At 63.1% G+C, this 407,448-nt stretch carries 408 protein-coding genes, 3 tRNA genes, 1 other RNA gene, 6 pseudogenes and 1 riboswitch; of the genes and pseudogenes, 166 read left to right on the plus strand and 252 right to left on the minus strand.

All coding sequences use genetic code 11. The features are described from left to right. Positions 1 to 399: 399 nt before the first annotated feature. Positions 400 to 1,356 (minus strand): alpha/beta fold hydrolase, encoded by a 957-nt coding sequence (locus tag NKH98_RS02050; RefSeq protein ID WP_352896342.1) that lies wholly within the window; start codon positions 1,354 to 1,356, stop codon positions 400 to 402. Positions 1,357 to 1,558: 202 nt separating this feature from the next. On the opposite strand from NKH98_RS02050, the gene NKH98_RS02055 reads away from it, so the two are divergent. Further along, positions 1,559 to 2,551: a hypothetical protein gene (locus tag NKH98_RS02055; protein ID WP_352896345.1), complete on the plus strand. Its 993-nt coding sequence runs from the start codon at positions 1,559 to 1,561 to the stop codon at positions 2,549 to 2,551. Between the two features lies 1 nt (position 2,552). Further along, entirely contained in the window at positions 2,553 to 4,028 is a 1,476-nt protein-coding gene (locus tag NKH98_RS02060) for an FAD-dependent oxidoreductase (protein WP_352896347.1), read from the plus strand. Between the two features lie 24 nt (positions 4,029 to 4,052). Here NKH98_RS02060 and NKH98_RS02065 read toward each other — a convergent pair whose 3' ends face one another. Together NKH98_RS02065 and NKH98_RS02070 are read right to left on the minus strand one after the other, a co-directional pair. Next, a complete protein-coding gene (locus NKH98_RS02065) occupies positions 4,053 to 4,523 on the minus strand; it encodes a YbhB/YbcL family Raf kinase inhibitor-like protein (protein WP_352505044.1) in 471 nt (156 codons plus the stop codon). Positions 4,524 to 4,572: 49 nt separating this feature from the next. Then, positions 4,573 to 5,010, minus strand: coding sequence for a DUF2267 domain-containing protein (locus tag NKH98_RS02070; RefSeq protein ID WP_352505043.1), 438 nt, complete (start codon positions 5,008 to 5,010; stop codon positions 4,573 to 4,575). Between the two features lie 129 nt (positions 5,011 to 5,139). Between NKH98_RS02070 and NKH98_RS02075 the strand changes: the two genes are divergently transcribed. The 4 genes from NKH98_RS02075 (at position 5,140) to NKH98_RS02090 (ending at position 7,939) form a co-directional block, all read left to right on the plus strand. Continuing rightward, positions 5,140 to 5,697, plus strand: a complete 558-nt coding sequence (locus NKH98_RS02075) for an Hsp20/alpha crystallin family protein (RefSeq protein WP_352896351.1) — start codon at positions 5,140 to 5,142, stop codon at positions 5,695 to 5,697. A 195-nt stretch (positions 5,698 to 5,892) separates the two neighbouring features. Continuing rightward, positions 5,893 to 6,627, plus strand: a complete 735-nt coding sequence (locus NKH98_RS02080) for a phosphoribosyltransferase (RefSeq protein ID WP_352896354.1) — start codon at positions 5,893 to 5,895, stop codon at positions 6,625 to 6,627. Positions 6,628 to 6,638: 11 nt separating this feature from the next. Continuing rightward, entirely contained in the window at positions 6,639 to 7,316 is a 678-nt protein-coding gene (locus tag NKH98_RS02085; protein ID WP_352896357.1) for a dienelactone hydrolase family protein, read from the plus strand. Positions 7,317 to 7,438: 122 nt separating this feature from the next. Continuing rightward, complete coding sequence (locus tag NKH98_RS02090; RefSeq protein ID WP_254816596.1) at positions 7,439 to 7,939, plus strand: DUF6496 domain-containing protein; 501 nt, start codon at positions 7,439 to 7,441, stop codon at positions 7,937 to 7,939. A gap of 74 nt (positions 7,940 to 8,013) precedes the next feature. Here NKH98_RS02090 and NKH98_RS02095 read toward each other — a convergent pair. The 3 genes and pseudogenes from NKH98_RS02095 to betI all read right to left on the minus strand — a co-directional run. Further along, a pseudogene (locus tag NKH98_RS02095) lies at positions 8,014 to 8,186 on the minus strand (aspartate aminotransferase family protein); the annotation flags it as partial. A gap of 27 nt (positions 8,187 to 8,213) precedes the next feature. Then, the gene (locus NKH98_RS02100; protein ID WP_352896361.1) at positions 8,214 to 9,515 is read right to left on the minus strand and encodes a flavin monoamine oxidase family protein; all 1,302 of its coding nucleotides are present in this window, start codon (positions 9,513 to 9,515) and stop codon (positions 8,214 to 8,216) included. A gap of 76 nt (positions 9,516 to 9,591) precedes the next feature. Further along, positions 9,592 to 10,287: a transcriptional regulator BetI gene (gene betI / locus NKH98_RS02105; protein WP_352896775.1), complete on the minus strand. Its 696-nt coding sequence runs from the start codon at positions 10,285 to 10,287 to the stop codon at positions 9,592 to 9,594. A gap of 352 nt (positions 10,288 to 10,639) precedes the next feature. Here betI and NKH98_RS02110 point away from each other — a divergent pair, with 352 nt between their 5' ends. After that, positions 10,640 to 10,900: a hypothetical protein gene (locus tag NKH98_RS02110; RefSeq protein ID WP_254816593.1), complete on the plus strand. Its 261-nt coding sequence runs from the start codon at positions 10,640 to 10,642 to the stop codon at positions 10,898 to 10,900. Between the two features lie 42 nt (positions 10,901 to 10,942). Here NKH98_RS02110 and NKH98_RS02115 read toward each other — a convergent pair whose 3' ends face one another. The 4 genes from NKH98_RS02115 to NKH98_RS02130 form a co-directional block, all read right to left on the minus strand. Next, on the minus strand, positions 10,943 to 12,001 hold the full coding sequence (locus NKH98_RS02115) for a dipeptidase (RefSeq protein WP_352896364.1): 1,059 nt from the start codon (positions 11,999 to 12,001) through the stop codon (positions 10,943 to 10,945). Positions 12,002 to 12,187: 186 nt separating this feature from the next. Beyond that, positions 12,188 to 12,487, minus strand: a complete 300-nt coding sequence (locus NKH98_RS02120; RefSeq protein ID WP_352687334.1) for a GNAT family N-acetyltransferase — start codon at positions 12,485 to 12,487, stop codon at positions 12,188 to 12,190. Continuing rightward, complete coding sequence (locus NKH98_RS02125; protein ID WP_352896367.1) at positions 12,480 to 13,115, minus strand: alpha/beta hydrolase; 636 nt, start codon at positions 13,113 to 13,115, stop codon at positions 12,480 to 12,482. Before NKH98_RS02125 ends, NKH98_RS02120 begins: the two co-directional genes overlap by 8 nt. 10 nt (positions 13,116 to 13,125) lie before the next feature. Next, complete coding sequence (locus tag NKH98_RS02130; RefSeq protein WP_352896370.1) at positions 13,126 to 14,058, minus strand: VOC family protein; 933 nt, start codon at positions 14,056 to 14,058, stop codon at positions 13,126 to 13,128. A 223-nt stretch (positions 14,059 to 14,281) separates the two neighbouring features. Between NKH98_RS02130 and NKH98_RS02135 the strand changes: the two genes are divergently transcribed. Next, a complete protein-coding gene (locus NKH98_RS02135) occupies positions 14,282 to 15,844 on the plus strand; it encodes an alkaline phosphatase family protein (protein ID WP_352896374.1) in 1,563 nt (520 codons plus the stop codon). A 52-nt stretch (positions 15,845 to 15,896) separates the two neighbouring features. On the opposite strand, the gene NKH98_RS02140 is transcribed toward NKH98_RS02135, so the two are convergent. Next, entirely contained in the window at positions 15,897 to 17,255 is a 1,359-nt protein-coding gene (locus NKH98_RS02140) for a PRC-barrel domain-containing protein (protein ID WP_352476211.1), read from the minus strand. A 254-nt stretch (positions 17,256 to 17,509) separates the two neighbouring features. Between NKH98_RS02140 and NKH98_RS02145 the strand changes: the two genes are divergently transcribed. After that, positions 17,510 to 18,430, plus strand: coding sequence for a diacylglycerol/lipid kinase family protein (locus NKH98_RS02145; RefSeq protein WP_352896377.1), 921 nt, complete (start codon positions 17,510 to 17,512; stop codon positions 18,428 to 18,430). A gap of 58 nt (positions 18,431 to 18,488) precedes the next feature. Here the strand turns inward: NKH98_RS02145 and NKH98_RS02150 are convergent, their stop codons facing one another. Next, the gene (locus NKH98_RS02150) at positions 18,489 to 18,662 is read right to left on the minus strand and encodes a hypothetical protein (RefSeq protein ID WP_352476209.1); all 174 of its coding nucleotides are present in this window, start codon (positions 18,660 to 18,662) and stop codon (positions 18,489 to 18,491) included. Between the two features lie 143 nt (positions 18,663 to 18,805). On the opposite strand from NKH98_RS02150, the gene NKH98_RS02155 reads away from it, so the two are divergent. Next, the gene (locus NKH98_RS02155; RefSeq protein ID WP_352476208.1) at positions 18,806 to 20,332 is read left to right on the plus strand and encodes a sensor histidine kinase; all 1,527 of its coding nucleotides are present in this window, start codon (positions 18,806 to 18,808) and stop codon (positions 20,330 to 20,332) included. Between the two features lie 56 nt (positions 20,333 to 20,388). Here the strand turns inward: NKH98_RS02155 and NKH98_RS02160 are convergent, their stop codons facing one another. Both NKH98_RS02160 and NKH98_RS02165 read right to left on the minus strand, forming a co-directional pair. Next, positions 20,389 to 20,868, minus strand: coding sequence for a hypothetical protein (locus NKH98_RS02160; RefSeq protein ID WP_352896380.1), 480 nt, complete (start codon positions 20,866 to 20,868; stop codon positions 20,389 to 20,391). Between the two features lie 10 nt (positions 20,869 to 20,878). Further along, entirely contained in the window at positions 20,879 to 21,205 is a 327-nt protein-coding gene (locus NKH98_RS02165) for an ElaB/YgaM/YqjD family protein (protein WP_254816582.1), read from the minus strand. A gap of 283 nt (positions 21,206 to 21,488) precedes the next feature. On the opposite strand from NKH98_RS02165, the gene NKH98_RS02170 reads away from it, so the two are divergent. Continuing rightward, positions 21,489 to 21,809, plus strand: a complete 321-nt coding sequence (locus NKH98_RS02170) for a response regulator (RefSeq protein WP_502894191.1) — start codon at positions 21,489 to 21,491, stop codon at positions 21,807 to 21,809. 29 nt (positions 21,810 to 21,838) lie between these two features. Here the strand turns inward: NKH98_RS02170 and NKH98_RS02175 are convergent, their stop codons facing one another. Together NKH98_RS02175 and NKH98_RS02180 are read right to left on the minus strand one after the other, a co-directional pair. Beyond that, complete coding sequence (locus NKH98_RS02175) at positions 21,839 to 22,390, minus strand: sigma-70 family RNA polymerase sigma factor (RefSeq protein ID WP_023678544.1); 552 nt, start codon at positions 22,388 to 22,390, stop codon at positions 21,839 to 21,841. A gap of 3 nt (positions 22,391 to 22,393) precedes the next feature. Then, complete coding sequence (locus NKH98_RS02180; RefSeq protein WP_023678543.1) at positions 22,394 to 22,597, minus strand: NepR family anti-sigma factor; 204 nt, start codon at positions 22,595 to 22,597, stop codon at positions 22,394 to 22,396. Positions 22,598 to 22,813: 216 nt separating this feature from the next. Between NKH98_RS02180 and NKH98_RS02185 the strand changes: the two genes are divergently transcribed. From NKH98_RS02185 to NKH98_RS02210, 5 genes are all read left to right on the plus strand, one after another. Further along, entirely contained in the window at positions 22,814 to 23,608 is a 795-nt protein-coding gene (locus NKH98_RS02185; RefSeq protein ID WP_352476204.1) for a response regulator, read from the plus strand. A gap of 239 nt (positions 23,609 to 23,847) precedes the next feature. Next, positions 23,848 to 24,012 (plus strand): DUF1328 domain-containing protein, encoded by a 165-nt coding sequence (locus NKH98_RS02190; protein ID WP_023678541.1) that lies wholly within the window; start codon positions 23,848 to 23,850, stop codon positions 24,010 to 24,012. A 191-nt stretch (positions 24,013 to 24,203) separates the two neighbouring features. Further along, positions 24,204 to 25,238, plus strand: coding sequence for a sensor histidine kinase (locus tag NKH98_RS02195; protein ID WP_352896386.1), 1,035 nt, complete (start codon positions 24,204 to 24,206; stop codon positions 25,236 to 25,238). Positions 25,239 to 25,368: 130 nt separating this feature from the next. Further along, complete coding sequence (locus NKH98_RS02200; protein ID WP_352476202.1) at positions 25,369 to 25,539, plus strand: hypothetical protein; 171 nt, start codon at positions 25,369 to 25,371, stop codon at positions 25,537 to 25,539. Between the two features lie 343 nt (positions 25,540 to 25,882). Further along, on the plus strand, positions 25,883 to 26,128 hold the full coding sequence (locus tag NKH98_RS02210; RefSeq protein WP_006328050.1) for a YMGG-like glycine zipper-containing protein: 246 nt from the start codon (positions 25,883 to 25,885) through the stop codon (positions 26,126 to 26,128). Positions 26,129 to 26,225: 97 nt separating this feature from the next. Here the strand turns inward: NKH98_RS02210 and NKH98_RS02215 are convergent, their stop codons facing one another. The 4 genes from NKH98_RS02215 to xylF form a co-directional block, all read right to left on the minus strand. Beyond that, complete coding sequence (locus NKH98_RS02215; RefSeq protein WP_352896389.1) at positions 26,226 to 27,848, minus strand: CHASE domain-containing protein; 1,623 nt, start codon at positions 27,846 to 27,848, stop codon at positions 26,226 to 26,228. A gap of 129 nt (positions 27,849 to 27,977) precedes the next feature. Then, entirely contained in the window at positions 27,978 to 28,778 is an 801-nt protein-coding gene (locus NKH98_RS02220; protein ID WP_352704331.1) for an ATP-binding cassette domain-containing protein, read from the minus strand. A 15-nt stretch (positions 28,779 to 28,793) separates the two neighbouring features. Further along, positions 28,794 to 30,158, minus strand: coding sequence for a sugar ABC transporter permease (locus NKH98_RS02225; RefSeq protein WP_352896777.1), 1,365 nt, complete (start codon positions 30,156 to 30,158; stop codon positions 28,794 to 28,796). Positions 30,159 to 30,300: 142 nt separating this feature from the next. Further along, the gene (gene xylF, locus NKH98_RS02230) at positions 30,301 to 31,341 is read right to left on the minus strand and encodes a D-xylose ABC transporter substrate-binding protein (RefSeq protein WP_352896779.1); all 1,041 of its coding nucleotides are present in this window, start codon (positions 31,339 to 31,341) and stop codon (positions 30,301 to 30,303) included. Between the two features lie 285 nt (positions 31,342 to 31,626). On the opposite strand from xylF, the gene NKH98_RS02235 reads away from it, so the two are divergent. Then, positions 31,627 to 32,871, plus strand: coding sequence for an ROK family protein (locus tag NKH98_RS02235; protein WP_352896393.1), 1,245 nt, complete (start codon positions 31,627 to 31,629; stop codon positions 32,869 to 32,871). A gap of 9 nt (positions 32,872 to 32,880) precedes the next feature. On the opposite strand, the gene phoB is transcribed toward NKH98_RS02235, so the two are convergent. The 6 genes from phoB to pstS are packed head-to-tail and all read right to left on the minus strand — an operon-like array spanning position 32,881 to position 38,089. Further along, entirely contained in the window at positions 32,881 to 33,570 is a 690-nt protein-coding gene (phoB, locus tag NKH98_RS02240) for a phosphate regulon transcriptional regulator PhoB (RefSeq protein WP_031212149.1), read from the minus strand. Positions 33,571 to 33,586: 16 nt separating this feature from the next. Further along, positions 33,587 to 34,294 carry a phosphate signaling complex protein PhoU gene (gene phoU, locus NKH98_RS02245; RefSeq protein ID WP_254816572.1) on the minus strand — a complete coding sequence of 236 codons (708 nt, stop codon included), beginning with the start codon at positions 34,292 to 34,294 and terminating at the stop codon, positions 33,587 to 33,589. A 32-nt stretch (positions 34,295 to 34,326) separates the two neighbouring features. Further along, positions 34,327 to 35,130: a phosphate ABC transporter ATP-binding protein PstB gene (gene pstB, locus NKH98_RS02250; RefSeq protein WP_254816571.1), complete on the minus strand. Its 804-nt coding sequence runs from the start codon at positions 35,128 to 35,130 to the stop codon at positions 34,327 to 34,329. After that, positions 35,127 to 35,978, minus strand: coding sequence for a phosphate ABC transporter permease PstA (pstA, locus tag NKH98_RS02255; protein WP_352896396.1), 852 nt, complete (start codon positions 35,976 to 35,978; stop codon positions 35,127 to 35,129). The genes pstB and pstA overlap by 4 nt, the downstream gene beginning before the upstream one ends. A gap of 3 nt (positions 35,979 to 35,981) precedes the next feature. After that, a complete protein-coding gene (gene pstC / locus NKH98_RS02260) occupies positions 35,982 to 36,971 on the minus strand; it encodes a phosphate ABC transporter permease subunit PstC (protein WP_254816570.1) in 990 nt (329 codons plus the stop codon). 59 nt (positions 36,972 to 37,030) lie between these two features. Continuing rightward, complete coding sequence (gene pstS / locus NKH98_RS02265; protein ID WP_352505022.1) at positions 37,031 to 38,089, minus strand: phosphate ABC transporter substrate-binding protein PstS; 1,059 nt, start codon at positions 38,087 to 38,089, stop codon at positions 37,031 to 37,033. A gap of 655 nt (positions 38,090 to 38,744) precedes the next feature. On the opposite strand from pstS, the gene NKH98_RS02270 reads away from it, so the two are divergent. After that, positions 38,745 to 39,098, plus strand: a complete 354-nt coding sequence (locus NKH98_RS02270) for a hypothetical protein (RefSeq protein WP_352896399.1) — start codon at positions 38,745 to 38,747, stop codon at positions 39,096 to 39,098. 88 nt (positions 39,099 to 39,186) lie between these two features. On the opposite strand, the gene NKH98_RS02275 is transcribed toward NKH98_RS02270, so the two are convergent. Next, positions 39,187 to 40,158, minus strand: coding sequence for a DUF2865 domain-containing protein (locus tag NKH98_RS02275; protein WP_352896402.1), 972 nt, complete (start codon positions 40,156 to 40,158; stop codon positions 39,187 to 39,189). A 326-nt stretch (positions 40,159 to 40,484) separates the two neighbouring features. On the opposite strand from NKH98_RS02275, the gene NKH98_RS02280 reads away from it, so the two are divergent. Then, positions 40,485 to 40,700: a hypothetical protein gene (locus tag NKH98_RS02280; RefSeq protein ID WP_352896405.1), complete on the plus strand. Its 216-nt coding sequence runs from the start codon at positions 40,485 to 40,487 to the stop codon at positions 40,698 to 40,700. A 34-nt stretch (positions 40,701 to 40,734) separates the two neighbouring features. Here NKH98_RS02280 and tolA (NKH98_RS02285) read toward each other — a convergent pair whose 3' ends face one another. From tolA (NKH98_RS02285) to NKH98_RS02300, 4 genes are all read right to left on the minus strand, one after another. Continuing rightward, positions 40,735 to 41,121, minus strand: a complete 387-nt coding sequence (gene tolA / locus NKH98_RS02285; RefSeq protein ID WP_352896781.1) for a cell envelope integrity protein TolA — start codon at positions 41,119 to 41,121, stop codon at positions 40,735 to 40,737. A 376-nt stretch (positions 41,122 to 41,497) separates the two neighbouring features. Beyond that, complete coding sequence (locus tag NKH98_RS02290) at positions 41,498 to 42,361, minus strand: glutathione S-transferase family protein (protein WP_352896408.1); 864 nt, start codon at positions 42,359 to 42,361, stop codon at positions 41,498 to 41,500. Between the two features lie 27 nt (positions 42,362 to 42,388). Next, positions 42,389 to 42,970, minus strand: a complete 582-nt coding sequence (locus tag NKH98_RS02295) for a VOC family protein (protein WP_352896411.1) — start codon at positions 42,968 to 42,970, stop codon at positions 42,389 to 42,391. 407 nt (positions 42,971 to 43,377) lie between these two features. Further along, on the minus strand, positions 43,378 to 43,818 hold the full coding sequence (locus NKH98_RS02300) for an SRPBCC family protein (protein ID WP_352896414.1): 441 nt from the start codon (positions 43,816 to 43,818) through the stop codon (positions 43,378 to 43,380). Positions 43,819 to 43,927: 109 nt separating this feature from the next. Between NKH98_RS02300 and NKH98_RS02305 the strand changes: the two genes are divergently transcribed. Beyond that, complete coding sequence (locus tag NKH98_RS02305) at positions 43,928 to 44,995, plus strand: adenylate/guanylate cyclase domain-containing protein (RefSeq protein WP_352896417.1); 1,068 nt, start codon at positions 43,928 to 43,930, stop codon at positions 44,993 to 44,995. A gap of 514 nt (positions 44,996 to 45,509) precedes the next feature. On the opposite strand, the gene NKH98_RS02310 is transcribed toward NKH98_RS02305, so the two are convergent. The 3 genes and pseudogenes from NKH98_RS02310 to NKH98_RS02320 form a co-directional block, all read right to left on the minus strand. Continuing rightward, positions 45,510 to 45,584 (minus strand) — tRNA-Glu (locus tag NKH98_RS02310). Between the two features lie 90 nt (positions 45,585 to 45,674). Continuing rightward, positions 45,675 to 46,083 (minus strand): annotated as a pseudogene (locus tag NKH98_RS02315) (VOC family protein). Beyond that, complete coding sequence (locus tag NKH98_RS02320; RefSeq protein ID WP_352896420.1) at positions 46,080 to 46,463, minus strand: fimbrial protein; 384 nt, start codon at positions 46,461 to 46,463, stop codon at positions 46,080 to 46,082. The pseudogene NKH98_RS02315 and the gene NKH98_RS02320 overlap by 4 nt, the downstream one beginning before the upstream one ends. Before the next feature lie 26 nt (positions 46,464 to 46,489). On the opposite strand from NKH98_RS02320, the gene NKH98_RS02325 reads away from it, so the two are divergent. The 3 genes from NKH98_RS02325 (at position 46,490) to NKH98_RS02335 (ending at position 49,498) form a co-directional block, all read left to right on the plus strand. Continuing rightward, entirely contained in the window at positions 46,490 to 47,530 is a 1,041-nt protein-coding gene (locus tag NKH98_RS02325) for an RluA family pseudouridine synthase (RefSeq protein ID WP_352896423.1), read from the plus strand. Between the two features lie 187 nt (positions 47,531 to 47,717). Beyond that, entirely contained in the window at positions 47,718 to 48,629 is a 912-nt protein-coding gene (gene rpoH, locus NKH98_RS02330; RefSeq protein WP_023678514.1) for an RNA polymerase sigma factor RpoH, read from the plus strand. Between the two features lie 353 nt (positions 48,630 to 48,982). Continuing rightward, positions 48,983 to 49,498 (plus strand): hypothetical protein, encoded by a 516-nt coding sequence (locus tag NKH98_RS02335; protein WP_352896426.1) that lies wholly within the window; start codon positions 48,983 to 48,985, stop codon positions 49,496 to 49,498. 190 nt (positions 49,499 to 49,688) lie between these two features. Here NKH98_RS02335 and NKH98_RS02340 read toward each other — a convergent pair whose 3' ends face one another. The 4 genes from NKH98_RS02340 to NKH98_RS02355 form a co-directional block, all read right to left on the minus strand. Further along, a complete protein-coding gene (locus NKH98_RS02340; protein ID WP_352801771.1) occupies positions 49,689 to 50,561 on the minus strand; it encodes an MBL fold metallo-hydrolase in 873 nt (290 codons plus the stop codon). 152 nt (positions 50,562 to 50,713) lie between these two features. Next, on the minus strand, positions 50,714 to 51,373 hold the full coding sequence (locus tag NKH98_RS02345) for a peroxiredoxin (RefSeq protein WP_352476179.1): 660 nt from the start codon (positions 51,371 to 51,373) through the stop codon (positions 50,714 to 50,716). Between the two features lie 287 nt (positions 51,374 to 51,660). After that, positions 51,661 to 52,026, minus strand: coding sequence for a cell division protein ZapA (locus tag NKH98_RS02350; protein ID WP_254816554.1), 366 nt, complete (start codon positions 52,024 to 52,026; stop codon positions 51,661 to 51,663). A 4-nt stretch (positions 52,027 to 52,030) separates the two neighbouring features. After that, positions 52,031 to 52,303: a DUF4164 domain-containing protein gene (locus tag NKH98_RS02355; RefSeq protein ID WP_006200774.1), complete on the minus strand. Its 273-nt coding sequence runs from the start codon at positions 52,301 to 52,303 to the stop codon at positions 52,031 to 52,033. Positions 52,304 to 52,563: 260 nt separating this feature from the next. Between NKH98_RS02355 and tkt the strand changes: the two genes are divergently transcribed. The 3 genes from tkt (at position 52,564) to NKH98_RS02370 (ending at position 57,831) form a co-directional block, all read left to right on the plus strand. Next, the gene (gene tkt / locus NKH98_RS02360; protein WP_352896429.1) at positions 52,564 to 54,555 is read left to right on the plus strand and encodes a transketolase; all 1,992 of its coding nucleotides are present in this window, start codon (positions 52,564 to 52,566) and stop codon (positions 54,553 to 54,555) included. 157 nt (positions 54,556 to 54,712) lie between these two features. Beyond that, on the plus strand, positions 54,713 to 55,723 hold the full coding sequence (gene gap / locus NKH98_RS02365; protein WP_352896433.1) for a type I glyceraldehyde-3-phosphate dehydrogenase: 1,011 nt from the start codon (positions 54,713 to 54,715) through the stop codon (positions 55,721 to 55,723). A gap of 218 nt (positions 55,724 to 55,941) precedes the next feature. Further along, positions 55,942 to 57,831 (plus strand): potassium/proton antiporter, encoded by a 1,890-nt coding sequence (locus NKH98_RS02370; protein WP_352896436.1) that lies wholly within the window; start codon positions 55,942 to 55,944, stop codon positions 57,829 to 57,831. 172 nt (positions 57,832 to 58,003) lie between these two features. On the opposite strand, the gene NKH98_RS02375 is transcribed toward NKH98_RS02370, so the two are convergent. Beyond that, positions 58,004 to 58,921, minus strand: a complete 918-nt coding sequence (locus NKH98_RS02375; RefSeq protein ID WP_352476173.1) for a polyprenyl synthetase family protein — start codon at positions 58,919 to 58,921, stop codon at positions 58,004 to 58,006. A 79-nt stretch (positions 58,922 to 59,000) separates the two neighbouring features. Between NKH98_RS02375 and NKH98_RS02380 the strand changes: the two genes are divergently transcribed. The 3 genes from NKH98_RS02380 (at position 59,001) to NKH98_RS02390 (ending at position 60,682) form a co-directional block, all read left to right on the plus strand. Then, complete coding sequence (locus NKH98_RS02380) at positions 59,001 to 59,759, plus strand: biosynthetic peptidoglycan transglycosylase (RefSeq protein WP_352896783.1); 759 nt, start codon at positions 59,001 to 59,003, stop codon at positions 59,757 to 59,759. A 139-nt stretch (positions 59,760 to 59,898) separates the two neighbouring features. Beyond that, positions 59,899 to 60,081, plus strand: a complete 183-nt coding sequence (gene rpmF, locus NKH98_RS02385) for a 50S ribosomal protein L32 (protein ID WP_006203806.1) — start codon at positions 59,899 to 59,901, stop codon at positions 60,079 to 60,081. A 199-nt stretch (positions 60,082 to 60,280) separates the two neighbouring features. Continuing rightward, positions 60,281 to 60,682, plus strand: a complete 402-nt coding sequence (locus tag NKH98_RS02390; RefSeq protein WP_023720966.1) for a hypothetical protein — start codon at positions 60,281 to 60,283, stop codon at positions 60,680 to 60,682. 10 nt (positions 60,683 to 60,692) lie between these two features. On the opposite strand, the gene NKH98_RS02395 is transcribed toward NKH98_RS02390, so the two are convergent. The 3 genes from NKH98_RS02395 to NKH98_RS02405 form a co-directional block, all read right to left on the minus strand. Further along, positions 60,693 to 61,124 (minus strand): GlcG/HbpS family heme-binding protein, encoded by a 432-nt coding sequence (locus NKH98_RS02395; RefSeq protein WP_352896439.1) that lies wholly within the window; start codon positions 61,122 to 61,124, stop codon positions 60,693 to 60,695. 98 nt (positions 61,125 to 61,222) lie between these two features. Beyond that, positions 61,223 to 61,453, minus strand: a complete 231-nt coding sequence (locus NKH98_RS02400) for a hypothetical protein (protein WP_254816548.1) — start codon at positions 61,451 to 61,453, stop codon at positions 61,223 to 61,225. 76 nt (positions 61,454 to 61,529) lie between these two features. Further along, entirely contained in the window at positions 61,530 to 62,054 is a 525-nt protein-coding gene (locus tag NKH98_RS02405) for a winged helix-turn-helix transcriptional regulator (RefSeq protein WP_352896443.1), read from the minus strand. Between the two features lie 96 nt (positions 62,055 to 62,150). On the opposite strand from NKH98_RS02405, the gene NKH98_RS02410 reads away from it, so the two are divergent. Together NKH98_RS02410 and NKH98_RS02415 are read left to right on the plus strand one after the other, a co-directional pair. Continuing rightward, positions 62,151 to 63,002, plus strand: coding sequence for an alpha/beta fold hydrolase (locus NKH98_RS02410; RefSeq protein ID WP_352896446.1), 852 nt, complete (start codon positions 62,151 to 62,153; stop codon positions 63,000 to 63,002). Between the two features lie 49 nt (positions 63,003 to 63,051). Beyond that, complete coding sequence (locus NKH98_RS02415) at positions 63,052 to 63,708, plus strand: glutathione S-transferase family protein (RefSeq protein WP_352896449.1); 657 nt, start codon at positions 63,052 to 63,054, stop codon at positions 63,706 to 63,708. Between the two features lie 142 nt (positions 63,709 to 63,850). On the opposite strand, the gene NKH98_RS02420 is transcribed toward NKH98_RS02415, so the two are convergent. The 3 genes from NKH98_RS02420 to NKH98_RS02430 form a co-directional block, all read right to left on the minus strand. Continuing rightward, positions 63,851 to 64,138, minus strand: a complete 288-nt coding sequence (locus NKH98_RS02420) for an ArsR/SmtB family transcription factor (protein WP_254816544.1) — start codon at positions 64,136 to 64,138, stop codon at positions 63,851 to 63,853. Positions 64,139 to 64,169: 31 nt separating this feature from the next. Continuing rightward, a complete protein-coding gene (locus tag NKH98_RS02425) occupies positions 64,170 to 65,417 on the minus strand; it encodes an MFS transporter (RefSeq protein ID WP_352896452.1) in 1,248 nt (415 codons plus the stop codon). Positions 65,418 to 65,512: 95 nt separating this feature from the next. Next, the gene (locus tag NKH98_RS02430) at positions 65,513 to 65,707 is read right to left on the minus strand and encodes a DUF1192 domain-containing protein (protein WP_352805056.1); all 195 of its coding nucleotides are present in this window, start codon (positions 65,705 to 65,707) and stop codon (positions 65,513 to 65,515) included. A gap of 124 nt (positions 65,708 to 65,831) precedes the next feature. Between NKH98_RS02430 and NKH98_RS02435 the strand changes: the two genes are divergently transcribed. From NKH98_RS02435 to NKH98_RS02445, 3 genes are all read left to right on the plus strand, one after another. Further along, positions 65,832 to 66,842 carry an NAD(P)H-quinone oxidoreductase gene (locus NKH98_RS02435; RefSeq protein ID WP_352896455.1) on the plus strand — a complete coding sequence of 337 codons (1,011 nt, stop codon included), beginning with the start codon at positions 65,832 to 65,834 and terminating at the stop codon, positions 66,840 to 66,842. Positions 66,843 to 66,974: 132 nt separating this feature from the next. Further along, positions 66,975 to 67,115: a DUF1127 domain-containing protein gene (locus tag NKH98_RS02440; protein WP_023720976.1), complete on the plus strand. Its 141-nt coding sequence runs from the start codon at positions 66,975 to 66,977 to the stop codon at positions 67,113 to 67,115. A 342-nt stretch (positions 67,116 to 67,457) separates the two neighbouring features. Beyond that, on the plus strand, positions 67,458 to 68,153 hold the full coding sequence (locus NKH98_RS02445) for a DUF1013 domain-containing protein (protein ID WP_254816540.1): 696 nt from the start codon (positions 67,458 to 67,460) through the stop codon (positions 68,151 to 68,153). Between the two features lie 108 nt (positions 68,154 to 68,261). Here NKH98_RS02445 and NKH98_RS02450 read toward each other — a convergent pair whose 3' ends face one another. The 3 genes from NKH98_RS02450 to NKH98_RS02460 all read right to left on the minus strand — a co-directional run bounded on the left by NKH98_RS02450 (position 68,262) and on the right by NKH98_RS02460 (position 69,709). Beyond that, positions 68,262 to 68,981 (minus strand): helix-turn-helix transcriptional regulator, encoded by a 720-nt coding sequence (locus tag NKH98_RS02450; RefSeq protein ID WP_254816539.1) that lies wholly within the window; start codon positions 68,979 to 68,981, stop codon positions 68,262 to 68,264. An 18-nt stretch (positions 68,982 to 68,999) separates the two neighbouring features. Then, positions 69,000 to 69,401, minus strand: coding sequence for a hypothetical protein (locus NKH98_RS02455; protein WP_352896459.1), 402 nt, complete (start codon positions 69,399 to 69,401; stop codon positions 69,000 to 69,002). A gap of 140 nt (positions 69,402 to 69,541) precedes the next feature. Further along, the gene (locus NKH98_RS02460; protein WP_254816537.1) at positions 69,542 to 69,709 is read right to left on the minus strand and encodes a hypothetical protein; all 168 of its coding nucleotides are present in this window, start codon (positions 69,707 to 69,709) and stop codon (positions 69,542 to 69,544) included. A gap of 204 nt (positions 69,710 to 69,913) precedes the next feature. On the opposite strand from NKH98_RS02460, the gene NKH98_RS02465 reads away from it, so the two are divergent. Next, entirely contained in the window at positions 69,914 to 70,075 is a 162-nt protein-coding gene (locus NKH98_RS02465) for a hypothetical protein (protein WP_008873884.1), read from the plus strand. 115 nt (positions 70,076 to 70,190) lie between these two features. On the opposite strand, the gene NKH98_RS02470 is transcribed toward NKH98_RS02465, so the two are convergent. The 7 genes from NKH98_RS02470 to NKH98_RS02500 form a co-directional block, all read right to left on the minus strand. Further along, on the minus strand, positions 70,191 to 70,922 hold the full coding sequence (locus NKH98_RS02470; protein WP_352896462.1) for an SGNH/GDSL hydrolase family protein: 732 nt from the start codon (positions 70,920 to 70,922) through the stop codon (positions 70,191 to 70,193). Positions 70,923 to 71,008: 86 nt separating this feature from the next. Continuing rightward, positions 71,009 to 71,746, minus strand: coding sequence for a DUF899 domain-containing protein (locus NKH98_RS02475; RefSeq protein ID WP_352896464.1), 738 nt, complete (start codon positions 71,744 to 71,746; stop codon positions 71,009 to 71,011). A 151-nt stretch (positions 71,747 to 71,897) separates the two neighbouring features. After that, a complete protein-coding gene (locus tag NKH98_RS02480; RefSeq protein WP_352650796.1) occupies positions 71,898 to 72,923 on the minus strand; it encodes a class I fructose-bisphosphate aldolase in 1,026 nt (341 codons plus the stop codon). 140 nt (positions 72,924 to 73,063) lie between these two features. Beyond that, positions 73,064 to 74,260 carry a phosphoglycerate kinase gene (locus NKH98_RS02485; protein WP_352896468.1) on the minus strand — a complete coding sequence of 399 codons (1,197 nt, stop codon included), beginning with the start codon at positions 74,258 to 74,260 and terminating at the stop codon, positions 73,064 to 73,066. Positions 74,261 to 74,421: 161 nt separating this feature from the next. Continuing rightward, positions 74,422 to 75,276: a lytic transglycosylase domain-containing protein gene (locus tag NKH98_RS02490; protein ID WP_352504997.1), complete on the minus strand. Its 855-nt coding sequence runs from the start codon at positions 75,274 to 75,276 to the stop codon at positions 74,422 to 74,424. 4 nt (positions 75,277 to 75,280) lie between these two features. After that, positions 75,281 to 76,534 carry a flavodoxin-dependent (E)-4-hydroxy-3-methylbut-2-enyl-diphosphate synthase gene (gene ispG, locus NKH98_RS02495; RefSeq protein ID WP_352896471.1) on the minus strand — a complete coding sequence of 418 codons (1,254 nt, stop codon included), beginning with the start codon at positions 76,532 to 76,534 and terminating at the stop codon, positions 75,281 to 75,283. A gap of 207 nt (positions 76,535 to 76,741) precedes the next feature. Continuing rightward, positions 76,742 to 76,921 (minus strand): YdcH family protein, encoded by a 180-nt coding sequence (locus NKH98_RS02500; protein WP_254816530.1) that lies wholly within the window; start codon positions 76,919 to 76,921, stop codon positions 76,742 to 76,744. Positions 76,922 to 77,160: 239 nt separating this feature from the next. Between NKH98_RS02500 and NKH98_RS02505 the strand changes: the two genes are divergently transcribed. Further along, the gene (locus tag NKH98_RS02505; RefSeq protein WP_023678480.1) at positions 77,161 to 77,364 is read left to right on the plus strand and encodes a YdcH family protein; all 204 of its coding nucleotides are present in this window, start codon (positions 77,161 to 77,163) and stop codon (positions 77,362 to 77,364) included. Positions 77,365 to 77,396: 32 nt separating this feature from the next. Here NKH98_RS02505 and NKH98_RS02510 read toward each other — a convergent pair whose 3' ends face one another. Further along, complete coding sequence (locus NKH98_RS02510) at positions 77,397 to 78,200, minus strand: IclR family transcriptional regulator (protein WP_352896474.1); 804 nt, start codon at positions 78,198 to 78,200, stop codon at positions 77,397 to 77,399. Positions 78,201 to 78,328: 128 nt separating this feature from the next. Here NKH98_RS02510 and NKH98_RS02515 point away from each other — a divergent pair, with 128 nt between their 5' ends. From NKH98_RS02515 to NKH98_RS02570, 12 genes are all read left to right on the plus strand, one after another. Further along, positions 78,329 to 79,210 (plus strand): transporter substrate-binding protein, encoded by an 882-nt coding sequence (locus tag NKH98_RS02515; RefSeq protein ID WP_254816528.1) that lies wholly within the window; start codon positions 78,329 to 78,331, stop codon positions 79,208 to 79,210. A 68-nt stretch (positions 79,211 to 79,278) separates the two neighbouring features. Next, complete coding sequence (locus tag NKH98_RS02520; protein WP_254816527.1) at positions 79,279 to 79,944, plus strand: amino acid ABC transporter permease; 666 nt, start codon at positions 79,279 to 79,281, stop codon at positions 79,942 to 79,944. Between the two features lies 1 nt (position 79,945). Next, complete coding sequence (locus NKH98_RS02525; protein ID WP_254816526.1) at positions 79,946 to 80,596, plus strand: amino acid ABC transporter permease; 651 nt, start codon at positions 79,946 to 79,948, stop codon at positions 80,594 to 80,596. Between the two features lie 4 nt (positions 80,597 to 80,600). Further along, positions 80,601 to 81,395 carry an amino acid ABC transporter ATP-binding protein gene (locus NKH98_RS02530; protein WP_352896477.1) on the plus strand — a complete coding sequence of 265 codons (795 nt, stop codon included), beginning with the start codon at positions 80,601 to 80,603 and terminating at the stop codon, positions 81,393 to 81,395. A gap of 34 nt (positions 81,396 to 81,429) precedes the next feature. Next, positions 81,430 to 81,888 (plus strand): RidA family protein, encoded by a 459-nt coding sequence (locus NKH98_RS02535; protein WP_352504994.1) that lies wholly within the window; start codon positions 81,430 to 81,432, stop codon positions 81,886 to 81,888. A gap of 26 nt (positions 81,889 to 81,914) precedes the next feature. Further along, on the plus strand, positions 81,915 to 83,120 hold the full coding sequence (locus NKH98_RS02540; protein WP_352896480.1) for an aminotransferase class V-fold PLP-dependent enzyme: 1,206 nt from the start codon (positions 81,915 to 81,917) through the stop codon (positions 83,118 to 83,120). A gap of 165 nt (positions 83,121 to 83,285) precedes the next feature. Continuing rightward, complete coding sequence (locus NKH98_RS02545) at positions 83,286 to 84,233, plus strand: metallophosphoesterase family protein (RefSeq protein WP_352476153.1); 948 nt, start codon at positions 83,286 to 83,288, stop codon at positions 84,231 to 84,233. 116 nt (positions 84,234 to 84,349) lie between these two features. After that, positions 84,350 to 84,592, plus strand: coding sequence for a cupredoxin domain-containing protein (locus tag NKH98_RS02550; RefSeq protein ID WP_502894185.1), 243 nt, complete (start codon positions 84,350 to 84,352; stop codon positions 84,590 to 84,592). A 25-nt stretch (positions 84,593 to 84,617) separates the two neighbouring features. Continuing rightward, complete coding sequence (locus NKH98_RS02555; protein ID WP_352896487.1) at positions 84,618 to 85,178, plus strand: sigma-70 family RNA polymerase sigma factor; 561 nt, start codon at positions 84,618 to 84,620, stop codon at positions 85,176 to 85,178. After that, entirely contained in the window at positions 85,175 to 86,008 is an 834-nt protein-coding gene (locus tag NKH98_RS02560; RefSeq protein WP_352504989.1) for an anti-sigma factor family protein, read from the plus strand. Before NKH98_RS02555 ends, NKH98_RS02560 begins: the two co-directional genes overlap by 4 nt. Positions 86,009 to 86,131: 123 nt before the next feature. Further along, a complete protein-coding gene (gene purE / locus NKH98_RS02565) occupies positions 86,132 to 86,629 on the plus strand; it encodes a 5-(carboxyamino)imidazole ribonucleotide mutase (RefSeq protein ID WP_352504988.1) in 498 nt (165 codons plus the stop codon). Next, on the plus strand, positions 86,626 to 87,702 hold the full coding sequence (locus NKH98_RS02570) for a 5-(carboxyamino)imidazole ribonucleotide synthase (protein WP_352896491.1): 1,077 nt from the start codon (positions 86,626 to 86,628) through the stop codon (positions 87,700 to 87,702). The genes purE and NKH98_RS02570 overlap by 4 nt, the downstream gene beginning before the upstream one ends. A gap of 91 nt (positions 87,703 to 87,793) precedes the next feature. Here the strand turns inward: NKH98_RS02570 and NKH98_RS02575 are convergent, their stop codons facing one another. Next, positions 87,794 to 88,216 carry a lysozyme inhibitor LprI family protein gene (locus NKH98_RS02575; protein WP_352896494.1) on the minus strand — a complete coding sequence of 141 codons (423 nt, stop codon included), beginning with the start codon at positions 88,214 to 88,216 and terminating at the stop codon, positions 87,794 to 87,796. 235 nt (positions 88,217 to 88,451) lie between these two features. Here NKH98_RS02575 and ykgO point away from each other — a divergent pair, with 235 nt between their 5' ends. After that, on the plus strand, positions 88,452 to 88,577 hold the full coding sequence (gene ykgO, locus NKH98_RS02580) for a type B 50S ribosomal protein L36 (RefSeq protein ID WP_006203764.1): 126 nt from the start codon (positions 88,452 to 88,454) through the stop codon (positions 88,575 to 88,577). 93 nt (positions 88,578 to 88,670) lie between these two features. Continuing rightward, positions 88,671 to 89,270: a tetratricopeptide repeat protein gene (locus NKH98_RS02585; protein ID WP_352454860.1), complete on the plus strand. Its 600-nt coding sequence runs from the start codon at positions 88,671 to 88,673 to the stop codon at positions 89,268 to 89,270. 120 nt (positions 89,271 to 89,390) lie between these two features. Here the strand turns inward: NKH98_RS02585 and NKH98_RS02590 are convergent, their stop codons facing one another. The 3 genes from NKH98_RS02590 to NKH98_RS02600 form a co-directional block, all read right to left on the minus strand. Further along, entirely contained in the window at positions 89,391 to 90,479 is a 1,089-nt protein-coding gene (locus NKH98_RS02590) for an NAD(P)H-dependent flavin oxidoreductase (RefSeq protein WP_352896497.1), read from the minus strand. Positions 90,480 to 90,694: 215 nt separating this feature from the next. Continuing rightward, positions 90,695 to 92,125 carry a pyruvate kinase gene (pyk, locus tag NKH98_RS02595; RefSeq protein ID WP_254816515.1) on the minus strand — a complete coding sequence of 477 codons (1,431 nt, stop codon included), beginning with the start codon at positions 92,123 to 92,125 and terminating at the stop codon, positions 90,695 to 90,697. Beyond that, positions 92,122 to 92,586 (minus strand): DUF1036 domain-containing protein, encoded by a 465-nt coding sequence (locus tag NKH98_RS02600; protein ID WP_502894192.1) that lies wholly within the window; start codon positions 92,584 to 92,586, stop codon positions 92,122 to 92,124. The genes pyk and NKH98_RS02600 overlap by 4 nt, the downstream gene beginning before the upstream one ends. Before the next feature lie 267 nt (positions 92,587 to 92,853). Here NKH98_RS02600 and NKH98_RS02605 point away from each other — a divergent pair, with 267 nt between their 5' ends. From NKH98_RS02605 to NKH98_RS02620, 4 genes are all read left to right on the plus strand, one after another. Beyond that, positions 92,854 to 93,651: an N-formylglutamate amidohydrolase gene (locus NKH98_RS02605; protein WP_254816514.1), complete on the plus strand. Its 798-nt coding sequence runs from the start codon at positions 92,854 to 92,856 to the stop codon at positions 93,649 to 93,651. Between the two features lie 26 nt (positions 93,652 to 93,677). Beyond that, a complete protein-coding gene (locus NKH98_RS02610; RefSeq protein WP_254816513.1) occupies positions 93,678 to 93,986 on the plus strand; it encodes a DUF1244 domain-containing protein in 309 nt (102 codons plus the stop codon). 11 nt (positions 93,987 to 93,997) lie between these two features. Next, positions 93,998 to 94,459 (plus strand): cupin domain-containing protein, encoded by a 462-nt coding sequence (locus tag NKH98_RS02615; protein WP_254816512.1) that lies wholly within the window; start codon positions 93,998 to 94,000, stop codon positions 94,457 to 94,459. 146 nt (positions 94,460 to 94,605) lie between these two features. Further along, the gene (locus NKH98_RS02620) at positions 94,606 to 95,787 is read left to right on the plus strand and encodes an MFS transporter (RefSeq protein WP_352896501.1); all 1,182 of its coding nucleotides are present in this window, start codon (positions 94,606 to 94,608) and stop codon (positions 95,785 to 95,787) included. Here the strand turns inward: NKH98_RS02620 and NKH98_RS02625 are convergent. Then, the gene (locus NKH98_RS02625; RefSeq protein ID WP_352476142.1) at positions 95,745 to 96,656 is read right to left on the minus strand and encodes a LysR family transcriptional regulator; all 912 of its coding nucleotides are present in this window, start codon (positions 96,654 to 96,656) and stop codon (positions 95,745 to 95,747) included. The two genes, NKH98_RS02620 and NKH98_RS02625, sit on opposite strands and share 43 nt — an antisense overlap. Positions 96,657 to 96,750: 94 nt before the next feature. Between NKH98_RS02625 and NKH98_RS02630 the strand changes: the two genes are divergently transcribed. Next, positions 96,751 to 97,713, plus strand: a complete 963-nt coding sequence (locus NKH98_RS02630; RefSeq protein WP_352896504.1) for an SDR family oxidoreductase — start codon at positions 96,751 to 96,753, stop codon at positions 97,711 to 97,713. Between the two features lie 63 nt (positions 97,714 to 97,776). On the opposite strand, the gene NKH98_RS02635 is transcribed toward NKH98_RS02630, so the two are convergent. The 6 genes from NKH98_RS02635 to NKH98_RS02660 form a co-directional block, all read right to left on the minus strand. Then, the gene (locus NKH98_RS02635; protein ID WP_023678456.1) at positions 97,777 to 97,935 is read right to left on the minus strand and encodes a DUF3309 family protein; all 159 of its coding nucleotides are present in this window, start codon (positions 97,933 to 97,935) and stop codon (positions 97,777 to 97,779) included. Between the two features lie 98 nt (positions 97,936 to 98,033). Then, the gene (locus NKH98_RS02640) at positions 98,034 to 101,210 is read right to left on the minus strand and encodes an efflux RND transporter permease subunit (protein ID WP_352476140.1); all 3,177 of its coding nucleotides are present in this window, start codon (positions 101,208 to 101,210) and stop codon (positions 98,034 to 98,036) included. Between the two features lie 2 nt (positions 101,211 to 101,212). Continuing rightward, complete coding sequence (locus tag NKH98_RS02645) at positions 101,213 to 102,424, minus strand: efflux RND transporter periplasmic adaptor subunit (protein ID WP_352896506.1); 1,212 nt, start codon at positions 102,422 to 102,424, stop codon at positions 101,213 to 101,215. A gap of 385 nt (positions 102,425 to 102,809) precedes the next feature. Then, positions 102,810 to 103,940, minus strand: coding sequence for a patatin-like phospholipase family protein (locus NKH98_RS02650; protein WP_352896785.1), 1,131 nt, complete (start codon positions 103,938 to 103,940; stop codon positions 102,810 to 102,812). A 26-nt stretch (positions 103,941 to 103,966) separates the two neighbouring features. After that, a complete protein-coding gene (locus NKH98_RS02655) occupies positions 103,967 to 104,749 on the minus strand; it encodes a 3-hydroxybutyrate dehydrogenase (protein ID WP_352896509.1) in 783 nt (260 codons plus the stop codon). A 199-nt stretch (positions 104,750 to 104,948) separates the two neighbouring features. Then, positions 104,949 to 106,037 carry a citrate synthase/methylcitrate synthase gene (locus NKH98_RS02660; RefSeq protein ID WP_352896511.1) on the minus strand — a complete coding sequence of 363 codons (1,089 nt, stop codon included), beginning with the start codon at positions 106,035 to 106,037 and terminating at the stop codon, positions 104,949 to 104,951. Between the two features lie 92 nt (positions 106,038 to 106,129). On the opposite strand from NKH98_RS02660, the gene NKH98_RS02665 reads away from it, so the two are divergent. Next, the gene (locus NKH98_RS02665; RefSeq protein ID WP_352880757.1) at positions 106,130 to 107,278 is read left to right on the plus strand and encodes a citrate/2-methylcitrate synthase; all 1,149 of its coding nucleotides are present in this window, start codon (positions 106,130 to 106,132) and stop codon (positions 107,276 to 107,278) included. Between the two features lie 42 nt (positions 107,279 to 107,320). On the opposite strand, the gene NKH98_RS02670 is transcribed toward NKH98_RS02665, so the two are convergent. Continuing rightward, a complete protein-coding gene (locus tag NKH98_RS02670; protein ID WP_352687233.1) occupies positions 107,321 to 107,974 on the minus strand; it encodes a TetR/AcrR family transcriptional regulator in 654 nt (217 codons plus the stop codon). Between the two features lie 101 nt (positions 107,975 to 108,075). On the opposite strand from NKH98_RS02670, the gene NKH98_RS02675 reads away from it, so the two are divergent. Next, a complete protein-coding gene (locus tag NKH98_RS02675) occupies positions 108,076 to 108,522 on the plus strand; it encodes a hypothetical protein (RefSeq protein ID WP_352896515.1) in 447 nt (148 codons plus the stop codon). Positions 108,523 to 108,631: 109 nt separating this feature from the next. Here NKH98_RS02675 and phaR read toward each other — a convergent pair whose 3' ends face one another. Further along, a complete protein-coding gene (gene phaR / locus NKH98_RS02680; protein ID WP_254816501.1) occupies positions 108,632 to 109,240 on the minus strand; it encodes a polyhydroxyalkanoate synthesis repressor PhaR in 609 nt (202 codons plus the stop codon). Between the two features lie 278 nt (positions 109,241 to 109,518). Here phaR and NKH98_RS02685 point away from each other — a divergent pair, with 278 nt between their 5' ends. Further along, complete coding sequence (locus NKH98_RS02685; protein ID WP_254816500.1) at positions 109,519 to 110,703, plus strand: acetyl-CoA C-acetyltransferase; 1,185 nt, start codon at positions 109,519 to 109,521, stop codon at positions 110,701 to 110,703. Positions 110,704 to 110,807: 104 nt separating this feature from the next. Next, positions 110,808 to 111,533 (plus strand): acetoacetyl-CoA reductase, encoded by a 726-nt coding sequence (gene phbB, locus NKH98_RS02690; RefSeq protein WP_352896518.1) that lies wholly within the window; start codon positions 110,808 to 110,810, stop codon positions 111,531 to 111,533. A gap of 65 nt (positions 111,534 to 111,598) precedes the next feature. Here the strand turns inward: phbB and NKH98_RS02695 are convergent, their stop codons facing one another. Continuing rightward, positions 111,599 to 112,849: an FAD-dependent monooxygenase gene (locus tag NKH98_RS02695; protein ID WP_352896521.1), complete on the minus strand. Its 1,251-nt coding sequence runs from the start codon at positions 112,847 to 112,849 to the stop codon at positions 111,599 to 111,601. Between the two features lie 82 nt (positions 112,850 to 112,931). On the opposite strand from NKH98_RS02695, the gene NKH98_RS02700 reads away from it, so the two are divergent. The 5 genes from NKH98_RS02700 to NKH98_RS02720 all read left to right on the plus strand — a co-directional run bounded on the left by NKH98_RS02700 (position 112,932) and on the right by NKH98_RS02720 (position 119,452). Next, on the plus strand, positions 112,932 to 113,516 hold the full coding sequence (locus tag NKH98_RS02700; RefSeq protein WP_352896524.1) for a TetR/AcrR family transcriptional regulator: 585 nt from the start codon (positions 112,932 to 112,934) through the stop codon (positions 113,514 to 113,516). A 701-nt stretch (positions 113,517 to 114,217) separates the two neighbouring features. Next, complete coding sequence (locus NKH98_RS02705) at positions 114,218 to 117,616, plus strand: helicase-related protein (protein ID WP_352896527.1); 3,399 nt, start codon at positions 114,218 to 114,220, stop codon at positions 117,614 to 117,616. A 12-nt stretch (positions 117,617 to 117,628) separates the two neighbouring features. Then, a complete protein-coding gene (locus tag NKH98_RS02710) occupies positions 117,629 to 118,015 on the plus strand; it encodes an RNA-binding S4 domain-containing protein (RefSeq protein ID WP_352896529.1) in 387 nt (128 codons plus the stop codon). Positions 118,016 to 118,163: 148 nt separating this feature from the next. Continuing rightward, positions 118,164 to 118,502 (plus strand): ferredoxin FdxA, encoded by a 339-nt coding sequence (fdxA, locus tag NKH98_RS02715; protein WP_254816494.1) that lies wholly within the window; start codon positions 118,164 to 118,166, stop codon positions 118,500 to 118,502. A gap of 368 nt (positions 118,503 to 118,870) precedes the next feature. Then, complete coding sequence (locus NKH98_RS02720) at positions 118,871 to 119,452, plus strand: CarD family transcriptional regulator (protein WP_006327799.1); 582 nt, start codon at positions 118,871 to 118,873, stop codon at positions 119,450 to 119,452. A gap of 75 nt (positions 119,453 to 119,527) precedes the next feature. On the opposite strand, the gene NKH98_RS02725 is transcribed toward NKH98_RS02720, so the two are convergent. The 3 genes from NKH98_RS02725 to NKH98_RS02735 all read right to left on the minus strand — a co-directional run bounded on the left by NKH98_RS02725 (position 119,528) and on the right by NKH98_RS02735 (position 121,874). After that, positions 119,528 to 120,301 carry an amino acid ABC transporter ATP-binding protein gene (locus tag NKH98_RS02725; RefSeq protein ID WP_254816493.1) on the minus strand — a complete coding sequence of 258 codons (774 nt, stop codon included), beginning with the start codon at positions 120,299 to 120,301 and terminating at the stop codon, positions 119,528 to 119,530. Next, positions 120,298 to 120,978 carry an ABC transporter permease subunit gene (locus NKH98_RS02730; protein ID WP_023721020.1) on the minus strand — a complete coding sequence of 227 codons (681 nt, stop codon included), beginning with the start codon at positions 120,976 to 120,978 and terminating at the stop codon, positions 120,298 to 120,300. The genes NKH98_RS02725 and NKH98_RS02730 overlap by 4 nt, the downstream gene beginning before the upstream one ends. A gap of 122 nt (positions 120,979 to 121,100) precedes the next feature. Beyond that, a complete protein-coding gene (locus tag NKH98_RS02735) occupies positions 121,101 to 121,874 on the minus strand; it encodes an amino acid ABC transporter substrate-binding protein (protein ID WP_352896532.1) in 774 nt (257 codons plus the stop codon). 325 nt (positions 121,875 to 122,199) lie between these two features. Between NKH98_RS02735 and NKH98_RS02740 the strand changes: the two genes are divergently transcribed. After that, a complete protein-coding gene (locus tag NKH98_RS02740) occupies positions 122,200 to 123,057 on the plus strand; it encodes an RNA polymerase factor sigma-32 (protein WP_254816490.1) in 858 nt (285 codons plus the stop codon). A 13-nt stretch (positions 123,058 to 123,070) separates the two neighbouring features. Here NKH98_RS02740 and NKH98_RS02745 read toward each other — a convergent pair whose 3' ends face one another. From NKH98_RS02745 to thiB, 4 genes are all read right to left on the minus strand, one after another. Further along, complete coding sequence (locus tag NKH98_RS02745) at positions 123,071 to 124,540, minus strand: M48 family metalloprotease (protein WP_352896535.1); 1,470 nt, start codon at positions 124,538 to 124,540, stop codon at positions 123,071 to 123,073. 254 nt (positions 124,541 to 124,794) lie between these two features. Then, complete coding sequence (gene thiQ, locus NKH98_RS02750; RefSeq protein ID WP_352896538.1) at positions 124,795 to 125,586, minus strand: thiamine ABC transporter ATP-binding protein; 792 nt, start codon at positions 125,584 to 125,586, stop codon at positions 124,795 to 124,797. After that, positions 125,583 to 127,202 carry a thiamine/thiamine pyrophosphate ABC transporter permease gene (gene thiP / locus NKH98_RS02755; protein WP_352896540.1) on the minus strand — a complete coding sequence of 540 codons (1,620 nt, stop codon included), beginning with the start codon at positions 127,200 to 127,202 and terminating at the stop codon, positions 125,583 to 125,585. Before thiP ends, thiQ begins: the two co-directional genes overlap by 4 nt. Positions 127,203 to 127,442: 240 nt before the next feature. Next, a complete protein-coding gene (thiB, locus tag NKH98_RS02760) occupies positions 127,443 to 128,456 on the minus strand; it encodes a thiamine ABC transporter substrate binding subunit (protein WP_352896543.1) in 1,014 nt (337 codons plus the stop codon). Positions 128,457 to 128,499: 43 nt separating this feature from the next. Further along, positions 128,500 to 128,614, minus strand: a riboswitch (TPP riboswitch). A 140-nt stretch (positions 128,615 to 128,754) separates the two neighbouring features. On the opposite strand from thiB, the gene NKH98_RS02765 reads away from it, so the two are divergent. The 4 genes and pseudogenes from NKH98_RS02765 to NKH98_RS02780 all read left to right on the plus strand — a co-directional run. Then, a complete protein-coding gene (locus NKH98_RS02765; protein WP_352896545.1) occupies positions 128,755 to 129,399 on the plus strand; it encodes a thiamine diphosphokinase in 645 nt (214 codons plus the stop codon). 1 nt (position 129,400) lies between these two features. Next, positions 129,401 to 131,221: an ABC-F family ATP-binding cassette domain-containing protein gene (locus NKH98_RS02770; RefSeq protein ID WP_352896547.1), complete on the plus strand. Its 1,821-nt coding sequence runs from the start codon at positions 129,401 to 129,403 to the stop codon at positions 131,219 to 131,221. A 76-nt stretch (positions 131,222 to 131,297) separates the two neighbouring features. Further along, positions 131,298 to 131,567: a type II toxin-antitoxin system CcdA family antitoxin gene (locus tag NKH98_RS02775; RefSeq protein WP_352896549.1), complete on the plus strand. Its 270-nt coding sequence runs from the start codon at positions 131,298 to 131,300 to the stop codon at positions 131,565 to 131,567. After that, positions 131,539 to 131,769 (plus strand): annotated as a pseudogene (locus NKH98_RS02780) (CcdB family protein); the annotation flags it as partial. The gene NKH98_RS02775 and the pseudogene NKH98_RS02780, both read left to right, overlap by 29 nt. Before the next feature lie 93 nt (positions 131,770 to 131,862). Here the strand turns inward: NKH98_RS02780 and NKH98_RS02785 are convergent. After that, positions 131,863 to 133,545, minus strand: coding sequence for a hypothetical protein (locus tag NKH98_RS02785; protein WP_352801694.1), 1,683 nt, complete (start codon positions 133,543 to 133,545; stop codon positions 131,863 to 131,865). 74 nt (positions 133,546 to 133,619) lie between these two features. Then, positions 133,620 to 134,918, minus strand: a complete 1,299-nt coding sequence (locus tag NKH98_RS02790) for an adenylosuccinate synthase (protein ID WP_352476117.1) — start codon at positions 134,916 to 134,918, stop codon at positions 133,620 to 133,622. A 321-nt stretch (positions 134,919 to 135,239) separates the two neighbouring features. Here NKH98_RS02790 and NKH98_RS02795 point away from each other — a divergent pair, with 321 nt between their 5' ends. Further along, positions 135,240 to 136,142, plus strand: a complete 903-nt coding sequence (locus NKH98_RS02795) for a DMT family transporter (RefSeq protein WP_352896552.1) — start codon at positions 135,240 to 135,242, stop codon at positions 136,140 to 136,142. 84 nt (positions 136,143 to 136,226) lie between these two features. On the opposite strand, the gene serA is transcribed toward NKH98_RS02795, so the two are convergent. The 5 genes from serA to glmM all read right to left on the minus strand — a co-directional run bounded on the left by serA (position 136,227) and on the right by glmM (position 142,660). Next, entirely contained in the window at positions 136,227 to 137,828 is a 1,602-nt protein-coding gene (gene serA, locus NKH98_RS02800) for a phosphoglycerate dehydrogenase (RefSeq protein ID WP_352801689.1), read from the minus strand. Between the two features lie 67 nt (positions 137,829 to 137,895). Next, positions 137,896 to 139,071: a phosphoserine transaminase gene (locus NKH98_RS02805; RefSeq protein ID WP_352649056.1), complete on the minus strand. Its 1,176-nt coding sequence runs from the start codon at positions 139,069 to 139,071 to the stop codon at positions 137,896 to 137,898. 193 nt (positions 139,072 to 139,264) lie between these two features. Beyond that, positions 139,265 to 140,014, minus strand: coding sequence for an outer membrane protein (locus NKH98_RS02810; protein ID WP_352805763.1), 750 nt, complete (start codon positions 140,012 to 140,014; stop codon positions 139,265 to 139,267). Positions 140,015 to 140,247: 233 nt separating this feature from the next. Continuing rightward, positions 140,248 to 141,090 carry an outer membrane protein gene (locus tag NKH98_RS02815; protein WP_352896554.1) on the minus strand — a complete coding sequence of 281 codons (843 nt, stop codon included), beginning with the start codon at positions 141,088 to 141,090 and terminating at the stop codon, positions 140,248 to 140,250. Between the two features lie 217 nt (positions 141,091 to 141,307). Continuing rightward, positions 141,308 to 142,660, minus strand: a complete 1,353-nt coding sequence (glmM, locus tag NKH98_RS02820) for a phosphoglucosamine mutase (protein ID WP_292664754.1) — start codon at positions 142,658 to 142,660, stop codon at positions 141,308 to 141,310. Between the two features lie 533 nt (positions 142,661 to 143,193). On the opposite strand from glmM, the gene NKH98_RS02825 reads away from it, so the two are divergent. After that, on the plus strand, positions 143,194 to 144,180 hold the full coding sequence (locus tag NKH98_RS02825) for a hypothetical protein (RefSeq protein WP_352896557.1): 987 nt from the start codon (positions 143,194 to 143,196) through the stop codon (positions 144,178 to 144,180). A gap of 402 nt (positions 144,181 to 144,582) precedes the next feature. Here NKH98_RS02825 and ftsH read toward each other — a convergent pair whose 3' ends face one another. The 18 genes from ftsH to rcdA all read right to left on the minus strand — a co-directional run bounded on the left by ftsH (position 144,583) and on the right by rcdA (position 159,722). Further along, positions 144,583 to 146,508 (minus strand): ATP-dependent zinc metalloprotease FtsH, encoded by a 1,926-nt coding sequence (ftsH, locus tag NKH98_RS02830; RefSeq protein ID WP_352476109.1) that lies wholly within the window; start codon positions 146,506 to 146,508, stop codon positions 144,583 to 144,585. 105 nt (positions 146,509 to 146,613) lie between these two features. Continuing rightward, a complete protein-coding gene (gene tilS / locus NKH98_RS02835; RefSeq protein WP_352896560.1) occupies positions 146,614 to 148,107 on the minus strand; it encodes a tRNA lysidine(34) synthetase TilS in 1,494 nt (497 codons plus the stop codon). 54 nt (positions 148,108 to 148,161) lie between these two features. Next, positions 148,162 to 149,262, minus strand: coding sequence for a tol-pal system protein YbgF (gene ybgF / locus NKH98_RS02840; protein ID WP_352504954.1), 1,101 nt, complete (start codon positions 149,260 to 149,262; stop codon positions 148,162 to 148,164). A gap of 188 nt (positions 149,263 to 149,450) precedes the next feature. Next, positions 149,451 to 149,954: a peptidoglycan-associated lipoprotein Pal gene (gene pal, locus NKH98_RS02845; RefSeq protein ID WP_352896562.1), complete on the minus strand. Its 504-nt coding sequence runs from the start codon at positions 149,952 to 149,954 to the stop codon at positions 149,451 to 149,453. Positions 149,955 to 150,023: 69 nt separating this feature from the next. Next, positions 150,024 to 150,539 (minus strand): four helix bundle protein, encoded by a 516-nt coding sequence (locus NKH98_RS02850; RefSeq protein ID WP_352896786.1) that lies wholly within the window; start codon positions 150,537 to 150,539, stop codon positions 150,024 to 150,026. A 95-nt stretch (positions 150,540 to 150,634) separates the two neighbouring features. Further along, on the minus strand, positions 150,635 to 151,906 hold the full coding sequence (tolB, locus tag NKH98_RS02855; protein WP_352896788.1) for a Tol-Pal system beta propeller repeat protein TolB: 1,272 nt from the start codon (positions 151,904 to 151,906) through the stop codon (positions 150,635 to 150,637). A 78-nt stretch (positions 151,907 to 151,984) separates the two neighbouring features. After that, positions 151,985 to 153,142: a cell envelope integrity protein TolA gene (tolA, locus tag NKH98_RS02860; RefSeq protein ID WP_352896564.1), complete on the minus strand. Its 1,158-nt coding sequence runs from the start codon at positions 153,140 to 153,142 to the stop codon at positions 151,985 to 151,987. 7 nt (positions 153,143 to 153,149) lie between these two features. Next, positions 153,150 to 153,608, minus strand: a complete 459-nt coding sequence (gene tolR / locus NKH98_RS02865) for a protein TolR (protein ID WP_254816466.1) — start codon at positions 153,606 to 153,608, stop codon at positions 153,150 to 153,152. Between the two features lie 9 nt (positions 153,609 to 153,617). After that, positions 153,618 to 154,328, minus strand: a complete 711-nt coding sequence (gene tolQ / locus NKH98_RS02870; RefSeq protein ID WP_352489260.1) for a protein TolQ — start codon at positions 154,326 to 154,328, stop codon at positions 153,618 to 153,620. A gap of 295 nt (positions 154,329 to 154,623) precedes the next feature. After that, positions 154,624 to 155,094, minus strand: coding sequence for a tol-pal system-associated acyl-CoA thioesterase (gene ybgC / locus NKH98_RS02875; RefSeq protein ID WP_302893633.1), 471 nt, complete (start codon positions 155,092 to 155,094; stop codon positions 154,624 to 154,626). A gap of 129 nt (positions 155,095 to 155,223) precedes the next feature. After that, complete coding sequence (gene ruvB / locus NKH98_RS02880; RefSeq protein WP_352896567.1) at positions 155,224 to 156,264, minus strand: Holliday junction branch migration DNA helicase RuvB; 1,041 nt, start codon at positions 156,262 to 156,264, stop codon at positions 155,224 to 155,226. Continuing rightward, positions 156,261 to 156,665, minus strand: coding sequence for a type II toxin-antitoxin system VapC family toxin (locus NKH98_RS02885; protein ID WP_352896569.1), 405 nt, complete (start codon positions 156,663 to 156,665; stop codon positions 156,261 to 156,263). Before NKH98_RS02885 ends, ruvB begins: the two co-directional genes overlap by 4 nt. Beyond that, positions 156,662 to 156,946: an AbrB/MazE/SpoVT family DNA-binding domain-containing protein gene (locus NKH98_RS02890; protein ID WP_352476100.1), complete on the minus strand. Its 285-nt coding sequence runs from the start codon at positions 156,944 to 156,946 to the stop codon at positions 156,662 to 156,664. The genes NKH98_RS02885 and NKH98_RS02890 overlap by 4 nt, the downstream gene beginning before the upstream one ends. A 67-nt stretch (positions 156,947 to 157,013) precedes the next feature. After that, on the minus strand, positions 157,014 to 157,634 hold the full coding sequence (ruvA, locus tag NKH98_RS02895) for a Holliday junction branch migration protein RuvA (protein ID WP_352896571.1): 621 nt from the start codon (positions 157,632 to 157,634) through the stop codon (positions 157,014 to 157,016). Positions 157,635 to 157,647: 13 nt separating this feature from the next. Continuing rightward, the gene (locus tag NKH98_RS02900) at positions 157,648 to 158,070 is read right to left on the minus strand and encodes a type II toxin-antitoxin system VapC family toxin (protein WP_352476098.1); all 423 of its coding nucleotides are present in this window, start codon (positions 158,068 to 158,070) and stop codon (positions 157,648 to 157,650) included. Then, entirely contained in the window at positions 158,048 to 158,317 is a 270-nt protein-coding gene (locus NKH98_RS02905; RefSeq protein WP_352476097.1) for an AbrB/MazE/SpoVT family DNA-binding domain-containing protein, read from the minus strand. Before NKH98_RS02905 ends, NKH98_RS02900 begins: the two co-directional genes overlap by 23 nt. 56 nt (positions 158,318 to 158,373) lie before the next feature. Then, entirely contained in the window at positions 158,374 to 158,886 is a 513-nt protein-coding gene (gene ruvC, locus NKH98_RS02910) for a crossover junction endodeoxyribonuclease RuvC (protein ID WP_352896573.1), read from the minus strand. A 308-nt stretch (positions 158,887 to 159,194) separates the two neighbouring features. Then, on the minus strand, positions 159,195 to 159,722 hold the full coding sequence (rcdA, locus tag NKH98_RS02915; RefSeq protein ID WP_352896576.1) for a protease adaptor protein RcdA: 528 nt from the start codon (positions 159,720 to 159,722) through the stop codon (positions 159,195 to 159,197). Positions 159,723 to 160,301: 579 nt separating this feature from the next. On the opposite strand from rcdA, the gene NKH98_RS02920 reads away from it, so the two are divergent. Continuing rightward, complete coding sequence (locus NKH98_RS02920) at positions 160,302 to 160,853, plus strand: DUF2269 family protein (protein WP_352896578.1); 552 nt, start codon at positions 160,302 to 160,304, stop codon at positions 160,851 to 160,853. A gap of 40 nt (positions 160,854 to 160,893) precedes the next feature. On the opposite strand, the gene NKH98_RS02925 is transcribed toward NKH98_RS02920, so the two are convergent. Then, positions 160,894 to 161,664: a sulfite exporter TauE/SafE family protein gene (locus NKH98_RS02925; protein ID WP_352896581.1), complete on the minus strand. Its 771-nt coding sequence runs from the start codon at positions 161,662 to 161,664 to the stop codon at positions 160,894 to 160,896. A 95-nt stretch (positions 161,665 to 161,759) separates the two neighbouring features. Next, positions 161,760 to 162,209 (minus strand): Lrp/AsnC family transcriptional regulator, encoded by a 450-nt coding sequence (locus NKH98_RS02930; protein ID WP_254816455.1) that lies wholly within the window; start codon positions 162,207 to 162,209, stop codon positions 161,760 to 161,762. 132 nt (positions 162,210 to 162,341) lie between these two features. On the opposite strand from NKH98_RS02930, the gene NKH98_RS02935 reads away from it, so the two are divergent. The 3 genes from NKH98_RS02935 (at position 162,342) to NKH98_RS02945 (ending at position 165,012) form a co-directional block, all read left to right on the plus strand. Then, positions 162,342 to 163,226, plus strand: a complete 885-nt coding sequence (locus tag NKH98_RS02935; RefSeq protein WP_352896585.1) for a DMT family transporter — start codon at positions 162,342 to 162,344, stop codon at positions 163,224 to 163,226. Positions 163,227 to 163,331: 105 nt separating this feature from the next. Next, positions 163,332 to 163,979, plus strand: a complete 648-nt coding sequence (locus NKH98_RS02940) for a thiamine phosphate synthase (RefSeq protein ID WP_352896587.1) — start codon at positions 163,332 to 163,334, stop codon at positions 163,977 to 163,979. A 1-nt stretch (position 163,980) separates the two neighbouring features. Further along, positions 163,981 to 165,012: a tetratricopeptide repeat protein gene (locus NKH98_RS02945; protein WP_352896590.1), complete on the plus strand. Its 1,032-nt coding sequence runs from the start codon at positions 163,981 to 163,983 to the stop codon at positions 165,010 to 165,012. 43 nt (positions 165,013 to 165,055) lie between these two features. Here NKH98_RS02945 and NKH98_RS02950 read toward each other — a convergent pair whose 3' ends face one another. Then, positions 165,056 to 166,072, minus strand: coding sequence for a zinc-dependent alcohol dehydrogenase family protein (locus NKH98_RS02950; protein WP_352896592.1), 1,017 nt, complete (start codon positions 166,070 to 166,072; stop codon positions 165,056 to 165,058). Between the two features lie 114 nt (positions 166,073 to 166,186). Here NKH98_RS02950 and NKH98_RS02955 point away from each other — a divergent pair, with 114 nt between their 5' ends. From NKH98_RS02955 to NKH98_RS02985, 7 genes are all read left to right on the plus strand, one after another. After that, a complete protein-coding gene (locus tag NKH98_RS02955) occupies positions 166,187 to 167,044 on the plus strand; it encodes a LysR family transcriptional regulator (protein ID WP_352896595.1) in 858 nt (285 codons plus the stop codon). A gap of 139 nt (positions 167,045 to 167,183) precedes the next feature. Further along, positions 167,184 to 167,750, plus strand: coding sequence for an elongation factor P (gene efp, locus NKH98_RS02960; protein WP_254816449.1), 567 nt, complete (start codon positions 167,184 to 167,186; stop codon positions 167,748 to 167,750). Between the two features lie 25 nt (positions 167,751 to 167,775). Beyond that, entirely contained in the window at positions 167,776 to 168,576 is an 801-nt protein-coding gene (locus NKH98_RS02965; protein ID WP_352896599.1) for an inositol monophosphatase family protein, read from the plus strand. A 99-nt stretch (positions 168,577 to 168,675) separates the two neighbouring features. Continuing rightward, complete coding sequence (gene trhA / locus NKH98_RS02970; protein WP_352737797.1) at positions 168,676 to 169,383, plus strand: PAQR family membrane homeostasis protein TrhA; 708 nt, start codon at positions 168,676 to 168,678, stop codon at positions 169,381 to 169,383. A 115-nt stretch (positions 169,384 to 169,498) separates the two neighbouring features. Then, positions 169,499 to 170,524: a MotA/TolQ/ExbB proton channel family protein gene (locus tag NKH98_RS02975; protein ID WP_352476085.1), complete on the plus strand. Its 1,026-nt coding sequence runs from the start codon at positions 169,499 to 169,501 to the stop codon at positions 170,522 to 170,524. A 1-nt stretch (position 170,525) separates the two neighbouring features. Continuing rightward, positions 170,526 to 171,557: a peptidoglycan -binding protein gene (locus NKH98_RS02980; protein WP_352465687.1), complete on the plus strand. Its 1,032-nt coding sequence runs from the start codon at positions 170,526 to 170,528 to the stop codon at positions 171,555 to 171,557. Positions 171,558 to 171,822: 265 nt separating this feature from the next. Then, positions 171,823 to 172,218 carry a hypothetical protein gene (locus NKH98_RS02985; protein ID WP_352896602.1) on the plus strand — a complete coding sequence of 132 codons (396 nt, stop codon included), beginning with the start codon at positions 171,823 to 171,825 and terminating at the stop codon, positions 172,216 to 172,218. A gap of 79 nt (positions 172,219 to 172,297) precedes the next feature. On the opposite strand, the pseudogene NKH98_RS02990 reads toward NKH98_RS02985, so the two are convergent. Further along, positions 172,298 to 172,438: pseudogene (locus NKH98_RS02990) on the minus strand (DUF1304 family protein); the annotation flags it as partial. 102 nt (positions 172,439 to 172,540) lie between these two features. On the opposite strand from NKH98_RS02990, the gene NKH98_RS02995 reads away from it, so the two are divergent. Both NKH98_RS02995 and NKH98_RS03000 read left to right on the plus strand, forming a co-directional pair. Beyond that, positions 172,541 to 174,025 carry a carboxypeptidase M32 gene (locus NKH98_RS02995; protein WP_352896605.1) on the plus strand — a complete coding sequence of 495 codons (1,485 nt, stop codon included), beginning with the start codon at positions 172,541 to 172,543 and terminating at the stop codon, positions 174,023 to 174,025. Between the two features lie 206 nt (positions 174,026 to 174,231). Next, a complete protein-coding gene (locus tag NKH98_RS03000; RefSeq protein ID WP_352896608.1) occupies positions 174,232 to 176,259 on the plus strand; it encodes a DUF3857 domain-containing protein in 2,028 nt (675 codons plus the stop codon). A 25-nt stretch (positions 176,260 to 176,284) separates the two neighbouring features. On the opposite strand, the gene NKH98_RS03005 is transcribed toward NKH98_RS03000, so the two are convergent. Further along, complete coding sequence (locus NKH98_RS03005; protein ID WP_254816442.1) at positions 176,285 to 178,087, minus strand: ABC transporter transmembrane domain-containing protein; 1,803 nt, start codon at positions 178,085 to 178,087, stop codon at positions 176,285 to 176,287. Positions 178,088 to 178,290: 203 nt separating this feature from the next. Between NKH98_RS03005 and rpmE the strand changes: the two genes are divergently transcribed. Then, positions 178,291 to 178,512 (plus strand): 50S ribosomal protein L31, encoded by a 222-nt coding sequence (rpmE, locus tag NKH98_RS03010; protein WP_006327661.1) that lies wholly within the window; start codon positions 178,291 to 178,293, stop codon positions 178,510 to 178,512. A 266-nt stretch (positions 178,513 to 178,778) separates the two neighbouring features. On the opposite strand, the gene NKH98_RS03015 is transcribed toward rpmE, so the two are convergent. After that, a complete protein-coding gene (locus NKH98_RS03015) occupies positions 178,779 to 179,420 on the minus strand; it encodes a TetR/AcrR family transcriptional regulator (protein WP_254816441.1) in 642 nt (213 codons plus the stop codon). A 232-nt stretch (positions 179,421 to 179,652) separates the two neighbouring features. On the opposite strand from NKH98_RS03015, the pseudogene NKH98_RS03020 reads away from it, so the two are divergent. Together NKH98_RS03020 and NKH98_RS03025 are read left to right on the plus strand one after the other, a co-directional pair. Further along, positions 179,653 to 179,829: pseudogene (locus NKH98_RS03020) on the plus strand (NmrA family transcriptional regulator); the annotation flags it as partial. Position 179,830: 1 nt separating this feature from the next. Next, positions 179,831 to 180,310, plus strand: a complete 480-nt coding sequence (locus tag NKH98_RS03025; RefSeq protein WP_352465680.1) for an anthrone oxygenase family protein — start codon at positions 179,831 to 179,833, stop codon at positions 180,308 to 180,310. Between the two features lie 26 nt (positions 180,311 to 180,336). Here NKH98_RS03025 and NKH98_RS03030 read toward each other — a convergent pair whose 3' ends face one another. From NKH98_RS03030 to NKH98_RS03040, 3 genes are all read right to left on the minus strand, one after another. Further along, a complete protein-coding gene (locus NKH98_RS03030) occupies positions 180,337 to 180,648 on the minus strand; it encodes an Rdx family protein (RefSeq protein WP_352801655.1) in 312 nt (103 codons plus the stop codon). Then, positions 180,645 to 181,394, minus strand: coding sequence for a YebC/PmpR family DNA-binding transcriptional regulator (locus NKH98_RS03035; RefSeq protein WP_023678028.1), 750 nt, complete (start codon positions 181,392 to 181,394; stop codon positions 180,645 to 180,647). The genes NKH98_RS03030 and NKH98_RS03035 overlap by 4 nt, the downstream gene beginning before the upstream one ends. Positions 181,395 to 181,627: 233 nt before the next feature. Further along, entirely contained in the window at positions 181,628 to 181,951 is a 324-nt protein-coding gene (locus NKH98_RS03040) for an ArsR/SmtB family transcription factor (protein WP_352896612.1), read from the minus strand. Between the two features lie 51 nt (positions 181,952 to 182,002). Here NKH98_RS03040 and NKH98_RS03045 point away from each other — a divergent pair, with 51 nt between their 5' ends. The 3 genes from NKH98_RS03045 to NKH98_RS03055 are packed head-to-tail and all read left to right on the plus strand — an operon-like array spanning position 182,003 to position 183,362. Further along, the gene (locus tag NKH98_RS03045) at positions 182,003 to 182,485 is read left to right on the plus strand and encodes an SRPBCC domain-containing protein (protein ID WP_352896615.1); all 483 of its coding nucleotides are present in this window, start codon (positions 182,003 to 182,005) and stop codon (positions 182,483 to 182,485) included. Positions 182,486 to 182,502: 17 nt separating this feature from the next. Continuing rightward, positions 182,503 to 182,865, plus strand: a complete 363-nt coding sequence (locus NKH98_RS03050; RefSeq protein ID WP_352896617.1) for a VOC family protein — start codon at positions 182,503 to 182,505, stop codon at positions 182,863 to 182,865. Positions 182,866 to 182,894: 29 nt separating this feature from the next. Further along, a complete protein-coding gene (locus tag NKH98_RS03055) occupies positions 182,895 to 183,362 on the plus strand; it encodes an SRPBCC family protein (RefSeq protein ID WP_352896620.1) in 468 nt (155 codons plus the stop codon). Positions 183,363 to 183,383: 21 nt separating this feature from the next. Here the strand turns inward: NKH98_RS03055 and NKH98_RS03060 are convergent, their stop codons facing one another. From NKH98_RS03060 to ssrS, 4 genes are all read right to left on the minus strand, one after another. Next, a complete protein-coding gene (locus NKH98_RS03060) occupies positions 183,384 to 184,148 on the minus strand; it encodes a TerC family protein (RefSeq protein WP_352896623.1) in 765 nt (254 codons plus the stop codon). A 70-nt stretch (positions 184,149 to 184,218) separates the two neighbouring features. After that, positions 184,219 to 185,043 carry a TIGR00282 family metallophosphoesterase gene (locus NKH98_RS03065; protein ID WP_023678036.1) on the minus strand — a complete coding sequence of 275 codons (825 nt, stop codon included), beginning with the start codon at positions 185,041 to 185,043 and terminating at the stop codon, positions 184,219 to 184,221. Positions 185,044 to 185,124: 81 nt separating this feature from the next. Continuing rightward, entirely contained in the window at positions 185,125 to 185,712 is a 588-nt protein-coding gene (locus tag NKH98_RS03070) for a 5-formyltetrahydrofolate cyclo-ligase (protein ID WP_352504926.1), read from the minus strand. Between the two features lie 137 nt (positions 185,713 to 185,849). Then, positions 185,850 to 186,005, minus strand: a non-coding RNA gene (ssrS, locus tag NKH98_RS03075) — 6S RNA. A 175-nt stretch (positions 186,006 to 186,180) separates the two neighbouring features. Here ssrS and NKH98_RS03080 point away from each other — a divergent pair. From NKH98_RS03080 to msrB, 7 genes are all read left to right on the plus strand, one after another. Beyond that, positions 186,181 to 187,020: an AAA family ATPase gene (locus tag NKH98_RS03080; protein WP_352648989.1), complete on the plus strand. Its 840-nt coding sequence runs from the start codon at positions 186,181 to 186,183 to the stop codon at positions 187,018 to 187,020. Positions 187,021 to 187,125: 105 nt separating this feature from the next. Then, on the plus strand, positions 187,126 to 187,572 hold the full coding sequence (locus NKH98_RS03085; RefSeq protein WP_254816430.1) for a GNAT family N-acetyltransferase: 447 nt from the start codon (positions 187,126 to 187,128) through the stop codon (positions 187,570 to 187,572). A 61-nt stretch (positions 187,573 to 187,633) separates the two neighbouring features. Continuing rightward, positions 187,634 to 187,828, plus strand: a complete 195-nt coding sequence (locus NKH98_RS03090) for a type II toxin-antitoxin system HicA family toxin (protein ID WP_352896627.1) — start codon at positions 187,634 to 187,636, stop codon at positions 187,826 to 187,828. Positions 187,829 to 187,837: 9 nt separating this feature from the next. After that, the gene (locus NKH98_RS03095) at positions 187,838 to 188,242 is read left to right on the plus strand and encodes a type II toxin-antitoxin system HicB family antitoxin (protein WP_254816428.1); all 405 of its coding nucleotides are present in this window, start codon (positions 187,838 to 187,840) and stop codon (positions 188,240 to 188,242) included. Between the two features lie 9 nt (positions 188,243 to 188,251). Then, entirely contained in the window at positions 188,252 to 189,442 is a 1,191-nt protein-coding gene (locus tag NKH98_RS03100) for a vWA domain-containing protein (RefSeq protein ID WP_352479622.1), read from the plus strand. Further along, positions 189,443 to 190,264 carry an MBL fold metallo-hydrolase gene (locus NKH98_RS03105; RefSeq protein ID WP_352479621.1) on the plus strand — a complete coding sequence of 274 codons (822 nt, stop codon included), beginning with the start codon at positions 189,443 to 189,445 and terminating at the stop codon, positions 190,262 to 190,264. 109 nt (positions 190,265 to 190,373) lie between these two features. Then, the gene (gene msrB / locus NKH98_RS03110; RefSeq protein ID WP_352489224.1) at positions 190,374 to 190,778 is read left to right on the plus strand and encodes a peptide-methionine (R)-S-oxide reductase MsrB; all 405 of its coding nucleotides are present in this window, start codon (positions 190,374 to 190,376) and stop codon (positions 190,776 to 190,778) included. A gap of 3 nt (positions 190,779 to 190,781) precedes the next feature. On the opposite strand, the gene NKH98_RS03115 is transcribed toward msrB, so the two are convergent. From NKH98_RS03115 to NKH98_RS03175, 13 genes are all read right to left on the minus strand, one after another. Beyond that, positions 190,782 to 191,096 (minus strand): hypothetical protein, encoded by a 315-nt coding sequence (locus NKH98_RS03115; protein WP_352479619.1) that lies wholly within the window; start codon positions 191,094 to 191,096, stop codon positions 190,782 to 190,784. 66 nt (positions 191,097 to 191,162) lie between these two features. Then, the gene (locus NKH98_RS03120; RefSeq protein ID WP_254816424.1) at positions 191,163 to 191,603 is read right to left on the minus strand and encodes a DUF4268 domain-containing protein; all 441 of its coding nucleotides are present in this window, start codon (positions 191,601 to 191,603) and stop codon (positions 191,163 to 191,165) included. Between the two features lie 181 nt (positions 191,604 to 191,784). After that, positions 191,785 to 192,045, minus strand: a complete 261-nt coding sequence (locus tag NKH98_RS03125) for a DUF2312 domain-containing protein (RefSeq protein WP_023719653.1) — start codon at positions 192,043 to 192,045, stop codon at positions 191,785 to 191,787. A gap of 273 nt (positions 192,046 to 192,318) precedes the next feature. After that, positions 192,319 to 195,777, minus strand: coding sequence for a pyruvate carboxylase (gene pyc / locus NKH98_RS03130; RefSeq protein WP_352479618.1), 3,459 nt, complete (start codon positions 195,775 to 195,777; stop codon positions 192,319 to 192,321). Between the two features lie 232 nt (positions 195,778 to 196,009). Next, positions 196,010 to 197,140: a branched-chain amino acid ABC transporter substrate-binding protein gene (locus NKH98_RS03135; RefSeq protein ID WP_254816422.1), complete on the minus strand. Its 1,131-nt coding sequence runs from the start codon at positions 197,138 to 197,140 to the stop codon at positions 196,010 to 196,012. Positions 197,141 to 197,278: 138 nt separating this feature from the next. After that, positions 197,279 to 197,626 carry a DUF6867 family protein gene (locus NKH98_RS03140; protein WP_254816421.1) on the minus strand — a complete coding sequence of 116 codons (348 nt, stop codon included), beginning with the start codon at positions 197,624 to 197,626 and terminating at the stop codon, positions 197,279 to 197,281. Between the two features lie 18 nt (positions 197,627 to 197,644). After that, positions 197,645 to 198,373 (minus strand): ABC transporter ATP-binding protein, encoded by a 729-nt coding sequence (locus NKH98_RS03145; protein WP_254816420.1) that lies wholly within the window; start codon positions 198,371 to 198,373, stop codon positions 197,645 to 197,647. Next, positions 198,373 to 199,524, minus strand: a complete 1,152-nt coding sequence (locus NKH98_RS03150; RefSeq protein ID WP_352504919.1) for an ABC transporter ATP-binding protein — start codon at positions 199,522 to 199,524, stop codon at positions 198,373 to 198,375. The genes NKH98_RS03145 and NKH98_RS03150 overlap by 1 nt, the downstream gene beginning before the upstream one ends. Further along, positions 199,524 to 201,152, minus strand: coding sequence for a high-affinity branched-chain amino acid ABC transporter permease LivM (livM, locus tag NKH98_RS03155; RefSeq protein WP_254816419.1), 1,629 nt, complete (start codon positions 201,150 to 201,152; stop codon positions 199,524 to 199,526). Before livM ends, NKH98_RS03150 begins: the two co-directional genes overlap by 1 nt. Before the next feature lie 4 nt (positions 201,153 to 201,156). After that, positions 201,157 to 202,059 (minus strand): branched-chain amino acid ABC transporter permease, encoded by a 903-nt coding sequence (locus tag NKH98_RS03160; protein ID WP_254816418.1) that lies wholly within the window; start codon positions 202,057 to 202,059, stop codon positions 201,157 to 201,159. Between the two features lie 334 nt (positions 202,060 to 202,393). After that, a complete protein-coding gene (locus NKH98_RS03165; RefSeq protein ID WP_352896634.1) occupies positions 202,394 to 203,395 on the minus strand; it encodes a 4-hydroxyproline epimerase in 1,002 nt (333 codons plus the stop codon). 28 nt (positions 203,396 to 203,423) lie between these two features. Continuing rightward, positions 203,424 to 204,674 (minus strand): NAD(P)/FAD-dependent oxidoreductase, encoded by a 1,251-nt coding sequence (locus NKH98_RS03170; RefSeq protein ID WP_352896637.1) that lies wholly within the window; start codon positions 204,672 to 204,674, stop codon positions 203,424 to 203,426. 48 nt (positions 204,675 to 204,722) lie between these two features. Further along, a complete protein-coding gene (locus NKH98_RS03175) occupies positions 204,723 to 205,616 on the minus strand; it encodes a dihydrodipicolinate synthase family protein (RefSeq protein ID WP_352504915.1) in 894 nt (297 codons plus the stop codon). Positions 205,617 to 205,719: 103 nt separating this feature from the next. On the opposite strand from NKH98_RS03175, the gene NKH98_RS03180 reads away from it, so the two are divergent. Next, entirely contained in the window at positions 205,720 to 206,373 is a 654-nt protein-coding gene (locus NKH98_RS03180) for a GntR family transcriptional regulator (protein WP_352896639.1), read from the plus strand. A 13-nt stretch (positions 206,374 to 206,386) separates the two neighbouring features. Here the strand turns inward: NKH98_RS03180 and NKH98_RS03185 are convergent, their stop codons facing one another. Both NKH98_RS03185 and NKH98_RS03190 read right to left on the minus strand, forming a co-directional pair. After that, positions 206,387 to 206,719: a hypothetical protein gene (locus NKH98_RS03185; RefSeq protein ID WP_352801632.1), complete on the minus strand. Its 333-nt coding sequence runs from the start codon at positions 206,717 to 206,719 to the stop codon at positions 206,387 to 206,389. 286 nt (positions 206,720 to 207,005) lie between these two features. Further along, positions 207,006 to 207,302 (minus strand): hypothetical protein, encoded by a 297-nt coding sequence (locus NKH98_RS03190; protein WP_352479612.1) that lies wholly within the window; start codon positions 207,300 to 207,302, stop codon positions 207,006 to 207,008. Positions 207,303 to 207,438: 136 nt separating this feature from the next. On the opposite strand from NKH98_RS03190, the gene NKH98_RS03195 reads away from it, so the two are divergent. Beyond that, positions 207,439 to 207,723: a hypothetical protein gene (locus NKH98_RS03195; protein ID WP_352803569.1), complete on the plus strand. Its 285-nt coding sequence runs from the start codon at positions 207,439 to 207,441 to the stop codon at positions 207,721 to 207,723. 77 nt (positions 207,724 to 207,800) lie between these two features. Here NKH98_RS03195 and NKH98_RS03200 read toward each other — a convergent pair whose 3' ends face one another. Next, positions 207,801 to 209,297, minus strand: coding sequence for a CoA-acylating methylmalonate-semialdehyde dehydrogenase (locus NKH98_RS03200; RefSeq protein ID WP_352803566.1), 1,497 nt, complete (start codon positions 209,295 to 209,297; stop codon positions 207,801 to 207,803). Between the two features lie 211 nt (positions 209,298 to 209,508). Between NKH98_RS03200 and NKH98_RS03205 the strand changes: the two genes are divergently transcribed. Further along, positions 209,509 to 210,390, plus strand: coding sequence for a LysR family transcriptional regulator (locus NKH98_RS03205; protein WP_352896643.1), 882 nt, complete (start codon positions 209,509 to 209,511; stop codon positions 210,388 to 210,390). 38 nt (positions 210,391 to 210,428) lie between these two features. Here NKH98_RS03205 and NKH98_RS03210 read toward each other — a convergent pair whose 3' ends face one another. From NKH98_RS03210 to rsfS, 8 genes are all read right to left on the minus strand, one after another. Continuing rightward, the gene (locus tag NKH98_RS03210) at positions 210,429 to 211,685 is read right to left on the minus strand and encodes a D-amino acid dehydrogenase (RefSeq protein ID WP_502894187.1); all 1,257 of its coding nucleotides are present in this window, start codon (positions 211,683 to 211,685) and stop codon (positions 210,429 to 210,431) included. A gap of 138 nt (positions 211,686 to 211,823) precedes the next feature. Then, positions 211,824 to 212,993 carry an alanine racemase gene (alr, locus tag NKH98_RS03215; RefSeq protein ID WP_352896645.1) on the minus strand — a complete coding sequence of 390 codons (1,170 nt, stop codon included), beginning with the start codon at positions 212,991 to 212,993 and terminating at the stop codon, positions 211,824 to 211,826. A gap of 29 nt (positions 212,994 to 213,022) precedes the next feature. Next, complete coding sequence (locus NKH98_RS03220) at positions 213,023 to 213,544, minus strand: RNA pyrophosphohydrolase (protein ID WP_352896647.1); 522 nt, start codon at positions 213,542 to 213,544, stop codon at positions 213,023 to 213,025. A 1-nt stretch (position 213,545) separates the two neighbouring features. Further along, positions 213,546 to 214,745 (minus strand): divergent polysaccharide deacetylase family protein, encoded by a 1,200-nt coding sequence (locus tag NKH98_RS03225; RefSeq protein WP_352896649.1) that lies wholly within the window; start codon positions 214,743 to 214,745, stop codon positions 213,546 to 213,548. Positions 214,746 to 214,947: 202 nt separating this feature from the next. Beyond that, positions 214,948 to 216,273: a S41 family peptidase gene (locus NKH98_RS03230; protein WP_023719673.1), complete on the minus strand. Its 1,326-nt coding sequence runs from the start codon at positions 216,271 to 216,273 to the stop codon at positions 214,948 to 214,950. After that, positions 216,274 to 217,617 (minus strand): murein hydrolase activator EnvC family protein, encoded by a 1,344-nt coding sequence (locus tag NKH98_RS03235; RefSeq protein ID WP_352896651.1) that lies wholly within the window; start codon positions 217,615 to 217,617, stop codon positions 216,274 to 216,276. 151 nt (positions 217,618 to 217,768) lie between these two features. Continuing rightward, positions 217,769 to 218,251, minus strand: a complete 483-nt coding sequence (gene rlmH, locus NKH98_RS03240; protein ID WP_352896653.1) for a 23S rRNA (pseudouridine(1915)-N(3))-methyltransferase RlmH — start codon at positions 218,249 to 218,251, stop codon at positions 217,769 to 217,771. Positions 218,252 to 218,312: 61 nt separating this feature from the next. Beyond that, positions 218,313 to 218,690: a ribosome silencing factor gene (gene rsfS / locus NKH98_RS03245; protein ID WP_352479604.1), complete on the minus strand. Its 378-nt coding sequence runs from the start codon at positions 218,688 to 218,690 to the stop codon at positions 218,313 to 218,315. Positions 218,691 to 218,929: 239 nt separating this feature from the next. On the opposite strand from rsfS, the gene NKH98_RS03250 reads away from it, so the two are divergent. After that, positions 218,930 to 219,787: a mechanosensitive ion channel family protein gene (locus tag NKH98_RS03250; RefSeq protein WP_254816404.1), complete on the plus strand. Its 858-nt coding sequence runs from the start codon at positions 218,930 to 218,932 to the stop codon at positions 219,785 to 219,787. Positions 219,788 to 219,813: 26 nt separating this feature from the next. Here NKH98_RS03250 and NKH98_RS03255 read toward each other — a convergent pair whose 3' ends face one another. The 5 genes from NKH98_RS03255 to obgE form a co-directional block, all read right to left on the minus strand. After that, on the minus strand, positions 219,814 to 221,103 hold the full coding sequence (locus tag NKH98_RS03255) for an MFS transporter (RefSeq protein ID WP_352896655.1): 1,290 nt from the start codon (positions 221,101 to 221,103) through the stop codon (positions 219,814 to 219,816). Between the two features lie 74 nt (positions 221,104 to 221,177). Then, positions 221,178 to 221,765 (minus strand): nicotinate-nucleotide adenylyltransferase, encoded by a 588-nt coding sequence (locus NKH98_RS03260; protein WP_352687105.1) that lies wholly within the window; start codon positions 221,763 to 221,765, stop codon positions 221,178 to 221,180. A gap of 135 nt (positions 221,766 to 221,900) precedes the next feature. Beyond that, entirely contained in the window at positions 221,901 to 223,187 is a 1,287-nt protein-coding gene (locus NKH98_RS03265; protein WP_352896657.1) for a glutamate-5-semialdehyde dehydrogenase, read from the minus strand. 13 nt (positions 223,188 to 223,200) lie between these two features. Next, complete coding sequence (gene proB, locus NKH98_RS03270) at positions 223,201 to 224,355, minus strand: glutamate 5-kinase (protein ID WP_352896659.1); 1,155 nt, start codon at positions 224,353 to 224,355, stop codon at positions 223,201 to 223,203. Between the two features lie 2 nt (positions 224,356 to 224,357). Next, positions 224,358 to 225,389 carry a GTPase ObgE gene (obgE, locus tag NKH98_RS03275; protein ID WP_352479598.1) on the minus strand — a complete coding sequence of 344 codons (1,032 nt, stop codon included), beginning with the start codon at positions 225,387 to 225,389 and terminating at the stop codon, positions 224,358 to 224,360. A 169-nt stretch (positions 225,390 to 225,558) separates the two neighbouring features. Between obgE and NKH98_RS03280 the strand changes: the two genes are divergently transcribed. After that, positions 225,559 to 226,428, plus strand: coding sequence for an endonuclease/exonuclease/phosphatase family protein (locus NKH98_RS03280; protein ID WP_352896661.1), 870 nt, complete (start codon positions 225,559 to 225,561; stop codon positions 226,426 to 226,428). A 172-nt stretch (positions 226,429 to 226,600) separates the two neighbouring features. Here NKH98_RS03280 and NKH98_RS03285 read toward each other — a convergent pair whose 3' ends face one another. The 3 genes from NKH98_RS03285 to NKH98_RS03295 form a co-directional block, all read right to left on the minus strand. Continuing rightward, positions 226,601 to 227,188 carry a GNAT family N-acetyltransferase gene (locus tag NKH98_RS03285; RefSeq protein WP_254820471.1) on the minus strand — a complete coding sequence of 196 codons (588 nt, stop codon included), beginning with the start codon at positions 227,186 to 227,188 and terminating at the stop codon, positions 226,601 to 226,603. 115 nt (positions 227,189 to 227,303) lie between these two features. Next, positions 227,304 to 227,573 carry a 50S ribosomal protein L27 gene (gene rpmA / locus NKH98_RS03290; RefSeq protein WP_023678077.1) on the minus strand — a complete coding sequence of 90 codons (270 nt, stop codon included), beginning with the start codon at positions 227,571 to 227,573 and terminating at the stop codon, positions 227,304 to 227,306. Between the two features lie 98 nt (positions 227,574 to 227,671). Beyond that, complete coding sequence (locus tag NKH98_RS03295; protein ID WP_352896663.1) at positions 227,672 to 228,325, minus strand: 50S ribosomal protein L21; 654 nt, start codon at positions 228,323 to 228,325, stop codon at positions 227,672 to 227,674. A gap of 338 nt (positions 228,326 to 228,663) precedes the next feature. On the opposite strand from NKH98_RS03295, the gene NKH98_RS03300 reads away from it, so the two are divergent. Further along, a tRNA-Ser gene (locus tag NKH98_RS03300) sits at positions 228,664 to 228,753 on the plus strand. An 8-nt stretch (positions 228,754 to 228,761) separates the two neighbouring features. Here NKH98_RS03300 and NKH98_RS03305 read toward each other — a convergent pair. The 4 genes from NKH98_RS03305 to NKH98_RS03320 all read right to left on the minus strand — a co-directional run bounded on the left by NKH98_RS03305 (position 228,762) and on the right by NKH98_RS03320 (position 232,479). Next, entirely contained in the window at positions 228,762 to 229,514 is a 753-nt protein-coding gene (locus tag NKH98_RS03305) for a hypothetical protein (RefSeq protein WP_352896665.1), read from the minus strand. Next, entirely contained in the window at positions 229,514 to 230,782 is a 1,269-nt protein-coding gene (locus NKH98_RS03310) for a hypothetical protein (protein WP_352896667.1), read from the minus strand. The genes NKH98_RS03305 and NKH98_RS03310 overlap by 1 nt, the downstream gene beginning before the upstream one ends. 444 nt (positions 230,783 to 231,226) lie before the next feature. Further along, a complete protein-coding gene (locus NKH98_RS03315) occupies positions 231,227 to 231,802 on the minus strand; it encodes a DUF308 domain-containing protein (protein WP_352896669.1) in 576 nt (191 codons plus the stop codon). Between the two features lie 77 nt (positions 231,803 to 231,879). After that, positions 231,880 to 232,479, minus strand: coding sequence for a TetR/AcrR family transcriptional regulator (locus tag NKH98_RS03320; RefSeq protein WP_352803635.1), 600 nt, complete (start codon positions 232,477 to 232,479; stop codon positions 231,880 to 231,882). Positions 232,480 to 233,204: 725 nt separating this feature from the next. Between NKH98_RS03320 and NKH98_RS03325 the strand changes: the two genes are divergently transcribed. Further along, complete coding sequence (locus NKH98_RS03325) at positions 233,205 to 234,122, plus strand: alpha/beta fold hydrolase (protein WP_352896671.1); 918 nt, start codon at positions 233,205 to 233,207, stop codon at positions 234,120 to 234,122. A gap of 173 nt (positions 234,123 to 234,295) precedes the next feature. Then, positions 234,296 to 234,550 (plus strand): hypothetical protein, encoded by a 255-nt coding sequence (locus tag NKH98_RS03330; protein WP_352896673.1) that lies wholly within the window; start codon positions 234,296 to 234,298, stop codon positions 234,548 to 234,550. Between the two features lie 21 nt (positions 234,551 to 234,571). Here NKH98_RS03330 and recQ read toward each other — a convergent pair whose 3' ends face one another. The 9 genes from recQ to uxaC form a co-directional block, all read right to left on the minus strand. After that, a complete protein-coding gene (recQ, locus tag NKH98_RS03335) occupies positions 234,572 to 236,410 on the minus strand; it encodes a DNA helicase RecQ (protein WP_352896674.1) in 1,839 nt (612 codons plus the stop codon). A gap of 362 nt (positions 236,411 to 236,772) precedes the next feature. Beyond that, complete coding sequence (locus NKH98_RS03340) at positions 236,773 to 237,111, minus strand: cupin domain-containing protein (protein WP_254820465.1); 339 nt, start codon at positions 237,109 to 237,111, stop codon at positions 236,773 to 236,775. 24 nt (positions 237,112 to 237,135) lie between these two features. Beyond that, positions 237,136 to 237,903, minus strand: coding sequence for a 2-dehydro-3-deoxy-D-gluconate 5-dehydrogenase KduD (kduD, locus tag NKH98_RS03345; RefSeq protein WP_352896676.1), 768 nt, complete (start codon positions 237,901 to 237,903; stop codon positions 237,136 to 237,138). Beyond that, entirely contained in the window at positions 237,900 to 238,757 is an 858-nt protein-coding gene (kduI, locus tag NKH98_RS03350) for a 5-dehydro-4-deoxy-D-glucuronate isomerase (protein WP_352896677.1), read from the minus strand. The genes kduD and kduI overlap by 4 nt, the downstream gene beginning before the upstream one ends. A gap of 28 nt (positions 238,758 to 238,785) precedes the next feature. After that, positions 238,786 to 239,562, minus strand: coding sequence for a FadR/GntR family transcriptional regulator (locus tag NKH98_RS03355; RefSeq protein WP_352896678.1), 777 nt, complete (start codon positions 239,560 to 239,562; stop codon positions 238,786 to 238,788). 10 nt (positions 239,563 to 239,572) lie between these two features. Further along, entirely contained in the window at positions 239,573 to 240,853 is a 1,281-nt protein-coding gene (locus tag NKH98_RS03360) for a TRAP transporter large permease (RefSeq protein WP_352648936.1), read from the minus strand. 4 nt (positions 240,854 to 240,857) lie between these two features. Continuing rightward, positions 240,858 to 241,385, minus strand: a complete 528-nt coding sequence (locus NKH98_RS03365) for a TRAP transporter small permease (RefSeq protein WP_352479635.1) — start codon at positions 241,383 to 241,385, stop codon at positions 240,858 to 240,860. Positions 241,386 to 241,488: 103 nt separating this feature from the next. Beyond that, a complete protein-coding gene (locus tag NKH98_RS03370) occupies positions 241,489 to 242,466 on the minus strand; it encodes a TRAP transporter substrate-binding protein (RefSeq protein ID WP_352479586.1) in 978 nt (325 codons plus the stop codon). A gap of 40 nt (positions 242,467 to 242,506) precedes the next feature. Beyond that, positions 242,507 to 243,916: a glucuronate isomerase gene (gene uxaC / locus NKH98_RS03375; protein WP_352801584.1), complete on the minus strand. Its 1,410-nt coding sequence runs from the start codon at positions 243,914 to 243,916 to the stop codon at positions 242,507 to 242,509. 175 nt (positions 243,917 to 244,091) lie between these two features. Here uxaC and NKH98_RS03380 point away from each other — a divergent pair, with 175 nt between their 5' ends. Continuing rightward, entirely contained in the window at positions 244,092 to 245,570 is a 1,479-nt protein-coding gene (locus tag NKH98_RS03380) for a mannitol dehydrogenase family protein (RefSeq protein WP_352479584.1), read from the plus strand. Beyond that, positions 245,567 to 246,745 carry a mannonate dehydratase gene (uxuA, locus tag NKH98_RS03385; protein WP_352801582.1) on the plus strand — a complete coding sequence of 393 codons (1,179 nt, stop codon included), beginning with the start codon at positions 245,567 to 245,569 and terminating at the stop codon, positions 246,743 to 246,745. The genes NKH98_RS03380 and uxuA overlap by 4 nt, the downstream gene beginning before the upstream one ends. A 1-nt stretch (position 246,746) precedes the next feature. Here uxuA and lepB read toward each other — a convergent pair whose 3' ends face one another. The 7 genes from lepB to NKH98_RS03420 all read right to left on the minus strand — a co-directional run bounded on the left by lepB (position 246,747) and on the right by NKH98_RS03420 (position 253,608). Next, on the minus strand, positions 246,747 to 247,718 hold the full coding sequence (lepB, locus tag NKH98_RS03390; protein ID WP_502894188.1) for a signal peptidase I: 972 nt from the start codon (positions 247,716 to 247,718) through the stop codon (positions 246,747 to 246,749). Positions 247,719 to 247,808: 90 nt separating this feature from the next. Then, entirely contained in the window at positions 247,809 to 248,216 is a 408-nt protein-coding gene (locus NKH98_RS03395; protein WP_254820456.1) for a F0F1 ATP synthase subunit epsilon, read from the minus strand. Positions 248,217 to 248,330: 114 nt separating this feature from the next. Next, the gene (gene atpD / locus NKH98_RS03400; protein WP_352479582.1) at positions 248,331 to 249,896 is read right to left on the minus strand and encodes a F0F1 ATP synthase subunit beta; all 1,566 of its coding nucleotides are present in this window, start codon (positions 249,894 to 249,896) and stop codon (positions 248,331 to 248,333) included. 67 nt (positions 249,897 to 249,963) lie between these two features. Next, positions 249,964 to 250,848 (minus strand): F0F1 ATP synthase subunit gamma, encoded by an 885-nt coding sequence (locus tag NKH98_RS03405; RefSeq protein ID WP_352801579.1) that lies wholly within the window; start codon positions 250,846 to 250,848, stop codon positions 249,964 to 249,966. 28 nt (positions 250,849 to 250,876) lie between these two features. Then, entirely contained in the window at positions 250,877 to 252,406 is a 1,530-nt protein-coding gene (atpA, locus tag NKH98_RS03410) for a F0F1 ATP synthase subunit alpha (protein ID WP_352896681.1), read from the minus strand. Then, entirely contained in the window at positions 252,406 to 252,966 is a 561-nt protein-coding gene (locus NKH98_RS03415) for a F0F1 ATP synthase subunit delta (protein WP_352479581.1), read from the minus strand. The genes atpA and NKH98_RS03415 overlap by 1 nt, the downstream gene beginning before the upstream one ends. A gap of 246 nt (positions 252,967 to 253,212) precedes the next feature. Then, positions 253,213 to 253,608 carry an AGROH133_08824 family phage infection protein gene (locus NKH98_RS03420; RefSeq protein WP_352896683.1) on the minus strand — a complete coding sequence of 132 codons (396 nt, stop codon included), beginning with the start codon at positions 253,606 to 253,608 and terminating at the stop codon, positions 253,213 to 253,215. Between the two features lie 215 nt (positions 253,609 to 253,823). On the opposite strand from NKH98_RS03420, the gene NKH98_RS03425 reads away from it, so the two are divergent. Further along, positions 253,824 to 254,066, plus strand: a complete 243-nt coding sequence (locus NKH98_RS03425; RefSeq protein WP_352479579.1) for a type II toxin-antitoxin system Phd/YefM family antitoxin — start codon at positions 253,824 to 253,826, stop codon at positions 254,064 to 254,066. Beyond that, positions 254,063 to 254,518, plus strand: a complete 456-nt coding sequence (locus tag NKH98_RS03430) for a PIN domain-containing protein (RefSeq protein ID WP_352479578.1) — start codon at positions 254,063 to 254,065, stop codon at positions 254,516 to 254,518. Before NKH98_RS03425 ends, NKH98_RS03430 begins: the two co-directional genes overlap by 4 nt. 11 nt (positions 254,519 to 254,529) lie before the next feature. Here NKH98_RS03430 and NKH98_RS03435 read toward each other — a convergent pair whose 3' ends face one another. Further along, positions 254,530 to 256,713: a primosomal protein N' gene (locus tag NKH98_RS03435; RefSeq protein WP_352896685.1), complete on the minus strand. Its 2,184-nt coding sequence runs from the start codon at positions 256,711 to 256,713 to the stop codon at positions 254,530 to 254,532. Between the two features lie 90 nt (positions 256,714 to 256,803). On the opposite strand from NKH98_RS03435, the gene fsa reads away from it, so the two are divergent. Beyond that, entirely contained in the window at positions 256,804 to 257,457 is a 654-nt protein-coding gene (gene fsa, locus NKH98_RS03440; RefSeq protein ID WP_023678103.1) for a fructose-6-phosphate aldolase, read from the plus strand. Between the two features lie 71 nt (positions 257,458 to 257,528). Here fsa and NKH98_RS03445 read toward each other — a convergent pair whose 3' ends face one another. Together NKH98_RS03445 and leuS are read right to left on the minus strand one after the other, a co-directional pair. Then, positions 257,529 to 258,110 carry an LPS assembly lipoprotein LptE gene (locus NKH98_RS03445; RefSeq protein WP_352896686.1) on the minus strand — a complete coding sequence of 194 codons (582 nt, stop codon included), beginning with the start codon at positions 258,108 to 258,110 and terminating at the stop codon, positions 257,529 to 257,531. After that, positions 258,097 to 260,721 carry a leucine--tRNA ligase gene (gene leuS, locus NKH98_RS03450; RefSeq protein WP_352896688.1) on the minus strand — a complete coding sequence of 875 codons (2,625 nt, stop codon included), beginning with the start codon at positions 260,719 to 260,721 and terminating at the stop codon, positions 258,097 to 258,099. The genes NKH98_RS03445 and leuS overlap by 14 nt, the downstream gene beginning before the upstream one ends. Before the next feature lie 146 nt (positions 260,722 to 260,867). Here leuS and NKH98_RS03455 point away from each other — a divergent pair, with 146 nt between their 5' ends. Together NKH98_RS03455 and NKH98_RS03460 are read left to right on the plus strand one after the other, a co-directional pair. After that, positions 260,868 to 261,530, plus strand: a complete 663-nt coding sequence (locus NKH98_RS03455) for a YggS family pyridoxal phosphate-dependent enzyme (RefSeq protein ID WP_352648911.1) — start codon at positions 260,868 to 260,870, stop codon at positions 261,528 to 261,530. 109 nt (positions 261,531 to 261,639) lie between these two features. Beyond that, a complete protein-coding gene (locus NKH98_RS03460) occupies positions 261,640 to 262,689 on the plus strand; it encodes an aldo/keto reductase (RefSeq protein WP_352801568.1) in 1,050 nt (349 codons plus the stop codon). Positions 262,690 to 262,751: 62 nt separating this feature from the next. On the opposite strand, the gene NKH98_RS03465 is transcribed toward NKH98_RS03460, so the two are convergent. Further along, entirely contained in the window at positions 262,752 to 263,660 is a 909-nt protein-coding gene (locus tag NKH98_RS03465; RefSeq protein WP_352801566.1) for a LysR family transcriptional regulator, read from the minus strand. A 138-nt stretch (positions 263,661 to 263,798) separates the two neighbouring features. Here NKH98_RS03465 and NKH98_RS03470 point away from each other — a divergent pair, with 138 nt between their 5' ends. Continuing rightward, positions 263,799 to 264,980 carry an MFS transporter gene (locus tag NKH98_RS03470; RefSeq protein ID WP_352801564.1) on the plus strand — a complete coding sequence of 394 codons (1,182 nt, stop codon included), beginning with the start codon at positions 263,799 to 263,801 and terminating at the stop codon, positions 264,978 to 264,980. 56 nt (positions 264,981 to 265,036) lie between these two features. Beyond that, a complete protein-coding gene (locus NKH98_RS03475) occupies positions 265,037 to 266,071 on the plus strand; it encodes an aldo/keto reductase (RefSeq protein ID WP_352896690.1) in 1,035 nt (344 codons plus the stop codon). Positions 266,072 to 266,112: 41 nt separating this feature from the next. Here NKH98_RS03475 and NKH98_RS03480 read toward each other — a convergent pair whose 3' ends face one another. Continuing rightward, a complete protein-coding gene (locus tag NKH98_RS03480; RefSeq protein WP_254820441.1) occupies positions 266,113 to 266,385 on the minus strand; it encodes an usg protein in 273 nt (90 codons plus the stop codon). Between the two features lie 305 nt (positions 266,386 to 266,690). Between NKH98_RS03480 and acs the strand changes: the two genes are divergently transcribed. Both acs and NKH98_RS03490 read left to right on the plus strand, forming a co-directional pair. Then, positions 266,691 to 268,646, plus strand: a complete 1,956-nt coding sequence (acs, locus tag NKH98_RS03485; RefSeq protein WP_352801560.1) for an acetate--CoA ligase — start codon at positions 266,691 to 266,693, stop codon at positions 268,644 to 268,646. Further along, the gene (locus tag NKH98_RS03490) at positions 268,646 to 269,389 is read left to right on the plus strand and encodes an MOSC domain-containing protein (protein ID WP_352801558.1); all 744 of its coding nucleotides are present in this window, start codon (positions 268,646 to 268,648) and stop codon (positions 269,387 to 269,389) included. Before acs ends, NKH98_RS03490 begins: the two co-directional genes overlap by 1 nt. Here NKH98_RS03490 and NKH98_RS03495 read toward each other — a convergent pair whose 3' ends face one another. The 3 genes from NKH98_RS03495 to NKH98_RS03505 form a co-directional block, all read right to left on the minus strand. Further along, entirely contained in the window at positions 269,390 to 270,658 is a 1,269-nt protein-coding gene (locus tag NKH98_RS03495; protein WP_254820438.1) for a class I SAM-dependent methyltransferase, read from the minus strand. It abuts the gene before it with no gap. A gap of 387 nt (positions 270,659 to 271,045) precedes the next feature. Next, entirely contained in the window at positions 271,046 to 272,407 is a 1,362-nt protein-coding gene (locus NKH98_RS03500) for a pilus assembly protein TadG-related protein (protein WP_352479566.1), read from the minus strand. 329 nt (positions 272,408 to 272,736) lie between these two features. Continuing rightward, the gene (locus NKH98_RS03505; RefSeq protein WP_352479565.1) at positions 272,737 to 273,606 is read right to left on the minus strand and encodes a transglutaminase-like domain-containing protein; all 870 of its coding nucleotides are present in this window, start codon (positions 273,604 to 273,606) and stop codon (positions 272,737 to 272,739) included. A 178-nt stretch (positions 273,607 to 273,784) separates the two neighbouring features. Here NKH98_RS03505 and NKH98_RS03510 point away from each other — a divergent pair, with 178 nt between their 5' ends. Continuing rightward, the gene (locus NKH98_RS03510) at positions 273,785 to 274,456 is read left to right on the plus strand and encodes an HAD-IA family hydrolase (protein ID WP_352479564.1); all 672 of its coding nucleotides are present in this window, start codon (positions 273,785 to 273,787) and stop codon (positions 274,454 to 274,456) included. 18 nt (positions 274,457 to 274,474) lie between these two features. Here NKH98_RS03510 and NKH98_RS03515 read toward each other — a convergent pair whose 3' ends face one another. After that, the gene (locus tag NKH98_RS03515) at positions 274,475 to 274,687 is read right to left on the minus strand and encodes a DUF1674 domain-containing protein (protein ID WP_352479563.1); all 213 of its coding nucleotides are present in this window, start codon (positions 274,685 to 274,687) and stop codon (positions 274,475 to 274,477) included. A 117-nt stretch (positions 274,688 to 274,804) separates the two neighbouring features. Between NKH98_RS03515 and htpX the strand changes: the two genes are divergently transcribed. The 4 genes from htpX to purH all read left to right on the plus strand — a co-directional run bounded on the left by htpX (position 274,805) and on the right by purH (position 280,795). Next, on the plus strand, positions 274,805 to 275,821 hold the full coding sequence (gene htpX / locus NKH98_RS03520; protein ID WP_352479562.1) for a zinc metalloprotease HtpX: 1,017 nt from the start codon (positions 274,805 to 274,807) through the stop codon (positions 275,819 to 275,821). Next, on the plus strand, positions 275,812 to 277,200 hold the full coding sequence (locus tag NKH98_RS03525) for an RsmB/NOP family class I SAM-dependent RNA methyltransferase (protein WP_352896691.1): 1,389 nt from the start codon (positions 275,812 to 275,814) through the stop codon (positions 277,198 to 277,200). Before htpX ends, NKH98_RS03525 begins: the two co-directional genes overlap by 10 nt. A 145-nt stretch (positions 277,201 to 277,345) precedes the next feature. Beyond that, positions 277,346 to 279,094, plus strand: a complete 1,749-nt coding sequence (locus tag NKH98_RS03530; RefSeq protein WP_352896692.1) for a heparinase II/III family protein — start codon at positions 277,346 to 277,348, stop codon at positions 279,092 to 279,094. A gap of 84 nt (positions 279,095 to 279,178) precedes the next feature. Further along, positions 279,179 to 280,795, plus strand: coding sequence for a bifunctional phosphoribosylaminoimidazolecarboxamide formyltransferase/IMP cyclohydrolase (gene purH, locus NKH98_RS03535; protein ID WP_352896694.1), 1,617 nt, complete (start codon positions 279,179 to 279,181; stop codon positions 280,793 to 280,795). 39 nt (positions 280,796 to 280,834) lie between these two features. Here the strand turns inward: purH and NKH98_RS03540 are convergent, their stop codons facing one another. Then, entirely contained in the window at positions 280,835 to 282,211 is a 1,377-nt protein-coding gene (locus tag NKH98_RS03540; RefSeq protein ID WP_352803485.1) for an MFS transporter, read from the minus strand. Positions 282,212 to 282,399: 188 nt separating this feature from the next. After that, positions 282,400 to 287,196, minus strand: a complete 4,797-nt coding sequence (locus NKH98_RS03545; RefSeq protein WP_352896696.1) for an NAD-glutamate dehydrogenase — start codon at positions 287,194 to 287,196, stop codon at positions 282,400 to 282,402. A 131-nt stretch (positions 287,197 to 287,327) separates the two neighbouring features. Between NKH98_RS03545 and NKH98_RS03550 the strand changes: the two genes are divergently transcribed. Both NKH98_RS03550 and NKH98_RS03555 read left to right on the plus strand, forming a co-directional pair. Beyond that, positions 287,328 to 287,891: a peroxidase-related enzyme gene (locus NKH98_RS03550; RefSeq protein ID WP_352803481.1), complete on the plus strand. Its 564-nt coding sequence runs from the start codon at positions 287,328 to 287,330 to the stop codon at positions 287,889 to 287,891. Between the two features lie 137 nt (positions 287,892 to 288,028). Next, positions 288,029 to 288,352, plus strand: coding sequence for a YciI family protein (locus NKH98_RS03555; RefSeq protein WP_352479555.1), 324 nt, complete (start codon positions 288,029 to 288,031; stop codon positions 288,350 to 288,352). 9 nt (positions 288,353 to 288,361) lie between these two features. Here NKH98_RS03555 and NKH98_RS03560 read toward each other — a convergent pair whose 3' ends face one another. Then, positions 288,362 to 288,976 (minus strand): LysE family translocator, encoded by a 615-nt coding sequence (locus NKH98_RS03560; RefSeq protein ID WP_352479554.1) that lies wholly within the window; start codon positions 288,974 to 288,976, stop codon positions 288,362 to 288,364. A 394-nt stretch (positions 288,977 to 289,370) separates the two neighbouring features. On the opposite strand from NKH98_RS03560, the gene NKH98_RS03565 reads away from it, so the two are divergent. Further along, positions 289,371 to 289,997, plus strand: coding sequence for a DUF1062 domain-containing protein (locus NKH98_RS03565; protein WP_352803479.1), 627 nt, complete (start codon positions 289,371 to 289,373; stop codon positions 289,995 to 289,997). A gap of 272 nt (positions 289,998 to 290,269) precedes the next feature. On the opposite strand, the gene typA is transcribed toward NKH98_RS03565, so the two are convergent. Next, entirely contained in the window at positions 290,270 to 292,099 is a 1,830-nt protein-coding gene (typA, locus tag NKH98_RS03570) for a translational GTPase TypA (RefSeq protein ID WP_254817743.1), read from the minus strand. 198 nt (positions 292,100 to 292,297) lie between these two features. Here typA and NKH98_RS03575 point away from each other — a divergent pair, with 198 nt between their 5' ends. Continuing rightward, positions 292,298 to 292,579, plus strand: coding sequence for a hypothetical protein (locus NKH98_RS03575; protein WP_352803478.1), 282 nt, complete (start codon positions 292,298 to 292,300; stop codon positions 292,577 to 292,579). A gap of 36 nt (positions 292,580 to 292,615) precedes the next feature. On the opposite strand, the gene NKH98_RS03580 is transcribed toward NKH98_RS03575, so the two are convergent. After that, complete coding sequence (locus NKH98_RS03580; protein WP_352896700.1) at positions 292,616 to 294,190, minus strand: alkaline phosphatase D family protein; 1,575 nt, start codon at positions 294,188 to 294,190, stop codon at positions 292,616 to 292,618. Between the two features lie 278 nt (positions 294,191 to 294,468). Then, on the minus strand, positions 294,469 to 295,752 hold the full coding sequence (locus NKH98_RS03585) for an MFS transporter (RefSeq protein WP_254817746.1): 1,284 nt from the start codon (positions 295,750 to 295,752) through the stop codon (positions 294,469 to 294,471). Between the two features lie 82 nt (positions 295,753 to 295,834). On the opposite strand from NKH98_RS03585, the gene NKH98_RS03590 reads away from it, so the two are divergent. Together NKH98_RS03590 and NKH98_RS03595 are read left to right on the plus strand one after the other, a co-directional pair. After that, positions 295,835 to 296,440 carry a TetR/AcrR family transcriptional regulator gene (locus NKH98_RS03590; RefSeq protein WP_352479549.1) on the plus strand — a complete coding sequence of 202 codons (606 nt, stop codon included), beginning with the start codon at positions 295,835 to 295,837 and terminating at the stop codon, positions 296,438 to 296,440. Positions 296,441 to 296,537: 97 nt separating this feature from the next. Continuing rightward, positions 296,538 to 297,128: a hypothetical protein gene (locus NKH98_RS03595; protein ID WP_254817748.1), complete on the plus strand. Its 591-nt coding sequence runs from the start codon at positions 296,538 to 296,540 to the stop codon at positions 297,126 to 297,128. A gap of 17 nt (positions 297,129 to 297,145) precedes the next feature. Here the strand turns inward: NKH98_RS03595 and ppa are convergent, their stop codons facing one another. From ppa to NKH98_RS03625, 6 genes are all read right to left on the minus strand, one after another. Beyond that, positions 297,146 to 297,676 (minus strand): inorganic diphosphatase, encoded by a 531-nt coding sequence (gene ppa, locus NKH98_RS03600; RefSeq protein WP_023721304.1) that lies wholly within the window; start codon positions 297,674 to 297,676, stop codon positions 297,146 to 297,148. 116 nt (positions 297,677 to 297,792) lie between these two features. Next, a complete protein-coding gene (locus NKH98_RS03605; RefSeq protein WP_254817749.1) occupies positions 297,793 to 298,299 on the minus strand; it encodes a GNAT family N-acetyltransferase in 507 nt (168 codons plus the stop codon). Between the two features lie 117 nt (positions 298,300 to 298,416). Beyond that, positions 298,417 to 299,055 carry a TPM domain-containing protein gene (locus NKH98_RS03610; RefSeq protein ID WP_352803469.1) on the minus strand — a complete coding sequence of 213 codons (639 nt, stop codon included), beginning with the start codon at positions 299,053 to 299,055 and terminating at the stop codon, positions 298,417 to 298,419. A 10-nt stretch (positions 299,056 to 299,065) separates the two neighbouring features. Beyond that, positions 299,066 to 299,890, minus strand: coding sequence for a TPM domain-containing protein (locus NKH98_RS03615; RefSeq protein WP_502894193.1), 825 nt, complete (start codon positions 299,888 to 299,890; stop codon positions 299,066 to 299,068). 70 nt (positions 299,891 to 299,960) lie between these two features. Beyond that, entirely contained in the window at positions 299,961 to 300,770 is an 810-nt protein-coding gene (locus tag NKH98_RS03620) for a TPM domain-containing protein (protein ID WP_352896702.1), read from the minus strand. Between the two features lie 85 nt (positions 300,771 to 300,855). Then, on the minus strand, positions 300,856 to 301,500 hold the full coding sequence (locus NKH98_RS03625) for a LemA family protein (protein WP_352803463.1): 645 nt from the start codon (positions 301,498 to 301,500) through the stop codon (positions 300,856 to 300,858). Positions 301,501 to 301,663: 163 nt separating this feature from the next. Here NKH98_RS03625 and NKH98_RS03630 point away from each other — a divergent pair, with 163 nt between their 5' ends. The 3 genes and pseudogenes from NKH98_RS03630 (at position 301,664) to NKH98_RS03640 (ending at position 303,609) form a co-directional block, all read left to right on the plus strand. After that, the gene (locus NKH98_RS03630; protein WP_352801974.1) at positions 301,664 to 301,915 is read left to right on the plus strand and encodes a hypothetical protein; all 252 of its coding nucleotides are present in this window, start codon (positions 301,664 to 301,666) and stop codon (positions 301,913 to 301,915) included. 8 nt (positions 301,916 to 301,923) lie between these two features. Then, positions 301,924 to 302,808, plus strand: coding sequence for a pyridoxal kinase PdxY (gene pdxY, locus NKH98_RS03635; RefSeq protein ID WP_352803460.1), 885 nt, complete (start codon positions 301,924 to 301,926; stop codon positions 302,806 to 302,808). 17 nt (positions 302,809 to 302,825) lie between these two features. Next, positions 302,826 to 303,609 (plus strand): annotated as a pseudogene (locus NKH98_RS03640) (DUF429 domain-containing protein). A gap of 11 nt (positions 303,610 to 303,620) precedes the next feature. On the opposite strand, the gene NKH98_RS03645 reads toward NKH98_RS03640, so the two are convergent. Continuing rightward, positions 303,621 to 304,823, minus strand: coding sequence for an aromatic ring-hydroxylating oxygenase subunit alpha (locus NKH98_RS03645; protein ID WP_352803456.1), 1,203 nt, complete (start codon positions 304,821 to 304,823; stop codon positions 303,621 to 303,623). A 413-nt stretch (positions 304,824 to 305,236) separates the two neighbouring features. Between NKH98_RS03645 and NKH98_RS03650 the strand changes: the two genes are divergently transcribed. Then, positions 305,237 to 305,641 carry a hypothetical protein gene (locus NKH98_RS03650; protein WP_352896705.1) on the plus strand — a complete coding sequence of 135 codons (405 nt, stop codon included), beginning with the start codon at positions 305,237 to 305,239 and terminating at the stop codon, positions 305,639 to 305,641. A gap of 90 nt (positions 305,642 to 305,731) precedes the next feature. Here NKH98_RS03650 and NKH98_RS03655 read toward each other — a convergent pair whose 3' ends face one another. Together NKH98_RS03655 and NKH98_RS03660 are read right to left on the minus strand one after the other, a co-directional pair. Further along, positions 305,732 to 307,819 carry a PAS domain S-box protein gene (locus NKH98_RS03655; RefSeq protein ID WP_352896706.1) on the minus strand — a complete coding sequence of 696 codons (2,088 nt, stop codon included), beginning with the start codon at positions 307,817 to 307,819 and terminating at the stop codon, positions 305,732 to 305,734. Between the two features lie 44 nt (positions 307,820 to 307,863). Beyond that, positions 307,864 to 308,643, minus strand: coding sequence for a response regulator (locus NKH98_RS03660; protein WP_254817757.1), 780 nt, complete (start codon positions 308,641 to 308,643; stop codon positions 307,864 to 307,866). A gap of 46 nt (positions 308,644 to 308,689) precedes the next feature. On the opposite strand from NKH98_RS03660, the gene NKH98_RS03665 reads away from it, so the two are divergent. Next, positions 308,690 to 309,376, plus strand: coding sequence for a response regulator transcription factor (locus NKH98_RS03665; RefSeq protein ID WP_292663715.1), 687 nt, complete (start codon positions 308,690 to 308,692; stop codon positions 309,374 to 309,376). Between the two features lie 76 nt (positions 309,377 to 309,452). On the opposite strand, the gene NKH98_RS03670 is transcribed toward NKH98_RS03665, so the two are convergent. After that, positions 309,453 to 309,620, minus strand: coding sequence for a hypothetical protein (locus tag NKH98_RS03670; RefSeq protein ID WP_352803450.1), 168 nt, complete (start codon positions 309,618 to 309,620; stop codon positions 309,453 to 309,455). A gap of 600 nt (positions 309,621 to 310,220) precedes the next feature. Here NKH98_RS03670 and NKH98_RS03675 point away from each other — a divergent pair. Beyond that, positions 310,221 to 310,685, plus strand: a complete 465-nt coding sequence (locus NKH98_RS03675; protein WP_254817760.1) for a L,D-transpeptidase — start codon at positions 310,221 to 310,223, stop codon at positions 310,683 to 310,685. Between the two features lie 69 nt (positions 310,686 to 310,754). Here the strand turns inward: NKH98_RS03675 and NKH98_RS03680 are convergent, their stop codons facing one another. Together NKH98_RS03680 and NKH98_RS03685 are read right to left on the minus strand one after the other, a co-directional pair. After that, complete coding sequence (locus NKH98_RS03680) at positions 310,755 to 313,838, minus strand: efflux RND transporter permease subunit (protein ID WP_352690248.1); 3,084 nt, start codon at positions 313,836 to 313,838, stop codon at positions 310,755 to 310,757. Continuing rightward, on the minus strand, positions 313,835 to 315,112 hold the full coding sequence (locus NKH98_RS03685) for an efflux RND transporter periplasmic adaptor subunit (RefSeq protein ID WP_502894189.1): 1,278 nt from the start codon (positions 315,110 to 315,112) through the stop codon (positions 313,835 to 313,837). The genes NKH98_RS03680 and NKH98_RS03685 overlap by 4 nt, the downstream gene beginning before the upstream one ends. Positions 315,113 to 315,262: 150 nt before the next feature. Here NKH98_RS03685 and NKH98_RS03690 point away from each other — a divergent pair, with 150 nt between their 5' ends. The 4 genes from NKH98_RS03690 (at position 315,263) to NKH98_RS03705 (ending at position 319,222) form a co-directional block, all read left to right on the plus strand. Then, a complete protein-coding gene (locus tag NKH98_RS03690; protein ID WP_352896707.1) occupies positions 315,263 to 315,799 on the plus strand; it encodes a TetR/AcrR family transcriptional regulator in 537 nt (178 codons plus the stop codon). 210 nt (positions 315,800 to 316,009) lie between these two features. Next, positions 316,010 to 316,654 carry a carbonic anhydrase gene (locus tag NKH98_RS03695; RefSeq protein ID WP_352480025.1) on the plus strand — a complete coding sequence of 215 codons (645 nt, stop codon included), beginning with the start codon at positions 316,010 to 316,012 and terminating at the stop codon, positions 316,652 to 316,654. Between the two features lie 15 nt (positions 316,655 to 316,669). Next, positions 316,670 to 317,077 carry a nuclear transport factor 2 family protein gene (locus tag NKH98_RS03700; RefSeq protein WP_352896795.1) on the plus strand — a complete coding sequence of 136 codons (408 nt, stop codon included), beginning with the start codon at positions 316,670 to 316,672 and terminating at the stop codon, positions 317,075 to 317,077. Between the two features lie 90 nt (positions 317,078 to 317,167). Then, positions 317,168 to 319,222 (plus strand): M3 family metallopeptidase, encoded by a 2,055-nt coding sequence (locus NKH98_RS03705; RefSeq protein ID WP_352896797.1) that lies wholly within the window; start codon positions 317,168 to 317,170, stop codon positions 319,220 to 319,222. A 298-nt stretch (positions 319,223 to 319,520) separates the two neighbouring features. Here the strand turns inward: NKH98_RS03705 and NKH98_RS03710 are convergent, their stop codons facing one another. From NKH98_RS03710 to NKH98_RS03725, 4 genes are all read right to left on the minus strand, one after another. Next, the gene (locus tag NKH98_RS03710) at positions 319,521 to 320,858 is read right to left on the minus strand and encodes an LGFP repeat-containing protein (RefSeq protein ID WP_352480024.1); all 1,338 of its coding nucleotides are present in this window, start codon (positions 320,856 to 320,858) and stop codon (positions 319,521 to 319,523) included. A gap of 224 nt (positions 320,859 to 321,082) precedes the next feature. Beyond that, complete coding sequence (locus NKH98_RS03715; protein ID WP_352896709.1) at positions 321,083 to 324,295, minus strand: AfsR/SARP family transcriptional regulator; 3,213 nt, start codon at positions 324,293 to 324,295, stop codon at positions 321,083 to 321,085. A gap of 120 nt (positions 324,296 to 324,415) precedes the next feature. Beyond that, positions 324,416 to 324,874, minus strand: a complete 459-nt coding sequence (locus tag NKH98_RS03720; RefSeq protein ID WP_352480022.1) for a hypothetical protein — start codon at positions 324,872 to 324,874, stop codon at positions 324,416 to 324,418. 234 nt (positions 324,875 to 325,108) lie between these two features. Further along, positions 325,109 to 325,184: transfer RNA gene (locus tag NKH98_RS03725), tRNA-Ala, on the minus strand. 164 nt (positions 325,185 to 325,348) lie between these two features. Between NKH98_RS03725 and NKH98_RS03730 the strand changes: the two genes are divergently transcribed. After that, complete coding sequence (locus tag NKH98_RS03730) at positions 325,349 to 325,639, plus strand: YggT family protein (RefSeq protein WP_023678162.1); 291 nt, start codon at positions 325,349 to 325,351, stop codon at positions 325,637 to 325,639. Continuing rightward, complete coding sequence (locus NKH98_RS03735; RefSeq protein ID WP_254817767.1) at positions 325,640 to 325,972, plus strand: DUF167 family protein; 333 nt, start codon at positions 325,640 to 325,642, stop codon at positions 325,970 to 325,972. Between the two features lie 253 nt (positions 325,973 to 326,225). Here the strand turns inward: NKH98_RS03735 and NKH98_RS03740 are convergent, their stop codons facing one another. The 7 genes from NKH98_RS03740 to NKH98_RS03770 all read right to left on the minus strand — a co-directional run bounded on the left by NKH98_RS03740 (position 326,226) and on the right by NKH98_RS03770 (position 333,378). Then, on the minus strand, positions 326,226 to 327,194 hold the full coding sequence (locus tag NKH98_RS03740) for an ABC transporter ATP-binding protein (RefSeq protein WP_352649422.1): 969 nt from the start codon (positions 327,192 to 327,194) through the stop codon (positions 326,226 to 326,228). After that, positions 327,194 to 328,204, minus strand: coding sequence for an ABC transporter ATP-binding protein (locus tag NKH98_RS03745; protein ID WP_352649443.1), 1,011 nt, complete (start codon positions 328,202 to 328,204; stop codon positions 327,194 to 327,196). The genes NKH98_RS03740 and NKH98_RS03745 overlap by 1 nt, the downstream gene beginning before the upstream one ends. Beyond that, positions 328,201 to 329,118 (minus strand): dihydrodipicolinate synthase family protein, encoded by a 918-nt coding sequence (locus NKH98_RS03750; protein ID WP_254817769.1) that lies wholly within the window; start codon positions 329,116 to 329,118, stop codon positions 328,201 to 328,203. Before NKH98_RS03750 ends, NKH98_RS03745 begins: the two co-directional genes overlap by 4 nt. An 18-nt stretch (positions 329,119 to 329,136) precedes the next feature. Further along, entirely contained in the window at positions 329,137 to 330,039 is a 903-nt protein-coding gene (locus tag NKH98_RS03755) for an ABC transporter permease (RefSeq protein ID WP_352896712.1), read from the minus strand. Beyond that, a complete protein-coding gene (locus NKH98_RS03760) occupies positions 330,039 to 330,998 on the minus strand; it encodes an ABC transporter permease (protein WP_352896714.1) in 960 nt (319 codons plus the stop codon). The genes NKH98_RS03755 and NKH98_RS03760 overlap by 1 nt, the downstream gene beginning before the upstream one ends. A 65-nt stretch (positions 330,999 to 331,063) precedes the next feature. Continuing rightward, complete coding sequence (locus NKH98_RS03765) at positions 331,064 to 332,644, minus strand: ABC transporter substrate-binding protein (RefSeq protein ID WP_352896716.1); 1,581 nt, start codon at positions 332,642 to 332,644, stop codon at positions 331,064 to 331,066. Positions 332,645 to 332,664: 20 nt separating this feature from the next. Further along, positions 332,665 to 333,378 (minus strand): FadR/GntR family transcriptional regulator, encoded by a 714-nt coding sequence (locus NKH98_RS03770; protein WP_352896718.1) that lies wholly within the window; start codon positions 333,376 to 333,378, stop codon positions 332,665 to 332,667. Between the two features lie 101 nt (positions 333,379 to 333,479). Here NKH98_RS03770 and NKH98_RS03775 point away from each other — a divergent pair, with 101 nt between their 5' ends. The 3 genes from NKH98_RS03775 to NKH98_RS03785 are packed head-to-tail and all read left to right on the plus strand — an operon-like array spanning position 333,480 to position 336,383. Next, positions 333,480 to 334,451: a Gfo/Idh/MocA family protein gene (locus NKH98_RS03775; RefSeq protein ID WP_352896720.1), complete on the plus strand. Its 972-nt coding sequence runs from the start codon at positions 333,480 to 333,482 to the stop codon at positions 334,449 to 334,451. Further along, positions 334,448 to 335,443 (plus strand): Gfo/Idh/MocA family protein, encoded by a 996-nt coding sequence (locus NKH98_RS03780; protein ID WP_352896721.1) that lies wholly within the window; start codon positions 334,448 to 334,450, stop codon positions 335,441 to 335,443. The genes NKH98_RS03775 and NKH98_RS03780 overlap by 4 nt, the downstream gene beginning before the upstream one ends. After that, complete coding sequence (locus NKH98_RS03785; RefSeq protein ID WP_352896723.1) at positions 335,433 to 336,383, plus strand: dihydrodipicolinate synthase family protein; 951 nt, start codon at positions 335,433 to 335,435, stop codon at positions 336,381 to 336,383. The genes NKH98_RS03780 and NKH98_RS03785 overlap by 11 nt, the downstream gene beginning before the upstream one ends. 34 nt (positions 336,384 to 336,417) lie before the next feature. Here NKH98_RS03785 and NKH98_RS03790 read toward each other — a convergent pair whose 3' ends face one another. Both NKH98_RS03790 and NKH98_RS03795 read right to left on the minus strand, forming a co-directional pair. Then, positions 336,418 to 337,365 (minus strand): LLM class flavin-dependent oxidoreductase, encoded by a 948-nt coding sequence (locus NKH98_RS03790; RefSeq protein WP_352896724.1) that lies wholly within the window; start codon positions 337,363 to 337,365, stop codon positions 336,418 to 336,420. Positions 337,366 to 337,495: 130 nt separating this feature from the next. After that, on the minus strand, positions 337,496 to 337,651 hold the full coding sequence (locus NKH98_RS03795; RefSeq protein WP_254817777.1) for a hypothetical protein: 156 nt from the start codon (positions 337,649 to 337,651) through the stop codon (positions 337,496 to 337,498). 267 nt (positions 337,652 to 337,918) lie between these two features. Between NKH98_RS03795 and NKH98_RS03800 the strand changes: the two genes are divergently transcribed. Then, positions 337,919 to 338,686, plus strand: coding sequence for an SDR family NAD(P)-dependent oxidoreductase (locus tag NKH98_RS03800; protein ID WP_352896726.1), 768 nt, complete (start codon positions 337,919 to 337,921; stop codon positions 338,684 to 338,686). A gap of 14 nt (positions 338,687 to 338,700) precedes the next feature. Here NKH98_RS03800 and NKH98_RS03805 read toward each other — a convergent pair whose 3' ends face one another. The 10 genes from NKH98_RS03805 to NKH98_RS03850 all read right to left on the minus strand — a co-directional run bounded on the left by NKH98_RS03805 (position 338,701) and on the right by NKH98_RS03850 (position 351,684). Continuing rightward, entirely contained in the window at positions 338,701 to 339,645 is a 945-nt protein-coding gene (locus tag NKH98_RS03805; protein WP_352480009.1) for an ABC transporter permease, read from the minus strand. Beyond that, positions 339,642 to 340,697 (minus strand): ABC transporter permease, encoded by a 1,056-nt coding sequence (locus NKH98_RS03810; protein WP_352896728.1) that lies wholly within the window; start codon positions 340,695 to 340,697, stop codon positions 339,642 to 339,644. The genes NKH98_RS03805 and NKH98_RS03810 overlap by 4 nt, the downstream gene beginning before the upstream one ends. After that, positions 340,697 to 342,181: an ABC transporter ATP-binding protein gene (locus NKH98_RS03815; RefSeq protein WP_254818062.1), complete on the minus strand. Its 1,485-nt coding sequence runs from the start codon at positions 342,179 to 342,181 to the stop codon at positions 340,697 to 340,699. Before NKH98_RS03815 ends, NKH98_RS03810 begins: the two co-directional genes overlap by 1 nt. A 210-nt stretch (positions 342,182 to 342,391) precedes the next feature. Continuing rightward, positions 342,392 to 343,423 carry a BMP family protein gene (locus NKH98_RS03820; RefSeq protein ID WP_352701273.1) on the minus strand — a complete coding sequence of 344 codons (1,032 nt, stop codon included), beginning with the start codon at positions 343,421 to 343,423 and terminating at the stop codon, positions 342,392 to 342,394. Between the two features lie 169 nt (positions 343,424 to 343,592). Next, positions 343,593 to 344,798: a 3-oxoadipyl-CoA thiolase gene (gene pcaF, locus NKH98_RS03825; RefSeq protein WP_352896730.1), complete on the minus strand. Its 1,206-nt coding sequence runs from the start codon at positions 344,796 to 344,798 to the stop codon at positions 343,593 to 343,595. Between the two features lie 194 nt (positions 344,799 to 344,992). Next, entirely contained in the window at positions 344,993 to 347,056 is a 2,064-nt protein-coding gene (locus tag NKH98_RS03830) for a 3-hydroxyacyl-CoA dehydrogenase NAD-binding domain-containing protein (RefSeq protein ID WP_352896732.1), read from the minus strand. 120 nt (positions 347,057 to 347,176) lie between these two features. After that, positions 347,177 to 348,124 (minus strand): ABC transporter permease, encoded by a 948-nt coding sequence (locus tag NKH98_RS03835; protein ID WP_023678189.1) that lies wholly within the window; start codon positions 348,122 to 348,124, stop codon positions 347,177 to 347,179. Positions 348,125 to 348,126: 2 nt separating this feature from the next. Next, positions 348,127 to 349,101: an ABC transporter permease gene (locus NKH98_RS03840; RefSeq protein WP_352801478.1), complete on the minus strand. Its 975-nt coding sequence runs from the start codon at positions 349,099 to 349,101 to the stop codon at positions 348,127 to 348,129. A gap of 1 nt (position 349,102) precedes the next feature. Beyond that, the gene (locus tag NKH98_RS03845) at positions 349,103 to 350,596 is read right to left on the minus strand and encodes a sugar ABC transporter ATP-binding protein (protein WP_352480036.1); all 1,494 of its coding nucleotides are present in this window, start codon (positions 350,594 to 350,596) and stop codon (positions 349,103 to 349,105) included. Between the two features lie 74 nt (positions 350,597 to 350,670). Beyond that, a complete protein-coding gene (locus NKH98_RS03850; RefSeq protein WP_254817784.1) occupies positions 350,671 to 351,684 on the minus strand; it encodes an ABC transporter substrate-binding protein in 1,014 nt (337 codons plus the stop codon). Positions 351,685 to 351,895: 211 nt separating this feature from the next. On the opposite strand from NKH98_RS03850, the gene NKH98_RS03855 reads away from it, so the two are divergent. The 6 genes from NKH98_RS03855 (at position 351,896) to NKH98_RS03880 (ending at position 359,896) form a co-directional block, all read left to right on the plus strand. Continuing rightward, entirely contained in the window at positions 351,896 to 354,322 is a 2,427-nt protein-coding gene (locus NKH98_RS03855) for a glucan 1,4-alpha-glucosidase (RefSeq protein ID WP_352896734.1), read from the plus strand. A gap of 14 nt (positions 354,323 to 354,336) precedes the next feature. Beyond that, the gene (gene gnd, locus NKH98_RS03860) at positions 354,337 to 355,353 is read left to right on the plus strand and encodes a phosphogluconate dehydrogenase (NAD(+)-dependent, decarboxylating) (RefSeq protein WP_352649406.1); all 1,017 of its coding nucleotides are present in this window, start codon (positions 354,337 to 354,339) and stop codon (positions 355,351 to 355,353) included. 22 nt (positions 355,354 to 355,375) lie between these two features. Next, positions 355,376 to 356,752, plus strand: a complete 1,377-nt coding sequence (gene zwf / locus NKH98_RS03865) for a glucose-6-phosphate dehydrogenase (RefSeq protein WP_352896736.1) — start codon at positions 355,376 to 355,378, stop codon at positions 356,750 to 356,752. Positions 356,753 to 356,771: 19 nt separating this feature from the next. Further along, positions 356,772 to 357,476 carry an ROK family protein gene (locus NKH98_RS03870; protein WP_352509110.1) on the plus strand — a complete coding sequence of 235 codons (705 nt, stop codon included), beginning with the start codon at positions 356,772 to 356,774 and terminating at the stop codon, positions 357,474 to 357,476. Between the two features lie 164 nt (positions 357,477 to 357,640). Continuing rightward, complete coding sequence (locus tag NKH98_RS03875; RefSeq protein WP_352479997.1) at positions 357,641 to 358,105, plus strand: Ros/MucR family transcriptional regulator; 465 nt, start codon at positions 357,641 to 357,643, stop codon at positions 358,103 to 358,105. Between the two features lie 549 nt (positions 358,106 to 358,654). Then, positions 358,655 to 359,896 carry an MFS transporter gene (locus NKH98_RS03880; protein WP_352896738.1) on the plus strand — a complete coding sequence of 414 codons (1,242 nt, stop codon included), beginning with the start codon at positions 358,655 to 358,657 and terminating at the stop codon, positions 359,894 to 359,896. On the opposite strand, the gene NKH98_RS03885 is transcribed toward NKH98_RS03880, so the two are convergent. From NKH98_RS03885 to hemC, 6 genes are all read right to left on the minus strand, one after another. Then, positions 359,897 to 360,613, minus strand: coding sequence for a glutamine amidotransferase (locus tag NKH98_RS03885; RefSeq protein WP_352801473.1), 717 nt, complete (start codon positions 360,611 to 360,613; stop codon positions 359,897 to 359,899). It abuts the gene before it with no gap. Between the two features lie 18 nt (positions 360,614 to 360,631). After that, positions 360,632 to 361,111, minus strand: a complete 480-nt coding sequence (locus NKH98_RS03890) for a tellurite resistance TerB family protein (RefSeq protein ID WP_352896740.1) — start codon at positions 361,109 to 361,111, stop codon at positions 360,632 to 360,634. Positions 361,112 to 361,150: 39 nt separating this feature from the next. After that, on the minus strand, positions 361,151 to 362,767 hold the full coding sequence (locus NKH98_RS03895; RefSeq protein ID WP_254817793.1) for a heme biosynthesis protein HemY: 1,617 nt from the start codon (positions 362,765 to 362,767) through the stop codon (positions 361,151 to 361,153). Between the two features lie 8 nt (positions 362,768 to 362,775). Further along, positions 362,776 to 364,296, minus strand: a complete 1,521-nt coding sequence (locus NKH98_RS03900) for a COG4223 family protein (RefSeq protein ID WP_352896741.1) — start codon at positions 364,294 to 364,296, stop codon at positions 362,776 to 362,778. A gap of 347 nt (positions 364,297 to 364,643) precedes the next feature. After that, positions 364,644 to 365,354: a uroporphyrinogen-III synthase gene (locus NKH98_RS03905; protein ID WP_352801467.1), complete on the minus strand. Its 711-nt coding sequence runs from the start codon at positions 365,352 to 365,354 to the stop codon at positions 364,644 to 364,646. Between the two features lies 1 nt (position 365,355). After that, a complete protein-coding gene (gene hemC, locus NKH98_RS03910; RefSeq protein ID WP_352896742.1) occupies positions 365,356 to 366,282 on the minus strand; it encodes a hydroxymethylbilane synthase in 927 nt (308 codons plus the stop codon). Between the two features lie 104 nt (positions 366,283 to 366,386). Between hemC and tsaD the strand changes: the two genes are divergently transcribed. The 6 genes from tsaD to NKH98_RS03940 are packed head-to-tail and all read left to right on the plus strand — an operon-like array spanning position 366,387 to position 370,380. Then, a complete protein-coding gene (gene tsaD, locus NKH98_RS03915; protein WP_352480035.1) occupies positions 366,387 to 367,472 on the plus strand; it encodes a tRNA (adenosine(37)-N6)-threonylcarbamoyltransferase complex transferase subunit TsaD in 1,086 nt (361 codons plus the stop codon). Beyond that, positions 367,469 to 368,479, plus strand: coding sequence for an NAD(P)H-dependent glycerol-3-phosphate dehydrogenase (locus tag NKH98_RS03920; RefSeq protein ID WP_254817797.1), 1,011 nt, complete (start codon positions 367,469 to 367,471; stop codon positions 368,477 to 368,479). The genes tsaD and NKH98_RS03920 overlap by 4 nt, the downstream gene beginning before the upstream one ends. 27 nt (positions 368,480 to 368,506) lie before the next feature. After that, a complete protein-coding gene (locus NKH98_RS03925; RefSeq protein ID WP_352896799.1) occupies positions 368,507 to 368,803 on the plus strand; it encodes a YciI-like protein in 297 nt (98 codons plus the stop codon). A gap of 30 nt (positions 368,804 to 368,833) precedes the next feature. Beyond that, positions 368,834 to 369,259 carry an EVE domain-containing protein gene (locus NKH98_RS03930; protein WP_254817798.1) on the plus strand — a complete coding sequence of 142 codons (426 nt, stop codon included), beginning with the start codon at positions 368,834 to 368,836 and terminating at the stop codon, positions 369,257 to 369,259. Then, a complete protein-coding gene (locus tag NKH98_RS03935) occupies positions 369,214 to 369,912 on the plus strand; it encodes a class I SAM-dependent methyltransferase (RefSeq protein WP_502894190.1) in 699 nt (232 codons plus the stop codon). The genes NKH98_RS03930 and NKH98_RS03935 overlap by 46 nt, the downstream gene beginning before the upstream one ends. A 48-nt stretch (positions 369,913 to 369,960) precedes the next feature. After that, positions 369,961 to 370,380, plus strand: coding sequence for a DUF1761 domain-containing protein (locus NKH98_RS03940; RefSeq protein WP_352896744.1), 420 nt, complete (start codon positions 369,961 to 369,963; stop codon positions 370,378 to 370,380). A 3-nt stretch (positions 370,381 to 370,383) separates the two neighbouring features. Here the strand turns inward: NKH98_RS03940 and gcvA are convergent, their stop codons facing one another. Further along, positions 370,384 to 371,304 carry a transcriptional regulator GcvA gene (gene gcvA / locus NKH98_RS03945; protein ID WP_352479989.1) on the minus strand — a complete coding sequence of 307 codons (921 nt, stop codon included), beginning with the start codon at positions 371,302 to 371,304 and terminating at the stop codon, positions 370,384 to 370,386. A gap of 162 nt (positions 371,305 to 371,466) precedes the next feature. Between gcvA and NKH98_RS03950 the strand changes: the two genes are divergently transcribed. Beyond that, entirely contained in the window at positions 371,467 to 371,706 is a 240-nt protein-coding gene (locus tag NKH98_RS03950; protein WP_352896746.1) for a hypothetical protein, read from the plus strand. Positions 371,707 to 371,782: 76 nt separating this feature from the next. On the opposite strand, the gene NKH98_RS03955 is transcribed toward NKH98_RS03950, so the two are convergent. Beyond that, complete coding sequence (locus NKH98_RS03955; protein WP_352801958.1) at positions 371,783 to 372,319, minus strand: L,D-transpeptidase family protein; 537 nt, start codon at positions 372,317 to 372,319, stop codon at positions 371,783 to 371,785. Positions 372,320 to 372,463: 144 nt separating this feature from the next. Between NKH98_RS03955 and NKH98_RS03960 the strand changes: the two genes are divergently transcribed. Then, on the plus strand, positions 372,464 to 373,147 hold the full coding sequence (locus NKH98_RS03960; RefSeq protein WP_023680479.1) for a response regulator transcription factor: 684 nt from the start codon (positions 372,464 to 372,466) through the stop codon (positions 373,145 to 373,147). A 125-nt stretch (positions 373,148 to 373,272) separates the two neighbouring features. Next, complete coding sequence (locus NKH98_RS03965; RefSeq protein WP_352479987.1) at positions 373,273 to 373,728, plus strand: cyclic nucleotide-binding domain-containing protein; 456 nt, start codon at positions 373,273 to 373,275, stop codon at positions 373,726 to 373,728. Between the two features lie 47 nt (positions 373,729 to 373,775). On the opposite strand, the gene NKH98_RS03970 is transcribed toward NKH98_RS03965, so the two are convergent. From NKH98_RS03970 to NKH98_RS03995, 6 genes are all read right to left on the minus strand, one after another. Continuing rightward, positions 373,776 to 374,669: a sugar phosphate isomerase/epimerase family protein gene (locus NKH98_RS03970; RefSeq protein ID WP_352896748.1), complete on the minus strand. Its 894-nt coding sequence runs from the start codon at positions 374,667 to 374,669 to the stop codon at positions 373,776 to 373,778. Positions 374,670 to 374,785: 116 nt separating this feature from the next. Further along, on the minus strand, positions 374,786 to 375,724 hold the full coding sequence (locus tag NKH98_RS03975; protein WP_254817805.1) for an ABC transporter substrate-binding protein: 939 nt from the start codon (positions 375,722 to 375,724) through the stop codon (positions 374,786 to 374,788). 86 nt (positions 375,725 to 375,810) lie between these two features. Next, positions 375,811 to 376,788: an ABC transporter permease subunit gene (locus tag NKH98_RS03980; RefSeq protein WP_502894194.1), complete on the minus strand. Its 978-nt coding sequence runs from the start codon at positions 376,786 to 376,788 to the stop codon at positions 375,811 to 375,813. Positions 376,789 to 376,808: 20 nt separating this feature from the next. After that, on the minus strand, positions 376,809 to 378,353 hold the full coding sequence (locus NKH98_RS03985) for a sugar ABC transporter ATP-binding protein (protein WP_352896749.1): 1,545 nt from the start codon (positions 378,351 to 378,353) through the stop codon (positions 376,809 to 376,811). Continuing rightward, positions 378,350 to 379,729 carry an FGGY-family carbohydrate kinase gene (locus tag NKH98_RS03990; protein WP_352896750.1) on the minus strand — a complete coding sequence of 460 codons (1,380 nt, stop codon included), beginning with the start codon at positions 379,727 to 379,729 and terminating at the stop codon, positions 378,350 to 378,352. Before NKH98_RS03990 ends, NKH98_RS03985 begins: the two co-directional genes overlap by 4 nt. Further along, on the minus strand, positions 379,726 to 380,508 hold the full coding sequence (locus NKH98_RS03995) for a DeoR/GlpR family DNA-binding transcription regulator (RefSeq protein ID WP_352649392.1): 783 nt from the start codon (positions 380,506 to 380,508) through the stop codon (positions 379,726 to 379,728). The genes NKH98_RS03990 and NKH98_RS03995 overlap by 4 nt, the downstream gene beginning before the upstream one ends. Positions 380,509 to 380,734: 226 nt before the next feature. Between NKH98_RS03995 and NKH98_RS04000 the strand changes: the two genes are divergently transcribed. From NKH98_RS04000 to NKH98_RS04010, 3 genes are read left to right on the plus strand one after another with little or no spacing between them, the layout of a single operon-like run. Beyond that, on the plus strand, positions 380,735 to 381,778 hold the full coding sequence (locus NKH98_RS04000; protein ID WP_352896751.1) for a class II aldolase/adducin family protein: 1,044 nt from the start codon (positions 380,735 to 380,737) through the stop codon (positions 381,776 to 381,778). A gap of 1 nt (position 381,779) precedes the next feature. Then, a complete protein-coding gene (locus tag NKH98_RS04005) occupies positions 381,780 to 383,066 on the plus strand; it encodes an FGGY-family carbohydrate kinase (RefSeq protein WP_352896753.1) in 1,287 nt (428 codons plus the stop codon). Continuing rightward, positions 383,063 to 383,914 carry a TIGR01459 family HAD-type hydrolase gene (locus NKH98_RS04010; RefSeq protein WP_352802124.1) on the plus strand — a complete coding sequence of 284 codons (852 nt, stop codon included), beginning with the start codon at positions 383,063 to 383,065 and terminating at the stop codon, positions 383,912 to 383,914. The genes NKH98_RS04005 and NKH98_RS04010 overlap by 4 nt, the downstream gene beginning before the upstream one ends. Before the next feature lie 20 nt (positions 383,915 to 383,934). On the opposite strand, the gene NKH98_RS04015 is transcribed toward NKH98_RS04010, so the two are convergent. The 6 genes from NKH98_RS04015 to tesB form a co-directional block, all read right to left on the minus strand. After that, the gene (locus NKH98_RS04015) at positions 383,935 to 384,741 is read right to left on the minus strand and encodes an exodeoxyribonuclease III (protein ID WP_352896754.1); all 807 of its coding nucleotides are present in this window, start codon (positions 384,739 to 384,741) and stop codon (positions 383,935 to 383,937) included. A gap of 134 nt (positions 384,742 to 384,875) precedes the next feature. Beyond that, positions 384,876 to 385,559 (minus strand): outer membrane lipoprotein carrier protein LolA, encoded by a 684-nt coding sequence (locus NKH98_RS04020; RefSeq protein ID WP_254817814.1) that lies wholly within the window; start codon positions 385,557 to 385,559, stop codon positions 384,876 to 384,878. Positions 385,560 to 385,692: 133 nt separating this feature from the next. Beyond that, positions 385,693 to 388,347, minus strand: coding sequence for an FtsK/SpoIIIE family DNA translocase (locus NKH98_RS04025; protein WP_352896756.1), 2,655 nt, complete (start codon positions 388,345 to 388,347; stop codon positions 385,693 to 385,695). Positions 388,348 to 388,687: 340 nt separating this feature from the next. After that, a complete protein-coding gene (locus NKH98_RS04030; RefSeq protein WP_352896803.1) occupies positions 388,688 to 390,010 on the minus strand; it encodes an ammonium transporter in 1,323 nt (440 codons plus the stop codon). 49 nt (positions 390,011 to 390,059) lie between these two features. After that, the gene (locus NKH98_RS04035) at positions 390,060 to 390,398 is read right to left on the minus strand and encodes a P-II family nitrogen regulator (protein WP_254817816.1); all 339 of its coding nucleotides are present in this window, start codon (positions 390,396 to 390,398) and stop codon (positions 390,060 to 390,062) included. A gap of 220 nt (positions 390,399 to 390,618) precedes the next feature. Then, entirely contained in the window at positions 390,619 to 391,494 is an 876-nt protein-coding gene (tesB, locus tag NKH98_RS04040; protein ID WP_352649387.1) for an acyl-CoA thioesterase II, read from the minus strand. A 100-nt stretch (positions 391,495 to 391,594) separates the two neighbouring features. Here tesB and NKH98_RS04045 point away from each other — a divergent pair, with 100 nt between their 5' ends. Then, positions 391,595 to 392,839 carry a ubiquinone biosynthesis hydroxylase gene (locus NKH98_RS04045; protein ID WP_352896805.1) on the plus strand — a complete coding sequence of 415 codons (1,245 nt, stop codon included), beginning with the start codon at positions 391,595 to 391,597 and terminating at the stop codon, positions 392,837 to 392,839. A gap of 34 nt (positions 392,840 to 392,873) precedes the next feature. Here NKH98_RS04045 and NKH98_RS04050 read toward each other — a convergent pair whose 3' ends face one another. From NKH98_RS04050 to NKH98_RS04060, 3 genes are all read right to left on the minus strand, one after another. Further along, positions 392,874 to 393,401: a hypothetical protein gene (locus NKH98_RS04050; RefSeq protein ID WP_352691681.1), complete on the minus strand. Its 528-nt coding sequence runs from the start codon at positions 393,399 to 393,401 to the stop codon at positions 392,874 to 392,876. Between the two features lie 143 nt (positions 393,402 to 393,544). Beyond that, positions 393,545 to 393,901, minus strand: coding sequence for a YciI family protein (locus NKH98_RS04055; protein ID WP_352479974.1), 357 nt, complete (start codon positions 393,899 to 393,901; stop codon positions 393,545 to 393,547). A gap of 2 nt (positions 393,902 to 393,903) precedes the next feature. Then, a complete protein-coding gene (locus NKH98_RS04060; RefSeq protein WP_352738329.1) occupies positions 393,904 to 394,122 on the minus strand; it encodes a hypothetical protein in 219 nt (72 codons plus the stop codon). Between the two features lie 222 nt (positions 394,123 to 394,344). Here NKH98_RS04060 and NKH98_RS04065 point away from each other — a divergent pair, with 222 nt between their 5' ends. Next, a complete protein-coding gene (locus NKH98_RS04065; RefSeq protein WP_352508948.1) occupies positions 394,345 to 394,770 on the plus strand; it encodes an OsmC family protein in 426 nt (141 codons plus the stop codon). A 120-nt stretch (positions 394,771 to 394,890) separates the two neighbouring features. On the opposite strand, the gene NKH98_RS04070 is transcribed toward NKH98_RS04065, so the two are convergent. The 7 genes from NKH98_RS04070 to NKH98_RS04100 form a co-directional block, all read right to left on the minus strand. Further along, positions 394,891 to 395,529, minus strand: a complete 639-nt coding sequence (locus NKH98_RS04070) for a YceH family protein (RefSeq protein ID WP_352479972.1) — start codon at positions 395,527 to 395,529, stop codon at positions 394,891 to 394,893. A 239-nt stretch (positions 395,530 to 395,768) separates the two neighbouring features. Continuing rightward, complete coding sequence (locus NKH98_RS04075) at positions 395,769 to 396,548, minus strand: succinate dehydrogenase iron-sulfur subunit (RefSeq protein ID WP_352479638.1); 780 nt, start codon at positions 396,546 to 396,548, stop codon at positions 395,769 to 395,771. Further along, complete coding sequence (locus tag NKH98_RS04080) at positions 396,548 to 396,985, minus strand: DUF3052 family protein (protein WP_352896757.1); 438 nt, start codon at positions 396,983 to 396,985, stop codon at positions 396,548 to 396,550. The genes NKH98_RS04075 and NKH98_RS04080 overlap by 1 nt, the downstream gene beginning before the upstream one ends. A 2-nt stretch (positions 396,986 to 396,987) precedes the next feature. Then, positions 396,988 to 398,826, minus strand: a complete 1,839-nt coding sequence (sdhA, locus tag NKH98_RS04085) for a succinate dehydrogenase flavoprotein subunit (RefSeq protein WP_254817824.1) — start codon at positions 398,824 to 398,826, stop codon at positions 396,988 to 396,990. A 3-nt stretch (positions 398,827 to 398,829) separates the two neighbouring features. Next, on the minus strand, positions 398,830 to 399,225 hold the full coding sequence (sdhD, locus tag NKH98_RS04090) for a succinate dehydrogenase, hydrophobic membrane anchor protein (protein WP_352508952.1): 396 nt from the start codon (positions 399,223 to 399,225) through the stop codon (positions 398,830 to 398,832). Further along, positions 399,222 to 399,647: a succinate dehydrogenase, cytochrome b556 subunit gene (gene sdhC, locus NKH98_RS04095; RefSeq protein WP_352896758.1), complete on the minus strand. Its 426-nt coding sequence runs from the start codon at positions 399,645 to 399,647 to the stop codon at positions 399,222 to 399,224. Before sdhC ends, sdhD begins: the two co-directional genes overlap by 4 nt. Positions 399,648 to 399,890: 243 nt before the next feature. Next, positions 399,891 to 400,271 carry a hypothetical protein gene (locus NKH98_RS04100; protein ID WP_352896759.1) on the minus strand — a complete coding sequence of 127 codons (381 nt, stop codon included), beginning with the start codon at positions 400,269 to 400,271 and terminating at the stop codon, positions 399,891 to 399,893. Positions 400,272 to 400,522: 251 nt separating this feature from the next. Between NKH98_RS04100 and NKH98_RS04105 the strand changes: the two genes are divergently transcribed. Next, the gene (locus tag NKH98_RS04105; protein ID WP_352896761.1) at positions 400,523 to 400,882 is read left to right on the plus strand and encodes a hypothetical protein; all 360 of its coding nucleotides are present in this window, start codon (positions 400,523 to 400,525) and stop codon (positions 400,880 to 400,882) included. Here the strand turns inward: NKH98_RS04105 and NKH98_RS04110 are convergent. Continuing rightward, positions 400,866 to 402,086 (minus strand): GGDEF domain-containing protein, encoded by a 1,221-nt coding sequence (locus NKH98_RS04110; protein ID WP_352896763.1) that lies wholly within the window; start codon positions 402,084 to 402,086, stop codon positions 400,866 to 400,868. The two genes, NKH98_RS04105 and NKH98_RS04110, sit on opposite strands and share 17 nt — an antisense overlap. Positions 402,087 to 402,162: 76 nt before the next feature. Further along, a complete protein-coding gene (locus NKH98_RS04115) occupies positions 402,163 to 403,359 on the minus strand; it encodes a GGDEF domain-containing protein (protein ID WP_352896765.1) in 1,197 nt (398 codons plus the stop codon). Positions 403,360 to 403,519: 160 nt separating this feature from the next. Here NKH98_RS04115 and NKH98_RS04120 point away from each other — a divergent pair, with 160 nt between their 5' ends. Beyond that, the gene (locus NKH98_RS04120) at positions 403,520 to 403,831 is read left to right on the plus strand and encodes a hypothetical protein (protein WP_352479645.1); all 312 of its coding nucleotides are present in this window, start codon (positions 403,520 to 403,522) and stop codon (positions 403,829 to 403,831) included. Positions 403,832 to 403,891: 60 nt separating this feature from the next. On the opposite strand, the gene leuC is transcribed toward NKH98_RS04120, so the two are convergent. From leuC to NKH98_RS04135, 3 genes are all read right to left on the minus strand, one after another. Beyond that, entirely contained in the window at positions 403,892 to 405,301 is a 1,410-nt protein-coding gene (gene leuC, locus NKH98_RS04125) for a 3-isopropylmalate dehydratase large subunit (protein ID WP_352896767.1), read from the minus strand. Between the two features lie 249 nt (positions 405,302 to 405,550). Beyond that, the gene (locus tag NKH98_RS04130; protein ID WP_352896769.1) at positions 405,551 to 406,186 is read right to left on the minus strand and encodes a class I SAM-dependent DNA methyltransferase; all 636 of its coding nucleotides are present in this window, start codon (positions 406,184 to 406,186) and stop codon (positions 405,551 to 405,553) included. Positions 406,187 to 406,238: 52 nt separating this feature from the next. Then, positions 406,239 to 407,054, minus strand: a complete 816-nt coding sequence (locus tag NKH98_RS04135; RefSeq protein WP_352896771.1) for an amino acid ABC transporter permease — start codon at positions 407,052 to 407,054, stop codon at positions 406,239 to 406,241. A 140-nt stretch (positions 407,055 to 407,194) separates the two neighbouring features. Here NKH98_RS04135 and NKH98_RS04140 point away from each other — a divergent pair. After that, positions 407,195 to 407,448, plus strand: a 254-nt coding sequence (locus tag NKH98_RS04140) for a transposase (RefSeq protein WP_352896773.1), incomplete at its 3' end; no start/stop codon positions are given.

A 407,448-nucleotide genomic window follows, 5' to 3' on the forward strand; every position in this document is an offset into this window, starting at 1 on the left:
GCCGGCCTAATACGATCGCGGCGGGAAGCCCCTGCGGCGATCTCAGAAACAGAGAACTGTTACTGATCTCTGTCTCACCCGAGGGGTGCACTACACTATGTGTCCGGTACAAATCGTCACCTATGTCTCGGGCCGCTCATCGGCGAGGGCCTTATTGAGGAGTATTGGCAGTTCTCGTCAAATCTCCATAGGGTCGAATTCGCGATCACCACCCGCGCGTTCGTTCCTTGGAGGGCTTCCGGACGCCGGCCCCTCTCACAGAGGGCCGGCATCTCCTCCAAGATCTGGCAAGGCATTTACTCGAACAAGTGGCTGCTTTGGGGTCTCGGTGCTGGTTGCCGTGAATGTCAGCTACAGGCAGCGTAATATGCTGATGAAGGTACAAAATCCCTGTCGGGATCACCACGTTTTCAACAGGTTACCAGACGGTTGCATCGGTGCTCGGCTGTGAACGCGTGCGAGGAAGTCGCGCACCAACGCAAGCGCCTCATCGAAATGGGTTTCCAGTAGCCAGTGGCCGGCGCCATCGAGGAGATGGAGCTCTGCTTGCGGCAAGTCGCGCTTGTAGGCGCGGGCCGATGCGGCCGGCATATAGCCATCCTCAGGACCCCAGACGATCAGTGTCGGTGGTTGCCGTTCGCGCAGATAAGCCTGGTATTTCGGGAACCAGTTGAGGTTCGCCTCCAGCTTCTCCATCAGGCCGACCGCGAGCCGCCGACGGGGAGGCGTGTCCATCAGAGGCCAATGGAGTTTCCACAGATCCGGCGGCACGCGCTCGGCCACGGCCTCGCCAACCTCACCGATGAACTCGTGCCGGAAGCCCTCCTCGCTCACCGCTTCTTCCAGCGGGCGATGCTTGTCGGGCGTCTTGTCGTTCCAATACGCCTTGATGGCTGCGTATTTCGGGCCGAGCACGTCTTCGTAGATATCGCCGTTCTGGATGATAAGCGCGGCAACGCGCTCCGGATAGGCGATGGCGTGGCGCAAGCCGATCTGAGAGCCGTAATCGTGCAGCCAGAGCGCATAGTGGGACAGACCGAGCGTGTCCGCGAAAGCCGCCAAAAACCCGGCATAGGTCTCGAAATCGTAGCCGAATGCAGCCATGTCGGGCGTAGCGCTATAGCCGAAGCCAGGAAAGTCCGGGGCGAACGTGTGCCAGCGATCAGCCAGTCCGGGCATCAGCCTTCGAAACTGATAGGAGGAACAGGGATAGCCGTGCGGCAGCAGAAGCACGGGAGCGTCGGCCGGCCCTTCCTCGCGAAAGAAGACAGTAATTCCGTCAACTCTGATTTGGCGGTGTCGCAACTTTGCCTCCTCGATTGAAAGGCTCCGAAAATGACTGGTAACCTCCCGCATCCCGTTGTGCCTGGACCCGAAACTCATGATCAGGTCGAGGGTTCCCGGTCGCGGCCGGTGGAAGCGACCAAGGAACCCCGCCGCCGATCAGATCGTTTGGCGATATCCTGGCCAGATCAACCTGAGGCAGATATGCCGCATGCTCGCAATCGCATGGACCCGAACATCGGCAAAGTCTGCCGTGGATTCGGGACTTGGCGCAATGCTGCGTGACGTCGATTATGTCCTGCAAAAACTCGACTGGATGCGCGCCGAAGGCATCTGGCCCAACGGCTTGCGATATCTGTGGACCGATGCATTCGGGGTCGTGCTCTACGTCTCGCTTCATACGGAACTTGGCGAAGAGCGCTGGCTGGACGAGGCCGAGCGGCTGGTGGTGGATGTCGAGCGTGTGCTCGGCCGCCGGCGCGGATTGAGGATCGGCGAAGCGGCCGATCGCGACGGCCAGTATTTCCACTATCTGGCGATGTGGCTGTTTGCCCTGGCGCGTCTCGGCGATCTGAAGCCGGAATACCGCGAGCGCGGCATTGCGCTGGCGCGGGACATTCACCCGGCGTTTGTGGTTCCCGGCCGCGGCGTGATCTGGAAGATGCAGGAGGATTTGAGCGGTCCTTACCCCGGCTACGGCCTCGGCAGCATGGATGCCTATGACGGCTACGTCTCTTATCGCATGCTCGACGAAGAGGAACTGGCGCCCGAGATCGCGCAGATGCGTGATCTGATGGAGCGCGATTGGCGCACGCTCGACGTCGACCAGGACCTCGGCCTCGGCATGATGCTGTGGCTCGCCCATTTCTTTCCCGACGAGCCGTGGGCCGAGGCCCAGACAAGGCATTCGCTGCGAACCCTGGAAACGATGTGGGTCGACCCGCCCGGTTATTTCAGCCGCGCGCCATGGCTGCGCGATACCAAGTTCGCCTTCACCAATTACGGCGTATCGCTCGGCCTGCAAGCCGCCGGCATCTGGCCGGGGCGTGTCGATAGGCTGAATGCCTTCTTCGAGGACTGGCGCTCCGGCGACGAATACGACCGCGAGGCGATCACCTGGGTGATGGCCTGCACCTCGCGCCTTCCCGGTGCTTTTCTGACCCGGGGTGGCGGGACAATGACTGAAAGAAGCAACCAAGCTCGGGAACGTTCCCCTGCTGGCGCGGTTGTCGATGGAAGTGCATCGAGACGCAAGGAGCGCGGTTGAAATGGCCATTCTCTTGGGAAAACCGGGAAGCTGTTGGGTAGCGGCAGCCAGATCCACGAACTACCCCCAGCTCGAAGGTTCGATCCGTGCGGACGCCGTTGTCGTGGGTGCTGGAATTGTCGGGCTGACGACGGCGCTTCGCCTTTGCGAGGCAGGCCGGTCGGTGGTCGTCGTTGAAGGCCTGCGCACGGGCGGACAGGTGACCGGCCGCTCGACGGCCAAGATCACCACGCAGCATGCACTGATCTATCGTCATCTCATCGACACTGTCGGCCGGGAGTTGGCCCAGGTCTACGCCGATGCGAATTCCGCCGGCGCCCGACAGATCCGCGATTGGGTTCGCGAGTACGCCATCGCCTGCGATCTCGAGAGCAAGGACGCCTACACGTACACCTGCGATGAAAGCCGGCGCGCGGAGGTCGCGGCCGAGGCCGAGGCCGCGCGCCAGGTCGGGCTGGAGGCCGAGATCCTCGACCACGCGCCGCTGCCTTTCGAAACGGCCGCCGCGCTACGGTTTTCTGACCAGGCGCAGTTCAATCCGGCGATGTATCTGGTTGGCCTGGCGGAAGCGGTGACGGCCCATGGTGGTCGGATCTTCGAAAACAGCCGCGCCACCTCGATCGACGAGGCAAGCCGCTGGCGCATCGTCACCGATGGCGGCGCCGTTGATGCCCGGCATGTCGTCGTCGCCACCAACATGACGGTGAAGAGCCCCATCGGCATGGCGAACCGGACGCAACCGCGCTGCCACACCGCCATGGCCTTTCGGATCGACGATCCCCTCTCTGTCGACGGCATGTTCATCGGCATCGACGATCCGACGCATTCCATCCGCACGGGCCACGATGCCGAAGGGCCGCTGCTGGTCACGCTCGGTCCCAAGTTCAACACCGGCTGGGACGGCGACGTGGCCAAGCGGTTTGTCGAACTGGAAAAATGGGCAAGAAAGAACCTTTCGGTCGGCGACGTCGCGTGGCGCTGGTGCAATGAGGATTATGATACGGCCGACAGAATTCCATATGCAGGCGAGCCCGATCCCGCCAAGGCAGCCGGCTTCCACATTGCCACTGGCTTCAACGCCTGGGGCATCACCAACGGGACGGCCGTGGGCGCGATGATCGCCGACCTGATCTGCGGCCGCCCGAGCCCATGGCAAAAACTCTACGATCCGGCTCGGCCCTATCCTGAGGACTTCCACAAGAACGGCCGCAGTCAATCGATCGTCTCGAGCACCCACGACATTGCGCCTGGTATGGGGGGCGTGATCGTCAGGGGAGAGGAAAAGATTGCGGCGTGGAGAGACACCGAAGGCGCACTACAGGCGGTTTCGGCGACTTGCACCCATAAGGGCTGCACCGTAACCTGGAACACTGCGGACCACACCTGGGATTGTCCCTGCCACGGCTCGATCTTCGCGGCCGATGGTTCGGTCATCCACGGCCCTGCCCGAAAACCGCTTGCCCAGATTACGTTGTGAAGGCGGCGACCGACGTCGCCCGCGTCACGCCGGCCGTTCGTAGGTTCCGACCAACTCCGTCTCCTCCAATGCGTGTTTCTGGGCTTGCTTCCAGACCTGATGCACGCCCGCCTGTCCCGGTACGCTGAGGCTCGGCACATCAAGCGCGGCCAGCCGGAAATGGTAATGATGGACGCCATGCCCTACGGGCGGCTGCGGGCCATCGTAATAGGCATTGCCGAAATCGTTGGTGCCCTGCCTGAGTGCCGACGGACCGGGCTTGCCGTCTGCTGCCTCGGCGAGTTCGCCGGCATCGGGCGGGATGTTGAATACCGCCCAATGCCCGAAAGTCCCGCTTGGCGCATCGGGATCCAGCACGACAAGAACAAGGCTCTTGGCACCATCCGGAACACCGGACCACTTCAGTGGCGGCGAGACGTTCTGGCCGTCACGCGTATACCTTTCGGGAATTTTTCCGCCTGCCGGGAACGCCGGGCTGATAAGCGTGAGTGGCATTGCTGTTTCCCCAAGAAGATTGCGACCAAGAAACCCGCGCCGGCGCCGTTCACGCCGCTTGCTGAGCTTCGGCGACGCGTCTGATCTCTCCTGGCAGGGATTCCCAGACCTTGTGCATCTGTCCTTCTCCGACATGATGGGCAAGCACCTTGGACACGGCCCTGAATGCATCCTTGGAATCGACCGGACGGGTGAATTCAAGCTCCGCCTTGATCTTGGCCAGAAACTCGTCGAGCGACCGCACCTTCTCGGGAGCCTTGGAAGGTTGATATTGGTCATAGAAGGCGCCGCGCACCAGAATCGGCAGCTGCGAGCCGAGGTGGGCTGCAAGATCCGGCTGCATACGGTCGCGCAGGGCGTGTAGCACCGCTCCGAGAACGTGCCAGGCGACCTGCCGATCCGGTCCAATCTCGTCCATGATCTCGTCGAGCCAGATGTTCGTGGTCTGCAGTGTCTTGTCGAATACGTCGAGTCCGGTGGCGTTCATCGAATCCTCCTTCCGTTCAAATCCGATTACGGCGGATGTGACCAAACAGTCCTACCTGCCGGTTGTTCCCCGATGCGCATTCCGCGGTTTTTCGGACCGCCTTTCCCGGCCGGCGTGCGGAACATCCTCATGGGCGGACGAGTTTTATTTGCTGTCGCCGATCACATGGCGGCGAGCGATGCAAACAGGAAAAACAGGAGAAGAACCATAGCAAACCGTGACTTGGCGTCCTGGACGCCATCGCGAAGTCTTTATCCATCCGGACGAGATCCGCTTACGTCATTCCACCGGCAGATCGATCGCCTGTTCGACGACTTCTTTGCGCCAATGGCCGAAGCGACTACGGCCGGCGATCTTTGGCCGAGCGTCGACGTGTATGAAACAGATCAAGCCTATAAGGTCACCGCCGAATTGCCGGGACTCGAGCAGAAGGACGTTGAGCTCAAGCTGCGCGACAACATCCTCTCCATTACGGGCGAGAAGCGTTCGGAGCACAAGGAAGGCGTTGGCGGCCGCACCTATAGCGAACGCAGTTACGGCCGGTTTCAGCGGACCATCGCCCTGGATGCGGAGGTCGATGCCGACAAGGTACAGGCCACTTTCAAGAACGGCGTTTTGGCCGTCGAGCTTCCTAAGAACCCCGCTGCAAAGGACAAGACACGCCGCATTGAAGTGAAAGCGCGATAGTGCCAAGCTGAAGGCTGCCTGAGCAGGCGGTGTTCAGCTAAACGACGAGCGCGGTACAACCTGCGGGCAAGCGCCCTAGCGCCGAGATTGTCCGTCGCCTCGGAAACGCCGGTGCCGCAGCCATCCCACGGGATGTAGCCGCAGGTTGGTGAAAGCACATCCACCGGGAAAACAGATGCACGCGGATTGAAGGTCATGGCTGTCCTCTTTTCAGATCGCCGCGAGGCCGGGCGGCGACTCGCCGGGGAGCTCGTTCGCTTTGCCGGCCGCGACGACGTGATCGTATTGGCGCTGCCCCGTGGCGGCGTGCCGGTCGGCTACGAGGTCGCGCAGGCACTCAAGGCACCACTCGACGTCTTCGTCGTGCGCAAGCTCGGCGTCCCCGGCCACGAGGAACTGGCCATGGGGGCGATCGCGCCCTCCGGCGTACGTGTCCTGAACGACGAAATCGTCAGCGGTCTCGCGATCCCGCCATATGTCATCGACGCGGTCGCAGCAAAGGAGGAAAAAGAGCTTCTGCGCCGCGAGCACCTCTATAGGGCCGGGCGACCCCCACCGCAGTTGAACGGACGGACCATTATCCTCGTGGATGACGGGCTTGCGACCGGATCGACCATGCGGGCCGGAATCAAGGCGCTGCGAAAAAACCACGCCGCCCGTATTGTCGCGGCCGTTCCCGTCGGTAGCCCCGACACTTGCGACGCAATGCGGGCGGACGCCGACGAGGTTGTTTGCGCGACCACACCAGAGCCGTTGCTCGGTGTCGGGCGCTGGTACGTGGATTTCTCGCAGACGAGCGATGATGAGGTCCGCGCGTTGCTCGCCAGGTCCGTGCCCAAGCCTGCAGCTTCCGACAAGACTGCCGCTTCCGAAGAGGAGCTGGCTGGGCACGCGGGCGCGGGTCCGGGGCGCGCCACCAGATCGCCATAGCGGAGGTGGATATGGACCGGCATAGCGAGCACGTCGTTCATGTTCCCGCGGGGCCTGTCACGCTCGAGGGCGATCTTTCGTTACCCCCGGATGCTCCTGGCCTTGTGCTCTTCGCCCATGGCAGCGGAAGCAGCCGCCACAGCCCGCGCAACCGCTACGTGGCCGCAAGGCTGAACGAGGCGAACCTCGCCACCTTCCTCGTCGACCTGTTGACGGCCGAAGAGGAACGGATCGACCAGGTCACGGCCGAGTTGCGCTTCAATATCGGACTGCTCGCCGATCGGCTGGTTGGCGTCACGGATTGGCTCGGCGCCTCGCCGGACACGTCGGGGTTGCGTCTTGGCTATTTCGGCGCGAGCACGGGCGCCGGTGCCGCCCTGGTGGCGGCGGCCGAGCGGCCCGACCATGCCGCGGCCGTGGTTTCGCGTGGTGGCCGGCCCGATCTCGCAGCGCTCGCCCTGCCGCGCGTCCGGGCGCCGACCTTGCTCGTCGTCGGAGGCGCGGACACACAAGTGATCGCACTCAACCGCTCGGCGCTGGTGGCGCTCCGCAGCGAGAAGGAGCTCGCCATCGTCCCTGGCGCGACACATCTGTTCGAGGAGCCCGGCGCCCTGGACGAAGTCGCGGATCTCGCTACCCAATGGTTCTTGCGCCATCTGGTTTCGGACAGATCGGCGTCGACGTCCTGACAGCCGGGGCTTGGATCACCAGTCCCGGGATCATTTGCGTCCTCAACGCGTTATGATCCTCATAAGACCGCGCGCAGCGGCAACCCGAAAGGCTGTCGCAACCCGTATGTGGGAGAAAGACAATGCCGGACAAGAAAACCATCGAGAAGGCCCGAAAGGACAAGCGCGAGGGCAAATCGCCGAGCACCCAGGCCGGCGAGTTCGTGCACGAGGAGATCGATAAAATCCGCCGCGGCGAGCACGGCGCGCGGTCGACCCAGCAGGCCATCGCCATTGGACTTTCCGAGGCAAGACGCGCAGGCGTAGACCTGCCCCCGCCCAAAAAGGGCAAGGTGAAGGAAAGCACGCGCAAGAGCGCCGAATACGCCTATGAGGCCGGCCAGGGCGAACGCACGCCGAAACGCCGCCCGCGGGTCTCGAAAGCCGTCTCCAAGGTGCTCGAGCACGAGCCGAAGAGCACGGCGTCGCACGAGGCGCTCTCGCAGCAGGCCAAGCGTGCGGCCTCGCGCCGGACGGCTGAGGAGCGCTCGGCCGCCGCGAAGAAGGCCGCCGAGACGAAAGGCGCCAGCGGAAGGAAGCAGGCGGCGCAGAAGGCCGCCAGAACGCGGGCACAGCACGCATAGTTCAAGGCGGCAGTTCGCCTGCTGGAAACCCGATATGGCCCAACGGCCGGCGAGATCGCCGGTGATAAACGCCTACCCCGCCACACCCCTTCCCGGCGCAGATAGTCCATCGTGCGCGAAATGCCTTGGCGCAGGATCGACGCCATGTCGTCGATCTGCTCGCGCGTGATGATCAGCGGCGGGACATGACGCACATATTGATCAGCGGCCTGACCAGCAGGCCGAGCTCGCGGCAATGCGTGTCGATCCCGCTCGGCAGCTTGATCCGCCTCGCTTATGACCCCGAGGCTCTGCTGTCGATGGCCGACTGAATAATTTTTCGGGCAGCAATGCGGCCGGCGACGATGGCGCCCTCGACATAGCCCGGAAATGACGGCGACAGCTCCGACGAGGCAAAATGGACCGGCGGAGCGCCCGCACGGATAATGCGTTCGGCATCCGTTGCCGTCGCATCGACGATCAGATCGCTGTAACCGCCGCCGCTCCAGCGATCCCCAGTCCAGTCGCGATAACTGAGATCGATAATGCCGGCCGCCTCGATACCGAGCGCCTGTTCCAGCCTTGACGTCACCTTTGCGCGTAACGCCGCGTCGTCCAGATCCCGCCAGCGCTGCGCCAGCGGCCCGCCGATGAAGACGACAAGTGCTGCATGATCCTCGTCGCTGCTGGCATCGCAGGCAAAAAGCCCGTGCGGGTCGCGCCACATCACCATGCCGCTCAAGCCCCTGTCGCGCCAGAAAGCCTTGGGGTAGCGTACCAGCATCTTGATCACCGCGCCGCTTTGCCAGACGCCTAGGGCCGTCTTCAGCACAGCCGGCAGCGGCGGCACGAAATCCACTCTCGAGGCCATCATCGGCGGTACGGCGACCAGTACCGCTCGTGCCTCGATCGCGCCTGCAGGCGACACGACGCGAACCCCTCCCGGCCCGTGCTCAATGGCCTCGACAGCTGTATTCAGCCGCAGTCGATCGCCGAGATCCCGCGCAAGATCATCCGCCAGCGAATGCATGGTTTCGCCCACGAAATACTGCAGCTCCGACACCTCATTGGTGATGCGGCGATCATTGTCGATCAAGTACCACAGCGGCAGCCTTTCCATTGCCAGGCACCACAGGCCCTCGATCATCGACCGAAACGCGGCCTTTGCATCGTCGGGATCGGCCTGGCGATCGAGCCATGCCGCGACCGTCAAGCCGGCAATGGTCGGGTCGTTCGGTGCGATCGCGTTCATCCGCTCGCGCATTCGCATCGCGGTGCCGTATGTGCGCCCGGCTTGCGCCTCGCCCATTCGCGGCTGCGTGACGAATTCGCCTGCGACATGGGTCTCGACCAATGTCTTGCCGCGCGCTCGCACCAGCGCCATCAATTCCGGCATGTCTTCGCACAGGAACTGGCCGCCGCTGTCGATCCGCTCGCCGAGCCCGTTCTGCACGGCTTCGACGCGGCCGCCGACACGGTCGCGGGCTTCGAGCAGCACGACATCGATGCCGGCGTGGTTCAATTCACGCGCGGCCGACAGCCCGGTGAAGCCGGCGCCGACGATGGCCACATCGGCTCGTTCGATCTTGAACTTCATTAGCCGGCCTTGATCTTCTCGAATGTCAGGGGCCGGATCATTGTCTTCATTGCTGGTCCACCCTCTTTTTGATGGTTCACGCCGGCCTGGCACCGCGGGCTGCGAAGTTCGGATAGTGCTTGGGGAATGCCGCAGACAGGAACTCGTTTGCGGCCTGCAGCGCCGTCTCGCGTGTGGCGTCCTCGGTGCCCATCATCAAATGCAGCCACAGACCATCCAGCATGGCGCTGAGCGCCAGCGCCATGACTTGCGGCTCATAGGCATAGAAGCCGCTCTGCTTGAGCGCCGCGCAAAGATCGATGAAGATGTTCTGGTAGACGGCATCGCGTGCGCTGCTCAGCGCCTGATATTTCGGTCGCGATTTGGCCTCGCCCCAGAAGGCACACCAGGCAGCCAGCTTACGCTTGTTGCATATCGAGCGGTCGAAATCGGCCGCCACCAATGCCTGCAGCTGGCGGGCGGGATCATCGCCGGCCCTTTGCAAGGCGCTGCGCCAATGCGCCGAATACTCGTCATGCATGTATTGCAAAGTGGCGACGAGCAGCTTCTCCTTGCTCTCGAAATGGAAATTGACGATGCCGCGCGACAGGCCGGCGCCGTCGGCGACGTCGGCCATAGTTGTTTCCGAATAGCCGCGCTTGGCCAATGAATCGATAGTCGCTTCGATCAGTTGAACCTGCCTTGTCTGCTTCGACGCTTTGCGGCCGCGCTTATCGGAATCGCTTTTTCGCGCCGGTTCGAGGAGGGCTTCGCGCGCCTCTGTTGTCTTCATCGGGTAACGGTCTCCAGCATCGCCGGCTAGCCGACCGGCTTCGGCCGCGAAGATCAGTGGGACGGTGTTTGGCACTGTCAAGCACCTTCTGCATGGCTGCCCATATTCGAATGTTCTCGTCGAGACTGCACCCTTATAGAAAACGACGTCGAAGGCGCCATCGGCGAAAGGCAGCGATCCCGGCACGCGGACCAGATCAGCGCCGCCGAGTCCGCCTGCAGCGGATCTTGGGTCGAGATCTACGCCAGGCGCGAGCTGCAATATCAAAAGCTGCTGAAGCGTGCCAAACTGGTGCCGCGGCTGGTCATCAAGCTCGGCCGCCGCACTGCCAATCGCCTGCGGATTTCTGAATATGGCCGACGACATCGACAGTCACGAAATCGACGCCGAAGCCGCCGAACAGTGGCAGCTGGTCAACACGCCGCTCGGCGAAAAATGGTCGGGCCGCACCCGCTATGCCGCGGCCATGTTCTTCTACAAGCGCGGCGAGATGAGCGCTGAAACGCTGGAGGTCTACCGCATTTGTGCGAGGCTGGATTCGACCGATCCGCTGCCGATCATCCGCGACCGCGGCATTGGCCAGGACTGGCTTAAACGCATGGGGTTCGAATAGTCCGCCTCCAAACTGTGTTCCGGACAAGCCGGCATCACCCGCTTAGCCGATGGTCTTTTCCAAGATGCCGAGCCAGTTGCGATAGGCGATCTTCTCGATCAGCGCGCGCCCGAAGCCGCGCGCCGCGAAAGCGTCGAGCAATCTTGGCAGGCCGGCAACGTCGCCTATCACGGCCGGGATCATGGCGCCGTCGAAATCCGAGCCCAGGCCGACGCCGTCTTCGCCCAGCGCCTGCAGCAGCGAATCGACATGGCGCACCATGATGTCGAGGCTGGTGTCGGCGTTCATCCTGCCGTCCTCACGCAGGAACCCGGTGGCGAAGTTCAGCCCGACCATGCCGCCGGACTCGCGGATCGCGCCGAGCTGCCATTCGGTGAGGTTGCGCGAATGGCCGCAGATCGCGTGCACGTTTGAATGGGTCGCGACCAGCGGTGCGTCGCTGATCTCGACGACGTCGCGGAAACCTTTTTCGTTGAGATGCGAAAGATCGATCATGATCTTCAGCTGGTTGCACGCTTTCACCAGCGCCTTACCGGCATCGGTCAGCCCCGGCCCTGTATCGGGCGACGAGGGGAAGCGGAACGGCACGCCGTGGCCGAAGGCATTGGGACGGCTCCAGACGATGCCGAGCGAGCGCAGGCCGGCTGCGTGGAGAACGTCGAGCAGGGTGAGCTCAGGGTCGATCGCCTCGACCCCTTCGATATGAAACACCGCCGCAATCGAGCCTTGCGCCATCGCCTTCCTCACATCGCCGGCGCTGCGGCAGACGGTAAGCGCCGAAGCCCGCTCCAGCCTGAACAGGATCGAGGCCATCGCTACGGTGGAGTTGAGCGCATCGGCGCGCGGAACCTCGGGCGGCAAGGGCTCGCTGTCGCTCGGCGCCAGCGGCACCGCACCGCGTTTGGATTTCTCGGCAGGCGGCGGGAAGATCGCGAACATGCCGCCGGCAAATCCGCCTTTCTTCGCGCGCGGCAGGTCGATATGGCCACCCGGTGTCCCCTCGACGAACAGCTTTTCGACGTCCGCATCCTTCGACTGGTAGAGCCTGAGCAGCGTGTCGTTGTGGCCGTCGAAGACGGGAACGAGATCGGATTCGGTCATGGGGGGCCATTCGGTTGAAGTGGTCGGGCCGCAGAAGGCGAGCCGGTTGTTGCCAATACTTAGGCAAGACGGGCGCTCTGCGCAAATCCCGCATGTTTGCCTTGTGTTTGTACGCCGCCAATGGTCGAAGGGGCACGCGGTAAAGCCGCGCACCCTTTCTCCTGTCATTCACCGAGGGGCTGTCTCTTACCGCTTCAGCACGTCCGCCCATTCCGGATGGCGGCGGAACTGAGCATTGGCGAACGGGCAAAGCGGGATGATCGTCTTGCCCGCCGCACGCGCATCCTCGACGGCACGGGTGACCAGGCGAAGTCCCGCGCCCTGCCCGCGAAATGCATCCGGCACTTCTGTATGGTCGATGATGATCTGGTGCTCGCCGATCTTGGTGAAGGTCATCTCCGCCTCGGCGCCGTCCGGCCCACGCAGGAAGTAGCGGCCCTTCGAGCCGCGGTCCTCCAGTTCAATTTCCGGCAATAGGTCAGACATGGCTTGCGGTCCTTTCATCCGACGCCACGGCGAGCAGCTGCCGCGCCGCCTCGATCTCGCCCGGCCGCACCTCATGGCCGCCGTCATGCCACTCGACTGTGACATCGGCGCCATCGGCGCGCAAATAGGCTTCGAGCCGCGCCGTCAAATTAGGCGGACAGATCGGGTCTCGCCTGCCGGCGGTGACCAGGATGCGGCTGCCGCCAAGGCTGCCCTTGACCTCCGGCTCGAACGGGATCAGCGGATGCATCAGCACCGTTGCGTCGAACAGCGACGGCTCGGCAAACAGCACCGAGGCCAGGATGTTGGCGCCGTTGGAATAACCGAGGCCTAGCACCGAAGATGGCTTTGCCGCCTCGACATGCGCCTTGACGAAGCCGGCCATCTTGTCCGTCGCTCGCGTGAGGTCGCCCATGTCGTAAACGCCCTCGCCGGTACGGCGAAAGAAGCGTGCGGCGCCTTGTTCCGAGACATCGCCCCGCGGGGCAACGATCGTTGCTTGCGGCGCAAGATCGCGCCCAAGCGACAGAAGCTGATCCTCGTCGCCGCCAGTGCCATGGAAGACGAAGAGCAACGGTCCGCCCGGCGAACCGGGCAGCACCTTGTGAATATACGAATCCTTGCTCATAACCTTGCCCTCAGTCTTCCAGTTTCTGCAGATGCTGCTCGAGATAGGGCCGCAAATGCTGGTGTTGCGACGGCAGTTTCAGCGCCTCGCCGAGATGGGCGGTATCCTCGTCGCGGTCGAAGCCCGGCTCGTTGGTGGCGACTTCGAACAGCACGCCGCCCGGTGTGCGGAAGTAGATCGCCCAGAAATAATCGCGGTCGATCACTGGCGTCACCTGATAACCTGTATCGAGCAGCGCCTTGCGCACTTCGAGCTGCTTGGCCCGGTTCTCGACGGCGAAAGCGACATGGTGGACAGAGCCGGCGCCGAGATTGGCTAAGCCGGCCCCTGGCAGCGATTCGATATCGACCACATCGGCGCCGTTGCCGTTCTTCACCGCCAGCCGCCTGACGTTGCCGGATTTGTCGACCTCCTCATAACCCATGAATTTCAGCAGCTCTTCGGTGGCGCCGCCATCTTTCAGCCTGAGCGACACCGAGTGGAAGCCGCGGATCGCCTCGTCGGTGGGGATGCCACCCTTGGCCCATGGCGCACGGCTGTCCGCTCTGTCCTCGACCAGCGCAAACCCGTCGCCGTCGGGACCGGCGAACGCAAGGCGCTTCTCCCCGAACGTCTCCTCGCGGGACAGCCCGGTGACACCTTGCTCGGCAAACCGTTTCTCCCAATAGCCGAGCGTGCCCTCGGGCACCGAATAAGCGGTGGTGCCGACTTCGCCGACTCCATGGCGGCCTTTGCCGATGTTCGGGAACGGGAAGTAGGTCATCACCGAGCCGGGCGTGCCGACCTCGTCGCCGTAATAGAGGTGGTAGACGTCGGGTGCGTCGAAATTGACGGTTTTCTTGACCCGCCGCAGGCCGAGCGTCCCGGTGAAGAATTCATTATTCTGGCGCGCATCGCTGGCCATCGAGGTGACGTGATGCAGGCCCTTGACCTGGTCGAGCATGTCTGTTGCTCCTTTCCTTGTGTCGGTGCGGCCCTTGCCGCTGTCCACGCGAATATGAGCATCCGCCTCCTGGCCGCAAAGACGGCAAACACAGAATGGACTGTGCTGTTAAAGTGAACGACGAAGCAGGTTTTGTTCATCATTCGGCAGCTGGACCGGCCTGCGTACTCGCCGAAATTGCGCTCCATGAGCGACGCGTGTAGCCAGCACGAGGATACAGCGGTTGAGTGGAAAACGCCCCAACATTCTCCTGATCACCTGCGACCAGTGGCGGGGCGACTGCCTGTCAGCTGCTGGCCACAAGGTGGTAAGGACGCCGAATGCCGACGCGCTGGCTGCCGACGGCGTTTTGTTCCGGAAGCACTATGGCGGCGCCGCACCTTGCTCGCCGGCGCGCGCCTGCCTCTACACCGGCCTCTACCAGATGAACAATCGTGTCTGCCGCAACGGCACACCGCTCGACGCCCGCCACGGCAACATTGCGCTCTGGGCGCGCGCTCTCGGCTATGATCCGACGCTGTTCGGTTATACCGACACGTCGCACGACCCGCGCACGCTGGCGCCTGGCGATCCGCAGCTGAAGAGTTATGAAGGCGTGCTGCCGGGCTTTACCGTGCGCCAGCTTCTGCCCGAGCATCAGAGGCCCTGGCTGTCATGGCTCAAGGCGCGCGGCGTCGATGCCGGCGCCGGCTCCCCCGACATCCACCGCCCGGCGGGCGAAATCCTGGAAAACGACGGCGAGATCAGCAACGCCCCGCCAATCTATTCGAAGGACGAGACGCCGTCGGCCTTCCTGGCTGGCGAATTCATCCGCTGGCTCGGCGAGCAGGAGCACGATGCGCCGTGGTTCGCGCACCTTTCCTTCATCAGCCCCCATCCGCCCTTCATCGTGCCGGCGCCTTACAACACCATGTACGATCCGGCTGTCGGCCCAGCTTTTGACCGCGCTGAAAGCTGGCAGGCCGAAGCAGCAAGCCACCCCTATCTCGCCTATGAATTAGACCGGCAGGAACGGTCGAAATTCCGCCCCGGCTGGGAAGGTAAGGTGCGCGACTGGAGCGACGATAGTTTTCGCCGCATCCGGGCGCTCTATTACGGCATGATCTCGGAGGTCGACGCGCAGCTTGGCCGTGTCTGGCAAGCGGTCAAGGCGGCCGATGCATGGGACGACACCGTCATCGTGCTGACCTCAGACCACGCCGAGATGATGGGCGATCATTTCATGCTGGGCAAGGGCGGCTTCTTCGACGGCAGCTTCCATATTCCGCTGATCATTCGCGATCCGCGCCGCCGCAAGGCTGCCGGCAGCAGCGTCGACCGCTTCACGGAGGCGGTCGACTTGGTACCGACCTTGCTCGAGCTCACCGGCGGCGAAGTGCTGCCGCATCTCGACGGCCGCTCGCTGGCGCCTTTCCTGGACGCAACGGAGCCGGGCGATTGGCGCGATGCGGCGCATTGGGAATTCGATTTCCGCTCGATCGCCGATGGTGATGCAGAACGCTATTTCGGTATCGGTCCGCGTCAGTGCAATCTCGCCGTCATCCGCACCCAAAAGTTCAAATATGTGAATTTTGGGGGCGGCCTGCCGCCCTTGCTCTTCGACCTGGAAAAAGATGCCGGCGAGCTGGCCAACGTCGCTGACGACCCAGCCTATCTGCCGGTGCGGTTGGAACTTGCCGAAAGGCTGCTTACCTGGCGGGCCGAGCATCTCGACCAATCTCTGGCGCTCGCCGAATTGACGGACAATGGCGTTGCCGGCCATGTCGCCGGCTTTCCCTCGACATAAACAAAGCCCGCGCCGTTGCCGGCGCGGGCTTCTCTGTCGGCCTGTGTGCTGCTTAGCGCATGATCATGCGCTGTTTGTCGCGGTTTTGCGCATAGCTGGCCTTGTCATAGGGGGCCTGCGCTTCGAGCTGCTCCTTGGTGAAGTTCGTGTAGAGATAGCGCTTGCCGTTCTTGTCGGTCATGAATTTCAGGTTGTCCATGCCGACCGCCACCTCCTTCTCCCCGACACCGAGGAACCCGCCGACATCGATAATGACTGCATCGACCTTTTTATCGGCGCCCAGCACGATATCGCCGATCTCGCCGACGTTGACATCGTTGGCGCCGTAAACGGTCGTTCCAACCAGATCCTCGGCTCGGATCTGGCCGATCGGCATTTCAGTCAACGTCGACTTGTCGATCGACCCGGTCTTGGTTTGGTCGGCCGTTGCGGGCGCTGGGGCGTTTTGAGCCGTCTTGCCGGCCTGGTCGGCGTTATTGGTCGTCGCAGTGTTGTTGGTCGACGCGGTGTTGCTGGCCATCACGGTAGGCGTGACGGTAGCAGGCGCATTGGCATCGTTCGAAGCAGTGGATGCCGGCGCCGGATCATAGGCCTTGCGGTTGAAGTCCGGCTGCGCCTGCAGCTCTTCCTTGGTGGTTTGCGCGACCAGCCAGCGATCGCCGTTCCTCTCGGCCCACTGCGCCTTGTCGAAATCATAGGCGACGTTCTTTTCGCCGATGCCGAGGAAGCCGCCGACGCCGATGATCAGCGATTGCGCTTTGGCTTCCTTGTTGATGACGATGTCGTTTACGTCGCCGATGTTTTGGGCGTCGTCGCCGGTGCCGTTATAGACGGTCTCGCCGATGATATTGGTGGCGAGATTGCCTTCGGCGCGCTTCACTGGCTCAGCCGGCGCGGCAGGCGCTGGCGTTGTATTCTGCGCGCTGGTGGAAGCCGAAGGGGCGGCGGGTGCCGCATTATCGGCCGAAGCTGGCGGCGGAGGCGGATCGTAAGGCTTCCGGTCGAAATCCGGCTGAGCCGTCAACTCATCTTTCGTCGTCTGAGCTATCAGCCAGCGGTCGCCGTTCTTTTCTGCCCATTGCATCTTGCCGTAGTCGAAGGCGACATTCTTGGTTCCGATGCCCAGGAATCCGCCGACGCCGATGACGACGGATTTTACCTCGCCGCGCTCGTCGAAGACGATGTCGCTGACGTTGCCGATATTCTGGGCATCGGCGCCGGTGCCGTTATAGACGGATTCGCCGATGATGTTGGTAGCAAGGCTGCCCTCGGCCCGTTGCACCGGAGCGGCTGGAGCGGGGTTCTCTACTGCGGGTGGTTGCGCCGGCGCCGGGGTCGTCGCCGACTGCGCAAAGGCACCCGTCGCAATCAATGTTGCGACTGCTGTCGTGGTTAAAAGGGTGCGGATCATCTTAGTGTCTCCTCGTCGGTGATTTCGTGCACGCCCTGCCCGCCTGGCGTCACTGCGGGCGCAGCGTCTTCTGCATGTTCACAACGTTGTGACCACACTGTTGTTCCGAAAAAAGCCGTGGTGCACCCGGTACGATGTCAATGGTTCTTGGATTCACCGCGCTGGTCGAAAGGAACATTTTCTCGGCCGCGCCGTTCCACTCCCGGCTGGGACCCCGTCCCGGCCGGATAGGTGCTGGAAAAAATGGAACGGCCATGCGGTTTGCAGCGGTGCTGAACAAGGACGGCGGCACCCTGCGAACCATCGATCTTGAGGCCTTCGCCAGTCGGATGCGCAACACGCTTGAGACTGCCGGCCACTCGATCGATATCGAAATCGTTGCCGGCAAGGATATCGTCGCCACACTGGACGGCGTAGCTTCCAGGCACGGCATCGACGTCGTACTGGCCGGCGGCGGCGACGGCACCATTTCGGCCGCGGCAGGCCGTTTGATGAATGGGGAGAAGGCACTGGCAATTCTGCCGGCTGGCACAATGAACCTTTTTGCGCGCGGCCTCGGTATTCCGCAGACCCTCGATGCGGCGCTGAAATCGTTTGCCGACGGCGAGGTGATGGCGATTGACATTGCAACAGCCAACGGCCGGCCTTTCGTGCATCAATTCTCGATCGGCATGCATGCCAGGATGGTGCAACTGCGCCAGAAGATGGAATTCGGCTCGCGGCTGGGGAAGATGCGTGCCTCGGTGCGAGCCGCCTGGGCAACGATCAACAACCCGCCGGCGATGAACGTAACGCTGACGATCGGCGAGGCCGAGATCAAAACCCGGATCACCGGTATCGGCATCACCAACAATCTGTTTGGCGAGGGCCACCTGCCCTATGCCGATGATCCGGCAGGCGGCGTGCTGGGCATCTATGTCACGGTGGCACGGCGGCGCGGCGAATTGATCAGGTTCCTCTTTGACGTCGCCCGTGGGAAATGGCGCGGCAACGAACATGTCGAAATCCATCAGGCAAACCGCGCCGTTTTGAAAATCCATTCGACGAACAGGAAAGTTCAGGCCGTCATGGACGGTGAACTGGTAAAGCTCGATCGCGAGACGACCGTCGAAATCCATCCGCGCGCGTTGAATGTTCTCGTCCCGGCGCGCGCCGCCGAGGCAAAGGTTGCCTGACGTGGGATGCCTGATGTGCGGTTGCGTGATGCGAGCTGGCACGAGCGATGGGGAGAACCTAGCCGCTGGGCGTGTTGCTCTGTTCGGTCTTCGGCGTCTCGATCATCCAGCCGTAGATTTCGGCGACGCCCCAGGCGATAAAAGCCAGCAACAGCGCGGCGATCAGGATACGAAGGACATGCCGACCCTGCCGTCCTTGACGGGCTTTGTTTTCAGGAATGGTTTTTGGCATTGTCTGGCTCCATATTTGGCGCCGGCAGGCGTAACTGGCGGGGCGTTGGCTGGTAACGGTCCCCCGCAGCGAAAGTTCCGGCTCTGCAAGGCGGCAAACGGGCCGGTTGGCCTGATCAATCAGAGCCGGCCACTGGGGGCATAGTGGACGACAATAGCCAGAACACGCCGGGCCTGCCGGCCGATATTCGCCGTGTGGTGGGCGCCGCGGACCGTCTTGCCGTGCTGCACGGCCTCGACGCGCTGGACAGGGCTGCCGACCCTGATTTCGATCGTATCGGTGGTCTTGCCGCTTCGGCGATGCAAACGCCTGTCGCACTGATCACGCTGGTCGACGCCGAGCGGCAGTGGTTCAAGTCCTGTATCGGCCTCGACCAGACCGAAACCGCAACCGAGACATCGTTCTGTGCCTATGCCATCGCAGCCGGCAACGTGCCGATGGTGGTGGCCGACGCGGCGGCCGATCCGCGGTTCAAAGCCAATCCGCTGGTCACCGGCGAGCATCATATCCGCTTTTACGCAGGCGTGCCGATCATGATCGACGGCGCGCTGATCGGCACGCTGTGCGTGCTCGACCGGAAGCCGCACGCACATCCCTCCTCTGTCCAGCTCGACCAGTTGTCGGCGCTCGCTGGGCTCGCCGCCAGCCTGTTCACGCTGAAGGATGCAACCCGCAGCGCGGCGATCGCCAAGGCCGCATTGGTTCGAGAGGAAAAGCGGCGCGCTATCGCGCTCGATGCGGCTTCGCTTGCCAGCTGGGCATGGGATATCCGCAGCGACATGATCGACTGCGACGTCCTGCTGCCCGAATTGTTCAACCTGCCGAAGTCGAACAGACTGAGGGCGCGCGACATCCTGACCGCCATCGACCCGCGCGACGTTCACCAGACCGAAACACGCTTTCGCGACGCGCTGACCGGCAGCGATGACTATTTTGGCGAATACCGTGTCAGAGGCCTCGATCCGCCACGATGGATCGCAACGCGCGGCCGCGTCATAGAGCGCGACGGCGAGGGCAAGCCGACGCTGATCTTCGGCGTCAATTACGACATCACTGAACGCAAGCTAGGCGACGAACGCCAACGGCTGTTGCTGCGCGAGCTCAATCATCGCGTCAAGAACACGTTGGCAACTGTACAGGCGCTGGCCACGCAGACTGTTCGCCATGCCCGCCAGCCAAGCGAATTCCTCGGCGCCTTCAGCGCCAGGCTGCAGGCACTGGGCGTTGCGCACAGCCTGCTGTCGGACCGCGAGTGGCGCGGCATCGGCATCCGCGAGCTGGTGCAGATCGAGGTAAAGCCGTTCCAAGCCGCCGGACAATCGCGGATGGCGATCTCCGGCGCCGATGTCTTGCTCTCACCCGACCAGGCAGTCGGACTCGGACTGATCCTGCATGAACTGGCAAGCAACGCACTGCAATACGGGTCGCTCTCGGTTTCTTCCGGAAAGGTCGATCTCGATTGGAAGGTACAAGGCAGGAAGGGTGCACGGCGTCTGTTGCTGGCCTGGCGCGAAAGCGGCGGACCGCGGGTTGCGCCGCCCGAACGCCATGGCTTCGGCTCGATCCTGATCCGCCGCAGCCTGGCCAAGGTCATTTCCAGCGAGGTGACCCATGAATTCCGGCCGGATGGCGTTGTCGCCGAAATTTCGATTCCGCTCGAAGATTTGTGACGCCGGCATTTTGCGACCGGCGCCAGAATCGCTTGCCCTGAACTATCCCCTCCGAACTATTCGCGTTTGCCGGTATCCGGATCATCCGAGCCGCGCTTCACGTTCTCGCGGTAGATGGCGTAGGCAGCGAGTGCTATCGCCGGGCCGAGAATGGCGCCCAACCCGCCCTTCGCCAGGCCACCTTTGCCCTTGAGCAGCGCCGGCAGCACGGCGAGTGCCGCAGTGATGCCGATAGCCTTCATGTCGGCGTTGCGTCGCTTCGCCCGGCGCCTGGCGCGCGAGCCGGCCGACATCCGGTAGACGAGCAGGATGAGACCGGCGATTGCCAGAAAGCCGATCCCGAAGCTCAGGGAAGCTGCCATCGGCCCATAGCTGGCCGCCGCCCAGATATAAGCCGCCCCGACGAGGAAGCCGAGGCCGCACAGCGCCGCGAGCGCTGCGACCAAATAAACAATCGCAGCGACGCGCACGCGTTGCACCGCCGCAATGGTTTCGCCCGAGGCAAGGCCCGAGATCAGCGATGCAAGCATTCCCATGCGTGCAGAACTAGCGGCGCGCGAGAAGCGCGAAGAGGAATCCGACGCCTGCGGCGATCGCCAGCGAAGTCACCGGTTTTTCGCGCATATGCGCTATCATCTGCGCCTCGATGTCCCTGGCGTTGGTGCGCAAGCTATCGAAGGCTGCCTCGCCCTGGGTTCGCAACTGCTCGACGCTTTCGGCGGCGACTCGCCGCGCTGCCCCGTAGCCATGTTCGCCAGTTTTGGCCAACAGCTTGGTAAGTTGATCGATGTCGGCCTTCAATTGTGCGATGTCGGCCTCAATATCGGAATTCGTGCGGGCTTCGTTCCCGGCCTTACCTGCGGCAGTCGCCATTGCTTCACTCTCCATGATTTTGCTCGGTCGAAACGCCCGACAGACCCCAAGGTTCCGGCGCGAACCTCTTCTAACCCTATCTCCGGCAGCGCGCGTTGCAAATGCCTCGCATGGGCCGAGGCCGACGCATCCGCGCCGGCACGTCTTTTTTAAATGACAGCATGCCAAATAACGATCATGACTTCCCTCGTTTCACGATACGCATTTAAGGAGATATTGCTGCGTGCGCGCATCACTTGACGGTTTGCGGATTCTTATCCTGGAAGATGAGTTCCTGATTGCCATGGATATCGAGCAGCTTTGCCGCGACTACGGCGCGCTCAATGTGGTCATCGCCCGTGATCTGACTGAGATCGAACAGCAAGACGTTGCCGCGCAGTTCGATGTCGCCATAGTCGACCTCATGCTGAGCGGCGTTTCGACGCTCCAATTTGCTTCGCGGCTGCGTGAAGCGGGCATCCCGTTCGTCTTCGCCTCCGGCTATTCGGATACGAACGAGATCAAGAAATCCTTTCCCGGCGTCAGACTGGTCACCAAGCCTTATTCGGGAGACGATCTCGTCGAGGCAGTGGCGGCGGCCTGCAGGCGAACGCCTCTCCGCTGAGGCGCGGAGCGGTTCGAACACGCCGCGCTTCACGCAGCCGTCGACCCGGTTACCTGAGCCGAAATTGCGTCCGGGCCATACTCGTCTTCACCAGAGATCTTCAGGATTTCCTGCAGCCGTGTGCGGGCGCGGCTGACGCGGCTCTTGATCGTTCCGACGGCGCAGCCGCAGATCTCGGCCGCTTCCTCGTAGGAGAAGCCCGACGCGCCGATGAGGATAATGGCTTCGCGCTGGTCTTCTGGCAGCAATTCGAGCGCGCCGCGAAAGTCTTCGAGGTCAAGCTGGCCGTGCTGGGCCGGGTGAACGGCAAGCCTGGCCGTCATGACGCCATCGCTGTCCTGCACCTCGCGGCCGCGCTTGCGCATCTGCGAATAGAATTCGTTGCGCAAGATCGTGAACAGCCATGCCTTCAGATTGGTGCCGGGCTGGAAGCTTTCATGCTTGTCCCAGGCCTTGACCAATGTTTCCTGCACCAGGTCGTCGGCCTTGTCGGCGTTTTGCGTCAGCGACACGGCAAAAGCCCGCAGGCTCGGGATCGAGCCGAGCAAGTCGGTCTTGAAGCCCTGGGAGACGGCCGCCATGCCTCAGTCCTTCTTTTGTACAGGTTCGGCCTTTTCCAACTGGCTGAGCAGTTGGGCGAAGCGATCCGGCACATTGTCGGAGACCAGCTCGTCGTAGTATTGTTTGAGTTTGCGACCGATTTCCGAGTTCGGCCCAAGCGGGTCGCGGGAAGCAGCCCGGCGCCCGTTGCCAACGCCACCCATGGTAGCTTTCGTCATGTTCTTCATTCGCCCTTTTGTCCCAGCCTTAAAGCCGCCCTTCAACACATAACGCAAGGCAAGCGGCAGCCTCGTCTGGTTGCCCAACCCGCCCTTAAACGCCAGCCCATATACTTAGTTCCGCATGATCGGAACTTTTTCGCAGAACCTGCGTTTTCAACCTTGGGCCCTGCGAACCGTTTTTAGCTGTAACATGCATCACGTCATATGAGGGAGACGTCCAATATGAGCCTATCAGCAACCATCGCTCCGCACTTGCCGTTCCTGCGTCGCTTCTCGCGCGCTGTATCCGGTTCGCAGGAGAGCGGCGACGCGCTGGTCGCCGCAATGCTCGAGGCCATCATTGCCGATGTCGACATCTTTCCGAACGCATCGAACGACCGCATCGCGCTCTACAAGGTCTTTGCCAAGCTCTTCACCTCAGTGGCCATTCGCGTTCCGCAGGAGCATGCCCAGTCGGCATGGGAACAGCGTGCCGCGGCCAATCTGAATGCAATTGCGCCTCGTCCCCGCCAAGCCTTTCTGCTGGTCGCGGTTGAAGGCTTCAGCGAAGACGAGGCGGCGGAGATTCTCGACGTCGACGAACAGGAATTCTCCGAACTTCTCGCGCAGGCGAGCAACGAGATCTCCCGCCAGGTGGCAACCGATGTGCTGATCATCGAGGATGAGCCGCTGATCGCCATGGATATCGAGGAAATGGTCGAAAGCCTCGGCCACCGCGTCGTCGGAACGGCGCGCACCCACGCCGAGGCGGTGGCGATGTTCGGCAAGACGCGGCCAAAGATGGTGCTTGCCGATATTCAGCTTGCTGACGGCAGTTCGGGCATCGCGGCCGTCAATGAGATCCTGTCGTCCACCTCGGTGCCGGTGATCTTCATCACCGCCTTTCCCGAGCGCCTGCTCACCGGCGAGCGGCCGGAACCGGCTTTCCTCGTTACCAAGCCGTTCAACCCGGATATGGTCAAGGCTCTTATCAGCCAGGCCCTGTTCTTTGACCGGCACGCCAAAGCCGCGGCATAAACAGCGAGCGGCCGAATTGCCGCCGCCAGGGTGTGGGATAGCCACTCCTCTTGAACCAGATGGGGCGTGACGCCGGCTTAACACACGACAGCCGACTGCTGCCGAACCTGGCGAGGACCTTTTCGCACACATCGCAGCAATTCGGGCCGCAACGATTTTCAGCATCGTCTTTTTCGGGAAATGGTGGAACAAACGGAGGCGAATCACGTTTTCACCGCAGCATTGGAAGGAGATGGATCATGCTTTACTGGGCGCTCGTATTTCTAGTCGTGGCGATTATCGCCGGTGCGCTTGGTTTCGGCGGCATCGCTGGCACCTCGGCCGGCATAGCGCAGATATTGTTCTTCATCTTTCTCGCCTTCCTGATCATATCGCTAATTGCCGGCCTGATCAGACGGGCGTGAATGCGAAGCGGCCATTCAAGCGAACACTGGAAGCCGCACCCCTCAAACGGTTTCCAGCCACCGCCGGGCAGTGTCCTCCAACGGGATGCCGCTCGGCGGACCGCTTTTTAGGGCTTGATCCGCAGCTCCTCCTTTTGGAACCCATTTTTCCCTGAGCCGTTCAGCCCGACGTGGGTTGAGCAAATTGACCGATGCGTTCCAGAGTCGGAAAAATGAAAGACCGCGGCCAGAGTGATGAGATCATCGCTCCGCATCCCGCCGAAAGCGGAATGCAGCTTGGCCGAGCCCTTCTTCACGCTTTGCACAATGCCGGGGTTTCCGTTCTATACCAAGATCGCGAGATGAAAACTGTGTGGGCGCGCAACATGCGCGCACCATGGACTTCCGATGCCTCCGACAACAACGGCATCTTGCCGCCGGCGCAGGCAGAGCGTATCGGCGCTGCCAAGCACGACGTCATCGTCTCCGGCAATCCTCAACATCTCGAACTCAGCGTGCCGGCCGATGATGGCGCCCGCTGGTTTCAGGTGTGGATCGACGCCGACCGCAGCGACACCGGCGCGGTGCAGGGCATCGTGACCACGATGGTCGAAACAACCGAGCAGAAACGCCGGGAGCAGACGCTGAAGGCGCTGCTGCGTGAAGTCAGTCATCGCTCCAAGAACCTTTTGGCCATCATCCAGAGCATTGCCACCCAGACGGGCCGTTATTCCGGCAGCATTGACGATTTCCTGACGCGTTTCCGGGGCCGATTGCAGTCGCTGGCCTCCTCGCAGGACCTGGTCACGTCATCCAACTGGCGGGGCGCAGCGCTGCGCGAGCTGGTTTCCGGTCAGGTCGGCAGGTACGGCGCGGACCCCGTACACAGCCTGCGTTTCCGCGGCGCAAATCCATATCTCAACCCCAATGCCGCCTTGCACATCGGCTTGGCCATGCATGAGCTCGCCCTCAATTCGGTCAGCTATGGCGCGCTGTCGCGCAGCGACGGTTTCGTCGAGGTGACGGCGGATCTGACGGCAGCTTCCGCTGGCGAGCCTGCGCTGTCGCTGACATGGGCAGAGGCGATCGGAGCCAATGACAATCAGCGCAGCGAGAAGCGTTTTGGCAGCGTCGCGCTTGAACGCGTCGTACCCACATCGTTGAATGGAACGGCGACACTTGAGATCACCGGGAACCGCCTCGAATACCGCCTTGTCGTTCCTCACGGCAATTTCGAGACGGATTGAACGAACGGCGGCCGCCGCGAGAAGGGTTCTGCGCATCGCCAACTTTAACCGACTGTTCACCATAAAGTCCGATCCTGTCCGACGTGTCGATCCATCGATTGAGTTTGGCACGAAATGAAAGGAATGGGCCTTGACGGCTGCCGACTTGAACAGACTGGAACAGGCCGCTCGTGTCTCGATGGGCGGTTTTCAGGATCCCGAAGCGTCCGCAGCGCCCGCGCCTCGTGCTTCGCCCCTCCGCTTCGCCGCCGTCGCGCTTATGGCCGCGATCGTCCTGACCGCCGCGTCCCAGCTGATCTGATCGAGCTCGCCTCTGCTTGATCGCTTTGAAACCACTGCCCGAGTACTCGGCCGCGCATTCGCGGTCACCGACCTGCAAGGCCAAGCCCAACATCTCGTCGCCAAATGCCTTGCCGTCGATCCGGCGCTCGAGGACGACTATGACAGGATGGTCTGGAACGTGCGTCCCGACGGCACGCTCGATGCGTCCTTGGAGATTTCCGGGTTCGTGGTAGCATCGAACGGCGCACGCCCCGAAAAAGACTATCTTAATCAACAATGAAATCGTGCGGGCAAAGGCCGTACTTTCATGCTAAATGGCGGCTGGAGCTTATTAAAGTGAGGACAAAAGTGAGGATGACTTCATGCGGAAGATGATTATTGCCATGGTTGCCGTGGTTGCGGTCAGCGGCTGCACCACCACGGAAGAGAACGTGGGTATCGGCACTGTGGGCGGCGCGCTCATTGGTGGCGCTGTCGGCGGCGGCAAGGGTGCTTTGATCGGCGCCGGCGCTGGTGCGATTGGCGGTCTGCTGGTTCGCCGTCTGCAAAATGGCTACTGCCAATACAGAGATCGTCACGGCCGGATTTACACAGCTCGCTGCAACTAGTTTCGAGCTCCAGGCGAACAGCAAACGCGGAGGCAGGCCACCTGTCTCCGCGTTTGCACTTTAAAGCGCTGTTGCGACGCGGCCCGCGAGAGGCGTTTCAGGCCGGCAGCGGAACCTTGATTTCCACGTTCAAGCCATCTTCGCGAAAATCGCGCCTGATTGTGCCATGCAATTCGCGTGTGACGTTGAGATCGATCAGTCTGGTGCCAAAACCGCTCTTTGCCGGTGTCGTGAGCTTCTTCTGACCGGCCTCGCGCCAGTTGAGAGCCAATGTCCGGGTGCCGCCACGGGCTTCGAGCGACCAGTCGACCTTCAGCGCGCCGACTGAATTGCCGGCTTCGCCATGCTTCAGCGCGTTCGTCGCCAGTTCGTGAAAGACGAGGCCGAGTGCCTGCGTCGTCTTTTCATCGAGAAGAACCTGCGGTCCCGACAGCAGCCCTTCAGGAAGCTCACTGCCGAACACCTGGCCTAGCTCGATGCGCAGCAGGTCGCCGAGATCGGCTTTCTGCCAGCGTGAGCGCGTCAGCATGTCCTGGGAAGCCGCCATCGCCTGCAGCCGGGCCGAGAAAGAAGCCGAGAATTCCTGGACGTCGGTGGTGTGCGATGCTGTCTGGCGCGCGATTGCCAGCACCCGCGTGATCGAGTTCTTGATGCGATGCTTCATCTCCTGCAGCATCAGGTCTTTTTCCAGCAGGCTCTTTTCGGTCGTTTCGTGAAGCAGCGAGATCGCCTCATAGGCCCGCTCCTGATAGCGGGCCACCAGCGCGATGGCGCCCGCAAGCAGCAGTCCGAACAATCCGAGCATCACCGGGATGGCGCGCGAGGAAGGTTGCGAGAAAGCACTTGTCGGCCTGAACAGGACGACCCACGGCCGGCCGGCGACGGTGATCTTGCGGGTGACCAGCAGCCTGTCGCCGAGGGTCGAAACAGGGGGCGTTTCCGATTGGAACAGCAGGTTGTCGCTGTCAACTGTGCCGTCATAGATCTCGGTGTTGACCGGCAGCAATGGTGCCCGACTGAGCGCAGCCTGGAAGAGGTCACGGGCGCGGAAGGCCGCATAAAGGAAGCCGGCAGTCGAGGATCTCGTCGCGTTCACGGCGTCCGGCGCGGTTTCGACACTGAGCCGGACGAAGACGAGGAACCCGGTGAAGGTCTGCGCGGCACCCGTATCCTTGCCGAGCTGCACGAGCCCGCTGGCGTGCTGCTGATCGTCGGCCATCGCCTTTTCGATCGCCTCGCGCCGCGCCGGCCCGGTGAACATGTCGTAGCCGATGCTGGATTGGTTGGACGGATCCAGCGGTTCGAACAGCACGATGGGCGTACGCCACGGTAAGTTCGTGTCGGGGTAGATCGGATGGCTTGCGCCGTGATCGTGCAGGATGTCGCGCTCGACCGCCGCCTCGTTGCCAGTTTTCGCCAGGCGGAGGAAACCGATGCCGCGCAGGCCGGCGAAATTATTGTCGATGTCGAGCGCGTTGAAGAAGGCCTTGAACTCGCCTTGCGAGATACCGCCATTGCGCGCGTCGAACAGCGCTCGGGTCGAACGCAGCAGCGACAGGTCCAGGTCGATGCGGCTTTCGATCCGGTTAAGCGCGTCGTCCGCCGTCGCCTCGAATTTTATGCGGGCCGCCTCCTGGGTGGCAAAATAGGCGAAGCCCGCCATCGTCAGGCTGATCAGCGCGACGGCGATAAAAGCGACGGTCGGAAACAGCTTCTTCAATTGCTGATACGTCCCGTGGACGGTTCGGCATCTTTATGGGCAAGTCCCGACGCCAACACAATGCCCAGGCCAAAGCATGGTGACGGCTGGCACATTTTGGCGGCTTGTGATTAGCCGGCTAATTCTCGTTCATGCGGCGATCTTCAGCGCGCCCGGCCCCGGAATGGCGCCGGGTGGGCACTTGCCAAGGATGATCATGCCGAGCACTTCGTCCTGGGTGACGTCGGTTGTGCGCGCCGTGCCGACAACCCGACCGTTCTTCATGACGCAGACACGGTCGGCAAGCTCGAACACGTCGTGAATATCATGGCTGATCAGGAAGATGCCGATGCCGTCGGCCTTGAGCTGCTTGACCAGTTCGCCGACCTGCGCCGTCTCCTGCGGCCCGAGTGCCGCCGTCGGCTCGTCCATGATCAGGATGCGAGCATTGAACAGGATGGCGCGGGCGATCGCCACCGACTGCCGCTGGCCGCCCGAAAGCTTTACCACCGGCTCCTTGAAACGTTGGAAACGCGGATTGAGCCTGCCCATCACCTTGCGCGCCTCGGCCTCCATGGCGACGTCGTCGAGCGTACCCCAGCCGGTCATCAGCTCGCGGCCGAGAAACAGGTTGGCGGCCGCATCGACATTGTCGGCCAGCGCCAGCGTCTGATAGATCGTCTCGATGCCGTACTTCTTGGCGTCGCGGGGGTTGGAGATCGAAGCCTCCTCGCCATTGACGAAAATCTGGCCCGCATCGCGCTTGTAGGCGCCGGACAGGATTTTTATCAACGTCGATTTGCCGGCACCGTTGTGGCCGAGCAAAGCCATCACCTCGCCCGGGAAAAGATCGACCGAGGCATCGTCGACGGCGCGAATGCCGCCGAAGGCGATCGAGATGCTGCGCATGTCGATCAGCGGCGTGCCCGTGGGAGCGGTCTTGTCGGCCATGATCGTTCCTCCTCCCTAAATGCGTTTGCGATAGACGGTATCGAGCCAGACCGCGAGCACCAGCACGGCGCCGACGACGATGCTCTGAAGCGGTGAATCGATGCCGAGCAGCACCATGCCGGACTGCAGTGACTGCATCAAAAGTGCGCCGAGCATGGCGCCGAGCACCGTGCCGGAGCCGCCTGCAAGTGACGTGCCGCCGATGACCGCGGCGGCGATGACCAGCAGTTCGTCTAGCGTGCCCAGCGCATTGGTCGACGAGTTCTGCCTGGCTGACGAGATCGCCGCGGCGATCGTCGCCAGCACGCCCATGATCATGAACACCTTCATGGTCACCCAACGCGTGTTGATACCGGCAAGGTTGGCGGCTTCCGGATTGCCGCCGATGGCGAAGACATAGCGGCCGAAACGGGTACGCTTGGTGATGAAGGTCATGATCAGCCCGACGGCCACAGCCATCAGCACGGGTATGGCGATGCCATGGGCGATGAACAGCCCGCCTTCGGGAACCGTTATATTGTTGGCCGCCGCGTATCTGTTCACGATGCCGACTGGCCAAGGATAGGAATTGGCGAGCCATATGGCGCCCATGATGACAGCGCAGGTGAGGACACCGAGGAACGTCTCGGCCCAGATCGGGCGCAACGGAAAGCGGAACCGCTTGCGCTGCACCCGCCCGTTGAGCAGCATGAACACAACCGCCAGGCACGCGATAATTCCGACGATCCAGCTCCATCGCGCGCCGATCGAACCCGCCGGCCCACCGCCCATCAGCTGGAACGTGGCATCAAGCGGCGCAATCGTCTGACCGCTGGCGACCCACCATGCGGCACCCCGCCAGACCAGAAGGCCGCCCAGCGTCACGATGAAGGCCGGCACCTCGAGATAAGCGATGATGTATCCCTGGAACGCTCCGATAAGAAGGCCGAGCGCCAGGCCAATGGCCAGCGCCAGGATCCAGATCCAGGGGTTGCCGAGTTGCAGACCGATCATTCGCACCAAGAAATGCACCTGCGCAAAGCCCATGACCACGCCAATCAGGCCTTCGGCGGAACCGACCGACAGGTCGATATTGCGCATGACGATAACCAGCACCATTCCGGCGGCCATTATGGCCACGGCGGAAGTCTGCACCGAGAGGTTCCAGAGATTGCGTGGCGTCAGGAAGGTCCGGCTGTCGAAGTCGAACGGATTGACGCCGAGCCGTACGCTGGAAACGACATGCAGCCCGATCCAGATGACCAACAGCGCGCCGATCATGCCGGGCATACGGGTGTCGATCTCGGTTGCCTTGAGAAACCGGGCAACGATGCCGAGCTCGGATTCCCGCGCCCGGTCTGCCGTGCTGTCGACCGGCGTGTTGGAAGTCGTGTCGGTCATCATGTTTCTCCCGCCGGGTTGCCGTCTGCCGCGGATGCCGGAAGCAGCCTAGAAGTTATCCGCCGGAAGCGGAAAAACAATTCTTTTTGAAAAAACGCCGCGGCGAGCGGCCGCGGCGTTCGGGCTTCTCGGAAACGTCGGCTCAGTTGCAGACCGCAACAGTGCCAGCCGCCACACCGGCGCAGACCTCTTCTTTCTTGATCCAGCCGGCGTCGATGACGACGTTGAGGTTATCCTTGGTGATGGCGACCGGAGTCAGGAACAGCGACTTGACCGTGTTGCCGCCGGGCGTGGTGAAATCCTTCACGCCGGCAATGTCGGTCATCTGCTTGCCGTCGGCAAGCTGCGAGGCGATCTCGGCGGCGTTCTTACCGAGCTCGCGCGCGTCCTTCCACACCGACACGGTCTGTGTGCCAAGCGCGATGCGGTTCAGTGCGGCGTGGTCGCCGTCCTGGCCCGAGACCGGAACCGATCCGGCCAGCCCTTGCGCCGTCAGCGCGGCGACGACGCCACCGGCGGTGCCGTCATTGGCCGCGACCACGGCATCGACCTTGTTGTCGTTGGCGGTCAGGAACTGTTCCATGTTCTTCTGAGCGTTGGCCGGCAGCCAGCCGTCCGTATAGGCCTCGCCGACATTCTTGATCTTGCCGCTGTCGATGGCCTCCTTCAGCACCTCCATCGAACCGGCAAACAGGAAATCGGCATTCGGATCGGAACCCGAACCCTTGATGAAGACGTAATTGCCTTCCGGCTTCACCTTGAAGACTTCGCGGGCCTGCATGCGGCCGACTTCCTTGTTGTCGAAGGTCAGATAGAACACGTCCTTGTTCTCGATCAGCCGGTCATAGCCGACGACCGGGATGCCTTCGTCCAGTGCCTTCTGCACGGCCGGCCCGATGGCCGAGGCATCCTGTGCGAGGATGATCAGCGCATTGGCACCCTGCGAGATCAGGCTCTCGACGTCGGTGAGCTGCTTGCCGGGGTTGGACTGTGCGTCGGCAGAAATATACTTGTCGCCGGCGGCCTCGATGGCCGCCTTCATTGCGGCCTCGTCGGTCTTCCAGCGCTCTTCCTGGAAGTTCGACCAGGAAACGCCGATGACCTTGTCTTTCGCCTGCGCCACCGACCCCAGCGCCAGCGTGATGGCGACACCCGCCAGAATGGCGGTCGTGAATTTCTTCATCATATCCTCCCTGCGCCGCGTACGGCGTGACCAATTGGCTCAAAGACCAGCTTAGAAGCTCTAATTTTTTCGAGCCTCGAAAAAATACTGGCCCGATCTCCGGCTGCTGTCAACATCGATTGTGATGGATTTTGATGACTCTGCGAGTTTTTTCGAGCGTCGGAATAAACGATGACAGCGCCACCTGCATCTGACACTATTTGCCGCATCTGACACTATTTGTCGGACATTACCGACGGCTTCCGGTTCATGAGCGGCCGCGGCAACCGGGAGGAAAGCAAAACGATGTCCGTCGGAATCCGCCACGACGATTTGCGCCGGCGCAACCGGGCGATGGTGATCTCGGCGGTGCGCCGGGCTGGCCAGCCATCGCGTACGGAGATCGCAGCCACCACCGGCCTCAGTCATTCGACCATATCGGCGATCTCCTCCGACCTGATACGGGAAGGCATCCTCGCCGAGAGCAAGGCAAGTGAGCCCGTTTCGTTGAAACGCGGTCGTCCGCAGGTCGGCCTCGCCCTCAACCCGGAAGCGGCGGCGGTGCTGACCGTGGTGTTGTCACTGAATTTCCTGTCGGCCGCCATTATCGACTATGCGGGACAGGTGGTCGCCGAGGAACAGCGCCGGCTGGACACGCTGACCATGCCGCGCGACGAGCTGACCCGCGAATGCATGGCCATCGTCCGGCGCCGGCTTGAGGACCCAGACCTTGACGTCCGCAGTGTCGCCCGCATCGCCCTGGCGATTCAGGGCATTACCGACTCCCCTGCACGCGCCATGCTGTGGTCGCCGATCACGCCGCAGACGGACATCGCCTTTGCCGACATGCTGGAGGACGAATTCGGCATCCCGGCCACGGTGGAGAACGACTGCAATATGATGGCGGTGGCTTTGCGCTGGCGCAATCCGGATCGCTATCGCGACGACTTCATCGCCATCCTGCTTTCGCATGGCATCGGTATGGGGCTTGTGCTGAAGGGCGAACTGTTCACCGGGACGCATTCCTCGGGCGGCGAATTTGGCCACATGATCCATCGTCCGGGCGGCGCGCTCTGCCGTTGCGGGCGGCGCGGCTGCATCGAAGCCTATGCCGGCAACTATGCCATCTGGCGCAACGCCAGGCAGATGAGCGAAGACAGCGAACCTATCGCCGACGTCAGCGACGCCGACATGCGCGCGCTGGCCGCCCGCGCGCGCGAGAAGGATGGGCCGGAACGCGAGGCCTACCGCAAGGCCGGCGAAGCGCTGGGTTTCGGTCTCGGCTCGCTGTTCGCGCTGATCGATCCGGCACCGGTCGCGATGGTCGGCGCCAGTGCCGCTGCCTTCGATCTGATCGAGCCGGCCTTGCGCAAGGCAATCGCCCAGACCGCCGGCGGCCAGCACTCGGGCTCGATCTCCTTCGATACCGAGCCGAACGAATTGCCGCTGATCCGCGAAGGCTGCGCGATGCGGGCGTTAAGCTTCGTCGACCAGGAGATTTTCGCGCCGGGCGCGCAAATGAGGCCCGGCGTCAGAAAGAACGTCGCCTGACCAGGCGGGTCAATCTTCCCTGATCGCATAGCCGGCACCGCGGATGGTGCGGATGACATCCGGCATGCGGCCGTTATTGACGGCTTTGCGCAGCCGCCCGACATGGACGTCGACGGTGCGTTCGTCGATATAGATCGTCTCGCCCCAGACATTATCGAGCAACTGGCTACGCGAGAAGACGCGGCCCGGATGCCGCATCATGAACTCGAGCAGCCGGAATTCGGTCGGCCCGAGTCGGATCTCGCTCTTCTTGCGATAGACCCTGTGCGATTCGCGATCGAGCACGATGTCGCCGACCTTCAGCACGCTGGACAGCACTTCCGGCTTGGCGCGCCGCAGCAGCGCCTTGACCCTGGCCATGAATTCCGGCGTCGAAAACGGTTTGACGAGATAGTCGTCGGCGCCGGTCGAAAGACCGCGCACCCGATCGCTCTCCTCGCCGCGCGCGGTCAGCATGATGATCGGCAGCCGCTCGGTTTCGGGGCGCACGCGCAACCGGCGGCAGAGCTCGATGCCGGAAACCGCCGGTATCATCCAGTCGAGCACCAGAAGGTCGGGCACATTCTCCTGCAAACGGATCTCGGCTTCGTCGCCGCGTGTCACCACCTCGACCTGGTAGCCTTCGGATTCGAGATTGTAGCGGAGCAGCACGCCCAACGGCTCCTCGTCCTCCACCACCATTATGCGTGGTGCGATCATCGGCTGGGCACCCCCATCATGTCACCGGCGCCGACATTGTCGTTTCGTCCTGCTTCGGACGATTGACCGGCAATTGTTCGCCGGTCAGCACATAATACGCATTTTCGGCGATGTTGGTGACATGGTCGCCGATCCGCTCGAGATTCTTGGCGCAGAACAGCAGATGCGTGCAAGCAGTGATGTTGCGCGGATCTTCCATCATGTAGGTTAACAGCTCGCGGAACACGGACGTGTATTTGACGTCGATACGCTCGTCGGCGGCGCGCAGCTTGGCCAAGGCGGCCGCATCGCCTGCAGCATACTCCTCGATGACGCCCTGCACCTGGATGAGCACTAGCTGCGCCATCGCATCGATGGAATGCGATAGGTCGCGCGGCGTGACGCTGAGGCCGACCGCGCTCACACGCTTGGCGATATTCTTGGCAAGGTCGCCGATGCGTTCGAGGTCGCCGGCCATGCGGATCGCTCCGACGACATGGCGCAGATCGTGAGCCATTGGCTGGCGCTTGGCGATCAGGGTGATGGCGCGATCGTCCAGTTCGCGTTGACGCGCATCCATGATGGCGTCGTCGGAGACGACGCGTTGCGCCAGCACGTTGTCGGAATTCAACAGGGCCTTGGTCGCCCCGCCGACCATCGAACCGGCGAGGTCGGCCATGTCGCGGATCAGCTTGCTGATCTGCTCGAGATCCTCGTCGAAAGAAGCGACTGTGTGTTCGCCCATGGTCCTGTCCTCATATGCATGATCGGAACGGCTCAGCCGAAGCGGCCGGTGATGTAGTCCTGCGTGCGCTTCTCGCGGGGCGACGTGAATATCTTCTCGGTCCGGTCGAACTCGACCAGTTCACCCAGATACATGAAGGCGGTCTGGCGCGACACGCGCGCCGCTTGCTGCATATTGTGGGTGACGATGACGATCGTGTAGTCGGCTTGCAATTCGTCGATCAGTTCCTCGATCTTGGCCGTCGACAGCGGGTCGAGGGCCGAAGCCGGTTCGTCGAGGAGAATGACTTCCGGCTTCACTGCCACGGTGCGGGCAATGCAGAGCCGCTGCTGCTGGCCGCCGGACAGGCTCAAGCCGCTGGCGTTTAGCTTGTCCTTGACCTCGCTCCACAGCGCGGCCCGCTTCAACGCTTGCTCGACGCGGCCGTCCATCTCGGACTTGCCGAGATTCTCGTAGAGCCTGACGCCGAAGGCTATGTTCTCGTAGATCGACATCGGGAACGGCGTCGGCTTCTGGAACACCATGCCGATCTTTGTCCTGAGGAGGTTGAGATCCTGCGACCGGTCGAGAATGTTCTTGCCGTCAAGCAGCACCTGGCCCTCGGCGGTCTGTTTCGGGTAGAGCTCGTAGATGCGGTTGAAGACGCGCAGCAGCGTCGATTTCCCGCAACCCGAAGGGCCGATGAAGGCCGTGACGCTGCGCTCGGGCAGCGACAGGCTGATGTCTTTCAGCGCCTTGCTCTGGCCGTAGTAGAAGTTGAGGTTCTTGACCTCGATCTTCGTCTTCTCGGTGACCGTTTCGGTCATCGTCATGTCCGGGGACAACATCTGTGTCATCTGTCCTCTCTGCGTCCGGTAAGGCTGCGGGCGAGGATGCTCAAGCCCAGAACCGTCAGGGTGATTATGAGTGCGCCGGTCCACGCCAGTTGCTGCCATTCCTCGTAAGGGCTGAGAGCGAACTGGAAGATGGTCACCGGCAGGCTGGCCATCGGCGCGTTGATATTACTGCTCCAGAACTGGTTGTTGAGCGCGGTGAAGAGCAGCGGCGCCGTCTCGCCAGAAATGCGTGCTATCGCCAGCAATATGCCGGTGACGATGCCGGACAATGCGGCGCGGTAGGCGACCGAACGGATCACCACCCAGCGTGGCGCGCCGATCGCGGCACCGGCTTCACGCAACGCGTTCGGCACCAGGTTGAGCATGTCTTCAGTGGTGCGCACGACCACCGGAATGACCAGGATGGCAAGCGCCACGGCGCCGGCAATGGCCGAGAAATGTCCCATTGGCCGCACCATCAATTCATAGACGAACAAGCCGATGATGATCGACGGCGCCGACAACAGGATGTCGTTGATGAAGCGGACGACGGTGGTGATGCGCGAAAAGCGTCCATACTCGGCCATGTAGGTTCCCGCCAGCACGCCGATCGGCGTGCCGACGACAACGGCGATGATCGTCATCAGCAGGCTGCCCGCGATGGCATTGAGCAGGCCGCCGGCTTCGCCCGGTGGTGGCGTCATCTCGATGAAGACCGCGAACGAAAGCCCGGCTGTGCCCTTATAGACCAACGCACCGAGAATGAGCGCCAGCCAGGCAAGTCCGATGCCGGCGGCGACGACGCAAAGCGCCATCATCACCGAATTCCTGGCTTTGCGGCGGCTGTGGAGCGATGAGGATGTCGACATTGGTCAGGCTCCCGTACGGGCGTCGATCCGCATCAGCATATAGCGGGCGGCGGCAAGGATCAGGAAGGTGATGACGAACAGGATCAGGCCGAGCGCGACCAGCGAGGAGGTGTAGAGGTCGCCGTCGGCCTCGGTAAATTCATTGGCGATGGTCGCCGAGATCGTCGTGCCCGGTGCGAACAGGGAGGCACTGATGCGATGCGCGTTGCCGATGACGAAAGTCACCGCCATGGTTTCGCCGAGTGCCCGGCCGAGGCCAAGCATGACGCCGCCCATGATGCCGATGCGGGTATAGGGAATGACCACGCGCCGGGTCACTTCCCAGGTCGTGCAACCGATGCCGTAGGCCGATTCCTTCAGCACCGCCGGCACCGTATCGAAGACATCCTTGGTGATCGAGGTGATGAAGGGCAACACCATTATGGCGAGGATCAGCGCCGAGGTCAGAAGGCCGATGCCGTAAGGAGGGCCGGCGAAAAGGCTGGATAGTCCCGGCACGCCGTGGAAGATGTTGATGATGAAGGGCTGTATCGTCGTCTGCAGGAATGGCGCGAACACGAACAGGCCCCAGATACCATAGATGATCGAGGGAATGCCGGCCAATAGCTCGACCGCTATGCCGATCGGGCGCCTGAGCGGGCGCGGGCAGAGCTCGGTGAGAAAGATCGCAATGCCGATGCCGATCGGAACCGCGATCAGGATGGCGATGGCCGCCGTTACCAGGGTGCCGTAGATCGGCGCCAGTGCGCCAAATTTTTCCGTGACCGGATTCCAGCTCTCAGTCGTCAGGAAAGAAAAGCCGAAGGACGACAGCGCCTGCCATGAGCCGGCAAACAGCGAGATCGCGACACCGCCGAGGATGACCAGCACAAGGATTGCGGAAGCGCGGGTGAGTCCGCGAAATATGGCATCTGTGAGCGCGAAGCGCCGCACCGTAGCGTCCCTGGCCCGGGCTGCTGCAGATGATGGCATGGCATCGGAAGCGATGGTCATTGGGTCCTCGCGATTAAAGGCAACAGGGAGGGCGCCGTCGACGCCCTCCCTGGAGGAGATTACATAGCCGAGTAGAGCGGCTTGCCATCGTCGCCGACGACTTCCTTGGCCCACATGGCCTTGACGCTCTCAACCACCTTGTCGGGCATCGGAACGTAGTCCAGCTCGCCGGCCATCTCGTCGCCCTTGTCATACGCCCAGGCGAAGAATTTGAGCGCTTCGCCGGTGGTCGCGGCGTCGTCCGGCTTCTTATACAGGAGGATCCACGTCGCCGCCGTCATCGGCCAGGACTCGGCGCCCGGCTCATTGGCGAGGATCACCCCATAGCCCGGCTGCGAGCTCCAGTCGGCATTGGCCGCTGCCGCCGAGAACGCGGCTGCGGTGGGCTCGACCTTCTTGCCGTCCTTGTTGATCATGTCGGTGTGGGTGAGCTTGTTCTGCTTGGCGTAGGCGTATTCGACATAACCGATCGCGCCGCCGGTCTGGGAGACGTTGTTGGCAACGCCCTCATTGCCTTTGGCGCCGATGCCGACCGGCCATTCCACGGCCTTGTCGACGCCAACCTTTTCTTTCCAGTCCGCGCTGACGTCGCCGAGGTAATAGGTGAAGTTGAACGTCGTGCCCGAACCATCGGAACGGTGAACGACCGCGATCGCTTGCGAAGGCAGCTTGACGTCGGGATTGAGCTTCTTGATCGCCTCGTCATCCCAGCTCGTGATCTTGCCGAGGAAGATGTCGGCCAGCGTCGGGCCGTCGAGAACCAACTCGCCCGGCTTGATGCCTTCGAGATTGACGACCGGAACGATGCCGCCCATCACCATCGGGAACTGAGCCAGTCCGGACGCTTCAAGCTCGTCGCCCTTGAGCGGCGCATCCGAAGCGCCGAAGGTAACGGTCTTGGCCTTGATCTGCTTGATACCGCCGCCGGAACCGATCGACTGGTAGTTGAGGCCAACGCCGGTGTCTTTCTTGTAGGTGTCGGCCCACTTCGCATAGATCGGGTAGGGGAAGGTGGCGCCGGCGCCGGAGATGTCCGCGGCGAGCGCGGCGGACAGGGTGAGGGTGGTCGTCGCCGCCATTGCAATCGCAACGGCCGCCGAGCGGATGAAATGTCTCATGTGGCCTGCTCCTGTTCGGAATATGGTCTCTCGGCGCCATTCCTCCGGCGCCCGCTGAGGCCAATAGCCCCCGATTATTACAGTCGCATGACAGTTTCATGTCGCTCCGGTAACGTCGTCCAGCCGGGTTAAGAAGGAGCGGCCGCGGGCTTTGTCGGCATGGGCCGCGGTTTGCCGCTGGAATCAGCAGCTTGCGTGATTTCCGGCCGGCATCGTCGGCTCGGCGATCGCAGCCACCGGCTTTAAAAGAAAAAAACCGGACGGGAGCGCGTTGCATGCAGCCAGAACGTGTCATGGCCGCGCCATCGCCGAAACAGGTCCGTTGGGGTAAATCTGACCCTGTTTCTTGCCGGCGGTCGCTGCTCCCGCCCGTAACTGGAGGAGCGGAACTTCGAACATCCCATTGTCGCCACTGAGCGCGGCTTTGGTATGGTGCGATCGCACCATGGCCTTACGCTGGAAGCGTTGACGAATCGCAAGTTTCTAACTCGCGCTGGACCCCCATCCGCGCCCGACCCGGCGCGCTCGATCTTCGAGCGAGACCTTCGACGGGAAGCGCGACGACTTCTACTTCACGGTATCTACTCCCTTCGCCCTATTCCGCCGGTTGTCGGTTAGGCCGAAGCGGCGTTATAAGCTTGCAGGGGTATTGCTGATGTCTCGACGGATTCTGCCTGTCTTCCTGTGCCTGGCGCTGCCTCTGGGAAGCGGCTGCGCGCGCAGCTATGACGGCACCGTGATCATTCCCAAGCCGCTCGATGTTCGCCGGTTCTGGGATCGGCCTTCGCCGCAGGCGCAAGCCGAACAGTCGCAACTGGAGACCGACATCTTTCCAGTGGCGCCGCAAACGACGAAAAGGCCGGCGGTGCGCAGGAATGCAGCTTCCGTTGCAGCGCCACGGAGGAGGGCCACCAACAACCCACCCGTGCTGTCGCCGGAGCCGACGAAGGCGCTGACTTGCAGGAACGTCAGCGAGCCCGGCAAACGGGCCCGCATGGTCTGCGAATAACCAGCCGAGGTCGGTCGACGCGCGGCCCTACGCCTCGAAGCGGCTATCCGGCCAAAAGTTCGCCGCCTCGGAACATCGCCCGCCTGGGTCAGTTCGCCGGGAAAAAGGCCGGCCCGACCACTCTCACCGGCCGCGCGCCGATCGCCCTTTCGATCGACTGATGCTGGGCAGCGCCTTGCACCTCGGCAAGCGGCGTTTTTGCCTCTGCAGGAACGGCACCGGCGGTTTCGATCCCGGATTCGGGAATTTCCGCGACGATGCCAAAATCCGGCTTTGCCGTCGGCAAGGGAATGATGGCGTTGGTCATGTTGGCCGGTGTCACGGTTCGTGCCCTGAGTTCGGCGACGCGCCGATAATAGCGCTTGACGTCGCAGGCCTTGAAGTTCGCGTCGTCGCGGTACCGGAACGCGGCAGGTAGCTCCACATAGGGTTTTCCCGACTGGAGCGCGACCATCTCTTCAGTCTCGCGAGTGGCGTCGCTCAGCGTGTAGAGGTCGACGCCGGCATCGTCGCAGATATAGCGGCACTGATCGACCGTTTCCTTCAGATCGTCGCTCTTGGCGAACTGCGATTTTGGCGCGGGGAAGAAATATCCGTCCGACAAGCGAACGCAAAACAGCATCCGATTGCCGCCCATTGTTGCGCCTGCGAACTGGGGTTTGGGTGCTGTGCGCTGCTGCGCCGGCTGTTTCTTGGCAGCGGGGGCGGCGCAGCCCAGCGCGACAAACCTGGCCTTCAATCCGGACGTGTCCCTGCCCGAATTCGACAGTCTGGCGATCTGGCGTTGCACCTCCGCCTTGCTGGCGACCAGGTCGGCGCAGGGGTTGAAGAAGAAGCCGGCCGTTTTCGCCGTGCATCGGCGCTGTCTCTCCAGCCTTTGAAGCGCGGCGAGTTGCCGGCGCAGTTGCGCAAGCTCGGGGCTGGTCCCGCCGCTGCGCCCTGCCGAAAGCAATTGGCTCCTGATAGCACCGCAGCTATCCGCGTAGGAGAAGGATGTGCCGAGCGCAATGACTATTGCCGACACCAGCATCAGAATCGTGAGGAGCCAGAAGCGTGTCATTGGAACGACCATTGTCCTTGTTGCACCGAGAACAGGATTTCTTTGTCGACTATGGATAAGTTCTGGCTAAATCAGTTTTATCTAATTGAAGTAGACCACGCCACCATCGGAGACTTAAGTTCTAGTGTAGTACATCCACTCGCGTGAATTCAATATTACATTTTTATTTCAAGATTGAGACGAACCGGCAGCAACGACGCCCGCCACGGCGAAATTGTGAAGCGCGCGGCTGGTTCCGCACCCGATCAATCCGGCGTTACCGGCCGGCCGTTGCTGAAACCTTGGCCTCAGGTTCGGCGTTGAGCGTCCAACGGAGGAGACCGCAAATGTCGATCCACTTCACTGTCGCGGGGCTGACCAGGAATCTGTTCCATTCACTTGGGCTGGACCATGAACGCGTACCAAGGCGACTCGACCACGAGCAGAGGCTTTTGCTGGAGTGCTATCTCGCCGGCCAGATTCCGGAATCGGCCTGGAGCGACTATGTCTTCGAGATGCCGGAACTGGCGCGACATGTCGAGGCCAGACGAAGCCGCCACTAGATCCCGAAAAGTGGAATCCGGTTTTTGGAAAAGATCAAGGCGAAGCCTTCACTCGCGGTGCAGCCTGTTCTTGTTTGGGCGAGTTGAATTGCAGAGTGAACACCTTGCCCGGGATGCCTTCGGCCAGCGCCGGTGAAAAGCTCAACGGCAGGCAATGGTCCACGGCCGCGACCGCCGCGTCGACAAAAGCCTGGCGCGCCTTCTCCTCGCCGGCGACGCGGATGGCGGTCGGCTTGGGCCGGCCGATCAGCGTGCCATCGCGCCTGAAGCTGAAGCTCAGGGTGACGGTGGAATTCCCGGCATTCGCCGGAGGGGTCCAGCACGCCTGGATGGCAGCCCCGACCTCGGGCATGGTGTTGAGCGTCGCTGCATTCGATTGACCGGTTGCGCCCACCAGCATGGCGCCTGCGATCACGATCATTCCAGCAATGCTTTTCATGGCAGGGCCTCTGTCCTTGAACCGCCCTCGAGGAGGGGACGAACTTCGATGGTAGGGCCGACAGCGGCGATGACAAGGTGGCGGCGACGCGTTTCATCAGCCATGCAGGCGTCGTGAAACGCCGTCTGGCGCAACTTCGGCAGGGGCTGAAATAAGCAAAAGGCCGGCGCGCAGCCGACCTTTGCTTCCCTTCCGCGCCAGTACATCCGTGGTCGCGGGCTGGAGGTGGATCCAGTAGAAAGGGTTTAGGTTAACGAAACCTTAAGCTCCCCACATCGTGCAAACAGGGGAGATCAAAAAATCCCCAGTTCATTACCGGCTCCTGCAGACGTGCGGACGACCGCTATTGACATGTGCCTCAGGCGTTGGCCTGCGACCTCACATAGGCGATATAGCCGCGCACGTCGCCGGCCGGCTCGGCATAGGCCTTGCCGAGCTTCTTCTCGATCGCCGCCATGTAGTCTTTTGCCCATTGGGGCAACGCGTAGTCGATGACGGCGAGGAACTCGAGCGTCGCCGCCAGACGGATGTCGGCGATCGACGGGTCCTTGCCGCCGATGAACGGCTTGCCGTTCCTGAAGAAGGAGTGAAACACCTCCAGCGGCTCGGCTATCGCTTCTATAGCGGCCTTCTGGGCTTCCGACTTCTTGTCGGGATGAGCGTCGCTGTGGCCGACCTCGCCGGCATATTGCGGGAAATTCAGTGCAGGATAGGTGGCGCGCGCCACATAGGGGTAGAGCGTCCCGATCAGGTAGAACATGGCACTGTCGATCATTGCCCGCTTGGCCGGCGCCTTGGGATATAGTTTCTCCAGGCCGTGCTTGTTGGCGAGGTACTGCATAATGGCGCAGCTTTCCCACAAGACACCTCTCGGCAGGCCCTTGTCCTCGATCATCGGCGTAAGATGGGCCGGGTTTCGCGCCATGTATTCGGGCGAGCGCGTGAGGCCCCAGACGTCGGTTTCGGAATGGTCGAGCCCGGCGGCGCGTGCAAACACCCGAACGCTCATATTGTTGACGCTGGGCTTCAGCATGCTGAGCGTGAGCGCCGGCTTTTTCGCCGGTTTCGCTTTGGTCTTCGCGGCCTTTTTGGCGGAGACCTTCGTCGCCGGCTTTGCCACTTTCGCCGCTGACTTGGCGGCGGCTTTGGCCGCCGGCTTCGCTCCTGGCCTGGCTGCCTTGGCCGCGGGCTTCTTTGCACTCATGGTTGCTGTCTTTGCCATTATATCCTCCCTTTGTTCGGCGTGCCGTCAGTACGGATTTTTCGGTGCGCGATCCTCCGACAAGGTCGCGCGTGAGCGCTCGACAAGCGCCTGGATCGCATCGGCAAGGTGCACCTCGGCGATGTTGTAGTCGCCACGCGCGACACGCAGCTTGTGCGCCTGCATCAGCACGTCGGCATGGCTGAAGCCGGCCGGCGGCTCGAAGCGGTAGGAGGCGAGTTCGATCAGCAGGCCGAGCGGATCCTCGAAATAGATCGAGTCCATGAAGCCGCGATCCTTGACGCCGCTGTGTTTGATGCCGCGCTCGTCGAGCCGGGCGACCGCCTGCAGGAAGGTGACGCGCGACACCGCAAACGCGATGTGATGGACGCAGCCCGTATCGGTCGGCGTGCGGCGTTTCTCCGGCGTGCGGCTCTCGTCGGTGAAGACGGTGATCAGCCGGCCATCGCCCGGATCGAAATAGAGATGGCTTTCGGTGGCTTTGTCGAGGTTGGGCTGCTCGAAGATGAAGGGCATGCCGAGTACGCCCTCCCAGAAATCGATCGAGGTCTGACGCCCGGCGCCGACCAGCGTGATGTGATGAACGCCTTGTGACTGCAGCTTCTGCATCTGACTCCTCCCGGCCACGCCGTCTTGCCGCCGAACGGAAGTTCGGATGCCCAGTCGCGCTTGGATCAGCGCCCGGCATGTGACCGCGCCCGGCCTCGCTCGCCTGCGCTCCGCATTCCGCATCCTGCGGGAGTGCGGCCGGAGCTTTGATGAACGGATGCTAGTTCAATCCGAGGCGTTGCGCCAGAAGCGCTGAGTTTCAAGAACTCCACGCAGGCGCCAAGAGCGCGGACGCCTTCGCCGAGCTCGCCGAAACGATCCCTCGCCGGCAGCTGTAATGGTGCGGCAGCCCGCAGGTCGCTGGGTTTCCCGAGCGGCCGGTTTGGCGACGGCAGGTCAAAGGGGCCTCGTTGACGCATGCCGCGCCTGGTTCGGATTACGGGCATCCGTGGCCCCTTAGATGAAAATCACATATTCTTCATCGGCACATCGGGATCGACATGTCCCCCATCGGCAGTGATCTTCAGCCTTGAGAGGTAGTGCTCCCATCCCTTTCGGTGGCTGTCACGCTCCTTTGCGTTCGGCAGTCCGCTATGCGTGAAGCGGATCAGTGTCCCCGCATCCCTCGCGATCAGGTCGATCTCGACATGGCTGGAGCCGGGCGGCACGGTCTCGTTGTCTTCCCAGCCAAAACTGTAGGCGAGACGGTGGACCGGGATCACCTCGGTGAACTCACCGCGCGCCATATGGCGACCACCGACATTGACGAGGAACAGGCCGCCCGGCGATGCATCCAAATTCGCTTCGGTCCCGATCCATCGCACGATCTGGTCCGGATCCGTCAAAAGCGCGAACACGGTCGCTTGTGACGCCGCGACCTCAATCTCTGTGTAAACCGATTCCGCCATCGCTCACTCCAGGTCACATCCGCATCGAATGCCGTGCAAGCGAATATGGGGAGTTGCAAGAAGATGTTCGAGGCGTAAGCATAAGCCGGTGCCGAGTGATCTTCTACCGATGCTTCTCGCAAACTCGCTTTCATTCCTTCTGGACGACGCCGCGCATATTGGCGACGGTGGCCGACTTCTATTGCAGCTCTCAACGCATTTGATGGAAGACGGCTTGCCGATCATCGCCGGCGCACTGGCGCAGGATGCTCCCGACCCGATTATCTCACGCCGCATCTGGCTCTGGCGAGCGCCTGGGGGTGAAGTGGTCGAGGCTTTGGGGATAGGCGCCGACCGCCAGAATGCCGATCCCCGGCTCGTACTGCGGGAGTGGCTTGGCACGACGCGGGCGATCGTGTTCGACGAGCGAGCGGGCGGTGTCGCACCGACTTTGGTGTGGGCGTTCGACCATACTCCGGATGAGGCGCAGTCAGAGCTGCTGCGGCAAATCTCCCGGTTTGCTGCGGCTCCGATGACCGCGCTCGCAGAACGGTCCGCGAAACGCGCATTGCTCGAAGCATATTTGGGAAAGCGCAGTGCAGCACATGTGCTCAACGGTCATTCTCGTCGAGTAAAGGGAGAGACGATCCGGGCTGCGCTTCTGTGCGCGGACCTTCGAGGTTTCACTGATCTATCCGAGGTTTATGATGCAGACGAGATCGTATTGGTACTTGATGCCTGGTTCGATTGCGTCGCCGGCGCGGTGCACGCATTTGGTGGTGAGGTTCTCAAGTTTATAGGTGATGGCGTCCTCGCGATTTTCCCGATTGGCGAGCGCGATGCAAATGCCGCATGTGACGCTGCGGTCCGAGCCGTGAAGGCTACGCGCGCTGGGATAGATCATCTCAACCAAACTCGGCGCCGCAATGGCGGCCCTGAGCTCGGATATGGCATTGGCCTGCATGTCGGCGAGATACTCTGGGGGAATATCGGCACTGCCGGCAGGTTGGACTTCACCGCGATCGGCAAGGCTGTAAATCTTGTCAGCCGCATCGAAGGGCTGTGCAAGCCGTTGGGACGGACGGTGCTCGCGTCGACAGTGTTCGAGGCAGAAACTACCGAGCGGATGATCGCCATGGGCAGTCATCCGCTCGGAGGAATAGCAGGCGCGCAAACGCTTTTCGGCTTGCCGGAATAGATCGAATGGTTGAGCGCGCCGTGGATGTGCCGTTCGCAGCATATCTTAGTATCGTGCGAAGCCATGACTGAGAGAAATTCGAACGGCAAAGAAGCTACGATACTGCAACTGGAGTATGGCGCGTTTAGAGCCCAGCCATGCGCGTCGCGCGCAGCTTCGCTGGCCGGTGCTAAGGGCCGAGTATTCCCGGCATCCACCCTTCAAGGGAGAGGCGCCTTCGCCGAGCTCGCCAAAACGATCCGCCGCCGGCAGCTGTAGCTCAGGTCGGCTCCAGGCGGTGCCGACCAGCGTGATGGACGCCTTGCGATTGTAGTTTCTGTATCTGGGTCCCCCCGCGTGGCATCGACTGCCCTGGTCAGCGCGACGTTCTGCGCGCCGCTAAGCGGTGCCTCAAGACCCATGATGCAATGCTAATGCAATCGGCTCCGCTGCGCCAGAAGCGGCAATGAGCCAAACCCGCCGCGACCTAAGGCGATGGACCGGATTGATGGTTTGCCGAGAGCTTGGAGAGACCTGGTACGCCCAAGGGGAATCGAACCCCTGTTCCCGCCGTGAGAGGGCGGTGTCCTGACCGCTAGACGATGGGCGCGTTCAAGAACCGGCGATATAGGCTGACGGCTGGGAAAAAGCAACTAGGCTCAGGGCCACTGCTCGCACAGACGAAATATCCGCTGCAAGCCTATCGTTTTGGCTCGATCAGGTCCCAGAGATTTCCATAAAGGTCGGCGAAGACCGCGACCGTGCCATAAGCCTCATGGCGTGGCGGTTCGCGGAACTCGACGCCTTTTTCGAGCATCAGCGCATGGTCGCGGGCAAAATCGTCGGTTTCGAGGAACAAAAAGACCCGCCCGCCGGTCTGGTTGCCGACAGCGTGCCTTTGCGCATCGCCGGATGCTTCGGCGAGAAGCAGCCGCGCGCCCCTGCCCTTTGCCCGGCGTGATCGTGACCCAGCGTTTGCCGCCGCCGAGATCGATATCTTCGGTGAGCACAAAACCCAGCCGGTCGACATACCAGGAAATCGCCTCGTCATAATTTGCGACGACAAGCGCGACCGTGGCAATGCTGCGGTGTTCGGCAAAACCGGTCATTTGTTCCTGATCGAAAAACGGCCGACGATGCGGCGCTCGGTAATGTCATAGACGAAGATGGCGCGGCTGCCGTCGGGCAGCTCGGCGTCGATCGAAAGGTGATTGCCAGAGAGCGATTGGCTGACCACCCTGGCGCCGACCGGCAGCACGATGTCGCCGTTGACCGGTTCGCCGATCGGCACCTGGATGTCACTGGTCAACGGCGGGGCGGCAGGCGGCGCGTTGCGCGCTTTGTAGACAAGTGCTGCTATCACCACCATAAGGGCGAGGAATAGCAGGCCGAGATTGATGGCGACGAAGCGGACGAGCTTCCTCCGCACCTTTTCGACCTCGGGGTCGAGCGGCTTTTCCTCGTCTTCGTCGGCAAGCGGCCGGGCCATGGCAGCAGATTCCGGAACTGTTTTCGATGAGCGCTCATAACGAAGAGGTCAGACAATTAATAGGGGCCGGATCGATCGTGCTGGAGGCGGGCGCCGATGCCGCCGGCCAGCGGCTCGACCAATGGCTGGCGGCCAAGCTCGGCCCCGACATGTCGCGCAGCCGGGTGCAGATGCTGATAAAGCAAGGCGCGGTCAGGATCGGCGGCAGGCAGGTCGAAGAGACGAAGCGCAAGATGGCACAAGGTGACAGCGTGTCGGTCGACATGCCGGAGCCTGAACCGGCTGCGCCGCAAGGCGAAGATATTGCGCTGGACGTCCTCTACGAGGACAACGCGCTGATCGTCATCAACAAGCCGGCCGGGCTGGTCGTACATCCCGGCGCCGGCAACTGGACCGGTACGCTGGTCAACGCGCTGATCCATCATTGCGGCGACAGCCTGTCCGGCATCGGCGGCGTGAGACGGCCGGGCATCGTCCACCGCCTCGACAAGGAGACCAGCGGCGTCATGGTCGTCGCCAAGACCGACCGCGCCCACAAGGCGTTGTCGGAGGCCTTTGCCGACCACGGCCTGACCGGCGATCTCGAGCGCGCCTATCTGGCGTTGGTCTGGGGCATACCGGCAAGGCCGACCGGGACGGTCGACGCGCCGCTCGGCCGCGCCGCCGACCGGGTACGCCGTGCCGTGGTGCCGCAAGGCCGGGACGATGCGCGCCATGCCATAACGCATTTCACCGTCGTCGAGCGCTTTGGCGAGCAGCAGCAGGAATTCGCCACGGCGAGCTTGGTCGAATGCCGGCTGGAGACCGGTCGCACCCACCAGATACGCGTCCACATGGCCCATATCGGCCATCCGGTGATTGGCGACCCCGAATACGGCCAGGCTTTCCGCACCAAGGCCAATCGGTTGCCCGAGCCGCTAAAGAGCAAGGTAAAGGCGTTTCCGCGACAAGCTTTGCACGCCCGCCTCCTTGCATTTCGCCATCCCGATACCCATCTAACGATGAGGTTCGAAGCACCGATACCGTGGGACATGGAGGAACTCGTCGACGGCTTCCGCAAGCTCTGAACCAACCACCTGAAAACCTGACCGGCGTTGTTCACTTCAGCGTGACACACTGTTTCGTGTTGAACAAATGCCTGTCTTTCTGGTTTTGTTCCTATATATGTCGGTTGGCGCGAATGTGCCTTTGGCATTCGTGCCACATGCCCGCCGCGTTTCGGGGGCATCACTCCAATAGAGAGGGGGCGCTATCATGGCCCAGTCATTACCCAGTATCGTTTCCGGCGAAGGCGGTCTCAGCCGCTACCTGGAAGAAATCCGCCGCTTTCCGATGCTTCAGCCGCAGGAAGAGTACATGCTCGCCAAGCGCTACGCCGAGCATGAGGACACCACGGCTGCGCACAAGCTCGTCACCAGCCACCTTCGGCTCGTCGCCAAGATCGCCATGGGCTATCGCGGCTACGGCCTGCCGATCGGCGAGGTGATCTCGGAAGGCAATGTCGGCCTGATGCAGGCCGTCAAGAAATTCGAACCGGAGCGCGGCTTCCGTCTCGCCACCTATGCGATGTGGTGGATCAAGGCCTCGATCCAGGAATACATCCTGCGCTCGTGGAGCCTGGTCAAGATGGGCACCACCGCCAACCAGAAGCGCCTGTTCTTCAACCTGCGCAAGGTGAAGGGCAAGATCCAGGCGCTTGATGAAGGCGATTTGAAGCCCGACCAGATCACCGAGATTGCCACCCGGCTGAACGTCTCGGAAGCGGAAGTCGTGTCGATGAACCGCCGTCTGTCGGGCGACGCCTCGCTCAATGCGCCCATCCGGGCCAGTGAAGGCGAGTCCGGCGAATGGCAGGACTGGCTGGTCGACGACCACGAAAGCCAGGAAGAGATGCTGATCGAGCAGGACGAGCTGGAAAACCGGCGCGGCATGCTGTCCGGCGCTCTTGCCGTGCTCAACGACCGCGAACGTCGCATCTTCGAGGCGCGCCGCCTCGCCGATGAGCCGTTGACGCTGGAAGAGCTGTCGGCCGAGTTCGATATCAGCCGCGAGCGGGTGCGGCAGATCGAGGTGCGTGCCTTCGAGAAGGTGCAGGACGCGGTCAAGGCCGCGGCCAAGCGCCAGACGCAGGCGTTGCGCACGATTGAGGCGCAGCCGGCGGCATAAGGCCTCCAAGAGAACCAAAAAAACGGCGGCGTCAGGTAACTGGCGCCGCCGTTTTTTCCAAAGCGCGTCGCGTTCGACCGGCGGCGCCTTCGCGGATGTCCGATCCGCCGCCGTAACTGCCGTAGCCTCGCCATGGCGTCCGCAGACGATCGCATTGATAACGGCATTACCGCAATTTTCCCCAAGCCCTGAAAACCGTAACGCTGCAAGCTGTGGCGTCGATATTCCGGCGCCGACCGGCGCATTCCACAACCCGGCGCCCGCAGCAAGTGGCGCGATAACGGGCCGCTGATAACGGGCCGCTCGGGCTGCCTCAGGCAGTTGGAGCTCGTCTGTTGGAAACGAAAGGCAGTATGACGATGACGATTTCCCCGTTTCTGACCGCTCTTGGATCCGAAGGCCCCCCAGCCGATCGGGCGAAAGACATGGCCCTCTATGGGTGGCTAATTGGAAGCTGGGAAATGGACTCGGTCCACTATCTCGACGACGGCACAACCCAGAAATGGGATGGCGAATGCCATTTTGGCTGGGTGCTCGAAGGCCGCGCGATTCAGGACGTTTGGATCAGGCCCAAGCGCCCTGCGCCGTCCACGATGTACGGCACGACCCTGCGTATCTTCGACCCTGGGATCGATGGCTGGCACATCATATGGAACGACCCGCTCAACCGGGATCACTCGCGCCAGATCGGCCGCGCCGAGGGTAAGGACATTGTCCAGCTCGGCGATGACTCGCGCGGCCTGAAAACTTGTTGGCGTTTCACAGAGATCACTGCCAACAACTTCCATTGGATCGGCGAGGAAAGATCTTCCGAGGGCGACCCTTGGCAAATCACGTATGAACATTTAGCCCGCCGAACAAAACCCTGACGCTGAGTAAACACCTAGCTGGCGTCTGCGCCGCTCCTCATCCGGCTGCCACCACCGTCTTCCCGTATGGACCTATCGGATTCAAACATCGCAAAAATCGAATCAGGATCAATAACTTGGATGACCCGTCGCAGAACGATGAGGGCGGCGCCAAGTTTGGATGGCACTGTAGTGCCAGCGACCCATCTCCTCACAGGCAATCGAGCGGAAACTTCAGATAGCGCCGCCCGTTGGATTCCGGTTCCGGCAGGCGTCCGCCGTTCATGTTCACCTGCAGCGCGTGCAGGATCAGCCGCGGCATCGGCAACGTCCTGTCGCGGGCTTGGCGGAGCGCGACGAAGTCGGCTTCCGTCTTGCCGCCGGCAACATGGATGTTGCCGGCTTTCTGCTCCGCGACCGTGCTTTCCCAGCGCGCTTCACGACCGCCCGGCTGGTAGTCGTGACCGACGAACAGACGTGTCTCGTCCGGCAGCGCCAGGATGTCCTCGATCGAACGCCAGAGCCGCTCGGCACTGCCGCCCGGAAAGTCTGTCCTGGCGGTGCCGCTGTCCGGCATGAACAACGTGTCGTGGATGAAGGCGGCGTCGCCAATGACGTAAGTGATCGAGGCCAGTGTGTGGCCCGGCGAGAACAGCACTCTCGCCGGAAGGCCGCCGACCGAAAAAGTTGCGCCATCGGCGAATAGCCTATCCCATTGCGAACCGTCGGCGGAGAATTCCGGCCAGTTGTAGATCACCTTCCACAATTTCTGGACGTCGATGACCTTTTCGCCGATTGCCGTCGGCGCTCCGGTTCTCCCCCTCAAATAATGGGCGGCAGAGAAATGATCGGCATGCGGATGTGTGTCGAGGATCCACTCGACCTCCAGCCCGCTTTCCCTGACGAAGTCGAGCAGGGCGTCGGCGTTCTTCGTTGCCGTTGCACCGGACCTTTCGTCGAAGTCGAGCACCGGATCGATGATGGCGCATTTGCGGGTCGCCATGTCGGCGACCACATACTGGACGGACCCGCTCGGCTCGTCATAGAAGCCGGTGACCTGCGACCTGGCCGATAATGCGTCCAATCCCAGCCTCCTTCGCCCCTCACCACGGCAGGAAGGATTTTCTCTGCCACGGCAAATGAAAGGCATGGTTGTCCGTCAACCAGGCACCGTCAAGCACCCCATGCTCATAGGGCCCGGGAAAACCGAAAATTCTCCGTGCCGCCCCTGCCTGCTCAGGCGGAAGGCTGCTTGGTCTTCCTGAGATATGGCAGGATCGTCTCGTAGGCACCGAAGCGCTTGATGGCATCCTCATTCGAGACGGCAGCGGTGATGATGACGTCCTCGCCCTGCTTCCAGTTCGCCGGCGTCGCCACCTGGTGCTTGGCGGTCAGCTGCATGGAATCGATGGCGCGCAGGATTTCGTCGAAGTTGCGGCCCGTCGTCATCGGATAGGTGAGAACCAGCTTGATCTTCTTGTCGGGCCCGATGACGTAGACCGAACGCACCGTGGCATTGTCCGCCGGCGTGCGGCCTTCCGAGCTCTCGCCGGCACCCGCCGGCAGCATCTCATAAAGCTTGGCGACCTTGAGATCCTTGTCGCCGATCAGCGGGTAGTTCAGCGAATGGCCGGTCGCGGTCTTGATATCGTTCTGCCACTTTTCGTGGCTTTCGACGGGATCGACCGAGATGCCGATGATCTTGACGTTGCGCTTCCTGAACTCGCCTTCGAGCCCGGCCATCGTGCCGAGTTCGGTCGTGCAAACCGGCGTAAAGTTCTTCGGATGACTGAACAATACCGCCCAGCCGTCGCCGATCCATTCATGGAAGCTGATCGGTCCTTGCGTGGTCTCAGCGGTGAAGTCCGGTGCGATGTCGTTGATGCGAAGGCTCATGGCGTGTCCCTACCTGTTTGGCTTGCCGCTGGCATTGAACGCCCCACCGGCGTTGCTTGCATTTCTAACACTGCGGCGTCATCCTTCAAGTGGCTGTTGACGCTAGGATAGTGGCCGGCCTCAAAAAAATTTTTGTCACTTAGGCGGGAAATACAGCAGTGATTTCCGCGCTGGCGAAAAAGCACCGGAGGTTGGTTAAACGCGCAGGCATTTCCGCCGATTGTTCGGCTCAGATGCTGCCCATTCCGCCGTTAAGTGGCGTCGGGTCGATGAGGCGACGCGCCGCGCTACGCCTTGTTCACTGCCAGCGTCGTCGCCAGGTCTTCCATGCGCTGGGCCAGCGCGCCGAGCGCCCCGGTCAGCACGGAATCGTTCTTGTCGGCCTTGGTCAGTGCATCGTCGCGCGTCTTGCGCAGCGTCAGCACTTCGCTTTCCATGCCCTTGACCCGCTTTTGCAGTTCCGAAAGCTCGTCCATGACCATGATGCCGGCCATCACGGTCAGTCGCTGGTCGCCGATCTCGCCAAAAGAATCCTTCAGATGCGAGACATAGCGGTCGAAGCGCTCGGCAAGATCGATCAGATGCTCTTCCTGCCCCTCGTCGCAGGCCATCCGATATTGCTTGCCGTCGATGGAAACCGTGACTTGTGCCATTAGCCTACCTGTCCAGTACCGCGCGGATGGTCTCCATGGCTGTCACCAGCCTTCGCGACACTTCTTTGTTGGCATCTTCCAGCCGTTCGGCGCGAGCTTCGGAATTGTCGAGCTCCTGCGCCAGCCGCGAGCGGTCGGCGTTCATCCGCTGCACTTCGGCCTCGGCTTCCGAATAGTCCCGCTCGTGCTCGAGCTTGGCCGCGACGGCGTTTTCCAGCCCTTCGATGGCCTTACCCAGCCTGGCAATGACTTCCTTGAGGGTCGTTTCCCCGGTCATGGCTTTCGTCCTGCGCCCTGCCCATCACCGAATCATCCACGTTCAGAACGCGTTATCCCTGAAACATTACCCGTCGTGTGAACCGCACGTCAATAAAGCTGTCGCGACTGTCCCCTGCTAACGCTAATGTAAGTCGCGCATGGCCATCACAAGACCGGCAAAAGTACACCGATTTGTTGACTAAAAGGCCGCGCCTGCTATGTGTCGCGCACCCTTTTCAAGGGCTTTCCCAAGGCCCAAACCCCCATTTTGGAGGAAGCATGACCTCGCGCGAACAACATGACCGGATGGCCAATGCGATCCGTTTTCTCGCCATGGACGCCGTCGAGAAGGCAAATTCCGGCCACCCCGGGCTGCCCATGGGCTGCGCCGACATCGCCACGGTGCTGTTCACCCGCTTTCTCAAATACGATCCGAAAAACCCGCATTGGCCGGACCGCGACCGCTTTATCCTGTCGGCCGGCCACGGCTCTATGCTGCTTTACTCGCTGCTCTATCTGACCGGCTACGAAGACATCACCATCGACCAGATCAAGCAGTTCCGCCAATTGGGGTCGAGGACGGCGGGCCACCCGGAATACGGCCATGCCGCCGGCATCGAGACGACGACCGGCCCACTCGGCCAGGGCCTTGCCAATTCGGTCGGCTTCGCGCTCGGCGAGCGCATCATGAATGCCGCTTTCGGCAAAGATCTCGTCGACCACTACACCTATGTGCTGGCCGGCGACGGCTGCCTGATGGAAGGCGTATCCCAGGAAGCCATCGCGCTTGCCGGGCATCTGAAGCTGAACAAGCTGATCGTCTTCTGGGACAACAACAACATCTCGATCGATGGCCCGGTGTCGCTCGCCGATAACACCGATCAGGTCGCCCGCTTCCAGGCGTCCGGCTGGAATGCCAGCCATATCGACGGCCAGGACCCGGAAGCGATCGCCTATGCCATCGAAGCGGCCCGCCACTCCGACAAGCCGACGATGATCGCCTGCAAGACGACGATCGGCTTCGGCGCACCGACCAAGGCCGGTACCAACAAGGCCCATGGCTCGCCGCTCGGCGCCGAGGAAATCGCTGGCGCCAGAAAATTCTTCGGCTGGGATTATCCGCCCTTCGAGGTTCCGGCCGATATTCTCGACGCATGGCGTACCGCCGGGCGGACCGGCGTCAAGGCGCGCACCGACTGGGAAAGCCGGCTTGCCAAGGCCGACGCCAAATTGCGCGCAGAGTTCGAACGCCGCATCAGTGGCACGCTGCCGGCCAACTTCGACGCCGTCATTGGCGACTACAAAAAGAAGCTCGCCGCCGACAAGCCGAAGGTCGCCACCCGTAAGTCATCGGAAATGGCGCTGGAGGTCATCAACGGCGCAGTGCCCGAAACCATCGGCGGCTCGGCCGATTTGACCGGCTCCAACAACACCAAGACCAGCCAGACCAAGAACATCACCGCCGACGATTATGGCCAGCGCTATGTCCACTACGGCATTCGTGAGCACGGCATGGCGGCCGCGCTCAACGGGCTGACGCTGCATGGCGGCATTATCGCCTATGGCGGCACGTTCATGTGCTTTTCCGATTATGCCCGTCCGGCGATGCGGCTTGCCTCGTTGATGGGCATCCGCTCGATCTTCGTCATGACCCATGATTCGATCGGCCTGGGCGAAGACGGCCCGACCCATCAGCCGGTCGAGCATCTGGCAGCACTTCGCGCCATCCCGAACCACAATGTCTTCCGTCCGGCCGACGCGGTCGAAACCGCGGAATGCTGGCAGTTGGCCATTGAGTCGGAAAAGACGCCTTCGACATTGGCGCTGACCCGGCAGAACCTGCCGACGGTACGCAACGACTTCGTTGCGGAAAACCTCAGCAGCCGCGGCGCCTATGAACTTGCCGCCGCGAGCGGTGAAGCCGCGGTGACGATCTTCGCTTCGGGCTCCGAGGTCGAGATCGCGCTGGCCGCCCGCGAGGCGTTGGAAAAGCACGGCCATGCGACCCGCGTCGTCTCGGTGCCGTGCTTCGAATTGTTCGATAAGCAGAGCGCCGACTATCGCAGCAGGACGATCGGCAATGCGCCGCTCAAGATTGCCATCGAAGCCGGCATCCGCCAGGGCTGGGATCACTTCATCGGCACCGACGGCATCTTCATCGGTATGACCGGCTTTGGCGCCTCCGGCACCATCGAACAGCTCTACCCTCATTTCGGCATCACCGCCGAAGCAACGGTGAAGGCGGCGGAAGCCCGTCTGCACGGCAAATGAAGGTGAGCCCGCCCGGCAAGGGCTGGCATAGCGGTTTTGCCGGGCGGTGGAGCATTAATCGATTTAAATCCAAGCCTCGGCGGCTGGATTCTTTGCCCGTCCGCCGTTATGAAGCTGCGGACTTGATCTTCGGCCTCCAGCTCCCAGGGAGAGAACAATGACCGTCAGAGTTGCCATCAACGGATTCGGCCGCATCGGCCGCAACATCCTGCGCGCCATCCATGAATCCGGCCGCAAGGATATCGATGTCGTCGCGGTCAACGATCTCGGCCCGGTCGAGACCAACGCGCATCTGCTGCGCTTCGACAGCGTGCATGGCCGCTTTCCGCATGAGGTGACGGTTGACGGCGACCAGATCATCGTCGGCAAGGAAAAATTCAAGGTCACCGCGATCAAGGATCCGACGCAACTGCCCTGGAAGGAGCTCGGCATCGACATCGCGCTCGAATGCACCGGCATCTTCACCGCCCGCGACAAGGCCGTCGCCCATCTGACCGCCGGCGCCAAGCGCGTTCTCGTCTCCGCTCCGGCAGAGGGCGCCGACCTCACCGTCGTCTATGGCATCAACCACGACAAGCTGACCAGGGACCACATCGTCATCTCGAACGCCTCCTGCACCACCAACTGCCTGGCGCCACTGGCGGCCGTGCTGAATGAGGCGGTCGGCATCGAAAAGGGCATGATGACGACGATCCATTCCTACACCGGCGACCAGCCGACGCTGGACACCATGCACAAGGACCTCTACCGCGCCCGTGCTGCCGCGCTGTCGCAGATTCCGACCTCGACCGGTGCCGCCAAGGCCATCGGCTTGGTACTGCCCGAGCTCAAGGGCAAGCTCGACGGCATCTCCATCCGCGTGCCCACGCCGAACGTTTCGCTCGTCGATTTCAAGTTTATCGCCAAGCGGCCGACCACCGTCCAGGAGATCAATGACGCGGTGATCGCCGCTTCAAACGGCAAGCTGAAGGGCATCCTCGCCGTTACCCGTCACCCCAATGTTTCGATCGACTTCAACCACGATCCGCATTCTTCGATCGTGGCGCTCGACCAGACCAAGGTCATGGACGGCAACTTCGTTTCGGTGCTGTCGTGGTACGACAATGAGTGGGGCTTCTCGAACCGCATGGGCGATACCGCCGTCGCCTTCGGCAAGACCATCGCCTGATCGCAGAACCATCTTCTCGACCTTGAAGACGCCCGGCTCAGTCCGGGCGTTTTTCGTTGCAGCACGAACCGCCAACGCACGCTCTGCTGCTCGGGGATGCCAAAACTTTCGACGATCGGCAGCGTGGGGCAAAAAGCCACGCTGCTGCCTTGCAGCGGCCATGTCTTCGCCCCACTCTCCCGTGATGCCGGAGCATATCGACTAGGGGCGACCAACGAATGGAGCATGGTATCTATCTGGTGACGCTTGTTGGAGCAGCACTTGTCGTTGCCGCCGCGTTTTCGAGCTTGATCGCCTTCCGTTTCGGCGCCCCTCTCCTGCTGCTGTTTCTCTGCATCGGCCTCGCTACCGGAACCGACGGTCTCGGCATCCACTTCGACAACGCCCGAGTTGCTTATTTTGCCGGCTCGTTGGCGCTGGCGGTCATCCTTTTCGATTCCGGCTTCGGTACGCCGCTCAACGCCTTGCGGCAGGCGGCCGGGCCGGCGCTGTCGCTGGCGACATTCGGCGTCCTTTTGACCACCGGCCTGTTCGGCGCCGCCGCCTATTATCTGCTCGACCTGACCTGGCTGGAATCCTTCCTGCTCGGTGCCGCCGTCGCCTCGACCGACGCCGCGGCGGTGTTCTTCCTGCTGCGCGCCGGCGAGATCAATTTGCGCGAGCGCGTGCGGTCCACGCTCGAGGTGGAGTCCGGCACCAATGACCCGATCGCCATCTTCCTCACCATCACGCTGGTCGAGGTCATTGCCGCCAACACCCACCCCGAGGCAAAGGTGCTGGTTACCGATCTTGCCGTCGGTTTCCTGGTCAACATGGGCCTCGGTGCGGTCATCGGCATTCTCGGCGGCATGGCCATTGTGCGTCTTGTCGATCGCCTCAATCTCGATCACGGCCTGTTGCCGATCTTCGTACTGACGCTGTCGCTGATGGTGTTTGCTGCCGCCGGCGCCGTCGGCGGCTCCGGCTTCCTGGCGGTCTATCTCGCAGGCCTGATTGCCGGCAATTCCGATATCCGGGCCGTCACCATCCTCAAGCGCTTCCAGGACGGCATGTCGTGGCTGGCGCAGATCATCATGTTCCTGATCCTCGGCCTGTTCGCGACGCCTTCGCAATTTCCGGCGATCCTGGTGCCGGCAGTGCTGCTCGGCCTGTTCCTGATATTTGTGGCACGGCCAATCGCGGTCTGGCTGTGCCTGGTGCCGTTCCGCCTGCCACGCCCGGAAGTCGCCTTTGTCTCATGGGTTGGCCTGCGTGGCGCCGTGTCGATACTGCTTGCCATCACGCCGCTGCTCGGCGGCCTGGAGAACGGCCGCCTCATCTTCAACACCGCCTTCATCATCGTGCTGGTCTCGCTGATCATCCAGGGATGGACCGTCGGGCCGCTGGCGCGCCGCCTCGGCCTTATCGTGCCCGCCCGCCTGGGACCGCTCGACAAGGTCGAATTGGAACTGCCGGGCTCCGCCCATCATGAGCTTCTCGCCTACCGCGTGGCACCCGGCAGCCCGGTGGCGCGCGGCGAACGCATTCCGCGCTGGGCGCGGCCATCGCTTGTGTTGCGCGACGGACGCTCGATGCGCTTCCAGGATATGGGCCGGCTGGCGGCCGGCGACCACGTCTACATCTTCGTGCCGGACCGCTATCCGCGCCTGCTCGACAAGCTGTTCGCCAGCCGCGCCGTCGTCGATCCCGAGGATGCGGATTTCTTCGGCGCCTTCGCTGTCGATCCGTCACGCTCCGCCGAGGAACTGGAGACCGCCTATGCGCCGGGCCTGACCGAAGCGGAACGCAAGCTCAGCATCGGCGACCTGGTCACTACGCGGCTCGGCGGCCACGCCGAATACGCCGACCGCGTGCTGCTCGGTCCGATCGAGCTGATCGTGCGCGACGTCGACGACAAGGGCAGGATCACCGGCCTTGGCCTGTCCTTCGAGCCGACCGCGCCGGTGGCACGCGTTCCGGTGTTCCTCAGCGCCGGCGAAATCCGCGACCGCATCGCCGCCTTCATCCGCAACCGGCGCAAGCCGGCCGAAGCGCAGGCGGTCGAGGCGGCGGCCGAGCTGGAACCGGTTCCGCAGCCCGTGGCGGAAAAGGCAACTGGCGAAGGCTGACCGCTGTCGACGCTAGCCGCGGAACCCTGCCGCCGAGGGTTGAAGAATGGCCCGGCAACTGGCGTGGCGAGCCATATGGTCCGACATCGCCGGAGTTTCCGATCGGCTGCTCCAAGGCATCTGGCCGAACAGTCGGCAATTCTCCGTGACTGTACGGCGCCATGGGGGCGCTTTAATTGTTGCGGGCCGCTACGAACTGCGCCGCTTGTTTCAGAAGCGCGGCTTGTGCGCCAAAAGGCTCGAGCAGCGCATGAGCCTGGTCGACGAGGCCCTGGAGCTGGTCCCGCGCCCAGCCCGGTCCGTGCAGCGCGACCAGCGTCGCCTTGCCGGCCGCGGCATCCTTGCCCGTGGCCTTGCCCATCTGATGCGCGTCGGCGGTCAGGTCGAGCAGATCGTCGGCAAGTTGAAAGGCAAGCCCAATCGCCGAACCAAATTCGGCCAGCCTTTCGCGGTCGCCCGACGGCGCGCCGGCAAGGATGGCTCCCGCTTCGCAGGCAAAGCGGATCAGCGCACCGGTTTTCATCGCCTGAAGCCGGATGATGCCCGCCTCGTCCGGCCGGCTTTGTTCGGCCTCGAGATCGAGCATCTGGCCGCCGACCATGCTTCCCGCCCCGGCGGCACGGGCCAGTGCCAGCACCAGCGCTGCCCTGCGCTCGGCCGGCAGCATTGTCGCCTCGTCGGCAAGGATGTCGAAGGCAAGTGTCAGCAAGGCGTCGCCGGCAAGAATGGCGGTCGCCTCATCGAAAGCCCTGTGCACGGTCGGCTGGCCGCGGCGCAAATCGTCGTCGTCCATAGCCGGCAGATCGTCATGGATGAGCGAATAGCAGTGCACGCATTCGAGCGCCGCCGCCACGCGCAGCGCCGCCTCGCCGTCGGCTGAAAACAGTGCAGCACTTTCCATAACCAGGAAGGGACGCAGTCGTTTGCCGCCGTTCAGCACGCCATGTCGCATTGCCGCCATCAGGCGTTCGGGCCGCGCGACCTCGCCTGAAAGCGTGCGTCCGTCGAGCAACCGCCTCAGCAGCGCCTCGAGCGGAACTGCCCGGGCAATAAGTGCAGCTTCGAACGCCATTTGGTCGTCTTTCGTCATGGTCGGGAGCGGTAGCCGACACTCAGACGTTGCGCAAGAAGCCAAGCGCCATTATGCCGGGGGCAGGGAGTAGCGCGGACTGGGTGGCTTGGCGGAACCGATCGTCGATCACGAAACCGAAGGGTTGGACATGGCGAGACCGAGACGCGGCAGCCGCATCGGTCTTCAACGCTGGGTCCGGCGCGGCATCGCCGTCGCCGTCGTGCTGGCGCTGGTGCCGGTGCTGCTGACCTTCCTGTACCTGCCGTCATTCGTGCATCCGGTGTCGACATTGATGCTGAAGGACCTGGCGACGTTTTCCGGCTACGATCGGCGCTGGGTTTCCATCGACGATGTCGCGCCGGTGCTGGCATATTCGGTCATCATGTCGGAGGACGGGCAGTTCTGTTTCCATCGCGGCGTCGATCTGGGCGAGTTGCGCGGCGTCGTCGACGATGCGCTCGCCGGCGAGATGACACGTGGCGCCTCGACCATCACCATGCAGACGGTAAAGAACCTTTATCTATGGTCGCGGCCGTTGGGCTCGGTCCGTAAGGTCGTCGAACTGCCGCTGGCCGTCTATTTCGATGCGGTGCTGTCGAAACGGCGGATCATGGAGATCTACCTCAACATCGCCGAATGGGGACCGGGCGTCTACGGCATCGAGGCCGCCGCCCAGCATCATTTCGGCGTCTCGGCAAAACAGCTGTCGCGCCGGCAGGCAGCGCTGCTTGCCGTCACCTTGCCGAACCCGATCGTGCGCAATCCAGCGAAGCCAGGGCCGGGACTGAGGCGGCTTGCCGCGTTGATCGAGCGGCGCGCGGGCCGCGCCGGCGCCTATGTCGGTTGCCTGCGATAGTGTCAAAAAAAAACACGGCGACGCTGGCCAAAACGCCATCGGGCGTGTATAGGCAGCCGACTTTCTCAGATTCCGGCCCCTGATGTGGCCCTTTCACGAGGGCCGCCGGGGCGTTTTGACCATGTAGTGGAGCATATCCATGGCCGTTCCGAAACGAAAAACCTCTCCGTCGAAGCGCGGCATGCGCCGTTCCGCCGACGCACTGAAGGCCCCGACCTATGTCGAGGACAAGAACTCCGGCGAGATGCGCCGTCCGCACCACATCGACCTGAAGACCGGCATGTATCGCGGTCGCCAGGTTCTGGAGCCGAAGGAAAGCTGAGAGAGCTTTCGACGGTTTACAGGTTGCGAAACGACCGGCCATTGGCCGGTCTTTTTGCGTTTGCGACAACTGATCGTATCAGCCGGGCCTGACATTGTTGTTTCACGGCGTCTTTGTCCGTGTTTATCGGTCGCACGAAAATTCTTGACGGCGAACGCCGGGCGCACTCTACAAAGATCAGTCCAACCGGAGCCGCCACATGTTCGGTGCCATCCCGCTGCTGATCGTGCCTTTCATCCTCTACAATCTCGGGCTTCTAGGAATATTCGGCAGCGGCGACGATCCGTGGGCGACCGAAATGTTTTCGGTCCGGATGATGTCGGGTGGCGTGTTCTCGATGACCCTGGGCGATCTCATCGTGCTGATCGCACTGATCTTCTTGTTCGTCGAAGTGGTGAAGTCGACGCGTACGACAAATGCCTCGATCATGGACCACCTTTTGTCGACCTTCGTCTTTGTGGCCTATCTGGTCGAGTTCCTGCTGGTGAAGGGCGCCGCCCATTCTGTTTTCTTCACACTGATGGTCATAGCGCTGATCGACGTGCTGGCCGGCTTTTCGGTGTCGATGCGGTCGGCCAGCCGCGACATCAATATGAATTAAGGATCCCGGCTCAGCCCGGGTCGGCGCTAAAGCCAGCCGCCTCGATGCCGGCGATGGCTGCCGTTTCGTCATTGTCGGACGTGTCGCCGGAAATGCCGACGGCGCCGATGATCGTGCCGGCATCGTCGCGGATCAGCACGCCGCCGACGACCGGCAGGACGCGCCCGCCCGACACGTCGGAGACGCCGGCGATCAGATGCGGGCGCTCCTTGGCGAAGGCTTCCACCCGGCGCGAGCCCATGCCGATAGCGAGCGCGCCATAGGCCTTGCCGGCCGACATTTGCGGACGCAGGAACGACGCGCCGTCCTGACGCTGGAACGCGACCAGATGGGCGCCGGCGTCGAGCACCGAGACGCCAAGCGGCCTGAGCTTGAGCTCGGCACCCTTGGCAAAGGCGGCGGCGATGATTTCAAGGGCTTTGTCGAGCGTCAGTGCGGTCATGGCCGTCTCCTAAACGCGCCAGTTATCAACTGGCAGAACAGATCGGGGTGAAACTGTTTCGCGAACGAAAGGAAGCAGTGGATCCAGGGAGCGCCGGCTTATTTCTTCCTGGCGCGAGGCTTCTTCACCGGCGCCGGAGGCGCATTGGCCAGGTCTTCCGCTTCCTTGGCAAGGCGCAGCGCCCGCAGCTTGTTGGTTTTGGCTTGGCGGGCGTCGCTCTCGGCGACATATTCCGCCATCGCCTTCTGGCGCACCGTGGCTGCCTCTTCCTGTTTCTTGAAACGCAAATCGGCCCGCGCACGGGCAGTGTCCTTAGAGTTCTCGACCAAGAGCGTTATCCAATCCCGTAAATTATCTTCAGTCCTTTGATAGCAGAGCCAGCCCGCAATTGGGAAAATAAGTTGGTCATGGCGCTGGATCGCAGCCGACTCGCTCCGCCTTGCGGGCGACCGCCGCATCGTATCCGGCCTGCAAGATCGCGCGGACAGTGGGTCCAGTTGGCGCGGGAGATGTGCCCAGATGCTCGTAGCGCAACTCGTTCATGAACTGCTCCCACATCGGCGGGCCGCCTTTTTCCAGAAGCTCGGCACGGATCGAGAGCTCGTCGCTGACCGGCAGCCAGACGCGGCCCCAGGCGCCGAGATGGGCCAGGATCGGCACCAGCGTAATCGCCATTTCGGTCAGGCTGTAGATCGCCTTTTGCTTGTGGGAGGGATCGCCCGTCTTGGTCAGCATGCCGAGCTCCATCAGCCGCTTCAGCCGGTCGGCGAGGATGTTGGAGGCGATGCCCTCCATCGAGCCGTTGAGCAGTTCGCGAAAGTGGCGTCTGCCGCCGAAGATGATGTCGCGAAGGATGATCAGGCTCCACCGGTCGCCGAACACTTCGAGCGACAGGTTGATGGGGCATCCGGACCGACGATCGATGTTCATGCGAATCTCCAAAACCGGTTGCATTATTGTATCGGTTTTAATATCGTGCAACTGATTGCGAATTGCAATCAGATTGGAAGCCCACGGAGGAGAGCCATGAAAAGCGCCGGACACCCCGAAATCGTATCCCAGACCTTCGGCGACCCGGCCCATCCGGCGGTGTTGTTGATCATGGGCGCGATGGCTTCCATGCTTTGGTGGCCCGAAGCGTTTTGCCGGAAGCTGGCCGGCGAGGGTCGCTTCGTGATCCGCTATGACAATCGCGATACCGGCCGTTCGACCAAATACGCGCCGGGCGAGCCGCCTTATACATTCGACGACTTGGCGGAGGATGCTATCCGCGTCCTTGACGACCATGGAATGCGAAAGGCGCATATGGTCGGCATGTCGATGGGCGGCATGATCGCGCAGCTCGTGGCGTTGAAATACCCGTCGTGTGTCACTTCGCTGACGGTGATCAGCAGCTCGCCCTTGGGCATCGATACGTCGGATCTGCCCGGAACCACCGAGGCCTATAAGAGACATTCGGCCGAAGGCGCGAAGGTCGACTGGGCGAACCGGGGCCAAGTGGTCGATTTCATCGTTAAGGACGCGCATGCGCTCACCGGTGCGGCGCACTCTTTCGACGAGCAGCGAACACGGGCTTTCGTCGAAGAAGATTATGACCGGTCCGGCGGTTTTCTAAGTGCGACCAATCATTTCATGCTCAAGAGTGGCGAAGATGGGAGCGGCGAGGACTGGACCGGTCGGCTGCGCGACATGAAAATCCCGCTCCTTGTTATCCACGGCACCGACGATCCCATCTTTCCAGTCGAGCATGGCGCCGCTCTTGCCGACGCGGTCGCCGGTGCAAGGCTGCTCCGGATCGAGGGCGGCGGCCACGAGCTGCATCCCGACGACTGGGCCGCGATCATCGATGCCATCGTCGCCCACAGCCAGGCCAGATAGTTATCCGACCCCGACGCCGCGAGACAAACAACCCAAGGAACGACAAACAATGTCCCTGATTATGCACCTTCATCCACTGGCCTCCTTCTGCTGGAAACCGCTGATCGCGCTCTATGAGAACGGCACGCCATTCACATCCGTCGTTGTCGATCTCGGCAATGAACAGTCGCGCGCGGCGTTTCTGAAATTGTGGCCGCTCGGCAAGATGCCGGTGCTGCGCGATGAAGCGCTGGACCGGACCGTACCGGAATCGACGATCGTCATCGAATATCTCAACGCGTATTATCCTGGGCCAGTCGAACTGATCCCCGCCGATTTCGATCTCGCTCGCCAGACCCGGCTCGCCGACCGCTTCTATGACTTCTACGTCCAGGAACCGATGCAGAAGATCGTTGGCGACCGGCTGCGGCCGGAGGGCAAGACCGATCCGTTCGGCGTCGAGCAGGCCCGCACCCAGCTGCGCAGCTCCTACGCGATCATTGAACAGGACATGCAGTCGAGGACATGGGCGGTGGGCGCGAGCTTCACCATGGCCGACTGCGCTGCCGCCCCCGCGCTGTTCTACGCCAACAAGGTCGAGCCGTTCGGAGACGAATATCCTGCGGTCAGGCGCTATCACGACCGGTTGCTACAACGCCCCTCGGTTGCCCGTGTGATCGAGGAAGCGCAGCCTTATTTCAAGCTCTTCCCCTACAACAATGGCTAGAGTGGTTCATCGTTTCACGGAAACGCCGAACCGCTCTATCTGTTTGTTCTTGCGCAATTCCGGACGGAAAACCGTTTCATACTTTTTCCTGGAATTGCTTTGGCCTGAAGCTGCATAGTTGCCGACGTGCTGACGACGCCCCTCAGCTTCCGGATGAACCGAGCTGCTCCGCATCCCAGAACTGGTCGAGCCAGATGTTGAGCTTCAGGAAGCCGGCGTTGCTGACCGTGTAGACGCGTCTGGTGCCTTCCGGCTTGGCGTTGACCAGCCCGGCATCAAGCAGCACCTTCAGGTGCTGCGAAACGGCCGGGCGGGACACCGGCAAGCCGGATGCCAATTCGTTGACGGTCTTCGGTCCGCGCCGGAGCTCTTCCAAGAGATGGCGCCGGTTGGGATCGGCAATCGCCATGAAGGCGTCGGAAAGCATCATGCCTTATTTGTGGGGCAAAGCGCCTCGAATCTCAACCGTCGGTTTCAGCTTTTCTGCGCGGGTCGAGCCGCAACGCTTCCGGCGTTACCGAGCGATCGGCCGGCTGGGTCTTGAAGGCATCGCGGCCTTCGATCGGCACCGGCGCGCGACGGCTGATGCGCAGCAGCGTGTAGCCGGCCAGGCAGAGATGCGCGAGCGCAGTGGCCAGGAACAGCCCCTCAGGGCGCATCCAGCCCATCAGGCCGGCGGCCAGCAGCGGACCGATCATCGTGCCGAAGCCATAAAGCAGCAGCAGGCCGCCCGACACTTTGACGAAGTCCTCCGATCGCGCATGGTCATTGGCATGCGCCACCGCGATCGAATAGAGCGTGTAGGCGAAGGCGCCGTAGGCGGCGGTGCAGACGATGACGAAGACGCCGGAGCGCGGTTCGAACAGGAAGATGGCGATGGCAAACAGCGCAGCGCCGAAAGCCGCGCCCGCCAGCACGAAACGACGGTCCGTCGTGTCGGAGAGCCGCCCGGCCGGAAGCTGCATGGCGGCGCCGGCGATGACCACCAGGCTCATCATCAGCGCGATCTCGGCCGTCGAGATGCCGATGCGCGCTCCATAAACGGCACCAAGCGTGCCCCAGGCGCCGTTGGCAATGCCGATCAGCACGCAGGCGATCGCCGATACCGGCGAATTGATGTAGAGCCCTTTGACGTCAAGCGACACGTCCTGCAGCGGCTTGGGATGCGACGCCGTCGAGACCGCCGTCGGGATCAGCGACAGGCAGAACAGAATGCCGGTGATCATGAACAGCGACGCCGATTTCACATCGCCGCCGGCAACGATCATCTGACCGCCCATGATCGAGGCATAGGTGACCATCATGTAGAGGCCGAAGACGGTGCCGCGGTTTTCGTTGGTGGCCTTCTCGTTGAGCCAGCTCTCGATCACCATGAAGGCGCCGGCCATGGTGAAGCCGGTGAAGGCGCGCAACAGGATCCAGGTATATTCGTCGATGATCAGACCGGTGAGCAGTGCTACGATCGCTCCCGATGCGGCGAAGGCGCCGAAAGCCCTGACATGACCGGCGCGGCGCACGATGCGTGGCGCAAAGAAGCAGCCGGTGACGAAGCCGCCAGCCCAAGCCGTGCCCATCAGGCCGAGCGATGCTGTCGAGAAGCCCTCCACCTGACCACGCAGCGGCAACAGCAGACCGTGCAGTCCGGATGCCGCCAGCAGGAACGCGGTGCCGCGCAGCAGCGAGAGAATCGGTCTGTAGCTTGCGAACATTTTTCAATCCGGCTGGGGTTTAAGGCACAAGTCTGGAGACAGCGGCATTCGGGCTTTTCGGCGGCGTGCCCGAGCTTTTGGAATTACCCGCCGTACTATCCGCGGCGAAACAGCGCCTCTGCCGCCGACTTGGTGGAGTCCTTGGTCTTGAGCTCGGCTTCCAGCCGGGCGATCTCGTCGCGCAGGATGCCGATCCGCTCGGACAATTCATCGACGGAAAGCAGCGACAGATCCTGCCCGATCTCGTGCGGGCGCGCTTTCTTCTTGGGTTCGTCGTCGAAGATCGCCATCGTCGCTCCTCCGTGATTGCCCATTTGCCTGATTTGCCAATGAGCATACATAGGGCAGGGGTATGGATGCAAATGGCCGGCAACAGCTGGCACGAGAAACCGGCGAAGCACGACGGGAAAATTCATGGCGAACGCACAGAAAATTCCGGCGAAGATGATGGCGATCGCCATATCGGAACCGGGCGGGCCGCGGGTGCTGAAACCGGAAACCCGCGACGTACCGGTTGCCGGTTCCGGTGAGATCCTGATCCGGGTGCGGGCCGCCGGCGTCAACCGGCCGGACGTGCAGCAGCGCAAGGGCGCCTATCCGCCACCGCCGGGAGCGTCAGATCTGCCGGGCCTGGAAGCAGCAGGCGAAGTCGCTGCCCTTGGTGACGAGATATCGCGCTGGCGCGTCGGCGACCGGGTGTGTGCGCTGACGGCGGGCGGCGGCTATGCCGAATATGTCAGAGTGCACGCCGGCAGCGTGCTGCCGCTGCCCGCCGGCTTTACCTACACCGAAGCGGCGGCGCTGCCGGAAAACTACTTCACCGTTTGGCACAATGTCTTCGAGCGCGGCAGCCTGAAGAGCGGCGAGACGCTGCTCGTGCATGGAGGCTCGTCGGGTATCGGCACGACGGCGATCCAGCTTGCTGCCGCTTTCGGCGCCTATGTCATCACCACCGCCGGGAGCAAGGAGAAATGCGACGCCTGCCTCAAGCTCGGCGCCGACCGGGCGATCAACTACCGCGAGGAGGACTTCGTCGCCGCAGTCAAGGAGGCAACCGGCGGCAAGGGCGCCAATGTCATCCTCGACATGGTCGGCGGCGACTATGTGGCGCGGAACTATGAGGCTGCAGCCATAGAAGGCCGCATCGTCCAGATCGCGACGCAGGGCGGAGCGGTGGCGAGCGCCGATTTCTTCAAGATCATGGCAAAGCGGCTCGTGCACACGGGATCGCTGCTCAGGCCACGCACCGTGGAGTTCAAGGCGGCAGTCGCGGCGGCACTGGAGGCGCAGGTTTGGCCGCTGCTCGGCACGCGCAAGGTTGCGCCGGTGATGGACACGATCTTCCCGCTCAAGGAAGCCTGGCGGGCGCATGAGCGGATGGAGGAGGGTGAGCACATCGGCAAGATTGTGCTCGATGTCGCCTGACGACCGGCAAACAGGCTGAACGAAAGCTTAATGGTGCAATGCAACAAACGCATTGCGGCCATGCAAAAGCGTCTGTTCAATTTTTCATCGCCGATGCCTACTTACGCGGCATCGAAACGATGGAGGACTACCATGAACCCGATCCGCGCTTTCCGTAACTGGCGCATGTACAACGAAACCGTGCGCGAACTGAACCGGCTGAACGCTCGTCAGCTCAACGACCTCGGCATCAACCGCGGCGACATCGAAAGAATCGCCCGCCAAGGGCTTTGATCCCGAGCACGATCCCGCCCGCAGACCGGGCGTTGCTTTTCCGCAATGCCGAGCCGCGGTTCGGGATCAAGACTTAGAAGTCAGAGCCGCAGCAGACGGATTTCCGTCGCCGGTTCCGAGCCCGCCCGACCTTGGTCTGGCGGGCTTTGTCTTTTTGAAGCTTTCGACTGCATGGCGTCATCTGCCGATCCTGTCGCGGTCTGCCGGCCGTCCTTGACACACGCCTCCCAAAAACATTGCGAAACGGCGAGCGAGCGGTTATATAGACCGCGATTTTCCCATTTTGGTGGCTCTAAACCACCGCCCGCGCGGGAACGCGGGCGAACGAGAAGGATTTTTATGATGGCCAATACGCTGCTGATGCCAAAGGCGACCGCCGTCTGGCTGGTTGACAACACAGCGCTCTCCTTCGAGCAGATCGCGCAGTTCTGCGGACTGCATCCGCTTGAGGTCAAGGCGATCGCCGACGGCGAGTCGGCGCAAGGCATCAAGGGCATGGACCCGATCATGACCGGCCAGCTCACTCGCGACGAGATCGCGCGCGCCGAGAAGGACCCCAACCACCGACTGAAGCTCTCCGATCCCAAGGTGCGTGTGCCGGAATCCAAGCGCAAGGGTCCGCGCTACACGCCGCTGTCGAAGCGCCAGGACCGGCCCAACGCCATCCTCTGGCTGGTGCGCAACCATCCCGAGCTCAAGGATGCGCAGATTGCCCGCCTTGTCGGCACGACGAAGTCGACGATCGACCAGATCCGCGACAGAAAGCACTGGAACTCCGCCAATCTCCAGCCGATGGATCCGGTGACGCTCGGCCTGACGTCGCAGATCGACCTCGATATGGAAATCAACCGCGCCTCGCGCGGCCGTGAGCAGGCGCAGCCGGTCGGCGATACGCTGCTGCCGGCCGCCTTGACCGAACGACTGGTGCCGGCGCCGGAAAAGCCGAAAGACGAGGACCAGGAACTCGACGCCAACGCCGTCTTCGCCAAGCTTTCGGCGCTAAAGTCGAAGGACAAGGATGCCGACGAAGAAGAGTAGGCATTTCGCATCCAAAACAAAACGCCCGCTTTCAAGCCAACCGAAAATCGGCGGGTTTGTCAGCGGTCTGAGCCCGCTTTCAAGCGGGCTTTTTTGTGATCTTTCGTGTCAGCTCCGCGCCGCTCGGTCCGGCGCCATGCCGTAATCCTCGCTGCGCTCCACCGCGCGATAGAAATCGGCGAGCTGCTTGCCGCGCTCCGGCTTGAAGGTGCGGCCGGCGATGACCACCGAGGCGATGCGGTCGATGCGGAAAGCGCGGAAATCGCTGCGCATCTCGCACCAGGCGACCAAGGTCCACACCTTGCCCCAGAACCACAGGCCGAGCGGGCGGATGTCGCGCGCCGTGCTGCGGCCGGCCTCATCCGAATAGTCGATGGTCAGCACCTGACGTTTCTCGATGGACCGCTCGATCAGGTCGATGGCTTCACGGGCGGCATCGCTTACCACCCACATCGGCGTGTGGATCTCGGTACGGGCGATGCGGTCCTTTTCGGCGTCGGGCAACACGGCGCCTATCTTGACCAGCGCCTCGTCGGCGGCTCGTGCCATGGCCGCGCCGCCAAAGGCGCGCACCATGCGGGCGCCGGCGACCAGCGCGACGATCTCGTCACGCGTGAACATCAGCGGCGGAAGGTCGAAACCCTCCCTCATCATGTAGCCGACACCGGCCTCGCCGTCGATCGGCACGCCGGTCGACTGCAGGTCGGCGATGTCGCGATAGATCGTCCGCTCGGAAACCTCGAGCCACGTGCCCAGCTTCTGGGCAGTGACCAGACGGCCACCACGCAGATGCTGCACGATCTGGAAGAGCCTGTCGGCGCGGCGCATCGTATGGACCCTCGGCGTCTATCGTTCCAGCCCTTCGCGCTTGCGCTGCGCGGCGACGAAGGCCGCGCCGAAGGACAGTTTCCTCGTTGTCGGCATGCTTGCGTCGAGCACCCGCCAGAACGGCGCAATGTCGCTCAGCGCCATGCCACGCTCAAGATCCTTGTTGGCGGCCTCGGCGACAGTGCGCAGATGATAGCCGATGGTGACCGGACATGTCACCTCGGCACCGTGCTCGATGGCGAGAACGGTGCACAAAGCGCGGATATCCATGCCTCCGGGGATGGAGCGGATGAATGCATCGACCTGGCGAGCTGTAGGAACCAGCATCGGCTGCCCGTCGACGACGTCGCCGATGGTGCGTGGCGACGGCTTTATGCCGTTGAGGCCAGGCATGTTCAGCCTGTCGCTCCAGCTTTTCATCGATCGTCCTCTCAGCCATCCGTCTCCGGCGGCCATCGCACTATGGCACGAGCCTCCTGACACCATACTGTCAGGAGGCTTCAGCATGCCATTTCAGCTCGTCGCCAGGTTGCATCCAAACGCCACCCAGAAAGCTTGCCTCAATTGCCGCCATTGCGGCGGTCGCCATACATGTCCGGCCAACCAATATCCTTGCGGATGTCCGCCGGCAGGGTATTCATGAACCGCTGGGTGCGGATCTCATTGCGCATCGTCCGGATCTTGCCGACATAGTGCTGCACGCTACGCAGAATGGTAAAACCGTTCATGGCTGGTCTCCTCTCTTTCGATGCAGGCACTATCGCACACCCCTGCTGACAGCAGTCTGTCAGGAGGGTGCGTCTCTCCTGACTGGCGTTTTTGATTTGTCGACCGAAGTGATCAGGCAGTGCTGAAAAGAGGCCTGCCGCACTGGAAAGACGGCGATCGCGGAGCCGCTTTGACAGCCAGCCGCGATGCTGATCAAAGGCGGCATGTCGAAACTTCTCGCGCTCGTCATCATCGCCATGATGGTCATCCAGCTCATCAAGCCGCTCGGCTGGCCCGGGCTGAAGCGGCGCAGCGATTTCTGGAAGCTGGCGCTGCTGGCGATGGCGGCGATTTCGATTACGGCGGTGCTCGGGCACTGGACGTGATGCATGTCGCGCAAAGTGTGCAGCGGTTTTGCGACAACGACATGCATGGAAACAGTACCTGAAGCGCGTCGGATGAGGCCAATCGAACGCGACGCGCTTTAGTGCCGGCGGTCCGCTACGCGACGCCCGGTTCGTTGTCGAGCACCAGGCTGACCAGATGTTCCGCCCAGGCTCGGTAGCCGGCTTCCGAAGCATGAAATCCATCCGACGCAAAGCCGGCCTCGGCATCGGTGATCGGCAGGCGGGGCGCCGGTATGGCGCCGCGCTCGAGGCAAAGGCGCGCGCCCATCCGGTTCATTTCGACGGCACGGATTTCGAGGATCTTGCCGAGCAGCGTCGGCATTGCCGGCGCCCGGGTGAACTCCAGCACCGGCGACCACACGACGCGCGCCTCCGGCCATTTGGCGCGCAGCGCGTAGAGCAGGCCGCCAAACTCGCGCTTGAACCGCGGTACCGAATGAAAATTCTTGGTGTCGTTGGTGCCGATGGCCAGCACGATATGCGTCCACGGATCGGCCGATAGATTGGGCAGCACATGATCGCGGATCTGGCCGGAGGTTGCCGAGTTGAAGCCGGCTGACCGCCAGCGCACGATGCGGCCGGTGCGTTGCGCAATCAGAACGGCCAGTTGCGCGGCCAATCCGTTTTCAGAATTGCCGATGCCTACCGAGGCGGCGGAGGAATCGCCAAGCACCAGAACCGAGATTGCTGGCGTCAGGCCAGATATCTCGTGCATGACCGGACCTTGTGCCGGCAGCATGCGGGTGGTGCGGCGACGCACGCCAAGTCCTTGCCAGACATAGACCGGAAAGGCGAGCCAGGTGAGAAGGGTCGGAAAGCGCCGCATGGCAAGTCCCTTTTAGGGCGTAGCGAACAGCACTTAGCGCATGTTGCATTGGAGGTGAACGACCTTACAGTGGCACCCTTGTCGCCTCAATGGCAGCAGTCATGTGTCCCGGATTGATCTTCGTACTCGTCATGCAGCCGCACCCAGTCGACGAGGCTATGATGCGGGCCGGTTTCGTTGCGACCCTTCGGCGTCAGGTCGAGATAATGATAGGCGCCGATCAGCGGATCGCCGCCTCGGGAGCGCAAGACGAAGGTCAGGAAGATGTCGCCCTTCTCGTCGCGATAGAACACGCTGACGCCAGGAAGGTCTTTCGAGTTTCGCGCACGCCGCTCGAAATTGTAGGTCGTATCGCCGGCCGCGATCTGCTTGTCCGTGAATGACACCTGCATATCGAAGTTGAAGTCCGAGGCGTAGGACGACACCCAGTCGAATTTCCATCCCATACGCTGCTTGTAGGGCAGCAATTCGGCCAATGGCGCCCGCGCTACCACGACAAGTGAGACATCGTGGTGCCTGAGATGCTGGTTGGCGCCGTCGATATGATCGGCAAGGAATGAGCAGCCTTCGCAGCGATAATCGGCGCCCGGCCCGAACATGAAATGGTAGACGATCAGCTGGCTGTTGCCGCCAAACAGGTCGGGCAGTTTCTTTGGCCCTTGCTCGGTCTCGAAGACGTAGTCCTTGCGGATCTTCAGCCACGGCAATTCGCGGCGTTCGGCGGCGACACGATCGCGAAAGCGCGTCAATTCCTTTTCGCGCGCCAGATGCGCCTTGTGCGCCTGAAACCAGTCTTCCTGCGAAACGATCTTGTTGTTTGGCATAGGTCTGCTCCTCTTTTCACGGAGGACGTTCGGCAGCGAGCAATACCGACACCCGGCTGCATTTCAGTTGCAAGAAATTGCAGCCCTTGCTGCTTTCAAACAAAAACCCGGGCACGTGGCCCGGGTCGGGAGAAACGCAAGATGTCTTCGGTCAGGCGGCTTGCTCAAGCTTCGGCTGCCATTGTCCAAGCGCCGCCAGATGGTTCATGTGGGCGCGATGGGCGAAGGCGGCCTGCGCGGCGGCGACGTTCGCTGCCTTGCCGCCCCAGGCCTTCTGCGGAGCGGCCTGCAAGGCGCGGCCATAGGAGAAGGTCAGCTTCCACGGATGCGGGCCGATGGCGTTGATGGCATTGAGGTTGGCGGTCGCCTCCTCGTCCGATTGTCCGCCCGAAAGGAAGGCGATGCCTCCAATCGCCGCCGGCACCGTCTCGCGGAACAGTTTTATGGTCCTTTCGGCAACTTCCTCCGGGCTGCTGACCTTGCCCGATTTCTTGCCGGCGAGGACCATGTTCGGTTTCAGGATGGTGCCTTCGAGCGCGACGCGGGCCGCATAGAGCTCGGTGTACAACTTTGTCAGTGTCGCCTTGCTGATCTCGTAGCACGTGTCGATGTCGTGGGCGCCGTCCATCAGCACCTCCGGCTCGACGATCGGCACGATGCCGGCTTCCTGGCAAAGCGCGGCGTAACGGGCGAGCGCATGGGCGTTCGAGCCGATCGAGGTGGCGGAAGGCACGCCTTTGGAAACATCGATGTCGATCACCGCGCGCCATTTGGCAAAGCGGGCGCCGAGCTTGTAATAGTCGGCGAGGCGTTCGCGCAGGCCGTCCAGGCCTTCGGTGATGGTGTCACCGGGAAAGCCGGCCAGAGGCTTGGCGCCGGCATCGACCTTGATGCCGGGGATGGCGCCTGTTGCCTTGATGATGTCGACCAGCGGCGTGCCGTCGGCGGCGTTCTGGTGGATGGTCTCGTCATAGAGGATGACGCCGGAAATGTATTTGGTCATTGCCTCGCTGGCGCGGAACATCATCTCGCGATAGTCGCGCCGGCTGTCGGCGGTCGACTCGACGCCGATGACGTCGAAGCGTTTCTTGATGGTGCCGGAGCTTTCGTCGGCCGCCAGCAAGCCTTTGCCATCGGCCACCATCGCGGCGGCAATGTCCTCGAGACGTTCGCTCATCGTGCTTCTCCTGAAAGAATTGATCCGCGCCCAGCAGACCACCAGAGCAACGCAGGTTCAAGTCGAACCATTTCGTCAAACAAGCGCGAATCGATTGAAAGTCGCGGGCGCACTCCTTCGCGCTGCTCTTGCGGTCGCGCTCAGCGCTTCAAGACGTCGACGCCGGGCAAGGGCTTGCCTTCCATCCATTCGAGGAAAGCGCCGCCGGCCGTCGATACATAAGTAAAATCATCGCTGACGCCGGCATGGTTGAGCGCCGCCACCGTGTCGCCGCCGCCAGCGACCGAGACCAGTCTGCCGGCCTTGGTGCGCGCTGCCGCGTGCCTGGCCGTCGCCACCGTTGCGTGGTCGAATGGCTCGATTTCGAAAGCGCCGAGCGGCCCGTTCCAGACCAGCGTCGCGGCGCGGTCGATCCATTCGGCAATGGTTTTCACGGTCTTTGCGCCGACATCGAGGATCATGCCGTCGGCCGGCACGTCTGCTATGGCGACGGTCTCGTTGGCGGCGCCGGCCCTGAACTCCCTGGCGACGACGCCGTCGGCGGGCAGGATGATGGCGCAGCCGGCCTCGGCCGCCTCGATCATGATCTGCTTGGCGGTGGTCGCGAGATCATGCTCGCACAAGGATTTCCCGACGTCGGTGCCGCGCGCCGCTAGAAACGTATTGGCCATGCCGCCGCCGATGACCAGCGCGTCGACCTTCTTCACCAGGTTCATCAACAGGTCGATCTTGGTCGAGACTTTGGCGCCGCCGACGATGGCGACAACCGGGCGGGCGGGATTGCCAAGCCCCTTTTCCAGCGCATCGAGTTCGGCCTGCATGGTGCGCCCAGCGAAGGCCGGCAGCACATGCGCCAGCCCTTCTGTCGACGAATGGGCACGGTGCGCAGCAGAGAAGGCGTCGTTGACGAAGATGTCGCCGTTAACGGCGAGCTTTTCGGTGAAGGCCGGGTCGTTCTTCTCCTCGCCCCTGTGGAAGCGGGTGTTCTCGAGCAGCAGCACGTCGCCGCCGTTCATGGTAGCAACGGCATTTGCGGCCTTGTCGCCGATGCAGTCGGCGGCAAAGCCGACGGGGCGGCCGAGCACGTCCGCCGTCGCCCTGGCGATCGGTTCGAGCGAGAATTCGGGCGCCGGTCCATCCTTGGGCCGGCCGAAATGGGCAAGCAGGATGACCTTGGCTCCCTTGCCGGAGAGCTCGGCGATGGTCGGCGCAATGCGCTCGATGCGGGTGGCGTCGGTGACCTTGCCCTCGGTGACGGGAACGTTGAGGTCGACACGCACCAGCACACGCTTGCCGCTGATATTGCGGATGTCGTCCAGTGTCTTGAAGCCGGCCATGCTGATCCCTTTCGCGAAAAATCGCGGGGACCTTACCCCGCATCGACGACGATGCAAGACCTGGCTAACGGTTCACCGAAAATATGATTTCACGTGTCGAGGACGAAGTGCCCACTGGGAGCAAGATGGCAGCAATGGCGCGAAACGCACCGACACATGGCTTACCGATTGCGCACCACGATGCATGCGCCGCCCACGCTGTGCAGTTTCTGGCAAATATCGTCGGCCTTGGCTTTGGTGTCGGCGCCGATCCGCACCGCATAGATGCCGCGCCTGCCGATCGGTGTGCGCACCCGGCTGACCACCGGATCGCGACCGCTGAGCAAGGCTGGAAACCGGCGCTTCACGTTGCTCCACTGATTGAGCGCCGCGGCGCGACGGAAATTGCCGGCCACCTGCACGCCCCACGGCTTGATGTTGATCGACGACATCGGCACGGTTCTGGACATGATCACCGGCAGCTCGCGGCAAGCGGCAGCGAAACTCGCCTTCTTGTCGAGCGGCCGGATGACGCCGGCATACGCGGCATCGGTGAACTTGTCGGCCGGCTCGCCCATAACGTCCAGGACGTAGCTTTCGGTCTCCATCGGGAGGAATCCGCCGGAATTCAGCCAGCGCGTCACCCGGCTCTCGCCAGCATTGTAGGCTGCGGCGGCGAGGCCCAGATTGCCAAAGCCGGTCTTCATTTCGGCGAGATATTTTGCCGAGGCCGGGATAGCCTGCTCGATATCGAACGAATTGGCGAGCCCGCGCATCTTGGCGGTGCCCGGCATGAATTGGGCGATACCCTCCGCGCCGACGGGGCTGACCGCGTTGGGATCGAAACGACTCTCCTTCCAGATCAGCCGGGCAAAGAAATCCCGGGGCAGGCCGTTCTGGTCGGCATGCGTCTCGATAAGATCGCAAACTCGATCGATCAGCTTCTGCTTGGCGGGCCGCGGCGGATCGGCCTGGACGGCCGCCGCCCAGCCCAGCCCGGAAATGACAACCAGCGTCGCCCCAAGCAAACGCCGCATGGAACTACTCCGCCGCGGCCTTGCCGTGTTGCCCAAACCGCCGTTCGATGTAGTCGGAAACCATTTTCTCGAAATCCGCGGCGATCGACGGGCCGCGCAGGGTCGCCGCCTTCTTGCCGTCGACGAACACCGGGGCGGTCGGCGTCTCACCGGTGCCGGGCAGCGAAATGCCGATATCGGCGTGTTTGGATTCGCCCGGACCGTTGACGATGCAACCCATCACCGCGACCTTGAGGTTCTCGACGCCGGGATATTGTTCGCGCCACACCGGCATGTTCTTGCGCAGGTCGGCCTGGATGTTCTGAGCAAGCTCCTGGAACACGGTCGAGGTTGTGCGCCCGCAGCCCGGGCAGGCGGCGACGATCGGCACGAACTGCCGGAAGCCCATGGTCTGCAACAGCTCCTGCGACACCTGCACCTCGCGCGTGCGGTCGCCGTTTGGCTCCGGCGTCAGCGAGATGCGGATGGTGTCGCCAATGCCCTGCTGAAGCAGGATGCCCATGGCCGCGGACGAGGCGACGATGCCTTTCGAGCCCATGCCCGCCTCCGTCAGGCCGAGGTGCAGCGCATGGTCGGAACGGGTGGCAAGCTCGGTGTAGACGGCGATCAGATCCTGCACGCCGCTGACCTTGGCCGACAGGATGATTTTCTCGCGGGCAAGGCCGATCTCTTCAGCCATTTGGGCCGACAGGATTGCCGACTGCACGATTGCCTCGCGCGTCACTTCCTGGGCGGTCAGCGGAAAGCCCTGGGCCTGGTTGTCGTCCATCAGCCGGGTCAGCAGCTCCTGGTCGAGCGAACCCCAATTGACGCCGATGCGCACCGGTTTGTCGTATCGGATCGCCACCTCGACGATCGCGGCGAACTGCCGGTCTTTCTTGTCCTTGAAGCCGACATTGCCGGGATTGATGCGGTATTTAGCCAGTGCCTCGGCGCAGGCCGGGTGGTCGGCCAGGAGCTTGTGGCCGATATAATGGAAATCGCCGACCAGCGGCACGTCGATGCCGAGTCGTTCCAGCCGCTCGCGGATGGCCGGCACGGCGGCAGCGCTTTCGTCGCGATCGACGGTTATGCGCACGATCTCGGAGCCGGCGCGATGCAGCGCCGCCACCTGTGCGACCGTCTGATCGACATCGGCCGTGTCGGTGTTGGTCATTGACTGGACGACGACCGGCGCGCCGCCGCCGACAATCACGCCGCCGACATCGACACCGACCGACCTGCGGCGTGGGAAGGGTGAGGAATAATATCCGGTCATGCCGGCTGCCTTTAATCTTGAAGGTCCGGGCATGAGGTGGAGGAGCAAAGATGGCTTGTCAATGGCGACTGGCGCGCAGGCCTAGCAAATCGGAAATGACAAGACGGCAGCTTGCCGCAAATCCACGGGCGTTTCCGGCAGCATAGCGATATGCCACCGGAAAGAGACGCGCGCCGGGCGGCGCGCGCTTCTAGTCCTGGAAGGGCTTCAGTGCGTCGTCGGTTTCGCCTTCAGTTTTTCAATCTCGTCCTTGAGCGCCAGCTTGCGCCGCTTGAGATTCACGATTTCGAGGTCGTCTACCGATGGATGGGCCATCGCATCGTCGATTTCCCGTTCGATGTCGCCGTGTTTCCGCTGCAGCTCATCAAGATGGGATGCAAGAGACATGATTGGTTCTCCCTTTCATGGTTTCCTCGATTGCAGCCGCCAAGGCACGTCCACCGCAGGCTCGCTTCTGTGACGGCATAATGACAGTGTGCCACCATCGGGCACCGATGTCGAATGCTGCGTGGTAGCATTCCACGACAATGTGAAATGTGGTATGGGCTGCGCGCCGGTGCAAGAAGGCCCCGGTCCCGCCCAATCAGGCCCAGTGTTTGGGCGCCGCAGACGTGCAGACGGTAAAAATGTCCGATCAGGAACAGGCGGATATCCGCCTCGAATATTCCCGGCTGAAGCAGGAACACGCCGATTTCGACGCGGCCATCAATGCGATGATCGCCATGAATTGCGACCCGCTGCAGATCCAGCGCATGAAGAAAAAGAAGCTTTTCCTGAAGGACAGGCTGATGGCGCTGGAAGACAAGATCATTCCAGACATTATTGCTTGAACGAACACCGGCGCCGGCCTGCTGGAAAAGCGCTATGCCGCGATCGAAAGCCGTGCGGCGCGCTCGCGCAACAACGCTATCAGATCGTCGGTCTTTTCGCTCGAAGTATCGATCGGAACCACCAGGCACATCGTCGCCTCGACCCTGCCCGGCGCTGAAAAGACCGGCGCGGCCAGGCATTTCGTGTAGGCATCGACAAGGCCGGACGTGACGCAGTAGCCGGCCGATTTGGCGACGGCGATGTCGGCTATGAAATCGTCGAGCCGCAACCTGCGGCCGTCCGGCAGCACGAGATCGTCTTCCGAGACCATATCCTCGATCGCCGCCCTGTCGAACCCGGCGAGGAGCAGCCGCCCGGAAGCTGTCCAGGGAAGCGGTATTTGCAGACCCGTCGCCGAACTGATCCTGAATGGCCTCGTTCCCGGGCTTGAATGGACGATGGTGTAGCGGCCGCTTTGCAGCATGCACAGCTCCGAGGTCTCGCCGGTCTCGCGCGACAGATGGTCGACTTCCTGGCGCCCTCGCCTGAGCAGGTCGTTGCCCCGCACATAGTCCATTCCGTAGAGATAAAGCTTCTTTCCGAAATAGACCCGATTGCCGTCTCCGGCCATCTCCAGCAGGCCAGCGTCGACCAGCGAGCGCACCAGCGTATAAGTCGTCGAACGCGGCGCGTTCACCCCCTTGGCAAGGTCGCCAACACCGATCGCGCGCTGGTTAGTGTGGAGAAACTCCAAAATCTGGAGAACCCGGTTGAGACCCTTCTCCCGAGAGCCCGAGGTCTTGTCTTCGTCCAGTCCGACGTCCGGTCGAGCGGCCAATGCATTGCCATCTTGCATTATCGATCCCTGATGTTAATCTGTCTTGTACAGAGTACACGCGTCTCTTGTAAGAGACAATTACATCAGTTGCAACCGATGCCTGTATCGCTGGTCCAAAGGGGAACACAACACGAAAGGAGGTCGCCGTGAACGACACATCCAAAAGGCGTGAATTTCTGAAACTGGGAATGGCCGGGCTTGCAACGGCCGGAGTGATGAGCGCCGCTACCGCGGTCGACGTTCAGAAAGCGGCGGCCCAGGCAGCGCCGGACAGCCTGCTGCGCACCGTCCTCGAGCGCGGCAAGGTGATCGTCGGCACCGGCAGCACCAATGCGCCCTGGCATTTCGAGAACGACGCCGGCGAACTGGTGGGCATGGACATCACCATGGGTCGCATTCTCGCCAAGGGGCTTTTCGACGACCCGACCAAAGTCGAATTCGTCATGCAGGATCCGGCTCAGCGCATTCCGAACGTGACCACCAACAAGGTCGACATCACCATCCAGTTCATGACCATGACCGCCCAGCGCTCGCAGCTGATCCACTTCTCCAGGCCCTACTACGTCGAAGGCATCGCCTTGCTGACCCTTCCGAACGCCGAAAACAAGACCTTCGACAAGCTGCTTGCCGCCGGTTCGGCGACCCGGATTTCCATCCTGCAAAACGTTGATGCCGAGGCAAATGTGCATATCGTGCTGCCGGAGTCGCAGGTGATGCAGATAGACACGCAGGCCAACGTGCTGCAGGCCCTGGAATCCAAGCGCGTCGACGCTGCCGCGGTCGATCTGTCAACGGTCCGCTGGCTCGCCTCGCGCAATCCGGACAAATACTTCGATGCCGGCAAGAGCTGGTTCTCGATGCTTTATGGCGCCGCACTGCGGCAGGGCGACCTCGACTGGCTGACCTTCGTCAACCAGACCTTCACCATCGCCATGTTCGGCCATGAAACGGCACTCTACGACGCTGCGTTCAAGGATTATTTCGGACAGGAGCCGCCGGCCCGCCATCCCGGTTTCCCGGTCATCTGATGCAAGCAGGCGGAAGGACAAACGTCCTTCCGCCCCCCTCTCATCACAGCCCTCTATGACGGGGATGCATGGGTTATACCCTCAACTTCAACCTGATCTGGCGGCATTTCGACAAGCTCTGGGGCGGACTGCTGTTAAGCCTCGAACTGGCCGTCATCTCGATCGCGATCGGCATCGTCATCGGGCTCGTTCTGGCGGTCTGGTATGTATCGGCCGGACGTGCGGTGCGGACCATCATCGCGGCCTATGTCGAGTTCATCCGCAACGTGCCGCTGATCCTGCTCGTCTATCTGGTCTTCTACGGCCTGCCGACGGTGGTCGACATTGCCTACAGTGCGCAAACCTCATTTGTTGCCACGCTATCGCTATACAGCGGCGCCTACCTGGTCGAGGTGTTTCGCTCGGGGCTCGAGGCGGTGCCGCGCGGACAGCTCGACGCCGGCAAGGCAATCGGCCTGACGCCATGGCAAAGGCTGCTCCACGTGCGCCTGCCGACGATGCTGCGCATAACCCTGCCGGCGCTTTCCAACACATTCATATCGCTCTTCAAGGACACGTCCGTGGCATCGGTCATCTCGGTACCCGAGCTCACCTACGGCGCCCAGTGGATCAACTTCAACACGTTCCGCATTGTCGAGGTCTATCTGGTGGTGACGGCGATGTACCTGCTGACCGGCTATGCGCTGCTTTTCGCGTTGCGGCTGGTCGAGCGCCGGTTCAAGGCGGCGCGCTGAGATGCTGAGCCAGATCATTTACGCCTTGCCGTTCCTCGCCGAAGGCTTTGCCGTGACCTTGTGGGTGTCGCTGCTGGTCGTGGTGCTATCGCTCATCGCCGGCGTGCTGATGGGCGTCGGCCTTGTCTACGGTCCGGCTCCGCTGCGCTGGGCAGTGCGCATCTTCAGCGACACCATACGCGGCATTCCGATCCTGGTGCTGATCTTCTTCGTCTATTACGGCCTGCCCGCGGTGGGGCTGCATCTGGAATCCTTTTGGGCGGCCGTACTCGCCCTCACCCTCTTCAAGACCGCACAGGTGGTCGAATATCTGAGGGGCGCCGTCGGCTCGATTCCCAAGGGTCAGTCCGAGGCGGCGATGGCGATCGGACTGACCTTTCGCCAGCGGCTGGCCTACGTCATTTTTCCGCAGGCGTTCAGGCGCTTCCTGCCACCCTGGATCAATGGCGTGACCGACGCGGTGAAGGGCAGCGCGCTGGTCTCGCTGCTCGGCATCACCGACCTGATGCAGGCAATCAACCAGGTCATCGGCCGCACCTATGAGGCGATGCCGCTCTACATTCTCGGTGCGCTCGTCTACTTCGCCGTCAACTACGCCCTCTCCTTGGCCAGCCGGCGGCTGGAGCAGCGTTTCTCCTTCATCCGGGAATAGCAAGATGTCCAATGCCTCGCACCAGAATCCGGCACTTCTCGATGTCTCCGAGGTTTCCAAAGCCTTTGGATCCGTCGAGGTCCTGCGCTCCGTCAGTCTCAAGGTGACACGCGGCGAGGTGGTGACTGTCATCGGCCCTTCCGGCAGCGGCAAGACCACGCTGCTGCGCTGCGTCAACTTCCTGGAGAGCTACGACAGCGGCTCGATCCGTATCGATGGCAAGGAGGTCGGCTATCGCGAGACGGGAACACGCCAGCGACGCAGCGAGCGCGACCTGGCGGCGATGCGAGCCGAGACCGGAATGGTGTTCCAGAGCTTCAATCTGTTTCCGCATTTGACTGCCGCCGGCAACATCATGCTTGGCCTGCGCAAGGTGCGCGGCAAGAGCAATGCCGAGGCCCGCACCATTGCCGAGCACTGGCTCGGCCGGGTCGGCCTCGCCCACAAGGCCGATAGCCTGCCGGCCGAGTTGTCCGGCGGCCAGCAGCAGCGCGTCGGCATCGCCCGCGCCGTGGCGATGGAGCCGAAGATACTGCTTCTCGACGAGATAACTTCGGCGCTCGACCCCGAACTGGTTGGCGAGGTGCTCGAGGTCGTTCGCAGCCTTGCCAAAGACGGCATGACGATGCTGATGGTCACGCATGAAATGGCTTTTGCACGCGATGCATCGAGCCGCATCGTTTTCATGGCGGACGGCGGCGTCAGCGCCGTCGGACCACCCGCCGAGATTCTGGCGGCGGGGTTCGACAATGAACGCCTTCGCAGCTTCCTGGCGCGATTTCGCGCCTCGCATTTTTGACATCGGACGGCGAAAGCTGTCGCAAGGAGCTTTTATGACGCCTTACATCCGGCTCGCGGAATTGGGCCTGACACTGCCCGAGCCGCCGAAGCCCATCGCCAACTTCGTCACCTATGCCGAGAGCGGACGGCTGATCTTCCTCTCCGGCCAGGGGCCGTTGCGCGCCGACGGCGCGCTCTGCACCGGCAAGGTCGGCGACGACGTCAGCGTTGAAGAGGCCTATGGGCATGCGCGTCTGACCGGCCTGAACCTGCTCGCGGTCATGCATGCGGCGGCCGGCGACCTCGGCCGCATCGTGCGCGTCGTCAAGCTGCTTGGCTTTGTCAATGCGACGCCGACATTCAGCGAGCACCCCAAGGTGGTGAATGGCTGTTCCGATCTTTTCGCCGCCGTCTTTGATAAGATCGGCGGACATGCCCGCTCGGCAATCGGTGTCGGCTCGCTGCCGGGCAACATCACAGTTGAAATCGAGGCGGTCGTCGAGATCGCCTGAAATCGTTCGAAACAGGATCTGCAGAGATGACGACCTATGCCGCTGACCGTTCCAACACGACAATCCGCGAACGGCTTGGCCTTCGCCCGATCATCAACGTTTCCGGTACGATGACGGCGCTCGGCGCTTCGATTATCGTGCCAGAAGCGATTGCCGCAATGTCGGAAATCGCCTCGCAATGGGTCGAGATGGACGATCTGCAGCGCGCCGCAAGTACTGTGATTGCACGCCTGACCGGCGGCGAGGCCGGCTTCATCACCGCGTGCTGCGCCAGCGGCATAACCATGGCGATTGCCGGCGCGATGACCGGAACCAGCCTTCTTGCGATCGAGCGGCTGCCGGACGACATTGAGGGCGTCAAGTCGGAGGTCATCGTCCAGCTCGGTCACATCGTCAATTACGGCGCGCCGATCGACCAGTCGATCCGGTTGGCCGGGGCGAAGACAATACCCGCCGGCACGGTGAGCGTGACGCAGGATTATCACGTGCGCGACGCGATCCGCGACCGCACCGCGGCCGGCCTCTACGTAGTTGCGCACCACACGGTGCAATACGGCATGCTTTCGCTCGAGGAGTTCTGCGAGATCTGCCACGCCAAGGGCGTGCCGGTGATCGTCGACGCCGCCTCCGAATACGACCTGCGCGGCTTTCTCGCACGCGGCGCCGACATCGTCGTCTATAGCGGGCACAAGTTCCTCAGCGGACCGACAAGCGGCATCGTGACGGGGCGCAAGGATCTGGTGCGGGCCGCCTATCTCCAGAATCGTGGCGTTGCGCGGGCGATGAAGGTCGGCAAGGAAAGCATTGCCGGCACCATGGCGGCCCTGGAAGCCTGGGAGCGGCGCGACCATGCCGGCATCCGTCAGCGGGAGGAAGCCGCCCTGCATCTGTGGAAAGACGCATTGCAAGGACTGCCCGGTATCGCCGCGCATATCATTCCCGATCCGACCGCCAATCCGCTCGACCGCCTGCAGGTGTTTGTTACGCCTGAAAGCAGGTTCACCGCCGCCGGCCTTGCCTCGGCGCTGGCGGCGGGCTCGCCCCCCATCATCGTGCGCAACCACGAGGTCGAGCGCGGTCACTTCTTCCTTGATCCGTGCAACCTGCACCCCGGCGAGGCAGAAATCGTCGCCGAGCAACTTCGCGCCGTGCTGACCGCGAAGGAGCGTCCTGCGGATGCGATGAAACCCGCTCGCAAGCAGTCCGCCGGGGCCTTGCGCTGGCCGGACTAGATATCGCCAGAACGTGGTCGAGCCAGTGCCTTCCAGCGCCGGCTTGGCATCGGGCCAGTGCGCCATCACGGCACTGTGAATGACTTTTTGGTCGTCGGGCGGAATAAACCACCCCGCCCATTGGTCTCCCATGCAGACGCCATTCCGGCGTTGCAGGAGACCGGTATGACCCACCACCACGACAATGAAGCTGACGGCATCAGCCGCCGTCATGCACTGGAATGCATGATCTGGGCCGGCACGGGAGTGCTGTGGACGATTTCGGCCGGCGTGCCGGTTTCGCTCAGCCTGCTCGGCGCGGCGCAAGCCGCAGAAGCCTTGGCCACCGGCTTCACTTTCCTTCAGATCTCCGACAGCCACATCGGCTTCGACAAGGCTGCCAACCCGCACGCCATCGACACGCTGAAGGAGGCCATCGGCAAGATCCAGGCGTTGCCGCAAAAGCCCGCTTTCATGATCCACACCGGCGACATCACCCATTTGTCGAAAGCCGCGCAGTTCGACAACGCTGCCCAGATCATCGGCGGCGCAGGCTTCGACGTACATTATGTGCCCGGTGAGCACGATCTGATCGACGACGGCAATGGCCAGGCCTATCTCGACCGCTACGGCAAGGGCACCAAGGGCGCCGGCTGGTATTCGTTCGACCAGAACGGCGTCCATTTCATCGGGCTGGTCAACGTCGTCAACCTGAAGGCTGGCGGGCTGGGCAATCTCGGCGCCGACCAGTTGGCATGGTTGGCCGATGATCTGAAGGCGGTCACCGCCTCGACGCCAATCGTCGTCTTTGCCCACATCCCGCTATGGGCTGTTTATCCCGAATGGGGCTGGGGCACCGACGACGCGGCGCAGGCCTTGGCCCTGCTCAAGCGCTTCGGCTCTGTCACCGTACTCAACGGCCATATCCACCAGATCATGCAGAAGGTCGAAGGCAACGTTACCTTTCATACCGCGCGCTCGACCGCTTTCCCGCAACCGGCGCCGGGCACCGCAGCCTCACCCGGGCCGATGACGGTACCTGCCGGCCAGTTGCGCAGCCTGCTCGGCACAAGCAGCGTGACGGTCAAGCAAGGCGGGCAGGACCTCGCCATCATCGACAGCACGCTGGCCTGAGGGGAAATGCGATGATCCGCTTCCCATCCCGCGTCTTGGTCGTATCCCCTGTCACGTTCGGTTTGGCGGCGATCCTGATAATGGTTGCCATGCCACTGAACGCAGCAGACCAGCCAATGATCAAGATCGAGAACTTTGCCTTCACACCGGCGGTGCTGACGATAAAGCAGGGCACTACCGTGACCTTCGAGAATGACGACGACATCCCGCATCTGGTGATCGCCAACGATGCCTCGTTTCGCTCCAAGGCGCTTGACACCGGTGACACATATGCCTTCACCTTCACCAAAGTGGGCGACTATGCCTATTTCTGCGGGCTTCACCCGCACATGCAGGGCAGGATCACCGTCGCTCCGTGAGGATTTTCGGAAGGTTCTGCCCGGGATGCCGGGCGATGCGACGGTGTTGAACCAAGAGGCCGCGACCGAGCGCTTTCGCGAGGTGGTTCTGCCCCATCTCGCGGATGCGCTTGCGCTTGCCCGCTGGCTGACGGGCAACGCCGCCGATGCGGAGGATGTGGTGCAGGAGGCCTGTTTGAAGGCGCATGCGGGCATCGCCGGCTATGCCGGCGGCAATGCGCGCGCCTGGCTGCTGGCGATCGTGCGCAACGCCTCTTACTCCTGGCTGGCGCGCAACCGGCCGCGCAGTATCGTCGCCGTCGGCGACCTGAGCGACCTCGATGACATGACGGCTGCATATGGCGCCGGCCTCCCGGATACGGATAATCCTGAGGCAAGCCTGATCGCCAAGGCCGACACGGCCGCACTCGAGGCGGCGATCGCCGCGCTGCCGCACCAATTTCGCGAGACTGTGGTGCTGCGCGACGTCAACGGCCTCAGCTATCGCGAGATCGCGACGCTGCTTGGCGTGCCGCTAGGCACGGTGATGTCGCGGCTGGCGAGGGCGCGCGGTCTGCTGATATCCCAACTTGGGAGGGCGCTATGAGCGCGCACAACGATGGACTGCCCGATGACCCGGCGGGCGTGGCGCTGATGATCCATGCCTTGGTCGATGGCGAGCTCGACGCAGCAGCAGCATTGGCTGTCGAGCGACGCATCGCGGCCGACCCGGCGCTCGCCGCCGAGCATGCCCGCATCGTTGCGCTGCAGACGGTCGTCAGCGGGCTGCCGAGGCTCGATGTCCGTGAGGATTTCAAGGCTCGCATCGCTGCAATCGGGACAGCCGGTATGGAGAAAGTGCTGCCGGCGCCGGCGCCCGCCGCTCGAGTGCTGCCAGCGCACAGGGCGATGCACCGATTTGGCGCGTTCGACTGGCGCGCGCTGGCGGCGTCGATCGTCGTTACCGCCGTGCTGGCCAGCGGCGCGACGCAATGGATGATGCTGAGCAGGGCGCCCGACAGCTTTGCCGCCGCGGTCGCCAACGGCCACCGCCGCAGCCTGCTGGCAGCCAGCCCGGTGGACGTCGTCTCGTCGGACCGGCACACGGTCAAACCCTGGCTGGATGGCAGGGTCGGCCTGTCTCCGCCGGCACCTGACCTTGCCAGTGACGGCTTCGCGTTGCTCGGCGGCCGGGTCGAGGTGATCGCCGACCAGCCAGTGCCGGCACTGGTCTACAGGCACCGCGAGCACCTGATCACTCTCGTCGCCGCGCCCGAGGAAACCGGCTCGACAGCCGGACCGGTCGATCTTTCTGCTGGTGGCTTCTCGCTGGTCCACTGGAGCGACAGCGCCTTTTCCTACTGGGCGATTTCCGATACCGAACGGCCTGAACTTGACGACTTCGTCAACCGCTTCCGAGCAGCGGCCGCCCGATGACAGACCGCCCAAGTCCATGTGCGTAGCCACGCAGACGGCATAAGCGGCTTTGCCGTTTCGGCCATCCTTGCGGCTCCCCTCGATTTCCGCTAATGCGCGCCTTTGCCGCCGGAGAGCAGAAGCTTGGACGATCACCGCGCCGACGTCGCCATCATCATGGGCAGCCAGTCCGACTGGGCGACGATGCGCCACGCCGCCGAAACGCTTGAGGCGCTTGGCATTTCGCACAAGCGGCTGATTGTCTCGGCCCACCGCACGCCCGACCGGCTCTATGAGTTCGCCAAGGGCGCCAAGGCGGCCGGCTACAAGGTGATCATCGCCGGTGCCGGGGGTGCGGCGCATCTGCCCGGCATGACGGCGGCGATGACGCCGCTGCCGGTGCTCGGCGTGCCGGTGGAATCAAAGACGCTGTCGGGCCAGGATTCGCTGCTATCAATCGTGCAGATGCCGGCCGGCATTCCGGTCGGCACTTTGGCCATCGGCAAGGCCGGCGCTGCCAACGCTGCCCTTCTCGCCGCCGCGGTGCTGGCGCTGAGCGACGAAAAGCTCGCCGCCCGGCTGGATAGCTGGCGCGCCGCGCAGACCGCCAAGGTGGCCGCCGAGCCCACGGACGCGCCGTGAGCCTGCCGGCGGGATCGAGCATCGGCATCATCGGCGGCGGCCAGCTCGGCCGCATGCTGGCGATGGCGGCGGCCCGCCTCGGCTATCGCATCGTCGTGCTGGAGCCGCAGCCGGATTGCCCGGCGGCACAGGTCGCCAACCGGCAGATCGTCGCCGCCTACGACGACGCGGCCGCGCTTGGTGAACTGGCTGCGGCCAGTGCCGTCGTTACTTATGAATTCGAGAACGTTCCGGTCGCGGCTGCCGCGGCACTTGCCTCCACGGTGCCGGTCTATCCGCCGGCACGCGCACTGGAAGTAGCGCAGGACCGGCTGGCGGAAAAGAAATTCCTCAACGGTATCGGCATACCGACCGCGGATTTCAGTCCCGTCGACAATGACGAGGAACTGACGGCTGCGCTGAAACAGTTCAACGGCAGCGGCATCTTGAAGACGCGCCGCATGGGCTATGACGGCAAGGGCCAGCGTGTCTTCCGCAACATGGAAACAGGCGGCTTTGCCGGCACTTGCGAGGCGATGGGCAACGTGCCGTTGATCCTGGAATCCTTCGTCACTTTCGAGCGCGAGATTTCGGTGATTGCCGCGCGCGGCAGCGACGGCTCGCTCGCCGCTTACGATCCAGCGTGGAATGTCCATCGCAACGGTATTCTGCACAGCTCGACGCTGCCGGCCGGAGTAGAATCCGAGACGGCGGCTGCGGCTCAAACGGCGGCGGCGGAGATCCTTGCAGCGCTCGACTATGTCGGCGTCATCGGCGTCGAATTCTTTGTCCTTGCCGACGGTTCGCTGTTGGTCAACGAGATAGCGCCGCGCGTCCACAATTCCGGCCACTGGACGGAGGCCGCCTGCACCATCTCGCAATTCGAGCAGCACATCCGCGCCGTCGCCGGCCTGCCGCTGGGAAATCCCGCCCGGCAGTTCGACTGCGTCATGCAAAACCTGATCGGCGACGACATCCGGCGCGTTCCTGAGCTGCTCGCCGAGCCCGATCTGATGCTGCACCTCTATGGCAAGGCCGAGGCACGGCCCGGCCGCAAGATGGGCCATTTTACGCGCGTGAGCCGCCGCAGCTAGAGCATGATGCCGAACCGAAGGTCCGCGCTAGCGAAAAGTGGAATCCGGTTTCGGAAAAGATCATGCTCAAACACAAAGTTAGAACCTAGGCTTACTGGATGTCGCCGCTCTCGTCCTCGTCGGGGCTGGCGCAGCTCACATCGCCTTCTGCGCAGGTCGAATCGGCGGTGAGCTGCTTGGTGCGATCGTCGGTCAGCCGCGTCAGGCATTCCGATATCAGCATCGGATAGATCGAGCCGCCTTCGCTGTCCGCGGCGGAATAGCTGCATTCCGCGTCGCGAAAAGCGATCCAGGCGCGCTGCGCCGTCTGCAACAGCTTCCTGGCTTTTGCGTCACTTCCGCCGATGAGATCCTGGTACGCCTTGTTGAGCTTGGCGTCGGCGGATTTGTAGTCCGCGTCGGCGCAGATGTTCATCATCTGCTGGCTGTCGTCGTTGCGGTCGCATTCCTGCGCATGGGCACCAGAGCCTGCCGCGAGCACGACAAGACAAGCGGACACAAGAATTCGGCGCATGACGATCTCCAATTCGCAACCGCATCATTCCAGCCGTCGCAAGCCCGCGCAATGCCGCAAGGCGCCAGTGGCGGATATTTGATGATACGAAACGGGCCGTATCGTTTAGGCAACGCGCTTGCGGTTGACACGGGCAACGCTCCTCGTCTATGAGCCACGCACAGTTCAAAGGCGCGTCTGTGGGCGCGCCTTAATAATTCGGCCCGTGACCGGGCCCAGACCGACGGGCAAGACCATGAAAATCAAGAATTCGCTCAAGGCGTTGAAGGCGCGTCACCGCGACAACCAGCTGGTTCGTCGCAAGGGCCGCATCTACATCATCAACAAGACCGCGCCGCGCTACAAGGCGCGCCAGGGTTGAGTTTCGACGGAGGCTGCGCGCCTCCGTTCGCATGATGCGACTCTCACGCTAAATTCAGTTTGACGATCCGGCGTCGGGGGCTAGATTCCCGCGATGCGGATTCTTTTTGCATTTTTCACGGCTTTCCTCGTTTCCGGCGCTGTCTCGCTGCCGGCGTGGGCTGAAGATCCGACCACAACTCCGCCGACAGCACCTCCGGTCGTCAAGACGAAACAGGCGCGGCTTGATCAGCTGTTTGCCGATCTCAAGCGCGAACGCAATGAAAAGGCGGCCGAGCGCATCGCCGGACGCATCGGCAGCGAGTGGTCCCAGTCGGGCAGCGCCTCTATCGACCTGATGATGCAATGGTCGCAGAAGGCGATCGAAAATCAGAAATTCGATGTCGCGCTCGATTTTCTCGATCAGGTGGTGACTTTGCAGCCGACCTATGCGGAAGGCTGGAACCGGCGCGCCACTGTTCATTTCATGATGAAGAACTACGGGAAGTCGATGGCGGACATCGACCGCACCCTGCAGCTCGAACCACGCCATTTCGGCGCGCTTTCGGGCCTGGCTCAGATCATGGCCGAAACCGGCCACAAGCAGTCGGCACTTGAAGCCTGGCAGCGCGTTCTCGGCATCTACCCGATGATGCGCAGCGCCCAGGACCAGGTCGCCGCACTTTCCGAGGAGCTTGCCGGCGAAGGCATTTGAAGCCAGTAGGGCAATAGGGGAGTAAGGCAGTATGTAAGTGGTGTAGATTGCACTGCGGAACGCATGCCCCCCTACTCCCTACTCCCTACTCCCTACTCCCTACTCCCTACTCCCTACTCCCTACTCCCTACTCCCTACTCCCCTATAGGCCCGATCTATGCCGCTTGCTTCCGTGACGAGTTTCTCCACAAGCGCGGCGGCCGGCATCTGCCGCAGCTTCGCAACGCCCTGCCCGGCCCAAATGGGCAAGAAGTCAGCCCGCTTGCTTTTATCCTTTGCCATCGAAAGCGGCATGACCAGACTCGCCTGTAGCGGAAACGCCAGCGCAGCATCTTCCTCACCAGCCATTTCCATCACAAACCGGTTGCGCACCATGCGCGCCGGGCGGCCCGTGAAGCAGCGAGTCACCGACGTGCTCTCGTCGTTGGCCGAGCGCAATGCTGCGCGATAGACTGGCTGCACATTGGCTTCAGGACAGGCCAGGAAAGCCGTGCCGATCTGCACACCAGATGCACCAAGTGCAAAGCTCGCAGCAATGCCGCGACCATCGAAGATACCGCCGGCGGCAATTACAGGCACCCGCACGGCATCGACAATCTGCGGTACGAGGGCCATGGTGCCGGCTGTGCCGATAGTAGGGTCGCCAGTGAATGTGCCGCGATGCCCACCGGCCTCGTATCCTTGGGCGATAATGGCGTCCACCCCTCCTGCCTCAAGCTGGCGCGCTTCCGAGACGGTGGTAGCCGAACACAAGACAGTACAGCCGGCCGCTTTCAACTGCTGCACAATTGCGGTGTCGGGTAGGCCGAAGTGGAAGCTGACCACCTTCGGGCGCAGCTCAAGCACAATTTCGAGACGCTCACGATCGAAGGTGGGGAAGGGCTCGCCCGGCTCGGGCACCGGTCCGAGGCCGACCTCCTCATAGCAGCCGCGAAGGCGGTCGCGCATAGTTTGGGCAGCCGCATCATCGCGTGCCGGCGCCGGGTGCGCAAAGAAGTTGACGTTGACCGGACGATTGGTGGCGTGCTGTGTCGCCGTGAGCTGCTCGCGGATAGCCGCAGCAGGCAGAATACCGCATCCGAGCGAGCCTAGTGCCCCGGCATTGCTGACCGCCGCCGCGAGTTCCGGTGTGGTGACGCCGCTCATCGGCGCCTGGATTATCGGGTGCTCAATGCCGAGGAGTTCCAGAAGATCAGTGCGCATCCACATTGGATCACCCTCCTCTTTCTCCCAGGAGAGATTAGCTTAACTGACTTCCAGCTCAAGTCGGACAGGACCTTCGAACCGCTTCACGGCCGGCTACAGGCCGATGCAAGCTGGCGAAGTTCGGCGTCGATCCTAACCCGACTGCCGTCGATGCGCCGGGCTGGCGCCGTGTTTACGACGCGCCATGCAGCCGGCCCATCCGGCAGCCGCCGCCGACGTTAGCGTCCGACTTCCGATCCGACATAGGCGATGCGCAGCATGTTGGTCGAACCGGGCGTCCTGAGCGGAACGCCGGCCGTGATGATGACGCGGTCGCCGGGCTTGCCGAAACCTTCGTCGAAGGCGATGCGGCAGGCGCGATCGACCATATCGTCGAGGTCGATGGCATCGGGAGAAACGACGCAATGCGTGCCCCACAACAGCGACAGCCGCCGCGCCGTGTTGAGGATCGGCGACAATGCGACGATCGGCACTTGCGGCCGCTCACGCGCGGCGCGCAGGCCGGTTGTACCCGAGGCGGTATAGGTTATGATGGCCGACAGCTTCAGCGTCTCGGCGATCTCGCGGGCAGCAAGCGAAATGGCGTCGGCGCCGGTCGCTTCCGGTTCCGAGCGCTGCGCGTTGATGATGCCGGCATAGGTCGGGTCGGTTTCGACCTTGGTGGCGATCCGGTTCATCATCGCCACCGCTTCGACCGGGTAGGCGCCGGCGGCGGACTCCGCCGAAAGCATGATCGCGTCGGCGCCTTCAAACACGGCGATCGAGACGTCCGAGACTTCGGCGCGGGTCGGCACCGGCGCGGTGATCATCGATTCCAGCATCTGCGTGGCAACCACCACAGGCTTGCCGGCGCGGCGGGCGGCGCGGGTGATCTGCTTCTGAATGCCAGGCACAGCTTCGAGCGGCATCTCGACGCCGAGATCGCCGCGGGCGACCATCAGCGCATCCGAAAGCTCGATGATCTCGGCCAGCCGGGCGACGGCCTGCGGCTTTTCGATCTTGGCCATGATCAGCGCCCGGCCGCGCGCGATCTTGCGCGCTTCGGCCAGGTCCTCGGGCCGCTGCACGAAGGACAGCGCCACCCAGTCGACGCCGGTCGCCAGAACCGCGTCGAGATCCCGGCGGTCCTTTTCCGTCAGCGCGCCGACCGGCAGGTCGGTGTCGGGCAGGCTGACGCCCTTCTTGTCGGAAATGGTGGTGCCGGCGACGACGGTGCAGACGATCGCCTTGCCGTTGCTGCTGACCGCCTTGAGCTCGAGCTTGCCGTCGTCGATCAGCAGGCGATGACCGGCCTCGACCGAACGCAGGATTTCGGGATGCGGCAGGTAGACCCTCTTCGAATTGCCGGGCTCGGGATTGTCGTCGAGCGTGAAGGTCTGGCCGACGGTCAGCACTTCTTTGCCGTTGGCGAACTTACCGACGCGCAGCTTTGGCCCTTGCAGGTCGGCGAGAACGCCGATCGGCCGGCCGACCGCCTCCTCGACGGCACGAATGCGGCCGACAAGCGTCCGCATCAATTCATGGTCGGTGTGGCTCATATTGATCCGGAACACGTCGGCGCCGGCTTCGAACAGCTTCTTCAGCATCTCCTCGGACGAGGAGGCCGGACCGATGGTGGCGAGGATCTTGACCTTGCGGCTGCGTCTCATTGACTGTTTGTTCCCGGGGCGGCTGCAGCGCCATCCGTTGCGGGCTCGTCAGTCAGCTGGACCATCCAGCTTGCCTGCTCGCCCGTGTCGTATTCCTGAAATCCGGCGCGCTGAAAGCCCCGGGCGACGCAGTCGGTAACGCCGGCAATCTTGAACTCTTTTTCGGCCACGCACATGTTGATCGGGCCATCCCAGCGTCCGCCGCGCTCGGCGTCTTCTGCATAAAGATAGTAAAACCTTGATGACAACGGTCCCTCGATCAGCGTCTTGCAGCTCGATCCTTCGATGTGCCACCAGCCTTCGGTGATCCAGCCGGCCTTGGCGCGATAGCCGATGCCGACGCCTACCAGGTTCTGCGTGGCGTTGCAGACCCGGAAATCGGCCCGTGCCGGCGAGGCCGTGATCACCGCGAAAAGGCCCATTGCCGGTATCAGGAGCGGCATGGCCAAGGCATGGCGCACACGCAGCCTGCCGGCGAAACCCATCCTGAAACCCCTCAAGAACCACATTTGCATCTCTCAACGCCCCTTTTCGGAAAAGTCCGTACGCATGTCAACGCGCCGATCTGTCCAATTCCAATCGATTTAGAAGGCTCCGGCGCGCTTGCGGTCGCCCCCGCTCAGTTTTTTGCAGAAACCGTGGCTAAACAACGGCATTGCGCAAGCGTTCTCTTCGTGGAATGACGATACCAGCCTCCCAGGAAGCCCGCGAACAGACCTTTCCCGCCGATGACCCGATCCACAGTTTTCGCGCCTTTCGACATCGTCGAAGGCGACCGCAAGCGCGGCATGGTGCTTTTGGCCGATCACGCTCGCCGCGACCTGCCGGAGGAATATGGCAGCCTTGGCCTGCCAGCGGCGGAGTTCGACCGCCACATCGCCTACGACATCGGCGTCGAGACTGTAACCCGCGAACTAGCAAGTCTGCTCGGCGTTCCGGCGGTGCTTGCCAATTTTTCACGGCTGCTGATCGATCCCAATCGCGGCGAGGACGATCCAACGCTGATTCGCCAGCTCTATGACGGCACCATCATCCCGGGAAATTATCCCATGGCGCCGGAGGAACGCGAAAGACGTCTGGACCGCTTTTACCGCCCCTATCATGATGCCGTCGGCGCCATGATCGCCTCGGTGGCGCAAGCGTCCGCGCAGGCACCTTTCATCTTTTCGGTGCATTCCTTCACACCGACCATGCAGGGCTTCGTGCGGCCGTGGCACGTCGGCATATTATGGGATCTCGACGATCGCGTTGCGCGGCCGCTGATCGACATGCTCGCCAAGGACAAGAGCCTCATCGTCGGCGACAACGAACCCTATGACGGCGCACTGCGCGGCGATACCATGTTCAGGCACGCCATCGTCAACGGATTTGCCCATGCGCTGCTCGAGATCCGCCAGGACCTGATCGCCGACCTTAAGGGTGCCCTCGACTGGGCCGAACGGCTGGCGCCGATCGTTGACGCGATCGATCGACGTGCCGATATACATGCGGTGAAAATATTCGGCTCGCGCACCGGACCGGTGTGACGGAAGGCCCAAGGGACGCCAAAGACATGACCGAACTCAGCGACGAACAAAAGCGCGATTTCGAAGCCGCTGCCTTCCGCCGGCTGGTCGCGCATCTGCGCGAGCGTTCCGACGTGCAGAACATCGACCTGATGAACCTCGCCGGCTTCTGCCGCAACTGCCTGTCCAACTGGTACCGCGATGCGGCGCAGGCCGAAGGTGTTGAACTCAGCAAGGAGCAGTCGCGTGAGATCATCTACGGTATGCCCTATGCCGAGTGGCAGGCACTGAACCAGATCGAAGCCTCCGATGCCAAGAAGGCCGAGTTCGAGGCAAGGCGCCCCAGGGATCACTAGGGGAGGAGGCCGTGCCTAAGATTGACGTTGCCGACGTGCCCGGACGCAAGGGCTCATCCTATCCACCGCCGTTCGATGCACCTTGTGCCGAACGCGTGCGGCAGCGGCTGGGCAACGCAGGCGGGCTCACCGACTTCGGCATCAATCTCATGCGCCTGCCGCCGGGCAACTGGTCGAGCCAGCGCCACTGGCATTCGCACGAAGACGAATTCGTCTACGTGCTTGAAGGCGAGCTGACGCTCGTCGAAGATGCCGGCGAGACGGTGCTGCGCGCCGGTGACTGCGCGGCCTTTCCGAAAGGATCAGGCAACGGCCATCACATGATCAATAAATCGGGCGCGATGGCGATCTATCTCGAAGTCGGTTCGCGCTGGCCCGACGACGTCGCCACCTGCTCCGACATCGACATGATGAGCACCAACGTTGATGGCCGGTTTGTGCACAAGGATGGCGCGCCTTATCCCGAGCCGTAAGGATTTCGGAGTGGACCGCCGAGATGGTTGGCCGACGCGAGAGGACGTAGCGTCTGGTCCAAGCACTTTCGGCGAAGAGCGCTTGACTGTGAATTGAATCGATCTAATTTGCCGCGCGAAGCCATTTCCGGACCGGATTCTACCCGATGGACGCGCAGAAAATGACGCAGACCGCGATTCGTGGACGCTGGGCAGTGGCCGGCATCTTCCTCGCTAATGGCTTCCTGACCGGGAGCTGGGCGCCGCAGATCCCGGTGTTCCTCACCCGGCTGGACATAAGCAAATTCACGCTCGGCCTGTTGATTCTGTTGTTCGGGGCCGGGGCCGTAACCGCCATGACCTGGTGCGGCCATCTGATCTCGAAGCATGGCTCGCGCACTGTGCTGCGCTGGTTCGGACTTGCCGGCAGCTTCGGCCTGTTGGTCGTGGCTCTGGCCCCCAACGTGCCGTTGGCGGCAATCGCCATGTTCATCTTCGGCGGTTCGATCGGCGGCATGGACGTCGCCATGAATGCCAATGCAGTGGCAGTCGAACGGCGGCTGTCCCGTGCCATCATGTCGTCCTCGCACGGCTTCTGGAGTCTTGGCGGTTTCGCTGGCGGCGCTTTGGGCGGTTTCGCTATCCAGAACTACGGTCACCTCGTCCATGCGACGGTGGTGACGGCTCTTGCCGTTGCCGTCATCGCCGTAGCGATCCGCTACCTGATCGCCGAGGACAAGCACCCAGTCGCCGAGCACCACAAATTCGCGCTGCCGGCAAACCCGCTGGTCTATCTGGTTGGGCTGATGGCACTGCTGACGATGATCTCCGAAGGTGCGGTGCTCGACTGGGCGGCGCTGTATCTCAGGCAGGAGCTCGGCGCCGATCTTGCCATCGCAGGCCTGGCCTACGCCGCCTTTTCCGGTGTCATGGCCGTCATGCGCTTCCTTGGCGATGGCGTCCGCAACCGTTTCGGTGCCGTTACGACGTTGCGCGCCTCGGCCCTTGCCGCTGCTGCCGGCATGCTGGTGGCCGGGCTGGCTCCCTCGCCGTGGCTCGCCATTGCCGCCTTTGCCTTTTGCGGCCTCGGGATTGCCAACATGGTGCCGATCATCTTTTCGGCCGGCGGCAACCAGGAGGGCATGGCGTCCGGCACCGGCATGAGCGTCGTCACCACAATGGGTTACTCAGGCATTCTGGTGGCGCCGTCGGCGATCGGCTTCATCGCCGAACACTCGAGCTTCGGCCCGATCTTCGTCGCTCTGTCCGGGCTGCTGATCGTCGTGCTGTTGATGGCCGGGCTCGCTCACCGCGCTGAATTCGCAGCCGAGGCAGCACCGGCTGAATAGCGCTTGAACTCTTCGTAGAGGAAATCCGCGACGCGGCGGATGCGGACGCTTGTACGCACGTCGCGGTGCATGGCGAGCCACACCGGCAGCGTCGGCAGCGGGAGACCCGGCAGCACTGTCTCGACCAGCGGATCACGGTCGGCGAGCGGCTCCTGGCCAAAGCCGATGCCGTTTCCCGCCCGCACTGCTTCCCACAGCACGATCTGATTATCGGTCCTGAAGCGGAAGGCATTGCGGGCAAGCGGGACGCCGAACTGGGCAAAGCCGCGAATGATCTCATCGCTGCGGTCGAAGCCGACCAGATCATGGCCGGCGAGATCGCGGGCCTCGCGCGGACGGCCACGCCGGTCGAGATAGGATTTTGCCGCGCAGGCGCGGAGCGGAATGTCGGTCACCTTGCGCGCGACCAGTTCATTCTGCGCCGGCTTGACCATGCGAATGGCGATATCGGCATCGCGACGCAGCAGATTCTCGACCTGGTTCGAGGCGACGATCTCGACCTCGATGCCCGGCTCCTCGAAACCAAGCCTCGCCATCATTTCCGGCAGTACATAGGCGGCCACCACTTCGCTGGCGGCAATGCGCACCGTACCCTCTATCGCCTCGACCGATCCCAGCGCCAGCAGCGAAAAGGCGCTTGCCTGCTCGCTCACCGCGCGACCCTGTTCAAAGAGCGTGCTGCCTGCTTCCGTGAGCGCATAGCCACGCCGCCCGCGCCGGAACAGGGTGACGCCGAGCGCCTGTTCCAGCTCGGCGATGTGGCGGCCGAGCGTCGGCTGGCTTGCTGCAAGTTTTCGCGCGGCGGCCGACAGGCTGCCGGTCTCCGCCACGGTGACGAAACTCTTGATCAGGTTCCAATCGATATCCATTCAAAATTGAATATCAGATTGCCATCTTTAGTCAATTTTCATTCGCTTGCGAAGAGACCACAACAGGGTCTCAACACAAACACGGAGACGAACAATGACCAAGATCGCAATTCTCGGCGCCAACGGCCGGCTCGGCCGCACGGTGGCCAAGGCCTTCCTCGATGCCGGCTACGATGTCCGCGCCGTCACCCGCGGCGGCGAGGTGCCGGCCGAGCTCAAAGGCGCCACGGCAATCGCCGGCGACGCGCTCGACCGCAAAGCGCTGATCCGCGCCACCGAAGGCGTCGACATCATCTTCAACGGCCTCAACCCGCTCTACACCGACTGGGGCAAGTGTCTGCCGATGGCGGAGAACGTCATGGCTGCCTGCCGGGCGAACGGCGCACTGCATCTCTTCCCGGGCACCGTCTACAATTACGGCTCGCCGATGCCGGCGGTGATCGCCGAAGACACGCCGTTTCGCCCGACGACGGAAAAGGGCCGCATCCGCGTCGCCATGGAAGATCTGTTTCGCCGCGAGGCGGACGCGGGTCGGGTGCGCACGATCCTGCTGCGCGCCGGTGATTTCTTCGGCGGCACCGGCAGCGGATCGTGGTTCGATCTGGTTGTCGCCGCCAAGATGACCAAGGGTATCTATACGGCACCGGGACCGGTCGATCTCGTGCATGAATGGGCCTATCTGCCCGACCTGGCCAAGACCTTCGTCGGGCTGGCTGACAATCTCCACAAGCTCGGCTCATACGAGGCGCTGAATTTTCCTGGCCATGCGGTGACCGATCTGGACATCAAGGCGGCCGCGGAGAAGGCGCTCGGGCACGCGCTGAAGCTGACGAAGATGCCGTGGTGGGTGCTGCGCGCCGGCAGCCCGTTCGTGGCGATGTGGCGCGAGATCGTTTCGATGTCCTATCTCCGCTTCGAGCCGCACCGGCTGGCTTCAGGCCGGCTGGAAGGCATTATCGGTACGATCCCGCACACGCCGCTGGAAGATGCAGTATCGGAAGCGCTTGAGGATATCGGCGTCGCCACAACCAAGCCGGTGCAGCAAGCTGCCCAATAAGGAAGTTGAAAAAGACGGATGGTCTGACGGTCATCCGCCGCTTGTCCGGACCAATGATTGCGCTCAGATCCGGCCCATCAACAGCAGCACCAAGACAACGATCAGGATGACGCCGACGATGCCCGATGGGCCGTAACCCCAGGACCGAGAATGCGGCCACGCCGGAACCGCGCCGATCAGGATAAGAATAAGAATAATGATGAGAATGGTGCTGATCGTCATCAGAAAATCCTCGCTTTGAGGTTGCAATGACGAAACAATGCAGAAGGCCGCCCATTGTTCCCGGGCGGCCTTTGCTTGATCAGGGCAGCAATCGGACTCTATTCGGCGGCCTTCGGGAAGGCGATCGCCGGCTCGGCGCCCAGATCGGCGTCCAGGCCTTTCGACGGGATGTCGGCCTTGCGACGCCCCAACAGGCTACTGAACCAGCCACGGCGCGCACCGGGTTTGACCTTGGCGCGCGTGAACACCATCAGCATCGACGGCGTCACCACCAGCGTCAGCACGGTGGCGAAGGACAGCCCGAAGACGATAGCCGAAGACAGCGAAATCCACCATTGCGTCGACGGCGCGTTGATCGTCGTCTCGTGGTGGAAGATTTCGAGGCCGAGGCCGAAAGCGATCGGCAGCACGCCGAGGATCGCCGACACTGCCGTCAGCACCACCGGGCGGGCACGTTCGCGGCAGGTCTGCAGAACGGCTTCGTATTTGTCCCAGCCCTCTTCGCGCAACCGGTCATAGGTGTCGATCAGCACGATGTTGTTGTTCACCACTACGCCGGCCAGCGCAATGACACCGATGCCCGACATGACGATGCCAAATGCCTCTCCCGTCAGCAGCAGCCCCAGGAACACGCCGATCGTCGCCATGACCACGCAGGACAGCACCAGCCAGACGCTGGTGAACTTGTTGAACTGCGCCAGAAGCACGATGAAGATCAGGAAGATCGCCGCACCGAAGGCTTTGCTGAGGAAGGCACCAGCCTCCGCACTGTCCTCATTCGAACCGGCAAGCTTCCAGCGAATGCCGCTGCCGAGGTTCATGTCGGCGACAGCTTTGGTGACCTCCTGCTGGACGGCAGCCACCTGGGCGCCGGCAGCGACGTTGGCCTGGACGACCACCGTGCGCGCGCCGTCGATGCGGTTGAGGATACCGACCGTCGGCTCCGGCTTGCGCACGACGAAGTTCGAGATCGGCACCGAGCCTTGCGCGGTCTGCACCCTGAGTTCGTCGAGCGTCGACAGCGTGCGCCGATCCTCGGGCAGGCGCAGCCTGATGTCCACCGCATCGTCGGCGCCGGCGGGCCGGTACTCGCTGAGCTTCAGCCCGTTGGTCACCAATTGCACGACCGTCCCGACCGCGGTCGGACTGATGCCGTACTGCGCCGCCTTTGCGCGATCGACCTCGAGCGCCCAGTCGACCCCGGGCGGCGCCAGACCATCGGAAATATCGATGACGCCGGGCACCTTGGCAATGCGCGCGGCGACGGCGCGGGCCTTGTCGTCAAGGCCCTTCGGATCGACGGCCGAAAGCCTGATCTGGATCGGCTTGCCGGTGGGCGGGCCGGCTTCCGGCACGCGAACCTCGACGTCGACACCGGGAATGCCGGCCATCACGCCGCGCAGTTCGTCCAGAATTGAGTTCGCCGATTTGCGCTCGCGCCAGTCGACGAATTCGTACTGGATCACGCCGACCACGTCTTCCGGAACGTCCTGGCCGCCGCCCTGCGTCTTGCCTACACGCGTATAGACGGACTTCACGCCCGGCCAACCGAGCAGCCGATTTTCTGCCGTCTTGGTGGCCGCATCCATTTCGGCAAGCGAAAGATTGCCGCGGGCGTGGACATAGAGCAGGCCGTAGTCAGGTTCGACATTCGGGAAGAATTCGACGCCGGCGCCAAATTTCGAATAGGCGTAGCCGACGCCGAACAACAGCGCCACAGTGAGGACAAGCACGGTGATGGGATAGTGCACCGCCTGCTTGACCACGGCCATGTACCAGCCGTCGCGATTGTCGTCGGGGTGATGGGCCGGCGCCTTGGCAAATATCGCGCCCAGCGTCGGCGCGAAAACCAGCGCATAGAGCATCGAGGCCGAGAGCGTCACGATCAGCGTGATCGGCATATATTTCATGAAGTCGCCGATGATGCCCGGCCAGAACAACAGCGGCGAGAAGGCGGCAATGCGCGTCATCGTAGCCGCGATGACCGGGCCGGCCATGCGCTTGGCGGCAAGCGCGAACGCCTCTTGCTTCGGCATGCCCTCGCTCATGCGACGCTCGGCGAATTCTGTGACGATGATGGCGTCGTCGACCAGCATGCCGACCGCCAGGATGAGGCTGAACAGCACGATCATGTTGATCGTGTAGCCCATCATTGCCAGCAACAGGATGCCGATCAGGAAGGATGAGGGGATGGCCAATCCGATCAGCAGCGAGGCACGGCCGGACAGCGCGTAGAGGATAACGATGAACACCAGGATGACGGCGATCATGACGTGGTTCTGCAGGTCGCCGAGCAACTGGTTCACGAAAACAGACTTGTCTTGCGTGTAGGTGACGTGCATGCCCTCCGGCATCGTCTTGATGAAGGCGTCGGACACCTCCCTGACCTTGCCAATCGTATCGATCAGGTTGGAGCCGATGCGCTTCTTCACCTCGATGGCAATCGCCGGCTTGCCGTCGAGGCGGGTAACCGTCTCGGCGTCCTTGAAGGTCGAGCGGATGGTGGCGATATCCTTGGCCTGCACCACGGCATTGGGGCCGGCGACGACCGGAAGCGCCGCCACATCCTCTGGCGTCTCGATAAGCGACGGCACCTTGACTGCGTATTTGCCCTCGGACCCTTCGATATTGCCGGCGGCGACAAGACTGTTGGAAGCGCCGACCGCACCGATCAACTGGTCGAGCTGCAGCCCGTAGGAAGACAGCTTCATCGGATCGATGACCACTTCGACTAGGTCGTCGCGCGCACCCTGCAGCGAGCCCTCGAGCACGCCAGGCACTTCCTCGATGCGGTCGCGCAACTCGCGCGCCGCCGCCGTCAGCACGCGCTCGGGCACCTCGCCCGACAGCGTCACGACCAGGACGGGGAACTCGGAGATGTTGACCTCTGAGACCACGGGCTCCTCGGCCGCTTGCGGCAGGTCGGCCTTGCCGTCCTGCACCTTGCTGCGCGTGTCCTGCAGCGCGGTGGCGAGATCCGTCTGTGGCTGGAATTCGACCAGCACATAGCCGCCGCCCTGGAAGGCGGCCGAGCGCATCTCCTTGAGGCCCTTGAGGCTCTTCAGCTTGGCTTCCATCGGCCGCAGCAGGAGGCGCTCGGAATCTTCCGGCGAGATGCCCTGGTAGATCAGGCTGACATACATCATCGGAATCGGAACGTCCGGTTCCGCTTCCTTCGGCGTCGACTGGTAAGCAACCGCACCGGCAAGGATGAGAAAGACCAGGACCGAAATGGTCAGCCGGGCATTGCTGATTGCAAGTTTGACGATGTCCATGATTACTGCGTCCCGGTCGTCGCTTCGCCCAACAGCTTTTGGATGGTCGCCTGGTCCGCTTCGACCGGCCTGACCACTTCGCCTTCCTTCACCAGCTCCTGGCCGGCGACGATGATGCGGGCGTCGGCCGGAATGCCGCCGAGCACCAGGCCGGTCGGCGTGTCGTCGACCAGGTCGATCGGGAAGAACACGACCTTGTCGTCCTTGTCGACGGCGCGGATGCCGAGGTCGCCCTTGTCGCCGAGCGTCACCACCGAGCGCGGCAGCATGACGGCGTCGGTCGGCTGGGCGCTGAGCGCGATTTCGGCCGTCATGCCGGCCGGTACCGAACCATCTGCATTCGGGATGGCGACTTCGACCCGGAAGGTACGGGTTGCCGATGATGCATCCCGGCTGATGTAGCGCACGATACCCTCGACGTTCTGGCCGCTGACCAGACGCACATTCGCCTTGTCACCGATCTTCAGATAGCCGAGATCGCGTTCGCTGACCTCGCCGCGCGCAATCACCGGGTCGAGGCTGAGAATAGTAGCCACCTCGCCGCCCTGCATCACGGAACTGCCAAGCTCCACCGGCACCCGGTCGATAACTCCGTCGAAGGGCGCCTTCACCTCGTTGCGGTCGAGTTCGGCTTGCGCTGCGTCCAGTTGCGACTTGGCCAGCGTCAGGTTGGAGCGGGCTGTATCGAGCTGCAACTTGGGCAGATTGCCGGTTTTCATCAGCCGCAGGGCAGCAGCCAGCTCTGCCTCACGCTGCACGACAAGCTGCTTGGCATTGTCGACCGCCGAGATTTTTTCCTCGGCGGCAAGCATCAGGATCAGGTCGCCGGTCTTGACGTGCTGACCCTGCTTGACCGGCAGCTTGTCGATGACGCCGGCGACGCGTGTCGCCAGGACGGCGCGCTTGTCGGCTTCGGTCAGTCCGGAAATGCGGATAGCGCGTGCATAGGTGCGCCGCGGCGGGGTTATGACCGCGACCGTGCGTAACGGCGCCTTGGGCTGTTCCGCCTCGGCAGTCCCCGGCTTGGCAGCCCCCTGTTCGCCAGTTTGGGGCTTGCCTGCGTCGGCTGTCTTGGGCTGCTCGACCTCTCCTGCCTTGGGCTTGTTGTCGGCGGACGCGCTGCCGACGGACGAGAACTCGCCTGTCACCATCCAGCCGGCGAAACCGATGAGCACAACAATGGCAGCAAGCTTGTGAAACCTGAATTTCGGCATCGTTATTTTTCCAGTGCGCGGGGTTCGGCCAAGCCGCATCTTCTACTTGGGGCGCGTCGCCGATATGGGTGCGCGCGAGGCCGTATTCAAATTGCCGTGATCGGCGAAGCGCGCTTCTACCTCAAAGTTGCGGCGCAATATAGTCAGAAAAGTTGATGGATTGTTGCTTTGTCGGCAAAGATGCGGCTGCAGCATCGGCTGTTGATCGCCAAAACAGCGGTATGGCAGCAAGTGTCAGGATGATTGGACAGATTGCGATGTCATCTGCTTTGCGGAGGAGCGAGAGCAATTCCAGCAAAAGTGTGAAACGGTTTCCGTCCGGAATTGCGTCAAAACAAAAACAAAAAGATAGAGCGGTTCGGCGTTTCCGAAACGATGAACCGTTCTAGGCCGGACGGCGGGCGGCCTCGGGCTGCTTCCGCGCCGCAAGAAACTCCTTGACCCGGCGGCCCGGTGCGGGCCCGCGTACCGGCTTCAGGCCGTCATCGAGCTCGCCGGACAGATCGATCGTCGGCCGCTTGCCGACGGCGTCGTAATTTTCTTCCAGCCAGTCACTGGCCGCGGTGCGGCCGAGGTCGCGCAGATAGGCAAGGAACGCCCATTCGGCATTGACCTTGGACGATGCCGACAAATCCTTGAACGCTTCGTCGGCATCGATGCGGTGCATGCGTATGTCGCGATATTCGCCGTGCGGCAGTCGGCCGGCGGCGATCAATTCCTTGACGAAGGCGATCGAACGGAATTCGCGCAACAGCCCGGCATTGAAGGTAATCTCGTCGATGCGATTCTGGATTTCATTGGCGCTCTTCGGCGTCCCCTCGCGGACCACCGGATTGATCTGAACCAAAAGCACGTCCTCGGTGGCCGCCGTCTTGAAGAACGGGAACAGTGCCGGGTTGCCGCCATAACCGCCATCCCAATAGGGCACGCCCTTGATCTCGACGGCACGGAACAATTGCGGCAAGCAGGCCGACGCCATCACCGTGTCGAGGTCGATCTCGCCGTCCGAGAAGACCCGCAACTGGCCGGTCTCGACATTGGTAGCGGAAATGAACAGTTCAATCGACTTGCAGGCGCGCACATTGTCGAAATCGATCTCACGTTCGACTACGTCGCGCAGCGGATTGATGGCGAGCGGATTGGCGACATAGGGCGAAAATACCCGCGACATCGTATCGAACAGGAAATAGCCGGGCGTGTTCTCGATCGACCAATTGCCCCAGGCGACGTCCCAAGGCATGCGCTGCACCGGGCTGAAGCGGCCCTTTGCCGCCACCGCACGCCAGAAATCGTCGAGCTTACGCCGCGCGCCCTCGACGCCGCCGCGGACAAAGCCGTCGGCCAGCGCCACGGCATTCATGGCGCCGGCGCTGGTGCCCGAAACCGCCTTTATGTCGAGGCGCCCGTCCTCGAGCAGCCTATCAAGCACGCCCCAGGAAAACGCCCCGTGCGAACCGCCGCCTTGCAGCGCGATGTTGATCTTCTTTGGCTCTTCCGCCTTGCCGTTTTTCGGCATGGCGTGGCCCTTGACCGCTGGAAGGCTCACTGAGCGGTCCAGCCGCCATCGACAGAGATGTGCGTGCCGTTGATCTGCGCCGCCGCATCCGAGCATAGGAACACTGCCGCCGCCGCAACCTGCTCGACGGTAACGAACTCCTTGGTCGGCTGCTTTTCGAGCATGACCTCGCGGACCACCGTCTCGCGGTCCATCTTGTTGGCCTTCATCTGGTCGGGGATCTGCGCCTCGACCAGCGGCGTCAGCACATAGCCCGGACAAATGGCATTGCAGGTGATCTTGTCGCGCGCCAGCTCCAGGGCGACAGTCTTGGTCAAGCCCATAATGCCATGCTTGGCCGAGACATAGGCCGACTTGAACGGCGACGCGACCAAGCCGTGGGCCGAGGCGACGTTGACGATCCGGCCGCCACCGGCCTGTTTCATCAACGGAATGGCGGCCGCGATGGTATGGAAGGCCGATGACAGGTTGATGGCGATGATCGCATCCCACTTTTCGATCGGGAAGCTTTCCACCGGCGCCACATGCTGGATGCCGGCATTGTTGATCAGGATGTCGACCGAGCCGAATGCCTCGGCTGCCATCGCCACCAAAGCCCGGCACTCGGCCGGCTTGGACATGTCGGCTTTGACATAGGCGGTCTTCACCTTGTGGTGCTTCGCGATCGCGTCTGCGATGGCGTGGTCGTCTGCGGTATCGGAAAAGGAATTGACGACGAGGTTGCAGCCTTCGGCCGCGAGCGCGTGGGCAATGGCCAGGCCGATGCCCGAGGTAGAACCCGTGACTATGGCGGTTTTTCTGGTAGTCAAGGCTGGCTATTCCTTTGAAGTGGGTTCCCGCGGAACCATGTTGCACTGCAGCATATAGGTTCTCTGCCATCCAAGAACAGCGGATGTGTGGAGCAATGACATGAAATTTTTGTCATGAGGACCTCTCTTATCTCGACGAGAGAGGTGTCCAGCACCGGCTATTGCGACCGGCTTCCGCAAGTATGCGAGGGAAAAATCCTCAAGCGACGAGGTCTGGGACCGGCCCGATATAGCGCGACTGCGGCCGGATCAGCCGTCCGCTCGTCTGCTGCTCGCGCGCATGGGCAATCCAGCCGGCGACGCGCCCGGCAGCAAAGACATTGGTGAACGCCTCTTTCGGAAAGCCCGCCGCCTCCAGCAGAAGTGCTGTGAAGAACTCGACATTGGTCTGGAGCGAGCGCGACGGCTTGGCGATGCGAAGCACTTCGAGCGCCGCTTGCTCCACGCTCTCGGCAAACGCCAGCCGGTGGCCGGCTTCGCCCTTGGCGCCGAGTTGCCGCACCACCGCTTTCAGCACGTCGGCACGCGGATCGCGCACGCGGTAGATGCGATGCCCGAAGCCCATGATGCGCCGGCCGCGCCCGATCTCGTCACGCAGCCAGCCGGCGGCGTCGCCATGCGCCTCGATCGCATCCAGCATCTCGATCACCGGACCTGGGGCGCCGCCATGCAGCGGCCCCTTGAGCGCTCCGAGCCCGGCCAGCACCGCCGAAGTAAGCCCGGCCTGCGTCGAAGCGACCACGCGCGCGGCGAAGGTCGATGCGTTGAGGCCATGGTCGCAAACCGTCACGAGATAGGCATCGAGTGCCTTCGCCAACTTCGGCGAGGCCGCAATGCCGGTCAGCATCCGCAGCATGTCGGCGGCATGATCGGCCTTGCTATCAGGCGCAATCGGGCTTTCGCCGCGCTGCAAGCGCAGCAAGGCCGGCGTCAGCACGGCAGGTGCCGCAACCAGCCGCAGCGCGTCCGGCAATTTGCGGCCGTCCGGCAGCAGCGCAATGCCGGCGCGCATCGCGCTGTAGATATCGAGGGATGCGAGAAACGGCAGCAAGGGTTCGATCTGCTCGAACACTTCGCTGCGCGCCCGACCGATCGCGTTCGCCAGTTCCTTGTCGTCGGGAAAATCGTCGAAAAAGCCGTCGAACAGCAGATGGACCACCTCGGCGTATTTCCAGCGGCCTGCCAGTTCGGGCAACGAATGGCCCCGGATGGTCAGGCGGCCGCCAAGACCGTCAACATCGGAGAGCACCGTTTCCGCCGCCACCACATCATCGAGCCCATTCGCCATTGGTTTTCTCCTTGACCCTTTCCGCGCGGTAGATAAGGGTTGGCGACTCGATCATCAATCTTGATCAACAGAATCAACATGACAGGACTGACATGACAGAGTGGCTGACGCGGGACGAAGCCCTGGAGCGTCTCAAGGTGCGCGCCCAGACGCTCTATGCCTATGTCAGCCGCGGGCGCATCGGCATGCGGCCGGATGGGGCGGATCCACGCCGTAGCCAGTATCGCGCCGACGACATCGCGGCGCTGGCGAGCCGCCGGGCGCGCGGCCGAAATCCCCAGGCCATCGCCGAAAGTGCAATTGCCTGGGGTGAGCCGGCGATAGCCACCACGATCTCGACCGTTTTGCACGGCCGCCTCGTCTATCGCGGCCAGGATGCGGTTGCACTCTGCGAGGCTGCCACGCTGGAGCAGACGGCAAACCTGCTTTGGGCGTCTGACGCACCAGTGTCGTTCGTGTCGGCGAGCCGCCATGGCAACGGCGCAACTGGCCGGCCGGCCGCCTTCGCGGAATTGGCCGCGTTGGCGGCCACCGGCCGGCCTTCGCTCGGCCGCCGATCAGCTTCGCTCAACCACGATGCGGCCGGCGCCATCGCCGCCCTGGCCCAGGCGCTCGGCGCGATTCCCGGAACCGGTGCCGTGCACGAAAGGCTGGCGCGGGGATGGTCGCTCGATGCGGCCGGTGCAGACTTGATCCGCCGCTCGCTCGTACTGTTGGCCGATCACGAATTGAACGCATCGACCTTCGCCGCGCGGGTCGCCGCGTCCACCGGCGCACCTGTTTCGGCCTGCCTGCTTGCCGGCCTCGCCACGCTCTCCGGTCCGCGCCATGGCGCCGCCGCGGAGGCCGTCATGCTACTGGGCGAGGATGCGCAGAGATTGGGGCCGGATGCGGCCGTCGGACGCTGGCTCGGTCACGACATGCCACTGCCCGGATTTGGCCATCCGCTTTATCCCGAAGGCGATCCGCGCGCCGAACCTTTGCTGGCCGTTATCGATGTCGATGATGGCCTGCTGCGGCTTTGCGATGCGGCCTTTGCGGCAACGGGCATGCGCCCGAACGTCGATTTCGCCTTGGCTGCGCTGACGCGCAGCCTCCGCTTGCCGTCCGATGCGCCGTTCCGTCTGTTTGCGCTCGGCCGCAGCGTCGGCTGGGCCGCGCATGCCGTGGAGCAGGTGACAAGCAACGGCCTGATCCGGCCCCGCGCCCGCTACCAGGGACCGCTGCCGGAGTTCCATTAGCTGGCGGCGCAATCCCGGGCCTTTTTTTGGGTGCTGGCGAATTTAAGCTTTAGATGGAATGGTCATACGGCTCATGAAAAGTCGGAGAGCCCGCTGCGCGGCCAGGGCTGGCGGCTCGGACGGATGCCATTCCCGGAAATGACCATCGAGCGCCATGCGTGCCAACCCATACACGAGTGCACGCGCGGCAAGCACAAGATGATCAAAGTCGGTGTCGGGAGCAAGCCGACCGTGTTGTTGCGCTTGCGTCAGCAAGTCGATCATCCTCCGCCGAATAGCCTCATTCTGATGACGAAGGCTGTCCGACGCTTCAAAATCAATTAGGGTTCTGGAACTGATGATCTGGAAATGCGTGGGGTTGGTAATTGCCCATTCCAGATAGCCTTGTCCGATTGCTTCGAAAGCCTCAATAGGATCTGCGCTGCCGATTTTCGCCTGCGCCTTGGCAACAGCCTCTGTCAGCCGATCCATGGCCTGTTCGGCGACCGCGGTTAGCAACGCTGTTTTCGATCGAAAATGCCGGAATGGTGCGCCGGGTGAAACGCCGGCACGTTTTGCGGCTTCGCGTACGGAGACATGCTCGGCTCCCCGTTCCTCGATGATCTCCACGGTTGCCGTGATCAAGGCCTCGACGAGATTGCCGTGATGATATCGCTTGGCATGTCCGGCTTCGTCGGAATCAGTAGTCTTGGTCATCTCAGCCAAATAGCACGAGAGCGGAATGTAAACACTGATTATTTCCCTTGCGTTCGAGCGCTGCGTATGTAATCAATGTTTACATCGCAACGGAGGTTACCATGTTTCGCATCACCGCAACGACTGCCCTCGCTCTCTCCTTATTGTCGCTCGTGTCTGCCGAGGCCGAGGATCGGCCCACCCTGGAAATCGCCTGGCCGGCCGCAGGTTCAGTTGTCGAACTGGGCAATGCCCCTGAGAAGGCGATAGGCGTCGTCGTCAGGAGCAACTTCAGGCTGCTCCCTGCGGGTGAGTGTGGGGAAATCAGCCAATGCGGCCACGTGCATATGAAGATCGATCCCGACGGAGACACCTGCAACATCCCCGGCAAGCCGTACAACAGCATGAACAGCGACTTTGGCGGTGACCTTATCAAGGCCCGTTTCGGCCATTGCCCGAATGCCGCCGGCAGACACGTAATCGGCGTGCTTCTTGCCGATGATCATCACCGGCCCATTCTAGTAGACGGCAAACCTGTTACCGCTCTGGTGACGGTGACCACGAAATAGAGCATGCCACGAAGCATAGCATGGATGACATCTCCGCCTTTCGAGACGAAGATGTTTTATCACATGGTCTGCTGAAGGAAGTTTCGGCCGGCACTTCGCCAGCCGGCAGTCAGGACATCGTGTCGAGCTTGCGCTGCATCGCGGCGATCTGCTCCTTCAGTTCCTGAAGGTCGTCGGGTTTTTCCGGTGTTTCCTTCCTGGCCGGTTCGGCCGGCGCTGCTGCCGGCGCAGAGCCCGCAGGCGGGAACGGTGTGAACAGCCGCATGGCGTTCTGGAACATTTCCATGTTGCGCCGCGTCTGCTCCTCCAGCACCTTGATCGGCGTGGCGATCTTCATCATGTCCATCGGGGACTTGCCGAGCGCATCTTTCATCTGTTCGCGAAAGCGTTCCTGCTCCTTAGAGAAGGCCAGCATCGACTGCTCGAGAAAGCTCGGCACGATCATCTGCATCTGGTCGCCGTAATAGGCGATGAGCTGACGCAGGAACGGGATCGGCAGCATGTTCTGCCCGTCCTTGTTCTCCAGCTCGAAGATGATCTGGGTCAGCACCGGATGCGTGATGTCGTCACCGGTCTTGGCGTCCTGGACAGTAAAGTCCTCGCCTTTTTTGACCATTTCAGCGAGATCCTCGAGCGTCACATAGGTGCTGGTGCCCGTATTGTAGAGACGGCGATTGGCATATTTCTTGATAACAATAGGTTCGTCTTTTGCGGCCATCTGCATCCTCCCCGGACACCGGGCAGCTTAAGTAAGCCGCCGGTAACGATTGCGCCTTTTTAAAGGATATGCGCAAAAGCGTCATGAATCCAAGCAGTTTGTGCAGTGCGGGAACATTTTATGCTGCGCAGCACGGACGGGCCGCCGTTGCAGCGACGGGCGGCATGCTTGCGGCAGTGGGACGCCATGCCCATTTCGGGTTTGACTCGAGTTGTGGAAAGGGCAAGAAAAGTCCCCGACGGCACCCGAAATCGTTCCCCGAAAGCCTGGAGAAGAACATGTCCGCTTCCAACGCCATCGTTGTCGCCAGTGCAGCGCGCACGCCTGTCGGCTCCTTCAACGGCGCCTTCGCCAACACGCCAGCCCATGAATTGGGTGCGGTCGCCGTCAGGGAAGCGCTTGTCCGTGCCGGCGTCGAGGGCAAGGAGGTGGACGAGGTCATTCTCGGCCAGATCCTGACCGCGGCCCAAGGGCAGAACCCGGCGCGGCAGGCGGCTATGGCCGCCGGCGTGCCGCAGGAGGCTACCTCCTGGGGCCTGAACCAGCTCTGCGGCTCGGGCTTGCGCGCCATCGCGCTCGGCATGCAGCAGATCGCCCAGGGCGACGCGAGGATCATCGTTGCCGGCGGCCAGGAATCGATGTCGATGGCTCCGCATGCGCAACATCTGCGCGGTGGCGTCAAGATGGGCGACTTCAAGCTGATCGACACCATGATCAAGGACGGCCTGACCGATGCCTTCTACGGCTATCATATGGGCAACACCGCGGAGAACGTCGCTCGCCAGTTCCAGATCACCCGCGACGACCAGGACCAGTTCGCACTGGCTTCCCAGAACAAGGCCGAGGCCGCGCAGAAAGCCGGAAAATTCAAGGACGAGATCGTTGCCTTCACAGTCAAGGGCAGGAAGGGCGACACCGTCGTCGACCAGGATGAATACATCCGCCACGGCGCGACAATCGATGCCATGACCAAACTCAAGCCGGCCTTCGACAAGGAAGGCACGGTGACAGCAGCCAATGCCTCCGGCATCAACGACGGCGCCGCAGCCGTGGTGCTGATGACCGAAGCGGAAGCCGCAAGGCGCGGCATCACACCTCTGGTGCGTATCGTTTCCTGGGCGACCGCCGGCGTCGACCCGCAAATCATGGGGACGGGACCGATCCCCTCCTCGCGCAAGGCGCTGGCCAAGGCCGGCTGGTCGGTCGGCGACCTCGATCTGGTCGAAGCCAACGAGGCCTTCGCTGCGCAGGCCTGCGCCGTCAACAAGGACATGGGCTGGGACCCGGCGATCGTCAACGTCAATGGCGGCGCCATCGCCATCGGCCATCCGGTCGGCGCCTCGGGCGCCCGCATTTTCAACACGCTGGTCTACGAGATGCGCCGCAGAAGTGCCAAGAAAGGTCTTGCCACGCTGTGCATCGGCGGCGGTATGGGCGTTGCCATGTGCGTGGAAGCATTGTGATGAGATAGGCGATACGAGTAGGATACTGGCGCAAAGCGAGTAGGGAATAGAGGGCAAACCCCACCGCTTCAACGCGCAGTCATCTGCATTTCCCGGGAGGACACATGACAAAGGTTGCAATCGTCACAGGCGGGTCGCGCGGCATCGGCGCGGCGATATCGGTCGCCTTGAAAAGCGCCGGCTATTCGGTGGCCGCGAACTACGCGGGCAATGAGGATGCGGCGGCAAAGTTCAAGGCAGCGACCGGCATCCCGGTCTATAAATGGTCGGTCGCCGACTATGAAGCCTGCACTGCCGGCATCAAACAGATAGAGGCCGATCTCGGTCCCGTCTCGGTGCTGGTCAACAATGCCGGCATCACCCGCGACGCGATGTTCCATAAGATGACGCGCGAGCAATGGAAAGAGGTCCTCGACACCAATCTTTCCGGCGTCTTCAACATGACGCATCCGTTGTGGGGTGGAATGCGCGACCGCAAGTTCGGCCGCATCATCACCATCTCCTCGATCAACGGCCAGAAAGGCCAGGTCGGCCAGGTCAATTATTCGGCTTCGAAGGCCGGCGACATCGGCTTCACCAAGGCACTGGCCCAGGAAGGCGCGCGCGCCGGCATCACCGTCAACGTCATCTGTCCCGGCTATATCGCCACCGAGATGGTCAAGGCGATGGACGAGAAGGTGCTCAACGAGCGTGTCATCCCGCAGATCCCGGTCGGCCGTCTCGGCGAGCCGGAGGAGATCGCGCGCTGCGTCGTCTTCCTCGCATCCGACGACGCCGGTTTCATCACCGGCTCGACCATATCAGCCAATGGCGGCCAGTACATCAGCTGAGGCTTGGGATGTCGCGGATGCCCCCGTACCGGCCCGACAGCAGGTACGGGCAGATAACCGGGCTGTCACGCGGCAAGCTTCAGCGCTGGGCTGGCTTCAGGCTGGGTTCGGGTAATTGAACCTGCCTCCCACGCGGGTGCCGGCAGACGGGCAAGCGGCGCCCGACTGAGGCCCGACAGCTTCAATGCGATGCGGCGCTTCAGGAGTGGTGTGAGGTTCAGCACCGATAGTACGAGGTTGCGAACGAACCGCTTCACCGGACTGCGGGTAAGCGCCATGACGGTCATCATGCCAGCCAGGTCAAGCACCTCTTGGGCTGCCGGGCGTCGCAGCGTTTCATAGAGTTCGAGCTCCGCTTCGGGGCGCACGCCGTTCACCACGTCGCCAAGCAATTGGCCAAGCACGACCGCGTCGACGATGCCGGTATTCATGCCTTGCCCTCCCGCCGGACTGTGCACGTGCGCGGCATCGCCCATCAGGAACAACCGGCCCTTGCGGTATGACCGGACCAGGCGGTGATGCACGCGAAACCGCGAGCTCCACGACAGGTCGAGCACGCGGGTTCTTTCTTTGCTCGGTCCACGGCTGTCGAGCAGCACCTGTATGTCTGCGACTGCGGGTTTTTCCGGTGCATCGTCCATTGTCGCGACGACGCGGTACGATCCGTCTGGGAGCGGCGCCACCACCACCAGTCCGGCTGGCGCAAAGAACAGCGACACTTCGGTTGGCCCAACCGGCCAGTCGAGAAGAACGTCGGCGAGAACGAACGACGCCTCATAGGCCGCGCCGTCGAACTCGATGCTGGCCGAGTTGCGCACCAGGCTGTGCATGCCGTCGCCGCCAACGACGTAATGTGTCGATATGATCTTCTCGCGGCCGTTTTCGACCACCGTCACGCGCGCACCGTCAGTGTCCTGAACCACCGCTTTGGCCTCGACCATGCGGTGGATCACGCCGCCCAAGGCCGTAATCCGCTCAGCAAACACCTGCTCGGTGAGATTCTGAGGCAGCATCATCAGATAGGGATGCCTCGACGGAAGCTTTCCGAAATCGAGCTTGAGCAGTGTCCGGTTGCGGTCGCGGATGGCGAAATTATGCAGCTTCAGGGCAAGTTCGCTCAGCCGCTGCGTGACGCCCAGCGGCTCCAGCGCTTCCAGCGTCTGAGCGTGGATGACGCCGGCCCGCGAGGTCTGAAGGCCCTCCCCAAGCCTGTCGATCAGAATATGGTCGACCCCGGCCTGGTGCAGCACGATGGACAGCGCCAAGCCGGTCGGGCCGGCGCCGATAATCAGGACTTCCGTTGCATCAGGCAACATTTTCGCTCTCCATTTATCAACACATGTTGACTTTCTAGCCGAAGCCATTGCATTTGTCAACAGCCGTTGGCATATGGATTTCATGAGCGAGAATCAGCAGAAGAAAACCAGCAAGTCGGACCGCACCCGCGCCCAGATCCTCGAAGCCGCGAGGCTGCTGTTCGCCAAGCACGGCTATGACGGCGCCTCCATCCGCGACGTCGCCGCCCATGCCTCGATCGATCCGGCCATGGTGATCCGCTATTTCCGCAGCAAGGACGAGCTATTCGCCAGAGCGGCGGTCGTCGACCTGAAATTGCCGGCACTGCGGGTGATCGATCGAACCGCCATCGGCAAGACACTGATCAGGCGATTTCTCGAAATCTGGGAAGATCCGGCCAACGGTACCGGCATGGCAATTCTGCTGCGGTCGGCGACGTCGAACGAATTCGCCGCCGAAAAGTTGCGCGATGTATTTGCCAACCAGGTGAGGCCACTGGTTGCGGCGGTCGCTGATCCCGCCGATGCGGGCCGGCGGGCCGGGCTCATTTCCAGCCAGCTGCTGGGTTTGGCGATGTGCCGTTACCTGCTGCGCCTACCACCGGTCGTCGCCCTGTCTCACGACGAAATCATCCAGACCGTCGGCCCTACATTGCAGCGCTATGCCGTCGGAGAGGATGTGCCTTGAACAAGCCGTTCAGCGTGGGGCCGAGTCTGAGCCTCATGCGGCAAGTGCGCCGACCGATGGCCATGACGCCGGTGTGTGCCGAACCAGCACGCAAAGGTTAATGGCCGCTGCGCAGCCTGTGCAAAAACCGCCCGGCTGCCTGTGGATTCTCGGTGGAGAAGCTGTTCACAACACAACATGTTGCGGTGAACAAACCAAGAAACTTCGGCTATCTCTGATTCGTCGCCGATTCGTTCCGGCTTTGAGCGGAACGTTAACGACGAGAGCTGAAAACTCCCTCGAAATGATTAAGGCGCGTTAGGAAACATCAATAATTTCATAATGTTGTGCGAAGCAGATTGGCCACCCACGACCATTCACCGGCAAAGGTTAACCATGGTGCTCGCCTGGATGCCGCTTGCATGAATCGGGCCAGTTCCCGTGATTCAGCATGTGGTGAGGTATGCCGGCAGAAAACCCAGATGTAGCCGTGAACAAAACCTGAATCGGCGAGAGTCAGTGATTCGTCGCTGATTCGTTCCAGACTCGTTCCAACTGTTAATCGGGAACAGATTTTCTGGCTTTGAAGCGACCAATCGGCCGGCCCTCGGCACATTCCGCTTTCGCTTCGCGCCCGAAATCCCTATGTGTCGCCTGTCATACGCGGCCAATATGGGCGCGCTCCCGACAATGCGAGGCGGAGAGCCTTTATTTCCAGGCCGATGAACATCCATCCGAAACACACTGAACCGCTGATCCTGACCGGCCGGGACGTGACGGCCGTGCTCGGCCCGACCAACACCGGCAAGACCCATCTCGCCATCGAACGCATGGTGGCGCATGAAAGCGGCGTCATCGGCCTGCCGCTCAGGCTGCTTGCCCGCGAGGTCTATGCGCGCGTCTGCGAGAAGGTCGGCGCCCATAAGGTTGCGCTCATCACCGGCGAGGAAAAGATCCAGCCGGCTGGCGCGAAATACTCGGTCTGCACGGTGGAAGCGATGCCGCGCGAGACCGACGCCGCCTTCGTTGCCATCGACGAGGTCCAGCTCGCCGGCGATCTCGAACGCGGCCACATCTTTACCGATCGCATCCTGCATCTGCGCGGCCGCCAGGAGACGCTGCTGCTTGGCGCGGCCACCATGCACGGCATCCTGCAGCGCCTGCTGCGGGGCGTGTCGGTGGTGACCCGGCCACGGCTGTCGCATCTTGCTTATGCCGGCTCGAAGAAGCTGACCCGCCTGCCGCGGCGCACCGCGATCGTCGCCTTCTCGGCCGACGAGGTCTATGCCATTGCCGAGCTGATCCGCCGCCAGCAAGGCGGTGCCGCCGTCGTGCTCGGCGCACTCAGCCCGCGCACCCGCAACGCCCAGGTGGCGCTGTTCCAGTCGGGTGACGTCGACTACCTCGTCGCAACCGACGCCATCGGCATGGGCCTCAACCTCGACCTCGACCACGTCGCCTTCGCCCAGAACCGTAAATTCGACGGCTACCAGTACCGCAACCTGACAGCGGCCGAGCTCGGCCAGATTGCCGGCCGCGCCGGCCGGCATCTGCGCGACGGCACCTTCGGCGTCACCGGCCAGGTCGATCCGCTGGATGAGGAACTGATCAAGAAGATCGAGGCGCATGATTTCGACCCGGTGAAAGTGCTGCAGTGGCGCACCGCGCATTTCGATTTCGCCAACCTCGATGCGCTGAAGCGCTCGATCGAGACCAACGCCCCGGTCGAAGGCCTGACGCGCGCGCTGCCGGCCGTGGACGCGCAGGCGCTCGAGCATCTGTCGCGCGACGAGGACGTCCGGGCACTCACCACCGATGCGAGACGCGTGGCGCTGCTGTGGGAAGCCTGCGCGCTGCCCGACTACAGGAAGATCGCGCCGGCCCAGCACGCCGACTTGATCGCCTCCATCTACATGGACCTTGCCAGGCATGGCCATGTCGACGAGAACTACATGGCCGAGCAGGTGCGCCGTGCCGACACCACCGAAGGCGACATCGACACGCTGTCGCACAGGATTGCCCAGATCCGCACATGGACCTTCGTTTCCAACCGGCCCGGCTGGCTGGCCGATCGGGCACACTGGCAGGAAAAGACGCGCGAAATCGAAGACAGATTGTCGGATGCGCTGCATGAGCGGTTGACGAAACGTTTTGTAGACCGCAGGACTTCCGTCCTCATGCGGCGCCTTAGAGAAAACACGATGCCTGAAGCCGAAATCAGCCCAACCGGAACCGTACTCGTCGAAGGCCATCATGTCGGCGAGCTGCAAGGTTTCCGCTTTACCGCCGACCAGAGCGCCGGCGGCGAGGACGCCAAGGCGGTGCGGGCGGCGGCGCAGAAGGCGCTTGCCGCCGAGTTCGAGGCGCGGGCCGAGCGCTTCGGCGCCTCTGCCAATGGCGACATCGCCCTGGGTTCGGATGGCACGCTGCGCTGGATCGGCGCGCCGATCGGCACGCTGGTCGCCGGCGAAGACGCTTTGAAGCCGCGTCTTGTCCTGCTGGCCGACGAGCAGCTCACCGGTCCGGCCCGCGACAAGGTTGCGGCGCGCGCCGAGCGCTTCGTCAATTTCCAGATCGAATCCCTGCTGAAGCCGCTGGTCGACCTCAAGAGTGCCGAGCAGATCACCGGCATCGGCCGCGGCATCGCTTTCCAGCTTGTCGAGCATTTCGGCCTCATCAACCGTCGCGACATCGCCGACGAGATGAAGTCGCTCGACCAGGAAGGCCGCGCGGCCCTTCGCCGCCTCGGCGTGCGCTTCGGCGCCTACCATGTCTTTGTGCCGGCACTGATCAAGCCGGCGCCGGCCGGGTTGATCACGCTCCTGTGGGCGCTGAGAAACGACGGCAAGGACAAGCCCGGCTTCGGCGATGTCGTTCACGCACTGGCCTCCGGCCGCACCTCGGTGGTCATCGATCCGACCTTCGACAAGACCTTCTACAAGCTTGCCGGCTACCGCAATCTCGGCCGGCGTGCTGTACGCGTCGATATTCTCGAGCGGCTGGCCGACCTGATCCGACCGGCGACCAACTGGAAGCCGGGCCTCGGGCCTCGCCCCGATGGCGCCTATGACGGCCAGTCCTTCATGGTGACGCCGCCGATGATGTCGATCCTCGGCGCGACCGCCGACGACATGGAAGAAATCCTGAAGGGGCTCGGCTATCGCGCCGATGCCAAACCGGCGGCCGAGGTCAAGGCGCGGCTCGAAGCACAGGACAATGCCGCGCGCGAAGCGGCCGCTGCAAAGCAGGCGGCTGAAGACGCAACACGAGTCGAGCAGGCGAGGATGGCGGAAGCATCTGCCGCGGCAGAGCTGCCGGCGGAGGCTTCGGAACCCGTGTCGAATGCGGCTCCCGTTGCGGAGGCGGCGGCCGAAGCTGTAACCGAAGCGACGGCAGAGCCTGTCGCGGAAGCTCCAGCCCCTGAAGCTGCGGCAGAAGTCACGCAAGAGATCCTGCCCACCGCCGAAGCGGTTGCAGAACCAGCGGCCGAGCCAAGGGCGGCGGAACTTGGGGCGGAAACTGAGGCTATGGCACCGGCAGAGCCGCCGATCTTCGAAACGACGGAAGCATCGCCGGCCGAACCTGCAGCGACGGCGGAAGCAGTCGCCGACGACGCTGCCCCGGAGGCGGAGGAGCCAAAACCTATCCTGTTGTGGCGGCAGGGTCGTTTCGACCAGCGCCCGCGTCATCGCCAGCATGACAACCGCCCCCGGGACAATCAACGGGGCGCTCGCGCGCGCAATGGTCAAGCTGCGCCGGACAGTCGCAGCGATGCGCCGGTAGATGCGGGCGGGCAACCGACACCAGGCGACCGGGCCGCCCGTCAGGGGCGCCACGACCCGCGTGACGGCGCCGGCAAACCGCGCTTCGATCGCAGCAAGTTCAAGCCTAAACCGCAAGGCGAGGCTGGAGAGCAGCGCGCCGGCAAGCCGCAAGGCGACCGCCCCGACCGGCGCGAAAACCGGCCCGACTGGAAGGCTGGCCGGCAGGACGGCAAAGGCAGCGCCCAAGGCGCAAAGCCTGCCTTCCAGCCGAAACCGCGTGAGGAACGCCCGGTCCGCTTCGACCCGGACTCGCCCTTCGCCAAGCTCGCCGCCTTGCGCGACCAGCTGAAGAAGTAAGCTGCTCGTCCAATGGTCACTGATGCCCGCCAGCGCATCGACAAGTGGCTGTTCTTCTCGCGCGCGGTAAAATCGCGCACGCTGGCAGCCAGGCTGGTCGTCGCCGGACGCGTCCGCATCAATCGCGACAAAGCAGCGCAGGCCTCCGATACGGTCCGGCCGGGCGACGTTTTGACCATCACGCTGGAGCGGCGGATCTTCGTCTGGAAAGTCCTTGGCACCGGCGTACGGCGTGGCCCGGCAGAAGAGGCCCGCCTGCTCTACGAGGACATGTCGCCGCCCGCCGCGCCCAAGGGCGAGGGGCTTCCGGATGCGGTGCCGCCGTTGCGCGAGGCCGGCAGCGGTCGCCCGACGAAGAAGGAACGCCGCCAGACCGACCACCTGCTCGGCGACGATTGAGCAAGGTCGAACGCCCGCTTTGCCGGCCTTCCGGAATTTCATTCCGGAAACCGCGGCACCGCTGGCAGGGGCCGCCCTTGCCACCAGCGGACAAAGGCGTTACCTCACCAAAAAAGCCCAACAAAATGGGACGTCCCGGAGCCGACCAATGACCTATGTCGTGACCGACAATTGCATAAAATGCAAATACATGGACTGCATCGAGGTCTGTCCGGTCGACTGCTTCTACGAAGGTGAGAACATGCTCGTCATCCACCCGGACGAGTGCATCGATTGCGGCGTCTGCGAACCGGAATGCCCGGCCGACGCGATCAAGCCCGATACCGAACCGGGCCTCGACAAATGGCTGCAGATCAACACCGAATATGCCGAGAAATGGCCCAACATCACCGCCAAGAAGGAGCCGCCGGCCGACGCTAAAACTTTCGATGGCGAAACTGGCAAGTTCGAGAAATATTTCTCCCCCGAGCCCGGCGAAGGCGACTGACGAGCCGGCCAGCTGCGGCGGCCTGACGCCGCTTAACAGACGTGATACATTAACTGCCTTGACAGGCGGCGACGGCGCGTGGCCTTCGCGCGTGCAGCAAAACCTTGATTCTTCCGACTTTTTGTGTTATATCAGCCAAACATGCCGGTGACACAACGTCGATTTATGGCGCAAACGCCCCAAATCACTGAAAGGTGAATTTCTCAATCCGGACCAGAGCGATCTGGGGCAGGCGCTCGCAATGTTGCGATTTGCCGGTCCTGGCCTTTCCGGTGAGTTCATCGTTGTGTGGCTAAGGACCGGTCACCCCGGTCGCACGAGTTCGGGCCGGCACGATGCCGGTACCACAACAAGGAGTTCAGGGCGTAATGGCAACGATCACCCCGCAGAAGAAGTCCACCGCAGCGCGCCACGGTTTCAAGACCGGGGAGTACATCGTCTATCCGGCGCATGGTGTCGGCCAGATCGTCTCGATCGATGAGCAGGAAGTCGCGGGCCACAAGCTGGAGCTGTTCGTCATCGACTTCCAGAAGGACAAGATGCGCCTCAAGGTGCCGGTCGCCAAGGCGACCTCGATCGGCATGCGCAAGCTGTCGGAAGAGGATTATGTCGAGCGCGCGCTGAAGGTCGTGCAGGGCCGCGCCCGCGTCAAGCGCACCATGTGGTCGCGTCGCGCCCAGGAATATGATGCCAAGATCAACTCCGGCGATCTGATCTCGATCTCGGAAGTGGTGCGTGACCTCTATCGCGCCGACAACCAGCCGGAGCAGTCCTATTCCGAGCGCCAGCTCTACGAGGCGGCCCTCGACCGCATGGCCCGCGAGATCGCGGCCGTCAACCGCATGTCGGAGACCGAAGCGGTCCGCCTCATCGAGGTGAACCTCAACAAGGGCCCCAAGCGCGGCGCCAAGGCCGACAACGAGGAAGCCGAGCAGGAAGAAGCTGCCTGAGCCTTTTCGCCTTCGAATCAGAAAAACCCGGCCTCGCGCCGGGTTTTTTGTTTTGGCTGACCGGTAATGGCCATTCTAGCTCTTGCCGCCGCCTTCCCTTTCCGCCTCCTGCTTCAGCGTGGCGATGAACCGCTTGGTCCGCTGGCGCTCCGGGTTGCTGAACAGCACCGCGGCCGGCCCTTGTTCGACGATGTTGCCGGCATCGAGGAACACCACTTCCCGCGCGATCTTCGAGGCGAGCCGCAGATCATGCGTCGCCATCACCATGGTCGTGCCCTCGCTGGCGAGCTTGCCGAGCACGTCGACCACCTCCTGCGCCAGTTCCGGATCAAGTGCAGAGGTCGGCTCGTCGCAGAGCAGGACTTTCGGCGAAGGCGCCAGCGCCCGGGCGATCGCTACGCGCTGCTGCTGGCCGCCTGACAGCGTCGCCGGCCAGGCGTCGGCCTTATGCGCCATGCCGACCTTTTCGAGCAGGGCGAGCGCCCGTCCGCGCGCTCTTTCCTTGGGCCATTTCAGCACCGTCACCAGCCCCTCCATGATGTTCTCGATCGCAGTGCGATGCGGAAACAACTGGAAATTCTGGAACACCATGCCGGTCTGCAGCCGCAGTCGCTGGATATCCCTGGTCGAGACCCTGCCGCCGGGGTGGAATTCGAGTGCATCGTCGCCGATCCGCACCGTGCCTGAAGTCGGCAGCTCGAGCAGGTTGATGCAGCGCAAAAGCGTGCTCTTCCCTCCGCCCGACGGCCCGACAAGCGCCGTGACGCTGCCTTCCTCGATGGTGACGGTCACGCCCTTCAGCACCAAATTGTCGCCGAAACGCTTTTCGATGTTGGTGAGGCCGATCATGCGCGCGCCTCCAGGAAGCCGCCATAACGGTTGAGCCGCGTTTCCAGCCGCGCCTGCAAGGCCGACAGCACGGAGCTCATGACCAGATAGAGAGCCGCTGCCTCGACATAGAGGATCAGCGGCTCATAGGTGGTGGCGACGATGCGCTGCGCCGCCTGGAACATCTCCGGCACGGTGATGGCGGCGGCGAGCGAAGTGTCCTTGACCAGCGAGATGAAGGTGTTGGACAGCGGCGGCACGGCGACGCGCCCCGCCTGCGGAAGAATGGTGCGCCGCATTGCCTGGGCCCAGGTCATGCCGATCGAATAGGCCGCTTCCCACTGGCCCTTGGGCACCGAACCGATGACTGCGCGGATGATTTCCGACGAATATGCGCCGATGTTCAAGGTGAAGCCGATCAGTGCTGCCGGAAAGGCGTCGAGCAGGATGCCGACCGATGGCAGGCCGTAGAAGATCAGGAACAGTTGCACGAGAAGCGGCGTGCCGCGGAATATCCAGACGTAGAAGCGGACCACGGCGACCAGCGGTTTGGGACCGAACAGCCGGACAAGCGCCACAACCAGGCCTAGGACAAGACCGAATGCAAACGACAGCAGCGTCAACGGCACGGTGAAGATCAGTGCGGCCCACAGCAGCGTAGGCAGGGATTCCAGCATCAATTGCAGCCAGTGCGGCACGAAGGCTCCTCCTTGCCAGATTGCCGTCGCTCACATCACGCGAAAGCGGCGGGCCGTCAAAAGACAGCTCGCCGCGATATGAACGACGCGGGCCGGCGTTCGGCCCACACGAGAAAGCCGTTTTACTTCGAAACGTCCTGGCCGAAATAGGTGTCGGCGATTTTCTTGTAGGTGCCGTCGGCCTTGATGTCGGCCAGCGCCTTATTGATGGCGGCCACCAGTTCCGGATCGGCCTTGCGCACGATGACGCCGGAATAGTCGGCGTTTTCCTCCTGCGCGGCAATCTTCACATTGGCGTCGGGCTTGTGCTTCTTGAAGTCGAGGAAGGACAGACTGTCATTGATGGTGGCGTCGGCGCGGCCGGTAAGAAGAAGCTGGATCGACTGGTCGAAGCCGTCGGTGCCGACGAGTTCGGCGCCGTTGGTTTCAGCCAGCTTGCCGAAGTTCGAAGTCAGCGACTGCGCCGCCTTCTTGCCCTTGAGATCGGCGAAGCTCTTGATATCGGTGTTGTCGCCACGCACGATCAGCACCGCCTTGGAGGCGATGTAGGGATCCGAAAAGTCATATTTGGCCTTGCGCGCCTCGGTGATGCCGACCTCGTTGATGACGGCATCGTAGCGGTTGGCGTCGAGACCGGCGATCAGCCCGTCCCATTTGCCTTCGAGGAACTGGGCTTTGACGCCGAGGCGCTCGGCGATGGCCCGCGCGATCTCGACGTCGAAGCCGACGAGCGCGCCGGAAGCATCATGATAGGTGAAGGGCGCATAGGTTCCTTCCGTGCCGACCTTGAAGACGCCGGACTGCTTGATCTGGTCGAGATTGGCGCCGGCATGACCGGCGGCGATGGCCAGAACCTGCAGCGTTCCGGCGATAATAAGCGATTTGAGCCATTTCATTTTTCTGTGATCCCGTCCTTGGCCGATGTCCGGCGTCATTGCGAGTGCCGGAAAATGACAGAGGCGCGATGCCGGAATAAGAAACTAAATTTCAAAAATCTCGCGCCCTTGAAATCCAATTCTCAACCAGCAGTTCCCGGCGCCATCCGGCTGAGTCAAGGCCGGTGGCGAATCGCCTGGAACAGCGCAATCGACATGACAGTCCGGGGGAACATTCCCCCGCATGGCACGTTCTTCGCTGTTGTAGGGCGCGGCGCCGCCATTTCAACCATCGGCGCCAACTCACGATTCGATCGCACCGCAACGCCTGAAGCAGGAGCGCGGCATGATGGAAGACAGTGCAGGACGGACCATGGTTCGCGCGGCGATGAAAGCCCCTTATCTGGAACGTGACGAAGAGCATCTCCTGGCGCTGCGCTGGAAGGAAAACAATGACCAGCACGCGCTGCACCGCATTACCGTCGCGCATATGCGGCTGGTCATTTCCATGGCGTCGCGGTTTCGCCACTACGGCCTTCCGCTGGGCGACCTGATCCAGGAAGGCCATGTCGGGCTGCTGGAGGCCGCGGCCCGTTTCGAGCCCGAGCGCGAGGTGCGGTTCTCGACCTATGCGACATGGTGGATCCGCGCCTCGATGCAGGACTATATCCTGCGCAACTGGTCGATCGTGCGCGGCGGCACCAGCTCCGCGCAAAAGGCGCTGTTCTTCAATTTGCGGCGTCTGCGCGCCCGCCTGGCAAACGGCGCCGAGCAGACGTCGAATGCCACGCTCTACCGCGAAGTGTCGGCGGCTCTCGGGGTATCGGAGGCCGATGTGGCGATGATGGATTCCCGCCTTTCGGCGCCGGACAGCTCGCTCAACACGCCGCTTGCCGACGACGCGGGCGCAACCGAGCGGATGGAGTTCCTGGTTTCGGATGACCCGCTGCCCGATGAGGTCGTCGGCGACACGATCGACGTCGAACGCCGCTCGGTTTGGCTGAAGACGGCGCTCGGCGCTCTCAATGCGCGCGAGCTCAGGATTATCGAGGAGCGCCGGCTGAGCGACGAGGGCGCGACGCTCGAAGCGCTCGGCGAGACGCTCGGCATCTCCAAGGAACGTGTCCGCCAGATCGAGGCGCGCGCCATGGAAAAGCTCAAGGCGGCGCTGGTAAAGCAGAATCCGGAATTTCTCGCAGCCTGAATCGCGTCGGCTGCTATTTGTCGGTGACGATCTTGACCTTGTCGCCGGCCGAAACCGCGGCACCCGGCGACAGCGCGTTGAGTACCCTGAACAAATCCAGCTTGCGGTCGACGCCGACCATCTGCGCGGCCAGCGAGCCCATTGTCTGGCCGGGCTGCACCGTGACGATGCGGATACGCAGCGGCTTCAGCGCAGCCTTCTCGGCTGCACTCAGAATACGGAACGAGCCGCTGACCGAGCGCGCCACCATGCTCAGCGAGGTGCTGGCCGACGGTGCAGCAGTCAGCAAGCGGTAGACCTGGCCGCCGGCGCGGATCACCGCAATATCGAATTGCCAGCCATCGGCGCCGGCATGCGCGGTCGCCGCTTCGTTGCCGTTGATCGTTTCCTGACGCACGCTGCTGTCGTCGAGGCCGGCAACCCAGCCGCTGCGGATGTAGTCGGTCAGCGAGCGGTCCTTGTCGATCGAAACGCCGTCGAAGCGGATTGCCATGTCGCCCGGGCCTGTGGCCGTCACCGCCGCCGCCGAATTGTCGATGATGAAGCCGTTGGGCACTGAGAACGACACGCCGAGGCCAGGATGCAGGAAGGTTTCGCCGCGCACATAGCCTTCCTCCGGCGTGTCGCCGTAGAGCAGCCCGTCTATGCCGGCAAGGAATGAATCGCGGTCGCGCGACCCGACACCGGGCGCGCCGAACTGGCGGGCGTGGCGCTGCGCGAGATCGATACGCTGCGGCGTATTTGGGTGCGTCGCCAGGAAGTCGAGGCTGGCGTCGGTGGCGCCGCTGATCGAGCGGAAATCGGTATAGGCCGACATCGACTGCAGGAAGCGGCCGGCGGCGTAGGGGTCGAAACCGGCTTCGCCGATCGACTTGATGCCGATGGCATCGGCCTCCAGCTCCTGATTGCGCGAGAACTGGGCCAGCCTCAGCTTGCCGCGGATCAGCGCCGCCTTGGCCGTCGGGTTGTCGCCGAGCACGTCCGAAACGACCTTGGTCGCCAACCCCTCTTCGGCTTCCAGCTGCTGGCGCTGCAGGCCGTGATTGGCCGTAACGTGGCCCATCTCATGCGCGATGACGGCGGCAAGCTCGGCTGAATCGTTGGCCAACGCCAGCAGGCCGCGGGTGATGTAGAGATAGCCGCCCGGCAGCGCGAAGGCATTGACGTTGGGCGAGTTGAGGATGGTGATGCGGTAGGTCTGGGTTGGGTTGGCCGACACCACGGTCAGCCTGCCGACGACCTTGGCCACCATGCGCTCGAGCTTGGGGTCGGAATACTCGCCGCCATAGGTGGCGAGGATGCGCGGGTGCTGCGCCTTCGCCAGTTCGGCGAGCCTGCTGTTAGCGGCGACATTGTCGACCGTAATCGGCTTGTCGGAGGGCTGGAAGCCCGATTCCTGCACGTCGGGAGGCGTGAACATCTGGCAGCTTGCCAGCGCCACGGCAAGACCGGCCAGCGCCAGAAAGCGCGCCAGCGGTTTCACCCTCCGATTGTCGATGCCGGTCGGCAGATCGGCTTCCTTTCAAGTCCCGGGACGTGACCGCGAAAATCGGGCGCGATTTCCGGAAAGCATCACGCGCAAAATCAAGTGCTACGGCGTCCTTCGTGCGTCCGACAGATACGAGGCAGCAAGGGCAAATCACGGTCTAAGCCGGACCAGCTCCTGGCGGACCTAGCCACACTACCTCGACCATGGCAAGCAAGCGCCGCTTCGCCTTCCTTCGGTTTGACCATAAATTATGTCCGCTTCCGGGCAACATCTCGTGATCCAGCTGCAAACGGACCCGAGCCGATATAGCGTCGGAATGCCTCCGGTCCAGCCCCAACGAAAAAATCGGCGGCGGCGCCGGTCGCGGCAACCGTGCCACCGTCCAGGAAAACCATGTTTTGGCCGATACGGCGCGCATCGTCCGGCTGGTGCGTGACGAATAGCACCGTCATGCGCTGCTCCGAATGGACGTCGGCCACCAGGTCGAGCATGTCGTCGCGCAGTGCCGGTCCGAGCGAAGCGAACGGCTCGTCGAGCAAGAGTACCGGCCGGTCGCGCACTAAAACCCGGGCGAGCGCGACGCGCTGCCGCTCGCCGCCGGAGAGTTCGCGCGGCAGTCGGCTTTCCTTGCCGGCCAGGCCGACGCGCTTCAGCGCTGCGGCGATTGCGGCGCGGTCAGCCTCGCTCAGCCTGAGCGAAGGCGAGCGGCCGAGCCCGACATTCTGCTCGAGGGACAGATGGGCAAACAGGTTGTTTTCCTGGAACACCATCGATACCGGCCGCGCTGATGGCGGCGCGGTGCTGACGTCGGCGCCGCCGATGAGCACGCGGCCTGACCGTGGCGCCTCGAAACCGGCCACCAGATTAAGCAGTGTCGACTTTCCCGAACCGCTCGGCCCCATGATGGCGGTGATTTCCGACGCCGGGAAATCGACATCGAATATAAGCGGCGTTTCACCATAGCTGAACGAGACATTATCGAGCCGCACGGCCGCGCCTTTTTCCACCGAAATGGACCGTTCCGGGCTGATCGGCATCATGTTTTCTCCCTCCTTCCCATCCAGTCCGCGGTCAGCACCAGCGCCAGGCAGACAAGGCCGAGCAGCAGCGCCAGCCCGGCCGCATCCTCGGTGCGGTAACTGCCCATGCGGGCCAGCAGCAGGTAGGGCAAGGTTTGCACGGAATCGCTGCCGAACAGCGCAATGACGCCAAGATCGCCGAGCGACAGCGCCATGGCGAAAGCGAAGCCGGTGGCGAGCGGCCGCCGCAGCGACGGCCAGTCGACCAGCCGCAACCGGTTCCAGCCCGAGATGCCAAGCTGTGCGCAAAGCCGTTCGTGGCGTTCGCTCGCCGCGTCATAGGCAGGGCGGATGGCGCGGATGGCGAACGGCATCGCCATCACCGCATTGACCGCAACGACCATGACAGGGGCGATCGCAAAGACATCGCTGACGGTGCGCAGGAAGAGGAACCAGCCGGCGCCGATGACGATGGGCGGCACCACCAGGACGAACCCCGCACCGGTGTCGGCCAGATGTTCGAGCACCGTCCGCCCGCCTGTCCGCCGGGTGAGCGCCAGCGCCCGGCGCGCCATGACCAGCGACAGCGACAGCGCCAGGGAGAGCAGCGCCGATAAGACGGACAGCGCGGCACTGGTCGCCGTCGCTTGCCGCACCGCGCTCTCGCCGGCAAGGCGGCCGAGATCGGCGCCAAGCCCGGCCGCCAGCGTGGCCGCCATCGGCCCGGCGACAAAGAACAGTGCCAGCCCGATCACCAGCGCGTTCAGCACGGTCTCGGCCGCACCGGCTGAAAAATACCGGCGCGGCGCCACCGGCAGATTGGCGTCGCCGGTCATATTGGCGCCAAGCCGCGTCAAGGCCAGCACGACCACGAAGGTCAGGGCAATCTGCAGCAGGGTCAGCGTCACAGCCCGCGCCGGGTCGAAGTCGAAACGCAGCGCCTGGTAGATGGCAACCTCCAGCGTCGTCGCGCTGGGTCCGCCGCCGAGCGTAAGCACGATGGTGAAGGAGGTGATGCACAGCATGAAAACGAGCCCGGCAACGCCCGGCAAGGCCGCACGCAGCGGCGGCGATTCGATCAGCCGGAAGGCCGGCACAGCACCCATGCCAAGCTGGCCCGCCAGCCGCCATTGGTCGGCCGGCACGGTCTGCAACGCCTCCAGGAACAGCCGCGTCGCCAGCGGCAGGTTGAAGAAGACATGGGCGACGAGTATGCCCGACAGGCCATAGATGCCGGGCCAGCTCTGGCCGCCTAGCGCGCCCAGCGTGCCGGCAAAATAGCCGGCGCGGCCATAGAGCGCCAAGACACCGAGTGCGGCAACAATGGCCGGCAGCGCCAGTGGCACGGCGAAAAGCTGCAGGATAAAGCCTCGCCCGAAAAACTGTGGATGCCGCGACAGGGCACGCGCGACGAACAGCGCTGGCGCGACGGAGAGCAGGGTCGACAGCAGAGCCTGCCAGAGCGTGAAACGGACGATACGCAAGAGATACGAATCGAAGGCGGAGGCGACACCGGACGGGTCACGTGTGGCTTCGACGACGAGCCCGGTGAATGCACCGCCGATCAGCAACGCGATGGCGGCGAGCGCGACGATGCCGGCGGTGATGCGGGAGTCAGATGATGGTGCGCGTTGCACGCTAGACCACCAGATTCGAGATTCTTAGTGAGGATTGCGTTCCTTCGCGCCCCCCTCTGTCCTGCCGGACATCTCCCCCACAAGGGGGGAGATCGGACGGCACGGCGGCTTTCGCCAGTCGCCGATGTTGCTGGAATGAGCGGAGCGCTGAAACTGCCAATCTCACCCCTTGTGGGGGAGATGTCCGGCAGGACAGAGGGGGGCGCCGTAGAGCGATCATCTTCGATCAATCGGCCAAAGCTACTTGCTCATCGCCGCCAGCCACTCATCGACCCAGGCCTTGCGGTGGGCCGCGACGTCCTCCGGGCTGAACAGCAAGGTCTTGGTCGGTTTGACAAGCTTGTCGAACGCCGGATTGAGCGGCTTGTCGGTCTTGCCGGCCGGGAACATCCAGTTGGTTTCGGGAATGACATCCTGGAATTTCGGTCCGGTCATGAAGGCGATGAACTTTTCCGCCAGCGGGTTCTTCGCGCCCTTGGTGGTGATCCCCGCAACTTCGATCTGCAGGTATTCGCCTTCCTCGAAGGACGCCGCCTGGTAGCGCTCGGTGTTTTCGGCGACCATGTGGTAGGCCGGCGACGTGGTATACGACAGCACCATCGGCGCCTCGCCCTTGGTGAACAGACCGTAGGCCTCGCTCCAGCCTGGCGTCACCGTCAGCACCTTTGCCTTGAGCTTGGCCCAGGCTTCGGGCGCCTTGTCGCCATAGACCGACTTGACCCACAACAGCAGGCCAAGGCCCGGCGTCGAGGTGCGCGGGTCCTGGATGACGATCTTCTCTCCGGCATCGCCCTCGACCAATTCCCTGAGGCTGTTCGGCGGGTTCTTCAGTTTTTCGGTATCGTAGACGACGGCGAAATAGCCATAGTCGAACGGCACGAAAATATCGTCGCGCCAGTCGCCCGGCACGCTGACATCCGATATGGTGCCATGCGGCGAAAACAGGCCGGTTGCCTTGGCGTCCGCCGTCAAATTGGTATCGAGGCCAAGCACGATATCGGCCTTGGTGGCGGCCCCTTCCAGCTTCACACGGTTGAGCAGCGCCACGCCGTCAGCGACCGAGACGAATTCGATGACGCAACTGCACTCGGCCTCGAAGGCCTTCTTCACCGCCGGTCCCGGACCCCAATCGGCGGTGAAGCTTTCATAGGTATAGATGGTCAGTCTATCCTGTGCCGATGCCTGCCCTGGCAGGGCGAGCGCGGATGCCGCAAGCAGGACAATCGGGACAAGAGAGTGGAAAAAACTGCGCATCGGCGCCTCCTTCGTTCGCGTTGAAAGGAATTGAGGCGTCGGGCTGTCCGAAACGTCTAATCCCTCCGCCGGTACAAACCGGATCAGGTTCAGCGGGTTGGCAGTCTTGCCTCTCAGCCGGTCCGCGAAGATCGCGTCCGGCACCCCGTTAGAGCGTCTCGACACATAGGCCCGGCCGAAGTGCCGCGCAAGCGGAAGTTTGCCGGGCATCCAAAGCCCAGCCTTCCGTTTCGTCTGCCGTTTCATCTTCCGTTTCATTCTTCCGTTTCTGGGGCAGGGCTGGTAAGGGCCACGAGATATGAGCAAATTCACCATCCTGCTTGGCGGCGATCTCATCCGCACGCCGCTGCTCGACCGCCAGGTCGAAGGCTCGCGCGTCATCGCTGCGGATGCCGGCATCGGCCATGCCCGTATGCTGGGCCTGAGGCCGGAACTCTGGGTCGGCGATTTCGATTCCGTGCCTGCCGAGTTGCCGGAGGATCTGGCCGCTGTGCCACGGCAGGTGTTTTCCGCCGAAAAGGACAAGACCGACGGTGAACTCGCTATCGCCGCCGCGCTCGAACGCGGCGCGACCAGCCTTGTGCTCGCAGGTGCTTTCGGCGGCAAACGCACCGATCACATCTTCCTGCATCTGGCGCTGAGCGTCCGGCTGGCGGAAGGCGGGACGGACGTGCTTTTGACCAGCGGCGCACAGGAAGGCATTCCCTTGCTGCCCGGAAAGACTGGCTTCGACTATGCCGACGGCACGCTGTTTTCGGTGCTCGGCTTCTCCGATCTCGCCGGCCTGAGCGTCACCGGTGCCAAATGGCCGCTCGACCATGTCGAGGTTGCGTTCGGCTCGTCGCTGACCATTTCCAACGAGGTCAGGGGCCGGTTGGAAATCGCGCTGGCCAGCGGCCGCGCGCTGCTGCTCGCGCATCCTTTTCCCTTACCTGAAAGCTGACATGGCACCGCCGCTTCTCAATCTCGACGGGATAAAGCTGACCTTTGGCGGCACGCCGCTGCTCGACGGTGCCGCCCTGACGGCCTCAGCTGGCGACAAGATCGCCCTGGTCGGCCGCAACGGTTCGGGCAAGTCGACGCTGCTCAAGATCGCCGCCGGGCTGATCGAGCCGCAGGACGGTGAAGTCTTCCGCCAGCCTTCGGCAACCGTGCGCTACTTGCCGCAAATGCCCGACATGGAAGGTTTTGCGACCGTCCGCGCCTATGTCGAGGCGGGGCTCGGGCCCGCCGACGATCCCTATCGCGCCACCTATCTGATGGAGCATCTCGGCCTGACCGGCGAAGAACGGCCGAACGACCTCTCCGGCGGCGAGGCGAGGCGTGCGGCACTCGCCCGCGTCATGGCGCCGGAGCCCGACATTCTCCTCCTCGATGAGCCGACAAACCATCTTGACCTGTCGGTCATCGAATGGCTGGAGGAGGAGCTTGCCCGCACCTCCTCGGCACTGGTCGTCATCTCGCATGACCGCCGTTTTCTCGAGCGCGTGTCACGCGCCACAATCTGGCTCGACCGCGGCCAGACCCGCCGTCTCGACAAGGGCTTTGGCTGTTTCGAGGAATGGCGCGACACGGTGCTGGAGGAGGAAGAGCGCGAGCAGCACAAGCTCGGTCGCCAGATCGTGCGCGAGGAGCACTGGCTGCGCTATGGCGTGACAGCGCGGCGCAAGCGCAACATGCGCCGGCTCGGTGAGTTGCAGACCATGCGCCAGCGCTTTCGCGGTCATCGCGGCGCCGAGGGTGCGGCGACGATGACAGCCAGCGACGCCGCCGAATCCGGCAAGCTGGTGATAGAGGCCAGGAACATCGAGAAGAGCTTTGGCGATCTGATCGTGGTCAAGGGATTTTCGACCCGCATCCAGCGCGGCGATCGCGTTGGCTTGGTCGGGCCGAACGGCGCTGGCAAGACGACGCTGTTGAAGATGCTGACCGGCGAATTGAAGCCGGACGCAGGCACGGTGCGGCTCGGCACCAATCTGGAGATCGCCACACTCGACCAGAAGCGCGAGGCCGTCGACCCGCAGGAGACACTGGCGCAGTATCTCACCGACGGTCGCGGCGAGAACCTCGTCATCAATGGCGAACAGCGCCACGTCGTCTCTTACATGAAAGACTTCCTGTTCAAGCCGGAACAGGCGCGCACGCCGGTGCGCGAGCTTTCGGGCGGCGAGCGGGCACGGCTGATTCTCGCCCGCGTTTTGGCGCGGCCGGCAAACCTGCTTGTGCTCGACGAGCCGACCAACGACCTCGACATGGAGACACTGGAGTTGCTGCAGGAATTGGTCGCCGGCTTTGCCGGCACGGTGATCCTGGTCAGCCACGATCGCGATTTCCTCGACCGCACCGTGACCAGCATCATCGCGCCGGATGGTGACGGCCGCTGGATCGAATATGCCGGCGGCTATTCCGACATGCTGGCGCAGCGCGGCGGCACCAGGCTGGACGACCGCAAGGCGCGGCCGAAGGCAGAGACCAGCGAGGCGACGGGTGCAAGCAGGAGCGACGCGGTCGCTCCCAAGGGCCCGGCCAGGAAACTGTCGTTCAAGCAGAAATTCGCGCTGGAAACCTTACCCAGGAAGATCGAGGCGGTGTCGGCCTCGATCTCGCGGCTGGAGAACAATATCGCCGATCCGGCCTATTACGAGCGCGACCCGGCCTCGTTCCAGAAGACGATTGCCGCGCTCGACAAGGAGCGCGTCACACTGGCAGCGCTCGAGGAGGAATGGCTGGAACTCGAGATGCTGCGCGAGGAGATGGAGGGGTAATTCGCGAGTTCAAGCACCTTGTCGTTGCGGCTAGACAGGAGTGCGCATATATTATGCGCATGCTGCGGAGGTGATCATGCGCAAGATAGCTGTGAATGCGGTTCGTCAGCCGGCAAATCTGTCGATCGACTCAAAGCTCATGAAGGAAGCCAAGGGGCTCGATGTGAATGTCTCGCGCGCCGCTGAAGCCGGCATCGCAGAGGCAGTGGCCGCCGAGAAGACGCGGCTGTGGAAGCTTGAGAACCGCGCGACGATAGATGCGTGGAACGAATATGTCGAAAAACACGGTATTCGCTGGCAGAACATCGGCAATTCTGATGGCGCGCTACGACGTCTTCGCGAGTAGCATCGAAGGCGGCTATCTCCTCGACGTCCAGGCCGATCTGCTCGACCACTTCAAGACCCGGGTGGTCGTCCCGCTGCTGCCGGTTGCGATGGCGCCATCACCAATGCGAAGGCTCCATCCCGTTTTCGAGATCAATGGTCGGAAATTGGTCATGGCCACCCATTTGATCGCCACGGTTGCGGCGACGGAATTGGGCGAGAGCCGACTGAATCTGACCAGGCATCACGAAGACATCGTGAGCGCGCTCGACATGCTGTTCCAAGAGCCAAGGAGGCGTTGGGCTGGTGAGCCGGCCTCACCCCGCCGTCTTTGTCTGCCAGGCCTTCAGCGCCTCGTCGAACACCTTCTCGCCGGGAATTCCCTTTTCCATGGTGAGCAGCGCCCGCCGCCCGGTCTTGTAGACGACCGGCACGTCAATCCAGTCCTGACCTCTGAGCAAGGTCAGATTGGCGTCTTCATCCGCCTTGGTGTCGTTGAGCGCAACCAGGAAGAAACCGTCGGCGATCTTGGCCGGGATGCCGATCAGCGGGCTGCCGGCATCCTGCTCGGAGCCCTTCATGGCGACACGCAAGATGTTGTCGACACCGCCGCCCTCGAAGCCATTAGGCGTCAGGAAGATCATCTCGATGATGTGACTGGCCGGCAGCGTCTGGTCGGTGTTGCGACGGATCGTCATGCGCAACTGGATATCCTTGCCTGGAATGGTTGCCTCGGCACGGATCGCCGGCTCTGGCGGCAGGTCGCCGCCGGGCGATTCCTGCACCAGCGACCAGACGATGTTGCCGGGCTCGGCCGAGCCTTGAGCGGTGCTGGTGCGCTCCTCGTAGAAGATCGCCTTCTGGCCGACGGCCAACGCGGCTTGCGGCGGAACTGCCGTCGGTGCCGCTGCCGTCGCGGGCGGTGGGGCGGCCGTTGCAGGGGCTGGCGGAGTAGCTGCAGCATCGGGCGGCGTTGCGGGCGTTGGCGCAGCCGACCCATCGACTGCTGGAGCATTGGCCGTGCCTTGCGTGTCGGCGGGTGCGGCCGGTGCCGGTGCGGCGGGTGCCGAGGTGGCCGGCGCTTGAGCGGCCGACGGCGGCGTGGTCAGTGCGGCGACGGATTCGCCTTCGCCGATGCCCGCCTGCCCGGCCGCGGGGCCGGGATCGACTTCGTGGCCCTCGGGCGTAAGGCGCTGCGTGAACTTCGCGCCCTCGCCGGCCTCCGTCGGAGGCGCGGCGGCCGGTACGGCCGCATCGGCCACCGGCTTGGCCGGGGCTGGTTTTACCAGCGGTTCGGTGGCGACGGCTTTGGTCTCGTCGAGGCCGAGCATGCTGCCGAACGCATCCTTGTTCAGCCAGATGCCATAACCGCCACCGGCAATGACCAGCAGGGCAATGGCGGCGGCGATCACGCCGCCATAGCTGCGCCTGCGCTCGGCAGGATGGAGTCGCTGGAACCTGTCCTCCGCGGGGCCGCCGTCGTTGGAAAAGTCGTCGCCCCGAAAAACGCTGTCTTGGTCATCGGCCGTCGGAAGATCCATATCGGACGGCGGCGGACCAGCGCGCTCTTGAGGAAGAGCGACGGGCTGCGGCTTTTGCCAGTTCGGCACCGCCTTGGCGGGCGTGGACTGCCATGCCGGCCCAGTCTGGGCCGGCCCGGTCTTTGCTGGCCCGGTCGTTGCTGGCTCGGTCTTTGCCGGCTGCCGGACATGGCTGGGCTGGTTCTTGTTGCGGTCGATGGAGGAGAAGATGTCCTCCAGTTCCGCCAGCGGATCGGATGCCGGTGCCGGTTTAGCATATTCTCGCTCAACGCTTGCGATGGCGTCTTCGAGTGCGCGCTTCTGCCTGGCGACATCCGACGGCGCAAACGGCGGATCGCGTTCGGCAATTTTCTTCGCGATCGTCGAACGCGCCATGTCATACACTTTGGCGCGCACTTCCGCCGACGGCTTATCAAGCTTGTCTAGCGTCTTTTTCAGGGCACCAACAAAATCTACCATGCTTCAGTCGACCTGCAGTTTGTTTCTGGGCCGGCCCCCGCAAATCAGCCGCAATGCCCGGAAAGGCTGAGAAACTAGTCTTGAAACGGATCGGTCACAAGTATCGTGTCGTCCCGTTCAGGGCTGGTGGAAAGGAGTGCGACCGGCGCGCCGATCAGCTCTTCGATGTGGCGGACGTACTTCACCGCCTGGGCCGGCAGATCGTTCCAGCTGCGCGCGCCGGCGGTGGTACCTTTCCACCCCTCCAACGTTTCGTAGACCGGTTCGACGCGGGCCTGCGCACCCTGGCTGGCCGGCAGGTAATCTATCGCCTCGCCGTCGAGTCGGTAGCCGGTACAGACCTTGATCTCGTCCAGCCCATCGAGCACATCGAGCTTGGTCAGCGCAATGCCCTTGATGCCGTTGACGGCGACGGCCTGGCGGACCAGCACGGCATCGAACCAGCCGCAGCGGCGCTTGCGGCCGGTGACGACGCCGAATTCATGGCCACGCGTGCCCAGGAACTCGCCGATCTCGTTCTTCTGCTCGGTCGGAAACGGGCCTTCGCCAACACGCGTGGTATAGGCCTTGGTGATGCCGAGCACATAGCCGATGGCGCCCGGGCCGACACCGGACCCGGCAGCGGCCTGGCCGGCAACGGTATTTGACGAGGTGACGAACGGATAGGTGCCATGATCGATGTCGAGCAACGTGCCTTGCGCGCCCTCGAACAGGATGCGCTCGCCGGCGCGGCGCTTGTCGTCGAGGATTTTCCAGACGCGGTCCATATAGGGCAGGATCTCGTCAGCGACGGAAATCAGCTCGCTCATGATCGCCTCATGCGTGACTTCGGCATGGCCAAGCCCGCGCCGCAGCGCATTGTGGTGCGTCAGCAGCCTGTCGACCTTCAAGGGTAGCGTTTCCAAATCCGCCAAATCCATCACCCTGACCGCGCGCCGGCCCACCTTGTCTTCGTAGGCGGGACCGATACCGCGGCGGGTCGTGCCGATCTTCGTTCCGGAATTGGACGCGGCGTCCTCGCGGAATCCGTCCAGCTCCCGGTGCAAGGACAGGATAAGCGCGGTGTTTTCGGCTATTTTCAGGCGGTCTGGCGTCACCTCGACGCCCTGCGCCTTCAATTTCGCAACCTCCGCGACGAAAGCGTGCGGATCGAAGACGACGCCATTGCCGATGATGGACAGCTTGCCTTGCCGCACCACGCCGGACGGCAGCAGCGACAGCTTGTAGACCTTGCCGTCGACGACCAGCGTGTGGCCGGCATTGTGGCCGCCTTGGAAGCGCACGACAACGTCGGCGCGCTCCGACAGCCAGTCTACGATCTTGCCTTTGCCCTCATCGCCCCATTGCGAGCCGACGACCACCACATTGGCCATATTTCTTTTCCCTTGAGACGCCGCACGAGCAGCTTGAAAACAGTTCGAAACGACAGGCCTCTATCGCATCGGCCCCCAAAATCGAAATCGATTTTCGGAAAAGCACGACGCGAGGATTAGAGCCTTCCGACGCGTACTTGTAGCGTCCAATTGCACGCACGTCGCTCTATAGCGTCAAGACCCGGCGAGCGCGACCACTCTTTGCCGCCCAAAACGCTCGGAGGCACAACAATTTTCGCCTTTGACATCATTTACTTGGGCTAGCGGTCGCAATAGTCCCACACCGACGTCAAATTCCCTCTGCCTGGCCGGAATGTCACGATGCATCGAGCCGCCTACCTGTTCCTGCTGTTCACCACCTTGCTGTGGGGCGGCAACTCCGTGGCCGGCAAGCTGGCGGTCGACCACATTTCACCGATGACGCTGGTCTTCCTGCGCTGGATTCTAGCCGTTCTGATCCTGCTGCCGATCGGCTGGCGAACGCTGCACGAGGACTGGCCAGTGGTGCGTCGGCACTGGTTGCTGCTTGGCGGGCTCGGCGCTTGCGGCTTCGCCTTTTTCAATGCGATCTTCTACACGGCGCTCAACTACACGACGGCGATCAACGTCTCGATCGAGCAGGCGGCGATACCGATCGTGATCATCATCGCCAATTTCGTGCTGTTTCGCCTGCGGGTGAACCGGGTGCAGATCGCTGGCGTCGTGCTGACCATCATCGGCGTCGCAGTGACAGCGAGCCATGGCGACCTGCGCCAGCTTCTCAAGCTGGATCTCAACTTCGGCGACGCGATCATGCTGGTCGCCGTGCTTTGCTACTCCTTCTATTCGGTGGGGTTGCGGCTGAAGCCGGTCATCCGCTGGCAGAGCCTGATGCTGGCGCTGTCGGTTGCCGCACTCATCACATCGCTGCCTTTCTTCCTGTGGGAGATTGCCGCCGGCAGGGTCATCGTCCCCGACGCCCGCGGCTGGGCTGTCGCGTTCTATACTGCCATCGGTGCTTCGGTCATCTCGCAGATCTTCTATATCAGGGGCAACGAGCTGATCGGCGCCAACCGGGCCGGCCTGTTCATCAATCTGGTGCCGATCTTCGGTACGCTGCTGTCGGTGCTGATTGTCGGTGAGACATTCCAGCTTTATCAGGCGCTGGCTCTCGCACTGGTGCTGGGCGGCATCAGCCTCGCCGAATACAGCGGACGGAAGATGGCGGTATCCGCTGCTGAATGAAGTCGCTTGCCGCGACGGTTCACTGCGGTCCGTCAACGACCATGGAAGCGCCCCGCGTGCTGCTGCACACGGGGCGATCGAATTTCAGGCCGCGCCGACGTCGAAATGCAGCCGCTTGGCCGAGTCGATCGACTTGTGCGAGCGCACCTGCGCCAACACGTCTTCCGGGAACGGCGCATCGAGATAGAGCAACGCAATGGCATCGCCGCCCGGCCGGTTGCGGCCGAGCTGGAAATTGGCGATGTTGACGCCGTTCTCGCCGCACACCGTGCCGAGCAGGCCGATGATGCCGGGCGCGTCGGCATTGGTCGTGTAGAGCATGTGCTGACCGACCTCGGCGTCGAGATTGATGCCCTTGATCTGGATGAAGCGCGGCTTGCCGTCCGAAAAACAGGTGCCGGCGATCGAGCGCGTCCTGTGCTCGGTCTTGACCGTTAGCTTGATATAGCCGTCGAACACGCCCGACTTGTCGCGCTTGACCTCGGCGACGATGATGCCGCGCTCCTTCACCATGATCGGCGCCGACACCATGTTGACGTCGGCGACCTGCGGCCGGATCAGCCCGGCAAGAGTAGCGCTGATCAGCGCCCGCGTATTCATCGTCGCGGTCGAGCCGTCGAACAGGATCTCGACCTCCTTGATCGGATCCTCGGTGACCTGTCCGACAAAGGCGCCGAGCACTTCGGCGAGCTTGACGAAAGGTTTCAGCCGCGGCGCTTCCTCGGCGGTGATCGACGGCATGTTGATGGCATTGGAGACAGCGCCTTTGATCAGATAGTCCGACATCTGCTCGGCGACCTGCAGCGCGACGTTCTCCTGCGCCTCCATCGTCGAGGCACCGAGATGCGGCGTCGCCACCACATTCTCCATGCCGAACAGCGCGTTGTTCTCCGCCGGTTCGACCTCGAACACGTCGATGCCGGCGCCGGCCACCTTGCCGCTCTTCAAGGCCGCGATCAGGTCGGCCTCGACGATCAGCCCGCCACGGGCGCAGTTGATGATACGCACGCCGGTCTTCATCTTTGCGATCGCCGCGGCGTCGATGATGTTGCGTGTCTTGTCGGTAAGCGGTGTGTGCAGCGTGATGAAGTCGGCACGGGCGAACAGCTCGTCGAGCTCGACCTTTTCGACACCGAGTTCCTCGGCGCGGCTGTCCGACAGGAACGGGTCGAAGGCGACGACGTGCATCTTCAGGCCGACGCCGCGCGTAGCGACGATCGAGCCGATATTGCCGCAACCGATGATGCCGAGCGTCTTGCCGGTGATCTCGACGCCCATGAAGCGGTTCTTTTCCCATTTGCCGGCATGGGTCGAGGCGTTGGCCTCCGGTATCTGGCGGGCCAGCGCGAAGATCATGGCGACGGCATGCTCGGCGGTGGTGATCGAATTGCCGAAAGGCGTGTTCATCACGATGATGCCCTTGCGGCTCGCCGCCGGGATGTCGACATTGTCGACGCCGATGCCGGCGCGGCCCACGACCTTCAGCCTGGTCGCGGCGTTGATCAGCTTCTCCGTGACCTTTGTCGCCGAGCGGATGGCCAGCCCATCATACTGGCCGATCACTTCGAGCAGTTTTTCCTTGTCCTTGCCGAGATCCGGCAAATAGTCGACCTCGATGCCGCGATCCCTGAAGATCTGCACGGCGGTGGTGGAAAGTTTGTCTGAGACGAGAACGCGGGGCGCCATGGCGGCCTCCTTCAATTATGATTTGATCCGCTTGGGGATGGCGGCCCGAGAGCCGCCACAGGAAAACTCAGGCGGCTGCCTTCAGCGACGCCTTTTGCGCGGCAAAGGCCCAGTCGAGCCAGGGCAGCAGCGCTTCGAGATCGGAGGTCTCGACTGTCGCGCCGCACCAGATGCGCAGGCCGGGCGGTGCATCGCGGTAGGCGCCGATGTCGTAGGCGACGCCTTCCTTGTCGAGCGCCGAGACGATTGCCTTGGCGAACGCAGCCTGTCCATCGGCGTTGAGTGCAGCGACATCCGGATCGGTGAATGAAAGGCAGACCGATGTGTTCGAACGCGTCGCCGGGTCGACGGCAAGATGGCCGAGCCAGGAAGATTTCCGGACAAAGCGATCGAGAACAGCGGCGTTGGCATCCGCTCTGGTGACCAGCGCGTCGAGGCCACCGATCGACTGCGCCCAACGCAGCGCGTCGAGATAGTCCTCGACGCACAGCATAGACGGCGTGTTGATGGTCTCGCCCTTGAAGATGCCTTCGATCAGCTTGCCGCCCGAGGTGAGACGGAAGATCTTCGGCAGTGGCCAGGCCGGCTTGTAGCTTTCCAGCCGTTCGACGGCGCGCGGGCTGAGGATCAGCATACCGTGCGCGCCTTCACCGCCCAGGACCTTCTGCCAGGAGAAGGTGACGACGTCGAGTTTCTGAAAATCGAGCTTTTGCGCAAAGGCCGCCGAAGTGGCGTCGCAGATGGTCAGGCCCTTGCGGGTGGCCGGGATGAAATCGCCGTTCGGCACGCGCACGCCCGACGTCGTGCCGTTCCAGGTGAAGACCACGTCGCGGTCGAAATCGATTTTGGTCAGGTCCGGCAGCACGCCGTAGTCCGCCTCTAACCTGCGAACATCGGCGAGCCTCAGCTGCTTGACCACATCGGTGACCCAGCCGGAACCGAAGCTCTCCCAGGCGACCATGTCGACGCCGCGTTCGCCGAGCAGCGACCACAGCGCCATTTCGACCGCGCCGGTATCCGAGGCCGGCACGATGCCGATGCGGTAATCCGCCGGAACCTGGAGGATTTCCCGGGTCAGCTCGATCGCTTGTTCGAGCTTGGTCTTGCCGATCTTGGCACGGTGCGAGCGTCCGAGCGCGGCATTTTTGAGCGCCTCGACCGACCAGCCGGGGCGTTTTGCACAGGGACCTGAGGAAAAATTGGGATTTGCCGGACGGAGTCCGGGCTTAGTATGCGTCGGCATCGTGGTCTATCCTTCCAGATAGTGGCCCCTCGTTGGGGAGGGGTGGCCCACGGACGGCGATATGCGTTCAGGCTTTCGGCGTCAAGGGGAAAGTTTTTGTCGCTGTCGGGATACCGGCTGCCTTTGGCAAAAAAGTGCCACAACGCAAACGGCGGGCCAAAGGCCATTGTTCACGCCTCAGCTTCGATCGAGCCTACCAGAGGTCGTATCGCAGTCCGACTTTGACCTGGTGATTATTGATCCCCTTGCGGATCGGATAAGAAGTCAGGCTTTCGGCCGTCACATATTCGGCGTCGGGTGCGGAGAAATACTGATAGCCCACATCGACTGAGACATTCTTGGACACTTGGTAGGCAAGGCCGGCATTCAGCGTGTAGGCGAAGGAGTATTGGGTCTTGTTGTCACGCAGGACGAAATCGTCGGTGGGGTCGGCGTTGGCGGTGAAGTAGCTCGCCGACAGGCGGCGCTTGCTCTGGAGGATACCGACACCAGCGCCGAGATAAGGCGTGATTCCGACATAGGTGCCAAGGTCGACATAGCCATTGAGTATGCCTGAGAAGGCATAGTTCTTCAGGGTCGCCGATGCCACGGTCGTTCCGTTGTTATAGCCGACCTCGATCTTGTTGCCGGGCAGATAGCCGGCATTGAGATCGGCGCGCAGATAGTCGTTGAAATGGTAGCCGAAGCCAATGCTGGCGAAGATGGGATCTTCCTTTTCGTCGAAGCTCGCGGGCGTGAAGGCGAAATCCTCATCCCTGAAGCTCTTCTGCACCAGATAGGAGACATCGCCGCGCAGATACCATCCCGAGCCAACCTCGACCGGTACATAGTCGGGCGCCTGGTCGACATAGACCGGCGGTTCGTAATCGGCACCAAGCGCCGGCGTCAGCGGCATCAGGACGACTGCTGCAAGCGCCAGTGCTACAGGCGATTTGGATGTCATGGTCCTCGGCTCCCGAACTTGGCGCATTCGCAATCGCGCGCCGTTTCAGAGAGCATTGTTAACCATAGTGGTTAAATGCGGGTTAAGGATAACAAGGCGTTAGCAATTGATTTGATCCGCTTTCGCTTCTCAAGCTGGACGGTGTTCCAGAGCGCCGCAGCATCTGTAGGCAGCCAAAACGAAACCGCCCGGCATCAGCCGGGCGGTCGACGAATTCCTGGAATTCGAGGCGACTACTTGGTGTAAACAGGCTCCGGTTCCGGAACATAGGGCTCCGGGGGCGGCGCGCAGTCCGACCTGCCGAACTGGTAGCGCAGGCCGCCACGCACTTCGTGCACGTTGATACCTTTGTCATAGCCTGGGCCGACATTGGGGAGGGAGGCATAGTCGAACATCTTACCGCCATTGATGTGGCTGAAGCGGTAGCCGACATCGAGTTTGACGCGGTCGGTCAGGCAGTAGGATGCGCCCGCCATGGCAGCATAGGCAAAACGCCAGCCCTTGCCACCGCTGTGATCAAATGAACCGTCGCTGTCCACGTTGTGCAGTTCATCCCACTTGACCCAGGCACCGCCGATGCCGGCGCCGACATAAGGCGTGATCCCATGCCAGGTGCCGATGTCGACATAGGCGTTGGCCAAGAGCAGCAGCGCCGAATAGGACGAGGTATCGACGGACGTGCAAGGCGTTTGCTGCGGGCCGCAGAAGCCGTTGGTCGAGCCGCGGAATTTGGACTTGCTCATCCAGTCCAAGGTGAGATCGGTGCGGAAATGCTCGTCGATCTGGTAACCAACACCGCCGCCGGCCGAGAAGGCGCCGTCCAGCTTGCCTGTATCGAACTTGCCGGGATTCTGGGGCGCTACACCGTAGGTGATGTAGTCGCCACCACGAAACTTCGACCAGTGATAGTCGATGTCGCCACGAATATACCAGCCGCCGAATTCGGCCGGCTGCTCGTAGGCAACCGGTGGTGGCGCCTCTTCGAGTACGGGCGGCTCGACGAAATCGGCGGCGAACGCCGGCCCGGCGCCGGCAAACAGCGCGGCCAGGAGGGCCATTCTTGCTGTGTTGAACATGCTTATCACCCCTGAGAACACTCGAACGGCGAACGCGCCCGAAATATGATTGACCTCAGTTGTGGATAATGAATCGGAAAGGTTAAAAGGCGTTTAACCGTATTGATTAACCACGAATCTCTAAAAGTCGAGCAATCGGCCGTTGCTGCAGGCGGAATTGGCGACTCAATAAAAAGCCCGCCGGCAAGGCGGGCTTTGAACCGATGTTGGAGGGAGATCAGGCGGCGCTGCGCGTTTCCGAAATGACCTCGACGATGTCGTTGACGACGGACTCGACAAGTTGTGGGTCGTCGCCTTCCGCCATGACGCGGATGAGCGGCTCCGTGCCGGATGGCCGGATGACCAGGCGCCCGGCCTTGCCGAGGCGATTGCGCGCATCTTCGATCGCTGCCTTGACCGGCGCCTCCTCGAGCGGCTTGCCGCCGGAAATATGCACATTCTTCAACAGCTGCGGCACCGGCTCGAACTTCTTCGACAGTTCGCTCACCGGTCGGTTCTGCCGCTTGATGCAGGCGAGCACCTGCAGCGCCGAGACAAGGCCGTCGCCGGTAGTCGAAAAGTCGGACAGCACGATGTGACCCGACTGTTCGCCGCCGACATTGAGCCCATGGGCACGCATGTGCTCGACGACATAGCGGTCGCCGACCTTGGTGCGATGCAACTGCAGGTTCATGTCGCCGAGGAAGCGTTCGAGGCCGAGATTGGACATTACCGTCGAGACGACACCGCCGCCGGCCAGCCGCCCGCTCTGGTGCCAAGACTCGGCAATCAGCGCCATGATCTGGTCGCCATCGACGATCGCGCCGTTCTCGTCGACGATAACGACGCGGTCGGCATCGCCGTCGAGCGCAATGCCGATATCGGCGCGCACTTCGTGCACCTTCTTTTGCAAGCCGGCCGGATGAGTCGAGCCGCATTCCTTGTTAATGTTGAAGCCGTTCGGCTCGACATTGATGGCGACGACCTCGGCGCCGAGTTCCCACAGCGCGTCGGGCGCCACCTTGTAGGCGGCGCCGTTGGCGCAATCGACGACGATGCGCAGGCCCGACAGCGACATTGAGCGCGGCAACGTGCGCTTGGCGAATTCGATATAGCGGTCATGCACGCCGTCGACGCGTTTGGCGCGGCCGAGCCCATCGGAATCGGCGAGCGCCAATTCGATATCCTTGTCGAGCATCCCCTCGATACGCTCCTCGATCTCATCGGACAGCTTGTAGCCATCGGGGCCGAACAGCTTGATGCCGTTGTCGTAATAGGGGTTGTGCGAGGCAGAAATCATCACCCCGATATCGGCGCGCAGCGAGCGCACCAGCATGGCAACAGCGGGCGTCGGGATAGGGCCGAGCAGGAAGACATCCATGCCGGCGGCGCACAGGCCCGATACCATCGCGTTCTCGATCATGTAGCCGGAAAGCCTGGTATCCTTGCCGAGCACGACGCGGTGGCGGTGGCTGCCGCGCTGGAAGGAGAGGCCGGCGGCCATGCCGACCCGCATGGCGACCTCCGCCGTCATTGGAAACTTATTGGCTCGCCCACGAATGCCGTCCGTACCGAAATAATGTCCTGCCATGTTCGCCAGCTTCCCGATGGTTCTTTCCGAGCATCTCATGCCATAAAATGGCCCAAGCCCCGTCATCACATTGTATGATTATGGACGACCAATCCTTAGAAAATTGTTGTTTTGTGTGTTTTGCGTCACGCTAGTGTGTTGATTTTCAAGTTCCGAGCCCTTGTTGCGGCAGCAGCATCAGAAACGTCAACTCAAACTCATCTGGATCCTTTGGTCTGTGGCAGTGTGGCCTTGAACCCGAGTCCGCATCGTGCGGCTCCAGACAGCGGTAGGCTCAGGTCCTCCGCACCCGCCGATTTGACTGTCCCTCATGTGACGCAGTGGTCTCGCTGGGAACCAGCCATATGCGCGCTCTCCGTGCAATGCACCCGGACGAATTTGGCTGGGAGACGGTCCCGGCAACGAATTCATCACCTTAAAGAAAAGAATGCACCTCTAATTTGTCTCTACGCTACTTAGCATCTGGCGCAACCAGCCGTTGAGCGCTATTGCTGCACTGGGACATATCATGAACTGCCACAGGGAGAAAACGCATGCTCATCCACCGACTTGCCACTTTGACGGGTCTTGCCGTCGCGACCTTGTTCCTGGCGGCGCCTGCCAATGCGCTGACCATGGCCGAGTGCAGCACCAAGTATAACGCGGCGAAGGATGCGGGAACGCTTGGCGGGCAGAACTGGAACCAGTTCCGCAAGGCGCAATGCGGCACCGATGCCACCGCCGCTACGACCGACACCGCCCCGGCCACGGCCACCGACACCACCAAGGCAGCCGCCGGCGACGATGCGGCACCGGGCCTGACGGCGAAGGAGTGCAGCACCAAGTACCAGGCGGCAAAAGCCGCCGGCACGCTGAACGGCATGAAGTGGAACGATTTCCGCAAGACACAGTGCGCCGCCGACGCGACGGCAGCCGCACAACCCGCCGCCACGACCAAGGCTGCGGCAGCCGCCGACGACGCTGCGCCGGGCCTGACGGCCAAGGAATGCAGCACCAAATACCAGGCCGCCAAGGCTGCCGGCACCCTCAACGGCATGAAATGGAACGACTTCCGCAAGAGTGAATGCGCCGCCGGCGCAACTGCAGCGGCACAGCCTGCCGCGGCACCTGCCGAGGCGGCGACAGCCGCGGCGACCGATTCCGGCAAAGGCCTCAGCATGGCGGATTGCAGCGCCAAATATCAGGCTGCCAAGGCCGGCAACACGCTGAACGGCATGAAGTGGAACGACTTCCGCAAGAGCCAATGCGGCGCCGGCGCAGCCGACGACGACACCCTGCCGGCTCCTGATGCCAAGTATACCGGCGATCCGCAGCCGCCGACCATCACCGCCCCCCAGGGCGTGAAATTCCCGACGGCGATCTCCAAGGAGTATGCAACCGAGACCCCGGCCAAGGGCCGCATGCACACCTGCCTCGACCTCTATTACGCCAACAAGGACGCCAACACGCTGGGCGGCCTCAGGTGGATCCAGAAGGGCGGCGGCTTCTACAGCCTCTGCAACGCCAAGCTGAAGAGCTGACCGGCGCCATCATCCAACGATGGGAGCCCGCGAGCCGCAAGGTTCGCGGGCTTTTTGTTATTGCCGAACAAGTGAGAGGGCCTTCCGACGTCGGACCAACTGTCAGATCGCGTTCCTTCGCTCCCTCTGTCCGCCGCCGGAAGCAAAGAACCCGCCTCGGAGGGCGGGTCGTCGGCGCCGTTGAGCCCTTGGCGCCGGAAAGGCAGGCAATTTGCCCAGGTCGGCGCCGAGTTTCCCTTCCCTTTATGAGGTTAGGGATCATCGTAGGGCGAAAGCCTCGGCTTTCCACCTGCGATAGCCCTGCACAAGTGGGGAGATCGGCAGCTTCAGCGCCTTCGCGAACATCAAAAGGAAACGCCGCGGTTAGAGCCCGCGGCGTTTCGAAGTCGATCTGTCCTGTCCCTAGCTTGACGGCTGGGGTTCCATGCCGCCTTCGGGCTCGGGGCCCTTCTTGCGGCGGCCGGACTTTGGTACGGCCGAGCCACGGCTCGGCGGCGTGTCGTCGCCGAGGTCGCGTGCGGGCTTATTGCCGGCGATCAGCTGCTTGATCTCCTCGCCCGACAGCGTCTCGTATTCGAGCAGGCCTTGCGCCAGCGCGATCCATTCCTTCTTCTTCTTGGTCAGGATTGACCTTGCCGTCGAATAGGCCTCGTCGATCAGCCGGCGCACTTCGGCGTCGATGATCTGCGCCGTCTCTTCCGAGATGTTCTGCGTGCGCGCCACCGAATGGCCGAGGAACACCTCCTCCTGGTTGTCGCCATAGGCGACATGGCCGAGCTTGTCGGAGAAGCCCCAGCGCGTCACCATGGCGCGCGCCAGCTTGGTCGCCTGCTCGATATCGGAGGAGGCGCCCGATGTGATGTTCTCCTTGCCGAACTTGAACTCCTCGGCGACACGGCCGCCCATCATGATGGCGAGCCGCGAGATCATGTATTTGTAGCTCATCGAATAGCGGTCGCCTTCCGGCAGCTGCATGACCATGCCGAGTGCCCGGCCGCGCGGAATGATGGTCGCCTTGTGCAGCGGATCGGCGGACGGCACGTTGAGCGCCAGAATGGCGTGGCCGGCCTCGTGATAGGCGGTCAGCTCCTTCTCGGCCTGCGTCATCGCCGACGAGCGGCGCTCGGCGCCCATCATGATCTTGTCCTTGGCGTCCTCGAATTCGGCCATGGTGACGAGGCGCTTGTTGCGCCGTGCCGCCATCAGGGCGGACTCGTTGACCAGGTTCATCAGGTCGGCGCCGGAAAAGCCCGGCGTGCCGCGCGCGATCACCTTGAGGTCGACATTGGGCGCCAGCGGCACGTTGCGCACATGCACCTTCAGGATCTTTTCGCGGCCGACGATGTCGGGGTTCGGCACCACCACCTGGCGATCGAAGCGGCCCGGCCTGAGCAGCGCCGGATCGAGTACGTCGGGCCGGTTGGTGGCGGCGATCAGGATGATGCTTTCGTTGGATTCGAAGCCATCCATCTCGACCAGCAGCTGGTTCAGCGTCTGCTCGCGTTCGTCATTGCCGCCGCCGAGGCCCGCACCGCGATGGCGGCCGACGGCGTCGATTTCGTCGATGAAGATGATGCAAGGCGCATTCTTCTTGGCCTGGTCGAACATGTCCCGGACGCGGCTTGCGCCGACGCCGACGAACATCTCGACAAAGTCCGAGCCCGAAATGGTGAAGAACGGCACGTTGGCTTCACCGGCGACCGAGCGGGCGAGCAGCGTCTTGCCGGTTCCGGGAGGACCGACGAGCAGCACGCCGCGCGGGATCTTGCCGCCGAGCCGCTGGAATTTCTGCGGGTCGCGCAGGAACTCGACGATCTCTTCCAGATCCTGCTTGGCTTCGTCGACGCCGGCGACGTCCTGGAAGGTGACGCGGCCATGCGCTTCGGTCAAAAGCTTGGCCTTCGACTTGCCGAAGCCCATGGCACGGCCGGAACCGGACTGCATCTGGCGCATGAAGAATATCCAGACGCCGAGGATGAGGATCATCGGCAGCCAGGAGATCAGGGTGCCGAACAGCGAATTGGAGCCGTCGGATTCAGGACGCGCATTGATGGTGACGTTCTTGTCCTGCAGACGCGAAACCAGTGACGGGTCCCCAGGCGAATAGGTCTGGAAGCCGTTGGAGCTGTCCGTGTAATTGCCGGAGATACGGGCGCCGGCGATGGTCACCGACTTGATCCTTCCCGCGGCGACTTCCTGCAGGAACTGCGAATAGGGGACATCGCTCGAGGCCCCACGCGTCTGCGGCGTCTGGAAAAGATTGAAGAGAGCGATGAGCAGGACCGCTATGATCGCCCAGAGCGCGAGGTTGCGATAATTCGGATTCATCAATTGTCCCGTTGGCGCCGCTGGGCGGACACGCGTCGTGAGAGGAAACTTGGCCCTAACATAGGGAGAGCGTCTCCCCTTGCCAAGCATAACAGCAGGTCTCGGTTAAGCTTTCGCCCGTGGTAGGCCGGCACTGTGGCCGCCGAATGGCGAGGCTGGAACCGGCGCCGCGCCAAGCAAGGCGGCGACGGCATCGGCCGGCGCCAGATCGAAGGACGGCAGGAAACGGGCGAAGGGCGCGACTGCCGGATATGCGGCGACAGCCGCCGGCATCGGGCCCTCCCCGGGCAAACCCGGGCCTTCCCCAGGCAGACCAAGGCATTCGCCATCCCGCCATAGCGCCGGCTCGGCGGCCAGGGCTGCGCGTACAAGGCTTGCCGGCGTGCCATGCCCGGCAATTGCCCGCTTTGCGGCAAGAGCCGCCCCGAGCGGTGCTACCAACAGCGGCGCGATCAACAATGCACTTGAACTGTCGCCCAATGTGATCCGTCTGCGGCCGTCCCAAAGGGCATTGTCGGAAACCTCGACAGCGGGCGGCAGATCGCGCAATTCGCGATGCAAAAAGATACCGGTACGCCGGGCATCGATCACGGTCCGCGACAATGTGGCACAAAGCGGCCCGGTGCGGAGCCGGCCGAAAAGGGCTTCGCTGCGGGCCTGGTCGGGAAGGAAAGCTGTGCCGCCGGTCGCCGCCAGCAGAATGCGCAGCGCATAAATAGCCGCCCCGCTGTCGCTTTCAGTCGCAAAATCCCGGTCGAGGCGGACGAGGCCGGCGGCTGGCCTGGAGGCCAAGCTGCGGATCAGCATGGCCGCGCGGCGTCCCAGTTGCTCACGCTCGGCCGCCACCTTTCTGGCCAGCGCTATCGCTTCAGCCACACGAGGCGCACCATCGCCTTCGGCAAGTGCTGCGCGGACGCGCGGCCGCTCGAAAGCGGTGTCGGCATTGGTCGGATCTTCGATCCAGGCAACCTGTTCACGCCGCAGGAATTCGCGCAGTGCCTCACGCCTTACGCCGAGCAGTGGCCGCACGATCCAGTGCCGCCAGTCGTAGAGGGCTGCCGGCGCCATCCCGGCAAGACCCCGCCCTTCCTCGCGCCGCCCGTCGTCGCTTTGCCCGCCATCACTTGGCCGCTCGTCACTTGGCCGCTCGTCAGTTGGCCGCTCGTCACGCGCCCACTCGTCCCGCGTTTGCCGCATCAGCACGGTCTCGGCCTGGTCGTCGGCGGTGTGGCCAGTCAGGATCAGGCCGATGCCTGCCGCTTCGGCGGCCTCGGCGAGCAGCCGGTATCGGGCTTCGCGCGCGGCGGCGGGGAGGCCGGTCGATGGTTTGCGCCCCGACCAGGCGAGAACGCGATGGGCAATACCGCGCGCCGCGCACAGCCTGGCCACGGCTTGCGCTTCCGCTGCCGCTTGCGGCCGCAATCGATGATCGATCGTTACCGCCAGCAATTTCGTTGCCGGGGCGTTACGGTCGAGATGGGCTTTGAGGAGGAGGAGAAGGGCGGTCGAGTCGCTGCCGCCGGACACGGCCGCAACAGCGCCGTTGGAAAAGTCGATCCGCGAAAAATCCGAAAGGTCAGGCCCGGTGTCGAGCGTCATGCATGTCGCCCAAGCGTGGGCCCGGTTTTGCGGCAGCGACACGCAACGGAAAAACTAGCACGCCGCGAGTGCCCTTTCCTGCTTGACCCGCTCCTTGAGCGCGCCGGAAATATCAGGGTAGCGCTTGCCGATCTCGCTGAAAGTGGCACAGGCCACGTCGCGCTGTTTCAGCCCGACCAGTGAAACGCCGAGCTTCAGCAGCATGTCGGGCGCCTTCTTGGCCTTGGGATAGTCCTTGCTGGCAGCGAGGAAAATCTCGGCCGCATCGCGGTATTTCTGCTGGCCGAGCAGCGATTCACCGAGCCAGTAATGCGCATCCGCCGCTTTGGCGTCCCGGGGAAAACGGGCGATGTGATCGCGGAAACCCTGTTCGGCGGTGCTGTAGTCGCCCGACAGGATGAACTGGTAAGAGTTGCGGTAAAGCTCCTCCGGGTCGTTGGTCGATGGGAGTGCCGCGACCACCGTGTCGTCGGATTTACCGGCCTTGTTGCCGGCCGCGCTGGCGCCGTTGGCTGGGGCCGTATTCTGCGACGGCGCGTTCGCCTGCGCATTGCCATCGGCTTCGACGACATTGCCGTTTTTGTCGACGGTGATGGTGCCGAACGTCTTGGGCGGCGCGCCGGGGATCAGCTTGCCGGGATCGCCGTTGGGCGATTCGATGATGACGTCTTCGACGCTTTTGCCGCCGTCTGCTGCCTTGCCCGCGTCGGCCGGAGCCTGCGTTGCCGGGACCTCCGCCACGTTACCGTCGCTGCTGGGCGCGGCCTCGGACTTCTTCTGTCCGGCCGGCTGCTGCGCGCCTTGCGGACCGCCTTCCAACTGCTGGAAACGGAATTCGTTGTCTTCCTGCTGCTTGCGGATCTGCTCCTGCATCTGCAGAACCTGGAAATTGAGTTCCTCGATCTTGCCGTTCATCTGCCGGAGCTGTTCCTCCAGCGCCGGCGTGCCGGTGCCATCCTGTTGCGCGAATTGAACCTGATCCGGCTTTTTCCTTTCGCCGAAAATGGCGGGCAGTTTGATCGTCGGCAGATGGAAGGAAAAACCGCTTTCCGATGACTGCTCGGTGGCGTTTGCCCCGATACCGTCAGCAAGTGCCGCGATACTTGATACGAGCAGCAGCGCAAGCGTGCCGCTCAAGACCGATCTGAAATGCATGTGCCTCTCGCCGTGAAACCATTGTTGCGCGCCTCTCACTCGAAGTAGACCAGCCAACTGGGGACTGGCCAGACGCTCTCGGCTCTTAACAGGACGTGAGACTTCGGCCAAATTTTGTTTGGAGCGAGCAGATATGAAAAAGGCGGCCCTGCGGCCGCCTTTCGCACTAAGTGTTGCATTTTTGCCGATCAGGAGCCGGCGCCGCTCAGGGTGGTCACGGCGCGGCGGTTCTGCGACCAGCAGGAGATGTCGTCGCAAACCGCGACCGGACGCTCCTTGCCGTAGGAAATGGTCTTCAGGCGCTGCGCCGAAACACCCTTGGCGACCAGGAAGTCGCGGGTGGCGGCAGCACGGCGGGCGCCGAGCGCCAGATTGTATTCGCGCGTGCCGCGCTCGTCGGCATGGCCTTCGATGACGATGGCATACTGCTTGTACTGGTTCAGCCACTGCGCCTGGCGCGACAGCGTCGTCTGCGCGTCGGCGCGGATCGAGGACGAATCGGTGTCGAAGAAGATGCGGTCGCCGATATTGACGGTAAAGTCCTGGGCCGACCCGGGCGTTGCCGCGCCGGCGCCGTTGAGGCCGAGATCGGCGGCGCTGTTCGGCGTCTTCGAGGCGCAACCGGTGATCGCGAGCATCGCGACGAGCGCGATCATGACCGGGTTTGTGGTAAGTGCTGCGATACGGCCCATGCCGCCTCTCCTTCGCAATTCGAGTGATTTCATTGATCGTCCAGTAACCACGTTTGGGTTAACCGGCGCTCAAGAAACACGGTTAAAATTTGGTTTCGGCTGCCGTCCACAACCGTTCTGCCGAGGGCTACTCAAGGGCGACAATGAGCGCGGACCGTAGGCGGAAATGCGGCCAAAACATGAAAAAGAGGGAATTGAGGAGTTGAGGAATTGAGGAATTGAGGAAGAGATCACCTCAGCTTCTCTCTGAGATTGACCAGCATTCCATAGATGCGGGCATAGGATTGCAACCAATCGTCGCGTTGCCTGTGTGATGTACTCGAGGTCGAACGCATACGAAATCCAGGTCTCCACTTCACTGCACGATCCTATGGCCATCGAAGTGAACCGTGCGAATTCGGGCTTGGAGTGGGTCTGTTTGGCAAAGCCTTCGGCCAAATTGGCGCAGATCGCCTTGCTGGAACGACGTAGTTGATCGGCGAGCGCGTATTGCTCCATTTTCGGAAAGGCAAGCGTGGCTCTGTGTACCCCAAGGGAAACCGCATAGGCACGCTTATAGACTTCTAAATCCCTCGCGTGCTCGATGTAGACCTGCCTTCTCCATTCTTCAGTTCTTCAACTCTTCAGTTCTTCAACTCGTCAGTTCTTCAATTCCTCATTTCCTCAATTCCTCTTCCTGCCTATTCCAGCAGCGGCGACCAGGCCGGATCCGAGGCGAAGTTCGCTGTCGGGATCGGCTGTTCGTTGCGGCCGGTGAGATCGACCGAAACAAGTTTTGGTCCGCCATTGGAATCACGGAAGAACATCAGCACCCGGCCGTTGGGTGCCCAGGTCGGCCCTTCCTGCTGAAAGCCGGTGGACAGGATGCGCTCACCCGAACCGTCGGTGCGCATGACGCCGATCTGGAATTCGCCGCCGGTCTGCTTGGTGAAGGCGATGAGATCGCCGCGCGGCGACCACACCGGCGTCGAATAGACGCCGTCGCCGAACGAGATGCGGGTCTGGCCCGAGCCGTCGGCGCCCATCACATAGATCTGCGCGCGGCCGCCGCGATCCGAGGTGAACACCACCTTGCTGCCGTCGGGCGAGTAGGACGGTGAGGTGTCGATGGCGGTCGAGTTGGTAAGCCTGGTTGTCGAGCGGCTTCTCAGATCCATGGCGAAGATGTTGGAATTGCCGTCATCGCGCAGCAGGCTCATGATCACCTTCTGGCCGTCCGGCGAAAAGCGCGGCGCAAACGTCATGCCGGGGAAATTGCCGACCAGCTCGCGCTGCCCCGTCTCGATCTGCAGCAGGTACACCCGCGGCTGGCCGCTCTCGTAGGACATGTAGGTGATTTCCTGCCGGTTTGGCGAGAAGCGCGGCGTCAGCACGATCGATTTGCCGTTCGAGAGATAGCGGACGTTGGCGCCGTCCTGGTCCATGATGGCAAGCCGCTTCTTGCGCGCATTCTTGGCACCGGACTCGTCGATGAAGACAACGCGCGTGTCGAAATAGCCCTTCTCGCCGGTCAGCCGCTCGTAGATCGCATCGGCGATGATATGGGCGACGCGCCTGGTATTGGCGTCGTTGGCGAAGAACTGCTCGCCCGACATCTGCTGGCCGGCAAACGTGTCCCACAACCGGTACTGGGCGCGAATGCGGCCGTCAGCCTCCTTGCCGACGCTGCCGGTGACTAGCGCCTGCGCATTGATCACCTTCCAGTCTTCGAAGCGCGGCGTGGCATCCGGGTTCGAGATCTTTTCAATGAAAGCGCTTTTGTCGATCGGCGCGAACAGCCCGGAGCGTTTCAGGTCGGCACTGACGATGCCGGAAATCTCGGCGCCGAGCGCATCGCCGCCCTGGAAGTCCGTGATGGCGATCGGCAACGGCTCGACATTGCCCTTATTGACGTTGAGCTCAACGAGCGCCCGCGCCGGCAGGGTGACAGCAACAGTCATACCCAGCGCCATCGCTGCGATCGTCAGGAGCGGCTTGAGGATGGATTTCATGTCTTCTCGCTTCTTTCGCTGATTCTGTGAGCGCTGGGCCTAAAGACCGAGCATCTCCCTGGGGTCAAAAGTGACCCGAACGTCGGACCAGATGTCTTGCTTGCCCGCCGGAACCTGCAGGCCGGCCATGTCGCATTTCTGAACCGCGCGCACTGCACTTTCGTCAAACGGGCGGTTTCCGCTCGATTTTTCGACAGTAGGCCGGCCATCCAGCTTGCCGGAGGCGTCCAGGTTGAACTGGATCACAGCCACGAAATTCTCCGAACCCTCGACCCCTACCGGCAGGGTCCAGCAATTACTAAGCTGGGCCTCCAATGCCCCCTGCTCCGATTTCGAAAGCTTCTGGCCCTGGTCCTTGTCGCCGCCGAGCGATGCTTGCTGGGTCGAGCGCTTGGCGCCGCCGCCGGACGGCTTCCGCTTGTCGAGCAGAGCCGAAATCTCGTCGGCGTTGAACTGCTTGTCTTCAGATTTCGGCCTGGACGAGGCTTCCTTGACCGGCTTGTCGGCATCCTTGCGCTCGGGCGCCTTGGCGCTTTCGGCCTGGGCCGGCTGCGGCTTCGGCCGAGCCTCGGGTGCTGGCGCCGAGTCCGGAAGCTGCGCCTCCTCGGTTGGCGGTTGCTTGGCAATCGCCTCGGCGACGGCATCCGGCTTGACCTCGGGCTGCGGATCGATCGCGGCAGTCTTGTCCTGCGGCGGCGTGGGCGTCGGCTCCTTGGCCGGCGTCGGCTTGGGCTCGGCCTGCTTGACCGGTTCGGGCTTGACCTCTTCCTTCGGCTGCGGCACCGGCGCTACCTCCGTTGCGGGAATAGGCTTCGGCTTTTCCGGCGGCTTCGGCACGTCTTCGGTCTTCGGCTTCTCGACCGGGGTCGGCGCGGGTGGCGGAGCCGCCGTCATATCGACCGGCTTAGGCTTGGCCTCAGGTGTCGGCGGCTTGTCGGTATCGACGCTATTTTCTCCGACTTTCTGGGCATCGGCTACGATGTCGGGACGCTGTGTCGGCAGCGGCGCCGGCTTGTCATGCATCACAGACTTCTTGTCTCCTTGCAGGACCTGTGCCGTCGCTTCCATCGGCACGATCTCGACCGACACCGATTCCGCATCGGACGCAGGCATCGCGGGCGGCGAGGACAAGGTGAACAGCCCGAAGGCAATCGCCACCGTATGCAAGATCACCGATGTGGTGAGGCCGGTCCTCATCTTGCGTCTACTGATCCTGTTCCTGCAGTGAAACCAGGCCGATATTCTTGTAGCCGGCAGCCGAGATGCGGGCCATCACCTTCATGGCCGTGCCGTAATCCGTCGCCTTATCACCCCTGATGAAAATGCGCTCGTCATAGCCCGTCTTCGAGATCGCCTGCAGCTTCGCCACCAGCTCCTCGATAGGGATCTCGGTTTCCTGGAGGTAAATCTGACCGGCCGGGTTGATGGACACGGTTATAGGCTGCGTATCGGCGTTCATCGCCTTGGCCTGCGTATCCGGCAGGTCGATCGGCACGCCGACCGTCAGCAGCGGCGCCGCGACCATGAAGATGATCAGCAGCACCAGCATCACGTCGACCATCGGCGTGACGTTGATCTCCGATATCAAGGCGTGATGGCGGCCGCGCCGCCGGTGGCCGCGCCCGCCGCGTCCTCCACCACCTGCGCTTACGGACATTCCCATGATCGTTCCTCAGGCCTTCTGCGCGACTTTTTCATCGATTTGGCGCGAGAGTATGGCGGAGAACTCATCCGCGAACCCTTCCATGCGCACCGCGATCTTGCTCGCGTCCGACGACAGCTTGTTGTAGGCGATGACGGCAGGGATGGCGGCGAGCAGGCCGATGGCTGTCGCCAGCAGCGCTTCGGCGATGCCGGGCGCGACCACCGACAGGCTGGTGTTCTTCGAGGCGGCGATCGCCTGGAACGAGGTCATGATGCCGATCACGGTGCCGAACAGGCCGATGAAGGGCGCCGCCGAGCCGGTGGTGGCGAGAAACCCGAGCCGCCCTTCCAGCTTTTCCATTTCGCGGGTCAACGCCAGATCCATTGCCTTGTCGATGCGGGTCTGCAGGCCGAGCGGCGATTTCGCGCCCTTCTCGAAGCTTTTCTTCCATTCGCGCATGGCGGCGACGAAGATCGCGCTCATGCCGGTCGTCTTGCGGTCGGCGAGCGTGCGGTAAAGCTCTTCCAGCGACTGTCCCGACCAGAACACCTGCTCGAAGCGGTTGAGCGCCAGCCGCATGCGGGCATAGGCGACGAGCTTGTCGACGATGATCGCCCAGGTCCAGATCGAGGCGCAGAGTAAGCCGATCATGACCAGCTTGACCACCCAACCGGCCTGCATGAACAAGGCCCAAATCGATAAATGCGCGCCCGGGTCGGCGAGAGCGATGTTTTCCATGTTACGTCCTTAAAGATTTTCCGGGCGTGGCTGGCGGCTGGCCCATGGGCATCCCTTGTGATCCGTTCGCGTTAAGCTTGCGGAATAACCCCAAATGCACCGTTGGCGGCCTTTTCGGGGCAAATATTGGTGAAAGGAAGGCGCTTGGATTCTCCCAATCTTAACCAATCCCTTCATGGACCGTTATGGTTAAGGATGGGTTATGACGTACAGCGCGGCGCATTGCCGCGCCCCGATGAGCCGCCCGGCGATCCTCGCCCCGATCAGGAGTTCCGGATCGTTAGCCTCTGAGCCCTTATTTGCGCGTTCTGGGCATGAAGGCTGCGATCCAGTCCTTGGGAAAGCGCCGCGGCCGCCCGTTCTCGCCGACAATCGCCGCTTCGACACGCGCCTCGACCAGCACTTCGCTGCCGCGCTTCAACTGTTGCGCCATGACGATGCGGGCGCCGGAAATCTCGTCGGTGCGAGTATCGATGGTCAGGATGTCGTCCATGCGGGCCGAACCGCGGAAGTCGATCTCCATGCGCCGCACCACCCAGACAATTCTCTCGCCATGCTTGCCGTCGGCAAGCTCGGTGTGGTGGACGCCGGCCAGCCGCAGATAGTCGGAACGGCCGCGCTCGAAGAATTCGAGATAGCGCGCGTGGTAGACGACGCCGGAAAAATCGGTGTCTGCATAATAGACCCGCGCCATCAATCGATGGCCGAATTCCGTCAGCGCGCCGGAAAGCCCGGCGGACAATGCCGATTCACCATGATCGTCCATTGCGCTGTCCCTTTGGTCCCGACGAGCATCTGTTTTGGCACCCCCTGTTTTGCGCATAGACCGGCGATGATCAAGACCTGGAGGGCTGGGCCGGGGAACTGCCAGCACCAAAGCCATAAGTAGCGGAACTTAGGGCTCTTCCTGGAACAGGCTGATCTGCTGCTGCGCCAGGTCCTTCGGCGCGTCGAGGCCGAGATGCCGCCAGGCATTGGCCGCCAGCACGCGGCCGCGCGGGGTACGCATGATGAAGCCTTGCTGGATCAGAAAGGGTTCGATGATGTCCTCGATGGCATCGCGTGGTTCGGAAAGCCCGGCCGCGATGGTTTCGATGCCGACCGGCCCACCGCCGAAATTCCGGGCGATCATCGACAAATAGCGGCGGTCGAGCGCGTCGAGGCCGAGCCCGTCGACCTCCAGCCGCGTCAGCGCCACATCAGCGATCTTGCGGTCGACATGGCCGTCGCCGGCAACGCTGGCAAAGTCGCGCACCCGGCGCAACAGCCGGCCGGCGATGCGCGGCGTGCCGCGCGCCCGCCGGGCGATCTCCAGGGCGCCGTCGTCGCCGAGCGGCATTTGCAGGATGCGCGCGCCGCGCCGCACGATCTGCTCGAGCTCCTCGACCGAATAGAAATTGAGCCGCACCGGAATACCGAAGCGGTCGCGCAGCGGGTTGGTCAACAGGCCCAGCCGGGTGGTGGCGGCGACTAGCGTGAAGCGGGCCAGGTCGATCTTGACCGAGCGCGCCGCCGGCCCCTCGCCGATGATCAGGTCGAGCTGGAAATCCTCCATCGCCGGATAGAGGATTTCCTCGACCGCCGGGTTGAGCCGGTGGATCTCGTCGATGAATAGCACGTCGCGGTCTTCGAGGTTGGTGAGCAGCGCCGCCAGATCGCCGGCCTTGGCGATGACCGGACCCGAGGTCGAGCGGAAATTGACGCCGAGCTCGCGCGCCATGATCTGCGCAAGCGTCGTCTTGCCGAGGCCGGGCGGGCCGACGAACAGCACATGGTCGAGCGCTTCGCTGCGGCCCTTGGCGGCCTCGATGAAGACTTTGAGATTGGCCCGCACCGCCGCCTGGCCGACGAAGTCGCCGAGCGTCTGCGGCCGCAAGGTCTGCTCGGCGTCCTCGCCGCGTCTGTCGGGAGCAATGAGGCGTGGCGAAAGGCTCATGCCAGCAGTTCCATACCGGGAATGGCCTTGGCAGCGCGCTGATCGAAGGTGACCGTGTGCGAGCAACCTAATTTTCGATTGTGTTCCGCAATCAACGCGTCGGCAAAGTCGATCTGCACTGAATTCGATCGCTCGAGCGCGATGACGATGGCATCGAAGTCTTCGAACTCCAGCGTCTTGATCTTGAGCAGCCTCTGGATTGCGGCCAATACTTGTTCCTTTGGCTGCCTGTAGCGCGAAGCCAACGACCAGCTGAATTCGACCAGCACCATCAAACTCACGAAGCCGGGCATTTCCACACTAAGGTCGCTGCCGAACGCAAGCGCCTTTGCCCGCTGCTCCGGATCATCATTGAGCACCATGCGAAGCAGAACGTTGGTATCGATGCCGATCGACGTCAAGCGGGACCCTCTTGTCCGTCATTTGATCTATCCCCGACAACATGCCGGCCGACTGCATCCCGCACAGCGGCGTCGATTTCCTCCAGCGTAGCGGGACCGCCAGGCGGATCTCCCAAGAATCCGGCGAGGTCGGCAAATCCGAGGTTGCGCGGCGTTCCGATCAGGTAACCATCCATGACCGTCCAGGCGATCGTATCGCCCGTCTTGAGCGACAAGGCGTCGCGGACGTCCTTTGGAATCGTGAGCTGTCCCTTGGAGGTCAGACTGGCATATGCGCCCATATTCTTACTCCTGGAGAAAATTCTTACCGATCACATAGTAGTTGGAATTTCACTTTCCAGCAACGTCTCACCGTGCGAGCTCCTTCAGCCCGAAGCGGATCAGCTTCGATGCGTCCGCCTCCTCACCTGCCGTCTTCAGCGCCGCTGCGACTGCATTGGCGGCGGTGTCGCGCGAATAGCCGAGATTGACCAGCGCCGAGACGGCGTCGGTGATCGGCGCCGAGGCAACGCCCTCACCGAGCTCCTGCTTCAAGCCGATGGTGCCGGAGGCGGTGCCCGCATAGGCCGGCGCTTTGTTCTTCAACTCGGTGACGATGCGCTCGGCGACCTTCTTGCCGACGCCGGGCGCGCGGCTGACCATGGCGATGTCGCGCAGCGCAATCGCGTTGGCGAGATCGGCCGGCGCCAGCGTCGACAGGATGGCCAGCGCCACCTTGGCACCAACGCCTTGCACATTGTTCATCAACAGCCGGAACCATTCGCGCTCCAGCACCGACTGGAAGCCATAGAGCCGCAGCATGTCCTCGCGCACATAGGTCTCGATGAACAGCACCACCGCCTCGCCCGGCTGCGGCAATGCCGCCAGCGTACGCGCCGAGCAATAGGCCACGTAGCCGACGCCATGCACGTCGACGATGCAGAAATCCTCGTCGACCTCGTCCAGCGTGCCTTTTAGCTTGCCGATCATTTGAGCTTGCCGATCATGCCGGGTGGGTTTCCGGAGAGATGATATCGAGGTCCGGGAAGTAGCTGCGATAGCGCGCGGCATCGCGCGTCAGCAGGCGATGCCCGGCAACAACTGCATGGGCTCCAATAAAGAAATCCGGCAGCGTTCGTTCGCGGAGGCCGCCGGCGCTGCGATAGCGGGAATGCGTAACACCGGCCAGGAAGGCTGCTTCCCACGGCAGGAATTCACGCTCGATCTTGAGCATGTCGGCTGCCTGGCGAAGGGCCTTCTCCGTTGCAATCAGCGGCGCGAGTTCGGACCAGACGATTGTGTTGATGACAAGCGCGCCGTCGCGCCGGCATGCGGTAATTGCCGACGCCGACCACTTCCTCTCCCGTCCGGCAGGACCCCAAACGTCGACCAAGACATTTGTGTCAATCAATGTCGAGGTCTTCACGCGGGCCCCTCAGCCATTCCATATATTCGTCCGTCGTCATGCCCCCTAGGTCCAGCGTACCGGCCATACGATCGAGCGTCTGGCTGAATCTGCGCGAGGCTTCCTCCTGCGACATGTTTTCGTTGACCGCAATGACCCGAGCGCCGTCCTCGGTGGGAACGAACTCCACCTCCGAACCTGGGCCGATACCCAGATGATCCCGTATCTCCTTAGGGATGGTCACTTGCCCCTTGGTAGTAACGCGCATGGTAATACCTCGTCGGTATTACTTATTGCCGACCTGAGAACAAGTCAAGAACAAACTTATCCGGCCAGCGCCGCCAGCCTGTAGGCGATGCTCTGCCGGTGGTGCGCGTGACAGATGGCGATGGCCAGCGCATCGGCGGCGTCGTCGCTGTCGAAAGTCGCCTTCGGCATCAGCACCTTGACCATCATGTGGATCTGCTTCTTGTCGCCATGGCCGACGCCGATCACCGCCTTCTTGACCGCGTTTGGCGCGTATTCGGCAACTACAAGGCCGGCACGCGCCGGCACCAGCATGGCGATGCCGCGTGCCTGGCCGAGTTTGAGCGTCGCTGCGGCGTCCTTGTTAACGAAAGTTTGCTCGACCGCCGCCTCGTGCGGCATCGCGGCATGCAGGACCTCGGCGAGCCCGTCATGCAATTGGCAAAGACGCATCGCCAGGGCGGCCTTCTCGTCGGACCGCACCGTGCCGGAAGCGACGAAGCGCAGCGAATTGCCGAGGCTTTCGACTATGCCCCAGCCGGTGCGCCTCAGCCCTGGATCGATGCCGATGATGCGAATCGCTTCCCCCATCCGTCAAGTCTACCTTCGGGGAACAGCGATGCCAGCGAAATGTGAACAAACCAGAAACGAGGGCTCGTCATGTCCAGAGAGCCTCTGAAACCGTTTTCGAAAGTCGCCCGGCGAGTCATATCGTGGTGGTTTCGAGAACCGGAGCGCAGCGGACATTTGGGTCCGTGAGCCCACGCGTGATCCCGAGGGGATCATGCGCAATTAAAGTGCTGCAGCGTCCTTTGCGCGTCCAAAAGGACGCGCGGCGCTGCAGGTAAGCGGAGAAACGCCGCCAGATGACCGCTGGAGTAGAGTTTCCAAACGGTCTCTCAGCCGCGGGCGAAAGCCGTGTTGAGCAGCGTGATCTGGTCGGACACCGGATTCAGGCGACGGCTCGACGGCGGCACCTCGGCGAGGCTGCCATAGATCTCCTCGTCCATGCGGCGCACCAGCGCCTGCAGGCGCAGCGAGCGGTTGACGAGGTCGGTGAAATCGTTCGGCAGTTCGGCCCAGCCGGGCGCCTCCTCATGCGCCGAGGCGGTGTCGAGACGCACCTTGGATTTTTCTGAGGCCACCTGATCGCGGGTCATCTCGCCGGAATTCGCCGCCCGCTGCAAAAGCAGCCACGAGGCGACCTGCATCAGCCTGGTGGTCAGCCGCATCGATTCGGCCGCATAAAGCGTCGCCGCCGGCCTTGACAGCTTCTTGGCCTCGGCGCGGCCCTTGCCGTCGAGATACTCGGCCGCCTGCTCGACCAGGCCCATGCCTTCCTGATAGAGCGGCTTGAAGGATTGGGAGAAAACCCGGCGCTCCGCCAGTTTGATGGTTTTCGCGCCAGCCTTCGAAGGCTCGTTCATTGCTACGCCCCTGCACTTGCCTCAAAGCCGGCCGATTCGGCCTTTGGTCTGCCACATCCGGCAGCCTAAACGACTGAAGCTTGAAAATGCGCTTCGCTGCCGGCGAAGGCAAGCACATGTTTAACAAACGGTTAACGGCCGCATTTAGCCGCTAGACGTCCATGCCTGCGAACAAAAAAAGAGCCGCGGATAAGGCGGCTCTCAGGAGTTTAACAGGGAGGCGTCAAACAAAGTGGCTCCAACCACTCGGTAAGAATCCAGATCACTGGATGGACATAGTAAACGCCTGTAAAGCTTAACGAAGCCTTAACGCAGCGCATATTTTTCGATCAAGGGCCCGGCATCTGTGCCGTAACAGCACAGCTGACCGGCCAGGGCGGCGTTCACACTACTGGCTGGAAGCGGGGGCGACCCGCTTGCGCCATGGTTCTTCCAGATCGTGACCGACATACCGAAACAAAGCGGCACTGCGCGCGACATCGTTCCGAAACAGCGACGCGCTAAACGCCGCGCTCCTCGCAACGAGGCGGAGCAAACCTTGCGCTCCGGCAATCATGAAAATCTCTCAAGGAGCGAACAATGGACTGGTACTCGGTCGTCAAATTTCTGCACATCGTCACGGCGATCCTCTGGGTCGGCGGCGGCTTCACGCTGATGCTGCTTGCGGTACGCGCCGACCGTGCCGGAAATGTCGAAGGCATGCTGCAGGCGATGCGCGCCACCGGCGAGCTCGGCAACCGGTTCTTCGCGCCGATGTCGATGCTGACATTGCTCTTCGGCCTCATCATGTGCGGCTTCTGGGTCGGCTTTTCCGATCTGTGGGTGCTGATCGGCCTTGCCGGTTATGCGACGACCTTCTGCATCGGAATGTTCGTCTTCAAGCCGACTGCCGACCGCATGGCAGGCATGATCGCCAAGGATGGCGTGACGCCGGCAGTGCTTGCCCAGGGCCAGCGCGTCCTCAATGCCGCGCGCTTCGACTATTCGGTGATGCTGGTGATCATCGCAGACATGGTGCTGAAGCCGACGCTGCACGACATCACCATTCTGGGCTGCATGGCGTTCGTGCTGGCAACCGGCGTTGCCCTGGCGCTTGGCAGGACGCGGCCGCTGCTGCCGAGTGCCGCCTGAGGTTTAAGGAATCCGGCGGCGGCCGACTGGGGCCGCCGTCTTACACGAGGCCGGCGATGCCGTCCCACAGAAGCTTGACCGCCACGACCGCTACGGTCGCATAGGTGAAGGGATAGAACAGTTCCGGCTGCATCCGCCGCACCAGCCAGGCGCCGGCGATTGTCGACAGCGGCGCCAGCGGCATCAGCACCGCCGACGCGGTCAAATTGGTGGTGTCGAACTGGCCGAGCGCGAAATAGGGGATGAGCTTCAGCGCATTGGTGACGGCGAAGAAGATCGCCGCAGTGCCCGACAGCACCTTCGGATCGAGCCTGATCGGCAGCGCATAGACCTGAAAAGGCGGGCCGCCGACATGGGCGACGAAGCTGGTGAACCCGGCAACGGTACCCCAGAAGCCGGCGGCGACGCGGTTGGGCTCCGCTGCATGGCCGGCACCGTGGCGGAGTTGCAAATAGAGCCAGCGCAGCACGAAGATCAAGGCAACCGCGCCGACGATCAGCCGCACCATCTCTTCGGTTACAAGTGCCGCCGTCAGCCAGCCGAGGGCGATGCCGATCACGGCGCCCGGCATCATGTCGGCCAGCATCTTGCGGTCGAAGATGCCCCACCATGTCCACACCGAGACAATGTCCATCAGGCACAGAATTGGCAGAAGAATTGCGGCAGCCTGAACCGGCGGCATGGTCAGCGCCATCAACGGCACGCCGACAAAACCGACGGCGCCGCCGAAGCCGCCTTTCGACAGGCCGACGAGGATGACGGCCGGAATGGCCGCGGCATAGAACCAGGGATCGACGAGCAGGCCTGACATGAGGGAAAGGAGGCTGGAGGGAAAGTGATCTCTGGAATAGACCAGAAATGATCGGACCGCGACCGCAAATATGTGGACCACGGCACCGAAACCCGTCACATGTTTGGCATGTCGAGCGGTGGCGGGCGTCTCCGGATCGGCTGCGCCTTGATGATGGCGGTGCTGGTTTCAGCCTTGTCGGCGATGCGGTCGAGAATCCCGTCGAGCTCACCGATCGAGCGGACGAACAGCCGGGCAACGAAGCAGTCATCGCCCGTCACCTTGTCGCATTCGCCGAATTCCGGGATTTCCTCGATCAGCTTCTGGACGATGTGCAGCTTCCCCGGCAATGGCCGGATGCGGACGATCGCCTGCAAGGCGTAGCCGAGCGCCTGCGGATCGACGTCGATGGTGAACGCACGGATAACGCCGCGATCCTCAAGCCGCCGAAGCCGCTCCGAAACGCTTGGCGACGACAACCCGACCTGCAGCGCCAGTTCCTTCAGCGAGGTCCGTGAATCCTTGACCAGGATATCGAGGAGCTTTCTGTCGAGATCGTCCAGCATTTTGCAATTCCAGGGAAAGAGCGATGTTTGCCTAATTTAATGAGGCTTGCCCTGCATATCACCAGCTGCAAGTCATGGAAAGACCCGATCCGCCGTGGGATTATCAAATCGCAACGGGTTTCAGGAGCATCCATGGACAACACGGTACGCGGCACGATCGAAATGACGGCGGCGATGGCGATCCTCGGCACGATCGGCTGGTTCGTCGTCCTTTCCGGCCAGCCCATCATGGACGTGGTGTTCTGGCGCTGTGCTTTCGGGGCGGTAACGCTGCTGATCATCTGCGCGGCGCTGGGACTGCTGCGCGGCAGGCTGTCGCTTCGCATTGTCGCGATCGCGGCTCTCGGCGGTGCTGCCATCGTTATCAACTGGCTGCTGCTGTTCAGCGCGTTTTCGCGTGCCTCGATCTCGATCGCCACGGCTGTCTACAACACGCAGCCCTTCATGCTGGTGGGTTTTGGCGCGCTCTTCTTCTCTGAACGGCTGACGATGACCAAGCTGACCTGGCTCGGCATTGCCTTCGCCGGCATGCTGCTGATCGTGCAGGCCGCGCCCGATGCAGGCGATCATGGTACCGATTACTTTACCGGCATTGCGATGGCGCTGGCCGCGGCTTTCTTCTGGGCCGTTGCGGCTATCATCACCAAGAAACTCAAAGGCACGCCGCCGCACCTGATCGCCTTGATCCAGGTCTGTGTCGGCGTTGTCATGCTGGCACCCTTCGCCAATCTCACCCACCTTCCCGCCGACGCGCGGAGCTGGGGCATGCTGGCGACGCTCGGCATCGTCCATACCGGCCTGATGTACATCCTCATGTACGGCGCCATCCAGAAGCTGCCGACGCATCTGCAGGGATCGCTGTCCTTCATCTATCCCGTCGTCGCCATCCTCGTCGACGTGGTCGCTTTCGGTCATCGTCTGCAGCCGGCGCAGATCGTCGGCGCCGCCGCCATCCTGGTCGCCGCCGCCGGCATGAATCTCGGCTGGTCGCTGTGGAAATCGAAAGTGCCCGCCTAGAGCCCGCAAGCGACGCCCTGCCGCCTGTTCAACTCCCGCACTTTGCTCTATGCCGCAATGCAACCATCTTCGCCCGGCATAGGCGATAACCGGGACCGAACACCAATGAATGACGCAACGCCGCCCAACCGCTGCCGTATCGTGCTGATCGCGCCGCCGAACGTGCCGGCCGAGCGCATCGCCGCGGCCTTCGACGGCGGTGACGTCGCCTCGCTTATCCTGCCGGAAAACGGTATGGACGAGGCCGCCTTCCAGGCCTTTGCCGAGCAGATCGTGCCGGTGGCGCAAGCGGCCGGCATTGCCGTCATCATTGCCGGCGACACCCGCATCGCCGGCCGCGTCCAGGCCGACGGCATTCATGTCGAGGTCGGCAAGGACGAGCTCGCCGAAACGATCGAACATTTCCAGGCCAGGATGATGGTCGGCACCGGCGGCGCCAAGACCCGCGACGATGCGCTGGAACTCGGCGAGCTCAGGCCTGATTACATCTTCTTCGGCCGCTTCGGTTACGACAACAAGCCGGAGCCGCACCCGCGCAACCTGTCGCTGGGGCAATGGTGGGCGGACGTGATCCAGATCCCTTGCATCGTCATGGCCGGATCCGACCTTGCCTCGGTGGAAGCGGTCGCCGCCACCGGCGCCGAATTCGTTGCGCTGTCCAGCGCCGTCTTCGCCGACGGCGTCGATCCGAAGACGGCGGTCGCCGCCGCCAACGCGCTGCTCGACGAAACCGCGCCGCGCTTCGAGGACTGACGTGCTCTCGCGGAAAATTTTTTTCAGCGCCTTTCTTGCAACGGCCGTGACGCAGGCGATAGCGGCGGAACCCGTTCCGCTACCCCAGCCCAGGCCGGATTCCAGCGAACCTGCCGATAAGCCGATCGCCGCACAATTGCCGCAGCCAGCCACGACCGCCCCGTTGCCGTCGGCCGATACCATCAACCCCGACCGCTTCGGCGCAAAGCCGTCCGACGCCGCCTACGGCGCCTTTCAGCGCGGGCTCTACAAGACGGCCTACAATCTTGCGCTGTCCCGTGCTCAAAACGGCGATCCGGCGGCACAGACGCTGGTGGCCGAGATACTGTCGCGCGGCCTCGGCGTGCCGGTCGACGCGGCTGGGGCGGCGAAGTGGTATGCGCTTGCCGCCGAGCAGGGCGTGCCGGAATCGCAATTCCAGTATGCGCTGATGCTGCTCGACGGCCGCTACGTCAAAAAGGACGAAAAGGAAGCCTATGCGCTGATGCAGGCCGCCGCCGAGGCCGGCAATCGCCTGGCGCAGTTCAATTTTGCGCAGCTGATGGTCGAGCAGGAGCCCGGCGATGCCGGTATTGCCAAAGCCGTATCCTATTACGAGCGCGCTGCCGCGACCGGGCTTGCCGACGCACAATATGCGATGGCACAAGTCTACGCCAACGGCGCCGGTGGCAAGCCGCGCGACGATGTCCGCGCCCGCGGCCTGCTGGCACAGGCCGCGCGGCAGAACTACGACACCGCACAGATCGATCTCGCCACCTGGATGATCGAGGGGCGCGGCGGCGCACGCGACCTGAAATCCGGCTTCAACTGGATGAAGCAGGCCGCAGAAGGCGGCAATGTCGCTGCCCAGAACCGTCTCGCCAAGCTCTACATGAACGGCATCGGCACCGATCCGGATCTGATCCTAGCCGGCGCCTGGTATGTTGTCGCCCGCCGCGCCGGGCTCATCGACCAAGAAATGGACGATTTCCTGCAGGGCCTGACCGACGAGCAGACACAGCAGGCGCTGCAACGGGCCAACCGCCTGCCCTGATCGCGATCTCGCGACTCATCGCACCCGGGCTCGTCAGGCGGGCTCACTGCGTATGATCGAGCACGACCTTGCCGAAGGGCGAGCCGTGTTCAAGGTACCGAAAGGCTTCGGCGGCCTGGTTCCACGGCATAACCCGGTCGATCACCGGTCTCAACCGGTTGACGACAATGGCGCGGTTCATCGCTTCGAAGGATTCGCGTGAGCCCACCGGTATGCCTCGCGCCCGGACCTGCCGGCGGAAGATGTCGAGCGGGTTGATGGCGCCGTCACTGCCACCGAGATAGCCGATGACGTTGATCTGGGCGCCGCGCGCCGCTGCCCTCAGGGATTGTGCAAAACTCTGCGGTCCGCCAACCTCGATGATATGGTCGGCGCCGCGGCCATCCGTCAATCCCAGCACGGCCGATGCCCAGTCGGGGACGCTGCGATAGTTCACGCCATCCTGCGCGCCAAGTTGCTTTGCCCGCGCAAGCTTCTCGTCGCTGCTCGACGTCACGATGACGCGCGCCCCGGCAGCGGCGGCGAACTGCACCGCAAACAGCGAAACGCCGCCGGTGCCGAGGCAAAGCACGGTGTCGCCGGGTTTGACGCTGCCCTCCGTAAACAGCGCGTGCCATGCCGTCACGCCGGCGCATGGCAGCGTCGCTGCTTCGAGTTCGCTCAGATTGACCGGCGCCAGCACCGCCGCCTGTTCGTCGAGCCGGGCAAATTCGCTGAGCAGCCCGTCGATTGGGCCGCCGCGTTGATAGGAGGGCTCAGCCATCGCGAAACTGCCACCGACCCAGCGTTGCCAGAAGGTGCCGCAGACCCGGTCGCCGATCTTGAACCGGCTGACCTCGGCGCCGATGGCAACGACTTCGCCGACGCCGTCCGACAGCGGCACCAGCGGCAATGCAAACTTCGTGTGATAGCTGCCGCGGACGATCTCGGCATCGCGGTAGTTCAGCGTCGTGGCCTTGACCTTCACAATCATCTCCTGGCGCCCTGGCTCAGGCATCGGCCGCTCGATCATTTTGAGGTTCTCGAGGCCGCCCGGGCTCTGCAATTCGATCGCTTTCATCGTCGTTCCTTTCCAGCTGGGTCCTGCCGGAGGAAAAATCGCTTGCCACCCATCCGATTTCAAATTCATAATGTTCAGGATAATTATGCTTCTATGACATGCTCGGGTGTATTCATGCTTGAAGAACTGAAAACACTGGCCCTCTTTGCCGAGGAGGGTTCGATTCAGAAGGTGGCTCGACGCCTGCCATTGACGCAGCCGGCCGTCACCCGCCAGATCCAGCGGCTGGAGGAAATGCTCGGCACGGAATTGCTCGACCGCCGGCTGAAACCGTCACGACTGACCCCGGCCGGCGTAGAAGTGCTGGCACGCGGCAAGGACATTCTCGCCGCGGTCGACGCGCTGAGATCATTCGCCAAGGGCGACGAGCCGGAGGGCCTGCTGCGGCTCGGCCTCGCGCATGGACTTTGCGACAAAGCTGTGGCCGCCGCTATTGCTGATGCCGTGGCGCGGTTTCCGAAGGTCTCGCTGCGTCTGAAGAGCGGCTGGAGTCTTGAGCTGGCCGACCAGCACAAGCGCGGACAGCTCGACCTCGCCTTCATCCTGGACGGCAGCAATTCCAAAGCCGGCGACGGTGTTGTCGGAACCGAGCCCCTCGGCATCATCGCTGCCGAAAACACCGGCCGGCAAGTTGACGTCAAGACCATGCCCTGGGTCCTCAGCCCTGAACCTTGCGACGCGCGCCGGCGGCTGGCGGCCGCCCTTGCCGAGGGCGGCCACAGGTTGATCGTCGGCGCTGAGATTCAGGACAGCGCGCTGCAGATCGACTGGGTTCGTCGAGGCCAGGGCCTTGGCCTGCTGCCCAGGCGGCTGCTGCGGGAAAAGCTGCCGCAGGGCATTGCCCTGGTCGACGCTCCCGGCCTCGAGCTGTCGCTGCGAATTGTCGTCCTGCGTTCGCCGCACCTGCATCTTTTGAGAGAGGTCGCCGACGCAATGACCGAGGCCGTCACCGCGGCTGTCAGGGCGGACTGAGGCCGCCGCGCCGCACTGCCGGGCCAGCTTCGTTCCCGCTTCACCTGAAAGGCGCTCCTTGCCTCTGCTGGCGATTTGTGGTCTTGGAGGCGCCAAATTGCCCTTTGCGGCGATCATCTCATTTCCGGATCACCTCACCATGGCCAAGATCAATGGCAACGAAATCCGTCCCGGCAACGTCATCGAGCATGATGGCGGCCTTTGGGTGGCGGTCAGGACCAACACCGTCAAGCCCGGCAAGGGCGGCGCCTACAACCAGGTCGAGCTCAAGAACCTGATCAACGGCACCAAGCTCAACGAGCGCTTCCGTTCGGCCGAAACGGTCGAGCAGATCCGGCTCGATCTGAAGGATTTTTCTTTCCTCTACGAGCAGGGCGACGCGCTGGTGTTCATGGACACCGAAAGCTATGAGCAGCTCGAACTGCAAAAGGAGTTCGTCGGCGATCGCGCCGCCTTCCTGCAGGACGGCATGATGGTGACGGTCCAGCTCTATGACGAAAGGCCGATCGGCATTTCGCTGCCCGACTATGTCACGTTGACCATCACCGAGGCCGACCCGGTGGTGAAGGGCCAGACGGCAGCCTCGTCCTACAAGCCGGCGATACTCGAAAACGGCATCCGCGTGCTGGTGCCGCCGTTCATCGGCTCGGGCGAGCGCATCATCGTCGATACCAACGAAATCACTTACGTGCGCCGCGCCGACTAAAGCGCGGGCAGCAGGAAGAAACACAATGGCGCGTTCCGCGATCCTCAATGTCATGGTCCAGGCCGCAATGAAGGCCGGCCGCTCCCTGTCGCGTGACTTCGGCGAAGTGCAGAACCTGCAGGTCTCGATGAAGGGGCCAGGCGACTATGTCAGCCAGGCCGACCGCAAGGCCGAAGATATCGTCTTTGCCGAACTGTCGAAGGCGCGGCCCGGCTACGCCTTCCTGATGGAGGAACGCGGCGTGATCGAGGGCGACGACGGCCAGCACCGCTGGATCGTCGACCCGCTCGACGGCACCACCAATTTCCTGCACGGCATTCCGCTCTTTGCCGTTTCAATCGCGCTGGAGCGCCAAGGCCAGATCGTCGCCGGGGTCGTCTACAATCCGGCGATGGATGAGCTCTATACCGCCGAGCGCGGCGGCGGCGCTTTCATGAACGACCGCCGGCTGCGCGTCGCCGGCCGTACCAAGCTGGTCGATGCGGTGATCGGCTGCGGCATGCCGCATCTCGGGCGTGGCCAGCACGGCAATTTCCTCATCGAGTTGCGCAATGTCATGGCCGAGGTTTCTGGCGTCCGCCGTCTCGGCTCCGCCTCGCTCGATCTCGCCTACGTCGCCGCCGGCCGCATGGACGGGTTCTGGGAAACCGGCCTGTCGGCCTGGGATGTCGCCGCCGGCATCTTGCTGATCCGCGAGGCGGGCGGTTTCGTCTCCGATTTCGCCGGGGGACAGGACGTGCTGAACGCCGGTTCACTGGTTGCCGGCAACGAACTCATCCAGCGCGCGCTGTTGAAGACCATAAAAAGGCCACTCTCAGGCAGCTGATAGAGGCGCGCCGCGCTGAAGCGCCGCAGTCGCAAAACCGCAACCAAAGCTTGAAATACTCGCCCGCGGCCGCCCAGATAAGGCGACGCAGGATCATCGATGACGAACAGCCGGCCCAAATCCCAGAGCGAATTCTCCCAGCTCGACATTCCTTTTATGGGGCGCTGGCATTACTCGCGCGCCGAGATCATCGCCGACGGCGTTGTCCACGCCGTGGGCATCGTGCTGGCGATCGCTGCCGGCTCGACGCTGCTGGCACTGGCCGCCTATCGAACCGGCCCCGGCGAATATGTCGCCGCCGCATTCTATGTGGTCTCGCTGCTCACCGTGCTGTCGATTTCGCTGGCCTATAATGTCTGGCCGGTGTCGTCGCCGGCAAAATGGATATTGCGGCGCTTCGACCATGCCGCGATCTACCTGCTGATCGCTGCCACCTACACGCCTTTCCTGGCCCAGCTCGGCGGCTCGCCGCTGGCCGTTTCGATGATCGTCCTGGTCTGGACCGCCGCGGCGGTCGGCATCGCCATCAAGGTCTTTCTTCCCGGCCGTTTCGACCGGCTGGCGATCGTCTTCTATCTAGCCATCGGCTGGAGCGGTCTCGTTCTGGTGGAGCCGCTCGTGCGGACGCTGCCGGCGACATCGATCGCGCTCATCGTTGCCGGCGGCATCGTCTACTCCTGCGGCGTGATCTTCTTCGCCTGGAGGGGCCTGCGCTTCCACAATGCGCTGTGGCATGGCTTTGTCGTCACCGGCGCCGGCCTGCATCTGGCCGCCATGGTCGACTGCCTGGTCATCAACCGGCTTTGACCTCCGGTCGCGGACAGTGGCAATATTGCCAAGCGCCATTCAATTTCGTCACAATTCCGTTTAGAGTCGCAAACACAAATTGATCGGCGGCGACGGCATCGGAAACGGGGCACGGATGACTCTTCTCAGATCCTTCGGCATGGGCAGGCGCTCCGACGTTCTGATCTACGATCCGCACAAATTGTCGAGCCCGCAGGTGTTTCTGCTGACCATGGTGATCTTTCTGTTCATCGTGGCCTTTATCGCCGCCATCCTGACGCGCCAGATCTCGACCGCCTTCGTCACCAATCCCGGTCTCAACGGCCTGATCATCGGCGTGCTTGCGGTCGGCATCCTGCTAGCCTTCGTCCAGGTCGGCCGGCTGTTCCGCGAGGTGCGCTGGGTCAACTCGTTCCGCGCCGGTTCCGAGACCACCGAACCGGTGCTGCTGGCGCCGATGAAGGCGATGATCGGCCGCTCCTCGACGATTGCCTTCTCGACCAGTTCGATGCGCACCATGCTGGATTCGATCGCCACCCGCCTCGACGAAAGCCGCGACACGTCGCGCTACCTTGTCGGACTGCTGGTGTTCCTCGGCCTGCTCGGCACCTTCTGGGGCCTGCTCAACACGATCGGCTCGATCCGCGAAACCATCGAGTCGCTCGATCCCGGCACCGGCGATGCCGCCGCCGTGCTCGAATCCCTGAAGCAGGGGCTTTCCGCGCCGTTGGCCGGCATGGGCACCGCCTTCTCGTCCTCGCTGTTTGGCCTCTCCGGCTCGCTGGTGCTCGGCTTCCTCGACCTGCAGGCCGGCCGCGCCCAGACGCGCTTCTATACCGAACTCGAAAACTGGCTGTCCTCGGTCACCGACCTGTCCTCCGACATCGTCGTTGCCGACGCGGCGAGGACCGAACCCTCCGAGGAAATCCGGCTGTTGTCGGAAAAACTGCGCACTCTGCAGGAAAATGGCGGCGGCTCCAATCCGCGCGTGGCCACTGCCATGGCCAATCTCGCCGACGGCATTTCCGGCCTGGTCAAGAACATGCGCTCGGAACAGCAGATCATGCGCGACTGGGTCGAGGCCCAGTCCGACGAGCAGAAGGCGATGCGCAACACCCTGGAGAAGATCGCCGACGCCTTGAAGAAGCCCGGAGTGCATTGACGTGGCGTTGGCGCGAGGCCGGCGCTCCGACCGCCGCATCGATTACTGGCCGGGCTTCGTCGATGCGCTGTCGACGCTGCTGTTGGCGATCATGTTCCTGCTCACGGTTTTCGTTTTGGCGCAATTCCTGCTCGGCCGCGAGATCTCCGGCAAGGACACGGTGCTCAACCGCCTCAACTCGCAGATCAATGAGTTGACCCAGCTTCTGGCGCTGGAGCGCTCGACGACACAGGACAAGGAAGACACCCTTGCCAATTTGCAGGCATCGCTATCCGCATCGGAGGCCGAAAAAAGCCGGCTCGAGCAATTGCTGGCGCAAGGCGCCGGTGCCGGCGATGCCGCCAACCAGCGCGCAACGGCCCTTTCCGGCGAACTCGACAGCCAGCGCCAGATCAGCCAGCAGGCGCTGAGCCAGGTCGAGATCCTCAACCAGCAGATTTCGGCGCTGCGCAAGCAGATCGCGGCGCTCGAACAAGCGCTCGACGTGTCCGAAACGCGCGACCGCGAATCCAACACCAAGATCGCCGATCTCGGCCGCCGCCTCAACGTCGCACTGGCGCAACGCGTGCAGGAGCTGAACCGCTACCGGTCCGATTTCTTCGGCCGCTTGCGTGAAATTCTCGCCGATCGCGAGAACATCCGTATCGTCGGCGACCGCTTCGTCTTCCAGTCGGAAGTGCTTTTCCCGACCGGCTCCGAAGTGATCAACGATGCTGGCAAGGTCGAGATGAAGAAGCTTGCCGATGCCATCATCGAATTGCAAAAGGAAATCCCGCCGGAGATCAACTGGGTGCTGCGCGTCGATGGCCACACCGACAATAAGCCGCTCTCCGGCACCGGCCGCTACCGCGACAATTGGGAATTGTCGACGGCGCGCTCGACATCGGTGGTCAAGTTCCTGATCGAGAACGGTGTGCCGGCCAACCGGCTGGTCGCGGCCGGCTTCGGCGAATTCCAGCCGCTCGACCCCGCCGATACCGAAGAGGCGCGCAACAAGAACCGCCGTATCGAGTTGAAGCTGACCGAGCGGTGATCTGCAAGCCTTTGGCTTGTATGCGCCAGGTCGAGCCGGCTCAAGTCGGCGGCATTTAGTGCACTGGTGCGGCAGCGGCAAGAGCTGAAAAAATTACCTTTTTTTTTTAATTACCTTTTGCCGCCACGGCCTTCTAGCCTTGGTCATGGGCCGAGAACCGCCGGCGGTGGAACCGCTCATCGCGACGCGATGGAACCTGACGGCCCGCGGCCGGAAGGCAGGGCCCCTCCCAACCACCGCCTTCCCCAGTAAAGGAGACGCAACCATGCGCTTCTTCGCTCCCAGGAATTTTAGGACCGCTGCGCTCGCCACACTTCTCCTCGTTCCGTTTGCCGGCGCTTACGCCGGCCCACGTGAGACGGCCTTGATCAATCAGATCCAGAGCGTGGAGACAGGTATCCAGGGCGCCATCCAGTCGAGCAAGCTCGAGCCGGGCGAGGCGCGTGACTTGCGCACGCAGCTCGCTCAACTCGACCGGGCCGCCGAGAGGGCCGCACGCGATGGAACGATGCCGAGCACGCAATATCAGCAGTTGCTGGCGCAGCTCGACGATGTCAGCCAAAAGCTGCGCGCTGATACCGGCAGTGCCTTCCTCGTCGGCAACGGCGCCGATGGCGGATATTATCCGAACGGCTATGGCCCAATCTATCCAGGCGGCTGAAATCGGCCGCAGTGCCCGGCGCTGTGGCAATTGATTTTGCGCGTGATCCTTCTCCAGCTTTCGGTTCAGGGATCATGGGCTAGCCCAACGCCTGCGCAATCAGCGCCAGCACTGCCGGCACTGTTCGGATGAACAGGATTTTACGGCCCGCCGTTGCCGCGCCGTAAAGGCCGGCGACGGCGACGCAGACCCGGACGAAGGCTTTGAACTGGAAACCGGCCGTTGCGGCCGGCATTCAATGCGTCGGTCGCGGGCGGCTTTCGGGGTTGCCAACAGTTTTGCATTCATATCTTTTCTCGCCGTCAAATCAGCGGAACCCACAATGTCCTTTCAAAAACTCGACGACCTCGGCCACAAGCTCGAAGCACTGGAACACGCCCTCGCCATCCTCGGCGCCGATGAAGCGACCCATATGGCGGTCGGCGGCGGCGAGAAGCGCGCGGAGGCAATGTCGGCGCTTGCCGGCATGCACCATGCCCGGGCGACTGCACCGGAGATTGCCGATTGGATCGCGGCGGCCGAGCAGGAAGCGCTGAACGAAGAGCAGCAAGCCGCGGTCAGGGAATTCCGCCGGCAATACACCAACCTGACCTGCCTGCCGGTCGAGTTCGTCGAGCGCCAGACGACTGCGCGCATGCGCTCCGAGCAGCTCTGGCGCGATCTGCGCGCCAAGAACGACTGGGCCGGCTTCCTGCCGGCGCTGGAAGGCGTCGTGGCGCTGGTCCGCGAGGAGGCGGCACTTCGCGCCGAGGTGCTCGGGCTCGAGCCTTACGACGCGCTGATGGAGCAATATGACCCGGGCAATCGCGCCGCCGACATCACGCCTGTGTTTGCCGAGTTGAAGACCTTCCTGAAAGGCTTCGTACCGGAGGCACTTGCCGTGCAGGAAGAGCGGCTGGCGAAACATCCGCTAAAGCCGCTTTCCGGCAGCTACCCCTTGGACAAGCAGCGCGAGCTCGGCCTCGCCATGATGACGGCAGTCGGCTTCGACCTCACCCACGGCTCGCTGTCGGTTTCGCACCATCCGTTTTGCGGCGGCGTGCCGAGCGACGTGCGCATCACCACCCGCTACAAGACCTCGGATTTCCTGTCGGCGCTGATGGGCGTGCTGCACGAGACCGGCCATGCGCTGTACGAGCAGAACCTGCCGAAGGCATGGGCGCACTGGCCGCTCGGCAAAGCGCGCGGCATGGCGGTGCATGAAAGCCAGAGCCTGTTCGTCGAAAAGCAGATCGGCCGCAATCCAGAATTCTGGCGCTGGGCGCTGCCGGTGGTCGAAAGACACCTTGGCGAGAGCTGGACGATCGACGACATCCTGCCGCATGTGCACCGGGTCGAGCGCGGCCTGATCCGTGTCGATGCCGACGAGGTCACCTATCCGCTGCACGTCATCCTGCGCTACGAGCTGGAGCAGGAGCTTGTCTCGGGACGGCTGGAAGCAGCCGACCTGCCCGAGGCCTGGGATGCCAAGATGCGCGATTATCTCGGGCTGTCGACATCAGACAATCCGGCTGATGGTCCGATGCAGGACGTCCACTGGCCGGGTGCCGCCTTTGGCTATTTCCCCTCCTACACGCTCGGCGCCATGATGGCGGCGCAGCAATGGGCGGCGCTGACAAGGGATCATCCTTCAGCCGACGAAGACCTCGCCAAGGGAGATTTCGCCGCGATCAACGACTGGCGCCGCAAAAGGATCTGGTCGCAAGGCTCGCGCTGGTCGACGCCGGAACTGCTCGAACGCGCCACCGGCGAAAAGCTCAATGCCGCGCATTTCACCGATCACCTGAAGAAGCGGTACCGCAACTGAGCCGCTCCGTCTATTCCCGGCTCTTGCCGCGGTGACCGCAGAAATCCGCGAAACTGGCCTTTACTTTGGTGGGAAAGCCTCTGAAAAAGGAGTTCTTCCAAGTTGGGCGAGCGTAGATGTCTGCCTGTTACAGTTTTCATAGGATGAAGTCTTTCTGGCCCCGCTCGGTATTTTTCATCTTATTAATCGGTCTGAGTTCTCCGGCCATGTCCGACGACATGGTTTTCAAGGGTCCGGCAGAAAGCTGGGTAAAGCAGCTTGATATTCCGGCTGCCGATCCCGCCCGATCGGATCAAATCAAGAATGGCGTTTCATGGCTGCTCTCGGACGACCAGATCAAGCATCGCGCCGGCGGCTATGTCGAGTACTCGCGCACCGTCTATAAAATCGTCGACCGTCCCGGCCTGGATCGTGGCGCGAGTATCGATCTGCAGTTCGATCCGTCCCGGCACAAGGTCACGCTCAACCATCTTCACATCATCCGCGATGGCGCCGTTCTGGACCGGCTGGAAGGCGTCGAATTCGACATCTTCCGCAGGGAAAGAGACGCCGAGAAAGGCGTCTTCGACGGCTGGCTGACAGCACATGTCAACATCGATGATGTGCGCGCCGGCGACATCGTCGATTACGGGTCGACCTATGAAATAACACCGCTGGTCGGCAAGGATCTTTTCTTCAAGAATTTCGCCACCGAATGGGAGGAGCCGGTAGCGCTTATCCGCACCAGCATCATTTGGCCTTCGGGCCAGCCGCTCCAGATCAAGACAAGGGGAACCCGACTTAGGCCCTCAATCTCCCCGACTGGGCCGGACACCACTTATCTATGGGAAATTCCAAACCCGAAACCGGTCAATGTCGAGGATAACCTGCCCGTGACCTATCCAGGCTGGGGCTCCGTCGATGTCGCGTCTACCGCGAATTGGCAAAGCGTGGTCGATGCCGTTGCGCCCTATTACAAGCCAGCGACCACTTTTCCCCCGGCTTTTGCCGCAAAGCTCGACGACATCGCTCTGCGGCATCCGGTGCCGGAGGACCGAATGGTCGAGGCAATGCGGTTGGTGCAGGACCAGATCCGCTATGTAAGCCTGTCGATGGGTGCCGGTTCCTACGTTCCGCGTGATCCCGCGACGGTTATCCTGAGCGGGTTCGGTGACTGCAAGGACAAGGCCCTGCTGCTGGTTTCGTCGCTTGTGCGGCTTGGCATTGCTGCCGAGGTCGCCTTGGCCGATCTCGACGAGGGAAGGGCCCTGGACCAGCATCTGCCGGCGCTCCGCGATTTCGACCATGCCATAGTCAAGGCAAGGATCGGAGCAAAGACATATTGGCTGGACGCCACGAACTATCTTCAGGGCGGCACGGCGCACAATCTCGCACAGCCGGACTACGGCTTCGCGCTGCCGCTTTCCAGCACCGGCGGGTTGGAGAAGATGCCGAGCCTTGTGCTCACCAGCCCATCGATCCAGATCGCCGAGGAATTCGACTTTCCGCGCAAACCGGGCGATCCCCTGGTGCTGACGGTCTTCTCGACATATGAGGACGGCGATGCCGATTGGATGCGCGGCAATTTCGCCAGCCGGTCGCTGAGCGAGGTGTCGGACGCCTATCTGAAATACTACAACAAGCAATATCCCGGCATCCAAACCATCGCCAAGCCGGAAATCGTGGATCGCCGCGACGGCAACATAGTGAGCGTGAAGGAAAGTTATCGCTTGCCGGCGGAGGCGCTGGCGGCCAACGATCTGGCAAAGGATTTCCCGATCCGCGCGGCCGATCTCGGCAACAACTCTCTTCCAACCCCGACAATCGTCGACCGAACCGGGCCCGTCTCCCTCGGCTCCCAGTTCTACCGCCGCCACAAGGTGACCGTGCGCAACCTCAAGGCGAGGTTTTCCGGCGAATCGATGAAAAACGTCGTGACGCCCTATCTGGCTCTCAAGGCGTCCTGGTCCAACACGCCCACCGAATTTCAAGTTGAATGGAACTTTCAGACGCTGGCAACTGAAGTGCCGGCGAAGGCGATTGCCGACTATCTGAAAACCGTCGATGAGGTCGCAGACCAAATTCGCTGGCAGTACGATTTTACCTATGAAGAGCCGCCCGCCGATGTGCAGCTCAGCGATCCGGCAAAGGAGCAGCGACAGACCGTCGCCAGCATGCTTTTGTTGTCGTTGCTTGTCGGCGTTCCCCTCTTCATCGCCTATCGACGCGGCAAACGCCGAGCTTTCGGTAGCTGAAGAATCCCGGCCGTCGCGGGCAGACCTACTCGGCCGCGCCCCTGAAAGCATTCGCACCGGTATCGAACTGCAGCTTGGCCAGCCGCGCATAGATGCCGCCCTTGGCGACCAGGCTCTGATGCGTGCCTTCCTCGACGATGCGGCCGCCGTCCATGACCAGGATGCGATCGGCCTTCAGCACGGTTGCCAGCCGATGGGCGATGACGATCGTGGTGCGGCCCTGCATCAGCCGGTCCAGCGCCGTCTGCACCAGCGTCTCGCTTTCGGCATCGAGTGCCGAGGTCGCCTCGTCGAGCAGAAGGATCGGCGCATCGCGCAGAATGGCGCGGGCGATCGCCACGCGCTGGCGCTGGCCGCCCGACAGCGTCACGCCGCGCTCGCCGACCTGGCTGTCATAGCCTTTTTCGAGCTTCAGGATGAACTCGTCGGCAAGCGCGTCCTTCGCCGCCGCCTCGATCTCGGCCTGGCTGGCACCGGGCCGGCCAAAGCCGATATTGTCGCGCGCGCTCGCCGCAAAAATGGTGACGTCCTGCGGCACGATGGCGATGCGCGCGCGGATCGCGGCCGGATCGGCCTCGCGCAGATCGACCCCGTCGATGACGATCCTGCCGGCCTCCGGATCGTAGAAGCGCAGAAGCAGCGAAAACACCGTGCTCTTGCCGGCGCCGGATGGCCCGACGATCGCCACCGTCTCACCGGGTTTGACCTGAAAGCTCAGGCCATGGACGGCGGCGCGGTCGGGCCGGGCCGGATAGGAGAAGGAGACATCGTCGAAGCTGACCGCGCCTCTCGCCTTTGCCGGCAGCGGCTTCGGATCGGCGGGCGCCTGGATCGCGGGTTTCTCGGCCAGGATCTCGGTCAGCCGTTCGGCGGCGCCCGCTGCCTGGGACAGTTCGCCCCAGACTTCCGACAGGGCGCCGAGCGCGCCGGCGGCGAACACCGAATAGAGCAGGAATTGGCCAAGCGTGCCCGGCGACAGCGTGCCGTCGAGCACGTCGCGCGAACCGAACCACAGCACCGCCACGACCGACGAAAAGATCATGAAGATGGCGAAGAAGGTGAGAAAGGAGCGGGCAAAGATCGAGGCCCGCGCCGCTTCGAACGCTGCTTCCACGGCGGATGAAAAATACCCGGTTACAAGCTTCTCGTTGGTGAAGGCCTGCAGGGTGCGCACCGCGCCGATCTGCTCGCTGGCGTAGGCGGTGGCATTGGCCAGAGTATCCTGCGCCAGCCGTGACTTGCGCCGCACCGAGCGGCCGAAGGCGACCAGCGGCAGCACGATTAGCGGAATGGCCGCGATAACCAGGCCGGACAGTTTTGGGCTGGTGAAGACCATCATCGCCACGGCGCCGAGGCCAAGGATGACGTTGCGCAAAGCCACCGAGGCGGTGGCACCGACGGCCGATTTGACCTGTGTCGTGTCGGCGGCGAGCCGCGAGACGATCTCGCCCGACTGGGCCGTATCGAAGAAGGAGGGCGACAGCGTAGTGACGTGGGCAAAGACATCGCGGCGGATATCGGCAACGACGCGCTCGCCAAGCGTGATGACGAAATAGTAGCGGCTGGCAGACGCCGCCGCCAGCACGGCGGCCATCACCACCAGCATGGCGAAGTATTCGGCAATGAAGCTGGAATCGGAAGCGGAAAAGCCGTGATCTATCATCCGCCGCACGGCCAGCGGCAGCGCCAGCGTCGTCGCCGCCGCCACGGCCAGCGAGACGATCGCGCCGATGACCATTTTGCGGTAATGCATGATATAGGGAAACAGGCGCTGCAGCGGCCTCAGCGAGCGCCTGCGCTCGTCTGCATCGCCGCTGATGTTCGCCATGACCCGTTTCCTTTGGCCCTTTGAGGTTTGCGCCATCAATATGCGCTTGCCGCGGCCTTGTGATTCAATTCCGGCTGATGTATAGGCTCGCCGACCGTTTTAGAAGCGTGGCTCCTCAATAGCTGCGGCTTCGAGTTTTAAAAAGGGGCGCATCGACGCAGGCTTCAGCCCGTCGGCAGCATCCGGCAGCCAGGAACAGAACCATGAAGACCGACATTCATCCCGACTACCACACCATCAAGGTCGTCATGACCGACGGCACCGAATACATGACCCGTTCGACCTGGGGCAAGGAAGGCGATACGATGAACCTCGATATCGACCCGACCACTCATCCGGCCTGGACCGGCGGCCAGCAGACCCTGCTCGACCGCGGTGGCCGCCTGTCGAAGTTCAAGAAGCGTTTCGAAGGTTTCGGCCTCTAGGCACTGGCGTTTCGCTGATCGAGAAACCCGCCTTCGTGGCGGGTTTTTTGTTGATTGGGCCTCAGCGGCAATCATCTCAGGTTTGGTGTTGCCCCTCACCCTTACCCTCTCCCCGTGAAGAACGGGAAGTGGCGTCGCCGGCGCTGGAGTTTCCCCTCTCCCGTCACTAACGGGGAGAAGATGCCGGCAAGCAGATGAGGGGCAGCGCCCCGCTTCCGCAGTTGAATCGCCACCACCTAACGGCCTGTCCCTACGAGCACGGCGGCCTACCCGTCCACCAGCTCGCGCAGCGCCATTCGCTTGTAAGCGGCAACCAGCCTGTCGCCTTCTTCTCGCCCGACCGAGATCGCCAGCCGCATGGCCGCTTCGCCCATCTGCCAGATGAGAAACGCCGTCGCGTCCAGCGCCGCCGGATCGGCGTCAGGCCGCAGCCGCTTCAGCGCTGCGGTGAGGAATTCGGCGTTGGCCCGGCTGTCGGCGAGCTCGAGGTCGCGCAGCGCCTTGTCGGCCTGCGTGCCCGACCAGATATCGCGCATCACCGGCTCCGCCAGGAACATTCCGTAGTAGGTATCCACCAGTTCCGAAAACGCCTTGCACAGGCCTTCGGCGTCATTGACCTCCGCCAGTGCCGTGGCAATGCAGGCCTGGCTTTCCGCGGTGTAGCGCTCGGCCAGCGCCCAGATGATCGCCCGCTTGTCCGGGAAGAACTGGTAGAGCGAGCCGATCGACACGCCTGCCCTCTCGGCTACCTCTCCCATGCGCATGGCGTCGCTGCCTTGCTCGGCGATCAGCGCCGAGGCGGCGGCCAGCATCCGCTCGACCCGCTCGCGGCTGCGCTGCTGGCTCGGTGCCCGGCGCGGCGATGCGATCTGGCCGTCCTGTGAATCCGATACGGCAGAGCCTTCCATCACTGTCTCCCGACGAACAATCAACAAATTGGCTTGACTCGCAAAATACGAGGATTTATCACGTTTCGCAAATGTGAGGATTACTCACATTTCAATTGAGGAAAATCGACATGAACCCTATTGTAACGAAGCCAACTTTGATCCTCGGCGGCACCGGCAAGACCGGCCGTCGCCTTGCCGAGCGGTTGACGGCGCGGGGCCTGCCGGTACGGATAGGCTCGCGCTCGGGCACGCCACCCATGAGTTGCCGGCCGAGTTCGCGTGGCTGCTCAAAGAACTGTTCACCGAAGTCCTCGACGGCCGCAACGAGTCGCTGACAGACGGCATCGAGCGCGTGCTCGGCCGCGCCCCAAAGGACTTTTCCGCCTACGCAACCGAAACCGCCTCAACCGGCATCTGGAGCAACTGACATGATCATGAAACTGCTTCCCACCCTCACCTTCGTCGCTGCCATTGGCTCAGGCGTTGTCGGCGGCGTTTTCTTCGCCTTCTCCAACTTTATCATGCCGGCGCTCGCCCGCTTGCCTGCCGGAGGCGGCATCGCCGCCATGAATTCGATCAACATCACCGTGATTACGCCGGCATTCATGACCGCGCTTTTCGGCACCGGGCTGGTCTGTCTTGTCCTTGCCGCCGGCGCTCTTATCGGCTGGAGCCAACCGGGTGCATTCTGGCTCCTCGCCGGCGCCCTGATCTACCTCGTCGGCAACCCGATCGTGACGATGATGTTCAACGTGCCGCTCAACAACGCCCTGGCCGCCGTGGATCCGGCAAGCGCCAACGGCGCCGCGGTATGGGCCACTTATCTCCGGGACTGGGTGATGTGGAACCATGTCCGAACCATCACCGCCATCGTGGCGCTGGGCTGCTTCATCTTCGCATGGCGGTGAATGCAGGACGGAAGTGTAAAAGGCCTTCAGGCAGGGTCTTTTGACTTATCGCCCTTGCGGTCGGCATGGCCCAGATCGCGATCCGGATCGATGACGTCGCGAACCAGTTGCTTGAGCTTTGCGGCGTCGGGGAAACCGCCGTCCCGCTTGCGGTCCCAGACCAGCGTGTCATTGCAGGAAATGGTGAAGATGCCGCCGGTGCCGGGCACCAGCGTCACTTCGCCCAGATCGGTGCCGAAGGTCGACAGCAGCTCCTGCGCCATCCAGCCGGCCCTGAGCAGCCATTGGCACTGGGTGCAATAGGTGATGCGGACTGTGGGCAGCGCGTGTTGGATCATGCCGCGCTGAGCTTCGCCAAGGTCTCCTCGTCGACCTCGAAATTGGCGTAGACGCTCTGCACGTCGTCGTCGTCTTCGAGCGTCGCGACCAGCTTCATCAGCGATTGTGCACGCTCCTCGTCGACCGCGATATTGGTCTGCGGCTTCCAGATCGGCTTCACTGATTCAGCCTCGCCGAGTGCGCCTTCCAGCGCCTTCGACACTTCGCCGAGATTCTCGAAGGCGCAATAGATCGTGTGGCCTTCCTCGTCCGACTGGACATCGTCGGCGCCGGCCTCGATCGCTGCGTCCATCACCTTCTCGGCGCTGCCGGCCGATGCCGGATAGTAGATCTCGCCGACGCGGTCCCACATGAACGAAACCGAGCCGGTCTCGCCCATCGCCCCGCCGGCTTTGGTGAAGGCAGCGCGCACATTCGACGCCGAGCGGTTGCGGTTGTCGGTCAGCGCCTCGACGATCAGCGCGACGCCGCCTGGCCCGTAACCCTCGTAGCGAACGGCTTCGTAGGTCTCGGCGTCGCCCATCGACGCCTTGTTGATGGCGCGCTGGATGTTGTCCTTCGGCATCGACACCGCCTTGGCGTTCTGCACCGCAAGGCGCAGGCGCGGGTTCATCGATGGATCGGGCGTGCCGCTCTTGGCGGCGACGGTGATTTCGCGCGCCAGCTTGGAAAACATTTTCGATCGCACCGCATCCTGGCGGCCCTTGCGATGCATGATGTTCTTGAACTGTGAATGGCCAGCCATGGCACCCCTGTCGTTTCTCGGCTAGAGCATCTGCGGCCTGGTGAACCACCCGGCGCCTTGCAAAATGCTCGAATTCAAAACTTCAGAACGTCCTGCTGCGTCCGGGCGGACGTACGGCGCTCTCTGTCGGAATGGCCGGCTTATAGATAAATCGGCTCAATTCGTCCAGCCGCGCCATTGCGTCGGACACGCAAGGGTCTCAAGGCCCGAAAGTGGCAGGCTTCGGCAATCTTTCATCCCTCAAGATCGGATTTCAGCCGGTCGAGGATGCTGATCGCGTGCGTGGCATATTGACTGATCCAGCGGTCGTGGATGTGCTTGATCGGCAGCGCGTTGAGATGGTTCCAGCGTTCGCGCCCCTCGCGGCGCACCACGACCAGGTCGGCCTCCTCCAGCACCTTCAGATGCAGCATGACCGTGCAGCGGTCCATGTCTGGGAAGGCATCGCACAGCATGCCGGTGGTCTGCGGCCCATTCTTCAGCCGGTCCAGCAACGCACGCCGGCGCGGATGCGCCAGCGCCTTGAAAACATTGTCGTCCTGCGCCGTGCTTGACATGTTATGTTTTTATAACATAATGCCGTTGCATTCAAGGAAGGAGCTGTGGATATGCCTCTTGGATTCAGGGTTTCTGGCCGCATCGGCAAACCCGTCGCCGAAGTCTTCGATGCGGTCGTCAATCCGAAGAAGCTCAGCGGCTACTTCACCACGATCGGCGGCGCCAGCGCACCGCTGCTGGCGGGCGCCACCGTCATCTGGTGGGGCAAGGTTCCCGTGGAGGTCGACAAGGTGGAGAAAGACAGCCGCATCGTGCTGCGCTGGGATGCGACCGACGCCGACGGCGAGCCCGCCTACAAGACCCGCATCGAGATGAATTTCGAGCCGCTCGACGACGGCGGCACCTTCGTCACCATCGCCGAAACCGGCTGGCACGAGGACGCGGTCGGCCTGAAGAAATCCTACCTCAATTGCGAGGGCTGGTCGCAGATGCTGGCCTGCATGAAGGCCTATGTCGAATACGGCATCAATCTGCGCGACGGCTATTACCGCAGCGAGATGAAGGGCGAGCCGGCCAACGAGAACAACATCTGAGAGCAAATGGAGTAAGAATGACCGCGAAGATCACCGGCGGCATCAACATCGCGATGAAAGTCCCGCCGCATCAATACCAGGCAACGATCGCCTTTTATCGCGACGTCATCGGCCTGACGCCATTCACGGCCAAACCGCCGGCCGTCGGCTTCGAACTCGGTCCCAATCGACTGTGGATCGACGAGGCGCCGATGATGAGCCAGGCCGAGATATGGCTGGAACTGTTCACCGATGATTTTCCGGCCGCAGCGGAGCATCTCGCCAAGGCCGGTGTCGTGCGCTGCGACGCCATCGAGGCACTGGGTGAAGGCTTTCGCGGCGGCTGGATCACCAACCCGGCCGACATCATTCACCTGGTGCGCGAACCCGATGCCTGGTGAACAGGCGGCACCGTGGAAAGGAGGACGATATGGAAATCCGCGAAACACCGACCGCCGAAGCCGGCATGCTGATAAGGCGACCGGTCGCCGACGTATTCGAAGCCTTCGTCGATCCGGCGATCACGACGAAGTTCTGGTTCACCCATGGCAGCGACAGGTTGGACAGCAGCAAGGAAATCCATTGGGAATGGCGCATGTATGGCGTCTCGACGACGGTCAATATCAGTGAGATCGTCGAAAACAAGAAGATCGTCATGCAATGGAGCGATCCGCCGACCACGGTGGTGTGGACCTTTACCGAGATGCCGGGCGCCACGACCTTTGTCGAGGTCCGCAATTTTGGCTTTGTCGGCAGCCGCGATGAGCAGGTCACGCAGGCGATCGACTCGACCGGCGGTTTTGCGCTGGTGCTCGCCGGCGCCAAGGCGTGGCTGGAGCAAGGCGTGATGCTAGGCCTGATCGGCGACCGCCATCCGAAAGGCGTGCCGGGGCATTAGGTCAGCCGCGGTGGGTCATCCTCAGTGCCCGCCGCCCTTCGCCTTCTTCCGCCGCCGCGCCAGCATGTTGAGCCCTTCGACCAGGGCCGAAAAACCCATGGCGGCGTAGATATAGCCTTTCGGCACATGGTAGCCCATGCCGTCGGCGATCAGCGTCATGCCGATCATCAGCAGGAAACCCAGCGCCAGCATGACGATGCTGGGGTTCTTGGCGATGAAATCGGCCAGCGGCCCGGCCGCCAGCATCATCACGCTCACCGCCACGATCACCGCGATGTACATGATCGCGATTTCGTCGGTCATGCCGACGGCGGTGATGATCGAGTCGATCGAGAAGACGAGGTCGAGCAGCAATATCTGGAAAATCGCGCCGGCCAGCGAAAGCTGCAGCGTCTCGCCCATCATCGTGTCCTGGTGATCATCGAGATCGACCGTGTGGTGGATCTCCTTGGTCGCCTTCCAGACGAGAAACAGGCCGCCGGCGATCAGGATCAGGTCGCGCCATGAAAACCCGTGGCCGAAGGCGGTGAATATAGGCGTCGTCAGCTGGACGATGATCGAGATGGTGGCCAGCAGGATCAGCCGCATCACCAGCGCGGCGGAGATGCCGAGCCGCCGGGCGCGGGCTCGCTGCGCTACCGGCAATTTGTTGGTCAGGATCGAGATGAAGATCAGATTGTCGATGCCGAGCACGACCTCCAGCACGATCAGCGTCAGCAGCGCGACCCACGCAGTCGGGTCGGAGACAAAGGCGAAATGCGGCCCCAGGAATTCGACTAGCTGCATGGAGGTCGTCCCCTCTACGATCTAGAGCAGTTTCGCCGGCAATTGGGTATTGCAAGCGTCTATATCAATGTCACGACCAGAAGGATGGAGCCGTTTCCTCGAGCCGCGGGCCGCGGCGAAACGGCGCGATCCGTTCTGTCAGGCCGCTACGGTCGGAAATGTCGACGCCGACGCCGCACAATGTCGCCGGTCCGGTCGACGCCTCGAAGCGGCCTTTCGGCACCTTGGACAAGAACCGGTTGAGCGGCTCCTCCTTGTCCATGCCGAGCGAGGAATCGTAATCGCCGCACATGCCGGCATCGGAAATATAACCGGTGCCGCCATTGAGAATCTGGTGATCGCCGGTCGGCTGATGCGTGTGGGTGCCGACAACAAGACTGGCACGGCCGTCGACGAAATGAGCGAAGCACATTTTTTCCGAGGTCGCCTCGGCATGGAAATCGATGACGATTGCATCGGCCTGCTCGCCAAGCGGACAAGCGGCAAGTTCGCGCTCGCCGGCCTGGAACGGATCGTCGAGCTCGGGATGCATGAACACCCGACCCATGATGTTGGCGACCAGCACGCGCGCGCCGTTCCTGGCGATATAGACGCCTGAGCCGCGCCCCGGCGTACCCTTGGGGAAATTGGACGGGCGCAGGAAGCGCTCTTCGCGCGGCGCGAAAATCAGCGCATCGCGCTGGTCCCAGACATGGTTGCCGGTGGTGACGACATCGGCGCCGGCCGAGATCGTCTCGCGAAAAATCTCCTCGGTGATGCCGAAGCCTCCGGCGGCGTTCTCGCCATTGACGATGACGAAGTCGAGTTTGAAATCCGAGATCAGGCCGGGCAGTTGTTCCCACACCGCCGTACGTCCTGTCTTGCCGACCATGTCGCCGAGGAAGAGAAGTCTCATATAAGCGCGATCCCGAACCGAAGGTCAGCGAAGCAAAAAGCTGCATGACTTTCGGAAAAGACCATGCGTCCAGGAACTTATCTACAATTTCGGCGCGAACCGGCGCAACCCGCTCTCGGTGAGTATTTCGGGAATGATCACGTCATGCGGCTCGTCCGGCACCAGGGCCACCTCCTGGCAGTCGAAGGCAATGCCGATCAGCCGCGGCTGCTGGCCCTTGTCGGCCAGCCGCCCGATCGCTCGATCGTAATAGCCTGCGCCGTACCCGATTCGGTGCCCGCGCGCATCGAAGGCGGCAAGCGGCACCAGCATAAGCTGCGGATCGAGCACCTCGGCTTCCTCATGCGGCCCGACTGTGCCGAAACCCATGTCGATCATCGGCGCGCCGCGCACCAGTTCGCGAAAAACGATGGTGGTCTTGTCGAGGATGGCCGGCAGGCAGAGCCTTGCCCCCTTCTCGCGCAGGGCAAACATCAGCGGCCGGACGTCGACTTCCGAGCGCATCGGCCAGAAACCGGAGACGATCTGGCCCGGCTCGACCGTGATCCGGTCGCGCGCCGTCTCGGCCATTTCGAGTGCTGCCTCCACACGCCAGAAAGGATCGAGCGCATCGCGGCGCCCGAGGGCTTGGTTGCGGAGATTTTTTTTCAGGTCTTTTGGGGATGTCATGCGCCGACGGTAGAAAGGGTCAGATTTGGATGGAATTTTACGAGCGACGTTTTGGAGGAGCGGGGCGAACTTGTCGTTCGTGAGCACCGCACAAAGCGGCGCGACGACAAGATGCGCCAGATGGCCTTTTCGAGAGGTGACGATCCACACAACCGGTGGAGAGAGCGATCCCGGGAACCTACAAAGTAGGTGGGCGCCGTATGAGAAAACCCACGGGTCTTCCCAGGGACAGCTCCCTAGGGATCATTAAGGCCCCGGGGAAAATGTTCTCCTGCCGGGAAGCGCAGACCGTCATTCCCAATATAGGCTGACGCCAGACCAAGCGCCAGAGAGGCGACATGTTTCGAGGCGTAATTCGACGCAGAACCCCTCGGCGAGGGCCGCGCCGGTAGATCCCCGCTTCGCCAGCGGCGCCTTGCACAGCGAAGGCCGCGTCCTTAGGGTCGCGCGATGGACCCGGGAGCAAAAATGCGTTTCGAAGGCACGGCGGCCTATGTTGCCGACAAGGATCTGATGGTGGCGGTCAACGCGGCGATCGCGCTTGAGCGGCCATTGCTGGTCAAGGGCGAGCCCGGCACCGGCAAGACCGAACTTGCCCGTCAGGTGGCGGCAGCGCTCGGCCTGGATCTCATCGAATGGCACGTCAAATCGACCACGCGGGCGCAGCAGGGCCTCTATGAATATGATGCCGTCTCGCGGCTGCGCGACAGTCAGCTCGGCGACGAGCGCTTCAACGACATCCGCAATTACATCAAGCGCGGCAAGCTGTGGGACGCCTTTGCCGCCGGCAAGAAGGTGGTGCTTCTGATCGACGAGATCGACAAGGCCGATATCGAATTCCCCAACGATCTGTTGCAGGAACTGGATAGGATGGAGTTCTTTGTCTACGAGACCGGCGAGACCGTCCGCGCCACCGTCCGGCCGATCGTCATCATCACCTCCAACAACGAAAAAGAGCTGCCGGACGCCTTCCTGCGCCGCTGCTTCTTCCACTACATCCGCTTTCCCGACGTCGAGACGCTGCACAAAATTGTCGACGTGCACTATCCCGGCATCAAGCAGAACCTGGTGCGCGCCGCACTCACGCAATTCTATGAAATCCGTGACGTGCCAGGCCTCAAGAAGAAGCCGTCGACCTCCGAGGCACTCGACTGGATCCGCCTGCTGGTTGCCGACGACATCGCGCCCGAAGACCTGCGCGCCGACGCGAGGAACGCGCTGCCCAAGCTGCACGGTGCGCTTTTGAAGAACGAACAGGACGTGCATCTGTTTGAGCGCCTGGCCTTCATGGCGAGACGGCAAGGGTGAGGGGCGGTCGACGAAAGCCGCCGGACAGCGCTTTCCCGTCGTTGGACCGTTGCCGCCAGCGAGGCGTGAAGGCAGCTTCGTGTTGCCGAATTCAGAGGAAATGAAATGACCGAGATCACCGTCCGCCCGCTTGCGCAATCCGACCATGCCGACTGGCGGCGTCTGTGGACCGCCTATCTCACCTTTTACGAAACCAAGCTGCCGGAAGACGTTTACGCCGTCACCTGGAAGCGGCTGTTCACGGCGGGCGAGTTCGAGCCAAAGGGTTTTATCGCCACCCTCGATGGCAAGGCCGTCGGCCTGACGCACTATCTCTACCATCGCTCCTGCTGGTCGCAGATAAATAACTGTTATCTACAGGACCTGTTCGCCGACCCCGATGTGCGCGGCAAGGGCGTCGGCGCCGCCCTGATCGAAGCGGTCAAGCAGGAAGCCGGCAAGATCGGCGTCAAGAACGTCTACTGGATGACGCACGAAACCAACACCACCGCACGCAAGCTCTACGACCACGTGGCGCGCAGGACCGGCTTTATCGAATATGATCTGCTCTGATGAAGCCAACGATTGAAATAATCACCTGTGCGCAATATATTGCGCATGATCAGGGGCGACAGTGCCGCTGATCGAGACCAACACGCGCAAGATTGTCACGAGGCTTTTACGTGACCGCTGGGTGAACGTAGGCGGCGGCAAACACGAGAAGTACGAGCATCCGGAAAGGCCGGAGATCATGATTATCGTGCCGCGGCATCGCGAACAATCTCTGGGTGTTGCGCGGTCGATCGCCCGGCTTGTTGGATGGATTTAAGGACGAATCATGACGCACTATGTCGGAATTCTTGACGGCGCAGATGAAGTCTGGGGAGTGCGGGTGCCTGATCTTCCCGGATGTCACGGCGGTGGCGCAAGTCCCGAAGAGGCGATAGCCGATGCGACTTCTGCCGTTCGCGAATGGGCAGAGACACGAATGGCGAAGAACTTGCCCTTGCCCGCCGCGCGCACTGTGGCAGATCTGCTCCGACTGGGCGAAGTCGATAGCGCTGCCGGTGAATCCGCCGTGATGATCCCTGTGCTGATCGATTCCGGACGGCCTGTCCGGGCCAATCTGTCGCTCGACGCAGGTCTTTTGGCGGCAATCGACGAAGAAGCGGGTCGGCGTGGTCTGACGCGTTCCGCCTTTATCGCCAGCGCCGCACGGGAGAAGATCGAGGGACACAGATAAAGTCGGACCATGTTCATCCCCTTCTTCCTCGAACTGAAGGCAGCGCGGGTTCCGGTCTCGCTCCGCGAATATCTGTCGCTGCTGGAGGGGTTGGAAGCCGGGCTGGTCGACTATGATGTCGAGGGCTTTTACTATCTCGCCCGCGCCGCGCTGGTGAAGGACGAGCGCCACATCGACCGCTTCGACCAGGTCTTTTCGCACATCTTCAAAGGTGTCGAGACGCTGGCTGGCGAAAACGCGGTCGATGTCGAAAACATCCCTGAGGAATGGCTGCGGAGCCTCGCTGAAAACCACCTGTCGGACGAGGAGAAAAAACTGGTCGAGGCGCTGGGTGGCTTCGAAAAGCTGATGGAGACGCTGAAGAAGCGGCTGGAGGAACAAAAGAGCCGGCATCAGGGCGGTTCGAAATGGATCGGCACCGGCGGCACCTCGCCCTTCGGCGCCTATGGCTACAATCCCGAAGGCGTGCGCATCGGCCAGCACGAAAGCCGCAACCGCCGCGCGGTAAAAGTCTGGGACAGGCGCGAGTTCAGGAATTTCGACGATGCCGTCGAGCTCGGCACCCGCAACATCAAGGTCGCGCTGAAGCGGTTGCGCCGCTGGGTGCGCGAAGGCGCCGAAGAGGAATTCGACCTGCCTGGCACCATCCACGCCACCGCCGAGCACGGTTATCTTGACGTCAAGACACAACCCGAACGTCGCAATGCCGTGAAGCTGCTGATGTTCTTCGATGTTGGCGGCTCGATGGACGACCATATCAGGAGTGTCGAGGAGTTGTTTTCGGCCGCCCGCGCCGAGTTCCGCCAGCTCGAATATTTCTACTTCCACAACTGCCTCTACGAAGGCGTGTGGAAGGATAATCGCCGCCGCCATGCCGAGGTGATTCCGACCTTCGACCTCATCTATAAATATGGCCCCGACTACAAGGTGATCGTCGTCGGCGACGCCTCGATGAGTCCCTATGAGATCGCCCATCCCGGCGGCTCGGTCGAGCACTGGAACCAGGAGGCCGGCGCGGTCTGGCTCGGCAGGCTGCTGCAGCAATGGCCGAACGCCATTTGGCTCAATCCGGAAGACGCGAAGAACTGGGGCTATACCCATTCCATTGCCATGATCCGCGATATCTTTGGCGGCCGCATGTTTCCGCTGACGCTCGCCGGCCTCGAAGCCGCGACGAAGCAACTTTCAAGGAAGCACTGAATGGATCCACGCAAAACAGGACGGTCGACCTGTTTCCTTTGCCTGCAATGCGGTGTCCAGTTCGCGGCGACAGCGACGCCGCCGCAACATTGCCCGATCTGCGAAGACGAGCGGCAATATGTGCGCTGGGAGGGCCAGGCCTGGATCACGCCGGAAGAGCTCGCGGCCGGCCATCGGATCGTGATGAGGGACGACGCCGGCGTGCTCGCCTTCGGCATAGAGCCGCGCTTCGCCATCGGCCAGCGGGCGTTGCTGGCGCAAACGCCGCACGGCAATGTGCTGTGGGACTGCATCTCGATGGTCAGCGACGAGGCGGTGGCCGAGATCAACCGCCGGGGCGGCCTGGCCGCCATCGCCATTTCGCATTGCCATTATCATTCGGCAATGGTCGAGTGGAGCGAGGCGTTTGGCGGCGTGCCGATTTATCTGCATGCCGATGATCGTCAGTGGATCATGCGGCCGCATCCGGCGATCATCAGCTGGGAAGGCGAAACGCGCGCCATAAACCCGTCGCTGACGCTCATCCGCTGCGGCGGCCACTTTGCCGGTGGCCAGGTGCTGCACTGGAAGCGCGACGGCGGCAATGCCATGCTGGCCGGCGACATCCTGCAGGTGACGCCTACGCGCCGTCATGTCAGCTTCATGTACAGCTACCCGAACTATATCCCGCTCAATGCGACGAAAGTGCTCGGCATCAAGGCCGCGCTGGAGCCTTTCACGTTCGACCATATCTACGGCGCATGGTGGAACCAGAATGTCATCGGAGACGCAAAGGCGGCATTTTCAGCATCGGTTGGGCGCTATCTCGCGGCCATCGCCTGAGGAATTCGTCGCATCAGGATAGGAAATACGAGCAAACGCCGTAACAAATGCCTATTTCAGGCGAAGTTGGGAAGGCAACCCAAATAGCGACATAAGCTAAGAGGAAAAAATGGACAGCCACACCTACCCCGTTACCCGCACCGATGCCGAATGGCGCGCCCGGCTGACGCCCGAGCAATATGCGGTGATGCGCAACCATGGCACCGAGCGGCCGGGAAGCTGCGCCCTGCTGCACGAGAAGCGCGCCGGCACCTTCTCCTGCGTCGGCTGCGACCAGCCCTTGTTTGAATCCAAGCTGAAATTCGAGAGCGGCACCGGCTGGCCGAGCTTCAACGATCCCGTGCCGGGCTCGGTCGAGACCACCGTCGACCGCAGCTACGGCATGGTCCGTACCGAGTGCCATTGCGCCCGCTGCGGCAGCCATCTCGGCCATGTCTTCGACGACGGCCCGCCGCCGACCGGCCTGCGCTATTGCATCAACGGTGTGGCGCTCAAATTCGAGCCGGCCGCCTGACCGTCAGGCCACAACCACCAGGATCAGCCACAACGTGGCGCCAAGCGTCATCAGCGAGGCCTTGGCGCCACTCGATTTTCCGGCAGTTCGCCAAACGGCAAAGGTCAGGAAGATATTGTAGGGCACCGGCGCGAAATGCACCGCCAGGACTAGCGCGAGCGGCAGCTTCAGCCCAAGCAGAATGAGCGCCGCCGCCGACAACGCGACGTTGATCGCTGTGCCGACAACGACCATGTCGCGCCAGAACAGCCGATCGAGCGGCACGCCGCCCAGCCAGCGTGAGCGGAAGAAGGCGGCAACTCGCGACATAATCGTCATCGATCGACCGGCTCCCTCGCTCTGCTCACCAGAGCGGTTCTAAGGATTGCGTCTGGAAATCCTGCTTTATTCCTGACCCAGAACTTCGGCAATCGCGCGCTCGAAACGTGAGGCTTCCGTAACCAGCCAGTCGGTCATCGCCGGCCAATTGTCTTCGGCAAAACAATTCACCCGCCACATCGAATTGATGCCGAGGCCGTCGCAACTTTGTTCTGGCCTGAGCTTCAGCCTGTCTTCGATGGCCGGCTGGAACGGCTTCAACCGTGACCAGGCTTGCGTGGCACCGAGTTTCTCGTTGCGGCCGAAGAAGACGCCGACATGATTGTGCGCAGGCGCGACATACATGGAAATGACCAATGCGAAATCGGGCAGCCCACGCTGCCAGAACCACGGTCCGCGCCTCGCCAGCAGAGCCCTTTCATCCGGATGCCGTTCCGCGAACAGCGTCCAGAAGCTGCGTTGGCGGAATTCAGAGGCGCGGCGGGCGCCAAAATCGAATTCGCTCATGGTTCGATGCTCGCTCCAGCATCAGGCCGAGATTGTTGCCGAGACTGTTTCGAAATTCGCTCTGGCGAGTCATATGGCGGTGGTTTCGAGAACCGGAGCGCAGCGGACTTTTAGGTCCGTGAGCATCGGAAGCGCCGAAACACCATCGGATTGCCGCCGGAGTAGAATTTCCAGACAGTCTCTACACCATTCCAAGCGCGGCCTTGTAGAGGTCGAGAATGGATTCCTCTTCCTGCCGCTCGGCCTGGTCTTTCTTGCGCAGCCGGATGATCGACCGCATCGCCTTGGTATCGAAGCCGGTGCCCTTGGCCTCTGCGAACACTTCCTTGATGTCGTCGGCAATCGTCTTCTTCTCTTCCTCGAGCCGCTCGATGCGTTCGATGAAGGCGCGCAGCTGGCCGGCGGCAACAGTCTGGCTGGTCTCGGTGATGTCGTCGGCCATATTCTTCTCTCCGCGTCGTTTCTCGCCGCGACTCGGGGTAACCCGAGCGGCGAATTGCAGCGGTTCGATGCCCGACCGGGCGCGGCGGGTCAAGGTGCTATCGATGCGGCATGAAGGGGTTGGGCACGCCTTAAGGTGTGTTGAGATTCAGGTCAGGCCGAGCCGAAAACGATGGCTGCCGAGAACCGGAGCGGAGCGTACCTGAGTACGTGAGCACCGGAAGTGCAGGAAGCCGGCGTTTGCAGGCCGGCATCACCTGAATATCAGCACACCTTACCCGAATGCGATCAGCAGATCCTTTGCATCGATCTGGTCGCCGGCCTTGACCAGCACCTCGGCAATGGTGCCGTCGCGTTCGGCATGCAACGCCGTTTCCATTTTCATCGCTTCGATCGACAGCAGCACGTCACCGGCCTTTACCGCCTGGCCGGCAGCGACCGCAAGCGCCGAGACGACGCCAGGCATCGGCGCGCCTACATGCGCCTCATTGCCCGGCTCCGCCTTACGCCGTACCTTGGCAGCGGAGGCGCCATGCGCCCGGTCCGGCACCTTCACCCGGCGCGGCTGCCCGTTGAGCTCGAAGAACACCGTGACCATGCCCTTTTCGTCGACGTCGCCCATGGCAAGGCAGCGCACCACCAGCGTCTTGCCTTTTTCGATATCGACGAAAATCTCGTCTTCCGGCTTCATTCCGTAGAAATAGGTCGGCGTCGGCAGCACGCTGACCGGACCGTAGGTCTCCTGCGCGGCGGCAAAATCGGAAAACACCTTCGGATACATCAGCCACGACGCGAACTCGAACTCACTGAGCTTGCGCTCGAGTTTTTCCTCGACGTCCGTGCGACTGGCCTTGAGGTCCGCCGGTTTGAGCAGCGAACCCGGGCGCACCGTGATCGGCTTTTCGCCCTTCAGCACCTTCTTCTGCAATGGCTTTGGCCAGCCGCCCGGTGACTGGCCGAGATCGCCGCGCAACATCGACACCACCGAATCCGGGAAGGCGATGTCCCGCGCCGGATTCTCGACATCGGCGACGGTCAGGTCCTGGCTGACCATCATCAGCGCCATGTCGCCGACGACCTTGGACGACGGCGTCACCTTCACGATGTCGCCGAACATCAGATTGACGTCGTGATAGGTCTGCGCCACTTCATGCCAGCGTGTCTCCAGCCCGAGCGAGCGCGCCTGTTCCTTGAGGTTGGTGAACTGACCGCCCGGCATTTCGTGCAGATAGACCTCCGATGCCGGCCCCTTCAGGTCGCTTTCGAAGGCTGCATATTGGTTGCGCACCGCCTCCCAGTAGAACGAGATGTGCCTGATCCATTGCGGGTCGAGACCCGGGTCGCGCTCAGTGCCTTTCAGCGCCTCGACGATCGAACCCAGGCATGGCTGCGAGGTGTTGCCCGATAGCGAATCCATCGCCGCGTCGATGGCGTCGACGCCGCTCTCCACCGCCGCCAGCACGGTTGCCGCCGACAGGCCGGATGTGTCGTGGGTGTGGAAGTGGATCGGCAGATCCGTCGCCTCGCGCAGCGCCTTGAACAGCACGCGGGCCGCCGCCGGTTTCAAAAGCCCGGCCATATCCTTGACGGCAATGATATGGGCGCCCGCCGCGTGCAATTCCCTGGCCAGGCCGACATAGTATTTCAGATCGTATTTGGCCCGCGCCGGATCGAGTATGTCGCCGGTATAACAGATCGCCGCTTCGATCAGCTTGCCCTCGGCGCCGACCGCATCCATGGCGACCCGCATGTTCTCGACCCAGTTCAGACAGTCGAAGACGCGGAACAGGTCGATGCCGCCGGCAGCGGCCTGGCGGACGAAATGCTGGACGACGTTGTCGGGATAGTTGGTATAGCCAACGCCATTGGCGCCGCGCAGAAGCATCTGCAGAAGAAGGTTGGGTGCCGCCTCGCGCACTTTGCTCAGCCGCTCCCATGGGTCCTCGGTGAGAAAGCGCATGGCGACGTCGAATGTGGCGCCGCCCCAGCATTCGAGCGACAAAAGCTGCGGCAGAGCACGCGCATAGGTGCCGGCAATTCCGGCAATGTCATAGGTGCGCACACGCGTCGCGAGCAAGGATTGGTGCCCGTCGCGCATTGTCGTGTCGGTGACCAGCACCTCTTTTTGCTCGCGCATCCACGCGGCGAATTTCTCCGGCCCGAGCACGTCGAACTTCTGCTTGCTGCCTTGAGGCACATTGCCGTTGAGATATGGCACCACCGGCGGCGCCGCATCGGCCTTTGGCTGCGGCCGGCCGCGTGTCTCGGGATGACCATTGACCGAAACGTCGGCAAGATAGTTGAGCAGCTTGGTCGCGCGGTCCTGCCGCTTCACACTGGCGAACAGTTCCGGCGTCGTGTCGATGAACTTGGTGGTGTAGGAGTTGTCGGCGAAGCTCGGGTGATTGATGATCGCCTCGAGGAAGGTAAGATTGGTCGCCACGCCGCGGATGCGAAATTCGCGCAGCGCCCGGTTCATGCGGGCAATGGTCTCGGCCGGCGTCGGCGCCCACGCCGTCACCTTTTCCAGCAGCGGATCGTAGAAGCGGGTGATCACCGCGCCCGAATACGCGGTGCCCCCATCAAGGCGGATGCCGAAGCCGGTGGCACCGCGATAGGCGGTGATGCGGCCATAATCGGGGATGAAATTATGTTCGGGATCTTCCGTCGTGATGCGGCACTGCAGGGCGTGACCGTTGAGCCTGATGTCCTTTTGCGCCGGCACGCCCGATTCCGCCGTGCCGATGGCAAAGCCGTCGAGGATATGGATCTGCGCCTTGACGATGTCGATGCCGGTCACCTGTTCGGTGACGGTGTGCTCGACCTGGATTCGCGGATTGACCTCGATGAAATAGAATTTTCCGGTGTCGGCATCCTGCAGGAACTCGACCGTGCCGGCGCCGATATAGCTGGTTTGGCGCGCAATTCTCAGCGCGTAGCCGCAAAGCTCTTCGCGTTGTGACATTTCGAGATACGGCGCCGGCGCCCGCTCGACGACCTTCTGGTTGCGGCGCTGGATCGAACAGTCGCGCTCGAACAGGTGCACGGCGTTGCCTTGGCGGTCGCCCAGCACCTGCACCTCGACATGGCGGGCGCGCTCGATCAGCTTTTCGAGATAGACCTCGTCCTTGCCGAAAGCCGCCTTCGCCTCACGCTTGCCCTCCATGACCTCGCGGGCGAGATCGGCCTCGGAGCGGATGGCGCGCATGCCGCGGCCGCCGCCGCCCCAGGATGCCTTGAGCATCACCGGGTAGCCGATCGTCTTGGCGAGTTCCCTTACCGCCGCCATGTCGTCCGGCAAGGGATCGGTAGCGGGAATTACCGGCACGCCGACTTCGATCGCGAGATTGCGCGCGGCGACCTTGTTGCCCAGCCTGCGCATCGTATCGGGCTTTGGCCCGATGAAGATGATGCCGGCCTTGGCGCAGGCCTCGGCGAATTCCGGGCTCTCCGACAGCAGCCCGTACCCCGGATGGATGGCGTCGGCGCCCGAAAGCCTGGCGACGCGGATAACCTCCTCGATCGACAGATAGCTTTCAATCGGCCCCATATCCCTGGCCAGATGCGGCCCGCGCCCGACCTGGTAACTTTCGTCGGCCTTGAAGCGATGCAGGGAATATTTGTCCTCCTCTGCCCAGATCGCCACGGTTTTAAGGCCGAGCTCATTGGCCGCGCGGAAGACGCGGATGGCTATTTCGGAGCGGTTGGCGACAAGGATCTTCGAGATTGCCAAGGACAGGGCTCCGGACGCGGGGAAGGGAACTGCCGGACATGATTAGCGCGAAAATGCTGCAGTGCAAACAAAATCGAAAAGAGGGATTAAACCGATTTAGTTAATCTAATCGCGTTGACGCATTGCGTGTCGATCCGGACAACGCCTGGGCAGTTCCGATCCAGGCTTTCGGGAACTCTCATAAAAAATGCCCGGCGCGAGGCGCCGGGCATTCTCATGTAGCAACGTCCGGTTATTTGCCGGGTTCGTTCTCGACATAGGTGTACTTGCCGTCGTCACCCTTCTTCCAGGTGTACATGACGTAGTCCGGACGGGTGATATCGCCCTTTGCGTCGTAGCCGATCTCGCCGATCGCAGTCTTCCAGGGGCCGGCCGACTTGATGGTCTCGGCTACCTTCTGAGCATCATCGGCTGAGCCGGTCTTGGTGATGGCGGCCGCGATGATTTCCATCGCTGCGTAGGAGTAGAGCGTATAAGCCTCAGGCTCGAAGCCGGCCGCACGGAACTTCTCGACGAGCTCCTTTGCGTTCGGATTCTTGCGCGGATCCGGAGCGAACGTCATCAGCGTGCCCTCGACGGCGTCGCCGGCGATGGAGGCCAATTCGTTCGAGACGATGCCGTCGCCGGACATGAAGGTTGCCTTGAGGCCCTGGTCGGCGAGCTGGCGTATGATCAGGCCGGCTTCGGTGTGCAGGCCGCCATAGTAGACGACCGAGACGCCCGCATCCTTCATCTTGGCGATGAGGGCCGAGAAATCCTTGTCGCCGACATTGATGCCTTCATACATGGCCTCAGTCACGCCGTTGGCTGCGAGCGCCTTCTTGGTTTCGTCGGCGAGGCCCTGGCCATAAGGCGTCTTGTCATGGATGACAGCGATCTTGGCATCCTTGAAGTTCGCGGCGAGATAGTCGCCAGCGACCTTGCCCTGCTGATCGTCGCGTCCGCAGGTGCGGAATGTGTTCCACATGCCACGTTCGGTGAACTTCGGATTGGTCGCGGCCGGCGTGATCTCAAGGATGCCGTTCTCGGCGTAGACTTCCGACGCCGGGATCGAGACGCCGGAGTTGAAGTGGCCATCGACGTACTTGACGCCGTCGGCGACGAACTTGTTGGCGACCGAGATGCCTTGCTTGGGATCGGAGACATCGTCGCCGACTTCAAGCTTGAGCTGCTGGCCAAGAACGCCGCCCGCCGCATTGATATCGGCGACTGCCTGTTCGGCACCCTTCTGAAGCTGGGCACCGAACGCTGCGTTCGGACCGGTGATCGGACCGGCAACGCCGATCAGGATGTCAGCCCACGCGTTGCCGCTGAACGCGACAAGCGCGGTCAGGGCGACGGCGGACAAAAGTGACTTTTTCATTGAAACGCTCCCATTTACCGAGTGGGCGTGGATGTTGCTTTCATGCGATGCCCACCCTTGCTCGCAGAAAGAGTACTTTGCCGATTTTCAGGCACTTGTCACGCCGATTCATCCCTGAAACGCCGTTAATGATAAATGTCAACCTTTCGGTTTCCAGCTCAAAAGAGAGGCTCTTTCGTAAAGCCAATTATACTGCGTTACCATCTGGTTCGTGCGCGTGTATTGGTAGCCAATGAAGCCCAATATCATCAGCACGATGGTATCGACCACGTAGTAATGCAGCGAAAACATCGTTCCGCCGAACAGCGCATGATGGATGAATCTTACGCCGATGCCGAGCCCCAGCATATAGGCGAATAGCTGGGCGAAGCTGCGCCATGTCTGGGCACACGCCTTGCCCGTCATCCAGGCCGCCCAGCCACCGAGCAGGCAGGTGACGAAAAAGAACTGCCAAATCGAGGGTTCCTCATAAAGAATGCCCTGCATGATGAAGACTCCTGAAACTCAGTGATGGCCGCCCTCGAGATAGGCGGCGCGCACTTCCGGATTGGCGAGCAGTTCCTTGCCGGTGCCGCTCATCGTCACATTGCCGTTGACCATGACATAGCCGCGCGTGGCGAGCTTCAGTGCGCCGAAGGCGTTCTGCTCGACCAGGAACACGGTCAGTCCCTGCGTGCGGTTCAGCTCGCGAATGGCGTCGAATATCTGCTTGACGATCAGCGGCGCCAGGCCTAGCGACGGCTCATCCAGCAAGAGCAGCTTCGGCCTTGCCATCAGCGCGCGGCCGATCGATAGCATCTGCTGCTCGCCGCCCGAAAGCGTGCCGCCACGTTGGCCGACGCGTTCCTTGAGCCGCGGGAACAGCGTAAAGACCCTTTCGACATCTTCGTCGTAATGCTTGAGACCGTCGAGGCTGGCGCCCATCTGCAGGTTTTCCATCACCGTCATGCGCGGAAAGATGCGCCGGCCCTCCGGCGACTGCGCGATACGCATGCGCGCGATCTCGTGGGTTGGCATCTGGGTGATATCGGTGCCGGCGAAGGTGATAGTGCCGGCACGAGCGCGCGGAGCACCGAAGATGGTCATCATCAGTGTCGATTTGCCGGCGCCGTTGGCGCCGATCAGCGCCACGATCTCGCCCTGTTTGACGGTGACGTCGACGCCGTTCAGCGCCCTGATGTTGCCGTAGTAGGTCTGGACGCCCTTGATATCGAGCAGCGTTGTGCCGGCCATTATTTCCGCCCCCCACGCCGATTAGAGGTGCCGGGAGTTTTCGACTTCGCCGGAGCCTTGCCCGGCTTTGCCGTGGAAGATTTCGCGGCCGATTTGGCTTTGGCCGGCGATCCGGACTTTGCAGCAGCAGCGCTCGACCTTGCATCGATCTGCCCGGCCTTCGAAGCGCCCTTTGACACTGTGACGCGTTCGCCCTCGCTATGGCCGACGGTATCGGCCACCGGTCCGGCGAGATAGGAAGACGATGTGCCCGGTCCATGCGCGGCATCCGGACCCGTATCCAGTTGCTCGATGACGTCCTCGTCGCCGACTTCGGTCAGTACCGTCTCGACGTCCTCGTCTTCGACGCCGAGATAGGCGGCGATGACGCGCGGGTCGGTTCGCACCGATTGCGGGTTGCCGTCGGAGATCTTGCGCCCGTATTCGAGCACGACGACATGGTCTGAAATCTGCATGACCACCGCCATGTCGTGCTCGATCAAAAGGATCGAGGTGCCGGTGTTGTCCTTGATGTCCATCAGCAGCGCATTGAGCGCCGCCGATTCCTTCGGATTAAGGCCGGCGGCCGGCTCGTCGAGGCACAAAAGCTCAGGGCCGGTGCACATGGCGCGAGCAATTTCGAGCCGTCGCTGCGCGCCATATGGCAGATCGCCGGCAGGATCGTCGGCGCGGTCGACGAGATCGGCCTTCTCCAGCCAGTGCTCGGCGAGTTCAACCGATTCCGCCGAAGCCTGTCTGTATCCGCTATAACCGAACAGGCCGAGAACGGTATAGCCGGACGCCTTCATCAGCTTGTTGTGCTGGGCCACCAGAAGGTTCTCCAGCAGCGTCATGCCCGAGAACAGGCGGATGTTCTGGAAGGTGCGCGCCACTTTGGCCCGCGCCGGGATCTCATGGTTCGGCAGGCGTTCGAGCAGGAAGGTCGAGCCGTCGCGCCGGTTGAGCGTGATCATGCCTTCCGACGGCTTGTAGAAACCGGTGATGCAATTGAACACGGTGGTCTTGCCGGCGCCGTTGGGACCGATCAACGCGGTGATCTCGCCACGTTTGGCCTGGAATGACAAGTCGCCGATGGCGATGAGACCGCCGAACTTCATCGACAGATGCTCGACCTGCAGGATGGCATCGTTCACGGAGGGGCTCGCGTTCATCAGCCGTGTCCCTCCTTGGTGAAGGACCCGGACACCGCCCTGCGCACCTTGAGGAAGGCTGTCGGCTCGCGGCTGCCGACGAAGCCACGCGGCTTCCACAGCATGACGATGACCATGGCCATGCCGAACAACAGCATGCGATAAAGCTCCGGCGTGAAGTCGGGGCCGAACCCGGGTATGACCTTGATGTTGCCCCAACTCAGGCCGGTCTTGAGGAAATCCAGTTCGCGCAGGATTTCGGTGCCGCCGATCATCACCATGGCGGCGACGGCAATACCGACCAGCGAGCCCATGCCGCCAAGCACGACGATGGCAAGGATGATCGCCGATTCCAGGAAGACGAAGGATTCCGGGCTGACGAAGCCTTGCCGCGCGGCGAAGAACGAGCCGGCAAAGCCGCCGAACATCGCGCCCGTGGCAAAGGCCGTGAGCTTGGTGGTCGTGGTGTTGATGCCGAGCGAGCGGCAGGCGATCTCGTCCTCGCGCAGCGCTTCCCAGGCGCGGCCGACCGGCAGGCGCCTGAGCCTCACCGTGACGAAGGCGGTCAGCAGGCAGAGTCCAAGGATCAGGTAGTAGAGGAAGATCTTGTAGTAGGCACCGGACTGCGCGATGCCGAGCACCTTGGAGATGTAGTTCGGGTCGGAGACGTTGAACGACATCAGGCCGAAGAACGAGACCTTCGGGATGCCGGAAATCCCGGCCGAGCCGTTGGTCACTTCGCGCCAGTTGATGATCACCAGCCTTATGATCTCGCCGAAAGCGAGCGTCACGATCGCCAGATAGTCACCGCGCAGGCGCAACACAGGGAAGCCCAGCATCACGCCCCAGAATGCAGCCATCAGGCCGGCGGCGGGCAGCAGGATCCAGAAGGAAAGGCCGTAATGCGTGCCGAGCAGCGCATAGGCATAGGCACCGACGGCGTAGAAGGCGACATAGCCTAGGTCCAGCAGGCCGGCCAAGCCAATAACAATATTCAACCCCCAGGCCAGCATCACGTAGATCAGGATCTGGATGCCGAAATTGTCGACATACTTCAGCGAACCCTGGAAACCGGCCGCCATGGACCCGGCATATAGCGCCAGCACCAACACCACGATAATCGGGTAGAGCGCCAGTGCGGTTATGCCCAATGCCGAGAAATGAGAATGAATGAAGGCCCGGAAACGATATATCAGCCAGGCTAGTGCATAGATGATTGCAAGTGCCCGCAGGAACCGCACAAAATCGGAAAGTTCCGGCCCTAAAGCCTCGGTCAGGAAGCCGCTGAGCGCGAGCAGAATAACGGCGACGGCGAGCGCTACGATGAACGCGGGAAGGCGGAAGAATCGCGAAGCCAGGCTGACCGGCAGCAGGCCGGTAGCGACGTCGACGATCTTCTGGTTCGCCAGGAAGGGCTGGCCATAGGCGACATAAAGGAAGCGTCCGGCCATGGTGGCGATCACGACGCCGGCGAGCAAGCCCCAGCGCTGCACCAGGATCAGTTCGTTGGAGATGTTCTGGTCGGTCTTCAGGCCGATGAACAGCACGAACAGGCCAAGCGAGATGGCGCCGGCATAGAGCGCTTCGCGAAAAGCGCGCTGGACCGGGGTGGCGACGACGGTGCTTTCCGGAGACACGGTAACCGCCATGATCTCAGACCTTTTCGACTTCTGGCCGGCCGAGAATGCCGGAAGGCAGGAAGATCAGCACGATCGCCAGGATGGAGAAGGCGGCGACGTCCTTGTAGTCGATCGAGAAGTAAGCCGACCACATGCTTTCGATGAAGCCAATCATCAGGCCGCCGAGCACGGCGCCGGGCAGTGAGCCGATGCCGCCGAGCACCGCGGCAGTAAACGCCTTCACACCGGGCGTAAAACCGTCGGAAAACACCACCACGCCGTAATACATCAGGAACAACGTGCCGGCGACGGCAGCGAGGGCGGCGCCCATGATGAAGGTGATCGAGATGGTGCGATCGACGTCGACGCCGAGCAGTGCGGCCATCTTGCGATCCTGCTCGCAGGCGCGCTGCGCCCGGCCGAGCGAGGTCTTGTTGACCAGGTACCAGAACACCGCGAGCAGGACTATGGTGACCAGGACGATGATGATCTGCTTCAGCGAGACGCTGATGCCTTCGATGTTGTAGACCGTGGACACCATTGGCGGGACCGGCTTGTTGCGCGGCCCTTGCGTCACCTGGACGAAATTGGACAGCGCAATCGACATGCCGATCGCAGTGATCAGCGGCGCCAGCCGGAATGAACCACGCAAAGGCCGGTAGGCCACCTTCTCGATCGTCCAATTATACAGGCTGGTCAGCAGCATCGCGACGATCATCATGATCAGCAGCGCAACGACGATCGGCAGCGAATAGAACAACGCACCGAGGATAAGGAAAACGATGAGCGCGGTGAAAGCGCCGATCATGAAAATGTCGCCATGGGCGAAATTGATCATGCCGATGATGCCGTAGACCATCGTATAGCCGATCGCTATCAGCCCATAGATCGATCCCAGCGTCAGCCCGTTGATAAGCTGCTGGACAAAATACTGCATGCTGTCGTGGCTCCCCTGGAATGTCGCCCATGCAGACGCATTCCTTTTCGTATTTTCCCTAGTCGTAAAGTGTCGAGCCCGGATTGCAACGTGATTTTTCGATCATTACGCGTGTTTTCGCCGCACGTCGTCCGATTGCCCGTTTTGTTCCCGTCCGCCCCCTGGACCATCGCGGACCCTACCATTGGCCTAACGCAATGTCTTTGACGATTCAATCGCAGCATGCGCTCCATTTCGAAGAAATCGCCGTCAAAATAAGTTGATGAGCGGGATCGTTGCGCCGTCGAAGGCATCCGTTTGCGCTCTCTTTCCTTCCCTAGCGTCAGCGTTTTCTCTATTTGACGACGAAGCCGTGCGCGAACGGGTCGCGGTCGTCGATAAAGATCGTGTTCAATCCGGTCATCCGCGCCCACCCGCCGATCGACGGAATGATTGCCGGCTTGCCGGCGACGGTGACCTCTTTCTCCACCCTGCCCTTGAACAGCGACCCGATGATCGATTCATGGACGAAGTCGTTGCCGACCCCAAGCTTGCCCTTGGCGTGAAGCTGCGCCATCCGCGCCGAGGTGCCGGTGCCGCAGGGCGAGCGGTCGATTGCCTTGTCGCCGTAGAAGACGGCGTTGCGGGCATCGGCTTGCGGGTTGGCCGGCGCGCCGGTCCACAATATGTGCGACAGCTTGTCGATGCCGGGATTCTCCGGGTGGACGAAGGAATATTTCTCGTTGAGCCGCTGCCGCACCACCGGGCTCCAGGCGATCAGCTCGCCGGCCGAATGGTCGGCCATGTCGCGATAGTTCTTTTGCGGTTCGACGATGGCGTAGAAATTGCCGCCGTAGGCGACATCGACGCTGATCTCGCCGAGCCCGGGGCATTCGACCGTCAGTCCCTCGGCATAGAGGAAGGACGGCACATTGGTGATGCGCACCTCCTCGACATAATCGCCGACTTGGCTGTACTCGGCGACGACCACGCCCGCCGGCGTATCCAACCTGAGCACGCCCGGCGTCTTCGGTTTGATCAATCCATTTTCGACGGCAAAGGTCACCGTGCCGATGGTGCCATGGCCGCACATAGGCAGGCAGCCCGAGGTTTCGATGAACAGGATGGCGATGTCGCAATCTTCGCGCGTCGGCGGATAGAGGATCGAGCCGGACATCATGTCATGGCCGCGTGGCTCGAACATCAGGCCGGTGCGGATCCAGTCGTATTCGGCCAGGAAATGCGCTCGCCGCTCCATCATCGTCGAGCCGTTGAGCAGCGGTCCGCCGCCGGCGACCAGCCGCACCGGATTGCCGCAGGTGTGGCCGTCTATGCAGAAGAAGGAATGCTTGGCCATGCCGGCTCCCAACTGAATGTCTTCGATCTCAAAACCGTTGCGGGCTGAACGGACCGACATCGAGCGATGGACTCTGCCCGAGAACGAGCTCGCGGATCAAGCGTCCGGTCGCCGCGGCCTGGGTCAGGCCGAGGTGACCATGACCGAAACCGTACACCACCGACGGCGTTTTTTGCGACTGCCCGATCACCGGCAGCGAATCCGGCAGCGACGGCCGGAACCCCATCCATTCGCGCCCATTGGCCGGATCCAGTCCCGGCAGGAATTTCTGCGCCTTTTCGAGCAGCGCTTTCGAGCGCGCATAATTGGGCGGCCTTTCAAGCCCGCCGAGTTCGACCGCACCACCGACGCGCAGGCCCGTCTCGAGCGGCGTGATGACGAAGCCATGCCCGGAAAAGATCAATTGCCGCCTTACGTCGAAGGCAGTCTTCGGCAGCGTCGTGTTGTAGCCACGCTCGGTCTCCAGCGGGATTCCGTCGCCGAGATGTCTCGCCAACAGGTGCGACCAGGCCCCGGCAGCGATGACGAGATGCTTCGCCCGTCGCCTCGTGCCGTCGGCCATGGTCAGGATCGCGCCGTCCTGTCCCGCCTCGACACGCTCGATCCGGGCCCTTTCGAACCCGGCGCCCAACCTCTCGGCATAGGCCCATAACGCCTTTCCAAGCCGCTTGGGGTCGGCGACGGTTTTCCACCCCGGCACGAACGTTCCTTTGACGAAGCGCGGCGACAGACCGGGCTGCAAGGCGGCGAGAGCGCTCCCCTCGACATGGCTGAAGCCGATGCCGAAGCGCTGCCTTGCCGCCCAGCCGGGCAGTGAGGCCTTGAACTCGGCTTCGCTTTCGTAGAGTTCGAGCGAGCCGTCCTCATGCAGCATCGGCCGTGTGCTGGAACGGTCGAGCAAACCCATCCATTCCGCCTCGGCGAGCTTCATCATCCCGGCCTGTGCGGCGAGGCCGGCTTCATAGCGGTCGCTTCGGCCGGCGCGCCAGAAGCGGACCAGCCAGGGCAGCAGCTTCAACAGATAGGCGGGTGGGATGCTGAGCGGGCCGAGCGGGTCGGCGAGCCATTTCGGCAGCTGCCTGATCATGCCCTTGTGGGCGAGCGGCAGCACGTCGGAGAAGGCAAAGGCGGCGGCATTGCCGGAACTGGTCTCCTCGCAGATCCCCGTCCGATCGAAGATCGTGACGTTTCGCCCCGCCTCGGCCAGAAATGCGGCAGCGCAGATGCCGATAATGCCGCCACCAATGATGGCGACATCGAGCGTAGCATTGTCATTCATTGGCATGCGCCGCGCTGCACATCTGCAAACACCCTCGAAGGCACTGGATCAGAATGCCGGCAGTTGCGGCCGCACGGCCAGCGCATCCCTGACGACCTTTTCGACTGCCTTGCGCCGCTCGCCCGACAATGGCTGGCGCGGCATGCGCACGCGGTCGTTGGTGTTGATCGCCAAAACTTCGGCGAGCTTGATGTTCTGCACCAGATAGGTCGAGACGTCGAGGTCGAGCAGCGGCCGGAACCAGCGGTAGATCTTCAACGCCTCCTCGCGGCGGCCCTGTCTCATCAGCTGGTAGATGGCGACGGTCTCGCGCGGGAACGCGGTGACCAAGCCCGCCACCCAGCCGATGGCGCCGACCGACAGCGCCTCAAAGGCGAGATTGTCGACGCCGGTGAACAGGTCGTAGCGGTCGCCGAGGCGGTTGATGATCTCGGTCGAGCGGCGGATGTCGTCCGAGGACTCTTTTATGGCGACGAAGCGCTGGTCCTTGGCCAACTCCTCCATCTGGTCGACGGTGACGTCGACGCGATAGGCAAGCCGGTTGGAGTAGATCATCACCGGCAGGTCGCCGGCCGCGGCGACGGCGCTGAGTGCCGCGACCGTCTCCTCGGCATTGGTATGGTAGATCGGGCTCGGCACCACCATCAAACCGTTGGCGCCTTCCTTGGCGGCGCGGCGTGCGATCGCCGCCGCCTCGCGTGTACCGGCCTCGTTGACCGTCAACAGCACCGGTTTTTTGCCGGCGATCTTCTGGGCGGTCTTCAGCACCGCGATCTTCTCGTCATGCGACAGCATCGGGCCTTCGCCGAGCGACCCGCAGACGATGATGCCGTCACAGCCGGCCTCCATCTGCAGCGCAAAGCAGCGCTCCATCTCGGCATGGTCGAGGCCGTCGTCCTCGGTGAATTTGGTCGTAACGGCGGGGAAGACTCCGGCCCACATATCGATCGCTCCATCTGATATATCAGTCGTATATTTCTTAAGAAGCCGACTGTCAACGTTGAATCTGATATGATATATCAACAATATATCAGGAGAAGCCGCATTGGTATATGACAGCTCGAGCTCCGAGCCGGCAACTGCGAAGGCCTACCGCAGGCTCGAGCACATGATCGTAACTCTCGAGCTGGCGCCGGCGAGCTTCATCACCGAGGGGGCGCTGATCGACAGGCTCGGCCTCGGCCGCACCCCGGTTCGCGAAGCGATCCAGCGGCTGGCTTGGGAGGGGCTGCTTGAGGTCCGGCCGCGCGCCGGCATTGCCATTGCCCCGCTGCACCCCGGCGACTGGCTGCGTGTCCTCGACGCCCGCCGTGGCGTCGAGGTGGTGCTTGCCCGCTCGGCCGCTCGCTTCGTCACCCGCGAGGCCGCCGACCTGTTCCATGACGCCGCCCTTGCCATGCAAAAGGCGGTGATTTCGGAAAATGTGTTTTACTTCATCCAGGCCGACAAGGCGCTTGACGAGGCGCTGGCGCTGGCTGCCGACAACCCGTTCGCCGCGCGCCTGGCGGCGCCCTTGCAAACCCACAGCCGCCGTTTCTGGTTCCGCTACAAGGCCGATACCGGCTTGGCCGAATCCGCCGAGCATCACGTCGCGCTGATCCGCTCGATCCTAGCAGGCGACGAGGAGGCCGCGGCCAAGGACGCCAAGCGCCTGATGGCACTATTGCGCGGCCATGCCGAGGCAGCTGCCACACGCTGAGCCTGTCATTTCGTCATGCGCCCTGGCCGGGCAGGGCCATCACGTTTTCCCAATTGTCGCCGGCCGCGACGATGCAGCTTCTGCCGGCGACATCGGTGACGACGATACTCCAGGTTCCGGTCTCGGCGACAAAGACTTCCATGACCGCCTCATGACCGATCAGCCCCAAAGCAAACTGCCTTTCCTGGAACTTCTCGCTCAAATGGGCGACGAGCTCGCCATGTTCAACGCAGTATTGATATTGCGCGCTTGCGGTGTTCGTACCCACCGCCAATGCGCCAGCAAGAACCAGGGTTTTCACCCATCCCAACAGCGATTTGTGTGCCATAGGCACCTCCTTTGCCATCACGTTCCGGCAAAGGAGGGGTTTGACAGCCTCACTTTGCCGGAGCGATCCAGGCCGGTTCCGACGTCATCATCATCGCGTCGTTCCTTTCTGTGTTCCGGTCTGCCATCGGTGGGAACGATTCCAGATGTTCCCATTATGTTCCAGATATATGGTATCGGCAATGGAAAAGCGCAAGCAGGCGCCCAAGCGGGCGCCTGCAGATCCGTTTTACGGTTCTCGCCGAAAGAATGGGCAGGCTGCGCGGCCATGCGAGGCCGCTGCTACGCGCGAGCGTGGAACCTCATCAGGTGCCTGGCAGCGCCGCTATCGTCATCGCGCTCTCCCAGCCTTCGCCGACTGAAATCACGCAGCTTTGGCCTTTTGTGTCGCTGGCGAGGATGGTCCATGTGCCCTTGTCGGAAACGAAGACTTCAAGCACCACATTCGGATTGACGACGCCGACCGCGCTCGGGTTTTCATGAAACTTCTCGCCGAGCGCCTTGACCATATCGGCGCGTGCCGCACATTGCTCGGCAGCCATTGCCGGGACGGCGGAAAGGGCCATCGCAGCGCAAGCTACAGTCGCCATGAGACGTGTCATCTGACACCTCCTTTGCGCCGGACGATATCCCCGGAGCCGTCACCAGCGCCGTTGGTTGATCTGCCAGCGTCTGCTTCGCGGCAGGACTGCAACCTAAGAAGATTGCTGCCTTCTTGGTTCCATCACATTAGTGTTCATGCCGATGAAGATCGCGACAAAAAAGACCCGGGTCGAGCCCAGGCCTTCTTTTGCTTTCCGCGATCTGGATCAGTTCATCGTCGGGATGATGAACTCGGCGCCATCCTTCACGCCGGCCGGCGCGCCCGAAGCCGAAGGCGAGGACGCGCAGACAGAAACCGTCCGGCTAATTCATCGTCGGGATGACGAATTCGGCGCCATCCTTCAAGCCGGCCCGCGCGCCCGAAGCCGAAGGCGAGGACGCGCAGACAGAAACCGTCCGGCTAATTCATCGTCGGAATGACGAACTCGGCGCCATCCTTCACGCCGGCCCGCGCGCCCGAAGCCGAAGGCGAGGACGCGCAGACAGAAACCGTTCGGCTAATTCATCGTCGGAATGACGAATTCGGCGCCATCCTTCACGCCGGACGGCCAGCGCGACGTCACCGTCTTGGTCTTGGTGTAGAAGCGGAACGCGTCCGGCCCGTGCTGGTTGAGGTCGCCGAAGGAGGACGCCTTCCAGCCGCCAAACGTATAGTAGGCGATCGGCACCGGGATCGGCACGTTGATGCCGACCATGCCGACCTGGACCCGCGAGGCGAAGTCGCGCGCCGCATCGCCGTCGCGGGTGAAGATAGCGACGCCATTGCCCATCTCGTGCTCGTTGGCGAGCCTGATCGCGTTCTCGTAGGTCGGTGCGCGCACCACCGACAGCACCGGCCCGAAGATCTCTTCCTTGTAGATGCGCATGTCGGCGGTCACATTGTCGAACAGGCAGCCGCCCATATAGTAGCCGTTCTCGTAACCCTGCATGGAAAAGCCGCGTCCATCGACGACCAGCTTGGCGCCTTCCTTGACGCCGGTGTCGACATAGGACTTGACCCGCTCCAGCGCCTGCGCCGTGACCAGCGGGCCGAAATCGGCGGAAGAATCCGTCGACGGACCGACCTTCAGGCTCTCGACGCGCGGCACCAGTCTTTCCATCAGCCGGTTGGCGGTGTCGTTGCCGACCGGAACGGCCACCGAGATCGCCATGCAGCGCTCGCCGGCCGAGCCGTAGCCGGCGCCGATCAGCGCGTCGACGGTCTGGTCCATGTCGGCATCCGGCATGATGATCATGTGATTCTTGGCACCGCCGAAGCACTGCACGCGCTTGCCGGCCGCGCAGCCGCGCGAGTAGATGTACTGGGCGATCGGCGTCGAGCCGACGAAACCGATGGCCTTGATGTCGGGATCGTCGAGGATGGCGTCGACCACTTCCTTGTCGCCATTGACGACATTGAGGATGCCCGCCGGCAGGCCGGCCTCGATGAACAGTTCGGCAATGCGCATCGGCACGCCCGGGTCGCGCTCGGACGGCTTGAGGATGAAGGCATTGCCGCAGGCGATGGCCGGCGCGATCTTCCACAGCGGGATCATTGCCGGAAAATTGAACGGCGTGATGCCGGCGACGACGCCGAGCGGCTGGCGCATCGAATAGACGTCGATGCCGGGGCCTGCGCCATCGGTGAACTCGCCCTTCATCATGTGCGGCGCACCGATGCAGACCTCGACCACTTCGAGGCCGCGCTGGATGTCGCCCTTGGCGTCGGCGATGGTCTTGCCGTGTTCGCGCGCCAATATCTCGGCCAGCGCGTCATACTCCTTAGCGATCAGCTCGAGGAACCGCATCAGGACGCGCACGCGCCGCTGCGGGTTGGTCGCCGCCCAGCCGGGCTGTGCCGCCTTGGCGTTTTCGACCGCCGCGCGCAATTCCGCCTGCGAAGCCAGCGCCACCGTGCCGCGCACCGTGCCGTCCATCGGCTGCATGACGTCCTGCTTGCGGCCGCTGGTTCCGGCGACGCGCTTTCCGCCGATGAAATGACCGTATTCGATCATGGTCTCTCTCCCTGGTTCGTGATGAGGCATTGTCCGCCTTTGCGAGAGCAATGGCAACGCGAGCGAAAACGCAACCGTTGTGCAGAAAATAGATAGCAGTGGGTGTCTGTGCATCAAATCGCGCAAATGATAGAGATGTGTGGTGTACGCCATGGGATAGAGAAATTGAGTTTCTTCGCCGTCGAGCGCTGCCATCATCCGGACCATCCCGATGAACTGGGATGATGCCCGCATCTTCCTTGCCGTGGCGCGGGCCGGTCAGATCCTCGGCGCCGCCAGGCGGCTGGAGCTTAATCATGCGACCGTCTCGCGCCGCATCGCCGCCCTCGAGGATGCGCTCAGGACAAAACTGTTTCGCCGGCTTACCACGGGCAGTGAGCTGACGCCGGCGGGCGAGCGTTTCCTCGAGATCGCCGAACGCATGGAGAGCGACATGATCGCCGCGCGCTCGACTGTTTCAGGCGAAGGCGACGACGTCTCGGGCACCGTGCGGATCGGCGCGCCGGACGGTTTTGGCGTCGCCTTCCTGGCCAGGCGCCTCGGCGCGCTGACCGCTCTGCACCGTGAACTCACCATCCAGCTGGTGCCGGTACCACGCTCCTTCTCTTTGTCACGGCGCGAGGCCGACATTGCCATCACCGTCGAGCGGCCGACGGAAGGCCGCCTGGTGGCGGGAAAGCTGGTCGACTACACGCTCGGCCTGTTCGCGTCGCGTGCCTACGCCGACACGCATGGCCTGCCCGGAACCGCCGCCGAGCTAGGGCAGCATACGCTGATCGGCTACGTGCCGGACCTGATCGTCAGTCCCTCGCTCGACTACGCGGCCGAATTCAGCGCCGACTGGCGCACCAGCTTCGCCATTTCCTCCGCGCTCGGCCAGGCCGAAGCGGTGCGTTCCGGCGCCGGCATCGGCATACTGCACACCTTCGTTGCCCGCTCGATGCCGGAGTTGGTGCACCTCGATATCGTCGCACCCATCCGCCGCGCCTACTGGCTGGTCTATCATGAATCGGTCAGGCCGCTGCGCCGCGTCCAGGTCGTCTCGAGCTTCATCACCAAGGCCGTCGAACGGGACAGGGGTTTGTTCGCGTGAAGCCTATCGGCCGGCGGCTGTCTTAAGCTGCGGGGGTCTTACTTGGCGTATCGTCCCGGCCCGAGATCGCCGACGTCGATGTCCGGCACCCGGCTGGAGATGATGTCGGCTAGAACCTTAGCCGAGCCGCAGGCCATGGTCCAACCGAGTGTGCCATGGCCGGTATTGAGATAGAGATTGGAGAAATCGGTGCGGCCGATCAGCGGCGGCCCGTCCGGTGTCATCGGCCGCAGCCCGCACCAGAAGGTCGCCGATCGCATGTCGCCGCTGCCCGGAAACAGGTCGCCGACCGAATGTTCGAGCGTGCGGCGCCGCGATTCGTGCAGCCGCAGGTCGAAGCCGGAAATCTCCGCCGTGCCGCCGACCCGGATACGATCGCCGAGCCGGGTGATCGCTACTTTGTAGCTCTCGTCCATCACGGTCGAGACCGGTGCGGCGGCGGCGTCCTTGATCGGCAGGGTGATCGAATAGCCCTTGACCGGGTAGACCGGGATGGGGCGCTTCAGCATGCGCATGAACCGCGCCGAATAGCTGCCCATCGCCATCACATAGGCATCAGCGACCATCCAGCCCTTGCTGGTGCAGATGTTGGTGATGCGATCGCGCTTCTTGACGACGCGCCGTATCTCCGTGTCGTACTCGAAGGTGACGTCGCGTGCCGCGCAAAGCTCGGCAAGCCTGTCGGTAAACATCTTGCAGTCGCCGGTTTCGTCGCCGGGCAACCGCAGGCCACCGACGAATTTTTCGCGCACGCCAGCCAGCGCGGGTTCGGCCGCAATGCACCCGTCGGGATCGAGGACCTCGTAGGGGACGCCATAGGTCTTCAGCACCTCGACATCGCCGCCAACGCCGTCGAGCTGCTTTTGCGTTCGGAAAAGCTGCAGCGTGCCCTTGGCGCGCTCGTCATAGGCGATGCCGGTCGCCTCGCGCAGCGCCTTCAGCGTGTCGCGACTGTACTCGGCCAGCGGCACCATGCGCGCCTTGTTCAGCGCGTAGCGTTCAGCCGTGCAATTGCGCAGCATCTTGACCAGCCATATCCACATATTCGGATCGAGGGCCGGTCGCACCACCAGTGGGCCGTGCTTCATCAAAAGCCATTTGATGGCCTTCAGCGGAACGCCGGGCCCGGCCCAGGGCGAGGCATAGCCGGGCGAGATCTCGCCGGCATTTGCAAAGCTGGTTTCCAGCGCCGGGCCTTTCTGGCGATCGATCACCGTCACCTGATGACCGGCCTCGGCAAGAAAATAGGCGGTGGTGACCCCGATCACGCCGCCGCCCAGCACGAAGATCTTCATCGTTTGGTTCTCCGCGGCGGCATCTCGTCGGGACTCGAGACCGGGATCATCGCCGCCTTCTGTCTGCCGGATTCTGCGGCCTCAGCCAAGTGCCGATGCTCAGGGAAAAGACATGCGTGAGGACAACAAGCTTGCGTCCTAGCGATTCACATAGCGCCGGTGGAAACGGTGGCCGAGGCTGGTCAAGACCTCGTAGCCGATAGTGCCGGCCTGGCCAGCTACCTGGTCCACCGTCTGCGACGACGGCCCGATCAGTTCAACGAGGTCGCCGGCCTTCAGCTTGCCGGGCTGCAGTGCGGAAATGTCGAGGATGATCGTATCCATCGAAATCCGACCGACGAAGGGCAGCCGCACATTTTCGAACCAGGCAGCGGAAGCGGCGCGACGATGCCAGCCATCGCCGTAGCCGAGCGAAATCGTCGCCGCGGCAAGCGGGGCCTTGGTATGGAAAGTGTGGCCGTAGCCGACACCGGCGCCGGCCTCCAGCATCCGCATCTGGATGACCTTGGCCTGCAATCGCACCACCGGCAGCATCGGATTGTCCTTCGCCGGCGTCGGATTGATGCCATAGAGAGCGGCACCCGGACGAACGAGGTCGTAGTGATAGCGCTGCCCGAGAAAAATGCCCGATGAATTGGCAAGCGAAGCCGACGCTTCCGGCAGCATCCGGCGCAGCCGTTCGAATTCCAGCCGCTGCCGCTCGTTGGCCGGTTGCTCGGGTTCGTCGGCGCAGGCGAGATGGCTCATCACGAAGGTCAGTTCGACACCGTCGAAGGCCTGTGGATCCCGCGCGACTGCCTTCACCTCGGACGGCGTCATGCCGAGCCGCGACATGCCGCTGTCGACCTGGAGGGCGGCCGGCAGCTTACGGCCCACCCGTCCGGCCATTTCGCGCCATGCCGCGAGTTGGCTGGCGCTGTTGAGTACGCTGCAAAGCCCTGCTGCAACCGCTTCCCTTTCCGCACCCGGCGGAATGCCGTTCAGCACATAAATGGCTGGGTCTGAGCCGAGCGCCTTGCGCAGCAAGATGCCGCCGGCCAAATGCGCAACAAAGAAGGTATTACAGCCCTCAGCCATCAGTGCCGCCGCCACCGGTGCCGCGCCAATCCCGTAACCGTCGGCCTTGACCACTCCAGCACAGCTGACGCCGCCCAGCCGCGCCTTCAGCCGCCGGTAATTCTCACGGATGGCGCCGAGATCGATGGTCAGGATTGCCCCCGCCGCCGCTTCGCTGATCGGCTCGCTCGGGGCGCCAGCCTGCCGTGGAGCAACGGCCTGCGGAAGAGATTTGCTGGAGATGTCGTTCATGCCGACCTGTTTTAGCGGAAGGCCAGTGGCTACGCCACCAAATGCCGGAACGCTGCCACCACGTCTTCGTAGACCTTGCGCTTGAACGGCACGATCAGGCCCGGCAATTCCAGCATCGGCCGCCACGCCCACCGGTCGAACTCGGCCTTGTGGCCACCCGGTGGCGGATTGATCGCGATCTCGCTTTCGTCACCGTGGAAGCGGAAGGCAAACCATTTCTGCGTCTGGCCGCGATACCGTCCCTTGAAGGCGACGCCGACCAGATGCGCCGGCAGGTCGTAGTTGATCCAGTGCGGCGCCTCGGCCAGCAGCGACACCGAGCGCATGCCGGTCTCTTCGTAGAGTTCGCGCGCCGCCGCGGGCAGCGGCTCCTCGCCATCGTCGATGCCGCCCTGCGGCATCTGCCAGAGCTGCGTCGTTCCAGCGAATTCGCTGTCCGGCTCGGCAATGCGACGGCCGACCCAGACCAGGTCGTCGCCATTGAGGACCATCACCCCTACGCAGGGCCGGTAGGGCAGTGTCTCGGCGTCAACGAGCTTGTTCTTTGCCATCTCAGCCTTTTTCCGGATCTATGGCCACCGCCGAAATCGGCACGATCTCGATGCCGCGCTTCTTGGCCTCGGTCACCCAGGAAGACACGGTATCCACCGTCAGGTCGAAAGCCGAGCCGATGCCGACGGCAAACCCTTTCGCCCGCGCCGTCGCTTCCAGCCCATCCAGTTTCTTCAATATGGCGCCGCGGTCCTGCACCGCGTCGATCGCCGTATCGCCGCCGACGAACGGCACGCCGTCCTTCAGCGCCAATTCGGGTGCCAGGCTGCGCGCTGAGGAACCGTCATCGACATAGGCGAGGCCACGCTTGCCAAGCTCGGCCATCAATGGCCCCATTGCCGTCGCGTCGGCCGAAAAGCGGGCGCCCATATAGTTCATGACGCCGGTGTAGTTGGTCGTTCGCGACAGCGCCCAGCGTAAATTCTTCAAATTCTCGTCCGGCGTCGCAGCCACGGTCAGCGTGTTGCGGCCGGGATTGACGTTCGGATAGTCGAACGGCTCGAGCGGCACCTGCATGATGACCTCATGGCCGCCCTGCCGCGCCACCTGCATCCAGCGGCCGATGCTGTTGCCTTGCGGCGCGAAGGCCAGCGTCACCTCCGCCGGCAGCTTGGCGATGGCTGCCTGCGTGCCGGTCTGCGACACGGCAAGACCGCCGATGACGAGCGCCACGCGTGCACCGCGTGCGCCGGACCACGGCCGTGCATAGACATCGAACGGGCGCCGGCCGTCGGCGGCGCGGATCGGCAGCGGACCGGTCTCGCTGGCCTCGATCAGTGCCTTGTCGGGAATGTGCGCGATCCTGAGGTTCTGGCCGATCGTCGAAGGGTCGCGGATGACGATGGCCGCCTCGGGTGGACCATCGCCCTCCTCGGTCTGGACATGGATGATCTGCGGACCGCCCGTCTTCGGCCCGCTTATGTTGGCCCCGCTTGCGTTGCTTGGCGCTGCCGTTTCGGGCGTCGCCTTGGCTGGCGCCGCGGCGGTATCCGCCGCCGCCGGCGTCTTCGGCGTCGAGACCGCTACTTCCTGCAGCTTCCGGAACGGCTTGTCGCGCAAGGCGATCGCGCTGGAGACGCCGACCATCGACAGCACGACAAGCGCGGCCGCGACCGCACCGGCGCTGATCCCGCTGCCCGAGCGCGACGGCCGGATCGCCTGTCCGAGAGGTCGTTCTATGTCCTTGCCGATATCAGCCAAGCCCGCACCCCCGGCGTGCATCCCCGAAGTAAAACCTTCTCCGGAGGCGCAAGATCCAAAATGTCGGCGCGTCCCCTTGCTTCACTGGACGCGCAGCATGCCGGCCGCAGCCCCGAATCAAACTGCCGGAGCCTCGCGGCCCCGGCAGCATCGCATCGCTTCGCTCAGGCAGCCAGACCCGTTTGGCCCGGCTTGCCCGCCCTTACTGGTTCAACACGGCCTTTTGCGGATTCGGCGGGAACGCCGGATCGGTCTTCTGGCCGCGCAGCAGCTGCTCGGCATAGATGAGCTGCAAATCGTCCTTCGGCTCCGGCGGCACATAGGCTGCCGAACCCGAACCGGTCGTGCCTTCGTCGGCGCCCTTGATATGGCCCTTGAGGTCGGATTCGCCGCGCGTCAGATCCCTGCCCTGCAGTTCCGCCGGCAGCGGCTGGTCGACCTTGATGTCGGGCGTGATGCCCTTGCCCTGGATCGACTTGCCGGACGGCGTGTAATAGAGCGCCGTCGTCAACCGCAGCGCCCCGTTCTCACCAAGCGGGATGATGGTCTGCACCGAACCCTTGCCGAAAGACTGCGTGCCGACCACCGTGGCGCGGCGCAGATCCTGCAGTGCGCCGGCGACGATTTCCGAGGCACTGGCCGAGCCGCCATTGACGAGCACGATCAGCGGCTTGCCGCCGATGTCGTCGCCGGCCCGCGCGTCGAAGCGGGTGACGTCCTTCGGATCGCGACCGCGCGTCGAGACGATCTCGCCACGGTCGAGGAAGGCATCCGACACGCTCACCGCCTGGTCGAGCAAACCGCCCGGATTGAGGCGCAGGTCGAGCACGTAGCCCTTGAGCTTGTCGTTCGGCACCTGCTTCTTGATGGTGTCGATGGCATTCTCGAGGTCGTCATAGGTCTTTTCGGTAAAGGAGGTGATCTTCATGTAGCCGATGTCGTTTTCGACCCGGAACTTGACCGCCTTGACCTTGATGATGTCGCGCACGACGGTCAGTTCGATCGGCTTGTCGGCGCCCTGGCGCAGGATGGTGAGCTTGATCGGCGTGTTGACCAGCCCGCGCATCTTCTCGACGGCGTCGTTGAGCGTCAGGCCGCGAACCTCCTCGCCGTCGATCTTGGCGATATAGTCGCCGGCGAGCACACCAGCCTTGGCGGCCGGAGTATCGTCGATCGGCGTGATCACCTTGACCAGGTCGTTCTCCATCGTGACCTCGATGCCGAGGCCGCCGAACTCGCCCTTGGTTTGAACGCGCATGTCCTGCGCTTCTTCGGCGTTCATGTAGGAGGAGTGCGGGTCGAGCGAGGACAGCATGCCGTTAATGGCATTTTCAACCAGCGACTTGTCGTCGGGCGGCGTCACATAATTCGCCCGCACCCGTTCGAAGATATCGCCGAAGATCGCCAGTTGCTTATAGGTCTCGGAGCCCGCAGCCTTCGCCGTCGAGCCGGGCGCGCCATAGACCAGGCTCATCGCCGATGCACCCATCAGCGCACCGGCAAACAGAAGCGACAGTTTCCGCATCATTCACGTCCTTCCAGAAAAACGGTCCGCCCACCATGGGGCCGGATCGACGGGTTTTCCATCCTTGCGGAACTCGACATAGAGCTCCGGCGTGGCATTTCCATTCTTCGATGCCGAGGTGCTCGCCACCCGGGCCTCTCCCATCGCGCCGACCGGCTCACCTGCGAGCACCGACTGGCCAGACGCGACGCTGATTCTGCTCATCCCCGCCAGGACGACATGATAGCCGTCACCCGCATTCAGGATCAAGAGTTGACCGTAAGAGCGGAAAGGCCCCGCATAAAGCACATTTCCATCCGCCGGTGCTGTGACGATGGCTCCCGATTGTGTCGCAACCATGTCACCGAGCATCACCGCGCCGTTACCGTCCTCGGCGCCAAAGCGCCGCTTGATCCTGCCGGTGACCGGCAGCGCGATCTGCCCTTGCAGCGCGGAAAACGGCGCGGCAGCGGTGAGCCTGTTGCTCTCCGGCACCGCCAGCGAGGCCAATTCCGTCGACGCCGCAGCCGATGCCGGGCCCTTGTCGGCGTCGGCCGTCTTTTGCTCGGCTGCCTTGGCCGCATCCGCCGCCTTGCGGGCCCTATCGGCCTCGAGCGAGGCGATCAGTTCTTTCAGGCTGCCGGCCTTGGCCGCCAACGTCGCGGACCGCTGCTTTTCGGCGGCCAGCGCGGTTTGCGTATCGGCGGCGAGCTTCTGCTTGGCTTCGAGCAGCATGCCGAGCCGCTTTTTTTCCGCCGCCTGCTCGCCGATCGCTGCCGTCAGCCGCGCCCGCTCGGCCTCGATCGAGGCCGTCACCCGCGACTGCTCCTTGAGGTCGGTCAGCAACATGTCGGTCTGCTGGCGCAGTTCCGGCACCACGGCACCGAGCAGGATGGCGCTGCGCACCGACGACAATGCGTCCTCCGGCTTGACCAGGATCGCCGGCGGCGGGTTGAGCCCCATGCGCTGCAGCGCGCCGAGCACTTCGGCCAGAACGTCGCGTCTGGCGGCCAGTGAGGCGCGGATCTTTTGCTCCTGCGCCTTAAGCCCTTCCAGCTTGCCGCCAATGTCCTCGATGTCCTGGCCGAGCTTCTGCTCGGTCATCGCCGACTGGATCAGCGCCGCGGTGATCGAGGCGTGGTCCTTCTTGACCGCCGCGATGTCGGCGGCGAGCTTGGCCAGCCGCTCGGACGACAGCGTGATCTCTTTCGATACTTTTTCGTATTCGGCGCGGCTCTGGTCCGGGTCGGGCGCCAGGTCGAGCGTGTTCTCAGCCCGCGCGACGCCGAGCGAAAGCGCGATCGTCGCCACGGCGATGCCGTAGCGCACGCGCCAGGAGCCCGTTCGTGATTTCCAGTCTTCAGACATTGAAGCCTAACTCTATGCGCGGCTTCGTTAACGAACCATCAACCATGTTCGAGCCCCGGCCGCCATCCGCAAACCCCATGAGCCCAAACTCTTGATGAGCATTGGGGCAAAAATCCGGGCGGCTGGCATCAATTCGCCGACCGAGCCGACTTCATGGACGATGGTAGGGGTGGCCGGAAAGGATCGTGGCCGCCCGGTAAAGCTGCTCGCCCAGCATTACCCGGACCAGCTGATGCGGCCAGGTCAGCGCGCCGAGCGACACCGTCAGATCAGCCAGGTCGCGCAGCGACTGGTCATGGCCGTCGGCGCCGCCAATGGCGATCACCAGCGCCTTGCGCCCGCCATCGCGCAGCGAGCCTATGCGGCCGGCGAAATCCTCGGAGGAAAGGTTCTTGCCGCGCTCATCCAGCAGCACCAGCGCCGTGCCCGGTTGCAAGTGCGTCTGCAGCTTCTGGCCTTCCTCGCGCCGGCGCTCATTGGCCGTCTGCGCGCGGCCTTCGGCAATCTCGATGATCCCGGCGAATTCGAGGCCTACGGCAGGACCGCTCTTGGCAAAACGCTCGAAATAGCGATCGGCCAACTGCTTCTCGGGGCCGGCTTTCATTCGGCCCACGGCATGAACGGTAATCTTCATCCCTGCCTCGAAGAGCCGCTGATGCATGTCTGACAACGACATGCATCAAGACGAGTACGGCTCAGTGGAGGGTCTCCTCCTCGAGATCGGGCGCCTGCCACATCTTTTCGAGATTGTAGAAGTCGCGGACCTCGGGACGGAAGACATGGACGATGATGTCGCCCGAATCGATCAGGACCCAGTCGGCGCCAGCCAGCCCCTCGACGCGCGCCGTGCCGAGCCCGGCATCCTTGAGCGCCTTGAGGAGGTGATCGGCGACAGCCGAGACATGACGGTGCGATCGGCCCGATGCGACGACCATGTAGTCGCCGAGGCTCGATTTTCCCTGAATGTCGATTGAGACGATGTTTTCGGCCTTGGAGTCTTCCAGACTGTCAAGGACTGTCTTGATGGCGCGGGACACGGCGTCGTTTACGCTGATCCCGGCCGGCGAAGGCACGATGTCGGCCTTCTTCCGAAGTGCTGTTCTCAGTGTATTTCCTTTCGCAGCAAGAACAACCAAATCACCTTCAAAATCAGGTGACACTGCTTAGATAGGCAGAGTTAGGTTGCAGTTTCAAGACACCGCTCGCAAGCAGGCGCCCGGCAGCGGCCGAATATGCGGCTTTCCGAGCGAGAAAATCGGAACCGCCTCGCCCCGCAGCGGTTATCGGCTCATCCACGAACCGGAATCCCGACATGCCGATCGATCCCCAGAACGCCCTCCTCACCGTGCAATCCGGCCTGGCGCAACTCAGCACGCTGATCGTCTCCTACTCGCTTTCGGCGGTCGGCGCCGTCATCCTGCTGGTCATCGGCTACATCGTCGCCGGCCTCGCCGAGCGTTCGATCTATGCCGGCCTCGGCCATATCCATGGCTTCGACGAAACGCTCCGCCATTTCTTCTCGCAGGTCGTCCGATACGCCATCCTCGGGCTGGTCGTGATCATGGTTCTCGGCCAGTTCGGCGTGCAGACCGCTTCGATCATTGCCGCCATCGGTGCCGCCGGCCTGGCCATCGGCTTGGCGCTGCAAGGCACGCTGCAGAACATTGCCGCCGGCATCATGCTGCTGGCGCTGCGGCCGTTCCGCATCGGCGAATATGTCGAGGTCGGCGCCATATCCGGCACCGTCGAGGAGATCGGCCTGTTCGCTACAACGCTGCGGACGGTCGAAGGCGTCTACGTGCTTGCACCCAACTCGACCCTATGGAACCAGCCGGTCCGCAACTTCACCCGCAACGGTGTGCGTCGCGGCGACATCACGCTCGGCATCGGCTCGTGGAACGACATCGACTTCGCGCAAAAGACCATGCTTGGCGTTGCCGCCGCCGACCGGCGTGTCAGGCGGCAGCCTGCGCCGATCGCCTTTGTCGCGACCGTCGGCGACAGCACCGTCGCCATCACCTTGCGCTACTGGACGGCGGCTGCCGACTTCTTCGCCACGCAGATCGACCTCACCAAGAGTGTCAAGCAGGCGTTCGATGCCGAGGGCCTTTCGGTCCCGGCGCCGGCACCGAAAGCGCCGCAGGCGGATGCCTCAGCCACACGGCAATAGAGCATTTGAAGCCAGCTGGAGGGTGTTCAAATTTCTTCGCGCCCGCGTTGACCTTCGGGCGCGAAGGCGAGATCGACGGGCAACGGCGCCTGCGCCGTCATCGGCGCGAAACTGCCGGTCTCGGTGGCAGGCACGGGCCGCACCATGACGACTCGCCAAAGAACGAACAGGCAGTACGCGGCGGCAATGACGATTGCCACATAGATGAAGGCCTGCGTGCCATAGACGGCGGAAAGCCCGGTCACGATGCCGGGGACGACGAAGCCGGACAGCGACCAGGCGAACAAAAGCGAGCTCGACAGCGCCACCATGTCGTCCTTGCCGGCGCGATCGCCGGCATGGGCGCTGGCCAGAGAGTAGATCGATTCCGAGGCGCCGTCCCAGACCACGTAGATGACGAGCAGCGCCACCAGCGCGCCGCCATCGAAACCGAGGGCAAACAGGCCCGCCGCGGCGGCAAGCGCCGACGCCGCGATCAGCACGAAGCGCCGGTCGGTGCGGTCGGAAATCCAGCCGAGCGGGATCTGCAGGATCAGCGTGCCGACCGGCATTGCCGAAAGCAGCAAGGCGACGTCGGCCTGGCTGTAGCCCTTGGCCGTGGCATGGATCGGCGCAAAGCCCGAGATCGTCATCGACAGGCCGCCGACGGCAAGCATGCCGGCAACGCCGACCGGCGAGATCCGCCAGGCGCGGCCGAGCGCCACGGACGCCGCTTGCGGCGCCGGCGGCTGCGCAAGCCGCGTCAACCCGACGGGAAGGATCGACAGCGCGGTGAAGGCAATGCCGATCAGCGGCGCGTCGGCCGCGCGGATATCGATCAACGCCAGCGTCGAATAGCCGACGCCGAGTCCGGCGACATAGGCAACGTAGAAGATAGCCATGACCCGGCCACGGATGGCGTTGGCGACGACATCGTTCAGCCAGCTCTGCGCGACGATGAACAGGCCGCAAATGGCAAAGCCGTAGAGCGCCCGTGCAGCGATCCACGGCAAGGGATGCGGCCCGGCGCCGACCGCGGCGTTGGACAGCACGATGAGTGCCGACAGCACCATGAACACGCGGGCATGGCCGACACGCCGCACCAGCGGCCCCGTCAGGCTGCAGCCGGCGAGGCCGCCAGCCGAAAGGCCGGTGACGATCAGCCCCGCCCAAGTCGGATCGAAGCCTGCGGCGCCGAGCCGGACTGGGATATAGGCGAACATGAGCCCATTGCCGACGGCGATCAGCGCCATCGACAAGAGGATACTGGCAATGGCGATCGACGGGGCCGGCTGCCCTAGACCGTTCTTGTCCTGGTCGCGCTCGAGAATCGTCATGACCGAGGATCGCCCATCAAGCACGTCAAGGCAGCGGCAAAAGCGACATCAGCGGGCTTGCCTTCCGTGTTGGCTCAGCCCCTTGCCACCTTGCGGATCGCGCTCGACGACAGCGACGAACGCGGGCCGTGGATGAAGGTCCAGGCCGGCGCGTCCATGCGAGCGAGCCGCGGTGCGTCGCCCTCGTCGACGCGGGCATAGTCGAACGTCTTGGCGACCACCGACGACAGGAACGACAGCGTCGCGCCTGGCCGGTCGACGACCGCGATCGGGAACGTCATGACGATGCGGCGCCAGCGCTGCCAGCGGTGGAAGTCGCGAAGCGAGTCGGCGCCCATGATCCAGACGAAATCGACGCCCGGATTACGCGCCTTGACCAGCGCCAGCGTATCGGCGGTGAAGCGGACGCGGTGGGCCGCCTCGAAGGCGGTGACCTTGATCTTCGGGTTCTTGGCGATCTTTTCGGATAGCTGCAGCCGCTCGGCCAGCGGTGCCAGGTCACCGGCATTCTTGAGCGGGTTGCCGGGCGTTACCATCCACCACAGCTGATCGAGCGCAAGGCGTCTGAGCGCGATCTCGGCGACCAGCGCATGGCCGGCGTGCGGCGGGTTGAACGAACCGCCGAACAGCCCGACCGCCACGCCTTTCCCGGCATGCGGCATCTTGAGGTAGCGCGGAGGGACGGGATGCTCGGAAGGGGATAGCATCGTGCTAAGCACCCCCCTTGCGGAGGAGATGTCCGGCAGGACAGAGGGGGGTGGCTGGGCGCAAACTTCAAGCCCTAGCGGCGAAAAAGGTCAAGGCCTCACCTGTCCCGACCCGCGTACGCGGTATTTGAACGACGTCAGTTGCTCGACGCCGACCGGCCCGCGCGCATGCATCTTGCCGGTGGCAATGCCGATTTCGGCGCCCATACCGAACTCGCCGCCATCGGCAAACTGGGTCGAGGCATTGTGCAGAAGGATCGCCGAATCGATCTCGTTGAAGAACCGTTCGACGGCCTTTGCATCCTCGGCGATGATCGCCTCGGTGTGATGCGAGGAGAACGTCTCGATATGCTCGATCGCGCCGCCAATGCCGTCGACCAGCTTCACCGCAATGATGGCGTCGAGATATTCGGTCACCCAATCTGCATCGGTCGCGGGCTGGGCGTCGGAATAAAGCTTCAGCACCTCGGCATCGGCATGGATCTCGCAGCCTGCCGCCTGTAGGGCCCCGAGGATCGGCACCAGGTGCGTGCCGGCGACGGCACGGTCGACCAGCAGGGTCTCGGCAGCACCGCACACCCCGGTGCGCCGCATCTTGGCATTGACCGCGATCTTGACCGCCATCTCGAGATCGGCCGATCCGTCGATATAGAGATGACAGATGCCCTCGAGATGCGCGAAGACCGGCACCCGTGCCTCGTTCTGCACACGCTCGACCAGGCTGCGGCCGCCGCGCGGAATGATGACCTCGAGATTGCCGGAAAGCCCTTTCAGCATTTCGCCGACGGCGGCGCGATCGGTGGTCGGCACCAGCTGGATGGCATCCTCCGGCAGCCCGGCTGTCTTCAGCCCCTCGACCAGGCAGGCATGGATCGCGGCGGAAGAATTCGCCGAATCCGAGCCGCCGCGCAGGATCACCGGATTGCCCGCCTTGAGGCAGAGCGCGCCGGCATCGGCGGTCACGTTCGGCCGACTCTCATAGATGACGCCGACAACGCCAAGTGGCGTGCGCACCCGTTCGATATGCAACCCGTTCGGCCGCTCCCAGGCGGCAATGACATCGCCGACCGGATCGCGCAACCCGGCGATTTCATTTATACCGTCTGCCATGGCGCGGATGCGGGCGGGATCGAGCTTCAGCCGATCCATCGACGCTGCCGATAGGCCAGCCTCCTTGCCATTTTTGATGTCGATGGCATTGGCGTCGAGGATATCCTGCTCATATCGAAGGATCGCCTGAGCCATGCCGACCAGCGCCGCGTGCTTGCGCTCGGCCGCTGCGATAGCCAGCGGTCGGGCCGCGGCACGCGCGCGGCGGCCGATATCGGCCATCAGCGCCACGGTATCGTCCCGGGATTTTTCATGCAGCGTCAGCATGGCTCATCCTCCGCTATTCAACCTGATCACCGACTAGTTGCTCGCCGCCGGCATGGCTCACCACAAGGTCGTCGCGGTGGATCATGGCCGAACGCGCCTCGTAGCCGAGCACGGTTTCGATCTCGGTCGTCTTCAGGCCAGCGATCCTTACGGCATCGGCGGCATCATAGGCAACCAGCCCGCGCGCTATCTCGCGGCCCTCGGGCGACAGGATCGCCACCGTATCGCCACGCGCAAAATTGCCGCTGACCAATTTGACGCCGGCCGGCAGCAGCGACTTGCCGGAGAGCAGCGCGCCGATGGCGCCGGCATCGACGGTCAGCCGTCCTGCAGGTTCGAGCTGCCCGGCGATCCAGGTCTTGTAGCCCTTGACCGGATTGGCGCTCGGCCGGAAGAAGGTGGCGCGCTCGCCGCGCTCGATTGCCAGCAGCGGCGACAGCCGCGTGCCCGATGTGATGATCATGGCGGTGCCGGCGGCGGTGGCGATCTTGCCGGCATCGAGCTTGGTGCGCATGCCGCCGCGCGACAATTCCGAAGCGGCAGCACCCGCCATTGCCTCGATGTCGGGAGTGATGCGGTCAACGACCGGAATGAACCGAGCTTGCGGGTCACGCGCAGGCGGTGCCGTGTAGAGCCCGTCAATGTCGGAAAGCAGCACCAAAAGGTCGGCGCCCATCATAGTGGCGACGCGCGCCGCCAGCCGGTCGTTGTCGCCATAGCGGATTTCCGATGTCGCCATCGTGTCGTTCTCGTTGATGACCGGTACTGCCGTCATCTTGAGCAGCGTCGAGATCGTCGCCCGCGCATTGAGGTAGCGGCGGCGCTCTTCGGTGTCGCCGAGCGTCAGCAGGATCTGGCCCGATTTCAAGCCATTCTTGCCGAGCGCATCCGACCAGGCGCCGGCCAAGGCGATCTGCCCGACGGCGGCAGCGGCCTGGCTCTCCTCGAGCTTCAGCGCTCGCTTGCCGAGCCCGAGGATGGTGCGGCCGAGCGCAATCGCCCCGGAAGACACGACGAGAATTTCGGCGCCGCCATTGGCCAGCACAGCGATGTCGTCGGCAAGCGAGGCCAGCCAGTCGCGCTTCAGGCCCGTCGTGCGGTCGACAAGCAGTGCCGAGCCGATCTTGACGGCAATGCGCCGATAATTTTTCAGCGATTGCGCGGCCATGGCTATGTGTTCCAGCGCGTCTCGACCGGCGCAGCGACAGCTTCGCGGGCCTCCGCCACCACAGCCATCAGCGCGCGCAACACCGCCTCGACGCCTTCGCCGGTGACAGCAGAAAGCAGCATCGGCGCGCGGCCGGCGGCACGTTTCAGCGAGGCGGTCTTTTTCTTGCGTGCGTCGGCATCGAGTATGTCGACCTGGGAAAGCGCGACGATTTCGACCTTGTCGGTCAGCCCGTTGCCGTAGGCGTCGAGTTCGGCGCGCACGGTCTTGTAGGCCTGGGCCGGATTTTCTTCCTGTGCCGAGACAAGATGCAGAAGGACGCGCGTGCGTTCGACATGGCCCAGGAAGCGGTCGCCGATGCCGACCCCTTCATGCGCGCCTTCGATCAGGCCGGGAATGTCGGCGATGACGAATTCGCGCCCGTCGATGCGGGCCACGCCAAGGCCCGGATGCAGGGTGGTGAAGGGATAGTCGGCGATCTTCGGCTTCGCCGCGGTGACCGCCGCCAGGAAGGTCGACTTGCCGGCGTTGGGCAGCCCGACAAGGCCGGCATCGGCGATCAGCTTCAGCCTGAGCCAGATGTTGAGCTCTTCGCCTGGCAGACCGGGATTGGCGCGGCGCGGCGCCTGGTTGGTCGAGGTCTTGAAGTGCTGGTTGCCGAAACCGCCATTGCCGCCCTTGGCCAACAGAAAGCGCTGGCCGACGACCGTCAGATCGCAGATCAGCGTCTCATTGTCCTCGGCAAACACCTGTGTTCCGGCCGGCACTTTCAGCGTTACGTCGGCACCCTTGGCGCCGGTCATGTTGCGGCCCATACCGTGCGTCCCGGTCTTGGCTTTGAAATGCTGCTGATAGCGATAGTCGATCAGCGTGTTTAGTCCGTCGACCGCCTCCACCCAGACATCGCCGCCGCGGCCACCGTCGCCGCCGTCCGGACCGCCGAACTCGATGAACTTTTCGCGCCGGAACGACACCGAACCGGCGCCGCCGTCGCCGGAGCGGATGTAGACCTTGGCTTGATCGAGAAATTTCATCGGATTGTATGGTTTCTGTTATTGGCTTTGCGGGATTGCTCTAAACCAAGGCGGGTCGAAGGGCGAGGGCCGTTTTTATTACTGTAACGTCGCGCGTATCTGGACGCGTAGCCTTTGGTTGACCCTTGCCGAAAATCGATCTTCGGCTTTCCAAGCGCGAGATGTCGGATTGAAGCTGGTAACTTACAATATCCACTACGGCGTCGGTCTCGACGGCCGGTACGATGTCGGCCGTATCGCCGATGCCGTGCGCGGCGCCGACGTGATCGCGCTGCAGGAGGTCTCCCGCGCCAACCCGAAGAATGGCGGCCGCGACATGGTGGCCGAACTCGGCGAGGCGCTGCCCGACTATTTTGCCGTTTACGGCAGCAATTTCGAAGCCGACGCTGGCTCGCGCTTGGAAAACGGCCGCGCCATCACGACCACCTTCCAGCTCGGCAACATGGTGCTGTCGAGGACGCCGATCCATCTGTCGCGCAATCTCCTTTTGCCGCGCAGCCGCAGTTTCGAAGCAATGAACTTCCAGCGCGGCGCGCTGGAGGCGCCGATTGAAACGACGCTTGGTCCAATCCGCTTCTATTCCACCCATCTCGACCACCGCAGCCCGGTTGAACGCCTGAGCCAAATCCGCTTTCTGCGCGAACGCCTATTAAACTACCCGCTCGAGGGCGGCGGGCTCTCCGGCGTCGCCGAGATCGGCTTGCCGGACCTGCCTTGTCCTGAAGCCTTCGTCGTCATGGGCGACTTCAACATGCTCGCCGGATCGCCGGAGCACGTCGAACTCGCCGGCCAACCCGACCATGAATTCGGCATGCCGGTGACCGCCGACCTCGCCGTCGATGCCGCCGCGCGCCTCGGCGCTGCCGGCGCCGATCTCGTCACCTGGGTCGACCCCAAGCGGCCGGGCGATACCAGCCGCTACAAGCGCATCGACTACATCTTCACCAGCGCTTCGCTTGCCAAATCGCTGAGGCGCCTGTGGGTCGACCGGCAAGCGGCCGGTTCGGACCACTTGCCGGTCTGGGTCGAGATGGCGTGATGTCAACGTTGGTCCGCAATCTTTCGCGCCGAGGTGTGTCGAGATTCAGGTCAGGCCGTGCCGAGAGTGGTGGCTTCCGAGAACCGGAGCGGAGCGTACTTAAAGTACGTGAGCACCGGAAGCGCAGGAAGCCGCCATTCGCAGGCCGGCATCACCTGAATATCGACATGCCTCAAAAATGCACCCAGTTCCGCAGGCTGGTCCAGGTTTTTCGATCGAGGCGATAGCGCTCGACCGGCACCTGGCCGGCAACGATCGAATTCAGCATGCCCTGGCCGGCATACTGGAAGCCGCATTTATGGATGACACGGCGCGAGGCCGGATTGATAACCCGCGTCGAGGCGTGCAGCACCTGGATCGTGGTTCTCTGGAAGGCAAGGTCGACCAGTGCGTGCGCTGCCTCCGTCGCGTAGCCGCGTTTCCAGTACGGCTCGCCGATCCAGTAGCCGAGCTCCAGCCCGCGATCCGTTGTGTTGAGTCCGGCACAGCCGACGAAGGTCTCGGTGCCGGCCAGCGTCAACGCATAGGCGATTCCAGCCCGGCGCGATGCCGTCATAGCCAGGAAAGCGCGTGCCTCCGCCTCGCCATAGGGATGCGGCATGCGAGCCAGCATTTCCGCGACATGGCGGTTGTCGGCGAGCGCCACCAATTGCTCGATGTCGCTTTCACGCGGGGCACGCATGACCAGCCGCTCGGTCGCGAGCACCGGGCAATCTATCGTGTAACTTTCGTCGTCTGAGTCTTCCGCTTCGGCAACCATGTCAGTCCTCCAGGCAAGAAAAAAGGGAGATGGAAACCCATCTCCCCTGATCCTTTTCCTGGCTTGGCCAGACACCGGTCCCGAGATGGGTGCCGGTGTTCTCGTGCGGAACCGGCTACTCCGCTGCCTTCGTCATCGGGTTCACCGATACGTAGGTTCGGCCATTGGCTTTTTTGTTGAAGGTGACTGCGCCAGCTTCGAGCGCAAACAGCGTGTGGTCCGTGCCAATGCCGACATTGGTGCCGGGATGCCACGTCGTGCCACGCTGACGAATGATGATGTTGCCCGGAATCACGGCTTCGCCGCCGAACTTCTTCACGCCGAGCCGCTTGGAATGGGAGTCGCGACCATTGCGCGACGATCCGCCAGCTTTCTTGTGTGCCATCTAACTACTCCGATGCGCCGTGAGACGCCTAAACGATCTTATGAACGCGTTCGCGTTCCGTTTCAAGTCCGATCCGGCGACGATTGCGCCGGGTCGTTCTACTTTTTCGCCAATCCCTTGGCCTGCTCGCGCCAGTCCTTGATCTGGTCGGCGCTGAACGGCATGTGCTCGTCGATCTTGGCGACATCCTTGTCGGACAGTTTGGCGATCTGTGCGAAGGTCGTGATGCCCTGTTCGTTGAGCTGGCCGGCTGCAACCGGGCCGATGCCCTTGATCAAGGTCAGATCGTCCGGTTCGCCCTTCGGTGCCTTGAACAGCGGAGCGGCGGTTTCGGTTGCCTTGGCCTCGGTTTCCTTCGGCGCAGCCTCTGCGTTGGCTTCCTTCTTGGGAGCAGCCTTTACCTCAGTCTTGGCGGCGGCCTTCTTCACCGGCTTGGCGCCATCCAGCAGGATCTCGGCGATCCTGACGGTGGTCAAAAGCTGACGATGGCCGATCTTGCGGCGCGAATTCTGCCGGCGGCGCTTCTTGAAGGCGATGACCGTGCGGTTCTTGCCCTGTTCGACGACTTCGGCGGTGACCAAGGCGCCGTCGACGAACGGCGCACCGAACGTGACGTTCTCGCCCTCGCCATGCGCGAGCACCTGGCCGATCTCGACGATATCGCCGACATTGGCTTCGAGTTTTTCGATCTTCAGGAGATCGTTGGCGGCAACGCGATACTGCTTGCCGCCCGTTTTGATGACTGCGAACATTTTTTGCCTTTCGCTGTTCGGTCGGCCTTGATGAACCGCCTTAGGCGGTTCGGCCGTCTTTTTGTCAGTCTGCGGGTTCAAAAAACAAGCGGCGCGGAAGATCCCTCCACGCCGATTGCGCGCTGTCCCTAACCGAAGGTTCGGCTTGAGTCAAGGCAAGCGCCGCGGGCAAGCTGCAAACGGGTTGAGCCCAGTCCTTGCAAATATCGAGCAGCGGCTGCCGGAGGCTCGAAGGAAGCAGAGACAGAAGCCGCGGCGACGGGGCAGATTGGCCCTTGTAACCTGCCTGTCCAGCCGTTATCTAGTGCGCCGCGCCGGCAACGGCGGACCATGACCGCGGAGAGGTGGCAGAGTGGTCGAATGCACCGCACTCGAAATGCGGCATGGGTGCAAGCCCATCGGGGGTTCGAATCCCTCCCTCTCCGCCATTTGGGCCCTATTCGTACTGTTTGAGAAAGTCGCTCTTCAACTGATTGGAGAGGTCCGCCAAGCGCACTGCTGCCCTCGCCTCATCCACCTCGAAAGCTTTCCCGATCTCATCCAATGCACTTTTGAAAATGTCCTCCCTGAGTCTGCTGGATAGCCTAACGCCAAGGAGCGTTGGGAAAACGGTTTCGTAGCTTTGCCGCACTTTCTCTGCCGAAGGCGACAGCGCTATGAAGTGGAGTAGGAATTCGGGCCGCATCATAAAGCGACTCTTCTTCTCCACCACCTGAAGACCAGTGGCTCTTCTCACGGATGCATCTTGGGTCAACCACCAGGTCTTAAATCCGAAGGGATTCGAGTAGTTTCGCTCACCGCCCGCCTGACGACGAGCATATACCCGTAGAACGTGCATAGCGTCGTTCTCAGCTAGCCGCTCTTCTTTATCTCTAAGATTCTTCTTTTTTCTCTCTCCAAGTATACGCCTGGTCAAAGCCTTAAGCTCGTCTGGATCGACTCCGGACAACATCTCGCTGTCAGGTTCATAGATAAAGCCAAATCGCCGGATTAAATACTCTCGAATCTGTTCGCGCCCCTTCTCACTGTGAAGTGACTTAAATTCGCAAAAATTTCCAATATATGAACGCCATCCGGCAGGCGATCGAACACCGTCCTGAGGACTTAGCTTGGCATAGTAATACGAGCGGATGAGAATGCGGTCAATGTTTCTCGCTAAGTCCAAATCCACATATGGCTCAACCTCCATTAGTGATTCTGATACTCGGCACTAGTGGCCTTCAAATGCGTCCAAACCTCCTCGACGCAACGTTCCGTCAATATCAACTTCGAACCCGCCTCTCGCAGTATCTCTAACGTCCCAATCGTTGATTGGTCTTTCTTCTGAAGATAGTATTCGGAAAGTGATCTAACTATAATATCTGTTCCTACATATAAAACTAGGTCAGCGCTCATTCCTCTAAAATATTCAACTACTTTTGCATCGTTTCTGAGCAAGAACATGAGGATGTAAGTTCGACTCATTTTTCCAAGATAGACCCGCTCCTCCTCCGAGCTATCATATATTGTTAGGCGAAGAGCAGAAAAGGCCAACTCACCAACTCGGATTGCCTTGGCTCCGAAAAGACCTTGATCGTGAAGCGCCTTGCCTAAATTGTCGCTGATGGTTGGTGGCGTAAAATTATCTGGTTCATCGCCGTTGAGAAAATAGGCCATCTCCAGGCCTTGAGTTTCGTAAGTTATTTCAAGCGCCCTATGACATGCTCGTACGGCTTGCGAGACCAGCTCGGGTTCATCGTCAGATCTAAGCAAAGGCTCAATACGGGACCGGAAAACGTCCGAGACGCTCGTCCGCAAGTACTCATCTTCGGCATTCTCTTGCTCAACAATTTGCCGAGCTTCAAAGGGAAGGCAGTAATGACCCTCCTTGTTGTATGAGCGAATTTCACGCCCGCTTGTATTATCTTTTGCGGCCAACCTTTCTAGGCGACTATCGAGCACGCCCCGCATAACATCGACGGCTGTTGGCAACGCGCCCTCAATCTTTCTGAGGATGTCGTCACGTGTCATAAACGTACCCTTATCCGGGTCTGTCCCCTCTAAGGACCATAGAATCAGACTGTCGGTGACCCCCTCCAACATCTCCGTATTGCCGCGCCGCCGTTCAAGCTCTTGACCCAGAAAGACGCAAAGCGATCGGGACGCAACGCGTGGAACGTCACCAATCGTTTCTGCGGAGCCTATGTTTCTTAGGTACTCAAGATAGTGCGACAGATATGACCTGAACGCCTGTATAGTTTGGATGGAATCGTTGATATGTGCAGCTATGTATTTCGCATCGCGAATGCGAACTTGTATTCCGAATTCATCACCTAGAAGCTCTTCCTCAGCATCCACGCGTGGAACTACGACGCTGGTCATATATATTAAAGAGCTGATTTCCCTGCCAAACTCTTTTATCCGGCGGATTGTTCCTCGTATTTTTGCTCTTGTTTCTGGTGTGATCGAGGCCTGCATAAATCGACCGGGACGTTCTTCCGAAAAGAGCGACTCAACATCGAAACCTCCGCCCCTCCATCATGAGTGCCGCCGAGGGGGACAAAAGAACTCCCTTGCGTGGCGCTGTAGAACGCCTGCGCAAACTGTTCGAAATCATTTGGTTTCACATGCTCAAGCGCTAGCTCAACCGCCTTGAAATCAATTGTTTGCGTCGCCATTTCGTCCCCACCCCGGCAATATGCTCGCCTGCCCAGGCGACGGCGCAGGTTGGCAGACAGAAGCTAAGCGGGCAAGCTCAACGCCTGCACAAGCCCTCTTCGCCTTCACTTACCAACGCCACGGGCGATCTGTCGGTGCCCATTTCCACGAAGAGCACTGCCTGCAGTGGAGACGGACGGAGTGGCGGTATTGGGACGGATGACCCCTCCGAGGACCATCAGCAAGGCCGCCTGTCGCCGATGCCTATGCAGCTTTCCGCCGCAATTGGCTCACACTTAGCCACACCGCCGAAACCAGGAAGTAGAGGGCGCCTACTGCGGCATACCCGGCCACGTTGCTGATGGATGGCGGCATCGGCATCCGCGCCTGCAGGATGAAAAACGTGCCTGCCAGCGCTGATTGCCCTCCGCTCAGGATCATCGCCCACTGTGCACCATAGCTCTTCCAACGGCGGACTGCGGTGCCGAGTTGAAGCAGGCCGGACAGGATCGCCCATAGGCCGAACACCCCGAGCACCCAATTCATGCTCATCTTCAGCGCAACAACGACCGCGAGCGTTGTCGCCACACTGACCACGACGTTGATGGTCTGCGTGCGATTCTGTCCCAATCCTCCGCTGCGCGATGCGTCGACAAAATTGGCCAGGGCATCCCATGCAGGATAAGCCACGAGTAACACCGCCGCGATCTCCCCGGAATTCTGTCCCACCGTAAAGGCAGCCGCCACCCAGGCAGCCGAGAACGCCGTCCGAGCGAAGAAATAGAGCTTGAGCCATTGTTCCTGGCTGGCACGGGAAAGATCGCGATTGTGAACCGTCATTGGATGTCCTTTCGACTAGTAGGTAGAGAGTCTTGACGAACGTCGCGGAGCCGTTACGGCTATGGTTGGTTGAGATCTTAGTGTCGTATGTGGAGGGAACGCGGAGCGAGCCGCTCCAGGAGCGGGCCTGTTATGACGCCGAATATCGTCGGGTCGCCATAGGCCCGTGCCGAAAGCATCGCGCCGTGGACAGTCGCCATGAACGCTTCAGCCTCGGCGCGAGGGGTACTCATCAGTTGAAATTGGCCGCGCCGCGCGCCGCGCTCCAGCACGGATGTAAGCCAAGCCGACAGGGAGCGGAAATGCGCCCGGACCTCAAGGCGGACTTCCTCGGGCAGAACGGGGAGCTCGCTTGCCAACAGCGCGCAGATACAAAACGGGGCGCTGGCGTCCGCAATGCAGGCTTCCCAATACCCGGCATAGATCCGCAACTGTTCGAGCGGATCGGATTCGTGAAGTTCGACATTTGCCATCCCCGCTTCAGCTTCTTCCCGATACCGCGCAACCAGCGTCCGAACCAGATCGACTTTGCTTGGGAAATGGTGATGGATGCTCGCCTTACGGATCCCGACCACAACAGCGATGTCGGCATAACTGAAACCGTTGTAGCCGCCAGCGACGATCAGAGAACGCGCACAAGCCAGGATGTCGTCAGAGGTGGTAGACAAGTTGCTCATGCCCATACCTACCTTCTGGTAGGATGGCCGTCAAGCCTACTTGCAAAGCGAGTAGCGTGAAATTGGGTGGCTTTGGCGTAGACGTCATTCGATCTTCGTTGATCTCGGCTCGCCATAAATTCAGAAAGCGCCGGGTGTTTGTCGATCGAGGTAGCCATCCCACTTCGGGGAGGAGGGCAACGCCCTCCGGTCGACCGGATCATTGCGATCGCCGGGCGGCACTAGGCGTTTGCACCGACTGCGCTATCTCCCCATCGTTAGCCTTGTTCTATCGCTGGTTGAAGACTGGGAGGTTTCCATGGATCGGCGACTATTTTTGACAGGAATGTTTGGCATTGCCGGGGCCGCGGCCCTTGCAAGCACAGTTCGGCCAATCAACGCAGTGGCCGGCGTTCCGACTGCCAGAAGCGGCATTCTCGATGAACTCGAGGCGCCGGATGTCGAAACCTTCGACGACGACGAAACTCAAGCCGAGTTGCAACCAGTCTATCATCGCCGGTGGCACCGGCCGCGTCGGCGCCGCCGGCGTGCTTGGAGAAGGGTCTGTCGCGTTTACTGGCGAAATGGCTATCGGCGCAGGCGGTGCTTCCGCAGGCGCGTGTGGGTCTGGTTTCCATTCTAGCAACTGGCCGGCTTGAACCCTGGCCATTGCGGCCGGGGTTTTCGCCTCAGGCGGCCGTTAGCGCCCTTGGAGAGTTGTCTAAGGGCGCCCGAGGAGGCTGACGGTGTTTGCAGGTTTCAGAGCCACCAGCTTGGAACTGGACGATACGACCATTTTCGCAAGGGTCGGTGGCACCGGTCCGCCGCTGCTGCTTCTTCACGGTTTTCCAGAAACGCATCTGATGTGGAGGGATATCGCCGCAGCCTTGGCGCCCCGCTTCACGGTGGTCGCCGCCGACCTTCGAGGCTATGGGCAAAGCGGATGCCCGGTTTCCTCTGCCGATCATAGCCCATACGCCAAGCGCGCCATGGCCGGCGACATGGTTCAGGCCATGAAGCAGTTGGGGTTTCAGCGGTTCATAGTTGCCGGACATGATCGCGGCGGGCGGGTTGCCTATCGCCTGGCGCTCGACCATCCCGACAAAGTGCTCAAAATCGCCGTCCTCGACATCATCCCCACCGCCGCAACATGGGATCGGGCGGATGCCAGACTGGCGCTCGGCTTCTGGCCCTGGAGCCTTCTTGCCCAGCCGGAGCCCCTGCCGGAGCGTCTGATAGGCGCGGCTCCCGATGCCGTCGTCGACGATGCAATAACGCAGTGGGGATCGTCGGCGAAAATGGTCTCCAAAGAGGTCAGGAACGCCTATGTTGATGCGCTTCGCGATCCCGCGCATATTCACGCCATCTGCGAAGAGTATCGCGCCGCTGCGACGATCGATCGTGAACATGACGCGCTGGACCAGGTAAACGGTCGTCGCATCGAGTGTCCGCTACTGGCGCTATGGAGTGGCGAAGGCGCCCTGGAGAACTGGTATGCGCAAGAAGGCGGGCCGCTGGCCATCTGGAGGAAATGGGCCGACAGAGTGGAAGGACGCGCTGTCCAAGGCGGGCACTTTTTCCCAGAAGAGCACCCCGAAAAGATCGCAGCGGTTCTCTCGGAATTCTTCGAGGACAAACAGGACGGTCAGCACAGAGTATCGTAGAGGTCACATGCTTCAGTTACGCCGAACCTCGGGAGTGCTTCGCGGCCTGAGATCGAGAACCCTCCGAAATTCGCTCGGCCGGCGTCAACGTGCTTGAAAAGAAAATGAAGGCGATCTCCACAGCCGCGCCTCTGATATGCAGCCTGATGTTTGTCGGAAGTTGCGCATCGCCTTTGCCTGCATCCTTCGATGCTGCGAAATACGACAAGATGAGTTGCGTCGAGCTCAACGTGGCGATGGGCGCTGTCGCCGACGAAATGTCGGCGACAGCCACCGCTCGTGGCAAAGTCGTCCACACCAACATTCCGGGCTGGCTGTTGGGAGGGCAGCGTGTCGCCTCGACCGTGGCTGCCCGCCAGAGTGCGAAGATCGAGCGCTTGCGGCAGCAGGAGGCTGCGATTGCGGCGGCGAGGCGAAGCAGGTGCTGATTACGTCACTGAAGTGGGTCTTCAGCCCGCCACACCAGATTGATGCGCAGCGATCGCGCCGAGGAATATCTCGCCGAAATCCTTGAGCTTGGCGGCGCCGACGCCGTTGACCGCGGCGAAGGCGTCCAGATCGCGCGGGCAGCGTTCGGCCATATCGATCAGTGTACGATCCGAAAAGATCACGAAGGCCGGCACCTGGCGTTCCCGGGCAAGACGCAGCCGTACAGCCTTGAGCGCGGCCAGCAGCACCGAATCCAGACCTTCCGTGCCTGCTGCGGTATCCTGTGCGGTCCGTATCTTGCCTCGCGATGACTGGCGCGCGTCCACGCGATACCGGAACGAGGCCTCGCCCCGAGCCAGCGCACAGCCCTTCTCGGCAATGGCGACGCCGCCATGGCCGGTTGAGTCCAATGTCAGAAACCCTCCCGCGACGAGCTGGCGCACCAGCGACAGCCACACATTTTTCTTGTGCGCGACACCGGTGCCGAAGCTGGCAAGCCTGTGGTGGTTCCTGTCCAGGACCTTCTCGGTCTCATGGCCGAGCAGAACATCGACGACATGGCCGGCGCCAAAGCGCTCGCCGGTCTGTGCGATCGCCGCCAGGATCAGCCGTGCCTCCGCCTCGCCATCCGCATGCGGCGCCTGGTCGAGGCAGTTGTCGCAATTGCCGCAAGGCGAAGCACTCTCGCCGAAATAGCCAAGCAGGATCTGACGGCGGCACTGCGTCGTCTCGCAATAACCGATCAGCGTATCGAGGCGGCCATGCGCGCGCCTTTTGTGCTCAGCCGGCGCGTCCTCGTCTTCGATGAAAAGCCGGCGCATGCGGATATCGCCGAGACCGAAGAGCATATGTGCCTCGGCCGCCCGCCCGTCGCGGCCCGCCCGCCCGATTTCCTGATAATAGGCCTCCAAGCTGCCCGGCAGGTCGGTGTGGAAGACATAGGCGACGTCCGGCTTGTCGATCCCCATGCCAAAGGCGATGGTCGCCACCATCACCACACCGGACAAGGTCATGAAAGCGTTTTGATTCGCTTCACGCGCGTCCTTGCTCATGCCGGCATGATAGGCGAGCGCGCGTACGCCGTTCCGCTCGAGGAACGCCGCCATCTCTTCGGTCTTTTTGCGCGACAGGCAATAGACGATCCCGCTGCGGCCTGCATGGCGCTGCACGAAGTTTAGCAATTGGCGCTTGCTGTCCTGCTTGGGCTCAATGCCTAGCTTGATGTTCGGTCGGTCGAAGCCGAGCACCACCGTATCGACGCGCCCGTCGAACAGTTGCGCGGCAATGTCGGTGCGCGTCGTCTCGTCCGCCGTCGCCGTCAGCGCAATGATCGGCACTTTCGGGAAGATATCACGTAGTCTCGACAATTCTTCGTATTCGCGCCGGAACGCCGGTCCCCATTGCGAGATGCAATGTGCCTCGTCGATGGCGATCAGCCGGACATCGAGCTTGGTCAACGCCTCGAGCATTCGCACGGTCATCAACCGCTCCGGTGCAAGATAGAGCAGGCGCGTCTGGCCTGCCGCGACACGGCGCCATGCAGCGACATTGGCATCGCGGTCGAGCGAGGAATTGATCGTATCGGCCGCCACGCCGGCAAGCCGCAATGCGGCGACCTGATCCTGCATCAGGGCCACCAGCGGCGAAACGACAATGGTGAGCCCGCCCAGCACCAGCGCCGGGACCTGGTAGCAGAGCGACTTGCCGGCGCCGGTCGGCATGACAGCCAGCACATGATGCCCGGCCAGAAGCGCCTCCATCACGGCCGATTGGCCGAGACGAAAATCATCGAAGCCGAATACATCCTTCAGGACGCGCCGCTTGGAATCCTCCACCGGGACGCTCGCCGCTATCTGCATTAGGGAACTTTCGGGGATACGACCTGCCGAAATTCGCCGGCGAATCGCCAGGTGATTGCCTGGACAGCAGATTCGAACATTTATCGACCCCTCTGGTCCTGTCCGCGGCACCGTCTGAGGCGAACTTCTCTCTCATTGGCCGATATCAGACCGTCGTTCCAGCCCCTATTCGCTTTGGCTGTGAATATCGCACCGCCTCGGAGCGGTTAATCCTATCTTCACCATCATTCGGCAGGTTCAGGTTCTGCGGTGATGTTTTGAGTACCGCGGCGCCACAAGCGCCCAGGCAACACGCCCGCGTCTCTCCGGAGGCGCGGGTTTTTCCTTCTGAGAACCGGCTGCCTGATCTTCGGGCCCGCAGCTCAGTCGAGGAAATCGGCGCGGTGCGGCGTAAAGCTGTCGACCAGTCGTCCCGCCTGCAGCGCCTTGACGCCATGGACAAGGTTGGAAGGAACGATGAAGCTGCTTCCGGCTTCCAGGATCTCGGTCCTGCCGTCGATGGTGACCTCGAAGCGCCCTTCGGCGACGTAGCTCGCCTGGACGTGCGGGTGCGAGTGCAGCGCGCCGACGCCACCCTTGTCGAAACCGAACTCGACCATCATCAGCTCGTCCGTGTGCAGGAGCACGCGTCTGCGGTTGCCATCCGGCGTCGGCGTCCATGCGCCCTCACCGGCATGCGAGAAGATTTTGGTTCCGGTCATCGCCAAACTCTCGTCTTTTGTTGTTCATCGCGCCAGCCAGCCGCCGTCCACCGGCATCACCGCGCCATGCATATAGTTCGACGCCGGCGCCAGCAGGAAGACGGCTGCGTCGCCGATGTCTTCCGGCGCGCCCCAGCGCCCGGCCGGAATGCGCGCCAGGATCGACGCGCTGCGGTCGGGGTCGGCGCGCAGCGCCTCGGTGTTGTTGGTCTCGATATAGCCCGGCGCAATGCCGTTGACATTGATGCCTTTTGCCGCCCATTCGCATGCCAGCAGCCGGGTGATGCCGAGCACGCCGTGTTTGGAGGCGGTGTAGGAGGCGACACGAATGCCGCCCTGAAAGCTCAGTACCGAGGCAATGTTGACGATCTTGCCACGCCGCCCCGGCTCGGCAAGGACGCGCCTGGCAAAGCGCTGGCTGAGGAAGAACACCGTCTTGAGATTGACGCCGATGACGTCGTCCCAGTCGGCTTTGGTCAAGTCGACCGCATCGGCACGCCGGATGATGCCGGCATTGTTGACTACGCCGTCGAGCGGCCCGGTATCGTCCCAGACGCGGTCAAGCATCGCCTGGGCAGCGGCATCGTCGCCAAGGTCGCAGCGGACCGCCTCGAAGCGGCCGCCGGCCGCCGCAATCTTCTCCGCCGTCTCGTCCATCGCCGACCGGCCAACGCCGACCACCGCGCCACCGGCGCGCGCGATCGACACGGCGATGCCCTGGCCGATGCCGGTATTGGCGCCCGTAACGAGGATGCGCTTGCCGGCAAGGCTGAACGCAGAGAGGTCGCTCACTTGAGCTCCTCCATCATTACCAAGTCGACGTCGGTATAGTCGACATTGTCGCCGGCCATCGCCCAGATGAAGGCGTAGTTCGAGGTGCCGGCGCCCGAATGGATCGACCATCCCGGCGACAGCACCGCCTCCTCGTTTCGCATGACGAGATGGCGCGTTTCGTCCGGCTCGCCCATGAAATGAAACACCCGCGCCGCCTCCGGCAGATCGAAGTAGAGATAGGCTTCCATGCGGCGGTCATGCACATGGCATGGCATGGTGTTCCAGACCGAACCGGAGGCAAGCTGCGTCATGCCGACGACAAGCTGACAGGTCTTTACCCCATCGGCATGGATGAACTGGAAGATCGAGCGCTCGTTGGAGGTCGCCTGGCTGCCGAGATCGAGCCGCTTGGCATCGCCGATGCGGATCAGCCGGTTGGGATGGCCCCGATGCGCCGGCGCGCTGAGCAGGTAGAATTTAGCCGGCGCTGCCGGATTGGTCGCAGCGAACGATACCTCATCCGTGCCCATGCCGAGATAGAGCATGTCGCGCGCCTGCAGCTCGTAGGATTGACCGCCGGCCTTCACGATGCCGGCACCGGCGATGTTGACGATGATCATCTCACGGCGGTCGAGAAAATTCTTGGTCCCGGTCGGCTTGATCGCCTGCAGCGGCAGCGGCGTATCGGCGGGCATGGCGCCGCCGACGATCATGCGGTCGTAGTGGGTGTAGGTCAGGCCGATGCGGCCGGGCCGGAACAAGTCCTCGATCAGGAAATTGTGTCGCAGCTCGTCCGTTCCCATGGCAGCGGCAGAAACGGGATCGATGGCGAAGCGGGAGGTGAAATCCGTATGATTGTCAGTGTGATTCATTGCTGTCCCATGGGGCTGCCTCAATTGCTTATTCAGTTCCCGCGGCCTTGACCGAGTCGGCATAAAAAACCTGGCGCGCGTGCAGACGCTCGCGATAGCGCTGCTGGCTGGCACCCAGATGCGCGCGCATCGCCTCCCGGGCCGCCTCGGCATCGCCTGCCGAGATGGCCTTGAGGATCACCAGATGCTCACGTTGCAGGCCGCGCTGATAGGCGTCCGATTGGGCGATCTCGGTCGACCATGGCGAGGTCACGTCGCAAGGAATGGCGCGCCGGCCGAGCACGTCGAGCATCTCGACATAGAACGGATTGTTGGTGGCGCTGGCGATTGCGCGGTGGAAAGCAAGGTCGGCCGGTCCCGTCGGCTCGCTGTTGAGGAGCAGCCGTTCGAATTCGAAGAAGGCTTCCTGGATCGCCGCTTCCTGCGCGGCGTTGCGGCGGATGGCAGCGAGCCCGGCGGATTCGATCTCGATCGCCAACCTGACTTCGAGCACGTTGAGGGCGATCGAATCCTTGCTGCCCATCTCCGCTGCAAGAGCACCGAATGCTGTCGAGATATGCTCGGTGACGAAGACGCCGGCGCCTTGGCGCGGCTCGACCAGGCCGTCCGCGGCAAGTTTGGCCAGCGCTTCGCGTATCACCGTGCGGCTGACCCCGAAGGTCTCGGTCAACTGGCCCTCGGTCGGCAGCTTCTGGCCTGGCTGGATCTCGCCCGCCTGCAGTTGCTTGCGGATCGCCGCAACGACGGTTTCCGAAAGTTTCGGTCTTCGTTCGACGCGGAGGCCGGCTGCGGTGTCCGAGGTCATGTCGCACCTCCTATTTGAAGACGCTCGGCAGCCACAGCGAAATGGCCGGAATGTAAGTGACGAGCGCAAGCACCACGAGGCCTGCGCCATAGAACGGCCAGATCGAGCGCATCGATTCCCAGACGGAGATCTTGCCCACTGCGCACGCCACGAACTGCACCGCGCCCACCGGCGGCGTGTTCAGCCCGATGCCGAAATTGAGGATCATGATAACGCCGAAATGCACCGGATCGACGCCGTAGGCCTGCGCCACGGGCAGGAAGATCGGCGTGCAAATGATGATCGTCGGCCCCATGTCCATGAAGGTTCCGAGGAACAGCATCAGGAGGTTGAGCAGGAGAAGCACGACCAGCGGATCGTCCGAGATCGCGTTCATGGAGGCGATCAGCGCTGCCGGCACTTTCAGGAAGGCCATCAACCAGGAGAACGCCGCCGCCATGCCGATGATGAGCAGCACCATGGCCGTGGTGCGCACGGCGCCGTAGGTGGCATGAACGAAACCTTCCCAGGTCATCTGCCGGTAAACGAAGACGGTTACGAACAACGCATAGATGACGGCGATACAGGAACTCTCGGTAGCCGTGAACACGCCCGATCGTACGCCGCCGAAGATGATCGCGATCAGCAGCAGGCCGGGCACCGCGACGGCGAAGAGATGCGCGACGGCGGTGAAGCCGGGAAACGGCTCGGTCGGATAGCCGCGGGAGCGCGCCACGAAATAGGCGGTGATCATCAGTGACAGGGCCAACAGCAGGCCCGGGATGATGCCGGCCGTGAACAGATCGGCGATGGAGATCTTTCCGCCTGCCGAAATCGAATAGATGATCATGTTGTGCGACGGCGGCAGCAGCAGCGCGATCAGCGCCGCCATCGACGTGACGTTGACGGCGTAGTCCGCTCCATAGCCACGCGCCTTCATCTGCGGGATCATCAGGCCGCCTACCGCCGCTGCCTCCGCCACCGCGGAGCCCGAAATGCCGCCGAACAGTGTGGCGGTGGCGATGTTGACCTGCCCGAGGCCGCCGCGCAAATGACCGACGAGCGAGCCGGCGAAGGCAACGATCTTGCTGGCGATGCCGCCGCGCACCATCAAGTCGCCGGCGTAGATGAAAAACGGAATGGCCAGCAGCGAAAAGACGCTCATGCCGGAATTCAGTCGCTGGAATACGATGAGCGGCGGCAGGCCCATATAGAGGACGGTGGCAAGGCTTGCGACGCCGAGGCAGAAAGCGATTGGCGTGCCGATAAGCATCAGCAGGGTGAAGACGCCGAACAGAATCCACAGTTCCATGGCGTCAGACCTTCACGTTCGCGGTGTCGAGTTCGGCCGCGACTTCGGCCGGCGGCAGTTCATCGAGGGCATCGTCGATCGGCGCACCGGAGAGGCGAAGCACGATGCGCTCCAGCGTGAAGAGCACGATGAGCGCTCCGCCCGCGACAAGCGGGACGTAGTCCCAGCCCCCCGATATGCCGAGTGACGGCAAGGTAGAACCCCAGGTCAATGCGACCAGCTGGCTGCCATACCAGATCATGCCGATGCCGAAGGCGAGCGCAACGAGGTCCGAAATCATCCGCAGCCAACGCTTGCCGCCTTTCGGCAGCACGTAGAGCAGGACGTCGAAGCCAAGATGGTAGTTCTCGCGCACACCGACGGCGGCGCCGAGGAAAATGAACCAGCTCATCAGCATCACCGAGCCCGGCTCGGTCCAGCTCGGCGAGCGGTTCAGAACATAGCGGCCGAACACCTGCCATGCGACGAAGGCGGTCATCAGCACCAGCCCGATGCCGGCGATCGACAGCGCCGCCGTGCTGACGCGCGACATCACTTGCGCGACGCCGGACAGAAGCGGTCTTGGTTTTGGGCTGGAAGTCACCGGTTTTCTCCGCAAGAGGATGGCGGCGCGGAATGTCCGCGCCGCCGCTTGATCACTGCACGGCCTTGATGGCTTCGACCATGGCCTTCAGCTTGTCGTCCTTGACGTGCTTCTCGTAGACCGGCCCCATCGCGTCGATGAAGGGCTGCTTGTCCGGCGTCGTGATCTGCGAACCTGCCGCCTCGACCTTGGCGCGCGATTCCTTGACCTTGGCGGTCCACAGCTCGCGCTGCTTGGCGACGCTTTCTTTGGCGGCCGCCTTGAAGATCGCCTGGTCTTCCGGCGTCAGCTTGTCCCAGCTCGACTTCGCCATGACGAAGGCTTCCGGCACCATCGTGTGCTCGTCGAGCGAATAATACTTGGCGACTTCCGCGTGCTTGGCAGTGTCGTAGCTCGGAAAATTATTCTCCGCGCCGTCGATGACCCCGGTCTCGATCGCCGAATACACCTCGCCATACGGCATCGGTGTCGCGTTGGCGCCGAGTGCCGCCACCATGTCTACGAAGATGTCGGACTGGATGACGCGGAACTTCATGCCGGCCATATCGGCTACAGTGTTGATCGGCTTCTTCGAATTGTAGAAGGAGCGCGCGCCGCCGTCATAAAAGGCGAGCAGCACCAGCCCGACCTGGTCGAACGCCGCCGCGATCTGGTCGCCGATCGCCCCGTCCATGACCTTGTGCATATGCTCTTCCGAACGGAAGATATAGGGCAGCGAGGGCACGGTGGTCTCGGGGATGAGCCCGTTGAACGGCGCCATCGAAACACGGTTGAGATCGATCACGCCGGTGCGCACCTGCTCGATCGTGTCCTTTTCCTCGCCAAGTTGCGCGGAAGGATAGATCTCGACCACATAACGGCCGGCGGTGCGCTCCTTCACCAGCTCGCCGAAATATTTGACCGCCTCGACCGTCGGATAGCCATCCGGGTGGGTGTCGGACGAGCGCAGGACCGTCTGGGCGCTTGCCGATCCGGCCAGCAGTGCGGCGGCTACTAGCGTAGCTCCCGCCAGTCTAGAAAAATGCAGCATTGGTTTCCTCCCGTTTTTGAAACGATGGCGGCAAGCGCCGTTAGAGCCGGTACGCCTTTTTCGCGAGCGTATAGGCAAGTTCCTGCGCCAGCTCGTGCGCCTCGTCTTCGCCGAGCCGATGCTCAGTGACGAGACGCGCCAGAAAAGCGCAATCGACCCGGCGCGCCACATCATGGCGGGCCGGTATGGATGGGAAGGCGCGGGTGTCGTCGTTGAAACCGACGGTGTTGTAGAAACCGGCGGTTTCGGTGGTCATCTCACGGAACCTGCGCATGCCTTCGGGGCTGTCGTGGAACCACCAGGCCGGCCCGAGCTTCAATGCCGGGTAGACGCCGGCGAGCGGCGCCAGCTCGCGCGCATAGCTGGTCTCGTCGAGGGTGAAGAGGATGACGGTGAGGTCGCGTTCCAGCCCGACACAGTCGAGCAGCGGCTTCAGCGCCGTCACATAATCGGTTCGGGTCGGGATGTCGAAGCCTTTATCCCTGCCGAACTTCTGAAAGATAGAAGGCGAATGATTGCGCCAGGAGCCGGGATGGATCTGCAGGACCAGCCCGTCGTCGCGGCTCATCTTGGCCATCTCGGTCAGCATCTGGGCGCGAAACAGTTTTCGCTCGCGCTCGTCGTCCGAGCCCCGGCGGACACGGTTGAACAGCTCCGCGGCGGCGGCATCCGAAAGATTGGCGGTGTCGGCCGTCGGATGGCCGTGATCGGAGGACGTCGCACCGAAACTCTTGAAGAAGGCGCGCCGCTGGCGATGCGCATCGAGATAGCCGGCCCAAGTGCCGGTGTCGCAGCCGGTGATCTCGCCAAGCCGGTCGAGATTGGCCGAAAAACCTTCGAAATCGGGATCGACGATCGCATCCGGCCGGTAGGCGGTGACGACGCGGCCCTGCCAGCCGCTGTCGCGGATCGTTCGATGCCATTGGAGATCGTCGAGCGCGCCCTCCGTCGTCGCGATGACCTCGATGTTGAAGCGCTCGAACAGCGCCCGAGGGCGATAGTCTTCACGCTGCAGCAGCGTCGCGATCGTGTCGTAATGGCGGTCGGCTGTCTTGGCATTCAGCGGCTCGCCGATGCCGAACAGATGGGCGAGCACATGGTCGAACCACAGCCGGGTCGGCGTACCCCGAAACAGGTAATAATGCTCGGCGAAGCGCCGCCAGATCGTTCTGCCGTCGGTCTCCACCGGCGAGCCGTCAAGCGTTGGCACCCCAAGGTCCTCAAGCCGAACGCCCTGGCTGAACAGCATGCGGAAAATGTAGTGGTCCGGCACGATCAGCAATTGCGCCGGATCGGGAAACGCCTCGTTGAGCGCATACCAGCGCGGATCGGTGTGGCCGTGCGGGCTGACGATCGGCAGATCCTTGACCGCCGCGTAGAGATCGCGGGCCAGCGAAAGCGGGCGCGCCTCGGCGGCAAACAGCAAGTCCGGATCCGTCAATGCGGCCACGTAGATCCTCCCAACCCGGACATCGGTAGGGTTGGAAAGAAATAATGTCAACATACAAAAACTGGGTTGTTGTATGATGACTTTTCGTCGGCCATTGCCCATTGTGCGTGACGGCATCGGGTGTTACGCCGCCTGCCAGCAGGGACCCAACAATCTCGATCAGACACGTGGCGCAATGACCAACAGACGCCTTTCCAACAGTACGCTGAAGGCACTGCCGGCTTCGGTCGCGGTTCCGCGCTACGCCCGCGGCGGCGTCGCACCGGGCATCGTCCATCTCGGCGTCGGTGCGTTCCATCGCGCCCATCAGGCGGCCTATGTCGACGACTGCCTGGCGGCGGGCGAGGCGGACTGGGGCATTGTCGGCGTGTCCTTGCGCAGTCCGGACACGCGCGACGCACTGGCGCCGCAGGATGGCCTCTACACGCTGGCGATCAGGAGCAGCATCGGCGAAGAGCTGCGCGTCATCGGTTCGATCCTGTCGCTGCTGGTGGCGCCGGAAGATCCGGCTGCGGTGCTCGCCGCTCTGACGGATCAGCGCACCCGCATCGTCACGCTCACGATCACAGAAAAGGCTTATCTGAGAGCAGCCGGCGGCGGTCTGGACAGCACCCATCCGGACATCGTCCATGATTTGGCTAACCCGCAAATGCCACGGACGGCGCATGGTTTTCTCACCGAAGCGCTGTCGCGCCGCCGTTTCGCCGGCATCAAGCCTTTCACCGTGCTCTGCTGCGACAACCTTCCGGCCAATGGCGCCACGCTGCACCGCCTGCTGGTCGAATTCGCAGCACTGCGCGATCCCGGCCTTGCCGGGCACATCGCCGACGGCGTCGCCTTCCCGTCGAGCATGGTCGACCGCATCGTGCCGGCGACCACCGATGCCGACCGGGCGCGTATCGCCGTCGAGCTCGGCGTCGAGGATGCCTGGCCGGTGATGACCGAGCCGTTCTGCCAATGGGTGGTCGAGGATGATTTCCCGGCAGGCAGGCCGGTCTGGGAAGAGTTCGGCGTCACCATGGTCGGCGACGTCGGGCCCTTCGAAGACATGAAGCTGCGGCTGCTCAACGGTTCGCATTCGGCAATCGCCTATCTCGGCCTGCTCAGCGGCTTCGACACGGTCGACCGCGCCTTTGCCGATCCGGCGATCCGGCAATTCGTCGACGGACTATGGGCCGAGGCTATCCCGACACTGCCGCAGGACGCCGGGCTCGATACGGCCGGCTACACGGCCCAGCTCGCCGAACGCTATTCGAACACCGCGCTCGCCCATCGCACGGCGCAGATCGCCAATGACGGCAGCCAGAAGCTGCCGCAGCGCATCGTCGCCTCGGCCCTCGATCGACTGAGCGCCGGTGACCCGCCCGCGCATCTCATGTTGGTGGTGGCGGCCTGGATCGCCGCTTGCGAGGCGCGCGGCAAAACCTTGCCGGAAGCCCATTTTACCGACCCGATCGACACTCCGCTTACGGCGCTCGGCAGCCGGCCGGCTGATGAAACGGTGACAGCGATATTCGATCTCGCCGGCTTCGCCAAAGACCATTCCCACCGCATGACACTGATCGATCTGACGGCAGCTCATCTCGAGCGCCTGCGGCGGGGCGGACCTGCCGCTGCCTTCGCGGCGCTTGGCATACGGAGTGAGAAGCCATGAGACAAACCTGGCGCTGGTTCGGGCCAGACGATCCGGTGACGCTTGCCCATGTCCGTCAAGCCGGCGCCGTCGGCATCGTCAGCGCGCTGCATCACCTCAATGACGGCCGCGCCTGGCCGGCGGACGAGATCGCCAGGCGCAAGGCCGACATCGAGGCAGCGGGCCTGACCTGGGATGTGGTCGAAAGCATTGTCGTCCATGAGGACATCAAGACCCGCAGCGGCAACTGGCGCACCCTGATCGACAATTACAAGGCGTCGGTCCGCTCCGTCGCCGCCGCCGGGATCAATACCGTCTGCTATAATTTCATGGCGATCACCGACTGGACGCGCACAGACCTCGATTATCCCATGCCGCATGGCGGCACGGCGCTGCGCTTCGATGTCGTCGAGCTCTGCGCCTATGACGTCTTCATCCTTGAGCGAGAAGGGGCGGAGGCCGATCACCCGCCGGCCCGCGTCGAAGCCGCGCGTGTGCGACTGCAAGGACTGAGCGACAGCGACAAGGCAAGGCTGGAGCGCAACCTGATCGGCTGGGTCCCGGCGCGCGAATTCATCTTCGATCGGGCAAGCTTCCGCCGCGCCCTCGACCTCTACAAGGACGTCTCCACCGAAGGCCTGCGCGAAAACCTGTTTGCCTTCCTGCGCGAGATCGTGCCGGTGGCCGAAGAGGCCGGGGTCAGGATGGCGATCCACCCCGACGATCCACCTTTTTCGCTGTTCGGCCTGCCGCGCATCGTTTCCAATGCTAATGATGCCCGCGCGCTGCTCGACGCCGTCGCTTCGCCGGCCAACGGGTTGACGCTGTGCACCGGCTCCTACGGGGCGGGCGCGCAGAACGATCTGCCGACGATGGCCAAGGCCTTCGCCGAAAACATCCATTTCGCCCATCTGCGCAACGTCACCAAGGAGCCAGACGGCTCCTTCCACGAAGCCGAGCACCTCGACGGCGACACCGACATGGTGGCGGTCGTGTCGGCGCTGATTGGCGAAGAGCGCCGGCGCAAGGCGGCAGGCAGGGCGGACTGGCAGATTCCGATGCGCCCCGACCATGGCCACGCCATCGTCGACGACATCGGCAAGAAGGTGAACCCCGGCTATTCCTGCATCGGCCGCCTGAAGGGCCTCGCCGAACTGCGCGGCGTCATGCGCGCAGTGGAGGCGCTGACAGTTTGAGCTATTTGCCTGAAGGATCCAATATTTGTCGGGAAGAATAGTCGACGCCCTTGGAATTCCAGAACAGCCGCACGGCCTTGCCGACCAGATTTTCATAGGGGACAAAACCCACCAGGAAGCGGCTATCGTTGGAGTTGTCGCGATTGTCCCCCAATGTGAAATACTCTGCCGTAGGCACCACAAACTCGCGTGTGTCGTCGCCGATCGAGTTGCCTAAGTCGATTACCGAATAAGAAATGCCCTCCGGCAGTGTCTCCCACTGGAGCTTGGCCGACTGTACTTCGCCGGAGGAATAGTCACCGACATCCTGCAGCTTCACTGGCACGCCATTGATGTGGAGCACCCCGCCGACCATCTGAATCCTATCGCCGGGCAAGCCGATGACTCTCTTGACGTAGTCTATGTCCGGTTCAGATGGCAGCCTGAACACCATAATATCTCCTCGCCTTGGCTCGGCGCCGAATATCCGGCCGTCAACAGGCAGCAGTCCAAACGGGACGCTATAGCGGCTGTAGCCGTAGGCGAATTTGGAAACGAAGAAATGATCCCCGTCCGCCAGCGTTGGAACCATGCTGCTGGACGGCATGGAGAACGGCTGGAATAGGAACGCGCGCATCGCAAATGCGGCCGGATACGTGGTCAGAAAGACGAGCACCAGCACCGAAAGCCCGTGCGCGTACCATCTGTCCGGCTTGAACCGGTGCGCGAAGGGAACAACGATCGCTGCCCACAGGGCCATCAAACCGATCCCTGAAAAATTGGCCCACCAACCAAGATCGACGCCAGGCAATACCGGAAAGCCAATGTAAATAAGCGCGAAAACGACGACGCTGATCACCACCAGGCTGACGACGGCCAGTTTGCCGCTGCCGATCCACAGAAAGCCGCCGAACGGACCGCCGAAGGCTGACACCAAGGCCGTCGACCACAGGGATCGCGAAGCTGTTTCTCGTTGCGCTGTTTCTTCCGTCACGGCCACCCCTCAATGCCCAGGCAGCCAGACTGTCCACCAAACAAAAAAGCGGGGCAAGCCCGCTTTTTCAGTCGGTCATTTGAGCGAACCTCAAGCCGGCAGGATGGCGCCTTCGAGCGTGGTGAGTTGGCTAAGGAACTGCTCGGCCTTGCTGCGGGTCTGATCGTCCTTGGCGTCGGCGGCGTCTTCTTTTGCCTCTTGGATGCGGCGGGCAAGGTCGGCGCGGTCGATGTCGCCGACGGCCACAGCCGATTCCGCCAGCAGCGTGCAGCCGGCCGGAACGATGTCGGCAAAGCCGCCGAACACCACATAGCGCTCTTCCTTGCCTTGCGCGGTCTTCAGCGTAACGACGCCCGGCTTGATTGTGGTCATGACCGGGGCGTGATGCGCCATGACAGTCATCTCGCCTTCGGCGCCCGGGATGACGACGGATTCGACTTGCTCGGAAACCAAGAGGCGCTCCGGCGAGACCAGTTCGAATTTGAAAGCTTCAGGCATGATCAATTTAGCGAGTAGGGAATAGGAAACTAGGCAGTAGCAACTGGCCCTAACCGGCCCACATCACGCAGCTGCTATTCCCTAACCACTACCGACTACTCCCTATTCCCTAAATTAAGCCGCTTCGGCGGCCAGGCGCTGTGCCTTCTCGACCGCTTCCTCGATGCCGCCGACCATGTAGAAGGCAGCCTCCGGCAAATGGTCGTAGTCGCCGTTGCAAAGGCCCTTGAAGCCCTTGATGGTGTCGGCGAGGTCGACCAGCTTGCCCGGTGCGCCGGTGAACACTTCGGCGACGAAGAAGGGCTGCGACAGGAAGCGCTCGATCTTGCGGGCGCGGGCAACCGTCTGCTTGTCCTCTTCCGACAGCTCGTCCATGCCCAGGATGGCGATGATGTCCTGCAGCGACTTGTAGCGCTGGAGGATCGACTGCACCTGGCGGGCGACCTGGTAGTGCTCTTCGCCGACAACCATCGGGTCGAGCATGCGCGAAGTCGAATCGAGCGGATCGACGGCGGGATAGATGCCCTTTTCCGAAATCGCGCGGTTGAGCACGGTCGTCGCATCGAGGTGGGCGAACGATGTCGCCGGTGCCGGGTCGGTCAGGTCGTCGGCCGGCACATAGATCGCCTGCACCGAGGTGATCGAGCCCTTGGTCGTCGTGGTAATACGCTCCTGCAGCGCGCCCATGTCGGTGGCCAGCGTCGGCTGGTAGCCCACGGCCGAAGGAATGCGGCCGAGCAGCGCCGACACTTCCGAACCCGCCTGCGTGAAGCGGAAGATGTTGTCGACGAAGAACAGCACGTCCTGGCCCTGGTCGCGGAAATATTCGGCAACCGTCAAGCCGGTCAGGCCGACGCGGGCGCGGGCGCCCGGCGGCTCGTTCATCTGGCCATAGACGAGCGCCGCCTTGGATCCTTCGCCGCCGCCCTTCTTGTTGACGCCGGACTCGATGAACTCGTGATAGAGGTCGTTGCCTTCGCGGGTGCGCTCGCCGACGCCGGCGAACACCGAGAAGCCGCCATGCGCCTTGGCGACGTTGTTGATCAGTTCCTGGATCAGCACCGTCTTGCCGACGCCGGCGCCGCCGAACAGGCCGATCTTGCCGCCGCGGGCATAGGGGGCCAGCAGGTCGAGCACCTTGATGCCGGTGACCAGGATCTGCGCTTCCGTCGACTGCTCGACATAGGTCGGCGCCGGCTGGTGGATCGAGCGCATCTCGATGCCGTCGACTGGGCCTGCCTCGTCGACCGGCTCGCCGATGACGTTAATGATGCGGCCGAGCATGCCCGGGCCGACCGGCACGGTAATCGGTGCACCGGTGTCATAGACGTCCTGGCCGCGGACCAGCCCTTCGGTCGAGTCCATGGCGATGCAGCGCACGGTGTTCTCGCCCAGATGCTGGGCAACCTCGAGCACCAGGCGATTGCCGACGTTGATCGTCTCAAGCGCGTTCAGGATCGCCGGCAGATGTTCGCCGAACTGGACGTCGACAACGGCGCCGATGACCTGCCGAACCTTGCCGGCCAAGCCGGTTTTCTTGATGGTGGCGGCCGGCGTATTCACAGCGGCGGCCTTGGTTGCTGCCGCCTTCTTGGCCGGAGCGGCCTTGGTTGCCGCCGCAGCCTTTGCTGGTGCCGCGGCCTTAGGGGCTGCCGTCTTCGGGGTCGCTGCTTTCGCCATCGTCTTTACCCTTTTCGTCTCTTTGTTTCTCACACGCTTGAGGTCGATGACCTCCTTGCGAGCGTGCCTAGAGCGCCTCGGCGCCCGAAATGATTTCGATCAATTCCTTGGTGATCTGCGCCTGCCGCTGGCGGTTGTAGGTGATCGACAATTTGTTGATCATGTCGCCGGCGTTGCGCGTCGCATTGTCCATGGCGCTCATCTTGGCGCCCATCTCGCCGGCAGCATTCTCGAGCAGCGCGCGAAAAACCTGCACGGAAATGTTGCGCGGGATGAGATCGGAGAGGATTTCGCCCGGCTCCGGCTCGTATTCGTAGACAGCGCTGCCGCCATCCTTCACTTCCGCGGCAGCCGAAGGCGCGCCCGCCGGGATAATTTGCTGCGCGGTCGGGATCTGGCTGATCACCGACTTGAACTGCGAATAGAACAGCGTGCAGATGTCGAAGCCGCCTTCGTTGAACAGGTGGATCACCTTCTTGGCGATGGCATCGGCATTGACGAAGCCCAGCGTCTTGACCTCGCGCAGATCGACACGCTCGATGATCAATGCCCCGTAGTCGCGGCGCAATATGTCGAACCCCTTCTTACCGACGCAGATGATCTTGACCTGCTTGCCGTCGGCCAGAAGCTTGCGGATGTGGTCGCGGGCAAAACGGGCGATCTGCGAATTGAAGCCGCCGCACAGACCACGTTCGGCCGTGCAGACGACAAGCAGATGCACGTCGTCCTTGCCGGTGCCGGTCATCAGCGCCGGGGCATCGCCGCCGTCGCCGATCGCCTGGGTGATGTTGGCCAGCACCGCGCCCATGCGCTCCGAATAGGGACGCGCCGCTTCCGCCGCTTCCTGCGCGCGACGCAGCTTCGCCGCGGCGACCATCTGCATCGCCTTGGTGATCTTCTGCGTCGCCTTGACCGAGGCGATACGGTTACGAAGGTCTTTTAACGAAGGCATGCTTCAAACCTGATCCCGTCCGTCCTGCTCAAGCAAAGGTCTTGGCGAAGGCGTCGATTTCTGCCTTCAGCTTGGCGCGCAGATCGTCGGACAGCGCCTTCTCCTTGCGGATGCCGTCGAGCACGTCCTTGCCGGCCGAGCGCATATGCGACAACAGGCCATGCTCGAATTTGCCCACCTGGTTGATCGCCAGCTTGTCGAGATAGCCATTGACGCCGGCGAAGATCACCGCGACCTGCTCCTCGACTTTGAGCGGCGAGAATTGCGGCTGCTTCAACAGCTCGGTCAGGCGCGAGCCGCGGTTGAGCAGGCGTTGCGTGGCGGCATCGAGGTCGGAGCCGAACTGCGCGAAAGCAGCCATCTCGCGGTACTGCGCAAGCTCGCCCTTGATCGATCCGGCAACCTGCTTCATCGCCTTGATCTGCGCCGAGGAGCCGACGCGCGACACCGACAGGCCGACATTGACCGCCGGACGGACGCCCTGGAAGAACAGATTGGTTTCCAGGAAGATCTGGCCGTCGGTGATCGAGATGACGTTGGTCGGGATGTAGGCCGAAACGTCGTTGGCCTGCGTCTCGATGATCGGCAGCGCCGTCAGCGAACCGCCGCCATTTTCGTCATTGAGCTTGGCGGCGCGCTCAAGCAGGCGCGAGTGCAGGTAGAAGACGTCGCCCGGATAGGCCTCGCGGCCCGGCGGACGGCGCAGCAGCAGCGACATCTGGCGATAGGCGACGGCTTGCTTCGACAGATCGTCGTAGCTGATCAGCGCGTGCATGCCGTTGTCGCGGAAATATTCGCCCATGGTGCAGGCGGTGAACGGTGCCAGGAACTGCATCGGCGCCGGATCGGAGGCGGTCGCGGCGATGATGATCGAATAGTCGAGCGCGCCGCGCTCTTCCAGGACCTTGACGAACTGCGCCACCGTCGAGCGCTTCTGGCCGACGGCGACATAGACGCAGTACAGCTTTTCCTTCTCAGGGCCGTTGTCGTGCACCGATTTCTGGTTGAGCATGGTGTCGAGGATGATCGCGGTCTTGCCGGTCTGGCGGTCGCCGATGACCAGTTCGCGCTGGCCGCGGCCGACCGGGATCAGTGCGTCGATGGCCTTGAGGCCGGTCGACATCGGCTCGTTCACCGATTTGCGCGGGATGATGCCGGGCGCCTTGACGTCGACGCGCTTGCGCTCGGTGGCCTGGATCGGGCCTTTGCCGTCGATCGGGTTGCCGAGCGCGTCGACGACGCGGCCGAGCAAGCCCATGCCGACGGGCGTATCGACGATGGCGCCGGTGCGCTTGACGGTGTCGCCTTCCTTGATGTCGCGGTCGGCGCCGAAGATGACGACGCCGACATTGTCGGCTTCGAGGTTGAGCGCCATTCCGCGGATGCCGCCGGGGAACTCGACCATCTCGCCGGCCTGGACATTGTCGAGACCGTAGACGCGGGCGATACCGTCACCGACGGACAGCACCTGGCCGACTTCGGAGACCTCGGCCTCCTTGCCGAAATTCTTGATCTGGTCTTTCAGAATTGCGGAAATTTCCGCGGCGCGGATGTCCATCAGCCGACCTCTTTCAGTGCAAGCTTGAGCGAATTGAGTTTGGTTTTGAGCGATGTATCGATCTGGCGCGAGCCGATCTTGACCACCAGTCCGCCGAGCAGCGACGGATCGACGGTGACCGAGATAGCCACGTCCTTGCCGGCGACGCTTTTCAGCGCCGCTTTCAGCTCGGTTTCCTGGGCAGGCGTCAGCGCATGCGCCGAGGTGACCTCGGCAGCGGTCTCGCCACGGTGTTCGGCGGCGATCTGGCGGAACGCCTTGATCATGCCGGGCACGGCAAACAGCCGGCGATTCTGGGCAACGACGCGCAGGAAATTGCCGGTGAGGCCGGTAATCCCTGCTTTGTCGGCGATCGCGGCGATCGCCTTGGCCTGGTCCTCGCTGGAGAAGACCGGGCTCCTGATCAGCCGCGAAAGGTCAGCGCTGCCTTCGAGCATGGCTTCGAACCTGTTGAGGTCGGCCTCGACGCTCGCGACCGAATTGGCCTGCAGCGCGAGTTCGAACAGCGAACCCGCATAGCGTTCTGCGACACCTGAGATTGGCGATGACGATTGGGCCACGGACCGTCTTTTCTCTTGTCTGACAGGCCGCAGATTGTTGGCGCGAGCAAAAACTCTGGCTAAATCTTTGACCTTACTGCATTTTTCCAAGCACGGAGGCGCGGCTTCCGCTATCCCCGGTCGAAAGTCGATTGCCGTCTAGCACAGGCATTTTCAGACCGCAATGCGTCGTCCGGCATGGTTTTCAGGCACTATTGTCGCATCCGCTAGCCGAGTTCAGCAACCAACCCCGGATTGATCCCTGATTCAGGGCAAAAAGCCGAAGGCGAAGGCAAGCGGCAGCGCCGCCAGCACCAGCTCGACGACGATGGAAGCCCAGTTGAACGGCGTATTGGCGCCATCCGACATCATCGACAGCAGCCGGCCGAAGGCGGTGAACAGCCAGGAGAAGCCGAGCGCCATGTAGAGCAACGGCTGCGCTAGGAGGATGCAGCACAGGCTGACGCCGAGATAAAAGCCCGACATCCGGCCGCGCCCCTCGGCGATCGCCGCTGCCTTCTCCGGTCTGACCTGCAGCCGCAGGATGCGGAATGCCAGCTGTGGCGCCAGGAATAGCAATAGGCCGAGCAATAAGGTCGCGACCGCACTCGACCACGCCAGCCACTCGCCCTGGCTCATCGGCCACGGAAACGTAAATTCCATCTTGCCCCCCCGTAGATGCATCCCTGAAATCTCGGGCAGTTTAGCGAAGCAAGAGACATTCGCCAGATAGATATTGGCCACTCAGGCGCGATCTCTTCAGCGGGCGATAAGAGGTCGCCGCCGATTCCAGTTCATCCCGTTGAGCAAGCTAGGGCTGTTCCTTTCCTGTATAGTTGCTATATATTATGACCACATGAGACCACAGGAGAGCGGTTGTGAAAACGATGCAGGTTCGGGATGCCAAGGCAGGATTCTCGGCGCTCGTCGAGGCCGCAGAGAACGGCGAACCAACCATCATTACGAAGCATGGTAAACCAGCGGCGGCGATCGTCTCGATCGAGGATGTTCAGAAGCTATATCCCGTTAAGCGCCGGAACTTTGGGGAATTTCTTTTGACCTATCCCGGAGGGATAGAACTTGAGAGGAACGAAGCACCCTCGCGGGATGTCGATCTTTGAACGGCTATCTCATCGATACATCGATTCTATCCGCCTTCGCGCCCGGAAAGCCGGTGCTTGCAAAAGACATCTCCACCTGGATCGCGACCCAAGGCGAAAAGCAGACGCTGTTCGTGCCTGTAATAGCAATCACCGAAATCGAGAAAGGCATACGCAAGCTCGATCGTGCCGGGGCCACAAGACGGGTGGAGGGTCTTACTGACTGGCTCAACGATCTCATCGAAGGATTTGCTGATCAAATCCTAGCGGTCAACGCCGATGTGGCTCGAAGAGCCGGGCAGATGGAGGAAGCAGCCTCTGCACACGGGAAGAATCCGGGGCTTGCCGACATATTGATCGCCGCTACGGCGGCAGTTAACGAGCTTACCGTCATTACGGCCAACGTCAGGCATTTTGAGGCGCTCGATGTGGGGTGCTGGGATATACTGCGAGACCCGCCTGCCGCCGACTAATGTCCAACGAGCTACAAGAAGCTCTGCGGGTCGATGTCGACCTGGACTCGCACCGAGCCCCTTATCCTCGGTCCCTCAGCCAGCATGGTGCGAATGAACCCTTGCGTATCGGCGCGCCGCTCGCCCTGGATCAGCAGGCGAAAGCGATGGCGGCCGCCGATCAATGACAGCGGCGCCTCGGCCGGGCCGAGCACGAACAGGTCGGTGGCTTGCGGCGCGGCGCGACGCAGGCCACGGGCGTGCCCTTCGGCTTCGGCTCGTGTCGCCGCGCTGACGATGACGCCGGCGAGCCTGCCGAACGGCGGCAGCCCCGCCCGCTCGCGCTCGGCGATCTCGCGCTCGTAGAAGGCCTCGGCATCGCCGGAGACGATCGCGCGCATCACCGGGTGGTCGGGTTGGAAGGTCTGCAGCAGGCCGAGGCTTTTCTTGCCGGTGCGGCCGGCGCGGCCGGTTACCTGGCTGAGCAGTTGGAAGGTGCGCTCGGCAGCGCGCGGGTCGCCATTGGCAAGGCCAAGATCGGCATCGACCACACCGACCAGCGTCATGTTGGGGAAATTATGGCCCTTGGCGACGAGTTGCGTGCCGATGACGATGTCGGCCTCGCCATTGGCGATGGCTTCAAGCTCGAGCCGCAGCCGTCGCACGCCGCCCATCAGGTCGGACGACAAGACGATCGTGCGGGCATCGGGGAAATGCGCGACGACCTCCTCGGCGATGCGCTCGACGCCCGGCCCGCAGGCGACCAGATGGTCGAGCGTGCCGCATTCCGGGCAGGCTTCGGGCCGGCGTTCATTGTGCCCGCAGTGGTGGCAGACGAGCTGGCCGCGAAAGCGATGCTCGACCAGCCAGGCCGAGCAGACCGGACAGCCAAAGCGGTGGCCGCAGACCCGGCAGAGCGTCAGCGGCGCATAGCCGCGCCTGTTGAGGAACAGCAGCGACTGTTCCTTTCTCTCCAGCGTCTGCCGCATATGGCCGAGCAGCACCGGCGACAGGAAGCCGCCGCGTGCCGGCGGCGCGCGGCGCATGTCGACCGTCTTGAGATCGGGAAGTGCCGCCTCGGCAAAGCGCGCCGAAAGCACCGCCCTGCTGTAGCGGCCCTGGCTGGCATTGACCCGGCTTTCGACCGACGGTGTCGCCGAAGCGAGCACGACTGGAAAGCCGCCGATATGGCCGCGCACCACGGCCATGTCGCGCGCGTTGTAGAAGACGCGATCCTCCTGCTTGTAGGCGGGATCGTGCTCTTCGTCGACGACGATAAGTCCAAGCTCCCTGAACGGCAGGAACAGCGCTGAGCGCGCGCCGGCGACGACCCGCACGCCGCCTTCCGCCACCTGTCGCCAGACCTTTTCGCGCATTCTTGGCGGCAGGTCCGAGTGCCACTCCGCCGGCTTGGCGCCGAACCGCTCCTGGAAGCGTTCGAGAAAAGCGTGGGTCAGCGCAATTTCCGGCAGCAGGATCAGCACCTGCTTGCCACGATCGAGCGCGGCCGCGACCGCCTCGAAATAGACCTCCGTCTTGCCGGATCCGGTTACACCGTCGAGCAGGGTGACCCCGAATGTGCCCGTCGTGACATTGGCGCGCAGCGTCTCGGCGGCATCGCTCTGGTCCGGCATCAGTGAAGGCTGGGCGTAGCCCGGGTCGGGTGCTGCGACTACCGGCCGCGGCGGGATCATCACCGTCTCGAATACGCCCTGCGCCCGCAGCCCGTCCACCACCGTCGACGACACGCCTGCCGCATGCGCCAGGCCGGACCGCGTCCAGGCCAGTCCGCCTTCGGCTGTCTCCAGCACGCGCGTCCTCGCCTCCGTCATCCGGTCGGGTCTGGCGAAGGTGCGCTGCAGCCCTTCGATCCACGGCTCCGGATCGAACGCCTCTGGCGCCCTGAGCAGCATCCGCGCCACCATGCCGGGCGGCGACAGCGTGTACTGCGCCACCCAATCGACAAAACGCCGCATCGCGCGGTCGATCGGCGGGCAGTCGAAAACCTGCTCGATCGGCCGCAATTTCTTCGCGTCGACCTTTTCGACGACGCCGTCCCAGACGATGCCGGCGACCTGGCGGGGCCCAAGCGGAACGCGCACGATCGAGCCCGGCACGACGCGCATGCCAGCCGGCACGGCATAGGTGTAGGGGCGCTCGGCGGGCATCGGCACCAGCACCGGTGCGGCCGCGACAAAGGGCGAATCTTCGATCATGAGGCGTGACCTTGCCCCGACTTTGGTCTAGATCAAAGTCCGACCCCAAATGTGCATGACGTGCACATGAAAAATCTTCAGGAGACCGCCATGAAATTTTTTGTCGACACCGCCGATGTCAAGGAAATCCGCGAGTTGAACGATCTGGGGCTACTCGACGGCGTAACCACCAATCCGTCGCTGATCCTGAAATCCGGCGGCAAGATCGCCGACGTCACAAGAGAGATCTGCGAGATCGTCAAGGGCCCGGTCTCGGCCGAAGTCGTCGCCACCGAATACAAGGACATGATGGCGGAGGCCAAGATCCTGGCCAGGATCGCCGACAATGTCTGCATCAAGGTGCCGCTGACGCTCGACGGCCTGAGAGCCTGCAAGGACATCCGGTCGGACGGCCGCATGGTCAACGTCACGCTGTGCTTCTCGGCCACCCAGGCGCTGCTCGCCGCCAAGGCCGGCGCCTCCTTTATCTCGCCCTTCGTCGGCCGCATCGACGACAGCGGCTGGGACGGCATGGAGCTGATTGCCGATATTCGCACCATCTACGACAATTATGACTTCCAGACTGAAATCCTGACCGCTTCGGTGCGCACCGTGAACCATGTCAAGCAGGCGGCGCTGATCGGCGCCGACGTCATCACCGCGCCGCCGGCGACGCTCAAGGCACTGGTCAAGCACCCGCTGACCGACAAGGGCCTGGAGCTGTTCCTCGCCGACTGGGCAAAGACCGGGCAGAAGATCGGCTGAAGCGACTATCCTGCGAACAAAAAAGGCCGAGCAATCGGCCTTTTTTTGCAGATTGCGCGCTCTGGAAACACCTAGCTTGCCGCCGGCTTGCCGTGCTTGATCAGATCCTGGGCGATCGACAGCCGCAGCACATCCGCCAGTTCGCGCGCCGCACGGTTCTCGGCGTCGATCTGGGCTCGGTATGACGCGAATTCCTGGCGGGGCCTGTCGTATGACGACGGAATCGTGCGCTTGCCCCTCGCTATGACCGTGCCCGTCTTGGCATCGCTGAGCACATAGTTGGCGGTCAGCGTCACGGTGCCGGCGGTCGGCTCGTCCTCGTCGGTCGTGACCTGCTCGATTGCCGCCGATTCGACGAGTTCGGAGACGCCCAGATCAAGCGAATAGACCGGCGAAGCTGGCTCGCCGGCGCCCTGGCCGAGCGCGAAGATCAAATTGTTGCGGACCTGCTGGGCGTAGCGGGTCTTGACCGGTTTGACCGAGATCGATGCCAGCTCGGCAGCAGCGCCGACCTGCGAGCCGGCGACCAGCGGCGCGCTCGAATAGAGCGGCCGCACCGTGCAGGCGGAAACCAGCGTCACCGAGGCGAGCAGCCCGCAAAGCACGATACGGCGCACCGTCAGCTCTGTCTTTCGCGGCTTAGGCAACGACATTGACGATCCTCTGCGGCACGATGATCACCTTGCGCGGCGCCTTACCTTCGAGCGCTTTCTGAACGAAGTCGAGAGCCAGAACCGCCTTTTCGACCGCACCTTGATCCGCGTCGCGGGCAATTGTCAAATCGCCGCGTTTCTTGCCGTTGACCTGCACCGGCAGCACGATCTCGGCGTCGACGACAAGCGAGGGATCGTAGTCCGGCCAGGGCCGCTCGGCGACAAGGTCGGTGCCGCCGAGCGTCTGCCAGCACTCTTCGGCCAGATGCGGCATGACCGGCGCGATCAGGTGCACCAGGATCTCGACGGCCTCACGGCAGGCCGCTTGCAGCGCCGGACCGACTTTGCCCTCTGCCGCCTCGTTGAGCGGTACGGTCAAGGCATTGGCGAGCTCATAGATGCGGGCAATGGCGCGGTTGAAGGCGAGCTTTTCGATGTCCTCGCCGACCGATTTCAAGATCTTGTGCGCGGCCTTGGACACTGTCCCGGCCTCGCCGTCCTTCGCCGCCTCTGGCCGGACTCCGGCGAGCGATTCGGCAGCCGTCGACACCAGGCGCCAGATGCGCTGGATGAAGCGATGCGCGCCGGCCGCACCCTCGTCGGTCCATTCGACATCGCGCTCGGGCGGCGAGTCCGACAGCATGAACCAGCGCGCCGTATCGGCGCCGTAGCCGTCGGTGATCTCTTCCGGGCTCACCGTATTCTTCTTCGACTTCGACATTTTTTCGAGCGGACCGATCACCGCCTCTTCGCCGGTGGCGATTTCGAAGGCGCGGCGCTTGCCGTCGGCGTCTTCCAGCCTGACCTCACTGGGCGCAAGCCAGCGGCCGTTCGAGGCGCCGCCAACCCGATAGGTCTCGTGCACCACCATGCCTTGCGTGAACAGGCCCCTGAACGGCTCGGCCAGATCGACATGGCCGGTCTCGCGCATGGCGCGGGTGAAAAAGCGCGAATAGAGCAAATGCAGGATCGCATGCTCAATGCCGCCAATATACTGGTCGACCGGCAGCCATTCAGTCGCGGCCTTGGGATCGGTCGGATCGTTTGCCCAGGGCGCCGTGAAGCGTGCGAAATACCACGAAGAATCGACGAACGTGTCCATCGTGTCGGTTTCGCGCCGCGCGTCCTTGCCGCAACGCGGGCATTTGACGTGCCGCCATGTCGGATGGCGATCGAGCGGATTGCCCGGCCGGTCGAACTCGATATCATCCGGCAGCCTGACCGGCAGGTCGGCTTTCGGCACAGGCACCACGCCGCAATCCTCGCAATGGATCATCGGGATAGGGCAGCCCCAATAGCGCTGGCGCGAAATGCCCCAGTCGCGCAGGCGGAAGTTCACCTTGCGCTCGGCCATCGGCCGGTTGCCGATGGTCTTTTGTTCCAGCAGCTTCGCCACCTCGTCGAACGCCTGATCAGGCTTCATGCCGTCGAGGAAGCGCGAATTGATCATCACGCCGTCGCCGACATAGGCCTCATCGATGACCTGGAAGCTGCCTTGATTCTCGCCTTCCGGCATCACCACCGGAATGACCGGCAGGCCGTATCTGTTGGCGAAGTCGAGGTCGCGCTGGTCACCGGACGGGCAGCCGAAGATGGCGCCGGTGCCGTAGTCCATCAGCACGAAATTGGCGACGTAGACGGGCAGCGTCCACTTCTCGTCGAACGGATGGACGACGCGAATGCCGGTATCGAAGCCCTTCTTCTCGGCCGTCTCCAGGGCCGCCACCGAGGTGCCCATATGGCGGACCTCGTCGATGAACTTTGCCAGCGCCGGATTGTCTTCGGCGGCCTTTTTGGCCAGCGGATGGTCGGCGGCAATCGCCATGAAGGAGGCGCCGAAGATGGTGTCGGGCCTTGTCGTATAGATTTCGAGCTCATGCTCGCCGGCTGCTGGCTTGGCCAGCGGCCAGCGGATCAGCAGACCTTCCGAACGGCCGATCCAGTTCGCCTGCATCAGCTTCACTTTTTCCGGCCAGTCGTCGAGCTGATCGAGCGAATCCAGCAGGTCCTGCGCGTAGTCGGTGATCTTGAAGAACCACTGCGTCAGCTCGCGCTGCTCCACCAAGGCCCCCGAGCGCCAGCCGCGTCCGTCGATGACCTGCTCGTTGGCAAGCACCGTCATGTCCTCCGGATCCCAGTTGACCTTGGAGGATTTGCGCGTCACCAGCCCCTTCTCGACGAAATCGAGGAACAGCATCTGCTGGCGGTGATAGTAATCGACATCGCAGGTGGCGAACTCGCGCGCCCAATCGAGCGACAGGCCCATGACCTTGAGTTGCTCGCGCATGGCGGCGATGTTCTGATAGGTCCAGTCCTTGGGATGGACCTTGTTCTGCATCGCCGCGTTTTCGGCTGGCATGCCAAAGGCGTCCCAGCCCATCGGGTGCAGCACGTTGAAACCCTTGGCCCGCTTGTAGCGCGCCACCACGTCGCCCATCGTATAGTTGCGGGTATGGCCGATATGGATGCGCCCCGACGGATAGGGGAACATCTCCAGCACGTAATATTTCGGGCGCGGGTCGTCATTGTCGGCTTCGAACAGCTTCTTTGCGTCCCAGGCCTTCTGCCATTTGGGCTCTGACGCGCGCGGATTGTATCGTTCGGTTGCCATCGGGTGTTTTTCACTTAAAAGCATGCGCGAGCCGCCGGACAATGCCCGGGCGGCTCAGGAAATGTCGTCGCGGTGTTCACCATGGATTGCCGGACCCGTCAACTGCGGCGATCCGGCGAAAAGCCAAACACAGGCAGGATATAGGCATGGCGAGCGCCGTCGAACAGCTTTTCACGGTCAAGGCAAGGATCGCTGCCGCCGAGCGCGAGGCAGGACGCGACGCCGGAGCGGTGGCGCTGGTCGCGGTCTCGAAAACCTTCGACGCCGCCGATATCCGCCCCGTCATCGAGGCCGGCCAGCGCGTCTTCGGCGAAAACCGGGTCCAGGAAGCACAAGCCAAATGGCCGGTGCTGAAACATGACTTCCCCGAGATCGAGCTGCATCTGATCGGTCCTCTGCAATCGAACAAGGCGAAGGAAGCTGTCGCGCTGTTCGACGTCATCGAAACCGTCGACCGTGAAAAGATCGCCGCCGAACTCGCCAAGGAGATCGCCAGGCAAGGCCGGTCACCAAGGCTGTATGTCCAGGTCAACACCGGCTCCGAGCCGCAAAAGGCCGGCATCGAGCCGCGCGAGGCTGTCGCCTTCGTGGCCCGCTGCCGCTCGGTTCACGGCCTCGCCATCGAAGGGCTGATGTGCATTCCGCCGGCCGGCGAGAACCCCGGTCCGCATTTCGCGCTGCTGGAAAAGCTTGGGCTTGAGGCCGGCGTCGACAAGTTCTCCATGGGCATGTCCGGCGACTACGAAACCGCGATCGCCTTCGGCGCGACCAGTGTCAGGGTTGGATCGGCGATTTTCGGCGCCAGATGAGGCGCAGCCGGCCTTAGGCCACAGGCTGACATCGACTAAGCCAGTGTATAGAAACGGAACGTTTCGTTCCTATATGGGTCGAGTTATTCTCAACCCGTCTGGAGCCACCATGCGTTACAATCAACTTGGAAATACGGGGATGTTCGTCTCCGAACTTTGCCTCGGCACGATGACGTTCGGCGCGGCCGGCGAGAACGCCCAATGGGGCCTGATCGCCAGCCTCGACCAGAAGGGCGTTGACGAGATCGTTGCCCGCTCGCTCGCCGCCGGCGTCAATTTCTTCGACACGGCGGATGTCTATTCCTTTGGTGCCTCGGAACGGCTTCTCGGCCAGTCGCTCAGGAACCTTGGCGTCAACCGGCAGGACGTGATCATCGCCACCAAGGTTCATGGCGCCATGGGCGGAGGCCCGAACCAGCGTGGTTCCTCGCGCGGCCACATCATGGATTCGGTCGAAGGCAGCCTCCAACGGCTGCAGCTGGATCATATCGATCTCTACCAGCTGCACGGCACCGACACGGTGACGCCGATCGACGAAACGCTGCGGGCGCTCGACGACCTGGTTGCCGCCGGCAAGGTCCGCTATGTCGGCGTCTCGAACTGGCAGGCCTGGCGCATCGCCAAGGCGCTGGGTATTGCCGAGCGCAAAGGCTTTGCCCGCTTCGAGACCGTGCAGTCGTATTATTCGATCGCCGGCCGCGATCTCGAGCGCGAGATCGTGCCGCTGCTCAGCGAGGAGAAGCTCGGGCTGATGGTCTGGTCGCCGATGGCTGGCGGCTTGCTCTCCGGCAAATACGGACCGGGCGCCCCCGGCAATGGCGAGGGCCGCCGCGCCAGCTTCAATTTCCCGCCGGTCAATGAGGACCGTGCCTGGGCAGCAGTCGCCGTTATGCGCGAGATCGCCGCCAAGCACGGCGTCAGCGTCGCTACGGTGGCGCTCGGCTATGTCCTGGCCAAGCCATTCGTGATGAGCGTCATCATCGGCGCCAGCCGCATGGAGCAGCTGGAACAGAACCTTGCAGCCACCGAGTTGCAGCTCGATGCCGATGATCTTGTTCGCCTCGACGAAGTCAGTGCCCTGCCCGCCGAATACCCGGGCTGGATGCTGGAGCGTCAGGCAGCCGGCCGGCGCCCGGCGCCCTTTGTTCCGAAAAAGTAACTCAATCTTACCTTCTTACCTTCGTTGCTTCGGGAGCCGGCAGGCTCCCGATCGTTTTGAGCTCAGTTCAGCCGGACAGTCTCGACCAAAAAGTCCAAAAAGGCCCGCACCCGCGCCGGCAGATGCTTGCCTTGGCCGACATAGACGGCGTGGGTAAGTTCCTCGTCGCCGGGGTTGAACTCTTCCAGCAGCGGCAGGAGCCGGCCGGCGGCAATGTCGGCCTCCACATGCCAGCTTGCCAGCCGGGCGATGCCCGCCCCCGAGAGCGCCATCAGCCGCATCGCCTCGCCGTCGCTGACCAGCGTATTTCCGGCGATCGACAGGGTGATCGGCTTGCCGGCCGCATCGATAAAAGGCCAGCCCTCGAGGTGGCGTACGAAACGGAAGCCCATCCGGTTGTGACGATCGAGATCGGCGGGCGTCATGGGCGTGCCACGCGCTTCGAGATACGATGGCGCCGCAACGACGACCACCCGGCTCTGCCCGAGCTTGCGCGCCACCAGCCGTGATTCGCCGAGCGGCCCGGCCCGGATGGCGACGTCAGCACGCTCCTCCATCAGGTCGATAACATCGTCGGTCAACACCAGATCGACCGAGATTTCGGGGTAGCGCTCCAGAAAACGCGGCAAAAGCGGGATCAGCCGATGCTGCCCGAAAGGCACGTAGCTGTTGATCCGCAGCCGGCCACGCGGCGCGGCACCCGCCGCTGCCTCACGCTCGGCCGCTGCCATGTCGGCCAGGATACGCACGCCGCTGTCGAAAAAGGCCGCCCCCTCCGGCGTCAGTTGCAGCTTGCGCGTCGAACGGCTGACCAGCCGCGCGCCGAGCCGTGCCTCCAGCCGCGCGATCAGCTTGCTCACCGCCGACGGGGTCATCCGCAACGCACGGGCAGCGGCCGAAAAGCTGCCCGCCTCGACCACGCGGACGAACACTTCGATCTCGCCGGAGCGGTTGATGTCGGGCCTGGCCATTGGTGAATCTATTTCACAGACGATGTGCCCGATGCAAGGCTGGTTCACAGCACATCGGGACACGATCTTCCGAATTGGGGCGTGGGAGGAACACGGCGCCCGTCGTCAAAACTGGTCGTCATCGATGTGGGAACCGCCATGCCCCTTGCTCTTTACGCTCTTGCCGCCGGTGCGTTCGGCATCGGCGTCACCGAATTCGTCATCATGGGCCTGCTGCTCGACGTCAGCACCGATCTCGACGTCTCGATCTCGGCTGCCGGCCAGCTTATTTCCGGCTATGCGCTCGGCGTTGTCATCGGCGCGCCGCTGCTGACGATCGCAACCGGCCGTTGGCCGCGCAAGACCGTGCTTCTGTCGCTGATGGCGATCTTCACGCTGGGCAACCTCGCCTGTGCGCTTGCCCCAGACTACTGGACGCTGATGGGTGCGCGCGTGCTGACCGCCTTCGCCCACGGCACCTTCTTCGGCGTCGGCTCGGTCGTGGCGACCGGGCTGGTGGCGCCCAACAAGAAAGCTTCGGCGATCGCCCTGATGTTCACCGGCCTGACCATCGCCAACATCCTCGGCGTGCCTTTCGGCACTTGGCTCGGCCAGGTCTTCGGCTGGCGCGCGACGTTCTGGGCGGTGACCCTGGTCGGCATCGCCGCCTTCGCCATCATTCTCCTGGTGGTGCCGCGCAGCCGAACAGAACCTGAAAAGAGCAATTTGCGCGCCGATCTCGCCGTGCTCGGCCGCACGCCCGTCCTGCTTGGCTTTGCCACCACCGTGCTTGGCTATGCCGGCGTCTTTGCCGTCTTCACCTACATCGCCCCGTTGCTGACCGAGATCACCGGTTTTGAGGAAGCAGCGGTGTCGCCTATCCTGCTGGTCTTCGGCGGCGGCCTCATCGCCGGCAACATCGCCGGCGGCAAGTTCGCCGACCGCCGGCTGCTACCTTCCGTTCTCGGCAGTCTCGTCGTCCTGGCGCTGGTGCTCGGCACCATGACCTTCGCCCTGCAAAGCCAGGTCATGGCCGTTATCTATGTCGGCCTGCTCGGCGCCGCCGCCTTCGCCACCGTGGCGCCACTGCAGATGTGGGTGCTGGAAAAGGCACAAGGCGCCGGCCAGAGCCTCGCCTCGTCCTTCAACATCGCCGCCTTCAACCTCGGCAACGCGGCCGGCGCCTGGCTCGGTGGCGTGGTCATCGCGCACGGTCCCGGTCTCGGTGCCGTCACCTGGGTCGCGGCCCTGTTGCCGCTTTCAGCGCTTGCCGTGGCGGCGTTTGCTCTGCGCCTCGACCGAGACCCTGCCCTCTCCACACCGGAAATCGCGCCGTCATAGAACGGCAAACCTCAACCAATCTTTGAAACAGCCATCCTTCCACAAGGAGCAAACCCATGGATTATCGAAATCTTGGCGCATCAGGCCTGAAGGTCCCGGCACTCTCGTTCGGCGCTGGAACCTTCGGCGGTTCAGGCCCGCTATTCGGCGCCTGGGGCAACAGCGATGCGACGGAAGCACGGCGGCTGGTCGACATCTGCCTGGAGGCCGGCGTCAACCTGTTCGACACCGCCGATGTCTATTCGATTGGCGCTTCCGAACAAGTGCTCGGCGCTGCCATCAAGGGCCGCCGCGACGCCGTGCTGATCTCGACTAAGACCTCGCTGCCGATGGGCGACGGTCCCGACGATGCCGGCTCGTCACGTTCACGCCTGATCAAGGCCGTCGAAGACGCGCTGAAGCGTCTTGGCACCGATTACATCGACCTGCTGCAACTGCACGCCTTTGATGCCGCAACACCGATCGAGGAGGTGCTGTCGACGCTGGACGGTCTCGTGCGCGCCGGCAAGGTGCGTTATGTCGGCGTCTCCAATTTTTCCGGCTGGCAAGTGATGAAGTCGCTCGGCCTGGCGGATAGATATGGCTATCCCCGATACGTCGCCCATCAGGTCTACTATTCGCTGGTCGGACGCGATTATGAATGGGAGTTGATGCCGCTCGGCCTCGACCAGGGTGTCGGTGCGCTGGTGTGGAGCCCACTCGGCTGGGGCCGCCTGACCGGCAAGATCCGCCGTGGCCAGAAGCTGCCTGAGAAAAGCCGGCTGCACGACACGGCAAGCTTCGGACCGCCCGTCGAGGATGAGCATCTCTATCGGGTCGTCGACGCGCTTGATGTTGTCGCCGAGGAAACCGGCAAGACCATACCGCAGATCGCCATCAATTGGCTGCTGCAGCGGCCGACCGTCGCCTCCGTCATCATTGGCGCGCGCAACGAGGAGCAGTTGCGCCAGAATCTCGGCGCCGTCGGCTGGTCCTTGACAGCCGAGCAGATGAAGAAGCTCGACACGGCAAGTGAGGTCACCGCACCCTACCCGTATTTTCCCTATCGCCGGCAGGAGGGGTTTGCCCGGCTGAACGCACCCGCAGTCTGACGCTCCAAAAGCTGGCGGCGGCTCCCGGGCTGCCGCCCCGGCTAATGCAGCACGAACTCGCCGTCGACCTTGCGCCATTCGTTCGGCGCGATCAGCTTCTGGTGCGTGTAGCTCACCGAATGCAGCGGGCCTTCGAGCTCGGCCTTCCAGAACTCGATGAAGCGGATCAGCACCGGAAATTTCGGGGCGATGTCGTAGTCCTGCCAGATGAAGCTCTGCAGCAGATGCGGATGATCGGGAAAGTGATAAAGAATCTTGGCCGTGGTCAAGCCATAGCCCTTGAGCATCAGGTCCATTTCTGAATGGTCGCGCATTGCGGTCCCCTGGTTGATTCTCCTTCCTCCCAGCCTGAAATTGTGCACCCCATTTGCTTATTCGTCTATTGATATTTCTGCGATCAAACCAGATTCCTCCCGCAAAAACATGCGCTTAGCAGCCGCCTCACGAGAGTGCTGACACCACCCGGCAAGGCACCTGCGGCATCCCGCCGCGCGAATCCAACGTCTAATGTTGCCGTCACCGCCGAACTGTTAATAATGCGCGCGAATTCGCGGCCGCATCGCTGCGATCCTGCCGGCGGTCAAGCCGGCGGTTTGGTTTTGGGGAGGAAGGCGAAGAAATGTCCGATGTTCATGTCCATCGCGTCCAGCCGGCGTGGAAGAAGAACGCGCTGATTGACAATGACACCTACCTGAAATGGTACGCCGACAGCGTCAAGAACCCGGACAAGTTCTGGGGCACGCACGGCAAGCGCATCGACTGGTTCAAGCCCTACAGCAAGGTCAAGAACACGTCCTTCGACGGCAAGGTTTCGATCAAATGGTTCGAGGATGGCCAGACAAACGTTTCCTGGAACTGCATCGACCGGCATCTGAAGAAGCGCGGCGAACAGACCGCCATCATCTGGGAAGGCGACAATCCCTACGACGACAGGAAGATCACCTACAACGAACTTCACGCACATGTCTGCCGCCTCGCCAATGTGATGAAGAAGCACGGGGTCAAGAAGGGCGACCGCGTCACCATCTACATGCCGATGATCCCGGAGGCCGCTTATGCGATGCTCGCCTGCACGCGCATCGGCGCCATTCATTCGGTCGTCTTCGGCGGCTTTTCGCCGGACGCGCTGGCCGGACGCATCGACGACTGCAAGTCGACCTTCGTCATCACCGCCGACGAAGGCCTGCGCGGCGGCAAGACTATCGCGCTGAAGGACAACACCGACAAGGCGATCGAGATCGCCGCCAAGGCCGGAACGAAAGTCGAAAAGGTCTTGGTCGTGCGCCGCACCGGCGGCAAGACCGGCTGGGCCGCCGGGCGCGACGTCTGGTACCATGACGAGGTCGCCACGGTTAAGGCCGAATGCAAGCCCGAGAAGATGAACGCCGAGGACCCGCTGTTCATCCTCTACACATCCGGCTCGACCGGCAAGCCGAAGGGCGTGCTGCACACCACAGCCGGCTATCTCGTCTATGTCTCGATGACCCACCAATATGTCTTCGACTATCATGACGGCGACATCTACTGGTGCACCGCCGATGTCGGCTGGGTCACCGGCCACAGCTATATCGTCTACGGGCCGCTCGCCAACGGCGCCACCACGCTGATGTTCGAAGGCGTGCCGAACTACCCGTCGCAGTCGCGTTTCTGGGACGTGATCGACAAGCACAAGGTCAACATCTTCTACACGGCGCCGACGGCGCTGCGCGCACTGATGGGCGCCGGCGATGCCCATGTCACCAAAACGTCGCGCAAGTCGCTGCGCGTGCTCGGCACCGTCGGCGAGCCGATCAATCCGGAAGCCTGGGAGTGGTATTTCAACGTCGTCGGCAACGGCAAGGTGCCGATCGTCGACACCTGGTGGCAGACCGAGACCGGCGGCATCATGATTACGCCGCTTCCGGGCGCCACCCACCTCAAGGCGGGTTCGGCGACGCGGCCCTTCTTTGGCGTCAAGCCGCAGCTGGTCGACGCCGACGGCAAGGTGCTCGAAGGCGAAGCCAGCGGCAATCTTTGCATTGCCGACTCATGGCCGGGCCAGATGCGCACCGTCTATGGCGATCACGACCGCTTCGTGCAGACCTATTTCTCGACCTACAAGGGCAGGTACTTCACCGGCGACGGCTGCCGCCGCGATGCTGACGGCTACTACTGGATCACCGGCCGGGTCGACGACGTCATCAACGTCTCTGGCCACCGCATGGGCACCGCCGAGGTCGAATCGGCGCTGGTTTCGCATGAGAAGGTCTCGGAGGCCGCCGTCGTCGGCTACCCGCACGATATCAAGGGCCAGGGCATCTACTGCTATGTCACGCTGATGGCCGGCGAGACGCCAAGCGAGGACTTGCGCCAGGAGCTCGTCGTCCATGTCCGCAAGGAGATCGGCGCCATCGCTTCGCCCGACAAGATCCAGTTCGCGCCCGGCCTGCCGAAGACCCGTTCCGGCAAGATCATGCGGCGCATCCTGCGCAAGATCGCCGAGGATGATTTTGCCGCGCTCGGCGACACCTCGACGCTCGCCGATCCGGCAGTCGTCGACGACCTGATCGCCAACCGGCAAAACAAGAAGGGCTGATGCAACCCGCATTGGGCGCCGTCACCGAGCTTTGGCGCTATCCCGCGAGCTCGCTCGCCGGCGAGTTTCAGGAGGCGATCTCCGTCGACTGGTATACCGTCGAAGGCGACCGCCTGTTTGGTCTTGTCGATACCTCGACCGATGAAATCGCACGGCCCGACCGCGAAGCGAAATGGCACAAGGTGCCCCGCATCCGCACCCGGCTGTCGCAGTCCGGCAGGCTGGAGGTCGCCATCCCCGACGGACGCTGGCTTTCGGCACCTGGCGCGCAAAGTGATCGCGCGGTTTCCGCGTATCTCGGCTTTGCGGCTTCCATCCGGCCGTTCCGCCGGGAAAATGCGGCTCCGGATTATGCCGGCCCTCTGCTGACCGAACGCTACGTCAAAGCCCCTATTCATCTGCTGACCACCGCCTCACTGGCGCGTTTGAAAGTGCTGCATCCAGAGGGCACCGCCGACGCGCGCCGCTTCCGCCCCAACATCGTCGTCGATATGCCGGAGGTCGAGGGGTCGTTCCCCGAGACGGAATGGATCGGGCGCAAGCTGGCAATCGGCGACCTGCTCCTGACCATCTCCGAGCCGTGCCGCCGCTGCGGCTTCACCATCATTGGCCAGGACGGGTTCGACCACGACCCGGCAATCCTGCGCAGCCTGGTCCGCCACAACGCCCATAATCTCGGCGTCTACTGCACTGTCGACCGACCGGCCCGCGTCGAGATCGGCGCCACGATGCGCCTCCTGTAGCTATCGGTACAAATCCGCCCGCGTCGGCGGCAGGCCGCTCGGCCCACGCGCGCGCCTTGTGGCGACGGTCTGGAAAACCTGCGCCGATGCACGTTCGAAAGTAATCGAGCAGCCGGTGAGATAAAGCAGCCAGAGCCGCGCCTTGGCTTCGCCGACCTCAGCGATGGCTTCGTCAAAGCGTGCGTGGAGACGCTCTGCCCATAGCCTGCAGGTGCGCGCATAGTGCTCGCGCAAGTTTTCGACGTCGTAGACGAGGAAGCCGTGCGCCTCGAGATTGCCGAGCGTCATGCCGATCGTATCGAGTTCGCCGCCCGGAAAAATGTATTTGATCAGCGCCTTGAATTCCGGCCCCTTTCGCAGCGTCTTCTTCATGTTGCCCTTGTCGCGCCGGGTGATGGCGTGGTGCAGATAGATGCCGCCGGGCTTGAGCAGGCGATGGATCCTCGAGAAATAGGCCGCATGGTTGGCAAGTCCCAGATGCTCGAACATGCCGATCGACGAGATCTTGTCGAAGGAGCCGGACAGCTCGGCATAGGACTTGATCTCGATGGTGATGCGGTCCTCCAGCCCCGCGGCGCGGATGCGTTCGCGGGCGAGCTCGGTCTGTGCCTCCGACAGCGAAACGCCGTGGCCGACGACGCCATAATTCTTCACCGCATGGATGAGCATCGCTCCCCAGCCGCAGCCGATGTCGAGCAGTTTTTCGCCGGGCTTCAATCGAAGCTTGCGGCAGATATGGTCGAGCTTGTCTCTTTGGGCCTGATCGATATCGTTGGCGAAATCCTTGAAATAGCCGCAGCTATAGACCATGCGCTCGTCGAGGAAGAGCCGGTAGAATGCGTTGGAAATATCGTAGTGATGCTGGATCGCCTCCTTGCTCGACCCGCTGACGTAAGGATTGCGGCCGGAAAGATCGGTTCGCGCCGTCATCTGTTTTCGCGAAAACAGCACCGCCGGCAGGTCGCGCAGGATCGCCAGCTTCGGCAACGTCTTGAGCTTCGTCCTGAGCTTGCCATGCGTGGGCAAGGCGTAGAAATCGAACAGCGATCCGTCTTCGACGTCGACCGCCTTGGCAATCCACATCTCGATCAGCGTCGATAAAGAGGGCCGACGTACGATCTGCCAGACGATGTCCTGGTCGTTGATAGTGAGCACCGGGCCGGTAGCCGGGCCGATCCGCTCGCCTGTCCACAGCCTCACCGCGAAACCCGGTTTCAGCGTTTCAATGACCGTCCGAACAATCCGGGCCGCTCTTTCGGCTGCCTCCATCCCCATCCTCCCTTACCCGGCAAAAAGCGGCCCGGAACAATCGCGGCTCGATCTTGCCTGCCGGATCGGCCGGCCGCAAGCCGCCCGAGTGCACAAGCACGCTTGTTCAGGATTTTCGAGTGCCCCGCCTTGCCATTTGCCGGATGACACCCCATCATGAGCAAGTGTTCAACAAATCGAAAGGAGGTGATCCGATGTCGAGTGATTTCGTTTTCCAGAACGTGGCCTCAGCGGATCGCACTTTCGGGAAGCAGTCTTCCCGTTAAGGCGCGAGATGCGCGGCTGGCGACCAACCGTCGCAGCCAGGAGCCGCGCCATGGACGGAAACACGGAAGGCCGCCGACTTCGCAAGAAGCGGCGGCCTTTTCCTTTTTGGGCTGTTGTCCCTTATTTGGTTACACTCAACATCTCGACGTTGCGCGCTATGTCCTGGAAAGCCTGGTTGAGTTCGGTTCCATTGGCAGCTTGGTAGAAGTGCTTGATCTTGGTGGTGTCCGGGCTCGCGCAATCCTGGAGCGTCGCCTTGGCATTCGTTTCGTTTAGGTCAAATCCAATAGTGAAGATCTCGATGCCCTTGTCGCGCATGGCAGCGCAAAGTTTCTTGGCTGCCGTGCGGGTCGGCTCCTTGCCGGCGTCATTGTAAACGTCGCTCACCGTGCTCGCATCGAAGTAGGACAGGTTGAATTCGCCATCGGTCATCAGGATCGCGATTTTGGCGACCTTTTTTGGATCCATCTTGGCCGGCCGCTGCGAAGTCCTCATTATGCTCCCCCAGCTCTCCGAGAGCATGTACCAGGTCCACTGCACGCCGATATGGCCGGCAGTGCCGCCGGAGGCGACGAAATTCTTGATGACCGTCTTGAGTGCCGTCGCATCGGCCGTCAGCGGCATCAGCGTGGCGGCCGGGCAGGCGGCGGTGCCGGTTTGCCAGGCGAAGGACGACAGCAGGTAGTCGCGGTTGACCATGCTGGCGTCGGGGCCTGCGTCCGAATACTGGTAGGTCCCCTTGCGTTCTGTGGCGCAATTATCGGGACGGATGAAGCCCGAGACATACTGCACGGCGTCATTGGCCGGCGCCTGTTTGCGTTGGCTGGCGGTGGTTTCCACATAGACGCTGCTGGTGGCAAGTGTACCGGCATTCACCGAATTGGCATAAGGCACGATGGCAACCCGCACGCGCGGTTTGGACGGGTCCTGACCGCCCAGGAAGCTGTCGACAGCATTCGCCGCAGCCGTCCGCAGATCGATGATTTTCTGGCCTGCCATCGAGCCGGTAACATCGAGCATCATCGCGACTTCGATCTGCTTGTCCGAATAGAGAGCCGTCGTCGATGCGGGAACGCGCTGCATGCTACCCGTGCTGAAAAGCGGGAAATAATAGCTGACATTGACATGAACGTCCGCCTGAACGGTCTTGGCGATTCGGTCGACAGTCAGTTTGTCTAGAACGATCTGATTGTCCTGCAGGATACCCGCCGTGCTGTTGGCATCGAGAAAGGCCTGCACCGATTTGCTTGCGTCAGCCTCGCTGATGACGCTGGTCGTCAAGTCGCGGGCCGTCGAGGTGACCGCAGCATCGACGACGCCTTGCAGGCTCGATTTCACATTGTAGAGTTGGGAGACGTTGACGGCAAAGCCGACGCTCAGCGCCAGTACTGAGCCGATTATGCCAAACAGCACCGCGAAATTTCCGCTGCGATCCCCGGCAAAGCCGCCGATCGCCTGAACAAGACCCCCGAAACGCCGCATTCCTTCCGCCTCCATTCGCTACAGCCTGCAGCTGTCCGAACGCGCATTGCAGGAATCCGGCCGGATCGCGCCGCCGGGCGCGGGAAAGCGAGCAGCCCCCGCTCAGGCCCTTGTTTCCAAACGGTTTCGAGCAGCGACAAGGTAAACAGCGGGTAAACGAAAGCCGCGTCGGCGCGGCTTTGTTCACAAAGCGCTTACCACGATCCGGCTCGCAATTCGGAACGGCCGGATGGCGTCCCGATCCGGTACAGACGAGATGTCTCGAACCGGATCAGCACGACCGCGATGGCGGGACGTGGAAACATGGGCTGTGAACGTCTCCGGGAGGATTAGGCCAGCACCCGTGCGGTGACGGTCCTGTCGAGGCCGCGATAGGGCGGCTTGAACAGGTTGCCTTCCTGCTCGTAGGTCCAGACCTTGAACAGGCTGAGCCGGTGCGGGCCGAAACTGTGCAACAGCGGCACGTCGGTGGCGTCGCGGCCACGCGCAATGACGACACGGCCGATTCTCGGCACATTGTGGCGGGGATCGAACGTGTACCACTTGCTGTCGAGGAACACTTCCATCCAGGCCGAGAAGTCCATCGGCGCCGGATCGGCGGGCACGCCGATATCGCCGAGATAGCCGTTCACGTAGCGGGCCGGGATATTCATGCAGCGGCAGAGCGTGATCGCCAGATGGGCAAAGTCGCGGCAGACGCCGACGCGTTCCTCATGCGCCTGCGCCGCCGTGCGGGTCGAGCGCGCATAACCGTAGCCGAAGGACAGGCGGTTGTGGACATAGTCGACGATCGCCTGCACCCGCGCCCAGCCCGGCGGAAGCTGGCCGAACAGTTGCCAGGCCAGGTCGCCGAGATGGTCGGTCTCGCAGTAACGGCTGCCGAGCAGATAGCCGAGCACCTCGTCCGGCAATTCGGCGACCGGAACTTCCCTGGCCAACGCGTTGACTTCGTCCGTCTCACCGCTGTCCTCGACCACCGCGTCATAGAGGATGCGAAAACTTCCGGCCGGCGCCGTGAAGCGGCGGCAGCTATTGCCGAAAAGATCGTGGTAGACCCTGGTCGGGACCGACGGCGAGGTCAGCACGCGCGTCTGCCGCTTGATGTCGACCTGGCGATCCCTGTGGATCTCGAGCAGCGAAATGACCGGCGTGGCTGCAGCGCATTCAATGCCAATTTCATAGCCGAGCCTGATCAGCATCGCCGTCCCCCTACGATCGTCATGGAAGATAGTGCTGGTCAACGCGGGAGAGTGCGCGGCGGTTCCTTGCGAACGTCGAAAACGACGCCTCGCGGCTTCCCATACGGACGCGGCAACGTTACGGTCGATCGACACGCGTCTTTCGAAATAATCCCTCCAGGATGACCCGGGAAAACCGATGCTTGCAGGCAGAAAATTTGCGGCCTTTCTGTTCGATATGGACGGCACGATTCTCAATTCGATTGCCGCGGCGGAAAGGGTCTGGGCAGCTTGGGCGCATCGGCAAGGTCTTGACGTCGCCGCATTCCTGCCGACCATCCACGGCGTGCGGGCGATCGAGACCATCGGCCGGCTGGCGCTGCCAGGCGTCGATCCTGCCCGCGAAGCCGATGCGCTTTTGCAGGCCGAGGCAGCCGATGTCGAGGGCATTCGCCCGATTGCCGGCGCCGCGGCGTTCCTCGCGTCGCTGCCGCCTGGGAGTTGGGCGATCGCCACCTCCGCGCCGCGCGAACTTGCCTTGCTGCGCCTGCAGGCCGCCGGCATTCCGGCTCCCGCCGTGATCGTTGCGGCGGAGGATGTGGCCCGCGGCAAGCCGGCGCCCGACTGCTTCCGGCTGGCGGCCGAACGGCTCGGCGTCGATGTGCGCGACTGCCTCGTCTTCGAGGACGCGCCGGCAGGCATAGCGGCAGCCGAAGCCGCGGGCGCTGCAATCATGGTGATCAGCGCCACGCACCGGCATCCGTTGGAGACGCCGCATGCCGCCATCATCGGCTATGACGCGATCGGCATCGCTGTCGATGCCCGCGGCTGGATTGCCATCGAAGCGGAGCGGACGGCGCAGCCTGCGTAGTTTGGCGCCCTACCTGGGCTAAAAGTCGCTGGTCAGGCCCTTGACTTCCCAGTCGCCGTAGCGGCTGGGCTCCTTGCCGCCGCGCCCGCCGATCTCCCTCGGGAGCGTGGCTTCCTTCTCGCGATATTTCTCCCGTCGGGCCTCGGCCTCGGCCAAGGCACGCTGGGCTGCTGGCCTCAGCGCCTTTTGCGGCTCGCCGTTAGCATTCGTTGTGCTGGTTTCGTCGATCATGCGATCTTCCGCTAGATTGAAACAGGCCCCCGATTGAAACGAGAACCGCTGTTTCCCATCATATAGCGGTGGGTCCACAAGGGATCGACCCCTTTGTTGGGCAGAACGGAGCAGACAATGAACACCCTTCGCACCGCCATGCTTTTGGCCGCAATGACGGCCCTGTTCATGGGCGTCGGTTATCTGGTCGGCGGATCCGGCGGCATGATGATCGCCTTGCTGATCGCTGCCGGCACCAATCTGTTCAGCTATTGGAACGCCGACAAGATGGTGCTGGCGATGCACCGAGCGATCGAGGTCGACGAAAGCAACGCGCCTGAATATTACGCCATCGTGCAGGGCCTTGCCCGACGCGCCGGTCTGCCGATGCCGAGGACCTATCTCATCGACAATCCGCAGCCCAATGCCTTCGCCACCGGCCGCAATCCGCAAAATGCCGCTGTCGCCGCCAGCACTGGCTTGCTCGAGCGGCTATCGCATGAAGAAGTCGCGGCGGTGATGGCGCACGAGCTCGCCCATGTGCAGCACCGCGATACGCTGACCATGACGATCGTCGCCACCTTCGCCGGCGCAATTTCGATGCTCGGCAATTTCGCCTTTTTCTTCGGCGGTAACCGCGACAACAACAATTCCTTCGGCATCGTCGGCGTGCTGGTGGCAATGATCGTCGCGCCTTTGGCCGCCATGATCGTGCAGATGGCGGTAAGCCGCACTCGCGAATACGAGGCCGACCGGCGCGGTGCCGAAATCTGTGGACACCCGCTGTGGCTCGCCTCGGCGCTTGACAAGATCGCCCGTGGCGCCGAACGCATCCGCAACCCGGATGCCGAGCGCAATCCGGCAACCGCCCATCTCTTCATCATCAATCCTCTTTCCGGCGAGCGCATGGACAATTTGTTCTCCACCCACCCGAGCACCGAAAACCGCATCGCCGCCCTGCAGCGGATGGCGCAACAGATGGCCGGCGCACCCGAAGCGGCCGCGACGCCAAGCCCGGAGCCGGACGGGATCGGGCAGCAGCCGTCGGGTCCATGGGAAAGGGCCGCCCGGCCCGAAAGGCCGGCCGAGCCGGCCAGGCCGAAACCCAATCCCTGGGGACGCAATCCGACCGGGCCCAAAGGTCCGTGGTCGTGAGCGTCGGGCAACGCCGGCACGCAATTCCAGGCGATCGTCAACACAATTCGGGCAGCGAGGCCGTTGCTGGCCTCGCCGCGCGCAAGACAGCCGCGCGGCTGCTTGCCGCCGTCATCGACGCGAGAACGCCGCTCGACGGGCTGACCGACCATGAAAACGGCCATCCGCAATACAAGGCGCTCGACCTGCGCGACCGCGCCCTGGTGCGCGCCATTCTGGTCACCGCCCTGCGCTACCGCATGACCATATCAGGCCTGTTGGCCCGCCGCCTGGAAAAGCCGCTGCCGCCCAACGCCACGGCGCTTTCGCACATCTTGCATGTGGCGGCGGCGCAGATCCTGTTCCTCGATGTTCCCGACAGCGCCGCCGTCGACCTCGCCGTGACCCACGCCAAGTCCGATCCGCGCACGGCGCGCTTTTCCGGCCTCGTTAATGGCGTACTGCGTACGTTGGCGCGGGCCAAGCAGGATGAGCTCGCGGCGGCGGTTGCGGCCACCGACGAGGCGCCAAAATGGTTTTCCGACCGTTTGAAAACCGTCTACGGCCTCGACAAGACCAGGCAGATACTGCTCGCCCATCGCCATGAGGCGCCGGTCGATTTCACCGTCAAGTCGGACCCGGCGCTGTGGGCCGAACGGCTCGGCGGCTTCGTCCTGCCGACCGGCACGGTGCGGGTGGAAAAGCTCAGCGCTTCCGTGACCGAACTGCCCGGTTTTGGGGAAGGCGCCTGGTGGGTTCAGGATGCAGCGGCCAGCCTGCCGGCCCGGCTGTTCGGCGACATCAATGGTTTGCGAATCGCCGACCTCTGTGCCGCGCCGGGCGGCAAGACCGCCCAGCTGATCCTCGCCGGCGCCCACGTCACCGCACTCGACATGTCCCGAACACGGCTGGCGCGGCTGACGCAGAATCTCGAAAGGCTCGGCCTGTCCGCGGAGATCGCCCACGCCGATCTGCTCAAATACGAGCCGAAGGAGCTCTTCGACGGCGTCCTCCTTGACGCACCTTGCTCTTCGACAGGCACGGTGCGGCGGCACCCCGACGTTCCCTGGACGAAGACGGCGGCCGACGTCGAAAAACTGGCCGACCTGCAACGCCGGCTGCTTGCCCGCGCCGTCACCCTGGTCACGCCTGGCGGACGCATCGTCTTTTCCAACTGTTCGCTCGATCCGCTCGAAGGCGAAGAGCTTTATCGCGGCTTTCTCGCCGGCAATGCGGAAATCATCGACGACCCGCTTCGGCCGGGTGAGATCGCCGGCATCGACCCGTTCCTGACGCCGCAAGGCACGTTGCGCACCACGCCTGCCGACCTGGAGCTTGGCTCCCCCGCCCGTTCCGGGCTGGACGGCTTCTTCGCCGCCCGCATGCGCAGAGCCGGCTAAGGGCCGATCTCGAAGCGCGTCCGGCCTTGTGGGGCGAAGAGGCACGGAAAACAGGCTGAACGGCCACGCTGCCGCGGAATTCGCCTTCGCACAAGTTCTTGAATCATATAAACTTGTGCCTGGGTGAGGATGATCAGGAGAGATTTTGGCAATCGCTGCCGGTAACACGACGCGTCTGTGGACGCTTGTCGCGAGGGAGTTCTGGCGCAAGGCGCGCCGGCGCTTGCGTGCCGGGCCACTCTATCGCTGGCGCTACTCAGGCCGCACGCCGGAGCGCGTCCTGATCGCCCCGCCGGACCTGCGCCTCGCCGATCCTCAGATCGCGCTCGAGATCTATTACGGCCGCTATCCGCTTTCGGGGCATCTGGTCGAGACCGGCGGCAAATCGCCCTTCCAGATCGACGTGCCCAATCCCGGCTGGCAAAAGACGCTGCATGGCTTTCGCTGGCTGCGCCACATGCGTGCCGCGGGTACCGAGCTCGCCGCCGCCAACGCGCGGGCGTTGGTTTCCGATTGGATTGCAATCCATGGCAGCCATATTTCCGGCGTCGCCTGGGAGCCCGGCACGACGGCCAAGCGCGTCATTGCCTGGCTGCAGCATTCCTCGATCGTGTTGCAGGGCGCCGAATTTCCGTTCTACCGCGCCTTCCTGAAATCGCTTGCCGTCCAGATCCGCTATCTGCGCGCCATGGCGCGCGAGATGCCGGACGGCAAGGACAGGCTACGCGCGCGCATTGCGCTGGCCTTTGCCGCTTTGTCGCTGCCGGCGCCGGCCTCGGCGCTGCGCGGTGCCACCCGCAGTCTCGCCGAGGAGATCGACCGCCAGATCCTGCCTGACGGCGGCCATATCTCGCGCAATCCGATGGCCGTGCTTGAAATCCTCGCCGACCTTCTGCCGTTGCGCCAGACATACGCCAATCAGGCCGAGACACCGCCGACCGCCCTGATCGGCGCCATCGACCGGATGCTGCCGGCGCTGCGCTTCTTTCGCCATCAGGATGGCAGCCTTGCCCGCTTCAACGGCATGGGCGCCACCATCCACGACCGTATCGCCAGCATCCTGCATCACGACGACACCGCCGGCGCACCATTGCTGCACGCGCCGCATTCGGGTTATGAGCGCCTGTCGATGGGGGGTGTCACGGTGATCGCCGATACCGGACCACCGCCGCCCGTCGACGTGTCCAATGCCGCTCACGCCGGGTGCCTCGCCTTCGAATTGTCGTCGGGCCGCCAGCACTATGTCGTCAACGCCGGCATAGACACCTATGGCGCCGCCGAGTTCCGGCCGCTTGCCCGCGCCACCGCCGCCCACTCGACCGCCACCATCAACGACACGTCGTCGGCGCGCTTCAACCACTCCCTGCGCGTCAACGACCTGCTCGGCACGCCTTTGATCGGCGGGCCGCAGCATGTGCCTTGCAAGCGCACCGACCAGAAGGGCAGCCAGGGCTTCATCGCCCGCCATGACGGCTATGTCGCGCGCTTCGGCTTCCTGCATGAGCGCGAGCTGAAATTATCGACCGAAGGCAATGTGCTTGCCGGCAGGGACCGCTTCCTGCGGCCGGGCGGCGCCTCTATCCGCAACAATGGCCGTGATTTCGTCACGGTGCGTTTCCATGTCCATCCCGACATAAACGTGCTCCAGGATGAGCATGACCGTCTGGTGCTGGCCGCCGACCATGCCGACACCTGGGTGTTTACCTCCACCGAAGTGGTACCCGAGGTCGAGGAATCGATCTATTTCGCCGGGCTCGGCGGCCCGCGCCGCAGCCGGCAGATCGTGCTTGCGTTCAAAGCCTCGGAGATTTCCGAGGTCCACTGGCAATTGACGCGGACTACTCTCGGTGGTCATCCGGAAAAAGCTGAAGCCAGTGGCAACGGCAAACACTGATCAAGCCTTGCTGCTTGATTTCCGGGCCTCATGTGCTACGGCCCGCGGACGCTCTCCAACCAGAACTGGAAAGGCCGCCAGCCCATGGCCGTCGCCGCCAAGAACATTCCCGCGCCCGACCTTGTTCCGATCCGTCGCGCGCTGCTCTCCGTCTTCGACAAGACCGGCCTGATCGACTTCGCCAAGGCGCTGGCTTCGGCCGGCGTCGAGCTGGTTTCGACCGGCGGCACCGCAAAGGCGATCGCCGAGGCCGGCATGGCCGTGCGCGACGTATCCGAGCTCACCGGCTTTCCCGAGATCATGGACGGCCGCGTCAAGACGCTGCACCCGTCGGTGCATGGCGCACTGCTCGGCGTGCGCGACGATCCCGAGCACGTCGCTGCGATGCGCGACCACGGCATCGAGCCTATAGACCTCGTCGTCTCCAATCTCTATCCATTCGAAGAGGTGCGCCGCTCCGGCGCCGACTACGCGGCGATCGTCGAGAACATCGATATTGGCGGCCCGGCGATGATCCGTGCCTCGGCCAAGAACCACGCCTATGTCGGTACCGTCACCGACCCTGACGACTATGCCTCGGTGCTCAACGCGCTGGAGATGAATTTCGGCTCGCTGTCGCTGGATTTCCGCAAGAAGCTGGCGGCCAAGGCCTTTGCCCGTACTGCCACCTACGATGCGGCGATCTCGGGATGGTTCGCCGAGGCGCTCGAGATCGAGCATCCGACATGGCGCGCCTTCGGCGGCAAGCTGCAATCGGTGATGCGCTATGGCGAAAACCCGCATCAGGGCGCCGGCTTCTATGTCAATGGCGACAGGCGGCCGGGCGTCGCTACGGCGCGCCAGCTTCAGGGCAAGCAGCTTTCCTACAACAACATCAACGACACCGACGCCGCCTTCGAGCTGGTCGGCGAATTCGATCCGACCCGCTCCGCCGCAATTGCCCTCATCAAGCACGCCAACCCGTGCGGCGTCGCCGAAGCCGCTTCGCTGCACGCGGCCTATGCCAAGGCGCTGGCCTGCGATCCGGTCTCTGCCTTCGGCGGCATCGTCGCCATGAACCGCATCCTCGACGCCGGAACCGCCGAAGAGATCGTCAAGACCTTTACCGAAGTGATCATCGCACCGGAGGCGTCCGAGGAAGCAGTCCGCATCATTGCCGCCAAGAAGAATCTACGCCTGCTGGTTACCGGCGGCCTGCCCGACCCGCGCGCGGCGGGCCTTGGCTTGAAATCGGTTGCCGGCGGCTTGTTGGTCCAGGGCCGCGACAATGCGGTGGTCGATGACCTCGACCTGAAAGTGGTGACCAGCCGCGCTCCGACGCCGGCCGAATTGGCCGATCTGAAATTCGCCTTCCGCGTGGCAAAGCACGTCAAGTCGAACGCCATAGTCTATGCCAGGGATAGCGCTACAGTCGGCATCGGCGCCGGCCAGATGAGCCGGGTCGATTCCTCGCGCATCGCCGCGCGCAAGGCGCTCGACGCGGCCGAGGCTGCCGGTCTGACGGAGCCTTTGACCAAGGGCTCTGTCGTCGCCTCGGATGCCTTTTTCCCGTTCGCGGATGGGCTTTTGTCGGCAATCGAAGCCGGCGCCACCGCCGTCATCCAGCCCGGCGGCTCGATGCGCGACGACGATGTCATCGCCGCCGCCGATGCTCACGGCATCGCCATGGTGTTTACCGGCGTGAGGCATTTCAGGCATTGAACTCCCTCCCTTCCCTCTGTGGGAGAAGGGACGAGCAGATCACTCCGCCGGCCGATCCGCCGGATAGGGCGTGCCGATCAGGATCCCCATGCCCGCTCCGAGGAACAGCACGATCGCCGCCATGCCGAGCCGCGCCGAGCCGCTGGCCAGGGTGATCGTGGCCACCATGAAAGGTGCGGCAAAACTGGTTGCTCGGCCGGCCAGCGCATAGATGCCGAAATAGCGCCCCGATTCGGCAGCGGAGACGCTGCGCGCCATGTAGGAGCGCGACGATGCCTGCACCGGCCCGAAAGCAAGCCCGATCAGCAGGCCGTAGAAAATGTAGGCTTTTTCCGCCGCCGTACCGAACAATCCGCCGCCGTCCAGTCCAGGCATCACCCAGGCGCCGAACAGCGTATAGCCCGGGCCGGTCGAGACGATGCCGAGCGTGGCGATGCTCAGCATGACCAGCGAAATCATCACTATGGACTTGGAACCCAGGGCCGCGTCGAGGCGTGCGGCAACCAGGCATCCGACTATGGCGACGACGTTGAGAATGATGCCGAACAGGCCGATCTCGGTAATCGACCAATGGAACATTGCCGCCGCAAACGTTCCGCCCAGCGCCAGCAGCGCGTTGACGCCGTCCTGATAGATCATGCGGGCGACGAGAAAGCGAAAAATGCCGCTGCGCTTGCGCACTTCGGCCAGCGTCGACTTCAGTTCCGACAGTCCCTCGCGCACCGCCGGCCCGATTGGAATGCCTTTGATTGCATCCGGCGTGAAGAAGAACATCGGCAGGATGAACAGGAAATACCAGGCCGCCGACAACGGTCCGGTGGCGCGCGCGTCCTCGCCGAGCCTGGGGTCGAGGCCGAAGATCGGGTCCAGCCCAACAACGGTCTTGCCGGTTTCAGGCGAGCCGGCCATGACGGTAACGACGAAGATCAGTGCGATCATGCCGCCGAGATAGCCGAGCCCCCAGGCCATGTTCGAGATCCTCCCGATGTCGCTCTTCGGCACCAGGCGGGGCATCATCGAATCATTGAACACGGTCGAGAATTCCGCCGCGACCGACGCCAGCGAGAACAACGCGACGACCAGAAAAAGATTAGAGCCGGGCGCGGCGAACCACAGCAGGGTGAGGCAGGTGATCTTGACCGCGGCGAAGAAGGCTATCCACGGCTTTCGCGGTCCTGTCTGGTCGGCGATCGAACCGAGGACCGGCGACAAAACAGCGATGACGAGGCCGGCGGCGGCAATGCCGTAGCCCCAGGCCGCTTGCCCGGTCTCGGGATTGCTGGCCATGCGCGAAACGAAATACGGACCGAAGATGAAGGTAGTGACGACCGTGAAAAACGGCTGTGCCGCCCAGTCGAACAGCATCCATCCCCAGATGCCGCGTCCCGACGCCCGCTGCACTGCCATCTCAGCCATGTCCCCTCCGCTGGAGCTTGCTCAATGCCGATCGAATCGGAATGACGCTCCGTCTTGTTGTTGAGCACGATCTTGTCCAAAAGCCGATCGTTAGGTTCGGCATCATGCTCCGGCGCTCCCCAAAGCAGCGCGCCGTTCGCTCTATTGCGCAGTTCTTCCCGGCAATCCCGCGCGATATGGAAGACGTCTCACAGCCCCGTCAGATCGCTCATCAGGCCGGACGCCACCGACAGCCGCGACACGGTGATGTCGCCGCCCTCGGTCAGCGCCTGCAGCCGCTCGCGGATGCGTCCGACCCGTTCGCCGCCGGCCTCCAGCCATGCCGCCACCGGATCCGCCGCCTCGGCATGGCTGGTGAGTGCCGCCACGGCGATGCCGCGCCTGGCCGCGCCGATCGTGTCGGTGGCACGGGAAAGCGCCAGTTGATCGTAATAATCCGAGGGCGTGATCGAGCGCGCCGCATCTTCGACGCGCGGGATGCGAAAGACATCGCTGACCGCGAAAAATGCCTTGGCGGCAGCGACGATGCCGGCATTCGCCGTCCGCGCCGTCAGGGCAATGTCGGGGATGAGTTCCGCCACATCGGTCAACGCCAGTTGTTCGGCAAGGCTCCCCGGCGCGCCGCCCTTCGACAGATTGTGCCGCCGCTCCTCGATCCGCTCGCGCGAGAAGGCCGGCAGCAGCGAAACCAGCTTCGGCTCCAGCGCCTTGCGCGCCTCCTGCAACTCGGCGATCCGCTGCCCGAGCGGCGCGGTGCCGGCATCGTTCTTCAGGTACCAGCCGCTCGTCACATAGATCAGCCGGCTGACCGCCTGATAAAGGTCGAGCTGGATCTGCCCGTCGATCTGGTTGTCGAGCGCGTCGATCTGCCGGTAGAGCGCCGGCAGCGCAAAGCCGTCCCGCACCACGGCGAAGGTGCGCACGACATCAGCGGCACTGCGGCCGGTTGTTTCCTGCAGCCTGTTGACGAAGGACGGACCGCCGCGATTGACCAGATCATTGGCGACGACACGGGCGATGATCTCGCGGCGCAGTCGATGGCCGTGGATTTCTCCCGCATATCTCTTCGCCATGCGCTCGGGGAAATAGCCCATGAGATCACGGTCGAAATGCGGATCGTCGGGCACGTCGCTGGCGACGATATCGGAAAACAGCACGATCTTGGCATAGGCAAGCAGCACGCCGAGCTCGGCCCGGGTCAGCGGCTCGCCGCGCGTCTCGCGCTCGACAAGGGCCGCCGGCGACGGCAGCGCCTCGACGGCACGGTCGAGCAGTCCGCGCGCCTCCAGCGCCGCCATGAAGCGGCTCTGATGGGCGATGTCGGCGAGGCCGCGCTTGCGGGCAAGCGACAGCGCCAGCGTCTGCTGGTAATTGTTGGACAGCACCAGGGCGCCGACCTCGTCGGTCATCTCGGCCAGCAATTTGTTGCGCGCCGGCCGGGTCAACGATCCCTTGCGCATCGCGGAAGCCAGCGCGATCTTGATGTTGACCTCGACGTCGGAACAGTTCACGCCGCCAGAATTGTCGATCGCATCCGAGTTGCAGCGTCCGCCATTCAATCCGAATTCGATGCGCGCCCGCTGCGTGACGCCGAGATTGGCACCCTCACCGATCACCTTGGCGCGCAGGTCGAGCGCGGTGATGCGGATCGCGTCATTGGCACGGTCGCCGACGTCCTGGTTGGTCTCGCCCGATGCCCTGACATAGGTGCCGATGCCGCCGAACCACAAAAGATCTGCCGGCGCCTTGAGGATGGCACTCATGATCTCGACCGGCGTGGCCGTTGTCTTGCCGAGGCCGATCGCTGCAGCCGCGGCGGCCGGCAAGGTGATCGACTTCTGGCTGCGCGAGACGATGATGCCACCTTCGGACAGCTTCGTCTTGTCGTAATCCTGCCAGCTTGAGCGGGCGAGAGCGAACATACGCCGGCGCTCGGCCATCGAAGCCGCCATGTCGGGATCGGGATCGATGAAGATGTCGCGATGATCGAAGGCGGCGATCAGCCGGGTCTGCTCCGACAGCAGCATGCCGTTGCCGAACACGTCGCCCGACATGTCGCCAACGCCGACGACGGTGAACGGAGTGGTTTGGATGTCGCGGTTCATCTCGCGAAAATGCCGCTTGACCGCTTCCCAGGCGCCCTTGGCGGTGATGCCCATCTTCTTGTGGTCGTAACCGGCCGAACCGCCGCTGGCGAAAGCGTCGTCGAGCCAGAAGCCGTGCTTTTCACTGATGGCGTTGGCGATGTCCGAGAAGGTCGCCGTGCCCTTGTCGGCGGCAACGACGAAATAGGGATCGTCCTGGTCGCGCCGCACCACGCCCGCCGGCGGGATGACGCCGTCCAGGCCGATATTGTCGGTGATCGACAACAGGCTGGAAACGTAATTCTTGTAGGCGGCTGTGCCGGCCTCGAAAATGGCGTCGCGCCCGGCGCTCATCGGCAGCTTTTTCGGGTAGAAACCGCCCTTGGCGCCAACCGGCACGATCACCGCATTCTTGACCTGCTGTGCCTTGACCAGGCCGAGTACTTCGGTGCGATAGTCCTGGGCACGGTCCGACCAGCGCAGGCCGCCGCGCGCGACCGGGCCGAAGCGCAGATGCACACCCTCGACCTCGGAGCCATAGACAAAGATCTCCCGCCATGGCCGCGGCGCCGGCAGCCCGTCCACCGATTGCGAATCGAGCTTGATCGCCAGCGATTGGCCTTTCTCTTTCGTATCGGCAACGAAATGGTTGGTGCGCAGCGAGGCCTCGATCAGGTTCAGATAACGGCGGATGATGGTGTCGTCATCGATGTTGGGAACGTCTTCCAGCGCATCCGTGATCTTGGCCTTCAAATGTTTGGCCTGGACGACACCTTCCGTTTCCGCCGTCGGGCCGAGGCGGGCGACGAACAGCGCATGCAGGCCGCGGGCGATCTCGGGATAGCGATTGAGCGCGGCGGCGATGAAATCCTGGCTCTGCGGGATACCGGCCTGCTGCAGATAGCGGCCATAGGCGCGCAGGACGGTGATCTCGCCCGACCACAGGCCGGCGGTCTGGGCAAGGCCGTTATAGCCGTCATTGTCGACATCGCCGCGCCAGACGGAAAGGAACGCATCCTCGAACAGCGCGCCGCCATTGCCGAGGTCGATCGGCCTGCCGTAGCTGTTCTCGAGTTCCATGTCGTGGATGAAGACCATGCCGGATTGATTGTCGCCGACCTCGAAAGTGCGCTCGCTGATGACGCGGAAACCGATGTTTTCCAACACCGGCACACGCCGCGACAGCGCCACCGGGCTGCCGTGGTGATAGATCTTCAGTGCCGCCTGATGCGGCTTCTGGACGGCGTGACGGTAATAGTCGATGGCGATCGGATTTGACGCATCGAGCTTGGCGATGCGCCCGGCGTCGGCCAGCGCCACGGCCGGCGGAAAACTGTCGCGATAGCTTTCCGAAAAACGCGAGGCGATGGCCGTGAGTCTCGCATCGGCGCCGGTCTCTGTCGCGGTCTCGCGCAGTGCATCGTCCCAGGTCCGTACGATGTCGCGGATCGCCGCCTCGATCGTCGCCTGCTCGACCTTCGGCGTCTTGCCGCCGGAGCGGCCGATGATGAAATGGACACGCGCCAGCCCGCCTTCCGGGAACGCCGGATAATAGGCCGACAGCCGGCCTTCGAAGACGGTCTTCAGATACGTGCCGATCTTCTCGCGCACGACGCTGTCGTAACGGTCGCGCGGCACGAAGACGAGCACGGAGACGAAGCGGTCGAACTGGTCGACACGCACCAATGCCCTGACGCGCGGCCGCTCGATCAAGCCCAGGATGGCTTCGGCATGCTTGCGCAGGATCGGCACCGGAACCTGGAACAGCTCGTCGCGCGGATAGCTCTCCAGCACGTTGATCAATGCCTTGCCGGAATGGTCGCTTGGATTGAAGCCGGATTTGGCGATGACGGTTTCCGCCTTCGAGCGCAGATAGGGGATTTTCATCACCGAGCGCGTATAGGCAGTCGACGTGAACAGGCCGACGATGCGGAGCTCGCCCGAAAGCACGCCTTTGCCGGTGTAGGTCTTGACGCCGATGTAGTCGAGGTAGATGCGGCGGTGCACCGATGACTTGGCGTTGGCCTTGGTGACAATCAGCGGTTCCGGCCCATGCAGGAAGGCGCGGATTTCCGGCGTCGTGCTTACCGCTTCGGTGCCGCGCCTGAGCACCAGCACGTCGGGATCGGAAAGGATGCCCAAGCCGGGCTTTTCGGCGCGCTCGAGCATGCCGCTCGTCTCGCCGCCGGTGTAGTTGAATTCGCGCATGCCGAGAAAGGTGAAATTGTCGTCGCGCAGCCATTCGAGGAAGGCGATCGCCTCGGTGACATGGGCCTTGTCGAGCGGCACTGGCGAGTAGCGGAATTCCGAGATCGCCTGGTCGAGGCGGGCGAGCATCGGCTTCCAGTCGGTGACGGCGGCGCGCACTTGGCCGAGCAGCTTGGTCAGGCGCGCGGCCAGACCTTCAGCCTGCTCGGCCGAAAGGCGGCCGATATGGACGTGGATGACGCTCAGCCGGTCATGGCTGTGGTCGCCCTTGGCATAACCCCCGTCGCCGAGGATTTCCTCGACGCCGTTTTTGCCGTGCCTGACGACTATGACCGGGTGGGTAACCAGCAGCGGCTCGCCCGCGCTCTCGGTGATTTCGCCGAGGACGGAATCAAACAGGAACGGCATGTTGTCGTTGACGACGGTGATCACCGTCATCGGCCGGCCCTGGCGGACGACACCGGAATCGACGTCTATGGCAACGACGCAGTCGTCCTTCTTGTGCCTGGCCACTGCGCGGCCAGCGAGTTCGGCAGCGCGTTCGAGATCGATGACGTCGTAGGCGGCGACATCTTCGGCCGGAGCTCGGGCCAGCAGGTAGTCGGCAAGCCTGCCGGGCTTTTCGCCACCCGCGGCTTCACCCCTCGTCAGGCCGGCTTTTTTCAACCGGCTCGCTGACTTTACACTGGCCATGAGTCCCTCCCGTCGCATGTTTTTGCGGCTATGCTAACAGATGACGGGTATTTGGCGACAAAGGTTTGACGGCTTGCGACGAAATGTCGGAATTCACCGGCAGCCTGGCGAAAAACGAGGAGAAATCCGCCATGACGGACAAAATCACCGCGCTTGACCTGGCACCGGCGGAGCTGAGCGACGCGACCAAGGCCTATTTCGCCAAATGCCGGGAGAAACTCGGCCTCGTTCCCAATGTGCTACTCGTCTATGCCTTCGACGAGAAGAAGCTGCGCGCTTTCACCGACATGTACAATGATTTGATGCTGGGTGAATCCGGCCTGTCGAAACTCGAGCGCGAGATGATCGCGGTCGCCGTCTCTTCGGTCAACCATTGCTACTATTGCCTGGCCGCGCATGGCGCGGCGGTGCGCCAGCTTTCCGGCGACCCCGCCTTCGGCGAGATGATGGTGATGAATTTTCGCGCCGCCAAGCTGTCGGACAGGCAACGCGCCATGCTCGAATTCGCGGTGAAGCTGACCGAGCAGCCGGCAAAGATCGTCGAAGCGGACCGGGCGGCGCTGCGGCAAGTCGGCTTTTCCGACCGCGACATATGGGATGTCGCCTCGACCGCGGCATTCTTCAACATGTCGAACCGGTTGGCATCGGCAATCGATATGCGGCCGAACGATGAATACCACGCGATGGCTCGATAGGGCGCCGCCGTTGCGGGCCAACCGCACATTATATTAGCTACTTCGCATTCTCGTTGCTTGTTTGCCGGTTTGGTCAGATGATCGGCATGCGGCATGACCGCATGCCGGTTCGATGCCGCCGATCAGAGGAGGAGAACATGGCGAAATTTCTCTACGTCTATCATGGCTCGGGCAAGATGCCGACCGAGGAGGCCGAACGGAAGGCAGCGATGGATGCCTGGAACGGCTGGTATGGCAAGCTTGGCTCAGCGGTGGTCGACGGTGGCAATCCAGTCGGCATGTCGAAGACCGTACTGCCTGGCGGCAAGGTCGAGAACAACGGCGGCAGCAATCCGACCGCTGGTTACACCATCATCGAAGCAAAAGACATCGACGATGCCGTCGGCAAGGCCAAGGATTGTCCTATCTTGACCGACCCAGCCTTTAGTATCGAGATCGCGCCGATCATCGAAATGGGTTGACGCGCCGGCTCAAGATCGCGCCGCGATCGCCGCCGCAGCGCCGGCCATGGTGCCGGCGCTGATGCGGTTGGCGATCTTCATCGCCCGCTTGCTTCTCAAGAGCTTGCGCGCCTGCGATGCGGCGAGCACCCAGGTCAAATCGATGGCGACCAGGACCACTGCCATGGTCGCCGTCAGCTCGACCCAGCCGACCATGCTGACCGAACCGAGGTCGATGATGGTCGGCAGCAGCGCCAGATAGAACATCATGATCTTGGGGTTGCCGAGCGTCACAGCCATGCCGGCAAAGAACAGCTTGGCAGGAGAATCTTCGCGCGGCAGCGAACCTTCCTTCGCCTCGACCGGTGCCGTCCACATCTTCCAGGCAAGCCAGCCGAGATAGCTGACGCCGACCCACTTCACGACGACAAATGCATAATGGAACGTCTGCGCCACCACAGCGAGGCCAAACACCGCCAGAGACAGCCAGATCGCTTCGCCGATCCACATCGCAAGCAGGAACGGAAACACGTCGCGGAAGCCCTTTGCGATGACCCGCGCCACAAGAGCGGCGATCGACGGGCCGGGCGAGCCGGCGGCAACAAGCAGGGCGCCGGCAAAAATCAGCAGCGACGTGAAATGCATGACGGGGTCTCGTTTGAAGTGTTTGGGGTGTTCAACATAACCCAACTGTTCCGGCGACGGTAGCGTCTACCGAAAGAAGGCTTGTCCGCCAGGCACCTCACGGCTAGAGATGTCGTTCCGAAATCCTTTCCGAGCTTCACTTTGCCTACGTAACCGCCGGTCTCGTCAACTCCCCCAACACAGAGCAGGGCGTCCCAGTCGCGGTGCCTGTTTCACATGATCTGTTCTTCAGGGTGGCGGTTCGAGACCGGTTTGGCACTGCTGAACCGCTGTCGCGCATAACCACCCGCGACACCTGATTTCCAACTGCCGCAGTCTCTCGCCACGCCGTGCCCGCAAGGGGTTCTCGATATCGCCGATCTGACGAACTTCCCGACGGGAAGGGCTTTTCGGCATGCCTTCGATACTGCGCATTCGCTGGGCGATCGCGCCCAAAACCGCACCTCGACCTCACCTCAACTGCAATCGCTGCGGCGGCATGAAAGCCTATCGCTGCAGCGGCAAATTCCGCGTCAATGCCAATGGCAAGCGCATTGACGCCTGGTTGATCTACCGCTGCATCGACTGCGACAATTCCTGGAATTTCTGCATTCTGGAGCGCTGCAGCCGCCGGGATATCGAACCGGCAATATTGCAGGCGCTCGAAAGCAACGATCCGGTCCTGGCGCGGCGCCATGCCTTCGATGTTGCCGCATTGCGAAGCAGTATCGGGCGCGTTGAGGAGTTCCCCGAAGCCGCCGTTCAAAAGGAGGTGCTCGGGGATAGACCGGAAAATACCAGCGCGCTCGAACTCCAGCTCTGGCTCGAAATGCCGACAGCGCTGCGGCTCGACCGGTTACTCGCCAGCGAACTCGGTGTCTCGCGATCGCGGCTTCAGGTTTGGGAAGAGAAACGATTGCTGGTGGTTGGTCCGGACGGAGCCAAAGCCTTGCGCAGGCCGGCGCGGACGGGAACGGCGATCCGCATCCACCTGTCTGGCGAACCAGACCGGGACGATATCATTTCGGCTGCCGGCGGATGAGGCGACGGGAAGGGCATCCGCAATCGGAGACAGTTGCGGCCAGGGGTCAATCGCCCTCTTTGGAGGCCGAGCCGATCAAACCCTTGGCCGCATCGGGATCGCTGTCGGCGACTTGCACATGAATCCAAGCCGAGCCTGCCCGTGTCGAGAAGATAATTCGCGAGAGCACAAATTCCATACGCGTCGAGCATCGACACGCAAACTTCGGCCTCGGGTCGATTGTCTATATGACAGCCGTGACCAGTTTACCGCTCACTGCGCGGTATTGCCCTTTATGCCGCGCCGACCACTTTCGCCGACTTCTCAAAACGCTTGCGCTCGTTCGGGTCGAGATAGAGCTTGCGCAGGCGGATGGTCTTCGGCGTCACTTCGACCAGCTCGTCGTCCTGGATCCAGGCCAGCGCGCGTTCCAGCGTCATGCGGATCGGCGGCGTCAGCTTCACCGCCTCGTCCTTGCCGGCGGCGCGGATGTTGGTCAGCTTCTTGCCCTTGAGCACGTTGACCTCAAGGTCGTTGTCCCTGGAATGGATGCCGATGATCATGCCCTGATAGACCTTGACGCCGGGATCGATGACCATCGGGCCGCGGTCCTCCAGGTTCCACATGGCATAGGCCACCGATTCACCCTGTTCGTTGGAGATCAGCACGCCGTTGGTGCGGCCCGGCAGCTCACCCTTATAAGGCTCATAGGCATGGAACAGCCGGTTCATCACGGCGGTGCCGCGCGTGTCGGTCAACAGTTCCGACTGGTAGCCGATCAGGCCGCGCGTCGGCGCGTGGAAGACGATGCGCTGGCGATTGCCGCCCGAAGGGCGCAACTCGACCATCTCGGCCTTGCGCTCCGACATCTTCTGCACGACGACGCCGGCATGCTCCTCGTCGACGTCGATGACGACTTCCTCGACCGGCTCCAGCAATTCGCCGTTATCGCCCTTCTGCATGACGACGCGCGGCCGCGACACGGCGATCTCAAAACCTTCGCGGCGCATCGTCTCGATCAGCACGGCCAGCTGCAATTCGCCGCGGCCGGAAACGAAGAACGAATCCTTGTCAGGTGATTCCTCGATCTTCAGCGCGACATTGCCTTCGGCCTCGCGCAGCAGGCGGTCGCGGATGACGCGGCTGGTCACCTTGTCGCCTTCGGTACCGGCCAGCGGCGAATCGTTGACGAGGAAAGACATCGTCACCGTCGGCGGATCGATCGGCTGCGCATGCAGCGGCTCGGTCACCGACAGGTCGCAGAAGGTGTCGGCGACAGTACCTTTCGACAGGCCGGCGATGGCGACGATGTCGCCCGCCTGCGCTTCCTCGATGGGCTGGCGCTCGAGCCCGCGGAAGGCGAGGATCTTCGAAATGCGGCCGGTTTCGACCTGGGTGCCGTCATGGTGCAGCACCTTGACCGCCTGGTTGGATTTCAGCGTGCCGGATTCGATACGGCCGGTGATGATGCGGCCGAGGAACGGATTGGCTTCCAGGATGGTGCCGATCATGCGGAACGGGCCGGGATGAACGGTCGGCGCCGGCACGTGCTTGATGACGAGGTCGAACAGCGGCGCCAGAGCCTGGTCCTTCGGGCCTTCGGGGTTTTCCGAGACCCAGCCGTCGCGGCCTGAACCGTAAAGGATAGGAAAGTCGAGCTGCTCGTCGGTGGCATCAAGTGCTGCAAAAAGGTCGAACACCTCGTTGACCACTTCGACATGGCGGGCATCCGGCCGGTCGATCTTGTTGATGACGACGATCGGCTTCAGTCCAACCTTGAGCGCCTTGCCCACGACGAATTTGGTCTGCGGCATCGGGCCCTCGGCGGCGTCGACCAGCACGATGGCCGAATCCACCATCGACAGGATGCGCTCGACCTCGCCGCCGAAATCGGCGTGGCCGGGCGTGTCGACGATGTTGATGCGGGTATCCTTCCAGTCGACCGAGGTCGCCTTGGCCAGGATGGTGATGCCGCGTTCCTTTTCAAGATCGTTTGAATCCATGGCGCGCTCGGCGACGCGCTGGTTGTCGCGGAACGAGCCGGACTGTTTCAGGAGCTGGTCGACGAGGGTGGTTTTTCCATGGTCGACGTGCGCGATGATCGCGATATTGCGGATTTTCATGTTTCGGTCTCGGGAGCGTTGCAGGCAGCAGGCCAAAAGGCGCTGCCTCTTTCGGTTGGGCGGCTCATACAGGGTTTTTCGCATTTGCGAAAGAGGAGGCGAGCCACCAAATAAAGTCACCAAATCTTAAATGTCTTGGTGTGAAGTGGAATTATTAACCAAGGCGGAACCTTTCGTGGTCCGGACAGTTCGAATTTCATGATCGAGACAGGCATCAAACTCCGGCCGATTTTGGCATGTACCGCGCTCGCCGTCCTCCTCGCGGCAAGCGCGGCGCAATCGGCCGCGCCGTCCAAGGAGACGCGGTCTGCTCTGCCGTCCGACAAGCGCTCGGCAGAGCAGCTTTTTGCCGATGCTCCGGACGGAGTCGACCCGGTGGTGACCGGACCGGTCAGCACCGCCTTCAAACAAAGGCAAAAAAACGCCGGATGCGACAGCGCCGTCTGGCCCAATATTCCCGTCGTCTGCTATCCCGATTGATGCACATCCACCTTCGGGGTGGTCCTAAAGGCAATCTCACGCCGACCGCACCGGATCGAGCGTGACCTTGTAGAGTTCGCTGTCGTCGCGATCCATCAGCCGCACCGTCAACTGCTCGGTGGCTCCATCGATGTCGACGAGCCCGAAGAACTGCAGGCCGGCCGACGGCGGCAGGTTCTGACCCTGTTCGGCGGTCGGTGCCTTGATGAACCTCAGCTCCGGGCCGAAAGTCATGTCGAAAGCATTCGGTCCGAACGTGCCGGCGTGGATCGGACCCGAAACGAATTCCCAGAACGGATTGAAGTCCTGGAACTGCGCCTTGTCCGGATTGTAATAATGCGCGGCTGTGTAATGCACGTCTGCGGTTAGCCAGACGGTATTGCTGATCCCCGCGTTCTTTATATAGCGAAGGAGGTCGGCAATTTCCAGCTCGCGCCCCTTGGCCGCGCCATTGTCGCCATTGCTGATTGCCTCGGCCCCGACCTTCATGGTGCCGTCGTTCCAGACGACGAGGCCGAGCGGCATGTCGGCGGCGATGATTTTCCAGGTTGCATTGGAATTCGCCAGCTCGCGCTTCAGCCATTTCGTCTGTTGTTCGCCGAGGATGCGTGATTGCGGCGTCATCGTCTCCTGCATATTCGGACCGTTGGGGCCGCGATAGGAACGCATGTCGAGGAAGAACACATCGAGCAGCGGCCCATAGGCGATTTTGCGGTAGACACGGCCGGGCTCAGACGGCTCGTAGCGGATCGTCGTCATTTCGTGAAAGGCGCGCGCCGCGCGTGCCGCCAGTACATGGATGGATTTTTCGGTGTAGCGGTCGTCGGCGCTCAGATCCTTCGAATCCGACCAGTTGTTCACCACCTCGTGGTCGTCCCACTGGTAGAACGTCGGGCAGATGGCGTTCAGCGCCAGCACGTTCCTGTCCATCAAATTGTATTTCCACTGACCCCGGTATTCATCCAGCGTCTCGGCAACCTTGCGTTTTTCGTCGATCAGCACGGTGTTCTTCCACTTGCCGCCGCCGGGCAGGTCGACCTCGTCCTTCATCGCGCCGTCGGCATAGATCGTATCGCCCGAATGCAGGAAGAAGTCCGGCGTGTGCTTGGCGATCGTGGCGTAGGTCTTCATGCCGGTGTCGTCGATGCCCCAGCCCTGGCCGGCGGTGTCGCCCGACCAAGCGAAACGAATGTCGCGCTTCGAGGCAGGTGCCGTGCGGAAGCGGCCGACGATCGGCTCGGAAACGGCGTTGATATCGGAAAGATCGGCCGCGACCATGCGGTAGAAGATGTCCTGGTCGGAGGCGAGATCGGTAAGCAGCCGCTTCACCGTATAGTCGCTGGCCGGCGAGCTATCGAGCGGCGCCAGGCGGACGGCATTGGCGAAGCTCTCCGTCGACGACACTTCGAACATGACGCGCGACGGCCGGTCCGTGCGCGCCCAGACCATGCCGCTGGTCGCGTCGACGTCGCCGGATTGGATCCCGTGGGTAAAGGCCGGGCGCTGATTGGCGCGCGAGTAATAGGGAAGCGCGAGGCCCGACGCGCCGACCAGGCCAACGGCGCTGGCCGACGTGACGAAAGCGCGCCGCGTCATCGAAATCTTGTTCATGGCTGTCTCCTGGATGGCGTTGAACGTCGCCGCCAAGCTCCAGCTTCAATGTTTCAGGCACATTTCGAAACGATGAAGGTTTGATAACAGTGAACAGGCGGGCGATCTCCCCCCTTGAGGGGGAAATGTCGCCGCAGGCGACAGAGGGCGTCGCCTCGCGTGGAGCGCCGGCTTCCTGCGTCTGCGATAAGAGGCCGAGCCCAGCCGAACCGACCCCCTCTGGCCGCTTCGAGGCCATCTCCCCCTCAACGGGGGAGATTAGCACTCAACTGTGCACCCTAAGCCGCCTGCGGTTCCGGCTCGAAGGCCGGGCGGCTGGTGTTGATCAGCAGCGAGATGCAGGCGGCGGCTATTGCCGTCATACCGGCGATCAGGAAGGCAAGCTCGTAATTGCCTTGCAGCTCGCGCATAGTGCCGCCGAAGAAGGCCGCTGTCGCGGCGCCAACCTGATGGCCGGCGACGATCCAGCCGAAGACGATCGGTCCGCTGCGGTCGCCGAACGCCTCGTTGGAAAGCCTCAGCGTCGGCGGCACCGTGGCGATCCAGTCCAGTCCGTAAAACACGGCGAAGATGATCAGGCTGGTTGCCGAAAAGCCGGAATAGGGCAGATAGATCAACGACAGGCCGCGGATGCCGTAATAGACGCCGAGCAGCTTGCGCGGGTCGAAACGGTCGGTGAGCCAGCCTGATAGCGTCGTGCCGATCAGGTCGAAAATGCCCATCATCGACAGCAGGCCGGCGGCTTGCACTTCGCCTATGCCCATGTCGCCGCAAAAGGCGATCAGGTGCGTGCCGACCAGCCCGTTGGTGGTGAAGCCGCAGACGAAGAAAGTGGCGAACAGATACCAGAACACGCGCGTGCCGGCGGCGCGGCGCAGCGTGCTCAGCGTATGCGAAAGGAAATTGCCTTGCGCGGCCGGCGGCGCCGGCGGCACGTCGTCGGCATCGGCGCCATAGCGGACCATGCCGATCGAGGCCGGGCGCTCCGGCACCAGCATATAGACCAGCGGCACCAGGCAGGCGGTGGCCACGGCAATGGCGATGGCGACCGGCTTCCAGCCGCCTGACTGGGCGAGCGAGGCGAGCAACGGCAGGAAGACCAGCAGCCCGGTGGCGCTGGACGCCGACATCAGTCCCATCACCAGGCCGCGATTGGTCTTGAACCAGCGGTTGACGATGGTTGCGCCGAGCACGGTGGCGACGGCGCCCGAGCTGACGCCGGAAAACACGCCCCAGGTGAGGAGCAGATGCCACGGCTTGGTCATCAACAGGCTGAGCGCGGTCGATCCCGACATCAAAAGCAGCGCGGCAAGCAAGGTGCGGCGCAGCCCAATCCGCTCCATCAGCGCCGCGGCAAACGGCCCGGTCAGGCCATAGAGGAAGATGCCAGTGGCAGCGGCCAGCGAGACGACGTCGCGCCGCCAGCCGAAACTGTTCTCCAGCGGCAGCATCATGACTGCCGGCGCCGAACGCAGGCCCGCTGCGATCAGCAGGCAAAGGAAGATGACGGCGACCACGACGAAAGCGTAGCGCTGGCCAAACGGGCGGGATTGAGCTATCATGTTACTGACCGGTACGTTGCAGGAGCGCGAAACATACGTACCGACCGGTAACATTGTCAACCAGCTAATCGGTACACCAGACATGAAAAGCATTGAACCAACGATCAAGGCGAATGACGCATCGCCGCCTCGCGCCGCCGAACGGATTCTCCAGGTGGCGCGCGACCTGTTTTACCGGCAAGGCATCAGGGCGATCGGGGTCGACGAGATCGTGCGGCGTGCCGGCGTCACCAAGCCCAGCCTTTACCGCAGCTTTCCGTCCAAGGATGAGCTGGCCGCATCCTATCTTCGGCACTATGACCTCGAATTTTGGGAGCGCTTCGACGAGGCGGTGAATGCCCATCCCGGCGATCCGCGCGCGCAGATCGTCGCCTTCCTGACGCGTGTCGGCAAGCGTACGCAGAAGCCCGACTATCGCGGCTGCGGCATGACCAATGCCGCGGTCGAATATCCGGAACATGGCCATCCGGCCCGCGTCGTGAGCGAGGCCAACAAGCAGGAATTGCGCCGGCGCCTGCGTGCCATGGCGGCAGAGATGGGCGCCGGCGACGCCGACACGCTGGGGGACGGGCTGCTGCTCCTGATCGAGGGCGCCTATATCAGCGGCCAGCTGTTCGGTGTCGGCGGGCCGGCGCAGTCGGTCGCCCGCAACGCCGACCTTCTGATCGAGGCAAGCTTGAAGAAATAGCGTACCGTTTACCAGATCACTGTGAGCAGCCTGAGTTCGTCTAGGCTGCTGCTAGATTTGACGGTACGCTGCGGCAGCCCGAACGGAGTTGTCCGCCATGCGCGCTCTTTTGATCCCGCTTGCCTTCGCCGGCTTCTGCAATGCCGCCCGGGCTGGCGACATATCCAGCGTCTATACCGATCTCGTCTGGGAGAAGGACTGCGTGACTTATGCCCAGGCGGAGGAAGGCGACGGCGACTGGGCCGACCTCGCCTGTTCGGGTTATGGCGGCTACCCGGTGATGGTTTCCTACGACGACGCGCGGGAATCGCTGTTCTACGGCTTTCCACCCGGCGATATGACCACGGTCTGGGAAAGCTTTTCCGGCCTCAACTCGGCTGGACCTAAAGTCGAGTGGCGGATCGAAACCAACGGCAAAACCACCATTCCGTTCGCCGCCATTCATCGTCGCTCGATCAGCGATACCGAGGGCGAGAACAAGTCGACGGAAGTGTTGATCGTCGCCAAGGTTGCCCAGCCTGACACCCACGAAGGCTGCACGATCGGCCTTGTGCTCGCCACCGGTAATCCCGCCGCCAACGATCAGGCGCGCAAGCTTGCCGACGAGAAGGCACCCACCTTCGCCTGCGGCAAGGACAAGCGCGTAGTGATCGGCGACGCGCCCGCTTTCGGCCGCGTCGACAACTGATTATTTGCGCCCGATAATTACTTGCGCTTGGCCCGCTCGATTGCCTCGACGATCATCTTCTTGGCATAGGCCGCATCGTACCAGCCTTCGATCTTGACCCATTTGCCGGGTTCGAGATCCTTGTAGTGCTCGAAGAAATGCTGCACTTGCTGGCGGGTAATGTCAGGCAATTGCGTGTATTCGTGGACGTCCTCGTAGCGTAAGGTCAGCTTGGGCGAAGGCACCGCGATGACCTTCTCGTCCTGGCCGGCATTGTCCTCCATCACCAGCACGCCGATCGGCCGCACATTGATAACGCAGCCTGGCACCAGCGCGCGCGTGTTGCAGACCAGCACGTCGATCGGGTCGCCGTCGCCCGATAACGTGTGTGGTACGAAACCGTAATTGCCGGGATAGCGCATCGAAGTGTGAAGGAAGCGGTCGACGAACAGCGTGCCGGCCTCCTTGTCCATCTCGTATTTGATCGGCTCGCCGCCGATCGGCACCTCGATAATGACGTTGACGTCCTCGGGCGGGTTCTTTCCGCTGGCAATCGCTTCGATCCGCATCGCTTTATCCCTCTCTCGATTGAAGATCGATAGCGGCCGATGGCGAATGGTGCAATGCGGCGAATGGTACTGGGGGGATCGTCCGAACCGAAACCGGCCGGATCATGCGCTGGCCGTCATTCCCAGACGAAAGCGACCTTCTTCAGCGCCTTCTGCTCGAAGATCTCGACGCCCTCGGCCACATCGCGTCCGCCGGCGCCGGCATAGAAGGCAAGTGCGTTCTGATTGTCTTCCAGCGCCCACACCACCATGCCTTTCAGGCCATGGTCGGCCAGCCGTGCCCGTGCGGCTGCGAACAGCCGGCTGCCGAGCCCGATGCCTTGATACTCCGGCCGCAAGTAAAGCTCGTAGATCTCGCCCTGCTGCCTGAGTTCACGTGCTCGGTTCTTGCCGATCGTCGCGTATCCGGCAATTTTGCCGCCGATTTCGACGACCAGGACGGTGGCGGCCCGGCGAATGGCATTTGCCCACCAATCGGCACCGCGGCGGTTGATCATCGATGTCAGTGTACGGTGCGGGATGATGCCCGAATAGGCGCCGCGCCAGGCCTCGAGATGCACGTCGGCAATGGCGGCTGCATCGCGTGGTTCGGCTTTCCTGATGTCGATGCTCAGCGTATTCATGATTGGTTAACCATAAACCCGCCGCGCCCGATTGCAAGAGTCCGGTCGGCCGCCGCGATGCTTTCACACAGCCGAACAGTGCGTCCTTGAGACGCTGGAAAACCGCTTTTAGCGAGATCAAATCTCGACCAGATGGTCGTCCAGTTCGTTGCTGTCGCCGCTCGAGACCGGAAAATGCTCGGCCAGTACCGCACCGACCGCTTCGATCGCCTTGACGAACCCGTCGGCAAGCCGATCGTCGCCGGCATGCGCCGTAAGGTCGCGGACGACACTGTCCCAGACATGCTGGCCGACACGAGAATCGATGCCGCTGTCGGCGACCACCTCGGCATAGCGCTCGGCGATCGAGACGAACACCAGCACGCCCGTGCGCGCCGTGGTGCGGTGGACGTTGCGGGCGAGGAACTGCTTCATCGCATTGGCGTGGGCGGCTTGGTAGCGCAGACGCCTCGGCACCAAATGGATGCGCAATGCGGGCAATGCCCACAACAGGATGAGCACACTGGCAAGCGCCAGCAGCTCGGCGATGACGAAATGCGGCAAGCGGATCGACAGCCACCAGGCTTCCAGCCCGTAACCGACGGCGAGGCTGACGACGAGCATGCCGAGCATCGCCATGAAAGCGGCCGGGAAAAAATAGCCGTCGCTGGCATGCGCCACGACGCAGTAGATCTCGCCGTCGGTCTTTGCTTCGGCAGCGCGGATCGCATCGGCGATGCGCTCATGATCCTCGGGGCTGATCGGTCGTGTTGCCATGATTGAGGTCTCACCAGCTTCCTGAAGAACCGCCGCCGCCGGACGAACCGCCGCCGCCTGAAAACCCGCCGCCGGAACTTCCGGACGACCAACCGCTGCCGGAACTTCCGGACGACCAGCCACTGCCGGACGAGGTCCCCGACGTCCAGCCAGCGCCACCGGAGGATGACGAAGCTGGCCCACGGCCGTAGCGGAACGTCATGCCCAGCCACTTGTACACGCCCGGCGACAGCTTCGTGCCGAAGATCGGCGGCAGGAATGCCATTGCCAGGCCGCCGAAGAACATCGTCGCCCACAGGACGATGAACAGAACGAAGATGGGATCGACAGGATTGTCATTCGCCGGATTGCGCTTGCCGCGCGCCTCCAGCTCTTCGGGATTGCCTTCCAGCACCATGATCATGTCGTCGACGGCCTTGCTGATGCCGCCAGAGAAATCGCCGGCACGGAAGGCCGGCACCATGTCGTTTTCGATGATCAGCTTGGTGTGCAGGTCGGTCAGCGTGCCTTCCAGCCCATAGCCGACCTCGATGCGCATCTTGCGGTCGTTCGGCGCCACCAGAAGCAGGACGCCGTTGTTCTCCTTCGCCTGGCCCAGTTTCCAGGCGCGGAACAGCCGGTTTGCGTAAGGCTCGATCTCCTCGCCGTCGAGGCTGGGCATGGTCGCAACCACGATCTGGTCAGAACCTTTGGTCTCGAAATCGGCAAGCTTCTGCGTCAGCGCGGCCTCGGTTGCGGCATCGATGATGCCGGCATTGTCGACGACCCGTCCGGTCAGCGCCGGCAATTCGGCGGCAATGGCCGCGAAGCCGACCAGCAGCACCGCCATGCCCATAAGCGCGGTGCCGATCGTTTTGACGAAACGGCCGAATTCCACCGGGCTGATGGCGTGTCTTGTCATCTCGTCACCAACTTCCCGACGAGCCGCCGCCACCGGACGAACCGCCGCCGCCGGAAAACCCGCCACCGCTTGAACCCGACGACCATCCCCCGCCGGAACCTCCCGACCAGCCGCCGGACGACCGCCGGTTTGGCTCGAAGGTCATGCCCAGCCAGCGATAGCGGCCGGGACCGATCTTCTGGCCGAAGATCGGCGGCAGGATGGAGGCTGCGAGGCCGCCGAAAAAGATGATTGCCCAGATGGCTATGAAGATCGTGAAGAACAGGTCGTCGCTGTTGAACGGCGCCTGCTGGTTGCGTTCGCCGCGGGCTTCCAGCTCTTCGGGATTGCCTTCCAGCACCATGATCATGTCATCGACGGCCTTGCTGATGCCGCCAGAGAAATCGCCGGCACGGAAGGCCGGCACCATGTCGTTTTCGATGATCAGCTTGGTGTGCAGGTCGGTCAGCGTGCCTTCCAGCCCATAGCCGACCTCGATGCGCATCTTGCGGTCGTTCGGCGCCACCAGAAGCAGGACGCCGTTGTTCTCCTTCGCCTGGCCCAGTTTCCAGGCGCGGAACAGCCGGTTGGCGTAAGGCTCGATCTCCTCGCCGTCGAGGCTGGGGATGGTCGCGACGACGATCTGGTCCGAACCTTTGGTCTCGAAATCGGCAAGCTTCTGCGTCAGCGCCGCCTCGGTTGCGGCATCGATGATGCCGGCATTGTCGACGACCCGTCCGGTCAGCGCCGGCAATTCGGCGGCGAGAACGATGAGAGGGAGCAGGAGAAAGGTTAGAACGAAGCCAAGAAAAATCAGGGCGGCGTTTCTTCCCACCCCCCGCTGTGGGGAGATGTCCGGCAGGACAGAGGGGGGCGCGAAGGAATACAAGGCCAACAGGCCCAGGCTCAACAGGCGCCGTTCACCCGCCTTGCGTGGTGTTGGTGCCGAAATCGACCTTCGGCGGCTGCATCTTGTCCTCCTCGATGGTGAAATTCGCAAACGGCTGGTTGCCGCGGAACCACAAGGTCGCCCAGATCACCGACGGGAAAGTCCTCAGCGTCAGATTGTACTCTCTCACTGCCTGGATATAGTCGCGGCGGGCGACCGTGATGCGGTTCTCGGTGCCTTCGAGTTGTGCTTGCAGCGCCAGAAAGTTCTGGTTGGCCTTGAGATCGGGATAGTTCTCCACCACTGCCAGCAGGCGCGACAGCGCGCTGGTCAGGCCGGCCTGGCTGTCCTGGAATTTCTTGAAGGCTTCCGGATTGTTCAGCGTTTCCGGCGTCACGGTCACCTGCGTCGCCTTGGCGCGCGCTTCGACCACGGCGTCGAGCGTGTCCTTCTCGTGCGCGGCGTAGCCCTTGACCGTGTTGACAAGATTGGGGATGAGATCGGCGCGACGCTGGTATTGATTCAACACCTCGCTCCATGCTGCCTTGGCGTTTTCCTCAGCCGTCGGGATGGTGTTGTAGCCGCAGCCGGCAAGCAGCGGCAGCATGACGGCCATGACCAGGAACGCAGCTATATTACGGAAGATTGGCGGTGAAGAAAGGCGCTGGACAAGCATGATAAGGTCCCCTCGATAGCATTGGCACGCGAAGCATTAGCACAATCCTTGCGCAAGAAAATGACTTCGGCCGAGAAGTGTTACTGGTTTTCTACCATTCGCCGTCGGGCCCTGTGACAGACGAGGCGAACGGGTTAAGCTCGGCATAAAACGGGACATCACCATGGCGAAACGCCACGACAGCGACGCGGAATCGCGCCGCATCATCGAACGGGTGGCGCGCGAGACCGACCCGGGCGGCACCTCGTTCCTTGCACGAACCACTAAAGGCGCGCGCGACCGCGTCACCGCGGCCGATGCCGACCGGTCGGATCCGATCGAATATTGGGGCACCCGCATCGGTCGGGCAGCGGGCTTGCTTATTGCCATCGGCCTGTTGATCTGGCTCGTGCTTTTCGTCACCAGGGGCAGTTAGGAAAATCAATGAGTGCCGAAAAAACCGACGCGCCGCGCGCGGTCATCGTCGTCTCCAGCCATGTCGCACGTGGCTCGGTCGGCAACCGTGCCGCCGTCTTTGCGCTGGAGACGCTCGGCTTTCCGGTTTGGGCGGTGCCGACCGTCATTTTGCCCTGGCATCCGGGCCATGGCCGGGCCACCCGCATCGTGCCGCCGCTGGACCAGTTCAAGGCGCTGATGACCGACCTCGAGCGCGCGCCGTGGCTGGGCGAGGTCGGCGCCGTGCTGTCCGGCTATCTCGGCGAGGCTGGCCAGGCCGATGCCGTTGCTTCGCTGGTCGGCGCGGTCAAGGCGAAGATACCGGAAGCCCTCTATATCTGCGACCCGGTGATGGGCGATTCGGGCGGCCTCTACGTACCTGAGCCGACCGCTATCGCCATGCGCGACCGGCTGATGCCGATCGCCGATATCGCCACGCCCAACCGCTATGAGCTGGAATGGATGGCCGGAGCGCCGCTGCCAGACCTGAAATCGGCAATGGCTGCGGCCCTGCAGGCCGGCCCACCGGCCATGCTGGTCACTTCGGCGCCGGCGATGATGGCCGGCGGCACCGGCAATTTGCTGCTCACAGGCAGGGAGGCGCTGCTTGCCGAACACCGGCTCATCGACAAGCCGCCGAATGGGCTCGGTGACCTGACGGCTGCCGTCTACCTGGCGCGGATCCTGTCCGGCCAGCCGGCCGCCAAGGCTCTGCAATCGACCACCGCGGCGGTCTACGAGATCCTGGCGCGCACCGCCAAGCGCGGCGGCGACGAATTGCAGCTCGAGACCGATGCCCAGAGCCTGTCGCACCCAATGGCGATGGTGCAGCTTCGCCATCTCCTGCATCCGGAACGGGACCGCCGGGCGTGACGCAGGCCGAAAACGCCGTGCCGCAGGACGATGCGCCCGAGGACGTTGTGCTTGTCGGCGTCGACGGTTGCAAGGCTGGCTGGATATCCGTCCGCCGCGATCCCGGTGCGGCACCGTCTACAGCCGTTTTCCCAAGCTTCGCGGCGTTGCTCGACCGACTGCCCGTCAATGCGATCGTGGCGGTCGACATGCCGATCGGCCTGCCCGATTTCTCGCAAAGAGGCGGTCGCGGCCCGGAGGCGCTGGTGCGGCCGCTGCTCGGGGCCCGGCAGTCCAGTGTCTTTGCCATCCCCTCCCGCGCCGCGCTCTACGCCGAGATCGAAGCTTTCACCACGCTCGATGCCTGGTACGCCGCACATCGCAAGGCAAGCGAGGTGGCCAGGACGACATCAGATCCGCCGCGCGGCGTCTCGATCCAGGCCTTCGGCATCTTCGCCAAGATCCGCGAGATCGATTCGCTGCTGATCGCGCGGCCCGAACTGCGCAGCCGCGTCTTCGAATCGCATCCGGAAGTTGCCTTGCTGCAAACTGAACGGCGACCGCGCTATGCGCCTGCCCAAGAAGATCAGGGGCAACATCAATCCGGCCGGCATGGCCGAACGCAAGGCGCTGCTTGCCCAGCATGGCTATAGCGAGGATTTTCTCGACCAGACGCCGCCGCGCGGCGCGGCCGCCGACGATTTCCTCGACGCCGCGGCAATGATGGTGGTTGCCGGACGCATCGTCAGAGGCGAGGCAATGCCGTTTCCGGATCCGCCGCTCGCCGATCGTTTAGGCATTCCGGTCGCCATTTGGGCCTGAGGACCAGGGCGTCAGGAGCGTGATCTGAGCGCCTCGTTGAGTGCCCACATATCCTTCTCCTCGGGCGCAGTCTCCAATCCGAGCACGGGAATTTGCTTACGCAAATGGTCGTGGTGGGTGCGCACGCCATATTCGAGATCGGAGAGGTAAAAACCTCCGAAGGCTTCGGACAGCATGGATTCGTTGGACCATATCGAAAGCTGCACGTCCTCGGCCAGCGTGTCGCGATCGATGCGGTAGGACAGGTAGCGAGCAGCCGCCTGTTGCCTGGTCTCGTCGCGATAGCGGTAGATGGCGCCGCGCAGCAGCGTCTCACCCGTCGACAGCGGGAATTCCTGATAGAACTGTACCGATTCCGGCATGATCGACAGCACGTTGTTCGGGAAGATGCCGTAGTAGATCCAGGCCTTGCGCAGGTGCTCCGGCAGGTGCTTCGCCTCGGGTGCGAGCTTGATATATTGCGCGACGCTCCAGCGCCGTCCGGCATGCGGATTGTAAGTGGCGAACGAGCGCGACACGCCGTTGACGAACGGCTCGTCGAAATAGGTCGCACCGTAAAGATCCTGCAGCGCCGGATGTGCCATGGCGACGTGGTAGCCTTCATTGTCGACGTCGCGCACCGACTTCCAGTTGACCGGCGTGTTTTGGGTCCAGATGCCCCGGGACGGCACCATCTCGACTACGCCATAATGAGCAATCTCGGCTTCGATCGGCTTCAACAGCTCGGCCACGGATGGCTGCGGCCCACCCTTGCGGAAGCGGATGAAGATGAAGCCCATCCAGATTTCGAGCTCGAGCGGCATCAAGCCGAATTCGGTCTGGTCGAGGTCGGGGAAGGAACGCGGGCGGGCAGCACCGCGCAGTGTGCCGTCGAGATTGTAGACCCAGCCATGGAAAGGGCAGACCAGCGCGTTCTTGCAAGTGCCCTGGCTGTCGGCGACAACGCGACTGCCGCGGTGGCGGCACATATTGTTGAAGGCGCGTACAACGCCATCCTTGCCGCGCACGATCAGCGCCCGCTCGCCGACCACATCCATCGTCAGATAGTCGCCGGCGTTCGGCACGTCGCAGACATGGCCGGCGATCTGCCAATGATTGCGGAAGACGTGCTCTTTCTCGAGTTCGAGCAAGGCGTCGGAATGATAGCTCCAGCCCGGCAGCCCCCGCCGATCCCAATCGTTGGGAATTGCCACGTCACGCAGATGGGGGTTCATAAAGGCTCTTTATTTATTGAATGCTCGTTCAATAAAAGCATATTTCCCGTTGAAATGCAATGGCTTGCGAAAATGGGGCGAATTTTTGACGGGAAATCGAGCGGGATTTGAGAGCCGAGTCCGAACGATTGAAGCCAGGAAAATCCCGGGAATTCCGGACGTTAATCCCCTTACACTTGTTGAACCCCGACGCTCCGTGGGCCTGGAAAGGCGACGTGGATCTGGTGCCGTGGGTAGCTGAAAACGAGAATGCCACCGGTGCTGCCAGCTACGCCTGATCGGTTCGCCCAGGAATGGCCGCGGGCTTGGTTTCATGCCGGTTACACAATCGTTAATCCATCATCGTTGGCCGGTTACAAGGTGCGATTAGGTTCGTTTCAACAGAGAAAAGAAGAAGACCGAAGGAGACGACGATGCGTACGAAAATCCAGGTCACCAATACCGACCTTCGCCAGCAGGGTCCCCAACGTAACGACCGGCGCCCGAAGCTGGCGCTGCGCCAGCGCGCCAGTGATCATCCAATGGCGATGTTCATGCTGCTGGCGTCCGCCGCATTTGCCGGCATGGCGTTGACGCCGACCGTCGGTCCGGCCTTCGCCTCACTGAACCCGCCGGCCAACCTCATCGATGGCGCGACGACCAGCACCAAGACGGCGCGCCTGCCGATTTCGGAGATCGATTTCGCCTGCAAGGGGCAGGCCTGGGGCGCCGAGAGCCTGGACTGCCTGCGCGTCATCGCCGCCCAGTCGGGCAAGGCACGGCCGGTCCGCATGATCGCCAACGCCGCCCCGCTGGCCGATATGCCGAACGTTTTTTGATTTTTTGCGAGCGCCCTCCAGCACTCCAGTCAGGCTCCCGCCGCAATGTCGGCCGGGAGCTCTTTTTTCTTCCGGGAGAGATGGCGGAGTCTAGCCGCCCAGAGCAGCCTGCTCGGCAATGGCCGAGAGCACGCCGCGCACATCCAGCGTGCTGAACGGTTTTTCGAGGATTGGCGGCCGCTGCGGCGCCGGCAGCGCCTCGATCTCGCCTTTCGCGCCGATCAGATCGCCGGTGACAAGCACGAAGCGCCGCGCCAGACCCGGCAATTCGGCGAGTAGCTCGCGATAGGCGGCTATGCCGCTGGTGCCGGGCATGCGCAAATCGGAAAACACGATGTCCGGCGGGACATGGCCACTCAGCGTAGCGGCGGCCGAGACCCAGGCCGGCACGATCCGCGACTTGATGCCCATCAACTCCAGAATGTCGGACAGGGACGCGGCGACATCCGGCTCATCGTCTATGATCAGCGCGTGACGCAAGCCGCTCGACCGCGACGGAGCTTCGCCGGCGGCGGCCGCGCCGGCCGCGATCGCCGGCAGCTGCACGACAAAACGCACACCTCTCGGCGAAACCTCCTCGAACCAGATATTGCCATTGTGCCGCTCGATGATCGATTTCGAGATCGACAGACCGATGCCGGTACCGACACCGACCGGCTTGGTGGTGAAATAGGATTCGAATATGCGTGAACGTATCGCTTCCGGCACGCCTGGTCCGTTATCCTCGACCGAGAATCCGGGATTGCCGCGGTCGCTGCGAAACGTCCGGACCTTGATCCGGCGGTCGCCGGCAACGCCGGCCAAGGCATGCTGGCTGTTGATGAGGAAGTTGGCGGCCACCTGCGTCACGTGGTCGGCATCTGCCATGGCCAGCAGCGGGCCGCTGGCGAAATCGGTGTCGATGATGATGCCGCTCGACCGTGCGCCATAGGCGGTCACTTCGAGTGCGGCGCGGATCACCTGGTTGAGGTCGGTTTCGGCCTGTGCGGCCGGGTGCAGGCGGACCATCGACAGGAAGCTCTTGACGATACGGCCGCAGCGCTCGGCAGCGGCGCGCACTTTTTCGGCGCGCACCTTGGTCTGCGGATCGGCGGCGAATTCGTGCAGCAGCGTCGACTGGGCGACAACCACGGCCAGCGGATTGTTGAGCTCGTGCGACACGCCGGCGAGCAGCGAGCCCATCGCCGCCATCTTCTCGTTCTGGTGCAGTTTTTCGCGCTGGCGATTGATTTCCTCCTCAGCCCGCAACTTGTCGCGCAGGTCACGGATGGAGCCGAAGATCAGCTGGCGATCGGCGACGCGCATCTCGGTTGCCGTCAGCTCGATCGGAAAAACCTCGCCGGCGGCATTCTGGGTGACCGTTTCAAGCCGTTGGCCGACCATCGGCGCGCCGCGGCCCGACATGTATTCGGCGCCCGACGCATAGCCCTTGCGATAATATTCCGGCACGACCGTATCGAGCAGGTCTTTGCCGAGGATGTCGCTGCGCCGATAGCCGAACATCTTCTCGGCGGCCGGATTGAATTCGATGATCGAGCCGGTCTCGTCGATGACGATGATGGCGTCGAGCGAGGCCTGCAGCATGGTGCGGCGAATGACGTCGCTGGCATGCGCGTCGGACGGCGACCGTTCGATGGCATCGCCGATGGCGAGTGCCACCATGTGCAGCGCCGCCTCTTCCTGGTCGGTCCATTCGCGTTCGTGGATGCAGTCGTTGATCGCCAGCGTGCCCCACAAATTACCGTGCGAAAAGACCGACACCGACAGGAACGACTTGATGTTCTGCTTTTCGAAATCCGTCCGCAGAAAGCCTTCGAGATCGCGTGTGTGCCCGGCGAAGATCTTGCCTTGACGCTCGTCCTCCGCCAGCCGTTCCAGCAATGGGTCCGAATCGACGACCGACTGCATGATAACGGTCGGTGACGCCAGCTCGCCGCCAAACCGGGGGGCGATCCAATAAGCGGCGACCGACTGGGCGAAGCCCTGGCCGGGCAGTTCGCGCAGGCGAAACAGGATGCCGCGGTGACAATCCATGGCTTCGCAAAGCGTTTGGAGGATACCCTCCATCTCGCGCTGCCAGTCACCGGCTTCGCGCAGCCGGCGAACCACATGCACGGCCACCATCGCCGCGCCCTGTCTGGCGCCCTGCACGTCCACGCGTGTTGTTTCAGCCGTCATGATCAGCCGTCATTTCCTGGCCGCGGCTTCCTCAAGCCGCCGCCTTAGTTATTTTCACCGACTGGCAGCGAGAAGATATAGCCTTCGCCGCGCACCGTGCGCAGGAATTTCGGATTGGCCGGATCCGCCTCGATCTTCTTTCTCAGCCGCATGATGCGGATGTCGACGGCGCGGGACGATTCCGGATCCTCGACGAAACCGATCGCCTCGGAGATCGCCGCCCGCGTCAACAGCCGGTTGGCGCGCGTCAGGAACACCTCCAGCACGTCGAACTCGCTCTTGGCCATGTCAATGACCGCGCCGTTGGCGCCGGTGACGAGCCTGCCGTCGAGATCGGCGTGAAAGGGTCCAAAGCTCACGGACCGGCGGCCGCCGGATGTTTCAGCCTTGGCCTTTTGTGGCTCGGTCGGCTCCGGAACGCGGCGCAGCACGCTGCGCACCCTGGCCAGCACTTCGCGCAATTCGTAAGGCTTGACGATGTAGTCGTCAGCGCCGAGCTCCAGTCCGACGATGCGGTCGAGCGCAGTACCGGCGGCCGTCGCATAGATGATGCCGATCGGCATTTTCGACCGCATCCAGCGCCCGAGCGACAGGCCGTCCTCGCCCGGCATGGCGATGTCGAGAATGGCAAGATGGAAGGACTGCACTTCCAAGAGGTCGCGCGCCGCCGCCGCACTTTCGGCCGTGGCCACATCATAGCCGCTGGCGCCGAGATACTCGGCGACCGCGTCCCTCAGGTCGGGCTCGTCCTCGACGATGACAATTCGTGCACGCACGATGCTTTCGCTCCCGCTTTCAGTGGAAAGTAGATTGGGTATAAACATGATGTCCAGCACTCTTCTTGGGTTGCCGTATGCGGGGTAGAAAAACATGGCTGCACGATCCGTTATCGCGCTTGTTTCCGTCGCTGAAGTAATTGCCACCGATCTCGCCGATCATCTCGAGCGGCGCGGTCATGACGTCCGTGCGGCACGACAGCCGTGGGAGGCCGAATCGCTGCTTTCGGAAAAGGGTATCGATGTCGTGGTTGTCGGCGACAGCGTCAGCCAGGCGGAGGGGCGCGACCTGCTCAGGCGACATGGCGGCGAAGGTGGACCGGATTTCATCCTGATCTGCCGCCCGGCCGATCTGGTCGACAAGGTTCTGGCGCTCGAACTCGGCGCCGCCGACGTCGTCGAAAGCCCGCTCAATGTCAGGGAGCTTGCGGCTCGCGTCGGCGGCCTTCTGGCTCGGCGCGGCAGGAGCGCCGGGGAACTGATCGTGCTGGAGAACGCGACCGTCGATCTCCGATCGGCCATTGTCATGCACCGCTCGGGAACGGAAGAACAGCTGTCCCCCGGGCAGGTGGCGCTGCTCAGGCTGTTCCTGGCCAGCCCGCGCAAGGTGCTGACGCGGGACGACATCATCGCCGCCGCGCCCGCCGAAAATGCCGAAGCCTTCGATCGGTCGATCGATTCGCGCATCGTGCGGCTGCGCCGCAAGCTCGATACCGAAACCATCACCACCATACGGGGTGCCGGTTACCGGTTCGATCCGCCGACGCAATTCGCCGATTGAATGCAGGACAGCCACCCTTTTGTCTTGAACATCGGGTTTTCCCAAAACCGGTTTCCACTTTGGGGTCCGATGCTCTTCAGCGCACCACGAGAAGCGATGGGCCGGACGGCATGTCACCGATCGTACTGACCTCGCCGGCATGAGCACGTTCCTTCAGCAGCACGGTGGCGAGGCCGGCAATGCCGAGCAGCCCCTGGACGTAAAGCAGGGCGGAAAGCACGGAAGCGGCGAATTTCGTTTTCATCCTGTTCGTTCCTCAAAATTGGAATTTACGGGCACTTCAGGGGACCCCCCGAAGCGCCCGCGCCGCCAGCGGAGCCCCCCTTTGCGGCGCGGGCCTTCGGTCCTCTCGGCTGCAAGTTGCCGGAGGCGCCGCGCATCCTCAACGGCCCTAAGCCGCCCCCGCCAGAGGGGCTTGAGCCGGTCGACGCGCAGGCTGGAAAGTGTCCAGATCAATCCAGGCCGTAGCGAAAACAGTGTTGGCTTCCGATCGTTCGTTGCCCGCTGTTTTTGTTAGATCAACTTTGCCTGTTCGCTGTATCCGGATCATGCCGCCGACGCTGCGCTTTGTTGCAGCTCGGTTTCGGAGTCAGGTGAATTCCTATCAAACGAAAGGCAATCGCGTATTGGCGCCGCGGTTTGGCCGATCCGCCTAGGCAAACACGCCACCCGTCATGACGACGTCGTGCAACTGCAAGCTGCTTTGCACGGACCTTTTCTGTTAACCAGGGGAAACAGAATCGAAACACAAACGAGCATCTTGCGAAATCGGCTTGAAACATGACGCCCCGATAAGCCGGTCATGAATTGGGCCGGCCCCGACCGGCAGAATAGGGGAGACATCATGTACACTGCCATTTCCGCCAAGCTCATCAACATCGCCGCCGCCGTCATCACCGGTACTGCCTTGCTTGTCAGTGCCGGCAACGGCGCAGCCCACGCCGCCGCCAACAAGATCGTCGCGCGTGTGTCGCTATCGCAGCAGACCATGGAAATTCTGGTCGACGGCCGGCCGACATTCGCCTGGAAGGTTTCGACGGGCGACAGGACGCACGTCACACCGACCGGTTCGTTCAAGCCGACCCGCATGCATGAAATTTGGTATTCGAAGAAATACGACAACGCCCCGATGCCGCATTCGGTGTTCTTCAACGGCGGCTACGCCGTACATGCGACAAGCGCCATCAAGCGCCTCGGCCAGCCGGCCTCGCATGGCTGCGTGCGTCTGCATCCGGACAACGCCGCCGATTTCTACCAGCTCGTCGAGGTCTTCGGCCCGGCCAACACCAGCATCGTCATCGTCAAGTGAGCGATGCTGCTCTCGTCGCTCTCAAAAAGGCCGGAAATCCGGCCTTTTATTGTACAATATCAGTACAATCTAATCCGGCATCGCCGGCATCAGCTTCGGATCCGGCTTTTCGGCGTGATGCGGCAGGTCCTTGCTGGCGATAAAGGTGTAGAACATCGGCACCACGAACAGCGTGAACATGGTTCCGACCAGGATGCCGGTGAAGATCACCAGGCCCATCGAATAGCGTGCCGCGGCACCGGCGCCGCTGGAGATGATCAGCGGCACCACGCCTAGCGCCATCGCCGCCGTCGTCATCAGGATCGGCCGCAGCCGCACCCTGGCCGAGGCGATGATCGCATCGCGCCGCCGCATGCCGTGCATTTCACGCTGCTGGTTGGCGAACTCGACCAGAAGGATGCCGTGCTTGGTGATCAGGCCGATCAAGGTGATCAAGCCGACCTGGGTGTAGATGTTGAGGGTGCCGAGCCCGATATTAAGCGGCACGATCGCGCCGAAGATCGAGAGTGGCACCGCCATCATGATGATCAACGGATCGCGGAAGCTTTCGAACTGCGCCGCCAGCACCAGGTAGATGACGAGCACTGCCGCCGCGAAGGCGATGATGATCGTGTAGCCCTGTTCCTTCTCCTGCCGCGATTGACCGGTATAGTCGATGAAGAAAGTGTCCGGCAGGCTCTCCTTGGCGATATCCTCGATCGCTTTCAAACCGTCGCCGGTGGTGACGCCAGGCAGCGGCAAGGCGGAAATCGTTGCGGAATTCAACTGGTTGAATTGCTCGATCGCCGCCGGCGACGCGTTGGTCGAGATCTTCACCACCGCAGAGAGCGGCACCATCTCACCCGAGACGCTGCGCACGAAATACTCCCCAAGTTTTTCGGGATTGTCGCGGAATTGCTGCGGCACCTGCGGGATGATGTCGTAGCTGTTGGATTCGCGGTCGAATTGCGCCACCTCGGCGCCACCGACCAAGAGGGTCAGCGTCCGGCCGATTTCGGCGATCGGCAGGTTGAGTGCCGCGGCGCGGTCGCGGTCGATCGTCACTGTCACTTGCGGCGCATCGTAGGACATGGAATTCTGCACGGCGAGGAAGCGACCGGAGGCCTGCGCCTTGTTCTTGATATTCTCGGCGGCCTCGTACACCTGGGAGGCCTCCCCGGTCGAGCGCACCACCATCGTGATTGGCAGGCCGCCGCCGGAGCCGGGCAGCGTCGGTGGTGCGAAGACGAAAGCCTCGACGCCTGCCACCTTGGCAAGGCGGGCAGTGATGTCTTCCTGAAGTTCCTTCGAGCTGCGCGCGCGCTCGGCCCAGTCCTTGAACGCAAAGCCGACGAAAGCGCTGTTGGTCGGGCCTTGGAACGCGACGGCGGAGAACCGTGCCCTGGTTTCGGGGATATCATTCACCAGCCCGAGAATCTGGTTCACATAGGTCTCGGTGTAGTCCGACGTCGCGTAACGCGGCGCGTTCACAATAGACAGCAAGAAGCCCTGGTCTTCTTCCGGCGCCAGTTCGCTCGCGGTCTTTGTGAACATGAAGCCGGTCGTGGCGACCAGTGCGATGACGATCATCAGCGTCACCGGGCGATATTTCAGCGAGCCGCTGACCAGCCGCTCGTAGACGTGTTCGACGCGCCCGAACGTGTTGTCGACAATGCGCTGGAAGCGGCTGTGCGACCCGGCCCTCAGGATGCGTGCCGACATCATCGGCGTGACGGTTAGGGCGACGACACCCGAAAGCACCACCGAGCCGGCAAGCGTCACCGCGAATTCGCGAAACAGTGCGCCTGTCAGGCCGCCGGTGAAGGCCAGCGGCGCGAACACCGCGGCCAGCGTTATCGTCATGGCGACGACGGCGGACGAGATCTCCCGCATGCCGTTGAAGGCCGCCTGCATCGGCGACAAGCCGTCTTCCTCCATGTGGCGGTGGATGTTTTCCACCACCACGATGGCATCGTCAACAACCAGTCCGATCGCCAGCACCATGGCCAGCAACGATAAAAGGTTGATCGAATAACCCAAAGAAAACAGCAGGAAACAGACGCCGATCAGCGACAGCGGAATGGTCACGATCGGCATCAGCACCGAGCGGAACGAGCCGAGGAAGAGCAGGATGACGACGATGACGATGGCGACCGCCTCGCCGATGGTCTTGAACACCTCCTCGATCGACGCGCTGATCTGCTCGGTCGAGTCGTAGACGATCTCGATCGTCATGCCGAGCGGCAGCGTCTCCTGGATCGTCGGCACAATCTTGTGGATCGCCGCCGCGGTGGTCAGTGGATTGGCGGCCGGCGTCGGAAAGATGGCGAGAAAGATGCCGGGCTTGCCGTTGAACGTGACCCTGGTGTCGGTGCTCGCCGCGGCGAGCTCGACGCGGGCCACGTCGCGCAGCCTCACCACATTGCCGTCTTTCGAGCGGAGCGGAAGGGCAGCGAAAGCCTCCGGCGTCTGCAGGGTCGAGCGAACCGTGATCGAGGAAGCCACATATTCGTTTTCGGTATCGCCGGGCGCGGAGAGGAAATTCGATTCGTTGATGGCGGTCAGCACTTCCGCCGCCGTCACGCCGCGCGCCGCCAGTTTGATCGGGTCGATCCAGACACGCATCGAATATTCGGCGGCGCCGAAAATCTGCACGTCGGCGACACCTTCGACCGTCGAGATACGCGGCCGCACGACACGCTCGATATATTCGGTGAGCTGTTCCGGTGTCATGTTCGGATTCTGCATCGATATGTACATCATCGCGAACTGCTGGCCAGTGCCCTTGACGATCACCGGGTCTTTGGTTTCGTCCGGCAGATCGCCGCGAACACTCTGAACCTTCGACAAGACTTCGTTCAGCGCGACGTCGGGGTCGGAGCCGAGCTTCATCTGCACCGTCACGGTGCTGGAGGACGGCCGGCTCGACGACGTGACATAATCGATGTTTTCGGTCGAAGCGACGGCACGCGCGATCGGCGCGGAAATGAACCCCTGGATCAGGTCGGCGCTGGCACCGGGATAGGCCGTGGTGATGGTGATGGCCGTTTCTTCAACCTCTGGATACTGCCGAATCGAAAGGTTGAAGATGCCCTGAAAACCCAGAAGCAGGATCATGCAGGCAAGCACGGTCGAGAGAACCGGGCGGCGGATGAAGAGGTCGGAAAAGCTCATTGCTGGGCTGCCTGCTGGTTCCCCGGCTTGCTCGGATCGATCGTGTTGTCGACGGCAACGGACATGCCGTTGGAGAGCCGGTTCTGGCCGGCCGTAACGACTTCGTCGCCGGGCTGGATGCCTTCCAGGATCTCGACCAGGCCGGCGTTGTGGCGGCCTGGCTTGACGAACACCTGGGCGAGCACGAGCTGCGGCTTCTGTTCTTCCGCTGCCGGCTTGGCTTCCGCTGCCGGTTTGGCTGGGGTAGCGGCCGGCTTTTCGTCGGGTTTTGCCGCGGGTGCTTCGGCCGCCGGCTTGGCAGCATCTGCAGCCGGCTTTTCTTCCGGCTTTGCCTCGGGAGCCGCGCCGTTGGCTTCGGCGGATTTGGCCGGGCGCACCACGAAGACGAAGTCGCCGTACAGGCTGGAGGTCAGCGCCGTCTGCGGCAGCGCCAGCACGTCGTTCTCCTCGGGCAGTTCGACGCGCACCTGGACGAACTGGCCCGGCGTCAGCTTACCTTCGGGATTGCCGACCTCCGCCCTTACCGTCACCAGCCGGCTGGTCGGGTCGATCTTCGGATCGATGCCGCGGATGCTGCCGGTGAACGGCATGTCGCCGCCGCCGACGCCCAACCGCACCCTCTGTCCGATCTTCAGCTGCGGAAGCTGCTGCTCCGGCACGGTGAAATCGACACGCATCGTATCCATGTCCTGCAAGGTCACTACGGCGGTGCCGGGTGTGAGATACTGGCCAAGGTCGATTTTCGGGATACCGACAGTACCCTTGAAGGGGGCGGTCAACTGCTTTTGGTCGAGCACCGCTTGCAGCTTGTTTACCTGCGCGGCTGAGACCGATGCTGCTGCCTGCGCCGTGTCGAGCGTAGCATCGGTGCCGACCCCGCGCTTCTGCAGCTCGAGAGCGCGCATCAGCGTCGTCTGGTCGGAGGTGGCTTGCGCCTTCGACGCGACGAGGTCGGCTCGCTCGACGGCATCGTCAAGTTGCAGCAGGACGGCGTTGGCGGCGACCTTCTGATTGGCATGGAACAGGATGTCCTTGACGATGCCAGCAGTTTCGACCGTCAGGTCGACGCCGCGCACGGCACTGACAGTGCCGATCGCCTCGATGCCGGGCGTCCAGGACATCGGTTTGACGATGACTGTCGACACGGTCGCGGCCGGCGGCTTCATGGTGGCGAAGAACTGTTTGATCGCATTGTCGCGAAACAGGTTGAAGCCGACGATGCCGCCGCACACCAGCACGAGCAGAATGAAGGCGATGATGAAGCGCTTGATCACGAACAGTTCCCTCGGCCATGGCCCAGCATAACGGTCGGATGACCGGAACACATACCTGTGACTGGTCCCAATTTCAAATGATGGCGATCTTACTGTACCGTCTGGACGGTCTTGTCAATTCCGCCTAAGCTAATGAATGGGGAACGATTGATGAAGGTCCGCAGAGCAAATTCGCGCGAAAAAATTCTCGCTGCTGCCGCCGCGGTAGCGCGCGAGACGGGTCCTGGCAGCCTGTCGCTGGACGCTGTTGCCAGCCGTGCCGGCGTGTCGAAGGGTGGTCTTCTCTACAATTTCCCGACCAAGGCGAAATTGATGCAGGCGCTGGTGGAGGATTATCTCAGCGCATTCCAACAGGCGCTGGAGGCCGCCCGCAAGAACAGCGGCAGCGGCGAGAGCCCGCTCGCCGCCTATATCAGGCTTTCGGCCGAGCATGCCGAGGAGTCGAAGCCATCGGCATCCTGGATATTTTCGGCTATCGCCGAGGATCCCGACTTCCTGACGCCGATAAAATCGTTCAGGCGGCAGGTGTTCGAACGGCTGAAGGAGGAGACGGCGAACCTCAAGGCGCTGCTGATCTGCTATCTCGCCATCGAGGGACTTCGCAGCATGAATCTGTTCGGTTCGGATATTCTTTCCGCCGACGAGCGCCGGCTGCTGATATCGACCCTGCTGGAGATCGCGGAATAGTCTAGGAATACGCTGGCCGGATTCAATTGCTTCGACTGTCGGGACGTGGCTGGAGCGAGGTGCGTCCACTTGGGGCAGAGTAGGCTCCACGCTTTGAACCTGCGTCTCGGTGCTTTCCGAAAATCGGTTCCGATTTTCGGGCCGATGCGCTAGAGCCTTTCGGGATTGACCCGAGCTGCCTTCAACCCGGAAAGGCTCCCACCGCTGCCCATGCCCCATCTTCCCGAGCATCTTCTCACCGGCTACCGCAGTTTCATGAGCGGCCGCTATCTCACCGAAAGCGGCCGTTATCGCTCGCTGGCGCGGGAGGGCCAGGCACCCGAAACGATGATCGTCGCCTGCTGCGATTCGCGGGCCGCGCCCGAAGCGATCTTCGACGCCGGGCCCGGCGAGTTGTTCGTGCTGCGCAATGTCGGCAATCTGGTGCCGCCCTATGCGCCCGACGATCAGTTCCACTCGACATCGGCGGCGCTCGAATTTGCCGTGCAGAGCCTCAAGGTCAAGAACATCGTGGTGATGGGCCACGGCCGCTGCGGCGGCATCCGCGCGGCACTCGACACCACGGCCGCACCCTTGTCGCCGGGCGATTTCATTGGCAAGTGGATGAGCCTGATCGCGCCTGCGGCCGAGACCGTATCGTCCAGCACCTTCATGACCGCGACCGAGCGCCAGACGGCGCTGGAGCGCATCTCGATCCGCTATTCCATAGCCAATCTGCGCACCTTCCCTTGTGTTTCGATCCTCGAAGGCAAGGGGCGGCTGTCGCTGCACGGTGCCTGGTTCGATATTTCGACCGGCGAGCTTTGGGTGATGAACAAGGACACAGGCGATTTCGAGCGGCCGGAGACGGAGTAGGAGACGAGGGGCATGATGCGAGCTCGGTTCGCGTTCGCGGCGGCGGCACTGCTGTGCTCAGCAAATGTTGCCGGCGCCGACGATAGCGCGATCATAGACCGCTGGTATTCGGCACTGCTGGTCGCCGACCGCACCGAATTGTCGGACCTGCTCGCCGACAACGTCCGCATCAAGCTCGACGACCTCGGCGTCGTGCAAAGCAAGCAGGAATTCATCGCCTCGATCGCCGAGTGGCAGGGCGCCGTCGCCGGGGCCGAAATCCGCCACCGGATCGAGAAGACGGAGGGCGGCGTCACCACTGTGATCGCCTGCTATGATTTTCCCAGCAACGACATGCTGATGCAGGAGACTTTCGCGGTCGCCAACGACCAGATCAGCGCCAGTTCGCAAGCCGCGATCGCCGAAAATTGCGACGGTTACTGACGGAACCATGAACTGGGGCCGCTGTTGCGCGCAACCGGCCGGCGCCTTACATCGGTGACGATCCATCTCCTCCCGCCACTCAGCGAAAGTTTGCCCATGCCATCCGCCGTCGACCTCGCCGCCCATCCGCTGACCGCATGGCAAGGGCCGCTCGGCCTGCCCGATTTCACGCGCATCGGCGATGGCGATTTTTCTCCGGTCTTCGACGCGGCCCTGAAGGCGCATGAAGCCGAGATCGAGGCGATTGCCGGCAACACCGGGACGCCGACCATCGAAAACACGCTTGCCGCGCTCGAGCTTGCCGGCGAGGCTCTCGACCATGTCTCGTCGATCTTCTGGTGCCGCGCCGGCGCCCACACCAACGAGGCGATCCAGGCGCTGGAGCGCGACATCTCGCCGAAGATGTCGCGGCACTTCTCGGCAATCTCGATGAACGGACGCCTATTCGCCCGCATCGACCACCTCTATCAGCGCCGCGATGCTTTGAAGCTCGATGCCGAAACGCTGCGGGTCTTGGAAAAGACCTGGAAAAACTTCGTTCGCTCCGGCGCCATGCTCGACGCCGAAGGCAAGAAGCGGCTGGCCTCGATCAACGAGGAATTGTCGTCGCTCGGCACCAATTTCGGCCAGAACGTGCTTGCCGACGAGCGCGACTGGGCGTTGTTCCTCGACGAGGCCGATCTTGCCGGCCTGCCGGAATTCCTGAAAAGCTCGATGGCGGAAGCCGCCGAGATGCGCGGCCAGAAGGGCCGCTACGCCGTCACTCTGTCGCGGTCGATCTACGAGCCGTTCTCGACCTTCTCAGAACGCCGCGACCTGCGCGAGACGGCGTTCCGCGCCTTCATCATGCGTGGTCAGAATGGCGGCGCCACCGACAATACGGACGTGGTGCGCGACATGCTGCGCCTGCGCGCCGAGAAGGCGAAGCTGCTCGGCTATGCTTCCTACGCCGCATTGAAGCTCGACGATACCATGGCCAAGACGCCGGAGGCGGTGCACGCGCTGCTCGATCCGGTCTGGGAAAAGGCGGTGGAGAAGGCCGCAAGCGACCAGGCCGAATTGCAGCGGCTGGCGGCCGAGGCCGGCAGCAACGAGAAATTCGCTGCCTGGGACTGGCGCTTCTACCAGGAGAAGCTGCGGGCAGAGAAATTCGCCTTCGACGAGGCCGAGCTGAAGCCGTATCTGCAGCTAGACCGCATCATCGACGCCTGTTTCGATGTGGCAACACGATTGTTCGGCATTTCTTTCGAAGAAAAGAAGGGCATTGCCACCTGGCATCCGGACGCGCGTGTCTTCGTGGTGAAGAATGCCGACGGCAGCGAGCGCGGCCTGTTCCTCGCCGACTATTTCGCCCGGCCTTCGAAGCGCTCCGGCGCCTGGATGAGCGCGCTGAAATCCGGCTACAAGCTTGGCGATGGCTCCAAGCCGGTCATCTACAACATCATGAACTTCGCCAAGCCGCCGGCCGGCGAGGCCGCCTTGCTGTCGGTCGATGAAGCCAAGACGCTGTTCCACGAATTCGGTCATGCTCTGCACGGCATGCTGACCGACGTCACTTGGCCGTCGGTCGCTGGCACCTCGGTCAGCCGCGATTTCGTCGAACTGCCTTCGCAGCTTTACGAGCACTGGCTGACGGTACCGGCGGTGCTGGAAAAACATGCGCTGCATGTCAAGACCGGCAAGCCGATGCCAAAGGCGCTGGTCGACAAGATGCTGGCGGCGCGCACCTTCGGCGCGGGCTTCGCCACGGTCGAGTTCACTGCCTCGGCGTTGGTGGACATGGCTTACCACGCGCGGCCGGATGCACCGGACCAGCCGCTTCGTTTCGAAGCCGAAACGCTGGAACGGCTTAACATGCCCGATACCATCGCCATGCGTCACCGCACCCCGCATTTCGGCCACATCTTTGCCGGCGACGGCTATTCGGCCGGCTATTATTCCTACATGTGGTCGGAGGTGCTCGATGCCGACGCCTTCGCCGCCTTCGAGGAGACGGGCGATCCGTTCAATCCGGCGCTGGCCGAGCGGCTGCGCAAGAACATCTACGCCGCTGGCGGCTCGAAGGACCCCGAAGAACTCTACACCGCCTTCCGCGGCAAGATGCCTTCACCGGAAGCAATGATGGTCAAGCGCGGACTGGTGTGATGCGTGCCCGCTCTTGTCACGGTTCTCTTCCATCCTGATTGATGTCGGCCGTCATGGCGTCGGGTTGCGCGCCGGCTGATCCGGTTTCTGTCGGCCCCGGCTCGGCCTCGCTGGCTGCGGCTGTGTCGTTGAGGCGACTGCCCGCTATGCTGATCGGCCGCTGGCGCATCCGGACCGCCTTGCGACGACCGCTACGGAAATAAATCTCTCAGTCGCGAACGTCAGCCCCGCCAACGGAAGGCGAGGCTGGTAAGTTGATTGTCCCGGCAAGCTTTTTTGCCGGGGCGATTGGCCTAGACTAGGCAGGCACAAAGCCAAAATAGGCTTTGTAGGACGCCCCTTCGCCGGAAATCAGGGGCGTTTCCACTTTGAACCCAATCCCGCTGAAGGTGGTATTGTTCGTACGTGCCGCGAGCAACACCATCTGCTTTGCGGAGATGGTCACTGTCGCGCTCCCGATCCTGTCATCGCCCCAATCGAAGAGATCGCTGATGGCGCCGCCGATCGATGGCATCAACGATCCCAGGGCCGGGCCGGCTATCGCGGCAATGATAGGTCCTGCCACCGGAATGAGGCCCAAAGCCAGCGTACCCGCCGTATGGACGCCCATCACGACCTTCTGCACTTCGTCCTTGTACTTGTTGGGATCGCCGAAATCGTTTTCCATCAGCACCGTACCGATATTGATGCCGTAGGGCTTGCCTCGATAGACCTCCATCAGGTCGGGTCTCGTATCTCCCGCATCGACGTCGCCATAGACCTGGCTGCGCTTGGTGTCGGCGATCTGCGGCGTTGTCACGCTGACGATGACATAGGGCTCGTCCGCACTCGACCCCTGATCCCAGTCGGTCTCGCCGAAGCAATGGAGCCCGGTATAGTGGACGACGACATCTCGAAGGTCGATCGCGCCGGTGTCGGGCCACCAATATATGCCGCCGTTTTCAAACAGATTGGCACGGCCACCGTCGGCGAATTCGGTCTCGTCGGTGGTTGGGTACCCCAGATATGACTGTTCCCAGCCCAGGCTTTCCCACTTCTTGCGGATGTCACCGTACACCACGTTGGCTCCTGTGTTCGGTGTCCAGTAGATCGAGCCGGCATTGGCAAAATGGTTGTAGCGCCCGACGCCGTCGGGAGTTCCGGTCTCGTCGGTGACCGGATAGCCGAGAACCGAGCGCTCCCAGCCCATTGCTGCCCATTTGCCGCGAATTGCCCCCCAAATCGCTTGAGCACCGGTATTCGGTGTCCAGTAGATCGAAGCGGTATTGTTGTTGAAGTGATTGTATCGGCCGACGCCGTCGGGAGTTCCGGTTTCGTCGGTGCAGGGAATGCCCCACGCGAGACCGCCAAGCGCAATCCATTTCCTGTAGATGTCGCCGTGGATCTCAAAGGCGTCGTGCATGGCATCGTTGTAACAAATGCATGAGCCGTTCTTGAGATACCAGGCTTTTCCAGTCTCCTTCCTGTCGATCTCGGCGAAGCCGGCGCCTCCAAGGGAGTTGTACTTTTGCTGTATGACAGCTTCGGGCGATAGGAGCGACCAAGGCCCGATCCTGAGCTGGTCGGAAAGTCTTGTGGCTCCAGCGCGGATGGTGCCGGCACGCACTCTTGAAGTTGCTCTGGCAGTATACGGCATGACCTTTTCCTTCCTGTGAGTGTTGGTATCGGGGGCTTCAGGCCTCCGGCGATCGGTTTTGATCGACGAGCCGAGGTTCCCAGACCGCGACTTACGGACGGCTTACAGAGTTCCGAGCTGCGCCAGAGCAATTCCAGGAAACGTGTGGAACGGTTTTCCGTCCGGAACTGCGCAAAAATAAAGAGATAGAGCGGTTCGGCGTTTCCGTGAGACGATGAACCGGTCTAGAGAAACGGGCGCACGAGCGAACGCAGCAAAGGCGAGGGCTCGTCATCGCCGGTCGAAGCGAGCGCGCGTTCATAGCGCCGGTAATCCTCGATGGCGCCGGCGTGGTCGTTTCTGGAGAGGCTCTCCTGGATGAGCGTGCCATGGAGTTTGGCCGATTCCGGGTAGAAATCGAGCGCACGCCGGCACGCCTGGCGTGCCCGATCTGCGTTGCCTCGGCTCTGCCAGTGTTTGGCGATCCGCACGGCAAGCTCCACCAACCCGTCCCGCACCCGGTCGGCCGCGGCGTTCGACCAGGCGGGCGTCGGGCCATTCGAGAAAAGCGGGCCGACAAAGCCTTCCAGCAGCATCTCCTGCTCCTCGATTGCGCTGTCTCTTTGGCCCGACAGAACGGGTTTCAGCCGGTCTTCCCAATCCTGCAGATCGATCCAGACCTTGTCGGCAGCGAGCCGCAAACGGCCTTCTCTCAGGGTTACGAGTTCGCCTTGCCCGAGCAATTTGCGCAGACGATGCAGCGCCTGCTCCAAGGCCGCTTTGGCCTGGTCGCCGTCGAGGTCGGGCCAGAGCCAATCCTGCAGGGTTTCCACCGAACAGACCTGATCCCTCGAGAGGCAGATAATGCGCAATATGTCGAGAGCGCGGGTAGGTTTGGCACCGGGCGCGACCTCGGCGCCATCGATCTCGAGGCGGAAGCCTCCCATCAAGTGTATCCTGAGCGGCCAAGGCCACTGGGCGGGGCGGCCAGCGGGCGGGACCAGATATCGCGCCCGAACGACGCGGCGGCAGAGATCGACATCGATCTTTCGCTCCAGCGCATCGGCGATCAGCTCGGCTAGCAAGTCCGGCAGGTTGAGCAAGATCGCCGAGGGATTGACCTCGCGCAATGCCGCCATGAATTCAGCCAGACGAGTGCCATAGGACGCGCCGCCGTTCCACTTCTGCTCCAAGGCCCGGGCGGCTAGAATGCTGAGTTCGACACGCTGGCGAGGGCCGCCGCTCAGCCTTTCGGCGATCCCCTGAAGTAGCGCAATCGCCTCCGCCGGACGCCGGTCGGCCAGCAGGACCTGGTATTTGGTGACGTAATGCGGCCAGCGCTCGATCATCGGCTCGTTCGCCCGCTCGATCGCATCCATGAAGACATCGCAGTCGAGATAGGCCTTGGCGAAGTCGCCGTTGCGCGTGTGCATCGCCGCATGGCAGTCGGCGACGACCGCGACCTGGGTGGTGAACCTGCTGTCCGCGATCTCGCCCAGTCGGGAGACCAGCGCATTGAACTCCGAGAACCTGTTGTGAAGCTTCATCAGCAATTGGAGCTGGTAGAGGGCGCTGAACTCGACGCCCCGTAGGGCGTGCTGCTCGCCTATCGCCGTTGCGCGTCGCAACGCATCCTCGGCCGAGGCATAGACAAAACCGCGCCGCGAATAGGGGAAGTAACGGCCGCTGGCCGAGCCAAAGGACACCAGCCACATGCCGAGCACCAGCGGTGGGATATCCGGATGTTCGAGGTCGGCGGCAACGCTGTCCACGGCATTGGCAAAAATGTCGCGCTGCCCCGACGAGGTCGCGTAGTCGATGAGCGCTTCGCTTGCCAGCAGGCGCAACTCGACCGAATCCTCGATCGGCAAATGTGTCAGGCGCTGCTGGATATCATTCACGAGGCGCTTCGCGTCATGGGCGTCGAATTCGCCAGGTTCGGCGAAATCGACGGCCCGCAGGATGCCGAGCCTGACCATCATGAGTTCCTCCGGATCCAATTCCGGCAACCCCTTGGCAAGAACCTGTGAGGCTCGGCGCGTCCAATCCGCCAGCCCCTCATGCGTACGCCAGCTGGCCGTCTTGACTACGACCGCCCGCGCGACCGTCAGGCATTGGCCGCGCATCTCGGTGTTCTCGAATGCTTGCCATGCCTTGGAGAAGTGCGGCTCGGCCTTCGCATCGTCCGACGCGAAGGCGACCCCCAGCCAATAATGGACCCACCCGTCCATCTCGTCGGCGGGCAGCCTGTTGCACCATTCGACGAAGCTGGCCCTGCGCCCTTGCGAGAGAACGCCGTTAGCGCACTCCAGAATGAGCTGGCGTGCCAGCGGCCAAGCGCCCGCCTGCAACGCCAGCACGATTGCCGCGTCGGTTTTGCCGGCCTCGTGCAAGACCTTTGCTGCCTGCTCGCGCAGCCTGGAACGGTCCGCGTCCGTCACGCGCCGGTCCAGTAGGCCGGCAAGGTATTCGCGCAACAAGTCATGCAGCTGGAAGGCGGCGCCGCCCGGACCGTCGCGCGTGATCAGCAGCTGGCGATGCTGCAGCCGCACCAGCAGGCGGGCAGCCTGCGGCGAACCCAGGAACGCATCGGCAAGGTCCGTGCTGATCTCCGGCAGAAGGTTGAGCCTGATCAGCAGATCCTGGTCCTCCGGCGCGATGTCGCGCAGGAAATAACGTCCGACAATCTCCCGAAGGCCGGCGCCTCCGGCAAGGCCGGTCTGCGAAAGCGGGTAGTACATTCCAGCATTGGCCAGCAGGAGAAGCCCCACCGCCCAGCCGCGCGCCTCCGAAATGTCGCCGACCTCGGACGGCGATTGCGAGCGGGCGGTGACGAGGTTGCGAGCCTCCGCAGGCGAAAACTCCAGCAGCGTTTGGTTGAGGACCGGCAACTGTCCGGACAGCACGAGGTCGGCGACATCGCCCTCGGGCAGCATCCGCGATGTGCAGATGCAGCGGACGGTATTGGGGCGTTCGCGCAACAGGATCGCCAGCGTCCGGCGAAAGCCTGGTGCATCGGCACGATGCAGATCGTCGAGGACCAGGATCGTGCCCGGATCAAGCCGCGAGAAATAGGTGCGGAAGAACAGCCGCGCGAAATCGTCGGAATTGTCGGCATATTCCGGACCAAAGACCGGCATGCCGGCATGCCTGCCGTCGAGCGACAGCGTCAGATAATGGAAAAGCCGCGCAACGTCCTGGTCCTCGGTGTCGACCCGATACCAGTTGTACGCCGATTCGCCTTGCTTCAGCCCGCCTTGTTCCAGCCCGCCGTGTTCCAGAAAGTCGATCACCGCGGTGGTCTTGCCGTATCCACCAGGCGCAGCCAGCCAGCATGCACCGCTGTCGAGGGCCTGCGAAAGCAGCGCCACTACGCGCGGACGGCTGACAATTCCCACTGGCCGGGGTGCCGAGAGCTTTGCTATCTCGCGCGGCGCGTCCCGGAAGGATTTATCCATTGTGAGGACTCTCGCAGCGCAGTCGCCTCGCGAAAACAGGTAATCGGTTCGCCCGCAACAACAAATCGCCGGCCGGCGTTGTGCTCGCCTGACGTGCCGTGCTCGCCGGCAAGGTCGCGGTTATCCCTTGTGCGACATGATATGCGAAACCCCGACACTCACGTCAGCGGTGTGTCTTGCCATCACTGCGTTCATTCGCATTGCAATCGTCGCATAGCCGTTTCGTTCGTGGTCGGTAACTTCCGAGGGCTTGAAGAGCCACGGAAGGGGTGCAACCTGCGCGTCTTCGAAATTGGCCGGCAGATTCGATGGCACCGCCTTTTTTCCTAGAGGCAGCTCTAGCCCAAGGTCACTAAATTCCTTCTCGAGGCTGGCGTGCAGATGAGAAAGGACGACATAGATCGCCAGCTTTGATCTAGTCCTTTCTGTGTTGTTTAGATTGTACTCTTGAAGAACCTCATCGAACGATGGCGATACGTCACTTTCGGCAGCGGTAGCTCGTGTTGCAACAGCACCGGCCAGGGCAGTCGCTGCCACTCCTGTAAGACCTACAAAATCACGTCTTGTCGTGCCGGTCATGGTGAATTTCCCCTCGGTTTTGAAGACGGGCCAAGTCTGGCAAGGAGGAGGCGCAGTGGCAATAGGCCGCATACGCTATTGGTGTAGAGGGCCTTTACGTCGCCGATGTGAATCCACCCGGCGACGACAGTGCCAAGCCGGCAGAGGCCCGCGATGCATTCGGTTGCTTGATCTGAAAACCCATGGAATCCGAGAAAGGTTTCCTCAGCATTCACGGGGGGTCGAAAAATCCGCTGGTGGAGCTGAGGAGGATCGAACTCCTGACCTCGTCATTGCGAACGACGCGCTCTCCCAGCTGAGCTACAGCCCCGTCCAGCGGATGGGGCTTTTATCGGCCGCTGCGGTTTCCTGTCAAGGCTGCGCTTGCTGCCGAAATGCCGGTCGGCCGTTCGTGCGCCTCGCCTACGCGTCGGAACGCGGCTCTTGCCGCTTTCAGCTACAGTGGCTACATGTCGGCAACAATCGGAGACCGGCATGATCGCCCTCATTCAGACCATTGTCATGGCGCTTGACCTTTACTGGTGGATCATCATCGCCTCGGCGATATTTTCCTGGCTCTACGCCTTCAACGTCGTCAACTCCCGCAACCAGTTCGTCGATACCATCAGCAACATGCTCTATCGGCTGACCGAACCGGCGCTGCGGCCGATCCGCCGCTTCATGCCCGATCTCGGCGGCATCGACATCTCGCCGATCATCCTGCTGCTGATCCTGTTCTTCATCCGGCAGTTCCTGCTCACCACTGTGCTTTCGCTGGTCGTCTGAGTGCAGGCGTCCCCTGCGCGCGCGTTCCGCACGCGCGCCGACGGCATCGACCTGTTCGTCCGGCTGACGCCGAAATCGGCGATGGACGGGCTCGAGGGGGCCGAAACGACCGCGGATGGGCGAAGCCATCTGAAGGCTCGCGTTCGCGCCGTGCCGGAAAACGGGGCCGCCAATCGAGCGCTGGAAAGGCTGGTCGCTAAGGCGCTTGGCGTGGCCGCTTCGGCCGTCTCGATCGTCGCCGGCGGCACCGCTCGGCTGAAGACGGTCCGTGTGCTTGGCGATCCCGCGGCGCTGGCGAAACGCATCGATACGCTGGGCACGCCTGCGCCATGATCTCGGCTCGCTCACCAACCCCGTAGAAAAAAGGCCGGGCTGCAAAGCCCGGCCAGATGTGAAGGTCGAAAACCTTCAGAGGGGAACGCGCCGGACGAATGGGAGGAAACATCCGGCGCAGCGTGCATATGGGTCGGCATCGCTGACGTTTCAATGACGGGAACGACAATAACAGCTTCGTGAAACCGGGCGGTGGATGTCGATGAACGCCTGGGATTGGGGACCTGTTTGACCGTTGTCTGGGCAATTATTCCTAAGCGATGTCGTCGCGAATGCAGGCCTTCAGATGGCCGTCGGCTGTCGCCCTCAGTGGCGGCACGGCCGCGGCGCAAGCCTCCAGCGCGAACGGGCAACGGGTTCGGAAAACACAGCCCGACGGCGGGTTCGCCGGACTGGGAATATCGCCTTTGAGCACCTGCCGGCCTTGCCTTGCCAGCGGATCGAGCGATGGAATGGCTGACAGCAGCGCACGCGTGTAGGGATGCTGCGGCCGGGCATAAAGCTCGGCGGCCGGCGCAACCTCCATGATGCGCCCGAGATAGAGCACGATGACCGTGTCGCAGATGTACTCGACAACGGCCAGATCGTGCGAAATGAACAGCATGGTCAGGCCGAGCCGGAGCTGCAGGTCGCGCAACAAATTGATGATTTGCGCCTGGATCGAGACGTCGAGTGCCGAGACCGGCTCGTCGGCGACGATGAATTCCGGCTCGAGCGTCAGCGCCCGGGCGATGCCGATGCGCTGGCGCTGGCCGCCCGAGAATTCATGGGCGTAGCGGTCATAGGCGTCGAACGGCAACTCGACCGCGGCAAGTGCCTTCGCGGCCTTCGCCCGCCGCTCGGACCTCTTGCCAATGGCTTGAATGTCAAGGCCTTCGGTGAGGATCTGCCCTATCGTCATGCGCGGCGACAGGCTGGCGAAGGGATCCTGGAAAATATATTGCATCTTGCGACGCTGGCGGCGCAACTGGGCGGCACCCAGCCTGGTGATATCGGTGCCGTCATAGGTGATTTGGCCGGATGTCGGCTCGATCAGACGCAGCACCGAACGGCCGATCGTGGTTTTGCCTGAGCCGGACTCGCCAACCAGGCCGACCACCTCGCCACGCCTGACATCGAAGGAAATGTCCTCCAGCGCCCTGACCACCGGGCCACGCGAGAACGCTGTCGGCGCAAAATGCTTGGTCAGGTTTTTGACCGAAAGGAAGGGAACGTCGGCCATCAGAGCTCCTCCCAACGCAGGCAGCGGCTTTGCTGGGTCGGCGTCGCCGCAAACAAGGGCGGGACTGCGGCACGGCAGGCAGCGATAGCCATCGGGCAGCGCGGCGCGAAGGAACAGCCTTTGGGCAGCAACGCGAGCGACGGAACATTCCCGGCAATGGTCGGCAGCGGCGTGCCCGCCAGCTTCAGTGCCGTGGCCTGGCCGAGCCGCGGCACCGAACGCATCAACCCGGCGGTATAGGGATGACGCGGACGGGTGAACACTTCGCTCACCGGACCTGTTTCGACGATACGCCCGGCATACATCACCGCTACCCGGTCGGCGATTTCGGCGACGACGCCGAGATTGTGGGTGACGAACAGGATGCCCATGCCGCGCTGCGCCTGCAGCTCGGCCAAAAGATCGAGGATCTGGGCCTGGATGGTGACGTCCAGCGCGGTGGTCGGCTCGTCGGCGATCAGCAAGCCCGGATCGCAGGACAGGGCCATGGCGATGGTGGCGCGCTGGCGCATCCCGCCCGAAAGTTCGTGCGGATACTGCCGCGCCCGCCGCTTCGGATCGGGAATGCCGACCTGTTCCAGCAGCCGCACCGCGTCTGCTTCTGCCTCGCGGTGCGATTTGCCGAGATGAATGCGGATCGGTTCGGCGATCTGCTCGCCGATCGTGTAGACCGGGTTGAGGCTGGTCATCGGCTCCTGGAACACCATGCCGATCTCGTTGCCGCGTATCTTGCGCAGCGACTCGGTATCGAGGCTGGTCAGTTCGGTGAGCGTGCCGTTCTTGCGCCGCAGCGCGATCGACCCCTCGGCGATATGTCCGACCCTTTTCGGCAGCAATCCGATGATCGACAGGCTGGTGACGGACTTGCCCGATCCGGATTCGCCAACGAGCGCCACGGTCTCGCCGGAGCCGATCGTCAGGTCAACATCCCTTACCGCCGCGATGTCGCGCCCCGCAATGCGGAACACCGCGCGCAGGCCGGAAATCGACAGGATCGGCGTGGCGCTCAGCGGAGCAGCCCCACATCGCGAAGGATCATGTCGATCTTTGCGGTTTCCTGCTCGTTCAGGCTGCGCTGCGGCCGCGCCATGGTGTTCGAGGCGATGATGCCGAGGCTCTTCATCGCCGCCTTGAAGGCGCCGACGCCCGCCGAGCCGGCGCTGGTCCTGCCGAGCGAGATCCAGACGATCTCGAAAAGTTTCAACAACCGCTCCTGCTCCAGGCGGGCTTCGGCAAGCTGGCCCGCCTGCGTCAGCTTCCACAGCCTGACATAACCATGCGGGTCAACATTGGCGAGGCCCGGCACGACGCCATGCGCGCCCATCGCCAGCACGCTGTCGACCAGGATCTCGGAACCGGTCATGCCGAAAAAACTGGGATCGTCGGCCATGTCCTTGAGCACGTAACGCAGATTGCCGTCATCGCCGCTGGAATCCTTGATACCCGCAATGGCTCCTTCCCTGGCGAGACCGACCGTGGTCTTGCGCTCCAGCTTGACGTGCACGCAGACCGGGATGTCGTAGGCGATGACCGGAATGTCGAGCGCATCTTTGATGTAGCGGAAGTGATCGCCGATCTCGGGCTGGCTGGTGCGGGTATAGAACGGCGCGGTGACGACGATGGCGTCGGCACCGGCCGATCTGGCGATACGGGCGTGGTTGATGACGCGGTCGGTCGTCGGGTCGATAACACCGGCGAAGATCGGAACCCGGCCGTTATTGACCTTGACCGCGTGCTCGAGGACGGCCCTGCGGCCCGCCTCGTCGTGGAAGACCACCTCGCTGGTCGAGCCCAGCACGAACAGCCCGTGGACGCCGCCGTCGAGCAGGTTCTCGATGGTGCGCGTGAACGACGGGAAATCGACGCTGAAATCGGCATTGAGCGGGGTGACGACAGGTGGCACGACGCCGGTAAACAGGGGCATTTTGATGAACCTTCGAGGTCAGTTGAGATCGGAGCGGGGATCGAATGCGTCGCGCAGGCCGTCGCCGATGAAGTTGATGGCGAGCACGGTGAGCACCAGTGCGGCGCCTGGGAACATCCATTGCCACGGATAATTTTCAAGCACGACGGTGGAGCGGGCGAGATTGAGCATGTTGCCCCAGCTGGCTTCGGGCGGCGCGATGCCAAGGCCGAGGAAGGACAGGCCAGCCTCGAGCAGGATGGCGTTGGCGATCTGCAAGGTGGCATAGACGACCAGGATATCGATGCAATTGGGCAGGCCGTGCCGGAACAGCAGATGCGGCAGCCCCGCGCCCATGCCGCGGGCGGCAACGACGAAATCGCGCTCGCGCAGTTCGAGCAGCCGGGCGCGCACCATGCGCGACAGCACCGGCCAGGAGAGCAGCGAGATCACCAGTATGGTGGGCGCGATGCCGGTGCCGGCTATCGAAGCCAGCACCAGCAGGAAGATCACCGGCGGCAGCGTCATCGCCAGATCGACCAAGCGCATCACCGTGCCGTCGACGAGGCGCCCGCCAAAGCTGGCGACGGCGCCGACCAGGAAGCCGATGACGGTCGATATGGCGACCGAGCAGACGGCGACCAGCAATGAGATCCGCCCACCTTGCAGCAACCGGGCCATGACGTCGCGCCCGACGCCGTCGCTACCCAGCCAATGAATGGCCGACGGCGCCTTGTTCATCGCCCTGAGGTCGATGGCGTTCGGGCCGAACGGCCACCACAAAGGATATGTCGAAACCGCCAACAGGATCGGGATGACGATCAAAAGCCCGGCACGCGCCGCGCGGTTTTCGAAAAAGCGGTCGAACGCGCGGCGGAGCGGCCCCTTGGTCTGCGGTAAGGCTGTCGGGTCGACCGTTGGGTCCGGCACAGTGATTGCCATCACGCCACCTGAATGCGCGGGTCGACGACGGCATAGACGACGTCGGTCAACAGGTTGACCAGGATGACGCAAACGCCGATCACCAGCGTGGCGCCCATGATCACCGGGTAATCGCGGGTGCCAACGGCATTGACCAGAAGCAGTCCCATGCCTGGCCAATTGAACACGCTTTCCAGGAAGATGGCGCCGCCGATGGCGATGCCGACGGTCGAGCCGATCAGCGTGATAACCGGCAAGAGCGCGTTGCGGGTCGCATGCTTGATGATAACCCAGAACTCGCGCACGCCCTTGGCACGCGCCGTCCGCACGTAATCCTGGTTGAGCACTTCCAGCAGCGAAGCGCGCATGTAGCGCATGATCAGCGCGGCATGGCCGATGGACAGCAGGCAAGCGGGCAGGATGAGGTGCGCAAGCACGTCGGTCATCGAGAACGGCGCACCCGCGGTCTGCATGCCGCCGGACGGCGCCCAGCGCAGCAGCACCGAGAAGAAATAGAGGCCAAGCAGCGCCGTCAGAAAAGCCGGGCTGGAGATACCGATAAACGACAGCACCGACAGCGCGATGTCGGACAGTTCGTTACGGCGCACCGCGCTGAAAATGCCTGCGGAAATGCCGAGCACGATGGCGATCGCCAGGCCCGTGCCCATCAGCAGCGCGGTCGGGCCGATGCGTTCCATGACCAGCGGCAGCACGGCGACGCCGCTGCGCTGGATCGAAAAGCCGAAGTCGCCGCCCAGCGCCGCGCGCAGCCAGGCCAGATATTGCACGGGAAGCGGCCGGTCGAGCCCAAGCCGTTCGCGCAGCCCCTCGAGATCGGAGGCGGACATCGGCACCGACGGGTTGATATAGGCGTCGATCGGATCGCCCGGCGCCAGCCGCAACAGGATGAAGATGAGGACGCTGAGCGCGACCAGCATCAGCAATCCTGTAGCGCTGCGGCGAGCAATGAAGCTCAACATGGGCTATCCGTGGCGGTGGCAGGCGGCGCCAAAGTGGTCCGCCTGCTCGCTTCGTTGCGGGGTTCTTACTGGATATCCCAGCGCTCCGGGTGAGCTGCGTAGGGGCCGCCGCCCGGCGCCGGCGTCCAGACGAAGTCACGCAGCTTGTTGGAGGCCACGCCATAGCGGTTGGCCACCCACAGCGTTGCCCAGGGCAGGTCCTTGTTCATCACCTTGCAGACCTCCTGCCAGGATTGGTCGATCTTGGCCGGATCGGTCTGGCCGAGGGCGGCGTCCAATGCAGCGCTCAGATCGTCGAATTCGATGCGCATGGTGTTGAAGCCTGCCGGCGGGATCTGCGACTTGTTAAGGCCGGGGTTGAGGCTGGCCGGATTGGGGCCGTTCTGCAGGCCGGCATAGACCATCGGAAAGGCATTCCAGTCCGGCGTGCCTTGTTTGTAGACGATGCCGTTATAGGTCGGCGTATCGACGACGCGCGGCACCACGTTAATGCCGACTTCGGCCAGCATCGACTGGATGGCGGCCATCACGTTGGCCGCTTGCGGCGAGCCGTAATAGGTCAGCAGGGTGATCGGTTTGTCGCCGTTGATCTTGTCCCAGCCCGCCTCGGTCAGCAGCGCCTTGGCCTTGGCCGGATCGTAGGCATATGGTTCGAGACCCTGGGGAACGAGATGCGGCGCGACATAGCCGCAATTGGCCGGCTTGGCGGCACCGCCATAGAGGCTGTCTATGATGGCGTTACGGTCGATCGCGTACATGATCGCCTGGCGGACACGGATATCCCTGAACAGGTCGACCTTCTGATTCAGGCCGATATAGTTGACCACGTAGGAGGCACCTTCGATCACCTTGAAATTGCTGTCGCTTTTGAAGGAGGCCGCATCGTCGGGCTCGACATAGGTGAACTGGATTTCGCCGGCACGGAGCGCGGCGAGGGCCGCCGCCGGTGACTCGAAATAGCGGTTGATGAGCACGTCTACCTTCGGCTTGCCGCTGCGATAGTCGTCGTCGGCTGCCAGCTCGACATATTGGTCGCTCACGTAGCGTTTGAACTTGAACGGGCCGGTGCCGACCGGAGTGGTCGACCACCAGGTGCTGGTCGCCAGCGATTCCGGCGACAGGGTGGCCAGGGCATGCTGCGGCAGGATCATCAGCTGCGAGAGGATCGATAGAAACGATCCGTTCGGTTTCGATAGCTTCACCACTGCGGTGTGGTCATCCGGCGCATCGACCGAGGCGATGTCGGCGAGACGGGCGGCAAACAGGCTGCCGGAGGCCTTGTTCTTGGCAAGCTCGAGCGTGAACTTGACGTCCTTCGAGGTGAACGGCTTGCCGTCGTGCCAAGTCTCGTTGACCAGGTTGAACGTATAGCTCAGCTGGTCGTCGCTGATCTTGTAGTCCTTCGCGAGGTCGCCTTCGATCTCGGTCAGCCCGGCATTGTAGATGACCAGCGGTTCAAAATAGGTGCTGAGCCAGGTGTAGCCGCCGGTCGCGACCAGCGGGTTGAAGTTCTTGGGAAAGCCGCCGGGACCGACGTCGAAGCCGCCGGCGATGTTTTTGGCGTTTTGTGCCTGGACGCTGGTCACTGGGGCAATGCTGGCGAGCAGCAGCCCTGCGATAGAGAATGCGGTGGTCCTGATGCGCATGGTTTCCTCCCTTGGCATGTTCAGGGTGTTCGGTTCTTGGCGATAACCTGCTGGATTCCCCGGTAATGGTCGTCGAGCCGCCGACGCGCCTGGTCGACATCCTTGGCGGCGACGGCCTCGACGATCTCGTGATGGTCGCGCCATGTCGCCAGCGGCGTCGGATTATCGAGATTGGCGAAATTCGAGGCCTTGTTGAACGCCATCCAGAAGATGTCGATCAGCGCGCTCAGCATGCGATTGTTCTGGCAGCGGAACAGCAGCTGATGGAATTGCTGGTCCTCTTCGGCGAAGCTCTCATGGCGCTCGGCACGTTGCCGCATGCGCTCGGTCAACTGGCGCAGCGCCTCGATGTCGTCGGCGCTGATCATCTCGATTGTCTTGGCGATGAGGCCGGTTTCCAGCACGCGACGGATTTCGCGCAGCTCTTCGACGTCGCGGAGCGAATCCTGCAAACCGTAGGCCAGGTTGTCCAGCAGCGGCTTGAACGAGAACTCCTTGACGAACACGCCGATGCCGCGTCGCGTCTCCAGGATGCCGATCGATTCCAGCGCCTTGATGGCCTCCCGCACGGAGTTGCGGCCGACGCCGAGCCGCTGCGCCAGGAACGTCTCCGGCGGCAAGGGATCGCCGGCCTTGAGCTGGTTGCTTTCGATATAGGCCCTGAGGCTTTCCTGCACGGTGACGTGAAGGAGCGGCGGCCTGCTCAACGGTTCGATCGACTTCAGTTCCGCCATCCCACTGCTTTCATCATCCGCTGGACTACCCCTGCCCGCTGCTTGTCGTATAGCTACTTGTAGGATATCCTGCAAGCCCATAGCAAACATGTTGCTCCCGAATGAAGATAATCCTCGCCGGCTCGAGCCACTGGCACGCCGAAATGCACCTCGACGCCGCACGCTTTTACGGTGCGGAGATCGCCGGTATCTGGGATGAGAATCCTGGCCAAGCGCATGCGTTCGCCGCGCACCACGACCTGCCGTTTATCGAAGATTTCACGGAGATACTCTCCAGCCCGCCGGACGTGATCCTGTTGATGGGGCACCCTTCGACGGTGCCGGCGCGGGTACGTGCGATCATCGGGGCAGGGATACCGCTGATCCTGGAGAAGCCGGCGGCCAGCCATCCGAGGGAACTGATGGCGCTGCGCGACCTCGCCCGACAGCACCAGGCCTTTGTCGCTGTGCCCCTGCCCAATCGTTTCGGGCCGGCCGTTGCCGCCTTTGAGCGGCTGCACCGGCAGGGCCGTGCCGGTGTGGTGGCGCATTGCCAGTTCCGGCTGGTCGATGGCCCGCCTGGGCGCTACATCGCCGACGGTGTCGCCTGGGTCGTCGACCCGGCGGTTGGTGGTGGAGGTGCGTTGCGGAATCTCGGCATACACGGCGTGGATGCTGCACTCAGCCTCGCAACCGGCAGGCTTGGCCTGAAGACCGTTTCGATTGCGAACCGCATCCATCCGGGCCCGGTCGAGGATCATGCGCTGCTGGTGCTGGAAGACGAGGCCGGCGCGCTGTTCATCGTCGAGGCCGGCTACACCTTTGCCTCGATGCGCCCCGGTGGCGACTTCGAATGGCGCATCGTCGCTGCCAATGCGACCCTGGTCGACCACGGCGATCGCGCCATCTGCGCCACGCTCGACGATGCGGCAATCGTCGATCTGCCGGTCGAATTGCCGGCAACGCGCTACCGTCTGTGCATGCGCGACACGCTTGACCGGCTGGCCCGAAAAGCGCCTCCGTCGGTGTCCATCGAGGATTACGTTGCGGCGATGTCGTTGATCGACGCCGCTTATGAAAAGGCAGGACCATGATTGGACTAGGAATTATCGGCGCCGGCGATTTCGGCGCAGCCCATGCGCGGGCAATCCGCGAGGTTGGAGGCATTCGCCTCGCCGCCGCCTCTCGTGGAAACGCCGATGCACTGCGGCAATTCACCGCCGAATATGGCGGCAGCGGCTACACCGACTGGCGTCAGCTGCTGGACGACAAGGAGGTCGACGCGGTCCTCATTGCCAGCCCGCATCACCTCCACGCCGAAATGGCCATCGGCGCGGCAGAGGCCGGCAAGCACATCCTGCTCGAAAAGCCGATGGCGCCGACGGCGGCCGCCTGCGATGCGATCAATGCCGCCGTGGCCGATAGCGGCGTCAAGCTGATGGTCGCCCACCTCATGCATTTCGCCCTGCCCTGCATGGCGGCCAAGCAGGTGCTGGAGGAAGGAGTGCTCGGCCGGCCGCTCATCGGATCGAGCTGGATCATCAAGCTCTGGATGGAACACAATCGCCGCGACTGGCATCTGCGCAAGGCGAGCGGCGGCGGTATGCTGTTGACTGCCGGCATCCACGCGCTCGACCGCCTCGTCTGGCTGATGGATGACGATGTCGTGTCGGTAAGCGGCATGCTCGGCGCCAAATTCCATGACCAGGAAGCAGACGATACCGCCTTGCTCGGACTGCGCTTCGCCGGCGGCGGCATCGGCCAGGTGCAGAGCGTCGGGTACCGCACCGGCGCTACGACCTACGCCATGGACCTTACCTGCGAGCAGGGAACGCTGCGCATCGACATGGACCGCGGCACGATGCTTGGCCGCGATACGGTCTCGACCGAGCTGCCCGGTTCCTTTGAGCCGAACTGGATGCATAACGCGCTGGTGCGCGAATGGCGCGCGATGCGCGATGCCATTGCCGACGACACGCCGGTGCCGGTCGACGGCGCCTATGGGCGCAAGATGATCGCCATCATCGAGGCCGCCTTTGCCTCGAACGAAACCCGCCGCGAACACGAGATCGCCGGTGGACGCTGATCTTAACGACCACCTAGCTCGCTTGCCCGCACACGCGCCGCGCGGCGTCTGGGGCGCAGTGATGCTGGCCATTGATGATCGCGGAGCGATCGACTGGCAGGCGACGAAAGAGACGATCGCCCGGCTCTGCGCATCGGGTGTCGACGGTGTCTATTCCAATGGCACGGCCTGCGAATTCCATTGCCAGACCGAGCCCGAATTCGACCGGCTTTGTGAGCTGGTTGCCGAAACAGCCGGCCGCGCGCGCCTTCCTTTCCAGATCGGCATCAGCCAGTCCAATCCGCGCGTCGCGCTGGAGCGGCTGACGCGGGTCGCCGCACTTCGCCCGACGGCGGCTCAATTCACCTTGCCTGACTGGTGGCCGCCCAGTGACGACGAGGTCATGCATTTTGTCGGCGGCCTCTGCGAGGCCGCGCCCGAAACGCCGCTGGTGCTCTACAACCCGCCGCACGCTAAACGCCGCCTGACGCTCGACGGCATCGGCAGGCTGCGTGCGGCCGTGCCATCGCTGGTCGGCGCCAAGCTGCCGGGCGGCGACGCTGGCTGGTATGCCGATATGCGCCGCAAACTGGACGGATTCTCGGTCTTCGTTCCCGGCCACACGCTGGCGACAGGGTATGCCGGAGGCGCTCACGGCAGCTATTCCAACATTGCCTGCCTCAACCCGAAGGGCGCGGTGCAGTGGTGGCAGATGATCCGCACCGACATGGTTGCAGCTGCCGAGGTCGAGGCCCGCATACGGGCCTTCCTCGCCGCACATGTTCTACCGTTTCGCACCCGTTACGATGTTGGCGATGCAGCACTCGACAAGGCGATGGCGGCGGCCGGCGGCTGGGCGCCGCTCGGGCCGCGATTGCTCTGGCCCTACAGCTCCGTTCCCGATGAGGAAATCCCGACCTTGGCCAAGGCCGCTCACGCGACTTTCCCGGAATGGCGGTAGCGCCGTCAGCGAGGTGCGTGACGACGGCGGCTCTTCAGCAACCGGCTCTCGCGCCCTGTGTCGCGCGTGACGCAAACGCCCCCGGCTGAGGGATATCGGCCTCGCGCCGTGCCAGCGACTTGCGCAGCAGTGCGATCGCCTCGCGGCCGGCCGTCGCAATCTCGCGTGGCCTGTCGACGCCGACGATCATGAACTCCTTGATCCCCAAAGCGGCGTAGGAAAGCAGCGACAGCGCGACCTGCGCCGGCGGCCCGGCCAGTTCGACCGCCTTCTGGCAGGAAGTGGCCGGTTTGTCTTCCGAACGGATTTGGACGGGAAGCGCGAAACGGAGCTTGCCGGCCCGGCCGTGTTCGGCGGCGGCGCTGCGTACACGCTCCATAGACTGGCGGATTTCTGCAAGCGGGCCCGGCGCCAGCTCGAACACGTCCGCATGCCTGCCCGCGACCCTGAGCGCCGTGCCGGACCGTGCGCCCATGCGGATGTTTACGTCGGCGCCATGCGGCCCCTTGCGCGGCACATAGCCGCCTTTGATGCTGTAGAAAGCGCCTTCATGGTCGAACGGTCTGTCGTTCGACCACAACCGCTTCAGCAGCACCAGATATTCGTCGATGCGTTGCCAGACCACCGTATGGCCGGCTGGACGTGCCTCGGCATCGTCGTCGCCGAACGGCTCGCTGAGCATCCTGAGCGACAGCCGGCCACCGCTTCTCGCGTCGAGGGCAGCGAGCTGCCGCGCCGCCACGATTGGTTCGATCACGCCCGCCCAATGCGTGAGCACGACCTCCAGGGAGGAGGTACGGTCCAGCGTCTGGGCGGCAAGGTCCATATTGGTCAGCAGGCCGGCCTGGTCGTCGATGACGATCCTCTGGAATCCGGCATCCTCGATCAGTGACAGTTTCGTCGCGGTCTCGACAAAGTCGTAGAAAAAGCTGGCGTCGGCAGCGTGGATCTTACCGGGAACATGCGTGAACTCGATCGGCATTGCCATCTCCTCCATCACGTTGGAATCAGGGCGCGCAAAAGCGCACCGGCATTCGGTTCATCAACTCCAGAATTTCTGCAAACGGCAGGCCGCTATCCCGAGGAAGCCTCGACGATCAAGGCCTCAATAATCAGGGAATCAGCCCGAGGACCACTGCCCCGGTGAATACAAACGCAAGGGCAAAGACGAGATAGGCGAAAGCGCCGGCGTAGGCCGGCCGCCATACCTGGTCGGAACCCAGCCTTTGACCTCTGCGGGCAGTCTGAGTGTTCTGGCTATAGGACATATCGACCTCCGTCTCGACGCTTAATCTATAAAATCAGTAGACTTTGTCGAGTGCTATTTTCGCGCGATCCTTAGAACAATTTTCTCCAAACGGCGGACAAATTAGGGCTTTTACTGCTTAGCGCACTGCCTTTTGAGGCAGGCGGGTGACGGCAGAAGATGGCAGGTCCACGTGTCCGCGGCTCCTTGGCCAGCCATTGGATGAGGGATAGCATCGCTGCTTCAGTGGAAAGCCACGACGTCACGGCAAGGCAGCAGGGAGCAAACCATGGGCACAAGATTGGCCGGCAAGGTCGCCATCATTTCGGGCGGCGCGACCGGCATGGGCGGTGCGGCCTCGGAGCTTTTCGCCGCCGAGGGCGCCAAGGTGGCGATCATCGACCGCAACGGCGAAGCGGCGGCTGCCACCGCAGCAGCAATCAGGCAACGCGGCCATGTCGCCGAGTACTGGGTCGCCGACGTATCGGACGAGGCGCAGGTCGAAGCGGCGGTGAAGGGCGTGATGGAAAAATTCGGCCCGGTCACGGTTCTGTTCAATCACGCCGGCACCATCGTCATCAAACCCTTCCTGGAGACCACGCTGCAGGAATGGGACTGGCTGCATGCCGTGAATGTGCGTTCGATGTTCCTGATGACGCGCGCCGTGCTACCCGGCATGATCGCCGCCGGCGGCGGTTCCATCGTCTGCACCTCGTCGATCTCGGCGGTGGCGGCGACGCCGATGGAGGTGCTCTACGATACCACCAAGGGCGCCTGCCATATGTTCGCGCGTGCCATCGCCGTCGAGTTCCGCGACCGCAACATCCGCTGCAATGCGGTCTGCCCCGGCTTCATCAGGACGCCGCATGGCCTGCGCGAGGTCGCCGATCTCGACAAACTCGGCGTCGATGTCTCAGACGCGGCAATGGCGGCGCAGCAGGGGCGGATCGGCGAGCCGGAAGAGGTGGCGAAGGCAGCCCTGTTCCTGGCCAGCGACGAGGCCAGCTTCGTCAACGGCGCGCATCTGTTCGTCGATAACGGCTTCACGGCGATGTGAAAGGCGGAGCACCGTTACCGTTCTTCGCGCCGGAACGGCTTGAGCAGCGCCGAGGGCGCCACCGCATTGCGCGACATCACCGCCATGGCGACGATGGTGAAGATGAACGGCAACATCAGGAACGCCTCGTAGGGGATATGGCCAAGCCCGCTCGCCTGCATGCGCAACTGCAAGGCGTCGACGAAGGCAAACAGCAATGCGGCGCCTGCCGTGCGCCAAGGGTCCCAGCGGCCGAAGACGACGAGCGCGATCGCCACCCAGCCGCGTCCCGAAACGACGCCGAAGGTGAACGCGTTGAACTGCGCCATCGACAGGAAGGCGCCTGCGAGCCCCATCAAGGCACCGCCGAGGATCACCGCCTGGAAGCGCGTTGCGATGACGCTGACGCCGGCCGAATCGGCGGCCCGCGGGTTTTCACCGACCATGCGAACAGACAGGCCCCATGGCGTGCGGTAGAGCACGAAGGCGGCCAGGGGAATAGACAGCATCGCCATGTAGACCAGCGAAAACTGGTTGAACACCGCCGGCCCAAGCACCGGTACGTCGGACAGGATTGGGATCGGCAGCGTCTCGAACCCCTTGATGTTCGGTGGCACCGATTGCTGGCCGAAGATCAGCCGGTAGAGGAAATAGGCAAGGCCCGACGAGAACAGCGTCACGCCGATACCGCAGACATGCTGGCTGAGGCCGAGCGCTACCGTGAACAGCGCATGCACGGCACCCATCAGCGCCCCGGTCAGCACCGCCGCAAGCACGCCGAGCCACAGGCTGCCGCTGAGGCTCGCCGCGGTGAAGCCGGTCATTGCCGACAAAAGCATGATGCCTTCGATGCCGAGATTGAGCACACCGGCGCGCTCGGAAAACATTTCGCCCAGCGTTGCGAAGGCAAGCGGCGTGGCGATGCGGATGATCGCGGCCAGGAAGCCGACCTGGAAGATTTGCTCCAGCACCACGCTCATCTGGCGGCTCCGACGCGGCGGATGCGATAGGCGGTGAACAGGAGCGCCACCAGCATGGCGAGCAGCGCAGTTCCCTGGATGACTTCGCTGAGGAAGGCCGGAACGCCGGTCGCCCGCGACATCGCCTCGGCGCCGGTCATGACGGCGGCAAGGAAGATCGCCGCCGGCACCACGCCGAGCGGATTGAGCCTCGCCAGCATGGCGACGACGATGCCGGAATAGCCATAGCCCGGCGAGATGTCGCTCATCACCTGGAAATGCACGCCGCCGACCTCGCCGACGCCTGCAAGGCCGGCCAATGCGCCGGACAGCAGCGCCGTCGAAATCAGCACCCGCTCGACATTGATGCCGCCATAGCGCGCGGCTTCCGGGTTCTCGCCGGTGACCCTGATGCGAAAGCCGAGCGTTGTACGCGCGACCACGAACCAGATCAGGGGTGCCGCGACCAGCGCCGCGACGACGCCGAGATGCAGCCGCGTGCCTTCGATGAGTACCGGGAAATTCGCTGAATCCTCGATCGGGGGCGAGATCGGGTAGCCGCTGAAACTGTCCTTCCATGGCCCCTCGATCAGCGCCATCAGCGCGTAGAAAATGACCGAATTGAGCAGCAGCGAGCTGACCACGTCATCGACCCTGAATTTCACCCGTAGCGTCGCGGGGATCAGCGCGACGGCAGCGCCGGCGGCCCCACCCGCCAGCGTCATCAGCAGCATGGCGAGCGGCCCCGGCATCGGGATGGCGCCGACGGCACAGCTCGCCACCGCACCGGCGAGCAATTGCCCTTCGGCGCCGATGTTCCAGAACTTGGCGCGGAAGGCGACCGCCACAGCAAGCCCTGTGAAGATCATCGGGGTGGCACGCACCAGCGTTTCGGTGACGGCGTAGCTGTCGCCCAGCGACGCCGAAAACATCACGCTATAAGCCTCGACGACGCCGGCGCCAGCCAGTGCGATGAGGCCGCTGCACAAGATCAGCGTCGCCCCGATGGCGAGCAGCGGCAGCGCCAGATTGAACCAGGCGGGCGTTGAGGTGCGGGCCTCGAGACGGAACATCACGCCTCCGCTCCGGTCATCATCAACCCGAGTCTGGCGACGCTGGCGTCGGCACTGTCGAGCGTGCCGACGATGCGGCCCTCATACATCACCGCGATACGATCCGAGAGCATCAGCAACTCTTCCAGGTCCTCGCCAATGACGATGATGCCGCAGCCCTTGGCGCGCATGTCGAGGAATTTTTCGTGGATGAAGCGCGCGGCGCCGATGTCGAGGCCGCGAGTCGGCTGCGAAACGATCAGCACCTTCGGATCGAAGGCGAGTTCGCGCGCCAGAAGCGCCTTTTGCAGATTGCCGCCGGAAAGCGCCCCGGCGCGCGTCATCGGGCCGGGGCAACGTATGTCGTAGGCCTTGATCTGCGCCTCGGCGAAGGCGCGGATCGCATCCGGCTTGAGCAGGCCGTTGCGGCTGAACGCCGCCGTGCCGATGCGCGGCAGCACCATGGAATCGGCAAGCGGCAGATTGGTGACCAGCCCTGTCGTCATGCGGTCTTCCGGGATGCGGCCGAGGCCGAGCGCCTGGACTGTGCTCGGCGAGAACCGCGAAACCGCTTTGCCGGCTATGGTCATCTTCCCGGCATCGGGCGCACGCACGCCGGAGATGACTTCGGCAAGCGCGCGCTGGCCATTGCCGGAGACGCCGGCGATGCCAAGGATCTCGCCGCCACGAACCGACAGCGAAACATCGCGCAGCGCCATGCCGGAATGATGCGATGTCGAGATACCGTCGAGGGTCAGCACGGCCGCACCGGGCATCGACGGTCCTCTGGCCGGAGGCACGATCTCGTGGCCGCACATCAGCCGCGCCATCTCCGAAGACGTCGTGCTGGCCGGCGCATCGACGCGACCGGCAACGCGCCCATGCCTGAGCACGACGCAGCGATGCGTCAGCGCCCGCACCTCGTTGAGCTTGTGCGAAATGAAGATGATGCCGAGCCCTTGTGCCGCCATCGAGCGAAGCGCCGAAAACAGTCCGTCGATCTCTGTCGGCGCCAGCACCGCCGTCGGCTCGTCGAGGATCAGCAGCCTTGCGCCGCGAAACAGCGCCTTGACGATTTCGAGCCGCTGTTGCTCGCCGACCGACAGCGCCGAGACGGGGAGGTCTGGGTCGAGCGTCAGCCCGTGCTGGCGGCCGATCTCGGCGAGCCGCGCCACCCCGCCGGCGCGGTCGATTCGGCCCGATCTGCCGGGAATGCCGATCAAGAGGTTCTCCAGCACCGAAAGCCGCGGCGCGAGATGAAAATGCTGGTGCACCATGCCGATGCCAGCGGCCAGCGCATCGGCCGAGCTGTTGATCGCCAGCGGCCGGCCCTGCACCAGGATCTCGCCGGCATCGGGCGCATAGGCGCCGAACAGCACATTCATCAGCGTCGTCTTGCCGGCGCCGTTTTCGCCGAGCAGCCCGAGGATTTCACCCGGCGCGACGCTGAGATCGACGGCTTCGTTCGCCTTGACGGCGCCAAAGCTCTTGGAGATGCCGCGCATTTCGATGAGAGGGGCAGGCGTTGACAAGGCGGGATCCTGGTGGCGTTGACGCCGATATCCCTCCACCTTGAGGGGAGGGTGCCGAGCGAAGCGAGGCGGGAGGGGTCGTCTCAACCGCCTCGACGTTTAGACCGAAAAAGATGGAGCGCGTCGCCGAGAACCCCACCCGGCCCTGCGGGCCACCCTCCCCTCGAGGGAGGGATGCGCCGCTCAGTCCGAGACCGGCGTATTCTCATCGACATCGACACGGAAATTGCCGTCGAGGATTTCGGCCTTCTTCTTTTCGACCAAGTCCTTGACCTCGGCCGGCAGCGTCTTGTCGAACTTGTGATAGGGCGCGAGGTAGGAGCCGCCCTTGGCCATGCGCGAGAAATCACCGTAATCCTGCGCCGTAAAGACGCCGGCCTTGACCAGCTTGATTGCCTGCTCAACCGTCGGATACATGTCCCAGACCGGCCCGGTGATCACCGTGTCGGGGCCGAGGCTCGATTGGTCCGACATGTTGGAGATAGCGAGGATCTTCTTCTCGACCGCCGCTTCGATGACGCCAAAGCGCTCGGCATAGATGACGTCGACGCCGGCGTCGATCTGGGCGACAGCAGCTTCCTTTGCCTTCGGCGGATCGAAGAACGAGCCGATGAAGGCGACCTTCTTCTTGATGTTGGGATTGACCTCCTTGGCACCGGCAAAGAAGGCGTTGACCAGCCGGTTCACTTCCGGAATGCCCATCGCCGCGACGGCGCCAATCGTGCCCGATTTCGACATTTTTCCGGCAATCATGCCGGACAGATAGGCCGGCTCGTGGATCCAGTTGTCGAAAACCCCGAAATTCGGCTCGGCCGGCCCGGCGCCGGAGCCGAACAGGAAGGCGGTCTTTGGGAATTGCTTGGCGGTCCTGCGCGATTCGCGCTCGGCGGCGAAGGCATCGCCCAGCACCAGCTCATAGCCGCCCTGCGCATATTCGCGCATGACACGGCTGAAATCGGCGGTCTGCACCTTCTCCGACCATTTGTATTCGATGCCGAGTTCCTTCTCGGCCTTCTGCAGGGCGACATGGATCTGGTTGTCCCACGGCTCCTCGATCGGCGTGGCGAAGATCGCCGCCACTTTCAGTTTCTTGGTCTTGGCGAAGGCGCTGTCCGGCAGCATCGCCGCCGCCAGGCCGAGCGCGCCCAGCTCCAGCACGTTGCGTCGCGAAAGCCCTTCGCGTTTCGATTGGATTCTGCTCTTCCCGTTGTCCATTGCATGCCCCTCTGATTGGCGCCGTGTCGAGCCGGCTCTCTTCTCTGGAATATCGGCGAAGGAACTATGGAACGGTGCCCGGCTTTTGTCCACATGGTCAAATTTGGCCGGGCGGAACTGCTGTAAACGTTCGTGTAATCGCAGCTTTAGAACGACCGGAGCTGCTTGCTCACAATCTCTCGAGCGCCACCGCGATCCCCTGGCCGACCCCGATGCACATGGTCGCGAGGCCGTAGCGGCCGCCGCGTTCGCGCAGCTCCAGCGCCGCCGTGCCCGTGATGCGCGCCCCGGACATGCCGAGCGGATGGCCGAGCGCGATGGCGCCGCCATTGGGGTTGACGTGCTCCGCATCCTCGGCAATGCCGAGTTGGCGCAGCACGGCAATGCCTTGCGAGGCAAAGGCCTCGTTGACCTCGATGACATCGAATTGTCGCGGCTCCAGCCCGAGCCGGGCGCATAGCTTTTGCGTGGCCGGCACCGGGCCAATGCCCATAATGCGCGGCGCCACGCCGGCGGTGGCACCACCGAGAATACGAGCGATCGGCGTCAACCCGTATCTTTCCACGGCGGCTTCCGAGGCGACGATCAGCGCTGCGGCGCCGTCATTGACGCCCGACGCATTGCCGGCCGTAACCGTGCCGCCTTGCCGGAACGGCGTCGGCAACTTGGCCAACGCTTCGATCGTCATGCCTGCTCGCGGATGCTCGTCCTTTGATACGACCACCGCATCGCCCTTGCGCTGCGCGATCGTCACCGGCGTGATTTCCTTCGCCAGCCGACCATTGGCTTGCGCGGCGATTGCCTTGTCCTGGCTGCGCACGGCAAACGCATCCTGGTCTGCGCGGGAGACAGCGAACTCTTCCGCCACGTTCTCGCCGGTCTCCGGCATCGAATCGACGCCGTATTGCTTCTTCATCAGCGGATTGATGAAGCGCCAGCCGATCGTGGTGTCGTAAATCTCGGCATTGCGCGAAAAGGCGGTCTCGGCCTTAGGCAGCACGAACGGAGCACGGCTCATCGATTCGACGCCGCCTGCTATCATCAGCTCTGCCTCGCCGGCTTTGATGGCGCGCGCGGCAATGATGACGGCGTCCATGCCGGAGCCGCACAGCCGGTTGACGGTCGAGCCGGGAACCTCCTTCGGCAGGCCGGCCAGCAGCAGGGACATCCTCGCCACATTGCGGTTGTCCTCGCCGGCCTGATTGGCGCAGCCATAGATGACATCGTCGACGGCAGCCCAGTCGATGCCGGGGTTGCGCTCGACCAGCGCCTTCAAAGGGATAGCGCCGAGATCGTCGGCACGCACCGCCGACAACGAACCGCCGAAGCGTCCGATCGGCGTGCGGATGTAGTCGCAGATATAGGCCTCGGCCATTATGCAGCCTTCCCGTTTGCGCTGATGATTTCTGCTCCCGGCCCAGCCATGTTGGCCGCATTTTCCTTGAGACGAAAGCACATCTTGCCGCCGGCCGTTAGGCCAAAGACAATTACAGCTGCCGCCCGCCGGGAGCGGCGGATCAGCCGATGCTTTCACCGCCGTCGATCACCAGCGCCTGGCCGGCGTTGATACTAGCCGCCGTTCCAGGAACCGGTTTCGGCCATCTGTCTGAGCCGGGGCGCCACCCGAAAGACGTCCTTGCCGGTCCGCTGGTGCCAGTGATCCAGCCGCCGGATGATCTTGTCCACGCCTTCGAGGCTTGCCCAGAACATCGGACCGCCCTTGCCGATCGGGAAGCCGTAGCCGTTGACCCAGACGACATCGATATCGGAGGCGCGGGCGGCAATCTTTTCCTCGAGGATTTTGACGCCCTCGTTGATCATCGGATAGAGCGTCCGCTCGATGATCTCCTCGGCGCCGATTGGCCGCGGTGCAATGCCGCGTTCGGCAGCTTTGTTGCGGATCAGCGTCTCGACCTCGGGATCGGGCAGCGGCGTGCGCGAACCGTTCTCATAACGATAGAAGCCGCTGCCGGTCTTCTGGCCGAAATGTCCCTGTTCGCACAACGCATCGGCGATCACGGCCGTCTGGCCACGCGCCTTGCGGTTGCGCCAGCCTATGTCGAGGCCGGCGAGATCGCTCATCTCGAACGGCCCCATCGGCCAGCCGAAATCGGTGAACACCTGGTCGACCTGGCGCGGCATGGCGCCTTCCAGCAGAAGCGTCTCCAGTTCCGAACCCCGCGCCGCCAGCATGCGGTTGCCGACGAAGCCGTGGCAGACGCCGACAACGACCGGCACCTTGCCGATCCGCCGTGCCAGATCGACGATGGTCGCCAGCACGTCGGGCGAAGTCTTGTCGGCGCGGATGATTTCCAAAAGCTTCATGACGTTAGCCGGCGAAAAGAAATGCATGCCGAGGAGATCTTGCGGCCGCGACGTCGAACCGGCGATCTCGTCGACGTCGAGATAGGAGGTGTTGGTGGCGAGGATCGCGCCCGGTTTGGCCACCGCATCGAGCCTGCCGAAGACATCCTTCTTGACCGCCATCTCCTCGAACACGGCCTCGACGATCAGGTCGCAATCGGCGAGGTCGGCATAGTCGGTGCTGCCCCTGAACAAATCCAGCCGCTCGCGCTTGGCGTCTTCGCTCAGCGATCCGCGGATAACGGAAACGGCATAATTTTTGTCGATCGTCGTCAGTCCGCGTTGCAATGCTTCCTGCGTCGTCTCCAGCAAGGTCACGGGAAGACCGCTATTGGCGAACGCCATGGCGATGCCGCCGCCCATGGTGCCGGCGCCGATGACGCCGACCCGGGCGATCTTGCGCCTGACGACATCCTTGCCGGCAACCTTTGCCGCCTCACGTTCAGCGAAGAACAGATGCCGCTGCGCGCGCGACTGGTCACCGGCGACAAGCTTGAGGAACAGGTCGCGCTCCGCCGCCAGCGCTTCGTCGAAGGGCTGCGTCAGGGCGTTGCGGACCGACTGCGCACAGGCGATCGGCGCCTCGAGGCCGCGTACTTTTTTGGAAAACGCTGCCGCCTGCTTGTCGAAAACCGGCAAGTCGGCCTGGTCGAGGCGATCATTGCGGTCGCGCACGGGCGTGAACGGACCGCCTTTCGCGGCCGTTTCGCTGGCGAAACTCACCGCTTTCGCGATCAGGTCGCCATCGAAGACGGCATCCACCAGGCCGTCGGCGCGCGCCTCGGCAGCACCGATCGGCGTTCCCGAAACGATCATGCTGAGTGCCTTTAGCGGACCAACCAGGCGCGGCAGGCGAACCGTGCCGCCGCCGCCCGGCAGCAGGCCAAGCTTGACTTCCGGCAGGCCGAGCCTTGCCGTTCGGTCGGCAACACGGAAAAGGCAGCCGAGCGCCAGTTCCAGGCCGCCGCCGAGCGCAGTGCCGTGAATGGCTGCGACCGTCGGCTTGGTGATAGTTTCCAGCACGGCGACAATAGCGCGCAATTCCGGCTGCTGCGCCGGTCTGCCGAATTCGGTGATATCGGCGCCGGCGACGAAGGTCCGCCCGGCGCAGGCGATCACGATTGCTCCGACCGACGGCTCGTCCCGCAGGGAAACGAGCGCCCGCATCAACGGCTCGCGCACATGGAAGCTCAGCGCGTTGACCGGCGGATTGTCGATGATCACCACCGCGACTTTGCCATGCCTTGTGGTGCTGACGAAATCGGACACGCAAACCTCATACAACGATGTTGGCCAATAGCGCGACGGGATTTACAGCGCTGGCATGCGGATGGGAACCACGTGTTTTGCGGGCCGGATCGTTATCCCCTCGCCGCCGGGTGCCTTGCCTTAGCGCAGCGCCTTCTGCCCACCGGCGGCGGTGATGACGCCGACGATGATCAGCCCTGTCAGCACCAGGCGGACGCCGACGCTGACGCCGAATGTGTTGAGCATGGTCAACAGCAGCACGAGAAACAGCGCCGCGCCCCAGACCCCCGGCACATTGGCCTTGCCGCCAGCTACCGACGTGCCGCCGATGACGACGACCGCGATCGAGGCCAGCAGATACTCATTGCCGATATCGACATTGGCGCCGCGGAAATAGCCGGCGAGCAATGCACCGTCGAGGCCGCCAAGCGCGCCCGACAGCGTGTAGGTGAGGAAGCGGGTGCGGCCGACATTGACGCCGGCCAGCCAGGCGGCGCGAATGTTCTGGCCGATCGCCAGCACCGAGCGTCCGTAGATCATGCGCTGCAAAACGATGCCGGCGCCGATGGTGAACAGCACGGTGAGGATCGCCAGCACCGGGATGCCGAACACCTGCCAGTTGGTGAAGTCGGCAAAGCCCGGTGGCGGTTTGATCTGCAGGCCTCGCCCGTAGCTGATATCGACCGACTGGATGACGAAGCTGGCCGACAGCGTCGCGATGATCGGTGGAATGCGCAGCGCCCATATCAGAAGGTAGTTGACGGCGCCGATCGCCATGCCGCAGGCAAGCGCGGCCAGCAGCCCGACCGCGATCATCGCATCATTGCCGTCCATGACTTTCATGGCGACGGCGCTGGCAAGGCCGATATTGGCCGGCAGCGACAGGTCGACATTGCCCGGCCCGAGCGTGATGACGAACATCTGCCCGACGCCGACAATGACGGTGAAGACGGCGAGCGACAGCGCCGCCGTGATCATGCCGCCGCCGCCATAGCCGCCGGTGAAGGCGATGGTCGCCAGCCACACCAGCAGCGCCCCGAAGAATGACCAGATCCAGGGTCTGGCGAGCAGTGTCCGCAGCGAAGCCATGCTCACCTCTCCCTGCGGCTGATCAGCACCCGCGCTGCCAGCACGATGATCAGGATGGCGCCATTGGCGGCGACCTGCCAGTCGGGCGGAATGTGCATGAAGGTCAAGAGCGGCGATGCGGCCAGCGCCAGCGTCAGCGCGCCGATGACGGCGCCGATCGGCGACACCCGGCCGCCGACGAACTCGCCGCCGCCGAGGATGACGCCGGCGATCGAAAGCAGTGTGTAGCCATTGCCGATATTGGCATCGGCCGAGGTGGTGATGCCGATCAGCGCCATGCCGGACAGAACGCCGAACAGGCCGGTCAGCGCAAACAGCGCGATCTTGGTGCGCAGCAGCGACCAGCCGGCGCGCTTGAGTGCGGCTGAATTGCCGCCCGATCCACGCAGGATGACGCCATAGGAGGTGCGCATCAGGCCAAAGTGGACGACGGCCGCGATCAGCAATGCCGCGATGATCGGGAACGGAATGAAGGGTGGCTTGAAGGCCATCAGCGCCAGCAGCCAGTCCGGCGCCTTGCCGCCGGGCTTGGGCAGGATGAGGATGGCCATACCCTGCCAGACGAAACTCATGCCGAGCGTCACCACGATAGAGGGCAGGTTGCGCAGGTGGATCAGCGCGCCGAGCAGCGCGTAGACGCCGATCGACCCGAGCAGGATGACGACGCCGAGCAGCGGCGCGTCCTTCAGCCACGTCGCCGTCACACAGCCGACGAAGCCGACAAAGGTGCCGATCGACAGATCGAGCTCGTTGCCGGCGATGACGAACATCTGCGCGATCGTCGCCAGTGCGATCGGGATCGCCAGATTGAGCATCAGGCTGAAGCCGAAATAGCTGATGGCGCGCGGGTTGAGCCAGGCGATGGCGATGAGCACCAGCGCCAGCGACAGTGCCGGCAGCAGGCTGCGCAGCGTACGCGCCCGCCTCGTGGCGCGAGCCGAAGATCTTAGCCCATTCTCGACGGATGCCGCTGTCATCTCAGGCCGCCTCGCCGAACGACGACTGGATGATTTTTTCCTCCGTCAGTTCGTCGCGACGAAGGTTGGCGACAATGCGGCCGTTCTTGAACACATAGATATGGTCGCAATTGTCAAGCTCTTCGGTTTCGGTGGTGTACCAGAGGAAAGTGCGGCCATGGCGAGCCTCTTCGCGCACCAGGTCGTAGACTTCGAGCTTGGTTCCGATGTCGACGCCGCGCATCGGATCGTCCATCAGCACGATCTTGGCGTCGGAGCCGAGCGCCCGCGCGAACAGCGCCTTCTGCTGGTTGCCGCCGGACAGCGAGAAGATGTTGTTGTTCATGTCGGGCGTACGGATGCCGATTTTCCGCTGCCACAGCTCGGCGAGCTCGGCTTCCCGCTGCGGCGAGATCAAGAGGCCGTTGCGCAATCGCGCCAGCGAACGGATGCCGATGTTCTCGGCGATCGACCATTGCGGAAAAATCCCGTCCGACTGGCGGTCGCCGGCAACCAGCGCCACCGGGGCGGTGACCTCGATGCCGGTCCTGGCGCGGGAAGCCGCAGCAAAGATCGCCAGCAAAAGATCGGTCTGCCCATGCCCGGCAAGTCCGGCAAGCCCGATGATCTCACCGGCACGGGCGACGAGCTCGTTGCCGTCCTGCTGTCGCGCCGGCCGCGCCCGGACCCGCAGCGGACCGGGCTCCGGCTTGCCGCTCGCAATCTCTGCGGCGGCCTTCTCGCGTGCCGCAGCTCCGCCCATCGCCGTCACCAGCCTGTCGCGGTCGAATTGATCGGCCTGCCCGGCGGCGACGACCTTGCCGTCGCGCATCACGACGATGCGGTCGGCATTTCCGAGCACTTCGCCGAGCACATGCGAGATCAGGATGCAGCTCTTGCCGGCGGCTACGAAGCGGCGCACGAACGCCAGCAGCTGGCCGGCGGTATGCGCATCGAGCGAGGACGTCGGCTCGTCGAGGATGACCAGTTCGAGCGGCTCCTGCGTGACCGTGAAGGCGCGCGCCACCTCCACCATTTGCCGGCTGGTGATGGAAAGATCACCGACGATGTCGGATGCCGAGATGCTGTGGCCGGGGAATATCTCGTCGAGCTTGGCGGCGATCAGATCGGCCGCCTTGCGCCGCCAGCCGAAGCCATTAAGCGACGCGTGGTTGATCCGCGTGTTCTCTGCGACGCTGAGGTTCGGGCAGAGCGACAGTTCCTGGAAAACACAACGTATGCCGAGCTGCTGTGCGCGCGGCACCGAATAACTTGCCTCGACACCCCCGCGGACCGCGATCTGCCCGCTGTCGGGGGCAAGCGTGCCCGCCACCATATGCATGAGCGTCGATTTTCCGGCGCCGTTATGGCCGACGAGACCGACGCATTCTCCGGCACGAACGCTGAAATCGACACCGGCGAGCGCCCTGACGGCGCCGAAATGTTTTTCGGCTCCGTCCAGTCTTATGATGTCCAAACTGACGGCGCCGAAAAGCTTTTCGGCGCCGTCCGGCATGATGATGTCTGCATTGGCCTCGGACATCCCTCAACGATACCCGGTTATCCGTGGCGGCAACAATAGTGCCATGCTCACTTGATGTTGGCCTTGATCGCGGCGATGGCGTCTTCCTGCGTGTATTCGTGGCTGGCGACGCCGCCCTTCGGAATCTTCGGCAGCGCGGCCTCGAAATCATCCTGTGTGAAGGCAAGATAGGGAACCAGCAAGTCGTGCGGCACGTCGGTGCGGCCGTCGAGCACCTGCTGCGCCACCCAGAACGCAAGCGTCGATACGCCCGGTGCGATCGATGCCGACCAGGTCTGGTAACCGTCCTTTTCCTTCTGCTCCTTCCACCACTGCAATTCGTCCTGGCGATTGCCCATGATGATGGTCGGGCGCGGCTTGCCGGCGGCGGCGAAAGCCTGCGCCGCGCCGTAGCCGTCACCGCCCTGGTCGACCACCCCGACCACATCCGGCAGCGACGGCAGGATCGTTGCGACGGCTTTCTGTGCCGTTGTCTGGTCCCAGTCGCCGGTCACCGAGCCGACGATCTTGAACTCGGGATGGGCAGCGACACCCTCGAGGATGCCGGCGTGGATGGCGTCGTCGATCGAGGTGCCGGCGAGACCGCGGATTTCCAGGAGATTGCCACCCTTGGGCTGGAACTTGGCCATCTGTTCGACTTCCTGCTTGCCCATGTCCTTGAAGTCGACGACGACGCGGTAGGCGCAGGGTTCGGTGACGATGCCGTCGAACGAGACGACGACGATGCCGGCGTCGCAGGCCTGCTTGATGGCGCCGTTGAGGGCATCCGGAGACGCCGCGTTGATGACGATGGCATCATACCCCTGCAGGATCAGGTTCTGCACTTGGGCTGCCTGCGTCGGCACTTCCTTGTCGGCCGTCGTGAAGACGTCCGCGGCGCCGACCACCTTGTCGGCAACCGCCTTCTTGGTGACGATGGCGTAGCTGTCCAGCATCGCCTGCCGCCAGGAATTGCCGGCGTAATTGTTGGAGAAGGCGATTTTCTTGCCGCTGGTGTCGGCAAGCGCGGTGCCCGAGGCGAGCATCGCCGCAAGGGCGCCCAAAACGAATATTTTCTTCATGTCATACTCCTCCCGTGAGTTGCTGTCTTACTGGTGGCTAATGGCTGGCTGATGGCTGATACGCTCACAACGCTGTTTTTTATCTATTATCAGACAAATGCAGATGGGCGACAAGCTGTCAACAGCAATCCATGGCCGGCGAGCAACTTGCGGTGCAATCATTGTAAACGGTTCGGCTCCTGGTCTAGGGATGGCACTGGAGACCGATTGAATGGCAGCGAACCTTGCCCCGGGTGCACCCGGCATTCCGGCGCGCTGGACCTCGAGCGCCAAGAGCGGCGTCGGCACTGCGCTCTCGCCGGCCTGCCCGATCTGGTTCACCATCAGTCACGGTATTCTCAACGAGATCTACTATCCCCGCCTCGACAGCGCCTGCACCCGCGATCTGGGGTTGATCGTCACCGGACCCGATGGCTATTTCTCGGAAGAAAAGCGCGACGCCGAGCACAGCATCGAACCACTCGAGGACGGGGTGCCTGCCTATCGGCTGGTCAACACCGCGGCCGATGGAAGCTACCGGATCCAAAAGCGGATCATTACGGATCCGGAACCTCCCGTCGTGCTGCAGGAGATCATTTTCACGCCGCTCAAAGGCGCGGCCGCCGACTACCGCGTCTACGCGCTGCTGGCGCCGCACCTCGTCAACGCCGGCATGGGCAACACCGCCTGGATCGACGGCCATGAAGGACAGCCTGTCCTGTTTGCATCGGGACGCGGCGTCTGCCTGGCGCTCGCCTCGTCGCTGCCGTGGAAGGCGTGCTCGGCCGGCTATGTCGGCGCCTCCGACGGCTGGCAGCAGCTTCGTCAAGGCGGCCGGCTCGATCCGGCCTGCCGCAGGGCCGAGGATGGCAATGTCGCGCTGACCGGCGAGATCGGCCTTTCGGCCGCGAATCCAAAAATATTGCTGGCGCTCGGCTTCGGCACGACACCGCAACAGGCGGCGGAAACCGCTTTCGCCAGCCTGAGGCAAGGTTTTGAGCCCGCGGTCAGATCCTATGTTCAAAAATGGCGCCAATGGCAGACCGGTTTGCTGCCGCTGGACCGGGATGCGGCGTCCGGCCTCAATCCCTACCGCATCAGCACTGCGGTGCTGGCGGCACACCGCTCGTCGACCGGAGCAGCCGTCGCCAGCCTGTCGATCCCGTGGGGCTTCAACAAGGGCGACGACGATCTGGGCGGCTATCACCTGGTCTGGCCGCGCGATCTGGTCGAAACCGCCGGCGGTTTCCTCGCCGCCGGCGACCCGGCGGAAGCCTTGCGCATCCTTGGCTATCTGCGCTCGATCCAGCAGCCGGACGGGCATTGGCCGCAGAACGCCTGGCTCGACGGTTCGGCCTATTGGTCGGGCATCCAGATGGACGAATGCGCCTTCCCGCTGCTGCTCGCCGACGCGCTGCGCCGCGCCGGGCATTTGCCGCCTGCGGTACTCTCCTCCTTCATGCCGATGATCGAGCGCGCGGCCTCCTACGTCGTGCGCAACGGCCCCGTCACCGGCGAAGACCGCTGGGAAGAAGACGCCGGCTACAGCCCGTTCACGCTTGCCGTCGAGATCGCCGCATTGCTAGCGGCTGCGGACATGTTCGATGCCGTCGGCAAAACAGAGCCGGCAAACTACCTGCGCGAAACCGCCGATGTCTGGAACGATCAGATCGAGCGCTGGACCTACGTCGCCGGTAGCTCCTCGGGCGATGAAGCCGGCGTCGAGGGCTACTATGTCCGCATTGCGCCGCCCGACAAAGCCGGCGCGGCATCACCGAAAGACGGCTACGTCCCGATCAAGAACCGCCCGCCGGCCGATACGGACCGGCCGGCCAAGGCGATCGTCAGCCCCGATGCACTGGCGCTGGTCCGTTTCGGCCTCAGGGCGGCCGACGATCCGCGCATCCTAGACACGGTCAAGGTGATCGACGCGCAATTGCGTTGCGAGCTGCCGCAGGGGCCGCTCTGGTACCGCTACAACGGCGACGGCTATGGTGAGCATGCGGACGGCGCGCCCTTCGATGGAACCGGCCAGGGCCGGCCCGGGCCGCTGCTGGTCGGCGAGCGCGCGCATTACGAGCTGGCGGCGGGACGCAAGGACAAAGCGGCAAGCCTGCTCGCGACGTTTGAGGGCTCCGCCGGGCCGGGCGGCCTGCTGCCGGAGCAGGTCTGGGATGGTCCAGACATGCCGGAGCGCGAATTGCGGCATGGCGGCCCCTCCGGCAGCGCCAAGCCGCTGGTTTGGGCGCATTCCGAGCACATCAAGCTGCTGCGTTCGCTCCGCGACGGCGCCGTCTTCGACATGCCGCCACAGGGCGTCAAGCGCTATATCGAGGGCAGAACGGTGTCGCGCCTCAGGGCATGGCGCTTCAACCACAAGATCCGTACCATCCCGGCAGGCAAGGCGCTGCGCATCGAACTTCTGGCCCGGGCGGTGGTTCATTGGAGCAGCGACAATTGGGCAACCGTCCATGACACCGAGACCGCCGCGAACCTTTTCGGCATCCATCTCGCAGAGTTGCCGGTTGCCGACGCCGCTCCGGGCAATAGCATTGTCTTCACATTCTTCTGGTCCGATGCGGGCCGTTGGGAGAATGTCGACTTTTCCGTTGGTATCGACGATGCGTCACAGCCACTAGATCATCGATCCCTCAAGTAAGGCAGGACGAGACCATGCAGATAGGAATGATGGGACTGGGCAGGATGGGCGCCAACATGGTTCGGCGCCTGCTGCGCGATGGCCACGAATGCGTCGTCTACGACATCAACCCGGCGAGCGTCGCGGCGCTTGTGACCGCCGGCGCGGTCGGAGCCGCCTCGATGGAGGACTTCGTCGGCAAGCTGACGAAGCCGCGCAGCGCCTGGCTGATGCTGCCGGCGGCGATCACCGGCCGGATCGTCGACCAGGTGGCCGCCCTGATGGAGCCGGGCGACATCATCATCGACGGCGGCAACTCCTATTATCATGAGGCCGTCGACCACGCCGCGCGCCTGGCCTTGAAAGGCTTGAGCTATGTCGATGTCGGCACCAGCGGCGGCGTCTGGGGCCTCGAGCGCGGCTACTGCCTGATGATCGGCGGCCCTGACAGCGCGGTCCAGCATCTCGATCCGATCTTCGCCACGCTGGCGCCCGGCGCCGACGCCGCTTCGCCTGCCCCTGGCAAGGACGCCGGAACCGCTCCCTTCGGTTATCTGCATTGCGGGCCGAGCGGCGCCGGCCATTTCGTCAAGATGGTCCATAACGGCATCGAATATGGTGTCATGGCCGCCTACGCCGAGGGCATGAACATCCTGAAGTCGGCGAATGCCGGCAAACGGCAGCGCACCGCCGACGCGGAAACCAGCCCGCTGGAAAACCCGCAATACTACCAGTTCGACATCGACATCGCCGAAGTGGCCGAGGTCTGGCGCCATGGCAGCGTCATCGGCTCGTGGCTGCTCGACCTGACGGCAGGCGTGTTGAAGGCCGATTCAGCGCTGACGCAGTTCGGCGGGCGGGTATCGGATTCCGGCGAAGGCCGCTGGACGCTGAAGGCGGCGATCGACACCGGCGTGCCGGCGCCGGTGCTGTCGTCGGCGCTGTTCGACAGGTTCTCCTCGCAAGGCGAGTCCGAATTTGCCGACAAGCTTCTGTCCGCCATGCGCTATGCCTTTGGCGGTCATGTCGAAAAACCGAAGGCCGGCTCGTGACGGGCGACAGGGAGGCACGCCCATGAGCCAGGAACGGTCCGACACGCTGGTGCTTTTCGGCGCCACCGGCGATCTCGCCCACAAGAAGATCTTTCCCGCCCTCTACGCCATGGTGGCCAAGGGAACGCTGAACGAGCCGGTGATCGGCGTCGCCTTCGATCCCTGGGACCTCGCCAAGCTGCAGGCGCGCGCCCGCGACGGTATCGTCAATGCCATCGGCAGCATCGACGAGAAGATCTTCGCCAGGCTTGCCTCGCTGCTTCGCTATGTCAGCGGTGACTACCGGGCGCCTGCGACCTTCGAGAAGCTGAAGACCGCGCTGGGCAGCGCTGAGCGGCCGCTGCACTATCTGGCGGTGCCGCCGGCCATGTTCGAGGTGGTCGTCCAGGGGCTGGAGCAGTCGGGCGCCGCCCAGGGCGCGCGCCTGATGGTCGAAAAGCCGTTCGGCCACGATCTGCAATCGGCGCGCTGGCTGAACCGGGTGCTGCATCTGGTCTTCGACGAAAAGTCGATCTTCCGCATCGACCATTATCTCGGCAAGGAGGCGATCCAGAACCTGCTCTATTTCCGCTTCGCCAATTCCTTCCTCGAGCCGATCTGGAACCGCAATTACGTCGAGAGCGTGCAGATCACCATGGCCGAGGATTTCGGTGTCGAGGGGCGCGGCCGCTTCTACGACGAGGTCGGCTGCATCCGCGACGTCATCGAAAACCATCTGCTCAATATCCTCTTGCTGCTCGCCATGGAGCCGCCGGTCGGCCGTTCGGCCGACGATCTCATCGACGAGAAGGTCCAGGTGCTGCGGGCGATCCGGACGCTGACCAGGGACGATGTCGTGCGCGGCCAGTTCGACGGCTATCTCAACGAGCCGGGCGTCGCGCCGAACTCGCCGGTCGAGACCTTCGCGGCGGTGCGCTTTTTCGTCGATACCTGGCGCTGGCAGGATGTGCCGTTCTTCATCCGCGCCGGCAAATCCCTGCCGGTGCACGCCACCGAGGTCATCGTGCGGCTGAAGCGGCCGCCGCTCGACGTCTTCGATCCGATCAAACCCGGCGAATGCAATCACGTGCGCTTCCGCATCGATCCGCAAGTGGCGATCTCGATCGGAGCCCGGCGCAAGGCACCCGGCGACGACATGGTCGGCGAACAGGTCGAGCTCACCGCGCTCGACGATTCGAAGGGCGACATGCCGCCTTACGAGCGGTTGATCGGCGACGCCATGAACGGCAACGGCCAGTTGTTCACCCGCCAGGACGCCAGCGAGCTCGCCTGGCGCATCGTCGGCCCGGTGCTCGGCGACACCACGCCGCCGCCTGTCTACACGCCAAAGACCTGGGGGCCGGCCGAAGCCATGGCTGGATTCGGGCCGCCGAACGGCTGGATCAATCCAGCGAAATGATTTCTGGGAGGCGAAAGCGATGGCCAAAGCGGTGAAGCGACCGGCACCCGACGCCGAACAGATCGTGCTTGCGATCGACATCGGCGGCTCGCACGTCAAGATCCGCACCAGCGCCGGCGCAGAGGAGCGCAAGACCGCTTCCGGACCGGAGCTGACGCCGCAGCAGATGGTCGCTGCGGTGAAGACGCTCGCCGAAGGGCTGCACTACGATGTCGTCTCGATGGGCTATCCGGGTCCCGTGCACCACAACCGGCCTTTGACCGAACCGGCCAATCTCGGCAAAGGCTGGGTCGGCTGCGATTTCGCCGCTGAGTTCGGCAAGCCGGTGAAGGTCGTCAACGATGCGCTGATGCAGGCCGTCGGCAGTTATGAAGGCGGCCGCATGCTGTTCCTTGGCCTCGGCACCGGCCTGGGGGCCGCGATGATCGTCGATAACGTCGCCCAGCCGATGGAGCTTGCCCATCTTCCCTACAAGAAGCGCGGCAGTTTCGAAGACTATGTCGGCGAACGCGGGCTGCAAAAGCGCGGCAAGAAGAAATGGCGCAAATACGTCTTCGACGTGGTCGACCGGCTTCGCACCGCCATGCAGCCGGATTACGTGGTCATCGGCGGCGGCAATGTCGATGAACTCACCGACTTGCCCGCCGATTGCAGACGCGGCGACAACACACGCGCCTTCGAAGGCGGATTTCGACTGTGGCGCGACAAATCCCTGATTATCTGATATTGCTGATTGTCTGATATTATCGAGCACCGGCTCAGGGTTGTTAATCCCGCGCTGCCGTTAGTATTATTATTCAAAATAATGTGTGACGTGGCGCGGCGTCATTGCATTGCGCAGATTTGCCGACTAGGAATTTCTGCGACCCCCACGGACGGAGAGATAGATTGACCGACGACAACAACAACGCTCGCAAAGACATCGACCTGCTCGAGCTGACCGCCCATATCGTCTCCGCATATGTCGAGAAGAACCGCTTGCCGGCTTCCGGCCTCGGCGATCTCATCGCCAGCGTCAGCGCTTCCATAGGTGGGCTGGGGCAACCGGCAGTGCCGGTCGCCGCGCCGCTGACGCCTGCCGTCAATCCCAAGAAATCGGTGACGCCGGACTACATCATCTGTCTCGAGGACGGCAAGAAGTTCAAATCCTTGAAGCGCCATATCGGCGTTCATTTCGGGCTGACGCCAGACGCCTACCGCGCCAAATGGGGCCTGCCGTCGGACTACCCGATGGTCGCTCCCAACTACGCGGCCTCGCGTTCGCAGCTGGCCAAGGCGATCGGCCTCGGCCGCAAAGCCGCCCCGCCCGCGCCCGTCAAGAGCCGGGGCAGGAAGGCCAAGGCGACGGCTTGATACCAAGGCGGGAGCAGGTTTGATCCTTCAGCGATACCACGTGGGCAGGCGTGGGAGCGCGCTTCGTTATCCCCAGCGAAGCGACATCGTGGAAACCTTGGTATCCATGCTGCGACTTTCTCCGCGTGGCGAAGGTGCGGAATTTTTTGGTACCAGAGGGACAGCGCCCCCCTCTGTCCTGCCGGACATCTCCCCCTCTAGTGGGGAGATTGGCTACCTCGCCAGTCGTCTCTTTAAACGCAGGAATCGCCTTTGACGCTGGAGGTTGGCGAAAGCCGTCGGGACGTCCAATCTCCCCCCTTGAGGGGGAGATGTCCGGCAGGACAGAGGGGGGCGCGAAGGAACTCGACCTGTGCGCCAAATAACCTCTCCACCTCCGCCGAGCGCGTTTGCCATACGCAATTAGCATGGTAGCCCGAAATTCCTTGATCCAGGCCGGATTTTTGCGCGCGCCTTGCGCCGAACTGCGCTAAAGGCTCTCTTGGCCGGACCAGCGCCCATCGTGGAAGTGCCCCGCCGGCCGACATCGCCGCCACGGGGCCTTATTCCATGACCGCAGAATCCCAAGTACCATCCGACCAGCGCTATGCCGCCTTTCGCCACCGGCCGTTCCTGAGCTATTGGGCGGCGCGCTTCCTCTCGACATTCTCCACCCAGATCGTGTCGGTCGCCGTCGGCTGGCAGATCTACGATCTGACCCGCGACCCGTTCGACCTCGGCCTTGTCGGCATCGTCCAGTTCCTGCCTTCGCTGCTGCTGGTGCTGGTCACCGGCGACGTTGCCGACCGTTTCGGGCGCCGGCTGATCATGGCGCTGGCGGTGCTGGTCGAGGCGGGCTGCGCCTTGGCCCTCCTGCTGCTGACGCTGCGCGGCCTCTCCGGGCCGATGCCGGTCTTCATCGCGCTCGCCATGTTCGGCATTGCGCGCGCCTTCTTCGGGCCGGCCTCGTCATCGCTGTTCGCCAATCTGGTGCCGCCTGAGGATTTCGCCAACGCCATCGCCTGGAACTCTTCCGCCTGGCAGACGGCAACCATCGTCGGGCCGGTCGCCGGCGGCCTGCTCTATGGGCTTTCGGCCGAAGCTGCCTACACCACAGCGGCCGTGCTGATGCTCATTGCCGCCGTGCTGATCTTCACCATCCCGAAGCCTGCCCAGCGCAGCAGGACCGACAGGCCGACGGTACAGACCCTGTTCGCCGGCTTCGGCTATATCTGGAGCGAAAAGATCGTGCTCGGCGCGATTTCGCTCGACCTGTTCGCGGTGCTCCTGTCCGGCGCCTCGGCGCTGCTGCCGGTCTACGCGCGCGATATCCTCGAACTCGGCCCGTGGGGGCTCGGCCTGTTGCGCTCGGCGCCCGGCGTCGGCGCCATCTGCGTCGCCATCTGGCTGGCCGGACACCCGATCCGCAACCATGCCGGCCTTGTCATGCTCGGCTTCGTTGCGCTGTTCGGCGCGTTCACCGTCCTGTTCGGCCTCTCGACCATCACCTGGCTGTCGATCGCTGCTCTCGCCTTGCTTGGCGCCACCGACATGTACAGCGTCTATATCCGCGAGACGCTGATCCAGCTGTGGACGCCGGACGACGTTCGCGGCCGCGTCAACGCCGTCAACCAGGTGTTTGTCGGCGCCTCCAATGAGCTCGGCGAATTCCGCGCCGGCACCATGGCCGCGCTGATCGGCACGGTTCCGGCCGTGGTGGTCGGCGGTGTCGGGGCGATCGCTGTTGCCGGCCTATGGGCGGTGCTGTTCCCGCAGTTGCGCAAGGTGCGTCATCTCAGGGGGCGAAACTGATTACCGCAGCGCCGGCTTGCCGAAAATCATCGGCAGGAACTCGCCGAGCCAGCGCTTGAGGTGCATGTCCCAGATCAGCCGGCCGCCGAGATGGTCGCGGCCGGGCTGCGCGCCGGGCAATTCGAAGCGGTGCGCGCCGCGCACCACCCAGCGCTGCATCATTGCCCGGGTCAATTCGCCATGGAACTGGATGCCCCAGGCATTGTCGCCATAGCGGAAGGCCTGGTTGGGATAGGTTTCGGCCGTCGCCAAAAGCGTCGCGTCCTTCGGCAGCGAAAAGCCCTCGCGATGGAATTGATAGACCATCTCCGGCCAATGCATCAGCCTGCTGCCCGCTTCGGTCGCCTTAAGCGGATACCAGCCGATTTCGACGAGGCCCTCGCCGTGGCCCTCGACCCTGCCGCCAAGATGCTTGACCAGCATTTGCGCGCCGAGGCAGATGCCAAGCAGCGGCCGGTTCTCGTTGAGCGGAATCTTAAGCCAGTCGGTCTCGCGGCGGACGAACTCGTCGCCGTCATTGGCGCTCATCGGGCCGCCAAACACCACGGCGCCGGCATGGCCATCCAGCGTCTGCGGCAAGGCCTCGCCGAGCGGCGGTCGGCGGATGTCGAGGTCGAAGCCTTCCTCGATAAGTATATGGCCGACCCGTCCGGGGCTCGAATGCTCCTGATGCAGCACGATCAGGATCTTTGGTCTCGGACTTGGCTTGGGCGGCATTGGAGGGCTGGACCCTGTCTATTCGTCGCTTGACGTTCCGGCAGCACCAGGAGCCGCGGCGGCCGCCTTGAGGCGCGCCTCGACACGGTCGCGACGTTCGACGCCGATCAGCTCGGCGACCCGCCGGACGGTATTGTCCTCGAGTTCGTGCAGCTCGCCATCGGCATAGACGATCTCCCACATCAGGCCGATGAAGGCCTTTCGCGCCTCGGCGTCGAGATGGCGCTTGAGCACGCTGGTGAAGGCGTAGAGGTCGATCGCCTCATTGTCGGCCCGCTCGCCGGCAGCCGCCAAAGCGTCGAGTTCGTCGCCGCTGATCGAGTAGCTTTCCGCCAGCACCTTCTTGAACCGTTCCCATTCGGTATCCTGGCGCACCCCGTCGGCGTTCATCACGTGGAAAAGCAGGGCGGACGCGGCAACGCGCGGATCGTCGGCGCTGGGGCTGGCGCCACCACCGGACGGCAGATCCCTTAGAAACGACAAAACGCGTTCGAACATTAAATCATTCCCAATAAATCCGGGTCCACTCGACCCTTATCAGAACAAACGAAACCGGCGCGTCGATTTGTCCGCCGCGTCGTCGGGATCGACGCCGGGGTCGTCGGGCAGCCGCGTCAGCTCCTGCGCCGGCTCGACGGCCTCGGCATCTTCCGGCACTTGGGCAAACGCCGCCGCGGTGATTGGTGTCACATGATCCTCGGCGGCACGGTTTTCGGTCCTCACTTCGGTCGCTGTGCCCGGTGTCTCGGCAGCAACGGCTGTATGCTCGATCGCCTCGGCTGTTTCCTGTACCGGCTTGGCTGGAGCCGCGATGGCCGGCATCGGTCCCTCCGGAGTCTCTTCATGGCTGTCGATCAACTGGCCGAGCCGCTCCATCGGCGCCCGCCATTCGAATGCGTCGAGCCTGCCGGTGATCGGCGATACCGGAGCCCAGCGTTCGGAGACGACGCCGTCGGCGACCCAGGCCGGGTCGCGCGGCGCTCTCACCGCCTTCGACAGCAACTGCCGCACCTTGCCCTGGTCACCGCTCTCGGCCTCCTCGATGTCGGCCAGCAGCAGATAGGCGCCTTCGCGGCGATCCATGCGGATGGCGGCTTCCGCCTCGCGGCGGGCGGTTGCAAAATCCTGCGCATCGAGCGCGGCGCGCGCCACGGCCAGCGAGGACTCGGCATGATTCTTCTTCAGCTCCTGCAGCTTCTTTGCCCGGTTCAGCCGGTCGAGCACGGCATCGCCCGGCCTGGCATGGACATAGAGCTCCGCGATCTCCGGGTGCGGCTCGGCCTTCCACGCCGCCTCGAGGATTTTCGAGCCTTTGCGCACGTCGTTCTGCCGAAACAGCAATTTCGCCGCGACGACCGCCGCCGGTGCGAAATCCGGCCGCAGCCGGTTGGCTTCGAGCGCCGCCGCCCTTGCAGCATTGGCATCGCTGTCGATCAGCGCCTGCGCCTTGGCGGTCAGCAGCACGGCGCGACGCCGGTTGGCCGCATCGCGCTCGATCTGCCGGGTCGACTTCTGGGCATCGACCAGTTTCAGCGCGCCATCCCAGTCGCCACGCCCGGTCAGGTCTTCCAACGTCGATTCGGCCGCCCAGGCCAGTTGCGGCGCCACCGCCGCTGCCCGGCCGGCATAGTGGCGGGCCGCGTTGCGGTCGCCGAGCCGCTCGGCCTCGAGATAAAGCCCGCGCAGGCCGAGCAGCCGCATTTCGGGATCGTCGAGCATGGTCTCGAATTTTTCACGGGCGCCTTCATGGTCGCCTTCAAGGAGCGAGGCCTGCGCGTCGAGCAGCTGGATCAGCGGCTCCTGGTCGGAGCGGATCAGCTTTGCCGCTTCCTTGGTCTTCTTGCGGGCGAGCGCGCCGTCACCGGCGCCAGCGGCGATCATCCCGGTCGACAGCGCCTGATAGCCGCGGTCGCGGCGACGCACGCGGAAATAGCGCGAGATCGTATAGGGACTGTTCCACAGCGCCTTGACCAGCCACCAGACGATCATCACCGCGGCAACCACGGCCACGACCGCCACCGCCGCGACCATCAGGCTGACCTGGTATTGATAGCCGTTGAAGGTGACGAGCATTTCACCCGGCCGGTCGGCCAGCCAGGCGAAGCCGAGCCCGAGCGCAAAGACGACGGCAAGGAAGGCGAGGATGCGGATCATTGGGTTCCTCACGCCTTCATCGCGCCGGCGATGAGCGAATCGATCTGTGTCTCGACCTCCATCCGCGCTTTCAGTTTCCCGGCAAAGTCGGCGCCGGCGGCCTTGGCCGCCTCGGGCAGGGCTTCGTATTCACTGAGCGCCTTGGCGTAGTCACCCTGATTGACCGCGACCTCCATGCGGGCAACGATTTCCGGGACGCCGGTGCCTTCGACGGCACCGATCGGCCTGACCTTGACCAGCGATTCGGCGCTCGACAGCAGCTTTTGCAGGATGCCGGCATTCTGGTCGACAGGCGTTGCGGCCGCGACCATGGAGTTGGCGGCGGCGTCCGCTTCGGCGGCAATCTCGGCCCGCGTCGGCACCCCCTTTTCGGCATAGGTGCGCAGCGTCGCGATCTCGGGCGCATCCGGTGAGATCGCGGCAAAGGTTTCGAGTTCGGCTGCGAACGGCGCACCTCGGTCGAGCGCAGCCTTGAGCGCCGAGGCGGCAATGGCCAGCGCGATCTTCGGCTGCGAAGCCTGTGCATCGACCTTGCCCGAGAGCTGGGAAACCGACTGTTCCAGGGCCGCAAGCCGGCCTTCCTGCGCCTTTGCCGTTTCGCCGGCTGACTTCACCAAGGCGTCGAGCGCGGCCAGCCTTTCGTTGAGCGGGCCGAGATCGACCGGCACCGTGCCGCCGGCCTTGCCGAGGGCCGCGACCGCCTGCTCGATCTGCCGGACCTTGTCGCCAAGTGCCGCCAGCCCGGCATTGTCGCCGGCGCCGCCTTGTTCGACGGCCGACTTCAACGCCGCGACGTCCGCCCTGACCTGGTCCAACGCCGACGACAGCCCGTCCACCTTGGCCGAGGCGTCATTGTTGGCGTCGGCCTGTCTGAGGTCCGCGACCTCGCGTTTCAGCGAAACGATCTCGCCATTGACCGCGTCGAGCGACACGCCGCCCGACCCCGGCGCACCGAGCAGGCCAGCAAATTGCAGCCCGCCGGCGGCGGCGAGCGCGATGACGCCGCCGACAATACCGGCGGCGATGCCGCTGATGCCGCTCCGCTTCGGCTGCGCTGCCATATGGTCGTCCCTCGCCTCAGCTGTCTTCTCGCCGGAGCCTGGGATCCCCGGTTCGTTGGCCCCGGTTGGGCTGGATGCATCTTCGAAACTGTAGTCGGAGGCCGTGGAGCGCCCGGCCGGCGCATCCGAACCGGCGGGATAAGAGGTTTCCGTTTCCCTGGTAGGATCGGCGCCGGCGTCCGCCGGCTCTTGCGTGCCGGCCGGCGCGGCTGCGTCGGCATGTTCCCACGGCTCGAGATCGGTCTGGTCGGCATGCACCGGCTCTTCAGGCGGCTCGGGCTGCGAGGCGTTCGCCGCTTCCTCGGCTTTCGCCTCGTCGGTTTGCGCCCCCGCTGACTCTGCACTGTCTGGCTGCTGTTTGCCGGCTTCCTGTTCGGCGGCGACTCGCGAGACGGCGCCGGGCTCGAGCTCGATGGTCACCGGCTCACGGCGGCTCTTGGAATGCCGCATCTTCGGCGTCTTGACCATGCTCGGGCTCCGCAAAATTCGCTTCGGATGGTTTGAAGGGTCTAGCACATCACCAAGCGGTGAAAAGGGGTGGCGTGATGACGCCACGGCTTTGGAATTCAGTTTTGGCAAAACGCCGCAGCGATTTTGGGACACGGCATGCGGGACCAGAAATGAAAAACCCGCCTCGGCGGCGGGTCGTTGGCGCGAATCAGCACCTAAGTGATTTTCTAGCATAGCTGCCGGCACAAAGCAAGAACAAAATGTGCCCGAGCGCAATCGCCTCAGCTTGGTGCTGCCCGCGAAGCTGCGGAATAGTGAGGATGCCAGCAGGAGGTATGCCAACGTCCGGAACAGGCGGATGCCGGTCAGCGCGACGCCTGCAAAAGCCCCAGCAAGGCATCCTCGCTGGGCTCAGGCGCAATCCGGATCCCGGCGACATCGCCCAAGGCCCCGGCAATGCGCCCCGACAAAGCGAAAAAGCGCGTGTCCTGAAAAAGGCCACGCAGCGCCGGCCGGCTAGCCAGGGCCTGCATCGCCGTGGCCGCCTTGGCCGAATAGAGCAGCACCGCCTCGACCGGCCGGGCGGACAGGCGCGCAAGAACGGCCTCGTCGGAATAATCCAGCGCAAAAGTGTCGTAGGTCTCGACGGCGCGGACATGAACGCCCGACGCAAACAGCCGCTCCTCGAAGTCCGGAAAGCGCACCCGCCCGCAGAGATAGACGATGGTCTGCCCAGCGTAACCGCCAGCGAGCGCATCGGCCAGCGCCTTGGCATTGCCCGGGCCTTCGCCGACAGACAGAAACCCGGCCCTGCGGGCGGCTTCCGCCGTCTTCTTGCCGACAGCCTGGCACGGCAAGCGCGCGAGCGCGGTAATGACCTCTTTCGGCGCATGGCGAACCGCATTGGCGCTGGTGACCGCGACCGCCGCGGCGGCGTCAGCCAGCGCGCCTGCTTCGACCGGCAGCGCCGCCGTTTCGGTCAGCGGCAGCAGGATCGGCTGAAAGCCGGCATCCGCGAGCCGGCGCGCCGTGCGCGAGGCGCCCGGTTCGGGCCTCGTCACCAGGACGCGGAGCATGTCAGGTCCAGCCGTCGAAGAATGTTTCGCCGGCCTTGGCGCGAACGATCGCGGCGGCTTCCGCGCCGATGCCGGCAGCCTGTTGCGCCGGCCCTTCCAGCCTGACCTCATGCGACTGCGTGCCATCGGGCGAGATGATCAGCCCGGCAAAGGAAACCGTTCCGCCCGATATCGTCGCATGGCCGGCGATCGGTGTGCGGCAGGAGCCGTCGAGCGCCGCCAGGAAGCCGCGCTCGCAGGCCAGCGCCTCACCGGTCGGCCGGTCGTGGATCGCTGCCAGCATCTGTTCCACGTCGCGGTCGCCGATGCGGCTTTCGATGCAGATCGCGCCTTGCCCCGGCGCCGGCGGAAAGACCTCGAGCGGCATCAGGTCGGTGACGACGTCCTCGAGCCCGAGCCGCTTCAGCCCGGCATAGGCGAGGATGGTGCCGTCGGCGATGCCGTCGTCGAGCTTGCGCAGCCGCGTCTGCACATTGCCGCGAAACATCACCACTTCGACGTCCGGCCGCATCCGCCGGATCAGCGCCTGGCGCCGCAGCGACGACGAACCGACCTTGGCGCCTTGCGGCAGGCCGGCAATCGTTCGCGCCGCCTTGCCGATGAAGGCGTCGCGCGCGTCCTCGCGCGGCAGGTAGGCAGACAGTTCCAGCCCCTCGGGCAACAGCGTCGGCATGTCCTTCGACGAATGCACGGCGATGTCGATGCGGCGCGCCAGCAGCGCCTCCTCGATCTCCTTGGTGAACAGGCCCTTGCCGCCGGCTTCCGACAGCGGCCGGTCCTGGATGCGGTCACCGCTGGTCGAGATGACGACCACCTCGAACGCCTCGACCGGCATGCCGTGCGCGGCCATCAGCCGCGCCTGCGTTTCATGCGCCTGCGCCAGTGCCAGCGGGCTGCCGCGTGTTCCGATTTTCAAGGTTGTTTGCATGACGCGCCGTCCGTGATAACCCCCGGCAGATCGAGGCAGTTTTCCGGGTTTTCTCCTATCGGGGAAAGGCCGATTGCACAATCATCGAGGACAGCGACGAATTGATCCGCGTTCTGGGCATCGAGACGAGTTGCGACGAGACCGCCGCCAGCGTGGTGGCGCTGGACGGTCGCAGCACGCCGCAAATCCTGTCGAACATCGTGCTCAGCCAGATCGAGGAGCATGCTGCTTTCGGCGGCGTCGTGCCGGAGATTGCCGCGCGCGCCCATGTCGAGGCGCTCGACGGCATCATCGAGGCAGCGCTGACCGATTCCGGCGTCGACCTCGCCGACATCGATGCGATTGCCGCCACCGCCGGTCCCGGTCTTGTCGGCGGGCTGATCGTCGGCCTGATGACGGCAAAAGCAATCGCCGCGGCAGCCAAAAAACCGCTGATCGCCATCAACCATCTCGAAGGCCACGCGCTGACGGCCAGATTGACCGATGGGCTCGACTTTCCCTACCTCTTGCTGCTGGTCTCCGGCGGCCATACCCAGATCGTCGCCGTGCGCGGCGTCGGCGACTACCAGCGCTGGGCGACGACTATCGATGACGCGCTTGGCGAGGCCTTCGACAAGACGGCCAAGATGCTCGGCCTGCCCTATCCGGGCGGACCGAATGTCGAGAAGGCGGCGGCAAATGGCGATGCGGCGCGTTTTGCGTTTCCGCGCCCGATGAAGGGCTCGGCACAGCCAGATTTTTCCTTCTCCGGTCTCAAGACCGCGGTACGCCAGGCGGCAACGGCGATTGCCCCGCTGAGCGACCAGGACGTCGCCGATATCTGCGCCTCCTTCCAGGCGGCGGTCGCGGATGCGCTGGGCGACCGTGTTGCGCGGGCGCTGACCAGGTTCCGTCAGCAATTCCCGGACAAGGCCGAGCCTGCGCTGGTTGTCGCCGGCGGCGTCGCCGCCAATCGGACGATCAAGGCGACATTGCAGGGCCTGTGCAAGCAGGCCGGGTTCAGCTTCGTCGCGCCGCCGCTTAACCTCTGCACCGATAATGCGGCGATGATCGCCTGGGCCGGCATCGAGCGCCTGCGCGCCGGGATATCAGGCGAAAATGCCGCCGATTTCGTGCCGCGCTCGCGGTGGCCGCTGGACAGCATCTCCGCTCCGATGGTCGGCTCGGGCCGGCGTGGGGCCAAGGCATGACCGGCAGCGAGCACAAGGCTCCAAGCGGTTGGCGCGTCGCCGTGCTCGGCGGCGGCGCCTGGGGCACGGCGCTGGCGCTGGCCATGCTGCGCGCCGGTCATTTCGTCCGCCTCTATGCGCGCGACCCGGAGACCGTCGCGGCGATCGACCGTGGCGAAAATCCGCGCTATCTGCCGGGCATCGCGCTCCAGGCCGGCATCGTGGCGACGAGCGACATCGTGGCCGCGCTCGACGGCGCCGACTGCGTTCTGGCGGTGGCGCCGGCACAATCGTTACGTGTTATGCTGACGGCCGCGTCCAGCCATATGCCAAAAGGCGTCCCGCTGGTCCTCTGCGCCAAGGGCATCGAGCGCGACACCGGCGCGCTGCTGTCGTCCATTGCCGAGGGTATCCTGCCGGCAAATCCGGTCGCCGCTTTGTCGGGCCCAAGCTTTGCCACCGACGTCGCCAGGGGCCTGCCGACGGCTGTCGTGGTCGCCGCCCGCGACGAGGCTCTGGCCACCGACCTCGCCGCCCGCTTTTCGGCGGAAAACCTGCGCTGTTATTCGAGCGACGACCTGATCGGTGTCGAGATCGGCGGCGCGCTGAAGAACGTCTTTGCCATTGCCGCGGGTGCCGTCACCGGCGCCGGGCTCGGTGCCAGCGCCCAGGCGGCGATGGTGACGCGCGGTTTCGTCGAATTGCGCCGCATCGGCGCCGCCTTTGGCGCCAAGGCCGAGACGCTGATGGGACTTTCCGGCCTCGGCGACCTGCTGCTTACCTGCTCGTCCGCGCAGTCGCGCAATTTCGCTTATGGGCTGGCGCTGGGGCAAGGCAAGCCGCTTGCCGGCTTGCCTTTGGCGGAAGGCGTGCCGACGGCGGCAATCGCCGCCCGCATCGCCGGCGAGCGCCGGATCGACGCGCCGATCATCGCCGCCGTCGCCGCCATACTGGACGGCACCATAACCATAGACCAGGCTGTATCGGCATTGATGACACGGCCGCTCAAGACCGAAACCGACATGTAATTCCGAACGATTGCGGAGATGGAAAAGATGCTGTTTGCGTTGATTTGCAAGGACAAGCCAGGAAGCCTGCAGGTGCGGCTCGATACGCGGCCCAAGCACCTTGCCTTCCTGGAAGGGCTGAACGGCGACAAGAAATTGGCCTTCGCCGGCCCGTTCCTCGACGCCGACGGCAAGCCGAACGGCACTCTCGCCGTCGTCGAGGCGCCCGATCTGGCTGCGGCAAAAGCCCTGTCGGCGGCCGATCCCTATACCAAGGCAGGGCTGTTCGAAAGCGTCGAAATCCGGCAGTGGAACTGGCGCTTCAACAAGCCGGCGGATATCTGATCGCGGCGGCACCTGAGGAGGAGCAACACAATGAACTACTGGCTGTTCAAATCCGAACCTTCGGTCTTCTCCTTCGAGGACCTCAAGGCCAAGGGCAAGGCCGGCACGCAATGGGACGGCGTGCGCAATTATGCAGCGCGCAACAACATGAAGGCGATGCAGATCGGCGATCTCGGCTTCTTCTACCATTCCAATGACGGGCTCGACATCGTCGGCATCGCCGAAGTCTGCGCTCTGGCCCATCAGGACAGCACCACCGACGACCCCCGCTGGGAGTGCGTCGATATCCGCGCCTTCAAGGACATGCCGAAGCCGGTGACGCTGGAGCAGGCCAAGGCCAATCCACAGCTGGCCGACATGGCGCTGGTGCGGCTCGGGCGGCTGTCCGTGCAGCCGGTGACGCCGGCCGAATGGCAAGAGGTTTGCCGCATGGGCGGCCTGACGCCGGCGCCATGACGGCGCTGACGCCGGACAGCGCCAGGAAATTCATCCTCGACAACACGGCGCTGATGGCGCCGCCGCATGTGCCGGAGGTCCGCCTGCACCTGGCCGACGAGGCACATGGATTATGGCAGCGGACAGAGGACGAGCTGACCGAAATCGGCCTGCCGCCACCCTTCTGGGCTTTCGCTTGGGCCGGCGGCCAGGGCCTTGCCCGCTACATCCTCGACAATCCGGCGGCGGTGCGCGGCAGGCGCGTGCTCGACTTCGCCTCAGGCTCCGGCCTTGTCGCCATTGCAGCAGTGAAGGCCGGCGCTGCCGAGGTGATCGCCGCCGATATCGACCCGTTCTGCGCGACCGCGATCCGCCTCAATGCCGAGGCCAATGGGACCGAAATAGAATTCCTCGCCGGCGATCCCATCGGCAGCGATGCCGGGTGGGACGTCGTGCTGGCCGGCGATGTCTTCTACGACAAGTCCTTTGCCGACGGGCTGATGCCGTGGTTCGCCCGGCTGAGGGCGCGCGGCGCCGACATTCTCGTCGGCGATCCCGGCCGCTCCTATCTGCCGAAGACCGGGCTGGAGCCGCTTGCCGTCTACGAAGTGGCGGTGACCCGCGCGCTGGAAGACGCCGAGGTCAAGCGCACCACCGTCTGGCGTCTTGCTTGACGGCATCGCCGAACAGGCGTTCCATCGCGCAATCGACCGGAGGGAACCATGGATTTTTCGGCAATCAACTGGCTGGCGGTAATCGTCGCCGCCGTCGTGGCGTGGTTGTTCGGCGCCGCCTGGTACATGGGCTTGAGCAAGCCGTGGCTGAAGGCCGCCAAGCTTGATCCGGCGACGATGAGCAAATCGATGCTGCCCTTCGTCGTCTCCTTCGTCGCGGAGATCGTGATGGCGCTGGTCATGTCGCTGATCATCGGCGCGATGACCGGCGGCGAACCGAGCCTGCTTGCCGGGGTGATCTTCGGCTTCGTTCTCTGGCTGGGGTTCGTCGCCACGACGCTTTCGGTCAACCATCGCTACGAAGGTTTCGGCTGGGATCTGACGCTCATCGATGTTGGTCACTGGCTCGGCGTGCTGCTTCTCATCGGCGCGGTGATCGGCTGGTTCGGCGCGGCGGCGACCGGCTGACCGTCAGGTCGGTGTCTTGGCGACTTCCTCGAGGAGCCAATCGCGAAAGGCGACGATGCGCGGATCATTCGCCGCAGTTTCGGGATAGACCAGGAAATAGGCGAATTCGGGCGCGACCTTGATGCCGAGTTCGAACGGCCGGATCAGCCGGCCTTCCGAAAGGTCGTTTGCCACCATCGCGAAATCGGCGAGCGCAACCGCATTGCCGTCGAGCGCGGCCTGGACGGCATCGGTCGAATTGCCGAACACGATGGTCCGGCTGTCGTCGAAATCGTCGACGCCCGCCGCCGCCATCCACATGCTCCAGTTCGGCCAGGTGACGCCCTGGCGCGACCACTCGATATGCGCCAGCGTATGATGGAACAGGTCGCGCGGCTCCTTGAGGGGCGGCCCGGCCCGCAGCAGGGCCGGGCTGCAGACCGGAATGATGACGTTTTCGAACAGCCGGTGCGAGCGAAGCCCCGGATATTTGCCGGTGCCGAAACGGATGCCGAGATCGACGTCGTCGCGATCGAAGTCGCGCACCTCGTAGCTGATGTCGAAACGCAGCTCGATTGCCGGATGCTGCTTGCGAAAATCGTCGACGCGCCGCATCAGCCACTTCGTCGCGAATTGCGCATCGAGGGTGACCTTCAGCAGCGCCGATCCGCGCGCCGTCTTCTGCGCCCGTGAGACGGCCCGGCCAAGCAGGTCGAGCGCATCGGTCGAAGCTTCGAACAGCACCGCACCCGCCTCGGTCAGCCGGATCGTGCGGCTGGTGCGTGTGAACAGCACGATGCCGAGCTGATCCTCGATTTCCTTGATCTGATGGCTGACCGCTGCCGGCGTCAGGCCGAGCTCGTCGGCGGCGCGGGTGAAATTGAGATGCCGGGCCGCTGCCTCCAGCGTCCGCAGCGCACGGGTTCCAGGCAGCAGGCGCGCCATCAGTGCCAGACGAGGAAAGTTCGGTCGAGCATCCCAATCCTCAAAAAAAACTTGAAGATGCAGAAAAAACTACTCGTTTCCTGTTTGGATTTCAATCGGTCATGATCTGGTCATCGAGGAAACATCAAACCGGATTTGATGTCCGGAGAAGCGGATTACACCATGTCTGACACCGTCTTGCGCTCTGTAACCCTCCGCCCGACCTGGCTACGCGCTATGCTTGACTGGTTTCGCTACGCAAAAATCGCGGTCAATCTTCCCTACGAGAATGTCGAGGATCTCTCCGATCGCCAGCTGCGCGACATCGGCGGCGAACGCAAGGACATCGCACGCGCCATGGACCGCGAACTCGGCCGGCTCGGCCTTCTCGACACGGGTTGGCAGCTGCCGAGGAAGCGCTAGGACGGTGTAGTGAGTAGTGAAGCTAAGCGGCGGGTCCGCGAATATCCTTCCCGACCAATTCGCTCACTATTCTCCCCTACCTTACCACCCTTATCACCGTCCGTTCCGACAGCAGCGGCAGCAGCCGCGCCATGGTGCGAGCCGTTACCGCGACGCAGCCTTGCGTCGGCGTAAAGCCGGGGCGCGCCAGGTGGAAGAAGATGGCGCTGCCGCGCCCGCGCCGGCGCGGCACAATGTTCCAGTCCAGCACCAGGCAGGCGTCATAGAGATCGTCGGTGCGCAGCATCCGCTCATGGCTGGCGCCATAGGGGATTTTGACCGGGCGGTTGTAGTTGCGGTCCCCAGGCACTTCGCACCAGCCGAGGTCGCGGCCAATCGGCGTCATCGCGAGCCGCGTCCGGCGGCCGCCGGCGAAACGGTCGCCGCGAAAATATCCCGACAATATCCGCATCGAGGCAAGCGGCGTGGCGCCGTCGCCCTCGCGCTTGGCCGCCGAGATGCCGCCATGCCCCAAAGCACATGGAAACACCAGTTTGCCGGCCTGCAGAAAGCCCTGGCTGGCATGGCCCGGGCGCGCGCGCACGGTGAGCACGGCGAGCCCTTTCGGCAAAATTGCGCCGACTGCATTGCGATCGTGTTTTTTCTTGTATGATCGTGCCACGGAACAAATCACTGTGAACGGCTGTTGTGCCGGTCAGCTTCCGCATAAACAGGCTGCGGTCAACTGAAATCTCTTTTCAAAACAACGGATTGATCCATGACTTCACGCACCATTCTGATCGTCGACGACGATGACGACCTGCGCGGCACCCTTGTCGAGCAATTGTCGCTTTATGAGGAATTCGATGTCCTGCAGGAAGCGACCGCCGCCAAAGGCGTCGCCACCGCGCGCGGCGGGCTCATCGACCTGCTCATCATGGATGTCGGCCTGCCCGACATGGATGGCCGCGAGGCGGTAAAGATATTGCGCAAGGGCGGCTACAAGGCGCCGATCATCATGCTGACCGGCCACGATACCGATTCCGACACTATCCTTGGGCTCGAGGCCGGCGCCAACGACTATGTGACGAAGCCGTTCCGCTTTGCCGTGCTGCTGGCCCGCATCCGCGCCCAGCTGCGCCAGCACGAGCAGAGCGAGGACGCCACTTTCTCGGTCGGCCCCTACACGTTCAAGCCCAGCCAGAAGCTTCTGATCGACCCGCGCGGCGCCAAGGTACGGCTGACCGAAAAGGAAGCCTCGATCATCAAATATCTCTACCGCGCCGACCAGAAGGTGGTGACCCGCGACGTGCTGCTGGAGGAAGTCTGGGGCTACAATTCCGGCGTCACCACCCACACCCTGGAAACGCATGTCTACCGGCTGCGCCAGAAGATCGAGCGCGATCCTTCCAACGCGGAAATTCTCGTGACAGAAAGCGGCGGCTACAAGCTGGTTCCTTAAACATTTCATTATTCAAATAAGCGATCCGGGCGGGGCGCTTTTCGGGTACGGTCCTGAGGCTGGAGGTGGTTTTGGATCGGCCTCGTAGGGGAGGAGTCGGACTGACGGTTCGGGGACATAGCTAGATGGCGCTGGATGACGACATCCGCATCCTGTCCACCGTGAGGCTCTTCGAGGGCTTTACGCAGGAACAACTGCGTCTGCTCGCCTTCGGCGCCGAAACCACCAGGTTGCAAGCCGACCACAAGCTTTACCGCGAGGATGACGCGGCCGATTGCGCCTATATCGTGATCAGCGGCCGCATCGTCCTCTACCGCGAGCACGACGGCGAGCGCATCCCGATCGGCACCGCCGGCCCCGGCACCATGCTCAGCGAACTGGCGCTGATCGCCGATACCAACCGGCTGACCAGCGCCTCTGCCGAAATCGATTCGGAAGTGCTGCGGCTCAGCCGCAAGATGTTCCGCCGCATCCTTGAGGAATACCCGGAGCTGGCGGTTCACCTGCACCAGCGCATCTCGGAGGATTTCCTGGCGATGATCCGCCGCATCGAGGAACTTGGGCCGCGTTTTGCCGGCTAATACAGCGCCTCTGGCCTAACCAGATCGATTTTCGGAACTGCGAGTTCTCAAGCCCGGTGCGTTGCGGAAACAAGCTCGGCCTTGCGCCGCGCCGTCTCCAGTCCGAGCGCAATGAAGCGGCGCGCATGTTTGGCCAGCTCCATATTGTCGGTCCACAGATTACGCCAGATGGCGGTTTTCCGCGACAGGTTCTCATCGACGATTTCCGACGAGAAGGATTCGAAGCTGAGGTCGTCGCTGTAGCCGATGGCGGTCAGCGCGTCGAATATCGCAGCAAAATCGATATTGCCGGTGCCGAGGAAGCCGCGATGGCTCTCGCCGATATGGACATAGCCGATCTTCCTTGCGGCGTTGCGAATGGCCAAGCCGACATCGGCCTCCTCGATGTTCATATGGAAGCTGTCGAGATGCAGGAAGATGTTGTCGGAGCCGCTGTCCGCGATGAAGGCCATGCCTTGCGCGGCGGTGTTGAGCAGGTTGCTTTCGAAGCGGTTGACGATCTCGAGGTTGAGGCTGACGCCTGCTGATTTTGCTGTCTCGGCCACCTCGGCAAGCGTGCCGGCGCTGCGGTTCCACTGGTCGCGCGTCGGCGCTTCGCTCTGCAATCCATGGCTGGTGCTGAGGATGCCGGCGACCTTTTGGCCGCCAAGATCGCGGGTCAGCGCGATCGTACGTCTCAGGATTTCGACTCCGCGCGCGGCAATCGTTTTGTCGGTGCTCGAAATATCGCCGTCGGCCGGCAGTCCGATGCTGATCGCGACGCCGAGGCCGAGATCGCCGATCCGCTTGGCCAAGCCGTCGATGTCGACATTGGCGGGGTCGAGATAAGAGAATTCGATCAGGTCGAAGCCGGCCTCCCTGGTGTTGGCCAGCGTCCGCTCGAGGTCGCTCTGCGCCGAGCTCGCCGACCAGACGAATGAGTGGATTCCGATGCGCGACATGATTGTCTCCGGTCATTCCAGGAGTAGCGGACCCAAGTCCAAATCGGCTTTTGGCAATCCATTGCTCCGATAAAAAGGTGCGGCCGGTCATCCCGGCCACACCAGGCTTGGGAGGCTTAGCGAGCTGCGGTCCAGCCCTTGTAATCCTTCAAATTGTCGGCCGTGATCAGCTTCGGGTCGAGCAGTACCGTCGGCTCGGCCGGCTTCTTGCCGGCAAGCAGGTCAGCCGCCATCGTCAGCGACTGGCCGGCCATCACATAGGGATCCTGCGAGGCCGAGGCTTTGATCATCGACGTGCCGGAAGCGAGTTCCTTCTCGATATCGGGCGCGCCGTCGACCGCGGTGAAGATGAACTCCGAGCGGTTGAGCTGCTTGGCCGCAAGCTGGGCGCCGATCGCCGTCGGATCGTTGATGGCGAAGACCGCGTCGATCTTGTCGAAACGGGTCAGCAGCGACTGGAACACTTTCAAGCCGCCGTCACGTGAGCCTTCGGCGTTCTGGTCGTCGGAAAGGATCTTGATGTCGGGGTGTTTTGCCAGCACGTCCTTGCAGCCCTTGACCCGCTCCAGGATCGATGACGAGGCCGGGCCGTTGAGGATGACGTAGTCGCCCTTGCCGCCGGTATGATCGACCAGATACTGGCACGCCTCTTCGCCGGCCTTGACGTTGTTGGTCATCACGGTGACGTCGGCGCCCGGCGCCGAAACGTCGAAGGCGGCAACGACGATGCCGGCCGCCTGTGCCTTCTTGACCGCCGGCGCGATCGCTTTGGCATCGACGGCGTTGAGCATGATGACGTCGACGCCGGCGGCGATGAAGGAATCGACCTGCGAAACCTGCTTGTTGAGGTCGTAGTCGGCCGATACCGAGGTCACCTGCACATTCGGATTGATCTTCTTGGCCGCGTCCTCGATGCCCTTGATGGTGGCGACGAAGAACGGATTGCCGAGCAGGCCGACCGAGATGCCGACCTTGTTCAGGTCCTTGGCCGATGCCGGCGCGATGACGGCGGCCGCAAAGGCTACGCCGCAGAGCAGTTTAGCGATGGTCTTCATTGTTTTATTTTCCTCCTGATGCCCCGCGCCTCTCACGGTGCGTTACACATGAAACCGGCTCGTTGGATGCCGGCGACTAAGGGCCATCACGTTCTTGCTCCTGCCTGGAGCCGGTAACGGTCGAGGGCGACCGCCACGATGATGACCAATCCCTTGATGATGTACTGCCAGATGTCCGAAACTCCGGCGAGGATGAGCCCGTTGGACAGCACGGCGATGATCAGGCCGCCGATCAGCGTGCCCCAGATCGAGCCGACGCCCCCGACGAAACTGGTGCCGCCGAGGATGACCGCGGCAATGGCGTCGAGTTCGTAGGACTGGCCGAGCTGCAGCCCGTTGGCGGCATAGAGCCGGGCCGCCGACATAGCGCCGCCAAGCCCGGCCAGAAGGCCGGAAACGCCATAGACGAAGAGCAGCACCAGCGGCACTTTGATGCCGGTCAGCCTGGCGGCCTCGGCGTTACCACCGACGGCGTAGATCCAGGTGCCGAGCACGGTGCGCTTGAGCACCAGCCAGGACAGCACCACCACCGCCAGCGCGATGATTACCAGCCACGGAATGCCGAACAGCGAACCGTTGCCGATGAAGTCGAACGGCAGGTCCGCGTTGAACACCGTAGTGTCCTGGCCAAGCAGGCGGGCGACGCCGCGCACGGCGGTCAGCGATCCCAGCGTGACGATGAAGGGCGGCAGCTTGATGTAGGCGATCAGCAGCCCGTTGATGACGCCGAAGCCGAGCCCGACGAGAATGGCCGCCGGCACGCCCAGCAGTCCCCAATCGGGCACCAGCGACACCATCACCGCCACCATCGCCGAGGCGGCAAGGATCGAGCCGACGGACAGGTCGATGCCGCCGGTCAGGATGACGAAGGTCATGCCGGCTGCCAGCACGATGTTGATCGACGATTGCTGCATGACGATCAGCAGATTGGTCTGGGTGAAAAAGCGCGGGTTGATGAACTGGAAGCCGACCGCCAGCAGAATCAGGATCGGCAGCATGCCGAGTGCGGCGATGGCGGTGCGCCATCTCGTACTTCTGCCGATCGCCCGGTCGTCCGCTTTCATCGTGTCGGCCACCTTGTCGGTCATCGCTGAGCCGCTCCCGTTGCAAGTTCCATGATCGCTTCCTGCCGCAGCGGCTCGCCCTCCAACGCCGTCACCTCGCCGGCAATGGTGCCGTCGCGCATCACCAGCACGCGGTCGGCGATGCCGATCACCTCCGGCAGTTCGCTGGAGATCATCAGGATGGCGATGCCTTTCTTGGCCAGGTTGTCGATCAGCCGGTAGATTTCCGACTTCGCCCCGACATCGACGCCGCGGGTCGGCTCGTCGAGGATGACGACCTGCGGCTCGGTTTCCAGCAGGCGGGCGAGCAGCACCTTCTGCTGGTTGCCGCCCGACAGCGAACCGGCATTGGCCTGCACCGAGCTGGTGCGGATGGAGAGGTCTGACACCGCCTTGGCGGCGCGCTTTTCGGCAGCCGCGAAGTCGCGCAGACCGCCGGCCTTCGCGTCCTTTGCCAGCACGCCCATGCTGATGTTGTCGGAGATCGACATGTCGAGAAACAGGCCAAGTTGCTTGCGGTCCTCGGTCAGGTAGGCGATGCCGGCATCGAGCGCCTCGCTCGGCGAACCGATGGATATCGGTTTGCCGCCGAGCTCCAGCGTGCCCGATATGTGCCTGTCGGCGCCGAAGATCAGCCGTGCCAGTTCGGTCCGGCCCGAGCCGACCAGGCCGGCCAGTGCCAGCACCTCGCCTTTGTGGAGGTCGAAGGAACAATTCTTTATGAGATTGCCGTCCGACATGCCGCGCACCGACAGCGCGACGGCGCGCTTGCTGTCCGGCGGGCGGTGATCCTTCTTGTAGAAGGTCGACAGATCGCGCCCGACCATCATCGATACCAGGCGCGAGGCGTTCAGATCGGCGCGGTCGAGCGTGCCGACATAGCCGCTGTCGCGCAGCACGCTGACGCGGTCGGCGAGCTGGTAAACCTCTTCCATGCGGTGGCTGATGTAGATGATGGCGATGCCTTGCGACTTCAGCGTCGCGATCACCTCGAACAGCCGGTCGGTCTCACGCGAGGTCAGCGACGTGGTCGGCTCGTCCATGACGATGATGCGCGCATTGGTCGACAGCGCCCGGGCGATTTCCACCAGCTGGCGCTCGCCGAGCGACAGGCTGGTGACCGGGGTGCGCGCCGAAAAGGCCACGCCGAGCCGCGCGATGATCTCGCTGGCGCGCCGGTTACATTGCTCGCGGTCGACGATGCCGAACCGTCTTGGCTCATTGCCGAGGAAGATGTTCTGCGCCACCGACAGATTGGGCGCCAGCGACAGCTCCTGATAGATGACCGCAATGCCGGCGGCGCGCGCCTTGATCGGGTCGCCGGTGGCGGCAGGCATCCCGTCGATCAGGATTTCGCCGCCGGGGTCCGGCCGGTAGGCGCCGGACAGCACCTTCATCAGCGTCGACTTGCCGGCACCGTTCTCGCCCATCAACGCGTGCAGCTCGCCGGCGTCAACGGTCAGCGACACATCGTGCAAGGCGCGGATCGCCCCGAACGTCTTCGAGATGTGGCGCATCTCCAGCACCGGCTGGCGCACCGTCTCGATCCGGGCGGCGGCGCTCATCGTGCACCTCCCGAGGCTGCCCTGGCCACGCCCCGGTCGGCGGCAAGGCCGCGCCAGTCGTTGCGGTAACCGGCAAGGCCGCTGACGCTTGCCGCATGCACCGCCTCCGGCGCCTCGGTGGCAAACTCGCGTCCGACGCTTTCAAAGGCAAGTGCGGCGGCACCGGTGGCGCTGCCCTCCAGCGTTGCGCCCTGCAGGAAGGTCTGCCCGGGCCGCAATTGCGCCAGCAGCGCGGCAAGCAGCCCGCCATTGTTCAGGCCGCCGTCGACGATCACCGTATTGTCCGAATGGATCAGCTCGAGGCACAGATCGAGCATCAGCGCGACGTAGAGCAGCGCCACGGCCGCGCGTTCCTCGGCATTAGGCGTACGCCCGACCAGTTCGCCGCGGCGGTGCGGCATCGGGCCGCCGGGCGCGAAGCTCGGCAGCGCCATGATGCCGGCGTCGATCACCCGTTGTACCGATGACGGCGCGATTGCGCCCTGCCAGCCGGCGCTGATCGTGGCGAATTCGCGACCGCCCATGAAGCGGATGGTCGGCACCGGGCCGCCGTCGACATCGACATTGACCAGCATGTCGCGCTCGCCATCGAGTGCATTGAGCGGACAGTCCGGATTGAGCACGACCACCCAGGTGCCGGTCGAGACCACGGTCACCGGCCCGAGCTGCTGTCGGCGGTAGGCATGGAGCGCAGCATTGCTGTCATGGACGCCGTTGTGGACGGCGACCGGCTTGGCGGCCCGGCTGAAGCGCTGCTCGCCGATCACCGCGCCGGCACGCTCGAAGGCGGGCATCTGGCCGCGCCAGCCCTCGGCATCGACCAGCGAGCTGAAATCGCGTTTGCGCGGCGCCCATAGATGCGAATGGCAGCCGAGATAGGAGACCTCCGACACCGGCCGGCCGCCAAATCGCCAGCTCCAATATTGGGGGTAGCCGAGGATCGATTTCGCTGTGGCGAAGGCACCGGGCTCCACCTCCTTCAGCCACAACATGTGGCGGCCGTAGTTGAAGCCAAGCGGCAGGCGCGGCGAAAAGGTCTCGGCAAAATCCGGAATGCGGCGGTCGATCTGCGCGGCGATTTCAGCCGGCGGTTCCTGCTCGTAATCGAGGATCGGATGCGTCAGCGCGGCTTCGTCGACCAACGCGAAGGTGCAGCCATGGCCGGATACCATCAGCCCTTCCACGCCATGCGTGTCGACGGCGTCATCAATGGCGCGAGCCGCCCAGTCGTGCAGCGTTGCCTCGTCGAGCATGCTGAAGCCGCCCTTGCGGATCCAGCTCGGCTGGGTGCGGCGCTCGTCGAGGATCTGTCCGTCCTGGCCGAAGACGAACAGCTTCGAATTGGTCTTGCCGAAATCGAGGACCGCGATGTTCACTGGGCGCCTCCCGAGGAAGCGGCGATCCTCACCGTGACGCCGGCATCTTCGAGCATGCGGGCATCTGTCTCGGACAGGCCGTCATCGGTGACCAGCGTGCCGATCCGCGACAGCGGCAGCGCCACATTGCGCGCATGGATCGACAGTTTTCGGCTGTCGGCCAGCACGACGATCTGGTCGGCGCAGAGGCTGAGCTCGACGATCGAGCGGACCAGCAGCGGGTGCGATTCCAGAAGGCCTTCCTGGCCGATGCCTTGCGCGCCGAGAAAAAACTTCGAGGCGTAGAACGGCACCGTCTGCGTCAGCGAATGGATAATGCCCGGCTCGCGGTAAAGGTCGCCGCCGGCAACCGTCAGACTGCAATGGCCGTGATCGCTGAGATAGGCCGCGAGCGGCATCGAGTTGGTGTAAAGCCGGATATTGCGGTCGGCGAGCTTGACGCCGAGATGGAAACAGGTCGAACCGCCATGCACTATGACCGCGTCGCCGTCGCGCACCATGGTGGCGGCGAGAGCGGCGATCTGCCGCTTGGCCTCGACGGCGAGGTCGCGGTTCTCGTCATAGGGCCTGGCATAGGCGACTCCGGCTTGCGAAGCCCCATCGAGCGCCGAGATGCCGCCATAGACCTTGCGCGCTTCGCCGGCCTCATCGATCTTGTCGATGTCGCGCCGCACCGTCGCCGCCGACACGCCAAGCCGCTCCTGCAGCTCGCGCACCGATGCGAAAGGCCGGTCCCGCAAAAGCTCGACGATCTGACGCTGGCGGCCGGAGTCGCTCAACCCTTACCTCCCAATGCGCTTGCCTCCCAAGCCACTGCACGGCATGCCATTTTGCACGGCAATTGGTGCAACTTACTCAACGGCCCTCGGATTGCAAGTCTGATTTGACGCGATAACATCACTGTTGACGTAACTTACTCGCATCTGCGATACCAGCGTCGGTCTTCGTCCCGGCGACAGGACGTCCAAAGCCGTGGCCACGCGGCCGGTTTGTGGAGGAATTTCGATGACGATCAGTGCGGATGCGCAGGAATTGGCAGCGCTGCGGTCGCTCTCCGCCGAGATCGGCAGCGACCCGCATCTGACCCAGGCCGCCGGCGGCAACACCTCGCTGAAAGCCGGTGACACGCTCTGGATCAAGGCCTCCGGCACTTGGCTGAAGGACGCGCTCACCGCGGACATCATGGTGCCGGTCAGCATCCCGCCATTGCTCTACGCCATCGAACGACGCGACCCGACCGCCGAACAGCCACAGGCCTTCACTGTCGGCGCGCTCAATCCGCGCGGCTTGCGCCCGTCGATCGAGACCACCGTACATGCGCTGATGCCGCAGCGCATCGTTCTGCATGTCCACTGCGTCGAGACCATTTCGCTGGCCGTGCAGGCCGACTGCGAGACCGAGGCCGCCAGGCGGCTCGACGGCCACCAATGGGCGTATGTTCCCTATCGCCGGCCAGGGCTGCCGCTCGCCCAGGGCATCGCCGAGCGCCTTCGGCCAGGCGTGGATATCCTGATCCTCGGCAATCACGGCCTGGTCGTTGCCGCAGAGACCGTCGCCGCGGCCGATATGCTGCTGCGCCGCGTGACACAGCTGCTGGCACGGTCGCCGCGCCAGGTGGCTGAGCCGGACACCGCGGCATTGATGGCGCTCGCCGGCGACAGCGACTACAGATTGCCGGCGGATGTCGAGGCGCACGCGGTGGCGATCGACCCCGAAAGCTGCCGCATGGCTTCGGGTGGCAGCCTCTACCCCGACCACGTCATCTTTCTCGGCAAGGGCTCGGTCGTGGCGAGGCCGGGCGAGGATGTAAAGCGCGTCATCGAGCGCTGCGGCGCCGCACCCGTGGCGATCCTGTTTCCCGGCCTCGGCGTGCTGATGCGCGGCGACGCGGGCGCCGGTGCCGACGCCATGCAGCGCTGCCTCGCCGACGTGACCGCGCGGGTCGATGTCGCAGCGAAGCTTAATTATCTGACAGCGGCAGAGAATGACGAACTGATCAACTGGGACGCCGAAAAATATCGCCAGAAACTCAATGCCGGAGGCAGCTGACATGCCGCGTTCGTCTGGCCCGCTTGCCATCGGCATCGACATCGGTACATCCGGCGCGCGCGCCGTCGCCATGCGCCCGGACTTTTCCATTGCCGCGCATTCCGCTATTGCCCTCGAGCGATTTGGGCCGAACGGCCGCGACCCCGCCATCTGGTGGGAGGCCGTCGGCGCGACGTTGGCGGAACTGCTCAAATGTATCGATCGCGCGGCAGTGCGCTCGATCGCCGTCGACGGAACGTCGGGCACGCTGCTGCCGGTCGACGGCGCCGGGCGGCCGCTGGCCGAACCGCTGATGTACAACGACAAGGTCGCTGACCACACTATTCTGAGTGAAATAGCCGGCGCAGCACCGGCAACGAGCGCTGCCCTTGGGGCGACCTCCGGTCTCGCCAAGGCATTGTCTTTCCAGCACCTGCCCGGCGTCGCCGTTGTGCTGCACCAGGCCGACTGGATCGCCGGACAGTTCTCCGGCCGCTTCGATGGCAGCGACGAAAACAACGCATTGAAAACCGGCTACGATGTCGAAACCCGCCGCTGGCCGGACTGGATCGCGGCCACCGGAATGCGCATGGAATTGCTGCCTGGCATCGTGCGGCCGGGCGATGTCACGGGCACGCTCACCGCCAGCGCCGCGAAAATGTTCGGCCTGCCGCGTGACGTGGTCGTGGTCGCCGGCACCACCGATGGCTGTGCGTCGTTCCTGGCAACCGGCGCGACGGCGGCGGGCGACGGCGTCACTGCGCTCGGCTCATCGCTGACCATCAAGATTCTCTCCGACCGGCCGATCTCGGCGCCGCAATTCGGCATCTACAGCCATCGGCTGGGTGACACCTACCTGGCGGGCGGCGCCTCGAACTCTGGCGGCAAGGTTCTGGCCCAGCACTTCCCCGTCGCCCGCATTGTCGAACTCAGCAAAAAAATCGACCCGGCGACCGAGACCGGTCTCGACTATTACCCGCTGCCGGCGCCGGGCGAACGCTTCCCCATAGCCGATCCGGCCTTGCCGCCGCGCCTCGAGCCGCGGCCCGCCGACGACGCCGATTATTTGAAAGCGATGCTCGAGGGTATTGCGGCGATCGAAGCGCTCGGCTATCGCCGGCTTGCCGAACTCGGCGCACCCCGGCTGACATCGGTCAGGAGCGTCGGCGGCGGAGCGGCCAATCCGGCCTGGACGGCAATCCGGCAGCGCAAGCTTGGCGTCGCTCTCGTGCCGGCTCTTTCGGAGGAGGCCGCCGCCGGCACGGCGCGGCTGGCGCTGATGGGCGCTAGGGCAGCGGGGCTTTTATGACGGCCAAGGCAATTCAGCACCTCGACGGCATCGCCGCGCTGGCCGAGCACTATCAGGTATTCCTGCTCGACCAATTTGGTGTGCTGCACGACGGCACCAGCGCCTATCCAGGCGCTGTCGAGGCCTTGTCGGCACTCAAGCGTGCCGGCAAGACCATCGTGCTGATCTCGAATTCCGGCAAGCGGGCGCAACCCAATGAGCGCCGCCTGCTGAAGCTCGGCTTCGAACCGGGAAGCTGGGATCACTTTGTCTCATCCGGCGAGGTGGCGTGGCGCTCCTTCCATCAAATGGCGGCATCCGGAGCCCTGCGCCCGCAGACAAAATGCCTGCTGATCCGCCGCGACAATGACCGTTCGGCTGTTGACGGCCTGCCCTTCGTGCTGGCCAAGGACGGCGACGATGCCGAACTGGTGCTGATTTCCGCCAGCGAGGGCGATCGCTACGACCTCGACCACTATCGCCGGCTTCTTGGTCCGGCGGCCGCGCGCCGGGTGCCATGCTTCTGCACCAATCCCGACAAGATCATGCTGACTGCCGTCGGCCCTCGCTTCGGCGCCGGCCGGCTCGCCGATCTCTATGAGAGCCTCGGCGGCAGCGTGGCGCGCATCGGCAAGCCCAATCCGCAGATATTCGAGGCAGCGCTGGCACTGGCGGGTCACCCGGAGCGCGACAGCGTGGTCTGCGTCGGCGACAGCGTCGAGCACGACATCGCCGGCGGCAACGGCGTCGGCGTCGCGACAACGCTGGTCCTGTCGGGCATATTGGCGGGGGCGCCTGACCTGGACGACGTTTTCGCCGCGCTCAACGCCCGTCCCGACTACATCGCGGATAGCTTCAGGTTTCGTTGAGTTGCTAAGGCGAGATAAAGCTAATCGAGGTTGAAACGCCCGATCACCGGCACGTGGTCCGAGGGTCGTTCCCAGCCGCGTGCCGGCCGCAGGATTTCATAGCCGGCAAAATGTGGCACCAGGTTTGGCGACGACCAGATATGGTCGAGGCGGCGGCCACGATTTGAGGCCTGCCAATCCTGGGCGCGATAGCTCCACCAGGTGTAGAGTTTCTCCTCGTAAGGCACATTGAGCCGCATCAGGTCGACCCAGTCGCCGGAGAGCCGCATCGCCTCGAAATTTTCCGTCTCGACCGGCGTATGGCTGACGACGTTGAGGAGCTGCTTGTGCGACCAGACATCGTGCTCGAGCGGCGCGATGTTGAGGTCGCCGACCAGGATCGAGCCGGAGTGCTCGTCATGCTCGGCCCGCACGGCGTTCATCTCGGCAACGAAATCGAGCTTGTGCTTGAACTTTCGGTTAACGGCCGGGTCGGGCTCATCGCCGCCGGCCGGAACGTAGAAATTGTGCAGCAGGATCGTTTTGCCGCCGGCCTTGACGGTGACCGACAGATGCCGGCTGTCGTCGATCTCGCAGAAGCGGCGCTTTTCGACCACCTCGATCGGACGGCGCGCTATGGTCGCAACGCCGTGATAGCCCTTCTGGCCATGGAAGGCGATGTGCTCGTAGCCGAGCTTGCGGAACGCCTTCTCCGGAAACAATTCGTCCGGAACCTTGGTTTCCTGCAGGCAGAGCATGTCCGGCGCCTGCTCTACCTGCTGGCGCTCGACGATCGGCATGCGCAGTCGAACGGAGTTGATGTTCCAGGTAGCGACGGAAAACGGCATGTGGGGTTCCGGACAACGCAAGATCCGCCGGATGGCTCCGACGGAAGTCAATCGCGGAAACTACTGCCAGCCGCGCACCGCAAAAACAAGCCGCCCGCACCAACGCGGAAAAGCCATCCCGCAGCAGTAGAAAGTTACCGCGTCTTGGTGTTCAGCTCGCGGTTCGCCGTATAATCGATGGCGAAGGTGTCGGGGGCGAAGCTGACGCCCTCCTTGGTGTTGAAGATCATCACCGTTGTGTCCTTGCCCTGCGCATCGGTGATGGTCCACTGCCGCAATTCATAGGATTTCGGATCGAACATCATGGTGATCTTCGAATTGCCGAACACCGATTTGTCGGCAAGCTGGATGGTGGTGAGATCGTTTTCTTCCTTGACGCTTCTGACGCGCCCGCCCGACAGATCGATCTTGTCGTCGAGCAGCAGCTTCAGCGGCGTCTTCGACAGCGGATAGAGGTCGGAGGTCCGCAGTTTCTTGTTGAGGATGACCACCGACTTGCCGTCGGAAATCACCCTGAAATTCGAGGCGCCGTCATAATTGAAGCGGATCTTGCCCGGCCGTTCCAGAAAGAACTTGCCGCCGGTCTGCTCGCCCTTGGGCCCGAACTGCACGAACTCGCCGCTCATCGATTTGACCGAGGAGAAATGATCGGCGATCTTCTGCGCCGTCGCCGGAACCGCTGCTTGCGCCGACGCCAGCAGCTGGAAGCCGGGCACGACATTGGCGGCCGCCGCACCGGCCAGGACCAGACCGAGGCCGAGCACCTGCCGGCGGGTTGGGGCGAAATCCCTTTTTGGGGCGAGAGTTGCGTTTTTCATGCCGGTCACCATCATCTGATTGCTTGCTCGTTATATTGGTCTGGCCCCCCAGTTGGGCTTAAGTTTGGCGGGCCGCACGGCGCTCATCGTTGCAACGCGCCAAAAGGTTCAAAGTTGCCGGCGCGGATGTGCTCTAGAACTTGTCGTCCTCCGTCGGCACCAGGATTTCGCGTTTTCCGGCATGGTTGGCCGGGCCGACAATGCCTTCCTTCTCCATCTTCTCGATGATCGAGGCGGCGCGGTTGTAGCCAATGCCGAGCCGGCGCTGGATGTAGCTGGTCGAGGCCTTGCCGTCGCGCAGCACCACCGCAACCGCCTGGTCGTAGGGATCGTCGGAATCCTCGAAATTACCGCCGTCGCCGCCGCCACTGCCTTTGCCCGTCGGCTCGTCGTCATCCTTGTCGTCGTCCTCCGTGATGGCGTCGAGATATTCCGGCACGCCCTGCAGCTTCAGATGCGCGACGATCTTCTCCACCTCGTCGTCGGAGACGAAAGGACCGTGCACGCGCTGGATGCGGCCGCCGCCGGCCATGTAGAGCATATCGCCCATGCCGAGCAGCTGTTCGGCGCCCTGCTCGCCCAGGATGGTGCGGCTGTCGATCTTCGATGTCACCTGGAACGAGATACGGGTCGGGAAATTCGCCTTGATGGTGCCGGTGATGACGTCGACCGACGGCCGCTGCGTTGCCATAATGACATGGATGCCGGCGGCGCGCGCCATCTGCGCCAGGCGCTGCACCGCGCCTTCGATGTCCTTGCCGGCGACCATCATCAAATCGGCCATCTCGTCGATGATGACGACGATGTAGGGCATCGGCTCGAGGTCGAGGTTCTCCGTCTCGTAGATCGCTTCGCCGGTCTGGCGGTCGAAGCCGGTCTGCACGGTGCGGGAGATCCTTTCGCCCTTTTTCTCGGCCTGCTGCACGCGCGCGTTGAAGCCGTCGATGTTGCGAACGCCGACCTTCGACATCTTGCGGTAGCGGTCCTCCATCTCGCGCACGGTCCATTTCAGCGCCACCACCGCCTTCTTCGGATCGGTGACCACCGGCGTCAGAAGGTGCGGGATGCCGTCATAGACCGAGAGTTCCAGCATCTTTGGATCGATCATGATCAGCCGGCAGTCCTGCGGCGTCAGCCGATAGAGCAGCGACAGGATCATGGTGTTGATGGCGACGGACTTGCCCGAGCCGGTGGTACCGGCAACCAGCACGTGCGGCATTTTGGCGATGTCGACGATCACCGCCTCGCCATTGATGGTCTTGCCCAGCGCCAGCGCCAGCTTGGCCTTGGTGGTCTCGAAATCGCGGCTGGCCATGATCTCGCGCAAATAGACGGTCTCGCGCCTGGCGTTCGGCAATTCGATGCCGATGGCATTGCGGCCCGGCACCACGGCGACACGGCAGGCGATGGCGCTCATCGAGCGGGCGATGTCGTCGGACAGGCCGATGACCCGCGACGATTTGATGCCGGGCGCCGGTTCCAGCTCGTAGAGCGTGACGACCGGACCCGGACGCACATGGATGATTTCGCCTTTGACGCCGAAATCCTCCAGCACGCCCTCGAGCAGGCGGGCGTTCTGCTCCAGCGCGTCCTTGGACAGGCTTGCGTCGCGCACCACGTTCTTCGGTTCCGACAGGAAATGCAGCGACGGCATCTCGAATTTCTCCGAGCCGATCAGCGACGTCTGCGCCTCGCGCTGGACGCGGGCGCCTGGTGCCGGCCGCGGCGCCGGCGCCTCGACGCGCGTCGCCGCGTCGGAGCGGAAGTTCTGCACCTTTGCCGTCGGCGCGGCGCGGCGCTGGCCGGCCGGCTCGGGCGCGAAATCCATGTCGTCATTGTCGTCGTTGTCGAAGACGTCGGCATCGTCGGGGTCGATCGAGGCACTGCGGTCGTTGACCATGGCGGCGAAGAATTCCGGCTCGACGCGGGCGCGCCCGCCCGGGCTCATCCGCGCCTCGGCGAACTCGGCCGATTCGACCCGTTCGGCCGCCCGCCGCCAGGCGCTGGGGCGCGGTTCCATCTCCGGTTCGAAATCGTCGCGCTCGCGCCGACGCGCGGCGCGGCGGCGCAGATAGGCCCGCAGCGACAGCCACCAGTGGGTGATGGCGCCAAGCGCCAATATGCCTTCGTCGCCCTCGTCCTCGTCATTGTCGAAAAGCAGGTCGTCCTGCGGATCGGGCGCCGCAGGCTGTTCGAGGACGGCAAAGCCGTTCTTGCGCGAAATCAGCGCCGAGCCATACAAGAATACCCACAGCGCCGGCGCTGCCAGGAGCACGGCGAGCACGCTGGCGACGAGGCCGGTCGGATAGCCGCCGATGATGAGGCCTGGGATATTGAGCACCATATCGCCGAATACGCCGCCGAGGCCGGTCGGCAGCGGCCAGGTCTTGGGCGGCACCACGCAGCCGGCGATTGCCGCGCCAAGCAGCGAAAACCCGAACCAGGCGAGCGCCCGTTTCGGCAGCCTGTCGACGCCGCGCGCGGTAAACAGCAGAAATCCCCAGATCACCGCCGGCACCAACGCCGCAACGGCGGCAAGCCCGAAGAACTGCATGGCGATGTCGGAAAAGACGGCGCCCGCATAACCCATGGCATTGGTGACGATATTATCGGTGGCGTGCGAAAAGCTCGGATCGGCGACGTTCCAGGTGGCAAGGGCGGCGATGCCGAAGCCAACCAGAGCAAACAGCCCGGCACCGACCAGCCGCCCCACCTGGCGCCTCGCGAACGCCCGGATGCCGTGCCCCGTATCGGCCAGCGCAAGCGGTGCTGAAGCCCCTGAACGCATGCTCTTCCTCGTCTGTCGTTGCCCGGCCGGGCGCGGACGCGCAACACGGCAGATTCGGCTGTCAGACTAGCGGCGGGAAGGTTAAGGGCGCATTAACCATGGGCAATCTGCGTCACCGGAACGGGCGACCTCCACCACAGTTCGGAGCCGCTGCGGCCGATGTTTCACGCCGCCGGCCGATCGAGCACCTTGATCAAGCGACCGCGATCGAGCCATCACGGCCATCCGTGCGCAAAAAAGAGGCCCGGAAGGTTTCCGGGCCTCAAGGCGTGAGTCCTTTCGGGAGCGTCACGACGGGATCTTCCCGGCACCGGCAAAACGCCGATGCCGGCCAATGCCTTTACGGCACCACTTCGCCGTGCTGGCTGATGTCGAGGCCTTCGACCTCTTCCTGGGTGGAAGGACGCAGGCCGACCAGCGCCTTGACGATGTAGAGGATCACGAAGCTCGCGATCGCCGTCCACAGGATGGTGAAGACGATACCGTAGAGCTGCTTGCCGACAGAGGCGCCCGAGCCGAGGCTGTTGATCGCCGGATCGGCGAGCACGCCGGTCAGCAATGCGCCGATGATGCCGCCGATGCCGTGCACGCCGAATGCATCGAGCGAGTCGTCATAGCCGAACGCGTGCTTGAGCTTGACGGCCGAGACGTAGCACAGCACGCCGGCGACGATGCCGACGATGAAGGCGCCGGTCGGATTGACGAAGCCGGAAGCCGGCGTCACCGCGACCAGGCCGGCGACGGCGCCCGAGATGATGCCGAGAACGCTCGGCTTCTTGGCGACGATCCATTCGGCGAACATCCAGGCGAGCGCCGCAGCGGCAGCGGCAACCTGGGTGTTCAGCATCGCGGCACCGGCAAGGCCGTCGGCGGCCAGTTCCGAACCGGCGTTGAAGCCGAACCAGCCGACCCACAGCAGCGAAGCACCGATTACGGAGTAGACGAGGTTGTGCGGCGCCATGTTGGCGGTGCCGTAGCCTTCACGCTTGCCGAGAACCAGCGCGCAGACCAGGCCGGCAACACCGGCATTGATGTGAACGACCGTGCCGCCGGCGAAATCGAGAACGCCGGCTGTGCCGAGGAAGCCGCCGCCCCACACCCAGTGCGCGATCGGGGCATAGACCACCAGCAGCCACGCCCCCATGAAGATGAGCAGCGCCGAGAACTTCATGCGTTCGGCGAAGGCGCCGGCAATCAGCGCCGGCGTGATGATGGCGAAGGTCATCTGGAACATCGAGAAGACGAACTCAGGGATGTTCGCCACGCCCGGCAGCCACAGCGACGAGGTGGTGATGCCGTTGTGGAAGAACTTCGAGAAGCCGCCGAGATAGGCATTCATGCCGCCGCCATCCGAGAAGGCCAGCGAGTAGCCGAACATGAACCACAGCACCGTCACCAGGCAGGTGATGGCAAAGCTCTGCATGATGGTGGCGAGCACGTTCTTCTTGCGCACCATGCCGCCATAAAACAGCGCCAGGCCCGGTATGGTCATCATCAGCACCAGCGCCGTCGAGGTCAGCATCCAGGCGGTGTTGCCGGTGTCGAGCGCGGGCGCTGGGGCAGCCGGTGCTGCCGGTGCCGCTTCCTGCGCGAACGCAGCAACCGTGCCCAGTGCAGCGAGAGCGAGCGAGCCCAAAACGGCCGCGCGTCCCGTTATCTTCAAGGTGGAAGGAATATTCATTGAACTCTCCATTGGAATACGTATCGGCGGCTCAAAGCGCGTCGGTGTCTGTTTCGCCGGTGCGAATGCGCACCGCCTGGTCGATGCCGAAAACGAAGATCTTGCCGTCGCCGATCTGGCCGGTCTTGGCCGCGGCGGTGATGGCTTCGACCGCCCTGTCGACCATGTCGACGGCGACCGCGACTTCAATCTTGATCTTCGGCAGGAAGCTGACCGCGTATTCCGCCCCGCGATAGATTTCCGTGTGCCCCTTCTGGCGTCCGTAACCTTTTACTTCGGTGACGGTCAGGCCCTGGATGCCGACCGCGGTGAGCGCCTCGCGCACCTCGTCGAGCTTGAACGGCTTTATGATTGCCATCACGATCTTCATAAGGTTTCACCCTTTGCTGTTGCGGGTCCCCGCGTTTTGCACGACTTCGCCGATCCCCATGAGAGCCGGAGAGTGCCCGCTAGGATTCAAGCTCCGTGCCAATTGCCGAAGCAGGGTGTTAAACTGTTGTTAAACAACGAAATCGGGAAGGTTTGCCGACTGCCTGTTCACAGTCGCGGCAGTGCATATGATTAAAAAATAGGCAAATTTCGAAAAATGCCTACTCCGCAGGCGGTCGCTTCAGCCGGATGAGTCCTTCTTGGGCAACCGAGGCGATCAACGTGCCGTCGCGGGCAAACAGCGAGCCGCGGGTAAAACCGCGCGATCCTTGCGTCGACGGGCTGTCTTGCGTGTACAGCATCCAGTCGTCGAGCGGGTGGCTGCGGTGGAACCACATGGCATGGTCGAGGCTGGCTGCCTGGATATCGCGATCGAAAATGGCGCGGCCATGGGCAAAGGTTGAGGTGTCAAGCAGCGTCATGTCGGAGAGGTAAGCGAGCACAGCCGCCTGCGTGGCGCGATCGGCCGGCACCGGACCGGTGGTGCGGATCCAGATGTTCTGCTTCGGCTCGAGCTTTTCCCGGCTGGTATAATGCTTCAGCATTACCGGCTTCATCTCGATCGGCCGGTCGCGCTCCCAATAGCGCTTGATGCCGTCGGGCACCGCTTCGCCAAACTTGCCCAGCAATTCGCGCTGCGACAGCAACGTGTCGGGCGCCGGCACGTCCTGCGGCATCGGCACCTGATGTTCCAGGCCGACCTCATCCTGCTGGAACGAGGCTTCCAGCGAAAAGATCGCCTGGCCGTGCTGGATAGCGACGACGCGGCGCGTGGTGAAGGAGCCGCCGTCACGGATACGGTCGACCTCGTAGATGATCGGCACCTTGGTGTCGCCCGGCCGCATGAAATAGCCATGCAGTGAGTGCACATAGCGCTCGGGCTCGACCGTTCGCTGTGCGGCGACCAGCGCCTGGGCGATGGTCTGGCCGCCGAAGATGCGCTGCCAGTCGAGCTTGGGGCTGCGACCACGATACAGGTTGTGTTCCAGCTGCTCGAGGTCGAGAATGCCGAGAAGCTCGTCCATGGCTGCCGTCATCTTGACCTCGCCGCAAAATTACCATGGCGGTTTCCGACAGGAACAGCGGGCAGTCAAGGGCGGAAAGCCCGGCGACGGTCAGGCTGCGAAAGGAATTGCGATGGTGGACAGCAAGAATTCGCTCGACGTTCTTGTCGCCGGCGCCGGCTATGTCGGCCTGGCCGCCGCCGTATCGCTGAAGCAGGCGCGGCCGAGCCTTGCCGTTGCCGTCGTCGATGCAGCACCCGCCGGGGTCTGGCGGAAGGACGGCCGCGCCTCGGCGATTGCCGCCGCCGCGTGCCGCATGCTCGACCAGCTCGGCGTCTGGAACGAGATCGCGCCGGAGGCGCAGGCGATCACCGAAATGATCGTCACTGATTCGCGCACATCCGATCCGGTCCGCCCGGTGTTCCTCACTTTCGATGGCGAGGTCGCGCCCGGCGAACCCTTCGCGCATATGGTCGCCAACAAGGATTTGAACGGCGCCTTGCGCCGGCGCGCCGAACAACTCGGCGTCGGCATCATCGAAGGCGTCGCCGTCAGCGCCTTCGACATCAACGGCGCCGGCATCACCGTGCATCTTGCCGACGGCGCGACGCTGAAGGCGCGGCTGCTGGTCGCCGCCGACGGCGTCAACTCGAAGCTGCGCGACATGGCCGGCATCAAGACGGTGAAATGGGAGTATGGCCAGTCCGGCATCGTCTGCACGGTGGCGCATGAGCGGCCGCACAACGGCCGCGCCGAAGAGCATTTCCTTCCCGCAGGCCCGTTTGCCACGCTGCCGCTCAAGCCGGGCAAGGACGGCACCAACCGCTCGTCGATCGTCTGGGTCGAACGGTCGCACGATGCCGACAAGCTGGTCAGTGGCGACACCCTGGTCCTGGAATATGAGCTCGAGCAGCGCTTTGGCCTGAAACTCGGCGAAATCCATATCGCCGACAAGCCGCGTGCCTGGCCGCTTGGGCTGATCATTGCGCGCGCCTTCGTCGCGCCGCGCATCGCCTTGGCCGGCGACGCCGCCCACGGCATCCACCCGATCGCCGGCCAGGGTCTGAATCTCGGCTTCAAGGACGTGGCGGCGCTAGCCGAAGTGGTGGTCGAGGCCGACCGGCTCGGCCAGGACATCGGCGCGCTGGACGTGCTTGAGCGCTACCAGCAATGGCGGCGTTTCGACACGGTGCAGATGGGCATCACCACCGATGTGCTGAACCGGCTGTTTTCCAACGATTTCGGCCCGCTGCGCACTTTGCGCGACATCGGCCTCGGCCTTGTCGAGCGCATGCCGCGGCTGAAGGGGTTCTTCATCCGCCAGGCGTCGGGTCTGTCCGGCGACACGCCGAAACTGTTGAAGGGCGAGGCGATCTAGGCCCGGCAAGCGCGCGCGTTTTACTGGCGTTCGGTCAGTTGACCTCAAAGCCTAGCTTCTGGCGCAGCCGGAGCATGCGCTGGTCGGGAATCGGCAGGTTTTGTCCACCAGCTTCCGCCGCACGGCTGACCATTCGCAGCAGATCGTTCCTTTCAGCTGCGTCGAGCCGTTCGCGCAGGAACGGTGCCAGCTTGTCGATGACGACCGTGGCGTCGTCGATTTGCGATGCCGCCCATTTGGCGTAGATCACGGCTTCATCGGTCTGCTTTTTGTCGGCGATCTCCGAGATCACCGATCGAATGGCGGCTTCGCGTTGCGGCAGCACAGGACCATGCTCGGAAACAATCGCGGTGATCAGCGTCGCGGCGGCGACGACCGGATCGTCGATCGCCGTCAGCGGCGAGAGCGCCGCCTGCGTGCGCAGCTTCTTGCGGCGAATATTGCCCTGGACGCGGCCAACGACGTCGGCAACCTCACGCGCCGCGTCGTTCATGATCTTCAGCCGGTACCACCAGAACGCCGCTGCCCCCAGCAGGCCGATTGCAGCAATCAATATATGCATACCCCAAGATCCCCAATCTCGGGCGACGATAGAAGAAGTATTGCTTCGCTTCAACACGCAAAAGTTGCATCGATCGAAGAAAACGAAAGCCTGCGCCAGTCATCGGCCGCCATCACTTTGCCAAGGATCTTATCGGGACACCCCTACGACCCCGGCACGTTGTAGATCGCCCGCACCTCGATCGTGCCGATTTCGGCCAGCGGGATTCCGCCGGCGATCTCCAGCGCCTCGTCGAGATCCCCGGCCTCGATCATGACGAAACCGAGCAACTGCTCCTTGGTCTCGGCGAAGGGGCCGTCAGTGACCAGCCGCTTGCCCTGGCGCCGGCGCACGGTCTTCGATGTCTTCACCGATTGCAGCGCCTGCGCGATGATCAGGCGGCCGCTTTGCGCCACCGACCTGTCATAGGCCAGCGAATCGGCGTCGAGCTTGGCCAGCCTCGCAGGCGTCATTGCGTAGAGATCTTTTTCTTCACCATAGACCAGGCAAACGTATCTCATCTTTACCTCCATTCCTGGGTTGGACCGTAGGGCGAGGCGACGGACACGTCAGCTGGGCCTTTGGCCGCTGCATAGTCGAGAAAGGACACCGTAATGCCGATGATGGCAATCGCCGCAAGCAGTCGTCCGAAGCCGGAAGGCCGCAGGCGCGACCAGTCGGCTTGTTGTTCACCGGCCATGTGGCTGGTGCTTGTCCAGTGAGCAGAAAACAGATTGTTCATGTGGTCCTCCATCCGGCCACCAATTCCATGGCCGCCCGCAGGACGGCCGGGACAGATGGAAGTCGACATTTTTGCATGCGTATTTTTTCGAATTTTTTTCGCTCGAACATGGTGTGTCACGCTGCCGCCGATACGAAAGCGTGGGTGGCCTTCGCTCCGGCGCGCGCTATAGTCGACCGGACGCCGACTACGGGCTCAATCACGACAATCAAGGAGGAATTGATGGACCGCACCGCCAACGCCGTTTGGAAAGGCAGTTTCAAGGAAGGCAAAGGCACGCTCGATACCCAGAGCGGGACGCTGAAAGGCACGCCCTATTCTGCCAAGATGCGTTTCGAGGACGAGAGCGGCAAATCCGGCACCAACCCGGAAGAGCTGATCGCCGCCGCCCATGCCGGCTGCTTTGCCATGCAACTTTCGCATCTTCTTGCCGAGAACGGCACTCCGGCTACCGAGCTCGACGCCAAGGCCGTGGTGACACTGGTCCCCGGCACCGGCATCACCGGCAGCGCGATCACGCTGGTCGGCAAGGTACCGGGCATCGATGCCGCCAAATTCCAGGAACTAGCCGAAAAAGCCAAGGGCGGATGCCCGGTTTCGAAGGCGCTCGGCGCCATCAAGGTATCGCTCGACGCCAGACTCGGCTGACGGGCGAGGTTCGGGGCAATCGGTTCAGACAGATGGACCCAATTGACTTGGGACGCCAATTGTTAAGGCCGGCGCTGCCCCTCACCTTGAGGGCGCTGTCCGCCAACGTCTCGAAAATCCTTATCGCCCATCGCCGGTCAGCGCATCCAGGCGGGCGCGCAATGCCGCGACCTCCTCCTCGAGGGCCTGCACGCGCGTCTCCAGATCCGAGGCCGGCGAGGACGATTGCAGGGGCGCTGCTGCAGTCGACAGCTGCACCGGCCCGCTGAGCAGATGGACATAGCGATCCTCGCGCTGGCCGGGGCCGCGATCGATCTGCTGCACCAGCGGCGGCCTTCGGCCGATCAGCAGATCGAGATTGCCGCGAAGCTCGTCGATCGACGGCAACCGCGCCAGGCGCTCGCTTCGCGCCAGCAATTCATAGGCCGTCTGCGGGCCGCGCAGCAACAACAGGCCGAGCAGCGCGATCTGCGCCGAGGTCAGGGAAAAGCGCTGTGCCACGACATGCTCATAGCGCTCGACGCGCGACGCGAACACCTGCCTGACGAGGCCCTTCTGCTCGAGCTGGCCAAGCGCCCGTCTGACCTCGGCAAGCTCGACCGACATCACCGGCTCGCGCGCCGTTTTCTGGTTGGCCGCCGCATGTGCTGCATTGAGCGTCAGCGGATAGACGTCGGGCGTCAGTTCCTTCTTCTCGATCAGGCAGCCGAGGACGCGCGCTTCGATGGGAGAGAGGATGGGAAGGTCGGAGTCGGTCATTGGATCGGCTATCCTTCTGAGGCCGGAGGGACAGCACCCCCCTCTGTCCTGCCGGACATCTCCCCCGCAAGGGGGGAGATCGGCAGCTTCAACGCTGTGCGTCCATTCTTGCAATGATGGAGATTAGCGAAAGCCAAGATGACGGCCAATCTCCCCCCTTGCGGGGGAGATGTCCGGCAGGACAGAGGGGGGCGCGAAGGATCGCTACGGACAACATGATCGGCAAAGCCGATCACCCCCTATACCCGTCGCTCCACCATCATCTTCTTGATCTCGGCGATCGCCTTGGCCGGGTTGAGCCCCTTGGGGCAGGTCTGGGCGCAGTTCATGATGGTGTGGCAGCGATAGAGCCGGAACGGGTCTTCGAGATTGTCGAGCCGCTCGCCCGTCGCCTCGTCCCTGGAATCGATCAGCCAGCGATAGGCCTGCAGAAGCGTCGCCGGGCCGAGATAGCGATCGCCGTTCCACCAGTAGCTCGGGCAGGAGGTCGAGCAGCAGGCGCACAATATGCACTCGTACAGCCCGTCGAGCTTTTCGCGGTCCTCGTGGCTTTGCAGCCATTCCTTGGCCGGCTCGGGCGACACCGTCTTCAGCCACGGCTCGATCGAGGCGTGTTGGGCGTAGAAATTGGTGAGGTCGGGCACGAGGTCCTTGACCACGGCCATATGCGGCAGCGGATAGACCTTGATCGCGCCGGAAATGTCGTCGCAGCCCTTGGTGCAGGCCAGCGTGTTCGATCCGTCGATGTTCATGGCGCAGGAGCCGCAAATGCCTTCGCGGCAGGAGCGGCGCAAGGTCAGCGTCGGATCGATCTTGTTCTTGATCCAGAGCAGCGCGTCGAGCACCATCGGCCCGCAATCGTCCATGTCGACGAAATACGTATCCATGCGCGGGTTCTCGTCATCGTCCGGCGACCAGCGGTAGATGCGGTATTCGCGCAGATTGGTGGCACCCTCCGGCTTCGGCCAGGTTTTTCCGGCCATGATTTTCGAGTTTTTCGGAAGCGTGAGTTCGACCATTACCTCAGGTCCTTTCGGATGACGAGCTTCAGCCCGGACCAGATCTCGTTCACGGCGGCGACCTTGACGTCGACGAGGTCGAGCTTCAGCGCCTCTGTACGGATAACGTCCTCGGTGACGTCGGTCGGCACTTTCGATGCCTTCTTTGGCCAAGAGACCCAGACCATGCCGTCCCGCTTGATCGCCGCTTCGATGTCGCCAAGACGGTCCTCGATCTCGACACGCTGCCGGGTGAAAGCATGCACGGCATCGTATTTCTCATGAACGCCCGAAATCGCCGACCAGTTGGCCAGCCGGTCGAGCTCGGCAAAGTCCACGGCTTCGGCAAGGTCGTCCAGCTCGGCCGGCAAGGCGACGAAGGCGGCAATCATCCCGTCCTTCAGGCCGAGCTTGGCTGGAAGGGGCGTGCCGGAATATCCAGCTGTCGCCAGCGCCATCCTCAATACACCCTGGCCTTCGGCGCAATCTTGGCCGGATTGATGCCGCCGTCTGCCTCCTTGAGCAGCGTCTCCGTGTGCACCGGCCGGTAGCTGAGCGCCACCTCGCCGGCCTCGTTGAGCCGGGCCAGCGTATGCTTGCGCCAGTTGGCGTCGTCGCGGGCCGAAAAGTCCTCCCGCGCGTGCGCGCCGCGGCTTTCCTTGCGCGCCTCGGCGCCGTAGACGGTGGTGATGGCGTTGGCCATCAGATTTTCCAGCTCCAGCGTCTCGACCAGGTCGGAGTTCCAGATCATCGAGCGGTCAAACACCTTGACGTCCTTGAGCTCGCCCCAAAGCTGCGAAATGCGCCTGCAGCCGCTTTCCAGCGATTCCTGGGTGCGGAACACCGCCGCGTCCTCCTGCATCGCCTTCTGCATCTTTTCGCGCAAAACCGCTGTCGGCGTCGAGCCGTTGGCGTGACGCAGCCGGTCGAAGCGGTCCATGATCTTTTCGACGGCGGCCTCGTTGGGCGAAGGGATCGCCGATGTCCGGTCGATCACCTGGCCGGCCCGGATCGCCGCCGCACGGCCGAACACCACCAGGTCGATCAGCGAGTTCGAGCCCAGCCGGTTGGCGCCGTGCACCGAGGCGCAGCCGGCCTCGCCGACCGCCATCAGCCCGGGCGACACCTGGTCCGGGTTCAAGGCAGTAGGGTTGAGCACTTCGCCCCAGTAATTGGTCGGCACGCCGCCCATATTGTAATGGACCGTCGGCAGCACCGGGATCGGCTCCTTGGTCAGGTCGACGCCGGCAAAGATCTTTGCCGATTCCGAAATACCCGGGAGCCTCTCGTGCAGAACGGCCGGGTCGAGATGGTCGAGGTGCAGGAAGATATGATCCTTCTTCGGGCCGACGCCGCGGCCCTCCCTGATCTCCAGCGTCATACAGCGCGAGACCACGTCGCGCGAAGCCAGATCCTTGGCTGACGGCGCGTAGCGTTCCATGAAGCGCTCGCCCTCGGAATTGACGAGATAGCCGCCCTCGCCGCGCGCGCCCTCGGTGATCAGGCAGCCGGCGCCGTAGATGCCGGTCGGGTGGAACTGCACGAACTCCATGTCCTGCAGCGGCAGCCCTGCGCGTGCGGCCATGCCGCCGCCATCGCCGGTGCAGGTATGCGCGGAGGTGGCCGAGAAATAGGCGCGACCATAGCCGCCGGTCGCCAGCACCACCATTTTCGCCGAAAAGCGGTGGATGGTGCCGTCGTCGAGGTTCCAGGCGACGACGCCGGTGCAGGTGCCGTCCGGCTCCATGATCAGGTCGAGCGCGAAATACTCGATGAAGAACTGCGCATTGTGCTTCAGCGACTGGCCGTAGAGCGTGTGCAGCATGGCGTGGCCGGTGCGGTCGGCGGCCGCGCAGGTGCGCTGCACCGGCGGCCCCTCGCCGAAATTCATCATCATGCCGCCGAACGGCCGCTGGTAGATTTTCCCGTCCTCGGTGCGGCTGAAGGGGACGCCGTAATGCTCGAGCTCGTAGACTGCCGCCGGCGCTTCGCGCACCATGTATTCCTGCGCGTCGGTGTCGCCCAGCCAATCCGAGCCTTTGACGGTGTCGAAGAGATGCCACTGCCAGTTGTCGGGACCCATATTGGCGAGCGAGGCGGCAATGCCGCCCTGCGCCGCAACCGTATGCGAGCGCGTCGGGAACACCTTGGTGATGCAGGCGGTGCGCAGGCCCTGCTCGGCCATGCCGAGCGTGGCCCGCAGGCCGGCGCCGCCGGCGCCGACGACCACGACGTCGAATTTGTGGTCGACATAGCTATAGGCGGAAGCCGTGTTGGCGTTCTTCGCGTCCTTGGCCAAAACTCAGCCTCCAAATGCCAGTTTAAGCAGGGCGAAGACCGAAGCGACGCCGACGACTACGGGAAAGAATGTGTTGAGGGCGAGCAGCGCCAGCCTGGCGCCTTCGCCATGCACATAGTCTTCGATGATTGCCTGCATGCCGAGCCGCATGTGGTAGAGCACCGACAGCAGCACCAGCGCCAGCACCAGTGCCACGAATGGATTGGCAAGTGCGGCGCGCACCTCGATATAGCTGGCGCCGTTGAGTGCGATCAGGAAGCCGACGAAGAACAGGACCAGCGGGATGTTGGAGATCGCCGTCAGCCGCTGGCGCCAGAAATGGCCGGTGCCCTCGCGGGCGGAACCGAGGCCGCGGACCTTGGCCAGCGGCGTGCGCATGTCGGTGTTTTTGCCGCTCATGTCAGGCTCCCCCGCGCCATGTAGCCGGCGATCCAGATCAGCAGCGTCAGCATGACCGAGCCGGCCAGCGTCGCCCAGGCGATCCTTGACGCGGTATGCTTTTCCAGCCCTGCCCCAGTGTCCCAGATCAGATGGCGCACACCGCCCAGCATGTGGTGCATCAGCGCCCAGCTGTAGCCGAACAGCACCAGCCGTCCCAGCCACGAGCCGAAGGCCCAGTTGACGGCATTGAAGGTCGCCTCCGAACTCGCCGCCGCCATCAGCCACAGCGCGACCAGCAGCGTGCCGAAATACAGCGCCCCGCCGGTGATGCGGTGGACGATCGACATCGTCATGGTGATCGGCGGCCGATAGACGGTCAGGTGCGGCGAAAGCGGCCGTTCACGTCTGGCAAATTCGCGGGTGGCTGGTGATTTGCTCATGGCTCCCCCAGTTCGGCGTCTCTGGAGCCTCAGGCGGGAATGCGGCATTGCCGCTTCCGGTTGCGACTTCGGACAGCCGGTTTCTAATGCTCTTTTTGCACCGCGTCAAAGCCGGAAAACCGTTTCGAAAACGTAATTTAGTCTGATGAAAGCGAGGCTTTCAGCTTCAATCGATTAGGATTATCGCCTTGAGCCGGCACAATGTCGCTGCACTGCAAAATATGGCTGCCATAAGGGGGCGGATCAGCGCTTGCAGGCCAGCGGTGAGGCACCGCCCTTCATCACCAGCGCGTCACGCCCGTCGATCACGATTGCGTCATGCGCCTCGCCGTAACGGCTGGTCTGATTGGCCGGTGAAGCCGGCAGCTCGGCGCTGGTGCCGTCCTGGCCGAGCACGCGCACCGACGTGCCAAGGTTCTCGATGGTCATCACGCTACCGTCGGCGCAGTTGTAAGTAGCGATGCGCGGCTGCGGTGCCGTCGGTTCGCTGGCGGCGGGAGCAAGCGACACGGAAGCGGCGGCCGTATTGCCGAGCTTGGGCGCGCTGGTCTGCGGCGCGCAGGCGGCGGCAGCCAGTAGCGGCGGAATGGCCAGCGCCATCCGAAACCTGCGGTGTAATCTCATGCTGCTTTCCCCCGCGCATCGAGCCCGCAGCGATGCTCCGGAAAGCCCCGGATTTTCATGCTTTTTGAGTCGCGCCCGATGCCGGCGATGGTGGGAACAAGGCATGGCCGAATGATGGCCGGTGGGCGATCGGGTATTAACCATATTTTCCGAGACCTCGCCCCGGCTGCGGTTGCCCTCTTAACAAAGGTTAATAAAAGGTTAATTTCTGATTCGAGGAGGCTTGCCTCTCAGCAATGGAGCAGCACGCCATGCATTCGAATTCAGCAGGATCGCGCCTTGCCTGGTTCCTATTGGCGGCGCTCGCCGTCGGCGTCGTCGCACCGGCATTCGCCGGGGCGCGCCATCATGACCGCGTCTATGCCGATTCCTTCGGCAATCTCGTCATCGACAGCGCCGCCGGCTACAAGCGTATCCTCGTTGGCGAGGGCAAGCTGGCCAAGGAGTTGTCCGACTACACCGGCGCCGGCCAGCCCGACGTGATCTATGAAAACGAATCGGACGATGTGCGCGGCGGCGACTGCTACAGGCCGCCGGTTTTCGTCAAGGGCCGCAGCTATATGTACGGCCTCTCCGACGGCGAGATGCCGGAGCTCAGCCCCTGCCGCTGACGGCCACGCCGCCCTTGGTTGACGGCGCCGGCAGGGCAACAGCCGGCCCCACAGAGACACGCACGCAATCGCGGCCGCTGCCCTTCGCCTGATAGAGCGCTTTGTCGGCGCGCCGCAGCAGGTCGGAGAAGCTTTCGCCCGGACCAAGCTCTGCAACGCCGAAGCTGGCGCTGCAGCGGTGATTCGCGGGCAGGCAGTCGATCGGCGTGGCACCGAAGGCGCTCCGCGTGCCCTCGGCAAAGAGCCGGGCGGCGGCTAGATTGGTCCCTGGCAGGAAAATAGCGAATTCCTCGCCGCCGATGCGTCCGGCGACATGATGGTCGGCCGCGGCATCGCGGAGAAAACCGGCAAAGGCCTCGATGACCCGATCGCCCGACGCGTGGCCGTAAGTATCGTTGATGCGCTTGAAATGGTCGAGATCGGCAATGACCAGTGCCGCTGGAACGGCGCGCCGCATGGCGTCGCGCAGTGCGATCTCGGCATGGCGCTCGAAGCCGCCACGGTTGAGCAGCCGCGAAAGCGTGTCGGTTTCCGATTTCGACGTCGCCTCGGCGAGCACGTCGCGGACCAGGATAGCCAATGTCACCAGCGCAAGCGCCAGGCCGAACACGGTGCCGACAGACTGCGACACCAACGCATAGCTGGTCTGCGCATAAGATTGCGGGTTGGCACCCCAGCCCCCAAGCGCATGGGCGATGAAGGGTTTGCTGGCGAATTGCAAGGTGCTGGCCGCCAGGACAGCCATCAGCATATAGTCGAGCCGCTCGCGTCTTTGCCTGGACGACAAGACGATCGCCAGCCCGGTGAATTGGGTGGCCGCATAGGGAAGCTGGTAGGCCGCCATTCGCACAAAGGACTGGCGTGGCAGATCCTGGACGAAGTAGACCGCGAGGGTGGCGAAGACCAGGAAGAGCAGCATCGGCGGCCAAGGCGGCGAAACGCGGTATTTATGGGCAAGCCCGCCATTGAAGGCGATGGTAGCAGCAAGGAAAGCGGCAAAGGCGGCGACAACTACGGGGCGCGCATTGTCGAAGGCAGGAATGCTGAACTCGATCGCGAAATAAGCCATGCCGAGCACATAGCCGAACGCTAGCCAGCGCGCCGACACCCGGCCGGCGTCATAGACCGCGATCGTCATGAAGGCCGCCGCCAGCAGCCCGGCAACGAACAGGTTGATCAGCAGGATGAAATTAGCGCTGCCCATGGCGTTTTGGCACTCCCCCCGAACAGCAGATCACCAACGCGCGAAAAAGACGTTAATTCGAAGCCGCCGCTGACGCTCAGCCAGCACTGGTCCGATTGGGAAGGACGACCGTTTCAGGCCGCTGATGGGACAGGCACACGCTGTCGCGGCCATTCCTTTTGGCTTTGTAGAGCGCTTCGTCGGCGCGGCGCATCAGCGGGTCCAGCCCTTCGTCGCTGGTGCGGGCGGCCACGCCGAAGCTCGCGGTCACTCTTGTCTCGGGCGGAAGCCCGTCGATTCGGCCCGCCGAATAGAGCGTGCGAATGGTTTCGGCATACAGTCTTGCCGCGCCAAGGTCGCTGAGCGGCAACAGCACGGCGAACTCTTCGCCGCCGACGCGGCCGGCAACGCCGCGCGCACCTGCAGCCGACAGAAGCTTGGCGGCGAAATCGACGATGACGCGATCGCCGGCCGCGTGGCCATGCTGATCGTTGAGTGCCTTGAAATGATCGAGATCGGCCAGCACCAGCGTAACCGGCAATCGCGCCGTGGCACAGTGCTGCAGCACCAGCGTGGCGCGCTCCTCGAAGCCGCGGCGGTTGAGCAGGCCCGACAGCGGGTCTGTCAGGGTTTCGGTCTTCAGGGCCTTCGTCACATCGAGCGCGGCGGCGCCAAACAGGCAAAGTGCAATAAGCAGCGACAGCAATGCATGCGACAGCAGCGCCGTCGTCCAATAGGAGGAGGTGTAAAGCCCTTCATAGCTGGTGAACGGCCCATGCGCGATGACGACGGCAAGGGTCCGCGCCAGGAAGTTCATGCCGGAAAGCAGCGACAGTACGAACAGGACCATTTCTGTCGGGCCGTTGTTGCGCACTGCGCGCAACTCGGCGGCAACAACCAGGCTGATGCCGCCGAAGCTGAAATTGATGGCAAGGATGCGCCAGGTGAGATCCGGCCGGGCAAAAAGAAACCACGAGAACGCGGCCAGTCCGCCGCAGGCCAGAATGCCGACCGCCGTGTAAGGCACGCGCCGCCCATAGCGCGCAATGACCGCGCCGGCGAGACAGCAAGTGGCAAAGGTGAAGCACAGGATCGAGATGAGCTTGGTGGGCGCCATACCGACAGGCAGCGTGAAATACTGGAGCAGGAAGCCTGCGGCCGAGGCCGAGTAGCCCGCCGCCAGCACGGCCAGATAGGGACGGTGACGCTGATAGAACCACAGCACGAGAAATGCAGTGCCGAGTGTGAGGGCGATGCCTGGATTGAGCAGCGCTATGAGCAGGCCGGTGTCCAAGCGCTGTAATTTCCCCTCGCTTCCCTCAGGAGACGTTAGAGCGGAAGCCCAAACAAGCGGTTAAGCGAAAGCGAATATACGACAGGTGCGTCGACGCAGCCGCTGGGCGGAACCGCGAACGGCGAGCGGCGTTTCACGACGGCAACCAGGAGACGCTCCGATGGCCGACACGATCATGCTGACCGATCACGATGCAATTCGCTCTTGGGCGGCGGCGCGCGCCGGCTTTCCGGCGATCGTCGACGTGTCGCCCGAAGCCGGAACGCAGCCCATGCTGAGGCTGGTCTTCGGCCAGCATGCCTATCAGGACCAGGATGAGCCCGAACGTCCGGTCAATGCCGGCGGCTATGAACTGGTCGAATGGGATGAATGGTTCAAACTCTTCGACGAGCGCCAACTGGCGCTGATCGTTGCAAAGGACCAACCCGGCCGACGTGAGGGATTTCACGAATTCGTCAGGCGGCCCGGCTGAAGAATGCCCGAACCGCATTGCGGCTCGGGCACTCTCATATCCGACAGGGCGCGCCCTGCGCTATTTCCACTCGCGGATGTCGACGAAATGGCCGGCAATTGCCGCCGCCGCCGCCATTGCCGGCGACACCAGATGGGTGCGGCCCTTGAAGCCTTGGCGCCCTTCGAAATTGCGGTTCGAGGTCGAGGCGCAGCGCTCATGCGGCTTCAGCCGGTCGTCGTTCATGGCAAGGCACATCGAGCAGCCAGGCTCGCGCCAGTCGAAGCCGGCCGCGACAAAGATCTTGTCGAGGCCTTCGGCCTCGGCCTGTTCCTTGACCAGGCCGGAGCCCGGCACGATCATCGCGCTGACCCGCGGATTGACCTTCTTGCCTTCGATCACCTTGGCGGCGGCGCGCAGATCCTCGATGCGGCCATTGGTGCAGGAGCCGATGAAGACGCGGTCAAGTTCGATATCGGTGATCTTGGTGCCCGGTGTCAGGCCCATATAGTCGAGTGCACGCTGCTTGGACGTGCGCTTGTTCTCGTCGGTGATGTCGTCTGGGTTCGGCACGATGCCTTGAACCGAGACAACGTCTTCGGGCGAGGAGCCCCAGGAGACGATCGGCGGCAGCTTTGCCGCGTCGAGCACGACGACCTTGTCGAAATGCGAGCCTTCGTCGGACTGCAGCGTCTTCCAATAGGCGAGCGCGGCATCCCAGGCTTTGCCCTTGGGGGCGCGCGGCTTGTCCTTGACATAGGCGAAGGTGGTCTCGTCCGGCGCGATCAGGCCGGCGCGCGCGCCGGCTTCGATCGACATGTTGCAGATCGTCATGCGGCCTTCCATCGACAGCGCACGGATTGCCTCGCCGGCATATTCGATGACATAGCCGGTGCCGCCGGCTGTGCCGATCTCGCCGATGATGGCGAGGATGATGTCCTTGGCGGTGACGCCTTCCGGCAGTGCGCCGTCGACGCGCACCAGCATGTTCTTGGCCTTGCGCTGGATCAGCGTCTGCGTCGCCAGCACATGCTCGACTTCCGAGGTGCCGATGCCGTGCGCCAGCGCCCCGAACGCGCCATGCGTCGAGGTATGGCTGTCGCCGCAGACGATGGTCATGCCGGGCAGCGTGAAGCCCTGCTCGGGACCGATGATGTGGACGATGCCCTGGCGGATATCCTTCTCGGAATAATATTCGATACCGAAATCCTTGGCGTTTTTGGCCAGCGCTTCGACCTGGATGCGGCTTTCCTCGTTCTTGATGCCGAACTTTCGCTCCGGCGAGGTCGACACGTTGTGGTCGACGACAGCCAGCGTCTTTTCCGGATGCCGAACCTTGCGGCCGGTGATGCGCAGGCCTTCGAAAGCCTGCGGGCTGGTGACTTCGTGGACGAGGTGGCGGTCGATATAGAGCAGGCAGGTGCCGTCGTCCTGGCGGTCGACGACATGGTCATCGAAAATCTTGTCGTAGAGGGTGCGCGGTGCGCTCATGTGCGTAAATCCGTCGATTTAAAAAGGGAAAAGGACGCCGGTCGGCCCGGCGAAACAGCCTGGCGAGTCCGCCCTAGCGAAGTCGGCTGGTCAGCGCCCCGCAGACGCGCGCGGAAAATCGCGACGGCAGGCGTTTCCTGTCCTGCAGCACGAAACCTTTATAGGCCGGATCGCCAAAAAGCTCTTCCATGGCGCTGCTCATATCAATGTTTTGGCTTTTCAGCAATCGCGTCTGCTTTCGCAGACGCTTCACAGCACCTCGAACACAAACGTCTTCACCAGCGCGTCGGGCTCGGCGATCGCGTAGCAGCGGAACCATGGGCTCTCCTCGACCGGCCGCCATTTTTTCGCCTGCTCCAGTTCGCCAAACACGGCCTTGAACCCGCTGCTTTCAAACACCTGGTCACGGACCGTAAAGATGGCGTGGCCGCCCTTCCGGGTGATGCGCACCAGCTCATGCAGGCCCGACGCCGGCGCGTGGCTGATGGTGAACACGCCGGTCGAGAAAAAGGCGCGGAAATAGCCGTCCGGCCAGGGCAATGGCCCGCCGAGCATCGCCTGTTTCAGCTCGCTGTAGGCCTGCCGGCTGCCGGCGATTTTCAGCATGTCCTGCGACAGGTCGAGCCCGGCAATGTCGTGGTAGCCGAGCGCCTTGAGCGACGGCCCCGACAGGCCGGTGCCGCAGCCGGCGTCGAGCAGCGGTCCTTCGCCCGGCGGCACGTAGCGCGCCACCCAGGCGGTGATCAGGAACGGCAGGAGATAGCCGAGCGCCGCGGTTTCGCCGTCATAGGTCGCGGCCCATTGCGCATAGGCCTTGGCGAGCGCCTCAGGCGTGTCGGCCGTGTAGACCGCTTCAAGCGCCGCATTGGCTTTGTCGATGATCATGGGTCCTCCCCGGTCGCGTCCGCTCGATGGTAGCGCCGTCTTTGCCTGCCTTCTATTCCCCATGCTGGTGGCGCAGCCGCTTCTCCAGCGTCCGCATGGCCAGCGACAGGCCAACGGTCAGGATGAGATAGATATAGGCGACGATCGAATAGGTTTCGAAGAAGCGGAACGAGCCGGCGGCGTAGATCTTGCCCATCTGGGTGATGTCGGCGACGCCGAGCACCGAGACCAGCGAGGAATCCTTGACCATGGCGACGAAATCATTGCCGAGCGGCGGCAGGATGGTGCGGATCGCCTGCGGAAAGACGACCAGCCGGAAGCGCTGCGTGCGCGTCAGCCCGAGCGCCTTCGCCGCCTCGATCTGGCCCTTCTCGACCGCCTGGATGCCGGCGCGGAACACCTCCGAGATGAAGGCGGAATAGCCGATGGTCAGCGCCATGACGGCGCGCCATAAAAGCGAGACGTCGCGTACCAGCAGCTCACCGAAAAGGCCGGCGCTTTGCAACGGCGCCGTCAGCGCGTTCCACGCCGCGACGAAGACCGGCGCGCCGGCAAAGGCGATCCAGAACAACAGCACCAGCATCGGTACGCCGCGGATGATCTCGACGTAGAAGCGGGCGATCTGGCTGAGCCAGCGTGAGCCTGACAGGCCCATCAGCGCGACGCCGAGCCCGATCGCGCAAGCCAGCGCAAAAGCGACCACGGTGACGAAGATGGTGACGCCGATGCCCTTGGCGACGGTTGCGAAGACCTGGGCATAGAGGTCGCTGGCAACGATGAAGACGGCGGCGGCCAAGGCGATCGCCACGGCCAAGGCAAGCCACCACGGGAAGTCGGATTTGGCCGAGGCGAGAGGCGGCGACGGCATCAAGCGGTACCGGGGACAGAGTCACGAAGGCAGCGTTCTGTCACACCCCCCTCTGGCCTGCCGGCCATCTCCCCCTCAAGGGGCCTGTTGCGTAATTCGCTGATTGTGATTCTCTGAGACGAAGGTCGGAGGGAATCGCGATGGCAGTGAAGCAGATGGGCCAGTTGAGCTTGGCGGAGGCTTTTCTGGGCGGCAAGTTGGCTGGCGGTTCTTCACCGCTTGATCGATTGTCGGGTCTGGTGAAGTGGTATCGCTTCGAGAAGCTGCTCAACCCGCTGCGCGATGGCGGACCCGGGCGCGCAGCTTGGCCACCGCTGGTTCTGTTCAAGGCGCTTTTGCTGCAGTCACTCTACGGCCTGTCGGATCGCGAACTTGAGGAGGCGCTTGGCGACCG

The sequence above is a fragment of the Mesorhizobium sp. M0833 genome (assembly GCF_040319905.1).
Classification (GTDB): domain Bacteria; phylum Pseudomonadota; class Alphaproteobacteria; order Rhizobiales; family Rhizobiaceae; genus Mesorhizobium.

Excerpts from the sequence above, each read along its gene's own strand:
- NKH98_RS02050 (WP_352896342.1), bottom strand. The coding sequence starts at position 1,356 with ATGCGGGAGGTTACCAGTCATTTTCGGAGCCTTTCAATCGAGGAGGCA.
- NKH98_RS02055 (WP_352896345.1), top strand. The coding sequence starts at position 1,559 with ATGCTGCGTGACGTCGATTATGTCCTGCAAAAACTCGACTGGATGCGC.
- NKH98_RS02060 (WP_352896347.1), top strand. The coding sequence starts at position 2,553 with ATGGCCATTCTCTTGGGAAAACCGGGAAGCTGTTGGGTAGCGGCAGCC.
- NKH98_RS02065 (WP_352505044.1), bottom strand. The coding sequence starts at position 4,523 with ATGCCACTCACGCTTATCAGCCCGGCGTTCCCGGCAGGCGGAAAAATT.
- NKH98_RS02070 (WP_352505043.1), bottom strand. The coding sequence starts at position 5,010 with ATGAACGCCACCGGACTCGACGTATTCGACAAGACACTGCAGACCACG.
- NKH98_RS02075 (WP_352896351.1), top strand. The coding sequence starts at position 5,140 with ATGGGCGGACGAGTTTTATTTGCTGTCGCCGATCACATGGCGGCGAGC.
- NKH98_RS02080 (WP_352896354.1), top strand. The coding sequence starts at position 5,893 with ATGGCTGTCCTCTTTTCAGATCGCCGCGAGGCCGGGCGGCGACTCGCC.
- NKH98_RS02085 (WP_352896357.1), top strand. The coding sequence starts at position 6,639 with ATGGACCGGCATAGCGAGCACGTCGTTCATGTTCCCGCGGGGCCTGTC.
- NKH98_RS02090 (WP_254816596.1), top strand. The coding sequence starts at position 7,439 with ATGCCGGACAAGAAAACCATCGAGAAGGCCCGAAAGGACAAGCGCGAG.
- NKH98_RS02100 (WP_352896361.1), bottom strand. The coding sequence starts at position 9,515 with ATGAAGTTCAAGATCGAACGAGCCGATGTGGCCATCGTCGGCGCCGGC.
- betI (WP_352896775.1), bottom strand. The coding sequence starts at position 10,287 with ATGAAGACAACAGAGGCGCGCGAAGCCCTCCTCGAACCGGCGCGAAAA.
- NKH98_RS02110 (WP_254816593.1), top strand. The coding sequence starts at position 10,640 with ATGGCCGACGACATCGACAGTCACGAAATCGACGCCGAAGCCGCCGAA.
- NKH98_RS02115 (WP_352896364.1), bottom strand. The coding sequence starts at position 12,001 with ATGACCGAATCCGATCTCGTTCCCGTCTTCGACGGCCACAACGACACG.
- NKH98_RS02120 (WP_352687334.1), bottom strand. The coding sequence starts at position 12,487 with ATGTCTGACCTATTGCCGGAAATTGAACTGGAGGACCGCGGCTCGAAG.
- NKH98_RS02125 (WP_352896367.1), bottom strand. The coding sequence starts at position 13,115 with ATGAGCAAGGATTCGTATATTCACAAGGTGCTGCCCGGTTCGCCGGGC.
- NKH98_RS02130 (WP_352896370.1), bottom strand. The coding sequence starts at position 14,058 with ATGCTCGACCAGGTCAAGGGCCTGCATCACGTCACCTCGATGGCCAGC.
- NKH98_RS02140 (WP_352476211.1), bottom strand. The coding sequence starts at position 17,255 with ATGATCCGCACCCTTTTAACCACGACAGCAGTCGCAACATTGATTGCG.
- NKH98_RS02145 (WP_352896377.1), top strand. The coding sequence starts at position 17,510 with ATGCGGTTTGCAGCGGTGCTGAACAAGGACGGCGGCACCCTGCGAACC.
- NKH98_RS02150 (WP_352476209.1), bottom strand. The coding sequence starts at position 18,662 with ATGCCAAAAACCATTCCTGAAAACAAAGCCCGTCAAGGACGGCAGGGT.
- NKH98_RS02160 (WP_352896380.1), bottom strand. The coding sequence starts at position 20,868 with ATGGGAATGCTTGCATCGCTGATCTCGGGCCTTGCCTCGGGCGAAACC.
- NKH98_RS02165 (WP_254816582.1), bottom strand. The coding sequence starts at position 21,205 with ATGGCGACTGCCGCAGGTAAGGCCGGGAACGAAGCCCGCACGAATTCC.
- NKH98_RS02170 (WP_502894191.1), top strand. The coding sequence starts at position 21,489 with ATGGATATCGAGCAGCTTTGCCGCGACTACGGCGCGCTCAATGTGGTC.
- NKH98_RS02175 (WP_023678544.1), bottom strand. The coding sequence starts at position 22,390 with ATGGCGGCCGTCTCCCAGGGCTTCAAGACCGACTTGCTCGGCTCGATC.
- NKH98_RS02180 (WP_023678543.1), bottom strand. The coding sequence starts at position 22,597 with ATGAAGAACATGACGAAAGCTACCATGGGTGGCGTTGGCAACGGGCGC.
- NKH98_RS02185 (WP_352476204.1), top strand. The coding sequence starts at position 22,814 with ATGAGCCTATCAGCAACCATCGCTCCGCACTTGCCGTTCCTGCGTCGC.
- NKH98_RS02190 (WP_023678541.1), top strand. The coding sequence starts at position 23,848 with ATGCTTTACTGGGCGCTCGTATTTCTAGTCGTGGCGATTATCGCCGGT.
- NKH98_RS02195 (WP_352896386.1), top strand. The coding sequence starts at position 24,204 with ATGCGTTCCAGAGTCGGAAAAATGAAAGACCGCGGCCAGAGTGATGAG.
- NKH98_RS02210 (WP_006328050.1), top strand. The coding sequence starts at position 25,883 with ATGCGGAAGATGATTATTGCCATGGTTGCCGTGGTTGCGGTCAGCGGC.
- NKH98_RS02220 (WP_352704331.1), bottom strand. The coding sequence starts at position 28,778 with ATGGCCGACAAGACCGCTCCCACGGGCACGCCGCTGATCGACATGCGC.
- NKH98_RS02225 (WP_352896777.1), bottom strand. The coding sequence starts at position 30,158 with ATGACCGACACGACTTCCAACACGCCGGTCGACAGCACGGCAGACCGG.
- xylF (WP_352896779.1), bottom strand. The coding sequence starts at position 31,341 with ATGAAGAAATTCACGACCGCCATTCTGGCGGGTGTCGCCATCACGCTG.
- NKH98_RS02235 (WP_352896393.1), top strand. The coding sequence starts at position 31,627 with ATGTCCGTCGGAATCCGCCACGACGATTTGCGCCGGCGCAACCGGGCG.
- phoB (WP_031212149.1), bottom strand. The coding sequence starts at position 33,570 with ATGATCGCACCACGCATAATGGTGGTGGAGGACGAGGAGCCGTTGGGC.
- phoU (WP_254816572.1), bottom strand. The coding sequence starts at position 34,294 with ATGGGCGAACACACAGTCGCTTCTTTCGACGAGGATCTCGAGCAGATC.
- pstB (WP_254816571.1), bottom strand. The coding sequence starts at position 35,130 with ATGACACAGATGTTGTCCCCGGACATGACGATGACCGAAACGGTCACC.
- pstA (WP_352896396.1), bottom strand. The coding sequence starts at position 35,978 with ATGTCGACATCCTCATCGCTCCACAGCCGCCGCAAAGCCAGGAATTCG.
- pstC (WP_254816570.1), bottom strand. The coding sequence starts at position 36,971 with ATGACCATCGCTTCCGATGCCATGCCATCATCTGCAGCAGCCCGGGCC.
- pstS (WP_352505022.1), bottom strand. The coding sequence starts at position 38,089 with ATGAGACATTTCATCCGCTCGGCGGCCGTTGCGATTGCAATGGCGGCG.
- NKH98_RS02270 (WP_352896399.1), top strand. The coding sequence starts at position 38,745 with ATGTCTCGACGGATTCTGCCTGTCTTCCTGTGCCTGGCGCTGCCTCTG.
- NKH98_RS02275 (WP_352896402.1), bottom strand. The coding sequence starts at position 40,158 with ATGACACGCTTCTGGCTCCTCACGATTCTGATGCTGGTGTCGGCAATA.
- NKH98_RS02280 (WP_352896405.1), top strand. The coding sequence starts at position 40,485 with ATGTCGATCCACTTCACTGTCGCGGGGCTGACCAGGAATCTGTTCCAT.
- tolA (WP_352896781.1), bottom strand. The coding sequence starts at position 41,121 with ATGATCGTGATCGCAGGCGCCATGCTGGTGGGCGCAACCGGTCAATCG.
- NKH98_RS02290 (WP_352896408.1), bottom strand. The coding sequence starts at position 42,361 with ATGGCAAAGACAGCAACCATGAGTGCAAAGAAGCCCGCGGCCAAGGCA.
- NKH98_RS02295 (WP_352896411.1), bottom strand. The coding sequence starts at position 42,970 with ATGCAGAAGCTGCAGTCACAAGGCGTTCATCACATCACGCTGGTCGGC.
- NKH98_RS02300 (WP_352896414.1), bottom strand. The coding sequence starts at position 43,818 with ATGGCGGAATCGGTTTACACAGAGATTGAGGTCGCGGCGTCACAAGCG.
- NKH98_RS02305 (WP_352896417.1), top strand. The coding sequence starts at position 43,928 with ATGCTTCTCGCAAACTCGCTTTCATTCCTTCTGGACGACGCCGCGCAT.
- NKH98_RS02320 (WP_352896420.1), bottom strand. The coding sequence starts at position 46,463 with ATGGCCCGGCCGCTTGCCGACGAAGACGAGGAAAAGCCGCTCGACCCC.
- NKH98_RS02325 (WP_352896423.1), top strand. The coding sequence starts at position 46,490 with ATGAGCGCTCATAACGAAGAGGTCAGACAATTAATAGGGGCCGGATCG.
- rpoH (WP_023678514.1), top strand. The coding sequence starts at position 47,718 with ATGGCCCAGTCATTACCCAGTATCGTTTCCGGCGAAGGCGGTCTCAGC.
- NKH98_RS02335 (WP_352896426.1), top strand. The coding sequence starts at position 48,983 with ATGACGATGACGATTTCCCCGTTTCTGACCGCTCTTGGATCCGAAGGC.
- NKH98_RS02345 (WP_352476179.1), bottom strand. The coding sequence starts at position 51,373 with ATGAGCCTTCGCATCAACGACATCGCACCGGACTTCACCGCTGAGACC.
- NKH98_RS02350 (WP_254816554.1), bottom strand. The coding sequence starts at position 52,026 with ATGGCACAAGTCACGGTTTCCATCGACGGCAAGCAATATCGGATGGCC.
- NKH98_RS02355 (WP_006200774.1), bottom strand. The coding sequence starts at position 52,303 with ATGACCGGGGAAACGACCCTCAAGGAAGTCATTGCCAGGCTGGGTAAG.
- tkt (WP_352896429.1), top strand. The coding sequence starts at position 52,564 with ATGACCTCGCGCGAACAACATGACCGGATGGCCAATGCGATCCGTTTT.
- gap (WP_352896433.1), top strand. The coding sequence starts at position 54,713 with ATGACCGTCAGAGTTGCCATCAACGGATTCGGCCGCATCGGCCGCAAC.
- NKH98_RS02370 (WP_352896436.1), top strand. The coding sequence starts at position 55,942 with ATGGAGCATGGTATCTATCTGGTGACGCTTGTTGGAGCAGCACTTGTC.
- NKH98_RS02375 (WP_352476173.1), bottom strand. The coding sequence starts at position 58,921 with ATGACGAAAGACGACCAAATGGCGTTCGAAGCTGCACTTATTGCCCGG.
- rpmF (WP_006203806.1), top strand. The coding sequence starts at position 59,899 with ATGGCCGTTCCGAAACGAAAAACCTCTCCGTCGAAGCGCGGCATGCGC.
- NKH98_RS02390 (WP_023720966.1), top strand. The coding sequence starts at position 60,281 with ATGTTCGGTGCCATCCCGCTGCTGATCGTGCCTTTCATCCTCTACAAT.
- NKH98_RS02395 (WP_352896439.1), bottom strand. The coding sequence starts at position 61,124 with ATGACCGCACTGACGCTCGACAAAGCCCTTGAAATCATCGCCGCCGCC.
- NKH98_RS02405 (WP_352896443.1), bottom strand. The coding sequence starts at position 62,054 with ATGAACATCGATCGTCGGTCCGGATGCCCCATCAACCTGTCGCTCGAA.
- NKH98_RS02410 (WP_352896446.1), top strand. The coding sequence starts at position 62,151 with ATGAAAAGCGCCGGACACCCCGAAATCGTATCCCAGACCTTCGGCGAC.
- NKH98_RS02415 (WP_352896449.1), top strand. The coding sequence starts at position 63,052 with ATGTCCCTGATTATGCACCTTCATCCACTGGCCTCCTTCTGCTGGAAA.
- NKH98_RS02420 (WP_254816544.1), bottom strand. The coding sequence starts at position 64,138 with ATGATGCTTTCCGACGCCTTCATGGCGATTGCCGATCCCAACCGGCGC.
- NKH98_RS02425 (WP_352896452.1), bottom strand. The coding sequence starts at position 65,417 with ATGTTCGCAAGCTACAGACCGATTCTCTCGCTGCTGCGCGGCACCGCG.
- NKH98_RS02430 (WP_352805056.1), bottom strand. The coding sequence starts at position 65,707 with ATGGCGATCTTCGACGACGAACCCAAGAAGAAAGCGCGCCCGCACGAG.
- NKH98_RS02435 (WP_352896455.1), top strand. The coding sequence starts at position 65,832 with ATGGCGAACGCACAGAAAATTCCGGCGAAGATGATGGCGATCGCCATA.
- NKH98_RS02440 (WP_023720976.1), top strand. The coding sequence starts at position 66,975 with ATGAACCCGATCCGCGCTTTCCGTAACTGGCGCATGTACAACGAAACC.
- NKH98_RS02445 (WP_254816540.1), top strand. The coding sequence starts at position 67,458 with ATGGCCAATACGCTGCTGATGCCAAAGGCGACCGCCGTCTGGCTGGTT.
- NKH98_RS02450 (WP_254816539.1), bottom strand. The coding sequence starts at position 68,981 with ATGCGCCGCGCCGACAGGCTCTTCCAGATCGTGCAGCATCTGCGTGGT.
- NKH98_RS02455 (WP_352896459.1), bottom strand. The coding sequence starts at position 69,401 with ATGAAAAGCTGGAGCGACAGGCTGAACATGCCTGGCCTCAACGGCATA.
- NKH98_RS02460 (WP_254816537.1), bottom strand. The coding sequence starts at position 69,709 with ATGAACGGTTTTACCATTCTGCGTAGCGTGCAGCACTATGTCGGCAAG.
- NKH98_RS02465 (WP_008873884.1), top strand. The coding sequence starts at position 69,914 with ATGTCGAAACTTCTCGCGCTCGTCATCATCGCCATGATGGTCATCCAG.
- NKH98_RS02470 (WP_352896462.1), bottom strand. The coding sequence starts at position 70,922 with ATGCGGCGCTTTCCGACCCTTCTCACCTGGCTCGCCTTTCCGGTCTAT.
- NKH98_RS02475 (WP_352896464.1), bottom strand. The coding sequence starts at position 71,746 with ATGCCAAACAACAAGATCGTTTCGCAGGAAGACTGGTTTCAGGCGCAC.
- NKH98_RS02480 (WP_352650796.1), bottom strand. The coding sequence starts at position 72,923 with ATGAGCGAACGTCTCGAGGACATTGCCGCCGCGATGGTGGCCGATGGC.
- NKH98_RS02485 (WP_352896468.1), bottom strand. The coding sequence starts at position 74,260 with ATGGCCGGCTTCAAGACACTGGACGACATCCGCAATATCAGCGGCAAG.
- NKH98_RS02490 (WP_352504997.1), bottom strand. The coding sequence starts at position 75,276 with ATGCGGCGTTTGCTTGGGGCGACGCTGGTTGTCATTTCCGGGCTGGGC.
- ispG (WP_352896471.1), bottom strand. The coding sequence starts at position 76,534 with ATGACCGGATATTATTCCTCACCCTTCCCACGCCGCAGGTCGGTCGGT.
- NKH98_RS02500 (WP_254816530.1), bottom strand. The coding sequence starts at position 76,921 with ATGTCTCTTGCATCCCATCTTGATGAGCTGCAGCGGAAACACGGCGAC.
- NKH98_RS02505 (WP_023678480.1), top strand. The coding sequence starts at position 77,161 with ATGTCCGATCAGGAACAGGCGGATATCCGCCTCGAATATTCCCGGCTG.
- NKH98_RS02510 (WP_352896474.1), bottom strand. The coding sequence starts at position 78,200 with ATGCAAGATGGCAATGCATTGGCCGCTCGACCGGACGTCGGACTGGAC.
- NKH98_RS02520 (WP_254816527.1), top strand. The coding sequence starts at position 79,279 with ATGGGTTATACCCTCAACTTCAACCTGATCTGGCGGCATTTCGACAAG.
- NKH98_RS02525 (WP_254816526.1), top strand. The coding sequence starts at position 79,946 with ATGCTGAGCCAGATCATTTACGCCTTGCCGTTCCTCGCCGAAGGCTTT.
- NKH98_RS02530 (WP_352896477.1), top strand. The coding sequence starts at position 80,601 with ATGTCCAATGCCTCGCACCAGAATCCGGCACTTCTCGATGTCTCCGAG.
- NKH98_RS02535 (WP_352504994.1), top strand. The coding sequence starts at position 81,430 with ATGACGCCTTACATCCGGCTCGCGGAATTGGGCCTGACACTGCCCGAG.
- NKH98_RS02540 (WP_352896480.1), top strand. The coding sequence starts at position 81,915 with ATGACGACCTATGCCGCTGACCGTTCCAACACGACAATCCGCGAACGG.
- NKH98_RS02545 (WP_352476153.1), top strand. The coding sequence starts at position 83,286 with ATGACCCACCACCACGACAATGAAGCTGACGGCATCAGCCGCCGTCAT.
- NKH98_RS02550 (WP_502894185.1), top strand. The coding sequence starts at position 84,350 with ATGATCAAGATCGAGAACTTTGCCTTCACACCGGCGGTGCTGACGATA.
- NKH98_RS02555 (WP_352896487.1), top strand. The coding sequence starts at position 84,618 with ATGCCGGGCGATGCGACGGTGTTGAACCAAGAGGCCGCGACCGAGCGC.
- NKH98_RS02560 (WP_352504989.1), top strand. The coding sequence starts at position 85,175 with ATGAGCGCGCACAACGATGGACTGCCCGATGACCCGGCGGGCGTGGCG.
- NKH98_RS02575 (WP_352896494.1), bottom strand. The coding sequence starts at position 88,216 with ATGCGCCGAATTCTTGTGTCCGCTTGTCTTGTCGTGCTCGCGGCAGGC.
- ykgO (WP_006203764.1), top strand. The coding sequence starts at position 88,452 with ATGAAAATCAAGAATTCGCTCAAGGCGTTGAAGGCGCGTCACCGCGAC.
- NKH98_RS02585 (WP_352454860.1), top strand. The coding sequence starts at position 88,671 with ATGCGGATTCTTTTTGCATTTTTCACGGCTTTCCTCGTTTCCGGCGCT.
- NKH98_RS02590 (WP_352896497.1), bottom strand. The coding sequence starts at position 90,479 with ATGTGGATGCGCACTGATCTTCTGGAACTCCTCGGCATTGAGCACCCG.
- pyk (WP_254816515.1), bottom strand. The coding sequence starts at position 92,125 with ATGAGACGCAGCCGCAAGGTCAAGATCCTCGCCACCATCGGTCCGGCC.
- NKH98_RS02605 (WP_254816514.1), top strand. The coding sequence starts at position 92,854 with ATGACCCGATCCACAGTTTTCGCGCCTTTCGACATCGTCGAAGGCGAC.
- NKH98_RS02610 (WP_254816513.1), top strand. The coding sequence starts at position 93,678 with ATGACCGAACTCAGCGACGAACAAAAGCGCGATTTCGAAGCCGCTGCC.
- NKH98_RS02620 (WP_352896501.1), top strand. The coding sequence starts at position 94,606 with ATGGACGCGCAGAAAATGACGCAGACCGCGATTCGTGGACGCTGGGCA.
- NKH98_RS02625 (WP_352476142.1), bottom strand. The coding sequence starts at position 96,656 with ATGGATATCGATTGGAACCTGATCAAGAGTTTCGTCACCGTGGCGGAG.
- NKH98_RS02630 (WP_352896504.1), top strand. The coding sequence starts at position 96,751 with ATGACCAAGATCGCAATTCTCGGCGCCAACGGCCGGCTCGGCCGCACG.
- NKH98_RS02635 (WP_023678456.1), bottom strand. The coding sequence starts at position 97,935 with ATGACGATCAGCACCATTCTCATCATTATTCTTATTCTTATCCTGATC.
- NKH98_RS02640 (WP_352476140.1), bottom strand. The coding sequence starts at position 101,210 with ATGGACATCGTCAAACTTGCAATCAGCAATGCCCGGCTGACCATTTCG.
- NKH98_RS02645 (WP_352896506.1), bottom strand. The coding sequence starts at position 102,424 with ATGCCGAAATTCAGGTTTCACAAGCTTGCTGCCATTGTTGTGCTCATC.
- NKH98_RS02650 (WP_352896785.1), bottom strand. The coding sequence starts at position 103,940 with ATGCCGAAAAACGGCAAGGCGGAAGAGCCAAAGAAGATCAACATCGCG.
- NKH98_RS02660 (WP_352896511.1), bottom strand. The coding sequence starts at position 106,037 with ATGGCGAATGGGCTCGATGATGTGGTGGCGGCGGAAACGGTGCTCTCC.
- NKH98_RS02665 (WP_352880757.1), top strand. The coding sequence starts at position 106,130 with ATGACAGAGTGGCTGACGCGGGACGAAGCCCTGGAGCGTCTCAAGGTG.
- NKH98_RS02670 (WP_352687233.1), bottom strand. The coding sequence starts at position 107,974 with ATGACCAAGACTACTGATTCCGACGAAGCCGGACATGCCAAGCGATAT.
- NKH98_RS02675 (WP_352896515.1), top strand. The coding sequence starts at position 108,076 with ATGTTTCGCATCACCGCAACGACTGCCCTCGCTCTCTCCTTATTGTCG.
- phaR (WP_254816501.1), bottom strand. The coding sequence starts at position 109,240 with ATGGCCGCAAAAGACGAACCTATTGTTATCAAGAAATATGCCAATCGC.
- NKH98_RS02685 (WP_254816500.1), top strand. The coding sequence starts at position 109,519 with ATGTCCGCTTCCAACGCCATCGTTGTCGCCAGTGCAGCGCGCACGCCT.
- phbB (WP_352896518.1), top strand. The coding sequence starts at position 110,808 with ATGACAAAGGTTGCAATCGTCACAGGCGGGTCGCGCGGCATCGGCGCG.
- NKH98_RS02695 (WP_352896521.1), bottom strand. The coding sequence starts at position 112,849 with ATGTTGCCTGATGCAACGGAAGTCCTGATTATCGGCGCCGGCCCGACC.
- NKH98_RS02700 (WP_352896524.1), top strand. The coding sequence starts at position 112,932 with ATGAGCGAGAATCAGCAGAAGAAAACCAGCAAGTCGGACCGCACCCGC.
- NKH98_RS02705 (WP_352896527.1), top strand. The coding sequence starts at position 114,218 with ATGAACATCCATCCGAAACACACTGAACCGCTGATCCTGACCGGCCGG.
- NKH98_RS02710 (WP_352896529.1), top strand. The coding sequence starts at position 117,629 with ATGGTCACTGATGCCCGCCAGCGCATCGACAAGTGGCTGTTCTTCTCG.
- fdxA (WP_254816494.1), top strand. The coding sequence starts at position 118,164 with ATGACCTATGTCGTGACCGACAATTGCATAAAATGCAAATACATGGAC.
- NKH98_RS02720 (WP_006327799.1), top strand. The coding sequence starts at position 118,871 with ATGGCAACGATCACCCCGCAGAAGAAGTCCACCGCAGCGCGCCACGGT.
- NKH98_RS02725 (WP_254816493.1), bottom strand. The coding sequence starts at position 120,301 with ATGATCGGCCTCACCAACATCGAAAAGCGTTTCGGCGACAATTTGGTG.
- NKH98_RS02735 (WP_352896532.1), bottom strand. The coding sequence starts at position 121,874 with ATGAAATGGCTCAAATCGCTTATTATCGCCGGAACGCTGCAGGTTCTG.
- NKH98_RS02740 (WP_254816490.1), top strand. The coding sequence starts at position 122,200 with ATGATGGAAGACAGTGCAGGACGGACCATGGTTCGCGCGGCGATGAAA.
- thiQ (WP_352896538.1), bottom strand. The coding sequence starts at position 125,586 with ATGATGCCGATCAGCCCGGAACGGTCCATTTCGGTGGAAAAAGGCGCG.
- thiB (WP_352896543.1), bottom strand. The coding sequence starts at position 128,456 with ATGCGCAGTTTTTTCCACTCTCTTGTCCCGATTGTCCTGCTTGCGGCA.
- NKH98_RS02765 (WP_352896545.1), top strand. The coding sequence starts at position 128,755 with ATGAGCAAATTCACCATCCTGCTTGGCGGCGATCTCATCCGCACGCCG.
- NKH98_RS02770 (WP_352896547.1), top strand. The coding sequence starts at position 129,401 with ATGGCACCGCCGCTTCTCAATCTCGACGGGATAAAGCTGACCTTTGGC.
- NKH98_RS02775 (WP_352896549.1), top strand. The coding sequence starts at position 131,298 with ATGCGCAAGATAGCTGTGAATGCGGTTCGTCAGCCGGCAAATCTGTCG.
- NKH98_RS02785 (WP_352801694.1), bottom strand. The coding sequence starts at position 133,545 with ATGGTAGATTTTGTTGGTGCCCTGAAAAAGACGCTAGACAAGCTTGAT.
- NKH98_RS02790 (WP_352476117.1), bottom strand. The coding sequence starts at position 134,918 with ATGGCCAATGTGGTGGTCGTCGGCTCGCAATGGGGCGATGAGGGCAAA.
- NKH98_RS02795 (WP_352896552.1), top strand. The coding sequence starts at position 135,240 with ATGCATCGAGCCGCCTACCTGTTCCTGCTGTTCACCACCTTGCTGTGG.
- serA (WP_352801689.1), bottom strand. The coding sequence starts at position 137,828 with ATGGCGCCCCGCGTTCTCGTCTCAGACAAACTTTCCACCACCGCCGTG.
- NKH98_RS02805 (WP_352649056.1), bottom strand. The coding sequence starts at position 139,071 with ATGCCGACGCATACTAAGCCCGGACTCCGTCCGGCAAATCCCAATTTT.
- NKH98_RS02810 (WP_352805763.1), bottom strand. The coding sequence starts at position 140,014 with ATGACATCCAAATCGCCTGTAGCACTGGCGCTTGCAGCAGTCGTCCTG.
- NKH98_RS02815 (WP_352896554.1), bottom strand. The coding sequence starts at position 141,090 with ATGTTCAACACAGCAAGAATGGCCCTCCTGGCCGCGCTGTTTGCCGGC.
- glmM (WP_292664754.1), bottom strand. The coding sequence starts at position 142,660 with ATGGCAGGACATTATTTCGGTACGGACGGCATTCGTGGGCGAGCCAAT.
- NKH98_RS02825 (WP_352896557.1), top strand. The coding sequence starts at position 143,194 with ATGCTCATCCACCGACTTGCCACTTTGACGGGTCTTGCCGTCGCGACC.
- ftsH (WP_352476109.1), bottom strand. The coding sequence starts at position 146,508 with ATGAATCCGAATTATCGCAACCTCGCGCTCTGGGCGATCATAGCGGTC.
- tilS (WP_352896560.1), bottom strand. The coding sequence starts at position 148,107 with ATGACGCTCGACACCGGGCCTGACCTTTCGGATTTTTCGCGGATCGAC.
- ybgF (WP_352504954.1), bottom strand. The coding sequence starts at position 149,262 with ATGCATTTCAGATCGGTCTTGAGCGGCACGCTTGCGCTGCTGCTCGTA.
- pal (WP_352896562.1), bottom strand. The coding sequence starts at position 149,954 with ATGGGCCGTATCGCAGCACTTACCACAAACCCGGTCATGATCGCGCTC.
- tolB (WP_352896788.1), bottom strand. The coding sequence starts at position 151,906 with ATGGCGCTGGGTATGACTGTTGCTGTCACCCTGCCGGCGCGGGCGCTC.
- tolA (WP_352896564.1), bottom strand. The coding sequence starts at position 153,142 with ATGAGGACCGGCCTCACCACATCGGTGATCTTGCATACGGTGGCGATT.
- tolR (WP_254816466.1), bottom strand. The coding sequence starts at position 153,608 with ATGGGAATGTCCGTAAGCGCAGGTGGTGGAGGACGCGGCGGGCGCGGC.
- tolQ (WP_352489260.1), bottom strand. The coding sequence starts at position 154,328 with ATGGAAAACATCGCTCTCGCCGACCCGGGCGCGCATTTATCGATTTGG.
- ybgC (WP_302893633.1), bottom strand. The coding sequence starts at position 155,094 with ATGGACGATCATGGTGAATCGGCATTGTCCGCCGGGCTTTCCGGCGCG.
- ruvB (WP_352896567.1), bottom strand. The coding sequence starts at position 156,264 with ATGAGCCTTTCGCCACGCCTCATTGCTCCCGACAGACGCGGCGAGGAC.
- NKH98_RS02890 (WP_352476100.1), bottom strand. The coding sequence starts at position 156,946 with ATGGGCGCATATGCCAGTCTGACCTCCAAGGGACAGCTCACGATTCCA.
- ruvA (WP_352896571.1), bottom strand. The coding sequence starts at position 157,634 with ATGATCGGCAAGCTAAAAGGCACGCTGGACGAGGTCGACGAGGATTTC.
- NKH98_RS02905 (WP_352476097.1), bottom strand. The coding sequence starts at position 158,317 with ATGCGCGTTACTACCAAGGGGCAAGTGACCATCCCTAAGGAGATACGG.
- ruvC (WP_352896573.1), bottom strand. The coding sequence starts at position 158,886 with ATGGGGGAAGCGATTCGCATCATCGGCATCGATCCAGGGCTGAGGCGC.
- rcdA (WP_352896576.1), bottom strand. The coding sequence starts at position 159,722 with ATGAACGAGCCTTCGAAGGCTGGCGCGAAAACCATCAAACTGGCGGAG.
- NKH98_RS02920 (WP_352896578.1), top strand. The coding sequence starts at position 160,302 with ATGGACTGGTACTCGGTCGTCAAATTTCTGCACATCGTCACGGCGATC.
- NKH98_RS02925 (WP_352896581.1), bottom strand. The coding sequence starts at position 161,664 with ATGTCAGGCCTGCTCGTCGATCCCTGGTTCTATGCCGCGGCCATTCCG.
- NKH98_RS02930 (WP_254816455.1), bottom strand. The coding sequence starts at position 162,209 with ATGCTGGACGATCTCGACAGAAAGCTCCTCGATATCCTGGTCAAGGAT.
- NKH98_RS02935 (WP_352896585.1), top strand. The coding sequence starts at position 162,342 with ATGGACAACACGGTACGCGGCACGATCGAAATGACGGCGGCGATGGCG.
- NKH98_RS02940 (WP_352896587.1), top strand. The coding sequence starts at position 163,332 with ATGAATGACGCAACGCCGCCCAACCGCTGCCGTATCGTGCTGATCGCG.
- NKH98_RS02950 (WP_352896592.1), bottom strand. The coding sequence starts at position 166,072 with ATGAAAGCGATCGAATTGCAGAGCCCGGGCGGCCTCGAGAACCTCAAA.
- NKH98_RS02955 (WP_352896595.1), top strand. The coding sequence starts at position 166,187 with ATGCTTGAAGAACTGAAAACACTGGCCCTCTTTGCCGAGGAGGGTTCG.
- efp (WP_254816449.1), top strand. The coding sequence starts at position 167,184 with ATGGCCAAGATCAATGGCAACGAAATCCGTCCCGGCAACGTCATCGAG.
- NKH98_RS02965 (WP_352896599.1), top strand. The coding sequence starts at position 167,776 with ATGGCGCGTTCCGCGATCCTCAATGTCATGGTCCAGGCCGCAATGAAG.
- trhA (WP_352737797.1), top strand. The coding sequence starts at position 168,676 with ATGACGAACAGCCGGCCCAAATCCCAGAGCGAATTCTCCCAGCTCGAC.
- NKH98_RS02975 (WP_352476085.1), top strand. The coding sequence starts at position 169,499 with ATGACTCTTCTCAGATCCTTCGGCATGGGCAGGCGCTCCGACGTTCTG.
- NKH98_RS02985 (WP_352896602.1), top strand. The coding sequence starts at position 171,823 with ATGCGCTTCTTCGCTCCCAGGAATTTTAGGACCGCTGCGCTCGCCACA.
- NKH98_RS02995 (WP_352896605.1), top strand. The coding sequence starts at position 172,541 with ATGTCCTTTCAAAAACTCGACGACCTCGGCCACAAGCTCGAAGCACTG.
- NKH98_RS03000 (WP_352896608.1), top strand. The coding sequence starts at position 174,232 with ATGTCCGACGACATGGTTTTCAAGGGTCCGGCAGAAAGCTGGGTAAAG.
- NKH98_RS03005 (WP_254816442.1), bottom strand. The coding sequence starts at position 178,087 with ATGGCGAACATCAGCGGCGATGCAGACGAGCGCAGGCGCTCGCTGAGG.
- rpmE (WP_006327661.1), top strand. The coding sequence starts at position 178,291 with ATGAAGACCGACATTCATCCCGACTACCACACCATCAAGGTCGTCATG.
- NKH98_RS03015 (WP_254816441.1), bottom strand. The coding sequence starts at position 179,420 with ATGGAAGGCTCTGCCGTATCGGATTCACAGGACGGCCAGATCGCATCG.
- NKH98_RS03025 (WP_352465680.1), top strand. The coding sequence starts at position 179,831 with ATGATCATGAAACTGCTTCCCACCCTCACCTTCGTCGCTGCCATTGGC.
- NKH98_RS03030 (WP_352801655.1), bottom strand. The coding sequence starts at position 180,648 with ATGATCCAACACGCGCTGCCCACAGTCCGCATCACCTATTGCACCCAG.
- NKH98_RS03035 (WP_023678028.1), bottom strand. The coding sequence starts at position 181,394 with ATGGCTGGCCATTCACAGTTCAAGAACATCATGCATCGCAAGGGCCGC.
- NKH98_RS03040 (WP_352896612.1), bottom strand. The coding sequence starts at position 181,951 with ATGTCAAGCACGGCGCAGGACGACAATGTTTTCAAGGCGCTGGCGCAT.
- NKH98_RS03045 (WP_352896615.1), top strand. The coding sequence starts at position 182,003 with ATGCCTCTTGGATTCAGGGTTTCTGGCCGCATCGGCAAACCCGTCGCC.
- NKH98_RS03050 (WP_352896617.1), top strand. The coding sequence starts at position 182,503 with ATGACCGCGAAGATCACCGGCGGCATCAACATCGCGATGAAAGTCCCG.
- NKH98_RS03055 (WP_352896620.1), top strand. The coding sequence starts at position 182,895 with ATGGAAATCCGCGAAACACCGACCGCCGAAGCCGGCATGCTGATAAGG.
- NKH98_RS03060 (WP_352896623.1), bottom strand. The coding sequence starts at position 184,148 with ATGCAGCTAGTCGAATTCCTGGGGCCGCATTTCGCCTTTGTCTCCGAC.
- NKH98_RS03065 (WP_023678036.1), bottom strand. The coding sequence starts at position 185,043 with ATGAGACTTCTCTTCCTCGGCGACATGGTCGGCAAGACAGGACGTACG.
- NKH98_RS03070 (WP_352504926.1), bottom strand. The coding sequence starts at position 185,712 with ATGACATCCCCAAAAGACCTGAAAAAAAATCTCCGCAACCAAGCCCTC.
- NKH98_RS03080 (WP_352648989.1), top strand. The coding sequence starts at position 186,181 with ATGCGTTTCGAAGGCACGGCGGCCTATGTTGCCGACAAGGATCTGATG.
- NKH98_RS03085 (WP_254816430.1), top strand. The coding sequence starts at position 187,126 with ATGACCGAGATCACCGTCCGCCCGCTTGCGCAATCCGACCATGCCGAC.
- NKH98_RS03095 (WP_254816428.1), top strand. The coding sequence starts at position 187,838 with ATGACGCACTATGTCGGAATTCTTGACGGCGCAGATGAAGTCTGGGGA.
- NKH98_RS03100 (WP_352479622.1), top strand. The coding sequence starts at position 188,252 with ATGTTCATCCCCTTCTTCCTCGAACTGAAGGCAGCGCGGGTTCCGGTC.
- NKH98_RS03105 (WP_352479621.1), top strand. The coding sequence starts at position 189,443 with ATGGATCCACGCAAAACAGGACGGTCGACCTGTTTCCTTTGCCTGCAA.
- msrB (WP_352489224.1), top strand. The coding sequence starts at position 190,374 with ATGGACAGCCACACCTACCCCGTTACCCGCACCGATGCCGAATGGCGC.
- NKH98_RS03115 (WP_352479619.1), bottom strand. The coding sequence starts at position 191,096 with ATGACGATTATGTCGCGAGTTGCCGCCTTCTTCCGCTCACGCTGGCTG.
- NKH98_RS03120 (WP_254816424.1), bottom strand. The coding sequence starts at position 191,603 with ATGAGCGAATTCGATTTTGGCGCCCGCCGCGCCTCTGAATTCCGCCAA.
- NKH98_RS03125 (WP_023719653.1), bottom strand. The coding sequence starts at position 192,045 with ATGGCCGACGACATCACCGAGACCAGCCAGACTGTTGCCGCCGGCCAG.
- NKH98_RS03135 (WP_254816422.1), bottom strand. The coding sequence starts at position 197,140 with ATGAAAAAGTCACTTTTGTCCGCCGTCGCCCTGACCGCGCTTGTCGCG.
- NKH98_RS03140 (WP_254816421.1), bottom strand. The coding sequence starts at position 197,626 with ATGCAGGGCATTCTTTATGAGGAACCCTCGATTTGGCAGTTCTTTTTC.
- NKH98_RS03145 (WP_254816420.1), bottom strand. The coding sequence starts at position 198,373 with ATGGCCGGCACAACGCTGCTCGATATCAAGGGCGTCCAGACCTACTAC.
- NKH98_RS03150 (WP_352504919.1), bottom strand. The coding sequence starts at position 199,524 with ATGAACGCGAGCCCCTCCGTGAACGATGCCATCCTGCAGGTCGAGCAT.
- livM (WP_254816419.1), bottom strand. The coding sequence starts at position 201,152 with ATGGCGGTTACCGTGTCTCCGGAAAGCACCGTCGTCGCCACCCCGGTC.
- NKH98_RS03160 (WP_254816418.1), bottom strand. The coding sequence starts at position 202,059 with ATGCAGTATTTTGTCCAGCAGCTTATCAACGGGCTGACGCTGGGATCG.
- NKH98_RS03165 (WP_352896634.1), bottom strand. The coding sequence starts at position 203,395 with ATGGCCAAGCATTCCTTCTTCTGCATAGACGGCCACACCTGCGGCAAT.
- NKH98_RS03170 (WP_352896637.1), bottom strand. The coding sequence starts at position 204,674 with ATGAATGACAATGCTACGCTCGATGTCGCCATCATTGGTGGCGGCATT.
- NKH98_RS03175 (WP_352504915.1), bottom strand. The coding sequence starts at position 205,616 with ATGTGGGCCGGAGTCTTCCCCGCCGTTACGACCAAATTCACCGAGGAC.
- NKH98_RS03185 (WP_352801632.1), bottom strand. The coding sequence starts at position 206,719 with ATGGCAAAGGAGGTGCCTATGGCACACAAATCGCTGTTGGGATGGGTG.
- NKH98_RS03190 (WP_352479612.1), bottom strand. The coding sequence starts at position 207,302 with ATGACACGTCTCATGGCGACTGTAGCTTGCGCTGCGATGGCCCTTTCC.
- NKH98_RS03195 (WP_352803569.1), top strand. The coding sequence starts at position 207,439 with ATGCCGATGAAGATCGCGACAAAAAAGACCCGGGTCGAGCCCAGGCCT.
- NKH98_RS03200 (WP_352803566.1), bottom strand. The coding sequence starts at position 209,297 with ATGATCGAATACGGTCATTTCATCGGCGGAAAGCGCGTCGCCGGAACC.
- NKH98_RS03205 (WP_352896643.1), top strand. The coding sequence starts at position 209,509 with ATGAACTGGGATGATGCCCGCATCTTCCTTGCCGTGGCGCGGGCCGGT.
- NKH98_RS03210 (WP_502894187.1), bottom strand. The coding sequence starts at position 211,685 with ATGAAGATCTTCGTGCTGGGCGGCGGCGTGATCGGGGTCACCACCGCC.
- alr (WP_352896645.1), bottom strand. The coding sequence starts at position 212,993 with ATGAACGACATCTCCAGCAAATCTCTTCCGCAGGCCGTTGCTCCACGG.
- NKH98_RS03220 (WP_352896647.1), bottom strand. The coding sequence starts at position 213,544 with ATGGCAAAGAACAAGCTCGTTGACGCCGAGACACTGCCCTACCGGCCC.
- NKH98_RS03230 (WP_023719673.1), bottom strand. The coding sequence starts at position 216,273 with ATGATGCGGAAACTGTCGCTTCTGTTTGCCGGTGCGCTGATGGGTGCA.
- NKH98_RS03235 (WP_352896651.1), bottom strand. The coding sequence starts at position 217,617 with ATGTCTGAAGACTGGAAATCACGAACGGGCTCCTGGCGCGTGCGCTAC.
- rlmH (WP_352896653.1), bottom strand. The coding sequence starts at position 218,251 with ATGAAGATTACCGTTCATGCCGTGGGCCGAATGAAAGCCGGCCCCGAG.
- NKH98_RS03250 (WP_254816404.1), top strand. The coding sequence starts at position 218,930 with ATGCCGATCGATCCCCAGAACGCCCTCCTCACCGTGCAATCCGGCCTG.
- NKH98_RS03255 (WP_352896655.1), bottom strand. The coding sequence starts at position 221,103 with ATGACGATTCTCGAGCGCGACCAGGACAAGAACGGTCTAGGGCAGCCG.
- NKH98_RS03260 (WP_352687105.1), bottom strand. The coding sequence starts at position 221,765 with ATGCCGCATGCCGGGAAAGGCGTGGCGGTCGGGCTGTTCGGCGGTTCG.
- NKH98_RS03265 (WP_352896657.1), bottom strand. The coding sequence starts at position 223,187 with ATGCTGACGCTGCATGAAAAATCCCGGGACGATACCGTGGCGCTGATG.
- proB (WP_352896659.1), bottom strand. The coding sequence starts at position 224,355 with ATGGCCGCGCAATCGCTGAAAAATTATCGGCGCATTGCCGTCAAGATC.
- obgE (WP_352479598.1), bottom strand. The coding sequence starts at position 225,389 with ATGAAATTTCTCGATCAAGCCAAGGTCTACATCCGCTCCGGCGACGGC.
- NKH98_RS03285 (WP_254820471.1), bottom strand. The coding sequence starts at position 227,188 with ATGGTTGCCGAAGCGGAAGACTCAGACGACGAAAGTTACACGATAGAT.
- rpmA (WP_023678077.1), bottom strand. The coding sequence starts at position 227,573 with ATGGCACACAAGAAAGCTGGCGGATCGTCGCGCAATGGTCGCGACTCC.
- NKH98_RS03295 (WP_352896663.1), bottom strand. The coding sequence starts at position 228,325 with ATGTTCGCAGTCATCAAAACGGGCGGCAAGCAGTATCGCGTTGCCGCC.
- NKH98_RS03305 (WP_352896665.1), bottom strand. The coding sequence starts at position 229,514 with ATGGAGGTTGAGCCATATGTGGATTTGGACTTAGCGAGAAACATTGAC.
- NKH98_RS03310 (WP_352896667.1), bottom strand. The coding sequence starts at position 230,782 with ATGCAGGCCTCGATCACACCAGAAACAAGAGCAAAAATACGAGGAACA.
- NKH98_RS03315 (WP_352896669.1), bottom strand. The coding sequence starts at position 231,802 with ATGACGGTTCACAATCGCGATCTTTCCCGTGCCAGCCAGGAACAATGG.
- NKH98_RS03320 (WP_352803635.1), bottom strand. The coding sequence starts at position 232,479 with ATGAGCAACTTGTCTACCACCTCTGACGACATCCTGGCTTGTGCGCGT.
- recQ (WP_352896674.1), bottom strand. The coding sequence starts at position 236,410 with ATGCAGATAGCGGCGAGCGTCCCGGTGGAGGATTCCAAGCGGCGCGTC.
- NKH98_RS03340 (WP_254820465.1), bottom strand. The coding sequence starts at position 237,111 with ATGACCGGAACCAAAATCTTCTCGCATGCCGGTGAGGGCGCATGGACG.
- kduI (WP_352896677.1), bottom strand. The coding sequence starts at position 238,757 with ATGAATCACACTGACAATCATACGGATTTCACCTCCCGCTTCGCCATC.
- NKH98_RS03355 (WP_352896678.1), bottom strand. The coding sequence starts at position 239,562 with ATGACCTCGGACACCGCAGCCGGCCTCCGCGTCGAACGAAGACCGAAA.
- NKH98_RS03360 (WP_352648936.1), bottom strand. The coding sequence starts at position 240,853 with ATGGAACTGTGGATTCTGTTCGGCGTCTTCACCCTGCTGATGCTTATC.
- NKH98_RS03365 (WP_352479635.1), bottom strand. The coding sequence starts at position 241,385 with ATGTCGCGCGTCAGCACGGCGGCGCTGTCGATCGCCGGCATCGGGCTG.
- NKH98_RS03370 (WP_352479586.1), bottom strand. The coding sequence starts at position 242,466 with ATGCTGCATTTTTCTAGACTGGCGGGAGCTACGCTAGTAGCCGCCGCA.
- NKH98_RS03380 (WP_352479584.1), top strand. The coding sequence starts at position 244,092 with ATGACCAACAGACGCCTTTCCAACAGTACGCTGAAGGCACTGCCGGCT.
- uxuA (WP_352801582.1), top strand. The coding sequence starts at position 245,567 with ATGAGACAAACCTGGCGCTGGTTCGGGCCAGACGATCCGGTGACGCTT.
- NKH98_RS03395 (WP_254820456.1), bottom strand. The coding sequence starts at position 248,216 with ATGCCTGAAGCTTTCAAATTCGAACTGGTCTCGCCGGAGCGCCTCTTG.
- atpD (WP_352479582.1), bottom strand. The coding sequence starts at position 249,896 with ATGGCGAAAGCAGCGACCCCGAAGACGGCAGCCCCTAAGGCCGCGGCA.
- NKH98_RS03405 (WP_352801579.1), bottom strand. The coding sequence starts at position 250,848 with ATGCCTTCGTTAAAAGACCTTCGTAACCGTATCGCCTCGGTCAAGGCG.
- atpA (WP_352896681.1), bottom strand. The coding sequence starts at position 252,406 with ATGGACATCCGCGCCGCGGAAATTTCCGCAATTCTGAAAGACCAGATC.
- NKH98_RS03420 (WP_352896683.1), bottom strand. The coding sequence starts at position 253,608 with ATGGAATTTACGTTTCCGTGGCCGATGAGCCAGGGCGAGTGGCTGGCG.
- NKH98_RS03435 (WP_352896685.1), bottom strand. The coding sequence starts at position 256,713 with ATGATCGAAGATTCGCCCTTTGTCGCGGCCGCACCGGTGCTGGTGCCG.
- fsa (WP_023678103.1), top strand. The coding sequence starts at position 256,804 with ATGAAATTTTTTGTCGACACCGCCGATGTCAAGGAAATCCGCGAGTTG.
- NKH98_RS03445 (WP_352896686.1), bottom strand. The coding sequence starts at position 258,110 with ATGTCGTTGCCTAAGCCGCGAAAGACAGAGCTGACGGTGCGCCGTATC.
- leuS (WP_352896688.1), bottom strand. The coding sequence starts at position 260,721 with ATGGCAACCGAACGATACAATCCGCGCGCGTCAGAGCCCAAATGGCAG.
- NKH98_RS03455 (WP_352648911.1), top strand. The coding sequence starts at position 260,868 with ATGGCGAGCGCCGTCGAACAGCTTTTCACGGTCAAGGCAAGGATCGCT.
- NKH98_RS03460 (WP_352801568.1), top strand. The coding sequence starts at position 261,640 with ATGCGTTACAATCAACTTGGAAATACGGGGATGTTCGTCTCCGAACTT.
- NKH98_RS03465 (WP_352801566.1), bottom strand. The coding sequence starts at position 263,660 with ATGGCCAGGCCCGACATCAACCGCTCCGGCGAGATCGAAGTGTTCGTC.
- NKH98_RS03470 (WP_352801564.1), top strand. The coding sequence starts at position 263,799 with ATGCCCCTTGCTCTTTACGCTCTTGCCGCCGGTGCGTTCGGCATCGGC.
- NKH98_RS03475 (WP_352896690.1), top strand. The coding sequence starts at position 265,037 with ATGGATTATCGAAATCTTGGCGCATCAGGCCTGAAGGTCCCGGCACTC.
- NKH98_RS03480 (WP_254820441.1), bottom strand. The coding sequence starts at position 266,385 with ATGCGCGACCATTCAGAAATGGACCTGATGCTCAAGGGCTATGGCTTG.
- acs (WP_352801560.1), top strand. The coding sequence starts at position 266,691 with ATGTCCGATGTTCATGTCCATCGCGTCCAGCCGGCGTGGAAGAAGAAC.
- NKH98_RS03490 (WP_352801558.1), top strand. The coding sequence starts at position 268,646 with ATGCAACCCGCATTGGGCGCCGTCACCGAGCTTTGGCGCTATCCCGCG.
- NKH98_RS03495 (WP_254820438.1), bottom strand. The coding sequence starts at position 270,658 with ATGGAGGCAGCCGAAAGAGCGGCCCGGATTGTTCGGACGGTCATTGAA.
- NKH98_RS03500 (WP_352479566.1), bottom strand. The coding sequence starts at position 272,407 with ATGCGGCGTTTCGGGGGTCTTGTTCAGGCGATCGGCGGCTTTGCCGGG.
- NKH98_RS03505 (WP_352479565.1), bottom strand. The coding sequence starts at position 273,606 with ATGCTGATCAGGCTCGGCTATGAAATTGGCATTGAATGCGCTGCAGCC.
- NKH98_RS03510 (WP_352479564.1), top strand. The coding sequence starts at position 273,785 with ATGCTTGCAGGCAGAAAATTTGCGGCCTTTCTGTTCGATATGGACGGC.
- NKH98_RS03515 (WP_352479563.1), bottom strand. The coding sequence starts at position 274,687 with ATGATCGACGAAACCAGCACAACGAATGCTAACGGCGAGCCGCAAAAG.
- htpX (WP_352479562.1), top strand. The coding sequence starts at position 274,805 with ATGAACACCCTTCGCACCGCCATGCTTTTGGCCGCAATGACGGCCCTG.
- purH (WP_352896694.1), top strand. The coding sequence starts at position 279,179 with ATGGCCGTCGCCGCCAAGAACATTCCCGCGCCCGACCTTGTTCCGATC.
- NKH98_RS03540 (WP_352803485.1), bottom strand. The coding sequence starts at position 282,211 with ATGGCTGAGATGGCAGTGCAGCGGGCGTCGGGACGCGGCATCTGGGGA.
- NKH98_RS03545 (WP_352896696.1), bottom strand. The coding sequence starts at position 287,196 with ATGGCCAGTGTAAAGTCAGCGAGCCGGTTGAAAAAAGCCGGCCTGACG.
- NKH98_RS03550 (WP_352803481.1), top strand. The coding sequence starts at position 287,328 with ATGACGGACAAAATCACCGCGCTTGACCTGGCACCGGCGGAGCTGAGC.
- NKH98_RS03555 (WP_352479555.1), top strand. The coding sequence starts at position 288,029 with ATGGCGAAATTTCTCTACGTCTATCATGGCTCGGGCAAGATGCCGACC.
- NKH98_RS03560 (WP_352479554.1), bottom strand. The coding sequence starts at position 288,976 with ATGCATTTCACGTCGCTGCTGATTTTTGCCGGCGCCCTGCTTGTTGCC.
- NKH98_RS03565 (WP_352803479.1), top strand. The coding sequence starts at position 289,371 with ATGCCTTCGATACTGCGCATTCGCTGGGCGATCGCGCCCAAAACCGCA.
- typA (WP_254817743.1), bottom strand. The coding sequence starts at position 292,099 with ATGAAAATCCGCAATATCGCGATCATCGCGCACGTCGACCATGGAAAA.
- NKH98_RS03575 (WP_352803478.1), top strand. The coding sequence starts at position 292,298 with ATGATCGAGACAGGCATCAAACTCCGGCCGATTTTGGCATGTACCGCG.
- NKH98_RS03580 (WP_352896700.1), bottom strand. The coding sequence starts at position 294,190 with ATGAACAAGATTTCGATGACGCGGCGCGCTTTCGTCACGTCGGCCAGC.
- NKH98_RS03585 (WP_254817746.1), bottom strand. The coding sequence starts at position 295,752 with ATGATAGCTCAATCCCGCCCGTTTGGCCAGCGCTACGCTTTCGTCGTG.
- NKH98_RS03590 (WP_352479549.1), top strand. The coding sequence starts at position 295,835 with ATGAAAAGCATTGAACCAACGATCAAGGCGAATGACGCATCGCCGCCT.
- NKH98_RS03595 (WP_254817748.1), top strand. The coding sequence starts at position 296,538 with ATGCGCGCTCTTTTGATCCCGCTTGCCTTCGCCGGCTTCTGCAATGCC.
- ppa (WP_023721304.1), bottom strand. The coding sequence starts at position 297,676 with ATGCGGATCGAAGCGATTGCCAGCGGAAAGAACCCGCCCGAGGACGTC.
- NKH98_RS03605 (WP_254817749.1), bottom strand. The coding sequence starts at position 298,299 with ATGAATACGCTGAGCATCGACATCAGGAAAGCCGAACCACGCGATGCA.
- NKH98_RS03610 (WP_352803469.1), bottom strand. The coding sequence starts at position 299,055 with ATGGCAACACGACCGATCAGCCCCGAGGATCATGAGCGCATCGCCGAT.
- NKH98_RS03615 (WP_502894193.1), bottom strand. The coding sequence starts at position 299,890 with ATGGGCATGGCGGTGCTGCTGGTCGGCTTCGCGGCCATTGCCGCCGAA.
- NKH98_RS03625 (WP_352803463.1), bottom strand. The coding sequence starts at position 301,500 with ATGCTTGTCCAGCGCCTTTCTTCACCGCCAATCTTCCGTAATATAGCT.
- NKH98_RS03630 (WP_352801974.1), top strand. The coding sequence starts at position 301,664 with ATGGCGAAACGCCACGACAGCGACGCGGAATCGCGCCGCATCATCGAA.
- pdxY (WP_352803460.1), top strand. The coding sequence starts at position 301,924 with ATGAGTGCCGAAAAAACCGACGCGCCGCGCGCGGTCATCGTCGTCTCC.
- NKH98_RS03645 (WP_352803456.1), bottom strand. The coding sequence starts at position 304,823 with ATGAACCCCCATCTGCGTGACGTGGCAATTCCCAACGATTGGGATCGG.
- NKH98_RS03650 (WP_352896705.1), top strand. The coding sequence starts at position 305,237 with ATGCGTACGAAAATCCAGGTCACCAATACCGACCTTCGCCAGCAGGGT.
- NKH98_RS03655 (WP_352896706.1), bottom strand. The coding sequence starts at position 307,819 with ATGACGGCTGAAACAACACGCGTGGACGTGCAGGGCGCCAGACAGGGC.
- NKH98_RS03660 (WP_254817757.1), bottom strand. The coding sequence starts at position 308,643 with ATGTTTATACCCAATCTACTTTCCACTGAAAGCGGGAGCGAAAGCATC.
- NKH98_RS03665 (WP_292663715.1), top strand. The coding sequence starts at position 308,690 with ATGGCTGCACGATCCGTTATCGCGCTTGTTTCCGTCGCTGAAGTAATT.
- NKH98_RS03670 (WP_352803450.1), bottom strand. The coding sequence starts at position 309,620 with ATGAAAACGAAATTCGCCGCTTCCGTGCTTTCCGCCCTGCTTTACGTC.
- NKH98_RS03675 (WP_254817760.1), top strand. The coding sequence starts at position 310,221 with ATGTACACTGCCATTTCCGCCAAGCTCATCAACATCGCCGCCGCCGTC.
- NKH98_RS03680 (WP_352690248.1), bottom strand. The coding sequence starts at position 313,838 with ATGAGCTTTTCCGACCTCTTCATCCGCCGCCCGGTTCTCTCGACCGTG.
- NKH98_RS03690 (WP_352896707.1), top strand. The coding sequence starts at position 315,263 with ATGAAGGTCCGCAGAGCAAATTCGCGCGAAAAAATTCTCGCTGCTGCC.
- NKH98_RS03695 (WP_352480025.1), top strand. The coding sequence starts at position 316,010 with ATGCCCCATCTTCCCGAGCATCTTCTCACCGGCTACCGCAGTTTCATG.
- NKH98_RS03700 (WP_352896795.1), top strand. The coding sequence starts at position 316,670 with ATGCGAGCTCGGTTCGCGTTCGCGGCGGCGGCACTGCTGTGCTCAGCA.
- NKH98_RS03710 (WP_352480024.1), bottom strand. The coding sequence starts at position 320,858 with ATGCCGTATACTGCCAGAGCAACTTCAAGAGTGCGTGCCGGCACCATC.
- NKH98_RS03715 (WP_352896709.1), bottom strand. The coding sequence starts at position 324,295 with ATGGATAAATCCTTCCGGGACGCGCCGCGCGAGATAGCAAAGCTCTCG.
- NKH98_RS03720 (WP_352480022.1), bottom strand. The coding sequence starts at position 324,874 with ATGACCGGCACGACAAGACGTGATTTTGTAGGTCTTACAGGAGTGGCA.
- NKH98_RS03730 (WP_023678162.1), top strand. The coding sequence starts at position 325,349 with ATGATCGCCCTCATTCAGACCATTGTCATGGCGCTTGACCTTTACTGG.
- NKH98_RS03740 (WP_352649422.1), bottom strand. The coding sequence starts at position 327,194 with ATGGCCGACGTTCCCTTCCTTTCGGTCAAAAACCTGACCAAGCATTTT.
- NKH98_RS03750 (WP_254817769.1), bottom strand. The coding sequence starts at position 329,118 with ATGCCCCTGTTTACCGGCGTCGTGCCACCTGTCGTCACCCCGCTCAAT.
- NKH98_RS03755 (WP_352896712.1), bottom strand. The coding sequence starts at position 330,039 with ATGGCAATCACTGTGCCGGACCCAACGGTCGACCCGACAGCCTTACCG.
- NKH98_RS03760 (WP_352896714.1), bottom strand. The coding sequence starts at position 330,998 with ATGTTGAGCTTCATTGCTCGCCGCAGCGCTACAGGATTGCTGATGCTG.
- NKH98_RS03765 (WP_352896716.1), bottom strand. The coding sequence starts at position 332,644 with ATGCGCATCAGGACCACCGCATTCTCTATCGCAGGGCTGCTGCTCGCC.
- NKH98_RS03770 (WP_352896718.1), bottom strand. The coding sequence starts at position 333,378 with ATGGCGGAACTGAAGTCGATCGAACCGTTGAGCAGGCCGCCGCTCCTT.
- NKH98_RS03775 (WP_352896720.1), top strand. The coding sequence starts at position 333,480 with ATGAAGATAATCCTCGCCGGCTCGAGCCACTGGCACGCCGAAATGCAC.
- NKH98_RS03780 (WP_352896721.1), top strand. The coding sequence starts at position 334,448 with ATGATTGGACTAGGAATTATCGGCGCCGGCGATTTCGGCGCAGCCCAT.
- NKH98_RS03790 (WP_352896724.1), bottom strand. The coding sequence starts at position 337,365 with ATGCCGATCGAGTTCACGCATGTTCCCGGTAAGATCCACGCTGCCGAC.
- NKH98_RS03795 (WP_254817777.1), bottom strand. The coding sequence starts at position 337,651 with ATGTCCTATAGCCAGAACACTCAGACTGCCCGCAGAGGTCAAAGGCTG.
- NKH98_RS03800 (WP_352896726.1), top strand. The coding sequence starts at position 337,919 with ATGGGCACAAGATTGGCCGGCAAGGTCGCCATCATTTCGGGCGGCGCG.
- NKH98_RS03805 (WP_352480009.1), bottom strand. The coding sequence starts at position 339,645 with ATGAGCGTGGTGCTGGAGCAAATCTTCCAGGTCGGCTTCCTGGCCGCG.
- NKH98_RS03810 (WP_352896728.1), bottom strand. The coding sequence starts at position 340,697 with ATGTTCCGTCTCGAGGCCCGCACCTCAACGCCCGCCTGGTTCAATCTG.
- NKH98_RS03815 (WP_254818062.1), bottom strand. The coding sequence starts at position 342,181 with ATGCGCGGCATCTCCAAGAGCTTTGGCGCCGTCAAGGCGAACGAAGCC.
- NKH98_RS03820 (WP_352701273.1), bottom strand. The coding sequence starts at position 343,423 with ATGGACAACGGGAAGAGCAGAATCCAATCGAAACGCGAAGGGCTTTCG.
- pcaF (WP_352896730.1), bottom strand. The coding sequence starts at position 344,798 with ATGGCCGAGGCCTATATCTGCGACTACATCCGCACGCCGATCGGACGC.
- NKH98_RS03835 (WP_023678189.1), bottom strand. The coding sequence starts at position 348,124 with ATGGCTTCGCTGCGGACACTGCTCGCCAGACCCTGGATCTGGTCATTC.
- NKH98_RS03840 (WP_352801478.1), bottom strand. The coding sequence starts at position 349,101 with ATGACAGCGGCATCCGTCGAGAATGGGCTAAGATCTTCGGCTCGCGCC.
- NKH98_RS03845 (WP_352480036.1), bottom strand. The coding sequence starts at position 350,596 with ATGCCGGACGGCGCCGAAAAGCTTTTCGGCGCCGTCAGTTTGGACATC.
- NKH98_RS03850 (WP_254817784.1), bottom strand. The coding sequence starts at position 351,684 with ATGAAGAAAATATTCGTTTTGGGCGCCCTTGCGGCGATGCTCGCCTCG.
- NKH98_RS03855 (WP_352896734.1), top strand. The coding sequence starts at position 351,896 with ATGGCAGCGAACCTTGCCCCGGGTGCACCCGGCATTCCGGCGCGCTGG.
- gnd (WP_352649406.1), top strand. The coding sequence starts at position 354,337 with ATGCAGATAGGAATGATGGGACTGGGCAGGATGGGCGCCAACATGGTT.
- zwf (WP_352896736.1), top strand. The coding sequence starts at position 355,376 with ATGAGCCAGGAACGGTCCGACACGCTGGTGCTTTTCGGCGCCACCGGC.
- NKH98_RS03870 (WP_352509110.1), top strand. The coding sequence starts at position 356,772 with ATGGCCAAAGCGGTGAAGCGACCGGCACCCGACGCCGAACAGATCGTG.
- NKH98_RS03880 (WP_352896738.1), top strand. The coding sequence starts at position 358,655 with ATGACCGCAGAATCCCAAGTACCATCCGACCAGCGCTATGCCGCCTTT.
- NKH98_RS03885 (WP_352801473.1), bottom strand. The coding sequence starts at position 360,613 with ATGCCGCCCAAGCCAAGTCCGAGACCAAAGATCCTGATCGTGCTGCAT.
- NKH98_RS03890 (WP_352896740.1), bottom strand. The coding sequence starts at position 361,111 with ATGTTCGAACGCGTTTTGTCGTTTCTAAGGGATCTGCCGTCCGGTGGT.
- NKH98_RS03895 (WP_254817793.1), bottom strand. The coding sequence starts at position 362,767 with ATGATCCGCATCCTCGCCTTCCTTGCCGTCGTCTTTGCGCTCGGGCTC.
- NKH98_RS03900 (WP_352896741.1), bottom strand. The coding sequence starts at position 364,296 with ATGGTCAAGACGCCGAAGATGCGGCATTCCAAGAGCCGCCGTGAGCCG.
- NKH98_RS03905 (WP_352801467.1), bottom strand. The coding sequence starts at position 365,354 with ATGCTCCGCGTCCTGGTGACGAGGCCCGAACCGGGCGCCTCGCGCACG.
- hemC (WP_352896742.1), bottom strand. The coding sequence starts at position 366,282 with ATGCAAACAACCTTGAAAATCGGAACACGCGGCAGCCCGCTGGCACTG.
- NKH98_RS03920 (WP_254817797.1), top strand. The coding sequence starts at position 367,469 with ATGACCGGCAGCGAGCACAAGGCTCCAAGCGGTTGGCGCGTCGCCGTG.
- NKH98_RS03925 (WP_352896799.1), top strand. The coding sequence starts at position 368,507 with ATGCTGTTTGCGTTGATTTGCAAGGACAAGCCAGGAAGCCTGCAGGTG.
- NKH98_RS03930 (WP_254817798.1), top strand. The coding sequence starts at position 368,834 with ATGAACTACTGGCTGTTCAAATCCGAACCTTCGGTCTTCTCCTTCGAG.
- NKH98_RS03935 (WP_502894190.1), top strand. The coding sequence starts at position 369,214 with ATGGCAAGAGGTTTGCCGCATGGGCGGCCTGACGCCGGCGCCATGACG.
- NKH98_RS03940 (WP_352896744.1), top strand. The coding sequence starts at position 369,961 with ATGGATTTTTCGGCAATCAACTGGCTGGCGGTAATCGTCGCCGCCGTC.
- gcvA (WP_352479989.1), bottom strand. The coding sequence starts at position 371,304 with ATGGCGCGCCTGCTGCCTGGAACCCGTGCGCTGCGGACGCTGGAGGCA.
- NKH98_RS03950 (WP_352896746.1), top strand. The coding sequence starts at position 371,467 with ATGTCTGACACCGTCTTGCGCTCTGTAACCCTCCGCCCGACCTGGCTA.
- NKH98_RS03960 (WP_023680479.1), top strand. The coding sequence starts at position 372,464 with ATGACTTCACGCACCATTCTGATCGTCGACGACGATGACGACCTGCGC.
- NKH98_RS03965 (WP_352479987.1), top strand. The coding sequence starts at position 373,273 with ATGGCGCTGGATGACGACATCCGCATCCTGTCCACCGTGAGGCTCTTC.
- NKH98_RS03970 (WP_352896748.1), bottom strand. The coding sequence starts at position 374,669 with ATGTCGCGCATCGGAATCCACTCATTCGTCTGGTCGGCGAGCTCGGCG.
- NKH98_RS03975 (WP_254817805.1), bottom strand. The coding sequence starts at position 375,724 with ATGAAGACCATCGCTAAACTGCTCTGCGGCGTAGCCTTTGCGGCCGCC.
- NKH98_RS03980 (WP_502894194.1), bottom strand. The coding sequence starts at position 376,788 with ATGAAAGCGGACGACCGGGCGATCGGCAGAAGTACGAGATGGCGCACC.
- NKH98_RS03985 (WP_352896749.1), bottom strand. The coding sequence starts at position 378,353 with ATGAGCGCCGCCGCCCGGATCGAGACGGTGCGCCAGCCGGTGCTGGAG.
- NKH98_RS04000 (WP_352896751.1), top strand. The coding sequence starts at position 380,735 with ATGACGATCAGTGCGGATGCGCAGGAATTGGCAGCGCTGCGGTCGCTC.
- NKH98_RS04005 (WP_352896753.1), top strand. The coding sequence starts at position 381,780 with ATGCCGCGTTCGTCTGGCCCGCTTGCCATCGGCATCGACATCGGTACA.
- NKH98_RS04010 (WP_352802124.1), top strand. The coding sequence starts at position 383,063 with ATGACGGCCAAGGCAATTCAGCACCTCGACGGCATCGCCGCGCTGGCC.
- NKH98_RS04015 (WP_352896754.1), bottom strand. The coding sequence starts at position 384,741 with ATGCCGTTTTCCGTCGCTACCTGGAACATCAACTCCGTTCGACTGCGC.
- NKH98_RS04020 (WP_254817814.1), bottom strand. The coding sequence starts at position 385,559 with ATGAAAAACGCAACTCTCGCCCCAAAAAGGGATTTCGCCCCAACCCGC.
- NKH98_RS04025 (WP_352896756.1), bottom strand. The coding sequence starts at position 388,347 with ATGCGTTCAGGGGCTTCAGCACCGCTTGCGCTGGCCGATACGGGGCAC.
- NKH98_RS04035 (WP_254817816.1), bottom strand. The coding sequence starts at position 390,398 with ATGAAGATCGTGATGGCAATCATAAAGCCGTTCAAGCTCGACGAGGTG.
- tesB (WP_352649387.1), bottom strand. The coding sequence starts at position 391,494 with ATGACGGCAGCCATGGACGAGCTTCTCGGCATTCTCGACCTCGAGCAG.
- NKH98_RS04045 (WP_352896805.1), top strand. The coding sequence starts at position 391,595 with ATGGTGGACAGCAAGAATTCGCTCGACGTTCTTGTCGCCGGCGCCGGC.
- NKH98_RS04050 (WP_352691681.1), bottom strand. The coding sequence starts at position 393,401 with ATGCATATATTGATTGCTGCAATCGGCCTGCTGGGGGCAGCGGCGTTC.
- NKH98_RS04055 (WP_352479974.1), bottom strand. The coding sequence starts at position 393,901 with ATGAGATACGTTTGCCTGGTCTATGGTGAAGAAAAAGATCTCTACGCA.
- NKH98_RS04060 (WP_352738329.1), bottom strand. The coding sequence starts at position 394,122 with ATGAACAATCTGTTTTCTGCTCACTGGACAAGCACCAGCCACATGGCC.
- NKH98_RS04065 (WP_352508948.1), top strand. The coding sequence starts at position 394,345 with ATGGACCGCACCGCCAACGCCGTTTGGAAAGGCAGTTTCAAGGAAGGC.
- NKH98_RS04070 (WP_352479972.1), bottom strand. The coding sequence starts at position 395,529 with ATGACCGACTCCGACCTTCCCATCCTCTCTCCCATCGAAGCGCGCGTC.
- NKH98_RS04075 (WP_352479638.1), bottom strand. The coding sequence starts at position 396,548 with ATGGTCGAACTCACGCTTCCGAAAAACTCGAAAATCATGGCCGGAAAA.
- NKH98_RS04080 (WP_352896757.1), bottom strand. The coding sequence starts at position 396,985 with ATGGCGCTGGCGACAGCTGGATATTCCGGCACGCCCCTTCCAGCCAAG.
- sdhD (WP_352508952.1), bottom strand. The coding sequence starts at position 399,225 with ATGAGCGGCAAAAACACCGACATGCGCACGCCGCTGGCCAAGGTCCGC.
- sdhC (WP_352896758.1), bottom strand. The coding sequence starts at position 399,647 with ATGAGCAAATCACCAGCCACCCGCGAATTTGCCAGACGTGAACGGCCG.
- NKH98_RS04100 (WP_352896759.1), bottom strand. The coding sequence starts at position 400,271 with ATGAGATTACACCGCAGGTTTCGGATGGCGCTGGCCATTCCGCCGCTA.
- NKH98_RS04105 (WP_352896761.1), top strand. The coding sequence starts at position 400,523 with ATGCATTCGAATTCAGCAGGATCGCGCCTTGCCTGGTTCCTATTGGCG.
- NKH98_RS04110 (WP_352896763.1), bottom strand. The coding sequence starts at position 402,086 with ATGGGCAGCGCTAATTTCATCCTGCTGATCAACCTGTTCGTTGCCGGG.
- NKH98_RS04120 (WP_352479645.1), top strand. The coding sequence starts at position 403,520 with ATGGCCGACACGATCATGCTGACCGATCACGATGCAATTCGCTCTTGG.
- leuC (WP_352896767.1), bottom strand. The coding sequence starts at position 405,301 with ATGAGCGCACCGCGCACCCTCTACGACAAGATTTTCGATGACCATGTC.
- NKH98_RS04130 (WP_352896769.1), bottom strand. The coding sequence starts at position 406,186 with ATGATCATCGACAAAGCCAATGCGGCGCTTGAAGCGGTCTACACGGCC.
- NKH98_RS04135 (WP_352896771.1), bottom strand. The coding sequence starts at position 407,054 with ATGCCGTCGCCGCCTCTCGCCTCGGCCAAATCCGACTTCCCGTGGTGG.